The organism is Pseudoduganella sp. R-32 (assembly GCF_049913245.1).
GTDB lineage: Bacteria > Pseudomonadota > Gammaproteobacteria > Burkholderiales > Burkholderiaceae_D > Rugamonas.
In genome coordinates, this window is the sequence record NZ_CP183987.1 from 5,884,171 (window position 1) to 6,332,608 (window position 448,438).

Annotated in this window: 423 protein-coding genes, 4 tRNA genes and 3 pseudogenes (2 of these 430 running past the window's edge); 166 read left to right on the plus strand and 264 right to left on the minus strand. The window is 63.2% G+C overall.

Going from position 1 to position 448,438, the window contains the following annotated elements; all coding sequences use genetic code 11:
* From ACN9MU_RS26895 to ACN9MU_RS26930, 8 genes are all read right to left on the minus strand, one after another.
* Nucleotides 1-122, minus strand: partial view of a sterol desaturase family protein gene (locus ACN9MU_RS26895; RefSeq protein WP_426343700.1) — the beginning only. The gene continues 697 nt to the left of window position 1, outside the view; 122 of the gene's 819 nt are visible here — the first part of the coding sequence; the start codon lies at nt 120-122; its stop codon lies off the left edge, out of view.
* A gap of 14 nt (nt 123-136) precedes the next feature.
* Entirely contained in the window at nt 137-922 is a 786-nt protein-coding gene (locus ACN9MU_RS26900; protein ID WP_426343701.1) for a PEP-CTERM sorting domain-containing protein, read from the minus strand.
* 172 nt (nt 923-1,094) lie between these two features.
* Nucleotides 1,095-1,226: a hypothetical protein gene (locus ACN9MU_RS26905; protein ID WP_426343702.1), complete on the minus strand. Its 132-nt coding sequence runs from the start codon at nt 1,224-1,226 to the stop codon at nt 1,095-1,097.
* A gap of 7 nt (nt 1,227-1,233) precedes the next feature.
* The gene (locus ACN9MU_RS26910) at nt 1,234-2,208 is read right to left on the minus strand and encodes a quinone oxidoreductase family protein (protein WP_426343703.1); all 975 of its coding nucleotides are present in this window, start codon (nt 2,206-2,208) and stop codon (nt 1,234-1,236) included.
* An 11-nt stretch (nt 2,209-2,219) separates the two neighbouring features.
* Nucleotides 2,220-3,803: an alpha/beta hydrolase family protein gene (locus ACN9MU_RS26915; protein WP_426343704.1), complete on the minus strand. Its 1,584-nt coding sequence runs from the start codon at nt 3,801-3,803 to the stop codon at nt 2,220-2,222.
* 65 nt (nt 3,804-3,868) lie between these two features.
* On the minus strand, nt 3,869-4,267 hold the full coding sequence (locus tag ACN9MU_RS26920) for a methylglyoxal synthase (RefSeq protein ID WP_426343705.1): 399 nt from the start codon (nt 4,265-4,267) through the stop codon (nt 3,869-3,871).
* On the minus strand, nt 4,264-5,187 hold the full coding sequence (locus ACN9MU_RS26925; protein WP_426164457.1) for a DMT family transporter: 924 nt from the start codon (nt 5,185-5,187) through the stop codon (nt 4,264-4,266). Before ACN9MU_RS26925 ends, ACN9MU_RS26920 begins: the two co-directional genes overlap by 4 nt.
* 156 nt (nt 5,188-5,343) lie before the next feature.
* A complete protein-coding gene (locus ACN9MU_RS26930; protein WP_426343706.1) occupies nt 5,344-7,839 on the minus strand; it encodes an alkaline phosphatase D family protein in 2,496 nt (831 codons plus the stop codon).
* Between the two features lie 197 nt (nt 7,840-8,036).
* On the opposite strand from ACN9MU_RS26930, the gene ACN9MU_RS26935 reads away from it, so the two are divergent.
* The 8 genes from ACN9MU_RS26935 (at nt 8,037) to rng (ending at nt 15,002) form a co-directional block, all read left to right on the plus strand.
* Nucleotides 8,037-8,762: a YebC/PmpR family DNA-binding transcriptional regulator gene (locus tag ACN9MU_RS26935; protein WP_426319132.1), complete on the plus strand. Its 726-nt coding sequence runs from the start codon at nt 8,037-8,039 to the stop codon at nt 8,760-8,762.
* A 5-nt stretch (nt 8,763-8,767) separates the two neighbouring features.
* Nucleotides 8,768-10,039: a phosphoribosylamine--glycine ligase gene (gene purD, locus ACN9MU_RS26940; RefSeq protein WP_426164464.1), complete on the plus strand. Its 1,272-nt coding sequence runs from the start codon at nt 8,768-8,770 to the stop codon at nt 10,037-10,039.
* A 123-nt stretch (nt 10,040-10,162) separates the two neighbouring features.
* Nucleotides 10,163-11,074, plus strand: coding sequence for an oxygen-dependent coproporphyrinogen oxidase (gene hemF / locus ACN9MU_RS26945; RefSeq protein WP_426319133.1), 912 nt, complete (start codon nt 10,163-10,165; stop codon nt 11,072-11,074).
* Nucleotides 11,071-11,718, plus strand: coding sequence for a nicotinate-nucleotide adenylyltransferase (locus ACN9MU_RS26950; protein WP_426164468.1), 648 nt, complete (start codon nt 11,071-11,073; stop codon nt 11,716-11,718). Before hemF ends, ACN9MU_RS26950 begins: the two co-directional genes overlap by 4 nt.
* 3 nt (nt 11,719-11,721) lie before the next feature.
* Entirely contained in the window at nt 11,722-12,429 is a 708-nt protein-coding gene (gene rsfS, locus ACN9MU_RS26955) for a ribosome silencing factor (protein ID WP_426164470.1), read from the plus strand.
* Nucleotides 12,430-12,900 carry a 23S rRNA (pseudouridine(1915)-N(3))-methyltransferase RlmH gene (gene rlmH, locus ACN9MU_RS26960; protein WP_426164472.1) on the plus strand — a complete coding sequence of 157 codons (471 nt, stop codon included), beginning with the start codon at nt 12,430-12,432 and terminating at the stop codon, nt 12,898-12,900.
* 15 nt (nt 12,901-12,915) lie between these two features.
* Nucleotides 12,916-13,536: a Maf family protein gene (locus tag ACN9MU_RS26965; protein WP_426164474.1), complete on the plus strand. Its 621-nt coding sequence runs from the start codon at nt 12,916-12,918 to the stop codon at nt 13,534-13,536.
* Nucleotides 13,536-15,002, plus strand: a complete 1,467-nt coding sequence (gene rng, locus ACN9MU_RS26970) for a ribonuclease G (protein WP_426164476.1) — start codon at nt 13,536-13,538, stop codon at nt 15,000-15,002. The genes ACN9MU_RS26965 and rng overlap by 1 nt, the downstream gene beginning before the upstream one ends.
* Before the next feature lie 16 nt (nt 15,003-15,018).
* Here rng and ACN9MU_RS26975 read toward each other — a convergent pair whose 3' ends face one another.
* From ACN9MU_RS26975 to ACN9MU_RS26985, 3 genes are read right to left on the minus strand one after another with little or no spacing between them, the layout of a single operon-like run.
* Nucleotides 15,019-15,777, minus strand: a complete 759-nt coding sequence (locus ACN9MU_RS26975) for a hypothetical protein (RefSeq protein WP_426319136.1) — start codon at nt 15,775-15,777, stop codon at nt 15,019-15,021.
* Between the two features lie 54 nt (nt 15,778-15,831).
* A complete protein-coding gene (locus tag ACN9MU_RS26980) occupies nt 15,832-16,515 on the minus strand; it encodes an alpha/beta fold hydrolase (RefSeq protein ID WP_426319137.1) in 684 nt (227 codons plus the stop codon).
* Nucleotides 16,516-16,566: 51 nt separating this feature from the next.
* On the minus strand, nt 16,567-17,778 hold the full coding sequence (locus tag ACN9MU_RS26985) for a YncE family protein (protein ID WP_426339532.1): 1,212 nt from the start codon (nt 17,776-17,778) through the stop codon (nt 16,567-16,569).
* Nucleotides 17,779-17,806: 28 nt separating this feature from the next.
* Between ACN9MU_RS26985 and ACN9MU_RS26990 the strand changes: the two genes are divergently transcribed.
* Together ACN9MU_RS26990 and ACN9MU_RS26995 are read left to right on the plus strand one after the other, a co-directional pair.
* Nucleotides 17,807-18,157 (plus strand): hypothetical protein, encoded by a 351-nt coding sequence (locus tag ACN9MU_RS26990; protein ID WP_426164484.1) that lies wholly within the window; start codon nt 17,807-17,809, stop codon nt 18,155-18,157.
* Nucleotides 18,154-19,491, plus strand: a complete 1,338-nt coding sequence (locus tag ACN9MU_RS26995; RefSeq protein WP_426336369.1) for a hypothetical protein — start codon at nt 18,154-18,156, stop codon at nt 19,489-19,491. The genes ACN9MU_RS26990 and ACN9MU_RS26995 overlap by 4 nt, the downstream gene beginning before the upstream one ends.
* On the opposite strand, the gene waaF is transcribed toward ACN9MU_RS26995, so the two are convergent.
* Complete coding sequence (waaF, locus tag ACN9MU_RS27000) at nt 19,481-20,500, minus strand: lipopolysaccharide heptosyltransferase II (protein WP_426336370.1); 1,020 nt, start codon at nt 20,498-20,500, stop codon at nt 19,481-19,483. The genes ACN9MU_RS26995 and waaF overlap by 11 nt on opposite strands.
* Nucleotides 20,501-20,608: 108 nt before the next feature.
* Here waaF and ACN9MU_RS27005 point away from each other — a divergent pair, with 108 nt between their 5' ends.
* Nucleotides 20,609-21,442: a glycosyltransferase family 2 protein gene (locus ACN9MU_RS27005; RefSeq protein ID WP_426336371.1), complete on the plus strand. Its 834-nt coding sequence runs from the start codon at nt 20,609-20,611 to the stop codon at nt 21,440-21,442.
* Between the two features lie 9 nt (nt 21,443-21,451).
* Here the strand turns inward: ACN9MU_RS27005 and ACN9MU_RS27010 are convergent, their stop codons facing one another.
* Nucleotides 21,452-22,051: a response regulator transcription factor gene (locus ACN9MU_RS27010; RefSeq protein WP_426336372.1), complete on the minus strand. Its 600-nt coding sequence runs from the start codon at nt 22,049-22,051 to the stop codon at nt 21,452-21,454.
* A gap of 2 nt (nt 22,052-22,053) precedes the next feature.
* A complete protein-coding gene (locus tag ACN9MU_RS27015; protein WP_426164494.1) occupies nt 22,054-23,613 on the minus strand; it encodes an ATP-binding protein in 1,560 nt (519 codons plus the stop codon).
* A gap of 160 nt (nt 23,614-23,773) precedes the next feature.
* Here ACN9MU_RS27015 and ACN9MU_RS27020 point away from each other — a divergent pair, with 160 nt between their 5' ends.
* Entirely contained in the window at nt 23,774-24,004 is a 231-nt protein-coding gene (locus ACN9MU_RS27020; protein WP_426172307.1) for a DUF6139 family protein, read from the plus strand.
* A gap of 76 nt (nt 24,005-24,080) precedes the next feature.
* Here ACN9MU_RS27020 and ACN9MU_RS27025 read toward each other — a convergent pair whose 3' ends face one another.
* The 6 genes from ACN9MU_RS27025 to ACN9MU_RS27050 form a co-directional block, all read right to left on the minus strand.
* Complete coding sequence (locus tag ACN9MU_RS27025; protein ID WP_426343707.1) at nt 24,081-24,338, minus strand: KTSC domain-containing protein; 258 nt, start codon at nt 24,336-24,338, stop codon at nt 24,081-24,083.
* An 18-nt stretch (nt 24,339-24,356) separates the two neighbouring features.
* Nucleotides 24,357-25,571, minus strand: coding sequence for a hypothetical protein (locus ACN9MU_RS27030; RefSeq protein WP_426319144.1), 1,215 nt, complete (start codon nt 25,569-25,571; stop codon nt 24,357-24,359).
* A 2-nt stretch (nt 25,572-25,573) separates the two neighbouring features.
* Nucleotides 25,574-27,094 (minus strand): MBOAT family O-acyltransferase, encoded by a 1,521-nt coding sequence (locus ACN9MU_RS27035; RefSeq protein ID WP_426343708.1) that lies wholly within the window; start codon nt 27,092-27,094, stop codon nt 25,574-25,576.
* Nucleotides 27,095-27,202: 108 nt separating this feature from the next.
* On the minus strand, nt 27,203-30,742 hold the full coding sequence (dnaE, locus tag ACN9MU_RS27040; RefSeq protein ID WP_426343709.1) for a DNA polymerase III subunit alpha: 3,540 nt from the start codon (nt 30,740-30,742) through the stop codon (nt 27,203-27,205).
* A 60-nt stretch (nt 30,743-30,802) separates the two neighbouring features.
* Nucleotides 30,803-31,222, minus strand: coding sequence for a type II toxin-antitoxin system VapC family toxin (locus ACN9MU_RS27045; protein ID WP_426343710.1), 420 nt, complete (start codon nt 31,220-31,222; stop codon nt 30,803-30,805).
* Nucleotides 31,219-31,461 (minus strand): type II toxin-antitoxin system Phd/YefM family antitoxin, encoded by a 243-nt coding sequence (locus ACN9MU_RS27050; RefSeq protein ID WP_426164506.1) that lies wholly within the window; start codon nt 31,459-31,461, stop codon nt 31,219-31,221. The genes ACN9MU_RS27045 and ACN9MU_RS27050 overlap by 4 nt, the downstream gene beginning before the upstream one ends.
* Before the next feature lie 128 nt (nt 31,462-31,589).
* On the opposite strand from ACN9MU_RS27050, the gene ACN9MU_RS27055 reads away from it, so the two are divergent.
* Both ACN9MU_RS27055 and ACN9MU_RS27060 read left to right on the plus strand, forming a co-directional pair.
* Nucleotides 31,590-31,892, plus strand: coding sequence for a c-type cytochrome (locus ACN9MU_RS27055; protein ID WP_426164509.1), 303 nt, complete (start codon nt 31,590-31,592; stop codon nt 31,890-31,892).
* Nucleotides 31,893-32,101: 209 nt separating this feature from the next.
* Nucleotides 32,102-32,983 carry a sulfurtransferase gene (locus tag ACN9MU_RS27060; RefSeq protein ID WP_426164512.1) on the plus strand — a complete coding sequence of 294 codons (882 nt, stop codon included), beginning with the start codon at nt 32,102-32,104 and terminating at the stop codon, nt 32,981-32,983.
* 164 nt (nt 32,984-33,147) lie between these two features.
* Here ACN9MU_RS27060 and ACN9MU_RS27065 read toward each other — a convergent pair whose 3' ends face one another.
* Nucleotides 33,148-34,566 carry a DEAD/DEAH box helicase gene (locus tag ACN9MU_RS27065; protein WP_426164515.1) on the minus strand — a complete coding sequence of 473 codons (1,419 nt, stop codon included), beginning with the start codon at nt 34,564-34,566 and terminating at the stop codon, nt 33,148-33,150.
* A gap of 119 nt (nt 34,567-34,685) precedes the next feature.
* On the opposite strand from ACN9MU_RS27065, the gene ACN9MU_RS27070 reads away from it, so the two are divergent.
* The 5 genes from ACN9MU_RS27070 to ACN9MU_RS27090 all read left to right on the plus strand — a co-directional run bounded on the left by ACN9MU_RS27070 (nt 34,686) and on the right by ACN9MU_RS27090 (nt 40,470).
* Complete coding sequence (locus tag ACN9MU_RS27070) at nt 34,686-37,763, plus strand: diguanylate cyclase (RefSeq protein WP_426343711.1); 3,078 nt, start codon at nt 34,686-34,688, stop codon at nt 37,761-37,763.
* The gene (locus ACN9MU_RS27075) at nt 37,760-37,963 is read left to right on the plus strand and encodes an oxidoreductase-like domain-containing protein (RefSeq protein WP_426164521.1); all 204 of its coding nucleotides are present in this window, start codon (nt 37,760-37,762) and stop codon (nt 37,961-37,963) included. The genes ACN9MU_RS27070 and ACN9MU_RS27075 overlap by 4 nt, the downstream gene beginning before the upstream one ends.
* Before the next feature lie 103 nt (nt 37,964-38,066).
* On the plus strand, nt 38,067-39,329 hold the full coding sequence (locus tag ACN9MU_RS27080; protein ID WP_426164524.1) for an NRAMP family divalent metal transporter: 1,263 nt from the start codon (nt 38,067-38,069) through the stop codon (nt 39,327-39,329).
* Between the two features lie 5 nt (nt 39,330-39,334).
* On the plus strand, nt 39,335-39,667 hold the full coding sequence (locus tag ACN9MU_RS27085) for a hypothetical protein (RefSeq protein ID WP_426164526.1): 333 nt from the start codon (nt 39,335-39,337) through the stop codon (nt 39,665-39,667).
* A gap of 29 nt (nt 39,668-39,696) precedes the next feature.
* Nucleotides 39,697-40,470 (plus strand): substrate-binding periplasmic protein, encoded by a 774-nt coding sequence (locus ACN9MU_RS27090; protein ID WP_426343712.1) that lies wholly within the window; start codon nt 39,697-39,699, stop codon nt 40,468-40,470.
* Here ACN9MU_RS27090 and ACN9MU_RS27095 read toward each other — a convergent pair.
* From ACN9MU_RS27095 to lpxO, 3 genes are all read right to left on the minus strand, one after another.
* Complete coding sequence (locus tag ACN9MU_RS27095; RefSeq protein WP_426343713.1) at nt 40,445-40,870, minus strand: hypothetical protein; 426 nt, start codon at nt 40,868-40,870, stop codon at nt 40,445-40,447. The genes ACN9MU_RS27090 and ACN9MU_RS27095 overlap by 26 nt on opposite strands.
* Nucleotides 40,871-40,985: 115 nt before the next feature.
* Nucleotides 40,986-41,870, minus strand: coding sequence for an alpha/beta hydrolase (locus ACN9MU_RS27100; RefSeq protein WP_426336373.1), 885 nt, complete (start codon nt 41,868-41,870; stop codon nt 40,986-40,988).
* Between the two features lie 34 nt (nt 41,871-41,904).
* Nucleotides 41,905-42,804: a lipid A hydroxylase LpxO gene (lpxO, locus tag ACN9MU_RS27105; RefSeq protein WP_426164536.1), complete on the minus strand. Its 900-nt coding sequence runs from the start codon at nt 42,802-42,804 to the stop codon at nt 41,905-41,907.
* Between the two features lie 100 nt (nt 42,805-42,904).
* On the opposite strand from lpxO, the gene ACN9MU_RS27110 reads away from it, so the two are divergent.
* Nucleotides 42,905-43,741, plus strand: a complete 837-nt coding sequence (locus ACN9MU_RS27110) for a methyltransferase domain-containing protein (protein WP_426343714.1) — start codon at nt 42,905-42,907, stop codon at nt 43,739-43,741.
* Between the two features lie 3 nt (nt 43,742-43,744).
* Here ACN9MU_RS27110 and ACN9MU_RS27115 read toward each other — a convergent pair whose 3' ends face one another.
* Nucleotides 43,745-44,740: an alpha/beta fold hydrolase gene (locus ACN9MU_RS27115; RefSeq protein ID WP_426319153.1), complete on the minus strand. Its 996-nt coding sequence runs from the start codon at nt 44,738-44,740 to the stop codon at nt 43,745-43,747.
* 115 nt (nt 44,741-44,855) lie between these two features.
* Between ACN9MU_RS27115 and ACN9MU_RS27120 the strand changes: the two genes are divergently transcribed.
* Nucleotides 44,856-45,674: a helix-turn-helix domain-containing protein gene (locus tag ACN9MU_RS27120; RefSeq protein WP_426343715.1), complete on the plus strand. Its 819-nt coding sequence runs from the start codon at nt 44,856-44,858 to the stop codon at nt 45,672-45,674.
* On the opposite strand, the gene ACN9MU_RS27125 is transcribed toward ACN9MU_RS27120, so the two are convergent.
* From ACN9MU_RS27125 to ACN9MU_RS27150, 6 genes are all read right to left on the minus strand, one after another.
* Complete coding sequence (locus ACN9MU_RS27125; protein WP_426319154.1) at nt 45,671-46,393, minus strand: PEP-CTERM sorting domain-containing protein; 723 nt, start codon at nt 46,391-46,393, stop codon at nt 45,671-45,673. The genes ACN9MU_RS27120 and ACN9MU_RS27125 overlap by 4 nt on opposite strands.
* An 81-nt stretch (nt 46,394-46,474) precedes the next feature.
* Nucleotides 46,475-47,356: an SMP-30/gluconolactonase/LRE family protein gene (locus ACN9MU_RS27130; RefSeq protein ID WP_426343716.1), complete on the minus strand. Its 882-nt coding sequence runs from the start codon at nt 47,354-47,356 to the stop codon at nt 46,475-46,477.
* Nucleotides 47,356-48,765 carry an MFS transporter gene (locus ACN9MU_RS27135; RefSeq protein WP_426164550.1) on the minus strand — a complete coding sequence of 470 codons (1,410 nt, stop codon included), beginning with the start codon at nt 48,763-48,765 and terminating at the stop codon, nt 47,356-47,358. Before ACN9MU_RS27135 ends, ACN9MU_RS27130 begins: the two co-directional genes overlap by 1 nt.
* A gap of 51 nt (nt 48,766-48,816) precedes the next feature.
* Nucleotides 48,817-50,397, minus strand: coding sequence for an aldehyde dehydrogenase (NADP(+)) (locus ACN9MU_RS27140; protein WP_426164552.1), 1,581 nt, complete (start codon nt 50,395-50,397; stop codon nt 48,817-48,819).
* Nucleotides 50,397-51,308 (minus strand): 5-dehydro-4-deoxyglucarate dehydratase, encoded by a 912-nt coding sequence (gene kdgD / locus ACN9MU_RS27145; RefSeq protein ID WP_426164554.1) that lies wholly within the window; start codon nt 51,306-51,308, stop codon nt 50,397-50,399. The genes ACN9MU_RS27140 and kdgD overlap by 1 nt, the downstream gene beginning before the upstream one ends.
* 117 nt (nt 51,309-51,425) lie before the next feature.
* On the minus strand, nt 51,426-52,157 hold the full coding sequence (locus ACN9MU_RS27150; protein WP_426164556.1) for a FadR/GntR family transcriptional regulator: 732 nt from the start codon (nt 52,155-52,157) through the stop codon (nt 51,426-51,428).
* A 131-nt stretch (nt 52,158-52,288) separates the two neighbouring features.
* On the opposite strand from ACN9MU_RS27150, the gene ACN9MU_RS27155 reads away from it, so the two are divergent.
* Together ACN9MU_RS27155 and ACN9MU_RS27160 are read left to right on the plus strand one after the other, a co-directional pair.
* Nucleotides 52,289-52,990, plus strand: coding sequence for a FadR/GntR family transcriptional regulator (locus ACN9MU_RS27155; protein ID WP_426343717.1), 702 nt, complete (start codon nt 52,289-52,291; stop codon nt 52,988-52,990).
* Between the two features lie 72 nt (nt 52,991-53,062).
* The gene (locus ACN9MU_RS27160; RefSeq protein WP_426343718.1) at nt 53,063-54,832 is read left to right on the plus strand and encodes a GDSL-type esterase/lipase family protein; all 1,770 of its coding nucleotides are present in this window, start codon (nt 53,063-53,065) and stop codon (nt 54,830-54,832) included.
* Here the strand turns inward: ACN9MU_RS27160 and ACN9MU_RS27165 are convergent.
* From ACN9MU_RS27165 to garD, 4 genes are read right to left on the minus strand one after another with little or no spacing between them, the layout of a single operon-like run.
* Complete coding sequence (locus ACN9MU_RS27165; RefSeq protein ID WP_426164562.1) at nt 54,829-57,363, minus strand: family 43 glycosylhydrolase; 2,535 nt, start codon at nt 57,361-57,363, stop codon at nt 54,829-54,831. The two genes, ACN9MU_RS27160 and ACN9MU_RS27165, sit on opposite strands and share 4 nt — an antisense overlap.
* On the minus strand, nt 57,360-58,265 hold the full coding sequence (locus ACN9MU_RS27170; RefSeq protein ID WP_426319159.1) for an aldose 1-epimerase: 906 nt from the start codon (nt 58,263-58,265) through the stop codon (nt 57,360-57,362). The genes ACN9MU_RS27165 and ACN9MU_RS27170 overlap by 4 nt, the downstream gene beginning before the upstream one ends.
* Nucleotides 58,262-59,077, minus strand: a complete 816-nt coding sequence (locus tag ACN9MU_RS27175; RefSeq protein WP_426319160.1) for an NAD-dependent epimerase/dehydratase family protein — start codon at nt 59,075-59,077, stop codon at nt 58,262-58,264. The genes ACN9MU_RS27170 and ACN9MU_RS27175 overlap by 4 nt, the downstream gene beginning before the upstream one ends.
* A 16-nt stretch (nt 59,078-59,093) precedes the next feature.
* On the minus strand, nt 59,094-60,650 hold the full coding sequence (gene garD / locus ACN9MU_RS27180; RefSeq protein WP_426343719.1) for a galactarate dehydratase: 1,557 nt from the start codon (nt 60,648-60,650) through the stop codon (nt 59,094-59,096).
* Nucleotides 60,651-60,804: 154 nt separating this feature from the next.
* On the opposite strand from garD, the gene ACN9MU_RS27185 reads away from it, so the two are divergent.
* The 8 genes from ACN9MU_RS27185 to ACN9MU_RS27220 all read left to right on the plus strand — a co-directional run bounded on the left by ACN9MU_RS27185 (nt 60,805) and on the right by ACN9MU_RS27220 (nt 73,946).
* Complete coding sequence (locus ACN9MU_RS27185) at nt 60,805-62,208, plus strand: glycoside hydrolase family 88/105 protein (RefSeq protein ID WP_426343720.1); 1,404 nt, start codon at nt 60,805-60,807, stop codon at nt 62,206-62,208.
* A 9-nt stretch (nt 62,209-62,217) separates the two neighbouring features.
* Nucleotides 62,218-63,429, plus strand: a complete 1,212-nt coding sequence (locus ACN9MU_RS27190) for a DUF4861 family protein (RefSeq protein ID WP_426319163.1) — start codon at nt 62,218-62,220, stop codon at nt 63,427-63,429.
* On the plus strand, nt 63,426-65,330 hold the full coding sequence (locus ACN9MU_RS27195; RefSeq protein WP_426343721.1) for a glycoside hydrolase family 28 protein: 1,905 nt from the start codon (nt 63,426-63,428) through the stop codon (nt 65,328-65,330). Before ACN9MU_RS27190 ends, ACN9MU_RS27195 begins: the two co-directional genes overlap by 4 nt.
* A 126-nt stretch (nt 65,331-65,456) precedes the next feature.
* A complete protein-coding gene (locus ACN9MU_RS27200; RefSeq protein WP_426319165.1) occupies nt 65,457-68,405 on the plus strand; it encodes a TonB-dependent receptor in 2,949 nt (982 codons plus the stop codon).
* Nucleotides 68,406-68,512: 107 nt separating this feature from the next.
* Nucleotides 68,513-69,799, plus strand: a complete 1,287-nt coding sequence (locus ACN9MU_RS27205; RefSeq protein WP_426319166.1) for an HD-GYP domain-containing protein — start codon at nt 68,513-68,515, stop codon at nt 69,797-69,799.
* A gap of 114 nt (nt 69,800-69,913) precedes the next feature.
* A complete protein-coding gene (locus ACN9MU_RS27210; protein WP_426319167.1) occupies nt 69,914-70,228 on the plus strand; it encodes a hypothetical protein in 315 nt (104 codons plus the stop codon).
* Between the two features lie 168 nt (nt 70,229-70,396).
* Nucleotides 70,397-71,704 (plus strand): FAD-dependent oxidoreductase, encoded by a 1,308-nt coding sequence (locus tag ACN9MU_RS27215; protein WP_426319168.1) that lies wholly within the window; start codon nt 70,397-70,399, stop codon nt 71,702-71,704.
* Nucleotides 71,705-71,816: 112 nt separating this feature from the next.
* Nucleotides 71,817-73,946 (plus strand): alpha-amylase family glycosyl hydrolase, encoded by a 2,130-nt coding sequence (locus ACN9MU_RS27220; RefSeq protein ID WP_426319169.1) that lies wholly within the window; start codon nt 71,817-71,819, stop codon nt 73,944-73,946.
* Between the two features lies 1 nt (nt 73,947).
* Here ACN9MU_RS27220 and ACN9MU_RS27225 read toward each other — a convergent pair whose 3' ends face one another.
* From ACN9MU_RS27225 to nosZ, 12 genes are all read right to left on the minus strand, one after another.
* Entirely contained in the window at nt 73,948-75,957 is a 2,010-nt protein-coding gene (locus ACN9MU_RS27225; protein WP_426319170.1) for a hypothetical protein, read from the minus strand.
* A gap of 7 nt (nt 75,958-75,964) precedes the next feature.
* Entirely contained in the window at nt 75,965-76,333 is a 369-nt protein-coding gene (locus ACN9MU_RS27230) for a YbaN family protein (protein WP_426319171.1), read from the minus strand.
* A gap of 7 nt (nt 76,334-76,340) precedes the next feature.
* Nucleotides 76,341-76,919 carry an MEDS domain-containing protein gene (locus tag ACN9MU_RS27235; RefSeq protein WP_426319172.1) on the minus strand — a complete coding sequence of 193 codons (579 nt, stop codon included), beginning with the start codon at nt 76,917-76,919 and terminating at the stop codon, nt 76,341-76,343.
* Between the two features lie 66 nt (nt 76,920-76,985).
* Entirely contained in the window at nt 76,986-77,297 is a 312-nt protein-coding gene (locus ACN9MU_RS27240; RefSeq protein ID WP_426319173.1) for a cupin domain-containing protein, read from the minus strand.
* Nucleotides 77,254-78,315 carry an FAD:protein FMN transferase gene (locus tag ACN9MU_RS27245; RefSeq protein ID WP_426319174.1) on the minus strand — a complete coding sequence of 354 codons (1,062 nt, stop codon included), beginning with the start codon at nt 78,313-78,315 and terminating at the stop codon, nt 77,254-77,256. The genes ACN9MU_RS27240 and ACN9MU_RS27245 overlap by 44 nt, the downstream gene beginning before the upstream one ends.
* Nucleotides 78,315-78,638, minus strand: a complete 324-nt coding sequence (locus ACN9MU_RS27250) for a c-type cytochrome (protein WP_426164596.1) — start codon at nt 78,636-78,638, stop codon at nt 78,315-78,317. Before ACN9MU_RS27250 ends, ACN9MU_RS27245 begins: the two co-directional genes overlap by 1 nt.
* A 34-nt stretch (nt 78,639-78,672) precedes the next feature.
* A complete protein-coding gene (locus tag ACN9MU_RS27255; protein WP_426164598.1) occupies nt 78,673-79,191 on the minus strand; it encodes a nitrous oxide reductase accessory protein NosL in 519 nt (172 codons plus the stop codon).
* On the minus strand, nt 79,188-80,012 hold the full coding sequence (locus ACN9MU_RS27260; protein ID WP_426319175.1) for an ABC transporter permease: 825 nt from the start codon (nt 80,010-80,012) through the stop codon (nt 79,188-79,190). Before ACN9MU_RS27260 ends, ACN9MU_RS27255 begins: the two co-directional genes overlap by 4 nt.
* Nucleotides 79,996-80,916: an ABC transporter ATP-binding protein gene (locus tag ACN9MU_RS27265; protein WP_426319176.1), complete on the minus strand. Its 921-nt coding sequence runs from the start codon at nt 80,914-80,916 to the stop codon at nt 79,996-79,998. Before ACN9MU_RS27265 ends, ACN9MU_RS27260 begins: the two co-directional genes overlap by 17 nt.
* Nucleotides 80,897-82,180, minus strand: a complete 1,284-nt coding sequence (locus tag ACN9MU_RS27270; RefSeq protein WP_426319177.1) for a nitrous oxide reductase family maturation protein NosD — start codon at nt 82,178-82,180, stop codon at nt 80,897-80,899. Before ACN9MU_RS27270 ends, ACN9MU_RS27265 begins: the two co-directional genes overlap by 20 nt.
* 4 nt (nt 82,181-82,184) lie before the next feature.
* Nucleotides 82,185-84,350: a 4Fe-4S binding protein gene (locus ACN9MU_RS27275; protein ID WP_426343722.1), complete on the minus strand. Its 2,166-nt coding sequence runs from the start codon at nt 84,348-84,350 to the stop codon at nt 82,185-82,187.
* A gap of 21 nt (nt 84,351-84,371) precedes the next feature.
* Complete coding sequence (gene nosZ / locus ACN9MU_RS27280; RefSeq protein WP_426164608.1) at nt 84,372-86,300, minus strand: TAT-dependent nitrous-oxide reductase; 1,929 nt, start codon at nt 86,298-86,300, stop codon at nt 84,372-84,374.
* Nucleotides 86,301-86,406: 106 nt separating this feature from the next.
* Here nosZ and ACN9MU_RS27285 point away from each other — a divergent pair, with 106 nt between their 5' ends.
* Nucleotides 86,407-88,557: a hypothetical protein gene (locus ACN9MU_RS27285; RefSeq protein ID WP_426343723.1), complete on the plus strand. Its 2,151-nt coding sequence runs from the start codon at nt 86,407-86,409 to the stop codon at nt 88,555-88,557.
* 8 nt (nt 88,558-88,565) lie between these two features.
* Here the strand turns inward: ACN9MU_RS27285 and ACN9MU_RS27290 are convergent, their stop codons facing one another.
* The gene (locus ACN9MU_RS27290) at nt 88,566-89,213 is read right to left on the minus strand and encodes a glutathione S-transferase family protein (RefSeq protein WP_426164612.1); all 648 of its coding nucleotides are present in this window, start codon (nt 89,211-89,213) and stop codon (nt 88,566-88,568) included.
* Nucleotides 89,214-89,326: 113 nt separating this feature from the next.
* On the opposite strand from ACN9MU_RS27290, the gene ACN9MU_RS27295 reads away from it, so the two are divergent.
* Complete coding sequence (locus tag ACN9MU_RS27295; protein ID WP_426343724.1) at nt 89,327-89,917, plus strand: TetR/AcrR family transcriptional regulator; 591 nt, start codon at nt 89,327-89,329, stop codon at nt 89,915-89,917.
* Here the strand turns inward: ACN9MU_RS27295 and ACN9MU_RS27300 are convergent.
* A complete protein-coding gene (locus ACN9MU_RS27300) occupies nt 89,914-90,495 on the minus strand; it encodes a DJ-1/PfpI family protein (RefSeq protein WP_426343725.1) in 582 nt (193 codons plus the stop codon). The genes ACN9MU_RS27295 and ACN9MU_RS27300 overlap by 4 nt on opposite strands.
* A 142-nt stretch (nt 90,496-90,637) precedes the next feature.
* Between ACN9MU_RS27300 and ACN9MU_RS27305 the strand changes: the two genes are divergently transcribed.
* On the plus strand, nt 90,638-91,573 hold the full coding sequence (locus tag ACN9MU_RS27305; protein WP_426343726.1) for a GlxA family transcriptional regulator: 936 nt from the start codon (nt 90,638-90,640) through the stop codon (nt 91,571-91,573).
* A gap of 83 nt (nt 91,574-91,656) precedes the next feature.
* Nucleotides 91,657-92,589: an alpha/beta fold hydrolase gene (locus ACN9MU_RS27310; protein ID WP_426343727.1), complete on the plus strand. Its 933-nt coding sequence runs from the start codon at nt 91,657-91,659 to the stop codon at nt 92,587-92,589.
* 56 nt (nt 92,590-92,645) lie between these two features.
* Here the strand turns inward: ACN9MU_RS27310 and ACN9MU_RS27315 are convergent, their stop codons facing one another.
* From ACN9MU_RS27315 to ybiB, 9 genes are all read right to left on the minus strand, one after another.
* On the minus strand, nt 92,646-94,133 hold the full coding sequence (locus tag ACN9MU_RS27315; protein WP_426343728.1) for a hypothetical protein: 1,488 nt from the start codon (nt 94,131-94,133) through the stop codon (nt 92,646-92,648).
* An 8-nt stretch (nt 94,134-94,141) separates the two neighbouring features.
* A complete protein-coding gene (locus ACN9MU_RS27320; RefSeq protein WP_426343729.1) occupies nt 94,142-95,395 on the minus strand; it encodes a hypothetical protein in 1,254 nt (417 codons plus the stop codon).
* Nucleotides 95,396-95,613: 218 nt separating this feature from the next.
* Nucleotides 95,614-95,692: transfer RNA gene (locus ACN9MU_RS27325), tRNA-Ile, on the minus strand.
* 44 nt (nt 95,693-95,736) lie between these two features.
* The gene (gene rpoD / locus ACN9MU_RS27330) at nt 95,737-97,983 is read right to left on the minus strand and encodes an RNA polymerase sigma factor RpoD (protein WP_426164628.1); all 2,247 of its coding nucleotides are present in this window, start codon (nt 97,981-97,983) and stop codon (nt 95,737-95,739) included.
* A gap of 169 nt (nt 97,984-98,152) precedes the next feature.
* Nucleotides 98,153-99,949: a DNA primase gene (gene dnaG, locus ACN9MU_RS27335; protein ID WP_426164630.1), complete on the minus strand. Its 1,797-nt coding sequence runs from the start codon at nt 99,947-99,949 to the stop codon at nt 98,153-98,155.
* 212 nt (nt 99,950-100,161) lie between these two features.
* Complete coding sequence (locus ACN9MU_RS27340) at nt 100,162-100,611, minus strand: GatB/YqeY domain-containing protein (RefSeq protein WP_426343730.1); 450 nt, start codon at nt 100,609-100,611, stop codon at nt 100,162-100,164.
* A gap of 125 nt (nt 100,612-100,736) precedes the next feature.
* Nucleotides 100,737-100,949, minus strand: a complete 213-nt coding sequence (gene rpsU / locus ACN9MU_RS27345; RefSeq protein ID WP_005665410.1) for a 30S ribosomal protein S21 — start codon at nt 100,947-100,949, stop codon at nt 100,737-100,739.
* Between the two features lie 197 nt (nt 100,950-101,146).
* Nucleotides 101,147-102,355 carry an NAD(P)/FAD-dependent oxidoreductase gene (locus tag ACN9MU_RS27350; protein WP_426343731.1) on the minus strand — a complete coding sequence of 403 codons (1,209 nt, stop codon included), beginning with the start codon at nt 102,353-102,355 and terminating at the stop codon, nt 101,147-101,149.
* Between the two features lie 36 nt (nt 102,356-102,391).
* Nucleotides 102,392-103,351, minus strand: a complete 960-nt coding sequence (ybiB, locus tag ACN9MU_RS27355) for a DNA-binding protein YbiB (RefSeq protein ID WP_426319191.1) — start codon at nt 103,349-103,351, stop codon at nt 102,392-102,394.
* A gap of 73 nt (nt 103,352-103,424) precedes the next feature.
* Here ybiB and ACN9MU_RS27360 point away from each other — a divergent pair, with 73 nt between their 5' ends.
* On the plus strand, nt 103,425-104,483 hold the full coding sequence (locus ACN9MU_RS27360; RefSeq protein ID WP_426343732.1) for a 3-deoxy-7-phosphoheptulonate synthase: 1,059 nt from the start codon (nt 103,425-103,427) through the stop codon (nt 104,481-104,483).
* 68 nt (nt 104,484-104,551) lie between these two features.
* On the opposite strand, the gene ACN9MU_RS27365 is transcribed toward ACN9MU_RS27360, so the two are convergent.
* Complete coding sequence (locus ACN9MU_RS27365; protein WP_426343733.1) at nt 104,552-105,007, minus strand: OsmC family protein; 456 nt, start codon at nt 105,005-105,007, stop codon at nt 104,552-104,554.
* Nucleotides 105,004-105,654 carry a GntR family transcriptional regulator gene (locus ACN9MU_RS27370; RefSeq protein WP_426343734.1) on the minus strand — a complete coding sequence of 217 codons (651 nt, stop codon included), beginning with the start codon at nt 105,652-105,654 and terminating at the stop codon, nt 105,004-105,006. Before ACN9MU_RS27370 ends, ACN9MU_RS27365 begins: the two co-directional genes overlap by 4 nt.
* Before the next feature lie 88 nt (nt 105,655-105,742).
* Between ACN9MU_RS27370 and tsaD the strand changes: the two genes are divergently transcribed.
* Nucleotides 105,743-106,777, plus strand: a complete 1,035-nt coding sequence (gene tsaD / locus ACN9MU_RS27375; RefSeq protein ID WP_426164646.1) for a tRNA (adenosine(37)-N6)-threonylcarbamoyltransferase complex transferase subunit TsaD — start codon at nt 105,743-105,745, stop codon at nt 106,775-106,777.
* Here tsaD and ACN9MU_RS27380 read toward each other — a convergent pair whose 3' ends face one another.
* The 6 genes from ACN9MU_RS27380 to ACN9MU_RS27405 form a co-directional block, all read right to left on the minus strand.
* A complete protein-coding gene (locus tag ACN9MU_RS27380; protein ID WP_426164648.1) occupies nt 106,778-106,945 on the minus strand; it encodes a hypothetical protein in 168 nt (55 codons plus the stop codon).
* A gap of 71 nt (nt 106,946-107,016) precedes the next feature.
* A complete protein-coding gene (locus ACN9MU_RS27385; RefSeq protein ID WP_426164650.1) occupies nt 107,017-107,811 on the minus strand; it encodes an ABC transporter ATP-binding protein in 795 nt (264 codons plus the stop codon).
* A gap of 1 nt (nt 107,812) precedes the next feature.
* Nucleotides 107,813-108,631 (minus strand): nitrate ABC transporter permease, encoded by an 819-nt coding sequence (gene ntrB / locus ACN9MU_RS27390; RefSeq protein WP_426172309.1) that lies wholly within the window; start codon nt 108,629-108,631, stop codon nt 107,813-107,815.
* A gap of 242 nt (nt 108,632-108,873) precedes the next feature.
* The gene (locus ACN9MU_RS27395; protein ID WP_426164652.1) at nt 108,874-110,094 is read right to left on the minus strand and encodes a CmpA/NrtA family ABC transporter substrate-binding protein; all 1,221 of its coding nucleotides are present in this window, start codon (nt 110,092-110,094) and stop codon (nt 108,874-108,876) included.
* Between the two features lie 116 nt (nt 110,095-110,210).
* Nucleotides 110,211-111,119: a LysR family transcriptional regulator gene (locus tag ACN9MU_RS27400; protein WP_426343735.1), complete on the minus strand. Its 909-nt coding sequence runs from the start codon at nt 111,117-111,119 to the stop codon at nt 110,211-110,213.
* Entirely contained in the window at nt 111,101-112,000 is a 900-nt protein-coding gene (locus tag ACN9MU_RS27405) for a LysR family transcriptional regulator (RefSeq protein ID WP_426164656.1), read from the minus strand. Before ACN9MU_RS27405 ends, ACN9MU_RS27400 begins: the two co-directional genes overlap by 19 nt.
* 111 nt (nt 112,001-112,111) lie before the next feature.
* Here ACN9MU_RS27405 and ACN9MU_RS27410 point away from each other — a divergent pair, with 111 nt between their 5' ends.
* Nucleotides 112,112-112,966 carry an oxidoreductase gene (locus ACN9MU_RS27410; RefSeq protein ID WP_426343736.1) on the plus strand — a complete coding sequence of 285 codons (855 nt, stop codon included), beginning with the start codon at nt 112,112-112,114 and terminating at the stop codon, nt 112,964-112,966.
* Here the strand turns inward: ACN9MU_RS27410 and ACN9MU_RS27415 are convergent.
* The 7 genes from ACN9MU_RS27415 to ybaK all read right to left on the minus strand — a co-directional run bounded on the left by ACN9MU_RS27415 (nt 112,963) and on the right by ybaK (nt 118,395).
* On the minus strand, nt 112,963-113,802 hold the full coding sequence (locus ACN9MU_RS27415; RefSeq protein WP_426343737.1) for an ion transporter: 840 nt from the start codon (nt 113,800-113,802) through the stop codon (nt 112,963-112,965). The genes ACN9MU_RS27410 and ACN9MU_RS27415 overlap by 4 nt on opposite strands.
* Nucleotides 113,799-115,025 (minus strand): metal-dependent hydrolase, encoded by a 1,227-nt coding sequence (locus ACN9MU_RS27420; RefSeq protein ID WP_426336382.1) that lies wholly within the window; start codon nt 115,023-115,025, stop codon nt 113,799-113,801. The genes ACN9MU_RS27415 and ACN9MU_RS27420 overlap by 4 nt, the downstream gene beginning before the upstream one ends.
* Nucleotides 115,026-115,127: 102 nt before the next feature.
* The gene (locus ACN9MU_RS27425) at nt 115,128-115,418 is read right to left on the minus strand and encodes a DUF427 domain-containing protein (RefSeq protein WP_426319202.1); all 291 of its coding nucleotides are present in this window, start codon (nt 115,416-115,418) and stop codon (nt 115,128-115,130) included.
* Between the two features lie 17 nt (nt 115,419-115,435).
* The gene (locus ACN9MU_RS27430) at nt 115,436-116,479 is read right to left on the minus strand and encodes a GGDEF domain-containing protein (RefSeq protein WP_426343738.1); all 1,044 of its coding nucleotides are present in this window, start codon (nt 116,477-116,479) and stop codon (nt 115,436-115,438) included.
* A 56-nt stretch (nt 116,480-116,535) separates the two neighbouring features.
* Nucleotides 116,536-117,186 (minus strand): DsbA family oxidoreductase, encoded by a 651-nt coding sequence (locus ACN9MU_RS27435; RefSeq protein ID WP_426164666.1) that lies wholly within the window; start codon nt 117,184-117,186, stop codon nt 116,536-116,538.
* Nucleotides 117,187-117,192: 6 nt separating this feature from the next.
* Nucleotides 117,193-117,816, minus strand: a complete 624-nt coding sequence (gene plsY / locus ACN9MU_RS27440) for a glycerol-3-phosphate 1-O-acyltransferase PlsY (RefSeq protein WP_426164668.1) — start codon at nt 117,814-117,816, stop codon at nt 117,193-117,195.
* An 87-nt stretch (nt 117,817-117,903) separates the two neighbouring features.
* A complete protein-coding gene (ybaK, locus tag ACN9MU_RS27445; protein ID WP_426164670.1) occupies nt 117,904-118,395 on the minus strand; it encodes a Cys-tRNA(Pro) deacylase in 492 nt (163 codons plus the stop codon).
* Between the two features lie 38 nt (nt 118,396-118,433).
* Between ybaK and ACN9MU_RS27450 the strand changes: the two genes are divergently transcribed.
* A complete protein-coding gene (locus tag ACN9MU_RS27450; protein ID WP_426164672.1) occupies nt 118,434-119,393 on the plus strand; it encodes an endonuclease/exonuclease/phosphatase family protein in 960 nt (319 codons plus the stop codon).
* On the opposite strand, the pseudogene ACN9MU_RS27455 reads toward ACN9MU_RS27450, so the two are convergent.
* Both ACN9MU_RS27455 and ACN9MU_RS27460 read right to left on the minus strand, forming a co-directional pair.
* A pseudogene (locus ACN9MU_RS27455) lies at nt 119,317-119,790 on the minus strand (ORF6N domain-containing protein); the annotation flags it as partial. The gene ACN9MU_RS27450 and the pseudogene ACN9MU_RS27455 sit on opposite strands and share 77 nt — an antisense overlap.
* 36 nt (nt 119,791-119,826) lie before the next feature.
* Nucleotides 119,827-122,259, minus strand: coding sequence for a sensor domain-containing protein (locus ACN9MU_RS27460; RefSeq protein ID WP_426343739.1), 2,433 nt, complete (start codon nt 122,257-122,259; stop codon nt 119,827-119,829).
* Nucleotides 122,260-122,460: 201 nt separating this feature from the next.
* Between ACN9MU_RS27460 and ACN9MU_RS27465 the strand changes: the two genes are divergently transcribed.
* Together ACN9MU_RS27465 and ACN9MU_RS27470 are read left to right on the plus strand one after the other, a co-directional pair.
* Nucleotides 122,461-123,663: an efflux RND transporter periplasmic adaptor subunit gene (locus tag ACN9MU_RS27465; RefSeq protein WP_426336384.1), complete on the plus strand. Its 1,203-nt coding sequence runs from the start codon at nt 122,461-122,463 to the stop codon at nt 123,661-123,663.
* Between the two features lie 11 nt (nt 123,664-123,674).
* The gene (locus ACN9MU_RS27470) at nt 123,675-126,797 is read left to right on the plus strand and encodes an efflux RND transporter permease subunit (RefSeq protein ID WP_426343740.1); all 3,123 of its coding nucleotides are present in this window, start codon (nt 123,675-123,677) and stop codon (nt 126,795-126,797) included.
* 81 nt (nt 126,798-126,878) lie between these two features.
* Here ACN9MU_RS27470 and ACN9MU_RS27475 read toward each other — a convergent pair whose 3' ends face one another.
* The 4 genes from ACN9MU_RS27475 to ACN9MU_RS27490 all read right to left on the minus strand — a co-directional run bounded on the left by ACN9MU_RS27475 (nt 126,879) and on the right by ACN9MU_RS27490 (nt 129,831).
* Entirely contained in the window at nt 126,879-127,052 is a 174-nt protein-coding gene (locus ACN9MU_RS27475) for a hypothetical protein (protein WP_426343741.1), read from the minus strand.
* 56 nt (nt 127,053-127,108) lie between these two features.
* On the minus strand, nt 127,109-128,011 hold the full coding sequence (xerD, locus tag ACN9MU_RS27480) for a site-specific tyrosine recombinase XerD (RefSeq protein WP_426164684.1): 903 nt from the start codon (nt 128,009-128,011) through the stop codon (nt 127,109-127,111).
* Nucleotides 127,987-128,511: a methylated-DNA--[protein]-cysteine S-methyltransferase gene (locus tag ACN9MU_RS27485; protein WP_426164686.1), complete on the minus strand. Its 525-nt coding sequence runs from the start codon at nt 128,509-128,511 to the stop codon at nt 127,987-127,989. Before ACN9MU_RS27485 ends, xerD begins: the two co-directional genes overlap by 25 nt.
* 327 nt (nt 128,512-128,838) lie before the next feature.
* The gene (locus tag ACN9MU_RS27490) at nt 128,839-129,831 is read right to left on the minus strand and encodes a TRAP transporter substrate-binding protein (protein WP_426319211.1); all 993 of its coding nucleotides are present in this window, start codon (nt 129,829-129,831) and stop codon (nt 128,839-128,841) included.
* Between the two features lie 122 nt (nt 129,832-129,953).
* Between ACN9MU_RS27490 and ACN9MU_RS27495 the strand changes: the two genes are divergently transcribed.
* Both ACN9MU_RS27495 and ACN9MU_RS27500 read left to right on the plus strand, forming a co-directional pair.
* Nucleotides 129,954-131,930, plus strand: a complete 1,977-nt coding sequence (locus tag ACN9MU_RS27495) for a PAS domain S-box protein (RefSeq protein ID WP_426319212.1) — start codon at nt 129,954-129,956, stop codon at nt 131,928-131,930.
* Between the two features lie 21 nt (nt 131,931-131,951).
* Entirely contained in the window at nt 131,952-132,539 is a 588-nt protein-coding gene (locus tag ACN9MU_RS27500; RefSeq protein ID WP_426164692.1) for a response regulator transcription factor, read from the plus strand.
* Nucleotides 132,540-132,559: 20 nt separating this feature from the next.
* Here the strand turns inward: ACN9MU_RS27500 and queG are convergent, their stop codons facing one another.
* On the minus strand, nt 132,560-133,675 hold the full coding sequence (gene queG, locus ACN9MU_RS27505) for a tRNA epoxyqueuosine(34) reductase QueG (protein ID WP_426323861.1): 1,116 nt from the start codon (nt 133,673-133,675) through the stop codon (nt 132,560-132,562).
* An 11-nt stretch (nt 133,676-133,686) separates the two neighbouring features.
* Between queG and tsaE the strand changes: the two genes are divergently transcribed.
* Genes tsaE through ACN9MU_RS27520 form a run of 3 tightly spaced genes read left to right on the plus strand, consistent with a single transcriptional unit; the run spans nt 133,687 to nt 136,442 of the window.
* Nucleotides 133,687-134,172, plus strand: a complete 486-nt coding sequence (gene tsaE, locus ACN9MU_RS27510) for a tRNA (adenosine(37)-N6)-threonylcarbamoyltransferase complex ATPase subunit type 1 TsaE (protein ID WP_090434857.1) — start codon at nt 133,687-133,689, stop codon at nt 134,170-134,172.
* A complete protein-coding gene (locus ACN9MU_RS27515) occupies nt 134,136-135,692 on the plus strand; it encodes an N-acetylmuramoyl-L-alanine amidase (RefSeq protein WP_426319213.1) in 1,557 nt (518 codons plus the stop codon). Before tsaE ends, ACN9MU_RS27515 begins: the two co-directional genes overlap by 37 nt.
* Before the next feature lie 9 nt (nt 135,693-135,701).
* Nucleotides 135,702-136,442, plus strand: coding sequence for a D-hexose-6-phosphate mutarotase (locus tag ACN9MU_RS27520; protein ID WP_426319214.1), 741 nt, complete (start codon nt 135,702-135,704; stop codon nt 136,440-136,442).
* On the opposite strand, the gene ACN9MU_RS27525 is transcribed toward ACN9MU_RS27520, so the two are convergent.
* Complete coding sequence (locus tag ACN9MU_RS27525) at nt 136,426-137,508, minus strand: carbonic anhydrase (RefSeq protein ID WP_426319215.1); 1,083 nt, start codon at nt 137,506-137,508, stop codon at nt 136,426-136,428. The genes ACN9MU_RS27520 and ACN9MU_RS27525 overlap by 17 nt on opposite strands.
* Before the next feature lie 64 nt (nt 137,509-137,572).
* Nucleotides 137,573-138,217: a VTT domain-containing protein gene (locus ACN9MU_RS27530; protein ID WP_426164702.1), complete on the minus strand. Its 645-nt coding sequence runs from the start codon at nt 138,215-138,217 to the stop codon at nt 137,573-137,575.
* 111 nt (nt 138,218-138,328) lie between these two features.
* On the opposite strand from ACN9MU_RS27530, the gene ACN9MU_RS27535 reads away from it, so the two are divergent.
* From ACN9MU_RS27535 to ACN9MU_RS27555, 5 genes are all read left to right on the plus strand, one after another.
* Nucleotides 138,329-139,234: a peptidylprolyl isomerase gene (locus tag ACN9MU_RS27535; RefSeq protein WP_426319217.1), complete on the plus strand. Its 906-nt coding sequence runs from the start codon at nt 138,329-138,331 to the stop codon at nt 139,232-139,234.
* An 88-nt stretch (nt 139,235-139,322) separates the two neighbouring features.
* Nucleotides 139,323-141,263: a DNA mismatch repair endonuclease MutL gene (mutL, locus tag ACN9MU_RS27540; protein WP_426343742.1), complete on the plus strand. Its 1,941-nt coding sequence runs from the start codon at nt 139,323-139,325 to the stop codon at nt 141,261-141,263.
* 3 nt (nt 141,264-141,266) lie between these two features.
* Nucleotides 141,267-142,232 carry a tRNA (adenosine(37)-N6)-dimethylallyltransferase MiaA gene (gene miaA / locus ACN9MU_RS27545; RefSeq protein ID WP_426319219.1) on the plus strand — a complete coding sequence of 322 codons (966 nt, stop codon included), beginning with the start codon at nt 141,267-141,269 and terminating at the stop codon, nt 142,230-142,232.
* Nucleotides 142,233-142,268: 36 nt separating this feature from the next.
* Nucleotides 142,269-142,345: transfer RNA gene (locus ACN9MU_RS27550), tRNA-Met, on the plus strand.
* Between the two features lie 26 nt (nt 142,346-142,371).
* Nucleotides 142,372-142,448 (plus strand) — tRNA-Met (locus ACN9MU_RS27555).
* 126 nt (nt 142,449-142,574) lie between these two features.
* On the opposite strand, the gene ACN9MU_RS27560 is transcribed toward ACN9MU_RS27555, so the two are convergent.
* Genes ACN9MU_RS27560 through ACN9MU_RS27575 form a run of 4 tightly spaced genes read right to left on the minus strand, consistent with a single transcriptional unit; the run spans nt 142,575 to nt 146,239 of the window.
* Complete coding sequence (locus ACN9MU_RS27560) at nt 142,575-142,898, minus strand: thioredoxin family protein (protein WP_426323863.1); 324 nt, start codon at nt 142,896-142,898, stop codon at nt 142,575-142,577.
* 32 nt (nt 142,899-142,930) lie between these two features.
* Nucleotides 142,931-144,508 carry an aldehyde dehydrogenase (NADP(+)) gene (locus ACN9MU_RS27565; protein ID WP_426336391.1) on the minus strand — a complete coding sequence of 526 codons (1,578 nt, stop codon included), beginning with the start codon at nt 144,506-144,508 and terminating at the stop codon, nt 142,931-142,933.
* A 41-nt stretch (nt 144,509-144,549) separates the two neighbouring features.
* Nucleotides 144,550-145,368: a ChaN family lipoprotein gene (locus ACN9MU_RS27570; RefSeq protein WP_426319221.1), complete on the minus strand. Its 819-nt coding sequence runs from the start codon at nt 145,366-145,368 to the stop codon at nt 144,550-144,552.
* Between the two features lie 31 nt (nt 145,369-145,399).
* Nucleotides 145,400-146,239, minus strand: coding sequence for an alpha/beta fold hydrolase (locus ACN9MU_RS27575; protein WP_426336392.1), 840 nt, complete (start codon nt 146,237-146,239; stop codon nt 145,400-145,402).
* Nucleotides 146,240-146,343: 104 nt separating this feature from the next.
* On the opposite strand from ACN9MU_RS27575, the gene ACN9MU_RS27580 reads away from it, so the two are divergent.
* Nucleotides 146,344-146,892, plus strand: a complete 549-nt coding sequence (locus ACN9MU_RS27580) for a CGNR zinc finger domain-containing protein (protein WP_426336393.1) — start codon at nt 146,344-146,346, stop codon at nt 146,890-146,892.
* Here the strand turns inward: ACN9MU_RS27580 and ACN9MU_RS27585 are convergent.
* The gene (locus ACN9MU_RS27585; protein ID WP_426343743.1) at nt 146,889-147,788 is read right to left on the minus strand and encodes a LysR family transcriptional regulator; all 900 of its coding nucleotides are present in this window, start codon (nt 147,786-147,788) and stop codon (nt 146,889-146,891) included. The genes ACN9MU_RS27580 and ACN9MU_RS27585 overlap by 4 nt on opposite strands.
* A 101-nt stretch (nt 147,789-147,889) precedes the next feature.
* Here ACN9MU_RS27585 and ACN9MU_RS27590 point away from each other — a divergent pair, with 101 nt between their 5' ends.
* From ACN9MU_RS27590 to ACN9MU_RS27600, 3 genes are read left to right on the plus strand one after another with little or no spacing between them, the layout of a single operon-like run.
* Nucleotides 147,890-148,621, plus strand: a complete 732-nt coding sequence (locus ACN9MU_RS27590) for an SDR family NAD(P)-dependent oxidoreductase (RefSeq protein ID WP_426343744.1) — start codon at nt 147,890-147,892, stop codon at nt 148,619-148,621.
* Nucleotides 148,622-148,635: 14 nt separating this feature from the next.
* On the plus strand, nt 148,636-148,845 hold the full coding sequence (locus tag ACN9MU_RS27595; protein ID WP_426164725.1) for a tautomerase family protein: 210 nt from the start codon (nt 148,636-148,638) through the stop codon (nt 148,843-148,845).
* 12 nt (nt 148,846-148,857) lie between these two features.
* Complete coding sequence (locus tag ACN9MU_RS27600) at nt 148,858-149,049, plus strand: hypothetical protein (protein WP_426343745.1); 192 nt, start codon at nt 148,858-148,860, stop codon at nt 149,047-149,049.
* 23 nt (nt 149,050-149,072) lie between these two features.
* Here ACN9MU_RS27600 and ACN9MU_RS27605 read toward each other — a convergent pair whose 3' ends face one another.
* Entirely contained in the window at nt 149,073-149,618 is a 546-nt protein-coding gene (locus ACN9MU_RS27605; RefSeq protein WP_426164729.1) for a DUF1697 domain-containing protein, read from the minus strand.
* A 53-nt stretch (nt 149,619-149,671) separates the two neighbouring features.
* Entirely contained in the window at nt 149,672-151,267 is a 1,596-nt protein-coding gene (locus ACN9MU_RS27610; RefSeq protein WP_426164731.1) for a sensor histidine kinase, read from the minus strand.
* Between the two features lie 120 nt (nt 151,268-151,387).
* On the opposite strand from ACN9MU_RS27610, the gene ACN9MU_RS27615 reads away from it, so the two are divergent.
* Together ACN9MU_RS27615 and ACN9MU_RS27620 are read left to right on the plus strand one after the other, a co-directional pair.
* Nucleotides 151,388-151,726, plus strand: coding sequence for a hypothetical protein (locus ACN9MU_RS27615; RefSeq protein ID WP_426164733.1), 339 nt, complete (start codon nt 151,388-151,390; stop codon nt 151,724-151,726).
* Nucleotides 151,723-152,568: an HDOD domain-containing protein gene (locus ACN9MU_RS27620; RefSeq protein ID WP_426164735.1), complete on the plus strand. Its 846-nt coding sequence runs from the start codon at nt 151,723-151,725 to the stop codon at nt 152,566-152,568. The genes ACN9MU_RS27615 and ACN9MU_RS27620 overlap by 4 nt, the downstream gene beginning before the upstream one ends.
* A 12-nt stretch (nt 152,569-152,580) precedes the next feature.
* On the opposite strand, the gene ACN9MU_RS27625 is transcribed toward ACN9MU_RS27620, so the two are convergent.
* Nucleotides 152,581-152,925, minus strand: coding sequence for a hypothetical protein (locus ACN9MU_RS27625; protein WP_055929479.1), 345 nt, complete (start codon nt 152,923-152,925; stop codon nt 152,581-152,583).
* 205 nt (nt 152,926-153,130) lie between these two features.
* Nucleotides 153,131-153,436 (minus strand): hypothetical protein, encoded by a 306-nt coding sequence (locus ACN9MU_RS27630; protein ID WP_426164737.1) that lies wholly within the window; start codon nt 153,434-153,436, stop codon nt 153,131-153,133.
* A gap of 94 nt (nt 153,437-153,530) precedes the next feature.
* Here ACN9MU_RS27630 and miaB point away from each other — a divergent pair, with 94 nt between their 5' ends.
* Genes miaB through ybeY form a run of 3 tightly spaced genes read left to right on the plus strand, consistent with a single transcriptional unit; the run spans nt 153,531 to nt 156,371 of the window.
* Nucleotides 153,531-154,865, plus strand: a complete 1,335-nt coding sequence (gene miaB / locus ACN9MU_RS27635; protein ID WP_426343746.1) for a tRNA (N6-isopentenyl adenosine(37)-C2)-methylthiotransferase MiaB — start codon at nt 153,531-153,533, stop codon at nt 154,863-154,865.
* Nucleotides 154,862-155,929, plus strand: coding sequence for a PhoH family protein (locus ACN9MU_RS27640; RefSeq protein ID WP_426164741.1), 1,068 nt, complete (start codon nt 154,862-154,864; stop codon nt 155,927-155,929). The genes miaB and ACN9MU_RS27640 overlap by 4 nt, the downstream gene beginning before the upstream one ends.
* Complete coding sequence (gene ybeY, locus ACN9MU_RS27645; protein ID WP_426336399.1) at nt 155,913-156,371, plus strand: rRNA maturation RNase YbeY; 459 nt, start codon at nt 155,913-155,915, stop codon at nt 156,369-156,371. The genes ACN9MU_RS27640 and ybeY overlap by 17 nt, the downstream gene beginning before the upstream one ends.
* Here ybeY and ACN9MU_RS27650 read toward each other — a convergent pair.
* Entirely contained in the window at nt 156,368-157,003 is a 636-nt protein-coding gene (locus tag ACN9MU_RS27650) for a LysE family translocator (protein WP_426164745.1), read from the minus strand. The genes ybeY and ACN9MU_RS27650 overlap by 4 nt on opposite strands.
* Nucleotides 157,004-157,059: 56 nt before the next feature.
* Between ACN9MU_RS27650 and ACN9MU_RS27655 the strand changes: the two genes are divergently transcribed.
* Entirely contained in the window at nt 157,060-157,983 is a 924-nt protein-coding gene (locus ACN9MU_RS27655; RefSeq protein WP_426164747.1) for a LysR family transcriptional regulator, read from the plus strand.
* On the opposite strand, the gene ACN9MU_RS27660 is transcribed toward ACN9MU_RS27655, so the two are convergent.
* A complete protein-coding gene (locus tag ACN9MU_RS27660; RefSeq protein ID WP_426319229.1) occupies nt 157,980-158,996 on the minus strand; it encodes a transporter in 1,017 nt (338 codons plus the stop codon). The two genes, ACN9MU_RS27655 and ACN9MU_RS27660, sit on opposite strands and share 4 nt — an antisense overlap.
* A gap of 85 nt (nt 158,997-159,081) precedes the next feature.
* Between ACN9MU_RS27660 and ACN9MU_RS27665 the strand changes: the two genes are divergently transcribed.
* Nucleotides 159,082-159,960: an HlyC/CorC family transporter gene (locus ACN9MU_RS27665; RefSeq protein WP_426172317.1), complete on the plus strand. Its 879-nt coding sequence runs from the start codon at nt 159,082-159,084 to the stop codon at nt 159,958-159,960.
* Complete coding sequence (gene lnt, locus ACN9MU_RS27670; RefSeq protein WP_426319230.1) at nt 159,960-161,498, plus strand: apolipoprotein N-acyltransferase; 1,539 nt, start codon at nt 159,960-159,962, stop codon at nt 161,496-161,498. Before ACN9MU_RS27665 ends, lnt begins: the two co-directional genes overlap by 1 nt.
* A gap of 21 nt (nt 161,499-161,519) precedes the next feature.
* Here the strand turns inward: lnt and ACN9MU_RS27675 are convergent, their stop codons facing one another.
* Nucleotides 161,520-162,596 (minus strand): hypothetical protein, encoded by a 1,077-nt coding sequence (locus ACN9MU_RS27675; protein WP_426343747.1) that lies wholly within the window; start codon nt 162,594-162,596, stop codon nt 161,520-161,522.
* A gap of 173 nt (nt 162,597-162,769) precedes the next feature.
* Here ACN9MU_RS27675 and glyQ point away from each other — a divergent pair, with 173 nt between their 5' ends.
* From glyQ to ACN9MU_RS27705, 6 genes are read left to right on the plus strand one after another with little or no spacing between them, the layout of a single operon-like run.
* The gene (gene glyQ, locus ACN9MU_RS27680; protein WP_426164755.1) at nt 162,770-163,666 is read left to right on the plus strand and encodes a glycine--tRNA ligase subunit alpha; all 897 of its coding nucleotides are present in this window, start codon (nt 162,770-162,772) and stop codon (nt 163,664-163,666) included.
* A gap of 13 nt (nt 163,667-163,679) precedes the next feature.
* Nucleotides 163,680-165,782 carry a glycine--tRNA ligase subunit beta gene (glyS, locus tag ACN9MU_RS27685; protein ID WP_426164757.1) on the plus strand — a complete coding sequence of 701 codons (2,103 nt, stop codon included), beginning with the start codon at nt 163,680-163,682 and terminating at the stop codon, nt 165,780-165,782.
* A 1-nt stretch (nt 165,783) separates the two neighbouring features.
* On the plus strand, nt 165,784-166,341 hold the full coding sequence (gene gmhB / locus ACN9MU_RS27690) for a D-glycero-beta-D-manno-heptose 1,7-bisphosphate 7-phosphatase (RefSeq protein WP_426343748.1): 558 nt from the start codon (nt 165,784-165,786) through the stop codon (nt 166,339-166,341).
* A 13-nt stretch (nt 166,342-166,354) separates the two neighbouring features.
* Nucleotides 166,355-167,095 carry a lysophospholipid acyltransferase family protein gene (locus tag ACN9MU_RS27695; protein WP_426343749.1) on the plus strand — a complete coding sequence of 247 codons (741 nt, stop codon included), beginning with the start codon at nt 166,355-166,357 and terminating at the stop codon, nt 167,093-167,095.
* A complete protein-coding gene (locus ACN9MU_RS27700; RefSeq protein WP_426343750.1) occupies nt 167,041-167,979 on the plus strand; it encodes a M48 family metallopeptidase in 939 nt (312 codons plus the stop codon). The genes ACN9MU_RS27695 and ACN9MU_RS27700 overlap by 55 nt, the downstream gene beginning before the upstream one ends.
* Nucleotides 167,979-168,686, plus strand: coding sequence for a phosphodiester glycosidase family protein (locus tag ACN9MU_RS27705; protein ID WP_426343751.1), 708 nt, complete (start codon nt 167,979-167,981; stop codon nt 168,684-168,686). The genes ACN9MU_RS27700 and ACN9MU_RS27705 overlap by 1 nt, the downstream gene beginning before the upstream one ends.
* Here ACN9MU_RS27705 and ACN9MU_RS27710 read toward each other — a convergent pair.
* The 8 genes from ACN9MU_RS27710 to ACN9MU_RS27745 form a co-directional block, all read right to left on the minus strand.
* Nucleotides 168,683-169,288, minus strand: a complete 606-nt coding sequence (locus ACN9MU_RS27710; RefSeq protein ID WP_426164767.1) for a response regulator — start codon at nt 169,286-169,288, stop codon at nt 168,683-168,685. The genes ACN9MU_RS27705 and ACN9MU_RS27710 overlap by 4 nt on opposite strands.
* On the minus strand, nt 169,285-170,400 hold the full coding sequence (locus tag ACN9MU_RS27715; RefSeq protein ID WP_426343752.1) for a sensor histidine kinase: 1,116 nt from the start codon (nt 170,398-170,400) through the stop codon (nt 169,285-169,287). The genes ACN9MU_RS27710 and ACN9MU_RS27715 overlap by 4 nt, the downstream gene beginning before the upstream one ends.
* A gap of 11 nt (nt 170,401-170,411) precedes the next feature.
* Nucleotides 170,412-172,199: a CIA30 family protein gene (locus tag ACN9MU_RS27720; RefSeq protein ID WP_426343753.1), complete on the minus strand. Its 1,788-nt coding sequence runs from the start codon at nt 172,197-172,199 to the stop codon at nt 170,412-170,414.
* A gap of 91 nt (nt 172,200-172,290) precedes the next feature.
* Entirely contained in the window at nt 172,291-173,574 is a 1,284-nt protein-coding gene (gene waaA, locus ACN9MU_RS27725) for a lipid IV(A) 3-deoxy-D-manno-octulosonic acid transferase (protein ID WP_426343754.1), read from the minus strand.
* Between the two features lie 2 nt (nt 173,575-173,576).
* Nucleotides 173,577-174,542 (minus strand): lipopolysaccharide heptosyltransferase I, encoded by a 966-nt coding sequence (waaC, locus tag ACN9MU_RS27730; RefSeq protein WP_426343755.1) that lies wholly within the window; start codon nt 174,540-174,542, stop codon nt 173,577-173,579.
* On the minus strand, nt 174,543-175,922 hold the full coding sequence (locus ACN9MU_RS27735; RefSeq protein WP_426343756.1) for a phosphomannomutase/phosphoglucomutase: 1,380 nt from the start codon (nt 175,920-175,922) through the stop codon (nt 174,543-174,545).
* Nucleotides 175,923-175,959: 37 nt separating this feature from the next.
* Complete coding sequence (locus tag ACN9MU_RS27740) at nt 175,960-176,274, minus strand: H-NS family nucleoid-associated regulatory protein (RefSeq protein WP_426164779.1); 315 nt, start codon at nt 176,272-176,274, stop codon at nt 175,960-175,962.
* A gap of 51 nt (nt 176,275-176,325) precedes the next feature.
* Nucleotides 176,326-177,423 carry an MraY family glycosyltransferase gene (locus ACN9MU_RS27745; RefSeq protein WP_426164781.1) on the minus strand — a complete coding sequence of 366 codons (1,098 nt, stop codon included), beginning with the start codon at nt 177,421-177,423 and terminating at the stop codon, nt 176,326-176,328.
* A gap of 220 nt (nt 177,424-177,643) precedes the next feature.
* Between ACN9MU_RS27745 and ACN9MU_RS27750 the strand changes: the two genes are divergently transcribed.
* The gene (locus ACN9MU_RS27750; RefSeq protein ID WP_426344907.1) at nt 177,644-178,489 is read left to right on the plus strand and encodes a symmetrical bis(5'-nucleosyl)-tetraphosphatase; all 846 of its coding nucleotides are present in this window, start codon (nt 177,644-177,646) and stop codon (nt 178,487-178,489) included.
* Here the strand turns inward: ACN9MU_RS27750 and ACN9MU_RS27755 are convergent.
* The 7 genes from ACN9MU_RS27755 to ACN9MU_RS27785 are packed head-to-tail and all read right to left on the minus strand — an operon-like array spanning nt 178,486 to nt 183,482.
* Nucleotides 178,486-178,968, minus strand: a complete 483-nt coding sequence (locus ACN9MU_RS27755; RefSeq protein WP_426343757.1) for a hypothetical protein — start codon at nt 178,966-178,968, stop codon at nt 178,486-178,488. The genes ACN9MU_RS27750 and ACN9MU_RS27755 overlap by 4 nt on opposite strands.
* Nucleotides 178,965-179,762 (minus strand): lysophospholipid acyltransferase family protein, encoded by a 798-nt coding sequence (locus tag ACN9MU_RS27760; protein ID WP_426343758.1) that lies wholly within the window; start codon nt 179,760-179,762, stop codon nt 178,965-178,967. The genes ACN9MU_RS27755 and ACN9MU_RS27760 overlap by 4 nt, the downstream gene beginning before the upstream one ends.
* On the minus strand, nt 179,743-181,047 hold the full coding sequence (locus ACN9MU_RS27765) for a dihydroorotase (RefSeq protein WP_426164787.1): 1,305 nt from the start codon (nt 181,045-181,047) through the stop codon (nt 179,743-179,745). The genes ACN9MU_RS27760 and ACN9MU_RS27765 overlap by 20 nt, the downstream gene beginning before the upstream one ends.
* A 2-nt stretch (nt 181,048-181,049) precedes the next feature.
* Nucleotides 181,050-182,015: an aspartate carbamoyltransferase catalytic subunit gene (locus ACN9MU_RS27770; RefSeq protein ID WP_426339673.1), complete on the minus strand. Its 966-nt coding sequence runs from the start codon at nt 182,013-182,015 to the stop codon at nt 181,050-181,052.
* Nucleotides 182,008-182,529, minus strand: coding sequence for a bifunctional pyr operon transcriptional regulator/uracil phosphoribosyltransferase PyrR (pyrR, locus tag ACN9MU_RS27775; protein WP_426164791.1), 522 nt, complete (start codon nt 182,527-182,529; stop codon nt 182,008-182,010). Before pyrR ends, ACN9MU_RS27770 begins: the two co-directional genes overlap by 8 nt.
* Nucleotides 182,516-182,854 (minus strand): Holliday junction resolvase RuvX, encoded by a 339-nt coding sequence (ruvX, locus tag ACN9MU_RS27780; RefSeq protein WP_426319244.1) that lies wholly within the window; start codon nt 182,852-182,854, stop codon nt 182,516-182,518. Before ruvX ends, pyrR begins: the two co-directional genes overlap by 14 nt.
* 52 nt (nt 182,855-182,906) lie before the next feature.
* On the minus strand, nt 182,907-183,482 hold the full coding sequence (locus tag ACN9MU_RS27785; RefSeq protein ID WP_426319245.1) for a YqgE/AlgH family protein: 576 nt from the start codon (nt 183,480-183,482) through the stop codon (nt 182,907-182,909).
* Nucleotides 183,483-183,666: 184 nt separating this feature from the next.
* On the opposite strand from ACN9MU_RS27785, the gene ACN9MU_RS27790 reads away from it, so the two are divergent.
* Nucleotides 183,667-185,031, plus strand: a complete 1,365-nt coding sequence (locus tag ACN9MU_RS27790) for a cryptochrome/photolyase family protein (protein ID WP_426343759.1) — start codon at nt 183,667-183,669, stop codon at nt 185,029-185,031.
* A gap of 46 nt (nt 185,032-185,077) precedes the next feature.
* Here ACN9MU_RS27790 and ACN9MU_RS27795 read toward each other — a convergent pair whose 3' ends face one another.
* The 6 genes from ACN9MU_RS27795 to ACN9MU_RS27820 all read right to left on the minus strand — a co-directional run bounded on the left by ACN9MU_RS27795 (nt 185,078) and on the right by ACN9MU_RS27820 (nt 195,286).
* Entirely contained in the window at nt 185,078-191,212 is a 6,135-nt protein-coding gene (locus tag ACN9MU_RS27795) for an Hpt domain-containing protein (protein WP_426343760.1), read from the minus strand.
* 46 nt (nt 191,213-191,258) lie between these two features.
* Nucleotides 191,259-193,586: a methyl-accepting chemotaxis protein gene (locus ACN9MU_RS27800; RefSeq protein WP_426164801.1), complete on the minus strand. Its 2,328-nt coding sequence runs from the start codon at nt 193,584-193,586 to the stop codon at nt 191,259-191,261.
* A gap of 56 nt (nt 193,587-193,642) precedes the next feature.
* Nucleotides 193,643-194,191 (minus strand): chemotaxis protein CheW, encoded by a 549-nt coding sequence (locus ACN9MU_RS27805; protein WP_426164803.1) that lies wholly within the window; start codon nt 194,189-194,191, stop codon nt 193,643-193,645.
* A gap of 3 nt (nt 194,192-194,194) precedes the next feature.
* Nucleotides 194,195-194,560 (minus strand): response regulator transcription factor, encoded by a 366-nt coding sequence (locus ACN9MU_RS27810; RefSeq protein ID WP_055929369.1) that lies wholly within the window; start codon nt 194,558-194,560, stop codon nt 194,195-194,197.
* A 25-nt stretch (nt 194,561-194,585) separates the two neighbouring features.
* Nucleotides 194,586-194,984, minus strand: a complete 399-nt coding sequence (locus ACN9MU_RS27815) for a response regulator (RefSeq protein WP_426164806.1) — start codon at nt 194,982-194,984, stop codon at nt 194,586-194,588.
* 149 nt (nt 194,985-195,133) lie between these two features.
* On the minus strand, nt 195,134-195,286 hold the full coding sequence (locus tag ACN9MU_RS27820) for a rubredoxin (RefSeq protein WP_028104578.1): 153 nt from the start codon (nt 195,284-195,286) through the stop codon (nt 195,134-195,136).
* Nucleotides 195,287-195,382: 96 nt separating this feature from the next.
* Between ACN9MU_RS27820 and thiD the strand changes: the two genes are divergently transcribed.
* Both thiD and hemL read left to right on the plus strand, forming a co-directional pair.
* Nucleotides 195,383-196,192, plus strand: a complete 810-nt coding sequence (gene thiD / locus ACN9MU_RS27825; RefSeq protein ID WP_426164808.1) for a bifunctional hydroxymethylpyrimidine kinase/phosphomethylpyrimidine kinase — start codon at nt 195,383-195,385, stop codon at nt 196,190-196,192.
* The gene (hemL, locus tag ACN9MU_RS27830) at nt 196,189-197,472 is read left to right on the plus strand and encodes a glutamate-1-semialdehyde 2,1-aminomutase (RefSeq protein ID WP_426164810.1); all 1,284 of its coding nucleotides are present in this window, start codon (nt 196,189-196,191) and stop codon (nt 197,470-197,472) included. The genes thiD and hemL overlap by 4 nt, the downstream gene beginning before the upstream one ends.
* Nucleotides 197,473-197,554: 82 nt before the next feature.
* Here the strand turns inward: hemL and ACN9MU_RS27835 are convergent, their stop codons facing one another.
* Complete coding sequence (locus ACN9MU_RS27835) at nt 197,555-198,679, minus strand: ATP-binding protein (RefSeq protein WP_426343761.1); 1,125 nt, start codon at nt 198,677-198,679, stop codon at nt 197,555-197,557.
* Between the two features lie 324 nt (nt 198,680-199,003).
* Between ACN9MU_RS27835 and ACN9MU_RS27840 the strand changes: the two genes are divergently transcribed.
* Nucleotides 199,004-199,801, plus strand: a complete 798-nt coding sequence (locus ACN9MU_RS27840) for a hypothetical protein (RefSeq protein WP_426343762.1) — start codon at nt 199,004-199,006, stop codon at nt 199,799-199,801.
* A 15-nt stretch (nt 199,802-199,816) separates the two neighbouring features.
* Here ACN9MU_RS27840 and ACN9MU_RS27845 read toward each other — a convergent pair whose 3' ends face one another.
* The 11 genes from ACN9MU_RS27845 to mpl form a co-directional block, all read right to left on the minus strand.
* Nucleotides 199,817-200,689: a hypothetical protein gene (locus ACN9MU_RS27845; protein ID WP_426164816.1), complete on the minus strand. Its 873-nt coding sequence runs from the start codon at nt 200,687-200,689 to the stop codon at nt 199,817-199,819.
* A 4-nt stretch (nt 200,690-200,693) separates the two neighbouring features.
* The gene (locus tag ACN9MU_RS27850; RefSeq protein ID WP_426164818.1) at nt 200,694-201,386 is read right to left on the minus strand and encodes a hypothetical protein; all 693 of its coding nucleotides are present in this window, start codon (nt 201,384-201,386) and stop codon (nt 200,694-200,696) included.
* Between the two features lie 98 nt (nt 201,387-201,484).
* Nucleotides 201,485-202,450, minus strand: coding sequence for a magnesium/cobalt transporter CorA (corA, locus tag ACN9MU_RS27855; protein WP_426164820.1), 966 nt, complete (start codon nt 202,448-202,450; stop codon nt 201,485-201,487).
* A 102-nt stretch (nt 202,451-202,552) separates the two neighbouring features.
* Nucleotides 202,553-202,930: a DUF4124 domain-containing protein gene (locus ACN9MU_RS27860; protein WP_426164822.1), complete on the minus strand. Its 378-nt coding sequence runs from the start codon at nt 202,928-202,930 to the stop codon at nt 202,553-202,555.
* A complete protein-coding gene (gene mtgA, locus ACN9MU_RS27865) occupies nt 202,927-203,619 on the minus strand; it encodes a monofunctional biosynthetic peptidoglycan transglycosylase (RefSeq protein WP_426164824.1) in 693 nt (230 codons plus the stop codon). Before mtgA ends, ACN9MU_RS27860 begins: the two co-directional genes overlap by 4 nt.
* Nucleotides 203,616-204,437, minus strand: coding sequence for a shikimate dehydrogenase (gene aroE, locus ACN9MU_RS27870; protein ID WP_426164826.1), 822 nt, complete (start codon nt 204,435-204,437; stop codon nt 203,616-203,618). The genes mtgA and aroE overlap by 4 nt, the downstream gene beginning before the upstream one ends.
* Nucleotides 204,437-205,318: an energy transducer TonB gene (locus tag ACN9MU_RS27875; RefSeq protein ID WP_426343763.1), complete on the minus strand. Its 882-nt coding sequence runs from the start codon at nt 205,316-205,318 to the stop codon at nt 204,437-204,439. The genes aroE and ACN9MU_RS27875 overlap by 1 nt, the downstream gene beginning before the upstream one ends.
* Nucleotides 205,319-205,363: 45 nt before the next feature.
* Nucleotides 205,364-207,397 (minus strand): RNB domain-containing ribonuclease, encoded by a 2,034-nt coding sequence (locus ACN9MU_RS27880; protein WP_426343764.1) that lies wholly within the window; start codon nt 207,395-207,397, stop codon nt 205,364-205,366.
* Nucleotides 207,394-207,978 (minus strand): chorismate--pyruvate lyase family protein, encoded by a 585-nt coding sequence (locus tag ACN9MU_RS27885; protein ID WP_426343765.1) that lies wholly within the window; start codon nt 207,976-207,978, stop codon nt 207,394-207,396. The genes ACN9MU_RS27880 and ACN9MU_RS27885 overlap by 4 nt, the downstream gene beginning before the upstream one ends.
* Nucleotides 207,975-208,556, minus strand: coding sequence for a YqiA/YcfP family alpha/beta fold hydrolase (locus tag ACN9MU_RS27890; RefSeq protein ID WP_426343766.1), 582 nt, complete (start codon nt 208,554-208,556; stop codon nt 207,975-207,977). The genes ACN9MU_RS27885 and ACN9MU_RS27890 overlap by 4 nt, the downstream gene beginning before the upstream one ends.
* Nucleotides 208,556-209,923 carry a UDP-N-acetylmuramate:L-alanyl-gamma-D-glutamyl-meso-diaminopimelate ligase gene (mpl, locus tag ACN9MU_RS27895; RefSeq protein WP_426319254.1) on the minus strand — a complete coding sequence of 456 codons (1,368 nt, stop codon included), beginning with the start codon at nt 209,921-209,923 and terminating at the stop codon, nt 208,556-208,558. The genes ACN9MU_RS27890 and mpl overlap by 1 nt, the downstream gene beginning before the upstream one ends.
* 245 nt (nt 209,924-210,168) lie before the next feature.
* Here mpl and ACN9MU_RS27900 point away from each other — a divergent pair, with 245 nt between their 5' ends.
* The 8 genes from ACN9MU_RS27900 (at nt 210,169) to ACN9MU_RS27935 (ending at nt 218,547) form a co-directional block, all read left to right on the plus strand.
* On the plus strand, nt 210,169-210,777 hold the full coding sequence (locus ACN9MU_RS27900; RefSeq protein WP_426164836.1) for a hypothetical protein: 609 nt from the start codon (nt 210,169-210,171) through the stop codon (nt 210,775-210,777).
* Nucleotides 210,777-211,328: a redoxin family protein gene (locus tag ACN9MU_RS27905; RefSeq protein WP_426336406.1), complete on the plus strand. Its 552-nt coding sequence runs from the start codon at nt 210,777-210,779 to the stop codon at nt 211,326-211,328. Before ACN9MU_RS27900 ends, ACN9MU_RS27905 begins: the two co-directional genes overlap by 1 nt.
* A gap of 115 nt (nt 211,329-211,443) precedes the next feature.
* Nucleotides 211,444-211,881 (plus strand): type II 3-dehydroquinate dehydratase, encoded by a 438-nt coding sequence (gene aroQ, locus ACN9MU_RS27910; protein ID WP_426336407.1) that lies wholly within the window; start codon nt 211,444-211,446, stop codon nt 211,879-211,881.
* A gap of 95 nt (nt 211,882-211,976) precedes the next feature.
* A complete protein-coding gene (accB, locus tag ACN9MU_RS27915) occupies nt 211,977-212,447 on the plus strand; it encodes an acetyl-CoA carboxylase biotin carboxyl carrier protein (protein ID WP_426336408.1) in 471 nt (156 codons plus the stop codon).
* 75 nt (nt 212,448-212,522) lie between these two features.
* On the plus strand, nt 212,523-213,881 hold the full coding sequence (gene accC / locus ACN9MU_RS27920; protein WP_426164844.1) for an acetyl-CoA carboxylase biotin carboxylase subunit: 1,359 nt from the start codon (nt 212,523-212,525) through the stop codon (nt 213,879-213,881).
* 17 nt (nt 213,882-213,898) lie between these two features.
* Nucleotides 213,899-214,810, plus strand: a complete 912-nt coding sequence (gene prmA, locus ACN9MU_RS27925) for a 50S ribosomal protein L11 methyltransferase (RefSeq protein ID WP_426164846.1) — start codon at nt 213,899-213,901, stop codon at nt 214,808-214,810.
* A 16-nt stretch (nt 214,811-214,826) separates the two neighbouring features.
* Nucleotides 214,827-217,595, plus strand: a complete 2,769-nt coding sequence (locus ACN9MU_RS27930) for a DUF3426 domain-containing protein (protein WP_426343767.1) — start codon at nt 214,827-214,829, stop codon at nt 217,593-217,595.
* 7 nt (nt 217,596-217,602) lie between these two features.
* A complete protein-coding gene (locus ACN9MU_RS27935; protein ID WP_426164850.1) occupies nt 217,603-218,547 on the plus strand; it encodes a carbohydrate kinase family protein in 945 nt (314 codons plus the stop codon).
* 160 nt (nt 218,548-218,707) lie between these two features.
* Here the strand turns inward: ACN9MU_RS27935 and ACN9MU_RS27940 are convergent, their stop codons facing one another.
* The 3 genes from ACN9MU_RS27940 to ACN9MU_RS27950 all read right to left on the minus strand — a co-directional run bounded on the left by ACN9MU_RS27940 (nt 218,708) and on the right by ACN9MU_RS27950 (nt 219,737).
* Entirely contained in the window at nt 218,708-219,001 is a 294-nt protein-coding gene (locus tag ACN9MU_RS27940; RefSeq protein ID WP_426164852.1) for a DUF167 domain-containing protein, read from the minus strand.
* Nucleotides 218,998-219,528, minus strand: a complete 531-nt coding sequence (locus ACN9MU_RS27945) for a YggT family protein (RefSeq protein ID WP_426164854.1) — start codon at nt 219,526-219,528, stop codon at nt 218,998-219,000. The genes ACN9MU_RS27940 and ACN9MU_RS27945 overlap by 4 nt, the downstream gene beginning before the upstream one ends.
* Before the next feature lie 83 nt (nt 219,529-219,611).
* The gene (locus tag ACN9MU_RS27950) at nt 219,612-219,737 is read right to left on the minus strand and encodes a hypothetical protein (protein WP_260115156.1); all 126 of its coding nucleotides are present in this window, start codon (nt 219,735-219,737) and stop codon (nt 219,612-219,614) included.
* A gap of 109 nt (nt 219,738-219,846) precedes the next feature.
* On the opposite strand from ACN9MU_RS27950, the gene ACN9MU_RS27955 reads away from it, so the two are divergent.
* Complete coding sequence (locus tag ACN9MU_RS27955) at nt 219,847-220,641, plus strand: hypothetical protein (protein ID WP_426319258.1); 795 nt, start codon at nt 219,847-219,849, stop codon at nt 220,639-220,641.
* Between the two features lie 408 nt (nt 220,642-221,049).
* Here the strand turns inward: ACN9MU_RS27955 and ACN9MU_RS27960 are convergent, their stop codons facing one another.
* The 7 genes from ACN9MU_RS27960 to ACN9MU_RS27990 all read right to left on the minus strand — a co-directional run bounded on the left by ACN9MU_RS27960 (nt 221,050) and on the right by ACN9MU_RS27990 (nt 227,505).
* Nucleotides 221,050-221,193, minus strand: a complete 144-nt coding sequence (locus ACN9MU_RS27960) for a hypothetical protein (RefSeq protein ID WP_426343768.1) — start codon at nt 221,191-221,193, stop codon at nt 221,050-221,052.
* A gap of 125 nt (nt 221,194-221,318) precedes the next feature.
* Nucleotides 221,319-221,513 carry a hypothetical protein gene (locus ACN9MU_RS27965; RefSeq protein WP_426319259.1) on the minus strand — a complete coding sequence of 65 codons (195 nt, stop codon included), beginning with the start codon at nt 221,511-221,513 and terminating at the stop codon, nt 221,319-221,321.
* Nucleotides 221,514-222,824, minus strand: coding sequence for a chemotaxis protein CheW (locus ACN9MU_RS27970; RefSeq protein WP_426319260.1), 1,311 nt, complete (start codon nt 222,822-222,824; stop codon nt 221,514-221,516).
* Nucleotides 222,825-222,827: 3 nt separating this feature from the next.
* Nucleotides 222,828-224,372, minus strand: coding sequence for a methyl-accepting chemotaxis protein (locus tag ACN9MU_RS27975; protein WP_426323868.1), 1,545 nt, complete (start codon nt 224,370-224,372; stop codon nt 222,828-222,830).
* 160 nt (nt 224,373-224,532) lie between these two features.
* Nucleotides 224,533-226,035 (minus strand): tripartite tricarboxylate transporter permease, encoded by a 1,503-nt coding sequence (locus tag ACN9MU_RS27980; protein ID WP_426319261.1) that lies wholly within the window; start codon nt 226,033-226,035, stop codon nt 224,533-224,535.
* A 9-nt stretch (nt 226,036-226,044) separates the two neighbouring features.
* Complete coding sequence (locus tag ACN9MU_RS27985; RefSeq protein ID WP_426164866.1) at nt 226,045-226,506, minus strand: tripartite tricarboxylate transporter TctB family protein; 462 nt, start codon at nt 226,504-226,506, stop codon at nt 226,045-226,047.
* Nucleotides 226,507-226,527: 21 nt separating this feature from the next.
* Entirely contained in the window at nt 226,528-227,505 is a 978-nt protein-coding gene (locus ACN9MU_RS27990; protein WP_426164868.1) for a tripartite tricarboxylate transporter substrate binding protein BugD, read from the minus strand.
* A 134-nt stretch (nt 227,506-227,639) separates the two neighbouring features.
* Here ACN9MU_RS27990 and ACN9MU_RS27995 point away from each other — a divergent pair, with 134 nt between their 5' ends.
* Nucleotides 227,640-228,383: a substrate-binding periplasmic protein gene (locus ACN9MU_RS27995; RefSeq protein WP_426319262.1), complete on the plus strand. Its 744-nt coding sequence runs from the start codon at nt 227,640-227,642 to the stop codon at nt 228,381-228,383.
* Here ACN9MU_RS27995 and ACN9MU_RS28000 read toward each other — a convergent pair.
* From ACN9MU_RS28000 to ACN9MU_RS28010, 3 genes are all read right to left on the minus strand, one after another.
* The gene (locus ACN9MU_RS28000; protein ID WP_426319263.1) at nt 228,369-230,123 is read right to left on the minus strand and encodes a chloride channel protein; all 1,755 of its coding nucleotides are present in this window, start codon (nt 230,121-230,123) and stop codon (nt 228,369-228,371) included. The two genes, ACN9MU_RS27995 and ACN9MU_RS28000, sit on opposite strands and share 15 nt — an antisense overlap.
* On the minus strand, nt 230,120-230,539 hold the full coding sequence (locus tag ACN9MU_RS28005) for a MarR family winged helix-turn-helix transcriptional regulator (RefSeq protein ID WP_426319264.1): 420 nt from the start codon (nt 230,537-230,539) through the stop codon (nt 230,120-230,122). The genes ACN9MU_RS28000 and ACN9MU_RS28005 overlap by 4 nt, the downstream gene beginning before the upstream one ends.
* 90 nt (nt 230,540-230,629) lie before the next feature.
* Nucleotides 230,630-232,222, minus strand: coding sequence for a mechanosensitive ion channel family protein (locus ACN9MU_RS28010; RefSeq protein ID WP_426343769.1), 1,593 nt, complete (start codon nt 232,220-232,222; stop codon nt 230,630-230,632).
* An 86-nt stretch (nt 232,223-232,308) separates the two neighbouring features.
* Here ACN9MU_RS28010 and ACN9MU_RS28015 point away from each other — a divergent pair, with 86 nt between their 5' ends.
* On the plus strand, nt 232,309-233,025 hold the full coding sequence (locus tag ACN9MU_RS28015) for a substrate-binding periplasmic protein (protein WP_426343770.1): 717 nt from the start codon (nt 232,309-232,311) through the stop codon (nt 233,023-233,025).
* A 263-nt stretch (nt 233,026-233,288) separates the two neighbouring features.
* On the opposite strand, the gene ACN9MU_RS28020 is transcribed toward ACN9MU_RS28015, so the two are convergent.
* The 8 genes from ACN9MU_RS28020 to ACN9MU_RS28055 form a co-directional block, all read right to left on the minus strand.
* A complete protein-coding gene (locus ACN9MU_RS28020; RefSeq protein WP_426164880.1) occupies nt 233,289-233,513 on the minus strand; it encodes a hypothetical protein in 225 nt (74 codons plus the stop codon).
* 413 nt (nt 233,514-233,926) lie between these two features.
* Nucleotides 233,927-236,104: a S41 family peptidase gene (locus ACN9MU_RS28025; RefSeq protein ID WP_426164882.1), complete on the minus strand. Its 2,178-nt coding sequence runs from the start codon at nt 236,102-236,104 to the stop codon at nt 233,927-233,929.
* Between the two features lie 56 nt (nt 236,105-236,160).
* Nucleotides 236,161-237,351: a JmjC domain-containing protein gene (locus ACN9MU_RS28030; protein WP_426336419.1), complete on the minus strand. Its 1,191-nt coding sequence runs from the start codon at nt 237,349-237,351 to the stop codon at nt 236,161-236,163.
* 33 nt (nt 237,352-237,384) lie between these two features.
* Nucleotides 237,385-239,517: a peptidase domain-containing ABC transporter gene (locus ACN9MU_RS28035; protein WP_426319270.1), complete on the minus strand. Its 2,133-nt coding sequence runs from the start codon at nt 239,515-239,517 to the stop codon at nt 237,385-237,387.
* A 41-nt stretch (nt 239,518-239,558) separates the two neighbouring features.
* Nucleotides 239,559-240,824: an HlyD family secretion protein gene (locus ACN9MU_RS28040; protein WP_426343771.1), complete on the minus strand. Its 1,266-nt coding sequence runs from the start codon at nt 240,822-240,824 to the stop codon at nt 239,559-239,561.
* On the minus strand, nt 240,821-243,967 hold the full coding sequence (locus ACN9MU_RS28045; RefSeq protein WP_426164890.1) for a lantibiotic dehydratase: 3,147 nt from the start codon (nt 243,965-243,967) through the stop codon (nt 240,821-240,823). The genes ACN9MU_RS28040 and ACN9MU_RS28045 overlap by 4 nt, the downstream gene beginning before the upstream one ends.
* A 42-nt stretch (nt 243,968-244,009) precedes the next feature.
* Entirely contained in the window at nt 244,010-245,161 is a 1,152-nt protein-coding gene (locus tag ACN9MU_RS28050) for a lanthionine synthetase LanC family protein (protein WP_426343772.1), read from the minus strand.
* 661 nt (nt 245,162-245,822) lie between these two features.
* Nucleotides 245,823-246,674 carry a 2OG-Fe(II) oxygenase gene (locus ACN9MU_RS28055; protein ID WP_426343773.1) on the minus strand — a complete coding sequence of 284 codons (852 nt, stop codon included), beginning with the start codon at nt 246,672-246,674 and terminating at the stop codon, nt 245,823-245,825.
* A 290-nt stretch (nt 246,675-246,964) separates the two neighbouring features.
* On the opposite strand from ACN9MU_RS28055, the gene ACN9MU_RS28060 reads away from it, so the two are divergent.
* The 3 genes and pseudogenes from ACN9MU_RS28060 (at nt 246,965) to ACN9MU_RS28070 (ending at nt 249,852) form a co-directional block, all read left to right on the plus strand.
* Nucleotides 246,965-248,347: an MBL fold metallo-hydrolase gene (locus ACN9MU_RS28060; RefSeq protein WP_426343774.1), complete on the plus strand. Its 1,383-nt coding sequence runs from the start codon at nt 246,965-246,967 to the stop codon at nt 248,345-248,347.
* Nucleotides 248,348-248,612: 265 nt separating this feature from the next.
* Nucleotides 248,613-249,064 (plus strand): annotated as a pseudogene (locus ACN9MU_RS28065) (zinc ribbon domain-containing protein); the annotation flags it as partial.
* Between the two features lie 68 nt (nt 249,065-249,132).
* Entirely contained in the window at nt 249,133-249,852 is a 720-nt protein-coding gene (locus tag ACN9MU_RS28070) for a substrate-binding periplasmic protein (protein ID WP_426343775.1), read from the plus strand.
* Nucleotides 249,853-249,865: 13 nt separating this feature from the next.
* Here the strand turns inward: ACN9MU_RS28070 and ACN9MU_RS28075 are convergent, their stop codons facing one another.
* The 17 genes from ACN9MU_RS28075 to ACN9MU_RS28155 form a co-directional block, all read right to left on the minus strand.
* Nucleotides 249,866-250,831 (minus strand): hypothetical protein, encoded by a 966-nt coding sequence (locus ACN9MU_RS28075; RefSeq protein ID WP_426336420.1) that lies wholly within the window; start codon nt 250,829-250,831, stop codon nt 249,866-249,868.
* A gap of 102 nt (nt 250,832-250,933) precedes the next feature.
* Nucleotides 250,934-252,226, minus strand: coding sequence for a hypothetical protein (locus tag ACN9MU_RS28080; RefSeq protein ID WP_426164902.1), 1,293 nt, complete (start codon nt 252,224-252,226; stop codon nt 250,934-250,936).
* Nucleotides 252,227-252,392: 166 nt separating this feature from the next.
* The gene (locus ACN9MU_RS28085; protein WP_426319272.1) at nt 252,393-252,656 is read right to left on the minus strand and encodes a PAAR domain-containing protein; all 264 of its coding nucleotides are present in this window, start codon (nt 252,654-252,656) and stop codon (nt 252,393-252,395) included.
* 13 nt (nt 252,657-252,669) lie between these two features.
* Entirely contained in the window at nt 252,670-254,148 is a 1,479-nt protein-coding gene (locus tag ACN9MU_RS28090) for a virulence factor (protein WP_426319273.1), read from the minus strand.
* Complete coding sequence (locus tag ACN9MU_RS28095; RefSeq protein WP_426164908.1) at nt 254,145-256,319, minus strand: T6SS effector phospholipase Tle3 domain-containing protein; 2,175 nt, start codon at nt 256,317-256,319, stop codon at nt 254,145-254,147. The genes ACN9MU_RS28090 and ACN9MU_RS28095 overlap by 4 nt, the downstream gene beginning before the upstream one ends.
* Before the next feature lie 34 nt (nt 256,320-256,353).
* Entirely contained in the window at nt 256,354-259,092 is a 2,739-nt protein-coding gene (locus ACN9MU_RS28100) for a type VI secretion system Vgr family protein (RefSeq protein ID WP_426343776.1), read from the minus strand.
* Nucleotides 259,093-259,206: 114 nt separating this feature from the next.
* Nucleotides 259,207-259,578 carry a cupin domain-containing protein gene (locus ACN9MU_RS28105; RefSeq protein WP_426164912.1) on the minus strand — a complete coding sequence of 124 codons (372 nt, stop codon included), beginning with the start codon at nt 259,576-259,578 and terminating at the stop codon, nt 259,207-259,209.
* Between the two features lie 87 nt (nt 259,579-259,665).
* Nucleotides 259,666-260,772 (minus strand): ribonucleotide-diphosphate reductase subunit beta, encoded by a 1,107-nt coding sequence (locus ACN9MU_RS28110; RefSeq protein WP_426164914.1) that lies wholly within the window; start codon nt 260,770-260,772, stop codon nt 259,666-259,668.
* A gap of 178 nt (nt 260,773-260,950) precedes the next feature.
* Nucleotides 260,951-263,845 (minus strand): ribonucleoside-diphosphate reductase subunit alpha, encoded by a 2,895-nt coding sequence (locus ACN9MU_RS28115; RefSeq protein WP_426319275.1) that lies wholly within the window; start codon nt 263,843-263,845, stop codon nt 260,951-260,953.
* 337 nt (nt 263,846-264,182) lie between these two features.
* Nucleotides 264,183-265,703: a sigma-54-dependent transcriptional regulator gene (locus ACN9MU_RS28120; protein WP_426164918.1), complete on the minus strand. Its 1,521-nt coding sequence runs from the start codon at nt 265,701-265,703 to the stop codon at nt 264,183-264,185.
* Nucleotides 265,700-267,346 (minus strand): ATP-binding protein, encoded by a 1,647-nt coding sequence (locus tag ACN9MU_RS28125; protein WP_426343777.1) that lies wholly within the window; start codon nt 267,344-267,346, stop codon nt 265,700-265,702. The genes ACN9MU_RS28120 and ACN9MU_RS28125 overlap by 4 nt, the downstream gene beginning before the upstream one ends.
* A gap of 8 nt (nt 267,347-267,354) precedes the next feature.
* Nucleotides 267,355-267,603 (minus strand): PP0621 family protein, encoded by a 249-nt coding sequence (locus ACN9MU_RS28130; protein WP_426164922.1) that lies wholly within the window; start codon nt 267,601-267,603, stop codon nt 267,355-267,357.
* Nucleotides 267,600-268,403: a cytochrome C assembly family protein gene (locus tag ACN9MU_RS28135; RefSeq protein ID WP_426164924.1), complete on the minus strand. Its 804-nt coding sequence runs from the start codon at nt 268,401-268,403 to the stop codon at nt 267,600-267,602. Before ACN9MU_RS28135 ends, ACN9MU_RS28130 begins: the two co-directional genes overlap by 4 nt.
* A gap of 86 nt (nt 268,404-268,489) precedes the next feature.
* The gene (locus ACN9MU_RS28140; RefSeq protein WP_426319278.1) at nt 268,490-269,278 is read right to left on the minus strand and encodes an ABC transporter ATP-binding protein; all 789 of its coding nucleotides are present in this window, start codon (nt 269,276-269,278) and stop codon (nt 268,490-268,492) included.
* Nucleotides 269,279-270,046, minus strand: a complete 768-nt coding sequence (locus tag ACN9MU_RS28145) for an ABC transporter permease (protein WP_426172322.1) — start codon at nt 270,044-270,046, stop codon at nt 269,279-269,281.
* A 44-nt stretch (nt 270,047-270,090) separates the two neighbouring features.
* Nucleotides 270,091-271,074, minus strand: a complete 984-nt coding sequence (locus tag ACN9MU_RS28150; RefSeq protein ID WP_426343778.1) for an ABC transporter substrate-binding protein — start codon at nt 271,072-271,074, stop codon at nt 270,091-270,093.
* Nucleotides 271,075-271,141: 67 nt separating this feature from the next.
* A complete protein-coding gene (locus ACN9MU_RS28155; RefSeq protein WP_426343779.1) occupies nt 271,142-271,951 on the minus strand; it encodes a M48 family metallopeptidase in 810 nt (269 codons plus the stop codon).
* Nucleotides 271,952-272,169: 218 nt separating this feature from the next.
* Here ACN9MU_RS28155 and ffh point away from each other — a divergent pair, with 218 nt between their 5' ends.
* The 4 genes from ffh (at nt 272,170) to ACN9MU_RS28175 (ending at nt 276,462) form a co-directional block, all read left to right on the plus strand.
* Nucleotides 272,170-273,537, plus strand: coding sequence for a signal recognition particle protein (ffh, locus tag ACN9MU_RS28160; protein WP_426343780.1), 1,368 nt, complete (start codon nt 272,170-272,172; stop codon nt 273,535-273,537).
* A 168-nt stretch (nt 273,538-273,705) separates the two neighbouring features.
* Nucleotides 273,706-274,083 (plus strand): SWIB/MDM2 domain-containing protein, encoded by a 378-nt coding sequence (locus ACN9MU_RS28165; protein ID WP_055929217.1) that lies wholly within the window; start codon nt 273,706-273,708, stop codon nt 274,081-274,083.
* Nucleotides 274,084-274,149: 66 nt separating this feature from the next.
* Complete coding sequence (locus ACN9MU_RS28170; RefSeq protein ID WP_426343781.1) at nt 274,150-275,286, plus strand: MFS transporter; 1,137 nt, start codon at nt 274,150-274,152, stop codon at nt 275,284-275,286.
* A gap of 9 nt (nt 275,287-275,295) precedes the next feature.
* On the plus strand, nt 275,296-276,462 hold the full coding sequence (locus ACN9MU_RS28175) for an MFS transporter (RefSeq protein ID WP_426343782.1): 1,167 nt from the start codon (nt 275,296-275,298) through the stop codon (nt 276,460-276,462).
* Here the strand turns inward: ACN9MU_RS28175 and ACN9MU_RS28180 are convergent.
* From ACN9MU_RS28180 to ACN9MU_RS28195, 4 genes are all read right to left on the minus strand, one after another.
* Complete coding sequence (locus ACN9MU_RS28180; protein WP_426336426.1) at nt 276,459-276,992, minus strand: hypothetical protein; 534 nt, start codon at nt 276,990-276,992, stop codon at nt 276,459-276,461. The genes ACN9MU_RS28175 and ACN9MU_RS28180 overlap by 4 nt on opposite strands.
* Before the next feature lie 72 nt (nt 276,993-277,064).
* Entirely contained in the window at nt 277,065-277,643 is a 579-nt protein-coding gene (locus ACN9MU_RS28185; RefSeq protein WP_426164941.1) for a hypothetical protein, read from the minus strand.
* Complete coding sequence (locus tag ACN9MU_RS28190; RefSeq protein WP_426164943.1) at nt 277,631-278,284, minus strand: lytic transglycosylase domain-containing protein; 654 nt, start codon at nt 278,282-278,284, stop codon at nt 277,631-277,633. Before ACN9MU_RS28190 ends, ACN9MU_RS28185 begins: the two co-directional genes overlap by 13 nt.
* Nucleotides 278,285-278,289: 5 nt before the next feature.
* The gene (locus tag ACN9MU_RS28195) at nt 278,290-280,014 is read right to left on the minus strand and encodes a proline--tRNA ligase (RefSeq protein ID WP_426164945.1); all 1,725 of its coding nucleotides are present in this window, start codon (nt 280,012-280,014) and stop codon (nt 278,290-278,292) included.
* Nucleotides 280,015-280,176: 162 nt separating this feature from the next.
* Between ACN9MU_RS28195 and ACN9MU_RS28200 the strand changes: the two genes are divergently transcribed.
* A complete protein-coding gene (locus ACN9MU_RS28200) occupies nt 280,177-280,782 on the plus strand; it encodes an RNA pyrophosphohydrolase (protein ID WP_057260876.1) in 606 nt (201 codons plus the stop codon).
* Nucleotides 280,783-280,809: 27 nt separating this feature from the next.
* Here ACN9MU_RS28200 and ACN9MU_RS28205 read toward each other — a convergent pair whose 3' ends face one another.
* A complete protein-coding gene (locus ACN9MU_RS28205) occupies nt 280,810-281,610 on the minus strand; it encodes a hypothetical protein (RefSeq protein WP_426164947.1) in 801 nt (266 codons plus the stop codon).
* 65 nt (nt 281,611-281,675) lie between these two features.
* Here ACN9MU_RS28205 and ACN9MU_RS28210 point away from each other — a divergent pair, with 65 nt between their 5' ends.
* Nucleotides 281,676-282,101 (plus strand): DUF1841 family protein, encoded by a 426-nt coding sequence (locus tag ACN9MU_RS28210; RefSeq protein WP_426164949.1) that lies wholly within the window; start codon nt 281,676-281,678, stop codon nt 282,099-282,101.
* On the opposite strand, the gene ACN9MU_RS28215 is transcribed toward ACN9MU_RS28210, so the two are convergent.
* From ACN9MU_RS28215 to ACN9MU_RS28250, 8 genes are all read right to left on the minus strand, one after another.
* Complete coding sequence (locus tag ACN9MU_RS28215; protein WP_426164951.1) at nt 282,085-282,321, minus strand: hypothetical protein; 237 nt, start codon at nt 282,319-282,321, stop codon at nt 282,085-282,087. The two genes, ACN9MU_RS28210 and ACN9MU_RS28215, sit on opposite strands and share 17 nt — an antisense overlap.
* Entirely contained in the window at nt 282,318-282,563 is a 246-nt protein-coding gene (locus tag ACN9MU_RS28220; protein WP_426164953.1) for a hypothetical protein, read from the minus strand. The genes ACN9MU_RS28215 and ACN9MU_RS28220 overlap by 4 nt, the downstream gene beginning before the upstream one ends.
* Nucleotides 282,564-282,653: 90 nt before the next feature.
* Nucleotides 282,654-283,100 (minus strand): hypothetical protein, encoded by a 447-nt coding sequence (locus ACN9MU_RS28225; protein WP_426164955.1) that lies wholly within the window; start codon nt 283,098-283,100, stop codon nt 282,654-282,656.
* Nucleotides 283,101-283,168: 68 nt separating this feature from the next.
* On the minus strand, nt 283,169-285,316 hold the full coding sequence (locus ACN9MU_RS28230; RefSeq protein ID WP_426336427.1) for a molybdopterin cofactor-binding domain-containing protein: 2,148 nt from the start codon (nt 285,314-285,316) through the stop codon (nt 283,169-283,171).
* A complete protein-coding gene (locus ACN9MU_RS28235) occupies nt 285,313-285,780 on the minus strand; it encodes a (2Fe-2S)-binding protein (RefSeq protein WP_426172323.1) in 468 nt (155 codons plus the stop codon). Before ACN9MU_RS28235 ends, ACN9MU_RS28230 begins: the two co-directional genes overlap by 4 nt.
* A 135-nt stretch (nt 285,781-285,915) precedes the next feature.
* Complete coding sequence (locus ACN9MU_RS28240; protein ID WP_426343783.1) at nt 285,916-286,257, minus strand: c-type cytochrome; 342 nt, start codon at nt 286,255-286,257, stop codon at nt 285,916-285,918.
* An 11-nt stretch (nt 286,258-286,268) separates the two neighbouring features.
* A complete protein-coding gene (locus tag ACN9MU_RS28245) occupies nt 286,269-286,589 on the minus strand; it encodes a c-type cytochrome (RefSeq protein ID WP_426164961.1) in 321 nt (106 codons plus the stop codon).
* 179 nt (nt 286,590-286,768) lie between these two features.
* Entirely contained in the window at nt 286,769-289,675 is a 2,907-nt protein-coding gene (locus ACN9MU_RS28250) for an ImpA family metalloprotease (RefSeq protein WP_426164963.1), read from the minus strand.
* Between the two features lie 378 nt (nt 289,676-290,053).
* Between ACN9MU_RS28250 and ACN9MU_RS28255 the strand changes: the two genes are divergently transcribed.
* From ACN9MU_RS28255 to ACN9MU_RS28265, 3 genes are read left to right on the plus strand one after another with little or no spacing between them, the layout of a single operon-like run.
* A complete protein-coding gene (locus ACN9MU_RS28255) occupies nt 290,054-290,908 on the plus strand; it encodes an AAA family ATPase (protein WP_426164965.1) in 855 nt (284 codons plus the stop codon).
* Nucleotides 290,908-291,504 carry a GNAT family N-acetyltransferase gene (locus ACN9MU_RS28260; protein ID WP_426336429.1) on the plus strand — a complete coding sequence of 199 codons (597 nt, stop codon included), beginning with the start codon at nt 290,908-290,910 and terminating at the stop codon, nt 291,502-291,504. Before ACN9MU_RS28255 ends, ACN9MU_RS28260 begins: the two co-directional genes overlap by 1 nt.
* Nucleotides 291,498-292,667: a vWA domain-containing protein gene (locus ACN9MU_RS28265; protein ID WP_426336430.1), complete on the plus strand. Its 1,170-nt coding sequence runs from the start codon at nt 291,498-291,500 to the stop codon at nt 292,665-292,667. The genes ACN9MU_RS28260 and ACN9MU_RS28265 overlap by 7 nt, the downstream gene beginning before the upstream one ends.
* Before the next feature lie 64 nt (nt 292,668-292,731).
* On the opposite strand, the gene kdpE is transcribed toward ACN9MU_RS28265, so the two are convergent.
* From kdpE to ACN9MU_RS28305, 8 genes are all read right to left on the minus strand, one after another.
* Nucleotides 292,732-293,439, minus strand: a complete 708-nt coding sequence (gene kdpE / locus ACN9MU_RS28270; protein ID WP_426164970.1) for a two-component system response regulator KdpE — start codon at nt 293,437-293,439, stop codon at nt 292,732-292,734.
* The gene (kdpD, locus tag ACN9MU_RS28275) at nt 293,436-296,147 is read right to left on the minus strand and encodes a two-component system sensor histidine kinase KdpD (protein ID WP_426343784.1); all 2,712 of its coding nucleotides are present in this window, start codon (nt 296,145-296,147) and stop codon (nt 293,436-293,438) included. Before kdpD ends, kdpE begins: the two co-directional genes overlap by 4 nt.
* A 1-nt stretch (nt 296,148) precedes the next feature.
* Entirely contained in the window at nt 296,149-296,733 is a 585-nt protein-coding gene (kdpC, locus tag ACN9MU_RS28280) for a potassium-transporting ATPase subunit KdpC (RefSeq protein WP_426164974.1), read from the minus strand.
* A gap of 13 nt (nt 296,734-296,746) precedes the next feature.
* Nucleotides 296,747-298,843: a potassium-transporting ATPase subunit KdpB gene (gene kdpB / locus ACN9MU_RS28285; protein WP_426336432.1), complete on the minus strand. Its 2,097-nt coding sequence runs from the start codon at nt 298,841-298,843 to the stop codon at nt 296,747-296,749.
* Between the two features lie 12 nt (nt 298,844-298,855).
* Nucleotides 298,856-300,637 carry a potassium-transporting ATPase subunit KdpA gene (gene kdpA, locus ACN9MU_RS28290; protein ID WP_426164978.1) on the minus strand — a complete coding sequence of 594 codons (1,782 nt, stop codon included), beginning with the start codon at nt 300,635-300,637 and terminating at the stop codon, nt 298,856-298,858.
* Nucleotide 300,638: 1 nt separating this feature from the next.
* Nucleotides 300,639-300,728 carry a potassium-transporting ATPase subunit F gene (locus ACN9MU_RS28295; protein WP_426164980.1) on the minus strand — a complete coding sequence of 30 codons (90 nt, stop codon included), beginning with the start codon at nt 300,726-300,728 and terminating at the stop codon, nt 300,639-300,641.
* A gap of 191 nt (nt 300,729-300,919) precedes the next feature.
* Nucleotides 300,920-301,630, minus strand: coding sequence for a TorF family putative porin (locus tag ACN9MU_RS28300; RefSeq protein WP_426336433.1), 711 nt, complete (start codon nt 301,628-301,630; stop codon nt 300,920-300,922).
* Between the two features lie 102 nt (nt 301,631-301,732).
* Entirely contained in the window at nt 301,733-302,548 is an 816-nt protein-coding gene (locus ACN9MU_RS28305; RefSeq protein WP_426336434.1) for a response regulator, read from the minus strand.
* A 128-nt stretch (nt 302,549-302,676) separates the two neighbouring features.
* On the opposite strand from ACN9MU_RS28305, the gene ACN9MU_RS28310 reads away from it, so the two are divergent.
* Together ACN9MU_RS28310 and parC are read left to right on the plus strand one after the other, a co-directional pair.
* A complete protein-coding gene (locus tag ACN9MU_RS28310) occupies nt 302,677-304,677 on the plus strand; it encodes a DNA topoisomerase IV subunit B (protein ID WP_426164986.1) in 2,001 nt (666 codons plus the stop codon).
* Between the two features lie 128 nt (nt 304,678-304,805).
* On the plus strand, nt 304,806-307,148 hold the full coding sequence (gene parC, locus ACN9MU_RS28315; protein WP_426343785.1) for a DNA topoisomerase IV subunit A: 2,343 nt from the start codon (nt 304,806-304,808) through the stop codon (nt 307,146-307,148).
* A gap of 98 nt (nt 307,149-307,246) precedes the next feature.
* On the opposite strand, the gene ACN9MU_RS28320 is transcribed toward parC, so the two are convergent.
* Complete coding sequence (locus ACN9MU_RS28320) at nt 307,247-308,653, minus strand: M64 family metallopeptidase (RefSeq protein WP_426343786.1); 1,407 nt, start codon at nt 308,651-308,653, stop codon at nt 307,247-307,249.
* Nucleotides 308,654-308,745: 92 nt separating this feature from the next.
* Here ACN9MU_RS28320 and ACN9MU_RS28325 point away from each other — a divergent pair, with 92 nt between their 5' ends.
* The gene (locus ACN9MU_RS28325; protein ID WP_426343787.1) at nt 308,746-309,300 is read left to right on the plus strand and encodes a sigma-70 family RNA polymerase sigma factor; all 555 of its coding nucleotides are present in this window, start codon (nt 308,746-308,748) and stop codon (nt 309,298-309,300) included.
* Nucleotides 309,297-309,983 (plus strand): anti-sigma factor, encoded by a 687-nt coding sequence (locus ACN9MU_RS28330; RefSeq protein WP_426164994.1) that lies wholly within the window; start codon nt 309,297-309,299, stop codon nt 309,981-309,983. The genes ACN9MU_RS28325 and ACN9MU_RS28330 overlap by 4 nt, the downstream gene beginning before the upstream one ends.
* On the opposite strand, the gene ACN9MU_RS28335 is transcribed toward ACN9MU_RS28330, so the two are convergent.
* The 6 genes from ACN9MU_RS28335 to ACN9MU_RS28360 form a co-directional block, all read right to left on the minus strand.
* Entirely contained in the window at nt 309,984-311,111 is a 1,128-nt protein-coding gene (locus ACN9MU_RS28335) for a HupE/UreJ family protein (RefSeq protein WP_426343788.1), read from the minus strand.
* Nucleotides 311,108-312,397: a hypothetical protein gene (locus ACN9MU_RS28340; protein WP_426319302.1), complete on the minus strand. Its 1,290-nt coding sequence runs from the start codon at nt 312,395-312,397 to the stop codon at nt 311,108-311,110. Before ACN9MU_RS28340 ends, ACN9MU_RS28335 begins: the two co-directional genes overlap by 4 nt.
* Entirely contained in the window at nt 312,345-312,587 is a 243-nt protein-coding gene (locus ACN9MU_RS28345) for a hypothetical protein (protein ID WP_426165000.1), read from the minus strand. The genes ACN9MU_RS28340 and ACN9MU_RS28345 overlap by 53 nt, the downstream gene beginning before the upstream one ends.
* An 11-nt stretch (nt 312,588-312,598) precedes the next feature.
* Nucleotides 312,599-314,062 (minus strand): DUF4331 domain-containing protein, encoded by a 1,464-nt coding sequence (locus ACN9MU_RS28350; RefSeq protein ID WP_426319303.1) that lies wholly within the window; start codon nt 314,060-314,062, stop codon nt 312,599-312,601.
* 69 nt (nt 314,063-314,131) lie between these two features.
* A complete protein-coding gene (locus ACN9MU_RS28355; RefSeq protein WP_426336436.1) occupies nt 314,132-315,559 on the minus strand; it encodes a cyanophycinase in 1,428 nt (475 codons plus the stop codon).
* A gap of 123 nt (nt 315,560-315,682) precedes the next feature.
* On the minus strand, nt 315,683-316,198 hold the full coding sequence (locus ACN9MU_RS28360; RefSeq protein WP_426336437.1) for a hypothetical protein: 516 nt from the start codon (nt 316,196-316,198) through the stop codon (nt 315,683-315,685).
* 62 nt (nt 316,199-316,260) lie between these two features.
* Here ACN9MU_RS28360 and argH point away from each other — a divergent pair, with 62 nt between their 5' ends.
* A complete protein-coding gene (gene argH, locus ACN9MU_RS28365) occupies nt 316,261-317,658 on the plus strand; it encodes an argininosuccinate lyase (protein WP_426165008.1) in 1,398 nt (465 codons plus the stop codon).
* On the opposite strand, the gene ACN9MU_RS28370 is transcribed toward argH, so the two are convergent.
* The 3 genes from ACN9MU_RS28370 to ACN9MU_RS28380 form a co-directional block, all read right to left on the minus strand.
* A complete protein-coding gene (locus ACN9MU_RS28370) occupies nt 317,640-318,131 on the minus strand; it encodes a hypothetical protein (RefSeq protein WP_426165009.1) in 492 nt (163 codons plus the stop codon). The genes argH and ACN9MU_RS28370 overlap by 19 nt on opposite strands.
* Nucleotides 318,128-318,796, minus strand: a complete 669-nt coding sequence (locus tag ACN9MU_RS28375) for a class I SAM-dependent methyltransferase (RefSeq protein WP_426319307.1) — start codon at nt 318,794-318,796, stop codon at nt 318,128-318,130. Before ACN9MU_RS28375 ends, ACN9MU_RS28370 begins: the two co-directional genes overlap by 4 nt.
* Before the next feature lie 84 nt (nt 318,797-318,880).
* Nucleotides 318,881-319,195: a metalloregulator ArsR/SmtB family transcription factor gene (locus tag ACN9MU_RS28380; protein ID WP_426319308.1), complete on the minus strand. Its 315-nt coding sequence runs from the start codon at nt 319,193-319,195 to the stop codon at nt 318,881-318,883.
* Nucleotides 319,196-319,444: 249 nt separating this feature from the next.
* Between ACN9MU_RS28380 and ACN9MU_RS28385 the strand changes: the two genes are divergently transcribed.
* From ACN9MU_RS28385 to ACN9MU_RS28395, 3 genes are all read left to right on the plus strand, one after another.
* On the plus strand, nt 319,445-319,987 hold the full coding sequence (locus ACN9MU_RS28385) for a TRAP transporter small permease subunit (RefSeq protein ID WP_426319309.1): 543 nt from the start codon (nt 319,445-319,447) through the stop codon (nt 319,985-319,987).
* Nucleotides 319,984-321,684, plus strand: coding sequence for a TRAP transporter large permease (locus ACN9MU_RS28390; RefSeq protein WP_426319310.1), 1,701 nt, complete (start codon nt 319,984-319,986; stop codon nt 321,682-321,684). Before ACN9MU_RS28385 ends, ACN9MU_RS28390 begins: the two co-directional genes overlap by 4 nt.
* 95 nt (nt 321,685-321,779) lie before the next feature.
* Nucleotides 321,780-322,514: a hypothetical protein gene (locus ACN9MU_RS28395; protein WP_426343789.1), complete on the plus strand. Its 735-nt coding sequence runs from the start codon at nt 321,780-321,782 to the stop codon at nt 322,512-322,514.
* A 22-nt stretch (nt 322,515-322,536) separates the two neighbouring features.
* On the opposite strand, the gene ACN9MU_RS28400 is transcribed toward ACN9MU_RS28395, so the two are convergent.
* From ACN9MU_RS28400 to ACN9MU_RS28410, 3 genes are read right to left on the minus strand one after another with little or no spacing between them, the layout of a single operon-like run.
* Entirely contained in the window at nt 322,537-323,007 is a 471-nt protein-coding gene (locus ACN9MU_RS28400; RefSeq protein ID WP_426336440.1) for a hypothetical protein, read from the minus strand.
* A 5-nt stretch (nt 323,008-323,012) separates the two neighbouring features.
* A complete protein-coding gene (locus ACN9MU_RS28405) occupies nt 323,013-323,390 on the minus strand; it encodes a glyoxalase superfamily protein (RefSeq protein WP_426165023.1) in 378 nt (125 codons plus the stop codon).
* Between the two features lie 39 nt (nt 323,391-323,429).
* Nucleotides 323,430-324,092 (minus strand): hypothetical protein, encoded by a 663-nt coding sequence (locus tag ACN9MU_RS28410; protein ID WP_057260906.1) that lies wholly within the window; start codon nt 324,090-324,092, stop codon nt 323,430-323,432.
* A gap of 348 nt (nt 324,093-324,440) precedes the next feature.
* Here ACN9MU_RS28410 and ACN9MU_RS28415 point away from each other — a divergent pair, with 348 nt between their 5' ends.
* The 3 genes from ACN9MU_RS28415 to ACN9MU_RS28425 all read left to right on the plus strand — a co-directional run bounded on the left by ACN9MU_RS28415 (nt 324,441) and on the right by ACN9MU_RS28425 (nt 331,015).
* A complete protein-coding gene (locus tag ACN9MU_RS28415) occupies nt 324,441-326,954 on the plus strand; it encodes a M4 family metallopeptidase (protein ID WP_426343790.1) in 2,514 nt (837 codons plus the stop codon).
* A 197-nt stretch (nt 326,955-327,151) separates the two neighbouring features.
* Entirely contained in the window at nt 327,152-329,665 is a 2,514-nt protein-coding gene (locus ACN9MU_RS28420; protein WP_426343791.1) for a M4 family metallopeptidase, read from the plus strand.
* A 117-nt stretch (nt 329,666-329,782) separates the two neighbouring features.
* The gene (locus tag ACN9MU_RS28425) at nt 329,783-331,015 is read left to right on the plus strand and encodes a M24 family metallopeptidase (RefSeq protein WP_426336442.1); all 1,233 of its coding nucleotides are present in this window, start codon (nt 329,783-329,785) and stop codon (nt 331,013-331,015) included.
* On the opposite strand, the gene ACN9MU_RS28430 is transcribed toward ACN9MU_RS28425, so the two are convergent.
* Entirely contained in the window at nt 331,016-331,462 is a 447-nt protein-coding gene (locus ACN9MU_RS28430) for a DUF2846 domain-containing protein (protein ID WP_426343792.1), read from the minus strand. It abuts the gene before it with no gap.
* Nucleotides 331,463-331,578: 116 nt separating this feature from the next.
* Between ACN9MU_RS28430 and ACN9MU_RS28435 the strand changes: the two genes are divergently transcribed.
* From ACN9MU_RS28435 to ACN9MU_RS28445, 3 genes are read left to right on the plus strand one after another with little or no spacing between them, the layout of a single operon-like run.
* Nucleotides 331,579-332,001, plus strand: a complete 423-nt coding sequence (locus ACN9MU_RS28435) for a hypothetical protein (RefSeq protein ID WP_426336444.1) — start codon at nt 331,579-331,581, stop codon at nt 331,999-332,001.
* The gene (locus ACN9MU_RS28440) at nt 331,976-332,260 is read left to right on the plus strand and encodes a hypothetical protein (protein ID WP_426319314.1); all 285 of its coding nucleotides are present in this window, start codon (nt 331,976-331,978) and stop codon (nt 332,258-332,260) included. The genes ACN9MU_RS28435 and ACN9MU_RS28440 overlap by 26 nt, the downstream gene beginning before the upstream one ends.
* A 56-nt stretch (nt 332,261-332,316) precedes the next feature.
* Nucleotides 332,317-332,748, plus strand: coding sequence for a hypothetical protein (locus ACN9MU_RS28445; RefSeq protein WP_426319315.1), 432 nt, complete (start codon nt 332,317-332,319; stop codon nt 332,746-332,748).
* Here the strand turns inward: ACN9MU_RS28445 and paaZ are convergent.
* From paaZ to paaA, 12 genes are all read right to left on the minus strand, one after another.
* Nucleotides 332,712-334,757, minus strand: coding sequence for a phenylacetic acid degradation bifunctional protein PaaZ (gene paaZ / locus ACN9MU_RS28450; RefSeq protein ID WP_426319316.1), 2,046 nt, complete (start codon nt 334,755-334,757; stop codon nt 332,712-332,714). The genes ACN9MU_RS28445 and paaZ overlap by 37 nt on opposite strands.
* 13 nt (nt 334,758-334,770) lie before the next feature.
* Nucleotides 334,771-335,388 (minus strand): phenylacetic acid degradation protein PaaY, encoded by a 618-nt coding sequence (gene paaY, locus ACN9MU_RS28455; RefSeq protein WP_426165039.1) that lies wholly within the window; start codon nt 335,386-335,388, stop codon nt 334,771-334,773.
* A gap of 2 nt (nt 335,389-335,390) precedes the next feature.
* Nucleotides 335,391-336,596, minus strand: a complete 1,206-nt coding sequence (gene pcaF, locus ACN9MU_RS28460; RefSeq protein ID WP_426343793.1) for a 3-oxoadipyl-CoA thiolase — start codon at nt 336,594-336,596, stop codon at nt 335,391-335,393.
* Nucleotides 336,597-336,598: 2 nt separating this feature from the next.
* Nucleotides 336,599-337,909, minus strand: a complete 1,311-nt coding sequence (paaK, locus tag ACN9MU_RS28465; protein WP_426319318.1) for a phenylacetate--CoA ligase PaaK — start codon at nt 337,907-337,909, stop codon at nt 336,599-336,601.
* A 17-nt stretch (nt 337,910-337,926) separates the two neighbouring features.
* A complete protein-coding gene (gene paaI / locus ACN9MU_RS28470) occupies nt 337,927-338,373 on the minus strand; it encodes a hydroxyphenylacetyl-CoA thioesterase PaaI (protein WP_426343794.1) in 447 nt (148 codons plus the stop codon).
* Complete coding sequence (paaH, locus tag ACN9MU_RS28475; protein ID WP_426336449.1) at nt 338,366-339,919, minus strand: 3-hydroxyacyl-CoA dehydrogenase PaaH; 1,554 nt, start codon at nt 339,917-339,919, stop codon at nt 338,366-338,368. Before paaH ends, paaI begins: the two co-directional genes overlap by 8 nt.
* 2 nt (nt 339,920-339,921) lie before the next feature.
* Nucleotides 339,922-340,713: a 2-(1,2-epoxy-1,2-dihydrophenyl)acetyl-CoA isomerase PaaG gene (gene paaG / locus ACN9MU_RS28480; RefSeq protein ID WP_426165049.1), complete on the minus strand. Its 792-nt coding sequence runs from the start codon at nt 340,711-340,713 to the stop codon at nt 339,922-339,924.
* Between the two features lie 118 nt (nt 340,714-340,831).
* The gene (gene paaE, locus ACN9MU_RS28485) at nt 340,832-341,908 is read right to left on the minus strand and encodes a 1,2-phenylacetyl-CoA epoxidase subunit PaaE (protein ID WP_426165051.1); all 1,077 of its coding nucleotides are present in this window, start codon (nt 341,906-341,908) and stop codon (nt 340,832-340,834) included.
* Between the two features lie 4 nt (nt 341,909-341,912).
* A complete protein-coding gene (paaD, locus tag ACN9MU_RS28490; RefSeq protein WP_426319322.1) occupies nt 341,913-342,458 on the minus strand; it encodes a 1,2-phenylacetyl-CoA epoxidase subunit PaaD in 546 nt (181 codons plus the stop codon).
* A complete protein-coding gene (gene paaC / locus ACN9MU_RS28495) occupies nt 342,458-343,210 on the minus strand; it encodes a 1,2-phenylacetyl-CoA epoxidase subunit PaaC (protein WP_426336450.1) in 753 nt (250 codons plus the stop codon). The genes paaD and paaC overlap by 1 nt, the downstream gene beginning before the upstream one ends.
* Before the next feature lie 11 nt (nt 343,211-343,221).
* The gene (gene paaB / locus ACN9MU_RS28500) at nt 343,222-343,506 is read right to left on the minus strand and encodes a 1,2-phenylacetyl-CoA epoxidase subunit PaaB (RefSeq protein ID WP_057260923.1); all 285 of its coding nucleotides are present in this window, start codon (nt 343,504-343,506) and stop codon (nt 343,222-343,224) included.
* 11 nt (nt 343,507-343,517) lie between these two features.
* Nucleotides 343,518-344,507: a 1,2-phenylacetyl-CoA epoxidase subunit PaaA gene (gene paaA / locus ACN9MU_RS28505; protein ID WP_426165058.1), complete on the minus strand. Its 990-nt coding sequence runs from the start codon at nt 344,505-344,507 to the stop codon at nt 343,518-343,520.
* A 122-nt stretch (nt 344,508-344,629) separates the two neighbouring features.
* Here paaA and paaX point away from each other — a divergent pair, with 122 nt between their 5' ends.
* On the plus strand, nt 344,630-345,565 hold the full coding sequence (paaX, locus tag ACN9MU_RS28510; RefSeq protein WP_426165060.1) for a phenylacetic acid degradation operon negative regulatory protein PaaX: 936 nt from the start codon (nt 344,630-344,632) through the stop codon (nt 345,563-345,565).
* Nucleotides 345,566-345,838: 273 nt separating this feature from the next.
* Nucleotides 345,839-346,966 carry a M14 family metallopeptidase gene (locus tag ACN9MU_RS28515; RefSeq protein ID WP_426343795.1) on the plus strand — a complete coding sequence of 376 codons (1,128 nt, stop codon included), beginning with the start codon at nt 345,839-345,841 and terminating at the stop codon, nt 346,964-346,966.
* Nucleotide 346,967: 1 nt separating this feature from the next.
* Here ACN9MU_RS28515 and ACN9MU_RS28520 read toward each other — a convergent pair whose 3' ends face one another.
* Nucleotides 346,968-347,699 (minus strand): helix-turn-helix domain-containing protein, encoded by a 732-nt coding sequence (locus tag ACN9MU_RS28520; protein ID WP_426336452.1) that lies wholly within the window; start codon nt 347,697-347,699, stop codon nt 346,968-346,970.
* Nucleotides 347,700-347,831: 132 nt separating this feature from the next.
* On the opposite strand from ACN9MU_RS28520, the gene ACN9MU_RS28525 reads away from it, so the two are divergent.
* Nucleotides 347,832-348,227 (plus strand): hypothetical protein, encoded by a 396-nt coding sequence (locus ACN9MU_RS28525; protein WP_426165066.1) that lies wholly within the window; start codon nt 347,832-347,834, stop codon nt 348,225-348,227.
* 3 nt (nt 348,228-348,230) lie between these two features.
* A complete protein-coding gene (locus ACN9MU_RS28530; protein ID WP_426165068.1) occupies nt 348,231-349,004 on the plus strand; it encodes a DUF2145 domain-containing protein in 774 nt (257 codons plus the stop codon).
* Here the strand turns inward: ACN9MU_RS28530 and ACN9MU_RS28535 are convergent, their stop codons facing one another.
* Nucleotides 349,005-349,181 carry a hypothetical protein gene (locus tag ACN9MU_RS28535; protein ID WP_426165070.1) on the minus strand — a complete coding sequence of 59 codons (177 nt, stop codon included), beginning with the start codon at nt 349,179-349,181 and terminating at the stop codon, nt 349,005-349,007.
* 99 nt (nt 349,182-349,280) lie between these two features.
* Between ACN9MU_RS28535 and ACN9MU_RS28540 the strand changes: the two genes are divergently transcribed.
* Complete coding sequence (locus ACN9MU_RS28540) at nt 349,281-350,333, plus strand: hypothetical protein (protein WP_426343796.1); 1,053 nt, start codon at nt 349,281-349,283, stop codon at nt 350,331-350,333.
* On the opposite strand, the gene ACN9MU_RS28545 is transcribed toward ACN9MU_RS28540, so the two are convergent.
* From ACN9MU_RS28545 to ACN9MU_RS28555, 3 genes are all read right to left on the minus strand, one after another.
* Nucleotides 350,272-350,769 (minus strand): PH domain-containing protein, encoded by a 498-nt coding sequence (locus tag ACN9MU_RS28545; RefSeq protein WP_426336454.1) that lies wholly within the window; start codon nt 350,767-350,769, stop codon nt 350,272-350,274. The genes ACN9MU_RS28540 and ACN9MU_RS28545 overlap by 62 nt on opposite strands.
* Before the next feature lie 105 nt (nt 350,770-350,874).
* Nucleotides 350,875-351,456, minus strand: coding sequence for a DUF4241 domain-containing protein (locus tag ACN9MU_RS28550; RefSeq protein ID WP_426165076.1), 582 nt, complete (start codon nt 351,454-351,456; stop codon nt 350,875-350,877).
* Nucleotides 351,457-351,468: 12 nt separating this feature from the next.
* On the minus strand, nt 351,469-352,299 hold the full coding sequence (locus ACN9MU_RS28555; protein WP_426165078.1) for a type 1 glutamine amidotransferase domain-containing protein: 831 nt from the start codon (nt 352,297-352,299) through the stop codon (nt 351,469-351,471).
* Nucleotides 352,300-352,397: 98 nt separating this feature from the next.
* On the opposite strand from ACN9MU_RS28555, the gene ACN9MU_RS28560 reads away from it, so the two are divergent.
* From ACN9MU_RS28560 to ACN9MU_RS28575, 4 genes and pseudogenes are all read left to right on the plus strand, one after another.
* Nucleotides 352,398-353,297: a LysR family transcriptional regulator gene (locus ACN9MU_RS28560; protein WP_426165080.1), complete on the plus strand. Its 900-nt coding sequence runs from the start codon at nt 352,398-352,400 to the stop codon at nt 353,295-353,297.
* Between the two features lie 116 nt (nt 353,298-353,413).
* Nucleotides 353,414-354,091, plus strand: coding sequence for a CsgG/HfaB family protein (locus ACN9MU_RS28565; RefSeq protein ID WP_426319330.1), 678 nt, complete (start codon nt 353,414-353,416; stop codon nt 354,089-354,091).
* A 13-nt stretch (nt 354,092-354,104) separates the two neighbouring features.
* Nucleotides 354,105-354,464, plus strand: a complete 360-nt coding sequence (locus ACN9MU_RS28570) for a DUF4810 domain-containing protein (protein ID WP_426165084.1) — start codon at nt 354,105-354,107, stop codon at nt 354,462-354,464.
* 1 nt (nt 354,465) lies between these two features.
* Nucleotides 354,466-355,122 (plus strand): annotated as a pseudogene (locus tag ACN9MU_RS28575) (DUF799 domain-containing protein); the annotation flags it as partial.
* Nucleotides 355,123-355,634: 512 nt separating this feature from the next.
* Here ACN9MU_RS28575 and ACN9MU_RS28580 read toward each other — a convergent pair.
* On the minus strand, nt 355,635-356,726 hold the full coding sequence (locus ACN9MU_RS28580; RefSeq protein WP_426165086.1) for a TRAP transporter substrate-binding protein: 1,092 nt from the start codon (nt 356,724-356,726) through the stop codon (nt 355,635-355,637).
* A 51-nt stretch (nt 356,727-356,777) separates the two neighbouring features.
* Nucleotides 356,778-358,130: a metalloprotease PmbA gene (gene pmbA / locus ACN9MU_RS28585; protein WP_426165088.1), complete on the minus strand. Its 1,353-nt coding sequence runs from the start codon at nt 358,128-358,130 to the stop codon at nt 356,778-356,780.
* A gap of 95 nt (nt 358,131-358,225) precedes the next feature.
* Between pmbA and yjgA the strand changes: the two genes are divergently transcribed.
* Genes yjgA through ACN9MU_RS28600 form a run of 3 tightly spaced genes read left to right on the plus strand, consistent with a single transcriptional unit; the run spans nt 358,226 to nt 360,103 of the window.
* Nucleotides 358,226-358,837: a ribosome biogenesis factor YjgA gene (gene yjgA / locus ACN9MU_RS28590; RefSeq protein WP_426165090.1), complete on the plus strand. Its 612-nt coding sequence runs from the start codon at nt 358,226-358,228 to the stop codon at nt 358,835-358,837.
* A complete protein-coding gene (gene mog, locus ACN9MU_RS28595; RefSeq protein WP_426165092.1) occupies nt 358,830-359,438 on the plus strand; it encodes a molybdopterin adenylyltransferase in 609 nt (202 codons plus the stop codon). Before yjgA ends, mog begins: the two co-directional genes overlap by 8 nt.
* Entirely contained in the window at nt 359,435-360,103 is a 669-nt protein-coding gene (locus ACN9MU_RS28600; RefSeq protein ID WP_426319331.1) for an alpha/beta hydrolase, read from the plus strand. The genes mog and ACN9MU_RS28600 overlap by 4 nt, the downstream gene beginning before the upstream one ends.
* 436 nt (nt 360,104-360,539) lie before the next feature.
* Here the strand turns inward: ACN9MU_RS28600 and ACN9MU_RS28605 are convergent, their stop codons facing one another.
* From ACN9MU_RS28605 to ACN9MU_RS28650, 10 genes are all read right to left on the minus strand, one after another.
* Nucleotides 360,540-361,784: an alpha/beta fold hydrolase gene (locus tag ACN9MU_RS28605; protein ID WP_426319332.1), complete on the minus strand. Its 1,245-nt coding sequence runs from the start codon at nt 361,782-361,784 to the stop codon at nt 360,540-360,542.
* 350 nt (nt 361,785-362,134) lie between these two features.
* On the minus strand, nt 362,135-362,554 hold the full coding sequence (locus ACN9MU_RS28610) for a MarR family winged helix-turn-helix transcriptional regulator (protein ID WP_426343797.1): 420 nt from the start codon (nt 362,552-362,554) through the stop codon (nt 362,135-362,137).
* Between the two features lie 45 nt (nt 362,555-362,599).
* On the minus strand, nt 362,600-363,355 hold the full coding sequence (locus tag ACN9MU_RS28615; RefSeq protein ID WP_426343798.1) for an alpha/beta fold hydrolase: 756 nt from the start codon (nt 363,353-363,355) through the stop codon (nt 362,600-362,602).
* A gap of 141 nt (nt 363,356-363,496) precedes the next feature.
* A complete protein-coding gene (locus ACN9MU_RS28620) occupies nt 363,497-363,763 on the minus strand; it encodes a DUF5985 family protein (RefSeq protein ID WP_426319335.1) in 267 nt (88 codons plus the stop codon).
* Nucleotides 363,763-364,020 (minus strand): DUF5985 family protein, encoded by a 258-nt coding sequence (locus ACN9MU_RS28625; protein WP_426165118.1) that lies wholly within the window; start codon nt 364,018-364,020, stop codon nt 363,763-363,765. The genes ACN9MU_RS28620 and ACN9MU_RS28625 overlap by 1 nt, the downstream gene beginning before the upstream one ends.
* Nucleotides 364,021-364,464 carry a hypothetical protein gene (locus ACN9MU_RS28630; protein ID WP_426319336.1) on the minus strand — a complete coding sequence of 148 codons (444 nt, stop codon included), beginning with the start codon at nt 364,462-364,464 and terminating at the stop codon, nt 364,021-364,023. It abuts the gene before it with no gap.
* Nucleotides 364,465-364,549: 85 nt separating this feature from the next.
* On the minus strand, nt 364,550-366,760 hold the full coding sequence (locus tag ACN9MU_RS28635; protein ID WP_426343799.1) for a xanthine dehydrogenase family protein molybdopterin-binding subunit: 2,211 nt from the start codon (nt 366,758-366,760) through the stop codon (nt 364,550-364,552).
* Nucleotides 366,757-367,743, minus strand: a complete 987-nt coding sequence (locus tag ACN9MU_RS28640; protein ID WP_426343800.1) for an FAD binding domain-containing protein — start codon at nt 367,741-367,743, stop codon at nt 366,757-366,759. The genes ACN9MU_RS28635 and ACN9MU_RS28640 overlap by 4 nt, the downstream gene beginning before the upstream one ends.
* 11 nt (nt 367,744-367,754) lie before the next feature.
* Nucleotides 367,755-368,345 carry a (2Fe-2S)-binding protein gene (locus tag ACN9MU_RS28645; RefSeq protein WP_426343801.1) on the minus strand — a complete coding sequence of 197 codons (591 nt, stop codon included), beginning with the start codon at nt 368,343-368,345 and terminating at the stop codon, nt 367,755-367,757.
* 80 nt (nt 368,346-368,425) lie between these two features.
* On the minus strand, nt 368,426-368,980 hold the full coding sequence (locus tag ACN9MU_RS28650; RefSeq protein WP_426343802.1) for a carboxymuconolactone decarboxylase family protein: 555 nt from the start codon (nt 368,978-368,980) through the stop codon (nt 368,426-368,428).
* Nucleotides 368,981-369,076: 96 nt separating this feature from the next.
* On the opposite strand from ACN9MU_RS28650, the gene ACN9MU_RS28655 reads away from it, so the two are divergent.
* Nucleotides 369,077-370,414, plus strand: coding sequence for an aspartate aminotransferase family protein (locus tag ACN9MU_RS28655; protein WP_426319340.1), 1,338 nt, complete (start codon nt 369,077-369,079; stop codon nt 370,412-370,414).
* A 66-nt stretch (nt 370,415-370,480) separates the two neighbouring features.
* Here the strand turns inward: ACN9MU_RS28655 and ACN9MU_RS28660 are convergent, their stop codons facing one another.
* The 3 genes from ACN9MU_RS28660 to ACN9MU_RS28670 are packed head-to-tail and all read right to left on the minus strand — an operon-like array spanning nt 370,481 to nt 374,067.
* Nucleotides 370,481-371,326 carry a fumarylacetoacetate hydrolase family protein gene (locus tag ACN9MU_RS28660; RefSeq protein WP_426319341.1) on the minus strand — a complete coding sequence of 282 codons (846 nt, stop codon included), beginning with the start codon at nt 371,324-371,326 and terminating at the stop codon, nt 370,481-370,483.
* Between the two features lie 29 nt (nt 371,327-371,355).
* Nucleotides 371,356-372,681, minus strand: a complete 1,326-nt coding sequence (locus ACN9MU_RS28665) for an MFS transporter (protein WP_426319342.1) — start codon at nt 372,679-372,681, stop codon at nt 371,356-371,358.
* A 9-nt stretch (nt 372,682-372,690) separates the two neighbouring features.
* Nucleotides 372,691-374,067, minus strand: coding sequence for a KamA family radical SAM protein (locus ACN9MU_RS28670; protein ID WP_426343803.1), 1,377 nt, complete (start codon nt 374,065-374,067; stop codon nt 372,691-372,693).
* 171 nt (nt 374,068-374,238) lie between these two features.
* On the opposite strand from ACN9MU_RS28670, the gene ACN9MU_RS28675 reads away from it, so the two are divergent.
* Both ACN9MU_RS28675 and ACN9MU_RS28680 read left to right on the plus strand, forming a co-directional pair.
* Complete coding sequence (locus ACN9MU_RS28675) at nt 374,239-374,688, plus strand: cache domain-containing protein (protein WP_426319344.1); 450 nt, start codon at nt 374,239-374,241, stop codon at nt 374,686-374,688.
* A gap of 9 nt (nt 374,689-374,697) precedes the next feature.
* Nucleotides 374,698-376,479 carry a methyl-accepting chemotaxis protein gene (locus tag ACN9MU_RS28680; protein WP_426343804.1) on the plus strand — a complete coding sequence of 594 codons (1,782 nt, stop codon included), beginning with the start codon at nt 374,698-374,700 and terminating at the stop codon, nt 376,477-376,479.
* On the opposite strand, the gene ACN9MU_RS28685 is transcribed toward ACN9MU_RS28680, so the two are convergent.
* Nucleotides 376,408-376,977: a DNA-3-methyladenine glycosylase gene (locus ACN9MU_RS28685; protein ID WP_426343805.1), complete on the minus strand. Its 570-nt coding sequence runs from the start codon at nt 376,975-376,977 to the stop codon at nt 376,408-376,410. The genes ACN9MU_RS28680 and ACN9MU_RS28685 overlap by 72 nt on opposite strands.
* Before the next feature lie 121 nt (nt 376,978-377,098).
* Here ACN9MU_RS28685 and ACN9MU_RS28690 point away from each other — a divergent pair, with 121 nt between their 5' ends.
* From ACN9MU_RS28690 to ACN9MU_RS28705, 4 genes are all read left to right on the plus strand, one after another.
* Nucleotides 377,099-377,965, plus strand: coding sequence for an HDOD domain-containing protein (locus ACN9MU_RS28690; protein WP_426165144.1), 867 nt, complete (start codon nt 377,099-377,101; stop codon nt 377,963-377,965).
* A 5-nt stretch (nt 377,966-377,970) separates the two neighbouring features.
* Complete coding sequence (locus ACN9MU_RS28695) at nt 377,971-379,086, plus strand: hypothetical protein (RefSeq protein ID WP_426165146.1); 1,116 nt, start codon at nt 377,971-377,973, stop codon at nt 379,084-379,086.
* Between the two features lie 42 nt (nt 379,087-379,128).
* Complete coding sequence (locus tag ACN9MU_RS28700; RefSeq protein ID WP_426343806.1) at nt 379,129-380,307, plus strand: tetratricopeptide repeat protein; 1,179 nt, start codon at nt 379,129-379,131, stop codon at nt 380,305-380,307.
* 126 nt (nt 380,308-380,433) lie between these two features.
* On the plus strand, nt 380,434-382,350 hold the full coding sequence (locus tag ACN9MU_RS28705) for a CocE/NonD family hydrolase (protein ID WP_426319347.1): 1,917 nt from the start codon (nt 380,434-380,436) through the stop codon (nt 382,348-382,350).
* 7 nt (nt 382,351-382,357) lie between these two features.
* Here the strand turns inward: ACN9MU_RS28705 and ACN9MU_RS28710 are convergent, their stop codons facing one another.
* Entirely contained in the window at nt 382,358-382,957 is a 600-nt protein-coding gene (locus ACN9MU_RS28710; protein ID WP_426319348.1) for a YdeI/OmpD-associated family protein, read from the minus strand.
* A gap of 87 nt (nt 382,958-383,044) precedes the next feature.
* On the opposite strand from ACN9MU_RS28710, the gene ACN9MU_RS28715 reads away from it, so the two are divergent.
* A complete protein-coding gene (locus tag ACN9MU_RS28715; protein ID WP_426165154.1) occupies nt 383,045-383,881 on the plus strand; it encodes an alpha/beta hydrolase in 837 nt (278 codons plus the stop codon).
* Here the strand turns inward: ACN9MU_RS28715 and ACN9MU_RS28720 are convergent.
* Both ACN9MU_RS28720 and ACN9MU_RS28725 read right to left on the minus strand, forming a co-directional pair.
* Nucleotides 383,865-384,716, minus strand: a complete 852-nt coding sequence (locus ACN9MU_RS28720; protein WP_426165156.1) for an alpha/beta hydrolase — start codon at nt 384,714-384,716, stop codon at nt 383,865-383,867. The genes ACN9MU_RS28715 and ACN9MU_RS28720 overlap by 17 nt on opposite strands.
* An 11-nt stretch (nt 384,717-384,727) precedes the next feature.
* The gene (locus tag ACN9MU_RS28725) at nt 384,728-385,435 is read right to left on the minus strand and encodes a TetR/AcrR family transcriptional regulator (RefSeq protein WP_426319349.1); all 708 of its coding nucleotides are present in this window, start codon (nt 385,433-385,435) and stop codon (nt 384,728-384,730) included.
* Between the two features lie 23 nt (nt 385,436-385,458).
* Here ACN9MU_RS28725 and ACN9MU_RS28730 point away from each other — a divergent pair, with 23 nt between their 5' ends.
* Together ACN9MU_RS28730 and ACN9MU_RS28735 are read left to right on the plus strand one after the other, a co-directional pair.
* Nucleotides 385,459-387,063 (plus strand): acyl-CoA dehydrogenase family protein, encoded by a 1,605-nt coding sequence (locus ACN9MU_RS28730; protein WP_426343807.1) that lies wholly within the window; start codon nt 385,459-385,461, stop codon nt 387,061-387,063.
* 38 nt (nt 387,064-387,101) lie between these two features.
* Nucleotides 387,102-387,347, plus strand: a complete 246-nt coding sequence (locus ACN9MU_RS28735; RefSeq protein WP_130310317.1) for a DUF3297 family protein — start codon at nt 387,102-387,104, stop codon at nt 387,345-387,347.
* Here ACN9MU_RS28735 and ACN9MU_RS28740 read toward each other — a convergent pair.
* Both ACN9MU_RS28740 and ACN9MU_RS28745 read right to left on the minus strand, forming a co-directional pair.
* On the minus strand, nt 387,338-388,678 hold the full coding sequence (locus ACN9MU_RS28740) for a glycosyltransferase (protein WP_426343808.1): 1,341 nt from the start codon (nt 388,676-388,678) through the stop codon (nt 387,338-387,340). The two genes, ACN9MU_RS28735 and ACN9MU_RS28740, sit on opposite strands and share 10 nt — an antisense overlap.
* Nucleotides 388,675-389,613, minus strand: a complete 939-nt coding sequence (locus ACN9MU_RS28745) for an NUDIX domain-containing protein (RefSeq protein WP_426343809.1) — start codon at nt 389,611-389,613, stop codon at nt 388,675-388,677. The genes ACN9MU_RS28740 and ACN9MU_RS28745 overlap by 4 nt, the downstream gene beginning before the upstream one ends.
* 64 nt (nt 389,614-389,677) lie before the next feature.
* Here ACN9MU_RS28745 and ACN9MU_RS28750 point away from each other — a divergent pair, with 64 nt between their 5' ends.
* From ACN9MU_RS28750 to ACN9MU_RS28760, 3 genes are all read left to right on the plus strand, one after another.
* The gene (locus ACN9MU_RS28750) at nt 389,678-390,433 is read left to right on the plus strand and encodes a DeoR/GlpR family DNA-binding transcription regulator (RefSeq protein ID WP_426165166.1); all 756 of its coding nucleotides are present in this window, start codon (nt 389,678-389,680) and stop codon (nt 390,431-390,433) included.
* A 119-nt stretch (nt 390,434-390,552) separates the two neighbouring features.
* On the plus strand, nt 390,553-390,690 hold the full coding sequence (locus ACN9MU_RS28755; RefSeq protein ID WP_426165168.1) for a hypothetical protein: 138 nt from the start codon (nt 390,553-390,555) through the stop codon (nt 390,688-390,690).
* 36 nt (nt 390,691-390,726) lie between these two features.
* Nucleotides 390,727-390,906, plus strand: a complete 180-nt coding sequence (locus tag ACN9MU_RS28760) for a hypothetical protein (protein ID WP_426344908.1) — start codon at nt 390,727-390,729, stop codon at nt 390,904-390,906.
* A gap of 274 nt (nt 390,907-391,180) precedes the next feature.
* On the opposite strand, the gene ACN9MU_RS28765 is transcribed toward ACN9MU_RS28760, so the two are convergent.
* Nucleotides 391,181-391,369, minus strand: coding sequence for a hypothetical protein (locus ACN9MU_RS28765; RefSeq protein WP_426165170.1), 189 nt, complete (start codon nt 391,367-391,369; stop codon nt 391,181-391,183).
* A gap of 99 nt (nt 391,370-391,468) precedes the next feature.
* Here ACN9MU_RS28765 and ACN9MU_RS28770 point away from each other — a divergent pair, with 99 nt between their 5' ends.
* Nucleotides 391,469-391,810, plus strand: a complete 342-nt coding sequence (locus ACN9MU_RS28770; RefSeq protein WP_426165172.1) for a type II toxin-antitoxin system RelE/ParE family toxin — start codon at nt 391,469-391,471, stop codon at nt 391,808-391,810.
* Complete coding sequence (locus ACN9MU_RS28775; protein WP_426165174.1) at nt 391,785-392,096, plus strand: DNA-binding protein; 312 nt, start codon at nt 391,785-391,787, stop codon at nt 392,094-392,096. The genes ACN9MU_RS28770 and ACN9MU_RS28775 overlap by 26 nt, the downstream gene beginning before the upstream one ends.
* A 49-nt stretch (nt 392,097-392,145) precedes the next feature.
* Here ACN9MU_RS28775 and ACN9MU_RS28780 read toward each other — a convergent pair whose 3' ends face one another.
* The 6 genes from ACN9MU_RS28780 to ACN9MU_RS28805 all read right to left on the minus strand — a co-directional run bounded on the left by ACN9MU_RS28780 (nt 392,146) and on the right by ACN9MU_RS28805 (nt 395,766).
* Nucleotides 392,146-392,694, minus strand: a complete 549-nt coding sequence (locus ACN9MU_RS28780; RefSeq protein ID WP_426343810.1) for a hypothetical protein — start codon at nt 392,692-392,694, stop codon at nt 392,146-392,148.
* Nucleotides 392,695-392,748: 54 nt separating this feature from the next.
* Nucleotides 392,749-393,027 (minus strand): hypothetical protein, encoded by a 279-nt coding sequence (locus tag ACN9MU_RS28785; protein ID WP_426165178.1) that lies wholly within the window; start codon nt 393,025-393,027, stop codon nt 392,749-392,751.
* A gap of 696 nt (nt 393,028-393,723) precedes the next feature.
* The gene (locus tag ACN9MU_RS28790; RefSeq protein WP_426165180.1) at nt 393,724-394,122 is read right to left on the minus strand and encodes a hypothetical protein; all 399 of its coding nucleotides are present in this window, start codon (nt 394,120-394,122) and stop codon (nt 393,724-393,726) included.
* A gap of 53 nt (nt 394,123-394,175) precedes the next feature.
* Entirely contained in the window at nt 394,176-394,586 is a 411-nt protein-coding gene (locus ACN9MU_RS28795; protein ID WP_426165182.1) for a DUF4279 domain-containing protein, read from the minus strand.
* A gap of 50 nt (nt 394,587-394,636) precedes the next feature.
* Entirely contained in the window at nt 394,637-395,170 is a 534-nt protein-coding gene (locus tag ACN9MU_RS28800; protein ID WP_426165184.1) for a DNA-deoxyinosine glycosylase, read from the minus strand.
* Nucleotides 395,171-395,211: 41 nt separating this feature from the next.
* Nucleotides 395,212-395,766, minus strand: coding sequence for a PEP-CTERM sorting domain-containing protein (locus ACN9MU_RS28805; RefSeq protein ID WP_426165186.1), 555 nt, complete (start codon nt 395,764-395,766; stop codon nt 395,212-395,214).
* A gap of 203 nt (nt 395,767-395,969) precedes the next feature.
* On the opposite strand from ACN9MU_RS28805, the gene ACN9MU_RS28810 reads away from it, so the two are divergent.
* From ACN9MU_RS28810 to ACN9MU_RS28825, 4 genes are all read left to right on the plus strand, one after another.
* Nucleotides 395,970-396,407 carry a DUF962 domain-containing protein gene (locus ACN9MU_RS28810; RefSeq protein ID WP_426165188.1) on the plus strand — a complete coding sequence of 146 codons (438 nt, stop codon included), beginning with the start codon at nt 395,970-395,972 and terminating at the stop codon, nt 396,405-396,407.
* A gap of 85 nt (nt 396,408-396,492) precedes the next feature.
* Nucleotides 396,493-397,434 carry a DMT family transporter gene (locus ACN9MU_RS28815; protein WP_426165190.1) on the plus strand — a complete coding sequence of 314 codons (942 nt, stop codon included), beginning with the start codon at nt 396,493-396,495 and terminating at the stop codon, nt 397,432-397,434.
* Entirely contained in the window at nt 397,431-397,913 is a 483-nt protein-coding gene (locus ACN9MU_RS28820) for a GNAT family N-acetyltransferase (protein WP_426165192.1), read from the plus strand. The genes ACN9MU_RS28815 and ACN9MU_RS28820 overlap by 4 nt, the downstream gene beginning before the upstream one ends.
* A gap of 221 nt (nt 397,914-398,134) precedes the next feature.
* A complete protein-coding gene (locus ACN9MU_RS28825; protein ID WP_426165194.1) occupies nt 398,135-398,293 on the plus strand; it encodes a hypothetical protein in 159 nt (52 codons plus the stop codon).
* On the opposite strand, the gene ACN9MU_RS28830 is transcribed toward ACN9MU_RS28825, so the two are convergent.
* The 7 genes from ACN9MU_RS28830 to hutU form a co-directional block, all read right to left on the minus strand.
* Nucleotides 398,247-399,839, minus strand: a complete 1,593-nt coding sequence (locus ACN9MU_RS28830) for a glycine betaine ABC transporter substrate-binding protein (RefSeq protein WP_426343811.1) — start codon at nt 399,837-399,839, stop codon at nt 398,247-398,249. The two genes, ACN9MU_RS28825 and ACN9MU_RS28830, sit on opposite strands and share 47 nt — an antisense overlap.
* A 2-nt stretch (nt 399,840-399,841) precedes the next feature.
* Nucleotides 399,842-401,098: an imidazolonepropionase gene (gene hutI, locus ACN9MU_RS28835; RefSeq protein ID WP_426336475.1), complete on the minus strand. Its 1,257-nt coding sequence runs from the start codon at nt 401,096-401,098 to the stop codon at nt 399,842-399,844.
* Between the two features lie 6 nt (nt 401,099-401,104).
* A complete protein-coding gene (locus tag ACN9MU_RS28840) occupies nt 401,105-401,689 on the minus strand; it encodes a HutD/Ves family protein (protein ID WP_426319358.1) in 585 nt (194 codons plus the stop codon).
* Nucleotides 401,686-403,053, minus strand: coding sequence for a formimidoylglutamate deiminase (locus ACN9MU_RS28845; RefSeq protein WP_426165202.1), 1,368 nt, complete (start codon nt 403,051-403,053; stop codon nt 401,686-401,688). The genes ACN9MU_RS28840 and ACN9MU_RS28845 overlap by 4 nt, the downstream gene beginning before the upstream one ends.
* A complete protein-coding gene (gene hutG / locus ACN9MU_RS28850; protein ID WP_426343812.1) occupies nt 403,050-403,847 on the minus strand; it encodes an N-formylglutamate deformylase in 798 nt (265 codons plus the stop codon). Before hutG ends, ACN9MU_RS28845 begins: the two co-directional genes overlap by 4 nt.
* Before the next feature lie 9 nt (nt 403,848-403,856).
* Nucleotides 403,857-405,398, minus strand: a complete 1,542-nt coding sequence (hutH, locus tag ACN9MU_RS28855; RefSeq protein WP_426343813.1) for a histidine ammonia-lyase — start codon at nt 405,396-405,398, stop codon at nt 403,857-403,859.
* Nucleotides 405,399-405,506: 108 nt separating this feature from the next.
* Nucleotides 405,507-407,210, minus strand: coding sequence for a urocanate hydratase (gene hutU / locus ACN9MU_RS28860; protein ID WP_426165208.1), 1,704 nt, complete (start codon nt 407,208-407,210; stop codon nt 405,507-405,509).
* 137 nt (nt 407,211-407,347) lie between these two features.
* Between hutU and ACN9MU_RS28865 the strand changes: the two genes are divergently transcribed.
* Both ACN9MU_RS28865 and ACN9MU_RS28870 read left to right on the plus strand, forming a co-directional pair.
* On the plus strand, nt 407,348-408,997 hold the full coding sequence (locus tag ACN9MU_RS28865) for a hypothetical protein (RefSeq protein ID WP_426165210.1): 1,650 nt from the start codon (nt 407,348-407,350) through the stop codon (nt 408,995-408,997).
* A 12-nt stretch (nt 408,998-409,009) separates the two neighbouring features.
* The gene (locus ACN9MU_RS28870) at nt 409,010-410,191 is read left to right on the plus strand and encodes a hypothetical protein (RefSeq protein WP_426343814.1); all 1,182 of its coding nucleotides are present in this window, start codon (nt 409,010-409,012) and stop codon (nt 410,189-410,191) included.
* A 15-nt stretch (nt 410,192-410,206) separates the two neighbouring features.
* On the opposite strand, the gene ACN9MU_RS28875 is transcribed toward ACN9MU_RS28870, so the two are convergent.
* The gene (locus ACN9MU_RS28875) at nt 410,207-411,868 is read right to left on the minus strand and encodes an amidohydrolase (RefSeq protein ID WP_426343815.1); all 1,662 of its coding nucleotides are present in this window, start codon (nt 411,866-411,868) and stop codon (nt 410,207-410,209) included.
* A 138-nt stretch (nt 411,869-412,006) separates the two neighbouring features.
* Between ACN9MU_RS28875 and ACN9MU_RS28880 the strand changes: the two genes are divergently transcribed.
* Complete coding sequence (locus ACN9MU_RS28880; RefSeq protein ID WP_426319364.1) at nt 412,007-412,645, plus strand: glutathione S-transferase family protein; 639 nt, start codon at nt 412,007-412,009, stop codon at nt 412,643-412,645.
* A 97-nt stretch (nt 412,646-412,742) separates the two neighbouring features.
* Here ACN9MU_RS28880 and ACN9MU_RS28885 read toward each other — a convergent pair whose 3' ends face one another.
* The 3 genes from ACN9MU_RS28885 to ada form a co-directional block, all read right to left on the minus strand.
* Entirely contained in the window at nt 412,743-413,327 is a 585-nt protein-coding gene (locus tag ACN9MU_RS28885) for a hypothetical protein (RefSeq protein ID WP_426319365.1), read from the minus strand.
* Nucleotides 413,328-413,472: 145 nt separating this feature from the next.
* Complete coding sequence (locus ACN9MU_RS28890) at nt 413,473-414,210, minus strand: 2OG-Fe(II) oxygenase (RefSeq protein WP_426319366.1); 738 nt, start codon at nt 414,208-414,210, stop codon at nt 413,473-413,475.
* Nucleotides 414,207-415,295: a bifunctional DNA-binding transcriptional regulator/O6-methylguanine-DNA methyltransferase Ada gene (gene ada, locus ACN9MU_RS28895; RefSeq protein WP_426319367.1), complete on the minus strand. Its 1,089-nt coding sequence runs from the start codon at nt 415,293-415,295 to the stop codon at nt 414,207-414,209. Before ada ends, ACN9MU_RS28890 begins: the two co-directional genes overlap by 4 nt.
* A gap of 117 nt (nt 415,296-415,412) precedes the next feature.
* Between ada and hutC the strand changes: the two genes are divergently transcribed.
* The 9 genes from hutC to ACN9MU_RS28940 all read left to right on the plus strand — a co-directional run bounded on the left by hutC (nt 415,413) and on the right by ACN9MU_RS28940 (nt 428,471).
* Nucleotides 415,413-416,132, plus strand: coding sequence for a histidine utilization repressor (hutC, locus tag ACN9MU_RS28900; RefSeq protein ID WP_426165224.1), 720 nt, complete (start codon nt 415,413-415,415; stop codon nt 416,130-416,132).
* Nucleotides 416,133-416,188: 56 nt separating this feature from the next.
* Complete coding sequence (locus tag ACN9MU_RS28905) at nt 416,189-420,895, plus strand: PAS domain S-box protein (RefSeq protein WP_426343816.1); 4,707 nt, start codon at nt 416,189-416,191, stop codon at nt 420,893-420,895.
* Entirely contained in the window at nt 420,888-421,295 is a 408-nt protein-coding gene (locus ACN9MU_RS28910; protein WP_426165228.1) for a response regulator, read from the plus strand. The genes ACN9MU_RS28905 and ACN9MU_RS28910 overlap by 8 nt, the downstream gene beginning before the upstream one ends.
* 226 nt (nt 421,296-421,521) lie before the next feature.
* Nucleotides 421,522-421,848 carry a thioredoxin TrxA gene (gene trxA, locus ACN9MU_RS28915; RefSeq protein WP_426165230.1) on the plus strand — a complete coding sequence of 109 codons (327 nt, stop codon included), beginning with the start codon at nt 421,522-421,524 and terminating at the stop codon, nt 421,846-421,848.
* 138 nt (nt 421,849-421,986) lie between these two features.
* On the plus strand, nt 421,987-423,249 hold the full coding sequence (gene rho / locus ACN9MU_RS28920; RefSeq protein WP_130310289.1) for a transcription termination factor Rho: 1,263 nt from the start codon (nt 421,987-421,989) through the stop codon (nt 423,247-423,249).
* Between the two features lie 246 nt (nt 423,250-423,495).
* Complete coding sequence (locus ACN9MU_RS28925) at nt 423,496-423,765, plus strand: type B 50S ribosomal protein L31 (RefSeq protein ID WP_130310288.1); 270 nt, start codon at nt 423,496-423,498, stop codon at nt 423,763-423,765.
* 90 nt (nt 423,766-423,855) lie between these two features.
* Nucleotides 423,856-425,580, plus strand: a complete 1,725-nt coding sequence (locus tag ACN9MU_RS28930) for an ArnT family glycosyltransferase (RefSeq protein ID WP_426336485.1) — start codon at nt 423,856-423,858, stop codon at nt 425,578-425,580.
* An 84-nt stretch (nt 425,581-425,664) separates the two neighbouring features.
* Nucleotides 425,665-426,372 (plus strand): substrate-binding periplasmic protein, encoded by a 708-nt coding sequence (locus tag ACN9MU_RS28935; protein WP_426165235.1) that lies wholly within the window; start codon nt 425,665-425,667, stop codon nt 426,370-426,372.
* 185 nt (nt 426,373-426,557) lie between these two features.
* Nucleotides 426,558-428,471: an AAA family ATPase gene (locus ACN9MU_RS28940; protein ID WP_426165237.1), complete on the plus strand. Its 1,914-nt coding sequence runs from the start codon at nt 426,558-426,560 to the stop codon at nt 428,469-428,471.
* A gap of 6 nt (nt 428,472-428,477) precedes the next feature.
* Here ACN9MU_RS28940 and ACN9MU_RS28945 read toward each other — a convergent pair whose 3' ends face one another.
* Entirely contained in the window at nt 428,478-428,633 is a 156-nt protein-coding gene (locus ACN9MU_RS28945) for a hypothetical protein (protein WP_426165239.1), read from the minus strand.
* A gap of 475 nt (nt 428,634-429,108) precedes the next feature.
* Between ACN9MU_RS28945 and ACN9MU_RS28950 the strand changes: the two genes are divergently transcribed.
* Nucleotides 429,109-429,193 (plus strand) — tRNA-Leu (locus ACN9MU_RS28950).
* A gap of 209 nt (nt 429,194-429,402) precedes the next feature.
* Here the strand turns inward: ACN9MU_RS28950 and ACN9MU_RS28955 are convergent.
* Both ACN9MU_RS28955 and ACN9MU_RS28960 read right to left on the minus strand, forming a co-directional pair.
* Nucleotides 429,403-429,858, minus strand: coding sequence for a DUF2214 family protein (locus tag ACN9MU_RS28955; RefSeq protein WP_426319374.1), 456 nt, complete (start codon nt 429,856-429,858; stop codon nt 429,403-429,405).
* Between the two features lie 11 nt (nt 429,859-429,869).
* Nucleotides 429,870-432,182, minus strand: coding sequence for an NADP-dependent malic enzyme (locus ACN9MU_RS28960; protein ID WP_426319375.1), 2,313 nt, complete (start codon nt 432,180-432,182; stop codon nt 429,870-429,872).
* Nucleotides 432,183-432,507: 325 nt separating this feature from the next.
* On the opposite strand from ACN9MU_RS28960, the gene ACN9MU_RS28965 reads away from it, so the two are divergent.
* Genes ACN9MU_RS28965 through ACN9MU_RS28975 form a run of 3 tightly spaced genes read left to right on the plus strand, consistent with a single transcriptional unit; the run spans nt 432,508 to nt 434,296 of the window.
* A complete protein-coding gene (locus ACN9MU_RS28965) occupies nt 432,508-432,678 on the plus strand; it encodes a hypothetical protein (protein ID WP_426165245.1) in 171 nt (56 codons plus the stop codon).
* Nucleotides 432,679-432,712: 34 nt separating this feature from the next.
* The gene (gene thiL / locus ACN9MU_RS28970; RefSeq protein ID WP_426319376.1) at nt 432,713-433,678 is read left to right on the plus strand and encodes a thiamine-phosphate kinase; all 966 of its coding nucleotides are present in this window, start codon (nt 432,713-432,715) and stop codon (nt 433,676-433,678) included.
* Nucleotides 433,679-433,681: 3 nt separating this feature from the next.
* Nucleotides 433,682-434,296 (plus strand): RDD family protein, encoded by a 615-nt coding sequence (locus ACN9MU_RS28975; RefSeq protein WP_426319377.1) that lies wholly within the window; start codon nt 433,682-433,684, stop codon nt 434,294-434,296.
* Here the strand turns inward: ACN9MU_RS28975 and ACN9MU_RS28980 are convergent.
* Nucleotides 434,220-435,062, minus strand: a complete 843-nt coding sequence (locus tag ACN9MU_RS28980; protein WP_426343817.1) for an AraC family transcriptional regulator — start codon at nt 435,060-435,062, stop codon at nt 434,220-434,222. The two genes, ACN9MU_RS28975 and ACN9MU_RS28980, sit on opposite strands and share 77 nt — an antisense overlap.
* 96 nt (nt 435,063-435,158) lie before the next feature.
* On the opposite strand from ACN9MU_RS28980, the gene ACN9MU_RS28985 reads away from it, so the two are divergent.
* On the plus strand, nt 435,159-435,545 hold the full coding sequence (locus ACN9MU_RS28985) for a DUF3224 domain-containing protein (RefSeq protein ID WP_426165253.1): 387 nt from the start codon (nt 435,159-435,161) through the stop codon (nt 435,543-435,545).
* A gap of 168 nt (nt 435,546-435,713) precedes the next feature.
* Here ACN9MU_RS28985 and ACN9MU_RS28990 read toward each other — a convergent pair whose 3' ends face one another.
* The 3 genes from ACN9MU_RS28990 to ACN9MU_RS29000 are packed head-to-tail and all read right to left on the minus strand — an operon-like array spanning nt 435,714 to nt 440,844.
* The gene (locus tag ACN9MU_RS28990; protein WP_426343818.1) at nt 435,714-438,308 is read right to left on the minus strand and encodes an EAL domain-containing protein; all 2,595 of its coding nucleotides are present in this window, start codon (nt 438,306-438,308) and stop codon (nt 435,714-435,716) included.
* Nucleotides 438,305-440,332, minus strand: coding sequence for an ATP-binding protein (locus ACN9MU_RS28995; protein WP_426165257.1), 2,028 nt, complete (start codon nt 440,330-440,332; stop codon nt 438,305-438,307). Before ACN9MU_RS28995 ends, ACN9MU_RS28990 begins: the two co-directional genes overlap by 4 nt.
* On the minus strand, nt 440,329-440,844 hold the full coding sequence (locus ACN9MU_RS29000; protein ID WP_426165259.1) for a YfiR family protein: 516 nt from the start codon (nt 440,842-440,844) through the stop codon (nt 440,329-440,331). The genes ACN9MU_RS28995 and ACN9MU_RS29000 overlap by 4 nt, the downstream gene beginning before the upstream one ends.
* A 253-nt stretch (nt 440,845-441,097) precedes the next feature.
* On the opposite strand from ACN9MU_RS29000, the gene ACN9MU_RS29005 reads away from it, so the two are divergent.
* Nucleotides 441,098-441,580 carry a CinA family protein gene (locus ACN9MU_RS29005; RefSeq protein ID WP_426165261.1) on the plus strand — a complete coding sequence of 161 codons (483 nt, stop codon included), beginning with the start codon at nt 441,098-441,100 and terminating at the stop codon, nt 441,578-441,580.
* Here ACN9MU_RS29005 and ACN9MU_RS29010 read toward each other — a convergent pair.
* A complete protein-coding gene (locus tag ACN9MU_RS29010) occupies nt 441,577-443,544 on the minus strand; it encodes a 3'-5' exonuclease (RefSeq protein WP_426319380.1) in 1,968 nt (655 codons plus the stop codon). The two genes, ACN9MU_RS29005 and ACN9MU_RS29010, sit on opposite strands and share 4 nt — an antisense overlap.
* Nucleotides 443,545-443,563: 19 nt before the next feature.
* Between ACN9MU_RS29010 and ACN9MU_RS29015 the strand changes: the two genes are divergently transcribed.
* The 6 genes from ACN9MU_RS29015 to ACN9MU_RS29040 all read left to right on the plus strand — a co-directional run.
* Nucleotides 443,564-444,466 carry a metallophosphoesterase family protein gene (locus ACN9MU_RS29015; protein ID WP_426336487.1) on the plus strand — a complete coding sequence of 301 codons (903 nt, stop codon included), beginning with the start codon at nt 443,564-443,566 and terminating at the stop codon, nt 444,464-444,466.
* A 14-nt stretch (nt 444,467-444,480) separates the two neighbouring features.
* The gene (locus ACN9MU_RS29020; protein ID WP_426165267.1) at nt 444,481-445,209 is read left to right on the plus strand and encodes a hypothetical protein; all 729 of its coding nucleotides are present in this window, start codon (nt 444,481-444,483) and stop codon (nt 445,207-445,209) included.
* Nucleotides 445,210-445,629 (plus strand): hypothetical protein, encoded by a 420-nt coding sequence (locus ACN9MU_RS29025; protein ID WP_426165269.1) that lies wholly within the window; start codon nt 445,210-445,212, stop codon nt 445,627-445,629.
* Between the two features lie 118 nt (nt 445,630-445,747).
* Complete coding sequence (locus tag ACN9MU_RS29030) at nt 445,748-446,065, plus strand: ArsR/SmtB family transcription factor (protein WP_057261009.1); 318 nt, start codon at nt 445,748-445,750, stop codon at nt 446,063-446,065.
* A complete protein-coding gene (locus ACN9MU_RS29035) occupies nt 446,062-447,078 on the plus strand; it encodes a cation diffusion facilitator family transporter (RefSeq protein ID WP_426343819.1) in 1,017 nt (338 codons plus the stop codon). The genes ACN9MU_RS29030 and ACN9MU_RS29035 overlap by 4 nt, the downstream gene beginning before the upstream one ends.
* A 189-nt stretch (nt 447,079-447,267) precedes the next feature.
* On the plus strand, nt 447,268-448,438 hold the 5' portion of the coding sequence (locus ACN9MU_RS29040) for a dicarboxylate/amino acid:cation symporter (protein ID WP_426343820.1). It continues 101 nt past the right edge of the window; 1,171 of the gene's 1,272 nt are visible here — the first part of the coding sequence; the start codon lies at nt 447,268-447,270; its stop codon lies beyond the right edge, outside the window.

The window sequence follows — 448,438 nt, forward strand, 5'->3', positions numbered from 1 at the left end:
CGCTGGCGCTCGCCGGGCTGCGCCTGGCGCACGGCGAGATAGCGTTCCAGCGGCAGAAAGATGGCGCACAGCACGCACAGCCACACTGCCAGCCGCAGGACCTGTTCAGCCAAGGCTGTCACGGCAGGGCTTCAGCTCAAGGCTGGCGACGACGGCGCAGCGCCAGTGCCAGCAGTCCGAGTCCGGTCAGCATGACCAGCAGGCTGGCAGGCTCCGGCACTTCGGCAGGCGGGGTACCGTTGTCCGGCGTGTCGATGGCAAACAGGGAAACGCCGTCAAGCAGGGAAAACGGCGGGTGGCCTTCCGGCGTTCCGGCGGCCAGGAAGGACAGCAAGCTGCCGCTGGACTTGGCGGTAAACGTGAACGCCTCCTGCATCCAGCCGCTCGATGCCTGGCTCTGGTTGTTGTAGGTGGCGGTTTCGAAGGTGTTGCCGTCGATGCTCACGCTCCATTTTTCGCTGGTCTCGCCAAAGAAGCCCCACTGCTGGGCAGCCGCCCATTCGAACCGCAGCATATACGTGGTGCCGATTTCCAGGTCGCTGATCGCCTGCTGGATGGCGACCACGCCGTAGGCGCCGTCGGCGGCGATGAAGTTGCCGCCGTTGGCGCTGCTTGCCAGCGCGTTGGCGCCGCCGTTATTGGCGCCCCACAATTTCAGGGGAACGTCGTTCTGGCCAACGAACCAGGACACGGCACCGGTGGTGTCTGCGGTTCCGGAAGCAAAGACAAAATTGTATCCGCCGGGCGCAGACCAGCCAGACACGGAGGTATTGAAGTCCACCTGGCCATTGCCATTGGAAGTCAGTTCAAAGCCGCCGTTTTGTACCAGGTTGACCGGACCGGCGTGGGCGGCCGCCACCAGCAGCAAGGCCGCCACGGCCGTGAAACTTTGCAATACTTTGCCCAACATTGCGTTCTTCATAATTCTTCCTTGAAATTCAAATGTCCCGGCGGAACGCAAGCAAGAATTATGCCAAACTCAATAACTCATCAGTAAACTATTGACCGCAATGGCAATTACTCCATGGTAATGCCAATTATGTGAATGGCAAAGTTCCTTAGTGTAAAGAAATTCGACATCGAGTATTTGAAGTTCAGCGGTAATAGGCTTCGCTGGCAAGCGTGATGAAACCGATCAAGGCTACGGCACTCAGCAGGACGATCAGCAGGCGTCCAAATTTCGGGGTACCGTCGTCATCGTCGGCTGGGCGGTTCTGGTCGGTCATAGCGATATCAAGGCAAGAGGATGGTGGAACCCGTGGTGCGGCGCGCCTCAAGGTCGCGGTGCGCCTGCCCTACGTCAGCCAGATTATACCGCTGCTTGATTTCGATCTTCACGTCGCCACGCGCCACCACGTCGAACAACGATTGCGCGCAAGACTCGAGGTCAGCACGCGTCGCCGTGTAATTGCCCAGCGCTGGCCGTGTCAGGAACAGGGAGCCGCGCGAGGCCAGTTCGCCCAGAGAGAAATTGGCGACCGGCCCGGACGCATTGCCGAAACTGACCATCATGCCGCGCGGGCGCAGGCAATCGAGCGAACCGATAAAGGTGTCCTTGCCGATCGAATCGAACACCGTGGAGACGCCTTTGCCGCCGGTGATCTCGCGCACCCGCTCAGTGAAATTTTCCGTGTTGTAGTTGATTGCGTGGGCGGCGCCATGTTGCAGCGCCAGCGCCACCTTTTCGTCCGAACCGGCGGTGCCGATCAGGTTCACCCCCAAGGCACGCGCCCACTGGCAAGCGATCAGGCCCACGCCTCCGGCCGCCGCATGGAACAGAATCGTGTCGCCCGCCTTAAGCGGCGTCGCGCTGTGGAACAGGTATTGCACCGTCATCCCTTGCAGCATCATGGCCGCCGCGGTATCGCTGCCGATAGAATCGGGCAGCTTCACCAGCAGGCTGGCGGGCATATTGCGCGCCTGCGCGTAGGCGCCATTCGGACGGCCGGCATAGGCCACCCGGTCGCCCACACGCACATGGCTTACGCCCTCGCCCACCGCCTCCACCACGCCGGCGCCTTCCTGTCCGAGCCCGCCCGGCAGCGGCTGCGGATACAGGCCGGTGCGGAAGTACACATCGATAAAGTTAAGGCCGATCGCCTCGTGCCGCACCGTCGCTTCGCCGGGGCCGGGCGCCCCTGTTTCGACATCGACGTATTCCATCACTTCCGGCCCGCCGGTGCGGGACATGCGTATCGCCTTGACCATTCAATACTCCTCTAGTGTGTGATAAAGCCGCGCTCGCGCAGCCATTGCGTCATGCGCGGATAGTGTTCGCGCGCCCAGTGCGTGGAATTGATATATGCGCTGCCCCCATCGAGATCCGTTTCCCACAAGCCGTGCGCGGCGCGCGGCAGCATCCAGACCTGGTGGTCCTTGTGGCCGCTCGCATCCAGCGTCTGCCGGAACAATTCCGCACTCTTATGCACGGGAACGAAGGCGTCCTTCTCGCCGAGGATGTACACCACGGGCGCCTCCAGTTTCTTCAGGTCCGGCAGCGGATCGTAGCTGTAAAAGGCCGTGCTGGTCTCGCTCGGTTTCTCCTTCAAGGTATCCGGCACAATTTCGACCTGGCTGGCCCAGCGCGCATTCTCGCCGGCGCGCGCCGCGGCCAGCAATTCGGCCCTATTCGCGCCGCGGCTGGTCACCCAGCGCATCAGCTTTTCCTGGTAGGCGGCGCCGGCCCTCACTTCGTCTTCGCTGAAGCCTTGCGCACGCAGCGAGTTCTCGATGCGGTACACCTCCTGCTCGGCAGGCGGCACGGCCGACGCGGCTTGGGCAATCACGAAGGCGACCTTTTGCGAACGTACCGCCGCCAGCGGCGCCAGCCAGCCGCCCTGGCTGTGGCCCCAGGTGCCGATCGCGCCGGCCTTGATGTCGCTGCGCTTGCCGAGCAGCTCGATACCTGCGATGGCATCGTCGGCCAACTGCTCCATGGTGGCCTTGTTGAATTCACCGGTGGATTTTCCGACGCCGCGCTTGTCGTACATCAGCGCGGCCATGCCGTGGGCCGCGAAGTAATAGGCTTGCAGCGCATAGGCGCCGCGCGGGGCGGGGCTCGACATCTGCGTCAGCACGATGGCCGGGAACGGCCCCTTCCCTTCCGGCAGCACCAGCGTGCCGGACAGGGTGACGTCGCCATTCCTGAACGTGACTTCTTCCGAACGGAATTGCAGGCGCCGGCCGGCCTCTTTCTTGCCGGCCTGCTGCCAGGTCATCTTGCCGCCATCGAAGCGCATCGTGGTTTCGCGCACCGCGGGATTCAGGTTGCCGGCGCCGGCGTAATACACGTTCTCGCTTTCGGCGAACATGGAAGCGTAGCGGCCCGTGCTCATATCGGTGTAGAACATTTGCGGGAAGTCGCCCCATTCCGACAGCACGACGATGCGCTTGCCAGGGAATTCGTAGGCGCCCAGCAGCGGCTGGTGACGGGCTGGATCATCGGCCAGGGTGCGGCGGAAAGCAAATTGGCCCTCCTTCCCGTTCAGGCTCACTTTGCCGGCCAGCAGGTCGCCTTGCAGCTTCCCGTCAAACTGCAGCACGCCGTCCGGGCCGGGCAGGTTGAAGCGCACCTGCCTATCCTGCTGCGCGACGGCGTCCAGGGGCAGGCCTTTTTTCTCGAAGGCGGGCATGTCGACAGTGGCCTTGCCATCCGCGCCAAAGTGCGGCCGCAGGAAATTGAAATCATTGCCGACGCCGTAGGTGCCGACCCAATGGCCGGCCAGTGAGGACGCTGCGGCATGCGCAGCGAATGTGGCCGATGCGGCAGCAATGGCGGCGATCGCGCCAAGGATGGATTTCATGCAGGCTCTCCTCTATCTTGTAATGAGGGCGCTACATTGCCAGCCCGCGCGGCGCCGGCCAAGAATCATGCGACAGGCTGCGATTTTGCGGCATCAGCCTGCAGTTGCGACAGCACCAGGTGGGCGCTTGCCAAATTGGTAGCGCAAGCAACGTTGTGCACGTCGCAGGCGCGCACCAGTGCATTGATATCCGGCTCGTGCGGCTGTGGCGTCATCGGGTCGCGCAGGAAGATGATGGCATCGATATGGCCATCTACCAGCAGGGAGCCGATCTGCAGGTCGCCGCCCAGCGGGCCGGAGTGCTTGCGCTCCACGGTCAGGCCCACTTCTGCAATCAGGCGGCCGCCCGTGGTACCGGTCGCGCACAGCTTGCAGGTGCGCAGGAAGGCAGCGTACTCGCGGGCCAGCGCGATCATGTCGTCTTTTTTCTTGTCGTGGGCAATCAGGGCAATGCGGGGCGTCATTTCTCTTTACCTTTCACTTTCGACAGCAGATAGATACCGGCCAGCACCAGGACCGTTCCCGCCAGTTGCCAGCTGGTGACAGGTTCGGACAGGATGACGGCGCCAAAGAACAGGGTGGAGACAGGACCGATCATGCCTGCCAGCGAAGCGGGACCGGCGCCAATGCGCTGCACCGCGATCATGGTCATAAATACCGGCATCACCGTGCACAGGATGCCGTTCACCAGCGACAGGCCGTACACCTCCATCGGCTGCACCAGCAGTCCAGCAGGCCGCAGGATAAAGAACTGGCCGATGCAGGCGGCGCTCGACACGCACATGGCGTACGACACCAGACGCAGCGAGCCAAGGCGCTTGACCATTTCGCCGGAGCCCAGCAGGTACAGCGCGTAGGCCAGCGCGGAACCCAGCACCAGCAGCGAACCCAGGGCCACGTTGCTGCCGCCATCGCGCAGGTCGTGGAAGAACACCAGCACAATGCCGGCGTAGGCAGTCAGCAGCGAAAGCCACTGGCTGCGGCCGATATGCTTCTTCAGCCATAGCGCGGAACCCAGCAGCACGAAGGTCGGCGTCAGGAACAGGATCAGCCGCTCAAGGCCGACGGTAATGTATTGCAGGCCGAGGAAATCAAGATAGGACGAAAGATAGTAGCCAACCATGCCAAGGCCGATCAGGCGCCAGGCATCGGCGCGGCTCAAAGGCGGATCGGTGCGCATCTTCCACAGTGCGATGGCGGCGAAGACAGGCAGCGAGAACAGCATGCGGAAGGCGATCACCGTGACCGCGTCGAGGTGGTAGCGGTACAGCAGCTTGGCCACGATGGCCTTGGTGGAAAACAGGACGGCGCCGCCGATAGCAATCGCCAGCCCTCCCAGGTAGGCGGCGCGTTTGCCCTGCGGTTCCGATGTGGCTATTTCCATGCCACCATTGTAGCGGCAAGCCGCCAGGCTTGCTGGCGGCCCGTTAAAGCCGGCAAGTCAGTGCCTGACCCGCAGGGTCAGGCACTGGTCTGCGGCGGCCGCATGCAGGTGCCCGACCCTGCGGGTCGGGCACCGTTGTGCCGGTTTTGACGGCGTTTATGACACGACCACGGCCGCCTGGCCAGCGGTGACGGTGGCGGTCGTGACCTTGGCGATCACGGTCGCGGGCGCATTGCCGCCAACCAGCTTGTTCACCTGCTTGAACTGGGCCACCAGTGAGCCCGGGGTCAGGGTCACCACGGTAAAGCCCTGCGCATCGGTGTTCACGTGACGCAGCCATGGGTTGCTGTTCAGGCTGGACAGCTGCTGCGCCAGGCCGACCAGGGTAGCGAAGTTGGAGTCGGCCTTGATAGCCGACAGCACGGCATCCATGGTGGCGTCCAGGACGGCCTCCGGCACGCCTTTCGCGCCAAGCGCGCCGCGCAACTGGATCATCAGCGAAGTCGCCAGGGAATCGGCGGTCGGCGACACCTTGCCCATCGTGTAGTCCAGCAGGTTGACGTTCAGCGCGATGGTGCCGACGTTCGGCACCGGCACGGACAGCGGCAGGGACACCAGCGTGCCCAGGCTGCCAAGGCTCGCCGAAGCTTCGCGCAGGTAGGTGAAGAAGGAATCGGAGCTGACGCCGGCCGATACCAGGTCCACCATCACCGGCGTGCCGCCGCCCGCCGCGTCGTAATCGTCATTCACTGTGCCGGCGAAGAAGGAATGGATGTCGCCGGTCAGCGCCACCACGTTGCCGATGCCGTTGGTCTTCAGGTGCGCCATCAGGTTCTTGCGTTCGGCGTTATAGCCGTCCCACTGGTCGCAGTTGATCAGGAACTTGCGGAAATAAGGCGCCAGCGCGGCGGCCTGGCCCGATGCAAGCACAAACACCGATGCTGCGCCCTTGGCCTGCACATCCGGCTTGATGTAGCCGATCGCGATGCCTTGCGCGGCTGCGGTAGCCTGGGCAACAGCGTTGCCACCCGACTTGGCCGAGTTTTCCGCCTGGCCGAATGCCAGCACCGCCACGCTGGCCTGGGTCGAGTTCAGCCCGGCGCCGACGGCAGCCGTCAGGCGCGCGCTGGTATCGCCGCCTCCGGCCGCTGAAGTGGCGATCGCAGTCGCCGCCGCAGCAGCCACGGAAACCGAAGCACCAGCGGTCATGGCGCCGACAATCGCGCTGGCAACCGGCACATTGCCGCCGGTCGAGGTAGCAGCCGTGGTGCCGATGTCGGTGGCCAGCTTGGCGACAGCCTGCAGCGCCACCAGGGTGGCGATGGCGTCAGTGCCGCTCAGGCCCATGCGCAGCAGCGACACTTCATTGCCCCACAGTTTCCAGGTCGAGGTGGAAGCCTTCATGGTGTTCTTCCACCAGTCGCGCTGTGTGGCGCCCAGCATGCTGATGGCGACCAATGGATCGGAGCCGCCCACGGCAGCCACTTTCTGCGCTTCGGCGGCGCTGTACAGGTCCTGCGCCACCAGGTAGCGCGCGCCGATGCTGCCCAGCGGCTGGCCTGTGGCCGGATTGGCCATCTGCTCCGGCACCACGTGGTCGGCGCGATACAGGCGTTCGTCGGTCATCACCAGTTGCATCAATTTACCGAACTGGAAATCACGGTAGATCTTGATGTTCTGGAAGCCGGTGGCCGCACTGTCCAGCGTGACGTCGGCCGGCATGAACTCGAACCAGGCCTGATTGGCGCTGCGGCGGCGGTTGGTGTCGTGCTTTTCGCCTTCCGAATAGGTCTGGGTATCGCCCCAGGAATCGTCGCTGAACTCGTGGTCATCCCAGATCGCGATGAAGGCGAAGCGCTCGTGCACGGCCTGCAGACGGGTGTCGGTACGGTATTTCTTGTACAGGTAGCGGTAGTCGGCCAGGGTGGTCGCGTATTTCGCGCCCGAGCTGCCATTCTTGAAAGTGCCGTCCGGCAGGGTCAGTGCGCCATGACGGGATTCGACCGAGCCAACCTGGAAAGCCTCGCCCACGGTCTCGTAAATGTAGTCGCCGAGGTGGACGATGAAGTCCAGTTTTTCATTTTTGGCAATATGATCCAGGGCGCCCCAATGGTTGATGCTCCAGTCCTGGCAAGTCAGGTAGGCGAACTGCAGCTGCGACACGCTGGCATCGGCTGCCGGCGCGGTCTTGAAGCGGGCCACGTTGGAACGCACGTCGCCGGCTGTGAACTGGTAAAAGTAAACGGTATTCGGCTGCAGGCTGGTGACCTTGTGGCGGATCGTATTATCGAAATCGGCGTTCAGCTCGATCTGCGCATCGACCACCATCGTGCCTTCCAGCGCCTTGTTGCCGCCCAGGGATGCCGTATTGTCGGCCGCGGAGACCTGCACGCGCACCGTTACGCCGCTCCTGACGGTGACGGTGGCCACGTCGTCGAGGGAGGTAGGCACCACGCGGGTCCACAGCATGATGCTGTCAGCGCGCGGGTCGCCGGAGGCTACGCTTTGCGGAAACTTCCAGTTGGCGCCGGTCGCGGGCGGCAAGCCGGGTGCCGGCGGGGTGTAATCGCTGCCGCCGCAGCCCACCAGGCCGCTGGTGGCAGCCGATACAGTAATGAAGCCGCCCAATTTGATAAATTGCCGACGATCCATAAGTCTCCTTCAATATAAAAGTTGTTGTTTTACGATGGTAACTTTACAAGCCGATGAAATGCCCTCGAGGAAAGCTACTAAACATGCCTGCAAGGGGTGCCTTGGCACTTTTGGTCGCGCCGGCGCGACAAATTCATAGAGGTACCGGTATGCTAGAATGTCGCCCTCGATTGCATACCGTCTAAGGAAGATTGAACATGGCTGGACACAGCAAATGGGCCAATATTAAGCATAAAAAGGCTGCAACGGACGCGAAACGCGGCAAAATCTGGACGCGTCTGATCAAGGAAATCACGGTGGCTGCACGCATGGGCGGCGGCGACCTGAACTCCAATCCGCGCCTGCGCCTGGCAGTCGACAAGGCCGCTGACGCCAATATGCCGAAGGACAACGTGAACCGCGCCATTACGCGCGGCACCGGCGGCGGCGACGGCGCCAACTATGAAGAAGTGCGCTATGAAGGCTACGGCATCGGCGGCGCGGCCATCATTGTGGACTGCATGACCGACAACCGCGTGCGTACCGTGGCTGAAGTGCGCCATGCCTTCAACAAATACGGCGGCAATATGGGTACCGAAGGTTCCGTGGCGTTCATGTTCCAGCACACCGGCCAGTTCCTGTTCGCCCCGGGCACCGATGAAGCCAAGCTGATGGACGCCGCGCTGGAAGCCGGCGCCGAAGACGTGGTGACCGACGAAGAAGGCGGCATCGAAGTGCTGTGCGGCCCGCACGATTTCGCCGGCGTGAAGGATGCGCTGGAAGCGGCTGGCTTCAAGGCCGAAGTGGCGGAAGTGATCATGAAGCCTGCCACCGAGACCGTATTCACCGGTGAAGACGCAGCCAGGATGCAAAAGCTGCTGGATGCACTGGAAAACCTGGACGACGTCCAGGAAATCTATACCAACGCTGTCATCGAAGAATAATCCTTATGAAGATCCTGGTAGTCGGCTCGGGTGGCCGTGAACACGCTTTGGCTTGGAAACTGGCGCAGTCGGAACGCGTACAGATGGTCTATGTTGCGCCTGGCAACGGCGGCACCGCGCGCGATGTGCGCCTGGAAAACGTGCCGATCACCGACCTGAACGCGCTGGCCGATTTCGTCGAGCAAGAGCACATCGGCCTGACCGTGGTCGGCCCGGAAGTGCCGCTGGCTGCCGGCATCGTCAACCTGTTCCGCGCGCGCGGCCTGAAAATCTTTGGCCCGACCAAAGAGGCTGCGCAGCTCGAGTCGTCCAAGGATTTCGCCAAGGCCTTCATGAAGCGCCACGGCATCCCGACCGCCGAATACGAAACCTTCGCCGACGCCAAGGCAGCCCACGCGTACGTGGATGCCAAGGGCGCGCCGATCGTCATCAAGGCCGACGGCCTGGCCGCCGGCAAGGGCGTGGTGGTTGCCATGACGCTGGAAGAAGCGCATGGCGCGGTCGACCACATGCTGTCCGATAACGCCTTCGGCGACGCTGGCGCGCGCATCGTGATCGAGGAATTCCTGGCCGGCGAAGAAGCATCCTTCATCGTCATGTGCGACGGCAAGAACGTACTGCCGCTGGCCACCTCGCAAGACCACAAACGCCTGATGGACAACGACCAGGGCCCGAACACCGGCGGCATGGGCGCCTACTCCCCTGCCCCGATCGTGACCCCGGCCATGCATGCGCGCGTGATGCGCGAGATCATCATGCCTACCATCCAGGGCATGGCGAAAGACGGCATCCAGTTCACCGGCTTCCTGTACGCGGGCCTGATGATCGACGCCGCCGGCAACCCGAAAACGCTGGAATTCAACTGCCGCATGGGCGACCCGGAAACCCAGCCTATCATGACGCGCCTGAAGACCGACCTGCTGGGCGTGATGGAATACGCCGTCAACGGTAGCCTGGACCAGGTGGAACTGGAATGGGACCGCCGCACCGCCGTAGGCGTGGTGCTGGCAGCCGCCGGCTACCCTGACGCGCCGCGCAAGGGCGACCACATCCACGGCATTCCGGCTGAAACCCCGGATTCGGTCACTTTCCACGCTGGCACCACCGATGACACGGAGGGCAAGCTGATCACCTCCGGTGGCCGCGTGCTGTGCGTGGTGGGCCTGGGCGACAACGTGAAAATGGCGCAGAAGCAGGCTTACGAAGCGGTCGACAAGATCGGCTTCGAAGGCGTGCAGTTCCGCCGCGATATCGGCTGGCGGGGCTTGAAGCACTAAAACCAGTAAACCGGTGTCAGACCCACAGGGTCCGACACCAGCCGGCGACCGCCGCGTAACGGGGTGTCTGACCCTGCGGGTCAGACACTGGTTTACCGGTTTAAGGAAGAAAGCAAGAAGAAAATGACCGCCCCCAACCCACAAGAAGTCAAAGCCTGGCTCTTAGGCCTGCAAGACCGCATCATCTCCGCCCTGGAGGATGTGGACGGCAAGCCATTCCTGCGCGATGCGTGGGAACGCCCGGAAGGCGGCGGCGGTATCTCGCGCCTGGTCGAAGAAGGCAACGTCTTCGAGCGCGGCGGCTGCAACTTCAGCCACGTGACCGGCGCCAAGCTGCCGCCATCGGCCTCGGCGCACCGTCCGGAGCTGGGCGGCCAGCCATGGGAAGCCATGGGCGTCAGCCTGGTGCTGCACCCGCGCAATCCGTACGCGCCGACAGTGCACATGAACGTGCGCTTCTTCAGCACCAGCACCGCCGACGGCAAGCCGGTCTGGTGGTTCGGCGGCGGCATGGACCTGACGCCCTATTACGGCAACAGGGAAGACGCGAAGCACTTCCACGCCACCTGCCGCGATGCGCTGGCGCCATATGGCGAGAACCTGCACCCGAAATTCAAGAAATGGTGCGACGAGTATTTCTACCTGAAGCACCGCAAGGAAGCGCGCGGCGTGGGCGGCATCTTCTTCGATGACTTCAACGCCCTTGGCTTCGAGAAGAGTTTTGAAATGACCCGCAGCGTGGGCGACGCATTCCTGGCCGCCTACCTGCCGATCGTGAAAGCCCGCAAGGACACGCCCTACGGTGAACGCGAACGCGACTTTCAGGCCTACCGCCGCGGACGTTACGTCGAGTTCAACCTGGTGTTCGACCGCGGCACCCTGTTCGGCCTGCAGTCCGGCGGCCGCACGGAGGCGATCCTGATGTCGATGCCGCCGGTCGTCAAATGGCGCTACGACTGGCACCCGGAAGACGGCAGCCCCGAAGCGGCGCTGACCACCGACTTCCTGCCGCACCGCGACTGGCTGGCCGAGTGAAACGCTGCATCGCACTGCTGGGAGGCAGTTTCGATCCGGTGCACAACGGCCACGTCGCGCTTGGCAAGCAATTTGTCCAGCTGCTGAACGCCGATGCACTGCTCGTCATTCCGGCCCTGCCCTGGCAAAAGGGCGCGCTGGTGGCGACGCCGCAGCAGCGGGTGGACATGCTGACTTTGGCCTTCCAAGGCCTGCCCTGCCCCGTCACGATCGACTGGCAGGAACTGGCGCGCGGCAGCGCCACTTATACGATCGAAACGTTGCGGGCAATCCGCGCCGACGTAGGGCCCGATGTATCGCTGGCCTTCCTGATGGGCGCGGACCAGCTGCAGCGACTGAATACCTGGCACGAATGGCGCAACCTGTTCGACCTGGCCCACTTCTGCGTGGCGGCCAGGCCCGGCTTCGAGCTGGACGACGCCCACGTGCCGGCCGAGGTGGCAGCTGAATTCCAGCGCCGCCTGGCCACGCCGGATCAGGTCAGGAACACCCCGGCGGGCATGACCATGCTGGCGGCTGATTTAGCCGTCGACATCTCGGCCACTGCCATTCGTGCTGCATTACAACGTGGGGATGGGGCGAACTCGCTTCTGCCAGCGGTAGTGCTAGACTATATTGAACAACATAATTTGTATAAGAACTAAATAATGGATATCAAAAAACTGCAATCCATCGTCGTGGACGCCCTGGAAGACGTGAAGGGCCAGGAAATCGTCCTGTTCGACACCACCGGGCTGACCAGCCTCTTCGATCGCATCGCCATCGCTTCCGGTACTTCCAACCGCCAGACCAAGGCACTGGCTGCCTCGGTGCGCGACAAGGTGAAGGAAGCCGGCGGCGACGTGATCGGCATCGAGGGTGAAGATACCGGCGAATGGGTGCTGGTGGACCTGGGCGACATGATCGTCCACATCATGCAGGCGCCGATCCGCGCTTACTACCGCCTGGAAGAAATCTGGGGCGAAAAGCCGGTGAAACTGGGCGCCGCCAAGCGCAAGTCCACCGCCGAAGGCAAGGCTGCAGCGGAAAAAGAGGCTGCGCCGAAGAAATCCGGCCACCTGGCTGCCACCAAGGCTGCCAAAGCCGCCGAAGCCGTGGTCGAGAAGAAAGCAGCGGCCAAGAAGCCTGGCACCGTGAAGGCAACCGCCGCTGCCGGCGCCGTGGCCAAGAAAGCCGCCGCCAAAAAGGCCGCGCCGAAGGTCGTCGCGCCGGAAGGCAAGAAAGTGAAGGTTGCTTCCACCAAGACCGCCGAGGCATCCGCCAAGGCCGCCAAGGAAAAGAAAGCCGCCGCTGCAGCCGCAACGCCGGTCAAGACCGTCATCAAGCGCCTGAAGAAGGCTGCTGCGGCTGAGTAAGTGCAGCTGATCATCGCTGCGGTCGGCCACAAGATGCCGGCCTGGATCGAGAATGGCTTCACCGAATACGTGAAGCGCATGCCGCCGGAACTGCGCATCGTGCTGAAGGAAATCAAGCCCGTTGAGCGTTCCGGCAGCAAGACGGCAGCCACCGCCATGGCCCTGGAAAGGGAGCGTATCGAGGCGGCCCTGCCGAAATCGGTGCGCATCATCGCCCTCGATGAGCGTGGCAAGGACCTGACCAGCGTGGGCCTGTCCCAGCAGCTGGAAGCCTGGCAGCAGGATGGCCGCGATACGGCCTTCCTGATCGGCGGCGCCGACGGCCTCGATCCGGGGCTGAAGGCCAGGGCGGAAGGCATGATTCGCCTGTCCAGCCTGACCCTTCCGCATGGCATGGTACGCGTCATGCTGGCCGAACAGTTGTACAGGGCGTGGACAATAACGCAAAACCACCCTTATCATCGTGTCTAAACCCTAAGGCATACGATGAAACTGGCCGAAAAAAAGATCTACCTGGCTTCCAAGAGTCCACGCCGGCGCGAATTGCTGCGCCAGATCGGCGTGGACTTTGAGTTGCTCCTGCTGCGTAATGACGGCCCGCGCGGGCCGGATGTCAGCGAAGACGTCCATGCCGGCGAAGAGCCGCTGGCCTATGTCGGCCGCGTGGCCCAGGAAAAAGCCGACTTCGCCTGGGACATGATCCAGCGCCGCCGCCTGATCCTGCGCCCCATCCTGGCCGCCGACACCACCGTCACCATCGACGGCGAAATCCTCGGCAAGCCGGCCAATGTGCGCGAAGCCACCGACATGCTGCACAAGCTGTCCGGCCGCACCCACCAGGTCTTGACCTCGGTGGCCGTGCATTCGCAGGATTTTTCCGGCCATATCACCCAGGTCTCCGACGTCCGCTTCGGCAAGCTGACGGAGGCCGAGATCAAGACTTACTGCGCCACCACCGAGCCTTACGACAAGGCCGGCGGCTATGGCATCCAGGGCCTGGCCGCCCTGTTCGTTGAACACATCGAAGGCAGCCACTCCGGCATCATGGGCCTGCCGCTGTACGAAACGGCGCAACTGTTGCGCCAGGCAGGATTGAAACTCCCCTGATGAACGAAGATATCCTCATTAATATCACCCCCCAGGAAACCCGCGTCGCCCTCATCGTCCAGGGCGCCGTGCAGGAACTGCATATCGAGCGCACGCTGACGCGCGGCCTGGCGGGCAACGTCTATTCCGGCAAAGTGGTGCGGGTGCTGCCCGGCATGCAGTCGGCCTTCATCGACATCGGCCTGGAACGCGCAGCCTTCCTGCACGTGGCCGATATCTGGGAAGCCCGCCCGCATGACGGCGCCCAGAACGCGACCCCGACCCCGATCGAAAAACTGCTGTTCGACGGCCAGGTGCTGACCGTGCAGGTGATCAAGGATCCGATCGGCACCAAGGGCGCGCGCCTGTCGACGCAGATCTCGATTGCCGGCCGCATGCTGGTCTACCTGCCCCAGGACGGCCATATCGGCATCTCGCAGAAGATCGAAAAAGAGTCCGACCGCGAAGCGCTGCGCGCGCGCATGCAAGGCCTGCTGCCGGAAGACGAAAAAGGCGGCTACATCGTGCGCACCCAGGCGGAAGACGCCTCGGACAGCGACCTGCAGGCCGACGTCGAATACCTGCGCAAGACCTGGGGCGCGATCTGCCACGGTGCGCGCACCCGCCCGCCCACTTCCCTGCTGCACCAGGACTTGAGCCTGGCGCAGCGCGTGCTGCGCGACTTCGTGCATGACGAGACGGCCACCATCCAGGTCGATTCGCGCGAAAACTTCCTGTCGCTGACGGAGTTCGGCCGCGTCTACACGCCGTCGGTCCTGTCGCGTTTGCAGCACTACACCGGCGAGCGCCCGCTGTTCGACCTGTATGGCGTGGAAGAAGAAATCCACCGCGCCCTGGGCCGCCGCGTCGACCTGAAGTCCGGCGGCTACCTGATCGTCGACCAGACCGAGGCCATGACGACCATTGACGTCAACACCGGCGGCTTCGTCGGCGGCCGCAATTTTGCCGACACCATCTTCAAGACCAACCTGGAAGCCGCGCACGCCATCGCGCGCCAACTGCGCCTGCGCAACCTGGGCGGCATCATCATCCTCGACTTCATCGACATGGAGAACAACGAGCACCGCAACGCCGTGCTCGCGGAGCTGAAGAAGGCCCTGGCCCGCGACCGCACCAAGGTGTCGGTGTCCGGCTTCTCCGCGCTGGGACTGGTGGAGATGACGCGCAAGCGCACGCGCGAATCGCTGGCCCACATCCTGTGCGAGCCCTGCCCCGCCTGCGAAGGCAAAGGCCAGGTCAAGACCTCGCGCACCATCTGCTACGAAATCCTGCGCGAACTGCTGCGCGAAGCCAAGCAGTTCAACCCGCGCGAATTCCGCATCCTCGCCTCGCAGGAAGTAGTCGACCTGTTCCTGGAAGAAGAATCGCAGCATCTGGCGATGCTGGGCGACTTCATTGGCAAGAAGATTTCGCTGCAGGTCGAGACCAGCTACCATCAGGAGCAGTACGACGTTATCCTGATGTGACGAAGACTTACGCCAATTACTTCTCGACTGCCGGCGGCGATGCGGTGACTCTGCCAACACTGAAGTAGCCGTTGAAGCGGCGGTCTTTATCCTCGAAGCCGATGCGTTTGGCCGGCGTGGCGCCGTCCGGTTCATTGCCGTCGAGCGGATTGGCATCGCAATACGGCGCGCAAGCCCATGCCTCGCCCCCAGTGTAGCGCGCGTTCAAGCTGAGAACGTTGTTTGACCTGGCCTGAACATATTGGCCGAATGGGACCGAAGTAAAGCTGTCGCCCTTCCCAGCCGCCAGCTGTGCATGGGTTCCTCCTACCAAGACCAGGTTGTATCCGTTTTCCAGCCGATGCCGCAGGAAATTTTCGCCCATTGCGGCGTTGCTGTCTGCAACTCCCCTTCCCGGTACAAAACCGACCACCGGTACACCTTTCAGCGCGCGGTGCAGTTCCAGCATGGCCAGGCTGGTTCGCCCATCATGCACCCGCCAGCGCGGTGATGACAACAAAGCCGCTTCGTCGATTTCGCCACGCAGGTACTTTGCCGTATGTTCGGTGTCTGCGGCATCAAGCTCCAGGAACACCTTGACCGTCTCTCCGCGGTCGAGGAACTCACGGACGCAGGCGGAGAAGAATGCTGGAATCTCGTTCGTGCCATGGATCTCGCCAAAAATGACAGTCCCCGCCTGCGGCAGGCGCTGTTTCAACGCTGCATGGCAGCTTGCCTGCGCCACCGACGCAAACATCATCCCCACCGCCAGCGCTCCGCTCATCAAGGTACGCATACCTAGCCTCCTGTGAAAGTTGGCGGAGTATAGCGTTAATACTAAGGAAATTTTCTATTGAAAAATCACGGTGATGGCGGTTGCCAGCGACTGCGGCTGCTCGAGCGGAATCAGGTGGCCTGCGTGGGGGATTGTCGCCAGCTTTGCGCCAGGGATGCCCTCGGCCAGTTCGCGCGCTTCTTCGGGCCTGCGCAACTGGTCTCCGGCTGCCGCGACAACCAGGGTCGGACATTGGATGTCGGACAGGCAGGCTGTATCGGCGTCGCGCACAATCAGCGACTGGCGCACGAAGACCTCGCGGCCCAGGCGTTCGCCCATCGCGCGCACCCGCGCCACCAGCGCTTCGTTGGCAACATTGTCGCGATGCAGCGATTGCGCGATGGCGGCGCGGCCCAGTCCACGGAAAGGGCCGAGCGGCGTGGCGCGCGCGGCCCTGGTACGCTGTTCGACCTGCAGCGGCAGATCAGCCCGGCTGGAAGTGGCGACCAGCGCCAGCGCCTGCACGCGGCCGGGCGCGAGACGGACGATTTCGCGCGCGACATATCCGCCCATCGAGAAACCGAGCAAGGTGAATCGCGACGGGCACTTCGCCAGCACGGCCTGCGCCATGGAAGCAATGGAATCGCCTTCGGCCAGGCTGGCGAAATGCAGCGGGAGTTCAGGAGGCAGGAACGGCAGCATGCCATCCCATAAGGCGTCGTCCAGCATATAGCCGGGAATCAGGACCAGCGGTGTCATGCCGCGAGTATACCCCCGGTGCCGGCAGCTGGCACGGCCCCGAGGGCAAGTTCAATGTCCCATCATCTCATTCCACTGCGGCAGCAGCACAATGCTGTTCGGGTTCAAGCCGGCGTTCTTCAGCGTGTCCATGCTGGTGACGACGGTGCCGGACTGCAGGTCAACCACGGTGACCGAACCATCGCTCATGCCCGGCAGGTTGAGCAAGGCATTCTGCACGAAGGCGTATTTGCCGTCCTTGGTAAAGGCCACGTGGTGCGCGCCTTCCGCTGCGGGGATGGACTTGAGCAGCTTTGGCTCGCCGGCCTTGGCTGAAATGTCGAAGACGTGCAGTTGGCCCGGCTTCGCGCTGGTTACGTACATGCGCGTGGCGGCCTTGTTGAAGTAGATCTCAAGCGGTACGCCTGCCTTGGCCTCGGCAAAGTCGTACACCTGCGCCACTTCGAAGTCCTTCTTGTCCTTGTTCCAGCTTGCGGTCCACAGCGTGCCGCCATACATATTGGTGATGTAGGCCACGGCGGGTTTTGCATTCGGCACGAACAGGACTTCGACCGGCGCTTCGCCTGCGGGTGAAGCTTTCCTCGATACCTTGTAGGTGCCCAGCACCTTGCCGGTGCTGGCTTCCACCGCGCTGATCACTTCCCCCGGGTCGCCCAGGTCGGAGGCGCGCACGGTCGACGTGAGCAGGATGCGGTCTGCCGCACCGGAAACGGCCAGCCCATGCGGATATGGCGCCGCCACCTTGATGGTGGAAAGCACCTTGTCGCTATGGGCGTCGCCCACCACCATGGCCTGGCTGCCCATGCAGCTCACATACCAGCGCTTGTGGTCGGGTGAGAAGGCGATATCCTCGCCCACGCTGCAGTCGGGAATGCTGACGGTGGTCATGGCATAGTCCTTCGACTTCATGTCCATCACGCGCAGCTCGGTCTTGCCCAGCGCCGTGATGTAGGCCTTGCTCATGTCGTGGTTGTAGAAGATGTGGTGCGCCACCAGGTCGGCCGGCAGCGGGATGTCCTTGACGATCTTGCCGAAGGCCTTGGAGTTGGGATCGACATCGACAATCGCGATGCCCTCCTTGCGTGACGCCGGCGCCACGGGATTCTTGAGCGCCTTGAGCGACTCGGCGGACTTGCTTTCATAATTCATCATCGCCAGGATTTCGGCGCTGGCCAGGGCGGGGATGCCCAGGGCGACCGCGAGGGGAAGCAGGAAACGGATACGCATGGTCCACTCCTTCTTGTGCAGGGTCAGTCGTTGCATATTACGCCTGCTGGACTAGAATCTCCATATGCGCCTGCCCCGCCAATACTGGCTGTTTGCAACGCTAACGCTGTTGGCAGGGACGCCTGTGTGGTCCGCGCAACAAAGTGCCAGCTTCGAAGTCAGGCAGCAGCGCATTGCCAATCCGGCACCCACCGTGCGCGTGCCGCAGGGCGATACGCTGGTGCTCGAATTACGCAGCGATACAGCGCTCGACCTGCACCTGCATGGCTATGACCGGATGTTGTCGCTCAAGCCCGGCATCCCGGGGCGCCTGCAGCTGCAGGCACAAGCCGCGGGCCGCTTTCCCCTTGCGGCGCATGGCAAGGGGCACCACCACGCGCCGGCGCTGCTTTACGTGGAAGTCATTCCCAGATGAAGCGCTGGCTGCTGGCAGCCATTCCCCTGCCTGCGCTGGCGCACGGATTCGGCCAGCGCTTCGACCTGCCGCTGCCCTTGTGGATGTTCATGGCAGGCGCCGCGGCCACTGTCGCTGTCACCTTCCTCTTGCTGGCGCGCCAGCGCAATATGCAGCCACGCCCCGTTGGGCAAGCTTTCATTTTGCTTCGAAAAGTGCCCCTGGCTGGCGCGCTCGCGACCAGCCTGCGGCTGGCGGTGCTGGCACTGTACCTTCTCGTGCTGTGCGCCGGGTTTGTCGGCACGCAGAACCCCTTTAAGAATATCGCGCCCGCCATGGTCTGGGCCATTTGGTGGGTCGGCATGGCCTTCGTATCGGCCTTGCTGGGCGACCTGTGGGCGCTGGTCAATCCGCTCAATACCCTTTGCCGCTGGACGCTGGGCGACCGCCCCGGCAAGCTGGCCTGGCCCCAATGGGCAGGCGTGTGGCCGGCCGCCCTGCTATTCCTCGCCTTCGTGAACATGGAATTGAACTGGGAGGGCAGCGAGCAGCCGGCCAGCCTGGCGGCCGCCATGCTGGCTTATTCCTGCCTTTCCTGGCTGGGCATGTTCGTGTTCGGGCGGCGCACATGGCTGGCGCATGGCGAGGTGTTTGCCGTGGTCTTCGGCTTGCTGGCGCGCTTTGCGCCCAACCAGGTGCAGGACGGCCGCTGGCAATTGCGTCCTTTCGGCGCCGGACTGCTGGTCGGCGCGCCGCTGGGCTGGTCGCACGTCGTGCTGGTGATGCTGATGCTGGCCTCCGTCAGTTTTGATGGCCTGCTGGAGACCCAACTGTGGCTGGATTTGCAAGCCGCCCTGCCATGGCCGCCCGCCCTGCTGCGCGCCGCCGCGCTATGCCTCTTGCCGGCCTTGTTCCTGCTGGGCTATCTTGCCGTATGCCGTGCCATTGCCTGGTGCGGCGGTGGCGCTTCGCTGGCCGCGACCGCCGGCTGGTACGTGCTGACGCTGGTGCCGATCGCAATTGCCTACCATTTCGCCCACTACCTGTCCTTCCTGGCGATGGCGGGGCAATACCTGATCCCCCTCGCTTCCGATCCGCTCAACCTGGGGTGGGACCTGTTCGGCACGCGCTTCTACTTCATCCGGCTAGGCATCGTGGATGCGCGCATGGTCTGGTACGTGTCGCTGTCCGCCATCGTGGCGGGGCACGTGGCGGCGGTCTGGCTAGGGCACCAGACTGCCTTGCGCCAGTTCGGCACACGCGCCAGCCGCAGCCAGTTGCCGATGCTAGCGCTGATGGTGTCTTACACCTTGCTGAGCCTCTGGATCATTGCCCAGCCGGTGGTCAACGGCTGAGCATTGGCTCCAGCGTTTGCCACACTTGACCGGAACTGATGCCGTGCATGCAGTTCTGATGGCCGAGCGGGCATTCGCGCTGGCGGCATGGCGAGCATTCCAGTCGCAGGGAGATCGAGGCGGCCAGGTCGGAGAATGGCGGCGCGTGATCAGGATCGGTCGGGCCGTAGATGGCGATCACCGGCCGGTTCAGCGCGGAGGCCACATGCAGCAGCCCGGAGTCGTTGCTGACCACAGCCGCAGACCGCGCAATCAAAGCCACGGCATCGGACAGGCTGGTCTTGCCGGCCAGGCTGACCAGGCCGGCAGGGGCGCCGGCTGCAGCAATGACGTCGTCGCAAGTCGGGCCATCCTTGGGCGAACCGAGGAGCGCAACCTGGGCTTGCGGGTCGCGCGCCAGGATATGCTGAGCCAGCTGGCCGAAATGCGCGGGCGGCCAGCGCTTGGCGCCCCCGAACTCGGCGCCGGGTGCAAACACCACCAGCGGGCGCGCCGGGTCCAGGCCGACCTTGGCGCAGGCAGCGGCCATTTGCTCGCTGCTGGCGGCCATGCGCGGCTTGGGCAGGCCGCTGCGCAGCGGCGCTCCCGGCGCGTCGGCCAGGGCGGCGTAGAACGGCACCATCGGCCTCGGCGGCGTGTCGTCATGGTGCATCACGTTGATCAAGCCATAACGGCTTTCTCCCTTGTAGCCGACGCGGCGCGGAATGCCAGCCAGCCAGGGGATCAGGGCGTACTTCAGCGTATTGGGCAGGATATAGGCGTCAGCGTAGCCGCGCTGGCGCAGCAGGCGCGCATAGCGCCAGCGCTCCTTCAACTGCAGTGCGCCATGGCGGAACGGCGTTTCCAGCACTTCGGCCACTTCCGGCATCTGGCGCCAGACCGGCGACACGGCCGGCGGCGCCAGCACGTCGATCGGGCGCTCCGGGTGCAGCGCTTTCAGGCGCTGCAGCAGCGGCTGCGCCATCACGGCATCGCCGATCCAGTTGGGAGAAATCACCAGGGTCCTCACCGGCAGGCCTCCTGTCCGGCGCAATTCGAATCGTGCATCCGGCACTGGTATACTGGCGGATTGGCGTCCGCCAGCAGGACGGCATTTCTTCTTAATCTTTTGGCATCCATGCAACTAGCTTCAACCATCTCGTTAATTATCACCACATACAATCGTCCGGACGCCCTGACGGCCGTGGTGGAGGCCTGTTTTGCGCAGGACGATCAAGATTTCGAGATCATTATCGCCGATGACGGATCGACCAACAACACGCGGGATACCGTGGCCGCCTTGCAGGCGCGCTCCCCGGTGCCGCTGAAGCACGTGTGGCAGGAAGATATCGGTTTTCGCGCGGCGCGCGCGCGCAACCTGGGCATTCTTGCAGCGCAAGGCGAATACATCGTCTTCATCGACGGCGACTGCGTGCCGCAGAAGAACTTCATCTCCAGCCACCGCCGCCTGGCCAGGCGCGGCCATGTGGTGACGGGCAGCCGCGTGCTGCTTAGCGAAGCCTATACGCGTCGACTGCTGGAGCAGCACCTCGACATCCAGCGCCTTGGCCCCTTGGAGAAACTCAAGCTGTACCTGACCGGCGGCGCCAATAAATTCCTGCAGACGATACTGACCTTGCCGGACGTGGGGCGTGAAAGCAAACACTTTACCTGGCGCCGTATCAAGAGCTGCAATATGGCGGCATGGCGCAGCGACCTTGACCTGGTGAACGGCTTCGACGAGAGCTTCACCGGCTGGGGCCACGAAGATTCCGACCTGGTGCTGCGCCTGTTCAACGCGGGCGTGATGCGCAAGAGCGGGGCCTTTGCCACCGAGGTCTATCACCTGTGGCACCGCGAAGCGAAACGCGACCAGGAATCAAGCAACCGCTCGGCGGTGCTGCAGCGGGCAATCGACAAGACCACGCAAGCCGTGGCCGGCCTGCGCGAGCTGCGCGCCAGCGCAACTTAAGCACGCAATTTAGTCGCGTAGCGCGACGCGCACCAGGTCGGCCACGTTATCCACGCCCAGCTTGGCCATCAGGCGCGCCTTGTGGACTTCCACGGTGCGCACGCTGATGTTCAGCTGGGGGGCGATCTCCCGGTTATGGCGTCCCATCACCACCAACTCGAACACTTCGCGCTCACGCGGAGTCAGCTCGGCCAGCAACTGGTCGCGCTGCTGGCGGCGGTCGTGGTCCTGGCGCTGGCGCAACTGCATCGAGAACGCTTCCTCGATGGCCGCAATCAGCTTGTCGTCGTCGAACGGCTTTTCCAGGAAATCGACGGCGCGCGCCTTGAAGGCTTCGCGCGCCGAGCTGACGTCGCCATGGCCGGTCACGATAATCACCGGCAGCAGGCAGTTCATCTCGTTGAGCTTGCGCTGCAAGGCCAGGCCGTCCATGCCGCCCATGCGGATGTCGGCCACCAGGCAGCCGGCCCATTCGGGCAGCCAGGCCTGCAGGAAGGCTTCGGCACTGGCAAAAACGGCGGTGCGATAACCGCGCACGCCCAGCAGCAGGCCAAGGGCATCGCGCAGCGACGGATCATCGTCGACAATGAAAACGGTAAGGTTTGACAAGGCTATTCTCCAGAGTCCAGCGCCGGCAGTATAAAACGAAAGATGCCGTGACCGGCAACTTCTGCCCATAAAGTCCCGCCGTGCGCCTCCACGATGGAGCGGCTCAGCACCAGCCCCAGTCCCATGCCGCTGGCCTTGGTCGATACAAAAGGCTCGAACAGGCGCCCGGCCGCCTGCTGCGTCAGGCCGTCGCCGCTGTCTTCCACCGTGAAGCGCAGCTTGCCGCCGACGTTTTCCGCCATGAGCCGGATGCTGCGCTGTCCTGCGGGACGCATGCGCACCGCATCCAGGGCATTGGCCAGCAGGTTGCGCAAGACCAGCTCCACCTGCAGGCGGTCGACCTGCACCGCCAGCGCCGGCGCCTCGGCGACCGTGACTTGCACCCCATGTTCGGCGAATTGCGGGCCAAACTGCTGCACGATGCCCGCCTGCAGGGCCGCCGCACTGACGGTCTCGAGCTGCATGGCGCCGGTGCGGAAGAAGTCGCGCAGGCGGCGCACCACTTCCGCCGCGCGCGCCGATTCATTGATCATCTGGCCGATGGCGTTCTTCAGCAGGTCGCCCGCCTCGCCGCGCGCCAGCAGGTGCTCGCAGGCCTTGCCGTACACCGCCAGCGCCGTCATCGGTTGGTTCAGCTCATGTGCCAGCGCGGCCGCCATTTCGCCGGCCGCAGCCAGGCGCAGGGTTTGCTTGAGTTCTTCCGCCACCTGGCGCCGTTCGTCGACCACGATGCCGATGAAGAAGCCCACCAGCGCCAGCACGGCATCGAGCACCTGCAGCTCGGTCACGGTGATGTTGTTGGCATGGTTGCCCCTGACCAGGGCCACGATAGCCAGCTGCAGCACGAACACCACCAGGGCCGCGCCATGCACGCCCTGGCGCGAAGCGGCCCAGATCAGCGGCAGGAACAGGAAATAGAAATGCTTGAATTCGGCCGTCATGATGTAGCCGAACACCGCCCACAGCACGAAGATCGCCAGCGCCAGGTAGCCCAGGGTTTCCGGCTTCCAGGTGGCTTCGCCCAAGCGCGCCCGGTCCTGCGGGTTGGCCAGTTTCCACAGCAGCGGCATGCTGACCACGACGCCCACCATGTCGCCGAAGCCGAAGCGCCATACCGCGCGCAGCCAGTCGTCCCACGGCACCAGCCCAAGCCAAGCCAGCAGGCTGATATGGCCGACTGCATTCAGCATGGTGCCGGCTGCAACCATCAGCAGCCAGCGATAGAAGCTGGAGCGCGAACTGAAGATGGCGCCGCCGCCCAGCGCCCGGCGCAGGGCTTCTCCCAGCAGGCCGTAGCCGCACAGCAACCACGCAGCCGTGAGCAGGGTGCCTGCCGGGCCGCCGGGCAGGCCGCGCACCAGGACATCGCCCGCCACCAGGGCCATGAACCACGGCAGCGCGGCGCGCCGCCCATACACCAGCCAGAACACCAGGCCCAGTGCCGTGTCAGGGTTCCACGGCGTGATGTTCAGCCCCAGCAGCGGCTCGACATAGGTGATCCAGTCGAACAGCAGGTAGGTCAGGACAAAACCGGCGGCCGGCAGCAAGAACGGAAAACGCATAAGGCAATTCGCGGGCTTCAGGGAAGTATGTTGATCCAGGTTAATTTTACTGCTTTGCGCTGGCCATGCCGGCAATCTTGCATGGCCACAGCCAGGCAAGCGGAGTAGAATCAAAGCGTTACGCCAGCCTGTGCGTAGGACTAGTTGAAGGGAGATGAAGATGCGCCTGGATATCTATCGTCGTGCCGAACATGACGGCATTTTTTCCTATCTCGCCGTGCCCGAGGGCAAACCCATCCCACAGGAAGCCATCAACACCGACTGGCTGCCAGCCGAGCAATCGCTGGAGGTCGATGATGATGTGCAAGTCCTGCCTGACTACCACATCGACCGGCTGACCCAGCAGATGGGCAGCAAAGGCTACGCCATCACTGCACTGAAAGACATGTAATTGAAAGTCGGGGTCAGGTCTGGCAATCGGACATTTCGCAAGCGAAATGTCCGATTGCCAGACCTGACCCCGACTTTCAATCGAACAGCTCGTCAAGGCCGGCGGGACGCGTTCCCGGCTGCGGCTTGGCGCGCCCTTTGCGGCCGGTGAATTCTTCTTCGATGTTGTCACGGTAGAAGCTCCACGCGCTAGCCGAGGTGGACAGGCGTTGCCAGACGTCGCGGCCCACGCCTTCGTAATCGATGGCGCTGCCGTCGTCGAATTCGACGCGCAGCATGCGCGCGCGCTGGTCATAGCCAATGGCGCGCAGCTTGCCTGCGTTAATGCGTTTCATGTCCATCTCATCGCTCCTTCACAACTGCTTCTCCTGCCTGCGTACTGCGCGCGCGACCAGCTCCCTCGCCTCGGCAAACAGGCCCGGCTGCGCCGCCACGCAATGGGCACGCTCGGCGGCAATGCGCTGCCGGTCCTGCTCCAGGTTCCGCAAGGTCAGCGCCATGCCGAAACCATTGTCCGGTGCATCGGCCAGCATGCGCCGCATCATCTCTTCACCCAGCGCCGGCTTCTGGTGCCCGGCCTCCCAGTACCATTGCGTCGTGCCCTTTTCGCTCGGCCCCGGAATCGCCTCGCAATTGAATTCGCCGAACCCGCTGAAGTCATGCACCACGATGTGCGCCTGCGGATAGCGGGCGCGCGCAGCCTCTGCCTCTTCCAGCACGATACGCTTCCATTCCTCGAAACGCGGCCACATGCCGCTTGCTTCGAATAGCGCCAGCATCTGCGCATGGTAAGCGTACACCATGAGGCGCAGGTCGACGCCCGGATTATCGCTGGCTGCGGCATCGACCAGGGCGCGCAATTCCGCCCGCAGCCCTTCGCGATCCAGGCCTCCCGGCGCTTTCCTCACCAGCGAAGCCGCACTCTCTTCCGCGCGCTGACGGAAGATCTTGTAATAGCCGTCGTAGCGCGCAAACTTGACGTACTGGTTCAGCGGATTCAAGCCGCGCTCGGTCATGGTCTCGGCTTCGCGGTCGCCCTGCATCGTAAAGGTAGTCGCAGCGTCGCGCAAGGCGGCAAGCGAGAACAGGCTCTCCACGCGCCAGCCCAGTTTTCCCGCCCCTGCCACAGGCACCCGGCGCGCTCCGCCACGCTGGCCCGGCGCCAGCAAGGCATCATGGAAATCGACGCCTGCAATCACGCGCGAAGGCCTGATGCCGAAACTGCGCAAATACTGCAACTGCCCGGCCGCCACCATGGTGCCGGTTCCCGCCAGCCCGAGGTTGTAGGCGCTTCCTCCCAGCAGCGGGCTGTCCGGGTCAAAGCCGACTTCCACCCGCGAATTGCCGAGCAGGAACTGGGTGGCCCCCAGGCGCTGGGCAATGGACAATTTGATCTCGTTGCGGAAGTGCTGCGGCACCGGCTTTTCGGCATTCAGGCCCGGCTCGCGCACCAGGCCATACAGGCCGTAGGGGTCGGCCAGCACGACCACGCCGGCCACCAGCACGAGGCCCGCCAGCATGGCCAGGCCAAGCTTGCTCAGGTAACGATGGTGCGAGGCATTGGACATGGTCAGAACTGGAAATAAAGGAACTCGCTCGGCCGCGAAAGGGCCAGCAGGCAAAACACCGCCAGCATGCCGGTCACCAGCGCCGGACGCGGCGCCGGCAGCCAGGCCAGGCGCGCTGGCGCCGTGGTGCCGTCGTGGTCCAGGGCCGGCTCGAAGCGATGCATGATTTGCTGCGTATTCGGCGCCAGGAAGGCCACCAGCGCGGCAACCGTCACCCAGCACCAGGTTTCGATGAACTGGGTAGCACCGCCCAGCGTCCACTTGATTCCCAGGGCGGCCAGCGCCTCGTGCAGGTTCCCCAGGCGGGCGCCGATTGCATCGGGCAACGCCACGCCGTACTGGCCGGACATGCCAGCCACGATGCGCATGGCGGAAGGCAGGTCTGCCGCGCGGAAGAACACCCAGGCATAGGCCACGGCGATGAAGGTCAGGGCCCGGGCCGCGACAGCGCCTGCCCTGCCGCCGCCCTGCCAGCCAAGGCGTGCCTTGAGCGCATGCCAGGCGTGTGCCAATACCAGGTAGGCCCCATGCAGCCCGCCCCACAGCACGAAATTCCAGCTTGCCCCATGCCACAGGCCGCCCAGCACCATGGTCAACATCAGGTTTGCCTTGGCACGCACGGCGCCGTGGCGATTGCCGCCGAGCGGGATGTACAGGTAGTCGCGCAGGAAGCGCGACAAGGTGATATGCCAGCGCCGCCAGAAATCCACGATGTTGAGCGCCTTGTAGGGCGAGTTGAAATTCAGCGGCAAATGCACGCCGAACATGCGCGACAGGCCGATCGCCATGTCCGAATAGCCGGAGAAATCGAAATAGAGCTGGAAGGTATATGCCAGCACGCCGCCCCATGCCAACAGCAGCGTGGGCTCGCCGGGCGCCGCAAACAGGGCGTTGGCATAGGGCGCCAGCGTATCGGCCAACAGCGTTTTCTTGGCCAGGCCAAGGATGAAAATGGTGGCGCCGACCGAGAAGTTCTCTGCCCGCGGCAAGGCATTCCGCGGATCGGCAAACTGCGGCATCATTTCCTTATGGTGCAGCACCGGCCCGGCCACCAGGTGCGGGAAGTAGGTAACGAACAGCAGATAGTGGATGAAGCGCCCTTCCTGCACAAAACCGCGCGCCGTGTCGACCAGGAAGGCGACCTGGGTGAAGGTGAAGAACGATATGCCGATCGGCAGCACCACTTGCAGCAGGTCTGCATGCTGGCCGGTCAGGCTGGTGTAGAAAAAGTTGGCGTACTTGTAGTAGCCGAGCAGCAGCAGGTTGGCCGCGACGGCGCCGCCAAGCCACCAGCGGCGTGCCCGGCCCTGCGCCCGGCGAATCAGCTGCGCGCAGCCGTAGTTGGCGACGATGGAGCCAAGCAGCAGCGGTACATAGCGCACGTCCCACCAGCCGTAGAAAAACAGCGAGGCCAGCGCCAGCCACGCCACGCCCCACTCCGGATGGCGGCGCGCGAGCAGGAAGTAGCCGGCCAGGGCGAGCGGCAGGAAACCCAGCAGGAAGCTGAAAGAGTTGAACAACATGATCGGCAGGCCACCATGCGAATGGTTGGGTACTACCGGATTATGTTGAGATATTAATAACGCCGTCGCACGATACCGCTGAGCTGCGCCGGCGTTCCGCGCACCGGGTTAATACTCGATTGCAACTTCCTGTGCCCCCAGGCCCTGCTCCAGCGCAATTTTCAGCGCATCCGACGGCGCCACGCGCCAGTCGTCGCCAAGCTGCAACACGCAGTCGATGCCTTGCGGCCGGACGCGCATCGACACCGGCAAACCGTATTCGTCGCGGTGCGGGCCGAGGATCTCGGCCAGCTTTGCGGTCGGCACGGCCTTCGGCAACGCCAGGCCGATCTGGCGGCCAAACTGGATGCGCGCGGCGGTGATGTTGTAGACCTTTTCCGCCGAAATGCGCAAGCCGCCGGAGAAGCGGTCTTCCGACACCTTGCCCGTGACGCACAGGAATTCGTCTTCCTTGAACATATGCTTGTTCGGCTCGAAGACTTCGTTATAGACGGTGACTTCGACCACGGCGGTCTTGTCGTCCAGCGTGACGATCAGCAGCTTGCCGCGCTGGGTCATCTGGGTGCGGATGCCGGAAATCACGCCGCACATCATGCGCGGTTCGCGCGACGGCTCGAGTTCGGACAGCTTGGTGCGCGCAAAGCGGCGCGCTTCCTGCTGGTAGGAGTCGAACATGTGGCCGGACAGGTAGTAGCCCAGTGCAATCTTTTCTTCCGCCAGCTTCTCGCGGTCGGTCCACGGAGTCGCCTGCACGTAATCCGGCGGCGCCACCAGGTCTGAATCGTCGCCGCCGAACAGGCTGACCTGGTTGGCCGACTTGGCTTCCTGGTCGGCGTATTCCATGGCAAAGCCCACGGAGGCAAACAACACCGCGCGGTCGACGCCGAAGCAGTCGAAGGCGCCGGAGCGGATCAGCGCTTCCACCGTGCGGCGGTTGATCTGCTTCTTGTCCACGCGCTTGCAGAAGTCGAACAGGCTGGTGAACGGGCCGCCCGCCTCGCGCGCGGCGATGATCGCCTCGATCGCGTTCTGGCCTGCGCCCTTCACGCCGCCCATGCCGTAGCGGATCTTGGTGGCCTTCTTGCCCGGCTCGCCGTCCGGGCGGAAGCGGTAGGAGGACTGGTTCACGTCCGGCGGCAGGATGGTCAGGCCGCACACGTCGATCGAGTCCTCGACCAGGATCTTGACCTTCTCCGTGTCGTCCATGGCCAGCGACATGTTGGCTGCCATGAACGCTGCGGTGTGGTGATGCTTGAGGTAGGCCGTGTGGTAGGACAGCAGCGCATAGGCAGCCGCGTGCGACTTGTTGAAGCCGTAGCCCGCGAACTTTTCCATCAGGTCGAAGATTTCGTCGGCTTTTTCGACGGTCAGCCCGCCCTCTTGCGCGCCCTTGCGGAAGATCTCGCGGTGCTCCGCCATCTCCTCGGCCTTTTTCTTACCCATGGCACGGCGCAGCATGTCCGCGCCGCCCAGCGAGTAGCCGCCGATGATCTGCGCCATCTGCATCACCTGCTCCTGGTAAACCATGATGCCGTAGGTTTCGGACAGGATGCCCTCGGTGCGGGGGTCGGGGTAATCGAATTTTTCGCCGTGCTTGCGCTTGCAGAAGTCCGGGATCAGGTCCATCGGGCCAGGACGGTACAGCGCCACCAGCGCGATAATGTCTTCGAAGCGGTCGGGCCGCGCGTCTTTCAGCATGCCCTGCATGCCGCGCGATTCAAGCTGGAACACGGCGACGGTTTTCGCCTTGGTCAAGAGCTCATAGGTCGGGCGGTCGTTCAGCGGCAGCTTGGCCAGGTCGAAGTCCTTGGTGCCTTCCGGATCGAGGTCCTTGATGTAGTTGACCGCGCGGTCGAGGATGGTCAGCGTGGTCAGGCCCAAAAAGTCGAACTTCACCAGGCCGACGGCTTCCACGTCGTCCTTGTCGTACTGCGACACCACGCCGGCATCGCCGCCCTGGGTGTACAGCGGGCAGAAGTCCGTCAACTTGCCCGGCGCGATCAGCACGCCACCGGCGTGCATGCCGATGTTGCGGGTAATGCCTTCCACCTGCTGCGCCAGGTCGAGCAGCTGGCGTACTTCTTCTTCGTTTTCCTGCCGCTCTTTCAGCAGCGGTTCTTCCTCGATCGCCTCGGCAATCGAAACCGGCTTGCCTGGCTTGAACGGAATCAGCTTCGACACGCCGTCGCAGAACATATAGCCGAAGTCCATCACGCGGCCCACGTCGCGGATTGCGCCTTTCGCCGCCATAGTACCGAAGGTAGCGATCTGCGACACCGCTTCGCGGCCGTACAGGTCCTTGACGTGCTGGATCACCAGTTCGCGCTTTTCCTGGCAGAAGTCAATATCGAAGTCGGGCATCGATACCCGTTCCGGATTCAGGAAGCGCTCGAACAGCAGGTTGTACTTCAGCGGATCCAGGTCGGTAATCTTCAATGCATACGCCACCAGCGAGCCTGCGCCGGAGCCGCGGCCCGGGCCGATCGGCACGCCGTTGTTCTTGCCCCACTGGATAAACTCCGCAACGATCAGGAAGTAGCCCGGGAACTTCATCTTGATGATGGTGTCGTTCTCGAACTTCAGGCGCGCCTCGTAGCGCGGGCGCTCCTTCTCGCGCTTCTCGGGATCGGGGAACAGCTGGACCAGGCGCTCCTCCAGGCCCTTCTGCGTTTCCGCCACCAGGAATTCGTCGATCGACATGCCCGGCGTCGGGAAGTTCGGCAGCTGCGGCTTGCCCAGGGTCAGCGTCACATTGCAGCGCTTGGCGATTTCCACCGAGTTTTGCAGCGCGGCCGGCAAGTCGTGGAACAGTTCCGCCATTTCGGCCTGCGTGAGGAAGCGCATCTGCTCGTTGAAACGCTTGACGCGCTTGGCATTGGCCAGCATCTCGCCTTCCGCGATACAGACGCGCGCTTCGTGGGCGATGAATTCGTCCTTCGACAGGAACTGCACCGGGTGCGTCGCCACGACAGGCAAGCCAAGCTTGGCCGCCAGCGCGACGGACTGGCGCACCTGCACCTCCTGGTTGGCCTGGCCGGCACGCTGGATCTCGACGTAGAAATGGCCGTTCGGGAAGATTTCCGCCCATTTGCGGGCATTGGCCTCGGCCAGGTCAAGATTGCTGTTTTCGATGGCCTGGCCGATGTCGCCAAAGTGCGCGCCGGACAGGGCGATCAGCGCATTGGCGCCGCTCTCGCCGGGCAGCAGCGGGTATTCCTTGTTGGCGCGGTCGCGCAGCCACTCGGTACGGATCTCGGCGCGGCCCTTGTACTGGTTGTTCAGCCACGCTTCCGACAGCAGTTCGCACAGCTGCAGGTAGCCCATGCGGTTCTTCGCGAACAGCATGATGCGATGCGGCTTGTCGCGGTTCTCGTCGTTGGTGATCCAGGCGTCGACGCCTACAATGGGCTTGATGCCCTTGCCGCGCGCCGACTTGTAGAAGCGCACCATGGCGAACATGTTCGCCAGGTCGGTGATGGCCAGCGCGCCCTGCTTGTCCTTGACCGCCGCCTTGATCATGTCATCGATGCGCACCAGGCCATCGACAATCGAGTACTCGGTATGCACGCGCAGGTGGACGAATTGCGGTCCCACCGGGGCTGCGGCTGGCGTGGCGTCTACTGGCTGGTCGATTGTTTCAATGCTCATGGGGCGGGCGGATTTCAAGTCGAATATCCCCCTATTTTAACGCCTGAGCTGCCTCTACCGCTATTCGTAGACGGTGCCGCCGGCCGCACGCATGGCCGCAGCCAACTGGCGGTCAAAAGTTGCCAACGCAGCGCCTGAGCGCATGGCTAGTGCCAGATAAGCGGCATCGTAAACGGAAAGGCCTGAGATTCTTGCACGCGCCAGTGCCTGGTGTTTAGTTGATGACAAAGACACATCTTCAGTCTTGATTGGCAAGGCATCGAGCAAATTCAAAAATTCGTCGACATGGGCCATCGTGAGACAGCCGCGCCTTTCTGCCACAAGCAAACCGTTCGCAATTTCGAGATGCCAAATCGCTGGAACCAGGATGTCTGCCGTCCCCAACGCCATTCGAAGCTTTCGCGCGCAATCGCGCTCAGCAGGGTCAAAGCGTTCAAAGCGCCACGCCATTGCCATTGACGCATCCAGGACCAGCTTCATTCTCGACCTTGCCGGATCCAGTTTCGAATTTCATCATCGCTGACGCCTTTGACCAACTCCAGTCTCCCAAGAGCGTCGACTGTCTCCTTGACATCGCGTTGCTCGCCCATACGCGACGGAACGAGGTCGGCAACCGGTTTTCCACGCACAGAAATGGTAAAACTTTCCCCCTCACCCACACTTCTTAGCAGCTCGGAAAACCTTGCCTTGGCATCAAATGCCCCTATCCTCTTGAACATAAGACCCCCAACGAACTAGCCTGTTGACTAGTTCAGTATAGGACGCGCGATAATTGCTTACAAATGAGGCCGCTGCTTCCGCGTGGCACGGCTAGAATCACCCTTACCAATCCCCCTTGGAGAGAAAGATGAAAATTGTTGCTGCTGCCCTGCTGATGACTGCCTCGCTGGCGGCCTATGCGGAAGAACCTGAGCAGTTGGCCAAATCGAAGAGCTGCTTCGCCTGCCACGCCATGGCCAAGAAGCTGGTGGGACCGTCGTTCAAGGATGTCGCGGCCAAGTACAAGAACGACAAGGGTGCTGAAGACAAGCTGATCCTGAAGGTGCTGCAGGGCGGTTCCGGCACCTGGGGCGCGGTGCCGATGCCGCCCAACCAGGTGACCGATGCCGAAGCGCACCAGCTGGTGCGCTGGGTCCTGGCGCAGAAGTAAGCGCTAACCGGAGCGCCCGCCTCACGCAGGCTTGCGAAGGCGGAAGGTGTTCTTGCTGATCAGGTGATCGCCGTTCGCGCGGCGACGCCTTGCTCGGATGCCATGTCGTAGAACGCCATAATGTCGCGCGCCGGCTGCCTATTATTTGGGCATTCCGCCGAGTGCGGCTATAATGTCGGCTGTTCCGGATTCAATCGATTACCAATCCCATGCAAGCAACCATTGAAAACGCGCCTGCAACGCCCGGCGCGGCACCAGCCGTTTACGTCAACATCGCGGCCTACAAATTCATCACGCTCGACAAGCTGGACGAGCTGCGCCCGCAATACCAGGACATCTGCGCCCGCCTGGGCCTGAAGGGCACCATCCTGCTGACCCCGGAAGGCATCAATATGTTCCTGTCCGGCACCCGCGCCAATATCGACGAGTACCTGGCCTGGGTGCGCAGCGACGCCCGCCTGGCGGACCTGGAAGTGAAAGAGAGCCTGTCGGCCGAGCAGTCGCACCGCCGCATGCTGGTGCGCATCAAGAAAGAAATCATCACCATGCGCCATCCGCTGATCCGTCCGGAAGACGGCCGCGCACCGCATGTGAAAGCCAAAGACCTGAAGCGCTGGCTCGACCAGGGCCACGACGACAACGGCAAACCGGTCGTGATGGTCGAAACCCGCAACGACTACGAAGTGGACGTCGGCACCTTCAACAACACGGTCGACTACCGCCTGACCAAGTTCACCGAATTCCCGGAGATCATCGAGAAGCACAAGGCCGACTTCGAAGGCAAGACCGTGGTGACCTTCTGCACCGGCGGCATCCGCTGCGAGAAAGCCGCGATCCACATGCAGAACATCGGCTACGACAATGTCTACCAGCTCGAAGGCGGCATCCTGAAGTATTTCGAGGAAGTGGGCGGCGCCCACTACACCGGCGATTGCTTCGTGTTCGACTACCGCACTGCGCTGAACCCGCAGCTCGAGCCAACCGAAACCAAGCAGTGCTTCGCCTGCCGCGCGGTGGTTACCCCGCGCCAGCAACTGGCGCCGGAATACGTGCCGGGGGTGTCGTGCCCTGCCTGCTTCGGCAAGCATTAAACGAGTGTCAGACCCTGCGGGTCTGACACTGCCTTGCCGGTTTTAGCGCGCGATTGGACAGGATTTGGAAAACCGGTAAACCGGTGTCTGACCCTCAGGGTCAGACACCATCGTCAACGATCAAAAAAAGGGCCCGTTCATCGACGGGCCCTTTTTACATCTCATCAGCCTTTCGGCAGGCCGCCCAGCAAGGCGGCGATCTTCTGCTTCGGCTTGGCCGGTGCGGCCGGCGCGGCGGCGGCAGGCGCGCCGTTGCTGCGGGTCGGCTCATACGGTTTCAGGAACCATGGGTCGACCTTCTCGCGGCGAGGTGGTGGTGCGCCTTCACGGCGTTCCCCACTGCGCGGCGCGCGGTCGCTCTGGGTGCGGTCGCGGCGGCGGTCGCCATGGCGCTCATCGCTGCGGAAGCCGCCCGGTACGAAGCCTTCCAGCGTGCCGCGCGGGACGGTCTGCTTGATCAGCTTTTCGATGTCGGCCAGCAGGCGTTCATCCTTGTCCGAGTAGATCGAGATCGCGTCGCCCGAGGCGCCGGCGCGGCCGGTACGGCCGATGCGGTGCACATAATCTTCCGCGTTATACGGCAGGTCGAAGTTGATGACGCAAGGCAGGTCGGAAATGTCCAGGCCGCGTGCCGCCACGTCGGTAGCCACCAGCACGTCGATCTCGCCTTTCTTGAAGGCTTCCAGCGCCTGCATGCGTTCCTGCTGCGTCTTGTCGCCGTGGATGGCGGCCGCCTTCATGCCCTCGGTCACCAGGCCGCGCGCCAGGCGCGAGGCGCCGATCTTGGTATTGGAGAACACGATGACCTGCTTCAGCTCGCGCTGGCGCAGGATGTGGGCGACCGCGTCGCGCTTGTGGTCTTCGTTGACCTTATAGACTACCTGGGTCACCTTGTCGGCGGTAGCGTTGGAGCGCGCCACCTCGATGGTGATCGGATCGGTCAGGAAGCTCGATGCCAGCTTCTTGATCTCCGGCGAGAAGGTGGCCGAGAACATCAGGTTCTGGCGCTTCTTCGGCAGCAGGTTGATGATGCGCTGCAGGTCGGGCAGGAATCCCATGTCCAGCATGCGGTCGGCTTCGTCCATGACCAGCATCTGCACCTGGCCCAGCGAAATATTCTTTTGCTCCACGTGGTCCAGCAGGCGGCCCGGCGTGGCGATCACGATTTCCACGCCGCTGCGCAGCTTTTCAGTCTGCGGCTTCATGTCCATGCCGCCGAAGACCACGGTGGAACGCAGCGGGGTGTGCTTGCAATATGCAGCCACGTTTTCCGCCACCTGCACCGCCAGCTCGCGGGTCGGCGCCAGCACCAGGGCGCGCACCGGATGGCGCGCCGGGCTCATCGACGTATTCGCATGGGCCAGCAGCAGCTGGATGATCGGCAGGGAAAAACTGGCCGTCTTGCCGGTACCGGTCTGGGCGGCACCCATCACGTCGCGGCCCTGCAGCAGGATCGGGATCGCTTTCGCCTGGATCGGCGTCGGGTGCACATAACCCTGGTCGGTCAGCGCGCGCAGGATTTCCGGCGCCAGGCCGAAATCGGCGAACTTTACTTGCTCAGGGGTGTTCTCAATGTCAGACATACAATTCTTAAGGTTAACAGCGGCCAACCCCGCATGATACCCGAGAACTGTGGTAAAGCGCATGGATTGGGGCAGCGGAGCGGAAATTATTGCTGGGATGGAAGCTATAATGTCACTAAATGAATGCTACTGACGCCCGCGGCTGGCACCTGAGCCGCTTTATTTTGCTGCTTATCCTGGCAAGCTGCCTGCTCACTGCCATCGCCCAGGCTGCCGCGCCTACCCTGCGCTTTCGCAAGCTCGGGCCGTTAGGCAATGACGAACCTTCAATGTTATCGCTGCTGCAAGACCAGCGCGGCTTCATGTGGATCGGCACCCAATCGAACGGCCTGTACCGCTACGATGGCTACCGTGTCACCAAGTACCGCAGCAAGGCCGGCAACCCGCGCGCCCTGCCGCATGACCGCGTTGCGGCGCTGTTTGAAGATGGCCAGGGCCGTTTGTGGGCCGGCACCCAGGACGGCCTGGCGCGCTTCAACCCGGCCAGCAACGATTTCACGACTTTCTTGCCGGTCAACGCGCCCAATAACGGCCGCATCATCCGCGCCATCGTGTCCGATGGAAAAGGCGGCATGTGGCTGGCCACCTGGGGCGGCCTGCAGCACTTTGACCCCGGCAGCGGCACCTTCACCGTTCATGTGCACGATCCGGCGCGCCCGGGCAGCCTGGGCGGCAACGACCTGAATGCACTGGCGGCCGATAGCAAGGGCGGCGTCTGGGCCGCCACCTGGCCAGGCGGCCTGGACTACCTGCCTGCCGGGGCCAGCGAGTTTGAACACCGCCGCGTCGACAAGGGCCAGGATCCGAACGCGCGCGCCAACATCGTGCGCGCCCTGCAGTTCGACCGCAACGGCGTGCTGTGGATCGGCACTGAAGGCGGCGTCTGGCGCTGGGACAGCAGCAAGCCGTGGGAAACACGCGACAGCGTGCCAGTGCCCGACAGCCGCGTCACCAGCTTCTATTTCGACCGCGACAATACCTTGTGGGCCACGACCCTGTCGGCCGGCCTGCTGCGCTGGGATGCAACGGCGCAGCGCTTCGACCAGTACAGCCACAACAGCGACGACCCGTATTCTCTGCCGGGCGACAATCTGCGTGCCATGCTGCAGGACCGCGGCGGCATGCTGTGGATCGCCTCGTTTACCGACGGCATTGCCCTGGTTAACCTGAGCAGCAGCGGCTTCACGCGCTACCTGCCGTACCGCCTGGACGGCCGCCATGGCCGCGCCAACAACGCCTTGCTGAGCCTGGAGAATGGCCCGCACGGCACGGTCTGGATCGGCGGCAACCTCGGCATTGGCTTGTTCGACCCCGCCAAGGGCGAAGTGCTGCGGCGCTACCATGCCGACGATCGGCCCGGCTCGATGAACAGCAATATCGTCTACAGCCTGTACCAGCAGCCCGGCGGCCCGCTGTGGGTGGGCACGGCCAACGGCTTGAACCGGCTGGATGCGCTGGACGGCAAGTTCCAGCTGGTCCGCTTCGGCAATACCGCCAGCGACTTCATCAATTCCATCGCACCCGGCAAGGATGGCGTGCTGTGGCTGGGCACGGGCAACAGCCTGGTACGCTACGACACGCTGCGCGACCGCTCCCTGCTGTTCTACCACGACCCGCAAAACCCGGACAGCCGCAGCGTCGGCGGCACCAGCGTGGTGCTGGAAGACAGCAAGGGCCGCGTGTGGATGGGTTCGGAATTCAACGGCGGCGGGCTCGACCTGCTGGACCCGGCCACCGGCAAGTTTCGCCACCTGCGCGCCGGCGGACCGGAAGGCATGATCGACGATAACGTCACCGCGCTGCACCAGGACGCCGCCGGCCGGCTCTGGATCGGCACCTCGCGCGGCCTGCTGCAGCTGGAAGAGAGCGCTCGCGGCGACTTGCGGCTGCGCTCGCATGCCGCCGCCGTGCAGCACCTGAAGACACTGGCCATCCAGTCCGACGCCAGGGGCAGGATCTGGATCAGCACGCTGGCTGGTCTGTTCCGCCTCAACCCCGGCAATGGCTCGGCCCAGCTCTACACCGTGGCCGACGGCATGACCGACGGTTTCACCACCAATGCCTCGGCGCCGGGCGCGGACGGCAAGCTGTACTTCGGCGGCGTGCACGGCATGACCGGCGTCGAGCCGGAGCAGGTGCGCAGCAACTCGGTGCCGCCGCAGGTGGCCATTACCGATATCAAGCTGTTCAGCCACTCGCTCAGCGAAGGCCGCTTCCGCGACCAGGCCTGGCTGGAAGGCCCGCTGACGGCGCCCACCGGCCTGGTGCTGTCGTCGCAGGCGACCGCCTTCACCATCGAATTCGCGGCCCTGCACTTCACCGAGCCTTCGCAAAACCGCTACGCCTACCAGCTGGAAGGCTTTGACCCCGACTGGCAGGAAACCGATGCCGAACGCCGCGTGGCCACCTATACCAACCTCGACCCGGGCCGCTACGTCTTCCGCGTGCGCGCCGCCAACCACCACGGCAGCTGGAGCAAACAGGCCGCCACCCTGGAGGTGACGATCACGCCGCCGTTCTGGCAGACCACCTGGTTCCGCCTGGCCGCAGCCGCCGTGATCCTGGGCGGGCTTTGGAGCCTGTACCACTGGCGCATCCGGCGCCTGACACGCCTGCAGGCCGTGCTCGAGCAGCAGGTGGCCGCCCGTACCGCCGAGCTGGAAGACTCCAACCGCAAGCTCGAAGCGCTGAGCCAGACCGACGGCCTGACCGGCGTCAGCAACCGGCGCGGCTTCGACCTGGCGCTGGAAGCGGAATGGCGGCGCGCCCAGCGCACCGGCCAGCCGCTGGCGCTATCGATGCTGGATGTGGACTACTTCAAGAAATACAATGACCGCTATGGGCACCTGGCCGGCGATGCCACGCTGCGCGCAGTGGCGCGCGTGATCACCGAGCATGGGCGGCGCAGCTCGGACCTGGTGGCGCGCTACGGCGGTGAAGAATTCGCGCTGCTGTCGGTAGCCACCCCGGGCGCCGATGCGATCGGCGTGGCGCAGACCATCTGCGCCGAACTGGCGCGGCTGCAGCTTCCGCACGACGCCTCGCCGTTCGGCCTGGTGACCATCAGTATCGGCGTGGCGGTGCTTGTGCCGACCGAAAACAGCCGCCCCGAGCAACTGGTACGCCTGGCCGACGAAGCGCTCTACCGCGCCAAGCAGCGCGGCCGCAACCAGGCCTTGCTGGCAATGGAAGAATGATGGACGACACTGAAGCACCTGCCGACGACCCCAAGCCGCAACCGCCGGCCGAACCCGGCCCCGACGACTGCTGCCACAGCGGCTGCACCTGGTGCGTGCTCGACCTCTACTACGACGACCTGGAGCGCTACCGCATCGCCCTTGCCGCCTGGGAAGCTCGCCAAAAGCAAGTCGGGGTCAGGTCTGGCAATCCGCCATAAAGCGCACATTCGTGCGCTTTATGGCGGATTGCCAGACCTGACCCCGACTTTCATGTTCGTGACTTAACGGAAGGCTGCTCCTGCTCCCGCTAGCATCGGGGGCATGGAACAGCAGAGCCAATCATGGCTGGACAAGCTCGGCCCGGGCCTGGTATCGGGGGCTGCCGACGATGATCCCAGCGGCATCGCCACCTATTCCCAGGCCGGAGCGCAATTCGGCCTGGGCATGCTGTGGCTTGGGCTGTTCACCTATCCGCTGATGGTCGGCATCCAGGAAACCAGCGCGCGCATCGGCCGCACCAGCGGGCGCGGGCTGGCTGCCAATATGCGCCGCTGCTTCCCGGCCTGGCTGCTGTACTGCATGGTCAGCCTGCTGCTGCTTGCCAACACCATCAATATTGCTGCCGACCTGGCCGCCATGGGTGACGCGCTGCACCTGGTGGCGGGCGGCAAAGCGCAGTGGCATGCCCTGGCTTTCGGCTTGCTGTCGGTAGCGCTGCAGGTCTTCATCCCCTACCAGCGCTACGCGCGCCTGCTAAAATGGCTGACGCTGGCCCTGCTGGCCTATGCCGCCACGGTGCTGGTGATCGACGTGCCCTGGCGCGAGGTGGCCAAGCGCACCTTCTCGCCGCACATCCAGTGGAACAAGGAATACCTGACCACCATGGTGGCGGTGTTCGGCACCACCATCAGCCCCTACCTGTTCTTCTGGCAGGCCGCGCAGGAAGTGGAAGAACTGCAGGCAGACCCGGAGGCCGAACCGCTCAAGCGCGCGCCGCGCCAGGTGCGCCCGCAACTGCGCCGCATCAAGCTCGATACCGCTATCGGCATGGGCTTTTCCAACCTCGTGGCATGGTCGATCATGCTGACCACCGCGGTCACGCTGCATGCGCACGGCATCTTCCACGTCGGCTCGTCAGCCCAGGCCGCGGCGGCGCTGCGGCCGATTGCGGGCGAGCTGGCGTTTGCGCTGTTCGGGCTGGGCATCATCGGCACCGGCCTGCTGGCGATTCCTGTGCTGGCCGGGTCGGCGGCCTACGCCATGGCCGGTGCGTTCAACTGGCGCAGCAGCCTGGAACTGGAACCGCTGGCCGCGCGCAAGTTCTACGCCATCATTACCGCCGCCACGCTGGCCGGCGTCTGCATTGGCTTCTTGCCGATGGACCCGATGCGCGCGCTGTTCTGGAGCGCGGTGGTCAACGGCGTGGTGGCGGTGCCGGTCATGGTGGTGACCATGCTGCTGTCGACCCGGCGCGGGGTGATGGGCGAGGTGGTCCTGTCGCGCCGCCTGCGCGTCCTGGGGTGGTCCTGTACAACAGTGATGGCCCTGGCCGTTTTGGCCATGTTCGCCAGCATGGTAAGCTAGCGGACATGGACAAACGACACTTCCTGCTGGCCCTTGCGGCCGCAATGACCCTCCCTGCCCTGCCAGCGCTGGCCGCCGAGCCTCGCCCATTCCCGCCCAACGCCAAGCGCGGCAAGATTACCTTCGGCTATGCGCCGGACATCGTTGTCGACGGCAAGCCGCGCCAGCTTTCGCCAGCTGCACGCATCTTCAGCGATGAAAACCTGACCGTGGTGCCGAGCGCGCTGGCCGATGCGACCTTCATCGTCAACTACACGGAAGACATGAACGGCAATCTCAACCTGGTCTGGATCCTGACTTCGGAAGAAGCGCGCCTGCCGGCAGCCAGCGCGCGCTGAGACCGGGTCGCGACGCCCGGAGGCGCGCCATGGCACGACCGCACCTGTTGCTAGTGTTTTGCAGCGCCCTCGCTGCGGCGCCGGCTGGCGCCGATACCATCGTCAAGGCCTACAACAGTTATCGCGGGCCGCCCTACATCGACGGCAAAAGCGGCCTGGCGCCCGACCTGGTGCGCTATGTGAACCGCAAGCTCGAAGGCCGCTATACGCTGCAACTGGTGTCGTTGCAACGCCGCCAGCTCAACCAGCTGATGGAGGCATCCGGCGGCTTCGACGGGGTGGCGCTGTTCCTCTCGCCGGCCTTCATCGGCGACGTGCCGCGCAAGCGCTTTCACTGGAGTCCGCCCTTCCTGGACGACAGCAATGTCATCGTGTCGCGCATCGACAATCCGGTGCTCTACCACGGCCCGGCTTCGCTGGTCGGCCTGCGCTTTGCCGGCATTTACGGCAACCGTTATCCCGGCATCGACGAATACGCCGGCAAGAGCCTGACGCGCAGCAATGCGCCCGATGCCATGAGCAACCTGCGCAAGCTGGCGGCGGGACAGGCCGATTTCACGGTGATGCCGCTGAGTGCTTTCCGTTACCTGCGGCGCCAGATGGACAGGGAAAAGCTGCCCCTGGGGCAGTTGCATGTGGGCGACAAGCCCTTCAGCCAGTTCGGCCGCCATTTCGTGCTGGCGCGCGATGCCGGGGCGCTGGCGGCGGAGCTGGACAAGATCGCTGCCGCCATGCCCTGCGATCGCGCGTGGCGCCGCATCGCGCTGCGCTACCACTTTACCGTCGCCGACGCTTGCCGCTGAAGCGGGCAGCGGCGCGGAAGGCAAGCAGCAACACCAGGCTCATGCCGCACAGGGCTTGCAGCGTCGGCTTGTGCGCGGAATCATCGACCGTTTCGTACTTGCTGCCCGACAGGACGTTATTGACCAGGGCCGGATCGACGTCCAGCATCATGCTGCCAAGGTTGGCCCGGGCCCGGCCCGCGCTGCCCGCCGGACTGAAGGGGAATTCCTGCTGGTCCACCAGCCGTTCCTCGAATGCGGGAGCGCCATCATCGCCGGTGCTGATGTCGAACAGTTCGGGGCCGGCGGCAGGGCCGGCGCTGCCGGCACCTAGTGCCTGGGAGCTGGACAGCAGCGCAGCGCACGCCCCATGGCTCACGGATAGCAGCAAGGCGCAAACGCCCAGCCCCAGCTTCCTCATTTATTTCCTCTAGTTAATTTTACTTAACCAGACATTAAGCAATAATCTCACCAAGCAATATAAGTTGCTGATTTTAAATGCAGCGTTTTTTCATCTGTAAAGAATTCCGACAGGCTCAGGACTTGAGCAGGCTGTCGATGAAGGCTTGCACCGCACTCGTATAGCCGCTGTCGGCGCCAAGCTGCAGGTTGATGTCGCGATGGCTCTTCGCCTGCTCCAGCACTTCGGCGCGGCTGCCGCTGGCGTGCAGCCGTTGCGCAAAATCGTGGGCCTGGCGGCAGGAGCTGTCGCGCTGGCTGGAGCACACCAGCAGCATCGGCTGCGCGCCCGTTTGCAGCGCGTGGGCCGGCGATACCTTGCGCCAGAAGGCCGGATCGCTGCCGAATGCTTCGTCGTACAAGCGCGGGTGGCGCTGTTCCATGATCTGCGGCACATCCAGCGCACCGCTGTCGAGGGCAATGGTGCCGAGCCAGCTGCTGCCGGCCGCCAGCGAAGGCTGGGCCGACAACAGCGCCACCAGGTGCGCCCCGGCTGAATGGCCCATCAGGATGAAGCGGCGCGCATCGCCGCCCCAGGTGGCGGCCTTGTCCTGGGCCGTGGCCAGCGCCAGCGCCACGTCCTGCGCCTGCAGCAGCGGATCGGCATCGGGCAGCATGCGGTAGTTGATCGAAATGACCAGGTAGCCGCGCCCCGTGAAATACGGCACCTTGTTCTCCACCACGGCCGTTTCGGCCTTACCGCCGATGCGCCAGCCGCCGCCGTGCACCATGAAAATGACGGGGGCCCTGGACGCTGCCTGCGCAGGGAGGTAGACGTCGAAACGCTGGCGGGGATCGCTGCCGTAGGGGATGTCGCGCAAGGCTTTGCCGGGGGCGGCGTCATGCGCAGTGCGGGACGCCTGGCGTTCCAGCAGCCGGTCGCGCAAGGGGCCGGCGCCGGCTGCAAGGGTGGTGGCGCCCAGCACGATGGCCAGGACGCCGGCGGGGACTCGGTGCCGCATGCTGCCTCCTTTTGACGAGGCAGCGCGGGCCGCCTCACATGTAATAGATTGCTGCTGCGAGGCCGATGATAAGGCCAAACTTGGTGAACTTGTAGACGGTCTTGTTCCAGGCCTTGAAGGCGCGGCGGTATTTGCCGGCGTAGAAGGAGACGCGGAACAGCTTCGACACCAGGCCGACCTGGTCGCCCTGCTCGTTGGGCGAGGCGGCGGCAGTCATCATGGTGCGGCCGAGGAAGCGGTTGATCGCCTGCGCCCAGCGATAGCGCATCGGACGCTCCACGTCGCAGAACAGGATGATGCGGTCGCTCTCGGAACCGTTGATGGCCCAGTGAATATAGGTTTCATCGAAGATCACGCCCTGGCCGTCGCGCCAGCTATGGCGCTCGCCGTCGACGTCGATGAAGCAGCGGTCGTCGTTCGGCGTGGCCAGGCCCAGGTGGTAGCGCAGCGAGCCGGCGAACGGGTCGCGGTGCGGATTGAGCTTGCCGCCCGGCGGCAGTTCGGCAAACATGGCCGCCTTCACCGACGGGATCGCGGCCAGCAGCGCATAGGTCTGCGGGCACAGTTCCTGGGCCGAAGGGTGGCTGGCGTTGTACCACTTCAGGTAAAAGCGCTTCCAGCCATTCTTGAAAAAGGAATTGAAGCCGGCGTCGTCGTTCTTTTCCGACGCCTTGATCTTCTGCAGGCGCAGCAGGTTTTCCGCTTCGGCGCGGATCACTTGCCAGTTGTCTTCCAGCGGCTTGAGTTCCTTGAAGGTGTCAACCGGCAGGTAGGGCGTGGATGGCACGCGCGAGAACCAGTGCATGAAGATATTGATGGGGGCCATGAACGACGAGTGGTCGAACAGTTGGCGGCCGATCGGGAGACGTACCTTGCCACGGAAGTGGATATGCAGGACGGACAGGATGTAAAAGCCGACAACAGCCCATTTCATTGCGAAACCTCGGAAAGATCCAAACCTGCGATTCTACCGCAGTCTGCAAAGTGAGTATTTGTGAATATCGCAACAATGTAAGCATGCTATCGTGGCGCGCATGACTTGTATTATTTGCTACGCCCCATTGAAGACCGGCCTGTCAGGCTGGCACCGGACCTGCCCCGGCTGCGCCTACGAAGGCGCAGCCCATTCCGCCACACCCGCGACAAGCGACGAAGACCTGCGCGAAGCGTCCCTGAATGCGCTGCGCCAGGAGAACTGCCGCACCATCGTCGCCCTCACCCGCCAGTTCGCGGCGCCGCGCGCCAACACCTTGCTTGACGTGGGCAGCGCCCATGGGTGGCTCCTGGAGTCGGCAGCCTGCGCGTTCGACGTGCTGGGGGTCGAGCCGGACGAAGTGCTGGCCCGGCAGGCGAGCGAGCGCGGGCTGCCGGTGCGCCTCGGCTACTTCCCCCAGGCGCTGACGGACGGGGAGCAGTTCGACATCATCGTGCTGAATGAAGTGATCGAACATATCCCCGATATCCGCGCCGCCCTGCGCGACTGCCACCAGCACCTGGCCCCGGACGGCACGCTGGTGCTCAACCTGCCCAGCAGCCGCGGCCTGTGCTACCGCCTGTCCAAGCTGTTCGCCCGCGTCGGGCTGCATGGCCCGTTCGACCGGCTGTGGCAGAAAGGCATGCCTTCGCCGCATGTCCATTACTTCAACCCGGCCAACCTTACCAGGCTGGTGGAGCGAGAAGGCTTCACGCTGCGCCACAGCAGCGAACTGGCCGTAGTGAAAAAGCAGGGCATGTGGCGCTGGATGACCGTGTTTGGCCAACTCCATCCATTCAAGGCGCCGCTGCGCTACCTGGGCATGCGCTGGCTGCTGCTGCCGCTGATGCGGCTATTCCCCAGCGATATCATGGTGTGCATCTACCGCAAGCGCTAGGCATCAGGCGCTGCGCCACAGCGCCAGCGCTTCCCGCGCCACCAGGCCTGGCTGCTCCTCGGGCCAGAACAGCTTGCCGCCTTCGATGCGGCGCACGCCCTTGCTGTTGCCGAATGCCTGCTCGAGATAGTCGGCGCCGCGCGGCGGGAAGATTTCATCGGCCATGCCCCACAGCACGCGCACCGGCGCCGTGCTGGCCTTCAGGGCGGGCTTGATGCCGTGCAGGGCATTGCGTTCCAGCGCAGCGATGTAGCCGTGCAGGCGCTGCGGGTTGTCGACCAGGGGGCGCAGGTAGGTTTCGAACACCTCGTCCGCCAGCGCGGCCGGCCGGGCGTAGCAGATGCCGCCCAGGCCTTCGGGCGAGCGCGCCTTGTCCTTGTCGGCCAGCCAGGGCGCCAGCCACTCCTGCGCGAACTTGCCCTGCTTTGCCAGTTCGATCACCGGCTGCATGGCCGGCGGCGGGCAATCGAGTTCGGTGTCGCAGTTGGCAAGCAGCAGGCTGCGCACGCGCTCGGGATGCAGCACCAGGAACAGTTGCGCCACGGCGCCGCCGCTGTCGCTCGCAACCACGTCAACCTTCTCGACGCCCAGCTTGTCGAGCAGTTCGGCCAGCATGGCGACCTGGCCTTCCGGATCGAGTTTGGCTTGCGGCGCCGGTTCGCTATGGCCAAGGCCAAGAAAGTCCGGCGCGATGCAGCGGCGATGCGGCGCCAGGCGCGCTATTGCGCCGCGCCACTGGAAGCTGTTTAGCGGCAGGCCGTGCAGGAACAGCGCTGCCTGCGGGCCGCGTCCGCGCTCGACCACCGCAACGCGTCCAGCGCTGGTGGCCACAAAGCGCCGCGAGGCGCGCCACGCACGCGCATCGCGCGCCGCCTCGGCCCGCAGCGCCGCATCGGCGGGCGCCAATTCCTTCGCCGCGCCCGCGGCGCTGGCAGGGCGCGCCACGCCGGCCGCAGCGGCGAATGCAATGGCGGCTTTCAAAAGGCTTCTGCGATTCATGCTCATCTCCTGCAAGACGGGTTTCGATGGGATGCATGATCGGGCCGGGTCTGATGCGAAGCAATGACCTCCCAGGTCATGGAAGCGCAGCGCAAAACCTTGTTACCATGGCCACATGAATGCAAACCCGCTTCCGATCGCCCACGTCGGCGCCCTGCTGCGCGAGTGGCGCTCCGCCCGCCGCCTGAGCCAGATGGACCTGGCGCTGGACGCCGGCCTCTCCACACGCCACTTGAGCTGCATTGAAACCGGCAAGGCCCAGCCCAGCCGCGAGATCCTGGCGCGCCTCGCCGACACGCTGGAAATGACGCTGCGCGACCGCAACTCGCTGCTGGTCGCCGCCGGCTATGCGCCGCGCTACACGGAATCGGCGCTGGCCAATCCCGAGCTGGCGCCGATGCGGCGCGCGATCGAAGCAATGCTGAAGCAGCAGGAACCCTACCCCGCCTTCCTGATGAATCGCCACTGGGATATCGTGATGGCGAACGGCGCCGCCGTCCGCATGAACCGCTGGCTGCTGGGCGGCCGCGACAGCCCGCACCGCAATATGCTGCGCCATGCCTTCGACCCGCAGGACTTGCGTGCCGTACTCGTAAATTGGGAGGAAATCGCGGGCACCCTGCTGGCCCACCTGCACAAGCTGGTCGCCACGGCGCCCAGCGACGCGAAGGCGCGCGAGCTGCTGGAAGAAGTCCTGGCCTATCCGGGTGTGCCTGAAAAATGGCGCCAGCGCGACCTGCGCGCCGTGCCCGCGCCGCTGCTTGAAACCGTATTCGAGCGCGACGGCCGGCGCGTGGCATTCTTCTCCACCATCACCACCTTCGGCACCCCGCGCGACGTCACGCTGGAAGAACTCCACATCGAATCGTGCTTCCCGGCCGACCAAGCCAGCGCGGCATTCTGCAGCGCCCTGCAAGAGGATCCGGCAAATTAGCCGCGCTTCCGCCTGCGCAGCCCTGCGATGGCAACCAGGCCGATGCCAAACAGTGCAGGCGCCGCCGGTTCAGGCACGGCAGCCATTTCCAGCTTGCCATCCCATCCTTCCGCCTCGATCAGCGACTCGTCGCCAGTCACCGGATCGACGCTGCTGCGATCCCACTCTGTCATGAAAGTCTTCCTGGTAAAAGCCTGGCGCTGCCACAAGGAGCCTGCAAGTGCCGCATCCATGGCCGTATCGAGAGCCAGCCCTGCGCCCTGATAGCGAAATATGTAACCGGTGAAAAAGCCCTTGCGAGTGATACCGGTCGCGTCGTCAGAATCCACGTAACTGATGGTAGTGAAATTGAAGTAGCCTGTATAGCTACCATCGCCATTGACCTGGAGCCGGGAAATCAGGCCTGCACGGGGAGGTTCCGTGCTTCCCGTCCGCCGCTGGTATGCATCGTCGTACGGCGAGCGGAAGTCTGCGGTGTCCAGATCGAACCAGCAATGCGAGTTATGCTCGGTCCCGGAATAGCTGCCGAAGCAGCTCGACGGCGTCAGACTGGAGCGCATTGTCCCGCCAAATGGGGTGAAGACTTCCGAGTCTTCCAGAGTGCCCGCTCCCGTGGACGTCCAATGAACTGCGGAAGTGACGTTAAAGCTGCTTGTAATGCCAGCCTGCGCCGGCACGGCAAGCGCCAGCAGCATGGCCGGCAAAACGAAAAGTTTCATACTTTATTTGCAATTGGTAAAAAATAAAGTATGAACGGAAATTAACAAAAAGAAAACTCACTTTTGCAGAATTGCAACAGATTAATGCGCGTTCCATCGAACTTCGGCGAGACCCTGCACGCCGGGACGCAGCAGCAAGACCGAGCCGGGCCAGTCGTCGCCGGCATTGCCCGGGTCGATCGAGGTCACCAGCAGCGTGGACAGGTCGGGACCGCCGAAACTGCACATCGATGGCTTGGCAAACGGCAGTGCGATTGCCCGATCGAGCGCGCCGCCCGGCGTGTAGCGCTGCAGCAGGCCGCCGTCATTGGCGCAGGTCCAGTAGCAGCCGTCGGCATCGACGGCGGCACCGTCGGGACGGCCTTTCTGCGTGCCCAGGTCGAGGAAGATGCGCTTGTTGTGCGGCGTGCCGCTGCCGATGTCGTAATCAAAGGCCCACACCATGCGCCGCTTCGGGTGCGAGTCGGACAGGTACATCACGTCGCCGCGTGGCGAGAACGCCGTGCCGTTCTGGGTCAGCATGCCGGACACGAAAGGCGCAGACAGCCCTTCCGCGGCGGTATAACGATAGAGCTGACCGACCGCGCGTTCCGCCGCCATGTCCATGAACATGGTGCCGGCCCAGAAGCGTCCTTGCCGGTCGCAGCGGCCGTCGTTGAAGCGCATGCCCTGGCCCAGCTCGGAAGATGGCGGCGCAGCCAGGCGCTCCGCCGATACGCTGCCGTCATCCTGCAGCACGAGGTGGAAGATGCCCGTCTCCATGCCTGCGATGAAGCCGCCGCGCGCGGCGGGCGACAGGCAGGCCACCATCTCCGGGGCATCCCAGAAGCGGGTCGCGCCGCTGGCGTAATCGAGGCGCCAGATGCGGCGCGCCGGAATGTCGACCCAATACCAGGCGCCCTCGCCCGCGTGCCAGGTGGGGCTTTCACCCACCGTGCAATGTACACCGCTTACTTTTTCCATCAGAGGTCAGTGATTTCCTTATGCGCCGGCACCAGCGCCTTCATGATGCACCAGGCGAGCAGGTAAGCCAGTGCGCAGAAGGTGAACATGATCATGTAGCCGGTCTGGATCTGGCCCAGCGCGTTGTAATAGTCGAACAGCTTGCCGGCCACCTTGGTGATCAGCACGCCGCCCAGGCCGCCTGCCATGCCGCCGATGCCCACCACGGAGCCGACGCTGTGCTTCGGGAACATGTCCGACACGGTGGTGAACAGGTTGGCGGACCATGCCTGGTGCGCCGAGGCGCCGATGCCGATCAGGATCACCGGCACCCAGATGCCGAGGTAGCCAAGCGGCTGCGCCAGCAGCACCGCCAGCGGGAAGAAAGCGATGGCCAGCATGGCGCGCATGCGGCCGTGATAAACGCTGGCGCCGCGATTGATGAAGAAGGTCGGGAACCAGCCGCCGCCGATGGAGCCGAACATGGTCATCGAATACAGCACCGCAAGCGGCACCACCATTTCGGTGGCCGACACGCCGTACTGGGCCGACATGAACTTCGGCAGCCAGAAAAGGAAGAACCACCAGACGCCGTCGGTCAGGAATTTGCCGACCGTGAAAGCCCAGGTCTGGCGGTAGGCCAGCAGCTTGAACCAGGAAGCCTTGCGCGCAGCGGCGCCGGCCGGCGCTGCCGCCGGAGCATCGGCCGCATCGCTGTTGATGTAATCGAGTTCCGCGCGCGACAGGCGCTTCTGCCTTGACGGCGCATCGTAGAAAACCAGCCAGAAGCCCATCCAGAGGAAGCCGATTGCGCCGATGATGATGAAGGCGGACTGCCAGCCCCAGGCCTCGGCGATCAGAGGCACCGTGATCGGCGCCAGGATCGCGCCGATATTCGCGCCGGAGTTGAAGATGCCGGTGGCGAAGGAGCGCTCCTTCTTCGGGAAGTATTCTGCGGTGGCCTTGATGGCGGCAGGGAAGTTGCCTGCCTCGCCCAGCGCGAGCACGGCGCGGCCCACCATGAAGCCGGCCACCGATACGGGTACGGCGGCAATGCCCACCGCAGCGAGGACGTTGGAGAACGTGGCGCCGATCGGCACCGAGTAGGCGTGCAGGATCGCGCCAAGCGACCATACGACAATGGCCAGCACGAAGGCGCGGCGCGTGCCCATCCTGTCGATCACGCGGCCGGCGAACAGCATCGAGATCGCGTACACGAACTGGAACACGGCGGCGATGTTGGCGTAGTCGGTATTTGACCAGCCGAATTCCTTCGACAGCGCGGGCGCCAGCAGCGACAGCACCTGGCGGTCGAGGTAGTTGATGGTGGTGGCGAAGAACAGCAGGCCACAGATGGTCCAGCGGTATTTGCCGATGGCGGCGGCCGGTTCGGCCGCCAGGCCGACGGCTTGCGGGTTGGGCTGATTCATAGTTTCTTGTATTCGAAAGCGGCCGGCGTCTCCTCCGGCCGTACTACTCAATCAAACTGCCGTGCGCAGCTCCCCATCCACGATGCGTGCCAGGCGCAGTGGATTATCGTCCTGCAGGGCGGCCGGCAGCAAGGCCGCCGGCACATTCTGGTAGCTTACCGGACGCAGGAAGCGCTCGATGGCCGTGGCGCCGACGGACGTGGTGCGGGTGTCCGAAGTGGCCGGGAACGGGCCGCCGTGCACCATCGCGTGGCAGACCTCGACGCCGGTCGGAAAGCCGTTGAACAGCACGCGGCCCGCCTTGCGTTCCAGCGTCGGCAGCAGCCGGCCCGCCAGCGGATGGTCGTCGGCCGTGCAGTGCACGGTGGCGGTCAGCTGCCCTTCCAGGCTGGCGGCAAGGCGCAGCATTTCGGCTTCGTCGCGGCAGGCGATCAGTACCGAGGCCGGGCCGAAGACTTCTTCCTGCAGCGCGTGGCTGGCAACGAAAGTCTCCGCGTCGACGCGGAACAGCGCAGCCTGGGCGGCGCAGCCGGCGCCCTCTTGCTGCCCCAGGGCCAGCAGCTTGACGCCTGCGGCATCGGACAAGCGGCCGACGCCGGATTCATACGCCTTGTGGATGCCGGCGGTCAGCATGGTGCCGGCGCCTTTCGGCTGCAGCGCAGCGGCTGCGGCTGCGGCAAAGCGGTCGAAATCCGGACCGGCCACGCCGATCACCAGGCCTGGATTGGTGCAGAACTGGCCGACGCCCATGGTCAGCGACTCGACGAAAGCGGCGCCCAGTGCTTCGGCGTTTGCAGCCAGGACCGCGGGCAGCATGAAGACCGGATTGATGCTGCTCATTTCCGCATAAACCGGGATCGGCTCATGGCGCGCGGCGGCGGTGCGCATCAGGGCCGTACCGCCCTGGCGCGAGCCGGTAAAGCCGACAGCCTTGATCGACGGGTTGGCAACCAGCGCCTGGCCAACCACGCGGCCATCGCCGTGAATCATGGAGAACACGCCTTCCGGCATGCCGCAATCGGCGACCGCCTTCTGCACGGCGCGCGCCACCAGCTCGGACGTGCCAGGATGGGCGGCATGCGCCTTCACCACGACCGGGCAGCCGGCGGCCAGCGCAGATGCGGTGTCGCCGCCCGCGACAGAAAACGCCAGCGGGAAGTTGGACGCGCCGAACACCGCGACCGGGCCGACGGCGATCTTGCGCAGGCGCAGGTCTGGGCGCGGCGGCGTGCGCTGCGGCAGCGCGGAGTCCAGCGTGGCGTGCTGCCAGTGGCCATCGCGCACGACTTTTGCGAACAGGCGCAGCTGGTTGACGGTGCGGCCACGCTCGCCTTCCAGGCGCGCTTGCGGCAGGCCGGTTTCGGCCATGGCGCGCTCGGTCAGGGTGGCGCCCAGCGCATCGATGTTGCTGGCGACCGCCTCCAGGAAGGCGGCGCGCGCTTCCGGCGTGGTGGCGCGGTAGGCGTCGAAGGCCTGTTCGGCCAGCGCGCAGGCTCGCTCCACATCCGTCAGGTCGGCCTGGCCGAACGGCGGCTGCAGGTTTTCCCTGGTCGCCGGGTTGAAGGCCAACAGCGTGCCGGCAGCGCCGCGCACCAGTTGCCGGCCGATGATCATTTCACCGGTGATCTGCATTATTGGGCACCTTGCTTCTTGATCAGGGCCAGCAGCATGGCGTCTTCTTCCGCGGTCAGGTCCGTCAGCGGAGCGCGTACCGGGCCGCCGGAATGGCCAACCAGGCGGGCGCCAGCCTTGACGATCGACACGGCATAGCCGGCCTTGCGGTTGCGAATGTCCAGGTATGGCAGGAAGAATTCATCCAGCATGCGGTCGGTTTCGGCGGTATTGCCGGCTGCGGTGGCGTGGTAGAAGTCCATCGCCAGCTTCGGCACGAAGTTGAACACGGCCGAGGAGTAGACCGGAGTGCCCAGCGCCTTGTAGGCGCCGGCATACACTTCCGCAGTCGGCAGGCCGCCCAGGTAGGAGAAACGGTCGCCCAGCTTGCGGTAGATCTGCACCATCAGTTCGATTTCGCCCACGCCGTCCTTGAAGCCGATCAGGTTCGGGCAGCGCTCGGCCAGGATCGCCAGCGAATTGGCGTTCAGGCGGCAGTTGGCGCGGTTGTACACGATCACGCCGATCTTCACGGAGGCGCACACCTGGGCCACGTGTTCGATCAGGCCGTCCTGGCTTGCCTCGGTCAGGTAGTGCGGCAGCAGCAGCAGGCCGTCGGCGCCCAGGCGCTCTGCTTCCTGCGCCAGCGCGATGGCCTGGCGGGTCGGGCCGCCGGTGCCAGCCAGCAGCGGCACCTTGCCGCGGCAGCTTTCCACGGCAACCTTGATCACCTGCGAATATTCAGGAGCGGTCAGCGAGAAGAACTCACCGGTGCCGCCGGCGGCGAACAGTGCGCTCGCGCCGTAAGGAGCCAGCCAGTCCAGGCGTTCGGCATAGGTTTTGGCGTTGAAATTGCCTTCAGCGTCAAAGTCGGTGATCGGGAAGGACAGCAGGCCGGACGACATGACTTTCTTGAGTTCTTGCGGGGACATGGACATCGTTGACTCCTAAGTGTGGTTTTTGCACGAATCGAGCGCGAGCTCAGTTGTAAGTCATCGTACAACCTAGTTTAAGCGAACGCAAGCGAAAAAAGGGGACGTACCCCTTTTTTATGCGGCGTTTTCGAAACGTTGCTGGGCCTGCAACAGGCGTTCGCGCGAGTTGGAAAGGTGGGTGCGCATGGCGGCGCGGGCAGCTTCCGGATCCTGGCGCTGGATGGCGCGGAAGATGTCTTCGTGTTCGCGGTGCACGCGTTCGAGGTAGTCGGCCGGGCGGTCCTGCGCCAGGTTGGCGGTGTTGACGCGCGCGCGCGGAATGATCGCCTGTCCGAGCTGGCCGAGGATGTCGACGAAGTAGCGGTTGCCGGTGGCCTTGGCGATCACCAGGTGGAAGCGCCGATCGGCTTCCACCGAGGCGCGGCCCTGCTCCATCGCCTGCCGCATATCTGCCAGCGCCTGCGCCAGTTCAGCCACCTGCTCGTCGCTGCGGCGGGTAGCAGCCAGGCCAGCGGTCTCGGTTTCCATGCTGATGCGCAGTTCGAGAATGGCCAGCACATCGCGCACGGTGACGATGCTCTCGGCATCGATGCCCAGGCCACCGCTGTTGCGCGGCTTCTCCAGCACGAAGGTGCCGATGCCGTGGCGGGTCTGCACCAGCCCGGCCGCCTGCAGGTGCGAGATGGCTTCGCGCACCACGGTGCGACTGACGCCGTGCTGCTCCATGATGGCCGATTCGGTCGGCAGCTTGTCGCCGGGTTTCAGCACGCCGCTGTTGATGCTGCCGCTGATCTGTTCGACCACGCCCTGGGCCAGGGTGTGTCGCTTGCGAGGGAGAATAGTCATGGCCTCCATTATACATGCAAAAAAGATGTCAGACATCCTATCAGAGACATCTCCGGCGTTTGGCAGCTGTTGCTTTCTTGCGAAATTGGCCGGACCAAATTAAAATCGGTCGACTTCTCAAGGGACCTCGCATGAACAAAAAAACCGTTGCTACGGAGCCGAATCCAGCAGCCGAACAACGGCTGTACCGCGTGGTCGCAGCCAAGATCCAGGACCTGATCCGCGAAGAGAACATCAAGCCCAGCACCCGCCTGCCGGCAGAGCGCGACCTGGCAGCGAAACTGAGCGTCAGCCGCGCTTCGCTGCGCGAGGCGCTGATTGCCCTGGAGCTGTCCGGCATCGTCGAAGTGCGTGGCGGTTCGGGCGTGTACGTCAGCGAAAAGGCTTCCGCTCCTTCCGACGTGGCCGAAGGCGGACCGGGTCCGTTCGAAGTGCTGGCGGCGCGCCGCCTGATCGAATCCGAAGTCGCAGCCATTGCAGCCAAGATGGCGACCGATTCCGCGATCGATGCGATCCTGCGTGCGGCGGCCGAGATGGAGCAGCACCACTCTGACCGCGCCACCAATGAACAGGCCGACCGCAACTTCCACCTGGCGATCGCACGCGCTACCGGCAACACCGCGCTGGTGGGGGTGGTCGAAACACTGTGGAACCAGCGCGGCACCATGTGGCACAAGCTGAAAGAGCACTTCCAGACGGAAGAGCTGCGCCAGAACACGCTGGACGACCATCGCAATATCGTGGCGGCCATTGCTGCGCACGATGCGGCCGGCGCCCGCCAGGCCATGCGCGCCCACCTGGAACGCGTTACCAAGACCTTCTCACGCGGCTAAAATAATTTGGCCTGACCACTTGCATGCATGGTCAGGCCAAAATAGAATGAGGTGAACTTCAGGGGGAGCCTCATGCTACGTCACATCCTTTTGTCCCTGGCCTGCGTGGCCAGCCTGCCGGCTTTTGCCGCCGACCGCATCATCCTGGTCGGCGATTCGACCGTCGCCAGCGGCGGCGGATATGGCGATTACCTGTGCCGGCGGCAGCGCCCCGACACCACCTGCCTGAATCTCGCCAAGAACGGCCGCAGCTCAAGTTCCTTCCGTGCCGAAGGCCGTTGGGACGAGGCGCAGGCCTTGCTGCGCAACGGCGCAGGCTTCCGCAACACTTACGTGCTGATGCAGTTCGGCCACAACGACCAGCCGGGCAAACCGGGCCGCTCGACGGACCTGGTCACGGAGTATCCCGCCAACCTGGCACGCTATGTGGCGGACGTGAAGGCTGGCGGCGGCGTGCCGGTGCTGGTGACTTCCCTCACCCGCCGCAGCTTCCGGAATGGCTATGTCTGGAACGACCTGGCGCCGTGGGCGACAGCGGCGCGCGAAGTGGCCCAGCGCGAAGGCGTGGCCGTACTGGACCTGAATGCCCTGTCGCTGGCAGCCGTGCAGGCAATGGGACCGGCGGAAGCGGACACGCTGGCCCAGCCCAAGGGTGCGGGCTTCGACTACACCCACCTTGGCCCGAAAGGCGGCCGCTTCTTCGGCGACATGGCTGCGCGCGAACTGCTGCGGCTATTCCCTGCCCTCCGCCCGCTCGCTGATCCGGACGACACATCGCGGCAGGCAGCGCGCGAACATGCGCCGGCCGACGGCTGGGCCGGCGAGCAAGGCGGCACGCGCGGCGGCGCTGCGGCTTCCGCTGGCCACGTGCATACCGTCTCCACGCCCGCCGAGCTGAAGGCTGCGGTGGCCGGCACTGCCGACGCGCGCATCATTCAGGTGCGCGGCACCCTCGACATGGCCGATGGCGCCAAGGTCGGCGTGGTGCGGCTGCCGTCCAACACCACGTTAATCGGCCTTGGGGAAGATGCCGGTTTCGTCAACGCCAGCCTGATAGTCGGCAATGTGAGCCAGGTCATCATCCGCAACCTTTCGATCAGCAATCCCTGCGATCCCGATCCGAAATGGGACCCGCAGGACGGCGCCAATGGCAATTGGAATTCGCTGTACGACGGTATCACGGTCACCGGATCGCACCACGTCTGGATCGACCATAACAGCTTCACCGATGTGCCGCGCACCGACGGCCAGTCTCCTAAAGAGAACGGCATGCTGAAACAATGCCACGACGGCGCGCTAGATATCACTTCGGCTTCGGACTTCGTCACGGTGTCGTACAACCACTTCGCTTTGCACGAAAAGAACACGCTGGTAGGCGCCAGCGACCGCGCCACGGGTGATGAAGGCCACTTGCGCGTCACCTTCTCAAACAACTTCTTCGAGCAAGTGACGGCGCGCACGCCACGCGTGCGATTCGGTCAAGTCCACCTGTTCAACAACTATCACAAGGGCTCGCGCAAGCACGCCGAATATCCGCATGAATACAGCGTCGGCATCGCCAGGCAGGCGCGCGTGATCATTGATGCCAACGCCTACGATATCGAAGGCGCGCGCGGCTGCGGCGACGTGCTGCACAATCCCGGCAAATCCGAAGCAGGCGCCGTGCTGGACCACGGCTCGCTCTTGAACGGCAAGGCGCTGGCAGATTGCGGCTTTGCGACCGACGTCGGCTGGAGCGTGCCGTACGCCTTCCGCGCCCTGCCCGCCGCCGACGTGCAGCCCAACGTCATGACCAATGCCGGTGCCGGCCACCTCGGCAAACTGCAGCCAGCATCCCGCTAAGGCGTAATGCGCAGATAATCGATATCGGCGTAGGCGCCCTTCGCGCCGGTGGCGAACAGCCCGACCTGGGCGCCAACCCAGCGTCCCATGGCGGCCGTGAACGGCGTGCCGGCGGGTGTGAAGTTCACCCCGTCCTGGCTGTAGGAGAAGGCGGTTTGTCCGCCTGCGCCAACGTCCATGCGAAGGTGGGTGAAAGTCTTCAGCGGCAAGGCGTTCGACGCTTCCTGCCGCTCCTTGCATTTGTCATTGGCCGCCTCGCAGCGCACGTAGACAATGCGCAGTTCACCATGCTCGCGGTGCAAGCCGAGCCAGGCGTAGCTTTGCCCGTACATGGCCAGGCCGACCGTGTCGCCGTCCGCAACGGCTTGCAGCTCAAGCTTTGCCACTGCAGAAAAGACTGGTGCGGGCAGTTTCTGCGTCAGCACGGCCGGCAGGGAACGCAGCGGTGCGATCGGCGCTTCGCCATTGGCCGGCACCGGAGCAGGCTGCGCGTACAGCCGCAGGAAGCCGGCACGCTCTGTCAGCGAGTACCAGCCGGGGGCCGGATTGACCACCCATTGCCATTGCGGCGCGAGGCGCTTCGCCCGGAATTCGTCGCCGATGTCCGGCCAGGCCGGCGCCGGGACCGACGCTGCGGCAGCCATGGTCGCCGGCTTGGCGAATTCAGCAACCGGTTGACCAACGCCAGGCTTGGCCGAAGCTTCGCCAATGATCGGCCAGCCATCGTCCTGCCAGCGCATTGGCTGTAAATGCACCACGCGGCCGAAAGCGCGCTTGTCCTGGAAGTGAAAGAACCAGTCGGTCCCGTCCTCCGCACGCACCCAGGCCCCCTGGTGCGGCCCGTTGACGGCCGAACTGCCTTGCTCCATCACGATGCGCGCCTCGTACGGTCCGTCGACATGCCGCGAGCGGAACACCGACTGCCACCCGGTCTCCACACCGCCAGCCGGCGCGAACACGTAATACCAGCCGTTGTGCTTATAGAGCTTGGGGCCTTCCAGCGTCTTGTAGCCCGGCAGCGTGTTGCCGTCGATGACCACGCGGCTCACGTCATCCAGCATGCGGCTGCCATCCGGCGCCATCGGGCGCAGGCTCAGGACGTTGTTGAAGCCAGCGCGCGACTTTGCCCATCCGTGCAGCAGCCATGCCTTGCCATCGTCGTCCCACAGCGGCGCAGGGTCGATCAGGCCCTTGCCGGCCATGAGCAGCCGGGGCTTGCTCCAGGGTCCTCCGAATCGCGTGGCGGTGACGACGTAAATGCCGAAATCCGGGTCTGGGTAGAAGATCCAGAATTTGCCATCGTGGTAACGCAGGCATGGCGCCCACACGCCTTTGCCGTGCTGCGGTGCACGGAACGCTTCCTCCGGCACCAGCCGCGGCAAGGCGTGGCCGACCAGCCGCCAGTTCACCATATCGTCGGACTCCAGCAATGGCAGGCCGGGGACGTTGGTAAAGCTCGAGGAAGTCATGTAGTAGCGCGTGCCGACGCGGATCACGTCCGGGTCCGAATAGTCGGCGTGCAGGACCGGGTTGCGGTAGCGGCCATCGCCCAGGTCCGGCGACCACGGCGCACGCGCCATTTGCGGCGCGCCAAACGTGCGCTCCAGGAAGGCTTGCATGGCGTCGACGGCCGGCGCCAGCCAGGGATCGAACAGCCAGAACGAATGCGGCGTGCCGGGCAGATTCACGTGCTCGGTCGGGATTTTGTATTGGGCAAGGCGTTGCGCCAAGGCCTCCCGCCCGACGCTGAAGCGCGGTTGTCCGCTGGTGATAAACAGTATCGGGGCACTGCCGGGGCCTGCATGCGTCAGGGGCGAGGCATCTCGCCAGCGCGCCTCCTGTTCCGCATAACGCCCACCCAACCATGCTCCGGCTGCGGTCGGATTCCTGGACGGGTCGTCTTCATGCTTGCGCGCCTCTTCGGAAGTGAAGTCGGACAGGCCATCGATATTGACGGCCGCCTGCACGGCACTGGCCGCATCACGGCCGTTCGTCGTGCCAACCAGCGCGGCGATCTGGCCGCCCGCCGATCCGCCAGCGACAGCAATGCGCTTGTCATCCAGGCCGTATTGCAATGCCGCGGCGCGCAGCCAGCGAATCGCTTCCCTGACGTCGTCGATCGCAGCGGGAAACTGCGCTTCGCCCGACAAACGGTAGTCGACCGTGGCCGCAGCGAAACCCCTGGCCGCAAGGCGCGCCGCCAGCGGCGCCATATTCTGCCGCGTGCCGCTGCGCCATCCGCCACCGTGGACCAGCACCACCAGCGGCCAGGCACGACCGCGGCCGTCGCCATTTGGCCCGGGCAGGTAAAGGTCTAGCTGCAACGCACGCTCACCGCGCTGGACGTAGCCAAGGTCGCGCAGCACGCGCACTGGCGCCGGCGCTTCCGCACTGGCAATCGCTATGTGCGGGTACTGGCCAGCCAGCTTGGCGTATGTCGTTTCGGCGTTATATGGCGCATCGGAAGCCGCCAGGGCGCTCGGCCCGGCGCCGAGCCAGGCGGCAGCAAGCACGGCTTGCAGCGTCCTCACGCAATCTCCTCAACGGTGAAACGCACGGTACGCCGCAGGTCCTGCCCCGGCGCCAGCACGGTCAGCCCATGCGCAGTCGCACCGCCTGGCAGGTTGTGCGCATTGACCGGATGGTCCACGGGCTCGAAGCAGAAGAAGTCTTTGCCCGGCGGTACATACAGGATGTAATAGCCCATGTCCGTGCTGATGTGCAGGCGCAAGCGGCGCGATGGCCAGTCGATTTGCGCTTTGCCGTCCCAGCCGGTGAAGGCATTGTCGACGCCGTCGCTCGGCAAGGGGCGCGGCGCTTCGCCGCAGAAGTTCCACCCTGGCGGCAGCGCGCTTCGCCCGGCTGGCAACTTGTCGGCGCCGGACAGCCACACGCCGTCGGCCACGGCGCGCAGTCGCGCGTCGTCGGGGCAAGGCATCCATGGATGCAGTCCAAGGCCAAACGGCAGCGGATGCCGGCCGTTGTTCGTGACCTTGAGCGTCACACGCAAGACGTTGTCCGACAGCGTGTAAGCCATGTGGGCGGTGAATGCGAATGGCGAACCATCGCGGCGGTAGAGCGAGAGTACGACGCTGCATTCGTCCCGCGCCTCCACATGCCATGGCATGCGCCAGCCTTCGCCGTGGATCGGACAGGGCTCGCCTTCCCGCGTCGGCGCCGGCGTAATGCGGCGGTCCTGGAACTCAAAGCCGCCAGGGGCGATCCGGTTGGACCAGGGGACCAGGGGAAAACAGGCCAGCTGGCCAGGCTGCGGCTGCGCGACGCCATCGGCAAGGGGACGCAGCACGGGTACCGGCTCGGCAGCGAGGGCGCCGGCGCAACCAGGATTGCCGGCCCAGTCAAGCCGTGCCAGCCCGCCGCCGACAGCAGGCAGCACCACCGCCCGCAAGCCGCCGCTGCGCAGCTCAATCATTTGAACATCGGGCCGTCGAGCAGGAATTTGCCGCCCTGGTAGATCGTGGTGACGTCGTCCTTTTCCGGGAACTCGGACGTATCCGGGAACAGATGCGCGAACTTGGCCGATGAATCCTTCGGGCGATAACCAAGGTGCGCGGCGTAGCGGTTATCCCACCATACCGAATCGTTGTCCGACATGCCGAACACGATGGTGTGGCCCACGCGCGGCGCAAACAGCGAGCAGCGCAGCAGCTCCGTCAGGTCGTCGTAGGACAGGTAGGTCGACATCATGCGCTTGTTGGCCGGCTGCGGGAAGCTGGAGCCGATACGGATGCAAACGGTTTCGATACCGAAGCGGTCGTAGTAATAGCGCGACATCTGCTCGCCGAATACCTTGGAGATGCCGTACATGCTGTCCGGACGTGTCGGCATGTTCGCATCCAGCATATCGGTGGTCTTGTAGTAACCGATCGCATGGTTCGAGCTGGCGAACATCAGGCGCTTCACGCCGTGCTTGTAGGCCGCCTCGTACAGGTTCGCCACGCCCAGGATATTGGCCTGCATGATCGCCTCGAACGGCGCCTCGGTCGAGATGCCGCCGAAGTGCAGCACCGCATCCACACCTTCCATCAGCTTCATCACGGCCGCCTTGTCGGACAGGTCGCATGGCACCAGTTCCTCGCCGGGACGCGCCTCGCCCATGTCCGCGATATCGCTCAGGCGCACCACTTCAGCCCAAGGCTTGATGCGGTCGCGCAGCACCTTGCCCAGGCCGCCGGCGGCACCGGTCATCAGGATGCGCTTGAATGGTTTTCCAGTTTGGCTCATGTCTCTTACTCCGTCATCAGGTTACCGGCGCCGGATTGAACAGCGCCAGTGAATTATGGATCTTCCAGTGTTCGGCCCAGGTTTCCTTGCCGCTCGCCACATCCAGCATCAGGCGGAACAGCTCCCAGCCTACCTCCTCGATGGTGGCCTCGCCGCTTGCAATGCGACCCGCGTTCACGTCCATCAGGTCGTGCCAGCGCTGCGCCAGGTCATTGCGGGTGGCGACCTTGATCACGGGTACCGCCGCCAGGCCGTATGGCGTGCCGCGGCCGGTGGTGAAGACGTGGATGTTCATGCCGGCCGCCATCTGCAGCGTACCGCAAATGAAATCGCTGGCCGGCGTCGCCGCGTAGATCAGGCCCTTCTGCGTCAGCTTCTCGCCCGGCGACAGCACGCCGTGGATGGCGCCCGAGCCGGACTTCACGATCGAACCCATGGCTTTCTCCACGATGTTCGACAGGCCGCCCTTCTTGTTGCCCGGCGTCGTGTTGGCGCTGCGGTCAACGCCGCCGCGCTTCAGGTAGTCGTCGTACCATTGCATTTCTCGGATCATTGCCGCCGCCACCTCAGGCGTCTCCGCGCGGGACGTGAGCTGGTCGATACCGTCGCGTACTTCGGTCACTTCCGAGAACATCACGGCCGCGCCGGCGCGCACCAGCAGGTCGGTGGCGAAGCCCACTGCCGGATTGGCAGTCACGCCCGAGAAGGCATCGCTGCCGCCGCACTGCACGCCCACAACCAGTTCCGAAGCAGGCACCGTTTCGCGCTGGCGCGCGTTCAGCACCTTCAGGTGATGTTCCGCCGTGCGCATGATCGAATCGATCATCGAGTTGAAGCCGACGTGCGCGCCATCCTGCAGGCACACCACGTCCGGCTCACCCGCCGCCGAGTTGAGGTTGGCCGACGCGATCGGGATGCTCCCGGCAGGGAACAGGCGGGTCGGCGGCAGCTTTTCGCAGCCAAGGCTGACCACCATCACCTGGTTGCCGAAATTCGGGTTCTTGCTGATATTGCGCAGCGTGCGGATTGGCACGTCGGCGCCAGGCGCATCGATCGCCACGCCGCAACCGTAGATGTGCTCCAGCCCCACCACGTCGTCCACGTTCGGATAGCGCGGCAGCAGTTCTTCCTTGATGCGCTTGACCGCGTGGTCGACCACGCCCGACACGCACTGCACGGTGGTGGTCACGGCCAGGATATTGCGCGTGCCGACCGAGCCATCCGCATTGCGGTAACCCTGGAAGGTGTAGCCCTCCAGCGGCGGCAGCGGCGCCGGCTTGCGGGTGCCGATCGGCAGGCCATCGAGCGAACGGGCGCCCGGCATGCGCAGCACCTTTTCCGAGACCCAGGAGCCGCGTGGAATCGCCTGGTCCGCGTAGCCGATGGTCACGTTGTAGCGCGTCACGGGATCGCCTTCAGCCAGGTCGACCAGGGCGACTTTATGCCCTTGTGGCACGCCTTCCACCAGCGTCAGGCCGTCCGGGAATACCGAGCCGGCCGGCAAGCCGCCGTCATTGACCACGATGGCAACGTTGTCTGCCTCGTGCATCTTGATGTAGCGTGCGAGTTTCATTAGATGTCCTTTTGATGATCCTGAACTTCATTTTCAGTATGCCACACAAAAACGACGATTGGCTAGTCCACCTTGCATATTTGGTCTGACCAAATTAGAATGGCCTGACCAGATGACGCAGTTACACCACACCTAAAACGTCGCACGGAGACCCATGAAGCCGACATCGTCCCTGCTGGCAGCCGCCCTGGCCTGCCTCTTCGCCCTCAGCCCTGCCCACGCGGAAGGTCCTTACCGCAATACCGACAACAAAAATCCGAACGACGCCGGTGAAGGCAGCTACCCGGTCCCGTACAAGATGCCGACCGTCGCCGAGATCACCGGCACGCTGCAGAAAGTACGCGGCTACATGGACAGCGTGACGCCGACCCGCATCGTCAGCAAAAAGACCGGCGAAACAATCACCGACCTGAAAGCACCGGTAGCCGATGCGATATTCGAACCGAGCAAGGGCGACTTCGGCATCCAGGTGTACGAAATGGGCGTGGTGCATTCCGGCCTGCTGCGCGCGGCCGAAGCGACCGGCGACCGCAGCTTTCTCGCCATGACCGAGCGCCACCTCAACTTCTTCAAACAGACCAGGCCCTACTTCGCCGCCCAGGAAAAGCAGTTCAAGCTGGAGCGCGGCAACAGCTTCTCGCGCTTCCTCGACCCGCGCTCGCTCGATGATTCCGGCTCGATGTGCGCAGCCTTGATGCGCGCCCGCGCCGCCAAGGTCGGCCCCGACCTGGCCGGCATGATCGCCACGTGCAGCGACTGGGTCGCCAACAAGCAGTACCGCCTGAAGGACGGCACCCTGGCCCGCAAGCGCCCGCAAGCCGAATCGCTGTGGGGCGACGACCTGTACATGGGCGTGCCGGCGCTGGCCGAAATGGGCCGCATGACCGGCAAGCGCGCCTACTATGACGACGCGGTGAACAATGTGCTCAACATGGCGGGCTACCTGTTCAACCCGCAAACCAAGCTGTACACGCACGGCTGGCACGCCGGCATGAACGACGCGCCGAACTTCTACTGGTCGCGCGCCAACGGCTGGGCGGTGCTGGCCATGTCCGACCTGCTCGACGTGCTGCCGAAAGACCACCCGGGCTATCCGAAAGTGCTGGCGCAACTGCGCCTGTCACTGCAAGGCATTGCGGAACGCCAGTCCGGCAGCGGCCTGTGGCACCAGATGATCGACCGTAACGACTCCTACCTCGAGACCTCGGCGTCGGCCATCTTCACCTACGTGATCGCCCACGCCGTCAACCAGGGCTGGATCTCGCCTGCACCATACGGCTCCATCGCACAAGCCGGCTGGGCCGGGCTGCAGACGAAAATCACCGGCCAGGGCGAAGTGGAAGGCACCTGCGTCGGCACCACCCTGGCCGGCGACATGGTGTACTACTACAACCGGCCAACCAGCAAGCACGCCCTGCATGGCTACGGCCCCGTGCTGCTGGCCGGAGCCGAAATGATCAAGCTGGTCACCAATCCCAAGCTCGACATCCAGTACCGCGTCCGCACCTATCACTACCTGCCGAAAGGCGGCCAGACCGACTACCGCGAACACCACTGAGGAGCAGTCATGAAGACCACCCGCATCCTTGCCGCACTGGCCGCCGCCCTGCCCGCGATTGCCGCCAGCGCAGCGGAACGCCTGACCATCACGCTGCAGCACGACCTCGATATCGCACGCCCCTCGGAAACGGTGACCGTCCCCTGGTCGGAAGTGAACAAGGCCCTGCCGCACGCCCTGGTCCAGAAAATCGCCGTGCGCGATGCCTCCGGCCGCGTGGTGCCGCACCAGGTCACCAATGTCGCGCCGCAGGCGAAAGACCCGCAGAACGTCGGCACCGCTTACGGCGAGCTGATTTTCCAGCATAGCTTCAAGGCCGGCGAAAAGTCCGCCACTTACACGGTTGAAAAAATCGACAGCGTAGCGCCCGTATTCGCGGCGCAAACCTTTGCCCGCTACGTCCCCGAACGCCTCGACGATTTCGGCTGGGAGAACGACAAGATCGGCCACCGCACCTACGGTCCCGCGCTGGCTGCTCCCGCTCCGGCGGGCGTCGTGAAGGAGGTGCTGGTGACCTCCGGCCTGGACCTGTGGTTCAAGCGCGTGCCTTATCCGATTGTCGATCGCTGGTACAACAAGGGCCACGACCACTACCACCATGACGAAGGCGAAGGCATGGACATGTACAACGTCGGCCGCTCGCGCGGCGCCGGCGGTACCGGTGTGTGGGACGGCGGCAAACTGTACGTATCCACCAACTACGCAAGCTGGAAAGTTCTGGCCAACGGCCCGGTACGTTCCATCTTCGAGCTGTCCTACGCCGCATGGGACGCCGCCGGTCTGCCGGTGACGGAAACCAAGCGCTTCACCGTCGACGCCGGCCAGCAGCTGGACATGATCGAGTCCACCTTCAGCTATGCAGGCGACAAGCCGCTGACCGTTGCCGTAGGCCTGAACAAGACCCCAAGCGACAAGGGCCAGACCCCTCAAATCGCCACTAGGCGCGAAGGCAAGGTGCTGCTGCAATGGGTCGAGCAAGCCAGCAACGGCGCCTTCGGCACCGCCGTCGTCGTGCCGGCGGCACAAGGCTTCGCTGAAGACGCCCTGAATGAACTGATCCTCGCCCCGGCAAGCGCCGGCAAGCCACTGCGCTACTACGCCGGCGGCGCCTGGAGCCGCGCCGGCGAAATCACCACCCGCGAGCAATGGGAAGCCTACGTCGCCAACGCCGCCGCCCGCGCCGCCAACCCCGTGCGCACCGCCCTGGCGGCAAGCAAATGAGCGGCCCGCACCGCACCACCCAGCCGAGCCGGTGTCACACCCTGGGGTCAGGCCCCAAGAGTGACACGAGCCCAGCTGTATCCGCTCGCCGCGCCTTGCTCCGTGCAGCGGTCGCCGGCGGGGCATTGATCGCTTCGCAGCCAGCGCTGGCACGTTTCGCGGCGGCCGTGGCGAATGCCGCCGCCAGTGACCCGTCGGGCGGCGACCCATGGCTGCGCGCAAGGGAAATCGCCGCGCGGTTTGCCACGCCAATCGCCTTTCGCAAGCAGGATTTCCTGGTGACGGAATTCGGCGCCAAGCCATGCAAGCTGGTCTCCGTGCAAGGCCAAGTCGCATCGCTCGAACCGGGCACGCTGCAAACGCCGGCAAAAGGCAGCCATGACTGCCACCCTGCCATCACCGCTGCAATCGCCGCCGCGCACCAGGCCGGCGGCGGGCGCGTTGTCATTCCAGAAGGCGCGTGGTACATCAAAGGCCCGCTGGTGCTGCGCTCCAACGTCCAAGTGCACTTGGCAAAAGGCGCGCGCCTGGTGTTCAGCGCCAATCCGGACGATTACGCGAAATACGGCGACATCGACTGCGGCAAGAACGGCAAGCTGGTTCGCAGCCGCTGGCAAGGCAACGATTGCCTGAACTTCTCCCCGCTGGTGTATGCCCACGGCCAGAAGAACATCGCTCTCACCGGCGAAGACTGGACCTCCGTGCTGGACGGCCAGGGCGGCGCCCCTTTCGAGAACAATCCGAGCGAATGCTGGTGGGACTGGAAAGGCCGCGGCAAGCCTGCACGCGAACGCACCGAAACAGCCATCAATCCGAACAACGCCGCGCAGGTGCAACGCGCGCCCGGAGAGCGCATCCTGATTCAAGGTTCAGGCAATCGCTGGCAGAGCGACTCGCGCTACCTGCCCGTGCTCTCCGAGTCCAGTGTCCCCGCCGATCAGCGCGTGTTCGGCCAGGGCCACTTCCTGCGCCCCTGCATGGTCGAACTGATCGAATGCGAGAACGTCCTGCTCCAGGGCTACCAGATCGTCGGCGCCCCGTTCTGGGTGCACCACCCGGTCGCCAGCCGCAACGTCCACTTCAAGGACGTGAACATGGAAAGCCTGGGCCCGAACAGCGATGGCTTCGATCCGGAAGCCTGCGACGGCGTGCTGGTGGAAGGCTGCACCTTCAACAACGGCGACGACTGCATTGCCATCAAGGCCGGCAAGAACAGGGACACCCACTATGGCCCCACCCGCAACATCCTGATCCGCCACTGCGTGATGAACAGCGGCCATGGCGGCGTCACGCTGGGCAGCGAAATGGCCGGCGGCATTGAGCACGTCTACGCCGAGCAGATCGAATTCAGGAACCTGCACTGGGCCAGCGACGCGCTCAACACCGCCATCCGCCTGAAGACCAATATGAACCGTGGCGGCTTCCTGCGCCACCTCTACGTCCGCGACTGCACGCTGCCGAACGGCGTGCAGACCAGCCCGGGCTTCTACAAGCCGCTGTCCGGCACCACCAGGCCGTCCGGTCCGGTCGCATCAAGCGCCGGCGCCGTGATCACCTTCGACTGCGATTACGCCCCTGCCGACGACGTGGTGCGCACGCGCCCTCCCGAAGTGTCGGACATCGAGATCTCCGGCCTCAAGGTGGGCAACGTCGACACGCCCAATGGCAAGGTCTCCTGCTACCAGGCCATCGTGATGCTGGGTCCTGTCGCCAGCAGCTACAACGGCCCCGCCGGCGCGGCATTTCCGCCGATCGCGCGCGTGAGAATCCGCGACTGCGACTTCGGCACCCCACGCAATGCCGGGCAACCGTGGCTTCTGCACAACGTCCGCGCACTGGTTCTCGACAACGTCACCATAGGCGGAAAGCGCTATAGCGGGGAGTTTTCCGCCGACGCCTGATCTGGACAGGCCAATTTTGCAAATAAATACATTTGGACTGACCACATTGCAAAATTCTTAGCATAAAATAGCGCAACCGGCCTGACCACTTACAAGAGCCGGCAGCAATAATAACCAGGAGATGGCATGAAGTTCACGGATCAAACCGAGGCTTTGCGCAAGTTCGCGCTGCGCCTCGTCGGCACTTACTCAGTCACCGCGCTGGCCATGGGCCTCGCCCACGCACAGGCCACCGCACCGGCCGCGCCGGCCGCGGAACCGGAAATGAAAGTCGTGGTCACCGGCCTGCGCGCCGCGCTGGAATCGGCGCTGAACAAGAAGCGCGAGGACAACGGCATCGTCGACGTCATCAAGGCCGAAGACATGGGCAAATTCCCCGATACCAACCTGGCCGAATCGCTGCAGCGCGTGCCAGGCGTGGTGATCGACCGCGACGCGGGCGAGGGCCGCAGCATCACCGTGCGCGGCCTGGGCCAGGACTTCACCCGCGTGCGCATCAACGGCCTGGAAGCGCTGGCCACTACCGGCGGCACCGACAGCTCCGGCGGCACCAACCGCTCGCGCGGCTTCGACTTCAACGTATTCGCCTCCGAACTGTTCTCGTCGCTGACCGTGCGCAAGAGCTCTTCCGCCGACGTGGATGAAGGCTCGCTGGGCGCCACCGTCGACCTGCAAACCATGCGCCCCTTCGACCTGAAAGGCTTCAACGCCACCATCACGGCCAAGGGCAAGTACAACGACCTGTCGAAGAAGACCGACCCGCGTGTGGCCTTCCTGCTGTCCGACACCTTCGCTGACCGCAAGGTAGGCGTTCTGCTGTCCGGCGCCTTCTCCAAGCGGCAGTTGCTGGAGGAAGGCTTCTCCACTGTGCGCTGGGATAACGGACCATCGAGCGGCGGCTGGTGCGCGCCGCGAGGCGTGGCGGCCAATCCAGCCAACTCCACCGCAGCCACCTGCGGCCCTGCTGCCCAAGGAGTACCGCGCCTGCCCGCTTCGCAAGCGGCGACCGACGCCTACAACCTGGCCAGCAGCGCCGACAACTTCCATCCGCGCCTGCCGCGCTACGGCCGCCTGACCCACGACCAGGACCGCGTCGGCCTCACTGGTTCCGTGCAGTGGCGCCCGATGCAAGGCTCGCTGGTCACCTTCGACATGCTGTATGCAAAGCTCGATGCAACGCGCCAGGAAGACTTCCTGGAAGCGATTTCGTTCAGCCGCTCCGCCAGCCAGGGCGGCAAGCCGCAAACCTCGGTCGTGGAAGCGCAGTACGCACCAAACGGCAACCTGTTGTACGGTAAGTTCAACGGCGTGGACATGCGTGCCGAGTCGCGCTACGACGAGCTGTCCACCACCTTTACCCAACCGACGCTGACCCTCGACCAGCGCCTGACCGATACACTGCAACTGCAGGCGCGCGTCGGCCGCGCCACCTCGAAGTTCCGCAATCCGGTGCAAACCACCACCACGCTTGATGCGCTGAACGTGAACGGCTACACGATCGACTTCCGCCAGGACGACCGCCATCCGATCATCTCGCTGCCGTTCGACCCGGCAGCCGGCGGCAGCATGGGAATCGTCGGCGTGCCGCAAGTGGCCAGCGGCACCCAGCCGACCACCATTCCAAATACCACGAGCAGCGAAATCCGCATCCGCCCGCAAGGCGCCAACAACCGTAACGACACGGCGACCGTGGACCTGGCCTGGGAGGCGTCGGACGCGCTGACCATCAAGGGAGGCCTGAATCGCAAGAAATACGACTTCGATTCCTACGAGTCGCGCCGCGTGAACCAGAACGACACGATCTTCGCGCCGCCGGCAGGCTCCGGCAACCTGACGACCACCGTGAGCGGCTTCGGCAAGGGGCAGAACCTTCCGGCCGGGACCTATACCACCTGGCTGATTCCCGACCTGAACGCCATCGCCAAGGCCTACGACATCTACTGCAATTGCATCAAGAGCGGCCCTGCCGGCGGTCCCGGCGACTTCACCCTGTCCTCCATCACCAACGGCAATGCGCGCGGCAACAACCGCTCTGTCAACGAGGAAGACAAAGGCTTCTACCTCATGGGCGAGTTCAAGACGGAGCTGGGCAGCGTTCCGCTGCGCGGCAATTTTGGCGCGCGCTACGTAAAGACCGAGCTTTCTGCAACCGGCTACCAGGCTGCAGGTGGCGGCACTGCGGTTACCGTCAACAATGAATACTCTGACACCCTGCCGTCCCTGAACATCGCTGCCACGCTGACGCCGGATTTGATCGCCCGCTTTGCCGCGGCCAAGGTCATGACCCGTCCGCAGCTGAACAACCTGTCGCCGGGCGGCACCATCGCCACCACCGGCACGCCAAGCATCACCACTGGCAATCCGCTGCTCAAGCCCTTCCGTGCCAAGACCTTCGACACCAGCCTCGAATACTACTTCGGCAAGAACGCCTTTGTCGGCCTGGGTCTGTTCCAGAAGAACATCAGCACCTACATCCAGTCCCTGCGCACCAATATGGCGTACAATGACACCGGACTGCCCATGTCGCTGCTGCCAGCCAACTTCACCGGCGAAGAAGTTTTCCAGGTAACGGCTCCGATCAACACCGATGGCGGCAAGCTGAAAGGCTTCGAGCTGAATTACCAGCAGCCGTTCACCTTCCTGCCGGCATGGGGCAAGGACTTCGGCGCGCTGCTGAACTACACCCACGTGAAGTCGAAGATCGAGTATGTGGTTTCGCCAACCAGCGACACCCGCATCACCGACGACCTGCTCAACCTGTCGCCGCGTTCCTGGAACGCCACCCTGTACTACGACAACGGCAAGCTCAGTGCCCGCATTTCGGCTTCCTCCCGTTCCTCGTTCGTGACCCGCGTGCCGGGCCAGAACAACAACGACGTGGAAGGCAAGAACAAGTCGCTGAACGTGGACATGTCCGTGTCGTACAAAGTCAACGACAAGCTGGAACTCACGCTGGAAGGCGTGAACCTGACCAACGAAGAAAACGACCAGTTCGTGAGCCGCGCGCGCAACAGCGTGGTGGTGAACAACGTGACCGGCCGCGAATTCCTGGCCGGCCTGCGCTACAAGTTCTAAGGTGTTTCAAAGGCGTCTCTCCGCCTCTGCTTCCGGCCCCGCCTAGTGCGGGGCTTTTTTTTTCTGCGAGAATGTCCACAGTTGTTCCTTACCCCAAGGTGGACAATATGGCTAGCGATATGCAATTGACGGATATTCCCGGCGAGAGCCCGCATTTTGTACGCTCGGTCACCGAGATGGGGGATACGCGCGACGTCATTGCCAGCGAAGACATCTACGCCAGCAACGGCACCAAGATTTTGGCCAAGGGCGCCCGCATCGACAGCAAGCAGTTCGAAAAACTCACCCGCTACAAGCTCTTCGCCCCGCTCGACCAGGTGCTCTCTTCCGACAAGGCCGTCGACGCCGCCACGCTGGCGATCGAGTTCGACCGCATCCTCGAACACGACACGATTTACCGCCAACTCCTGGCGCGAGCCGGCGACCCGCGCCAGCTTAAGCACTGCACCGCCAACCTGCGCCTGCACTCGACCATCGAATTGCGCCTGACCGTCATGGCGGACAAGCACAAGGACGTGTTCGAGCACACGCTGCGTACCGCCATCATCGCCTTCGCCTGCGCCCAGCGCATGGGTGTTCCAGTGGGCGACTTGCCTGCCGTGCTGCTAGCAGCCCTGTGCCACGACTTCGGCGAGATGCACACCGACCCGCGCATTCTCGACCAGGCGCACCATGTCACGGCGGAGGAACGCCGCTTCGTGCACGTGCATCCCGTGACCGGCTACGTTCTGCTCAAGGATTTGCCCGGCTTCCCCGCCGCCGCGAGCAAGGCCGTGCTGCAGCACCATGAACGGCTGGACGGTAGCGGCTACCCCAACGCCCTGCGTGGCGCCCAGGTCGACCGGCTGGCGCGCATCGTTGCCGCCGCCGATGTCACCGAAACCGTACTGCGCCGCCTTGACATGCAGCGCCTGGAAATGCTGTACCGGATTAACAAGCCGCGCTTCGATGGCGATGTGCTGGCAATCCTGCGCGACCTGCTTCAACCGCAGTCCAATCACCCGGCTGAAACCGCCCCCTCCGGCGATCCATCGGAGCGACTGAATCATCTGTCGGAATTACTTCATGCCTGGTTCGACTTGCGGGCAATGCTGCAGGAGCGCCCCGCCGCAGACGCTCCCGGCTCGCCAATGGAATTCCTGTTCGAGCGCATGGCATCGGTCCGTTCGCTGGTACTGCAGGCCGGCTTCAACCCGGACGACATGACCAGCATGCTGGCCATGATGCAGGGCGACCCCGAAGTACTGGCGGAATTGCGCGCCATGCTGGACGAAATGGATTGGCTGCTGACCGACCTGGCCAATGAAATCGACCGCCGCTCTCCGGAGCTGGACAGCTTGTCGCAGGGTGCGCTGAAAGACCTGATGCAGCACCTGCGCCCCGATGTTCATTAACAAAACGGTTGCAAATGCTTACACCGATTACATGGCGTGATGTTTTTTGCGGGCCGCACCCACCTATACTGCAGCCACGCGCTTCGCGATAACCAACCAAAGAAAGGGAACGCCATGAAAACCACCAAGTTGTTCGCCGCCGTCCTGGTATCGGCATTTGTCCTGCCTGCCTTCGCCCAGTCCACCCCGAACCTGGACAAGCGCGAAGAGCACCAGCAAGCCCGCATCGCCCAAGGCATCGAGTCCGGCCAGTTGACCGCCAAGGAAGCACAGCACCTGGAGGCGCGCGAAGCCAAGCTGGCAAACGACGAAGCGATGGCCAAGGCCGACGGCAAAGTCACCCGCAAAGAGCGCCACAAACTGCAGCGCGAGGCTGACCGCAATAGCGCCGCAATCCATCACCAGAAGCACGACAAGCAAACCCGCTGATCGTCCAAGTCCCTTCCCTTCGTGCCGCACCTGTTCGCGTGCGGCACGGCTCCCCTCCTCCGTCCTGCCCATCCCTCCGCTAATCCATAACGTTGTCGATATAATTTGACAACACCATTGTCTCCACGACATTGGCCTGCACGTTCGATATGGAACAGGAGATCCATCATGGCAAAGGGACCAACCCTTCAACGCTATGACGCCATCGTTGTCGGCAGTGGCCCGGGCGGCGCCAGCGTCGCGCATACGCTTGCGCGGCATGGCCAGCGCGTATTGGTATTGGAACAGGGCAGCGGTGCGCCGCTAAAGGGCACGCTGGCGCAAATGGCGGGGATCGGCGCCATTCCAGGCAAGGGAGCGTTCTTCCACCGCGATGCATCGCTACTGGTGCGCGGACTGGCTACCGGCGGCAGCTCCACGCTGAATTTCGCCACGGCGGCGGCCCCGCCGCTGGAACGCTTTGCAGCGCTGGGCATTGACCTGGCTCCTTCGCTGGCGGAATGCCGCGCCGAACTGCCGATAGGCCAGTTGCCCGATGAATTGCTGGGCCCCATGGCGCAACGCATCATGCAGGCCGCGCTGGCCTCCGGTCTCCCTTGGCAGAAACTCGACAAAATGATCCGCCCCGCCATCTGCCGCAGCGGCTGCTGGCGATGCGTCTACGGCTGCCCCTATGGCGCCAAGTGGACTGCGCGTGACCTGCTGGACGAGGCGCGCCTGCGCGGCGCGCATATCCTGGACCATGCGCCGGTCCGGCGCGTGCTGCTCGATCGAGGCCGCGCCGTCGGCATCGAATACACGCGCGACGGGGCAGTCCTCACGGCCCATGCCAGCGTAGTCATCCTGGCTGGCGGCGGCATCGGCAGTCCGCGCCTGTTGCATGCCTCAGGACTGGCGCCGCGCAGCCTGCCCTTTATCAGCGATCCCGTCGTGGCGGTGATGGGCTTCGTCGACGACATCGACGGCGGCGCCGAAGTGCCGATGACCGCCGGCATGGCGTTGCCGGAAGAAGGCTTGTCACTTGCCGACCTGACCCTGCCCAAGCCGATGTACCAGGCCTTCGCGCTGCAGGTCGGCCGCATAGACCGATTGTTCGCGCACCGCCGCACGCTCAGCATCATGGTCAAGATCCGCGACCTTGCCGGTGGCGGCATCGGCCCGCACTGGGTCGACAAAACGCTGCAGGCCGCCGACCGCGAACGCTTCAAGCGCGGTACCGCGCTGGCACGGCGCATCCTGGCCCAGGCCGGTGCGCGCCATGTATTCCAGAGCTGGCATTTCGCCGCCCATCCCGGCAGTGCGCTGGCAGTTGGGAGCGGCAGCCCGGCCGCTGTCGACAACGATTTGCGTACCTCCACTGCGGGCCTTTACGTCTGCGACGCCTCCGTCCTGCCCGCCCCCTGGGGCTTGCCGCCCACCCTCACTCTGCTTGCACTCGGCAAGCGGCTGGGGCGCCGACTACAGGATTCTTTGTAGTCAAAATACTTCAATTTAATCGCGGATTTTGCTGCGTTTACGCCACATAGCAAGCGTGTGCGTAGTCAAACTACTCCATACTTTGTCAACCAAAACAAAGAAAGGAAGGACTATGGAGACTCAACGCAACAAAGTGTTCGCGGCAATCCTGGCCGCTTTCGCCCTCAACGGGCAGGCCGCCCCGGATACCGCAGTCGGCAACAAGCAAGGCTTCAACACGGACGTGATCTATCAGATCGTGACCGACCGCCTGGCGGACGGCAACAGCGCGAACAACCCCACCGGCACCGCCTTCAGCTCCGGCTGCACGCAGAAAAAGCTGTTCTGCGGCGGCGACTGGAAAGGCATCCAGAACAAGATCGAGGACGGCTACCTGACCGGCATGGGCATCACCGCCATCTGGATTTCGCAGCCGGTGGAAAACATCACGGCAGTGCTGAACTACTCCGGCACCAACAGCACCGCCTACCACGGCTACTGGGCGCGCGACTTCAAGCGCGCCAACCCGGCCTTCGGCACCATGACCGATTTCAGCAACATGATCAACGCGGCCCATGCCCGCAACATCAAGGTGATCATCGATTTCGCGCCCAACCATACATCGCCTGCCTCGGCCACCGATACAAGCTTCGGCGAGAACGGCAAGCTGTATGACAACGGCGCCCTGCTGGCCGGTTACGGTTCCGACCCGAACGGCTACTTCCACCACAATGGCGGCACCGATTTCTCCACGCTGGAGAGCGGCATCTACCGCAACCTCTTCGACCTGGCCGACCTGAACCATAACAGCGCCACCGTGGACGCCTACATGAAGGCTGCCATCAAGGTGTGGCTGGACCTGGGCATCGACGGCATTCGCATGGACGCGGTCAAGCACATGCCCTTCGGCTGGCAAAAGAGCCTGATGTCCTATATCCAAGGCTACAAGCCGGTGTTCACCTTCGGCGAGTGGTACCTGAGCGAAAACGAGGTCGATCCGGCCAACCACTACTTCGCCAACCGCAGCGGCATGAGCCTGCTGGACTTCCAGTTCGCTCAGAAGGTGCGCCAGGTCTTCAAGGACGGTTCGGCGAACATGACGTCGCTGAACCAGATGGTGAGCGATACCGCCGGCCAGTACTCGCACGTGGGCGACCAGGTCACCTTCATCGACAACCACGACATGCCGCGCTTCCAGGTGGCGGGCGCCAGCGGCCGCAAGCTGGAACAGGCGCTGGCCTTTACCTTGACCTCGCGCGGCGTGCCTGCCATCTACTACGGCACAGAGCAGTACATGCAAGGTACCGGCGATCCGGACAACCGTGCAATGATGACGTCTTTCGCCACCACCACGCCTGCGTACGGCCTGGTGGCCCGCCTGGCCCCTCTGCGCAAATCCAATCCCGCCATCGCCTACGGCACGACGCAGCAGCGCTGGGTCAACAACGACGTGCTGATCTATGAGCGCAATTTCGGCAATAACGTCGCCGTGGTTGCGATCAACCGCAACCTCTCCACAGCGACGTCGATCAGCGGCTTCATCGCCGGACTGCCGGCGGGCAGCTATACCGACGTGCTGAATGGCCTTGGCTTCAATGGCAACAACATCACCGTCGGGGCCAACGGTGCGGTCAGCAATTTCACGCTGGCAGCCGGCGCCATCGCTGTCTGGCAGTACACTGCCACGGTGGCTTCGCCAAAACTGGGCCACGTCGGTCCGAACATGTCGATGCCCGGCAAGACCATCACCGTCGACGGCCGCGGCTTCGGCGCCACCAAAGGCACGGTGAAGTTCGGCAGCACGGTGGTCAGCGGCGCCAACATCCTGTCGTGGGAAGACACGCAGATCAAGGTGCTGGTGCCGAGCGTGGCCGCGGGCATGAGCGGCGTGAGCGTGGTCACGGCTGGCGCGGTCACCAGCGATAGCTGGGATAACTTCGAAATCCTCAGCGGCCCGCAAGTGACGGTGCGCTTCGTGGTGGGCAACGCTACCACTTCGCCGGGGGAAAACGTCTACCTGACCGGGGATAAGTTCGAACTCGCCAACTGGAGCGCCACCGCGCCGCTTGGCCCGCTGTTCAACCAGGTGGTCTACAGCTATCCGAACTGGTACACCGATGTCAGCGTGCCGGCCGGCACAACGGTGAGCTACAAGTTCCTGAAGAAGAGCGCCAACCCCACCGTGTGGGAGGGCGGCAGCAACCATACCTTCACCACGCCGGCCAGCGGCACGGCGACGGTGAACGTCAACTGGCAGCCATGAATCAGGGCTTCAGCTTCATGATCGTGTGCTGAGTCGCCACGTATAGCGCGCCCTTCCTGTCTATGGCAAGGGCGCGCAGTTTGCCTGCGTCTTCCGGCAAGCCTTTCCCTTCGGTGCCAACTTCGCCGTCCGCCGATATCTTGCGCAGCATCCCATCATCGATCAGGTAGATGTTGTTGGCAGCATCAGCCGCCGCGTGCGTAATGTTGCGGAAGCGCGCCAGCAATCCTGTTCCATTTCCGCTGCCTTTCCGTTCGCGGCTGCCCGCCGCCAGCCATTGGTAGCCGTCGGCGCCGACGCGGGTGATGTAATGGCCGTGCAGCATGAAGACGTCGTCGCTGGGGGCCACCAGCACATCGCCGCAACCATCTCCTGCCCGCAGCTCGATCTTGCGCGCGACGCCGCGGGGGCGAATGCGCCACAGCACGTTATCGGCGCAATACCAGGCCTGGCCGCTGGCATCCGCCGCGATGCGGTGCTGGCCCAGGCCGGGCAACATGAAGGGTTCCGCATCCTGGGCGACATAAGCCCAGATGCGTTTCAGCGCAGGCATGAAACCGGTCTGCTCGGGCGTCATGCCAGGCGGCCCGCTAACCAGGGAGATCAGGCCTTCCGCACTCACTCCGGCCAGCCCGCCATTGGCGGTCACAAACACGCCGGTGCTGGGCCGTGCAACCATAGAGCCGTGCAAGTCCACCTGGGCTGCCGCATGGGATTCGCGCAACTTGCGGAAACTGCCCGCCTCCAGCAAGGTACGCACAATGCCCTCCTTGTCGATGCGGCGCAACTGGTCGCCGTCCAGCACATAAAGCCCGCCGTCGCGCCCTACTGCAAGCTGGGTAATATCGCCGAAACGCGCCTGCATTGCCGGGCCATCGCGGTTCAGCGAGGCAGCGTATTGCAGCGCAAATGGCTGCTGCTGGCCGCTGGCGTCCCAGCGCATGGCCGCCAGCCGCTCGGCCAGCAGCACGTTCAGGGCGCCCTCGCGATCGCGCACAACGCCTGACAATTCGCCGGTTACGTCGCCGGTGCCCAGCAAGGGCACAATCAGGCCGTTATGTTCGATGCGGTAGATGGTGCCGGTGGCAGGCGACGTCGCCAGCAGCCGGCCCTGGGAATCCGCAGCCAACTGCCCGGCCGGCACCGCGCGCGCCTTGTCGGCAGTCGGCATGCTCGGGGCTGAATAGCGACGCAGGCATTTGCCGCGCTGGCATTCGTCCAGCGCCCCCGCCACGACACCTGCATCGTGCTCGGCATCGGCCGGCCGCGCCTCTTTTGCTTCGCGTACCGCTTTCTCGGCAGCACCGCGCACCGCCGCGATCACGCTGGCGGAGACGCGCTCAGTGGCGTTCCCCTGCTGCGTCTGCGCCTGTCCCTGGTCGGTCGACGCCCCCGATTGCGTGCCGAGCGGCTGCCATTTTCCTTGCCCATCGATGCGCAAGGCGCCGGCTGCGTCGGACAACACGATCCCCCCGCTTGCGTCAAGCGCAATGCCTTGCGGCTGAAACGGCAACCCCTGGGCCATCGTGCTGACCACGCCGTCGGCGCCGATGCGCCGCAACGCGCTATTGCCGGCATCGGCCACCAGAAGGCCGCCCGCTGCATCGAGCGCCAGCCCGGCCGGATGGTCGAAGCGTGCTGCGATACCCTTGCCGTCATTGCGTCCGGCAGTACCGGCCTGGCCCGCGACCGTGCGCACCTCGCCGGCCGGCGAGATCGCCTTTACCGCATGGTTGCCGGCATCGGCCACATACAGCGTGCCATCGCTCGCCGCCGCCAGTCCTGCCGGGGCAATGAAGCGCCCCGGCAGGGTCGCCAGCCTGCCATCCGGCTTCAATGCCCGAACCGATGCGCCATCGGTGAAATAGATGGTGTCGTCGCTCCCCACCGCGATGCCACGCGGCGTCTCCAGCTTCTCGCTGCGCAAGGCACTGGGCGCTCCCGCAATCACTTCCCAGCGTGCGGCGAAGGCGGCATGGGACAGCAGCAACGCGGCTGCAGCGGCAATCAAACTTTTCTTATTCATCCAGCGGGCGGGAGGTGGGAAGGCGCAACAGGTAAATCGTCACGCCGCAGGCAACCAGGAACAGCATGACTTTCAACGAAAGGAAAGGCACCCTGTACATCGAGTAAAACATCGACGGCCACATCATCGCCATGGCCAGGACCTTGCCGCGCAACGGTATGCCGCGCCCGTCCTCGTAATCCCGCAGGTAGCGGCCAAAGCGGCCGTGGTTGCGCAGCCAGTTGTGCAATTTGTCCGAACTGCGCGCGAAACAGGCCGACGCCAGCAACAGGAAGGGCGTGGTGGGCAGCAGCGGCAGGAACACGCCCAGGACCGCGAGGACCATGAACAGGCAGCCGAAAGTGACCAGGACGATTTTCATCGCCCCATTATAGCGGCGGGCAGGCCCTCGTATGCGCGTTGTGCACTTCGCGGCAGATCGCCGGGTCGCCGGCATCGAAGCTGGCCTTTGGGTAGGCGCAGAACAGCGGGAACGATTCGCGCTGGCACAATTGCGTCCACATATGTTCCAGCCGCATAGTGGCCCGATACAGCCTTTCTTCCCACAGCAAGGCCACCATTTCGCCGAAGGCGCGCACCGTCGGGTGCTTTTCACGTGCCTTGGCGAGCAATTCCTCGACCATTTCAATGAAACGCGATTCGGCAGGCCAGCCGTCAAACATGAATCGCGCCAGGCAGGCGCGGGCATCGCGAACGATGTACTGGCCGCTCGAGGCAGCAGCGCTGACGCTGATGCCGTTGCGTTCCAGGCGCTGGGCCAGCGCTGCCCGGTGCTCCGGGGTGGCAATAATGACGATGGCGTCGTTGCTGCGGAATCCCTCCACGACAAAAGCCTCCAGCGTATCGAGGAACGATTCTTCGGTTTCGTACATTTGCACCACGTGGTCGCAATGCGAAATATGCTGCCAGAACTCCTCTATCGCTTCCTGCTGCTGCGTCGGTTGCATTCTCTTGGCTCCGAAAGTAAAGTGACCAAGAGTAGCAAATAAAAACGGTAAAAGATGCGCGCTTTGTCACGCGCCGCGGTCGTGCAGGTGCACCGCCAGCCATAAGGCGCCATCGGACACCTTCTTCACCGTGTGTGCGGTGCGCGCCGGCAGGAACAGGTAGTCGCCAGCCTTCAACGGCACCTTGCGCCCCGCCACTTCAAGCATGGCCTCTCCGGTCAGCAAGATCACCCATTCGTCCTGCTCCTGTACGCATTCCTGGGATTCGATTTTCGACGTGCTGACGATGCGCTCGATCACCAGCCCCTTGTGCGACAGCAGCGTATCAAAGCGCTCACCCGTTGCGGGCGGCAGTGCATCCTCGTACAGATTTCCCATTTCCGTTTCCCTGGTCAGTGCGTGCCATCATGGCAGGCGTAGCATACACCTCGCCCTGCGCGTCGATCAGCATGGCTTCCTTGAGATCGAGCCGTTGCGCCATGCCGCACCAGCCCTGCGGGCCGACAACGAACAGCGGCTTGGAGTTACCATCCGAACGCAAGCCGGCATCGGCCCCACCGGAGGTGATGATGGTCACCGATGCCACCAGGTCCACCGTCTGTCCGGTGCGTGCGTCGATGATGTGGGCATGGCGCTTGCCATCCTTCATGAAGTAGCGCTCATAGTCGCCGCTGGTACCGATCGCCTCATTGTCATGCAGGGCCACGCGCGCCACCATCTCCGGCCCGCGCGGATTGCGGATGCCGACCATCCATGGCCGCGAGCCAGGCTGGCCGAGTGCAATCGCGTTGCCGCCAACATTGACCAGCGCCGCTTTGACGTTGGCCCGGCGCAGGATTTGCGCCGCACGGTCCAACGCAAAGCCCTTGGCGTAGCCGCCCAGGTCCAGCATGACGGCGCGGTTGCTGCTGGTAATGCGGTTGCCGTCGAAATGCAGGTCCGCCATGCGCGGATTGGCCTTCACCAGCCTGTCGACTTCTTCTGCCGGCGGGCCGCCAGCCGTAATATCGTTCTTCTGGAAACCCCACAACCGGATCAGCCGCCCGATTGCGGGGTTGAACGTATCGCCGGAGCGCGCCGACAGTTCGGCCGCGGAGCGCAACAGCCCCACCATTTCCTCGTCTGCGTCGAAAGGCTCGCCGCGGGCGATAGCATCGTTCAGCGCCGTGAGCTGGCTCGGTTGCCAGGCGTGGTACTTGTGGTGCAGGCGGTCGAACTCGCGCAACACGGCCGCGCCCTGCTCGCGCGCCTCCGCTTCGGAAGGCCCGTAAATGCTGACCTCCACCTGCGTGCCGAACACATGCCCCTGCACATGGTGCACCTCATCCCTGGCCGTGCAGGCCGCCAGCAAGGGCAGCAGCACGGCGCAAGCCAACAGCCGCCGGCGCTGGATCATCAGCTCTTGGCCATGAAGTCGATGGCGGCCTTCACCTCGTCGTCTTTCAGGCCAGGATTGCCGCCTTTTGGAGGCATCATCTTGAAGCCGTTCAGGCCGTGGGTGTACAGCACTTCCTTGCCCTGCTTGACACGCGGGCCCCAGGCGGCCTTGTCGCCGACCTTAGGCGCGCCCAGCACACCGGCGGCGTGGCAGGAGGCGCAGTTGGCCGAATAAATCTTCTCGCCGTTGACGCCGGCGCCCTTGGCAGGTGCGGCGGCCATGACCGCAGGCGCCAGTACGGCGGCAGCGATAGCGACGGTCAGCTTGGTAAATGTTTTCATGCTTGTCTTCCTCTTGGTTGGTGGGTAAAAAACTTCAGCGCATTGAGTCATCACGCGCGTCGTGGGCCGGCTTGGTGCCCAGCTTGAGCACGTCCGGCTTGACCTGGCTGTAATCGAGCACGCGGCCGCCTTCGCGTGCTGCGAACGCTTGCGCATCCTCCTTGCTGGCAAAGGTGCCGATAGTCGGTCCCATGGCGCCCCGCGCGCGGCTGTCGATTACAAAGAATGCGTTGCGGGCTTCGATCCAGTGGCCGCGCGGCTTGTTCCAGTCGGCCTTGCCCATGTCCTGCACGTAGCTGGCGCCTAAGCCGCGCTGGCCATCTTCGCCGAACAGCACCTCAAACAGCTCGGACAGGCTGCAGAAATAGTCGATATGGCCGTCCTTGAACACGATTTGCGCCTTGGGGCCCGGATAGTCCTTGAGGCTCATGCCGTCCAGCGCGCAAGCTGCGTCGTCCGCCGGCTCGCCGGCCGCCAGCGAGCGGGCGGCATCGCCGCAGGCGGCCAGCATCAGGACCACCACCATGGCGGCGGCATTTCGCTTGAACTTCATTTGAACCTCCACGTTGCAATGGCGAAGGGAACTGCGATCCAGGCCAGCATCACGCCAGCCAGCAGGCCCGGACTGGTCATATGCTCCGGCATCACGGTGGCCAGGCCATACAGGCCCTGCACCTGCTCGGAGCTGAAGATGTTCAGCAGGCGGAACACGTCTGCGGGATTGAGCATCAGCAAGGCGCCGAACACGCTGCTGTCCAGGGCTCCCTGCGACAGCACCAGCACCCCCATCAGCACCATGTCGAACACCAGCACGAACAGGAACCACAGGCCGATGGCCACGCCGCTGGCGCGGATGCGGTTGTGCGCCAGCACCGACAGGCACAGCGACATGCTGAGGAATGCCAGTCCCAAAAGAATGGCGCTGCCGGCGAAGCCGAGGAAATGCATGGCGTCGCGCGCATCGAGCTGGTTGGAGAGCGCCAGCAACGCCACGCCGAAGCCCAGGGCTGTCGATGCAGCCAGCGCTGCCGCCAGGCCGGCAAATTTTCCGAGCAGGAGTTCAAAGCGCGTAATCGGCAGCGACAGCAGCAACTCCAGCGAACCGCGTTCACGCTCGCCGACGATCGCGTCGTAGCCAAGGAGCAGCGCAATCAGCGGCACCAGATAGGTGACAAGGCTGGACAGGCTGACAATGGTGACGTCGATGCCGCGGTATCCCACGCTGCCCTGCTGCGCCATGCCAAACCAGACAATGGCCAGCGCAAACACCGCAAACACCAGCGCCACCGCCAGCACCCAGCGGTTACGCAGGCGGTCACGGAACTCACGGGAGGCGATGGTGGCCGCCGCCGACCAGTCAAGCCGCGCGTGCATGACGGCCTCCCATCCCGAAGAACAGGTCTTCCAGCGACGGTTCGTGGATCGCCACGTCATCGATGGAGTCGCTGAGCGTAGAAATCAGCTGCAGCATCTGGATTTTCTGCCGTGGCGCGCAGGGAACGCGAATGCAATCGCGCTCCACGCGCACCTGGTGTCCACGCAGCGCGGCAATCACGCGGCTGGTGCCGCCGGCGCGCGCCACCAGCCGTATTTCTGCCGGCATGGCCGCTCCGGCGCGCAACTGCGCCAGCGTGCCTTGCGCCGCGATGCGGCCCCCGCTCAGGATCACCAGCTCGTCGACCCGCTCCTGGATTTCAGCCAGGATGTGCGAGGTAATGATGATGGTCGCGCCCTCCTCGCGCAGCTGGTGCAGGATACGGTAGAAATCGTGGATGCCGTCCGGATCGAGGCCATTGGTCGGTTCGTCGAGGAATACCAGTTCCGGCGCCCCGAGCAGCAGCTGGGCGAAGCCAAGACGCTGGCGCATGCCCTTGGAATATCCGCCGACGCGGCGGTCCGCCGCAGCAGACAGTCCGACCCTCTCCAGGACGTTGCCGCAGGCACTGCGCGCGACTTTTTTCAGGTCGGCGAACAGGTGCAGCAGTTCCATGCCGGTCAGGTTGTCGTAGGCAACGAAGCTCTCCGGCAGGTAGCCGATACGCCGCCGCACGTCGCGAAACGCGCCGTCACTTGTCCGCACGCCGCAGATGCGCACTTCGCCGCAACTCGGTTCCAGCAAGCCAAGCATCATCTTGAACAGGGTGCTTTTTCCGGCGCCGTTATGCCCGATCAGGCCCAGCATGCGGCCGCGTCCCACGGACAGGTCGACGCCGTCGACCGCCTGCAGCGCTCCATAGCGCTTGCCCACGGCGCGCAAGTCAATCAGCTTGTCGTCCATGCCATTTTCTCCAATCGGTGTTCCAGGGCTGCATGCGGGCGTGCTTGTCGATCACGCTCGGTGCGCGCAGCAAGGGGAATTGCCGCGACACGAAGCGCAGCGTTTGTACGGCGGGGCTGCTCAGCAGGAGCTTGAGCAGCGGGTATTGCCAGTGCAGGCGGTCGACCACGTCGTTGGCCTGGTACAGCACATCGCCGTTGCCGTCGTTATCCTGGTCCCAGCCGCTGTAATTGCTCCAGTAATTGCCCTTGTTGCGGCCCCATTCGACATCCTTGGAAGCGACGAACTTGACCTGCTCCGCATTGTTGATAAAGTCGTTTCCATCCACAGTGTTATTGCTCGAACCGGCCGTCAGGTGCACCCCGGTGCGGTTGCCGATCACCAGGTTGCCGCGCAGGATATTGAATTCGGCATCGTAGATAAAGAAGCCGCGCCCATTGCCGGCGACAACGTTGTTCTCGATGACGGAATCCTGGATCGTGCGCAGCATGATGCCGTGGTCTTCGTTGCCCCGGGCGACGTTGTTGCGCACTGTGAGGTTGCGCACTTCCATCAACGCCAGCCCGGCGCGGCTCTGGTACACGGTGTTGCCTTCCCAGGAGCTGTTGTGGGTGTTCATATAGTGCGTTCCGTAGCGCACGTGGTGCACGGTATTGCCACGAAATGTGGCGCGGCGCGAGTAGTCGACGTAAATGCCGTCGCGCACATAGCTGATCGTGTTGTTGATGACCTGCGTGTCGTCGGTGTTGTAGACCTGGATGCCGTTGCCGCGCATCTGCGACATCAGGTCGCGGCGGCCGGTCACCAGGTTGCCTTGCAGGACGGCGCCGCGAGACTGTTCGAGCCAGATGCCGAAAAGGTTGGTGACCAGGTCGCAGTTGGCGATCACGATGCGGTCCGAGCCTGGCATCACGTAAATGCCGGCATTCTGCGAACCTAGGTCGGTGCCGCTGTCGCGCACGATCAGGCCACGGATTGACACGTCAGCCGATTTGACGCGAATCACGTCGCCCTCGTAGCCAGCGGCGATAGTCGGCTTGCCCACGCCCTCCAGGCGCAACGGCTTGTCGATCAGGATGCGTTCCCTGTAAGTACCGGCCATGACCTGGATCGTGTCGCCGGGGTGTGCCTGGCCGACGGCAGCGGCGACCGATTCGCCGGCGCGGACCTGGAGCACGGCCGCGTGCGCGCCTGCCGAGGCGCAGGCCAGCATCGCGGTGATGGTCGCGGCCAGAGCGGCCGCGCAAACCCTGAGGACACTCATGGTTTTACCCTGCCTTCCTTTTCAGCTCACTGCGAACCGAATCCAGCGAAATAAAGTAGCCGCGTTCATCGATAGGCGTCAGCGGCTGGCCATTCTTCTCGCGTGTCTTGCGCTCCTTGGCCAACGGCGGGCAGGCATGGTCGTCGTAGTACATCACCATGCAGTCCAGGCAAAGCAGGCATTCCTTCTGGTCGATGCGGCCCTGCGCATCGATAGCGTGCGAACCGCAGCCCTTGGCGCAGGCGGTACAGGTCACGCACTCCTGCTTGCGCTTCAAGCCGAACAGGCGGAAGAAGCTTGGCACGGCCAGGCCGGCGCCCAGCGGGCAGATGTACTTGCAGTAAGGCCGTTCGCTCAGGATCGAAATGCCGAGGATGACCGCCACGAAGGCAGCAAACGGCCAGCCGCGATTCAGCACGCCCACCAGGAAGGTGGTTTTGAACGGCTCGATCTCGGCCAGGTGTTCGGCCAGCTCCATCGAGTAGAAGGACACGCCAACCAGCACCGCGAACACGCCGTACTTCACCCATTTCAGCTTGTCGTGCACGCGCTTCGGCAGCAGTCCCTGGAAACGGCCCAGCCCGATCAGCGTGCCAAGCTTGTACGCCAGATGCTGAAGCGAACCGAAAGGGCACAGCCAGCCGCAGAACAGCCCGCGCCCCCACAGCACCACGGTGGCCACCATGAACCACCAGAAGATAAAGATGAACGGGTCGGACAGGAACAGTTCCCACTTCCACTGATAGACCAGGGAATGGAACCAGGTCATCACCTGCGTAATCGACGGCTGCGCCTTCAGGTACAGGCCGAAGAATCCGACCGCGATTACCCACAGGATGGTGCGCGGAATGCTGATCAGCGGCTTGCTCTTGCGGCTGGAGGCGCGCACCAGCCGGTCGCGTTGCGAGTACAGGCCTGCAGTGGCCAGCAGCGCCAGCACGAACAGCGTAATTTCGCCCTTGCGCGCCAGCCAGGCGGCCTTCCAGGCCGGCACCGGACGCTCGACTTTCGGGCGACCGCCTTCCAGGTAGCGCGCCGGCGTCCAGTATTCTTCGTCAAAGTGCACGAACACCTTGGTGTGCGTCTGCATGTCCAGCTTGTTTGCCAGCAGGCTCAGTTGCCATGGCCACGCTGGGTTGAAGTTTGCCGAGCGGACGATGAAGATGGCCGACTCCTTGTACTCTGGCGCATCGGCCGGCTCCAGATGGTACAGGTTCAGGTAATCGGTATCGCGGAAGGTGAAGCGGTCCGCATCCTGGCGCACCTGGATGCGGTCATAGATGCCGCCGCGCACAAAGCCGGAACCCTTGAACGATTCCAGGCCGGTGCCGATGATGAAGATCGCGTGCTCGTCCTCCTTCAGGTCCTGCATCAGGCGCGCATAATTGCGCTCGCCCAGCAGGCTGGCGCCGACGGTCGGCACGTTCAGGTAGCCGAAATGCAGGTCCATGTGGGGCTTGCCGCCGGAGGGCAGGCCCACATCCGCGCTTTCCACCCGCAGGTGCTGGATCGCGCCCTCCTTGACGAGCGCGGCCCAGTCCAGACGTTCGCGCAGCGGCGTGAAATGGGCGCGCGGTTTGACCATCCCCTTGAAGATGCCCACCTGCTTGCCAATCTCATACGCGCTTTGCGCAATGGTCTGGTTCTCGGCTATGGCAGTAACGGTGGCCCCGCTGATCGCATCAAGATCACCACCATCACGTCCAAGGCCGAGTTCCAGCTTGGCGTCGCCGGGCTTGCCAAAGTACTGCTTGACGAACTTGGTCAGCACAGTTTCGGGAATACCCGCCAACAAAATCGGTTCGGAGTGCTTCAGGATACGCACCCCGGTAATCAAACCTTTGGTATCCATGCCGATCAGGGTGACGACCGGCTTGCCAGAGTAAGCCGGAATGTCCACCACATCGGTGGACAGGAACACATAGCCCACCATCTTCTGCTTGCCCTGCTCCAGCGCGTAGCCTTCGACGTAGGCCGGGGCGCCTTTGCGCTTGGAAAACACCGTTGCGGCAGGCAGCACGTCGCTGCATGGCGCTTCGGCACACAAATCGGGACCACCCATCAACCCCGCGGACAGCACGGTGTCGTACATCGAAGTGGCCAAGGCGGGCGCTGCGCACAACGTCGCAAGCAGCGCTGCCCAAAGCAGGGAAATCAGTCGATACAGCATGGATAAACCGCCCTCGCGGGCTTAAGCCTCCACCAGGAAGCGGCTGCGCATTTCAAGATGCAGCGCGTGGCAGAAGTGCGTGCAATACATCCAGAACGCACCGGCATGGTCAGCCTTGAAGGTGACCGACTTGGTCTCCTGCGGGTTGACGATGAAGTTGATGTTGTAGGTCGGCAGCGCGCAACCGTGGGTCAGGTCTTCCACCTTGTCATGGTTGGTCAGCGTGATCGTCACCTCGTCGCCCTTCTTCACCTTGATGACCGGCATGCTGAAGGCTGGCGCCTGGGACATCAGGCGCACATGCACCTTGTTGCCATTGCGCGTAATGCCCGCGTTATCCGCCGTCACCTTGTTCGGGAAGTCGTCCATGTTGTAGATCTGGCGCGTCTTCACGATATCGCGGCGCACGATGATCGCGTCATGCGGTTCCGGATAAGCGGTATGGTCGGAAATGATCACCATCTTGTCGCCGGTGATGTCGATCAACTGCTCCGTTTCGCTGTGCAGCGGGCCGACCGGCAGGAAGCGGTCTTTCGAGAACTTGTTACCGGAGTTGAAGTACTTGCCGTCCGCTTCCTTGGTTTCACCCATCGAAGCGTAGCCGTGGCCCGGCTGGTAGTGCACGTCCACGCGGTCCACCACCGGCTTGACGCTCTTGTCGCCCTTGAACTGCGCGATGGCGGCAGCCACGTTCCACTTGACGATCTGGCTGTCCAGGAACAGGGTGGTGAAGGCGTTGCCCTTGCCGTCGAAGGCGGTATGCAACGGGCCCAGGCCGATTTCCGGCTCCGCCACGACTGCATCGCGTTCGGTTTTCAGTTCACCATCGAACCACTTGGCGACCAGCGCCACCTCGATCACGGTCGCAGTCGGCGACAGCTTGCCGGAGCAGACCATGTACTTGCCGTCCGGCGAAGCGTTGACGCCGTGCGGGTTTTTGCCGACCGGGACATAGCAGGTCACCGCAGTCTTCGGATCGGCATTGGCAGCCTTGCGGCCGTCAACCACAGGCACTTTCGACGAGCCGATGGTGGTGAACTTGCCGGCCTTGACCAGCGCCTCCACACGCGCCACGTCGAAGAACACGCAGGCGTCGCGTTCGGCGGCCATCATGCCCGCCTGGTCAGGTGCGTTCTCGGTGTTGTACTGGTTGGAGCAGGCGAAGCGGCCGTCGTAGGACGTCGCGGTCAGGTCCATATTGCCGTCCACGCGCACCTGCCAGCGCACCTCCATGGATTCCGCATCCACGCAGGTGAAGAGCGAACCCCACTTCGATGGATCATCCAGGTCGCGGCCATCGTTCGGGAACGGAATCGCGAATTCCGCGCCGCAGAACACGCGGGTGGTGTGGTTGATCGACTTGTCGACCGGGTCGCACTTGTCCGGGAAGATACCGTGGAAGCCTTGTACGTTAGGCAGTTCGGTGATCTTGTCGCATTCCATGGTGTCCATGCGGATGCGGGCCAGGCGCGAGTGGATCTTGTCGTTCACCCACAGGAAACGGCCATCGTAGGTGCCGTCCTTGTAGCTGCCGTGCACGTGGTGGGTATCACCGGTGGTGTATTTCAGGCTGCCGTCAGGCTTGGTGCCGATAATGGCCTTGGACTCGTTGGTGATACCCCAGCCAACCATAGGATCGATATTGAAAACAGGGATGCGGCGCAGCGTGCGCCCGGACGGAACGCCCATGATGCGCGCCTCGCCGGAATGCCCGCCGCTGGAGAACAGGTAATAGTCATCCAGCTGGCCAGGTTCCACATGCGCCTTGCTGGCGCCATGCGACTTGCCCGCTGCTGCTGCAGATGCTGTAGCAGAACCGGGCGCCCCCGCACCGTTCTCCTTGCAACCTGCCAGCACGCCAGCGCCGGCCAGGCCTAACGCAGCACTCTTACCCAGGAATCGACGACGGCTGTTCGTTTGCACGTCGTTTACCTCATTGTCGCTACCCATGTTTCAATACTCCTACTCTGTGTTATTCCAGTGCAGGACTGTACGGAGTTTGCGAATTAATTAAATTGATTCAGGTCAAGCGCTTTCAATTTGAGAGGATCTGCCCATGAAATCATTCCTGTCTTTTCTCGCAGCTTCGCTGCTTGCAGGCGCCGCAGCCGCGGCACCGCTACCCTCACTGCAAGTCAGCGACACGTCCGCGCAGGCGCAAGCCGGCGTGCCTGTCACCGTCGGCCACGTCTTCGCAAAGGGAGATGTGAAAGTGGGCGACTATTTCGCTGCAGCGTACAAGGGGGTCTCAATACCCGTGCAGGCCGACGTCAAGGCCAGGCACGCAGATGGCTCGGTACGCCACGCATTGATCAGCACCGTGCTGCCGCAACTCGCTGGCGGAGAAACCGCCAGCGTGCAGCTCTCGACGGTGCCATGGGCGGGCCCTGGCGGTGGTGCGCGCCCCGATGCCCTGCTGGCCAGCGGATTCAGCGCCTTGGTCCGGTTGAATATCGGCGGCGTGACCTACAGTGCGGATGCTGCACAGCTATTGGCCAGCAAGCCCTATACAAGCTGGTTGTCCGGCCCCCTGGTCAATGAATGGCAGGTAGCCGGACCGGTGACGGCAAACGGCGTCGCCCACCCGCATCTGGCGGTGCGCTTTGCGATCCGACACTATCCCCTGGCGGGCGCCGGCCAGTTCGGCGCAACGCGCGTCGACGTTACCGTCGAAAACAACTGGGCCTACGAACCCGATCCGAAGAATGTCACGTACGATGCGGAAATCCTGGTCAACAACCAGGCGGTGTACCAGAAGGCCGCGCTGACGCATTACCACCACGCCCGCTGGCGCAAGCTGTTCTGGGCCGGCGCCGAGCCGAAAGTGCATGTGAAGCACGACATCGCCTACCTGCTAGGCACGCGCGCCCTGCCCAATTACGACCGCACGGTGATGCCGTCGCAAACGGCGCTGGCGAAAATGAAGACCGACTGGGAGGCGGCCGACAGCGGCCCGATGGCAATGCCCTTGGTGAACAAATACATGCCATCGACCGGCGGCCGCCCTGATATCGGCTTGCAGCACGCCTGGGCCGCACTGTATATCCTCAGCATGGATGCGCGGGCCAGGCAGGTGACAAACGGGCTGGGCGACCTGGCCGGCAGTTGGCCGGTGCATTACCGCGACAGGAACACGGACCAGGTGGTGTCCATCGTCGACTATCCCTACGTACGCGACCAGCGGATCGGCTCCGACAGCTACAACCCGGTTACAAAGAAACATGAGGACATGCCGCGCTGCACCTCGACCGAGGCCGGCGCCTGCGCCACTCCCTACACGCCGGACACGGCGCACCAGCCCTCGTTTGCCTACTTGCCCTACCTGCTGACCGGCGACACTTACTATCTCGACGAGCTGCATTTCTGGGCAAACTGGAACCTGGTCACCATGAATCCGTATTACCGCTCACTGTCCAAGGGCCTGGTGAAGGGCAACCAGGTGCGCGGCCAGGCCTGGTCGCTGCGCACCCTCGGCCATGCGGCCTACATCACGCCCGACGCGCACCCGATGAAGCCCTACTTCAACCAGGTACTGCAACACAACCTGGACTTCTACAATACGACCTTCGCCGGCGGTGCGACCAACCAGCTTGGCTTCATCGACAATACCGCCACCAGTTATGCCGTGGCCTACGACGGTCCCACAGGCCCGAACACCGGCGTGGCACCGTGGATGGACGACTTCTTCACATCGGCGGTCGGGCACCTGCACGAAATGGGATTTGCCGGTGCCGAGCCGATCCTGACGTGGAAGGCGCGCTTCCCGATCGGCCGCATGATGGCCGGCGGCTATTGCTGGGTCGACGGCGCCGTCTATGCGCTCATGGTTCGGCCAAGCGCCACCTCGGCATATTTCAGCAGTTTCGCCGAAGCCTACCAGGCCACCATGCGCAACAACGACGGTTCACCAATGGTCAACAGCACGGGTGCACGCTACCTGGACCAGCCCTGCGGCAGCCAGGCGCAGGCCGACTGGCGCACCCAGGCAGACAAGGACGCCAAGGTGTGGCGTACGCCATGGCTGGCTGGCGAGATGACCGGCTACTCGGCTTCGTCCGAAGGCTACCCGTCGAATATGCAGCCGGCGCTGGCGATGGCCGCCGCCACAGGCATTCCCGATGCACGGGAGGCGTGGAACCGCTTCGCCAGCCGCAGCGTCAAACCGAACTACAGCGAGCGGCCGCAGTTCGCCATCGTGCCGCGTTGAGCGGAAGCTCAAGCCGCTTCCTGGGCCCGGGTGTACAGCGCCACTTGGGCCGCCATCGCCTTCGCGTAGGCGGGACGCGCCATGCAACGCGCCTGGTAGGCGGCAACCGCCGGGAATTCGTCCAGCAGGCCACTGGAATCCAGCAGGCGCAATACGGTCGACATCATGATGTCGGCAACGCTGAACGTACCGGCCAGGTATTCGCAACCGGACAGCCATGCCTCCAGGTCGCCGAGGCGGCGCTTCGCCATCGCTTCCAACCCGGGCCGGCGCGCCTCGACCCACGATTCTCCCGCATGGAAGACGTCCAGTTCTGCGTACGCGCCAAAATACGGCTCGACCGAATTGAGCGCGGCATACAGCCACATTTCGGCCAGTTGCCGCTCGCGGGCGCCGGAAGGCATCAATCCCAGCTTGTCGCCCAGGTGGCGCAGGATCGCTCCGGACTCGAAGATCGACTGTTCACCATCCAGCAGCACCGGCACCTGGCCGAAAGGTTGCTGCTGGCGGTAGGTTGAAGACTTTTGCTCGTCGGGCCCGATGGTCTGCACGGAATACGGCTGGCCTGCCTCTTCCATAGCCCAGCGCACGCGCAAGTCGCGCACGTAACCAACAGCAAAATCGGGAACGGAACGCAAAGTAACCAGGGTGTACATGTTGATCTCCTTTGGATTGGGTTGGAACATGTGGCCAGATTACGGAGATACATAATATGTTCAAGAACATAATTTGATTCGGACGCATAATGCGAACCGAGGAGGAGGAACCCATGCCTTACACCGCTGAGCACAAGGAACGCACCCGCAGCAAGATTGTCGAATCGGCCCGCAAGCTGTTCAACCGGCACGGCTTCGAGCAGGTATCGATCGAGACCATCATGTCCGGAGCGGGCCTGACACGGGGAGGTTTCTACAACCACTTTGACAGCAAGGATGAACTGTACGCGGCAGCTGTGGCCAGCTTCGCCACCTGCAATCCCTTCCGCAAGGACGTCGCCAGGTCGCCCGCTGCCGGCCAGCTCGACATGGCGCGGCGCCTGATCAACCTCTACCTGAGCGACGAGGTACTGGAAGATATTGAAAACCACTGTCCCCTGTATGCCCTGCCGGGCGACGTGGCGCGCGCCGGGCTGTTGCCGCAGCGCGCCTACACAGACCTGATCCGCAACCTGACGCGCATTTACGAACACGCGCTGAAGGATGCCAGCGACGGAGCACAGCGCGCGCAGGCGATTGTTGCGCTTTGCGTCGGCGGCATGGTGTTGGCCCGCACCACCGACGATGCCACGCTGCGCGCAACCCTGCGCGCGTCGGCACGCCAGCAAGCCCTGGCACTGCTGTTTCCAACTCGCGCAGATTAAGGCTTGATTTCCGTCCCAAGCAATTTCAGGAACTGCGCCATCCACTGCGGATGCGCAGGCCACGCTGGCGCCGTGACGAAATTGCCGTCGGTGACCGCCTGGTCCATCTCGACCGAAACATATTCACCGCCGGCCGAACGCACTTCCGGCGCACACGCTGGATAAGCCGAGATGCGCTTGCCCTTGACGACGTCTGCCGCAGTCAGGATCTGCGCACCGTGGCAGATCGCGGCAATTGGCTTGCCCGCCCTGGCGAATTCCTGCACTGTTTCCAGCACCCGTGGATTGAGGCGCAAGTATTCCGGCGCGCGCCCGCCAGCAATCACCAGCGCATCGTATGCCGACGCACGGGCCTCATCAAAGCTCGCATTCAGCGCGAACTGGTGGCCAGGTTTTTCTGTGTAGGTCTGGTCGCCTTCGAAATCGTGGATCGCGGTCTTGATCTTCTCTCCCGCCTTCTTGCCGGGGCAGACCGCATGCACGGTATGCCCAACCATCTGCAGCGCCTGGAACGGCACCATGGTTTCATAGTCTTCCGCAAAATCGCCCGTCAAAAACAGGATCTTCTTGATTGCCATTCCGATCTCCCAGTTAAAAACTTGCATGACGAAATACGCTCACGAGGTGTAGCGCGACTGACGAGGATAACATTGCTGGCCAGCACCCGCCGCTCGTGGCGCGTATGATGGGAATACCTCCTTTCATGCCACAGGCGCTATTGTGTTGAAAATCGGCTTCCTGTTGCCGCCTGCTTTCCAGATCATGGGCCTGGCGGCGTCCTCCGCCTTCGAACTTGCCAACACCACAGCGCGCGAGCGCCTGTACGACATTGGTTTCTTCTCGGCGCTCGGCGGCCCTGTCGTCAACTCCTTTGGCGTGAGCGTGGAAACCCTGCCGCTTGCCAGGCGCCGGCTGGACACCCTGATCGTTTGCGGCCTCGTCGCCCCCTCCCCCACCGACACGCAAACGCTTGAGCGCCTGCGCTCCGCCTCCCGGATAGCCCGCCGTACCGCATCCGTCTGCACCGGCACCTTCCTGCTTGGCGAAGCGGGACTGATCGACGGCCGGCACGTGACAACGCATTGGCTGTTCGCCCGTGCACTGCAGCAGCAATTCCCCGCCGCGAAGGTCGACGCGGACCGCATCTTCATCAACGATGGTCCGATCTGGACTTCCGCCGGCATGAGCACCGGCATCGACCTTGCGCTCGGCCTGATCGAAGCCGATTACGGCGCCGAACTCTCGGCATCCGTGGCGAAAAGACTCGTGGTCTACCATCGCCGCGCCGGCGGTCAATCCCAGCATTCGGTACTGTTGGACCTGGGCGCCAAGTCCGACCGCATCCAGCACGTGCTCGAATATGCGCGCAACAACCTCGAATCCGGGCTATCGGTACCTGAGTTGGCCGGCGTCGCCCACCTTAGCCCACGCCAATTCAGCCGCGCCTTCATGACTGAAACCGGCCAGTCCCCAGCCAAGGCGGTCGAGCAGCTACGGCTGGAAGCCGCGCGCCTGATGATCGAGCAAAGCCGCCACACCATCGAGGAAATCGCCGCAAAAACCGGCTTCATTGATACGGAACGCATGCGGCGGGCCTTCCTGCGCGTCTTCGGCCAGCCGCCGCAAACATTGCGCCGCATCGCGCGCATGTCCTAAAAAGAGGGAAATACGACATTTACGTCATAAGCAGCGAAACCTATATTGGAGACATCTCGAACTCTCCACCAAGGATCACCAATATGTCCGCGCTCAAGAAATCAATCGCCGCCGCAGCAGCCGCAACCGCGAGCACCCTGGCATTGACCGGTGCCGCCGCACAGGAAATCGGCTACGTAAAGATCAGCCCCGATATCACCTTACGCCGCATGGTCGTCAAGAATCCCGCCGCCAAGGGCACTGTCCTGTTCCTGCACGGCTTCCCGGAAACGATGTTGACCTGGCGCGAGCTCGCGCAGGATCTTGGCCGCGACTATGAGGTCCACGCCTTCGACTGGCCGGGCTACGGTCATTCTTCCCGCCCCTCCGCCGACAAGTTCGGCTATGCGCCGCGCGACTATGCCCAGGTCGTAAAGTCCTATATCGACAAGGCAGGTATCGACAAATCGAAGCTCGTCATCTACGCCACCGACGTCGGCGCCCTGCCTCCGTTGCTGCTCGCGCTGGAGCAACCGGAAATCGCGAAGAAAATCATCGTCGGCGACTTTGCACCGTTCGACCGGCCGGAATACATGTCCGACCGCTTGCGCAGCCTGAAAGCGCCGCAAACCGCCGAAGCAACCCGCAACGCGATCAACCAGAACCGCGACGACATCGTCGAAAACGCCTTCCGTCGCGGCCTGGAAGCCAATGAGCAATTCAACCTGGCCGAGGACTTCAAGCAAGACATGCTGGCCGGCTGGACGCAAGGCAGCATGAGCACCGGCGACGCCTTCTACCATTACTACTTGCACTTCACCCGCGACCAGCAATATTTCGAAGCCAAGCTGGAACGCCTGAAGACGCCGGTCCAGGTGGTATGGGGCGAGAAAGACATCTACATCGACAAGAAGATGGGCGAGGAATTCGCCGTCAAATCGGGCAAACCCTTCGCCATCCTGCCTAGACTTGGGCACTACCCCCACCTGCAGGCGCCGCAACAAGCCGGCCGCGAAATCCGCGCAGCGTTTGATTGAGCGTCAAACTTGAGCGTGAAACTTGAGCGTGAATCGGCTGCGTCAACACTTTGCGATTACCGGCGAGCTCCCGCTGCGTTGAAGATCAACGACAACTTGCCGCCGTTCTTGCCACAACTGCGCTTGGCCTGCTCGGGCGTCAATGTGCCGTCGACGGAAATATTTCGCGGCGAACCATCGAGCGGCAGCGTAAGGGAAACGCCATCGCTTTCGTACATGACGATCTGCGGCAGCTCCTTGTCATTCTCGTCTTCTGGATTGAAAACATCCACCTGGACCGCGTGCCCGTTCATGTTGAAGCGGCACTCGCCTGCACGCTGCTCATAAACGTAATCGAAAGCGCGCGCCCCTTTCTTGTCGACGTTGATCCGGCCCAGGCTCAAGGAATGCTCTACGCCCGCCACGGTCTGGGTGAAGCGCGTATCACCACCTATCGATCCCGAATACCAGGCCAGCTTACCGGCGGCATCCTTGGAGATAACGAACCATTGGCCCGAATTGGTATCCGCGAGGACCGGCTCACCTGGCGCCAGCTGCAACGGACTTTCTTTGCCGTTGGCAGGCGAAATGAGCGTCAATTCCGCCGCCTTGCGCTTTTCATCGCAAGGTTTGCGCAACGCCAGCACGTCCGCGCCATAGTCGCTAAGCGAACTCGTTTCGCAGAATTTGCTTGGATAGCTGCTCAGGGAAAGCTGCTTGCCCTCTGCGCTGGTCACGGCCAGCGTGGACTCGGTTTCACTGTACGCCAGCGAATAAATCGCCCCTTGCTGCGAAATGCCGGCCTCCACATGGCGTGGAGCCTTTTTGAACGGACGCATGCTCCAGGCATAACCGCCATTCGCCATCACACGCGAATTTGCATAGTCGCTGGCCAAACCGTCCTTCGCCAGTTTCGCAGGAAAGAACGAACCGGCAACCTGCAGGTTGTCGCCTACGAAGCGCGCTTTGGCACCACTCACGAAGGCCCCGGTTTTCCGGACATTCAGCTTCCCCTCGTTCAGGCGCCGGTCCAGCGCGAGCGTAAAGAAAGAGTAGAACTCGGAGGTATCATCCTCGTCCATGATATAGCCAGCAACCTGCACGCCATTTGCGGACACGCCCAAGGCATGACCATAACTATTGCGTCCCTCGATAACGAGCCGCTTCTTGCCAAGCTGCTTGCCTTGCATGTTGAACTGATACAGGTAGACGATGCCCTGGTTCAGCGAGCGCGGGAGCTGCGTATTCACGTTCGCCAGCAGGTAGACAGTGTCGCCAACGATCGCGCATTGCACTGGATACAGCGAGGCGTAATCGTCCGGCACAGGAATATGCGCCTGCGCGACCAAGATATCGCGCTTCAGGTCAAGCAGCAGCAAATCGCCAGTGCTTTGCATCGACTCCGGATCAAAACGGCCGCCTGCCAGGCAAGCGCGCGTATTGTCGGCAGCAAAGCCTACGTGATAGGGCGTGAACTTCTTGGCGCTGAATGGAAGGGATGCGGCCATGGCATTGGTGAATACAAGACCAGCCAGGGCAGCTCCAAGGAATCTGATGATATGCATGATAAGTCTTATTGGTTTGCTGGATAGCGCGCGATAGTGCGAATCAGGGTTCCCTGTTCAAACGCTTCGACGCGCACGGTTACGGTTGGCGTTACAAATCGGTTGGCGTCGACGCTCTCGCGTGAATTCTCCCTGGCGTCAGCAATTTCCAGTCGGCGGGCCTTGAGCCGCTTGCGAAGTTCGCCCGCGACCTGTTCTGGCGGCGCATCGAGAATCAAATGGTAGGCGGAACCATTACCGGTGATTCCGTACCAGAGCCTGTTCACGTTTGCACCAAATGCCCGTACCGGCTGCAAAGGCAGATAGACGTATGCCTTGGCGCATTGGCAGATTTCATGCTCCTCAATACGCCAGGACCTGCGCCATCCGCCAAGGCAGGCAACGCTAGCGCTGCCGAAGCAGTTCAGGTAACCCTTGCTGGCGTCGAGAAACAACTCTTCGAGAGCATCCGTGGCGCTGAGAACATGTTCCGAGGTAGCGATCCTTGTCAGGTCCCATTTGCCGGCAGTTGTCTTATGCCATTTGAACCGGGCATCGAACCACGGAAGGATCTGTACGATTCGGCTGCTCGTCCGTAGGCCTTGGGGAAAAGCAGGGATGGCCGGCACAGGAATCGGTTCGCCAAAATTGCCCTCAGCGTCAACCACCAGCACCACCGAAGGCTCCGCTAACGAGTCCACATAGGCAAAAGCCTTGCGATCTGGAGCAATACCAGCCGGCTCCTTGATCGAAGGCCAGTCAGGCCCTTTGGGCAGAAGCGTCTTCTCAATCGGAAAGGCCTTGAGAAGGGCTCCCCCGTACTGCGAGTCTTCGTTCTCGAAAAAGCGCAAGCCAGGACCGATGGGTTCGCCGATTTCCTTGATGTAAGTACCCATATCGATATGTTCGACGACAGCCTTCTTATTGCGTTCGTAAACGAGGAAAAGTGGGCTTTGGTCATCCGAAATATTGGCATATTGATGCACTATGACTGCCGGCTGCCCAAGGCCTTGCCACAAGCGGGCCGGATCGCCCTTTTCGATGACAACTTTGCGCTTGTACAGCACGCGATCGTAACGCTCCTGATTCGAGAATATTCGCAGCCAATCCGTAGGCTCCCGATTGATATGCAAGATCGTCAAAGGCAGTTCCTGGCTGACGGACTCCACTGTTTCATCGTTTTCAAGCCACTCGGCATAGGGTCCTTCGGGCGTGCGGCCGCAGGCAGAAAGCAGGAGGCAAAACGTTAGCAGGATGAGTTTGGACGGCAGGGATAAGTGCATGAAAGAAAGATTACCATAATAGCAATCATCTTCTGTGCACGATAGGCGACACAACAGTGCGCGATTGCCAAATCAACCAGCTTGGCCGCTGGCCGCCCATGTCTGGCAATGACAACTTCACGCATCTCGCCTTGTTCGTCTGGCTAAGGCGATAATTCCAATAGGAAAAAGCCCCGGCGATTTCTCGTCAGGGCTTGTTTTCCAAGCATAAAGCGAATTGGTAGGCCCTCGCGGAGTCGAACCGCGCACCAAAGGATTATGAGTCCTCTGCTCTAACCAAGCATGAGCTAAGGGCCCTGGGAACCCGGCAGGATAGGGCCGGTGGCCCTATCCGTCAAGTCTTAGTTACCTTCCAGGAAGCTCTTCAGCTTATCGGAGCGCGATGGGTGGCGCAGCTTGCGCAGTGCCTTGGCTTCGATCTGGCGGATACGCTCGCGGGTCACGTCGAACTGTTTGCCGACCTCTTCCAGCGTGTGGTCGGTGGACATTTCGATACCGAAACGCATGCGCAACACCTTGGCTTCGCGCGGGGTCAGCGAATCCAGCACGTCCTTCACGACACCGCGCATCGAGGCATGCAGCGCTGCGTCGGAAGGCGCCAGCGTGTTGTTGTCCTCGATGAAGTCACCCAGATGGGAATCGTCGTCGTCACCGATCGGCGTTTCCATTGAGATCGGCTCTTTCGCGATCTTCATGATCTTGCGGATCTTATCCTCCGGCATTTCCATCTTGATGGCCAGGGTCGCCGGATCGGGCTCGGCGCCGGTTTCCTGCAGGATCTGGCGCGAGATCCGGTTCATCTTGTTGATCGTTTCGATCATGTGCACCGGAATACGGATGGTACGCGCCTGGTCGGCGATGGAACGCGTGATCGCCTGGCGGATCCACCACGTAGCGTACGTGGAGAACTTGTAGCCGCGGCGGTATTCGAACTTGTCGACCGCCTTCATCAGGCCGATATTGCCCTCCTGGATCAGGTCCAGGAATTGCAGTCCGCGGTTGGTGTACTTCTTCGCGATCGAGATCACCAGGCGCAGGTTGGCCTCGGTCATTTCACGCTTGGCCTTGCGCGCCTTCATTTCACCGGCCGCCATCTGGCGGTTGATGTTGCGCAGGTCCGGCAGCGGCAGGACGACGCGCGCTTGCAGGTCGATCAGGCGCTGCTGCAGTTCCTTGATGGTCGGGATGTTGCGGCCCAGGATCGCGCTGTAAGCGTGGCCTGCAGCGACTTCGCCATCCACCCATTCCAGGTTGGTTTCATTGCCCGGGAAGACCTTGATGAAGTGGGCGCGCGGCATGCCGCACTTGTTCACTGCCACGTCGAGGATCTGCTTCTCGATATGGCGCACTTCATCGACCTGGCCGCGCAGGGTGTCGCACAGCTTCTCCACCACTTTGGCAGTGAAGCGGATGCCCAGCAGCTCGGCGGAAATCGATTCCTGCGCCTTCAGGTAGGCTTTCGAATTGTAGCCATCCTTCTCGAAGGCCTTGCGCATGCGCTCGAACTGGTTGGCGATATTGTCGAATTTCTCGAGGGAGGCCTGCTTCATGGCTTCCAGCTGCTCGGCGGTGTAGCCGGCTGCCGCGCCGCCTGGGCTGGCTGCTTCTTCCTCTTCTTCTTCGTCCTCTTCTTCCTCGTCCTCTTCCTCGTCTTCCTCATCGGAAGCTGCAGGAGCAGCGGCGGCGGCTTCGCCTTCCTCATCCACCAGGCCATCGACGATTTCGTCGATCTTGATCTCATCGATGCGGATGCGTTCGGACGTGGCGAGGATTTCGGCGATCGTCACCGGGCAGGCGGAAATCGCCTGGATCATGTCGCGCAGGCCGTCTTCGATACGCTTGGCGATTTCGATCTCGCCTTCGCGGGTCAGCAGCTCGACCGAACCCATTTCGCGCATGTACATGCGGACCGGGTCGGTGGTGCGACCAAAGTCGGAGTCGACGGTGGACAGCGCGGCTTCCGCTGCAGCCTCGGCTTCGTCGTCGCTGGTGACAGTGGCGACATTATCGGACAGCAGCAGGGTCTCGGCATCAGGCGCGTGTTCGTACACGGCGATGCCCATGTCGTTGAAGGTGCCGATAATGCCTTCGATCGCTTCCGGATCGACGATATTTTCCGGCAAGTGGTCGTTGATTTCAGCGTACGTGAGGAAGCCGCGCTCCTTGCCGAACTTGATCAGCGTCTTGAGCTTCTGGCGGCGGCGTTCGAGTTCCTCTTCCGTTGCCTCGGTGTCGGACGAGAACGCGTCCTTCAGCAATGCCTTTTCCTTGGCCTTGCGGTCCTTGGCTTTCGCCTTGTCCGCAGCCTTCATCTCGGCACGCTCAACAGCGTTCAGTGCTGCAACCTCGTCGTTTTCCGGCGTGAATTCCTTCGGCTTGCGGCCACGGCGTCCCGGCACCTTGACGGTTGGCAGCACATATCCGGAAGTATCGATGGCAGCCAGGGCGGCTGCGTCCGTTGTCTGACTAACCACCGGCGGTGCCTTGGTGACGCGAGTAGCCGGCTTATCAGCCGACTTCGTCGCAGGCTTGGCGGTCACTTTGCGAGGCTTTTCAGCCGCTTTGGTTTCAGGTTTCTTTGCTGGCACAGGCGCTTTCGGGAATAGTTAAGTCCACTACAAACCGCAACAACTACTACTGTAACTTACTGAAAACAAACGAAAAAACAGACCCGCTAAATATTGCAATATTTAGCATTTTATTATAGCACGCCACTTTACAATTACCAGACGGGAAGGTTTGCGTGCGTGCAGGCAATTACCTCGGACTTAAATCAGCTTCAGCTTCCTTCCGCAATTGATCTTGCTTGGCGGTAATTTCGCGGTAGCGTACACCAATCTCCTCAGAAGACAAACCTGCCGAAAATAGCTGGTCCAGCTCCTGTTTTAATGCATCCATCTTCAGGTGGCGCACTGTGGCCAGCAGCCACAAGCGCTCGCCTTCGATATCCGGCTCCGGCGCAGCGGCAATCTCGCCGATGAGCGCATCATAATCGCTGCCCGTTTCTTTCACCAACTGGCAGAACGCAGCGAAACTGCCCTGCTCTCCCAGCGATTGGGCCTGCACCATCAGCCAGACCAGTCGCTCGGCGGCTTCCTGGCCGAAGTGGCTGAAAGCCAGCAGCGCCTCGTCGTCCAGTTCCAGCGCCAGCGTCGGGTGCGTCAGCACCACGCGGATCAGCTTCAGTTCCAGCCCAACGGGCTGTTCGCGGCGGCTACGCGGCGGTGCAACCTTGCTGGCAGCCACCGGCTTGGCCAGCTCAAACAGCTGCTCAATCTCGCCCGGCGTGCTCTGCGTCATGGTCGCCAGGCCGCGCACGATCTGCAGGCGCAGCGAGGTCGGCGGCATGGCCTGCAACAGAGGCTTGGCGTCGAACTGGACGCGCGCCCGGCCTTCAGGCGATGTTAAATCATGCTCGCCCGCCGCCTCGCGCAGCAGGAACTGGGACAGCGGCATGGCTTCGTGTACCTGCTGTTCGAACGCTTGGGCGCCATATTCGCGGATATAGCTGTCCGGGTCGTGCTCAGCCGGAAGGAACAGGAACTTGATCGTCTTGTCATCCGACACGTGCGGCAGACAGGCTTCCAGCGCACGCCGTGCAGCGCGGCGGCCGGCCTTGTCGCCATCGAAACTGAAGATCACGTTGTCGGTTTGACGCAACAACTTCTGGACGTGGGTCGTGGTGCAGGCGGTTCCCAGCGTCGCAACCGCCTGGGGAAAGCCCATCTGGGCCAGCGCCACCACATCCATATAGCCTTCCGTCACCAGTACATAACCCGCATCGCGGATCGCCTGGCGCGCTTCGAACAAGCCATACAGCTCCGAGCCCTTTGAAAATAAAGGCGTTTCGGGAGAATTCAAGTACTTGGGTTCGCCCTGGTCCATGATGCGGCCGCCGAAAGCGATCACCTGGCCCTTGGTATTGCGAATAGGGAACATTACCCGCTCGCGGAAACGGTCATAGCGCTTGGTGCGCTTGCCGTCCTCATCCACGTTCTGGATGATCAGGCCGGCTTCCACCAGGACCGGGTTTTCGTAATCCGGGAAAACGGCTTTCAGACTGTCCCATCCGCTAGGCGAATAGCCGAGCGCAAAGCGGGCCGCGATTTCGCCGGTCAGGCCACGGCCTTTCAGATAGCCGATCGCCTGCGGCGCCAGGCGCAGCTGCGCCCGGTAGAATTCGTTAGCCTTGGACATGGCATCGGACAAGGCCATGGATTGCTGTTGCTGGGCAGCACGCTGGGCGGGCGGGATCTTGTCGTCCTGCTCCGGCACTACCATGCCGACGTTCTGGGCCAGATCCTTGACGGCATCGACGAAACCCATGCCCGAGTATTCGATCAGGAAGCCAATGGCCGTGCCATGGGCGCCGCAGCCAAAGCAATGGTAGAACTGCTTGGTCGGGCTGACGGTAAAGCTCGGGGATTTTTCGCTATGGAACGGGCACAAGCCCTGGTAATTGGCGCCGCCCTTTTTCAACTGAACGTAGCGCCCCACCACATCGACGATATCGACGCGGTTCAGCAGGTCGGCAATAAATGACTGTGGAATCACGAGGCTGAACGGTATTTGTTATAAATCAGACTATACCGCCGCGCGCGATGGGCATTTGATCCAAATCAACACACGCGGCCCACGATATGGCTCAGCCCGTGTCACACCATGGGGTCACACCCCGAGAGTGACACGGCCTCAACCGAGTCATGGCCGAGGCCGTGTCACACTTGGGGTGTGACCCCAGGGTGTGACACGAACTCGGCTGTAGATTATGCGGGGGTCAGGGCCTTTTTGACCAGTGCGGACACTACGGTCATGTCGGCGCGGCCGGCCAGCTTTAGCTTGACGATGGCCATGACTTTGCCCATGTCCTGGGGTCCGGCGGCGCCGGACTCGGCTACGGCTGCTTTCACTTCGGCGGCAATTTCTTCATCGGACAGGCCGGCAGGCATGTACGCCACCAGCACGGCCAGCTCGGCCTTTTCGATGTCGGCCAGGTCGGCGCGGCCGCCGGCTTCGAACTGGGTGATGGAATCCTTGCGCTGCTTGATCATCTTTTCAACGATGGCCACAGTCTGGGCGTCGTTGACTTCAATCTGCTCATCCACTTCCTTGCGCTTGATCTCGGCCAGGATCAGGCGGATGGTCGCCAGCTTGCCGGCTTCCTTGGCGCGCATGGCGGATTTCATGTCATCAGTAATCTGGGCTTTCAGGCTCATAGCTACCTCAAAAGTGTGCGTGGAAAAAGGAAAACCCGCTGCGGCTTAGACCGGAGCGGGTTGAAACTCTGGCGTGGGCATCCGTGGCGATCAGTGCGCCTGCAAGAATGCCGACGAGAGCTGAATTAGTACAGCTTCTTAGGCAGTTGCTGGCTGCGGATGCGCTTGTAGTGGCGCTTCACGGCAGCTGCCAGCTTGCGCTTGCGCTCTGCGGTTGGCTTTTCGTAGAACTCGCGTGCGCGCAGTTCGGTCAGCAGACCGGTCTTTTCGATGGTGCGCTTGAAGCGACGCATTGCGACTTCGAACGGCTCGTTTTCTTTAAGGCGGATAGTAGTCATGTAAAAATTCAAACCGTTAGGGTTCAGGAAAGACAGCGATATTAGCAGGTTTTGCTCAAAAATGGAAGAGACAATAGACGCCAAACCGGCCACTCAGGCGGTTCCGAAGGGGATATCGACGTCTTTCGCGGGCAATATTTCAGCCCAGCTAACATCATGAATCCGGCGGAAAATGCGTTGCCGGAAGTGGAATAATATCAGATCGCGAGGCCAGCAGCCACTCCGGATGCCCAGGCCCATTGGAAGTTGTAGCCGCCCAACCAACCGGTCACGTCGACTGTTTCACCAATGAAGTACAGGCCGGGCACGTTCTTGCATTCCATCGATTGCTGCGACAGTTCGCGGGTGTCCACGCCGCCGCGCGTGACCTCGGCCTTGCGGTAGCCTTCCGAGCCATTGGGGGTGATGGTCCACTGGTTGACCGCGCGGCCCAGCTTGCGCAGCGTGTCGTCCTTCATGTCGGCAATGCGCGCTTCGGGGTCCAGGCCTTGCACTTGCAGCAAACCCTCCGCCAGGCGCGCCGGCAGCCATTGAGACAGCAAGTTGCCAAGCTGCTTCTTCAGCGTACCCTTTCCTTCGATCAGGGTCTGGGCCAGGTCCATTTCCGGTAACAGGTTGATCGTGATCGGGGTGCCAGGCTGCCAGAACGAGGAAATCTGCAGGATGGCCGGACCGCTCAGGCCGCGGTGGGTGAACAGCAGGTCTTCGCGGAAGCGGGCGCCGGTCGGGTTGCGGCCTTTCAGCGAGCCGGTTTCCACGTCCACTTCCAGCGAGACGCCGGCCAGCGGCACAAACGGCGCCCATTCCTCGGCGTCGAAAGTCAGCGGCACCAGGGCGGGACGCGGGTCTACCAGCTTGAGCCCAAAATGCTTGGCCACGCGATAGCCGAAGTCGGTCGCACCAATCTTCGGGATCGACAGGCCGCCGGTCGCCACCACGACAGCGCCAGCATGGATCTCGCCTCGGTCAGTCTGCAGCACGAAGCCGGCGCCATTCTGCGCCACGGCCTGCACCTTGCTCGGCATGCGCCAATGCACGCCACTATCGGCGCACTCGCTTCGCAGCATGTCGATGATCTGCTCGGCGGAGTCGTCGCAGAACAGTTGCCCTTTATGCTTTTCGTGGAAGCCGATGCGGTGCTTCTTCACCATCGTCAGGAAATCATGCGGCGTGAAGCGCGACAGCGCGCTCTTGGCGAAGTGCGGATTCTCGGAGAGGAAGTTGGCAGGGCCGGCGTTAATATTGGTGAAGTTGCAACGACCGCCGCCAGAGATGCGGATCTTCTCCGCCAGTTTCTCGGCGTGATCGAGCAGCACAACGCGTTTGCCGCGCTTGCCGGCCGTCGCCGCGCACATCATGCCCGCCGCGCCTGCGCCGATTACCGCTACATCGTACTGATTTGCCATTTCCTGCCGCCCTGCCCTGAGACCAAACCCACCATTTTACAGGAGGGCGGCGCCGGCAGCGAGCGAGCGGGCGACATCTTTGCAGTGACCCACCTGCTGGATAATCGAATCCGGCACGGGGATTTCACCACGCAGCACGGCCTGGATCCAGGCAGCGGTCGACTCTGCGCTTTTATCCTCCGGCAGCTCGGGCAGCTTTTCGACCAGCGTCTGCTTTTCAACCAGCACGGTGCGTTCGCCGCCGTGGAACCAGTCGATCTTCTGCGCCTTGTTGGCGTTGGCGACGGTCTCGCCTTCCGTGCCGCGCATCAGGAAGGCGTGGCCTTTGTTCAGGGTGAAGAATTCGCCCAGCGACTCCAGGTATTCCGGGTGGGTGTAGGACACCAGCCGCAGTGCAGGCCCGGCAAACGGCTGCATGATCTTCACCAGCGTATGGGTCGAGTTGCGCACGCCGAGGATGCGGCGCAGCGACAGCATCCACGCCAAGCGCGGCGCCAATGCGTCGATGGTGATGAAGGCCACGCGCCCATCCTCCAGCGCCGCCTCCGCCGCTGCATGATCGGGCGAAGCATGCACGCCCAGTGCTTCGAATACTTCCGCCGTGGCGACGCGCCCAACGTCGTGCGCCACGCCATGCACCAGCACCGGGACGCCCTCGCGCGCCAGCAGCAGCGCCAGCAACGCGGTCAGGTTCGCCATCTTGCGGGCGCCGTTATAACTCGGGATCACCACAGGCGCGAATTCGCCGGCCGGCGCGCGCAGTTTTTCAAACGAGGCTTCGGACGCTTCCAGGAAGCCTTCCAGCTCCTCCACCGATTCACCCTTGATCCGCATTGACAGCAGGATGCCGCCCAGCTCAAGGTCCGATACGCGGCCATCGAGAATCGCGCCCCACAATTCGCGTGCCTGCTCGCGGTCCATGCTGCGGGCGCCCTTCGCGCCCCGGCCGATCTCCTTGATGTAGGGAGCGGCCTGGAAAGGTTGTTTAGTCGTCATTCAGCCAGTTTACGGCATTTCGGCTACACTGTTAGATCCCCCAAGAAAAAACACGTTGAAAAGCAGACTGATCATGATTGCCCAAAACCTTGAAAACATTAACGTTACCTCGTTCGCATCCATGCCTACCCCAGAGGAGCTGCACGCGAAACTGCCGCTGACCGACAAGGCTTCCGAGACCGTCACCAAGGGCCGCGCCGACCTGCGCGCCATCCTGGAGCGCAAGGACAAGCGCCTGTTCGTCGTGGTGGGCCCTTGCTCCATCCATGACCCGGTCGCGGGCCTGGACTATGCGCGCCGCCTGAAAGCGCTGCAGGAAGAAGTCAAGGACACCATGCTGCTGGTGATGCGCGTGTATTTCGAAAAGCCGCGCACCACCACGGGATGGAAGGGCTATATCAACGATCCGTATATGGACGATTCGTTCCGCGTCGACGTCGGCATGGAAAAGGCGCGCCAGTTCCTGCTGGATGTATGCGAACTCGGCCTGCCGACCGCCACCGAGGCGCTGGACCCGATCTCGCCGCAGTACCTGGGCGACCTGATCGCCTGGACCGCCATCGGCGCCCGCACCACCGAATCGCAGACCCACCGCGAAATGTCGTCGGGCCTGTCGACGCCTGTGGGCTTCAAGAACGGCACGGACGGCGACATCGGCATCGCGATCAACGCGATCCTGTCGGCGGCGAATCCGCACGCCTTCCTGGGCATCAACAGCCAGGGGAATGTGTCTGTCGTGCGCACGCGGGGCAATCCGCATGGCCACGTGGTGCTGCGCGGGGGCGACGGCCGGCCTAACTATGATTCCGTGTCGGTGGCGATTGCGGAACAATCGCTGCAGAAGGCCAAGCTGCCGGCCAATATCGTGATCGACTGCTCGCACGCCAACTCGTACAAGAAGCCGGAACTGCAGCCGCTGGTGATGACCGACGTGGTCAACCAGATCGTGCACGGCAACCAGTCGATTACCGGCGTGATGATCGAGTCGAACATTGTGGCGGGCAACCAGAAGATCCCGGCCGACCTGTCCGAGCTGAAATACGGCTGCTCGGTGACCGATGCCTGCATCGATTGGGATACCACGGTCCGTATGCTGAAGGAAGCGGACCGCGAACTGCGCGCCCGCCCTTGAACCGGTAAACCGGTGTCTGACCCACAGGGTCAGACACCCCACCTGCGGCCGACACTGAATTACCGGTTTTAAAAGCGCCAGCTTCCCTCAACGCGAATCGCGGACTTCACCGAGCGCGCCAGGAAGCACTCTCCATGCGCTTCATGGTGCAGCCGCTCCAGCTCCGCATCCGTCGGCGCCTTCTCGCCCGAGAAGGCGACCATCGGCTTCAGCGTCACCACGCTGATCCAGCCGTCCTCCATCTTCCCTTCCGCCGCATCGACATAGCTGTCGACCACATAGCCGTCACGCGCCGCCAGGCTAAGGAACCACAGCATATGGCAGCTCGATAGCGAAGCTACATACGCCTCCTCCGGATCCACCGCCGAAGGATCGGACAACGGCACCCGGACCACGTGCGGCGACGACGATCCCGGCACCACCATGCCGCCGTCAAAGGTCCACTTATGCAGCCGGCTGTAACGGTTATCGGTGAACTTGGCATCGTGGCGATGCCAGGCAACTTCCGCGGTATGAATGCTCATATCAGGCTCCCAAGGGTAGAAACTGCAAGCTTTTCGGTTTCGCGCAGGTGCTGCGCCAGCATGGCGCAAGCGCCATCCGGGTCACCCGCCCGCACCAGCGCGATCAGTCGCTGGTGCTCATCGTTCCAGCCGGACCGGCGCGCCTCAGGCCCCAGCTGCGCCAGGTAGAAACGCTCGACCGATGCGCGCAGGCTGGCCACCATTTGCTGGCTGCGCAGTCGCCTGCCCGGCGCATAAAGCTCGTCGTGGAACGCGCGGTCAAGCCGCAGCCATTCCAGCGGCGCCGTTTCGCCATCCAGTTCATGCTGGATGGCTTCCAGGCGGCGCAGGCTGCGCTCCGTATGCAAGGGCACTGCACGCCGCAGCACATCCGTCTCCAGCAGCACGCGCAGGTCGAACAGTTCATGCAGCTCGTCTGCGCCAAGCGTGGTGACATAAGCACCGCGGTTCGGCTCGATCTGCACCAGGCCTTCCGCCTGCAGGGAATTGAGCGCTTCGCGCACGGGAATGCGGCTGGTGCCGAATTGTTCGGCCAGTTCGGCCTGGCGCAGCACGGCGCCGGGCGCCAGCTTGCCGCTGCTGATGTCGGCGCGCAGGGCCGCCAGGATGGCCGGGCCGCCTTGAGCACGGGGTGGAGGTGTCTTCATGCGATAAATTGTATACACGTATACCAATCAATGCAAGCGGGCTTTCCATTACAATGGCGGATTGCCCTTTACCCTTTTGTGCATTCCAATGATCGTTCTCGGCGTTGAATCCTCCTGTGACGAAACTGGCCTGGCCCTGTATGACACGCAGCGCGGCCTGCTCTCGCACGCCCTGCACTCGCAGGTGGCGATGCATGAGGAATACGGCGGCGTGGTGCCGGAACTGGCCTCGCGCGACCATATCCGCCGCGCGATTCCGCTGCTGGAACAGGCGCTGGGTAAAGCCGGCCTGCAAGCCGGCGAGATCGATGCCATCGCCTACACCCAGGGTCCCGGCCTGGCAGGCGCCCTGCTGGTCGGTTCGGCGATTGCCTGCTCGCTGGGCATGGCGCTGGATAAGCCTGTGCTGGGCGTGCACCACCTGGAAGGCCACCTGCTGTCGCCGCTGCTGGCCAGCGAGCCGCCGGAGTTCCCTTTCGTGGCGCTGCTGGTATCAGGCGGCCATACGCAGCTGATGCGCGTGGACGGCGTCGGCCAGTACGAACTGCTGGGCGAAACACTGGATGACGCGGCGGGCGAGGCCTTCGATAAATCGGCCAAGTTGCTCGGCCTGGGCTACCCTGGCGGCCCCGCCATTTCGCGCATGGCCGAATTCGGCGACCCGGAAGCCTACAAGCTGCCGCGCCCCATGCTGCACTCGAAGGATTTGATGTTCTCCTTCTCCGGCCTGAAAACAGCCGTGCTGACGGTGGTGAACAACAACGGCGGCGCTGCCAATGTCTGCGAGCAGGACAAGGCGAATATCGCGCGCGGTTTCGTGGATGCGATCGTGGATGTGCTGACAGCCAAATGCCTGTCCGCGCTGAAGCAGACGGGCCTCAAACGCCTGGTGATCGCCGGTGGCGTGGGCGCGAATGCGCAACTGCGCGCGTCGCTGAACGCGGCGGCGAGGAAGAAGCACTTCAAGGTCTACTACCCGGAACTGGAGTTCTGCACCGATAACGGCGCAATGATTGCCTTCGCCGGCGCCATGCGCCTGCAGATCAATCCGCAGGCGGCGCAGCGGGACTATTCCTTCAACGTCCGTCCACGCTGGCCGCTGGACGAACTGCGGGTCATTTGATCAGGCGAGCAGCCAGGCGCTCAGGCCCACCAGGGCCAGCAGGCCTGCTGCAATACCGGTACGCAGGCCGGTGTGATTCATCTGCTGGCGCACCAGTTCGTGGCGGTTCGGCTTGTCTTCCCGCTTTGCTTCTTTGTTAATTTCGTGCTGCTGTACTTCGGTACTCATCAAGTGTCTCCGTTTGTATAGACCACCAATGTAGCAGCAGAGTCGCCCCGCTGCCACACTTTTGCACATTGCTATGCAGCAAAACGTTGTGCCGGGTGTCCTTGTCGTTGGTAGAGGAACTCCAGAACGCTTGTCCGATAGTCAAGATACAGCGGATCTTGCGCCAGGGATAGTCTGTCGCGCGGGCGTTCCAGCCGTACTTTGACGACGCCGCCGATGGTGGCGGCCGGGCCATTTGTCATCATGACAATGCGATCGGACAGCAGCACGGCTTCATCCACATCGTGCGTCACCATCACCACGGTGGCCCCCGTCGCGGCGACGATGCGCATCAATTCGTCTTGCAGGTGGGCGCGTGTCAGCGCATCGAGGGCGCCGAACGGTTCGTCCATCAGCAGCACCTTCGGTTCCATCGACAGTGCGCGGGCGATGCCGACGCGCTGCTTCATTCCACCTGAAATTTCATTGGGCCGCTTGCCGCCAGCGGCCGCCAGTCCCACCAGTTCCAGCGCCTGCCAGCTGCGTTCATCCAGTTGCGCGCGCGTCTCCTTGCCGCCGAACACCCGCTCCACTGCGAGGTAAATGTTCTCGAAACAAGTCAGCCAGGGCAGCAGCGAATGGTTCTGGAACACGACCGCGCGTTCCGGCCCCGGCCCGGCGATCTCGCGCCCGCTGCAAACCAGCACGCCACTGGTGGGACGGTTCAGGCCCGCGACCAGGTTGAGCAGCGTCGACTTGCCGCAGCCCGAGTGGCCGATCAGGGTAATGAACTCACCCTGCTCGACCACCAGGTTGACGTCGCTCAGCGCGTGGAACTGGCCAAAGCGCATGTCGACCTTGCTGATATCGATGAATTTCGAAGCCATCTCATTTCTCCTCATAGCTGAAAGCTTTGGCCAGCGCGACCAGCGCCAGTTCCAACGACAGGCCAACCACGCCGATCACGCCGATGGCGATCAGGATGTGCGGCACGTTCAGGTTATTCCACTCATCCCACACCCAGAAGCCGATGCCCACGCCGCCCGTCAGCATTTCGGCTGCGACGATGACCAGCCATGCCGTGCCGATGGCGAGGCGCACGCCGGTCAGCATGTAAGGCAGCACGGAAGGCAGCAGTATCCTGGTCGCCACCTTCCATTCGGACAGGTTCAGCACACGCGCCACGTTCAGGTAATCCTGCGGCACGCGCTGCACGCCGACGGCGGTGTTAACGATCATGGGCCAGATCGAACAAATGAAGATGGCCCAGATCGCGGCTGGATCGGCCGCCTTGAACACCAGCAGGCCAATCGGCAGCCAGGCCAAGGGCGATACGGGCTTCAGCAAACTGATTAAAGGGCTGAACATGCCGTACAAAAAGCTGAAGCGTCCGATCAGGAAGCCAAGCGGAATACCCACCAGCGCCGCCAGGCCGAAGCCCAGCGCGACGCGGCGCAGCGAGGCCAGGATGTTCCAGCCAATGCCCTGGTCATTCGGACCCTTGCGGTAGAACGGGTCCGAGAACAGCTTCACCGCCTCATGCCAGGTCTCCAGCGGAGTGGGAAAGCCTGCGTTGCGTACCGCCAGGATTTGCCAAGCCAGCACCAGCAGCGACAAGCCAAGCAGCGGCGGCAGTACTTTCATGACAAAGGGCCGCAGCCGCCCACCTTCCGGCGCCAGGTGCACGCCTTTCGCCGCCAGCCGCATGCGGCGCGTTGGCCTTCCCGGCACCGCGGGCGCCGGTTGCACTGATGCTCCCGCCTTCCCAGCCTGTCCTGCCGGCGCAACGTCCACCTTCATATCGATTGCCCGCCCCACGCCAGCCGCGGCCAATGCGGCTGCAGCTGCTTCCCGCGCAGCGTCCTGCGCGGTCAGTGCGCCGTGTGTGCCAGGCGTGCCCGCGCCGGCCCCGTCTATCGTTCCGTACATAGCACTCATAAGGCCTCCCTTCACGCTCTGATCTTGAACGAATCAGCATAGGCCTTGGGATTCTTGCCGTCCCAGGTCGTGCCGTCGATCATCTTTACGCTGCGCAGGGGCGACTTTGGTACGCTCACCTTCGCCATAGCCGCGCCGTCCTTGTACACATCGATCTGGTTGATTTGCGTGGCAACTGCCAGGTAATCCGGCTCCGCCTTCAGCAAGCCCCAGCGCTTCTGTTGCGTGAGGAACCACATGCCGTCGCTGAGGTATGGGAAATTCACCGCGCCGTCATTGAAGAACTTCATGTAGTTCGGATCGTCCCAGGTTTTGCCCAGGCCATTCTGGTAGCGGCCCATGATGCGCTGGCCAATCACATCGACCGTCGTGTTGACGTAGGATTTGTCGGCAATGGCTTCCGCCATCTTCACCTTGTTCGACAGGGACGCATCAATCCAGCGTCCAGCATCCAGCACCGCAGCGATGAGTGCGCGTGCAGTATTGGGATACTTCTTCACCCACTCCGCGCTGGTACCCAGCACCTTCTCCGGATGGTCACGCCAGATGTCCTGCGTTGTCGTGGCCGTGATGCCGACGCCATCCACAATCGCGCGGTGGTTCCATGGCTCGCCCACGCAAAAGCCATCCATGTTCCCGATCCGCATATTGGCGACCATCTGCGGCGGCGGCACCGTAATGACCTTGGCGTCCGTCATCGGGTTGATGCCATACGACGCCAGCCAGTAATACAGCCACATCGCATGGGTGCCGGTCGGGAACGTCTGTGCGAAGGTGTACTCGCGCTGGTCGGTGCGCATCAGCTTCGCCAACGAAGCGCCATCGACTGCGCCTTTGTCGGACAGTTTCTTCGACAGCGTGATCGCCTGGCCGTTGTGATTGAGGTTCATCAGTACGGCCATGTCCTTCTTCGGACCGCCAGCGCCCAGGTGGACGCCATACACCAGCCCATACAGCACATGGGCCGCGTCGAGTTCACCGTTCACCAGCTTGTCCCGCACGGCGGGCCAGGACGCCTCCTTGCTCAAGACGATCTTGATGCCGTACTTCTTGTCGAAGCCCAGCACAGAAGCCATCACGACCGAGGCGCAATCGGTCAATGGAATGAAGCCGACTTTGACTTCTTCTTTCTCAGGCTTGTCGGAGCCTGCAGCCCAGGCGTAATTCGATAAGGCTGTCGCAGCGCCCGCAGCAAGCAGGCGACGACGGGTAAGGCTGAACGTGCGATCCATCTCTATCCCCGGTTTGTAAATAATGGGGATACTGCAAGCGCCGTGCCACCCCGCTTTCAGGGGGAAAGGCGGGGAAATCCAGCACTTTGTTTGTGCGCCGCACCAATTTAGCGCCGTCAACGCACCGGGTGAAGCCTCGGATCGGTGCGCAGGCGTTCGGCCATCAGGTCCACGAAGCTGCGGATGCGGGTCGAGCCCTGACGGCTGTCACGGTGGATGATATGGATAGGCACCGCCGGCGTCGCGTAGTCCTGCAGCACCTCAACCAGCTCGCCTGCATCGAGCAAGACTGCCGCCTGGTAGGACAGCAGGCGCGCGATGCCGAAGCCGCTGCGCACTGCTTCGATGGCAGAGTCGTTATTGTTCACGCCCAGGCGCGGCTTGACGCGCAGCGATTGCGTGCCGGCGCCATTCTGGAAGCGCCAGTCCGGAGGCACGCTGGAGCCGGACGAGGCGACAATGGTGTGCTGCTCCAGCTCCTGCGGCGTGCTCGGCGCGCCATGCTTCTCTATATAGGAAGGCGAAGCGATGATCATGCGCCGCACCTGCCCGACCGGAATGGCGCGCATGCTCGAATCGGGCAGCTCGCCGATGCGGATGCCGACATCGATGCCTTCTTCCAGCAAGTTGGTCACGCGGTCGACGAAGACAGTGGAAATATCCATCGCCGGATAGCGCTGCAGGTAATCGACAATGCCCGGCACCACGTAGATGCGTCCAAACAGCACCGGCGCCGTCACTGTAAGGTGGCCGCGCGGCGCGGCGTTGATGCCGGCAACTGCATCGTCGGCCTCGTCGACTTCCGCGATGATGCGGCGCGCATCATCCAGGTAGCGCTGGCCGGCTTCCGTCACGCGCACATGGCGCGTGGTGCGGTCCAGCAGCCTGGCGCCCAGCCTTTCTTCCAGCGCCGCCACCGCGCGCGTAACGGCGGGCGGCGACATGCCTAGCCGGCGCGCGCCTGCCGCAAAGCCCTGCTCCTCGGCCACGGCCACGTAGACAGTCATCAGGTAAAGGCGGTCCATTTGCGTTTCACCATGAAGTCGATAAAGTGCCGCACGCGCATCGGCATGCGGCTGCGCTGCGGATAGTACATGTAAACGGCCGCATTTGCCGTCACATGGGTCGGCAGCAGGTGCACCAGCCGCCCTTCCGCCAGGTCGCGCTCCACCATGTACAGCGCCAGCTGGCCGATGCCGACCCCGGCGCGCACCGCCTCGACCTCGCCCTCCGCCGTATTGAACGTCGCCACGCAGGGCACGTCCTGGTACACCGTGCCGCCCTGCCCTTTGAGTTCCCACGGAATCACGCGGCCCGTGTTCGGCTGGCGGAAACCGGTGCACCGATGGTGCAGCAATTCTTCCACCGTGCGCGGGGCGCCGTGGCGCTCGATATAGCCGGGCGAAGCGCAGATATGCAAAGGAATCCTGCCCAGCTGGCGCGCAACCAGGTTGCGCTCCGGCGGATTCCCCGCCCTGAAGCCGACGTCGATCTTCGCCTCGGTCAAGTCGGTGAAGTGGTCGTCGAACAGCATGTCGAAATGCGCGCTCGGATACAGCTCCTGGAATTCGCGCAGCAGCGGCGCCAGCACCACCGTGCCCAGCGAGGTAGGCGCGGCGACGCGGATCATGCCGTCAACCGCCTCGCGGCTGTTCTGAACGTGGTCCAGCGCCTCGTCCAGCAAGCGCAGGCCCGGGTTGGCCAGCTCGAACAGGCGCTGGCCTTCGTCCGTAAGACTCAGGCTGCGTGTCGTGCGATGGAACAGGCGCACGCCGAGGTATTCCTCCAGCTGGCGAATCGCCTTGCTGACCGCCTGGGCCGACAGGCCGGCATCGACCGCCGCCTGGCTGAAGCTGCCGGCATGCACGACGCCGATGAACAATGTGATGACGCGGGCCTTATCCATTCATTTACAACCAATAGTTGAAGATCAATCACCTTTACTATGGCTAGTGTAGCAGCTCTCCGAAGCCTAATATGCCCTTCACCAACCACCCACTCTTGAAGGAGCAAGATCATGGCAAACAAAGTCTGGTTCATCACTGGTGCCTCCCGCGGCTTCGGCCTGCTGATTGCCCGCGACGCACTGGCGCGCGGCGACTCCGTGGTAGCAGCCGCCCGCAACCCGCAAGCGATTGTCGACGCCCTTGGCGCGCATCCCCAGCTGCTGCCGCTGCAACTCGATGTGACAAAGGAAGCAGCCGCCGTAGTTGCCACCCAGGCCGCCATCGAGCGTTTTGGCCGCATCGACGTGCTGGTGAATAACGCCGGCTACGGCATCCTCGGCGCCGTCGAGGAGACCTCGGCGGAAGAAGTGCGCCGCAATTACGAAACGAATGTCTTCGGCCTGCTGAACGTGAGCCGCGCGGTGCTGCCGGTCATGCGCCGGCAGCGCAGCGGCCATGTGATCAATATTTCCTCGCTGGGCGGCTATCAGGCGTACTACGGCTGGGGCGTCTACGGTTCCACCAAGTTCGCAGTGGAAGGCCTGAGCGAAGCGATGGCGCAGGAACTGGCTCCGCTGGGCGTGCACGTCACCGTGGTGGAACCCGGCTTCTTCCGCACTGATTTCCTCGACGCCACCTCGCTGGTGGAGACCGCAAGCCGCATCGAGGATTACAAGGACACGGTCGGCGCCATGCGCACCTTCGCCGCCGGCGCCAACCACGCGCAGCCGGGCGATCCGGCCAGGCTGTCGCAAGCCTTGCTGAAACTGGCCGATGCCGCGCAGCCGCCGCTGCGCCTGCAACTGGGCAGCGACGCGGTCGCCCGCGCCTACGCCAAGCATCGGCAGGTCGAGCAGGAGCTGGCGCAATGGAAGGAACTGGCCCTCTCGACGGACTTCGATCAGCCGGCCAGGCAAGCCGCTTAAGTCCCAGGGAGCCTGGTGCCGCAGCTCTTGCAGAAACGCGCCGACTGTTCATGGTCTCCGGCCAGGCAGCCGGCGCAAGTGCGATGCGAGCGGCGCTGCTGGCTGATTTCGGCGCTGATGATGCCGGTCGGGACCGCGAGAATGCCCCATCCGAGCAGCATCATGATGGAGGCAATGGCACGTCCCAGGTCCGTCTTCGGCACCAGGTCGCCAAAGCCCACGGTGGTCACGGCCGAAATCGCCCAGTAGACGGCAGTCGGAATGCTGGTAAAGCCGTGTGCCGGCCCTTCGACCACGTACATCACGGTCCCCAGCAAGAAGACGACCATGAACACCACCGACAGGAAGATCAGGATCTTGCGGCGGCTGGCCAGCAAGGCACGGCCCAGCATCCCATATTCCTCGATGTACAGCGTGAGCTTGAGAATACGGAACATGCGCAGCAGCCGCAGGATCCGCACGTTGAGCAGCACATGTGCGCCCGGCACGAACAGCGCCATATAACTTGGCAATACTGCCAGCAGGTCGATCATGCCGAAGAAACTGCGCGCGTAGCGCAACGGGTGCCGCACGCACAGCAGGCGGCTGGCGTATTCGATGGTGAACAGCACGGTAAAGAACCACTCTGCCGCAAACAGCCAGTCGCCGTAGTCGCGCGCCACTTCGGCGACACTGGCCAGCACCACGGTCGTCACGCTCAGCAGGATAGCGCCGATCAGCGCGAGGTCGAACGCCATGCCGGCAGGCGTATCGGACTCGAAAATTATTGCATAGAGCTTTTCGCGCCAACCGCCTTCCGGCCGGCCGAAGCGCTGGTGCGGATCGTAGGTCTTCATTGCGGGCTCCCCAGCAAATCAGCGCGCGGCATGCCCCATCCCGGCACGCTGAAAGGGCATTCCGGTTTCGCCGCCAGCATCAAAGTAGTGAAATTCCCGCGCGGCGAGGCGGAGAAGCGCAGGTCGCTGGCCTGGGCCGCATCCACCGCCGGCATGCGGGCGAAACGCAGCCAGGCAGCCAATTGGCAATCGGCTGCGGCGCGCGCGCGCAAGCCAGCCACATCGCCCTGCCATGATCCGGACACCAGCACGCCGGGTACCGTGACGGCCATCTCCTGCACCGCATCGGCCGTCAGTGCCGCCGGGCAATCACGCGGCGGCAGCAAGGAAGGCGCAAGGCTCAAATGCCCGCGCCGGAGCTGGTAAATCTTCCCGTCCGACTCGATCGAGGTAAAGCTCCAGCACAGGGGCTGGGACGGGAAAGCGGTCAGTGCAACGTCCAGCACGCGGGACTGAGGATCCTGCAGCACCAATGCCGCCGTCACCGCCTGGCGCGCCTTGAACGAGGCCGACGCCTGGACGCCGATAAATGCCAGCACCATGCCAAGGGCCAGTAGCAGCGCACGCCGGCTTTGCATATGCATGAATCGCAGCACAGCCACCACGCCACCCAGCATGACCAGCGCAGCGAACGACGCCCAGCCCAGGTAGCCATGCAGCGTCACATACAGCAGGACCACCGGCAGCACGGAAAGCAGCACAATACGCATGCGCCGCGAAGGTGCGGCCATCGCCAGCGGCACCCCGAACGCCCCCCAGAACACCGGCTCGATGATGTAAACCATATCGCCGAAGTACCAGGTTCCGCTGAAAGGATAGAACGGATGAACTCCATAGTTGTTCATGAAGTCCATCCCCAGGTGCAGCAGGAAACCCGCGGCCAGCGCTATCAGCAGCCCACGCCGTGCATCGCGGCTCTCACGCAGCAACGCCCGCGCATTCGGCCACAAGACCCATAACAGGGCAAACAGCAGCAAAGCCTGCGGCAGCAGGTACAGCAAGGTATGCGTATGTCCGCGGTGATGCAGCAGGTAGCCCAATGGCGCCGGCGCCAGCCGGGTATAAACCAGGTCGAGGTCAGGAAAATTGCTGGCAAGGGCGCAAGCCGTCAGCAGCAAACGATGCCGCGTCCTGTGACGCCCCGGATCGGCCTCCGGCGGCAGCGAGCGCTGAATCAGCTCGCCAACGCCCAGGCCAACTACGCTATGAGTAATGTTATCCATGCTTAATGAAAGTCGGGGTCAGGTCTGGCAATCGGACACAGGCTCAGCCGCAAGCGGCTGAGCCTGTGTCCGATTGCCAGACCTGACCCCGACTTTCAACAATTAATGCTGGACTTCGACGCCGTGCCAGAAGGCGATCCGGTCCTTGATGTTGTTGGCCGCTTCTTTCGGGCTCGGGTAATACCAGGCGGCGTTGGCGTTCACCTTGCCATCCACCACCACGTTGTAATAACTGGCCACGCCCTTCCATGGACACAGCGTGGTGTGCTGGCTCGGCTGGAGATAGTCCTTCCTGACCCGCGACGGCGGGAAATAGATGTTGTGCTCGACGATCTCGACTTCGCTGCTATCGGCTTCCGCAATCACGGCGCCATTCCAAATTGCCTTCGGCATGCAAACTCCTGTCCTGTTCAACCTTCCACACGGTTGCGGCCCCCGGCTTTGGCGCGGAACAGTGCGGCGTCAGCCTGCTTCAGCAGCATCTCGGCATCATCAATATCCATGTGATTGAAGGAGCCGACGCCAAGGCTGGCCGTCACCGCGACCGTGCGCGCCCCGGCGCCATGCACCTGGGCCTCGATCCGCGACCGCAACGTCTCTGCGAACTTGCGCGCGCCTTCGGGCGGCGTGTTCGGCAACAGGATACACAATTCTTCGCCGCCGTAGCGTCCGGCCACATCGATCACCCGCACGTTTTCGCGCACCAGGCGGCCGATCGCGGCCAGCACTTCGTCGCCCAGCTGGTGGCCGAACTCATCGTTGACGTTCTTGAAGTGGTCGACGTCCACCATCACGGCCGACAGCGGCGTGCGGAAGCGGCGCGTGCGGGCCACTTCAAAACGCAGGCGGCTCATCAGGGAGCGGCGGTTATGCAAGCCGGTCAGCTCATCGGTGGTAGCCAGGGTCTCCAGCTCATCCTTCGAGGCTTTCAGTGCCCGTTCGCTGGCGTGCAGTTCGAACAGGGCCATGACCTGGCGCGCCAGCTTGCGCAGCATGTCGCGTTGGGAGGTCGACAGGCAGCCTGGTTTGGTGTCCATCACACACAGGGTGCCGATCGCGAAACCATCCCTGGTGGTCAGCGGCACGCTGCTGTACATGCGCATGAACGGCGCAGCGACGGTCAGCGGCATGCCGGCCGTGCGGGCATCCCGGCCCAGGTCGCCGATCTCGGTGGCCGCTTCGCCCAGCACCGCCAGCGAGCAATAACACTGGCTGCGCGGCATGGAACCCAGCGCCAGCCCGGTGCAGGACTTGACGACGGCGCGTTCGCCATCGACCAGCGTGATGAAGGCATACGGAACGTCGCAGGCCTTGGCGGCCAGCTCTGTCAGGAAGGTGAAATCTTCGCTCGCTGGCGCATCGAGGGCGCCGTAGCGGTGCAGCGCAGCCAGGCGCTTGTGGTCGTCCGACTGCCCGGGGTACAGCGTTGTTATGATTTTTTCGGCGGCAGACATGCTCTCTCCCTTGTTACGGTACCAAGTGTAACAAGGTTGCTAGCAAGATAATAGTTTTATTTGGCAGCCACTATTTGCCGCAGGGCACGCTCAAAGGCTTCCGGCGGCTGTCCGCCGGAGATGAGATGTTTTTCATTGATGATGACGGCCGGCACCGACTGGATGCCGTTGCGGTGGTAGAAATGCTCCATATCGCGAACTTCCTGCGCGTAGCGGCCAGATGACAGCACTTGCACTGCCTCCGCCTCGTCCAGGCCGACCTTGCCCGCCAGTTGCACCAGCAGGGTGCGCGAGCTTGGATCCTGGCCGCGCGTGAAATACGCATCGAACAGGGCCTTTTTCAGCTCTTTCTGCTTGCCATGCTCGCCGGCCCAATGCAGCAGCCGGTGCGCATCAAACGTGTTGTAAATCCGGCTACGCATGCCCATGGCGAAGTCGAAACCGACATCGGCGCCGCGCTGGCGGATCATTTCACGGGTCTGTTCCTGCTGGGCGGGGCTGGCGCCGTATTTCTGGCGCAGGTGCTCGGTGATGTCCTGCCCTTCCGGCACCATGTGCGGATTCAGCTCGAAGGGCTGGAAGTGGATTTGCGCCTGGACGCTTTCGCCAAGACGGCCCAGCGCCACTTCCAGGCTGTTCAGCCCGATCGCACACCAGGGACAGGAGACGTCGGAAACGAAGTCGATGCGGATCGGGGTGGTAGTCATGGTTTTCTAGGCCTTTTTCTTGGCTTTGCTGCCGATGCGGCTTTCTTTGCCAGCAATAAGGTTAGCAATATTTTTGGAATGGCGCCAAACCAGCAAACCGCTCATGGCCAGGACGGCAGCCAGTTGCGGCTCGGCGCCGAACAGCAAGCCGTAGTAGAACGGTGCGAACACGGAAGCGACCAGCGCAGCCAGCGAGGAATAGCGGAAGGCGTAAGCCACCACCAGCCAGGTCGCCAGCGTTGCCAGGCCCAGCCATACATTCAATGCCAGCAGCACGCCCAGCGCCGTGGCCACGCCCTTGCCACCGACGAACTTGAAGAATACCGGCCACAAGTGGCCAACAAACACGGCCACGGCCACCAGTGCGATGGCCTGGTCCGCCTGGTAGCCCAGGCCCAGTTGCTGCTGGAAATGGTCGACCAGGAACACGGCCAGCCAACCTTTGAAGGCATCGCCGATCAAGGTCCAGATCGCCGCGCCCTTGTTACCGCTGCGCAGCACATTGGTGGCGCCGGGGTTGCCGGAACCATAGGTGCGCGGATCGTCTAGGCCGTAGAACTTGCTCACCACCACGGCGAAGGAAATCGAGCCGATCAGGTAAGCGCCAATAATCAAAAGCAGAGTAATCATAAATCCCCAGGATTCCTTGTTTTTATATGCGGCAGCGACTATACACCATACCGTCCGGCTCGGGCGGCGCGGCCGCAGGCAATCTTATCAATCCGCCAATGCGCATTGCACCGGCCTGGCCGCCAGCACCTCGGTCAGGACCGCTGGCTTGATACCAATCAGGAAGCCACGGCGCCCGCCATTGATATAAATCGTTTCCAGGCCAAGGATGCTTTCCTCGACATAGACCGGCATTGCCTTCTTGGTGCCGAAGGGCGACGTGCCGCCCACCATGTAGCCGGAATGGCGCTGCGCCACCTCGGGCTTGCACGGCTCAACGGACTTGCAGCCGATATTTCGGGCCAGGTTCTTGGTCGATACCTTGCAGTCGCCATGCATCAGCACGATCAGCGGCTTGGCCGCCTCGTCCTGCATCACCAGGGTCTTCACCACATGGTGTTCATCGACGCCCAGCTCGCGCGAAGAGACGGAGGTACCGCCATGCTCTTCGTACTCATAAGGATGTTCGGAAAATGCGACTTTGTGCTTGCGCAGCAAGGCTGTCGCCGGGGTTTCGGAAATGTGCTCTTTTTTTGCCATGCCGTGATACGCTAGTGCCAAGAGAGGAGTTTCTCATTATGCAGCAAGAAATTCGCTTTGCCACCTTCAATGTCTGCAACCTTGCCCCGCCAGGGGCGAAACTGTACGACAACCTGCAGCCTTTGACGGAGCAGGAGTACGAGGCCAAGGCGGAATGGACCGCGCAGCAGCTGGACCAGCTCGATGCCGACGTGATCGGCTTCCAGGAGATCTTCTCCCAGGCAGCGCTGCGCGACGTGCTCGCGCGGACCCGTAAGTATCGCGATGCCGTGCATGCCGGCTTCGATCCCGATCCCCACGCCTCTCGTTTGACGCCTAATGTGGCGCTGGTGTCGCGCCTGCCTTTGGCTGCCGCGCCGGAAGTCTATGCCAATTTCCCTGAAGGCGTGCCGGCCGACTCGGGCCTGCCGGAAGCGGACCGCTTCGCCCGAGCACCGCTGCACGCCCAGATCATGCTGCCCAACGAAGTGGTGGTGGACGTCATCGTGGTCCACCTGAAATCGCGGCGGCCGGATTACCGCAGCGGCGACACCTCGGAAGATCCGCTGCACCTGGCCATGGCCAGCCTGCGCTCGCTGGTGTGGCGCGGTACGGAAGCGGTGGCCCTGCGTGTCCTGTTAAGCAAAATGATGCGTGAAACGCGCCGGCCTTGCATCGTTCTGGGTGATTTCAACGACACAGCCGACGCGGTGACCACCACCATCGTGCTGGGCAACGGCGGCGGCATGATGCCCGGCGACGAGCGGCGCGGCCGCATGTATGACGCCAACCAGATCCAGCTGCGGCAAGACCATCTGCGCCATGTGGCCTATACCAGCATCCACGAAGGACACTACTCCACCATCGACCACGTGCTGGTGTCGGAAGAATTCAACCCTGCCTCGCCGCGCGCCATCGGCGAAGTGCTGGACGTCAGCTACTTCAACGACCACTTGCGCCAGGAGCGGCCCGAGGTTTCCGACCACGGCCAGGTGCTGGTGCGGCTGCGGCTGCGCTAGCCGGCCGTTCGTCAGTGACCACGAAGCCGATCGGCCGCTTGGCTGGCGCCTCGGCAGGCCGGGCCAGTTGCCTGAGTACGTCCACCATGGCCTTCCACTCAGCTCGCGTTGACTCCTGGCCACGCGCCACCAGAGCGGCAAGCTCATCTAACCGCGCAGCAAGGCCATCGTGCGCGGCAACGAGTTCCCGAAGGTGAAGGAAGGCTCGCACGACATAGATACCCATTTCGATTGCCTGTCCGGTATTGAGCACATTGGATGCCTGGATTGACCCATGTTCAGTAAAGGCAAAAGGAAGGGTTCTCGCAAACTTCAGTCGCGCGAGGTGGTCACAGTTTTTGACCACCTCGCGTTTCTCAAGGGTAGTGAGCTGGAACATAAAAACTGGCGGGAAGCGACGGCTGTTGCGTCATACGGGCAATCGATTCACGCGTCATGGCGTCGTCCTTACTGCATTTTCCGCCAGTTGCCCCTGGTACTGGTCGCAGCCAAGCTCTCTCAGCAACTGAAGCTGGTCCTCAGTTTCGACGCCTTCGGCGATGACTGTCATGTCCAGGCTGCGCGCCATCGCAATGATGGTGCGAATGGCGGTGGCATCCGTGCCATTGTCCATGAAGGATTGGGCAATCTTCAGTTTGTAGATAGGGAATTCCTTCAACTGCATCAATTGCGAATAGCCAGTCCCGAAATCATCGATCGACACTCGCACACCAAGCTCCCGCAACGCACCAAGCTTCTCCGGCACGTCCGAGCCGCCACGCATGATGGTGTCTTCGGTCAGTTCCAGTTCCAGCCACTGCGGCGCCAGGCCACTGCCGCGCAACGCCTCAGCCACGCTGTCGACAAAATTCTTGTGCATGAACTGGCCAATCGCAATATTCACCGAAACCACCAGCGCCCCCCCATCTTCCAGCCATTTGCGCGCGCGGCTGCAGGCGCTGCGCAACACCCAGCCACCAATTGCCACCATGAGTCCCGACTCCTGCGCCACGTTCAGAAAATCCTGCGGCAACAGCAAGCCCTGCTCCGGATGGCGCCAGCGCAGCAGCGCCTCCATGCCAACCACTTCGCCACTGGCGATGTCGACTTCCGGCTGGTAAGCTAGTTCGAACTGGCCCTCGTCCAGTGCACGCCGCAGGCCCTTTTCCAGGCTGGCATGCACAACCACGCGTGCGTTCATTTCCTGTCCAAAGAACTGGTAGCGGTCGCGCCCGGCCTGCTTGGCGTGGTACATCGCGATATCCGCATGTTTTACCAGGCTGTCGATGTCCGCCCCGTCCGACGGGAACATGGCAATGCCGATTGAGGTCGAGACATGCAGCAGGTGCTCACCCAGCACATATTCCTGCGTGACCGCCTGCAACACCGTCTCGGCCACATGCGCCGCGCGCTCCGGCCCACCAACCTCCGCCAGCACGACCACGAATTCGTCGCCGCCATGCCGGCTCACCGTGTCGACGCTGCGCACGCATTTCAGCAAGCGGGCGGCGACCTCTTTCAGCAAGCGGTCACCCACCGCGTGGCCGAGCGTGTCGTTGATCATCTTGAAGCGGTCCAGGTCGAGGAACAGTACTGCCAGCGAACTCTTGCTGCGGCGCGCTGCCGCCAGCGCCAGATTGAGGCGGTCGAGCAGCAGCACGCGGTTTGGCAGATCGGTCAAGAAATCATGCTCTGCCAGGTGGCGCGTATATTCCTCGGTCCTTTTGCGCTCCGTGATATCGGACAGGCTGCCCATATAATTCGACACCAGACCGGCCTGGTCCCGGATCGCTGTCACACTGACCCAACACGGGAAAATCTCTCCGTTCTTGCGACGGGCCCAGGTTTCGCCCTGCCAGTGATCGCTGGCTTCGACCTGGCTCCATACCTCACGATAGAACGACTCGTCCTGCACGCCGGAGCGATACAGGCTGATCGGCTGGCCCAGCAGTTCTTCCGCCGCAAAACCGGTGGTCTGCGAATAAGCGCGGTTGCTGGCAATGATGTGGCGGCGCCGGTCCGTCAGCACGATGGCATCGCGGCTATTTTCAAACACCTGGGCCGCCAGCCGTACCGTGCGCTCGGCTTGCTTGCGGTCAGAGATGTCGCGCACAACCACATACAGCAGGTCCGACTGTCCGGGCTGCAGGGCAGTCATCAATACCTCGGCCCAGAATGCTGTGCCATCGCAATCGGTGTAGCACCATTCGAAACGGCTATTGCCATCGCTAAAGGCGACTGCTTCCCGGCTCGCCACCCCCGTCTCCGACAATTCGCCTCCCGGCTGGCGCAGCGGCGAAAAGGTATGCAAGCGGTGGCCTGCCAGGCGTGCCGCTGAGTCGCATTTGAACAGGCGCATGGCAGCGGGGTTAACCTCCACGATCATGCCGTCACGCATGATCAACACCGCATCGCTGGAACGGCCGAACATCTGGGAAAAATTTTCCCCGACTGCACGCAGCGCCGATTCATCATCCTTGCGCTGGGTGACATCGACATCCATGCAGACAACCTGCGCCAACTCGCCGTCCTGCCAGACTGGAACCTTGGTCGAATACAACCAGAGGTCGCGTCCGGAAAATGCGCGCACATGCCAGTCGCCAAGCGGGCCTGGCTTGCCGCTGCGCCATACTTCTTCCACCATGGCGTCATGCTCATCTTGCCGTTCGGCGCGCGACATCAGTTCAGCCAGAGGCCGGCCGATCGCCTCCTGCATCGTCAGGCCAGCCAGGCTCGCAAACTGCGAATTGCAGAATGTCACCTTGCCTTCGCGGTCCAGGCTGCTGATCGCGACCAGCGGCGTCTGTTCAAGCGCCCCCACCATGCGCGCGATCAAGTCGAGCGCTGCATGGACGGGAGTCAAGTCGGCAGGCGAGGGAGTGCTCATGCCACATTTTTCGCCCGCTTCGCGTTTTTTCGTTTGCGCTATGTCAAAGGTGCCTGACAAGCGCCGCTCCATCCGCACTTTTTGCATTTCAAGTCGCCGTTTATGCGCTTTATCGCATTTACATGGCCGCTGGACTTGTTAAAACCTACAGTGTCACCATCGCAATCCGCGCCAGCGGACAACTTTGATGAAGAGACAATAATGAGCCCACAACCCGTGCACCTGAAATCCCCAAAACGCTGGCGCCTTCCCGTGATCGGCCTGGTAGTACTGGGCCTGGCGGGCGGTAGCTGGACCGTTATGAAATCGCAGGCCAAGCCGGCAGAAACGCCAAAGGCAGCGGCCGCCAAGGCCGAGCCTGTGCTCGAGCTGGCCAGTGCCGACGTGGCCGCCATCGATGCGCGGCCGCTCTCGGTTGGACTCCCCTTGTCGGGTTCACTGATCCCGGTCAACCAGGCCACCATCAAATCGAAAGTGTCGGGCCAGGTGCAGGAAGCCACGCTGCGCGAGGGCGTCTCAGTGCAGGAAGGGCAAGTGCTGGCCCGCCTCGACCAGGCCGACCTGAAAGCGCGCCTGGCCCAGCAGCAGGCCATGCTGGAAGAGGCGCATGCCAGGCTGAGCATGGCCCAGAAAAACGAATACAACGCGAAAGCGCTGTTGTCGCAAAAATTCATCTCGCAGACCAGCTTCGATACCACGGCCAATGCCGTCGAGCTGGCGCATGCCAACGTCAAATCGGCTTCCGCCATGGTCGACCTGGCCCGCATCGCGCTGAACGACAGCGTCATCCGCGCACCGATCAGCGGGATCATCTCCAAACGTCATGTGCAGGCGGGCGATAAGGTCGCGCCTGACATGCCCGTCTACACCATCGTCGGCCTGCAAGAGCTGACGCTGGAAGCGCAAGTGCCCACCACCGATATCCCGCGCGTGAAAATCGGCCAGGAAGTCAGCTTCCGCGTCGACGGCTTCGCCAAGCGCGAATTCAGCGGCAAGGTAGCGCGCATCAACCCGACCACGGAAACCGGTTCGCGCGCCATGCTGGTGTATATCTCGGTGCCAAACGCCGACGGCGTGCTGCGCGGCGGCATGTTCGCCAAGGGGAATATCACCACCGAGCGCACCAAGGAAGCGCCGATGGTGCCGCTGGCTGCCTTGCGTGAGGAGGCGGGCAAGCAGGTGGTCTACAAGGTCGCCGACGGCATCGTCGTGGCACAGCCGGTCAGCCTTGGCCTGCGCAGCGAGGACGTGGGCCTGGCCGAAGTGACCGCGGGCCTGGACAAGGGTGCCAACGTGATCATCTCGAAGCTGGAAGGGGTGAAGCCGGGCGCCAAGGTCAAGCTGGCTGCCCCGGCAGGCGTTCCCGCCGCCAGGCCGGCCATGCTGGCAGCGGCTAAAGGTTAAGGGGCGCCGTCATGTGGATCACTAAAATCTCGATCCGCCAGCCGGTCTTTGCCACCATGGTGATGGTGGCGCTGATGGTGCTTGGCATCTTCTCTTACAAGGGGCTCGGCGTGGAATCCATGCCGAACGTTTCCTTTCCCTTCGCCGCAATCGAGGTGGTGTATCCGGGCGCCTCGCCGGAAGCGGTGGAAAACGACATCACGCGCCCGATCGAGGACATCGTCAACACCGTGTCCGGCGTCAAGACCATCCGCGCCAATTCGTGGGAAGGCAAGGCCGGCGTCTACGTCGAATTCGAACTGTCCACCAATATGGACAAGGCGATGCAGGACATGCGCGACAAGATTGCGCTGGTGCGTCCGAAATTCCCGCGCGAAGCGAAGGAGCCCTTCATCGCCCGGGCCGAAGGCGAGAACGACCAGCCCATCGTCAGCCTGTCGTTCAGCTCGGACAAGCGCAGCCTGCGCGACCTGTCCACCATGACCGACCAGATCCTGGCCAAGCGCTTCCAGGGTGTGCCGGGCGTGGGCCAGGTGCGCGTATTCGGCACCACCAAACGCCAGATGCTGGTCAGCCTGCGCCCGGCCGACATGCGGGCACAAGGCGTGGGCGTGGACGAAGTGATGCGCGCCATCCAGAACACCAACGCCAACCTGCCGGCCGGACGCCTGTCGGCCGACGTCACCGAAACCCTGGTGCGGGTGGAAGGCAAGCTGAAAGAAGCGGTGGAATTCAACAAGATCATCGTGGCGCGCCGCGCCAACGGCCCGGTCTACCTGGACCAGGTGGCCGACGTGATCGACGGCGAGGCGGAAGAACAGTCGATCTCGCGCGTCAACGGCAAGCCCGCCGTCTCGCTCGACATCACCAAGGTACAGGACGCCAACGTGGTCGAAGTCGGCAACGGCATCCTGAAGGTGGTGGAAAACCTGCGCAAGACCCTGCCGGAAGACATCAAGATCAAGGTTCTCGATTCGCAATCGGAGCGCGTGCAGGCACAGCTCGACAACGTCAAGCGCACCATCATCGAAGGCGCGATCCTGACCATGGTAATCGTGTTCTTTTTCCTGCACTCCTGGCGCTCGACCATCATCACCGGCCTGACGCTGCCGATCTCGGTGCTGGCCTCCTTCATCGCCATGAAGGCCTTCGGCTTCACGCTGAACTTCCTGACGCTGATGGCGCTGTCGCTGTGCATTGGCTTGCTGATCGACGACGCCATCGTGGTACGCGAGAACATCGTGCGCCACCTCGGCTTCGGCAAGCACCACCGCAAGGCGGCGGAGGACGGCACCAATGAAATCGGCATCGCCGTGATGGCGACCACCTTTGCCATTGTCGCCGTGTTCGTGCCGGTCGCCTTCATGGACGGCATCATCGGCCGCTTCTTCCTGCAGTTCGGCGTGACCGTGACGGTGGCGGTGCTGGTATCGCTCTTTGTCTCCTTCACCCTCGACCCGATGCTGTCGTCGGTATGGCATGACCCGGTCAAGGACCGCTTCAAATACCTGCCGTGGCTGGGCCGCATCATGGAGAAAGTCGAACATGGCGTGGAGAAGGTGCACAAGCTGTATGGCAAGGTGCTGGCCCTGGCGCTGAGATGGCGCAAGCTGACGCTCGCCACCGCCTTCGGCCTGTTCGCCGGCAGCCTGATGCTGGTGCCGATGATCGGCGGCGAGATGTTCCCGGAAACCGACCAGGGCCAGATTGTGCTGCAGCTCAAGGTGCCGGTCGGCTCCAGCCTGGATTACAACGACGCCAAGGTGCAGCAGGTAGAGGCGGCGCTGAAGGAGTTTCCCGAGGTCGACGCCGTCACGGCCAATGTCGGCGATCCTGCCGGCCGCCACATCTCCTTCCTGCGCATCAAGCTGACCGACGTCAAGAAAACCCACCGCCAGTCCCAGCAAAAGCTGGAAGGCGCGATCCGCAAGCGCATCGAGCGCATTCCGGGCATTACCCTGTCGGTGGGCCAGAAGCCGATCTTCATCGCCATCCTCGGCACCGACGAAGCCAAGCTGGAGCAGACCGCGCAGGCGCTGATGGCCAAGATGCGCAAGATCAAGGGCGTGGCCGACCTGGAATACAGCCAGGAAGGCGCCAACCCGTCGACGCTGATCAAGATCAATAACGAACTGGCCAGCGACCTGGGACTGAGCGTGCAGCAGATCGGCAGCGCCATGCGTCCTTTCGTCGCGGGCGACACGGCCAGCTACTGGCTGGCGGCGGACGGCCAGAACTATGAAGTCAATGTGCAGTTGCCCAAGTCCGGCCGCCAGCGCATCGCCGACCTGGCCGACCTGTCGCTCACCTCGAGCAAGACCGGCCCGGACGGCAACCCGCTGATGGTACCGCTGCGCCAGGTGGTGGACTTTGTGCCAGGCTTCAGCCCGCAGGTGCTGAAACGCCAGGCCCTGCAGCGCCGGGTGGCCATCTACGCCGCGACCGAAGGCCGCCCCGCCGGCGACGTAGATGCCGACGTGAAGAAAGCCATGGACTCGATGACGCTGCCGGACGGCGTGCGCTTCGACGTGGCCGGCAATGCGCAGCAGATGGCCGAAACGATGAACGGCGCCATCACGGCGCTGAGCATCGCCGTGGTGTTCATTTACATCGTGCTGGCGTCGCAGTTCGGCAGCTTCCTGCAGCCGATTGCGATCATGGTATCGCTGCCGATGTCGCTGATCGGCGTGCTGGTGGCGCTGCTGGCGACCGGCTCCACGCTGAACGTGTTCTCCGTGATCGGCGTGATCATGCTGATGGGCCTCGTGACCAAGAACGCGATCCTGCTGGTGGACTTCACCAACCACGGCCAGCGCGACGGCATGAGCCAGTTCGACGCCATCATGGCGGCCGGCCAGGTGCGCCTTCGTCCCATCCTGATGACGACACTGGCAATGATCTTCGGCATGCTGCCGATGGCGATCGGCCTCGGCGAAGGCGGGGAAACCCAGGCACCGATGGGCCGGGCAGTGATTGGCGGCGTGATCACCTCCACCCTGCTGACGCTGGTCGTGGTGCCCGTGGCCTACACCTACCTCGACAGTTTCGGCAAGCGCGCCAAGCGCTGGCTGCGCCGCGGCCACCACGACGACGCAGCAGCCGCCGAACAATCCGGCGTAGCCGAAGCCGCGTAAGCAGTTTCACCTGACGGCCCGCCAAATAGCCGAGCCCGTGTCACACCATGGGGTCACGCCCCAAGTGTGACACGGGCTCGGCTATTCTGGACTGGTGGTGTCGGTCTCTTCGGTTTCGTAGGCGGCCTCGTCGGCATCCTGCTCGTCGGCTGGCCGGTTCTTCGATGCAAGTTTTTTCTGCGCTTTTTCCTCAGCCTTGCGCTTCTTTTCCAGCTCTCGCTGGCGTTTTTCGAATGCGAAATTCGTCTTTGCCATGGAAATACCTCCTGAAAGCCTACATTAGGCCGATTGGCGGCGCTGCGCAAACGAAATTATCCGCGCGGATGATGTAGCGCATGAATCTGCTTCAGACGCTCGCGGGCAACATGGGTATAGATCTGTGTGGTGGAAATGTCGGAGTGGCCTAAAAGCAACTGCACCACGCGCAGGTCGGCGCCATGGTTCAGCAGGTGCGTGGCGAAGGCGTGGCGCAGCGTGTGCGGCGACAGCGGTGCGGTAATGCCAGCCTTCAAGGCCTGCTTTTTCACCACGACCCAGAACATTTGCCGCGTCATCGGCCCGCCGCGGCCGGTGATGAAGAGCGCATCGTCCTGCTTGCCGTCGAGGATGACACCGCGCGCTTCGCGCAAGTAGCGCTCGATCCACAAGCGCGCCTGTTCGCCAAACGGCACCAGGCGCGTCTTGGCGCCCTTGCCGGTGATGCGCAGCACGCCGTCGTTCATGCTCAGCTCGAGCGTCTTCAACGCCACCAGCTCCGACACGCGCAGGCCGCTGGCGTACATCAGTTCCAGCATGGTGCGGTCGCGGATGCCCAGCGGCGTGCGCAAGTCCGGCGCAGCCAGCAGCGCTTCCACCTGCGCTTCGCTCAGGGTATGGACGAAGCGCAGCGGCTGCTTGGCCGATGCCATGCGCAGGCAGGGATCTTCCGCGATCTGGCGCTGGCGCAGCGCCAACTGGTAGAAGCGCTTCAGGGCCGACAGGCGGCGGTTGGCCGAGCTGGCCTTGGTGTCTGCGTGGCGGGCTGCGAAATAGGCTTGCAGGTCGGCCGTGCCGGCTGCATGCAGGCTGCCGACCGAGGGCCGCGCCGTTTCCAGCCATTTGGCAAAGGCCGTCAAATCGCGCCGGTAGGCATCCAGGGAGTTTTTGGACAGCCCGTCCTCCAGCCACAGGCTGTCGCAGAACTCGTCAATCAGAGCAAGGTTGCCTGCTGCCATTGATACTCTTTATGTCCTTCGTGAGCCAGCAGCCAGCGCTTCACGCCGAGGGTGAAACCGTTCTGGTCGTCGCTGCCGGCAAAGCCGCCCAGGCTGCTGGCGCCCATCACGCGGTGGCATGGCACCAGCGGCGGGAAGGGATTGCTGCGGCAAGCCTGCCCCACCGCGCGCGCCACCGAATCAAGGTGCCTGGCCAGCTCGCCGTAGGTGCGCACCTGGCCGCGCGGGATTTCGCGCAGCGCTTGCCACACGCGGCGCTGGAACTCGCTGCCGCGCATTGCCAACGGCAGGTCGAAGGCGTAGTCGGCATCGTCGCAATAGGCCAGCAGCTGCTGCACGGCTTGTTCGGCCAGCGCATTGGTGGGCGATTTTTCCGGCGTGTCGCCGGGCAGGTAGAACATTTCCGTCACGACCGCGCCGGCCGTGCCGACGCCCATGGCGCCGAACGGGAGATGGATGATGGCGCTGAAGTCCCTGCCAACATGTTGCTTTTCGGTCACGCTTACTCCAATAAAACTGTGGCAATCATGCTACACCAGCGCGCCAGGATAGGGCAAAAAAAAAACGCACCCGCAGGTGCGTCTTGAATCTTTTTTGTCACCACCCCGGCCATTTAACCCCGCTTGTGGCGGCGGCCAACAGCATACTGTCAGGCAGCGTGTCTCCTCTATGATCCGCGGCCGCGCCGCTTGTTCTTCTTCTTCACTCCCCACTAAATCCTGTGCCCTTAACCATCATGGTGCAAGTCGCACCGTTCGGGGGCGTGGCCATAGTAACCGATCTTTTTCCGAATATCGTTATTTATTTTGAGCAACTTGACAGCGGACTTATTTTGCTGTCTCGCGATTGATGGCCTGGATCAGGTCCTTGCCGATGCGCTCTTCCATCTGCTTTTGCACCGGCAGCAGGGCATTGCGCCACAGGGCCTGTTCCTGCGCGCTCAGGTTGTAGATCTGGGTCTTGCCGGACTTGCGGATCGCTTCCAGCGCCATATCGTTGTCGCGCTGGGCGATGGCCTTTTCGTAAGTGGTGGCTTCCTTCATGGCGCCTTCGAGCTTGCCGCGGATGTCCGACGGCAGGCCGTCCCAGAACTTCTTGTTGACGATGACGGCGTAGCCCAGGTAGCCGTGGTTTGAGATGGTCAGGTGCTTTTGCACCTCATGCATCTTTTGCGTGTACATGTTCGAGGGCGGGTTCTCGGTGCCATCCACGACGCCGGTCTGCAGCGCCATATACGCTTCGGAAAAGGCCAGCGACTGCGGCACCGCACCGAGCGCGCGCATCTGGATGTCCAGCACCTTGGAGGACTGGATCCGCATCTTCAGGCCCTTGAAATCGGCCGGCACGCGCAGCTGGCGGTTGGCCGACATGACCTTGAAGCCATTGTCCCAGTAAGCCAGGCCGGTAATGCCCTTGGTCTCGAGCTTCTTCAGCAGCGACTTGCCGATCGGGCCCTCGGTCACGTTGTACAGCGCGGTCTTGTTGGGGAAGATGTACGGCAGGTCGAACACCTCGAATTCCTTCACGCCGAGCGGACCGAACTTGGCCAGCGACGGGGCCAGCATCTGCACCGCGCCCAGCTGCAGCGCTTCCAGTTCTTCCTTGTCCTTGTACAACTGGCTGTTCGGGTAGACCTGGACCCTGACGCGGCCGCCGGTGGCCTTCTCCGCGAGCTGCTTGAAGCGCTCCGCCGCCTGCCCCTTGGGCGTGTCCGGCGCGACGACGTGGCTGAATTTGATGACGATGGGCGCCTGAGCGAATGCTTGGGACGTGACAAGTGCGGCCGCGCCGAAGGCGGCCAGGAGGGACTTCAAATGCATAAGGTCTCCCGGCGATTTTGGTGCATTATTATTCTCACTTTATATTGTCTTCAGCGGAATGGTGGCACACAACTGTGGAAACCCACAATACAAGCAGCAACTGGATTCGCTACCCTCGGCGCATGTTGAAACGCATATCCCTGCCCTTTTCCATACGCTGGCTGCTGCCGGTAGTCCTGGTGCTGCTATTCGTCGCCATCGTGTTCTGGCTCCCTTGGCAGGCGCGCCAGCTCGAGAGCAACGAGCGGCAGGAGCAATTGATCGCCGATACCCTGTGGGTCGAACAATCGATCCGCTTCCAGCTTGGCCGCCACGAAGAAAGCCTGCGCGGCCTGGCCAATGAAATCGCCGCCGGCCACCTGGCGCCGGCCGACGTGCAGCAGCGCATGGGGCGCATGCTGAAAAACGGCGCCGAGCTGAAAAGCGTGGTCCAGGTCGATTCCAAAGGGCGCATCGTCGTGGCCAGCGAAGGCACCCCGGCCAGTCCGGCCGGCGACGCCATGCTCGGTTCAGCCGCGCTGGCGGCGCAGGACCATGCGCGCCGCACGCACACTCCCGTCTACGCCGAACCGGAGCCGATTGGCGGCGACGCCGCGCCGGACGCGCTGAAAATGGACCTGCTGTTCCCGATCTACCGCGGCGACCAGTGGATCGGCAGCCTGGTAGCGACTTTCCAGCTCAGTAGCCTGCTCGACGAAATGGTGCCGTGGTGGTTCGCCCAGGATAACCAGATCTCGCTGCTCGACCGCGACGACAAGGTGCTGGCGCGCCGCAGTTCGGCCGGCCCGGGCCACGGCGTCTACACCCACAAGCGCGCCCTCGACCTGCCCGGCGCCACCATTACCCTGATGACGGACAGCGTGAAAAGCGAGCCGAAGCTGCTGCCCAACCTGCTGGTCGGCTCCGTCATCGCGCTCTCTCTTGCCCTGTTATGGAGCCTGTTCGCACTATGGGGCCACATTTCGCGACGGCTGGCGGCAGAAGGCGAACTGCGGCAGCAAATGACTTTCCGCACCGCGATGGAAAATTCGCTGGTGACCGGCCTGCGCGCGCGCGACCTGGAAGGCCGCATCACCTATGTCAATCCCGCCTTCTGCCAGATGGTGGGCTACCCGGCGGAAGAACTGATCGGGCGTTCGCCGCCCATGCCGTATTGGGCGCCGGACGTCATGGAGGAATACCAGCACCGCCTGGCCAATGTGCTGGCCGGCTCGGTCACCCCCGAATTCGAAACCCTGTTCCAGCGCCCCGACGGCACCCGCATTCCGGTACTGGTGTTCGAAGCGCCGCTGGTGGACAAGGAAGGCCGCCACACCGGCTACATGGGTTCCATCCTCGACATCTCGGACCGCAAGCGCATGGAGGAATTGAACCGCCAGCACCAGGAAAAGCTGCAGGCCAGCGCGCGCCTGGCCACCATGGGCGAAATCGCTTCCATGCTGGCGCACGAGCTGAACCAGCCGCTGGCTGCCATTTCGAGCTACACCACGGGCGCCCTGAACATCCTTGCGCGCGGCGGCGATGCGGGCATGCTCAAGCCCGCGCTGGAGCAAGCCGGCGCGCAGGCACAGCGCGCAGGCCAGATCATCCGCAGCGTGCACGAATTCGTGAAGAACCGCGAATCGGAGCGGCAGGACGTGGCGCTGCAATCGATGCTCGACTCCATCCTGGTGCTGATCGAACTGCAGGCGCGCCAGCACCACGTTTCGCTGCAGATCGAGATCCCGGAATTGCTGCCGCTGGTGCGCGCCGACCGCCTCCTGATCGAACAGGTGCTGCTGAACCTGACCCGCAACGGCATCGAAGCCATGGCCGACGTGCAGCCGCTGAAACGCGTGCTGCGCGTGCTGGCGGAAAACGATCCGCTGGCCGGCATGGTGGTGGTGCAGGTCATTGACAATGGCCACGGCATTCCGCAGGACGTGGCCGAGCGCCTGTTCTCGCCTTTCTTCTCGACCAAGGCGGAAGGCATGGGCATGGGCCTCAACATCTGCCGCACCGCGATCGAGTTCCACGGCGGCACATTGACCCACCGCGACAACCCGCAAGGCGGTACCATATTCACTTTCACGCTGCCGGTCGCAGGCGGCGCCCAATAGAGCAAATTCGGGAGACCCAGAATGCTACATATCGTTGACGATGAAGCCGTAGTGCGCGATGCGCTGTCGTGGCTCGCGTCCTCGCGCGGCATCGCAGCAACCACATACGAAAGCGCCGCCGCCTTCCTGGCCTTCGCGCAGGGCGGCGCCTTCGACCCGGAAGGCGACTGCGTGCTGCTCGACGTGCGCATGCCCGAGATCAGCGGCGTGGCAGCGTTCGACCAACTGGCGGCGCGCGGGCTGACGGCGCGCCTGCCCGTCATTTTCCTGACCGGCCACGGCGACGTGCCGATGGCGGTCGATACGCTCAAGCGCGGCGCCTTCGACTTCTTCGAAAAGCCTTTCAACGACAACCAGTTGATGGACCGCGTGCAGGAAGGCCTGGCCGCCTCGCGCCTGGCCAGCGGCAAGGCAGCCGTGCAGGCGCGCCTGGCCACGCTCTCCAGCCGCGAACGCGAGGTGCTGGACCTGATCCTGGCCGGCAAGATGAACAAGGTGGTGGCCGACGAGCTGGGCATCTCGATGCGCACCGTCGAAGTGCACCGCGCCCACATCTTCGACAAGATGCAGGTCAAGACCGCGGTCGAACTGGCGGGACTGCTGAAGTGAAACAGGACGGGGCGCTGATCCTAGTGCTGGCGCAGCGCCCACTCCACGTGCTCGCGCACCAGTTCCGACGGGTGGCCGCGGCGCGCCTGCAACGCGGCCAGGATGGCCGGGTCGCTCTTGGCGCCCATGCGCGCCGCGTTGCCTAGCCCGACCGCGAGGTTGCGCAGCCAGCGTTCATGGCCGATGCGGCGGATCGGGCTGCCCTCCATGCGGCGGTTGAATTCTTCCTCGGACCACGCAAACAGCTCGATCATGCCGGCGCTGCCCAGGGCGTGGCGCTCGTCGAAATCCGGCAAGGTAGCCCGCTGGGCGAACTTGTTCCAGGGGCAGACGGTCTGGCAATCGTCGCAGCCGTAGACGCGGTTCCCCAGCAAGGGCCGCAGATCCTCCGGGATCGCGCCTTTGAGTTCGATGGTCAGGTAGGAAATGCAGCGCCGCGCATCCAGCTTGCCAGGACCGAGGATGGCCTGGGTCGGGCAAACATCGATGCAGGCCGTGCACTGGCCGCAGTGCGCGCCGGTCGGCTCATCGACGGGCAAGGGCAGGTCGACCAGGATCTCGCCCATGAAGAACATGGAGCCCGCGCTGCGATTGATCAGCAAGGTGTGCTTGCCGCGCCAGCCCAGGCCCGACTTTTCCGCCAGCGGCAGCTCCATCACCGGCGCCGAGTCGGTGAACACCCGGTAGCCGAATTCGCCGACGGCCGCACTGACCTTGTCGGCCAGCTGCTGCAGCCGCGCGCGCAACACCTTGTGGTAGTCGCGGCCGCGGGCATATACCGAGATGACGGCCTGCGTGGGATCGGACAGGCGCGCCGTTTCCCGTTCGCGCCAGCCCTCGTCGGCCGCGCCGGGCAGGTAATTCATGCGCGCGGTGATCACGCGCACCGTGCCGGGCACCAGCTCCGCCGGACGGGCGCGTTTCATGCCGTGACTTGCCATATAGTCCATATCGCCGTGCATGCCTGCATCCAGCCAGGCTTGCAGCCCCGCCTCGGCGGCGGACAGGTCGATATCGGCGATCCGCACTTCCGCGAAGCCGAGTTCCTGCCCCCATGCCTTGATGCGGCTGGCTAATTCGTCTAAATTGGCTTGGGAGAGTGGCACGGCCTTACAATGCGGGGAAATCCAAACCATCATTTTATTCGATGCAGCACTTTAAATCCCATCTCCACGACGAAGCCGGTACCGCGGCGCTAGGCGCCGCGCTGTCGCGCGCCCTGCTGCCCGGCATGGCGATCTACCTGCACGGCGACCTGGGCGCCGGCAAGACCGCCCTGACGCGCGCACTGCTGCATGCTGCCGGCCACGTGGGACCTGTGAAAAGCCCGACATATACCCTGTCCGAGCCTTACCGCGTGAAGGTCGACGGCAAGCTGGCCAACGTGGTGCATTTCGACCTGTACCGCATGGGCAGCCCGGAAGAATTCCTCGATGCCGGCTTCCGCGAGGAATTCAATCGCGAGAACGTTTGCATCGTCGAATGGCCGGAGAAGGCCGACGGCGTGTTGCCGCCCCCCGACCTTCACGTTTTCCTCTCTGTAGCCGGGTCCGGACGTGATGTAGAATTGCAGCCGTCTTCCGCTCTTGGTACGTCATGCCTGCAACGCCTCCAATTCGCTCCAAACCTGTAAGTCGCCGCACGGTGCTCAAGGCCGGCGGGACGCTGCTCCTGTCCGTGCTCGCCCCCATGTCTGCGCAAGCTGCGCAGATCCTGGCTGTGCGCGTGTGGCCGGCGGAGGATTACACCCGCGTCACGCTGGAAAACGACACCGACCTCAAGGTCAAGCACTTCCTGGTTCCCGATCCGGACCGGCTGGTGGTGGACATTGAAGGCCTGGTACTGAACTCCACGCTGAAAAGCCTGGTCGCCAAGATCGAGTCGAACGACCCGTACATCAAGGAAGTGCGCGTCGGCCAGAACCGCCCGAATGTGGTGCGGCTGGTGTTCGACCTGAAAGAGAAAGTCACGCCGCAGGTGTTCACGCTGGAGCCGGTCGGCACCTACAAGCATCGCCTGATCTTCGACCTCTACCCGGTCAAGGCAGTCGATCCGATCGCGGCGATGATCGAGAAGGGCGAGTGGTCGCAGGATGAGAAGGCCGCCAGCGCCAATCCTCAGCCCCCTGCCGCCGGATCGTCCCAGCGCCCGGCCCCAGGCAGCCAGGCCGGCACAGCGGGCCAGCCCGCACTCGCCGGCCAGCCGGCTGCGTCGGGCCAGGGCAGCGCCAGCAGCAACGCCGAGGGCGCTGGCAGCCCGTCCATCGCATCTGCCCCGCCATCCGGCCAGCCCGGCACCGCCACGCCAGCACCAGGCACCGGCGCCAGCGCGCCCGGCCAATCGCCCGCCCTCGCCGGCCAGTCCGGCAAGCTCGTTCCCGGCGAACCCGAGCCGGCGCCCGCACATCACAAGCCCGGCCAGAAATCCGGCCAGGAGAAAATGGTGCGCATGCTTACCATCGCCCTCGATCCCGGCCACGGCGGCGAGGACCCCGGTGCCATGGGCGCGCGCGGCAGCCGTGAAAAGGACATCGTGCTGGCCATCGCCAAGCGCCTGAAAGACAAGATCGAAGACCACCCCAACATGCGCGTGATGCTCACGCGCGACGGCGACTATTTCGTCCCGCTCGGCAAGCGCGTGGAAAAGGCGCGCAAGGTCGACGCCGACCTGTTTGTCTCGATCCACGCCGATGCTTTCGTGAAAACCAGCGCCCGCGGCTCCTCCGTCTTCGTGCTGTCCGAAAAAGGCGCGACCTCGAGCGCCGCGCGCTGGCTGGCCGACAAGGAAAACCAGGCCGACCTGATTGGCGGCGCCAATGCCAAGGGCCACGACCCGCAACTGGCCAGCGTGCTGTTCGACCTTTCCACCACGGCCCAGATCAACGACAGCATGAAGGTCGGCAAGGCTGTGCTGGGTGAAATCGGCGGCATCAACAAGCTGCATAAAGGCTCGGTCGAGCAAGCCGGCTTCGCCGTGCTGAAGGCGCCGGACATTCCATCGATCCTGATCGAAACCGCCTTCATCTCCAACCCGGAAGAAGAAGCGCGCCTGCTGGACGATGATTACCAGGACAAGATCGCGGACGCCATTGTCAAAGGCATCCGCCGCTATTTCGCCAAGAACCCGCCGCTCTCGAAGAACCGCCTCACATAGGGAAAGCACATGAACGAAGTCCGCATCTCCACACCCGAAGGCGCCGAAGCCACCATTTCCCTGTTCGGTGCGCATTTGATGTCGTGGAAGACTGCGGACGGCAAGGAGCGCCTGTTCCTGAGCCAGCGTTCAGCGCTCGACGGCAGCGCCGCCATCCGCGGCGGGGTGCCGGTCATCTTCCCGCAATTCGCCACGCGGGGCGACGGCCTGCGCCACGGCTTCGCCCGCACTTCCACCTGGCGCATCGTCGAGCAGGCCAACGACTGGGCCGAACTGGCGCTGGCGCAAAGCGACCTGCCGCGCAACCACTTCCAATCCTGGCCGCGTGCCTTCGAACTGAGCCTGCGCTTCGACCTGAAAGCCAACGCGCTGCAGATCCGCTACACCGTGCGCAATACCAGCCAGCAGGAATTCAGCTGGGCCGGCGCCCTGCACACTTATTTCGCAGTAGGGGAATTCGACAAGGCCACGCTGGACGGCATGCCTTTCACCGGCGCCCTGGACGACATTCGGCCCGCAACGCCGCAGCTGCGCCTCGACACCGGCGCTGGCACGCTGCAACTGGAGCAGCAAGGCTTTTCGGAATGGGTGGTGTGGAACCCGGGCGCGCAAGGCGCGGCAGCTGCCGCCGACATGGACGACAGCGACTACCGCCGCTTCGTCTGCATCGAGCCGGCCCGGGTCGACAAGCAAGTGCTGCAGGCCGGCGCCGAATGGACCGGCCTTCACACCATCAGTTTGATTCCTTGATCATGCGGCCGGAGCTGGCCTGGATCGGACGCGCATTGAACGGATACAGGCGGCTGAACAAGGCCAACTGCGCCGGCGATGCCTGCACCGGCTCCTTCATCACCAGCCACAGCACGCCTTCGGTGCATGGCGGCGTGGTCAGCGATCCCATGAAAGTATAGTAGTCGCGGCGCTGCGGCAGCATGTCGTTCGGGTCCAGCACGATGCTCGGCGTAGCCGTGTCGCCCTTTTCCAGCGGCAGGTTGTTCCATACGGTCTGGATGGTCGGCTGCGGCTTGCCGCGTTCCAGCAGCAGCGCCAGCACTGCCAGCCTGCCTTCCGGATCCTTGTGTACCAGGTGCACCACCATCTCGAAACCCTTGCCGTTGACGCGTTCCTCGGCCGGGCGATGGAAGTGGAACTGCTGCAGCTCGTAGGTGCGGCCCGCCACGCTCAGGTAGTTGCCCGGGCTGACCATCACCTGCACGGTATGGCCGTTATCGGTCACGTTGAAACCGGATGGGCGGTAATCGAAGGCGATCTGCTCCAGGTCCACCTTCATGCCGTCGCGGATATCGATCGGCGACTGGCGGCTGCCCGTCGAGCATTTCGCCCAGTCGGAGTTGATCTTGGACCAGTTGGCAGGACCTGATTCGCCTTCATACGTCCAATGGGTGCCATACACGCGCGGCGGCGGCGCCTTGGCCGCCACTTCGGCAGCGGCGGCCTTGACGGCCTTCTGCTTGCGCGCCTTTTCGGCGGCAGCCATGCGCGCGGCCTGGTTGGCACGCATTTCAGCCAAGCGCTGGGCAATCTTCTCCGACAATTCCGCTTCGGCGCGCGCTTCTTCCTCGCGCTGCGCAGCGGCGGATGCAGACGCAGTGCGATTCTTCCTTACCGGCGGAACGTACTTTGGCCCGCTGGCCGAACTGGCATCCTTTTCGACATTCGCCTTGTCAGCCGCAGCAGCTGCGGCCAGGTTCGGGCGAATATTCGGCACGCCTTTGGAAGGCGCGGTGACGGGATCGGCGGCGCCTGCTGTCCCGATGACAAGACAACAGGCCGACAGGGCGATCAAGTTACGCATGTTAAATCCGGAGGAGAGACTGTTACTCCGGTTAACGGTTGCGCTATGGGAAAACTTGAGAGGCTTAACGCTTGAGCATGCGGCGGCCCAGTTTCCAGGCGCCGCCCAGTGCCATCGGCACCACCGCCACGCCAACGCCGAACAGCACGATGGTGCTCAGGTGGTCGCGCACGAAGGGAGTGTTGCCGAAGATGTAACCCGCCACGCACAGGGACACCACCCAGGCCACGGCGCCGACGATGTTGAACAGCTGGAAGCGGGCATGGGTCATGTCCGACACGCCGGCCACGAACGGCGCGAAAGTGCGCACTACCGGCACAAAGCGGGCCAGGATGATGGTCTTGCCGCCATGCTTTTCAAAGAACTCGTGGGTGCGCCGCAAGGCATCCTTGTTGATCCAGCGGTAATCGTGGGTAAATACCCGCTGGCCGATGGCTTCGCCGATCCAGTAATTGGTGGTATTGCCCAGAATTGCGGCAGTCGCCAGCAGGAACATCAGCAATCCGAGGTTCATCTGGCCGCTGGCACAGAAGGCGCCTCCGATGAACAGCAGCGTATCGCCGGGGAAGAAAAACAGCACAACCAGGCCAGTCTCGCAGAAGACGATGGCGAACAGCAGCGCATAAATATACATGCCGTATTGCGCAATCAGTTTATCCATCGCACTGTCTACGTGCACCAGCATGTCCAGCAATTGAACGAAATCCATTTATTAAATCCCAAAAGGTTGCGGCGGGAATGATACCAAACTGTCTATCTTACAGGCTAAAATTGCCCGGCATCTTAGCACCAGCTTAGAACCCCCACAAAGGAGACCTTAGTGAAGTCCATCACGCCCGCCGTCCTTGCCCTGGCCTTACCCCTGGCCGCCGTGGCCGCGCCCTCGAAAGAATTACCGCCCAGGCCAACCGTCAGCGACATCGTCAAGGCATCGCCGCAAGCCGATTGGCGCCAACTGGATCCGGCCAACACCCTGTACATGGACCTGCCAGCCGGCCGCGTCATCATCGAACTGGCGCCGGCCTTCGCGCCCAACCACGCTGCCAATATCCGAACCATGGCCAGGGAAGGCTACTGGGACGGACTGTGGATCTATCGCACGCAGGACAATTTCGTGGTGCAGTGGGGCGATCCGCGCGAAGACAAGCCAAAGGCGATCGGCACCGCCAAGGCCAGGCTGGAGCAGGAATTCACGGTACCGATGAAGAACGACACCCAGTTCACCCGCCTGCCGGACAAGGACGGCTATGCGCCGCAGGTAGGCCACTCCAACGGTTTCCCTTCCGCACGCGACCCGAAAACCGGCCAGGCCTGGCTGGCGCATTGCTACGGCATGGTTGGCGTGGCGCGCGGCAATGAATCCGACAGCGGCAACGGCGGCACCTTGTACACGGTCATTGGCAACTCGCCGCGCCACCTGGACCGCAACATCACCGTGGTGGGACGCATCGTCAGCGGCATGCCGCTGCTGTCCGTACTGCCGCGCGGCCCGGCGCCGATGGGCATGTTCGAGAAGGAGGAGCAGTGGGTGCCGATCAAGTCGGTCAAGCTGGCAGCCGACGTGCCGGAAGCCGAGCGCTCGAAGTTCGAAGTGATGCGCACCGAGTCGGCCAGCTTCAAGTCCGTGATCGAAGCCCAGCGCAACCGCGGTGGGCCATGGACCAAGTATGCGGCCGGCCATGTGGACCTGTGCAACGTGCCGATCCCGGTGCGCGAGGCAAAATAACTTCCTGGGGTAAGCACCCGGCATGCGACACGCGAAGCGTGTTGCGTGCCGGAGCCTGACACCACCGGCTACCGTTATAATCTTGCCCATGAATGCCCCAACTCCGCCCCGCCCGATCCGGGCCCTCCCCGACCAACTGATTTCCCAGATCGCCGCCGGCGAGGTGGTCGAGCGCCCATCGGCAGTTGTCAAGGAACTCCTGGAAAACGCCCTGGACGCCGGTTCGACCCAGATCACCGTGCGGCTGGAAGAAGGCGGCGTCAAGCGTATTTGCATTACTGATAACGGCCGCGGCATCCCACCCGACCAGATGCCGCTGGCCCTGGCGCGCCATGCGACCTCGAAAATCGCCTCGCTGGACGACCTGGAAAACGTCGGCACCCTGGGCTTCCGCGGCGAGGCCCTGGCTTCGATCGCCTCGGTAGCCGCAGTTACCCTGACTTCCCGCACCGCCGACGGCGCCCACGCCTGGGAGCTGGAAGGCTCGCACGAAGGCACCGTGGTGCCCTCCTCCGGCGCCCCCGGCACGACGATTGACGTGCGCGACCTGTATTTCAACACCCCGGCGCGCCGCAAGTTCCTGAAATCCGAACAAACCGAATTTGGCCACTGCGCGGAAGTTGTTCGCCGCATCGCCCTGGCACGTCCCGACGTATCGTTCACGCTTAGCCACAATGGCAGGACGGTCGACCACTGGATGGTCAGCGACATGGCCAGGCGCAGCGCGCAAATCCTGGGCAGCAATTTCGAGGAAGCACGCCTGGCCCTGGACGAAGGCTCGGGCGTACTGCGCATCCACGGCTTTGCCGGCCTGCCGACTGCTTCCAAGGGCCGTGCCGACAGCCAGTACTTCTACGTCAACGGCCGCTTCGTGCGCGACAAGCTGCTGGTACACGCCGTGCGCGCCGCTTACGAGGATGTGCTGCACGGCGACCGCTATCCGTCCTATGTGCTGGCGCTCGACCTCGACCCTGCGCTGGTCGACGTGAACGTACACCCATCCAAGATCGAAGTGCGCTTCCGCGATGGCCGCGCAGTGCACCAATTCGTGTTCCACGCCGTGCAGCGCGCGCTGGCCGCAACTTCGGCCACCTCGCACGGCAGCGTACCTTCGCCGCTGCCGGCCGCCGACAACCTGCAGGCATCGGGTCCGGTCTGGCGCCCGCAGCAGCAGACCAGCTTCGGCTCGATCCTGAATCCCGAATACCGCCCGACGTTCTCGCCATCGCCGTTCGGCGGCCCAGGCACGGGCACGGGCGGCGTGGCCCAGAGCACGGAACGCTACGGCGCCCTGTGGTCGAACGACCCGCGCGACAATTTCGTCCCTGGCGCGACTCCAGCGGACGGCGGCAACGGCTTCCGCGCCACTTCCGAGTACACGCTGCCGCAAGCGGCGCCGATCAGCGCCTCGCCGGCGCAGATGGCAGGCGAAGAGTTCCCTCTCGGCTTTGCGCTGGCGCAGCTGCACGGCATCTACATCCTGGCCCAGAACAGCAAAGGCCTGGTGCTGGTCGACATGCACGCTGCGCACGAGCGCATCCTGTACGAACAGTTGAAGAACGCACTGGACGCCCAGATCGATGGCACCGAAATGTCGGTGCAGAACCTGCTGATCCCGGTCACCTTCTACGCCGACGCAGTGGAGGTGGGGACGGTCCAGGAACACGGCGACACGCTGAAGACGCTCGGCTTCGACATCGCCGTGATGTCGCCCACTACGCTGGCAGTGCGCGCCGTACCTGCCTTGCTGAAGAACGCGGACGCGCAGACCTTGGCGCGCGACGTGATCCGCGACGTGCGCGAGTATGGCGGCTCGCGCGTGCTGATCGAGCGCCGCAACGAGCTGCTCGGCACCCTCGCCTGCCACACCGCCGTGCGCGCCAACCGCATCCTGGCCGTGCCGGAAATGAACGCCCTGCTGCGCCACATGGAAGCCACCGAGCGCGCCGACCAGTGCAACCACGGCCGCCCGACCTGGGTGCAGATCGACATCAACGCGCTGGATAAACTCTTCCTGCGCGGACAGTAAGCAATGAACGAGCAGTTGAACAAGCGCCCGCTGGCGGTCGCCATCATGGGGCCGACCGCGTCCGGCAAGACCGCCGCCGCGCTGGCCATCGCGCAGCAGGTGCCGTGCGAAATCATCTCCGTCGATTCCGCGCTGGTGTATCGAGGCATGGACATCGGCACCGCCAAGCCTTCGAAGGAAGAACTGGCCGCGGTGCCGCACCACCTGATCGACATCATCGATCCGCTGGACTCCTATTCGGTGGCCCAGTTCCGTACCGACACCCTGCGCCTGGTAGCGGAGATCAGCGCACGCGGCAAGGTCCCGCTGCTGGTCGGCGGCACCATGCTGTATTACAAAGGCCTGGCCGACGGCCTGGACGACCTGCCAGGCGCCGACGCCGCCTTTCGCGCGCAGCTGGACGAGGAAGCCGCCCGCATCGGCTGGCCCGCGATGCACGCGCGCCTGGCGCAGGTCGATCCCGAAACCGCCGCCCGCCTCAAGCCTGCCGACGCCCAGCGCATCCAGCGCGCCCTGGAAATCCATGCCCTGTCAGGCAAGCCGATGTCCGAACTGCTGGCGCAGCGCGAGAAAGAGGAGCTGCCCTTCGACCTGGTGTCGTTCGCACTCGAACCGTCCGACCGCGCCTGGCTGCACGAACGCATTGCACGCCGCTTCGACATCATGCTTGGTTCCGGCTTCCTCGATGAAGTGAAAACCCTGCGCGCGCGCGGCGACCTGCATCTGGGCCTGCCGTCGATCCGCTGCGTCGGCTACCGCCAGGCCTGGGAATACCTGGACGGCACGATCGATTACGCGGCGATGCGCGAAACCGGCATCATCGCCACCCGCCAGCTATGCAAGCGCCAGCTGACCTGGCTGCGCGCCATGCCGGACAGGATCGTGGTCGACTGCTGCGCCCCTGACGCCAGCCAGCAATTGCAGCAGCAGGTGCTTGCCAAAATAGCCAAAGCGAAAATCAGTCCTTGACACGCCGGCATCCAGCACCGATAATGCTGGCCTTGCGGTGATATAGCTCAGTTGGTTAGAGCATAGCATTCATAATGCTAGGGTCGGTGGTTCAAGTCCACCTATCACCACCAAATTAAGCTACAATGTACGACCGCGCGGTGATATAGCTCAGTTGGTTAGAGCATAGCATTCATAATGCTAGGGTCGGTGGTTCAAGTCCACCTATCACCACCAGAGATTTATCAAAAAAGCCTGATCCGGAAACGGTTCAGGCTTTTTTGTTGTCCATGCATAAATTCACCTCTTTAGGTGCAGTGTGCAGATGGAGTATCGCTGAATCCTGCAATAGCGCTCGCGAGCTTAGCTGCCGGAGATCTGGCCAAAGCCTTCGCGCAACTCGTCTGCGTCTTCGGGACGCACGACGCGGGCGACTTCCTTGCCATCTTTCAGGAAGATGACCGTCGGCCACAATTTGACGCGGAAGGCACGGCCCAGCACTCGGCCGGGACCGTCTTCCACTTTGAAGTGCGGGATGTTGGCATACTCGCGGTATGCCTCGGCGATGGCCGGCTGGGCGCCGCGGCAATAGCCGCACCAGTTGGTACCGAATTCCAGCACCGCTGGTCCGGTGAGCGCATCAATGTCAGCCCGGCTGGGCTGTTCTGTCTTGTACACAGTTTCCATCATGCGACCCACCTTACCATGATCGCGCGGGCTTATGCGCCCGGCTGGATCTTGCCGTCGACCACGCGCGGCACGTTTTGCGGATTGTCGTTGGCCAGGGTCGATGGCAGCGCCCATTCCGGCGCATCCTGGTAGCACACAGGACGCAGGAAGCGGTCGATGGCGGTGGCGCCGACCGACGTGCTGCGCGGGTCGGAAGTCGACGGGAACGGGCCGCCGTGCACCATGGCGTGCGCCACTTCGACGCCGGTCGGGAAGCCATTGAACAGGATGCGGCCGGCCTTGCGCTCCAGGGTTGGCAGCAGGCCGGCGGCGATCTCGCGGTCGTCGGCGGTAGCGTGCACGGTGGAGGTCAACTGGCCTTCCACGTGCTCGGCGATGCGGCGCATATCGGCGGCATCGCGGCATCGTACCAATACCGAGCTCGGGCCAAAATTCTCATCTTCCAACGCCGGCGTGGACAGGAAGGTGTCGACGTCGGTGCTGTACAGGTGCGGTCGCGCCGCGCAGGCAGTGCTGCCCGCGCCGCCTTGCGCCAGCAGTTCCACCTTGTCCAGCGCGGACAGTTTGCCCACACCGGCTTCGTACGACTGATGAATGCCAGGGGTCAGCATGGTGGTCGATGGCTTGGCTTGCACCGCAGCCGCAGCCGCAGCAGCAAATTCGTTCAGCTCAGGGCCTTCCAGCGCGATCAGCAGGCCAGGATTGGTGCAGAACTGGCCGGAGCCCATGGTCAGCGAATCGGCAAAACCTTGCGCGATGCGCGCGGCGCCGGCTTTCAATGCGCCCGGCAGCAGGAATACCGGGTTGATCGATGCCATTTCTGCGTACACGGGAATCGGCTCCTTGCGGGCCTGGGCGATGCGCACCAGCGCCAGGCCGCCGCCGCGCGAACCGGTGAAGCCGACGGCCTTGATGGCTGGATGCGCCACCAGGTCGCCGCCGATCTGCACGTCGCCAATCACCAGCGAGAAGACGCCTTCATGCAGGCCGCAGTCGGCCACGGCTTTCTGGATCGCCTTGCCCACCAGCTCGGACGTACCCAGGTGCGCAGGGTGCGCCTTCACGACCACCGGGCAACCTGCAGCCAGTGCCGACGCGGTATCGCCGCCAGCGACCGAGAACGCCAGCGGGAAGTTGGAGGCGCCGAACACCGCGACCGGGCCGACGCCGATCTTGCGCATGCGCAGGTCGGAGCGTGGCGGCACGCGTTCAGGCAGCGCGGAGTCCAGCGTCGCGCCCAGGAACAGGCCATCGCGCACCACTTTGGCGAACAGGCGCAGCTGGTTGACGGTTCGGCCGCGCTCACCTTCCAGGCGGGCTTGCGGCAGGCCGGATTCCTGCATTGCGCGCTCGATCAGTTGCGGGCCGATGTCGAGGATGTTCTGCGCCACCTGCTCCAGGAACTGCGCGCGCTTTTCCAGCGTGGTTTCGCGGTAGGAGTCGAAAGCTTGTGCCGCCAGGTCGCAGGCGCGCTGCAGGTCGGCCGGTGTGGCCATGCCAAATGCCGGCTCGATCTCGATATTGCGGGCCGGGTCGGTGGCCTTCATTTGGCCCGCGCTGCCTTTGACGGCGGCTTGTCCGATCAACATTTCACCTGCGATCTGCATTCTTTGCTCCTTGATGTATTGGGGTCGGCAGGGCCGGAAGTTTACTTGAATTTGGCGCAAGGGTCTGTGCGCTTTTGCGCTGCAACCTTGCGGATTTCGTCATAGCTGCCCTGCAGGCCATCGGGTTCGATGAAGCCTATGGTGCGGACGGTCAGCCTGGGTTCAATAGCATTCAGCCAACGCGGCACGCCAATGTCCTTGCGCACATGGCCGTTGCCTGCAATGAGGACGACGTCGCGCGGCTGCTGCTGGCGAATCAGCTTGGCCATCCAGATATCGCGCGCCACTTGCGCATTGACCATGCCGGGCAACATCATGTCCGACGCCATGTTGCAGTGCCCCTCCTGGATCGCCTTCTCCTGGCCGCGGCGCAGGTCCGATGGCAGCGGCTCTTTCAGCTTGTAGGCTGCGACGGTGGCGGCATCAAAGCTGGAGGCAACGCCGTCGCGCACGACTTTCGATGCATCGGTGCGCGACAGGTTGACGGCGATCAGCGGCAGGTGGTTGCTCAGTGCGAGCTGGATGATGGGGTGGTAAAGCTGCCAGTCCCACCCTTTCTTGTTCATGACGTTAATCACGCACGAAGCGTCCAGGCAGCCCTTTTGCGCTTCGTCCAGCAAGCCTTGCGATTCGCGGTCGAACTGCTCCATTGCGATCGCGGGCCGCCAGCCGGCTTCCACACGCTGGCGCAAGTCTTCGAAGCGAAGCTTGTGGCCTTCCTTGTTGTCGTGCACCTCGCCCAGCAAGAGCACTTGCGGGTTGGAGGCAGTCGTGGGTGCCGTGTAGGCGACGGTTTGCTTGCTGCTGCAGCCGGCCAGCGCCAGGCCTGCCAGCAGCAGTGCGATCGTGTATGGCTTCATCGATGCGTGTTCGGGCTATCTTCGAAAGCGTCTAGTCTAACAGGGCATGGATGGCTTTGCCGATCACCTCGACGTGGGTCTCAAGCGCGAAATGCCCGGTATCCAGCAATTGCACGATCGCGTTCGGGTTATCGCGGCGATAAGCCTCGGCGCCCGGCGGCGTGAAGAACGGATCGTTTTTGCCCCAGATCGCCAGTGTCGGCACCTGCGCTTTGCGGAAGAACGCCTGGAATACGGGGTACAGCTCGAGGTTTTTGCGATAGTCGTAGAACAGTTCGAGCTGGATATCGATATTCCCCGGGCGCGCCATCAGGGCCGAGTCCAGGGTATAGGACTCGGGCGCCACGCTGGCGGGATCGGCGACACCGTGCGTGTACTGCCATTTGGTGGCTTCGGGCGTCAGGAAGCCGCGCATGACGTTCGTATTCTCTTCGTTCGGGTCCGCCCAGTGCTTGCGCATCGGAGTCCAGCCATCGCTCAAGCCTTCCAGGTAGGCGTTGCCGTTCTGCGAAACCAGGGCCGTAATGCGTTCCGGTTTGGCTGCAGCCAGGCGCAGGCCGACCGGGGCGCCGTAGTCGAATACATACAGCGCGAATTTTTCGAGCTTGATGGCTTGCAGGAAGGCCTCCATGGTGTTGGCCAGGTTGTCGAACGTGTATGTGTACTTGCGTTCAGGCGGCACCTCGGTAAAACCGAAGCCCGGCAGGTCGGGGGCGATGACGCGATACCTGGTCGCCAGCAGCGGAATCAGGTTGCGGAACATGTGGGAACTGGTGGGAAAACCGTGCATCAGGAGGATCGCCGGCGCGTCCGGAGCACCTGCTTCGCGGTAGAAGATGTTAATGCCGTCGGCCTGGATGGTGCGGTTCATAATTAACCCCTTAAAATTAGTTTAGATGGTTACAAGAATACTCCAGCCACGTAACTTGTCAAGAGTTATTTTGGTGGTTACAATGAAATCGGGAGGACAGGAAAATGATTGAGTTCTACGGCGATCACCCGGCGCTGGACCTGATGAATACCGTTGTGCAAGGAGAAGAAACCTGGCATGACGATGCTGGTGTCATGGCCTGGCTGGCAGCTGCCGGGCAGCTCACGGCGGAAGAGGAGGCGCCCGGCAAGCCAGGCGAGCTGCTGGCTGCAGCGCGCGCGTTGCGCGAATCCGTTCGCGCGGCAGTGGCGGCGCGCAAGGCCGGGCAACGGTTCGATGCCGCAGCGCTGAATGCGGCGCTTGCGCACGCCGAACGGCACCTGGTGCTGGTGGAAGCAAGTGGGGGCGGGCTGTCGCTGCAGCCCCGCTACGCGGCCCGCACGCCGCAGCAGCTACTGGCGCCCCTGGCGGAAGCCGCGGCGCAGTTGCTGGCGACAGCCGACTTCAAGCTGGTGCGCAAATGCGAGGACCATGCCTGTACGCTGTGGTTCCTGGACCGCACCAAGTCACACCGCCGCCGCTGGTGCAGCATGGCGCTCTGCGGCAACCGCAACAAGGTGGCGGCTTTCCGCCAGCGCCAGCAGGAAGGCTAGCGCACCAGGAAGTCGACAAAGCTGCGCACGCGCAGCGACAGGTGGCGCGCGTGCGGATAGATCAGGTAGAACGGCCTTGAGCAGCCGCCATGCTGCGGCAGCAATTCGACCAGCGTCCCGCTGGCCAGTTCGCGCTCCACGGCAAAGCGATAGGTCTGCGTAATGCCGCCGCCATGGACGGCCAGGGTGCCCATGCCAAGAAAGTCTTCCGCGCACACCACGGCATCGCCGCCGATCAATTCGATTTCCGAACCGTCGCGCATGAACTGCCAGGGTACCAGCCGTCCGGTACTGGGCAGCACGAACTGGATGCAATCATGTCCGGTCAGTTCTTCAAGCGACTTCGGCTTGCCGCGCCGTTTCAGGTAGGACGGCGCAGCCACCAGTACCAGCTCCACATCTTCCATCTTGCGGGCGACCAGGGTCGAATCCTGCGGCGCACGGCCGCGCACGGCAAGATCATAGCCCTCGTCTGCGAAATCGATGTTGCGGTTGCTGATGTGGACTTCGACCTGCACTTCCGGGAATTGCAAGCGGAAGGCCGCCACGCGCTCGAGCAAGCGGTAATGCGCATAGGGCGTCGTTGCACTGATACGCAGCTTGCCGGATGGCGTGGCCTGCTGGCCCGTCACTTCACGTTCGGCCTCCACCAGTTGCGACAGCGCCTGCCGGCACTGTTCGAAGTACACCCTGCCGCCGTCGGTCAGGCGGATCTGGCGCGTGGTGCGCACGAACAGGCGCACGCCGAGGCGCTCCTCCAGGCGCGAAATGGAACGGCTCACCGCCGCCGGCGTCACGCCCGCCATCGCCGCCGCCGCGGTGAAGCTGCCCTGCTCCCCCGCCAGCACGAACAGCTCGATGCTGCCCAACTGCATATCATCGAAGTGGCGCTGCATTCATTACCCCATGTATCAAGTCAATTACCGGAAACCATATTTATCTACCAAAACGTCATAAGTATAGTGGACTCACCTCAACCAAACTCATGGAGTTCCAAATGACCAAGACAGCAATCGTGACCGGCGCTTCCAGCGGCCTGGGCTTTGCCATCGCCAAGGCCTACCTGGCGCGCGGCTACAACGTGGTCGGCAACGCCCGCACCATGGACCGCCTGCAAGCGGCTGCAGCCCACCTCGGAAATCCCGCCAACTTCCTGCCGGTCGCCGGCGATATCGCCTCGCCGGCGACGGCCAGGGAACTGTTCGATAAGGCGGCTGCGCGTTTCGGCAAGGTCGACATCCTGGTGAATAACGCCGGCATCTTCATCGCCAAGCCGGCCGTCGATTACACCGAGGCCGACACCGACGCCATTGTGGCGACCAACCTGAAGGGCTTCCTGTTCCCGGCTCAGGAAGCGGTGCGACACATGGAAGCCAACGGCGGCGGCCACATCGTCAACATCACCGCCAGCCTGGGCGTGACGCCGGCCAAGGCGACCGCGCTGCTGCCCGTGCTGATCAAGGGCGGCCTGAACATGGCGACGCGCGCCCTGGCGCTCGAGGTGGCCAACAAGAACATCAAGGTGAACGCGGTAGCGCCCGGCATCATCAGCACCCCGCTGCACAGCACGGATGCCGGTACCCAGGAATTCCTGAAAGGCCTGGTGCCGACCCACAGGATGGGTACGGCCGACGACATCGCCGACGCGGTGCTTTACCTGACCGATTCGAGCTTCATCTCCGGCCATGTGCTGACCGTCGATGACGGCGCGGCAGCCGGCAACTGGTAAGCAAGGAGACTGGCATGCCCTACGTGAACATCAAGGTCACCCGCGAACAAGGCGGCCCGACCGTGGAACAGAAGAAGGAACTGATCGCCCGCACCACCAGGATGCTGCAGGAGGTGCTGGACAAAGACCCGGCCACCACCTTCGTCATCATCGACGAAGTGGAAACCGATAGCTGGGGAGTGGGATTTGAATCGGTGACCGAGCGGCGCGCCCGCCAGTCATAAGCCGCAAACGCTGTGGATATTGCTCAAGGCGACACCACCGACGATGGCGCGGCCAATGCAGCTGACTTTTTGCCAGCCATTGTCGGCCACAGCAAAGCCACCGATGACCAGGGCCACTACGACGGCGCCCAGTATCATGGCACCTCTTATCGAATCGCCAATCTTCATTGTGCATCTGACAAAATCATGGATAAGCGATTTTAGACGCTGGACGCGACAGTCGACAACTAATTATTTGCCATCGCGTGCAGTTTGCTGATGGTGCTCCAATTGCGCGAAGTGACCGCATCGCCCAGCGCCTTGCCCATCGCTGCGGCAGCGCGGCTGGTCAGCACGCCATCGGGGCACCAGATGTAGGCGGCGTGGCGGCCGAGTGCGAACGCTTCCGGCTGCCAGCTCTGCCGTGCCAGAGGTTCCAGCTTGCCGCGGTCTTCATCGGGCCTGTTGAGGACAGCCACCAGCAGCCGCGAATGGTCGCTGGCCACCTCCTGCAGGCTGTTTTCCTTGACGATCTCGGCCAACTGGGCGGCCTCGATCACGGTGACTTTGGCCGGTACGCCGAGCTTGAGCACCAGTGCTTCTTCGATGCGCGCAGCGCTGTCGGCAGCATCGGCGGCATTGCAATCAAACACGACGTTGCCGCTGTTGAGCAGCGTGCGCACGTCGCCGTAGCCCATATCGCTCAGCACCTTGCGCAGGTCGGCCATCGCAACGCGTTTTGCGCGTCCGACGTTAATTCCGCGCAACAAGGCGATCAGGCGCTGCTTATCCATGACATTCCTCCCTGCATGGCTTCAGTATGCGGCAGATGCTCCTGCGGCGGCGCTCAGCTCGCAATCGGCGCGTGCAAGGGGGCGTCCGGGTGCCTGTCCTCATTTTCATCGCCCGGCGTCACGCGCGGGATGCGGAAGACGAAACTGGCGCCCTTGCCCAGCGTGCTCGACACCGAAATGGTGCCGCCGAACTGCTTGACGACCAGGTTGAAGACGATGTTCAGGCCGAGGCCGGTGCCGCCCTGCCCGCGCCGGGTGGTGACGAAGGGGTCGAAGACCTTGTCCAGCATGTCCGGTGCAATGCCCTTGCCGTTGTCGACGACCTGCATTTCGATATGGTCGCCTTCCGGGATGACGTTGATGTCGATATTGCCGGCGCCATCGGGCTCGAAGGCGTGTTCGACGCAGTTCAGCGTGAGGTTGGTGATGACCTGCGCCAAGGCGCCGGGATAGCTGTCCAGAATGACGTCGTCGGGGCAGTTGATGGCGACCACGATGCGGGTTTTCTTCAGCTTCGGCTGCAGGCTGGACACCACTTCGCCAATGTATTCCTTCAGTTCGAAGCGGCGCCGCGCTTCGCTGACCTGGTCGACCGCAATTTGCTTGAAGCTGTGGATCAGGTGCGCTGCGCGGTAAGCATTGTTCATGATCAGGCGCGCGCTTTCACCGGCCGTATCGATGTATTTCTGGATTTCCGACTTCTTCACCTGGCCCGCCTTCATCGACTCGTCGACGGCCGTGGTGGCATCCATCAGCACCGAGGCGCTGGTCAGCGCGATGCCGACCGGCGTGTTGATTTCATGGGCCACGCCGGCCACCAGCGAACCGAGGGACGCCAGGCGCTCGGCCTGCAGCAGGGATTCCTGGGTGCGCTGCAAGTCGTCGAGCGCCTGCGCCGTTTCCTGCGCCGAACGGCGCGCCAGGTCTTCCGCTTCGCGGGTGCGCTTGATGATCGATTTAACCTTGCGCTGGATGGCGTTGAAGCCGCGGATCACGTCACCCAGTTCATCGCTGCGTTTTTCCGGCAGCTCCTCCACTTCATCGGAACCGCGCGTGGCCAGTTCGAACAAGCCGTCGCGCAGCTTCTTCAAGGGATCGAACACGATGCGCAGGGACAGCGCCAGCGCCACCACCAGGATCAGGTCCAGCGTCAGCACTTCCACCACTTTGCGGCGCACTTCGGCGGCCAGCGTGGCATCGATCTGGGCACGGGTGAAATTGACCACGACGCGGCCCACGATCACCGGTTTCAGGGCACTGCCAGCGGCGCCGGCGTCGCGGTAGGCCAGGTCGGCCACGACCGGCGCGCCCTGCACGGCAGTTTCGGATTCGATGGGGACGATGCTGCCGTCTTCCTTGCGGCGCTTGCCGGAAAACAGGCCGACCGAGGTGTCGTAGACGCGGATCGCAACCAGTTCCGGCGGCAGCATCTCGGCTGCCACGATATTGTCGACCTTGGCCTTGTCGAGGTCCCACAGGGCGGATGGCAGGCTGGTCTGCAAGCGGGTCAGCACGCCCTCGCGCAGGCGCTGGTTAGCTACTTCCAGTTCGTGACCCAGGCTGTATTGGGCGTAGGTGCCGGAAATGCCCAGCACGACGGTGACGATCACAACGAACAGTGCAGTCAGCCGGCCTTGGATACCAAACATTCACTCCCTCCCCATATTCCCCCCAATGTAAGGGAAGCGGTGTGACTTGGCAAGATTTTAAGGGTGATGCCTTCCCGGCACTGATGTAAGATCTGGCATTGATCTGTGGGAGATAAAACAATGACGGCGACATACCGCCACCTGCCCCTTGCCAAGGTCGAGCCTGGCATGGTGCTTTCTGACGAACTGCTGGACACGCACGGCCAGGTCCTCCTGCCGGCAGGCGCCGTGCTGACCGAACGCATGCTGGAGCGCCTGCAAGGCCACGGCATCGAGTCGCTGGCCGTGGTTGACGACACACCGCCCGACCCGGCGCAATCGGCTGCCGAACGCACTGCCCACCTGGCGCGCATCGAAGTGCTGTTCCGCCGCCACGATCCGGCCGATGCCGAAGACTCTGCGGCCAAGGCGCTGCGCACCCTGGTCACGGATTTCCGCGTTGGCAAGGAGGCTGCATGAGCGCACCGCTCAGTTATGACGACGTGGTGAAAAATCTGGACGACCTGCCTTCGCTGCCGGCCGTGGTGATGGAACTGCTGAACAGTGTGGACCAGGAAGAAATCGATATTGCCGTGCTGGCAAAGAAGGTCTCGCATGACCAGGCCTTGACCGCCAAGACGCTGCGTCTGGCGAATTCTTCGCTGTTCGGGCTGCAGGTCAAGGTGACCACGATCCAGCAAGCGATTACCTTCCTCGGTTTCCAGAGCACGCGCAACCTGATTACGGCGGCCGCAGTGACCGGCTGCTTCGCCGGCAAGCAGTGCCCCGGCTTTGACCACGGCATGTTCTGGCGCCATTCGATAGCGACGGCAGCTTGCGCCAAGGTGCTGGCGCGCCACGTGCGCTTCAACCAGGATTATGCTTTCACGGCGGGGCTGCTGCACGATATCGGACGCCTGGTGCTGGTGTCGACCTTCCCTGAGCGGTATGCCGAGGTGATCGCCTACCAGAAGGAACACGACTGCTATACGCTGGAGGCGGAACGCGCCGTGCTCGGCATCGACCATGTCGAAGCCGGCCTGGCGTTGGCGGAGCACTGGAATTTTTCAGACACCATGCGGCTGGCGATTGCCGGCCACCACGAACCCGGAAAGCCAGGAGCCGGCTTCCTGGCTGCCATCGTGCACGTGGCCGACGCGGTGGTGCATGCGCTCGACCTCGTGCAGAAACCGGACGACCTGGTGCCGCCCGTTTCCCCGATTGCCTGGAAAGCGCTCAACCTGGGCGAAGACACTTTCCTGCACCTGTTCCGCGAAACGGAACTGCAATATGAAGAAATTGCGCTGGTGTTGATGGCCTGATGCGCAGCGCGCTTAGTGCGCGCTGGCCTGCGGCATGCCGCCCTGGGTCGAGGCGCCGACTGGCTTGTCCTCTGGCTTCGGGCGGCCTTGCGCATCCGACAGGCGATACTTGGTGCGGCGATCGCCCATCAAGTCACGCAGTTCGCGAATGCTCATGCCGGTCACTTCATGCATGCGAATCAGCAGGGATGCGCCGACTGGCAAGCGATGGTGGCGGATTTTACTGATGACGGGCGGTGCGACTTCCAGCATGCGCGACAGCGCAGCATCGTTCTTCAATTGCATTTTGCCGAGCAGGATGTCCAGCAGGTGGTTCGGGTTGTAGCTTTCCTGCGAAGCGAGAGCGTGGTGTGCCATGATTGATCCTCTCTTGACAGTGGAGTGTTGAGGAAAGGGCCTTGCAGTCTTGCTAATCTTCTTACTGCGCTGCGAAGCGAACCTTGTTCAACATCAAGACTTGGCGATGATTTGCCGAAAATCTTGACAACAATGCCATTTCAACACAGTCATTATTCCTGTGTCGCACGAAAGAACCATACGGAAATTGTGTTGCGCGGATATTTCAGGCTGTAACGGAAATGATGCTGCCCGGCGCCGGGGTGCCTGGCGTGCGCTGGCTTGACTGGGCATTCTGGGCCAGCAGGTCCTGCCGGGTCAGGAAATCCTGCAGCTCGGCCGATTGTGCTTGCTCCAGGGCACGAGTCTCTTCACGGCGGGTACTGATTTGCTCGGTGCTTGCGGCCTGCTGCTCGCGGATGCGTTGCTCTTCCTGCCGCAACTGGCGCTGTTCGGCCAGGCGGCGTTCGGCTGCAGCACTGTCCACCTGCTGGACATTCGGGGTGGTCGGTCCTATTCCATTGATAGCCATGACATAGCTCCCGCAGAAAATTGCTCTTTTAACTCTAGAGCTCGCGGGGCCGGTTTTCAAGGGACGATTGGCGATTTACGGTAAACTTGCGGGTATGCAGAAAAAAGTATTCATCAAAACCTTCGGCTGCCAGATGAACGAGTACGACTCGGACAAGATGGCAGACCTGCTCGGCGCGTCCGAGGGACTGGTACGCACCGAATCCCCGGAAGAAGCCGACGTTATCCTCCTCAACACCTGCTCCGTGCGCGAAAAGGCGCAGGAAAAGGTGTTTTCGGACCTGGGCACCTTCAAGAAGCTCAAGCAAGCCAAGCCTGAACTGGTGATTGGCGTGGGCGGCTGCGTCGCCTCGCAGGAGGGCGAAGCCATCGTCAAGCGCGCGCCGCTGGTGGACGTGGTGTTTGGCCCGCAAACCCTGCACCGCCTGCCGAAGATGATCGAACTGCGCCGCCACACCGGCAAGCCGCAGATCGACATCAGCTTCCCCGAAATCGAAAAGTTCGACCACCTGCCGCCGGCGCGCGTGGAAGGCGCTTTCGCCTACGTCTCGATCATGGAAGGCTGCTCCAAATACTGTTCCTACTGCGTGGTGCCCTACACCCGCGGCGAGGAAGTATCGCGCCGCTTCGAAGACGTGCTGACCGAAGTCGCCGGCCTGGCTGCCCAGGGCGTGAAGGAAGTCATGCTGCTCGGCCAGAACGTGAATGCCTTCCGCGGCGAGACCGCGGACGGCAGCGTCGCCGATTTCGCCATGCTGATCGAATACGTGGCCGAGATTCCCGGTATTGAACGCATCCGCTTCGTCACCAGTCATCCGAAGGAGTTCACGCAGCGCCTGATCGACTGCTACGCGGAAATCCCGAAACTGGCGGACCAGCTTTACCTGCCGGCCCAGCATGGCTCGGACAAGATCCTGGGCGCCATGAAGCGCGGCTACACTGCGCTGGAATACAAATCCATCATCCGCAAGGTGCGCGCGGTGCGCCCGAACGTGGTGATCTCTTCGGACTTCATCGTCGGCTTCCCCGGCGAGACCGACGAGGATTTCGAAGCGATGGTCAAGCTGGTGCAGGACGTCGACTTCGACAACAGCTTCAGCTTCATCTTCAGCAAGCGCCCCGGCACGCCGGCCGCCAACCTGGCCGACGACACCCCGGCCGAAGTCAAATCGGCCCGCCTGCAGCGCCTGCAAGCCCTGTTCGACGAGAACACCAAGCGCCACAGCGCCGCCATGGTCGGCATGACCATGCAGGTGCTGGTGGAAGGCCAGTCCAAGCGCGGCGGCAATGAAATGCAGGGCCGCGCCAGCAATACCCGCACCGTGCACTTCGACGGCGGCGCCAATGCGCAGGCACTGATTGGCCAGATGGTCAGCGTGCGCATCACCGAAAGCCTGGATTACTCCCTGCGCGGAGAAGCGATACTTTGAAAACAAAAACCCCGGTGCAACCGCACTACTTCGTCCCAGAACCCCTGGACAACACACGCCTGGCCCATTTGTGCGGCCCGCTCGATGAAAACCTGCGCCAGATTTCAGCGGCGCTGGACGTGACCATTTTCCGCCGCGGCGAAAAATTCATTGTCAGCGGCACCAATGCCGAACGCGCAGTGGCCATCCTCGAGCGCTTCTATGAAGTCGCCGACAAGGTAGTGCCGGTGGAGGAAGTCCAGCTCGCCCTGGTCGAGCAGCGCGCCAGCGAGGCGCCGGACGACTTTGGCCCGGGCGAGGAAGAGCCTCCTTTCCACGAACCGGACATCACCAGCCCGGTGCTGAAAACGCGCCGCAACGACCTGCGCGGCCGCACGCCGCACCAGATCCGCTACCTGCGCAATATCCTCGACCACGACATCAGCTTCGGCATCGGCCCGGCCGGTACCGGCAAGACCTATCTGGCAGTGGCCTGCGCGGTCGACGCCCTGGAGCGCGACGCGGTCAAGCGCATCATCCTGACCCGCCCTGCGGTGGAAGCGGGCGAGCGCCTGGGCTTCCTTCCAGGCGACCTGGCGCAGAAAGTCGACCCGTATTTGCGCCCGCTGTACGACGCGCTGTACGACCTGCTCGGCTTCGACCGCACGCAGAAGATGTTCGAGAAACAGGTGATCGAGATCGCCCCGCTTGCCTATATGCGCGGCCGCACGCTGAACCACGCCTTCGTCATCCTGGACGAGGCGCAGAACACCACTGTCGAACAGATGAAGATGTTCCTGACCCGTATCGGCTTTGGCAGCAAGGCCGTGGTGACGGGCGACGTGACCCAGATCGACCTGCAGAAGCACCAGAAATCCGGCCTGGTCGATGCCATGCACGTGCTGCGCAATGTGCGCGGCATCGCCTTCAGCCAGTTCTCCAGCGCCGACGTGGTACGCCATCCGTTGGTGGCGCGCATTGTCGATGCCTATGAGAATGCCCAGGAAGCCAGCGCCGAGCTGGCGCCCCTGCTGCAAACCGTGAAACCCGCTGTGAAAGCTGTGCGCAATGTCCGAAAAAAATAAGCTGGCCCTGTCCGTCCAATACGCCGACCCGCGCCTGCAGGAAGAAATCACCCGCCCAATGATCCGCAAATGGGTCAAGGCGGCCCTGTTCGCACCGGCTGAACTGACCATCCGTTTCGTCGATGCGGAAGAAGGCCAGGAGCTGAACCGCGACTACCGCGGCAAGGACTACGCCACCAATGTGCTGACCTTCGCTTACAACGAAGGCGAGGAAGTGGCCGAGGACGAGCCGACGCGCGCCGACATCATCCTGTGCACCGACGTGCTGCAGCGCGAAGCGGCCGAGCAGAAGAAAACCGTGGAAGAGCACACCGCCCACCTGATCGTGCACGGCGTATTGCACGCCCAGGGCTACGACCACGAGGATGACGAAGAAGCGGCCGAGATGGAAGACATCGAAACCGAGATCGTCACCGGCCTCGGTTACGCCGACCCGTACTAGACTTCCAGCGTCAGCATCGTCACGCCGAAGGCGCAGAACACGAAAGCGCTCAGGCGCGACAGGGTGCGCGCAGCGCTCGGCCGGCTGAGCCACGCGCGCGCCTTCGCCGCAAGCCCCGCATAGATCCCGTGGATCACAACCAGCACCATGCAATAGGTGGCAATGGCCAGGGCCAGCGGTACCTGCTGTTGCGCGGCTCCCGTGGCGCCGGCCACTTGCGGCAGGACAGACAGGAAGAACAGCAGCGACTTCGGGTTGCTCGTCTGGAGCAAAACACCGCGCAGCAGGCGCTTGCGGCAGCCGTCGGCCTCTTGCGCCTGGCCCGCTGCGGCGCCTTGTCCAATGGGTGCTGGCACGCGGCCCCAGGCCTTGCAGGCGAGGTAGAAGAGGTAGCTGACGCCGCAATACTTCAGCAGCAGGAACGAGGCTGGCGAGGAACGAATCAGCAGCCCAATTCCGGCCGAAGACAAGCCGGCCATGACGGCAGCGCCGATGGCCAGGCCCAGCACTCCATGCATGGCCGCGCGCCAGCCAGTCGCGATGGCATTGTCCAGCGTCATCAACACCCCTGGCCCCGGGCTCGACACGGTGAAGACCACCATGACCGCAAACATCCAATAAGTATTGTTCATGTGCGCAGTGTGCCGCTGGCCCGACAGGCATTCAAACGAGATCTTGGTATGATGTGTTGAGTATTCCTCAACACTATCTTGCCGAGCAATCGATGACCGTCCGTCCGCCCCTCCATGCACTCCATGTTTTCTGCATCGTCGTGCGGGAAGGCGGGTTCCGCCAGGCGGCACAAGCCCTGCACCTGACGCCGAGCGCCGTCAGCCGCCAGGTACAGGCGCTCGAAGGACACCTCAGGCAAATACTGTTCGAGCGTACGGCCGGCAATGCGGCCGCACTAACCGCCGCCGGCCGGCAGTTGCATGAACAGGCCGCCGGCAAGATGGCGGAAATCGTCGGCATGCTCGAACCCGGCGGCAACCCGGGAAACCAGGCCTCGATCCTGGTCGACACCAGCGTGACGCTGGCCATGCACTGGCTGATTCCGCAACTGACGGGCTTCCGCCAGCAATATCCGCACATCCGCATTGATGTGCGCACCGCGGACGGCGACATCAATCCTTCCGCGCCGGTCGATGTTTTCCTGCGCCGGGATGGGGCGGAATTGCGCGGGATACCTTCACAGGTGTTCATGCGCGAGCACTGCGTATTGGTGTCGAGTCCATCCTTCGCAGCAGGCCTGAGCTCGCGCGAGCCGGACAACATGTACTGGCTGGCCACGGCGCCGCGCATCGGCATGCGCTCGCGGCCCGACCTGTGGCCATTATGGAGCCAGGCGCATGGCATGGATGCCAGGACGCTGGCACCGGCCATTGAATTTGACAACACGGTGCTGGCTATCCAGGCTGCCGTGCAAGGGCTCGGCGTGCTGGTAGTGCCGGAGGCCTTTGTCGCGGCAATGCTCGAAAACGGTACGCTTCAGCGCCTCCTGCCGGCCGCTATCGAAAGCGGCACTTATTCGTTTGCAGTGGGCCGCCAGCGCGCGTCGCCTCGCGTGGACCTGTTCACGCAGTGGCTGAAGGAGCGCGGAAACGCCGCCTAATCGTTACGCTGGCGGAACAGCCAGGCCCCCGCCACCACGGTAAACAGCACCACGATGCCGGCGATGATCCAGAAGCCGGCCTTGTCGTCGGCCAGCGGTACGCCGCCGACATTCATACCCAGCAGGCCGGCAATGATATTGATCGGCAGCGCCAGCACCGTCACGATGGTCAACACATAAAGGCTGCGGTTATTGGCCTCGTTGACCAGGGCCGCAATCTCTTCCTGCAGCAGCTTGATGCGCTCCTGCAGCGCCGCCATGTCGTTCAGCACTACCGCAAATTCCTCGGTCGATTCGCGCAGTTCCTGCCGATCCGCCTCGCTGGCCCACGACGGCGGCCGTTGCAGCAGGCGGAACAAGGCCGCCGGCTCTGGCGCCAGCAGCCGTTGCAGCCGCACCAGCACCCGCCGCAGGGCGCCCAGGTCGGCGCGCTTGAATTTCAGCTTGCCCGACAGGAGGTTGTCTTCGATCCGATCCACCTTGCCGGTAGCGTCGCGCACGATGCGGGTCAGCACGTCCGCCTGGTCGCGCAACAGGTGGGTCAGCAGCACTACGCTGGAGACCAGGTTTTCGCCGCCGCGCACGGCCTGCCGCAGCCTTTCGACTGCCTGCAATGGCTTGCGCCGGGCGCTGACCACCAGCCGCCGGTCGACGCTCAGGCAGACGCTGGAAATATCCGACGGCTCGAAACTGAAGTCGCGCAGCACGTCGTTGACCACGGCCACCAGGGTATCGTCGGCCTGCTCGATGCGGGTCGAGCGCGCGCCCTCTTCATGCAGGCTGTCGTAATATTCATTGGCCAGCACGGCATGTTCGCGCATCCATTTTTCGCTGGCGGTGTTGGCAAGGTTGAAATGCAGCCAGATGAACTCCCCTGCCGGGGTGCCCGTATCACGCAGCCATTGTTCGGCCTCGGATGCCTCGATCGGCACCGGCTGCGGGCCGCGCCCGAACAGGTAACCGCATACGAGGCCGCACTGGTCGGATCCATAGGTGACTGCACTGATCTGCATGAGTTTCCAATCTGATAATTTCGGCCGGGACTCGGCCGTTTAGTGTATGCTATAGCACTTCGGAACAACGGCTTTAATGCCAATTATGCAAGAGCACTCTAGTAGCGTCAGGAATGACGCTAAACCACACCGGTCGCTGTTCGAGCGACTCACCGCCCTGATTTCCCCTGAGCCCGAGAGCCGCTCGGAGCTGCTTGAAGTCCTGCACGACGCCCATGAACGCAACCTGATCGACGCCGACGCGCTGTCGATGATCGAAGGCGTGTTCCAGGTGTCGGACCTGTCGGCGCGCGACATCATGATCCCGCGCTCGCAGATGGACGTCATCGACATCACCAAACCGATCGAGGAATGGCTCCCGCTGGTGCTGGAAACGGCCCACTCGCGCTTCCCTGCCATCGAAGGTGAACGCGACAAGGTGGTCGGCATCCTGCTGGCGAAGGATCTGCTGCGCTATTACGCGGAAGAATCGTTCGACGTGCGCGACATGCTGCGCCCTGCGATCTTCATCCCGGAATCGAAACGCCTGAACGTGCTGCTGCGCGACTTCCGCGCCAACCATAACCATATGGCCATCGTGGTCGATGAGTACTCCGGCGTGGCCGGCCTGATCACCATCGAGGACGTGCTGGAGCAGATCGTCGGCGATATCGAAGACGAATACGATTTCGATGAAGAAGAAGACAATATCCTCTCCATCAAGGAAGGCAAGATCGGCCCTCGCTGGCGCATCAAGGCGCTGACCGAGCTGGAACAGTTCAATGAAGAGCTGGATGCCGACTTGGCCGACGAGGATGTCGACACCATCGGCGGCCTGGTGGCCAAGCACCTGGGCCGCATGCCGCACAAGGGCGATACCTTCGACATCGCCAACCTGCGCTTTGAAGTGCTGCGCGCCGATGCGCGCCAGGTCCATGTGCTGACGGTTGAAAAACTGCCGGCATCCGTGGACGAGCAGGACTGATGCGCTGGCGTAAGACCAAGGCAGGCGAACCGCCTGCCGCGCCCCGCTCTACCCGTAGCCGCATGCTGATCGCCGCCATCTCCGGCGCGGCGGGCGTGTTCGCGTTCGCGCCGTTCGGCTGGTGGCCGCTACAGATCCTTTCGCTGGCAATGCTGGCCTACCAGGCCTTGCGCGCGGATGGCGTGCGTGCCTGCGCCCTGGTCGGCTGGGCCTTCGGCTTTGGCTGGTGCCTGGCGGGATTCCATTGGTTGTACATCGCGATCCACAATTTCGGCGGCATGCCGGCGCCGCTGGCCGCCATTTCGATCGCCCTGCTGGCGGCGGCAATGGCCTTGTATGCCTCGGGCGCCCTGGCCGCTACCGCCTGGCTGCGCAAGCGCTGGCCGCTGCCGCTGCCTGCCGCCACGCTTCTTGTGTTGCCGGCTTGCTGGGCTCTGTTCGAATTCCTGCGCGGCTGGCTTTTCACCGGTTTTCCCTGGGTGACGGCGGGCTATGCACACAATACTTCGCCGCTGGCAGGCTATGCCCCGGTGCTGGGCGTGTACGGCATCAGCTGGCTGGCCGCCATCACCGCTGGCGCCCTGCCGCTGCTGATGCATCCGTTCCGCTACAAGGCGATTACGCTGGTAGCGGCGATCTGGATCGGCGGCTTTGCGCTGGGCCGGGTCGAATGGACGACGCCTTCCGGCAATCCCCTGTCGGTGCGCCTGGTTCAGGGCAATGTCCCGCTGGTGAATAAATTCGACATCAAGCATCTCGGCGACATCCTGCGCATGTACCAGCAAGTGGTAACTGCGGCTCCCGCCGACCTGATCGCAATTCCGGAAACGGGAGTGCCGCTGTTCGCCTCTCAACTGCCGCCTGGCTACCTGGATTCCTACGGCCAGTTCGCGCGCCGCACCGGCAGCCATATCGTGCTGGGCATGCCGATGACCAATGGCGTGGAATATTCGAACAGCGTGCTCGGCCTGCCGCCTTCGCTCTCCAGCAGCACTTATCGCTACGACAAGCACCACTTGGTGCCGTTCGGTGAATTCATCCCGACTGGCTTCCGCTGGTTCACCAACCTGATGCAGATCCCGCTCGGTGACCAGACACGCGGCGCTGTGATCCAGGCCCCGTTCCCGGTGAAGGACCAGAAAGTGCTGCCGAATATCTGCTACGAAAACGTGTTCGGAGAAGAGATCGCGGAACAGATTTCGCTGACCGGCGCCACGGTGATGCTGAACGTATCCGAGCTGGCATGGTACGGGGAATCGATTGCGATTCCGCAGCACTTGCAGATGTCGCAGATGCGTGCGCTGGAAACCGGCCGGCCGATGCTGAGCGCCACCAATAGCGGCGCCACGGTCGTGATCTCTCCACGCGGCGAAGTGATGCACGCGTTGCCTTATCGCCAGCCGGGCGTATTGAGCGCAACGGTACAAGGCATGTCGGGCGACACGCCTTACATCAAGCTGCAGAACAAGCTGTTCTTTGTCCTTGCCGCCCTGGCCTTGGCCGGTGCCTGGCTCTGGGCGCGATCCGTTAAACGCTAGCGGAGTGGAGCGCAAAACCGATCAGTGTTTTGCGCTCTCAATGACATCTTCGATACTTTTTGCTTCCAGCACCGCCATGATTTGACGCTCCAGGTCCTCGACGGTGCCTGCGGCGATCACTTGCTGCACATGCTCGTCCAATGGACCAAAACGCAGCCCAAGTTGGGACAGGACGATCTGGCGCAACATGCGCAGCTTCCCCTCCCGTAGTCCTTCCTCGCGTCCTTCTTCGCGTCCTTCCAGCCGTCCTTCCAGCCGTCCTTCCATCCGTCCTTCCATCCGTCCTTCCATCCGACCTTCCATCCGACCTTCCAACCGGCCTTCCAACCGGCCTTCCTGGCGGCCTTTGATCTTGGCACGCTTTTCAACGCGATGTTCATACGCACTCACGTAAGGCATGGCACTCCTCCCAAACAAGTCCTCCAACCTGGCATCCAGCTGTTGCTGCAATCCCCAAGGCAAGCGCATCATGCGATCGATTAACTCATGAACATCGAGAACTTTTTCCTTAGGCCAACCACAAGCATGAATTCCTGTTAGCAGACAGCCTTTGACACGCATGCGGTCCTCTAGTTCCCTGCGAGTGCGAAGGGTCGCCACATGCGCCGAAACCAGCCACGCGAAAACGTTGTCGCTCAACAGTAGTTCCGCGATCCGGTCCTCAAAGTCGATTAACTTGATCGTTTCGAATCCGAAACTCAAATGCGTGCGCCCGGAAATCATCTCCAGGCCCTCCGGACGCCAAGTTGGGCTGAGATCGCCAAGGATAGCGATACTACGCACCGGCAGGCGGAAGCGTTCATACAGGCGGTAGTAGCAGATAAACATGCGCTCCGCAAAATCAGCCTGGCTGGCGGTCTGGACTTCGATATGCCACAAGCAACTGGAACTGTCCGGCTCAGTAACGCGCATCAGCTTGTCCAGTCGACGCAGCCCAAATGCCCCATCGCGCATGCATTGGCCAAGCTCCTGCTCCAGGCTCTCGGGTGCAACTTGCCTTTCCCGCGTTTCAAGCAGGAAAAGTTCCGCAAAATCAGCCAGATAGCGCTCAGGGGCATGCGTCCACGGGGAATCAAAGTCGGCATTTGGACTATCCATGCTGCTTGGAGGCGGCTACGGGCTAGAGGTTCACGCGGCACCGCCAAGGTTTGATATGGATCAAAGGACCAGCCAGCCGGGCAAAACTCTACAGGTTCGCCGCAAAAACCGCTAAAATGAGCCGTTTTAGCGAACCGATAACGCTCGCGCCCAGGGCGCCACCAACGACCACGATGCTGACATTTCAACAAATTATCCTGACCCTGCAAACCTACTGGGACAAGCAGGGCTGCGCATTGCTCCAGCCGTACGACATGGAAGTCGGCGCGGGCACCTTCCACACCGGCACTTTCCTGCGCGCCATCGGCCCTGAGCCTTGGCGTGCCGCCTACGTCCAGCCATCGCGCCGCCCGAAAGACGGCCGCTACGGCGAAAACCCGAACCGCCTGCAGCACTACTACCAGTACCAGGTGGTCCTGAAGCCGGCGCCGGAAAACATCCTGGACCTGTACCTGGGCTCCCTGGAAGCGCTGGGCCTGGACCTGAAACAGAACGACGTACGCTTCGTGGAAGACGACTGGGAAAGCCCCACCCTGGGCGCCTGGGGCCTGGGCTGGGAAGTCTGGCTGAACGGCATGGAAGTGACCCAGTTCACCTACTTCCAGCAAGTGGGCGGCCTCGATTGCAAGCCGGTGCTGGGCGAGATCACCTACGGCGTTGAGCGCCTGGCCATGTACCTGCAGGGCGTGGAAAACGTCTACGACCTGGTGTGGACCGAGTGGGAAGAAGGCGGTGTGAAGAAGCAGCTGAAGTACGGCGACGTGTTCCACCAGAACGAAGTGGAGCAGTCCACCTACAATTTCGAGCACGCCAACACCGAGCTGCTGTTCGCGCAATTCGCCAACCACGAATCGGAAGCGAAGCGCCTGATCGAGCTGCAACTGACCCTGCCGGCCTACGAGCAGATCATGAAAGCCTCGCACAGCTTCAACATGCTGGACGCCCGCGGCGCCATCTCCGTGACCGAGCGCGCCGCCTACATCGGCCGCGTGCGCAACCTGTCGCGCATGGTGGCCCAGGCCTACTACGAGTCCCGCGAACGCCTCGGCTTCCCGATGGTCGCCAAATAAAAGAATACCGAACATGAATCAGACCCTGCTCATCGAACTGCTGACCGAAGAACTGCCGCCGAAGGCCCTGTCCAAGCTGGGCGCCGCTTTCGCCTCCGGCATCGTCAACGGCCTGAAATCGCGCGACTTCCTGGAAGAAGACAGCGTCGCCACCACTTACGCCACGCCGCGCCGCCTGGCGGTGTCGATCACCAAAGTACGCGCCACCTCGCCGGACAAGCAGGTACGCGAAAAGATCCTGCCAGTCGCCATCGCATTGGACGCCGACGGCAACCCGACCGCGCCGCTGACCAAGAAGCTGGCAGCCATGGGCCTGGCCCACATCGCCGTCGCCGACATGGAACGTGCCCAGGACGGCAAGGCCGAAAGCTTCTTCTACACTAAGCTGGCAGCCGGCTCCGCCCTGCAAGCGGGCGCGCAAGCAGCGCTGGAAGAAACCATCGCCAAGCTGCCGATTCCTAAGGTGATGAGCTACCAGCGTCCAGACGGCGAGACCGTGCAGTTCGTGCGCCCGGCCCACGCGCTGGTCGCCCTGCATGGCGCCACCGTGCTGCCACTGACCCTGCTGGGCCTGACCGCAGCCAACAAGACCGAAGGCCACCGTTTCCTGACCGCACCGGGCAAGCGTGAAGTGACCATCGCGGACGCCGAGTCCTACGCAGCCACCCTGGCTGAGGCGGGCAAAGTCGTTGCAGGCTTCGACGCGCGCAAAGAGGCGATCCGTACCGCCCTGCTGCAAAAGGCAGGCGCCGACCAGGTGCTGATGCCGGAAGCGCTACTGGAAGAAGTGTCGTCCCTGGTCGAATGGCCGGTCGTGTATGAATGCCACTTCGAGGAAGAATTCCTGGCCGTGCCGCAGGAATGCCTGATCCTCACCATGCAGACGAATCAGAAATACTTCGCCCTGACCGATGCCAACGGCAAGCTGCGCTCGCGCTTCCTGATCGTGTCGAACATTGCGACCGACACGCCGGCCGCCATCATCGGCGGCAACGAGCGTGTCGTGCGCCCGCGCCTGTCCGACGCCAAGTTCTTCTTCGAGCAGGACAAGAAGAAGTCGCTGGAATCGCGCCTGCCGCTGCTGAAGAACGTGGTGTACCACAACAAGCTGGGCACCCAGGCCGAGCGCTCCGAGCGCGTCACCTCGCTGGCCGCCGCCATCGCCGGCCGCCTGGGCGGCGACAAGGCGCTCGCAGAACGCGCCGCACGCCTGTCCAAGGCCGACCTGCTGACCGACATGGTGGGCGAATTCCCTGAGCTGCAAGGCATCATGGGTACCTACTACGCGCGCCACGACGGCGAACACGAAGAAGTCGCCCTGGCCGCTTCCGAGCACTACCAGCCGCGCTTCGCCGGCGACAACCTGCCGTCTACCGCCACCGGCACCGCCGTGGCACTGGCCGACAAGGTCGAAACCCTGGTCGGCATCTGGGCCATCGGCCTGCAGCCGACCGGCGACAAGGACCCATTTGCGCTGCGCCGCCACGCCTTGGGCGTGCTGCGCATGCTGGTGGAAAAGCGCCTGCCGCTGTCCGTCTCGGCGCTGCTGGGCGACGCGGCCGCGCAGTTCGTGGCCGTGCCGAATTTCAAGGACCCGACCGCCGAAGTCACCGCGTTCATGATGGACCGCCTGCGCGGCATGCTGCGCGAGCGCGGCTTCAGCGTAAACGAGATCGAAGCAGTCGTGGCGCAGAACCCGGACCGCCTGGACGACATCGTGCAGCGCCTGGAGGCCGTGCAAGCCTTCGCCGCCCTGCCGGAGTCGGTCTCGCTGGCCGGCGCCAACAAGCGCATCACCAACATCCTGAAGAAGAACGAGGAAGCGCTGGCGCAAGCCGGCACGGTGCGCGCGGACCTGCTGCAAGATGCCGCCGAAAAGGCTCTGCACGCAGCCATGGGCCGCGTGGCGCCGGAAGTCGACACGGCATGGGCCAAGGGCGACTTCAGCGCCACGCTCAAGACATTGGCGCAACTGAAGGAAGAAGTCGACGCCTTCTTCAACGACGTGATGGTGATGGCAGAGGATATCGCGCTGCGCAACAACCGACTGGCGCTGCTGTCTTCCCTGCACGGCATGATGAACCGCGTGGCCGACATTTCCAAGCTGGCAGCCTGATATGCCTCAGACCCAGCCGACCAAGCTGATCATCCTGGACCGGGATGGCGTGATCAACCACGATTCGCCCGACTTCATCAAGTCGCCGGACGAGTGGATCCCCATCCCCGGCTCGCTGGAAGCCATCGCCCGCCTGAACCAGGCGGGCTACCGCGTGGTGATCGCGTCGAACCAGTCGGGCATCGCCCGCCAGTACTTCGACATCAACACCCTGAACGCGGTCCACCAGAAGATGCACCGCCTGGCGCAGCAGGTGGGCGCCGATATCGACGCCATCTTCTTCTGCCCGCACGCGGCAGCCGACAACTGCGACTGCCGCAAGCCAAAGCCTGGCATGTTCACGGAAATCTCGAAGCGCTTCGAGATCAGCCTGAAAGGCGTGCCGACCGTGGGCGATTCGCTGCGTGACCTGCAGGCAGGCTTCATCAGCGGCTGCGTGCCGTTCCTGGTATTGACGGGCAAGGGCGAGAAGACTCATGCTACTGGTGGACTGCCGCCCGGCACGCAAGTCTTCCCCGACCTCGCTGCCACTGTAGACCACATCCTTAAGTCCGATTAATTGGAGACTGTCGTTGCGTAATTTCGTTCTGTTCCTGCGTTCCGCCCTGTTCATGGTTCTGATGGCAATTGCCACCGTCATCTGGTCCGGAGTCTGCATGCTGGCGGCGCCGCTGCCATACAACAAACGCTATTTCGTGACGTCGCGCTGGAACGTCTTCATCGTCTGGTGCGCCAAATGGATCTGCGGCATCAACTACCAGTTCAAGGGCTACGAAAACTTCCCGGATGCCCCGGCGATCATCCTGTCCAAGCACCAGTCGGCATGGGAGACCATCTTCCTGCTGGCGAACCTGCCGCGCCCGCTGGTGTTTGTATTTAAAAAAGAAATCCTGTACATCCCCTTCTTCGGCTGGGGCATTGCGCTGCTGCGCATGATCCCGATCGACCGCAAGCAAGGCAAGAATGCATTCAAATCCGTTGTTGCGCACGGCAAGCGTCGACTCAAGGACGGCCAATGGATTATCATGTTCCCGGAAGGGACTCGCATTCCGGTCGGCCAGCAAGGCAAGTACAAGAGCGGCGGCACGCGCCTGGCAGTGGAAACCGGTGCGGTGGTGGTGCCGATCGCGCTGAACTCCGGCGAGTGCTGGCCAAAGAATTCCTTTATCAAGAAACCGGGCACCGTTACGGTGTCGGTGGGCAAACCGATTTCGTCGGAAGGTAAAACTCCCGACGAATTGATGGAGCAGGTGGAAAAGTGGATCGAATCAGAAATGCGCGTCATTTCGCCCCACGCCTACAGCGCTGGCTAGCCGAAAAGGCCGAAGCGCAACAGGAGGCGCCGCCGCCAGCGGCCGCGCCTTCTTCCCCGTTTCCCGTTCCCGCTCCCGCGGCAGTGAACCTGCTGCGTCCCCCGGTGCAACTGCGCCGCCCTGAACCGACCAACCCGCCACTGTCCGTCGACCAGGACAAGCGACAACTTCTTGTCGGCGAATACATTCTCGAATACGTGCTGAAGCGCTCCACGCGCCGCTCGATCGGCTTTACGGTCGACGATACCGGCCTGTACGTGACGGCGCCCAAGCGCTGCTCGCTGGCCGACATCGACAACGCCATCCGCGCCAAGCAGCACTGGATACTGTCCAAGCTTGACGAACGCCGCCAGCGCCGCGCGGCGCGCCTGGAAAAGCCGGCCATCGTGTGGGATGACGGCGCGAAGCTGCCCTACCTGGGCGAAGAGATCACGCTGCGCCTGTACCAGGCGCCGCGCAATCGGACCGAATTCGATCCGGTGGCGATGGAGCTGTCGATGGGACTGGTGCAGGGCGCCACCGAGCAGCTGCTCAAGGAACGCGTCAAGAACTGGTACAAGGCGCAGGCGGAAGGCCTGTTCCAGCAACGGCTGGACCTGTATGCGGCGCGGCTGGGCGTGCAGTATGCCGGGTTTTCGCTGTCCTCGGCCGACACGCGCTGGGGCTCCTGCACCGCGCAGCGCACGATCCGCCTGAACTGGAAGCTGATGCACTTCTCGCTGCCGCTGGTGGACTATGTGGTGGCGCACGAGCTGGCGCATATCCTCGAGATGAACCACAGCCCGCGCTTCTGGGCCAATGTCGGCCGCATCTATCCCCAGTACGAGGAAGCCAAGCAGCTGCTGCGCAAGCGCGCTGCGGAATTGCCTCCCCTGTTCACCTAGTGCGCGTTCCCCCTGCCCTCCTGCTGCTTGCATCAGTGGCCGCATGCGGCACGATGCGCGCCGGCGAGCCGCATTTTACGGTCATCACGGTCGATCCGCTGCGCGAACGCCTGCAACTGTTCCTGAACGATGAGCAGGGCCGTCCCTACAAGCGGCTGGAGAGAGTCGCTGCAGCGTTGGACGGGCGCGGCCAGCATCTATCGTTCGGCATGAATGCGGGCATGTACCATGCGGACTACTCGCCGGTTGGCTTGTTCGTTGCGGACGGTGTCGAACTGTCGCCGCTGAACCTGTCGCCAGGCAAAGGCAACTTTTTCTTGCGCCCAAACGGCGTGTTCCTGGTCAGCGACGCCGGCGCCCAAGTGGTCGAATCTTCGGCCTACCCGGCGCTTGCCGGCAAAGCGCGCCTGGCAACGCAGTCAGGCCCGATGCTGCTGACCAATGGCGTGGTCAATCCGCTGTTCGATCCGGATTCGCGTTCGCGCCACGTGCGCAACGGCGTGTGCGCCCTGGACGGCAAAGCCGTCTTTGTCATTAGCGAAGAGCGGGTCAATTTCTACCAGTTCGCCAGGTATTTCCGCGATGTGTTGAAGTGCCGGGACGCCCTCTACCTGGACGGCTCGGTCTCATCGCTTTACTGGCCGGCCCTGGGCCGCAACGACCACCGTGCCGACCTGGGACCAATGATCGGCGTGATTGCGGACTAGAGCCAGCCCGCTTCGCGCGCCAGGCGGAAGGCTTCCACGCGGTTGCCTGCGTTGAGCTTGCTGATCGCTTCCGACAGGTAGTTGCGCACCGTCCCTTCCGACAGGCTTAGCTGCTTTGCGATCTCCGCGCCACTGCGGCCTTCACCGGCGAGCCGCAGCACCTGCCGTTCGCGTTCGCTCAACGGGTCTTCGCTTCCACTCCAGCTCTCCAGCGCCAGCTCCGGCGCGATGGCGCGCCCGCCGGCATGCACGCTGCGGATGGCGGAGGCCAGGGAATCGGATGGAGCATCTTTCAGCAGGTAGCCGCGCACGCCGGCCGCCATGGCGCGTCGCAGGTAGCCTGAGCGGGCAAAGGTGGTGACGATCACCACGCGCGTTGCGACGCCGCGCTCGGCCAGCACGGCAGCGAGCTCGAGGCCTGTCATCAGCGGCATTTCGATATCGGTCAGCACGATGTCGGGGCGCAGTTCTTCACAGAGCAGCAATGCCTCCTGCCCGTTGCGCGCCTGGCCGACCACATCGAGGTCGGGTTCCAGTTTCAGTAGCGCAGCCAGCGCCCCCAGCACCATCGACTGGTCTTCGGCGATCAGTACGCGGATCATGCGACAGCTCCCATCGGTAAATGTAGTTCCAGCGCCAGGCCGCCGGCGGCGTCGCTGGCGTGCAGTGACAGGCGCCCGCCCGCTGCCATGACACGCTCGCGCATGCCGCGCAGGCCATTGCCGCGTGCCAGCGCCCCGCGGTCAAGCGGCGCGCTGCCATCATCGCTGATGTGGCAAACAACCTGCCCGCCGTCCTGCCTTACGCTCACCAGGCAGCGCGTCGCCCTGGCGTGGCGCAGGATGTTGGTGACGGCCTCGCGCAGCGACAGCGCAAGCACGTTCTCCACCGTTGCAGGCATGGGGAAAGGCTGCACATTTGCGTCAAGTTCCACGCCGGCCGCGGCGAGCGCGGCGCGCGCCTGCGCCAGCTCTTGTGCGAAGCCGCTCTGGCGATAGCCGGTCACTGCGCTACGCACTTCGGCCAGGGCATGGCGCGCGGTGGTTTCGATATCCTTGATTTCCTTCGCCGTCGCCGCCGTGTCGCGTTCCAGCAAGCGTCCCGCCAGTTCAGCCTTGATGGCGATCAGCGACAGCGTATGTCCCAGCAAATCATGCAGGTCGCGCGAGATGCGTTCTCGTTCTGCGATGCGGGCAAGATGCTCGACTTCTTCCTGCTTGCGCAGCAGTTGCTGGCTCGAGCGGCGCACCCGCGCATCCATCACGCTGGCGATGCCGACTGGCGCGCCGACCGCCAATGCCGGCAGCAGGAAAGGCAGCGGCAACTCCAGCGTCAGCGCAAGCAGCGTCGCGGCAATCAGGGTGATCCCGATTCCCAGGTAAGCGTGGCGCGGCTGCTCCAACGCAGCGCACATCGAGCAGGCAAAGATGAAATAGGTGCAGGCGCCAAAATTGAACGGCGCCCAGGCAACGCCCAGCGCAATGGTCGCCAGGAGCAGGGGCACCACGCGCAGGTTGCGCAGCCAGTAGCTGGCAAGGTACATCGGCACGAACGCCAGGATCGACAGCACCAGCAAGCCAAGTTCGAGCAGCGAGGGTTTGATGTAGAAGTACTTCCAGAGGAAGAAATTCAGCGACAGCAGCCACAGGTAAGGCGCCTTGCCCAGGTGCGGAGGCAACCAGGGACCTTGCAGCCAACGCCTTGCCTGGATCATGCCTGCTCCCTTTACTGGTTAGTCAAACGCACGTCGGCGATCTGGAACTGATAGTCGCCGATCTTGGGGCCGGCATTGAACATGATGAGCGTGATCGCACCGGTATCGACCCCGGCGAAACTGGCCATCGGCATGGTCACTTCCCGCCACTCCGCGCCAGCCGCAAACGGCTGATAGACCGGGATGCGCGCGCTGCCATGCATGATCCCCACCTGGTAGCCCTGGCCGTCGCCTTTGACGCGGAAGCGCAGGGTCTTGGCGGCGCTCAGGTTCGCCGCCTGGAACGGCTGGCTGCCCGGCACGAAAGCGATGCCGGCCCACGGGAAGGCAAAGCCCTGCTGCACGCTTGCCTTCACTTGGACCGCGTTCTCGCCCGCGTACTCCAGGCTCACCGTCGATTTGCCGCCCAGGAAAGCGTCGTTGGAAGGCACCCATCCGGTGCCGAACGGGCTGGCCAGCTTTTCCTTGCTGAACAGGCTGATCATGCCGTCTGCCGGCAGCACCAGCGGCGCGCCCTTGGGCGTATTCAGTTCCCTGGCCACCAGGTCCTGCTGCGCCTTGCGGCGTGCCGATACGGTCGCGCCATCCTTCCAGACTTCGACAATATTGCGAGTGGCCTTGATGTCCCGGCTTGGATCGCCTTCGACCAGCACCAGGTCGGCCTTGGCGCCTTTGGCAATGACACCCCGGTCGGCCAGGCGGAATGACTTGGCCGGTACCGACGTGGCGGCGCGCAAGGCTTCCAGCGGTGTCAGTCCGGCACCGGTCAGCGAGAGCAGTTCGTGGTGCAGGCTGGCGCCGGCCTGGGTCCCGCCGTTGCCGGCGTCCGTGCCCGCCAGGACCGGCACGCCGGCGGTGCGCAACGCGGCCACCACCGACCTGGCCGCGTTCATGCGCTGTGCCATTTCCTTTTTCCCGTACGGGGAATTCAGCGGCGCAATCTGGTCGCTCGTCAGCAGGGCCATCATCTGCTTGTCTTCCAGCACGTCCGTCTCCTTCAGGCCTGCTACGCTTTCCAGCACGCTGAAGGTCGGAATGACGAAGGCCTTGCGATCATGCGCCAGCTTGACGAAGGACTTGAGGTCCTGCTCTGTCATCGACTCGCCGTTGAACAGGTGCACCAGGCCATCGGCGCCCTCTTCCAGCGCGGTACGCGCATCCTCCGGATTGGAAATATGCACCAAGGCCAGCTTGCCGCGCCGATGGGCGGCCACGATCAGCGCCTTCACGGTGGCGCGGTCCAGGCTCGGCACCGGATGTCCGGGCCAGCCAGGTTCCATCACGATCTTGATGAAGTGCGAACCTTCCGCAATGCGGGCATCGACCCAGGGCTGCGCCTCTTCCGCCTTGGTCAGGGTAGGAATCGGCATGCCGTATTCGGTGCCATGGCCGCCCGGCACGGTGGCCAGCACGCCGGCCGAGATGATATCCGGACGATCCTTGTTCTCGCCGCGCGCCATGCGGCCGTTCATTTCCTGCAGCAGCGGCACGGCGGTGAACATATCCAGTTCGCTGGTCACGCCAAATACCAGCGGCAATTCTAGGTGCTGGAAGCTGTGGGTATGGGAATCGATCAAGCCCGGCATCAGCGTGCGGCCGGCGCCATCGACCACTTTCGCGCCGGCGGGCGTCTTGCCCTTGAAGTCGGCACTGGCGATCTTGCCGCCTTCCAGCAGCACGCTGCGCCTGGCATGCATTTCCTGCCCGTCGAAAACGCGGACGTCCTTGATCAGGGTAGTTTCGGCTGCCATGGCAGGCAGGGCGCCGGCCAGGCTGGCGGCTACTAACAGTTTCAGCATTGCGGTTCTCCTTGTGGTCAGGTGAACCCAGTATCCGGTTTGCGCCCGCTGCGCACCAGAACGGAATGCCACGACTTGGTCATGACATTTGTCACTTCAAATCGGGAAGCAATGCAATCGTGCGTGCCGTGGCGCCGCGGTGGGTATTGGCAAAGGTCTGCGCATGCGCGCCCATGGCGCCGCGCGCTGCGCTATCGGCCAGCAGGCGCGCAGCCTGGTGCATCAGGCCGTCGCTGTTCGGCACGCGCACCGCGCCGCCCTGCTGCAGGCAGTCTTCGGTGGCTTGCGCAAAATTGAAAGTGTGCTCGCCGACGATGATCGGCTTGCCCAGTGCGGCCGGTTCAATCAGGTTCTGGCCGCCCAGCGGTTGCAGGCTGCCGCCGATGAAAGCCAGGTCGCAGGCCGAGTAGTAGGCAAACATCTCGCCCATCGAATCGCCCAGCACCACCTCGGTGGCCGGGTCGACCCTGGCGCCCGGCGCCGCCAGCGCTGAACGGCGCTGCAGCGACAGGCCGCGTTCCGTCACCATTGCCGCGACTTCGTCGAAGCGCTGCGGATGGCGGGGCACAATCAGCAGCAGCACATCCTGCGGCAGCGATGCGCGCGCAGCCTGGAAGGCATCGAGGATCAGGCCTTCTTCGCCTTCGCGCGTGCTGGCGCACAGGAATACCGGGCGCACACCGAACTGCTGGCGCAACTGCGCGCCGGTTGCCAGCGAGGCTTGCGGGATCACGACGTCGAACTTGATGCTGCCGGTCACGCTCACTTTGCTGGCGCCCAGCGCGCGGATGCGCAGGGCATCGGCCTCGGTCTGGGCTGCCACCAGCGTGATGCCTTGTGCCGCATCTCGGATCACCTTGCCGAAGCGTTGCGCCTTGCCCAGCGACCGCTCGCTCAAGCGCGCGTTGGCCAGGACCACCGGCACCTTGTCGCGCTGGCATTGCAGGATCAGGTTCGGCCATACCTCGGTCTCCATCAGGATGCAGACACGCGGTTCGAAATGACGAATGAAGCGCGCCACCAGCAGCGGCATGTCGTAGGGCAGGTAGGATTGCACCACGCGTGCACCATGCTTGCCGAACAGGCTCTTGCCGGTCGCGCGGCCGGTAGGGGTCATGCAGGTCAGCACGATGCGGGCCTGCGGGTATTTCTTCAACAGCGCATCGACCAGCGGTTCGGCAGCGCGCGTCTCGCCCACCGAAACTGCATGCACCCAGATGGTGGCCGGTTCATCGTTGGCGGCGCGCGCGCCATACATGCCAAGCCGCTCGCCCCAATGCTGGCGGTAGCCCGGCTCCTTGCGGCCGCGCCACCACAGGCGGCCCAGCACCAGCGGCAAAGCCAGCCACCACATGAATGTATAAAAGATCCGCATGCTCAGAGCAGGCTCCTGGACGCGGCCAGCACTTCCGCCACGCCGGGCGGCGAACCCTTGTCGCCGAGGTTGATGATGCGCGGCGACCAGTTGCCTTCGGTCTTCCAGCGCGGCGAGTCGGCATAGATTTCCACCACGGGACGCGAGAAAGCCGCCGCGATATGGGTCAGGCCCGTATCCACGCCGACCGCCAGCGCGGCGCGGCGCGCCAGCATGACGGCATCGGCCATCGACAGCTTCGGCAGCACCCGGGCATGCGGGATGCCGGCAGCCAGCGTTTCCGCTTCCGCCTTTTCCTTGTCCGAGCCCCACGGCAACAGCACGGGCATCGGCGCCAGCGCCTTGCCCAGCTCGATCCAGTTGGCAGGCGCCCATTTCTTGGCGTCGCGCGCCGTGCCGTGGAAGAACACGGCATAGGGCGCCTCCCCCATCCACTGCGGGCGCGCTTCGCCGGCCGGTACTTCAGGCAAGCCGAAATCGGCCGGATAATCCACCTTGAAGCCCAGCGCAGCGCCCACTACCAGGCGGCCGCGCGCCACCGCATGCGTGCGCGGGTCGAGCGGAATGCTCTTGCTGTGGAAGATGCGGGATATGCCTTCATAGCCCGAGCCTTCGCTGCCATTGGCCAGGCCGACCTTGTTCTTGCCGCGCGCGGCGCCCATGATGATGCCGGTCTTCAGCAAGCCCTGGGTGTCGAACACATAGTCATACTGCACTTCGCGCAGCTTGCGGAAGAAGGCCCCGATCTCGGCGCGCGTTTCCTTCTTGCCCAGGCTCTTGCGCCAGCGGCGCAGGCCCCACGGCAGGATATTGCGCACCATCGGGTTCAGGCGTACCAGGCTGACATAGCCCTCCTCCACCACCCAGTCGATGTTCGCATCCGGGAAGTGGCGCTTGATGTCGGCTACGATCGGCATATTGTGCAGCACGTCCCCCAGCGACGAGACGCGCACGAGCAGGATATTCATTTAGAACGGCAGTTTCGCATCCGGCTTGGCAGCCAGGATCACATCGCGGAACTGGCCCTGGATGCGTGCCAGCGCCGCTGGCGATTCCGCCTCGAAGCGCATCACGATCACCGGAGTGGTGTTCGAGGAACGCGCCAGGCCAAAGCCGTCGGCATATTCCACGCGCAGGCCGTCGATATCGATGACACGCTCATTGCCGGGGAATTTCGCCTCGGCCGCCAGCTTGGCCATCAGCGCGTAATTTTCGCCTTCGTCCAGCTGCAGCTGCAGTTCCGGCGTGCTGTCCGACTTGGGCAAGGCGTTCAGCAGCGCCGAAGGATCGGCGTGGCGGGTCAGGATCTCCAACATGCGCGCGCCTGCGTACAGGCCATCGTCGAAACCGTACCAGCGGTCCTTGAAGAACACGTGGCCGCTCATTTCGCCGCCCAGCGGGGCGCCGGTTTCCTTCAGCCTGGCCTTCACCAGCGAATGGCCGGTCTTGCACATCAGCGGCTTGCCGCCTGCCTGCTCGATGTACGCGGCCAGGTGGCGCGTGCATTTCACGTCGTACAGGATCTGCTCGCCCGGGTGTCGGGACAGGACATCTTGCGCGAACAGCATCAGCTGGCGGTCAGGATAGATGACCTGGCCATCCTTGGTCACGATGCCGAGGCGGTCGCCGTCGCCGTCGAAGGCCAGGCCGATCTCGGCGTCGGTCTCCCGCAGCGCCTTGACCAGGTCCTGCAGGTTTTCCGGGTGCGCCGGGTCCGGGTGGTGGTTCGGGAAAGTGCCGTCCACTTCGCAGAACAGCTCGACCACTTCGCAGCCCATGCCGCGATACAGGTCGCCCGCGAAGGCCCCGGCCACGCCGTTGCCGCAATCGACGGCAATCTTGATCGGGCGCGCAATCTTCACGTCGCCGATGATGCGCTGCAAATATTGCGCGCGAATGTCGCAGGTGCCGTATTTGCCGGCGGCAGCCGCGGGCTGCAGGCCGGCTTCAATGGCGTGGTACAGGGCGGTGATGGCATCGCCATGGATCGCCTCGCCCTTCAGCACCATCTTGAAGCCGTTATAGTCCGGCGGGTTATGGCTGCCGGTCACCATGATGCCGGAACGGGTGTCGAGCACGTGAGTGCCGAAGTACACCATCGGCGTTGCCACCACGCCCAGGTCGATCACGTCGACACCGGCTGCCTGCAGGCCCTGCGCCAGTGCAGCGATCAGCCCCGGGCCGGACAGGCGGCCGTCGCGGCCGATCACCACGCTGCGCTCTCCCTTCGCGGCGGCAGCCAGGCCGAAGGCATGCCCAACAGAGCGCGCCACGCCTTCGTCCAGCGTCTTGCCAATGATGCCGCGGATATCGTAAGCCTTGAAAATCGATTTAGAGAGAGCAACCATAGAAAAGGAGAAAACAAATAGTAGAAATTGAATCGGCTCAGATGCGCAGCTGGTCGATCGACTTGCCGCCATCGACCCATTCCTTGACCCATTTCGGCTGGCGGCCGCGGCCGGTCCACTGCTCGGCAGCATTGGCAGGATTGCGATAGCGCGCTTCCACCTTGCCGCCCTTGTTGCGGGTGCCCGGGAAGCCAGCCAGCAATTCCTTCAGCGGCACGCCGGCTTGCTGCGCGATGGCGAATATCTGCTCGCGCGCCTTTTGCTTATCCATGCCTTCGCGCTGCTTTAATTCGCGCTTAATCTGCTCTTGCAGGTTGCGCAATTCAGGGGACGACAAATTCGACAGGTCCATCTTCCTATCCTTTATCAGATTTCGATGTCTGGGAATATACACGAAATCGGCTTAACGGATTTTCTTATGTCGGATCATCCAGCGCGGCGCTTTAAATCTGACAATACGTGCATATAGCCAGACATAACTCGCGATAAATAACAGGCAGAACAGCATCAGCACCCAGGTATAGGCCCAGAATACCGTGGCGGGAATCACCGCCATCAGCGAAAACATCCACAAATATGGCGAGGTCATCGAATTGCGGCGCACCAGCGCGCGCGCATCCTTGCGGCCCACCGCCCATTGCACCACGCGCCGGAATATCAGGCTATGCAGGTGAATACCGTCCGGCATGGCCGGCGAAGTCCCGCGGATAAAGAAGCGGCGATAAACGCTGAACAGTGTTTCAAAGGTCGGATAAATTAACAGCAATACAGCATACCAAGTAGAAACTTGTGGATTGCGCATTACCAGCAACAGGGCCAATTCGCCCAGCATGAAGCCAATAAAATAGGCGCCGCCGTCGCCCAGGAATATCAGCCCGACCGGGTAATTCCAGATCAGGAAACCGGCAGTGGCGCCTGCCACCATCAGGGCCGCCACCAGCACGAACATATCGTTGACTTGAAGAGCAACATAGCCAAGCGACAGCAGCATGCAAATCGTCACCACGCTGGCCAGGCCATTGAAACCATCGATGATGTTGACGGCGTTGGCAATGCCGGCAACGGCCAGCACCGTGAGCGGCAGCGTAAACCACAGGTACGGCAGCGGCGTGGTGGAGAACATCCAGTCGATGCGGTCGATCCGGGCATCCATCAGGAAATAAGCCAGCAAGGCAGCAAACATGGTCAGCAGCAGGCGCCGGCGCGCGCTGACCTTGCCGGTATAGTCTTCGACAATGCCGCCGAGGAAGGCAAACAGGGCACACATGATCAGTGACAGCATCCAGCTGGTCATGACCGGCACGCGCCACACGGAAACGCAGGCGCTCAGTGCCACCGCCAGGAAAATCGACAGGCCGCCGATGCGGGCCACATGATGGGCATGCACTTTTTGCACGCCGCCGAAATCAGTGTCCAACGCAGGTCCATGCAAGCGCACTTCCTTGATGACCCACAGGGTCAAGAGCGCGGACGTGAAAAAGCTCACGAGGAAGGAAAACATTTGTTCTTATCAGTATAGTGAGCCAGCCGCCATTTACGCAGCGCGGCAAGAAAGATTGCTTGCGCGCTAAGCGGCGATTGTACCGTATGCACAGGGCGGGACGGGAAATTCTAGCCGATACCGTTGCGCCCAAGGTATTTCCTTACCAATTGATACCATTTGCCAAGCCGCCCGGTGCAGCGCGCCGCCGGATGCGCTGATCATGCGTTATCCTATTGCCATGAAAACTTATGTAGTGGGCGACCTGCAGGGTTGCCACGGCGAGACAGTCACCCTGGTCGAAAAGATCCTGGACACCGAGCATGCCGCCGGAAATGAACCGCCAGCCATCCTCTTTTGCGGCGACTTGATCAACCGCGGCCCCGACTCGCTGTCCACCCTGCGCTATGTGCAGGCCCTGAGCCAGGGCAGCGACGGCCGCATCGACGCCGTGCTGGGCAACCATGACCTGCACCTGCTGGCCGTGGCCAACGGCATTCGCCCGGAGTCGAGTTCCGACACCATCGAGCATATCCTGGCGGCGGCCGACCGCGACCCGCTGCTGCACTGGCTGCGCCTGCGCCCGATGGCCATCATGCGCCGCGGCCACCTGCTGGTGCATGGCGGCGTGCTGCCGCAATGGACGGCGCAGCACGCCATGGCGCTGGCCGGCGAGGTGGAAGCAGCCCTGCGCGGCGACGAATGGGTCGGCTTCCTGCGCGAAATGTACGGCAACCAGCCCGATCGCTGGGACGATGCGCTGACCGGAGCCGCGCGCTTGCGCTGCATCGTCAATGCCCTGACCCGCATGCGCTTTTGCAGCGCCGAAGGCGTGATGGATTTCAAGATGAAGGAATCGGCGCATGCCGATCCATCGACCGGTCTGATGCCGTGGTTCGAGGTGCCGGGCCGCCGCACCAGCGATACCACCGTGGTGTTCGGGCATTGGTCGGCGCTGGGCCTGCGCATCATGCCGCGCCTGATTGCACTTGACAGCGGATGCGTGTGGGGCGGCAAGCTGTCGGCCGTCTGCCTGGACGACCGCAGCCTGCTGCAGGTGGATTGCCCGGAGTACCGGACGGTTTAGTGCTTCGACGTCCCGCCAGGCGGCGCCGAGGCCTGCGCCTGGGACTGGCCGTCGGCCTTGGCCGGTTCGCCGCCGCCTTCCGTTGCGGCGGGCGCCTCGCCTTCAGCCGGCGCTGCGGCGGCAGGCGCGAAAGTGGCCGCCATCAATTCCTTGTAGGCTTCCGATTTGCGCAGCGGTTCCAGGTTGGCGCTGCCCTTGATCGCCTCTTCATCGGTAAACCCGTTGACGATCGCCGTCTCCAGCGACGCCATGGCCGCATTCTTGCGGCCCAGTTGCGCCTGGGCCTGGGACAGAAGGAACCAGGACTCGGCTTCCTTGGGCGCCTTGAGCGTGGCCGCGTAAGCCTTGTCGGCCGCAATGCCATAGTTCTTCTGCGCCAGGCTTTCCGTGGCCTGCGTGCGCAGGGTCTTGGCATTGGTGAAGGTGTCGCCGCAGGCCGCCAACAGCAGGCAGGCTGCCAGCACGCTGATCCTGGTCATGCTGATTGCTCCTGTAAAGTTTCGGCCTCGGGCACGATGCCCAGGGCCGCACCGATGGCAGCGTGGCTCGCGGCCGCCAGCTCGCGGCGATGGGCGCCCTCGCCCGGCATCGCTTCCAGCACCGCCAGGCGCGCGCGCACCGGCTTGCCATCGAGGATATTCACCACGCTCTGCACGAAAGTCATGTCGCCGATGAAGTCCACCGACGGATGCGCCTGGCCCGCTGCATCGACGTAGGACAAGGCGAACGGCTGCACCAGCACCTTGCCGTCCACCGCCGCCTCGAACAGGTTGGCATGGAAAGGCAGCAGCGTGCCTTGCGCGGCGGTCGTCCCTTCCGGGAAAAAGGCCACGCGCTGGCCATCCTGCAGCGCATGCACCAGGCCCTTGAAGATGTTGCGCAGTTCGCGCTTGTTGCCGCGTGCGATAAACACCGTGCCCGCCCGCGCCACCAGCCAGCCGGCCAGCGGCCAGTCGCGGATTTCCGCCTTGGCCACGAAGCGGCATGGATACAGCGCATTGATGACGAAGATGTCCAGCCACGAAATATGGTTGCAGACGATCATGCCCTGCTCCAGCGGCGCCGCGCTGCCTGGCGCCATCTGCACGCTGACGTTGCAGATGGCCAGCAGCTGGCGCGACCAGCGCCGGACATGGCCGTTGCGCTTTGCCGTCCCGATGAAGGGGAAGATGAAAGCGCAAGTGGCCATGCCCGCCAGCAGGTGCACCGCCATGCGCCCGATGCGCAGCACCAGGCGCCAATCGAGATTGCGTTTAGCTGGCTGCGCGCTCATACGCCACTTGGCCCGCAACGATGGTCGCCTGCACCTGTCCCGCCAGCTCATAGCCGAGGAACGGGGTGTGCTTGCCCTGGCTGGCCAGCGCGCTGCCGGTGACGGTCCAGCGCGCGGCCGGGTCGAACACCACCACGTCGGCCACGCTGCCCACGCCCAGCTGGCCGGCCTGCGCCAGGCCGGCTACGCGTGCCGCATCACAGGTGACGCGCGCCACGGCGCGCGACAGCGCATCGTCCTTCCCTTGCAGTCCCGCATAATCGTCGGCCCACTTGATGGCGAGGGACAGCAGCAGTTCCAGGCCGGTAGCTCCCGGCGAAGCTTCGCCGAACGGCAGCAGCTTTTCATCGTCGTCGCACGGCGTGTGGTCCGAGCACATCGCATCGATGGTGCCGTCCAGCAGGCCGGCGCGGATCGCCTCGCGGTCGCGCTGGGTGCGGAATGGCGGATCCATGCGCGCATTGGAATCGAAGAAGTTGATGTCGGTGTCGGTCAGGTGCACGTGGTGTGCGCCGACGTCGCAGGTGATCGGCAAGCCTTCGGCCTTGGCGGCGCGCACCAGCTCCAGGCCGGCTGCCGACGACATGCGGCACAGGTGCACCTTGGCGCCGGTCGAGCGCATCAGCTCGAAGATGGTGTGCAGGGCGATGGTCTCGGCCATCACCGGCACGCCGGACAGGCCCAGGCGCGAAGCCAGCGGGCCGCTGTTTGCCACGCCGCCGCGGCCGATCCAGGCGTCCTGCGGGCGCAGCCAGATGGTGAAGCCGAAAGTGGCTGCATACTGCATGCAGCGCTGCAGCACGGTGGTGTCCTTGATCGGGGTTTCGGCCTGCGAAAAGCCGATGCAGCCGGCGCCGGTCAGCTCCACCAGCTCGGTCAGGGCCTCGCCTTTCAGGCCATGGGTCAGCGCGCCCAGCGGATGCACGTGGGCCTGGTTCAGGCCGCGCGCGCGGTGCTTCAGCATTTCCACCAGACCCGGCTCGTCGAGTACCGGGTCGGTGTCGGGCGGGCACACCAGGGAAGTCACGCCGCCCTGCACTGCCGCCTGCATTTCAGATTTCAGCGTAGCCTTGTATTCGAAGCCCGGCTCGCGCAGGCGCGCAGACAGGTCGACCAGGCCCGGCGCCACGACCTTGCCGGCGGCGTCGATGGTGCGGCCGGCCTGGAAGCCGGCCGGCGCGCTGCCGATGGCGGCAACCTTGCCGTCCACGATGTACAGGTCTTGCTTGGAATCGATCTTGTTGGCCGGATCGATCAGTCGGCCGTTTTGGATAAGTACGTTCATTTTTATGCTTGCGTGCCTGCCAGGATGCTCATTACCGCCATGCGGACTGCGATACCGAAGGTGACCTGCGACAGGATCACCGCTTGCGGGCCGTCGGCCACGGCGGAGTCGATCTCCACGCCGCGGTTCATCGGGCCCGGGTGCATCACGATGGCGTCGGGCCTGGCCAGCGCCAGGCGCTCCGGCGTCAGGCCGTAGGCGCGGAAGTATTCGCCGGCGGACGGCAGCAGCGCCCCGCTCATGCGTTCGTTCTGCAGGCGCAGCATGATGATCACGTCGACGTCCTTCAAGCCTTCATCCATGTTGGTGAAGGTACGCACGCCCAGCTGCTCCAGGCCGCCCGGCAGCAGCGTGTGCGGGCCGATGGCGCGGATTTCCGGCACGCCCAGCGTGGTCAGGGCGTGGATGTCGGAACGGGCCACGCGGCTGTGCAGGATGTCGCCCACGATCGCCACGCGCAGGTTGGTGAAGTCCTTCTTGTAGTGGCGGATGGTGTACATGTCCAGCAGGCCCTGCGTGGGGTGCGCGTGGCGGCCGTCGCCCGCGTTCACCACGTGCACGTGGTTCTGCTTCGTATCCTGCAGGTGCTTGGCGATCAGGTAGGGTGCGCCGGACTGCGAGTGGCGCACCACGAACATGTCGGCGTGCATGGCCGACAGGTTGTCGATGGTGTCCAGCAGAGACTCGCCCTTGCTGGCGGAGGACGCCGCGATGTTCAGGTTGATCACGTCGGCCGACAGGCGCTTGGCCGCGATCTCGAAGGTGGTGCGGGTACGGGTGGAATTCTCGAAGAACAGGTTGAAAACGCTTTTGCCGCGCATCAGCGGGACCTTCTTCACTTCGCGGTCCGACACGGACACGAAAGAGGAGGCGGTATCGAGGATCTGGTTGATGATGGCCTTCGGCAGGCCCTCGGTCGTCAGCAGGTGCTGAAGCTCGCCGTGTTTGTTGAGTTGCGGATTAAGCATGGTTCTGTTCAAGAGTCAGGGAAAACTTTCCGTCGCCGGTTTGCTGCAGGCGCAGCGCCTGGCCCGGCGCGCAGCGCGTGTGCGCCGCCACGAAATCGGCAGCCACCGGCAATTGGCGTTCGCCGCGGTCCACCAGCGAGGCGAGCATGATGCGCGCCGGGCGGCCGTAGTCGAACAATTCGTTGATGGCGGCACGGGTGGTGCGGCCGGTGTAGAGCACGTCGTCCACCAGCACGATGGTGGCGCCGTTGACGTCAAAACCGATGTGGGTCGGTTTCACTTCGGCCGGCAGGCCCTTCTTCGCGTAATCGTCGCGGTAGAAGGACACATCCAGCACGCCCAGGCGCGCCGCCAGGCCCAGGTCCTTGGCCAGGCGCTCGGCGATCCAGGCGCCGCCGGAGTGGATGCCGACGATGGCGGGATCATTGGCGCCGGCGATACCGGCCTTCACCTGCTCGAGCAGGCTGGCGTACAGCGCTTCGGCGTCAAGCTGTTGGGGATCAGTGTGGGACATATTCGTCAAAGTATTGTTGGAGGATGATGGCAGCGGCACGGTCGTCGATGATCTCGCCGCGCTTGGCGGCAATCATCGCGGACGAGTAGCGCTCGTCGACCAGCACCACGGGAAGGTTGAAGCGGCCGTTCAGCTGATTGGCGAACCTGCGGCAGCGCGCCGTCATGTCGTGCTCTGCCCCGTCCGGGTGGAAAGGCAGGCCGACAACCAGCCTGGTCGGCCCCCATTTGTCGATCAGGGCCTTGATCTCGGCGAAGCGAGCATCGTTGACGGTGGATTGAATGACGGCCAGGGGGGTGGCCTGGCCGATCATTGTGTTTCCCATTGCGACACCAACGCGTTTGATGCCGAAGTCGAAGCCTAAAACAGTTTCCGGACTATGCATGACCCGCTTCAGAGTTGAGCATCAGGGGGTCGAAGCCCAGCAGCTTGATGGCGGCCTGGTAGCGGTCCTCGATCGGCACATCGAACACGATGCGCGGGTCGGCGGCCACCGTCAGCCAGCCATTGCGGGCCAGCTCGTCTTCCAGCTGGCCGGGGCTCCAGCCCGCGTAGCCGATCGACACCATCATGCGTTCGGGTCCCTGGCCGCGGGCCACGGCTTCCAGCACGTCGATGGAGGTGGTGAAGGCGACGTCGTTGGTTACCGTCAGCGAAGACGAATAGTGCGCGCCCGGGGTATGCAGCACGAAACCGCGGTCATCCTGCACCGGGCCGCCGAACATGATCGGCTCCGACTCCAGGTGGCGCTCGGCGGCGGACGACACTTCCAGGTCGATCCGGTCGAACAGCACTTCCATGGTCATGTCGGTAGGTTTGTTGATCACGACGCCCAGCACGCCGTTCTCATTGTGTTCGCATACATACACGACCGTGCCGCCAAAGATCGGGTCTTGCATGGATGGCATGGCAATCAGGAAATGATTCGCCAGGTTGAGCGCAGGGGCAGTCATAGGCGCCTTTAGCTCCTTCAGTTCACTAGTTTCCGGTAACAATCCCGGCACAGGCATGCTTCTGGTCAATTTGACTTTTTTCATGATTGCTCTCTATGCAGGACTGTTAAGAGTTCTTTACTGTAATATCCGCGCTGCAACTGCCGGATATACCCACAGTTTACTATGAATTGCTGATCCAGCCATGAAAAACGCCCTTGTCTGGTTGCGCCGGGACCTTCGCCTGTTCGATCATGCCGCCATGCATCACGCTCTGGCCTCTGCAGGGACAGTGTACTTGGCCTTTATTTTCGACCGCGCCATCCTGGATCGGCTCCCCGCTGCCGACCGGCGGGTCGAGTTTATCCACGATACGCTGGCGGCCCTTGCTGCTGAGCTGGAAGCGGCTGGCGGGCACCTGATCGTGCGGCATGACCTTGCCGAAACAGCAATTCCCGCGCTGACTGCCGAGCTCGATGCGGATGCCGTTTTCGCCAACCATGACTATGAGCCGGGCGCCATTGCCCGCGACGCCGCCGTGGCCCGCAGCCTGCGCGCTGCCGGCCGTGAATTGCGCACCTTCAAGGACCAGGTGGTGTTCGAGCGCGACGAAGTGCTGACCCAGGCCGGCCAGCCGTTTTCCGTGTTTACGCCCTACAAGAACGCCTGGCTGCGCAAGCTGGAAGCCGATCCCTCGGTACTGGTGCCGTACACCGTGAAGCCGGGCCGCTTCGCACCGGGCCGCAGCACGCTGCCGGCGCTGGCCGATCTTGGTTTCGAGCGCACCAACCTGCATGAACTGGGCATCGGCGACGGCCCGCAGCTGTTCGACGAGTTCCTGGGCCGGATCGCCGGCTACGGCGTGGCGCGCGATTACCCTGCCATCAAGGGGCCGTCCTACCTGTCAATGCACCTGCGCTTTGGCACCGTGTCGATCCGCCACCTGGTGCGCACCGTGATGACCCTGTCGGCGCGCGGCGCGGCAGGCGAAGGCGGCGCGGTGTGGCTGTCGGAACTGATCTGGCGCGAGTTCTACATGCAGATCCTGTACCACCATCCGCACGTGGTGGATGGCGCCTTCAAGCCGGCCTACGACAGGATCGAATGGGAAACCGGGCCGCAGGCCGACCAACTGTTCGCGGCCTGGCGCAAAGGCCGCACCGGCTATCCACTGGTGGATGCGGCCATGCTGCAGCTAAACCGGACCGGCTATATGCACAACCGCCTGCGCATGGTGACGGCCTCTTTCCTGTGCAAGGATCTGGGGATCGACTGGCGCCGCGGCGAAGCCTACTTCGCGCTGCATCTGAATGATTTCGACCTGGCGGCCAACAACGGCGGCTGGCAATGGGCGTCGTCGTCGGGCTGCGATGCGCAGCCCTACTTCAGGATTTTCAATCCGGTCACGCAGTCGCAGAAGTTCGATCCGGAGGGGAAATTCATCAAGCGCTACCTGCCGCAGCTAGCCGGTTTGCCGGCCAAGGAGATCCACCTGCCGCGCAATCCGGTCGTCGACCACGACCAGGCGCGCCAGCGCACGCTCGAACGCTACGAAGTCGTCAAGAAATAAAAAGGGCAGGCGCTGTGGCCTGCCCTTTGGTCCGCTGCTGCGCGCCTCAAGCCCGTTGAGGCAGCAGGCCGGCGATGGCGCCGAGCAGGATATCTTCCTGGAACGGCTTGCCGAAGTAGGCATTCACGCCCAGTTGCAGCGCGTAGTTGCGGTGCTTGTCCGCCGAACGCGAGGTGATCATGATGATCGGGATCTCCTTGGTGCGTTCGTCGCCGCGCACGTTGCGGGTCAGGTCGAAGCCGTCCATGCGCGGCATTTCGATGTCGACCAGCATCAGTTCCGGCAAGCGGTCCTGCAACTGTTCCAGCGCATCCACGCCGTCTTTTGCCAGCATGACGTGGTAGCCTTCGCGCTCCAGCAGGCGCTGGGTCACCTTGCGCACGGTGAGCGAATCGTCCACCACCATGACGGTGCCATGCGCGCGGGTCGGTTCCACCGGTTCGGCGCTGCCGCCGGCCGGCGCCGGCGCCGGAGTCGCGGCAGTGCGCGGCGCCAGTTCCGGATGCTGCGCCACGTGCAGCTGCAGCGCCACCGGATTCAGGATCAGCACGATCTCGCCCGAACCGAGCACGGTTGCGCCGGCGATGCCGGGCATGCGCGACAGCTGTGGGCCGATGTTCTTGATCACCACCTCGCGGTTGCCGAGGATCTCATCGACGTGCAGCGCGACACGGTCGGTACCGTTACGCAGCATCATCACCGGCGAAGAGCGTTGCAGCAGCGGACGCGCTTCCCCATCGCCCAGCAAGGTTGCCAGGTAGCGCAGCGGCACGTGCTGGCCATGGTGCACCACGGCGCCCTTGGCGGTAGCTTCGGCCAGTGCCCCTTCCTTCAGTTGCAGCACCTGCTCCACCATCAGCGCCGGCACCGCGTGGGTGCGGCCGCCGGCGGAGATCAACACCACCTGGGTCACGGCCAGCGTCAGCGGCAGGCGGATCGTGAAGCGGGTGCCCTTGCCTGGCTCGGTGAAGGTTTCCACGCGGCCGCCCAGGGCTTGCGCCTCGGACAGCACGATGTCCATGCCCACGCCGCGGCCGGCCAGTTCGGTCAGCGTATCGGCAGTGGAGAAGCCCGGCTGGAAGATCAGGTTGGACGCTTCGGCATCGCTGACCACCTGGTCGTCGGCCAGCAGGCCGACGCTGCGCGCCTTGGCGCGGATGCGTTCCAGGTCCAGGCCGGCGCCGTCGTCGCTGAACTCCAGCACCACTTCGTTACCCTGCTGGCTGACCTGCACCAGCAGCTCGCCGGTCTCGCCCTTGCCGTGTTCAACGCGGCGTTCGCGCGGCTCGATGCCGTGCACGATGGCGTTACGCAGCAAGTGTTCGAACGGCGCGGCCATGCGTTCCAGAACGCTGCGGTCCATTTCCACGCCGCCGCCGCGGATGTCCAGGTTGACGCGCTTGTCGGTTTCTTTCGCGCCCTGGCGGGCCACGCGGAACAGACGCTCGGACACGCTGTTGAACGGCACCATGCGCACGCGCATCAGGTCTCGCTGCAGGTCACGCGTCATGCGCGCTTGCTGCGTCAAGTCGCCGGTGGCGCCGTCGATGGAACGGATCAGGCCTTCGTGGAAGGAGGCCACGTCGTTCACCGATTCGGCCATCATGCGGGTCAGTTCCTGCAGGCGGGTGAAGCGGTCGAACTCCAGCGGATCGAATTCGCGCTCGCCGGCAATCGACATGCGCGAAGCGATCTGCGACTCGGCTTGCATTTCGACTTCGCGCAGCTGGCGGCGCAGGCGATTCAAGTTTTCCTGGAAGTCCGATACCGAGGTACGCAGCGAGGTCACTTCGTTTTCCAGGCGCGAACGGGTGATCGACACTTCACCGGCCTGGTTCACCAGGCGGTCGAGGATGTCTGCACGCACACGCACCAGCGGCGAGGCCTTGGCGCCTTCCGCTTCGTCGCCGCCGCGTGCCGCCGTGCCAGGCGCTGCCGCCAGGCGCGCAGCCAGGGCGCTGAGCGAAGGCTGGGCTGCGCCTTGCGCTGCCGGCGCGCGGGCATCGGCGGCCGGTGCTGCGGCTGCCGCTTGCGCGGCGGCCATGGCAGCTGCATAGGCTTCCGGATTTTGCAGTTGTTCGAACAGCAGCAGCGCGTGGTCGTAGTGCGCCATCAGCTCGTCGAACGAGTGCTGGGAGGCGCTACCTGCGTGCACCATGTTTTCAATGTGCGTTTCGATTTCGTGCGCGTGCTGGCCCAGGCGCATCGCGCCGGCCATGCGGGCGCTGCCCTTCACGGTGTGCAGCACGCGCTGCAGGCTGTGGGCGTGGCTGAAATCGGTCGGCTTGGCGTGCCAGGCGCGCAGCGATTCGCCGATCTGCGGCAGCAGGTCGGTGCCTTCTTCCAGGAACACAGGCAGCAGGTCCGGGTCCAGTTCGTCGTGGATGTCGGACGGGCTGGCGCCCAGCAGGTGCGGGGTTTCCGGCAGTTCGACCACCTGCACTTCGCTTGCAGCGGCGTGGTCCAGGTCGACCGCATCTTCTTCGATGGCTTCGCCGGCAGCCAATGCCGTGGCATCGATGGCGTCGACTTCCATCGCGGCTTCGGCAGTGGCAGCATCGGCTTCGGCCAGCAGCGCGGCTTCCTCGATGTCCCCGGTGGCAGGTTCGGGTTCGGCTTCGGCAACGGCCGGCTCGGCAATCTGCTCGATGGCCGGGGCAGCGGCTTCTTCGACGACCGGCGCAGCGGCCTGCTCGACGACTGGTTCGGCAGTTTCCTCGGCGACCGGCACCGGGGTTTCTTCGACCAGCAGCGCATCGATCTGCTCGAGGTCCGGTGCGGCAGCTTCTTCGACCACCGGCGCGGCGATTTCCTCGACCGCCGGTTCAGCGGCTTCGGCGACGATCTCTTTGGCTTCGCCCGGCTCCACCAGGCGCAGCGTTTCTGCGGCAGGCCCGGCCTGCTTCAGTTCAGGCGCATCGAAAGCGTCATCGAAAGCGGCATCGAACAGGTTATCGATGTTGCCGTCCTGCGCGACAACTTCCTGCTTCGACTGCTCTGCGTGTGCCGTTTCTGCCGGCGGTTCGGCGACCAGGCTGTGGTAAGTATCGCTGAACAGGTTGTCGAGGCGCTGTTCCAGCTGCGCGCTGGCTGGCTCGCCGACAATGCTGTCCAGGCGTTCGTCGAGTTCCTGGCCGACTTCCGGCGGATGCGCCAGTTCGTCGCGCAGCTTGTGCAGCGCTTCGATCAATTCCGGCTGTTCCGGCGGCAGCTCGCCGGTGGCAAAGCTTTGCAGCATCTGGCGCACGCGCTCGATCGTGAAATCGAACAGGTCGTGTTGCGCATCGTCCAGGTGCGGCGCTGGCGGTTGCAGTTCCTGCAGCGTGATTTCCAGCGCATAGGACAGCTCACGCAGCGGCTTGAAGCCCACCGTGCCGGAGGTGCCGGTCAGGGTATGCACCGCCTGCAACGCCTCCGGATTCACCGGACGCTGCTCGTGGCGCCATTCGCCGAAATCTTGCGACAGCAGGCGTACCAGTTCGTCGGTTTCCGCCATGTAGATGTTGTACAGCGGCAGCGGGATCGCCAGGCGCCCCACGAACTTCATATTGTCTTCCGCCGGCGGCTCTGGTGGCGTTGGCGCGGTAGCAGTCGGGAATTCGATGACGTTGGTTGGGCGGGCCGTTGCCGCTTCCGTTTCCAGCGCCTCGACGACCAGCGGCTCGTCCAGCGTCAGGGCAGGTTCGGGCTCGGTGACTTCGATCGCGTCCAGGTCAAAGGACAGGTCGGCAGGCAGTGCTTCGATCACTTCCTCGGCCGCTTCCGGCGCGGCTCCCTCAGCCGCCGCCTCGGCGCCGGCAGGCTCCACGACGATTGGCTCGGCCAGTGCCGGGGCCTCGATCGCGTCCACTGCAGCCTCGATCTCGACGCCGGCTGCTTGCGGCGCACTTGGCGCCGCGGCAGGCAGGGTGCCCGCAGCAGGACGCTCGAACACGCCAGTGTCCTGCACGCGCGTGGCAGCGTCGACGATCGGTTTTTCCTGGCGCGCAGAATTGCCCGTGCTGGCCAGTTCATCCACCCATGCCGACATCTCTTCGCTCGCAAATTCGAGCAGGCCGAACAGGTCTTCGGTGGCACGGCGCTCTTCTGCCAGCCACAGGTTCATCACCTTCTCGATCGAATGCGCGCCGTCGCCGAAGCGGTTCAGGCCCACCATGCGGCTGCTGCCCTTCAGCGTGTGGAAGGAACGGCGCAGCATGGTCATCGTGTCCAGGCTGGAAATCTCGCTGTGCGGACGCGCCAGCGTCTCGCGCACGAAGGCCAGCACTTCCTGCGCCTCGCCGATGAAAATTTCCAGCAGCTCCGCTTCCACCGCCTCGTCGCCGGCGGCGCCGGCTTCGGGAACGGGTGCGGTCAGCACCGGCTCAGGGGCCGCTTCCGGCTCCGGCAGCGCCTCCTCCAGCACCGGGATCGACTCCGGGCCGGAGATTTTCTTGAACGGCACGGCACGGAACGTACCGTGTTCCGGATCGAAGGCGAACCGCTCGCGCGCGCCGGATGGATTCTGCGCCAGCATATCGACGAAGAAGCCCAGCGCGCCCACGTTCTGGGCGATCTCGTCGAGCGCCCTGGCTTCGTGCGCCTCATCGAACTGGCCCGATGCCAGGCGGCCGATCTCGATGCGCACGTGCGCCGCGGCGTTCATTGCATCGTCCTGGTCCAGGATGGCGCAGGCGCCGTGCAGCTGGTGCAGCACCTTGTCCAGGTCCGACAGTTCGGCGCGGCGCGCCGGGTCGGTGTAATACTCGTCCAGCATCTTCTCGACCTGGCGCAAGCCGGTCTTCATTTCCAGCGCCAGGGCGACGACGGTATCTTCTTCGTGCAGCTGGCGGGCCAGGCCGCCCTGCCACTGCGCCGGCTCCGGCGCCGCGCCGCCGGCCTGCAAGGCTTGCAGGCGCGCCGCGATGGTGTCGGCGTGGACGTTGAAATCGTCCGGCAGGTGGCGGATCTGGGCGATGCCGTGCTCGGCGAACAGCAGTGCCGTCGCCATTTCCAGCCCCAGCGCCTCGCTGCGGCGCGTGCCCACGGTATTGCGTGCCGACTCCGCCAGCTGGCGCAGCAACGCTGCCAGCGCGCCCAGGCCCAGCATTTCGCTGGCCACGGCCGCCTTGGCCAGGGACTGGCCGAAATCGTTATCGAGTTCCGGATTGTTTTCGTTCTGTTCGATGCGCTGCCAGACCGAACGCGCGTGGGCGATGCCCTCGCGCGCAGCGGCCAGCGAAGCGTCGTCAATGCGGCCGTAGCGGCGCGTCTCGAAATCGTGCGGCACCATGCCGTCCAGCGCATAGCCGGCGCGCAGCTGGCGCGCCAGCGGCGGCAGGGTTTCCGGATCGGCCGAGGCGATGAAGAACAGCGCCTCTTTCAGCACATTGTCCGGCAGTTCGGGCGAACCGGCCGACAGGCGGCGCAGTTGCAGGTTGATCAGGCCGAACAGCTGCTTGACGTAGCGGTTGCTTTCCTGCTGGCCGCTCACCACCAGTTCGGCGAAGGCCTGCATGGCGCGCCAGAACACGCGCGCCTTATGCTCGCCTTGCTGGTCTGCCACGTCGGTAATGGCTGCCTGCAGCGCCGCGGCATGGATCGCCTGGCTGCCGGCGTCGGCCGCCTTCAGGTAGGGCAGCAGCGCGCGCTCGAAGCGCTGGCGCAGGGCCTTGTAATCGGGGGCGCCGCCCGGCGCGCCGGCCGATGGCAGCGCCGCCGGCAGTTCCGGCACATGCGATACGTCGGGGAAGAACAGGTCGGCCGGGTGGACCCGGTCGATGCCCAGCAAATCCTGGATATCGCGGAAGAAGGGGAACAGGCGCACCGGCTGGAACGGGGCGCCGGACAGTAGCTCCTCCAGGAACTCTACCAGCGCCTGGTACATATTGGCCAGCAGCTGCGCATGGTCCGGCGTGCATTTCAGCGTGCCGTCGCGCATGCGGTCCAGCACCACTTCCGCCAATTGCGTCAGCAGCGCGACGCCGTCCACGTCCACCATCTGCAGGGCGCCGTGCGCCTGGTGCAGGTGGGACTTGGCATGCATCAGCGCCGTGGTCTGGTCTTCCGCATCACGGCCGCCGGCTTCGAACAGCGCCGTGCGGGAACGGGCCAGCGCTTCGCGGATTTCACCCATGACCCAGGACAGCGGGCCGGTGTCGTATTGCGGCAAAGCGGTGAACGAAAGATCAGGTTTGCTCATAGATTCTAAAAATTAAGCGGCAACTTGGGCACTAATCAGGCACTCATCAGGCGCCGACGCGGAATCGCGACACGGAGTTCTTCAGCTCCTGCGCCAGCGAGGTCAGTTTGCGAACCGAGCTCGCGGTTTGCTGGGTACCATCCTGGGTTTGCTGCGTTACCTGCAGGATGTGCTGCATATTGTGCGCCACGCCGTTTGCGGACGTCGCCTGCATGCCGGTTGCGTAGGAAATACCCTGAATCAGTTCCGCCAGGCGGTTCGAAACCTGCGAGATGTCCTGCAGTGCGGTACCTGCCGCGTCGGACAGCTTGGCACCTTCGACCACACCCTGCGTGGATTTTTCCATTGCCGCCACCGCGTCGTGGGTGTCGGTCTGAATGGTCTTCACCAGCGCACCGATCTGCTTGGCCGCTTCGGCGGAGCGTTCCGCCAGTCGCTGAACCTCTTCCGCAACCACCGAGAAGCCTCGGCCTGCCTCACCTGCCGATGCCGCCTGGATCGCCGCGTTCAGCGCCAGCACGTTGGTCTGTTCGGTAATGTCGGAAATCAGCTCGGTGATCTCGCCAATCTCCTGCGAGGATTCGCCCAGTCGCTTGATGCGCTTCGAAGTTTCCTGGATCTGCTCGCGGATCTCGTCCATACCCTTGATCGCGTTCTGCACCGCTTCCGCACCCTGGCGCGCCGCATCAACCGACTGGCGCGCAACGTCCGCCGATTCGGCCGCGCTGCGCGACACGTCGGTAATTTCGTTGGCCATCTTCACAACGGTGTTGGATGCGTCCTGGATCTCCTTCGACTGCGCTGCCGATGCTGCCAGCAGGTCGTTGGAAATACCCTGTGCGTGGGTCGATGCCGAGGTAACCTGTTCCGCGGTGATCGTCACACGGCCTACCAGGCCGCGCAGCTCTTCCACGGTGTAGTTAACCGAGTCGGCAATCGCGCCGGTAATGTCTTCCGACACGGTTGCCTGCACGGTCAAGTCACCGTCCGCCACTTCCTGCAGTTCGTTCATCAGGCGCAAAATTGCGGCCTGGTTCTGCTCGTTAATGGCCTTGGTTTCTTCTTCCTGCTGCTGCGCTTTCAGGCGCATCGCTTCCGCTTCCTGGCGGCGGCGCTCGGAAGCGCGGCCACGGTTCTGCGAATCGAGCAGCAGCACGCGGCCGATCGCCGCAGCGGAGACCAGGGTCACCGTCAGGCCAACCACCATCAGCCAGAACGAGATACCCAGCGAGTCCTGCTGCTCACGCAGCTTGGTCTGCAGGTTGGCGAAGTTGGCACGAACGTCTTCGTTCTCGTTGAACAGCAGTCGTTCCGCGCTCTTCGCAGCGGAGAATTTTTCCAGACGGTCCAGAATGAACTTGACCAGCTTGTCGTAGTCTTCGAAGCCTTTCTTCAGCGCCTGCAGGTTTTCGCGGGTCTCGCCATCCTTCACGGCCGGCAGGCCGAGCTGGTCGCTGCCGCCCAGGAAACCGTCCACGGTCTGGCGGAACACGGTCGCGTCGCGGCCCAGCTGGAACGCGGTCTCGGACGAGGAAACGCCGCCCTCGGTCAGGAAGTTCGAAGCGCTACGGCTCATGCGCTGGGTCAGCATGCCCAGCTTGCCCAGTGCCGCCAGTTCCTTGGCGCTGCCGCCCTGCTTCAGGCGCGCCGATGCGACTTCCTCGGTCAGCGACAGCAGGTCAGGCGACATGGCGTTGAGCTTTTGCAGGGTCTCGTCCAGACCGGCCAAGTCCCATTTGTATTTGGCGATGGTGGCGGCAGCCTTGTCGGAAGCGGTCCACTTCTTGCGGGCATCGTTCAGGGTCGGCAATACCGCGCCCGGGGCCGACAACACCGAGTGGCCGGCATAGCGGCCGCCGTCGGCCAGCGCCAGCAGCGCGCGATTCAGTTCGCTGCGGCTGTCCTCCAGCTGCTTGATCGCCTGCTGGTTGCCCTTAATCGCGTTTGGCGCCGCCTTGCCGATACGCTGCGAGTGCATCAGCACGTCGGAAGCGATCTGGGTACGGGTCGACGTCACGCCGCTGTTGTACGCGTTCCACGCCACGAAGACCACCGACAGCAGCAGCGATACGCCCAGCGTGGTGGACAGCAGGCTCAGCTGGCGCGCGCTGGGCAGGTGGCCGATCAGCGGCAGCTTGACGTTGGCCGCAGCCTCGCCCACCGAGCTGGTACGCAGGCGCTGCAGCAAGCCGCGCGCGCCTTCCGCCGCTTCCGGGGTAACGCTTTCGGTCGCTGCCGGTTGTTCAGCAGTGTCAACGGCCGCCTCTGGCGACGCGCCTTCGTACTGAGAATTGTTAAAGTTGGCAAACTCCGAATTGGAACCCAGCTCGGCGCTGGCCTCCGGTGCGGAGCGCGACAAAAATTTAAATGCCATTACTACGTCCCCCGATAGCTTTCAATATGTTGCGCCTGCCCGATGGCAGCGCGAGATTACAGGCCGATTTGCAGGAACCGCGCATCGTGCACCAGTTCGCCCAGGTCCAGCCTGGTCCACTGCTGCCCTTCACGGTCTTGGAATTGCTGGCCACCCCAGGCAGCTTGCCCACTGTCCGCCGGTGCTTGTTCCACCATTTCGTCCAGGTTGCGCAAGCCAAGCACGCGCCCGGCCAGGATTGCTACATTAAAGTTGAGGTGGGTGGCAAACGTCACCAGGCGGCTGTCCGGGCCTGCCTGCGTGCCAGCCTCGCCCATATAGCGCGCCAGGTCGACCACACCGACCAGGTTGCCGCGGATATTGGACAGGCCGCGATACCAGTCCTGCGACAGCGGTACCGCCGTCACAGCCTGGAACGGCACGATTTCGCCGACCTGGGTCAGGTCCAGCAGGCAGCGGCGGCCGCCCAGCAGCACGCCCAGTTCGCGGCCGGCATTGCCCGTGCCGGCCTTGGCGGCCTGCATGCGCTCCAGCAGCGTCACTTGGTACTGCCGCAGGCGGCTGCGGCGTTCAGCGCCGGTCGGCGCCTGCTGTTCGGTCGTCATCGCTTAACCGAGTGCGGCAATCTTGGCCAGCAGCTCGGCCGCGTCGACCGGCTTGACCAGGTAGTCCTTGGCGCCCTGGCGGATGCCCCAGATACGGTCGGTTTCCTGGTTCTTGGACGAGCAGATGATGATCGGCACGTCCTGCAGCTCAGGATCCTTGGCGATGGCGCGCGTGACCTGGAAGCCGTTCTGGCCAGGCATCACCACGTCCATCAGGATCAGTTGCGGCTTGTCGGCCTTGATCTTGGCCATGGCTTCTTCGCCGTTTTCAGCGGTGGACACGGTGAAACCGCTGCGCACCAGGATGTCGGTCAGGTAATAACGCTCGGTAGGCGAGTCGTCTACGATCAGGATTCGTTGAATGGCCATGCTTTACTCTCTGTATTACGGTGTTTTACGCACTGGCGGCGGCGGTGTGCTCTCGCACCGCAGCCAGCAGGCTATCTTTGGTGAAGGGTTTGGTCAGGTAGGCAGCCGAACCGACCATGGCGCCGCGTGCGCGGTCGAACAGGCCATCCTTGGATGAGAGCATCAGCACTGGGGTCGTATGAAACTTGGCGCTCTTTTTGATCAGGGCGCAGGTTTGATAACCATCCAGCCGCGGCATCAGGATGTCGCAGAAAATCAGCGCAGGCTGCTGGTCATTGATCTTGGCCAGCGCATCAAAGCCATCCTCGGCCAGGATTACCTGGTATCCCGCCTGGGTCAGGAAAATTTCTGCGGACCGGCGAATAGTCGAGCTATCGTCGATCACCATGATTTTCAGTCCGGTTCCTTGCGGTTTTGTCGTCATTTCTAAAGTATTTCCCTATAGTCTCGCTACGATAGCACAGGGGACAGCCCTATGGCAGGATCTGCTGCTTAAAAGAAACACTTATTTATTTGAAAACTTGGAAACATTCCTTATTTGATAAGAAACTAAGTTTTCAACTACATAACGGTTTAGATGGCGACCATCTCGAAATCATCCTTGCGCGCGCCGCATTCCGGGCAAGTCCAGTTCATCGGCACATCGGCCCAGCGGGTGCCCGGCGCAATGCCTTCTTCCGGCAAGCCTGCGGCTTCGTCATAAATCCAGCCACAGATCAGGCACATCCAGCTCTGGAATTCCTGGCTTGTATCATTGCTGCTCACGTTGAGTCACCTTCTAATAAAGTAAAATGCTGAATTAGGTATCTTAATCTAACCGCCGTGCAAAACCAAACATCTCCCTTGATCCTGACATTTGGCGTGGCCGATCCGGTCGGAGCGGTGGGCGTGCATGCCGACCTGGCTGTTTTCCATGCCCTCGGCTGCCGCGGCCTGTCCGCCACCACCGCCCTGCTGGTGGGCGACAGCGCGCGCGTCGAAGACCAGCAGCATGTCGATCCCGACTGGGTGGCCGACCAGGCCCGCATGGTGCTGGAAGACGTGCCGGTGCAAGCCTTCAAGGTGGGCGCGCTGGACCACCTGGAACATGTCTCCACCCTGGCCGAAATCGTTTCCGACTATCCCGACGCGCCGCTGGTGCTCGACCCCTTCGGCAGCCAGTTGCCGCCGCCGGGCGACGAAGACGATCCCGAAGAGCTGCTGACCGTGTTGCGCCAGCTGCTGGTGCCGCAGGGCACGCTGCTGATGCTGTCGGAAGTCGAACTGGCGCGCATGGCCGAAACCTGGCGCGACCTGGGCAACGGCGAAACCATGGCCGACGACGCCGAGCACCTGATCGACCTCGGCTGCGAATACGTGCTGGTCACCGGCACCAACGCCGGCGGCGGGCAGCGCGCCAATACCCTGTACAGCGCCGAAGGCGTGCTGCGCCACGACAAATGGCAGCACCTGCCGGGCCCCTTCGTGGGCGCCGGCGGCACCCTGTCGGCCGCCATCGCCGCCTGGCTGGCGCACGGCCTGGCCGTGCCGGAAGCCGTGGAGCGCGCCGAACAATACACCTACCAGACCTTGCTCCATGCCCAGCGCTATGGCATGGGGCGCTTTGTCCCCAATCGATTCTTCAAGCCATGACTACTTCGAAAAACGACATCCTGTTCGAACGCGCCCAGAAATCCACCCCGGGCGGCGTCAATTCGCCGGTGCGCGCCTTCCGTTCCGTGGGCGGCACGCCGCGCTTCATCACCCGCGCCGAAGGCCCCTACTTCTGGGATGCGGACGGCAAGCGCTACATCGACTACATCGGCTCCTGGGGCCCGGCTATCGTCGGCCACGCCCATCCGGAAGTGGTGAAGGCGGTGCAGGATGCCGCCACGCGCGGGCTGTCCTTCGGCGCCCCCACCGAAGCTGAAATCGAGATGGCGGAAGAAATCTGCCGCCTGCTGCCGTCGATCGAACAGGTGCGCCTGGTCTCCTCCGGCACCGAAGCGACCATGAGCGCCCTGCGCCTGGCGCGCGGCGCCACCGGCCGCGACAAGATCGTCAAGTTCGAAGGCTGCTACCACGGCCACGCCGACTCCCTGCTGGTGAAAGCCGGCAGCGGCCTGCTCACCTTCGGCAACCCGACCTCGGCCGGCGTGCCGGAAGACTTCGTCAAGCACACCCTGGTGCTCGACTACAACAACGTGGACGCCATCCGCGCCGCGTTCGACGAGTACGGCAATGAGATCGCCTGCGTCATCGTGGAACCGGTGGCCGGCAACATGAACCTGATCAAGGGCACCCCGGAATTCCTGGGCGCGCTGCGCGAACTGTGCACCGAGCATGGCGCCATCCTGATCTTCGACGAAGTGATGTGCGGCTTCCGCGTCGGCCTCGGCGGCGCGCAGGAACTGTATGGCATCAAGCCCGACCTGACCGCGCTGGGCAAGGTGATTGGCGGCGGCCTGCCGGTGGCAGCCTTTGGCGGCTCGAAAGAACTGATGTCGAAGATGTCGCCGGTGGGCGCGGTGTACCAGGCCGGCACCCTGTCGGGCAACCCGGTTGCCGTGGCGGCCGGCATGACCACTTTGAAACTGATCCAGCAGCCCGGCTTCTACCAGGGCCTGGCCCGCAGCGCGCGCCGCCTGGCCGACGGCCTGAGCGCCGCCGCGAAAGAAGCCGGCGTCACCTTCTGCGCCGATGCCGAAGGCGGCATGTTCGGCCTCTACTTCAGCGCCACGCCGCCCAACAACTACGCCGAAATGATGGCCGGCGACCGCGAGAAGTTCAACGTCTTCTTCCACAAGATGCTGGACGAAGGCGTCTACTTCGCCCCGGCCGCCTTCGAAGCCGGCTTCGTCAGCGCCCAGCACGACGACGCCGTGATCGACGCCACCATCGCCGCCGCGAAAAAAGTCTTCGCTACGCTTTAAAAAGTCGGGGTCAGGTCTGGCAATCCGCCACATTTTTCGCTTTGCGAAAAATGTGGCGGATTGCCAGACCTGAGCCCGACTTTTAATTCACTACTGGGGCGCAGTTGAAAGGCCGCGCGTCCATCGGGATGTCGATCCGGAAGGTGGTGCCCAGCGCCGCCGAACTGGTGACGATGATGCTGCCGCCGTGGCTCTCGGCCACGCGGCGCGCATAGGGCAGCCCTACTCCCCAGCCATCCTTGGAGCACTTGCCCCCGCGCGCGCGGCGATAGACCTGGAAGATCGATTCCAGCTCTTCGGCAGGAATCGGCTCGCCGTCGTTGTGCACGGACAGTTGCACGCGCTCGCCATGGCAGGCGACCCGGACCAGAACCGGCGTACCCGGCGTGCGATACTTGATGGCATTGCCCAGCAGGTTCTCCAGCGCGCGCTGCAGCGAGGCGCGGCACCATTGCCCCACTGCCGACTCGAATTCCACCTGCACCTGCACCTGCACTGCGCTGCGCTCCATGGTTTGCTGCGCAACCTCGTAGGCCAGCAAGGCAAGGTCGAACTCCTCCAGGTGCAGCGGCAAGCGTTGCCCGCCTTCGAACACCATGCAGTCCAGCAGGTCGCGCGTCATTGCTTCGATGCGCTGCGCGTTCACCGCGATGCGCTCGGCCAACCTGCGGATGTCGTCACTCGGCGCCTTGCTTTCGATAACTTGCGCCGCCACGCTGACGGTCGACAGTGGTGTGCGCAGGTCATGCGTCAGCGCGGCAATGAACTGCTCGCGCAGCGCTGACTGGATCAGGGCGAAGGCCGTCACGCTTTCGCGGATGGCGCTGTCGATCGAGGTGGCAATCGCTTCGCGCTGATCATGGGTCAGCGCCACGCTGTGCAGGTGCAGCATCTTGAACAGCACTTGCCGGAACAGCTGGTATTCGCGGATCAGGGTGGTGGTGTCGTAGCCGCTCAGGCGCGCGCGCTCGCCGCCATGCTCCTGCGCGATCACCGCCACGTCGACGCCGCTGGCCTGGTAATACTCGTGCGTCAGCAGGCGTGCCAGGTGCTCGTAAAAAGTCGGCAGGGTATTCAGCAAGATCGGGTCGGGCAGCTCGCCGGCCTTGCACAAGGTCTCCCGCGCTACCTCGCGCCAGGCGTCGATCACCTGGTCGCGCAGCGCCAGCATCGCTTGCGATGCTGGCGACAAATCGACCTCAGCCATTCAGCCTCCGGGGTAAATGTGGATTGTGAAACGAAAGAATGTGACGAAGATACTTTCGTGTCAATATGTGGCCCGAATGCTGTATATGATTGACAAGTACAAGTACTGGAGCATGCAATGGTTCGCAGCTGGAGCAGGAACAACTGGTTTTCACTGTTATTCGCAGGCGCCCTGGGCGGTCATTTCGTCCTTTACCGGACACAGGGCAACCCCTTGGGTCATCCGGAGTGGCCGCTGCTACTGGACCTTTTGGTTACATTCCCTGTTGCATATTTGCTGATTTGCCGGCCCGCCTGGAAGGATTGGCTCAGGAAATGTGCCGCCATGTTGTTGCTGGGGCTGGCGTTCGGCAGTTTCGCCATCCCCGATGCATCCAAGCTGGCATGGCGCGAGATTGACCGCTTGCGCATGGCACTGCCTGGGCTGCTCGCCATGGCGGAAATAGCCCTCGCAGCCTGGCTGCTGCTGGGAATTCGTCGCGCCCTGCAGGCCGACGCCAATCCAGACCGCGTCCTGGCGCGTGCTATCCGGCGCCGCTTTGGCAAAGGCACCACGGGCCGCCTGATGGAGTTCGAAGCACGCATCTGGTATTACGCCCTGTTCATGCGCACGGCGCCCGTATTTGAAGGCGAACAGCATTTTTCGACGGCCCGTGCAGGCGGCAACGCGAGCAACCAGCTTGCGTGGATCTGGCTGATGGCATTCGACATCCCCGTCGCGCATTTGCTGCTGCACTTCCTATGGTCTCCGGCTGCCGCCTGGGTCGCTACGGCGTTGACTGCCTGGGGCCTGCTCTGTTTGCTGGCCGACTATCGCGCCACCCTGGCGCGGCCAGTGTCGCTTGGCGCTGCCGATTTGCACCTGCGCTGCGGCGCGCTGGCCGCCGATGCCGTCGTCCCGTATGCCGCGATCGTCTCAGTCGCGCGCGTGCCGCATCCGGAGCGGCGCCTGCCTGGCAAGCGCTATTTCCGCCACCAGGGTGCGATGAATGTGGAAATCACGCTGCGGCCCGGTACCGCGCTGCCAACACTCTTGGGCGGCGACCGGGCTGCCACCCACATCGTGCTTGGCGTGGACGACCCTGCAAAATTCGTCGAGGCGCTGGGCGCGCGGCTGCACTGAGCCGGGTCCGCTGCGCTACAGCGCTGGCGGCCCGGCCGGCCCAGCGCACTCGGGCGCTGACGCGCGCACGCGCTTGAGCGGAATCGACATCAGCCAGCCACGCAAGTTCCTGACCAGCGCACGGCCGCAATGCTCGCTGACCGGTACAGCGCGTTCGACTGCCTCATTCTTCCCTTCCAGGTAGCGGAAGGTGCGCTCGGCGCCGGCGTTCGGTGCGACAGGCACGAACGCATGCGCCCGCGCAATCTCGACTGATGCGCGGAACAGTCCAGCGCTGACCTCCCGCAGCCGCTGGCCGCCGTCGCGTTGCCAGAATACAGCCTCGTTCTCCACTTCAACGGCTCGCGACACGACCCGCACCGTGTTGGTGTAGACCGGCTGCTCGCTTCCCGCCTGAAACACCGACACGGTATTGTCGACGATCAGCGCGCTCTGGTCCTGCGTCATGTAAAACACCGGTGAGCTGGCAATGAGCAGTCCTGACTGCGGCCGCTCATTGCTGCCGAGCCAGGATACGCCCGTCGCCGCAGGAAAAGCACGCTCAGCCAGCTCGGCATGGCTGAAGGTATTCAGGGTCTTCCTGAAAGGCACCAGGATCCGGTCCGCCTCAGCTTCGATCTCGCTGCGCTGCTCTTTCATCTGGCCCTTGACCACCGCCGCGTGCGTCGCCAGGGCCATGATAAAACCGGCCAGGCCGGGCGTCGGATACAGCATGGTGCCCGGCGCCTGGCCGGCCTTGTCAAAATTGACCTGGCCGTGGAAGGCGACTTTTTCCTCGGCCGGCAAACTGAGCGACCAGAGGGCATCGGCCTGCGCGGATTCGGCCGCCTTCGCCGCCGGCAGGCAAGCCAGCAGTACGGCCAGGGCAATGTAACGATGGCGGGTCATTGTCTTAGTTGGCCAGCGGCTGGAGGATGGCCTGGCGGGCCGCTTCGATCGCCTGGAAATAGGCATTGCTCAAGCCAGGGAAGGCCGGCGCTTCGTCCCAGTTGCCCTGCGCGCTCTTTTGCTGCAGCAGCGGCACATACCACTCGTAGGAACCGTCCCTGAAGTCGACCATGTAGAACATGCCGCGGACGACTCCTTTGGGTTCGCCAGCGGGAATGTACGAGGAGTATGCGCGCGTGATGCCTACTTCCGCCAACTCCACCACCAGCAGCTTGTCCAGCTGGTACTGCGATTGGAGCGAGGAGTAATCCCTGGGCGCCGCGTTGCGCACTGTGCTGCCGGCCTTGGGCAATTGGCCCACCACAATCGGCTCGTCGATCACGACAGGCACCTGGCCCTTCAGTTTCAACACTGCGGCGATGTCATCCTTCAGGCCGGCCAGGTCATCCGTCGGCAAGGTCCGCGCGTGGGCCGTCAGCTTGGCGTTTGCCAGCGCGGCGGCAGCATGGCACAGCGGCCATTCGGCACCTGGGAAACTGGTGTCAGCCTTGGGCAATTTGCTCATCGCGACGCCGATGCGCAGTCCCGGCTCGGCAAATGGCCTGTAAGCCATCGAGACCGGAGCTTGAGGCGGGGTGGCGCAACCTGCCAGCCAGCCTGCGGCAACGGCAAGCAGCAGCCCAAATCCGAATCTCATCTCAGCCCTTTCGTATCGTTGGAATTTCGCGCAACCGGGAGTCGCGGCGAAATTCTACCTTTCAAACAGGGCTTAGCAAATAAATATGTTGCTTTACATCAACGCAGCCAGCCGCGGCGGCGGAAATACATCAATGGCGCGGCAGCACTGACAATCATCAGGCCCCAGGCCCAGGGATAGCCCAGGTGCCATTTCAGTTCGGGCATGAAGTCGAAATTCATGCCGTACACCGAGGCGATCAGGGTCGGCGGCAGGAAGGCGACCGAGGCCACCGAGAAGATCTTGATGATCTTGTTCTGGTTAATGTTGATGAAGCCGACGGTGGCATCCATCAGGAAGTTGATCTTGTCGAACAGGAAAGAAGTGTGGCCATCGAGCGATTCGATGTCGCGCAGGATCTGGCGTGCTTCCTCGAACTGGTCGGAATTGAGCAGGCGGCCGCGCATCAGGAACGAGACCGCGCGGCGCGTGTCCATCATGTTGCGGCGGATGCGGCCATTCAAGTCTTCCTCGTGCGCGATGGCGCTCAGGGCGTCGGCCGCGTCCTTGTCGGTGAATTCTTCCTGCAGCACGCGGCCCGAGACTTCTTCCAGGTTCTGGTAGATGCCTTCCAGCGCATCTGCCGAATACTCGGCGTCGGTGGCGTACAGGTCCAGCAGCACGTCCATGTAGTCGGCGATCGAACCGGGACGCGAACGGGCGCGCATGCGCACCAGGCGGAATACCGGCAGGTCGTCGGTGTGTACCGAGAACAGCATTTTCTTGGCCAGGATGAACGCCACCGTGACCACGCGCGACGGGCCCTCGTCTTCTTCCAGCAGGAAGTCGGTCCGCAGGTGGAGGTCGCCGTTTTCCGCTTCGTAGTAGCGGGCGGAGGCTTCGATGTCCTTGACTTCGTCTTCGCCTGGCAGGATGACGCCGTAGATGGACTTGACCCAGGCGCGTTCGTCTTCTGTCGGATCAGTCAGGTCGACCCAGACCGGCGCCACTTGTTCAAGGTCTTCGCGCGTCTCAATTGGCACCTGGTTGAGCCGGCCATTTTGTAAAACGAAAACATTGATCATAGGCAATCTCAGCCGGACAGGGGATGTAGAGCGCGGGTTCTAAAAAACTTCGCAAGTGTACCCGCAAAGGGGGGCGGGTTGCCACCCCGCCGAGGCATATTTTTAGCGCGTTGCCCGCTCAATGGCGCGGTCTGTGGCATTCGGCATCGCTTCCGGCGGCGGCTTGGGCGGCTCCTTCGGCGGCTCGATGCCGCGCGAGTCGTGGATCTCGATGACTTTGCCTTTTTCACCACATTCGGTATTGGAAATCACGGTCTTGCCGTTGATGACGCACTTGCGCATCGGTGCCGGCGGCGGCGTCACCGATGCCACCGCTGGCGCCGCCACTTCGGCCGCCTTGGCGCCGACCTTGTTCAGTCCTTCTGCAAACAGGTTGCGCTCCTGCCGCATCGAGATCAGTGCAAATGCCGCCACTGCGCCCAGCACGCCCATAATGACCGCCACCGCGACCAGGCTGATGCCCGCTTGATGTTTTTTCATGGAAGATCCGCCGAATTCATTCGTTGCATGATGATGCCGGTACGCCGCGCCAGATAGGCCGATTCGCGGTGCGCATCATAGTATTTAGGACGCGGCAGCATGACTGCCAGCCGCGCCGCCTGTTCCGGCCCCAGCTTCGACGCCGGAATCCGGTAATAGTGGCGCGCCGCCGCTTCCGCACCGTAGATGCCGCGCCCGAACTCCGCCACGTTCAGATAGATCTCGAAGATGCGGCGCTTATCCATCAGCATCTCGAGCATATAAGTGATGATCAGCTCCTGCCCTTTGCGCAGATAGCTGCGCGAGCCGGACAGGAACAGGTTCTTGGCCAGTTGCTGCGTGATCGTCGAGCCGCCGTGGATCTTGGCGCCCTTCTTCTTTTCCTGGTTGTGCTCGTAGGCTTTCTGCATCGCCTCCCAATCCACGCCTTCATGCTCGGCGAAGTTGGCATCCTCCGAAGCGATCACCGCGCGTTTCAGGTTCGCGGAAATGGCCTGGTAGCCGACCCATTGCTGCTGCACGCGCGCTTTCGGGTCCTTCTCCTGCATGGCGGCCTGCTGCTCACGCATGAAGGCCGTCATGGTCGGGTTATGGTCGACCCACCACCAGATCTGCACCAGGAAATACAGCTGCACCGCGAGGAAAATCGCGATCGGGACGATGATGAACCACTTCAGCTTCCTGATCATAGCCTGGCGCGCAACTGCTGTAGCACTTCGGCAGTCCGAGGGCGCACGCCACGCCAGACCTGGAAGGCTTCGGCGGCCTGTTCGACCAGCATGCCCAGGCCGTCGCGCGCGACGGCGCCGTGGCTGGCGGCGAATTGCATGAAGACGGTCGGCCTGGCGCCGTACATCATGTCCAGCGCCAGCGCACCCGGCGCAAAGACCGTGGCCGGCACGGGCGGAAGATCGGCGCTCAGGCTGGCGGAGGTGGCGTTGATGATGATGTCGAATGCGCCCAGGACGTCGGCAAAGCCGCAGGCCGACAACACGCCCGGCCCGGCCAGCGCGCCGAATTGTTCGACCAGGGCCTCGGCCGTGGCAACGGTGCGGTTGGCGATCACCAGCGCAGCGGGACGATGTTCCAGGATGGGCAGCACGACGCCGCGCGCAGCGCCTCCTGCGCCAAGCAGGAGCACGCGCTTGCCGGCAATCGCGACGCCGGCGTTCTGCACGATGTCGGCCACCAGGCCGGCGCCGTCGGTGTTGTCGCCCGTGATGCTGCCATCAGCGCCGAACACCAGGGTATTTACCGCGCCCGCAGCCTGGGCGCGCACGGTCAGCGAAGTGGCCAGCTTGTGCGCTTCCAGCTTGAAGGGCACGGTGACGTTGGCCCCCTTGCCGCCAGCGGCAATAAAGGCCCGGACCGCGCCGCCGAAACCGTCCAGCGGCGCAAGCCATTTCTCGTAACTCAGTTGCTGCCCAGTCTGCGCCGCATAGGCCGCGTGGATTTCAGGCGACTTGCTGTGGGCAATCGGGTTGCCAAAGACGCAGTACTTGTCCATCACTGATTGCTTCCGTAGGAAACCTCGACCTTCTCTTCACGCGTAAAGACGAACTTCTGCACGATCACCCACAGGTCGTCGCGGTCCTTGGAGCGCATATTCGGCGGGAATTTGCCGAATGGCGCGGAGCGGCGCACGATGCTGATCGCTGCCTTGTCCAGATCCGGATTGCCGGAGCTGCGCTCGATCGCGGTGCCGCCTTCCTTTTCATAGACGCTGCCGTCCTGGAAGATAGGAATGCTCAGCACCACCACGCCGTACAGCTTGCGCCCATCCTTCTGCGGGAAATTGAGCGTGCCGATATCCTCCACGCGGCGGCGGAAGGCGTTGTAATACATGGCGTAGCCGACGCCCTGCGTGCTCGGCGACAGGAAAGTCTTTTTCGGCCGCTTGTTCTGGTCGTCGATGGTTTGCGTGATTTCCGCTTCCATGCGGGCGATGGCTTTGCTGCTTTCAATCAGCTCGGCGCCAGTGCGGCTAGGGTCGGTCTGGTTCTTTTCGGCCACCGGCGGGGCGGACAAAGGACTCTTCCTGACTTGGCTCAGCAGGTTTTTCTGGCGCTCCTCCAGCTCCTGCATATAGCGCTGGGAGGCCTTGATGCTGTCGCCGGTTTCCATGCGGCGCATGTCGGGCAGCGGGGATTTGGCACGGCCGGCATCGGCATTGCCGCCGCCATCCAGGTCGGCCTGCGCCAGTGCATCGGCCTTCAGCGGCTTGGATGCATGCTTGGCATTGACCAGGATGACTTCAAGGCCGGGGTCGGTTGGCTCGACCTTGAAATCTTTGGGGGCGACGAAATGCACCATCAGCGCCACGGCGTGGAAACCCACCGATACTGCGGAGGCGATGACAAGGAACTGGTTTTCTTTGAAATACTTCACGCGCTGGAATCAAAAATGATGCTTTAGAGAATCTTGAATTCTACTTCACTGTGGGCCAGGTTCGGTAACAACCGTCTCGCTGGCGAGCGAAGCTTCCTCTGCGTCGGCCTCGGTCGGCTGCGCCGGGTCGGCTGGCGCCTCTTCCTCGTCCAGTTCCGCCTCGGGCTCGGAAGGCAGGATAATCGAGCCTTCCTGCAGGCGCGTCTCGATGGCCAGGTCGACTTCGTCCCAGCGCAGCACGTCCAGCTTCACGTGTGACCCGCGTGCAACAGACGGCATGCCGGGCATGCGCACGATCAGCGGGATGTCGGCCAGGCGCAGTACTTCATCCTTCAGCACCACGGCTTCCACTTCCTTCGCATTTTCCTGGCCTAGCCATCTCAGGCACCAGTAACGCTCCATATTCGACTGGAAGTCGGCATAGGCCGCGTAGGCCGCATCGAAGGCCGACACGATGGCGAACAGGTTGGCGTCCTTGTGCTTGAACGGCGCCACCATCGGCGCGGTCACGCCGTGCGAAGCGCAGGCCAGGATCTGCCATTGGTTGACCAGGTCGGTATACCGGCGCAGCGGCGAAGTCGACCACGCGTACTGGTCCACGCCCAGGCCCTGGTGCGGGGCCGCCTGCGTCATCATGCGCACCTGCATCTTGGCGGCCCAGCCGCCCACGCCCTGTCCCTGGGTACGGTAAATGCCCGGCACGCCATGGTCGTGCATCAGCTTGCCCCAGGTGGAGTTGGCAAAGATCATCAGCTCGGCCACGATCTTGTCCAGCGGCGCGCCGCGCTTGCGGCGCGAAATGGTGACGACGTCGTCTTCCACATAGAAGTTGAAGTCGACGCGGTTGTTCTGTTCCGGCTTCAGGCCGAACGCTTCGCGCTTGACCATGCGGCCTGCTTCCAGGTGCTGTGCCCAGCCCCACAGCAAGGCCAGCTCGGCCTTGCGCGGGTAGTCGCCCGCGCCGCTGGCCAGGGTTTCCTCGTTGACCAGTTCGTCCAGCGTGTTGTGGCGCAGGTTGTTGGCGATCGGAACCAGTTCAGCTATCGTCTCGGTCGAGATCACGGACCAGTCGGCCGGGTCGAGCACGGCATACAGGGACAGGGCCGGGCAAGTCTTGCCCTCGGCCAGGGTGAAAGCGTCGACGATGCTGTCCGGCAGCATGGTGATCTTGTCGCCCGGCATATAGACCGTGGACATGCGGCTGCGCGCGATCTTGTCGATGGCGTCGTCCGGCTTGATGCCCAGGCCCGGGGCGGCGATGTGGATGCCCACGCGCACCTTGCCGTCCGGCTGGTGCACCACGGAGAAAGCGTCGTCGATCTCGGTGGTGGTCACGTCGTCGATGGAGAACGCTTCCACCGCCGCCAGCGGCAGCGTGGCCGGAGCGGAAGGCACCGGCAGTTCGGGGAAGCCATGGCCTTTCGGGAAATTCTCGAACAGGAACTTGGCCATGTGCAGCTCTTTCGGCGACTTGATGCCGCCGGCCGACAGCATCAGGCGCGCCGGCGTGGTGTGGGCCTCGTTGGCGGCCTGCTCCAGCGCCTTGTATTCGATGGTGTTCTTGTCCGGCTTGAACAGCAGCTGGTTGACGATGTTCTGCATCGATGCCGGCAGGGTGCCAGCCTTCAGCTCCTCGGCGTACTGGCCCTGGATGATGGCTTGCTGTTTCTTTTTCTCGATGCCGGCCAGGGCGGCCTTCAGGGTCTGCTCGGGCGCTTTCTTATAGCGGCCGCGGCCCTTCTTGTGGAAATAGATCGGTGCCGAGTGCAGGCTCAGGATCAGGCCGGCCGCTTCGGCCGCTTGCGGAGCGTGGCCGAAGTATTCGGCGCCCAGTTCGGCAAAACCGAACTCCTCTTCGCCCGCCACCTCCCACAGGAAGTCCAGGTCGACGTCGGCGGCAATGGCCTTGGCCTGCTCCATCAGCTCGGCCGGCGACGGCTTGTCAAACTGCAGCATGACATCCTTGGTCTTGACCTTGTTGCGCTTGCCGCTGGCCATTTCAACCTGGTAGGCTTCGCCCGCCTGCGACAGCACGCTGCCTACTTTGAAATCGCCGGATTCTTCAAAAAATACATTCATGTCACATTATTCCGTTCAAGCTTGAGCACCGGCGGCAGGAATACCTCGGTCACAAGCAAAGTTCCTTCATGGCGCTGGTACAGGCAGCGCCGTGCATACAGTAAAGCTTCATCCGGCACCTCGGCGCCGTGCGCCGACAAGGCACTGCGGGCACGCCGGGCCAGCGGATGCGTCGCGCGCAGCCGCGCAAATTCCAGTTCGCCACGCCGCACCTGCGGGTCGCCAAACAGTGTACTGCCGAGCGAACGTTCGCCCAGGGCGCTGAACAGCGGCCAGTCCGAGGCATCGGCCGACATCGGCACCACGGTATGGGCGAAGACGACAGGCGTATTATCACACCGCAGCAAGACCTCCCGCTCCCAGACGCGGCCTGGGCGGTGGTAGCCGATGATGTTGGCTTCATCTGCCAGGCAGATTGCCGTGTCCTGGTGCAGCAACTGCACGCGGAAGGCGCTGCTGTGCGCTTTCAGCTTATTGGTCAGCGAGCCGCCGCCGGTCAGCCAGTGGCGGTAGGGGTGCGGGGCGTTTGTCGCGAGCACGTGACCGTGCCAGTTGGCCTGGCGCAGCGATTGACCTTTCATCGAGCCTCGCCCGTGATGCCGCAAAACTCGAGGACCTCGTCGAGGTAGCCGGCGTACTCGCTGATGGCGTGGTCGCTGCCCTGCACTACCTTCTGCTTCGCGCCGGCATAGTGCGCCACCATGTCGCGGTAGTCCAATACTTCGTCACCGGTGCAGGCAACCAGGAAGTAGCGTTCCGGCTGCGTAATCTTCGGCACGGCCAGCGCGCGCAGCTCCTCTATATATTCACGCTTGAATTCGAACGGCTCGTCCGAATGATAGGCGGTCGTGACGCCAACGTGCTTTTCGAGGTCAAGCGCCGCAACCACTGCGGGATTCAGCAGGACGGCGCGGCAGCCAAGCTTTTCCGCCATCCAGGTGGCGTAGTAGCCGCCCAGCGAGGAACCGACAATCGTGAGTTCTTCGGCCGGCACGCCTGCCACCAGGCCAAAGGCCAGTTCCATTGCCAGCCTGGGGCTGGCCGGCAGTTGCGGGCAGATGAATTCCGCGCTGCGGCCAAGCTGCGCCATCCGCTCCCCGCTCAGCCGCGCCTTCATCGACTGCGGCGAAGAACGGAAGCCATGCAGGTACAAAATCATTACTTCAGCGCCTCCAGCAATTTCTGGTGGACGCCGCCGAAGCCGCCGTTGCTCATCACAATAATATGGTCGCCCGGCCTGGCCTGCGCGACAATAGCTTTCACCATACCGTCCAGGTCCTCGTAGGCCGAGGCGATTTCGCCCATTGGCGAGAGGGCTTCGGCCAGTTTCCAGCCCAGGGCTTGCTCGCTGCCAAAGCCGAATACCAGGTCGGCCTCTTTCAGGCTGCCGGGCAGCGCGTCCTTCATGGTGCCCAGCTTCATGGTGTTGGAGCGCGGCTCCAGCACGGCCAGGATGCGGCCATTGCTGCCGATCTTCTGGCGCAGGCCGCCGACGGTGGTTTCGATGGCGGTTGGATGGTGGGCGAAGTCGTCGTACACGGTCACGCCGTTGACGGTGCCGCGCACTTCCATGCGGCGTTTCACGCTCTGGAAGCTTTCCAGCGCCTGGGCCGCGACCTCGATCGGCACGCCCACGTGGCGGGCTGCGGCAATCGCGGCCAGCGCGTTGGAGCGGTTATGTTTACCGGTCAGCTGCCAGTTCACAGTGGCGGCCTTGGCACCTTTGAAGATGACGTCAAAGCTGCCGTCGGCATGTTCAGCCATGGACCAGTCGGCGCCCTCTGCGCTGCCGAAGGTTTCCTTCTCGCTCCAGCAACCGCGTTTCAGCACGCGCTGCAGGCTCGCTTCGTCGGCATTGGCGATCACGCGGCCGATGCCCGGCACGGTGCGCACCAGGTGGTGGAACTGGGTTTCGATGGCGCCGATGTCCGGGAAGATGTCGGCGTGGTCGTATTCCAGGTTGTTCAGGATGGCCGTCTTCGAGTGGTAGTGCACGAACTTGCTGCGCTTGTCGAAGAAGGCGGTGTCGTATTCGTCTGCTTCGATGACGAAGAATTCGGAGTCGGCGCCGGGGCCGGTCAGGCGGGCCGATATGCCGAAGTTCTGCGGGATGCCGCCGATCAGGAAGCCGGGCGCGTAGCCGGCATGTTCCAGGATCCAGGCCACCATCGCCGAGGTGGTGGTCTTGCCGTGGGTGCCTGCGACCGACAGGACCCATTTGTCCTTCAGGATGTGGTCACCGATCCATTGCGGGCCGGAGATCATCGGCAGGTTGCGGTTCATGATCTCTTCGATCAGCGGATTGCCGCGCGAGACGACATTGCCGATGACATAAAGGTCGGGATTCAGTTCTACCTGCTCGGGGCCGAAACCCTGGATCAGTTCTATGCCCTGCGCTTCCAGCTGCGTGCTCATCGGGGGATAGACATTGGCGTCGCAACCCGTTACGCGGTGGCCGGCTTCCTTTGCCAGGACGGCAAGCCCGCCCATGAAGGTGCCGCAGATGCCTAGGATGTGGATGTGCATGGTGCAGATAGAAAAGAATCAAGAGCCGGATTTTACCTGATTAAAACCGGTAAACCGGTGTCTGACCCGCAGGGTCAGACACCCAACGGTCTCCTGGTCGGCGGTTTTGGTTGTGCGATGTTGATCTTCTCAAAAGTCAAGGGCACAGAACCAACCCACGGCTTCGAGACCGTTCGGGGTCTGGCTCTGCGTCGGATGGCCGCCCCGTCAGACCCCGAATTACCGGTTTTAGGTATGATGCATCCATGAACCCCGAGATCAAAACCGAAATCGCCGCCGCCGCCGCCCGCATGATCGCGCAGGATGGCGCCGACTACGGCAGCGCCAAACGCAAGGCCGCCCGCCAGATATTGGGCGAGTCGCAAGCCCGCGACCTGTCCGACATCCTGCCCGACAACGAACAGATCGAAGAAGAAGTCCGCCTATACCACGCTCTATATAACGCCGACACCCACCCGGCGCATTTATTCAGATTGCGCGGCCTGGCTTTGCAGGTCATGGAAATGCTGGAACAATACCAACCTTTCCTGACCGGCTCCGTCCTGTACGGTACGGCGGGCATGCACGACGACATCCACCTGCAAGTATTCGTCGACAGCGCCAAGGAAGTAGAAATCTATTTATTAAACAAGAACCTGCAAATCGAGATCTCCGAGTCGCCCCATTTTCGAGGGCCCCGTTTCGAAGATGTTGAAACGGCCAGCTTCATGTGGAAGAACGTCGGCGTGCACGTCGAAATCTATGAGCAGGACGATCTGCGCGGCGCGAAAAAGAAAAGCGGCGACAAGCTGCTGCGCGCCGACCTCACCGAATTGCGCACCATCCTTACCAATAGCTCCCACCCAGCCCAATAATGAAAAAATTTGCAATCTACGCCGTGGCCGCCGTCCTGTTTGCCGGCGCCGGCGCCTGGTACTTCCTCCACACCCAGCAAGCTCCCGCCCCAGCCCCGATCACCACCACCGCGCCAGCCGGCGTGACCAGCCCGGTGGCCGCCATGATGGCCGAGTCCTTGCCAAATGATAAAGGCGTCAAGGAAGCGCTGTCGAAATGGAAAGGCAAGAACCTGCTGGTGAATTTCTGGGCGCCGTGGTGCGCACCGTGCGTGGAAGAGATGCCGGAATTGTCCGAACTGCAAAATTCCGAGCTCGGCAAGAAGGTCCAGGTGATCGGTATCGGCATTGACTCGCCATCCAATATTGCAGAATTCACACAGAAAGTGAGAGTCGCCTACCCTGTTTACGTGGCAGGAATGAGCGGGACCGAACTGTCGCGCCAGTTCGGCAACACGCAAGGCGGGCTGCCCTTCACCGTCCTGATCGGCGCTGACGGCACAGTCAAAAAGACCTACCTCGCACGCCTGAAATTCGACGACCTGAAGGCCGACCTGGCGGCACTAAACTAGCAGAAGAACGCCGCCGAACGACCGTTCTATTAAGTTCCGACAAGTTATTTTCTCTTGCCAATGCTCGTAGATGGCGGCAAAATGCGGAACTTTCGCGGAAAATGGTCAGGGAATCATGGCATCGAACCTGCTGCTACTTAATGGCCCCAACCTGAATTTGTTGGGGACGCGCGAGCCTGAAACCTACGGCGCCAGCACGCTGGCAGACGTTGAACAGGCTGCGCAGGCACAGGCCAACACAGCCGGTGCACAGCTCGCCTGTTTCCAGAGCAACCACGAAGGAGCGTTGATTGACCGCATCCACGCAGCCCGAACCGAGGGCGTGGATTTCATCGTCATCAACCCGGGTGGCTATACCCACACCAGCGTCGCATTGCGCGATGCACTGGCCGGCGTAGCGATCCCTTTTATTGAAGTGCACATTTCGAATATTTATCGGCGGGAGGAGTTCCGCCACCATTCCTATCTCAGCGCAATCGCACAGGGGACGATCTGCGGGCTTGGTATCGAGGGATATCGTCTCGCCATCGACTTTGCTTTAAAAAGCAGTTAATCTACCGCGATCTGCGCACATCTAACGCGATGCCGCCCATAAGGTGACATCAATGTAACCGTCAACATAATAGATAGAACAAGGGAGCCAACAACATGGATCTACGCAAGCTGAAGACGCTGATCGACCTGGTAGCAGAGTCGGACATCGCTGAACTGGAAGTGACCGAAGGCGAAAGCAAGGTTCGCATCGTCAAGTCCGGCGGTCTGGCACAAAACCAGGTCGTGATGATGCCGTCGCAAGCGCCAACCCATTACGCACCCGCTGCCGCTCCTGTCGCAGCACCGGTTGCCGCGCCTGCCGCCGCCGCTCCAGCTGCCGCCGAGCCGACCGGCCACGTTGTGAAGTCCCCAATGGTGGGCACTTTCTACCGCGCTTCCGCGCCTGGCAACCCAGCCTTTGTTGAAGTGGGCGCCACCGTGAAGGAGGGCGACACCCTCTGCATCATCGAAGCGATGAAGCTCCTGAACGAGATCGATGCCGACAAATCCGGCACCATTACCCAGATCCTGGTCGAGAACGGCCAACCGGTCGAATTCGGCCAGCCACTGTTTGTGATCGGCTAAAGCCGGGCCATGGCTGCTGTGGATACCGCGGCAGCCAGCACAATCTCTCCTCCTTTCACAAACATAGAAGCTGCCATGTTTGAAAAAATCCTTATTGCCAATCGCGGTGAAATCGCCCTGCGCATCCAGCGCGCGTGCCGCGAACTGGGCATCAAGACTGTGGTCGTGCACTCCGAAGCCGACCGTGACGCCAAGTACGTGAAGCTGGCCGACGAGTCCGTCTGCATCGGCCCTGCTCCTTCGGCCCAGTCCTACCTGAATATGCCGGCCATCATTTCCGCGGCCGAAGTCACCGACGCGGAAGCGATCCACCCGGGCTACGGCTTCCTGTCCGAGAACGCGGACTTCGCCGAGCGCGTGGAAAAATCCGGTTTCGTCTTCATCGGCCCGCGCGCCGAATCGATCCGCATGATGGGCGACAAAGTGTCGGCCAAGCAGGCGATGATCAAGGCCGGCGTGCCTTGCGTGCCAGGTTCCGACGGCGCCCTGCCGGATGATCCGAAAGCCATCGTGCAGATCGCACGCAAGGTTGGCTATCCGGTGATCATCAAGGCCGCTGGCGGCGGCGGTGGCCGCGGCATGCGCGTGGTGCACACCGAAGCTGCCCTGCTGAACGCGGTCACCATGACCAAGTCGGAAGCCGGCGCCGCCTTCGGCAATCCGGAAGTGTATATGGAGAAGTACCTGGAAAACCCACGCCACGTGGAAATCCAGATCCTCGCCGACGAACACAAAAACGCCGTCTGGCTGGGCGAGCGTGACTGCTCCATGCAGCGCCGCCACCAGAAAGTGATCGAAGAAGCGCCGGCGCCGGGCATCCCGCGCAAGCTGATCGAAAAGATCGGCGACCGCTGCGCCGAAGCTTGCCGCAAAATCGGCTACCGCGGCGCGGGTACCTTCGAATTCCTGTACGAGAATGGCGAGTTCTATTTCATCGAAATGAACACCCGCGTGCAGGTCGAGCACCCGGTGACCGAAATGATCACCGGTATCGACATCGTGCAGGAACAGATCCGCATCGCTTCCGGCGAAAAGCTGCGCTTCCGCCAGCGCGACGTGATGCTGTCCGGCCACGCCATCGAGTGCCGTATCAATGCCGAAGACCCGTTCAAGTTCACCCCGTCGCCAGGCCGCATCACCGCGTGGCACGTACCGGGCGGCCCAGGCGTGCGTGTTGACTCGCACTCCTATGCGGGTTACTTTGTACCACCGAACTACGATTCGATGATCGGCAAGGTCATTACCTACGGCGCGACCCGCGAGCAGGCTATCCGCCGCATGCAGATCGCGCTGTCGGAAATGGTCGTTGAAGGCATTTCGACCAACATCCCGCTGCACCGCGAGCTGATGGTTGACGCACGCTTCATCGAAGGTGGCACCAACATCCATTATTTGGAACAACGGTTGGCAGAGATGCCAAAAGCAGGTAAGTAAAATAGGTAAGAAATAAGATGAGCTGGACTGAAATCGTCATCGAAGTAGCCCGTGAACACGCTGAGGCCCTGTCCGAAGCGTTGATGGATGCGGGCGCGCTGTCGGTGTCGGTGGAGGATGCCGATGAAGGCACCGACGCCGAAAAACCCCTGTTCGGCGAGCCGGGCATGGAGCCGACCGAAGCGGCATGGGATCATAGCCGCGTGGTCGCGCTGACCGATGACGAGGAAGACCAGGCCCTGATCGTGGCGGCTGCCGCCGGCGCGATCGGGCTGGCTCACCTGCCAAAGTTCACCACCCGCAAGGTGGAGGATGCCGACTGGGTGCGCCTGACCCAGTCGCAATTCGAGCCGATCCATATCGGCAAGAACATCTGGGTCGTGCCGAGCTGGCACGAAGCCCCCGATCCGTCGGCCCTGGTGCTGGAACTTGATCCCGGCCTGGCTTTCGGCACCGGCTCCCACCCGACCACCAAGCTGTGCATGGAATGGCTGGAAGCCCACCCGGCTCCGGGCAAGACCGTGCTGGATTACGGCTGCGGTTCCGGCATCCTGGCCATGGTGGCGCGCAAACTGGGCGCTGCCACGGTAGCCGGTGTGGATATCGATCCACAGGCGATCGTCTCGGCCAACGACAATGCGGTGCGCAACCGCGTGGAAGATATCCAGTACTTCGTGCCGGATGATTTCGCGGAATCGGCGTTTGCCTCGCAGCGTTTCGATATCGTGGTCGCCAACATCTTGTCTTCGCCGCTGAAACTGATGGCGCCGATGCTGTCCGGCCGCGTTGCACCGGGCGGTTCGCTGGTGCTGTCTGGCGTGCTGGCGCGCCAGGCAGAAGAAGTCGCTGCGGCCTACGCGCCGTTCATCAAGCTGAGCGTCTGGGCTGAGCACGAAGGCTGGGTGTGCCTGTCCGGCACGCTGGCATAAGGTAGCTTCCTGACTGATGGCGCTCGCCACTAAATGCCCCCATTGCAATACGATCTTCAGGGTCGCGGCTGACCAACTGAAACTGCGCGGGGGCATTGTCCGTTGCGGCTCTTGCGCGCTGGTCTTCGACGGCAATGCTGCCCTGGTCGAACCGGCTGCCAAGCCGACTCCTGTCATTCCCGATGTAGTCGCCGAGGCGCCGCCGCCCAAGCCGGCGGTCTCCGATTACGTGCATGGCTCGCCGGTCGATTTCGAGATCGATTTCGGCGAGGAGCCGGCACCTGCTGCGCCACAGCCGCCTGTGGCCGAGCCAGTCTCGCCTGCCGTCTGGCGTACCGCAGGTACTCCGGCCCCTGTTGCCGAGCCAGTGCCCGCTGCCGCCCAGCCCAAAGCGCCCTCGCCTGACGACATCGCCATCGCCGCCGTCACTCGTGCGTTCGCCCACGTGACCACGAATCCTGCGGTGGCATCGCCCGCGCCAACTTCGCCATCGCAAGCCGAACCGCCGCAGCCCGCCGCGCCTGCGCAAGCGGCAGCCTCGACGCCTGTCGCCGAGCCATCACGCCCGGCTGCCGCTCCGCTTGCCGCCAAGCCATCGCAACCGGTCGAAGCTTTGCACGCTACGGCGCCGTCACCGGCAGCTCGCGCCCCCTCGTCGCCGGCTGCGCGTTCGCTGATCGATGTAGTGTCGCCCGACGCCGCTTTCACGGCAGCTGCCGAACCATCACCTCCGCTGGTAGCCGACACTGCTGCCGCGGCATCATCAGCCAAGGCGCGGACGCCGGCTGGTTCGTCTTCGCTGGCCGACCTGGTGGCGCCCGATGCCATCTTCACGGCCACCGCAGAACCGTCGCAGCCCCTGGCACCTCCACCGGCCGCCAAAGCGTCGGCCCCGGTTGGCTCAGCCATGCTTTCGGATGTGCTGTCGCCCGATGCCACTTTCTCGGCCGCTACGCAAACAACACCAGCTGCCACCGCACCGACGACGCCAGCACCGCGCACCGCGTTCACGCCAGCGCCAACGCCAATCCCTGCGGCGGCCGCTCGGCCTCCTGTCGACGCAACCACGTCCACGGCGATGCCCCAGCCGGCAGAAAGCCTCCCATTCGGGGCCCCTCCGCCAGTCGACCGGGCGCAACCTGCTGCCCTTGAAGCCGCTCCGCAGCGGGACGAGCCACCTGCCGAGCCGGCGCAACCTGCCGATGCGAGCGCGCTCGCGCCGGAAGAAGCGCTCGAAGTCGAAGCCCCAGCGCCCGTCGAGCAGGCTGGCGCGCCTGCCGACGATACAACGCCTCAGCAGCGGGACGAAACACCTGCCGAGCCGGCGCAAGCTGCCGACGCGAGCGCGCTCCCGCCGCAAGAAGCGCTCGAAGTCGAAGCCCCAGCGCCAGTCGAGCAGGCTGATTCGCCTGCCGACGATGAAGCGCCCCCGCAGCGGGACGAAGCACCTGTCGAGCCGGCCCAAATTGCCGACCAAATCGTGCTCGCGCCCGATGAAGCGTCCGCATTCGAGGCCCCATCACCCATCGAGCACACCGATTCACTGGCCGACAATGAGGCCCGCCTCGAGCCAGCGCAGGCGGTCGAAGATGGCGATGGCGTTCAGCCATGGGACGATACGCCCGCCGGCGAAGAGCACGCGACGACGGAATCTGGCGAGCAGGCCGGCGCTTCCCTCGTGGAGGCTATCGACCAATGGTCGACCGATAATTTACATCCCGACGGCCGCGTCGAGCCCTCGCTCGACACGCCCCAAGAGCACGTGGTGGTCGCCGCCCTTGATGACGCGCACCATTTTGAAGACCTGCCGTCCGAAGAGCCGTCCGAGCCGGTAGCACCAGCAGCCGAGGCAGAGGCGAACCGCCTGAGCGAACCATCCCTGGATGCCGAACCGTGGCACACAGGCGAAGCAGAGGCGTCCGACGACGCTGCGCCAGCCAGCGAAGCATGGAGCCTGTCCGATCCCGACGAAACTGCCCAGCATGCAGTCGCAGCAGTCAACACGGATGCACCGGACGACGGCGCCTCCATCCCCGACGAAGCGCCAGCCGAACAACCGGCCAAATCCCGCCGCGAACGCGCCCTGAAGCGCGCCAAATCGCGCCGCGATGCCAGCGGTCCGTCCGCCGAACACGAAGTCTTTGCGCTTGAAGAAAACGGCCCCGCACAGGAATCGAGCGCCGAAGAAGTTGCTGCCCGCATGCGCGCGCTGGCCGGCGTCGACGAAGCAAAAGCCGAGGCCGAAGCCGAAGACCTCGACCACTCCGACCTGAGCTTCGTGAAGCGCGTCGACCGCAGCCAGAAGTACGGCAAGGCGGTCACGATCACGATGGCCGTCGGCGTCCCGATCCTGCTGGCGGGACTGGTGCTGCAAGCCGCCACCACCTTCCGCGACAGCCTGGCCGCGAATTACCCGCAACTGAAGCCAGCCCTGGCCGCCGTCTGCCAGCCGCTCGGATGCAAGATCGCCCTGCCCACCCAGCTCGATGCCCTCAGCGTCGAACCGGGAGAGCTGGCCAGCATGACTGAAAACACCTTCAGCTTCAGCACCGTCCTGCGCAACCAGTCCAAGACTCCACAAGCCTGGCCGCACATCGAACTGACCCTGAACGACAACGCCGACAAGCCGGTGCTGCGGCGCGTATTTGCCCCGCGCGAATACCTGCCCTCGCCAATCGAGCCCGAAAAAGGCTTCGGTCCGCGCAGCGAGCAAAGCATTAAACTGTACTTCGAGCTGAATGAGCTCAAAGCTTCCGGCTATCACATCGCCATTTTCTACCCTTAAAAATACTATGACTAAAACCGCGCTTGTCTGTGGCTCGCTGGCCATCGACATCATCATGCAATACGAGGGCCGTTTCGGCGACACCCTGCTGGCAGACCAGCTGCACAAGGTCAACGTGTCCTTCCTGGTGCCGACCATGCGCACCGAGTTTGGCGGCTGCTCCGGCAATATCGCCTACTCGCTGAAGATGCTGGGCGGCGACCCGCGCATCGTTGGCGTGCTGGGTCAGGACTGCGCGGCCTACCTGGAGCGCTTCCAGAAGCTCGGCATCTCGACCGACAACATCCTGATCAAGAAGGATGCCTACAACGCGCAGTGCTTCGTCACCGCCGATGCGGACCACAACCAGATCAATGCCTTCCACCCAGGCGCCATGTCGTTCGCGCACGAGAATCCGATCGAGAAAGCCGGCCCGGCCCGCATTGCGATCATCTCGCCGGACGGCCACCTGGGCATGCTGAAGCACGCGGAAGACCTGGCGCGCCTGGGCATCCCGTTCATCTTCGACCCGGGCCAGCAGATGCCGATGTTCACCGCCGAACAACTGATCGGCTTCATCGAGCAGGCCACTTATGTAACCTGCAATGATTATGAAATCGAACTGCTGATGTCGCGCACCGGGCTGACCATCCCGGATATCGCTGCCAAGCTGGAAGCATTGATCGTGACCCGTGGCGAGAAGGGTTCGGAGATTTATACCCAGGGCAAGCGGATCGATATTCCTGCCGTGGTGGTCGATTCGTCGCTCGACCTGGACCCGACCGGTTGCGGCGATGCGTATCGCGCCGGCTTGCTGTTTGGCCTGGTCAACGACCTGGGGTGGGAGTCGACCGGCCGCCTGGCCAGTTTGCTGGGTGCGATCAAGATTGTTACCAAAGGGGCGCAGAACCATGTGTTCACGCCTGCTGAAATCGCGGACAAGTTTGAGGCGGCGTTCGGTTACCGTTTCTGAAACCGGTAAACCAGGGTCAGACCCAAGGGTCTGACCCTGTACGGTCTCCCAGGCGCGGGTTGGGTTCCAGGCTTTTGACGTATTGAGAAGATCAAAAACGCACAACCGAAACCCGCGGCCGTCGCTCTGACGGGGTCAGACCCTTGGGTCTGACCCAGATTTACCGGTTTACAAGACGCGCCACATCCTCCAGCGTCACGCCGGACACTTCCAGCAGCTTCTTCTTATTGGTCTGCCCATGCGTCAGCGTCACCGCGCTGCGCGACACGCCCAAGGCTCCGGCCAGCCACTTCACCAAGGCCTCGTTCGCCTTGCCCTCGATGGGTTGCGCAGCCAGCTTGATCTTCAGGGCATCATCCAGCACCCCGATCACCTCGGTCTTCTTCGCATTCGCCTGGATCTGAACCGCCAGCCGCACGCCGCCCGGCAAGGGCGAACACCAGCTGCGGCTCATGCCACCCCGAACAGCTTGCCCAGCAGAAGTTGGAAGATCTGCAGCAGGATCACCGCCACCAGCACCGACAAGTCCAGGTTGCCAACCAGGGGCACCACCTTGCGGATAGGCCTGAGCAGCGGATCATTCAGCGCGCGCACGAAAGGCGCCAGCGGGGCATGCGGGTTGACCCAGCTGAAGATCACTTCGATGATCAGCAGTGCCATGAAACCGAACAGTATCCACTGCAGGAAGCGATACAAGGCCGCCAGCAACACGTACTCCACCGACCGTCCAATCAGGAAATCGATCGACGTCGCCAGGATTACGATCAGGAACGCCCCGATCAGGCTGGCCCAGTCATAGCCGCCCATGCCGGGAACGATGCGGCGCAGCGGGCGCACCAGCCAATCCGATAATTGAAAAGTAAACTGTGCCACCGACGAAGGCGGCCGGACGCGGATAGCCTGCATCCAGAAGCGCAGCAGCAGCACGCCGCCGAGGAGGCTCGCTATAACATCGACGATCAACTTCAGAATATCAAACACGAGTTCACTCCAAATAAAAAAACCGCTGTGCGATTGTCTCACACAGCGGTGTCTTCGCCATCCGGCACCAAGCGTTTAACGGCTTAGGAAGGACGGGTGCTGGTCGGGAACGGCCAGGCGGCTGCCGGGGCGATCACGGTTTTTGCTGCCGGAGCGGCGGCTGGAGCTGGGGCTGCAGCAGCAGGTGCTGGTGCGGCGGCTGGCTTCACAGCTTCCTTCTTGGGAGCAGCTGGTTTCTTAGGAGCGGCCTTTTTAGGGGCAGCTGGTTTAGCAGCCGGAGCTGCAGCCGGTGCTACGGCTACTGGCGCAACAGCTGGCTTGGCTGCTGGCTTAGCCGAGGCTTTTTTTGGGGCGGCCTTTTTAGCTGCAGGCTTGGCAGCTGGTTTTGCGGCGGCTTTAGGAGCGGCTTTTTTAGCAGCTGGCTTGGCAGCAGCTTTCTTGGCAGCTGGCTTCTTGGCGGCTGGCTTGGCAGCAGCTTTAGGAGCGGCCTTCTTGGCAGCAGGCTTGGCAGCGGCTTTCTTGGCAGCTGGTTTCGCAGCAGCTTTCTTGGCGGCTGGCTTGGCAGCAGCTTTCTTGGCAGCTGGCTTGGCAGCAGCTTTCTTGGCGGCTGGCTTGGCAGCGGCTTTAGCTACGGTCTTCTTGGCTGCTGGTTTCGCTGCAGCTTTCTTGGCAGCTGGCTTAGCTGCTACTTTCTTGGCAACGGCTTTTTTAGCTGCTGGTTTAGCGGCGGCTTTCTTGGCTGCTGGTTTTGCTGCTGCTTTAGCTACAGTCTTCTTGGCTGCTGGCTTGGCTGCTGCTTTCTTCGCTGCTGGTTTTGCTGCTGGCTTAGCAGCGGCTTTCTTCGCTACTGGCTTAGCTGCTGCTTTCTTGGCTGCTGGTTTTGCAGCTGGCTTGGCGGCGGCTTTCTTGGCTGCTGGTTTAGCGGCTGGCTTGGCAGCGGCTTTCTTGGCAGCTGGTTTAGCAGCTGGCTTAGCTGCGGCTTTAGCGGCCGGCTTGGCGGCAGCTTTCTTTGCTGGAGCAGCTGCTTTAGCGGCTGCTGGTTTCTTCTTAGCGGCGGTTGCCATTTTTAGTTCTCCTTCATCTGGGATGGGAAAAATTCACGCACAAATTTAAAACCCGTCCGGCCCTGCGCTGGACCAGGCGAATTATTCATCGGCACAAACAGGGTTGCGGTTTGCGCTAATGAATTCGGCACCCAGCTGAACTGCTGCACCTCCTCACAAGTGCAGCGCTTCAGCCATCGATTCCTGCGCCGGTGCTTGGCAGCGCAGGACTCAAATTCTTTGTCGCGACGATTGCGCGGGTGGGGCGTCAACTCAGCTCCTCGACCCTTCGCCGGGCCACTTGGTACGACCAGCGTTCAAAGAAAAAACCGCCCGGCCTGATCGAGTGATCAGGAGAGCGGCTTCGCTGTCGTCGTGTGGTCTTTAAGCATACTTATGCGTTTTTGGTTCCCATTATTTTTCGATTTTTGCGGTAACAACACACCCGAAAAAACAGTGCTTGCAAATTCACGCGATTTCAAGTTCGCAAAGTACACGAAAGCTTGTCGATGCGCAACCAGCACGAATGATTTTCTTCTTCTTTTTTTGCGCCGATCTGCGAGTTCGCGCACATTGAAACGCGCATCGCGCGCCGCTCACGCGCTTCGATCGACCATCGCATGGTCGACCACCTTCGCATAACGCCTTTAGGTAAAGGCTGTATAAAAAGTGAAGCGCCCCGGCCTGCGTTTGGGCGCGAGACCGGGACGACTGATGACGGCGTTTGAAAATTTTTTTTCGTCGCGATTACGCGACATGCAAAATTCGCTGCATCACGCGTTCGAGATCAAGCAAACAGGTGCTGTGCGTGCTGCCATCTGTTTGCGGCAACTCCACCACCTCATGCGATTCGGCTGACAGTCCTTGCAGCGCCGCCGAGGCCTTCATCAGCGACGGTGCAGCGAAGCGCTTGCCGTCATCGACCGTGACGATGTCGGCCACCTAGTCGACTACCAGGCCGTAACGCCCTTCTTCGCGCTCGATCACCAGCACCTTGCCTGCATCTTCGCCGGCGTCCATCCCGTACAGGCGGCGCAAGTCGACCAGGCTGATGAGCTGTTGGCGCAGGTTCAGCACCCCGCACAGGCAGTCGGGCATGCCGGGCGGGTGGCTGATGTCGCCGCCGTGGTCGATGATCTCGCGCACTTGCTTCAGCTCCAGCGCGAACAGCTCGCCCACCCGGAAGCTCAAGTAGACCTTGCGTCCGGCGCGCTGGCTGGCTGCCGCCGCCCCGCCCTGGTCGGCTGGATACAGCCGGCGATGGCCCAGGTCCATCTCGCCGATCTCGCTGCGCGAGAAGGTGCCCGCGTGGTCCAGCAGGATCACGTCCTCTTCACCGGGCCGCGCCACGCAACCGGCAAACATCGCACAGCGCTCCTTGCTCAGCAAAGGGATCGGCAGCACTTCATCGCTGGTGAAATGCAGGATGCTTTCCACTTCGTCGACCAGGAATCCGATCGTCGCCTCGCCGATGCGGGCGACCAGGATGCGCTGTTCGGCATCGGCTTGCGCGGGCAGGCCGCCGGCCAGCGCGGCAAAGTCCACCACCGGCACCTGCAGCCCGCGGAACAGCATGCGGCCGCGGCACAGGGGACTGGCCAGGATGGACGCGGCCAGTTCGGGCACGCGAACGATTTCCTGGATCGCCTTCATCTCCATCGCGAACCGGGCGCCGGCGGCACGGAAGCTGATCGCGTGGCGGCGCTCGCCGACCACCCGCATCTGGCGCCGCGATTCGGCGCCGGCGGCGCGCATCGATTGCACCTGCGGCACGTTCTCGATATGCACCAGGCGGTCGATGTCGAGCACCTGGACCAGGCGCAGGCCGTCTTCCAGCAAGATGGTGCCGGCTACTACCCCTTGTGTCGATCCCTCCGCATAACGCAACCGGCTGCGTTGTTCGGGCCGCACGCGCAGGATTTCGCCGGTGGCGTGCACCAGCAGGCCGACCTGCGCTTCTTGGTAGTCGATGATGGCGATCTTGTCCGAAGCTGCGGCCGCAGGCGCCGACGGATCGGACAGGCGGCCCAGGTTGACCACCGGGATCACGCTGCCGCGCAGCGTGAACATGCCTTCCAGATAAGATGGCGCGAGCGGCACGCTGGTCATGCGATCGGGAAAGTTGACCACTTCCCGGATGCACAGTGCGGGCAAGGCGAACTCGCTGCCGCCCAGCATGAAAGACCCAAACAGTTCGACCGCCGCCGCGGCGTCCGCCTGCGGCGCCGCCGACACCACACGCGAGGCTTCCACGGCTTACACCACGAAACCGGCGACCAGCTTGTTCAATTCCCCGGCGCGCGAATTCAGGCTGGCGGTCGACGAGGCAATGCTGTCGCAGCTGCCGGCGGACTGCTCGGCCGCTTCGGCGATATGGTTGATGGCCACGCTGACCTCGCGCGCCGACAACAGTTGCTCACGGGCTTCGTGCGAGATTTCGGCAATGGCTTCGCTGGTCTTGCCGACGCCCTTGACGATGCGGTCGAAGGCTTCGCTGGCCTGGTGCGAGATGGCGGTGCCGGTATTGACCCGCTTGACCGACTCGCTGATCAGCTTGGAAATCTCCTTGGTCGCCTGCGAGGAACGCTCGGCCAGCTTGCGCACCTCGTCCGCCACCACCGAGAAGCCCAGGCCATGTTCACCGGCGCGCGCCGCTTCGATGGCCGCGTTGAAGGCCAGCATATTGGTCTGATTGGCAATATCGCTGATCACCTTGACGATCTCGCCGATGTCTTCCGACGAACGATTGATCAGGTCCATCGCCTCGATCGAGCGCGCCACCGCCTTGGCGCCCGCCTCGGCTTCGTCCTGGGTCGACTTGGCCAGTTCGTTGGCCTGGCCGGTGCTGGTGGCAATCGCATCGATCGAACGGGTCAGGCCGTCGACCGTGGCGTTCATCTCCTCGACTGTCGCACCCAGCTCCTGCGAACCGCCAGCCACTACGCCGGCACGGTTGGCGATCTCCTCGGCATCGTCGGCGAAGGCGGTGGCCGACATCACTACCTGGCCGATCACGCCGCGCAAGTCGCCCATCATCTTGCCGATCCCTGCGCCCAGCTGGTCGAGCGGCTCGTCGCCGGCCAGCGGCACCTCGGCCGTCAGGTCGCCCTTGGCCGCGCGCGCCACCGCATCGAGCAGGCGCTCGATCCTGGCGGCGTCGCTGGCTGCCTTGTCCTTGATGCCCTGCTCCATCAGCACCTGCTCCGTGATGTCGTTGGCGAACTTGACGATTTTGAAAGGCGTGCCGTTCATGTCCAGGATCGGATTGTAGGTAGCCTGGATCCAGATCGTCTTGCCGCCATTGCCGACGCGCTTGTAGCGGCCGCCGTCGAATTCGCCGCGGTTCAATTTTTGCCAGAAGCGCTTGTAGTCGACGCTGGCCGCGTAGTCGCTCTCGCAGAACATGCGGTGGTGTTCGCCCTTGATGTCGTCCAGCGTATAGCCCATCGCATCGAGGAAGTTGCTGTTGGCGGTGAGCACATGGCCGCCCATGTCGAATTCGATCATGGCCTGCGCCTTGTCCATCGCGCTGACCTTGCCCTCATACTCTGCGTTGCGCAGCTTGGTGGCCGTGATGTCGGTGGCGAACTTGATTACTTTATAAGGCTTGCCGTCGGCGTCGAACACCGGGTTGTAGGAAGCGTTGATCCAGATTTCACGCCCGCCCTTGCCAAGGCGCTTGTACTCGCCGTGCTCGAAATGGCCGCCGCGCAGGCGTTCCCAGAATTGCTTGTATGCTTCGCTGGCCACGAACGCGCTGTCGCAAAACATCGCGTGGTGGCGGCCCTGCACCTCGTCCAGCGTATAACCTGACCGGGCTGTTCATTTGGGTGAGCCCCTGTATGGATTGTTGCCACTGAGAATTTTCAGTATAGACAGCGCCCTGCGGGGATACTCACGCTTGTCACCGTTGTCGACCCACAACGAAACAACGCCCGGCGTGCCGGGCGTTGTCAGTTTATTACTCCTCGTGGAAGGCTTCTTCCCGCTTCTTGCGCAAGGAAGGCGACAGCACCACCGCCAGCGCCAGCACTGCCAGCGCCAGCAAGGTGGCACTGATCGGACGGTTGAGGAATACCATCGGGTCGCCATGCGACAGCGTCATGGCGCGCCGCAGGTACTCTTCCAGCATCGGCCCGATGATGAAGCCGAGCAGCATCGGCGCCGGCTCGGCATCGAGCTTGGCGCAGATATAGCCGAACACGCCGAACAGCGCCATCAGCCAGACGTCGAACTGGGCGTTATTCAGGCTGAACACGCCAATCGCACAGAACATCAGGATGGCCGGGAACAGGCGGTGGTAAGGCACGGTGATCATCTTCACCCACAGGCCGATCATCGGCAGGTTCAGCACCACCAGGAACAGGTTGCCGAACCACATCGACACGATCAGGCCCCAGAACAGATCGGGCTTCTCCGTCATCACCGCCGGTCCCGGGGTAATGCCCTGGATGATCATGGCGCCGATCATCAGTGCCATCACCGGGTTGGACGGGATGCCCAGCGTCAGCATCGGGATGAAGGAAGTCTGTGCGCCCGCGTTGTTGGCCGATTCCGGCGCCGCCACGCCTTCGATGGCGCCCTTGCCGAACTCTTTTGCGTTCGGCGACACCTTTTTCTCGAGCGAGTAGGAAGCGAAGGAAGCCAGCATCGCGCCGCCGCCCGGCAGGATGCCCAGCGCCGAACCGAGGAAGGTGCCGCGCAAGACCGGCGCCAGGATGCGCTTGAAGTCTTCCTTGTCCAGCATCAGCCCCGACACTTTCTTCATCAGGATGTGACGCTCTTCATCATGCTCCAGGTTGCGCACGATCTCGCCGATGCCGAACATGCCCATGGCCACGATTACGAAAGAAATGCCTTCAGCCAGTTCCGGCATGTCGTAGGTGTAACGTTGCTGGCCCGAGTTGACGTCTGTGCCGATCATGCCCAGGAGCAGGCCCAGGATCACCATGCCGATCGCGTTCAGCAAGGAACCGCTGGCCAGCACCACAGCCGCCACCAGGCCCAGCACCATCAGCGAGAAGTAGTCGGCCGGGCCGAACTTCAGCGCCAGGTCGGCCAGCGGCGGCGCAAAGCACGCCACCACCACGGTGGCCACCGTGCCCGCGAAGAAGGAGCCCAGGGCCGCCGTTGCCAGCGCCTTGCCGGCATGTCCCTTGCGCGCCATCTGGTAACCGTCGATGGCGGTCACCACGGAGGATGACTCGCCCGGCAGGTTGACCAGGATGGCCGTGGTGGAGCCGCCATACTGGGCGCCATAATAAATACCGGCCAGCATGATCAGCGCCGCCACCGGCGGCAGGCCGAAGGTGGCCGGCAGCAGCATGGCGATGGTGGCGATCGGGCCCAGGCCCGGCAGCACACCGACGGCAGTGCCGATGAAGACGCCCATCAGGCAGTACATCAGGTTGGTCAGGGTGAAGGCGGTTTCAAAGCCCAGACCCAGGTTGCTTAAAATTTCCATGCCCGCTCCCTAGAAACCGAGCCAGGGGCCGAGCGCAGGTATCGGCAATCCCAACAATTTAATGAACAGCACATAGGCGAAGGCCGCCAGGCCGATGGCCAGCAGTGCCACTTCTTTCCAGCGGAACTTGGGGCTGGCATACGCGCTGACCAGCACCAGCACGGCTGCCGCCGGCACCAGGCCGGCGCCGCGCATCAGGACGCCGAACAGCACCACGGCCAGCGTAACCAGGGCCAGCGGCTTGAGGTGCAGCTTTTCCATCGGTTCGCCGTGGCGGAAGAAGGAACGCAGCACCCCCGCCGCGCCGATCACGGCCAGCAGGATGCCCAGCACGACCGGGAAGAAGGCCGGCCCCATGCGGAAGGAAGTGCCCATGTTCAGGTCGCCGCGCGTGAACACGGCGCCCAGCCCAATGGCGATGAAGATCACCCCGATCCAGAAATCCTTCGGGTGACGAATTGCGGAAGACATCAGAGACTCCTTGGCCGGCGCTTAGTCGGCGTAAACACCAGCTTTGCTGATGATCGGGCCCCAACGGTCGATATCAGCCTTCAGGTGCGCACGCAAGGCTTCCGGCGTGGCGCGCTTGGTTTCCACCGGCTCGGTGCCGAGGTCGGCGAAGCGCTGCTTGACGGCCGGATCCTTCAGCGCCACCTGCAGGGCGCCAACCAGGGTGTCGATCACTGGCTTCGGCGTGCCTTTCGGTGCGTACATGCCGTGCCACACCGCCACTTCAAAGCCAGGAACGCCGGCTTCGTTCAGGGTCGGCACGTCCGGCATCGACGGCACGCGGGTCTTGGTGGTGACGCCGTAGACCTTCACCTTGCCGCTCTTGATCTGGCTGGTGGTGTTGGTGGTCTGGTCGCACATGAAGTCCACCTGGCCGCCCAGCAGGTCGTTCATGGCCGGGCCGGTGCCCTTGTATGGCACGGTGGTCAGGTCGGTCTGGATGGCGGACATGAACAGCATGCCGCACAGGTGGGACGCCGAACCGAGGCCGGCGTTTGCGTAAGTCACCTTGGCCTTGTTAGCTTTTACATAAGCCAGGAATTCCTTGAAATCCTTGGCCGGGAAGTCCTTGCGCGCCACCAGGGTCATTGGCACGTCGGTCACCAGGCCGATCGGCTCGAAGCTGTCGATGGCGTTGTAGCTCAGCTTGCGGTACAGGGCCGGCGCGGTGGAATGGCCGATGTGGTGCAGGAAGATGGTGTAGCCGTCCGGAGCCGCCTTGGCGGCGCGCGCCGCGCCAATGGTGCCGCCGGCGCCGCCGACGTTTTCCACAACGATCTGCTGTTTCAGCTTGGTGCCCATGGACTGCGCCAGCAGGCGCGCCACGGTGTCGGTCGGTCCGCCGGCTGCGAACGGCACGATCAGGGTGATCGGCTTGGTTGGGTAGCTCTGTGCCTGCGCGAGGCCGGCGCCGAACAGGGGCAGGCATGCCATTGCGGTGATGAGGGCGCGTCGTTTCATGTGGTTCTCCAGTTGCTGATTAATTGTTGGATTTGCGCTACTAGTAATGTTGTACCAGCAATTATTGGAGGACACAAGTCGGGCCTGTCAGTTTGATTGACTTCGCGCCTCAAGACGCACATGATTGGCTGATCATGGCTCCCAAGCTGCACCTTGCCGCATCGTTCCTGGCGCTGCCTTTGGCGGCGTCGGCCGGCTCGCTCCAGCTGTTTACCGAGTACACGCCGCCCGACATCATGCGCGATGGCGAACGGATCGTCGGCATCTCGCCGGACAAGGTGAAGGAAATCATGGCGCGCGCCGGCATCAGCTACACCATCGAGATCATGGCGTGGCGCCGCGCCTACGAACTGGCGCTGCGCACGCCGGCTTCCTGCGTATTCTCCACCTCCCGCACGCCGGAGCGGGAAGCCCTGTTCAAATGGGTTGGGCCGCTGCGCGAAGTGGACTGGACGCTGTACGGCCTGGCCAACCCGCCGTTCCGGCTCGCCACGCTGGATGACGCCAGGCACCTGCGCATTGGCGGCTACAACGGCGACGTGCGCGCCCAGTTCCTGCTGGACCGCGGCTTCAAGGTGGATATTGCGCCCGACAATTTTTCCAACCCGCGCAAGCTGCTGGGAGGCCGTATTGACCTGTGGGCGACCAGCCACCAGCTGGCCAACGGCGTGCTGGCGCAGGAAGGCCTGCTCGGCAAGATCGTGCCCCTGCTGACCTTCCACACCTCGCGCGCCTACCTGGCCTGCAACAAGGCGGTGCCGGACGCGCAGGTTGCCGCCATGTCGGCGGCCATGGCGGAAATGGTGAAAGACGGTACCTCGACTGCGATCGACCGCAAGTATGCCAACTGGCGGCCAGCGCCCTCACCCACCCGCTGACCTGGGCAAGCGCAAGCGCCGGAAGCGGTGGCGCCGGTGCTCCTCGTTGTCGAGCGAAAGCGAGGACTTGACCAGGTCGCTGCGGCTGATCACGCCCACCAACTGGCGGCTGCCGGCATCGGCCACCACCGGCAAGCGCTCCAGTCCGTGCACCGCCAGGCGCACCGCCACCGTGCGGCAAGTTTCGCCGCGCAGCGCCACAATCGGGGCGTTCACGCCATACAGCTCGCGCACGTGCACGGCGTGGCTGGCCTGCACCAGGGTCGCGCGATCAAGCATGCCCAGCACCGCGCCATTGCTGGTGACCGGATAGGCGCGGTGGCGCTGCGCCGCGCCGAAGTGGGACGCCAGCACGTCGGCAACGCGCGCATCCGCGTCGATCGACACCGGGGCGGCCGTCATCACCTCCTCCACGCTATGCCGCTCCAGCGGATCGATGCCGTATTCGCGGTAGATATGGTGGCCGCGGCGAGCGATCTTCTCGGTCAGGATCGAACGGTGCATGGTGATGACGGTGAAGCCATAGGCCACCACCGAGGCTGCCAGCACCGGCAGCAGCGCATTCGCATCGTGCGTCAGCTCATAGGCAAAGACGGTGGCCATGATCGGTGCGCGCATCATGCCGCCAAGGGTGGCTGCCATGAACACCAGCGGCCAGACCGCTGGCGAGCCACCCGGCAGGTAGGGCGCCAGCAGCGTTCCCACGCCGGCGCCCAGCATCAGCAAGGGCGCCAGCACGCCGCCCGACGTGCCCGAGCCGAGCGCGATCAGCCACATCACGGCCTTGGCCGCCAGCAGCGTCGCCACCACGCCGGCGGCCAGGTGGTTTTGCAGCAGGTCGCCGATCACGTCATAGCCGACGCCCAGCGCGCGCGGCTGGAAATAGCCGCCGATGCCGATCGCCACGGCGCCCAGCGCCGGCCACCACATCCAGTGCAGCGGCAGCTTGTGGAAGCCGTCTTCAATGCGGTACAGCGCGGTCGACAGCAGCCACGCCATGGCGCCGCACAGCACTCCGGCCACGGCGCAGGACAGCAAGGCTACCGGCGGCAGCTGCGGGCTTTGCTGCGGGAACAGCGGCCCCGCTTCCATCAGCAGCGGCCGCAGGAAACCGGCCACGGCGCAGGCAATGGCGACCGGCAGCAGGCTGCGCGGGCGCAGTTCGAACAGCAAGAGTTCAACCGCCAGCAGCAGCGCCGCGATCGGCGTGCCGAAGACGGCCGTCATGCCGGCCACCGCGCCCGCCACCAGCAGGGTCTTGCGCTCGGCATCGCTCAAATGGAAATGCTGCGCGAACAGCGAACCGACCGCGCCGCCGGTCATGATGATCGGCCCCTCGGCGCCGAACGGCCCCCCACTGCCGATGGCAATGGCCGAGGCCAGCGGCTTGAGCACCGCCACCTTGGGCGACATCGCACTGCGCTTGAACAGGATGGCCTCGATCGCCTCGGGAATGCCGTGGCCGCGGATCTGCTCCGAACCATAGCGGGCGATCAGGCCAATCACCAGTGCGCCAATCACCGGCACCACGATCACCCAGGCGCCCAGCGCATGGGCGGACGGCGCTTGCGGCGCGGTCGACAGGGACTGGAAAAAGAACAGGTTGGTGAACAGCGAAATGGCCTTCAGCAGCAGCCAGGCGGTACCGGTGCTCAGCATGCCGATCAAGGCAGCCATGGCGCCAATCTGCAGCAGGCGCGCGTCGCCGCTGAAATCGCGGCGTGGATCGTACGGTTTCATGGTGTGGCGGGCAGGTTGGGAACGGTGAATACGCCGTGCAGCGATTGCAGTTCGGCGCGGTGGATGGCAGCCAGGCGCAGCAACACTTCTTCGCCGGCGGGCAGCAGGTGGACTTCGACCCGGCGCCGGTCTTGCACATGGGGGCGGCGCTGCACCAGCCCGGCCGCCTCGCAGCGGCCCAGCAATGCGACGACGCCATGCTGCTGCGCCTGCAGCCGTTCGGCCAGCTCGCCGACGGTGGCCCAATCGCGGCCGGGAAAGCCCTTGATATGCAACAGCAGCAAATACTGCAGTGGCGTGATGCCTTCGGCCTGGGCCGCGTTCTCGGAAAAGCGCTCGAAGCGCCGCATCTGGTAGCGGAATTCGGACAGGGCCATGAAGTCGGCCTTGGCCAGGGTATCTGGTGGAGACGGCATTTTTATATCACGATATGATGTAATTAGCCGGTCATGATACCACCGTTTTTCTATCTGCAACCAGGCCGGCCAGCGCTGCCTGTCGCGGGATCACGCCGCCGGCTTTGACCTCGCAGGCGCCACGATGTGCGGTTGCTGCGGCTCCTGGGTGAAGTGCGGCGACATGATCTGGACGCCTTCGCGATTGAAGACGTCGACCACCTGCTGGTGTAGTAGGCTGAGCAGCTCGGCACGGCTATTGGGCGAGCTCAGTACCGAGCATGCCACGAGCTTGTATTCGATATAGAAATCGGACAGGGCGCTCTGGATCACATACGGCCGCGGTTCCGCAGCAATGCCCTCGGTGGTCGCAGCCGCTTCCTCCAGCATGGCGTAGACCTGGCGCCAGGGCGTGTCATACCCGATGGTCACGCTCGTATCGACCACATAAGCGCCCGGCACGGCGCGCGAGTAATTCTTGATCGTATTCGACAGTACCCAGGCATTCGGCATTGCCACATCCACGCCCATGCCGGTGCGCACGCGGGTATCGAAGATCCCGGGTTCAACCACCGTGCCCTGCACGTCGCCGATGCTGACGTAGTCGCCCTTGCGCAGCGCCCGCGTATACATCAGGATCAGGCCTGCCGCACCCTGGCCGACAATGCTGGAGGCGCCGATCGACAGCATCAGCCCAGCCAGCACCGTCACCCCCTGGAAGGCCGCCGTGTGCGAACCGGGCAGGTAGGGGTAAGCCATGGCCAGCGCAAACAGCCAGATCACCACCTTGCCCAGGCGGCGCGTCGGCACTGCCGTATCGCGATCGAGCCAGCCGAAATGCAGCTCGCCGCTTTCGATGCGCTTGAAAACAGAGGCCAGCGTGGCGCTGGCAAGGCGCGCCACGACAACAATCACGGCAACGAGCAGCAGGCCGGGAATCGCATCGGCCACGTTGCCGGCGATTTCAGCGGCGGTATCGAGCAGGAATTGCTGCAAGCGTTCGCCCCAGTTGCGCGCGAACGGAATCCGCGCGAGCACAAAGGCCAGCCAGACGTAAGCGGCCAGCAGCCCCAGGAACCAGGCCGCAACATCCATGGTGAGCCGCATGAAATGGATCAGGTGTTCCGCATCGAGCACGCGCACGTTGCGCACCCGGACCTGCGCCAGGCGCCGCCCCAGGATCGCCTCCAGCCGGCGCCGGCCCTGGCGGCGCAGTGCCGCCAGCACCCACAGGAACAAGGCCAGCGCGCAGCTGGCCAGGGCGCACAAGGCCAGCGCTTGCGCGATATAGGCCGGGCTGCGCTGCTCGCGGCGTTCCAGCAGAGCTTTGTTCAATTGCGCGGCGCTTTCATGCGCCAGCAGCTCGGTGGTATCACCCGCCAGGGCGTTGACGTCGCCGGGAGACACCAGGAACAGCAGCGAGCCGTCCAGCAGGACTTGCGTACCCTCGGCGATCGAACGGGTGCTGGCCTGCTGCGGACCGCCTTGCGCAAGCGCGCGTTCGAGGCGTTTCTCTGCAGCTTCGGCGCGGTCATGTGGGGGATAGCCGCTCAGCATCGCGCGGAACACGAAGACTGTCCGGTTGCCGACGGTGAGCCGCGCGAGCGGCGCCTCTGGCTGGGCCGCCGGCGTGGCACTTGGCAGTGCGTGGCTCAACTGGCTGAACGTCAGCAGAAAAAGACAGAAAAGCGTGCGTAGCAGCATGGGTTCCTTCGTGTCAATTTGCGTGCCATCATTGCATACAATGCTGTACAACTCAATCCATGCGCTCGCCACCGCCAAGCATGAAAATGTTACGACTGCTCGTCCTCAGTTGCCTGCTGCTGTCCGCACCGTGCGCAGGGTGCGGCGAACTGGTCGTGCTGGTCGACCGGGCGGCCGACATGCCCATGGCCCGCATCGACAATGGCCGGCTGGCGGACGGCGTGCACAAGATGCTGGGACAGGCGCTGGCCCGCGGCACGGGGCGCGAGCTGCGCTTCCTGCTGCTGCCGCGCAAGCGCATTGCCAGGGCCTTGCAGCAGGGCGAGGCCGACATCCTGTGCGGCTATACGCCGGAATGGATCGAAGGAGACTATCTATGGACGGAGCCGGTGTTCACGGCGGAGGAAGTCCTGGTCACCGATGCCCGCCATCCGCAACCGCATTCCATCGCCGACCTGCGCGGACAGGCCATCGGCACCATCCTCGGCTACCAGCATCCTGAAATCGAAAAGATTCTCGGTGCCGGCTTTGTACGGGACGATTCGCCCAATATGGAAACCAATCTCGAGAAACTGGCGCGCGGCCGGGTGCACCATGTGCTGATCGCGCGCGCTGTCCTCGAATACCGGCAGCGCCTGCGGGCCTTTCCACTGAACCTGCACCCGCCCCTGACTGCGGCGAGCTTCACGACCCGCTGCGCGGTTTCACGCAAAGGCCATCTCAGCCTGGAAGAAGCCAATCGCGCGATCGCTGCCGCCGCCAGAGACGGCACGCTCGCGCGGATCCTGGCGCAGTTTCGTTAGGCGCCTGTCCGGCTTCACGTGTCGATGTTTTCAGCTCGTTTGGCAGCAGATAGGTATAGCTCTTTGGATCGAACATTTCCTTCCAGGTTTTCGTGCCCACCTGGATTCCTTCCTGCATGCCGGCCTTGCGTGTGATATACAGCGGTGTGAACGTCGAGTCGCTTACCGGGTCGGTGCGATAGGACCACTACAGTTGGTTGCAGCGGCGCGGAACGATGGCGTACTCCTCGTCCGCCTCCTCGCTCGACGCTTCCGGCGAACCCTCACCCTCGGCAGGCGCAGTCTTCTTTTCGTCCTTGTTTTTTCCCAGTCGGCATACGCGCTCTCGGTTTCCTTGCAGTTGCCGGCCCCAGGACCTGGAACGCTGCCGTGAACTCGGTCAGCACGACGATCTGTTCATTGCGCTGCGCCAGGACCACGTTGCTGGTGGTGGTGAAGTGTTCGCCCACGGCGGCTTCATTGGCGGTAGTCTTCAGCCCCCCCGGCATCGACGCTCAAGGCTTCGAACGAATCCTGGCCATCCTTCGATTCGATGGCGAGGCCGCTGGTGACCAGGTAGAGCTCATCGCCTCCTTGCCGTCGACTTTCTTTTGCTGTACGACCGTGATGGGGTAAGTTGCGTGGTTCATTTCGTCAACGTAGAGCCAGCCTTTCCGCGACTCCGAGTACTTGCCATAGTTGCGCCTCATGAGCTCGTCGATCGGAACGGCGATACCCTGCTTGCGGTCCGCGCTCAGCGCTTCGTGTCCACCTTCAATGAACCTGCAACGGGTAACAAACTGCTAATGTGACGGCCAGCAAAGCCGTGTACACCAGCGAAGCCATAAGCAATGAGCTGCGCAGTAGGTACCCCGCCCCCAATGAAGTTGCGCCACTTGAAACCAGTCTGTAGGCGAAACCATTATCTGCCGGATTTCAGAAATAGCAATGCACGCTCAAGCACTTCATCCTGTTGCGCCCGCAGTCCCGCAACAGTAGGGTGGACCGTGATATGAGGTTGAATACCTATTTGTTGCAAACGAGTGCCATTGGCGCGGGTGATTCCGATCCCAGAATAGCTTACAGTGACTTTGCCCGGAAGTGTCATGAGGCGAAGGTCGCCGTTCGTGCCAACGCTCGGGCTGCCAATAAAGGTGACAGGCGCCACCGACTCAAACAAGAGCGCGGCATGTTCCGCCTGGCTCATGGTTCGAGCATCGATCAGGACCACGACCGTACCGGAATAGATCGGGCCGTCGGCACGGCGAATTGGCTGCGGATGATACAGGCGGAAAGCTGTCGACGGTAACAGGCCACTGCCGAAAAACTGGTGTATCCCGGGGCCGCTGGCGGCGCCCTTGACGTTCAAGCGGGCGGCAATGGCCAACGCCGTACTGCGCGGATAACCCCGCAAGTCAAAGATTACGCCCGACGTATCCGCAATGAACGAGAACATGGCGGGGACCGCATCCGGTTCCAGGCGGTCGAGGTCCACATAGGCGATACGGCCTTCAAATCTTTGCAAGACGGGTGAGGATGCCCGTTGAATCGTCTCGGCGGTTACAGCTTTCCGGCCCAGCGTGGCTTCATACTCACCGCGCGCACCGAGTAGCTTCAGCCTGGCGACCGAAGCCGGCTGGCCTCGCAGCAAGGTGCCCAAAACGCCAAATTCAATGCCAGCCGCCGTGGCAGCTGAAGTCCGGGACGCAAGCATTGCCATTCGCGTTGAAATTGGCTGGTCATCGATTGCAATGAGCTCATCGCCGGCACGAATGAATTCTGCTTGATCGCCGCCAACGCTGTCTGCGGTGGCGATAACCTTTCCGTCGATCAATGCAAAGCGCAGGTCCAGGTCTCCCTTTCCATAAAAGGCATTCAGTGCCCGGCTCGATACCCAGACATGGTTGTCCCCCATCTGAATTGCCATCGTCTCCAAGGCTTGGGCGTACTCAAGGCTGTTGCTGACCATCGTCATTTGTTGCAGACACGTGGCCAAAGCGTCATTCCAGGCCTCGCCAAGTAACTCCCGATAAGGATATTGGCGATCTATCGTGGCCCACATTTTAATGGCGGCGAGAAGCCGTTGCTCCAGCGCGGGGAATTCGGCCTGATCAGCCTGGTGGTGCTGGCGTGCCATTATGGGCGCTGGATGCTGGGCGGGAGCAGGACGCCAATGGCCGTGATTTTTCAGCATTTGTATTGCCGCTTGCACGAGTGCCTTCTCGGCATTGCCGTCGCCTGCAGCGGAGATGACCTCATTGGGGCGAAAGCCGATGATTCCCTGAGTTGTCACCAATCTGGCGCGGCTAAACTGAACCGTTATATGTTCGCCGATATTCAGGTGCTGCAATGGCACCGCATATGCAGGCAAAATTCGTCCCACTGCAATAATTTGTGCCGCGCCCCTTGTTTGCAGGGCCACGGCAACCTTGGGAACCGGGAACAGATTGTCGACTATAAATACGATGGGTTTGCCGCGCTGCGAGGGCTGCGGCGTAACCGAGCGCATATTCATCGTCAGCAAGCCGCCGACAGCAGCGCCGTCGTCCGCCGTGCCGGATGGCAGCGCGTCAGCATAAAACCGGTATTGCTCAGTTGGCAAGGCCAGCGGCGCCGTGATGACGCGGGCTGCAAGCTGCTCCAGATAGGGAGCTTGGTTGGGAACTTGCCAGGATGTGCTACGCAGATCGATGACCAGACCGCGCACGTTTGGCAAATGCGCCAGAAATTTCGCCCAGTCCGCCGGCGACACCGGGCGGCCGCCATGCAGTCGCAGCAGGCAATAGCTAGCCGGCAACTCTTGCCACAGAGCTTGGCCCGACGGGAGGGCGAGCGGCCGGCTCTCGCTCTTATCCCAGATGCGCAACGCAGAATCATGCAATGGTTGCATCAGCCGCTCGATGGCAAGCATGCGCGCGCCGTCATCCTGCGCAGCGAGCATTGCCGGCAACGCATCGACCAGCGCCTGATCCCAGTCGACTGTCCCGTCACCCAAGGCTGGATGAAGGTATTGCACATCGCGCCAGATGCGCGCCATGTCCGGCAGGTCGGCCTGTGCAGCGACAGCCGCTGTAGGCAGGCAAATTAACAGGCTGGCCAAGCAAAGCAAGCTGGCCCACCTGCGCCGAATACCTTGCCGCAAGCTCATCCATGACATCATGGTTGGGCTTGCGCTACGGCATGCGTCAACGGCGCGCGCGCGTGTTTGCCAATGATGTCGCGCAGCAGCAAGTCGTTAAGTGTCCACAGCAAGGCTTCGTGTTTAATGGCAGGATGTGCAGCCTGCAGCGCCTGGAAGCTGATCGGCTGTGTGGCATTTGCAATGGATTCCGTGACCGCCTGGCCATGCGGCGTGCGTAAGGAAGCGCGGCCATTGATCGTGCGCGCCTTGAAAATGGCGCGACCATCGAAGCGCGAGTGCAGGATGAAGCGACTCTGTTCCAGCTCGTCGTAAGCGTCTGCCCGGAAGGGACGTGCAATGTCGAAAGCACTTGCCGTGCGCTCGTTGCGGACCAGCTGCGTTTGGTAAGCCGAGAAGGTCTCGTCACTAAATAGGACTTCCAACAGCGTCTCCTTTGCCGCAGCGATGATGTGCCGCGATTGCTCATTCGCGTGAATTGAGTGTCGGCACGAAAAATGGTCGGGCAATACGTTCTTGGCCACCCATTCCACGTAGTTCGCGACGACTGGTGGGTGAACGCCGATGGCAACGTGGAATGTCTCTTCCCGCAATGGTATTGCAGTGTGCCACCATCCGCGCGGAATATAAAGGATATCGCCTGCTTCCAGTATCTCATCGAAGAAGGGAGTAGCGGGGCAATCGGCTTTATGGTGCAGGCTGGTTTGACCAGGCAGTGGCAGGGAGAACGTGGGTTCATAAACAAGCCACCGCTTGCGTCCGATCAACTGTACTGCAAACACGTCGTGCGTGTCCCAATGGTTGCCAAACGTCTCCTTGTCACCAAAAGAAATATAGCCGTTTGCCGCTGCGGGCGCGCCGGTGAATCGGGCGACCTGATTGCACAGATCGCGAATGGGTACGGATACCCCTTCCATCCGGTTGTAAATGATCGAGGCACCGTCTTCCAGCAACTTGGCCAGTTCGGCTTTGATGATGCGTTTGCGAACCACGCCGAGGTCGGAACAAAGTTCCGTATATTTCGCTTCATCGATGAACCCCCCCTTGTGCACGCGCAGATTGGCATCGGTGTTCTCACCGACAAACAGGGCGCGATCCACTTCGTCCCAGCCGACAGCAAGCGCGGCGTAACCGCCACGCTGAATAAAGGGACGCTTTTCGTGCAGTTCGTCAAAGAAGGTCTGTTTCGATATTCCAAAGTCCAGCATGAGTACTTCTCCAATTGTCGTATAGGAATGCAGTCAAGCACTGCGTAGATGGCTGGCAGGCTGATCGTTCGCGACCCGGCCGTGCTCAATGGTCAGAATCCGGTCTGCGGAGGCGATGGTCTCAAGCCGGTGCGCGATAATAATGCGCGTTATCCGCAGCGCACTGATGGCAGCGTTCACCTGCTTTTCGCGTGGTACATCAAGGTGGCTGGTAGCTTCGTCCAGGAACAATATTTGAGGACGCTTGTACAAGGCACGCGCCAAAAGGATGCGCTGCTTCTGCCCGCCAGATAACACCGTACCCATATCGCCAACCAAGGTATTGAATCCCATCGGCATAGCCCGGATATCGTCCAGTACGGAGGCGGTCGCGGCACACTGCTCAACCCATAGCGGATCGGCATCGGCGTCAAAGAAACTGATATTGTCCTGAATCGAGCCAGCAAACAGGACGTCATCCTGCAGTACGGTACCGACCATCGAGCGAAATGCATTGACGCCGAGCTGCCGTATATCGGTGCCGCCAATGGTAATGCTTCCTTCGTGGGGCGGACGAATTCCCAACAGGACAGATAGCAGAGTACTCTTGCCGCAGCCCGATGCGCCGACGATGGCCAGCGACTCTCCTGCTGCCAATTCGAAGCTAACGCCGTTCAACACCCATGGTTCCTGTTCGCCATACCGGAATCGTAAGCCGGCCACCCGTAACGATGGCGCCGTGCGGTCGGTGGCGCCAGCCATATGTTCGGGCCCATTTTCTTCGGGTGCCGTCAATACAATATCGCCCAGCCGTTCGCTCTGCAATTGAAGCATTTTGAATTCCATCGTCTTATCGATAAGGGAGGCGGTACGATTGATAAACTGCGTCTTGTACGCCATGAAGGCGAGCAGAATGCCTACGCTGAAACGGCCCTCCATGACGAACAGCGCGCCGAGGCCAGTCAGCAGCAGGTTTTCGAGACCAAAGCCAAGACCATTCACCACACGGAAATACAGATTCAGTTTTTGCAGCCGAAGATTGGCGTTGATCTGGTCGGAGGACAGCGCCAGCCAGGCTGCGCGCCGCTGTTCTTGCTTGGAAAACAGTTTGATCGCCTTGACTCCCCGCACCGTTTCCAGGAAATGTGTGTGTTGCTTGGCACCGCAGTTAATTTCCCTCTCGCTGGCGGCACGGGTAGGGTAATACCATGCCCACCGCAGCAGTGCGTATAAGGCAACCACGGCGATGCTGACCGCAGTCATGGCAGGACTGTAGTAGCACATCAGCATTAGTGTCACCAATGCCATCGTGCCATCAAGCAGCGCTTCCAGGAATGAGGTAGTGATCGTGCGCTGAATCTGGTTGACAGCGTCGAACCTTGAAATGACATCGCCCAGGGTGCGCTTCTCAAAGTACGGCATGGGCAGCCGGACCAGGTGGGAGAAGATATTCGATCGCCACTGCAGGCTGATCGACGTGGACATATAGATCAGCATCCAGCTACGCGCCGTACTGATACCGGTCTCCAGCAACAACAGCAATGCAAAAGCTGGTACGAGGACGTAGAGCAGCGGCTTGTCGTTGGATGGAATAACCGAGTCGACAATCCAACCCGTAAAGAATGGGCTGATCAACGATAAGACTTCCAGGGCCGCGGCCAGGAGCAGGATTTGGCCAGCGGCACGGCCGAATCCACGCGTCGTGCCTATCAGTTCACGGAACCGGACCCGAGGCGTTTCGACTCGTGGCTGGAACTCCGGCTTGGGCCAAAGCTCCAGGGCGACCCCGGTAAATGATCGCGACACCTCGGCAAAGGTCAGCTTTCGCTCGCCAAACGACGGATCCTGGACTGTAATGCCGCGCTGATCGACCTTGGTCAGTACCACGAAGTGATTGAAATTCCAGTGCAGGATGCACGGCAACTGCAACTGGTCCATGTCTTCCAGCTCCAGGCGCAATGGGCGTGACCCCAACCCCATTTTTTCCGCAATATGAATCAGTTGGCCAAGGGATGCTCCTTTTAAGGAGATGGCGAAACGTGCTCGCATTTCCGCCAAATCGACGCGGTGCTGGTAATAGGAGAGCACCATGGTCAAACAGGCCAGTCCACATTCCGCAGCCTCAATTTGAAGAACCAGTGGGACGTTTCGCCCACGGGCGAATAGCATTTTTTCAAAGGACTGCATTATTTGCGATTTTTCGGAAGCGAAGAGGAGGATGAAGCTGCTTAAGGCTTAGTGGCGCCGACCAGTGCATTGAGCTCGCGGAATGGCATGAACATCCATTGGTAGAGACTACGCGTTTCTGACAACACGTCGGCCTGCAAGTTCATCCCGGCCGGAAGCTTGCGCATCTGGCCTGCGACCTGAATATCCTGCTGGTCCAGTTCAACGATGATTTCATACTGAGGCGTGCCAATGCCGCCGTTTGCCGCGCTCACCGCAGTGCCGACGACGGCCGGGGCCTGAGTGACTGAAACAACGTTGCCGCCAGCTTGACCAAAGTGCTGATAGGGATAGGCGTCATAGCGCAGGAGCACGCGCGCATTGGGACGGACGAAACCGATGGCATTGCTAGGGGCGTACAAGCGCGCCTGCATCCGGGAAGCTTGCGGCAGCAAGCTTGCAAGTGTACTGCCTGCCCCCACGGCCTGGCCTGTATCCGCCAGGATCGCCGTGGCGACGCCGTCGCGTGGTGCGACTATGAGTTCGGTGAGCTGCAATTCATTTTCACTGAGTTCCTGCTTGTTCGACGATAGCTGGCGGCGCAACGCTTCCGCGTCACTGGCATGGCGCAGCCGTGCTGTGGCCAAGTCATCTTGTCGTTCGTTGATATTTCGCTCGACTTCCAAACGCTCGCGTTGCAGTGCAGCCAGGCGATTCCTGTGCTCAAGCAGTTCAGACTGCTTTTGCTTGAAAGATTCGTCGGAGAAATAGCCGCGCTCATGCAGGTCCTGGAATCGTTGGTGGCTCCCCTGCTCCAGCGTCAACAGCTTGCTTTGGCTGGCAAGTTGCTCATCCAGCTTTGCCAGTTCCTCTCGCAGGGTACGCAAGTGCAGTACCGTGCGACGCTCCTGATCCTGCAAATACTCGGCCTTGAGACTCAGTTCGTGCTGGAGCGAATCTGACCGCGACTGCAGTTCGTGTGCAGCGGTCTGGCGTGTAGGGGCCAGTGCACCATTTTGACGTTCGCTGGAGATGACATACATGATCTGCCCGGCCCGCAGGGTATCTCCTTCGGCAAAGCGGCGCTCAAGCACAACGCCGGCCTGGTTGGCCGCCACCTGGATAAGACCGCCAACCGGGACAAGTTTGCCGGACACCGTTGTCCGGCGCGTATACGTGCCCAGCGAGAGCAGCAAGACCAGCCCCACCAGCACGCAGGCAACCAAGGCGGACACGAGACGTGCCGAGGGCGGTTGAATTACGATAATTTCGCCAAGCCATTTTGGGCGGCGGGCGGCATAGGCTTCCCGCCTGAAAAGCTCACTCATGCGGCGACTTTCCTTGTGTTGGCGCGTTGCCGGCCCAATGCCGTGCGATAAATGCGTTCCAGTGCATCGTAGGCGATGACTTCATACGAGCGCGGATGCTGGCTGAACAAACGTATACAGCACATATGCAGATGGCTCTGCACGATCTCATCTGCCAACGGCTGCACCGTGCTCAACAACGCGCGACGTCGTTCCAGTCCGCTGGCGGCAGCCAAACGATAATTCGCGTCCCATCCCTTGGCGTCGGCGGTATCGTCGAGGATGCAGTTCAATTGGCTGGCATGCGTGCGGAAATTTTTTCCCAGCAAATCGCGCTGATAGGAGCTCACGCTGAACTCGGCGCGGTATTTGTTTGCCATTGTGGCTACGATGCGGTGACGAGCCTCGATAGAGTAGCCCAGGTCGGCCAACAGGGTGTTGCAGGACCAGACGGCAGCATGACAGCGCTCTTCTTCTCCTTGTCCGGCGATGCCCAGCAAAGCGATGGCAATATCGCTGTCGGCGCAGAACAGTTGCTCGCTCAGTCCCATCAGTTGTGCACCGCCATAACGGATCAACTCGCGCTCATACTGGGCGAAATGGTAATGGCGAATGCGCTGCTTTTCATGCAGCGAATCGAGAACTTTGGTAACTTCGCGCACAAGCGGTCCTAACTCGGGGCTCAGGAATCGAAGCCGCAAGTGATGGTTCGGATCGGCGTAGCGGATAAAGAACCAGTCGCTGGCCAGTCCGGCGCCGCGCAGACGGCGCACCAAGGGTTCGATCACGTCCAGCAGCAGCGCGTCGACCTCGGTGGGAGCAAGATATATTTTGGCATACAGAACTTCGTGCATGGCCACGAGGGGCAGATCGCATTGATCCAGCTTTCGTACCTTACCATGTGACACTGCCGCTGGGACGGCATCCGGTCCAAAGGGCAGCAGCACCTCGTGCCTTGTCAGCAGCGGCGCACCGTTCGCGGGCGCTGCCTGCGAAACGACTTCGCGCAGCACGAGCCGGCGGCTCTTCCGGTATATGCGATAGAGCTGTTCCATATCCAACTCATCGGTGCGGTCCAGCAGCAACGTGTTGTCGAACTCTTTTAGTTCGGTCAGTGCCGGGAGACCGCGTTGTGCAAGGTAAGTTGCAAACGCCCGCCTGTTCTCCTGCTCGGACAGTGCCTTGTCAGGTACGAAATCCCCGGTTTGGATCAACCAACGGGCCGGCGCAAGGATAATATTGGCATATTCCAGACGTGGAAGATAAGGATAGCTCCTGAAGAAATTGCTCCATCCAAAATGCGCGAAATACGCTGGATGCAACTCAAGGCTACGCAGGAGAGAGTAGGCCTTGACATTGCCAAAATGCTCGCTGTTATGAGCGGACGACATATGCGGAATCACCCGTTTGCCGTGCCGACGCGAGTACAGCTGCACCTCGCCGCCGACCACGGTCACAAGCAGGTCGTTCAACGGAATTTCGTTGTCGCTACCGCGCAGATCCCCTTCAACCAGATTGATGCGGTAGGGCCAGATGTCGGCCCGAGACATCACATTGTTGAGTTTGCCATATGGCATGTAACAAATTTCCGCATGCAGGACTTCGGGATCGTTTTGCTCCGTTGTCCTTGCCATATCGCGCAGAGCATTGCCGATTGCCGGATCGCCATAAGCGAAGCGGCCGGTCCAAGCCCCCAGGCTGGAATTGGAAATACCCTGCAGCCAGGTACGCGTACCCTCGGCTGTTGGGGGCAGCACGGTCATGATCGCAAACAGGCTATCCGGGAACTTCCTGCCGCGGCGTTTGAATGTCCGCACTTCTTCCGGCGTAATGCGCAATACAGTATTGCTGCCAACGGGAGCGGCCAGCAACTTCCCGACCAAGAACTTGTCAAATTCACGCAGAGTGTCTTGCGCATTGCCGTTATGGCCACTCCCCTTCGTGAGGCCAAATTTTCGTAGCAAGTCGCAATTGTAGGGATCGCTCCCGGCCCCAAACAATTCTTCATCGTCCAGCAGTTCAGTCAGTGGCACGACGCTCTCGCCGTAGCGGTGCGAAAATGCCTGGGCCAAGTTGTTGAAGGACGCTTCCTCTTCGCAGAAGCGAGAAATCAGCAGACCTAAATCCGCCAGCAGCTCGTCGCAATACTGCCTGGACAGACTGAACGCTGCATCCGGACGGAAACAATCGACTCTTACTTGCGGTGCTTTCGGCGCTGGTTCGCAAAGTGCGGCCAATTCTGCTCCTATGCGCTGGTATTGAGCCATGGGGAAGGCCTGGACGTCGGTCAGAACGTCCAATTCGTCCGCCGCCCGCAACAAGGCTCGGCCAGCGGCGCTTGCGGGAGAAGCCAACAGTGCAGCTGCCAGTGCACGGGCAGGATCCGGGGCCAGCAGGTCGATTGTTAATGCTGGCAGTAATAGCCGGGCTTCGATGAGGTCGCCAATCAGGACCTCAAGGACTGCGTTCGGCACCTGCGGGAATTTGCCGGCGACGCGTTCGCACACCTGTTGCGGCAGCAATGGGGCTGCGTCGCAAAGTGCCAAAATTGCTTCCACTACCGGGTGCCGATCAACCTGGGCCAGTTGGTAATTCCGTCCGCCGGTGGAGGTGCTGGACCAATCCGTATATTTCAGGAACTCGCCGCTGACATATGCCGAGCGATTTGCGAGGTAGGGAAGTTGTTCGCGGTGCCGGATCACCATCTGGTCGCAAAGAATTTGTAGAAAGCCGGCATCGACGCGGGCGCGCCGTACGCCGCTGCCATCGCCTTCCAACTGAGCGGGGCCATGATAGCCATCACTAGTGATGCGACCGATGGCTACGGTGGAAAACATCCCAAAAGGGGTCGACCGCAGGCACATGCGGTTCAGGTAGCGCTCGAACGTCAGGAGAAGCTTGCGGCTGTCCGCTCGCGCGCTATCCCAATCGGATGACTGAAGCCGATGGTGCAGCTCGCCGCTTGCCAAGTAGATCGCTTCACTTACCGGGGCGCGAGCGAACAGTTCACGCGCCGCGCCCATGCGCTTGGTCCAAAGAAGCTCGGCTGGATCGGCAGCGCCAACTGCAGTATTGTGCCGATATTCCAGCCAGACTTTGGCAGGCAGAAATGGCGCGCGCAAAATAAAGAAATCGCGATGGGTGAAGCGGAGATCAGTGGTCATGAGTGTCAAAGTTTGCGGTACAGGGCATATGGCCAGCGTTAATCAGAAACCGAATGTCAGGCAAACATCCCAATGGTGGCGCCCGCGCGAATGTCGATCTTCCATTGCCAGCAATACGCCGCAGCTGCCTTCAAGCAGGCCTGGCTGCAGGGCATAGTGATCCCGGCCATCACCTAGCAAGTCCAGACGCGTGCGAAGGAACTCGGCGTAGCGCGGAGCCGGCGCGGCGGCATTCAGTTTGTGTACCATATGTAGGGCTCCCCCATGTCCGTGGCAGAGTGTGTTGTCACTGAAGCCGAACGATGCCTCAGGTTGCGCAAGGCGCGACAGGACAATTTCGTGGGCTTGCGAGGCCAGGGCCGGTTGCACGAGGGCCGTCGCGGCGCCGTGCAATGCAAATCCTGCACTCAGGTCGCCATAGCACCAGCCCAAACGGCTGGCTTGCGACAACTTCTGGCTCGTGTAATAACTGTAGCGACTGCCTTTCACTGGGTCCGACTGATACTCCAGCAGCGCAGCAACTGCCTCCTGCAGCAAGCCAGGAGTCGCGCTGGTGCCCAGGCCGTGATAGTGAGCACCTGCCAGCAGCAGCACTACGCCGGGCAAGCCGTGAGCGATGCCCAGGTCGGTATGGCCATTCGCGCGCGCGGACGCGGGGGCCAGCGGGCCTAGGTGTATGGGTTGAGTGTGCCAGGTACGGCCTGCGGTAGTCCTTGTAGACATCGCCACCAGGCTCGCCTCGACGATTGCATAAAGGTTACGGGCAGCTTCAAGGTTAGTGCGCATCAGTGCATATGCACCAATACCTGCGACGCCAGAAATGAGATCGAAATGTAAGGTGGTGGCCCGGCTCCTGATGTAATCGCCGAGCTGGGCATCCATTTCGTCAACAAAATCTGCTACTGCGGCTGGTAGTATTTCCGGTGCGCTGGCGCGGACGAATTCGAACGCATACAGGATGCCTACCAGGCCGGACCACAGGTTGACCTCCAATGGGTGTTTTTGAATTGCATTGATTAGCGCTTGCAGTAGCTGCTCCAGCCTCGCGCGCCGCTCGGCTGTCGGGTGGACCGCGTAGCGCTCGGTTTGCATGAGCAGCCCGCCGGCCAGCCCACCGGACAAGTATGGATAATTAGGGTTGCCCATCAATTGCGTCAGGTTCTGGCGTTCAGTTTGATCGTGCGCGGCAAACATGTTGGTCACTTCAACAGGAAAAGAATAGGGTGCGGAGCTGGCTCATCCAGATGGAAAATTGCCGGCCCAAGCGTTCTGGAGCCGGCAATCTTTCAGCGTTTTTTAGTCACCAGTGTTTGGACAGCAACGAACGTTCCTCGAGGTGCCCGGAGGGCATCTGTCGGACGGCACCGGGCACAGTTCAGTCGGGCACGGGCAATTCGTTGGCAAGGTGTCTGGCTTTGGCTTTTGTTTGGAACCATCTGGATCCTCGTCACCGTCTTCGCTTGCGCCTCCAACAAGCTCCAGCTCACTCAGGGTTAACGTACGCAAGGTACGCTTATTCAACTCAATTTTTTCCATTATTTTAAAAATGATAAATTAATACTCCGCGATATAAGAGTGCCATAACGCACGGTCTACACCGTCAATTATCAGGCACTCCGATATAATCGCAACCTACCCCAAATAAATCTGGGATAGGAATAATAATTATCATTTTAAAAAAAGTAAATACAGGGAGAATGATTTTATCGCAGCAAAAGACTAAATAATTCCAGGCGAAAATATATGCGGATGGCGCCACACCCATTGCACGATGCGCAATAGGCGTACATAAGGCGCCGCCATGTCGCTTTCAATATTTTGGGGGCAAACCTATTTTGTCACCCGTGGCTGGCAATTACTCATGAGCGTACTGGCGAAACCATTTTGTCATTATCCATTTTTCACCGCTTTGCACCGGGTCGCCCGCATGCAGGGTGCCGCATTGCACGGTTGGCGTTGGATAAGAAAAGAAGAGCGCGCTGCCCTTTCTTGGCATCACGCGCACGCCCAAGTTAGCCATAAATGTGGCGCCACCGCGCTCCGGCTGTTTTAAGTAAACGATCAGGGTCGCCAGGCGCTGCCCGCCATTCTGGACCGAATTTTCAAAATATTCGTTACCTTCCAAGAAATAATCATAGTGAGGCTTGAAGCTGCCGTGCGCGCCATAGCGTTGGATCTCCAGCGGCTCGCCCCAAGCCTGCGGCCACCCTGTCAGCGCTTCGATACGCCTCTCTATTGCCATTGGCAGTGGCTGTCGCGCCGCATCCAGCCTGCATGTGTCCGACTTGCGGTAATCATCAAATTGGATGCCGTGCTCGTGATTAGCATGCAGCACCATTGCCGCCTCAAGCGAGTCATCGGCGAGCTCGCACAGGGCGTCGCACTCCTCTTCAGACAGGAAATCATCGAGCAATACCAGACGCGGCGCAAATTGTTCCATTGCGATACGTACCCGGCGATCTGGCAGTTCGACAAACAGATCACCCTTGCCGGTGTCTATGGCGGGCAGGGCCTGCCCATGTAATCTTTCATCGCTGACTGCCTGAAAGTCGTTGGCGCCATGATCGAGCACGGTTTCCACAATGCGCTGCGCGAAATGCGCCGCATATCCCCCGGTTACCACCAAATTCATGACGATTTGGGTAAAGGGAGTGCCTTGGGCATGCAGTTTTTCAATGTGAATTTGCAAGTTTGCAGGGAATTGCACAGGTAACCTTTTTGAATCAATGGAAATGCGCCTGGGTTGCCCTGCTTTGCCTTGGCTAAACCGTATCTTTTTTCGGCATACAACATACGAAAGCGATGCGGCTTATTGAGGCTGAGCATGATAGCGCGTTTTTTTAATTTGTCAACACCATCAATATTAACTTGCAAATAGCAATCTAGTGTTGCAGCAAGACATCCGACAGTGTTCAATTTTATAATTTCCTGATAACATTTTGAGTTTGCCGCGACACTCCCGGCTGAAACAGGGAAAATGCTCACACAAGGAATTAAATGAATTACGCAAGAAAAAATCTATCCCCACACACCGCCTTTCGCCTTATTAATGAAGAACAGGGGGACGTGAGTTCAAAGCTGGGCGTTGTCGTACAGGCGATGGCAAACCTTATTAACGAAAAGGGTGGATTATCCGAGGCAATTTTGGCCGCTGCAGAGTTGCCGAACTTCGAGCGTTTTTTTGAATATGACGCCGCTGCCCCCGCAGCATCGTTTGCCCCGCGTGACAGCCTGCTGTTCCCTCCGCGCTATCCATTGGACACCTTTATCGTTTCGGTAGATGAAAGGCGGGAAGACTCGTTTGCCGAACAGTATTTGATGAAAATGCGAACCCCTGAAGGCGTGAAGATGGTGGCTGACACGCTATTATGGATAGCTGGTGACCAGACTGACGCCCCCCCATCGGATGAGTTGATAAAGCGGCTCGACGAGATAGGTTGCTTCAGTGAGGCGGCAGACGAAGCCGACACGATTGCCGCGGCATTCAGTCAGGACGGCATATACAGGCTGCAGCACGCATCACTGCTCTATGTCCATCAAGGGCAATCGGTGCTCATTGATCCAGTGCTGCATACCGTCGGCTATGGCGTTGGCACCGGCGATTTGCGCCTGTTGATCGCCTCGCGCACGTGCTCTGCAATTCTGATCTCGCATTCGCACGGCGATCATTTTGAGCCCTCGTCCCTGGCCTTCTTCCCACGGGATATTCCGATTGTCGTCCCGACAGTCCGACGCACCAACATTCTGACTTCATCGTTTGTTGAACCGCTCAAAGCGATGGGGTTCATTAACATCATTGAGGCCGATTGGTGGAGTAATCCGCTGAACGTCGGGGATATCAAAATCACGGCTTTGCCCTTTTATGGTGAGCAGCCACGCTCGACAGGATATGTGCGCAATCCTGAACTGCGCAACATTGGCAATACGTACTTGATCACAACCCCAACCGACAAGACCTGGGTGGTCGTTGATACGGGCAATGAAGTGGAACACAAGATGGTTCATGTGGCGGAGGCGATAGCGGCCAAGTTCGGAAAAATCCGGCACATTGCCTGCAATCTGGGAAGGTTCACTGCCCATACTCCGCACTATTGTTCGGGCTCAGGCAGTTACTGGGCATGCTTGAGCAACGAGGATATGGCCAATTTTTCGCAACTTCGCTCAGAATGCGTGACCTTGGGGCCCAAAGGTGTCGCGGAAATCATTGCAGCCAGTGGTTGCGAAAGATTCATTCCCTATGCTGACTGGTGGGGCGAAATGGATCAGCCATCCATGCAGCAGGAGAAACTGACAAAGGCATTGCAGGAACAACTCAAGGGCTTGGGGTCCGCTTGCTCAATTGCAGACGTCAACATTGGTGGGGTCGTGAGGTTGCCTTAAGCGCCGGCAACCCATACGCCGATTTGGTCCACCAAATTCGCTAACAAAAGCCCGTGCCAGGCCCAATGCCTGGTGCCGGCGATTCGATGCACGGGTCGATCAGCTCATTGAGCGTCTCGGCCAGGTGCTGGCACCACACAAGCCCCTGGCCAACGCATGTCTTCCGTTTCCGCGTGAAGTCGAAGAATCAGCTGCTGATGCGGCAAGCTTGGCTTCGATTTGAATAAGCTGACCGCCGGCAGCAGCAAAGAGCTGGAGTTACAGCGACCTGCATCGAGAAGGGAACACGTTTCGTTTTGCAATCAGTACGCTCCGTGTGTTCTGCTCGCGTCCGCTTCCCGAAGGGAAAAATCAAGGATGGCAGCTATTTTGCGTAAGATAGCTGGGGCAATTAGTTCCTCAATATTGTGATCGAGTTTGCAGCCCCCCAGGTCTTCCGCTCGACCACGGTGTTGGTATTGACCTCGGCTTGAAGGATGTCGCCATGCCCCGGTACGTGAAAGTGGACGAACGCTTTACCACCCAGACCTGCTCGAATTGCGGAACCCCGATCCACGATCGAGCGCCAAGGTGGGACCGAAAGGTATCGCAGGCCTTGGAATAAGAGAATGGGAATGCAGCGAACGCGGTGTGATACATGAACGAGATCGTGATGCTGCGTTAAACATTCTCCGCCGCGGACGTGCGACGCTGGAAGCAGGAAACCCCAGCCTTTAGTGCGGGGAGGAAGTAAGCATTGCACACAATGCAGTACAACTCAATCAGTGTCCTTGCGACCGCTGCGTATGAAAACGTTTTACCTGCTCGCCCTCGTCTGCTTGCTGTGCGCGCCACATGCATGGGGCGGCGAACTGGTCGTGCTGGTCGACCGTGCGGCCGACATGCCCATGTCGCGCATTGAGAATGGGCGCCTGGCGGGCGGCGTCCACAAGATGCTGGGAGAGGCGCTGGCGCGCGGCACAGGGCGCGAGCTGCGCTTCCTGCTGCTGCCGCGCAAGCGCATTGCCAGGGCCTTGCAGCAGGGCGAGGCCGACATCCTGTGCGGCTATACGCCGGAATGGATCGAAGGGGACTATCTATGGACGGAGCCGGTGTTCACGGCAGAGGAAGTGCTGGTTACTGACGCCCGCCAACCGCAACCGCATTCCATCGCCGACCTGCGCGGACAGGCCATCGGCACCATCCTAGGCTACCAGCATCCTGAAATCGAAAAGGTCCTGGGCGCCGGCTTTGTACGGGACGATTCGCCCAATATGGAGACCAATCTCGAGAAGCTGGCGCGCGGCCGGGTGCACCATGTGCTGATCGCGCGCGCTGTCCTCGAATACCGGCAGCGCCTGCGGGCCTTTCCACTGAACCTGCACCCGCCCCTGACCGCAGCGAGCTTCACGACCCGCTGCGCGGTCTCGCGCAAGGGCCATCTCAGCCTGGGAGAAGCCAACCGTGCGATCGCTGCCGCAGCCAGGGACGGCACGCTCGCGCGCATCCTGGCCCAGTTCCGCTAGGGCCTGTGCAGCATCACATGCCGACGTTCTTCAACTCTTCCGGCAGCAGGTAGGTATAGCTCTTCGGATCGAACATCACCTTCCAGGTTTTCGCCGGGACCTGGGCACCGCCCTGCATGCCCGCCTTGCGTGTGATGTACAGCGGGGTAAAGGTCGAATCGCTGACCGGGTCGGTGCGATAAGACCATTGCAGCTGGGTGCAACGCGGCGGAACGAGTTCGAACTCCTCCGCCGTCTCCTCGTTCGAAGCTTCCTGCGCGCTGTCAGCCTCGGCCGGAGCAGCCTTTTTTTCAGCCTGGGCTTTTTCCCAGTCAGCGTACTGGCTTTCGGTTTCCTTGCAATCGCCTCCGCCCAGAACCTGGAATGCCGCAGTGAACTCGGCCAGCTCCGCGATCTGTTCGTTGCGCGGCGCCAGGACCACGTTCCTGGTAGTGGTGAAATGTTCGCCCACGCCGGACTCATAGGAGCTGGTCTTCACCACCCATCCCCATACATCGGCACTCAAGGCCTCGAAATGCACGCGCTCCGGAGTCACCGGATCGACATCGCTTGGGCGGCGCGGATCGCTGTATTCATACAGCTGGCCGTCGCGGTAGCGCAGTTGGAACACGCCGTAGAATGAATCGTCCTCGTCCTTGTTTGCGATGGCACGGCCGCTGGTGACCAGGTAGAGCTCATCGCCCTCCTTGCCGTCCACTTTCTTTTGCTGCACCACGGTCACGAGGTAAGTGACGTGACTCGTTTCATCGACATACAGCCAGCCTTGCTGGGATTCCGAGTACTTGCCATAGTTGCGCGTCATGACGCCGTCGATGGCTTCGTTCGCGTCGAAGGTGCGCGGCGCCTGCGGCTTGGATTGCAGCGCCATCACGGCGATCAACACCGAGAACAGTAGCCCGACTGCGGCAAAGATGTAGATGGCGATGCGGCCCAGTTTCCTGGTGCGCTTTGGTTGTTCCGGGGTAGTGGCTTCTTCCATGTTGTAACATTGCAATATTAGTAGAAGCGCAATTATACAAAAGCCAAAGAAACATGATTTCAGCCGTGCGCGGCTGACTGTTCCCTACGCATCCTGCCCACCTCAGTCGGAATAGCCTTGCGGCTCCGGTCCTGCATCGTGGCGCAATCCCCACCAAGGCAGGAATGCGTTGCCCCCGCCGCGGGCTCGGAACCACGGCGCGTTCGGATCGATCGGGCGTACCTTGGCGGGTGGGCTCACCACGACTGCCGTTGGCTGTTCGGCGTCGGTGGTGCCTGCCACCAGCACGTGCTTGCCCAGGTGATTGGCGTAGGCGATGCCAAGTGCAACGTTGGTCAGCGCCGTGCCAGCCCCCATCTCGCCCAATAGGGCCGAAGTATTGAAGGCCTGCTTCTTGAAATCGAAGTCCACCAACTCAGTGGTGAGTGTTTGAGCCAAGGCGCTGATGCGTTCAGAAGAAGCAGAGTGAGTCTTGTTGGCATCATGAATGACGTAGCCAATGTCGCCATTTAGCTTGCCAACGTTACGTGCCGCGGCTTCCATAGTCGCCCTCCAAGCCTGGACTTCGCGAGACGGCTGTCCTTCCTGGCCTTCGAAGTCCACCACGTTCGTGGCGGCCGGATGGCCAATCCAAGCCAGCGGTGCACGCTCCGTCTTGTAGTTCGGACCAGCGAGCACCAGCAGCACCATATTCTCGTTAATCTGCGCGTCTTTTGGCGGGAAGCTCGGGGCGTCCCAGTTCATCACCCAGACCGTTTCGTTTGGGTGCGCTTGCAAATAGTCGAGACCAGCGGCCAACGATGTGAATCCAGCATTGGCACCGCCCATCGTTACACGTACGTCTGGCGGGGTACTCCGGCTCCATGCGGCGGGGAAGTTAGGATTGCCAATATCAAACGTATCAACGATGCGCTCTCGTGTGTAGGTTGCCGCCTCGATTGGATCCAGGCGCCCCTCGGGCAATGCATACTCGACGTGAATGCCAGCCAATTCTCGCCACGTTTTCTTGTCCTTTAAGGAGTGGACATTATAAAAATATGTCGAACTTGAAAAGTAATTCTTGTGAAATCTTAGCGTCAGTGAATCAACGTACTTGTGATGAAATCCATTGAAGGTTTCCACCCCATCATTACCGCTCGCGATAATGCCTATCGCCCGGAGCTCCGAGAATGACTTGGGATCTGACTTAACCATGTCATCGTCGTTGTTAGGCTGAACAAGCCCCAAGGTCCAAAGCAATTGCCACTCGGTCGGATAATCCCGCCGTTGCAGCAGGTTAAGCCATTGCAGCCCAACGACTTGTGCCTGAAATGGTTTGGCTTCCTGCAGCGCCCCCATCGCGGCGGCAGGCTCAGACCGGGTCGTACTGCACGCGCCAAGGTTAAGCAATGCCATGACACTCGTGCTAAAGAGGGCAGGCAAAAGTAAGAATCGATTCATAGTCAGCATCTGTTGGGAAAAGGGCGACGACTGGATAGTCACCTTGGCTGCACTGCCACCGATACTCCCCTGCCGCAACTACTTCGCGCACAAAATCTGCCGCGACAATGCACTGCCCACGTTATCCGCGGGTGCTCTTCGGGGCAGTGGTGATAAGGGTCGCGCCACAGCTGGTTTTATGACCGTCAAATGCCACTGGCACACCGTCGATCAGCACTTTGGGGTCACCTTCAACAATCACGCAAACGCCATGACCAGGCACTGGGCAGGTACAGCTGTCACCCTTGCGGGCGACAGCGATTCCATGGACCTTGGAATTAGGTGATGCACTGATGACGATGCCACCATGGCTGGTGGGGTCGTTCAGGCGGATCACGCCGCGCATGTGACGGCCTTACTCATCGCGAATAGCCTTGCGAGCCAGGCTTGGCGTCGTGACGCAGTCCCCACCAAGGCAGGAATGCGCTGCCGCCACCCCGAGCCCGGAACCAAGGAGCGTTTAGATCGATTGGCCGCACTTTGGCAGGCGGGCTTACAACGACTGCTGTCGGCTGTTCCGCGTTGGTTGTACCAGCGACCAGCACGTTCTTGCCAATATGATTGGCGTAAGCAATACCAAGTGCGACATTGGTTAGCGCCGTGCCGGCGCCCATTTCGCCCAGCAGCGCAGGAGTATTGAAGGTCTGCTTCGTGAAATCGAAATCCACCAGTTCAGTCGTCAGGGTTTGAGCCAGTGCGCCGATACGCTCGGATGAGGCGGAATGGGTATTGTTGGCGTCATGAATAACGTAGCCGATATCGCTATCCTGCTTGCCGACGTTCCGAGCGGCGGTTTCGACTACTGCCTTCCAAGCTTGGATCTGGCGCGGCGGCTGGCCTTTTTGCGCTTCAAAGTCCGCCACTTTTTGCGTGGCAGGGTAACCGATCCAGGCCAGTGGCGCGCGCTCAGTGCTGTAGTCTGGGCCAGCAAGAACCAAAAGCACCATGTTTTCGTTTATCTGCTCGTCTTTCGGCGGAAAGCTCGGGGCATCCCAGTTCATCACCCAGACTGTTTCGTTTGGATGTGCTTGTAGGTAGTCGAGACCTGCAGCCAGCGAAGTGAAACCGGCGTTGGGGCCGCCCATCGTTACGCGTACGTCAGGTGGCGTGTCGCGGTTCCATGCTTTGGGAAAGTTCGGGTTTCCAATGTCAAACGTATCAATAATGCGTTCCCGCGTGTATGTTGCGGCCTCGATCGGATTCAAGCGACCTTCTGGCAGCGCATACTCGACGTGGATACCAGCCAACTCACGCCATGTCTTCTTGTCTGTGAGCGAATGGGCGTTGTAAAAATACGTTGGACTGGAAAAATAGATGTCGTGAAAGAGCTCGGTAAGGGCATCAACGTACTTGTGATGATATCCCTTGAATGACTCCCTTCCATTATTGCCCGAGGCGATAATTCCTATCGCTTGAACCTTCGAGAATTTCTCAGGCTTTAATTTAACCATGTCATCGTCCTTGTTAGGCTGCACAAGCCCTAAGGTCCAAAGTAATTGCCACTCGGTCGGATAATCCCGCCTCTGCAGCGGGTTAAGCCATTGAAGGCCAACGACTTGAGCCATAAAGGGCTTTACTAAATTTGGTACCGCCGACTCAGCCGCTGCGGGCACCGGCTGGGCGGCTGCATGTGTGCCGAGGCTTAACAAAGCCAGTACGCCAGCTCCAAACAAGGCGGGAAAAACCAAGAAACGTTTCATAAGGTCACCATCAGATAGCAAATTTGGCGAGGATTCAGCGGCTCCTCTCGTAATTACGAAGGCCGCAATGACTGCAAGAACAAAGGCGAATAAGGCACAGGCGACTCGGCGCGTACGCGTCTCAGACAGAAATTTCATTGTGCCCCCTTGGGTACTTTGGCAAAGAAGCCTCGTTGATTAACGATCTTAATAGGCATGCTGCCTTCAGGATCGTTTTCCGCCCAAGTGTGAACAGCTAATTTCTTGAACTTCCCTAATTCAAAATATTCCTTGAATCGCTTGTTAGAATTATCGTCATCAAGACCACGAAGGAATCGCCAGTCTGCAGCCTTTCGTAACTCGGTAAAATCTACTGCTTTGATATAGCAAGCGCCAACTGCCACGTCGTAGGCAAGCGCCTTTTGTGCATGCATGCCGTTAGTCATAATCGTCGAATGGTCTGTCGCATGTGTGTCGATGTTATCAGCCAGGCTCTCTTTGATTTTCTTGGTGCGCCAAGCATTGTATTCTGCACTGGCAGTACTTGGATCGTCTTCTTCCATCACTTGATCTCCATTTTTATAGAGGCCCTCCCGTTTCGCCTGCATGCGTAGCATGGCATGGTGCTCATAACGCAAGCCGGCCTCGGAAGACTGATCACCTTCTGCCGTATCGGTACCCTTGCGTGTCGAACCCTCTGAGCCACCACGCGGAATGGTCCGGTCGCCAGCATAAGCGTCACCTTCGTTGCGTTCACGATTCTTGTCGCGCGAGTCGCCCGGAGCATCGTAGCTCTGATCGAAGTCGGCGCACGGCTGGCCAAAACGCAGCGCAACTGGCAAGAACGAATCTGGCAGGTTTGGTGCGGTAAGTGGCGTCTTCCAGTTTTCTGGCGGGCTGCCATTGATGCGTGTACGAGCCAGCGATGTTGCTACCACTACCAACGGAGCGCTTACAAGCGTCATCACTTTGCCAAAAATATTCGTGTTGGCCGCAAGGCCTTTTGAAATGGAATATTTTGCTATCGGCGAAGGCGGGTGCCAGAACTCCTTAATGCCGCGGTCTTTCATCGCCTGTGCAAAGTCGTATTGCCCCTGCTCACCAACTTTGAATCCTTGCGCGAACACCCTTTGACTGAACACACCGTGGCCGCTGGTGGCATTGATCTCTTGCTGGCTCAGGCCACGCCAGCCTATGCCTTGAATGGTGGAGGATGAAATTACTTGGTCGTGCGGATTGAAATACAGGGTTACGCGTCCAAACGTTGTCAATTTGTCGCCATAGCCATACTTGTTACGGTCGCTTCGCGCATCGAAACCATGCGCTTCGTTTTTCATGAGTTCATCAACGACAGATGCTGGTTGCTCGTATGCCGCCTGCTTCCGTATGATGTCAAAGAAGGCGGCCAGCGTCTTGTAGCGGGCCTCGCCACTTGTACGCCCCCTACGCCCCTCTTCGTCTTTCATCCCGCGCTCGGCCCAGGTCTGGGTAGCGTTCTCTTGCAATAAGCTGTAAGGCGGATTGCACAGCACGTAGGTATCTGCTACGCAGTTGCCAGTTTTACCGGTCGCGTCACTGACGGGATCGAGCCGATCACCGAGAAATGCAGCCGCAATGCCGATCATATTGCCTTGGCTATGGCAGACGATAGTAATCGGGGTATCGGCCTGCTTCTTACGGATCGATTCGACCAGCTTCGCCAGGCGCAACGCGGCCAGCACGTAGTAAGGCCGGGGTGGGCAGGAATACACCAGTCGATCATTGGTCGGGTTCATGTGTTGGATGTGCAGCCACAGAAACAGAGTGTCGTCGATGCCGCTTCCCCATAGGTCGGGCAGCGATGTGCACCCGTTGGCAAATGGCCCACCTCCCCAATAGTTCTTTTCATTGAGGTAAATGGAATCGCCAAACTTCTGCAGTTCTTCGCTGCTAGCCTTATACCCCCAGCGGAAGTGAATCACCGGAGAGAAACTACCCGCACAATCAACAAAAGAATTTTCGTTCAGCTCGGGATTAATGAACCCATCCGGCGTCAACTCCTCCATATATTTGGCTGGCCGTAGCTGGCCGCCTTCCGGCGTAGCATGAACAATCTGTCCCTCATTGCGTTTGAGGCGGTCGTTCAGGCCTTTGCAGATGCCATCTTCCGTCTGCGTGTACCACTCGCCATCGGAATTCACTCCGTGCACGAAAATGGTAATGCCCGGCAGCGGCATCTGGGCGATCACGTCGAGGTGTTTGGGGTCGACCAGGCAGACGCCACTCTTGGCGCCGACGATCAGGTTACACGGGTCCTCAACCGGACCGTCAAAAGTTAATGGCTTCGTCATTGATGCGATTTCCTGGCTGATACGGGAGTGCACTTCATTTGCGCGGACGATAGAAAATGGCCTTGATCTGCTGCAGGCGGTCGGCGACGATCTTTTCGCCGGTACCGGCACCATCGCTGACGCCCTTCATCGCGCTGTCGCCGACGCGCTCGACGTGCAGCTGCATGCCTTCCACCGGCTTGCCGTCGGTGGCGCGCAGCAGGCGTGGCACGCGGCCAAAATCGCCCGATTCAAACTTGGGCAGCTCGGTCGCGGCGCTTGCGGGACCGTTCCAGTGGTGGCCATCCGTTTTCACGGTGAGTGGTCCCGGACCGCCGATTTCGGCATTGCCGCCTTTCAGCGTCAAATAGGCGCCACCACTCACCATCAAGGTCACTTCTTCTTCGGCCATGATGATCAGGCGCTTGGCAGCGGTGACCTTGATGTCCTTGGCCGAATTGATCTGCATGTCATCCAGTTGGCTTTGGAGCAGGAACTTGCCCTTGTGCGCCACCTGGGTGATGCCGTCCATGTGCGAGAACAGCGAAATGCCCTTCCCCGCATTGAGATTGAAGCGTTGGCCGCTCGTGAACTGCATATGCTGCTGGGCCACCGTGTCGACGTTCACGCCGGCGTAGCTGACCAGCGTTTTCGGTGTACTGAGCGCGATTCCGGCCGGCGCCGTCATGCTCAGCGTCGGCTTGCCGCCGTCGCGCTGGCGATCTGCATTGCTGCCGCCGGCGGCGGCGTCCACATGGTCTTTGAGTTCCGCTTGCGGCTCGGCATCCAGCGCAAGGCCTTGGTGTTCGGCGGCGTACTGGCCAAGGGACTTGAACAGGTCGAGGCAGTCCTGCATCAGGGCCAGGTGTTCGTCGCTGCTTAGCTGGTTGCCGCAGGCGTCCAGCCGCTTCCAGGCGGAGATCAGGAGCGACTTGGCGGTACGAATGGCGCCGCTGTCGTTGGTGGCCAGCTCGAAGCCTTCACCGCGCGGGTCGGCTTCGCCGTCGCAGCGCGGATGGGTGAGGTAACCGAGGTTCAACTGGCTGTGTCCATGTTCACTGGCCAATTGGGCGCTGATCTGGCCGGGCGTATCGTCCATCCGCAGTTGGTTGTAGCGCTGCGCCTTGACCTCTTTGCTCTTGATGCCGGACAGGTATTTGTCGCCAGGCAGGCGGCTACGGTGGCTGAAGGATGGCGGGTTGGTCTTGCCGCCATGTACGCGGCCGATGATCAGTGGCTTGTCCGGGTCGCCGCCGAGGAAGACGCAGATCACTTCGTCGCCGGCGCGCGGGAGGGAGATCGCGCCATACTGGGCGCTGGCCCAGCCGCTGGCCACGCGCACCCAAGCCGAATCGCGCTCGCTGTCGGACGCGCCGGCGCCGTTGGCGTGCTCATGGTCTTCGTTGCGGCAGCCGGCAAAGCGGATCTTGACGCGGCCCAGCGCATCGCAGTGGATTTCTTCGTTGACGGGGCCGACCACCGTCACGCTCTGCGCCTCGGTGCGCGGCAAGTCGATGCGTGGGTCGTAGCGCGGCACGATGGGAATGCCGCGCCTCACGCAAGTAAAGCGATTGGTGTAGCGCACGCCGCGTTCGGCACTGGCCTGCTCCATGCCATTGCTGTCGGTACGCCAGTGATTGAGCGCGAACAGCCGGCGCACGCGGTCGTCGAATGCTTTGGGCAGGTTGTTTTCAGCCTCCACACGCAGTTCGGTGATGACAAACTCACGCTGCTCTTCCGAATGTGACTCCAGCTCCGGATGGCCGCTCACACGATTCCACTGACCGACGCACATATTGCGGTCGCTGCCCTCGCCCTGGAAGAACTTGGACTCGTATTCATGCCGTTGCATGCGCAGGGTGCCCAGGCTACGGTAATCGGCGTCGTTGTCACCCGCATGCGGCACATCGACCAGGTAATCATCAAGGCCACTGGCGAACTGGTTGCCAAGCTTGCCCTGGTCAGCCTCGCTTAGGTTCTGGCTGCCCATGGACCAGGCCTGGGCGTAATCCCAACTGCGGCGGCTCACGCTGCCGGCGCTCAGTTGCCGCACTGCGTGCCATGTCGTGATGGTGTCGCGCTGTTCGGTACCGTCGTCACGGTGGTAGCGAATGGTGCCGGCCGCGTTCTCTTCCAGCGACATGGCATCGTCGAACAGCACCAGCGTGTGGGCCGGCGCTTCGTCGCTGCCGTGTTCACTCGATGCGCCGGGACGGATGAACCACGCAATGCCGCGGCGCTTCCAGAGGCGCTGCAGGAAAGCGGCGTTCGATTCGTTGTACTGCATGGTGAATTCGCGCGCCGGGTAGGTTTTCAGGTGACCCAGGTCGAACTGGAATGCGCGTGCCACGACGGGATTGGAGTCCCGCCATTCGCGCAAGATGGTGTTGGTGATATCGATTTCGCTGGCGTTGCGGAACACCCGCGTATTGCTGGTTTTGTCGAGCAGCGACAGCGCGTCGCGCACAATCAGCTGGTAGGTGGCCAGGCCGCCATCGCCCTGCCCTTCAATGGCCGAGGCGACGATGCCGCATACGGAGCGCAGGCCGCCGCTGTCGGTAACGAACTGCAGTTCAACCGGATTGGCCATAAACTGCTTGAGCGGCAGTCCGGCTTCAGACGAAACGCAGAGCAGGCTGTATTCGATACCGCCGCAGATGCTCTCCACACCGCTAACGTGCTTGACCAGCAGTTTGTCGTCGGCTGTCCCCTCACCGCGGAACAGGCGCAGGCGGATCGGGCGATTGGCTTCGGTGAGCCCGGCCATCTCAAGGCCGGCGAGGCGTGGGGACATGCGAGCACTCCTGAAAATCAAGAAAATTCGGAGTGGAAATTATATTTTATTTAACACTTCATTGATGCACGATTGAATTTTTTACATTGACAAGGTGCGGTCTGTCACGTTCTTTCAGACCGGACGCAACTGGTCGGCAAGGCTCCGCGTTTTTGTCGTAACTTCGGTACCGGTATGAAGCGTCGATTTTCGTTCGATCAGCATGATATGGCACTCCTCAACAGCGACGGGATTGTGCCTGACGCCTTTCGGAACGACGAAAGCCTCCCCTTCACGGAGCACCACCGTTCTGTCTTCCATCTCGATAGTTAAAGAGCCTTTGAGAATATAAAAAAGCTCGTCCTCGTTATCGTGGCTGTGCCAGGTGAGCGAGCCAAGTACCTTGGCAACTTTGACGAACGAGTCGTCCAGTTCTGCCACGACGCGGGGCGACCAGTGTTCAGTAAGGCCTGCCGCGATCTGATTCGGAGAGACAACGTTGGTCATTGCATACCTCTATTTAGGAGAACATCTTATTTCCTGGCTTCAGATACAAAAAAGCCCGGCAGTGCCGGGCTTTCCAGGTAGCAGGGTTTAATCCCAGCTCAACGCGCCGCCGGTCTGGTACTCGGTGACGCGGGTTTCGAAGAAGTTGCGCTCTTTCTTCAGGTCGATCATTTCCGACATCCATGGGAATGGATTCTCGTCCTGGTCGAACAGGGTTTCCAGGCCGATCTGGGTGGCGCGGCGATTGGCGATGAAGCGCAGGTAGCCTTTGAACATGGCTGCGTTCAGGCCCAGCACGCCGCGTGGCATGGTGTCTTCCGCGTAGCGGTATTCCAGGTCCACGGCTTGCAGGAACAGGCCCTTGATCTCTTCCTTGAAGGCCGGGGTCCACAGGTGCGGGTTTTCCAGCTTGATGGTGTTGATCAGGTCAATGCCGAAGTTGCAGTGCATCGATTCGTCGCGCAGGATGTACTGGTATTGCTCGGCGGCGCCGGTCATCTTGTTCTGGCGGCCCAGCGCCAGGATCTGGGTGAAGCCGACGTAGAAGAACAGGCCTTCCATCAGGCAGGCGAACACGATCAGGGACTTCAGCAGCTGCTGGTCGGTCTCGATGGTACCGGTCTTGAAGGCCGGGTCGGTCAGCACGTTGATGAACGGGATCAGGAACTGGTCCTTGTCGCGGATCGACGCTACTTCGTTGTAGGCGTTGAAGATTTCCTGTTCGTCCAGGCCGAGGGATTCGACGATGTACTGGTAGGCGTGGGTGTGGATTGCCTCTTCGAACGCCTGGCGCAGCAGGTACTGGCGGCACTCAGGGGCGGTGATGTGGCGGTAGGTGCCCAGCACGATGTTGTTGGCTGCCAGCGAGTCGGCGGTGACGAAGAAGCCCAGGTTGCGCTTGACCAGGCGGCGCTCGTCTTCGGAGAGGCCGTTCGGGTTCTTCCACAGCTCGATGTCGCGCTGCATGTTCACTTCCTGCGGCATCCAGTGGTTGGCGCAGCCGGCCAGGTATTTGTCCCAGGCCCATTTGTACTTGAACGGGACCAGCTGGTTGACGTCGGTCTGGCCGTTGATGACGCGCTTGTCGTCGGCGTTGACGCGCAGGGCGACTTGCTCGGCGGTGGCTTCGGCGGTGGCGCCCAGTGGTGGGGTTTGGCGCGGTGCTGCCGCGGCTTCATCATCCCAGGATAGCATTTGTTTTTTTCCTCTTAGATTTACTCTTCTTTAACCGGTAAACCGGTGTCTGACCCATAGGGTCAGACACCTTCTGCTCGACCGCCGACGGTATTGTTACAGCCGAGGACTTTGTGCAGACGGGGTCTGACCCAGCGGGTCAGACCCCGGTTTACCGGTTCTAACTATGACTATTGTATTACTGGCAGGCTTCGCATTCCTCGAAACCTGGGTCACCAGGACGCAGGTAGCAGGCGGCGCCTTCGGTTACCTCGGCAGTCACTGCCGCCGGGGCATCCGGCACGTTCGCGGACACGGCGTTCAGGGCGCCGGTGCGGGTGGTGGATTTCTCCATGTGCGACGCTGCAATGGTGCGCAGGTAGTAGGTGGTCTTCAGGCCGCGCAGCCAGGCCAGCTTGTAGGTTTCGTCCAGTTTCTTGCCGGAAGCGCCTGCCATGTAGATGTTCAGCGACTGTGCCTGGTCGATCCACTTCTGGCGGCGCGATGCTGCTTCCACCAGCCAGGTTGGCGACACTTCGAACGCGGTGGCGTAGATGTCGCGCAGGTCTTGCGGAGCGCGGTCGATCTTGCTCAGCGAGCCGTCGAAGTACTTCAGGTCGGCGATCATCACTTCGTCCCACAGGTCGCGTGCCTTCAGGTCGCGCACCAGGTAGGCGTTGATCTCGGTGAATTCGCCGGACAGGTTGGACTTCACGTACAGGTTCTGGAAGGTCGGTTCGATGCAAGCCGACACGCCGATGATGTTCGAAATGGTTGCGGTCGGGGCGATCGCCACGCAGTTCGAGTTGCGCATGCCGAACTTGGCGATGCGTTCACGCACCGGGGTCCAGTCCATCGCGGACGACAGGTCCTGTTCCAGGTAGCCGCCGCGCTGTTCCGCCAGCAGGCGCACCGAGTCTTGCGGCAGGATGCCACGCGACCACAGGGAGCCTTCGTACGACTCGTAACGGCCGCGCTCTTCCGCCAGCTCGGTCGAAGCCAGGTAGGCGTAGTAGCACACGGCTTCCATCGAGGTATCGGCGAAGCTCACCGCTTCCATCGAGGCGTATGGCACGCGCATCATGTGCAGGCAGTCCTGGAAGCCCATCACGCCCAGGCCGACCGGACGGTGGCGCATATTGGCGTTGCGTGCTTTCTCAACTGCGTAGTAGTTGATGTCGATCACGTTGTCCAGCATGCGCATCGCGGTGCGGATGGTCTTCTGCAGCTTGACGTGGTCGATCTTGCCCTCTTTCATGTGGGCCGGCAGGTTGACGGAACCCAGGTTGCAGACGGCAATTTCGTCGTCATTGGTGTTCAGGGTGATCTCTGTGCACAGGTTCGACGAGTGCACCACGCCCACGTGCTGCTGCGGCGAACGGATGTTGCACGGATCCTTGAAAGTGATCCATGGGTGGCCGGTTTCGAACAGCATGGACAGCATCTTGCGCCACAGGTCCAGCGCTTCGATCTTCTTGAACAGGCGCAGTTCGCCGTTGGCTGCCTTGGCTTCGTAGCCCAGGTAGGCTTCTTCGAATTCCTTGCCGAACTTGTCGTGCAGGTCAGGCACGTCGGATGGCGAGAACAGGGTCCAGGTGCCCTTTTCCATCACGCGCTTCATGAACATGTCCGGAATCCAGTTCGCGGTGTTCATGTCGTGGGTGCGGCGGCGGTCGTCGCCGGTGTTCTTGCGCAGGTCGAGGAATTCCTCGATGTCCATGTGCCAGGTTTCCAGGTAGGCGCAGACGGCGCCTTTGCGCTTGCCGCCCTGGTTCACTGCCACGGCGGTGTCGTTCACCACTTTCAGGAACGGCACCACGCCTTGCGACTTGCCGTTGGTGCCCTTGATGTGGGCGCCCAGTGCACGCACCGGGGTCCAGTCGTTGCCCAGGCCGCCGGCGAACTTGGCCAGCAGTGCGTTTTCCTTGATGGCGTCGTAGATGCCTTCCAGGTCGTCGGACACGGTGGTCAGGTAGCAGGAGGACAGCTGCGAACGCTGGGTGCCGGAGTTGAACAGGGTCGGGGTCGACGACATGAAGTCGAAGGTCGACAGCAGGTTGTAGAACTCGATGGCGCGCGCTTCGCGGTCGGTTTCGTTCAGGGCCAGGCCCATGGCGACGCGCATGTAGAAGGCCTGCGGCATTTCGATGCGCACATCGCGCACGTGCAGGAAGTAGCGGTCGTACAGGGTTTGCAGGCCGATGTAGCCGAACTGCAGGTCGCGGTCGGCCACCAGGGCCTTGGCCAGCTTGGCCAGGTCGAACTTGCCCAGTTCTTCGTTCAGCAGTTCAGCGGCGATGCCCTTGGCGATGTACTGCGGGAAGTATTCGATGTAGGCGGCAGCGGCGCCGGCTTGCGGAACTTCCTTGCCGAACACTTCCTTGCGGATGGTGTGCAGCAGGATGCGGGCGGTCACCTGGGAGTAGGCCGGGTCTTTTTCCATCAGCGCGCGGGCGGCCAAGATGGCGGACTTGTGCAGTTCTTCGACCGGCACGCCGTCGTACAGGTTCTTCACGGTTTCGGCCAGGATGGCGTCGGCATCGACGTGCTTTTCCAGGCCCTTGCAGGCGGCGCCGATCAGGTCGCGCACTTCCTGCATCACCAGCGGACGGGATACGCCGTTCTCGGTGACGTTGATCTGCGGCTCAGCGGTCGCGGTGGCGCCGGCTGCCTCTTTCTTCAGGCGGCGTTCTTCCATGTGCTTGGCGCGGTACAGCACGTAGGAGCGTGCCACGTCGTGTTCGCCGGAGCGCATCAGGGCCAGTTCAACCTGGTCTTGCACGTCTTCGATATGGAAGGTGCCGCCGGCTGGCTGGCGGCGCATCAGGGCGCTCACCACGTTCTTGGTCAATTCTTCCACCAGTTCGCGGATGCGGGCGGAAGCCGCACCCTGGCCGCCGTTTACTGCCAGGAAGGCCTTGGTCATTGCCACGGCGATCTTGGATGGCTCGAAAGCGACCACGGCGCCGTTGCGGCGGATGATGCGGTAGTCGGCCATTTGGCTAGCGGAAACAGCGACGCCGCCAGCGGTTTCGCCAGCGGAAACAGGCACTTGAGGCGCCTGAGTGGTGGAAATATCTTGAGTAGATTGCATTTATGCTCCGCGTATTCAGTATTTGTTAATGGCCACTATATCTAGTGGACCATCGAATTCTGTCCACTAATTGTAGTGACGTGATTCGGATCGTACAAGGTGAAATTTTTTCGTTTAGACCACGTTTTCTTATTGACTTTTGATATCCCCCATCGCTACAGGCGATCGGCGGTGAGCGAGCACTAACACAGTTTTTTGCGTGCTGATTTAATAAGCAATGTTGCGGCGCAGCACACGGTTGTGCGTTGGCGAAAACGCTACATCAATCAAGGGGATTTTCGCGGCGGACCGGGATTATAGACCAATCGGGCGGCGGGCGCCCCGCCGCCGCGAACTGCTAGCCTGGGTCCTGGATGTTCAGCTTCTGCATCTGGTAGCGAAGCTGGCGGTAGCTGATGCCCAGCAGCTGGGCGGCCTGGGTGCGGTTGTAGTTGGCCTGGGCCAGGACACGCGTGATGATGTCGCGCTCGACCGCTTCCAGGTAGGCCGGCAGGCTGCTTGCCTGGACATTGAACGCCGGCAGCTGCGGCATGGCCGGCGCGCCGCCTGCTGCGGCCGCCCCTGCAGGGGCTTCGGCCGGCAAGCTTGCCACCGGCGCTGGCGTGGCGGCCGGGCTGGCCGGCTGGGCGGCAGCCTGGCTGGGCTCCGGGCTGGCAGGAGCGGCTGGCGCGGCCACGGGCGCAGGGCTTGGCACTGGCGCCGGCAGCGAACCGCCTTTCAGCGCCAGGTCTTCCGCCGAGATCACGCCATCATTGGAAAATGCCAGCGCGCGTTCCAGGATATTCTCCAGCTCCCGCACATTGCCCGGGAAGGAGTAGCCTTTCAAGACGTCCAGCACGCCGGGCGCCAGCACCACCTTTTGCTCAAAGCTCCCCAGCCGCGCCAGGATGGCTTCGACCAGTTCGTCCAGGTCGTCAAGCCGCTCGCGCAAGGGCGCCAGGCGCAGTTCGATCACGTTCAGGCGATAGAACAAGTCCTGCCGGAACAGGCCGTCCTCCACCAGCTTTTCCAGATTCTTGTGGGTGGCTGAAATGATGCGCACGTCGACCGGCTCCTCGGCCGTGGCGCCGATCTTGCGCACGCGCCGTTCCTGGATCGCGCGCAGCAGCTTGACCTGCATGGCCAGCGGCAGGTCGGCCACCTCGTCCAGCATCAGGGTACCGCCGTTGGCAGCCTGGAAGAAGCCGTCGCGCTCGTCGGAAGCGCCGGTGAACGCGCCCTTGCGGTAGCCGAAGAACTCGGCCTCCATCAGGGCTTCCGGGATGGCGCCGCAGTTGACGGCGATGAACGGCTTGTCCGCGCGCGAGCTCTGGGCGTGGATTTCGCGCGCCGCCAGCTCCTTGCCGCTGCCCGACTCGCCACTGATGGCAATCGGCGCCATCGAGCGCGCCAGCCGGGCAATCTGGGCGCGCAGGGCCTGGATCGCAGCCGAACTGCCGCGCAGCCTGCCTTGCGCCTGTCCGCGCGCCCGGGCGGCAGCCGGGGCGCTGTCGCTCAGCTTCAACGCCGACTGCACCAGCACGCGCAACTGCTCCAGCTGCACCGGCTTGCTCACATAGTCAAAGGCGCCCGCCTTCAGCGCCACCACGGCATTTTCGGCACTGCCGAAGGCCGTCACGACTGCAATCGGGATATTCTTGCCGCTGGCCGCCACCTCGCGCACCAGGTCCAGCCCAAGGCCGTCGGGCAAGCGCATGTCGGTCAGCACCAGTTGGAAGTCTTTTTCGGCAAACAGCTGGCGTGCTTGCTGAAGTGTTTCGGTGCTGTCCACGTCCAGCCCCATCTTCAGCAGGGTAATTTCCAGTAGTTCGCGCAGGTCGGCTTCATCGTCGACGACCAGGACACGTGGAGAAGTCATGTGTTTTTCGCAAATGTAATCACAAAACGGCCGCTCGATTTGCGCGCACCGCCCTCTGTCACGCTGGCTTCGAAGCGGTGTTCGTAGTCCAGCATGGCTTCGTTATTCGAGCACAATTCACGCGCCAGATACAGCCCCAGGCCCGTGCCTTTGCTCGACGTAGTATAAAACGGCTCGAACAGGTGGGCCCGCACCTGCGGCGAAATGCCGGGGCCATCGTCCTGCACGTGCAGTTCCAGCGGCCGGCCGGCCACCTGCACGATGAAGACGCGGATGCTGGCCGGCGTGCCGCTGGCGTAGCGCACCGCGTTGTTGAGCAGGTTGATCAGCACTTCGCGCAGGTGCAGCGGATCGAAGCGCACCACCACCTGGCGCATGCCGCCCAGGCAGACGATCTTGCTGTCCAGCTTATGGGTTTCGTCGAATTCCGCCTTCAAGTCATTGAGGAAGCTTTCCAGCTCCATCGGCTCATGGTGGTTTTGCGCCTTGCGCGACAGTTGCAGGATGTCTTCCACCATGCGGTTCACGCGTGCCACATTGTCGGCGATGATCTTCAGCAGGCGCTTGTGCACGGGCGCGTGCAAATCCTCTTCCAGCAGCGAATTGGCGTGGCCGATGGCCGACAGCGGATTGCGCACCTCGTGCGCGATACTGGCGGTCAGGCGGCCCATCGAGGCCAGCTTGAGCTGCTGCGCCTTTTCCTCGATGCTGGTCACGTCTTCCAGGAAGATCACGTTGCGCTCCACGTCCAGGCCGTTGGTATCGGCGGCGGCGAAACGCAGTTTCAGGTGCAGCGCCACGTCGCGCCGCGAATTCCAGGCAGCCGTCATGTCTTCCTTCCGGGGGTCCTCGAACGGCTTGACGGTGATGAAGGCGCTGGCCTGATGCGGGTCGTTGCGCCAGGTTTCGTAAGCGAGCGCAATCGGCTGCAGGGCTGCGCCATCCAGCATCTGCGCGGCGCCGCCCAGCATCTGCTGCGCTGCCGGATTGCTCATATGGATGGTGCCGTCCGCTCCCACCACCAGGATGCCGTCGGCCGAATGCGCGATCACCAGGCGGTTGACGGCCTGCTGCACGCCGATTTCAATGCCGCGCTGCGCCGCCAGTTCTTCCTGGCCGATCAGGCGCGCCGCCATGCGGTTCACCACCAGCGTCACGGCAAACCAGGCAACGCCGTACAAGCCGGCCTGCAGCACCGATGAATCTTCCCCGGCAATGGCGAAGTAGGCGCTATGGGCCAGCATGAACAGCGTGGCCAGCGAAGCACTGAACAGCGACAGCACCAGCGGCGCCAGGATGGCGCAGCCGGCCAGCGGGAACAGGTACAGGATGGCCAGGCCGGAGCGCAGGCCGCCCGATGCAAGGTACAGCAAGGAGATGCAGGTCAGGTCGCAGGCCACCTGCGACATCAGCTGCAGCATGAAATGGCGGCGCCAGCGGATAGCCAGCACCTGCATCCCCACCGCCAGCAGCAGGTAGGCGATGCACACCTGCACCGACAGTTCCGGGAGCGTCAGCTTGCCGGCGCTGAAGTACAGCAGCAAGACCAGGGCAATGACGATGCGGGTCGCGCCCAGCGCCTTCAGCGAGCGCCAGAAGGTGTCGCGCGAGGCGGCCGACAGGGTATGGAGACGGGCGAACACGCTGCGGCTTAATGCGGGGCGTGCGCCGCGCAGCAGTAGTCACGGCCGTTGGCAGGCACGTTTTCGGAGGCAGGGAAATGCACGCCGCAATGGGCGCATTGCAGCATCTTCTCGGCCTGTTGCGGCTCGGCCGCGCGCGGCTGTTGCGGCGCAGGCGAGCTACCGCCCTGCGGCGGGCCGCTCATCTTGCGCAGCTTGCTGCGGACGGCGGCGATGACCAGGAAGATCAGCGCCAGCCAGAACAGGAGTCGTGTCATGCCAAACCTCGATGTAAAACCACTTCCAGGACAAAACGGCTGCCGACATAGGCCAGCAGCAGGGTCGCAAAACCCGCCAGCGTGAAGCTGAGGGCCGTCTTGCCGCGCCAGCCGCGGAAATGACGCCCGGCCAGCAAGGCTGCGAACAGGACCCAGGACAGCAGGGTGAACACCGATTTATGGTCCCACTTCAGCGCCCGCCCAAACAATTCTTCGCTGAAGACGATACCCGACAGGACGGTCAGGCTCAGCAGCACGAAGCCGAAGGCGATCAGGCGGAACAGCAGCTTTTCCATCGTCAGCAGGGCCGGCAACTGGTCCAGCGCGGCGGCGAAAAAGCCGGGACTGTCGCTGCGCGTATGCAGGCGCGACTCCTGCAGCGCCATCAGCACGGCATGGAAGGCGGCGATGGTCAGCGTGCTGTAGGCCAGCGTGGCGATGGCAATGTGCCAACCCAGCATGGTGGAACGGCCCGCCATCGGCACCAGCGAGCCGGGAAAGCCGGCCTGCAGGGCCACCGCCAGGGCAGCCACCGGCATGACGATGCGGCGCAGGCCATCCAGCGGGTAATTCTGGTTCTCCAGCCAGTAGGCGCCGACCGAAATCCATAGCGCGGACGACAGCATGGTGGCAAAGCCGATGCGCAGCGAGCCTGGCACCATCACGTCGACCCACAGCGCCGCCCCGTGCAGCAGCCAGGCGCCGGCCGTCAGCGCGGCGATAGGCACGGATTTACGCGACGGGAGAAAACCACAAATCAGGTAAAGCAGCGTTGCTGCGAGCAGGAAGTAAGTTTGCATCCGGTAAGTTTAACACCTGAACACCATGGGGTCAGGCACTGACATGCAACACGCTGCGCGTGTCACATGTCAGTGCCAGACCCCTGCTAATCAACCGCCGCCGCGCGCAACTCGTCGTTGTGATGGCGTTGTTGTTCTTCCATCACCAATTGCCCCAGCTCGCGCTTCAGGGCATTGAATTCCGGCGACGACGGATCGCGCAGGCGCGGCATGTCGACCAGGATGTCGCGCTTGACCGTGCCGGGGCGGTAGGTCATGACCACGATGCGGTCGGCCAGGTAGATCGCCTCCTCGATGCTGTGGGTGACGAAGATGATGGTCTTTTTCTGCTGGTCCCAGATGCGCAGCAGCTCGTCCTGCAGGTCGCGCCGGGTCAGCGCATCGAGCGCACCGAACGGCTCGTCCATCAGCATGATCGGCGAATCGAGCGCCAGCACGCGCGCGATCGCCACCCTTTGCCGCATGCCGCCCGACAGGTCTTTCGGGAAGCGGTGGCGGAAGTCCTGCAGCGACAGGGTCTTGAGCAGCCTGTCCACGGTGGACGCGATCTGCTCCTTTGGCATGCCCTTGATCTCCAGCCCGAAGGCCACGTTGTCGGCCACCGTCATCCACGGGAACAGCGCGTACTCCTGGAACACCATGCCGCGCTCCGGGCCCGGGCCGGCCACCGGCTTGCCGTCGGCGACGATGCTGCCGCGGGTGGGCGGGGAAAAGCCGGCGATGGCATTCAGCAGCGTCGACTTGCCGCAGCCGGAAGGCCCCAGCAGGCAGACGAACTGGCCGCGCGGGATCTCCAGGTCGATGCCCTGCAGCGCCACCACCGAGGTGCCGAAGACCTTGGTGACGCCCTTGACTTCAATATGTGCAGCGCTCATTCAGCTCTCCAGGCCGCGGTGCCAGCGCAGCAGGTGGTTGTTCAGGCGGTCCATGGCGACGTCGATGGCCAGGCCGAGCAAACCGATGGTGATCATGCCGGCGATGATCTTGTCCGACCAGAAGTACTCGCGCGCCTCGCTGATGCGGAAGCCAAGGCCGTTGTTCACTGCCACCATTTCCGCCACGATCACCACGATGAATGCCGTGCCGATGCCGATGCGCACGCCGGCCAGGATGGAAGGCACGGCGGCCGGCAGGATCACGCGCAGGAACATGGTGGGTCCGGAGGCGCCGAGGTTGCGCGCGGCGCGCAGGTAGATGCCGTCCACCTGGCGCACGCCGGCGATGGTGTTGATCAGCACCGGGAAGAAGGCGCCCAGCGAAATCAGGAAGATGGCCGGCGGGTTGCCCAGCCCGAACCACAGCATCGACAGCGGGATGTAGGCGATCGGCGGCACCGGGCGGATGATCTGCACCAGCACATTGAACAGGCGGTAGGCGTGGGCGCTGGCGCCCATGGCCAGGCCCAGCGGCAGCGCCAGCCCGCCGCCGATGGCAAAACCAAGCAGCACGCGGTACATGCTGCCGATCGCATCGTGGATCAATTCGCCGGAGAAGGCCCAGGCCAGCCAGTTGCCGCTGCCGTCATAAGGCTGCAGCGGCAGCAGGTACTCCACCCATTTGCGCGCCACCGCCTCCGGCGACGGCAGCGCCTGCGGATTGACCCAGCCGCGGTAGGTCACGAGATGCCAGGCCAGCACCAGCATTGCCGGCACCACCAGGCCGACAGCGACGTCCCGCCATGCGACCTTCATTTGACGCCCAGCGATTTCTTGGCCTGGTCCAGCAGGTCAGTCTTGACCCATTCCTTGGCCACCGGCGGCTTGGCCATCTTGCCCACGCCGGTCTTGACCATGATGTCGGTGGTGACCTGGATGTGCTCAGGCGTCACGTCGTACGAATACGGCGAATTGCCGATCGCGTCCTGGAAATCGTCGCTGGTGATCTGGCCCTTGAACACGGTGTCGCGCACATATTTTTCCGCGGTGGCCGGCTGGTCGATGAAGGTCTTGGTCGCCTCCACGAAGCAGCGCATGAACTTCTCCGCCACCGGGCGGCGCTCCTTGTAGAACTTCTCGGTCATCACCATGGTGCGGATCGGCTCGCCGATCGGGGTGTTGTAAGGCTTGAGGATCTCGGTGCCGTAGCCTTTGTTGATGGCCTGCGACGACTGCGGCTCCGACTGCATCATGGCGTCGATATGCTTGCCGAGCAGGGCCTGGTTCAGGTCCGCATAGGCCAGCAGCACGGTTTGCACGTCCTTGCCCGGCTGCTCGGAAACCGTCAGGCCGGCCTGCTGCAGTTCTGCCAGCAGCAGCACTTCCTGGATGCCGCCGCGCGTCACGCCGACCTTCTTGCCCTTCAGGTCCTTGACCGACTTGAGATTCAGGTCGCTGCGGCCCACCAGGCGCGCCCCGCCCTTGGCGAAACCGGCCACCACGTAGATCGGGGCGCCGCCGGCGCGGCCGGAGATGGCCGCCTCGGAAGCGGTAGCGCCCACGTCAAGCTCGCCGGCCAGCACGGCGGACATCACGTCCAGGCCCTTGGCGAACACGCGCTCTTCGACCTTGATGCCGCATTTCGGCGCGATCTCCTTGATGTACGACACGGCGCCGTAGTGGGCGAACTTCAGGTTCCCCAGCCGCACAACTTCCTGCGCCTGCGCGCTTCCAGCAGCCACCAAACTTGCCAGCGCCACGAGGGCCGCGGCCTTGCCGATACGTTCCAGTTTCATCCAGGTCTCCTTAGTGAATTTTGGCCTGCGCGGCCGCGCGCCCATCATACATTGAAGGCAGTGGCGCTTAAAGGGCGCTGCGTTCGCGCTGTTGCGCCAGGCGTTCCGCGCACGGGGGATGGATCGCGAGGTAGGCGCGCTCGGCGCCGGGCATGCCGGGCGTGCCCGTGGTGCCGGCCGCGCCGCTGAGCGCTTCCTGCACTTCGGTCAGGAGACGCAAGGACAGGCCGTTATGCTCCAGCAGGTCGGCGGCGTAGTTGTCGGCTTCGATTTCAGCTTGTTGCGGCCACTCCAGGTGCGGCGCCCGCGCCGCCATGCTGGAAACCAGCCAGTTGGTGTCGCCCAGCACCACCGCGCTTGCCGCCGGCAGCATGGCTTCCTGCACCAGGCGGCGCAGCATGTGGCGCTGCTGCTGGTGGCCCAGCTCGTGCGCCAGTACCGCCAGCACCGCGCCATCGTCGGGCAGCGCCAGCACCAGGCTGTCGGTCAGGATGATGTCGCCCGATGGCAGGGTGAAGGCTGCGGCGCCCAGTTGGCTGCTGCGAAACAGCAGGCGGTGGCGCGGCGCGCCCTCATGCGGCGCCTGCAGGCTGGCGAAGGCCCCGCTGATGCGGGCCCGGTGCGTTTCCGACAGCTCGCTGGGCTGCAACGCCTGCCTATCGAGTTCGCGCAGCATGTCCTGCCCCAGCCGGGTTTCAAGCGTTGGCGGGAAAGCCTCGGCCAATTGGTCGACGATGGCGGGACGCGCCAGCTGCCAGCCGATGTACAGGGCGACGCAGGCCGCTGCCGCCAGCGCAGCGAGGCGCCAATGGCGCAGTGCGCGCCGCCGGCCGGGCGCGAATAGATTGATCAGGTCTGGAACGGCCAGCGTCTGCACAAGGTTTATCCATAAAATTAATTTATGAACAAGATGCACGTGGGTCGCATGTCTTGTCAAGAAGAAACTTTGTTTATTTCGCAAATTTGTGCAAGATAGTGACATTTCGTGAGAGACCCGGGGTCACCGCCGGACGCTGCCGCCGAAGCCGGCTCCTAAGGTAAAATGGCGGGATTTTCCGCTTATCGCGCCACTCTCTATTAATTAGTAGGCCACCAATGCTAGACAACCTGACTACGCGCCTTGCCAAAGTCGTCAAGACGATGCGCGGCGAGGCCCGCCTGACCGAATCCAACACCGCCGACATGCTGCGCGAAGTGCGCATGGCGCTGCTGGAGGCCGACGTCGCCCTGCCGGCCGTGCGCGAATTCATCGCCAAGGTCAAGGAGAAAGCCCTCGGCGAAGAAGTGATTTCCTCGCTGACCCCGGGCCAGGCCCTGGTCGGCGTGGTGCAGCGCGAACTGGGCGCCCTGATGGGCGCCGACCTGGGCGCCGAAGCCTCCCAGCTCTCGTTCGCCCAGCAGCCGCCGGCCATCATCCTGATGGCGGGCTTGCAGGGCGTAGGCAAGACCACCACTGTCGGCAAGCTGGCCAAGTACCTGAAAGAGCAGAAGAAAAAGAAGGTGCTGACCGTTTCGGCCGACGTCTACCGTCCCGCCGCGATCGCCCAGCTGCAATCGGTGACCGGCCAGGTCGGGGCCGACTTCTTCCCTTCCACCGCGCAGGACAAGCCGGTCGACATCGCCCTGGCTGCCCTCGACTGGGCCAGGAAGCACCACCATGACGTGCTGATCATCGACACCGCCGGCCGCCTCGGTATCGACGAAGAGATGATGAAAGAGATCGCCGCCGTGCACGGCGCGGTCAAGCCGATCGAAACCCTGTTCGTGGTCGACGCCATGCTGGGCCAGGATGCGATCAACACCGCCAAGGCCTTCAACGATGCGCTGCCGCTGACCGGCGTGGTGCTGACCAAGCTCGATGGCGATTCGCGCGGCGGTGCGGCGCTGTCGGTGCGCCACATCACCGGCAAGCCGATCAAGTTCGCCGGCGTGTCGGAAAAACTGGACGGCCTGGAAGCGTTCGACCCGCAGCGCATGGCCAACCGCATCCTGGGCATGGGCGACATCCTGGCCCTGGTCGAGGAAGCGCAGAAGAACGTCGACGCCAAGGCGGCGGCCGAGCTGGCAGCCAAGGTCAAGTCGGGCGGCAAGTTCGACATGAACGACTTCAAGGCGCAACTGGCGCAGATGAAGAAAATGGGCGGCATGTCCGGCCTGCTCGACAAGCTGCCGGCCCAGTTCCAGCAAGCGGCGGCCGGCGCCAACATGGACCAGGCCGAAAAGCAGGTGCGCCGCATGGTCGGCATCATCGACTCGATGACGCCGCAGGAACGCGCCAAGCCGGAGTTGATCAAGGCGGCGCGCAAGCGCCGTATCGCGGCCGGTGCCGGCGTCCAGGTGCAGGAAGTGAACCGCATGCTGACCCAGTTCGAACAGATGCAAACCATGATGAAAAAACTGTCCGGCGGCGGCATGATGAAGATGATGCGCTCGATGAAAGGCATGATGCCGGGCATGCGCTAAGCCCCGCCAAGCCGCAAAAAGCCGCCTTCGGGCGGCTTTTTTTGTGTTTAAGTCTTGTTTCCCCTAAAAAACCCACAAAAACACTTGCACAAGCTGCAAACCCCCGCCAATATTAGCCGTGCGATAGTATTGCGCAATTATCCATTTGTTTGTTAAGGAGGCTCGAATATGGCAACAGCCAAGAAAGCAGCACCAGCAGCAAAGAAAGCCGCCGCCAAGCCAGCAGCAAAAAAAGCTGCTCCGGCCAAGGCAGCCGCCAAGCCAGCAGCAAAGAAAGCAGCCGCACCAGCCGCACGTAAACCTAACGCAGCCTTCATGAAGGCGATGACGCCATCGAGCGCACTGTCCGCCGTAGTCGGTTCCGCACCGCTGCCGCGTACCGAAGTGACCAAGAAAGTCTGGGACTACATCAAGAAACTGAACCTGCAGGACGCCGCAAACCGCCGCATGATCAATGCGGACGACAAGCTGAAAGCTGTCTTCGGCGGCAAAGCCCAGGTTTCCATGTTTGAAATGACCAAGCTGATTTCCGACCACCTGAAATAAGCTGCTTCTGGCTGTTGCAGCCATTCGAGGAGCCCCGACGCCACGCGCTCGGGGCTTTTATTTTTTATGCATCCACGCCTTCACACTGCCCTGTCGCTCGCCAGCCTGGCCGCCCTCGGCCCGCTGGCCTTCGACGCCGTGCTGCCCGCCTTGCCGGCGCTTGGCAAGGAGCTCGGCCTGTCCCTTCCCGCCACCCGGTCCTTGCTGGCCGTGTACATGGCGGCCCTGGCATCGTCCCACCTGCTGTCGGCCTGGGCCGCCAATGCGCTGGGCAAGCGCACAGTACTGCTTGCCGGCGCCTTGCTGTTCGGCGCCGGCGGCGCCATGTGCGCGCTGGCCCAGGCACCGTGGGAATTGCAGGCCGGGCGCATCCTGCAGGGCCTTGGCGTGGGTGCGGCGGCGGCCCTGCTGCCCCTGCTGATGCGGGCCCATTCAAGCCGCGGGCTGCGGCTGCTGGCCGATGGCGCCATTCCGATCCTGGCGCCGGCGGTTGGGGCGCTGTTCGTGCTGTGCGCCAGCTGGCGCCAAGCGTTCTGGCTGGCGGCAGCGGCGGGCCTGCTGTTGCTCGTCCTGCTGGCGTCCACCCCGGCCGGCAGCATCAGTGCCGGCGACAGGTTCCAGTTCGGGGAGTTGATGGGAAACCTTGCCTACCTGCGCTATGCCGCCTGCCATGCCATGTGCTTCGGCGCCCTGGCGGCCGGCGCAGCTGCCCTGCCAGTCATGGCCTCCATGGACCTGGGGCTTGGCGCCGGCCACATTGCACTGCTGCAGGCCGCCGGCGCTTCAATCATGTTGCTGCTGTCTTACAGCAGCCCGGACGGGCCGACGAGGCAACGGGTCACAGGCGGCATCGCAATGATGATCATGATGGCCGCTTTCATCGTGGCCTGGAACGAACTGGAGAAAGGGGTCGATCCCTTCTACTACCTGCTCGGCTGCTGGGCGATGCTTTGCGGCGGCTTCTCGGCCTGCGCCATGCCGCTGGCTGCGGGAGCGCTGAAAGCGGCGGGCCAGCAGGCGCGCGCCGGACTGTCGCTGCTGCAGTTTGCCAGCCATGCCGTCGCCGCCGCCATCCAGTGCACGGCCAGGGGCAATGTGGAAGACACGGCACTCATCACGTTCGGCACTGCCGCCCTGATGGTGATTGCGGGAGCAGCCGTGCTGCCCTTCTTCATCTGGCGTTCCGCCCATGTTGAGCAGTAGCCGGCCGCCATGCAAGCACTCCACCGCCTTGCCCTCCCCCTCGCCAGCCTGACCGCACTGGGCCTGCTGGCCTCGGACCTGTACCTGCCCGCCATTCCGGTGATGGCCGCGGAGCTTGGCGCCTCGATCCCTTCCGCACAGGCGACCATGGCGCTGTTCATGGCAGCGCTGGCCCTGTCGCAGCTCGCCTGGGGCTGGGCCGCCGATCATTTCGGCGACCGCCGCACCATCATGGCGGGCACCGTCCTGCTTGGCGGCGGCAGCCTGGTGTGCGCCATGGCGCCGGGGATCGACTGGATGCTGGCGGGCCGCCTGCTGCAAGGACTGGGCGCAGGCGCGGCCACCGTTGCCGTCCCCGCACTGATACGGCGCCGCTTCAACGAAGCAAACGCCGTCAAGGCGCTGGCCATGGTCGCCATGGCCGAATCGACCATTCCCGCCGTGGGGCCGGTAGCCGGCGCCGCGATCGTGCTGTACGCCGACTGGCGCACCACGTTCTGGCTGATCGCCGCCATGTCGCTCCTGCTGCTGCCGCTGGTCGCGCGCATTGTCGGCCGCGCGCCGGCCCCGGCATCGGCGCATCCCGCCGCGACGCCCGCCCAGCGCGGCTATGCCCCGCTGCTGCGCAACCGCCGCTACCTGCGCTACGCCTTGAGCTACGCCCTCATGTTCGGCGCCCTGCTGATGTATGTCGCCAGCGCGCCGGTGCTGGTCACGCATGCCCTCGGGCTGGGCATCGAAGCCTTCGCCATCTTGCAGATCTGCGGCGTGCTGGCCTTCATGCTTGGCGCCTCGGCCGCGGTAAGGCTGGTGAAGCGGCTTGGCCAGCAATGGCTGGTGCGCAGCGGGACGCTGCTGCAATTCCTGGCAGGCGCGGGCTTGATGGGAATGGCCGTGGCCGGCCTGGCCGGCACGCGCGGCCTGGTGGCGCTGGCCGTGCTCGCGGCCCTGTTCTGCGGCGGCCTTGGCCTGCGCGGCCCCGCCACCATGGGCGGCGCGCTGCATGCGGCCGGGGACGATGCCGGCAAGGGCGCGGGCCTGCTGATGTTCCTGGCCTTTGCCTGCGTTGCGGGCGCCACGCAACTGGTGGCGCCCTTCCTGCATTACGGCTTGCTGCCGCTGGGCGCCCTGCTATTCGCGATGGTCAGCGCCAGCGCGCTCTTGCTGCCGCGTTAATTGCCGCCGATGGCGGCACTCTTGATGAAGACCAGCCTGTCGGCATCGTCTGGCCCGGCGATGCGGCCATTATTGCGTTCGGTGGCGATGCGGGCGCTCACCGGCTTGCCGCGCAAGCTCGGTTTCAAGGTCACCACGTCGTCCTTGTCCGGCTCGGTAAACCAGTCGCCGCAGTGGGTCGTGCAATAGGCCTGGATCTCCTTGCCGTTCTCCGTGCGGATCTTCAAGGAATAGTTATCGAGGCCGCCGCCGCCGACCAGTTTGCCCTTGACGAGTTCGGTCGGGACGGGCGGGCAATACGCGGGCGCATCATCGCCCAGGATCTTGCAGCCTCGCTTGATTTCATCGGTGATCATCTCGCAGCTGTTTGCGGCATTGCATGGCGGACGCGTGGCGGGAGAGACATTCTTGCATTGCTTGACCAGTTCGGCGGCCTTTGCCTTGCCAAGCTGCTCGTCACAGGACAATGCCGCGGCATTGCCGGCAAAGGCCAGCCAGGCCAGGGAAATCAGGATCTTATTCAATTGCATGGTTGCGCACCTGCGTGTGTTGGAGAGGCGCAAAGTGTAATCGCCGCCGCCCGCACACATATGCACGGAATGTCACGCACGCGGAACTTTGACGTGGCGCAGCAGCTTCATGCGGCTTCCGGTCCATTCGAAAAATGAAATGCCGCGCCGTTTCTCGTCTTCCTCAGGCTCGCCGATCAGGATGAACAGGCGGCTGTCGACGCGATAGCGCAGCATGCCGCCGCTATCGAACAAGGGACCGTCGATATTGATGACGATATTGGTTTCGACACCGGCCGGATGAAATACCTTGCCGGTGCGGGCATCGATGATCTTGTTCATCACGCAGCTGCTGCCGCAGCCCCATTGCGCCACGATGAAATGGCCGGCGAAATCCGGGCGCTGCTCCTGCGCCGCCTTCTTCAACATGGTGCGGTACAGGCGCGCCTGCGGGTCGGCCCGCCAGCGCACGGCCGCAACCGGGCCCGTATAAGGCCTGGCGGGATAATCCTCGAAACGCGGCGCATCGGCCGGATAGTCTTCCTGGCAGATGGTGAGGCTGTCCTCCTCGCCGGGCGGATCGCTCTTGCACGCCAGCGCCAGCGACGGCGCCGTGCAGGCTGCCGCCGCCAGCAGCATGCCAAGCCGGCGCAAGACGGCTACAGCTTCCATTTGTTCCACGCCGCCAGCACCGCGTTCGGATACTCAGGCCGGCCGCGGCTGCCGTTGTAGCGGCCAAGGGCCAGGTAGAGGTTGCCCTGCTCCATGTCGATATACATGCGCAGGATCGAGCAGCCGTAGCGCAGGTTGGTCTGCATATTGAACAGCTTGGAGCGGTCGCGGTCGCCGATCACATTGGTCCAGAACGGCATCACCTGCATGTAGCCGCGCGCGCCGACGATCGACACCGCATATTTGCGGTAGGCCGATTCAACCTGGATCAGTCCCAGCACCAGGCCCGGGTCCAGGCCGGCGCGGCGCGCCTCGTACCACGCGGTCTCGAGGAATTCGCGGCGCGTGAATTCGTCCGGCAGCTTGCGCTTCAGGCGATCCGACATGGCCGCATACCAGCTGTCGTACTGTGCGCGGTCGGTGGGGTTGAGGAACACCGGCTTGGGCGGCCGGGCATCCATGATGGCGTTGGACAGCGCCAGCCGCACGCTGTCGGCCAGCGCCTCTTCTTTCTGGTTGCCGGCAAAGCCGAACGGCGCGCACAGCACGCCGGTGGCGAAGGCCAGCGTATGCCACCAGCGCAGGGGACGCGCCCACCAGCGGCGGCGGTCACGTCCCTGCTTTGGCAAATCCCTTGCCATGGCGATCACTTCTGGATCTTGCCCTTGATGAAGGCCAGGGCATCGGCGACCGGCACGGCAGTCGCTTCGGTATCGCGGCGGCCCTGGTATTCCAGGTTGCCTTCCTTCAGGCCACGCTCGCCGATCACCACGCGGTGCGGCACGCCGATCAGTTCCCAGTCGGCGAACATGGCGCCTGGGCGTTGGCCGCGGTCATCCAGAATGACGTCGATGCCCGCTTCCACGGCCGCGTTGTACAGCTTCTCGGTTTCTGCCTTGACCAGCTCCGAGCGGTCCATGCCCATCGGGCACAGCACCAGTTCGAACGGCGCCAGGGAAGTCGGCCAGATGATGCCCTTGTCGTCGAAGTTCTGCTCGATGGCGGCGCCCAGGATACGGGTGATGCCGATGCCGTAGCACCCCATCTGCAGCGGGGCAGGCTTCTGGTTCTCGTCCAGGAAGGTCGCCTGCATCGATTCGGAGTAAGCGGTACCGAGCTGGAACACGTGGCCCACTTCGATGCCGCGCTCGATCGCCAGCACGCCCTTGCCGTCCGGCGAAGCGTCGCCTTCGACCACATTGCGCAGGTCGGCCACGATGGCAGGTTCGGCCACGTCGCGGCCCCAGTTGGCGCCGGTGTAGTGGTAATCCTCTTCATTGGCGCCGGTCACGAAGTCGGACATCAGCGCCACGGTGCGGTCGGCCACCACGGTCACAGGGCCCTTGGCGCCGATCGGCCCCAGGTAGCCAGGCTTGCAGCCGTAGATTTCCAGGATTTCGGCTTCGGTGGAGAAGCGGTTCTGGGCCAGGCCGGGCACCTTGCTGGCCTTGATCTCGTTCAGCTCATGGTCGCCGCGCAGCAGCAGCATGAAGTGCTGCTTGGAGCCGTCTTCCTTGTCGGCGGTCAGGGCGATGGTCTTGACGGTCAGCTTCAGGTCGATGCCCAGCAGCTTTGCCACATCTTCGCATTTGGCAGCTTTCGGGGTCGATGTCTTGGCCAGGGCGGCGCCGGCGGCGGCGCGGGTGCCGGTGGCCACCGCTTCCGCCGCTTCCATATTGGCCGCGTAGTCGGAGGTCGGGCAGTACACCAGGGCGTCTTCGCCGGTGGAGGCGATCACGTGGAATTCATGCGAACCGGTGCCGCCGATGGCGCCGTTGTCGGCCGCCACCGCGCGGAACTTCAGGCCGAAGCGGGTGAAGATGCGGGTGTAGGCGTCGAACATGATCTTGTACGACTTTTGCATGCCTTCCAGGTCGCGGTCGAAGGAATAAGCATCCTTCATGGTGAATTCGCGGCCGCGCATCAGGCCAAAGCGCGGGCGGCGTTCGTCGCGGAACTTGGTCTGGATGTGGTAAAAATTCAACGGAATCTGGCGGTAGGATTTAATCTCGCTACGCACCACGTCGGTGATCACTTCCTCGGAAGTCGGCTGGATCGCGAAGTCGCGGCCGTGGCGGTCCTTGACGCGCAGCAGCTCCGGACCCATCTTGTCCCAGCGCCCGGTTTCCTGCCACAGTTCCGCCGGCTGCACCAGAGGCATCAGCAGCTCAATAGCGCCGGCATTATTCATTTCTTCGCGAACGATGGCTTCGACTTTACGGATCACTTTCAGGCCCATCGGCATGTAGGTATAAATGCCGGAACCGAGGCGTTTGATCATGCCCGCGCGCATCATCAACTGGTGGCTGACGATCTCCGCGTCAGATGGAGCTTCCTTGAGGGTTGAAATAAAAAAACGAGATGCACGCATATCGGTGAATTCTTTTTAAAAAGAGAGAGTTATAATCGACCTAATTTTAAAGGATTAGCTGGCCCGATGCGTCCAAACTTTATACAAAGAGCGCTATTGCAGTTGGATTTGTAGTCAAAAATATAAGAGGACGCCTCGGCCACAGAAAGTTTGAGGTGCAATATGCTCGATCGTGAAGGGTTTCGCCCCAACGTCGGCATCATCCTGCTCAACTCGCATAACGAGGTGTGGTGGGGCAAGCGGGTGCGCGAGCACTCGTGGCAGTTCCCGCAAGGCGGGATCAAGTACGGTGAAACGCCGGAGCAAGCAATGTATCGCGAGCTCGAAGAGGAAATCGGCCTGCGTCCGGAGCACGTCAAGATTATCGGCCGCACGCGCGACTGGTTGCGTTACGAGGTGCCTGATCACTTCATCAAGCGGGAAATCCGCGGCCATTACCGTGGCCAGAAGCAGATCTGGTTCCTGTTGCGCATGTGCGCGCGCGACAACGACGTGAACCTGCGCCTGACCGACCATCCCGAGTTCGACGCCTGGCGTTGGCATGATTACTGGGTTCCGCTGGACGTGGTGATCGAATTCAAGCGCGAAGTCTACCAGCGCGCCTTGCAGGAGCTATCGCGCTTCCTGACCTGGCCGGCGCATGGCGACCGCCGCCATTCCTCGCGCTACCTGCGCCAGCCGCATGGCCAGCGTGGACAGCGCAGCAGCGACAAGCCGCAGCAGCCCGCGGTGACGCCGCCGCCAACGGAACTGGTAACGAAAGAATGAAGAAGCTGCCCGAGAGGGCAGCTTTTTTTATGGCTGGCGCAAGGCCCAGCGCTGCGACACATAGTCGATCACCAGCAGCTTGCCCAGCAAGTGGTGCAAGCCCACCACGCCGGCGAGAGGTTCGCCAGGCTCGAAGCCCAGGCCCTCGCAATAGCCGGCCAGGAAGGCGGGCAGCTTGATGCTGTCGCCGATCTCCAGGGTGCGCGGCGCCGTTCCCATCACGCAAGGCAGCTGCCTGCCCCACGCGTTGGCAGAAAAGCGCCGCTCGTCGCGCAGCGCAGTGCCACCGGTCAGCGCGGCCATCGCCTGCGCCGAATGGCCGTTCAGGCCAAACGCCGCGGAGCCGGTATCGAGAAGGGCAGCCTGCGGCTCGCCGCCGGCCACGCGCACCGTCACCAGGGGCTGGCCGCCCGCCCCGCCCCAACGCGCGTAGCGCATGGCTTGCGCGTCCGCTGCCTGCTGCAGCGCCGCGCCCTGCTGCCAGCGGTAGCGCGATCCGGCCAGGTCGAGCTCCAGCGTGCCCTGTTCGAAGAATTCGTTGCCGATGGTGGCAATCACGCCTTCGGTGCAGCGCCCCTGCTCCAGCAAGGCAAGGCTGGCGGAGCTCGCGGCGACCGCACGACGCAAGCCGGCAAGTTCGAGCGTCACCTCCTTGCGTCCCTCGCCGCCCTCGCTATGCCAGACGACGGCGCCCGCGACACCGGTGTCGAGCTGCGCATAGCAATCGACGCCCTCGACCTTCACCGGCAGCACGATGGCGGCCGGCACCTTGGGCGCGCCTTCATAGAGCGCATGGTCGACAAAGAAAAACGGCAGGAATCCCGGCATTATCAAAAAAGCAGCGAAGAAAGGGGCGCAGGATACACCCTGGCGCAGCAAGGTACAATGGCGGCATGTTTACCCCGTCTTCCCACGACGTTCGCCGCTTCTTCTGCGACGTCTACCGCAAAGCCAACGCCAACGAAATCATGGACCCGATCGAACTGATCGCCCGCGACTGGATCATGGCGCACCCCGAGTACCACGACCAGTTGAAGGATGTGGAAGCGGCCATCGCCCGCGACTACTCGGTCGAAGGCAGCGAAGCCAACCCTTTCCTGCACCTGTCGATGCACCTGTCGATCACCGAACAGCTGTCGATCGACCAGCCGCGCGGCATTCGCGAAGCCTTTGTTGGACTGGCGCGCAAGCTGGGCACCGAACACGCCGCGCACCACGAAATCATGGAGTGCCTGGGAGAGATGATCTGGAATTCCCAGCGCCGCGGCGTGCCGCCGGACGGCGCGGCCTACGTGGAAGCGGTCAAGCGCCGGATTTGAGGAGCAGGCGCGCGGCGCCCGCCAAGCCATAGCCCGCAGCCAGCAACAAGGCGTAGCGCACGTCGGACATGGTTCGCGTCAGCTGCCACACCACCGCGGCCAGCAGCAGCATGATCGCTGCCGTTCCGAACAGGCCCAGCACAGCGCGTTTCCGGCTTACCGCCCGCGACTGCCAGATCCCCAGGGCCGCCAGGCAGAAGGCGGTAAAGTAAGCGATCACGCCTCGTCCACGCGGACGATAGGCATATGCCAGATCAGGGCGAACACCAGCGGGCTGGCGACTGCCGCGAAAATCACCGAGCGCACCAGGTGGTCGGAACCGGCTGCCAGCGCCGGGCCGACATTGATCAGCCACGGCAGCGTCGCAGCCAGCAGGGCTTGCGACTTGCGTCCCAGGCGGGCGATCAGGCACAGCATCAGCACTGCCACCCCGGCCAGCAATGCAGTAAGCAAGTACACCATCTCTCGGCACCTCCGCGATTTCTTGATACGGCCATGATAGACCACAGGTTCCTCGCGGAAACTATCCAATAATCGCAGTGCAGCAAATATTTATGCCGGCTTCCTGAACACGCAATAGCCGCCTGCCAGGCGGGCATCCGGCGCCGCGGCCAGGTGGCCATCGGACAGCAGGTAGATGCAGGAGCCTGCGCAGGCTTCCAGGTGCGCCAGCATCTCAGGCAGCGTGGCCTCGGCCGCAAAATCATCCCACGCCGTGCCGGCGCCCGCCCCGGCGCGCGGCGTCACGATGGCGTGGCTGGAGCCGAAGGCAGATGCCAGGCGCAAGGCAAGGCCCGCCAGCGCGGCGCGGCTGCCCATGCGCTGCAATACGCAAGGCCAGCAGAAAACGTCGTCGCGCAACTCAAGCGCCACCATATGCTGGCTGGCCTGGCGCGCGCTGGCCGGCAGTCCGCCAACCCGGCCCAGCGCCTTGTCGACGCGCCGCAACAGGCCGCGCGCTGGCAGCGCATGGCTGACGTAGATTGTCGAAGTTTCCATGTTGATTTCCTCCAAGCATCATGCTTTCCTTCAGCATAGACCATGAATGCCACATGGAAACTATCCAATCATTGCAGCCGCAGCCCGGCCTTGATCAAAGGCAAATCGGTGTAGCGCCGGCCGGTGGCGGCAAACAGGGCATTTGCCAGGGCCGGCGCCAGCGGGCCGACCGCTTCCTCGCCGACACCGCCGGGCGCCTCGTTGCTGTCGATGACCACGACGTCGATCTGCGGCGTTTCAGCCAGGGACAGCAGCTTGTAATCGCTGAAGTTCGACTGTTCCACCGCGCCATCCCTGACCGTGATTTCGCCGTAAAAGGCCGCGCTCAGGGCGAAGATGATGCCGCCCTCCACTTGGCCGCGGATGTTGCGCGGGTTGACCGCAATGCCGCAGTCGAGCACCGTGGTGACGCGGTGCAGCCTGACCCGTGATTCCGCGTCGACCGACAGTTCGACCACCTGGCCGATATAGGTGCCGTTGGCCCAGGTGAAAGCCATGCCGCAGTGGCGCCCGGGCAGCCTGTCGCCGCGCCAGCCGGAACGCGCTTCCAGCTGGTCGAGCACCGCGCTTTCGCGGCTGCCTGCCTTCATCAGGCTGCGCCGGTAATCAAGCGGGTCCTCCTTGGCGCGCAGGGCAAGGTCGTCCACGAAGGACTCGGTGGCGAAGACGTTCTGCGACGCGGCGACCGAACGCCAGTAGCCAAGCGGCACGCCGGCGTCGATGGTGTTGGTGCGGTGAGCGAAGCCGGGCAAGCCGTAGTGGCGGGTCATCAGCACGCCGACTGCGCTGCGGTCGAAAGGCCTGGCGTACTGCCTGTCCGCGCCGAATCGCGAGTAGTTGAACAGGGTGTCGCTCGCGCTGTCCATGCGCACGGCGGCCAGCGCACCGGCGGCGTCGAAGCCGGCGCGCAGGCGCAGCACGGCGGCCGGCCGGTGGTAGCCGTGGCGCATGTCTTCTTCGCGGCTCCACAGCAGCTTGACCGGCACGCCGGCTTCCTTCGCGATCAGGGCTGCCTGCACGGCGAAATCGGCCTCGATGCGGCGGCCGAAACCTCCGCCGCTTAGCGTCGTGCGGATCGTGACCGCTTCCGGCGCGATGCCAAGCGCCTGCGAGACATAGGTGCGGGCCGTGTCCTGCGCTTGCGTCGGCAGCCACAGTTCCGCCTTGCCGTCCCTGACGCTGGCGGTGCCGTTCATCGGCTCCATGGTGGCATGCGCCAGCAGCGGCACGCTGTAGGTCCGTTCCAGCCAGGCGATGGACCTGGCCACGCCTGCGTCGTGCGCGGCGCCGATGTCTTCGGCCTTGCCATTGCGCGGCACGACCAGGTCGCCCTCTTTCTGCACTGCCTCGCGCAGCAAATCGCGGTACGGGGCGCTGGAGTGCTTGCTGGCAGCGGCGAGGTTCCATTCCGGCTTGAGCGCATTGAGCGCTTGCTGCGCGCGCCAATAGCTGTCGGCCACGACAGCCACGGCATCGGGCAGGCGCACCACTTTCTTCACGCCGCGCTTTGCCAGCGCCGGCTGCGGGTCGAGCGCCGCCAGCTTGCCGCCGAAGTGCGGGCACTGCATGATCGCGGCATGCAGCATGCCGGGCACTTTCACGTCGATGCCGTAGACCGCGCTGCCATCGGTCTTGGCGGGCAGGTCGAGCCGGGCCACGTCCTTGCCCATGTAGCGCCAGCGCTGCTTCGGCATCAAGGGCGGATCGGCCGGTACCTGCTGGGCTGCCGCCAGCTGCACCAGCCTGGCATAGGGCAGCTTGCGGCCGCTAGGCTTGTGCAGTACGGCGCCAAGCTGAGTGTCGCATTCTTCGGACGGGACTTTCCACTCCGCGGCAGCCGCACTCACCAGCATCGCGCGCGCCTGGGCGCCGGCCTTGCGCAGTTGCGTGAACTGGCGCGCCACGCCGCCGCTGCCATAGGTCGCATATTCGCCCCAGCCGGCGTTGATGAACTGCTTTTCGAGCGGCGCCATTTCGATGCGCACGGTTTTCCAGTCCAGGTCCATTTCGTCGGCCAGCAGCTGGGCGATGGCGGTGCCGGTGCCCTGTCCTATTTCACTGGTGTTGGAGAGGATGGTGACGCTGCCGTCCGGCGCAATGCGCACCCAGCCCGGCGGCGGAAGCGGCGTCTCGGCCGCCGCAGCGACGGCCGGGCCGACGGCGAGCAGCAGGCCGCCGGCCGCCAAGGTCTTCAGGAAGTCGCGGCGGTTGCTCATGCCACCTCCTCCACCTTCATCCCCGCCGCACGCCTGATTGCGCGCCGCACGCGTGGATACGTGCCGCAGCGGCACAGGTTCGTCATCGCTTCCGCAATCTGCGCATCGGTCGGCCTGGGATGGGATTTGAGCAGCGCCGCCGCCGCCATCAGCATGCCCGACTGGCAGTAGCCGCACTGCGGCACCTGCTCCGCGATCCAGGCCTGCTGCAAGGCGTGCGAACGATCCGGCGACAAGGCTTCGATCGTCCTTACCCTACTCTTGCCGACCGCGCTGACCGGCATCACGCAGCTTCGCACCACCTGACCGTCGATGTGCACGGTGCAGGCGCCGCAAACGCCCGCTCCGCAGCCGTACTTGGTACCGGTCAGCCCCAGCGTATCGCGCAGCACCCACAGCAGCGGCGTATCGCCCTCGACATCGGCCGTGCGGGCCGCGCCATTGATATCCAGCTTGTAAGCCATCGTCTCCTCCAAATGTTGGAGGAAGCTTAACAGCGGCCAGTGCGCGCGGCTCGGCGCTGTGACGAACGCCGGCAACCGTGGTTTAAAAATGCAAAAAGCCCGCACAGGGCGGGCTTCTCTTCAAGCAGCGCTGAATCAGCGCATCAGGACCAGCGAACCTGGCAGCGAGTGCAGGTAGGCGGCGATGTCCTGGATGTCCTTGTTGGTCAGGGGCTTGACCTGGCCGGTCATGATCGCGTTGGAGCGGCCGTTCGGCGCGTCGCCGCGCTTGTAAGCGGTCAGCGCATGCTGCAGGTAATCCTTGTGCTGGCCGGCCAGCTTTGGATAGCTCGGGTCGATCGGGGAGTTGTAATCCTTGCCGTGGCAGGCAGCGCAGCTGTATTTTTCAGTCAGGGCCTTGCCATTTTCGATGCTGCCGCCAGCCAGGGCGCTGAACGAGACTGCGGAGCAGAACAGAGCGGTAATCAGTTTTTTCATGGTTCAGGGCCTTATTTCTGCTGGGAGTAGAACGCGGCGATGTCGGCGATGTCCTGGTCGGACAGGCTGACAGCGATACCCTTCATGGTCGGGTGCTTGCGCTCACCCTTCTGGTAGCCCTTGAGCGCGTTTTCAATGTACTTGGCAGATTGGCCGCCGATCATCGGCACCTGGAAAACTTCGGGGAAAGTCGCTTTGTAGCCTGGAATTGCATGGCAACCGATGCACATCTCGATCTTGCCTTTTGCGTTCTTGGCGTCGCCGACGATGTCCGCGGCGACGGCTGCCTGCGCAACTGCGGTCAGCGCGAGGAGTGCGAAGATTTTTTTCATAGGTGTGGGCTTTAGTCAGTTGAAATCGGACACTGCATTGCGCAACAAAACCGCTCCTTTGCGCCCTCAACCTGCGATTTTACCTTAGAAGTTGGCCAATCGTCCATAAGATGGAACAAGCAACAGCCTGAAACTGTGGTTTGCCAGGGCTTGCCATAACAGCAAGCCCTGGCTGGGCCTTAATAGCCGGCCGGATAGCTGGCAGTTGCACTCATGGTGACCGGCTGCCCCACGCCGCTGCCCGAGCTGATCAAGTCATTCATCGGGAAGAACAGCTGCGCTGCTGCCGGCAGGTTGTATGCCGCCACCTGGGCTTCCGCTGCTGCGCTGACCGTGATGCCCCACAGCTTGAACATCGGACGCATGTCGCGGCCAATCAGGAAGGAGCTCGAGACCAGCATGAAGTCGTTGCCGTCCATATTGGAAGGGTAGCTGGCGTAGGTGCCGAAGCCATAGCCCGATGCCACGCTGGCCCAGTTGCCCGAACTGGCGCTCATATTACGGTCCAGCAGGTATTGCAGGGTCGGCAGCTCCCAGCCGTCGACAAAGCTGCTGTTGTAATAGCGTGCGTATTCCACCAGCTGGCGATAGAACATGATGCGTACCGAGTTGTTGGCGGCGTAGCTGCTGTCGGACCAGGTGCTGTTGAACATGGCGTTGGCCGGATCGGCGGCAGCCAGCGCCGTCTTCAGGGCGCTGAACGCGGCGAAGCCGGTATCCGGGCGCGCCTTGAGCGGGGCGGCAATGCCTGCAGGCGATTGATTGAACTTGATCATCTTATGCACCGGGAAGATGTTGTTCGACACTTCCGTCGACTGGCCGCCGTAAATCTTCATGCGCCAAACCTGCAGGTTATGCCCGATCTCGTGCGACTCGCCCCAGCCAAGCGGCTCGAACGGCCAGTCCTGGTCATAAGGATTGCCGGAGCAGCCGTTGCCGCAAGCGGCATGCGAATCGGCGATCACGTTTTGCATGGTGTCGCGGCGGTGCTGGGTGCCGGTGCAGTCCCAGCCCAGGCTGTCGCACTTGGCCTTGACGCTTGGCGCCAGGCCCAGGAAGCCGCTGGAGGCGTTGAAGCCGGCCAGCTCGTAAGTATCCTTGATGGTGTACTTGAAGGTGGTGTCCGCCAGCCGCACCATATTGCCCTGGTAGTTGGAAATGGTGCGCTTGAACTTGTCCTTCTGCGACTGCACGGTCAGCGTATCGGTGGCAAAGACCACCCAGCCGGTCGGCGTCGTGTTGACGGCATCCTGGAAGGCCGCCACCTGCACCGGGTCGTAGGCATTGCGCAGGATAGGATGCGTAATCACGCCATCGACCTTCACGCTGACCGACTGTTCGCCGGCCACCGGCGCATCGATGAACAGGATCAGCGGACCGCCGTAAGGGCTGCTGATCACGACCGGCTTGTTCGGCTCCAGCGCGAAACGCGGCGAGCTGATTTGCGACGGACGGTCATAGGTGTTGAAGACCCAGGTGGTATCGCGCAGCATGTTCAGGCCGAAGCGTACGGTGTTGCCGCCGTTGTCGGTGCGGGTCAGGGTCACCTTCGTTCCCGGCATGACGTACAGGCCGGTCATGTATTGCTTGGTGCCGCTGCTCGGCAGGCCCGTGGTAACGGTGCTGGACACGGTCGGCGTGGTCGCCGGGAACAGGTCCGAGAAATTGCCCAGGTTCTTCGCGACGGTCGTGACGCTGCGGTTGTACATCACCGTCATGTCGGAGAACAGGCCGCGGAAAAAGTCCTGGCGGTTGGCGGTCCTGGTCATCGGGTAGGACAGGGCCGCACGGTATTTGTCGCCCAGCAGGACCAGCAGCTTCTCCAGCTGGTAGCCGGTCTGGGCGAACAATGGCGCCTGCGGGTTGTCCAGGTCCCGGATCACGTCCTGCACATCCTTGACCGGATTGCCGAATTCCGCCATGTACGCAACGTCATCCGAGCAGTCGATGCGGCCGCCGCTCGTGCAACCGCTCCAGCTGGTGGTGAAGTTGTTCTGGTTCAGGCGGTTGAGCAGGTTCTGGAACTTGCTCAGTTGCGGCGAATTCGCCGGCAAGGCCGCCGGGTCGAAGGACAACAGGCCTTGCTTGCTCCAGTAATTGGTTTGCTGGCTGAGACCGAAGTAATTCAGCAAGCGGTCGGACAGGTCGTCGCTGTCGCGGTAGTGGTGCAGGTACAGCACCGGAATGCCGCGCTTCTGGGCGTCGGCCACTGCCTGCATCACAGCCGCGCCATCATAGGCGCCCGGCCCCTGCTCGCGGCCAATCACCAGCAGGTCCGCGCTCTGCAGGCAGCCTGCCAGCGCAGCGCCGTCGCACACATTGTCTTTTTGCGTAGCGCCAGCCGCCAGGCCGTTGACGGTTGCCGTCGGCGACTTGGCAAAGAACCAGTCGCGCACCTTCTTCTCGTAAGGGAACCAATAGGTCTCGGTACCAGGCAGGTGCGCGGTAACGACCTTCAGGTTGGCCAGGCTGCTGCGCGCGGTCAACCAGGTCGCCAGGTTGACCATGAACTGGTCCATATTGGCGTTGCCCGGCACGCCCAGCGGATTGCCGCCAAAGGCGGCGTAGCGCGCATTGCTGCCCGGTGCAACGCCGGCGACCGCCAGGGCGGAACCGTTACCGGCGGCGCTGTCGCTATAGCTCCAGTTGGAAGGCAGGATAACGTGGTTGCGCGAGTTGTCGCCTACGCCGAAAACCGACGAATCATGGGTCGGGTTCCAGTCGATGAGCCCGACGCTGGAACTGGTCCGCTTGCCATCCGCGCCGAGCTGGAACAAGGCCTGCTTGAGTTCACCGTACTTGGCGGCCTGCCCTGATATCAGCGCCTGCGCCGCCTGCATGATTTCATCGGTCGTGGCGTACTGGGCATCACCGGCCGTCAACGCTGCGCTGACCCCGGTTTGACCGCTGGTCTGGCCGCCGGAAGGAGGCGTGGATGGCTGGCTGCCACCCGTTGCAGGATTGCCGCTACCGGTCGAGCCACTGCCAGGCGCACCGCTGGCGCCACTGTCGGAGCCGCCGCCGCAGCCAGCAAGGCCCGCCAACAAGGCGACCAGGGGAATTAATTGGAATAGGTTCTTATTCACACCAGCCCTTTATCTGAAGAATATTAGCAGTCGAAAAAATGTTGCCATATGGAAATGGCGGGAAGTATATCTCAAAAGGCAAGAGATATATCCGGCTAATTTTCGAGGGCACCCTCATTAGTGAGTAATTAGCAACAGAAGGCGGACATTTTGGCCAGAATCGGCAGAAATCATCGGGCAAATGCACGCTTGGCGGTGCGCCCGGCAGCAACCGCGAGTTTGCAAAACAATAAATACGCATTAACGCAATAGCATCAAATAAGAATATAAAAGTGCAACGGGATAATATAAAAAAGTTAATTGAAATCCGAGGACCGCGGCACCGCGCCAGGCCGCTCTGGCATATACTTCCATTGATCAACTCACTGGAAATTTTCTATGCACGCACCGCAACGCTTTGAAGGCTCGGACAACTACGTCGCCACCAATGACCTGAAGCTGGCCGTCAACGCCGCCCTCACCCTGCAGCGTCCCTTGCTGATCAAGGGCGAGCCGGGCACCGGCAAGACCATGCTGGCCGAAGAAGTCGCCGCCGCCCTCGACATGCCGCTGATGCAGTGGCATATCAAATCCACCACCAAGGCCCAGCAAGGGCTGTACGAATATGACGCCGTGTCCCGCCTGCGCGATTCCCAACTGGGCGATGAACGCGTGCGCGACATCCACAACTACATCGTCAAGGGCGTGCTGTGGCAAGCCTTCACCGCGCCGGAACCGGTGGTGCTGCTGATCGACGAGATCGACAAGGCCGACATCGAATTCCCGAACGACCTGCTGCGCGAACTGGACCGCATGGAGTTCTACGTCTACGAGACGCGCGAGATGGTCACCGCCAGGCACCGCCCGCTGGTGATCATCACCTCGAATAACGAGAAGGAACTGCCGGACGCCTTCCTGCGCCGCTGCTTCTTCCACTACATCAAATTCCCGGACAAGGACACGATGGAAGCCATCGTCAAGGTCCACTACCCTCACCTGAAGCAGGAATTGCTGGCCACCGCCCTGCAAACTTTCTACGAAGTGCGCGACGTGCCGGGCCTGAAGAAGAAGCCATCGACCAGCGAATTCCTCGACTGGCTGAAGCTCCTGATGGCCGAAGACATCCCGCCGGAAGTCCTGCGCGGCAAGGACCAGAAGGCGGCTGTCCCGCCGCTGCACGGCGCCCTGCTGAAAAACGAACAGGACGTGCACCTGTTCGAACGCCTGGTATTCATGTCGAGGACCAACCGCTGATGGACGCACCAACCCCGGTCACGCTGGAAGCCAACGGCCTGCGCCTGGAGCCGCTCGGACCGCAGCATGCCGACGCCCTGCGTGAAGCCGCGCAGGACGGCGAGCTGTGGAAGCTGCGCATCACCTCCGTGCCGGAACCGCACAAGGTGGCAGCCTACATCGCCACCGCCCTGGAAATGCGCCCTTCCCGGCTGGCCTTCGCCGTGGTGGATGCGGCCAGCGGCCAGGTGCTGGGCACCACCAGCTACCACGACATCGTGCCCGCCATCGACCGCGCCGAAATCGGCTACACCTGGTACCGCCGCAGCGTGCAGCGCACGCATGTGAACACCACCTGCAAGCTGCTCCTGCTGACGCACGCCTTCGAAACGCTGGGCTGCGCCGTGGTCGGCTTCCGCACCGATAACTTCAACCATGCCTCGCAGGCCGCCATCGAACGACTCGGCGCAAAGAAGGACGGTGTGATCCGCCACCACGCCGTGCGCCGCGACGGCACCGTGCGCGACACGGTCATGTACAGCATCGTGCGCGGCGAATGGCCGGAAGTGAAGGCGCAACTGCGCTACCTGCTGGCGCGGAGGGAAACGGCATGCTGATCGACTTCTTCTTCACGCTGAAAGACGCCAGGATCCCGGTCACGATCAAGGAATTCCTCACCCTGCTGGAAGCCATGCAAAAGCAGGTGCTGGAGCCATCGCTGGACGACTTCTACTACATGAGCCGCCTGTGCCTGGTGAAGGACGAGGCCAACTACGACAAGTTCGACCGCGCTTTTGGCCAGTATTTCAAAGGCATCAACGCCGTCTTCGACACCACCAAGGAGATCCCGCTCGACTGGCTGCTGCAGCGCATGAAGCGCGAGCTGACGCCCGAGCAGATCGCCGCGCTGGAGAAATTCGGCTACGACAAGCTGATGGACCGCCTCAACGAACTGCTGAAAGAGCAGAAGGAACGCCACGAAGGCGGCAACAAATGGATCGGCAGCGGCGGCACCTCCCCGTTCGGCAATGGCGGCACCAATCCCGAAGGCATCCGCATCGGCGGCAAGGGTGGCAACCGCACCGCGGTCAAAGTGTGGGAGCAGCGCACCTACAAGGACTACGACGGCGAGCGCGAACTGGGCACGCGCAACATCAAGGTCGCCCTGCGCCGCCTGCGCAAGTTCGCGCGCGAAGGCGCGGCCGAGGAACTGGCGCTGGACCAGACCATCCGCGCCACCGCCAACAATGCCGGCTACCTCGACATCAAGATGCAGCCCGAGCGCAAGAACAACGTCAAGGTGCTGATGCTGATGGACGTCGGCGGCACGATGGACGACCACATCGAACGCGCGGAAGAACTGTTCTCGGCCGCCAAGACCGAGTTCAAGAACATGGAGTTCTACTACTTCCACAACTGCGTATACGACTACCTGTGGCGCAGCAACCGCCGCCGCAACGCCGAACGCTTCGCCACCTGGGACGTGCTGCGCAAATACCCGCCCGACACCAAACTGATCTTCGTCGGCGACGCCACCATGAGTCCCTACGAAGTGCTGCAGCCCGGCGGCTCGGTCGAATACAACAACGAGGAAGCCGGCGCCGAATGGCTCGGACGCTTCACCTCGCACTTCCCGAAGTTCATCTGGCTCAACCCCGAGCCGGAAGGCCTGTGGCAATACCGCCAGTCGATCAGCGTCATCAAGCAGATCATGCAGAACCGCATGTTCCCCATCACCATCGAAGGCCTCGAGCGGGCCATGCGCATGCTCTCGAAATAAAAGTCGGGGTCAGGTCTGGCAATCCGCCACATTTGTGGCGGATTGCCAGACCTGACCCCGACTTTCAAGTTAATTGGAGGCGGTAGCCGACGGCGGTTTCGGTCAGCAGGTATTGCGGCTGGGCGGGGTCGTCTTCCAGCTTGTGGCGCAGGTGGCCCATGTAGATGCGCAGGTAGTGGCTGTTGTCCGATTGCGCGGGGCCCCAGACGGCGCGCAGCAACTGGGGCGCGGTCATCACGCGGCCGGCGTTGGCGACCAGCACGGACAGCAAGCGGTATTCGGTTGGCGTCAGGTGGACGTGCTCGCCGCGCTTGGTGACGCGGCGGTTCGGCAAGTCGACCACTACTTCGCCAAATTGCACCTGGCCGGCGCTGTCGGCCTGCGGTTGCCGCTGGCGGCGCAGGGTGGCGCGCACCCGGGCCAGCAGCTCGCCGGTACCGAATGGCTTGCTGAGGTAATCGTCGGCGCCGGCGTCGAGCGCCTTGATCTTGTCGGCTTCGTTGACGCGCGCCGACAGCACGATGACCGGCACATTCGACCATTTGCGCAGGTCGGCGATGAAGTCGTTGCCGTCGCCATCTGGCAGGCCGAGGTCGAGGATCACCAGGTCGGGCCGGCGCGTTCCGGCGTCGATCAGGCCACGCTGCATGCTGGCCGATTCGTGCACGTGCCAGCCTTCTTCCTCCAGTGCGGCGCGCACGAAGCGGCGGATCTGGGGTTCGTCTTCCACCAGCAAGGCGGTGGGGACAATCTCGGATTGTTGGGTGTTCATTCTTCCTCGATTTCAGGCAGCCCTGGCGGCGTGCCGACCGGCAGCGTGAAGACGAAGGCGGCGCCGCCGAGCGGAGACTTGTCCGCCGCTATCGTGCCGCCATGTGCTTCGACAATGGCGCGGCAAATTGCCAGCCCAAGGCCGACGCCCGGCTTGGCCGATTCTTTTTCGCCGCGGGTGAATTTTTCAAAGATCGCTTCTTCGCGGCCACGCGGCAGGCCCGGGCCGTTATCGTACACCATGACCCGCACGAATTCGCCGCGCTGCACGGCGTAGATCACGATGGATGCGCTGGGCGGCGTGTACTTGGCGGCGTTTTCCAGCAGGTTGCACAGCACGCGTTCGATCAGCACCGCGTCGAAGCGCAACAGGGGCAAGCCGAGCGAGAGCTGGGTGCTGACCTTGTGCCCTGTCAGCTGCAGTCGGCTAGAACGCAAGGCGCTGCCCACTACTTCTTCCAGCGGCTGCCATTGCAGGTTGAATTTCAATTCGCCGCTTTCGATGCGTGCCATGTCGAGCAGGTTGGCGACCAGGGCGCTCATGCGCAGCGCTTCGGCATGCAGGGAGCTGGCGAGGGACAGCTGCTGCGCCGACAGCGCCGGGCGCGAACCGGCCAGCGATTCGGACAGGCCGACCAGTGAAGTCAGCGGCGTGCGCAGGTCGTGCGACAAGGCTGCCAGCAGCGAATTGCGCAGCCGTTCCGATTCCATATTGACCAGCGCCTCCTGCGCCACTTCGACGTAATGCACCCGCTCCAGTGCAATCGCGGCCAGCGCCGCGAAGGTGTCGAGGTGCTGCCGCTGTTCGGGAATCAGTAGCCAGCGGCGCTGCGCCGGCTCAATGGCCAGCACGCCACGGGTGCGCATGGGCGCTACCAACGGCATGTAGAACAAGGGGCTGGCCGGAAGCGTGTCCGTGCACAGGCCAGCGCTTTCGGCATGGTCGAACGCCCATTGCGCCACGCCCTCGTCAAGCGCAGGCACCGGAGCGGTGCCTGGCGGCAGGTGCAGCCTTCCGTCGGCATCAGGCACCAGCAGCGTTGCCTTGGCATTGAAAGTCGATTGTACGAAGCGCGCCGTGGTCTCGAACACTTGCCCGGTCTGCAGCGCCCCGGACAGCTCGCGCGCGAATTCGTACAGGGCGCGGGCGCGTGCTTCACGATAGGAGGCCACACGGGCCTGGAAGCGCAAGCCCGCGGTCAGGTGGCCGGTGATCAAGCCTACCGCCAGCATCACGGCAAAGGTGATGGCGTATTGCAGGTCCGAGATCGCGAAACTGAAGCGTGGCGGCACGAAGAAAAAGTCGAAACACGCCACGCTGACGCAGGTCGCCAGCACGGATGGCCCGCGCCCGTAGCGCACTGCCACCAGCAGCACCACCAAAAGGAACAGCATGGCAATATTGGCCAGGTCGAAGTATGGCAGCAGCGGCGTCGCCAGCATGGCCATGCCGACGCTGGCGAGGCCAGCCACCGCAAAGCCCTTCGCCCGCCGCCTGAAGCGCAGCGCATCTTCGTCGGCGTCGTCCGGCGCGGCGGTGCCGGCTGCGGCTTGCACCGGATGCGCTTCGACCTCGCTGCCGGACACTTCGATCAGGTCGATGTCGGGCGCATGTGCCGCCAGGCTGCGGATATGCGAACGGCGCCATGGCCAGTTGCGGTGCGCCCGCCCCATCGCAATCTTGGACAGGTTGTGGCTGCGCGCGTACGCGGCAGCCGTGGCGGCGATATCGCTGCCGGACAGCACGGCAGTGGTGGCGCCCAGGTCCTGCGCCAGCTTGAGCATTTTCAGGACGCGCTCACGCTCCCCGGCCGGCAGGCGTTGCAAGGCCGGCGTCTCGACGTAGATGGCGTGCCATTGCGTGCCCAGTTGTCCCGCCAGGCGTGCGGCGCTGCGCACCACTTGCTCGCAGCCTGGGCGCGGGCCGATCAGCGCCAGCACCGATGCGCCGGTTTTCCAGATGGTGTCGATCGACTGCTCGACACGATAGGCGCGCACATCGTCTTCGATACGGTCGGCAGTGCGGCGCAGGGCCAGTTCACGCAGCGCGATCAGGTTCCCTTTGCGGAAGAAGTTTTTCGCGGCCCGTTCGGCCTGCTGCGCCTGGTAGACCTTGCCGCCTTTCAGGCGCGTCAACAGTTCGTCGGCCGGGATGTCGACCAGCACCACTTCGTCGGCGGCGTCGAACACGGTATCGGGCACGGTTTCATTGACCTGGATGCCGGTGATGCCGCCCACCACGTCGTTCAGGCTTTCCAGGTGCTGCACGTTGACGGTGCTGAAGACATCAATGCCGGCTTCCAGCAGTTCTTCCACGTCCTGCCAGCGTTTGGGATGGCGCGAGCCCGGCGCGTTGGAGTGCGCCAGTTCGTCGATCAGGACCAGCGGCGGGCGGCGCGCCAGGGCGGCATCGATATCGAACTCGTTCAGGATCTTGCCGCGATAGGCAATTGCCCGAAGCGGCAGTACGTCCAGCCCTTCCAGCAGCGCCGCCGTTTCGCTGCGGCCGTGGGTCTCGATGACGCCGACCAGCACCAGCTGCCCGGCCGCCTGCAACTTGCGGGCGGCCGACAGCATGGCGTAGGTCTTGCCGACGCCGGCCGACGCGCCGAAGTAGATGCGCAGCTTGCCCCGCGCCGCCTTGCGCTCCTGCTGCATTTGCGCCAGCAGCGCGTCGGGATCTGGCCGGTCGTCGTCGAGTGGAATCATATCAGCGAGTATGCGGCGTTTTCTCGTCCAGCGCCAGATTCAACGCCAGGACGTTCACGCGCGGCTCGCCGAAGACGCCCATGACCTTGCCCGACGCATGCTCGGCGATCAGCGCCCGCACCTTGTCCGGTGCGATGCGTCGCTCGTCCGCCACGCGCCGAAGCTGGTATTCAGCAGCGGCCACGCTGATCTCCGGATCGAGCCCGCTTCCCGAGGCCGTGACCAGGTCGACAGGGATTGGCGCCGTGTTGCCCGGATCGGCAGCCTTGAGCGCTTCGATGCGGGAGCGCACAGCATCGGTGAAGGCGGGGTTGAGCGGGCCCTGGTTGGAGCCGCCGGAGCCGTTGGCGTTGTAGGGCATCGGGCCGGTGGCCGACGGGCGGCCCCAGAAATACTTCGCCGAGGTGAATTGCTGGCCAATCAGCTTTGAGCCGACTGGCTTGCCGTCCACTTCCAGGATGGAACCGCCAGCCTGGGCCGGGAAAGCCGCCGAGGCAACGCCTGTGACGGCAAGGGGATAGATCACGCCGCAGGCCAGGGTCAGTGCGCCGAACAACACCAGCGCGGGACGAATAGTCGAAATCATCTTGTTCTCCAGCTTAAACGAAGTTGAACGCTGCCAGCAGCATGTCGATCAATTTGATGCCGATGAACGGCAGGACCAGGCCGCCGGCGCCATACACCAGCAGGTTGCGGCGCAGCAGAGCGGTGGCGCCGATGGCGCGATAGCGCACGCCTTTCAGGGCCAGCGGAATCAGGAACACGATGATCAGCGCGTTGAAGATCACGGCGGACATGATGGCGGAGTTGGGGCTGGCCAGGTGCATGACGTCCAGCGCCTTCAGTTGCGGATAGGTGCCGACGAAGGCTGCGGGGATGATCGCGAAGTATTTGGCAATATCGTTCGAAATCGAGAACGTGGTCAGCGAGCCGCGCGTCATCAGCATCTGCTTGCCGATCTCCACGATCTCCAGCAGTTTGGTCGGATTCGAATCCAGGTCCACCATATTGCCTGCCTCCTTGGCAGCCTGGGTGCCGGAGCTCATGGCCACGGCGACGTCGGCCTGGGCCAGCGCGGGCGCATCGTTGGTGCCGTCGCCGGTCATGGCGACCAGGCGGCCGTCGGACTGGTAGCTGCGGATAAGTTTCAACTTATCCTCAGGCGTCGCCTCGGCCAGGAAGTCGTCGACGCCGGCTTCTGCCGCAATCGCAGCGGCGGTCACCTTGTTGTCGCCGGTGATCATCACGGTCTTGATGCCCATGCGGCGCAGCTCCGCGAAGCGTTCCTTGATGCCGCCCTTGACGATATCCTTGAGTTCCACCACGCCCACCACGCGGCCATTGTCGGCCACCACCAGCGGCGTGCTGCCGCGGCGCGATACATCCTCCACAGTGCGGCCCACTTCGGCAGGCCATTGCTGGCCGGCCGCTTCCACATGCTTGCGCACTGCGTCGGCGGAGCCCTTGCGCACTTCACGTCCCTCCATGTCGACACCGCTCATGCGGGTGTTGGCCGAGAACGGAATGAAGGAGGCATGCAACGGCGACAGTTCGCGTTCGCGGATATTGAACTTCTGCTTGGCCAGCACCACGATGCTGCGGCCTTCCGGCGTTTCATCCGCCAGCGAGGCCAGTTGCGCCACATCGGCCAGTTCGCGCTCGGTGACGCCCGGTGCCGCGAAGAAGGCCGACGCCTGGCGGTTGCCCAGGGTGATGGTGCCGGTCTTGTCCAGCAACAGCACGTCGACATCGCCAGCTGCTTCCACCGCGCGGCCGGAGGTGGCTATCACGTTGGCCTGCATCATTCGGCTCATGCCTGCCACGCCGATGGCCGACAGCAAGCCCCCGATGGTGGTCGGGATCAGGCACACCAGCAGCGCAATCAGCACCGTAATGGTGATCGGCGAACCCGCCTGCGCGGCCGCCACTGAGAACAGCGAGAACGGCAGCAAGGTCGCGGTCACGATCAGGAACACGATGGTCAGCGCCACGAGCAGGATCGTCAGCGCGATCTCGTTCGGCGTCTTCTTGCGCTTGGCGCCTTCCACCATGGCGATCATGCGGTCGAGGAAAGTTTCGCCCGGGTTGGCGGTGACCTGTACCACCAGCCAGTCGGACAGCACGCGGGTGCCGCCGGTAACGGAAGAAAAGTCGCCGCCCGATTCGCGGATGACCGGCGCGGACTCGCCGGTAATGGCGCTTTCGTCCACCGAGGCCACGCCTTCGATCACGGTGCCGTCGATCGGTATGATGTCGCCGGCCTCCACCAGCACGTAGTTACCCTTGCGCAGGTCGGTGGCCGGGCATGGCAACCAGGCGGTGCCATGTTGTGGCGCCGCGAGGCGCTTCGACATCACGCTCTGCTTCAGGCTGCGCAGCGAAGCCGCCTGCGCCTTGCTGCGGCCTTCGGCCAGCGCTTCAGCAAAATTTGCGAACAACACGGTGAACCACAGCCACACGGCTATGGCAAGGATAAAGCCGGAGCTGGCCTCGCCCACGCCGTTCAGCGCCTGGATGTAAAGCAGCGTGGTAATGATGCTGCCGATATAGACGACAAACATCACGGGGCTGCGCAATTGGACCGCGGGACTCAGCTTGCGGAACGCATCGGCGATGGCAAGAACCACCAGTTGCGAATCGAGCAGCTTGAGGCGCTGGCCTGGTTGGGCGAGTGGAATCGCCTGGGATTGCGACATGGTGTGCACTCCTTATTTATACAATTGCAGGTGTTCGATCACCGGGCCAAGCGCCAGCGAAGGAACGTAATTCAACACGCCCACCAGCAGCACCACGGCTACCAGCAGCATTACGAACATCGGGCCATGGGTCGGCATGGTGCCGGCGTTGGCCTGAAGCCGCTGTTTGGAGGCCAGCGAGCCGGCTATCGCCAGCACCGGCACGATCATCGCGAAGCGGCCAAACCACATGGCGACGGCCAGCATGATGTTGTAGAACGGCGTATTGGCGGAAAGCCCGGCGAAGGCGCTGCCGTTATTGTTGGCGGCCGAGCTGAAGGCATATAGGATCTCGGAGAAACCATGCGCGCCCGGATTGGCAACGCCGGCCTTGCCCGCTTCCAGCATGACGGCGATGGCGGTCCCCACCAGCACCAGGGTCGGCGTCACCAGGATGGCGATCGACGTCATTTTCATTTCATACGACTGAATCTTCTTGCCCAGGTATTCCGGGGTGCGGCCGATCATCAGGCCGGCGATGAACACCGCCATGATGGCGAAGACCAGCATGCCGTACAGGCCAGAGCCCACGCCACCGAACACCACTTCCCCCAGCTGCATCAGCAGCATCGGCCCTGCACCGCCCAAGGGCGTGAAGGAATCGTGCATGCCGTTCACGGCGCCGCAGGATGCAGCCGTGGTCACGGTGGCGAACAGGCTTGTGGCGGCGATGCCGAAACGCGTTTCCTTGCCTTCCATATTGCCGCCAGCCTGCAATGACGTGGCTGACTGGTCGACGCCCATTGCTTGCAGTGCCGGTTGCGCGGCCTGCTCCGCAGCGGTGATGCCGGTAGCTGCGACCACGAACATGATGGTCATAGCGCCCAGCACGGCCCAACCCTGGCGGCGATCGCCCACCAGGCGGCCAAAGGTAAAGCACAGCGCGGCGGGGATCAGGAAGATGGCGAGCATCTGTGCGAAGTTGGACAGCGGCGTCGGGTTCTCATACGGGTGCGCCGAGTTGGCGTTGAAGAAGCCGCCGCCATTGGTGCCCAGCATCTTGATCGCTTCCTGCGAAGCGACTGGGCCCATCGCGATGGTTTGCGTGGCCACGCTCTGGGTTTGGGCAGGGGCCTCGGGCGTGGCGCCCGGGACGGTATAAGTCACCGGTTCCACCAGGTTCACTTCCTTATAGGCGGAAAAGTTCTGGATCGATCCCTGGCCGACCAGGAATACTGCAAAGACAAAGGACAAAGGCAGCAATACGTACAGCACGGTGCGGGTCAGGTCGACCCAGAAGTTGCCGATCGACTTTGCCGAGCGCGCGGCGAAACCGCGGATCAGGGCAAAGGCCACGGCAATGCCGGTGGCCGCCGAGAAGAAGTTCTGGCCGGCGAGCGCCAGCATCTGGCTCAAATAGCTCATGGTCTGTTCGCCCGCATAGCCTTGCCAGTTGGTGTTGGCCACAAAGCTGACGGCGGTATTGAAGGAGGAGTCCGGACTGACGCCAGGCAGGCCCTGGGGGTTAAGCGGCAGCCAGGCCTGCAAGCGCTGAACAGCGTAGACAAACAGGGTGCCAACGAGATTGAAGACCAGAAGTGCCTTGGCGTAGGCCTTCCAGCCCATGCCTCGCTGCGCTTCGTCGCCCGGCACGCCAGCGGCACGATACAGCAGCCTTTCGACTGCAGCCAGCCAGCCAAGGCCAGGGATTTTGCTGCCATCGGCCACGCGAGCCAGCAAGGCGCCGAGCGGCCACGCTGCGGCGACCAGGACCAGCAGGAAGACGGCCAGCAGCAGGAAGGATTGGGGGGTCATATTACAGGTCCTCCGCTTTCAGAAGGGCAGCCAGCAGGTAGACCAGCAAGCCGGCCGTGGCGACGGAGCCGATGAGATAAAAGATATTCATTGCTTCCCTCCCAGCTTGTCGCAACCGGCCGCCATGGCGACAACCAGCACGAAAAAGGCGACGATTGCGCCAATAAAAACGATGTCCATCAGGTTCCCCGAAAGGTCTTGTTTGCATGCGAACCAGCTTATCGAGACACGCCTAAATTCGGTGTAAAGACTCGGCAAAGCGGTGTAAACAAGGTGTAAAAATCAGAAGGTCCGGCTGACCGTGAGCTGCAAGGCGCTCTTGCCCAGGAACTTGCCGTTGGCTGGCGAGGCGTAGGCTGCCTTGCCGGCATTGGTGCCGACGGCAGCCAGCTGCACGCTGGCGATGCCCAGGTCTTTGCTCACGCCCAGCTTCCAGTCGCTGTAGTCGGCGACGCCATTGTTTTTCACGCGCTGGTGGCCAGCGTGCAGGTTGATGGTGTAGCCGGCGCCCGCATCGACATTTGCGCCCAGGTCCAGGTAGCCGGAGTTTTTGCTGTCGGCGAAGCCGAACAGGCTGGTCACGGAATGCGAGTATTTCAAGGTCGCCGGGCCGTATCCAAGCTGGCCGTGGATCTCCGTCGTGTCAGGGTTATCGAGGCCTGGGATGCGCCCCTTATAAACATAGGTCAGCACGCCCGCGTCGTAGCTGACATCTGCCGTCAGTTGGCCGCGCTTGCCGCCGTAGATATCCAGCTCCACGCGGCCGGCCCCACCGGCATCGCGCGTCCAGTTGATGGCCGATGCCCAGGCGCCCGCGTACCAGCCTGTCCCCCTGTCGGCAAGATCGGCGCCGGCCTGCAACGCGGGCTGCAGGCGCGATTGCGAGATCCCGCGATAGCGGTAATCGCTGGCCAGCGCAGCGTTGAAGCTCAGATCATTGGCAAAGGCAGGAGCGGACAGCATCGCCGCCGCCAGGAATAACGCGTTCTTCATACATTCGCTTTCGTCAAAAAGAAGGTGACGAAAGCGTATCGATCGGCGCGTAAAAACGGTCTAAATAGAAGGCAGCGACAAATCAACGCCGCATAAAAATACCTACAGCCGCATGAATTTGCGCAGCACCGCCTGCACCTGGTGTTCAGCCAGCGGCTTGTCCAGCATGCCGGCGGCGCCGGCGGCACGTCCGCGCGTCAGGTCGTAGTCGTGGGCCGACTGCACCAGGAAGATCACTTCGGGTTGCGCCTCCAGGCTGCGCAGTTGGGCGCACAGCAGGTAATGGTCAATGATCGGGGCGGCGAAGTCGATCAGTACCACAGCCACCGGCTGCTGGCGGCAATGCGTCAGCGCTGCCACACCGTCCACCGCCCACAGCACCGCAGTGCCGAACTGTTTCAGGGACTGGCCCAGCTGCTCGCTGAAATTGGCGTTGGCATCGACGCACAGCACGGCGCCCTCGCGGCGCGGCTTGCGCATCTTTTCATAGACAGCGGGATCGGTCAGATCGAGGTCGAGCCGCTCGCGGCGCCGACGCTCGGGTACCAGCGAATCGACGGAAGCCGACAGGCCGGCCAGCACGTCGGCGCGGCGCTGGAGCAGGCGGCCCAGTTCCGCATACATGGCGCTCCACTGCACTGGTAGCGGCAGGTTCGGATATGGCAGGAGCACGCCGGTCGCTCCCAGCACCAGCGCCGGCCGGATGTCGCCTGCAGCCAACGATGCGATGGCTGCCAGCGCTTTCAGTTCCGTGCCGTTGGCCAGGTAAATATCAGGGTCCTGCAGGCTGTCTTCGGTCAGGCAGAGATAGGCCGGTCCGTCGGCGGGCGCCTTGGCCAGTCCCAGCGCGAGCGCGCGCTCGGCTTCCTGGGGGAAGCCGACCAGCCTGACTGCGAACGGGCGCCGATCTGTAGTCATAAAACCCATTTTAACGCTGCGATTCCCTTGCGCCACCGGCCGTAGCGGATAGAATGCGCAAGCATGCGATCCGTCAAACCGGAAAATACTGTATATAATCACAGCACTTTGCATTACCAATAACACGTATGGCCACTAAAAAACCAGTTTCCGACTACAGCGAATCATCTATCCGCGTCCTCAAAGGACTGGAACCCGTCAAGCAGCGCCCGGGCATGTACACCCGCACCGAGAACCCGCTGCACATCATCCAGGAGGTGATCGACAATGCCTCGGACGAAGCATTGGGCGGCCATTGCAAAAACATCATCGTGACGCAGAATGCCGACGGTTCCATCACCGTCGAAGACGACGGCCGTGGTATTCCGGTCGGCTTGCATCCTGAAGAAAACGTGCCGACGGTGGAAATCGTCTTTACCCGCCTGCACGCGGGCGGCAAGTTCGACAAGGGCTCGGGCGGCGCTTACGCCTTCTCGGGTGGCTTGCACGGTGTCGGCGTATCCGTCACCAACGCGCTGTCCAAGCGCCTGGAAATTGCAGTGTGGCGTAAAGACGACGCCGGCAACGGTTTCCACCAGATCGCCTTCGAACACGGCGACCTGGTCGAGCCATTGAGCTCCCAGCCGGCGCCGAAGGATGGCAAGAAGTCCGGTACCCGCGTGACCGCCTGGCCGGATGCGAAGTATTTCGATTCGCCGCTGATCTCGCAGGTCGAGCTGCAACGCCTGCTGCGCTCCAAGGCCGTGCTGCTGCCCGGCGTATCGGTCACGCTGAAGAATGCCAAGACCGGCGACGAACAGACCTGGATGTACAAGGACGGCCTGCGCGGCTACCTGAACGAGCAACTGGCGCAAACCACCTCCGGCGGCGAAACCCTGATCCCCCTGTTCGAGGGCGAGCAGTTCGCCACCCCTGATGCGGAAGGCTTTGCCGAAGGCGAAGGCGCGTCCTGGGTGGTGGCATGGACCGAGGAAGGCGCCGTGGTGCGCGAATCCTACGTCAACCTGATTCCGACCCCGAACGGCGGCACCCACGAATCGGGCCTGCGCGAAGGCCTGTTCGGCGCAATGAAGAACTTCGTCGAGCTGCACTCGCTGCTGCCGAAAGGCGTGAAGCTGCTGCCGGAAGACGTGTTTGCCCGCGCTTCCTTCGTGCTGTCGGCCAAGGTGCTGGACCCGCAATTCCAGGGCCAGATCAAGGAGCGCCTGAACTCGCGCGATGCGGTGCGCCTGGTATCGACCTTCTCCAAGCCCGCGCTGGAACTGTGGCTGAACCAGCACATCGACTACGGCAAGAAGCTGGCGGAGCTGGTGATCAAGCAAGCCCAATCGCGCCTGCGCTCCGCGCAGAAGGTCGAGAAGAAGAAGTCGTCAGGCGTGGCTGTATTGCCGGGCAAGCTGACCGATTGCGAATCGGACGAAATGACCCGCACCGAATTGTTCCTGGTCGAGGGCGACTCGGCGGGCGGTTCGGCCAAGATGGGCCGCGACAAGGAGTTCCAGGCCATCCTGCCGCTGCGGGGCAAGGTGCTGAACTCCTGGGAGACTGACCGCGACCGCCTGTACGCCAACAACGAAATCCACGACATCGCGGTGGCGATCGGCGTCGATCCGCACAATCATGGCGATTCGCCTGACCTGTCTGGCCTGCGTTACGGCAAAATCTGCATTCTCTCCGATGCGGACGTCGACGGCTCCCACATCCAGGTGCTGCTGCTTACCCTGTTCTTCCGCCACTTCCCTGCCCTGATCGACAAGGGCCACATCTGCGTGGCGCGTCCGCCGCTGTACCGCGTTGACGCACCGGCGCGCGGCAAGAAGCCGATCCAGAAGCTGTATGCGCTGGACGACGGCGAACTGGTGGCCATTGAAGACAAGCTGCGCAAGGACGGCTTGAAGGAAGGCTCCTGGACCATCTCCCGCTTCAAGGGCCTGGGCGAGATGAACGCCGAGCAGCTGTGGGAAACCACCATGAACCCGGACACCCGCCGCCTGCTGCCGGTGTCGCTGGGCGATTTCGACCACAGCTACTCCTCCTCGCGCTTCAATATGCTGATGGGCAAAGGCGAAGCCGCCGCCCGCCGCGCGTGGATTGAAGAACACGGCAACGAAGTGGAAGCGGATATCTAAAACCGGTAAAGCAGTGTCTGACCCGCGGGGTCAGACACTGGTACGCGACCGGTGCGGGCCTGGTGTCTGACTCCGCGGGTCAGACGGGACGGCCACCCGGCCGAATTACCAGTTAGAAAGTAAAAACTATGACTCAAGCAAATCTCTTTGACGAACCAACCCCGGAACTGCCGCCAAATGGCGGCAGCGGCGGTGATGACGGCGGCGAATCGCTGACCCTTTCGACCTTCGCCGAGCGCGCCTACCTGGATTACGCCATTTCCGTGGTCAAGGGCCGCGCCCTGCCGGACGTGTGCGACGGCCAGAAGCCGGTGCAGCGCCGCATCCTGTACTCGATGAATGAACTGGGCCTGGGCCCGACCGCCAAGCCGCGCAAGTCCGCCACCGTGGTCGGCGACGTGTTGGGTAAATTGCACCCGCACGGCGACCAGTCGGTGTACGACGCGCTGGTGCGCATGGCGCAGGATTTCTCGCTGCGCTATCCGCTGATCGACGGCCAGGGTAACTTCGGCTCGCGCGACGGCGACGGCGCAGCGGCAATGCGATACACCGAAGCCCGCTTGCCCCCGATCTCGCGACTGCTGCTGGACGAAATCGACCAGGGCACCGTGGACTTCATCCCGAACTACGACGGCTCGTACGAAGAACCGGCCCTGCTGCCGGCGCGCCTGCCGATGGTGCTGCTGAACGGCGCCTCCGGTATCGCTGTGGGCCTGGCGACCGAAATCCCTTCGCACAACCTGACCGAGGTGGCGAAAGCTGCCGTGGCGATGATCCGCAATCCGAAGATCAGCCACGCGGAACTGATGGAACTGATCCCGGGCCCGGACTTCCCTGGCGGCGGCCAGTTGATCACTCCGCGCGCGCAACTGGACGACATGTACGCGTCCGGCCGCGGCTCGATGAAGGTACGCGCTCGCTGGAAGATCGAAGAACTGGCGCGCGGCCAGTGGCAGGCAGTTGTATACGAACTTCCCCCAGGTACTTCATCGCAGAAGGTGCTGGAAGAAATCGAAGAGCTGACCAATCCAAAGGTCAAACTGGGCAAGAAAGCCCTATCGCCGGAACAGGTTGCGCTGAAGGGCCTGCTGCTTGGCCAGCTGGACAAGGTGCGCGACGAATCCGGCCGCGAGGCCGCTGTGCGCCTGGTGTTCGAGCCTAAATCGAAGAACCAGAACCAGACCGAGTTCATGCACATGCTGCTGGCGCACACCTCGCTGGAGACTTCAGCGTCGATGAACCTGGTGATGATCGGCGGCGATGGCCGCCCGCGCCAGAAAGGCATCAGCGAAATCCTGGGCGAGTGGATTGAATTCCGCTTCGCCACCGTGACCCGCCGCACCCAGTTCCGCCTGAACAAGGTCGATGAGCGCATCCACATCCTGGAAGGCCGCCAGATCGTCCTGCTGAACATCGATGAGGTCATCGCCATCATCCGCAATTCGGACGAGCCGAAGGCGGCGCTGATCGAACGCTTCAAGCTGTCGGACCGCCAGGCTGAAGACATCCTGGAAATCCGTTTGCGCCAACTGGCACGCCTGGAAGCGATCAAGATCGAACAGGAACTGGCCGAGCTGCGCAAGGAGCGCGAAGGCCTGCAGGACGTGCTGGACAATCCGTCCACTCTGCGCCGCCTGGTCATCAAGGAAATCGACGGCGACGCCAAGACTTACGGCGACGCACGCCGCACCCTGATCGAGGAAGCGCAGAAGGCTGTCGTTGAACAGAAGGTGGCCGACGAACCGGTCACCGTAATCATTTCCGAAAAAGGCTGGGTGCGCGCACGGTCCGGCGTCGGCCACGATCCTGCGCAGTTCACCTTCAAGGCCGGCGATTCGCTGTATGGCGCATTCGAGTGCCGTACGGTCGATACCCTGCTGGGCTTCGGCGACAACGGCAAGGTGTATTCCGTGCCCGTGGCCGCCCTGCCTAATGCGCGCGGCGACGGCGTACCGATTACCACGCTGGTCGACCTGTCGGGCGGCGCCCGCCTGCTGCACTACTTCGCGGGCAATGGCGACAAGCAGCTACTGCTGGCGTCCGATGCGGGCTATGGCTTTATCGCCAAGGCCGGCGATATGGTGTCGCGACTGAAGGGCGGCAAGTCGTTCATTACGCTGGATGAGGGCGCGAAGCCGCTGCCACCGACCGTGGTGGCCGATGGCGCGAGCGCGGTGGCGGTCATTTCCGAGAAATCGAACCTGCTGGTGTTCGGCATGGACGAGATGAAGGTGCTGTCCAACGGCGGCCGCGGCGTGATCCTGATGGATCTGGCCGACAAGGAGAAGCTGGTTGCTGCTTGCGCGATCACCGACAAGGGCGTGACCGTGCAGGGGATTGGCAATGCTGCGAAGGCGAAGGAAGACCGCATGGGGCCGACGGCACTGGCGCCGCACTTCGGCAAGCGCGCGCGCAAGGGCAAGCCGATGCCGGTGCGGATCAAGCCGACTGGGTTGGCGCCGAACACCTGAACCGGCAACCTAGTGTCTGACCCGCAGGGTCAGACACTGTAACGCGGCGGCCGCAGGCCAAGTGTCAGACCCTATGGGTCTGACACTGGTTTACCGGTTTAGCGCGGGGCGTACAAGTCAATTGTCTCCTGCACCGCATCGCTGCACACCGCGCAAAACTCCTCGCTGCGGTCAAACATCAGGCACTGTTGCTGCGAACGATAGTAGCCCGTCGCTTCGTAGTTCGCTCCTTCGAACGCTCCCACGGCCTTGCGGTTCGGCGCTTTCGAGAACAGCGCATTGGTCCAGGCCAGATCCTCCTTGAACCACTTGCTCATCTCCGCTTCCGGACGATTATCCTTGCGCAGTTGCGCTCGAATCTTCTGGTACTCGCGTGAATGCGCCTCGTACTCCGCCTTCGGCCAGGCAGTCGGCAACGCAGTCCCCGGCGTCACAAACTTCTTCCACTTCACATTGGCCGGATCCAGCAAGGCCGTCACGTTCGGCTCCCATGGCTCCATGCGCACTCCGCCCGTGGCATAAGCCACCGGCGAGGTGTAATACTCATCCGCCAAGCCCGCGAAGTGGTGGCCGAATTCGTGCACGAACAGATAGTTCGCCCAATCGTTATCCGCGGCGGCCGTGCTGAATTGCCCGTAGATGCCGCCACCGCCGTAAGTATCGTTGTTGACCAGGATCTCGATGAACTCATACGGCGCGTGCTGCGCAATCTCGCGCAGCGCGCGGTTGTCGATGGTCAGCACATAACGTTCGCTGCCGAAGATGTCGTAGCGCGTGCCCAGCTTCGATGCATGGTGGCTGTTGGTGGAAGGACGCGACACGCCGCTCTCCTGCGTCGGCACCGCCATCGCCCATACGTTGAAGTCCTTGGCCCGCTCCTTGAACGGCGATACCGTGAACAGGTATTCGGACAGCTTGCGTGCCCGGGCTTCGAATTTGGCCATGTCGGCTTTGGTGTAGCCGTCGCCCAGGATCAGCAAGTCGACCTTCTTCTCGCTCGGCCCGTTGACACGGATCGGGATCGGCTTGGCGGGCGCCGCATCCTGCTTGCGCACCACATCCATCGCATCGGTATCGACGTCCACGCTCCACACCACGGAGAATTCATTACGCTCATCACGCTTCAGGATGCGCACCTTGACCGGGCGGTCAGGCTTGGGGAAGCGCACCGACTCATGGAAGCCGCGCGTCAGCTTGGCCGCCTCCTCGGTCGACTTCCACTCAACAAAGATGGTGGAGAAGGTGCGGGTGTACAGCACCTGGCCGGTCTTGGCGTCCGCCACTTCAACCTTGTTCACGCCGCGGTTAGTGGTATCGATTGTCTTGGACATATCGCCGGGCCATGGCAACGGCTCAATCACAACTTGTTCGATCGCATAACTTTCGTTTAGCGCGTTACCGGTGTGCATATAGTCAAGGCGCACGGTCGCAGGTTGCGCCGCCAGCGCAAGGCCGGCCGCGGTGCTCAGCGCCGCTCCCGCCAGCAGTCGGTTCAGGTACGACATGAAGTCTCCAGTGTGGTTTTGGTGGCGGTTATTGTAGCTTTGCTTTGCGGAATACAGTAGACCGCCCCGTAAGCCCGGCATAAGATGGCCCCATGCCCATCGAACCCGAACAGCTAAGAACATGGCTGGCAGCGGCCGGCCGCCAGGATGCCGTGGCGTTTCGCGCGCTGTACGATGCAGCCGCGCCGAAACTGTTTGGCTTTGCCCTGCGTATATTGCAGAAGCGGGAACTGGCCGAGGAAGCGCTGCAGGAAGGCTTCGTGTCGATCTGGCACGCGGCGCCGCACTACCAGGCCGGCCTGGCAGCGCCGCTGACGTGGATGGCTGCCATAGTCCGCAACAAGGCGCTGGATATCCTGCGCCGCACGGACGATACGGTGGAACTGGATCATGAAGCATTTCGCAACGAGTACACAAGCTCACCCGCCGAGGCGAGTGAAATGAGCAGCGACGCCCGTGCGCTCATTGCTTGCATGGCGCGGCTGGAAGGCCTGCACCGGCTGGCGATCGGACTCGCCTTCTTCCATGACCTGTCGCACACCGAAGTGGCGCAGCGCCTGTCGCTGCCGGTCGGCACGATCAAGACATGGATCCGGCGCGGCATGGAAAAGCTCAAGCATTGCCTGTCGCAAGGAGAAGCCCCATGAAGATCCGCGGCAACGATGCCTTGCGCGACAAGCTGGCCGCCGAATACGTGCTTGGCACCTTGCGCGGCGGTGCACGCCGCCGCTTCGAAGGCTGGATGTACACTGATGCCGCCCTGCGCATGCTGGTCAAGGAATGGGAGCGCCGCCTGCTGCCGATGCATGAATTCGTGCACACGGCCGAGCCATCGCCCCAGCTCTGGCGCAATATCGAAATGCGCCTGCACCTGAAGCCGGAACGCAGCAGCTGGCATTTCTGGCGCGGCTTCGGGCTCGGAACGGCATCAGCCGCAGTGGCGGCGGGGCTGGTGGTGGCGATCAGCTTGCAGCAGTTACGCGGGCCTAGCTACGACCTGATCGCGACATTGACCGACCAGCAAGCGCAGCCTGCCCTGCTGGTGAAGGCCGACACCAGCAAGCGCCTGCTGCAGGCCCATATCGTCGGCGGCGCACCGGTGCCGGTCGACCGGTCATTGCAATTGTGGGCGATTCCGAAGAAAGGATCTCCACGTTCGCTGGGCGTACTGGGAAGCGATGGGCGTGCAACGTTCTCGCTCGCGTCGGGCGCTGTCGGCGACGACGTCGTGATGCTGGCGATCTCGCTGGAGCCGCGCGGCGGATCACCCGATCCGAACGGGCCGACCGGGCCTGTGCTGTACAAAGGCCCGTGGGTACGGGCCATGTAATTACACAGTAGCCCGTTCGACGATCCACAACATGGCCAGCACGGCGATGCCGGCCGAGCCGGCCTTCACCATCAACTGTTTGTAGATCCAGCTGCGGCGCATGGCGAATGCGAGCGGCAGGAAGGCCGCCACAATTGCCAGCTGTCCCAGTTCGACGCCCGCGTTGAACGCTGCCAGCGCGAGTACCGCCGAGCCTTTCGGCAGGCCAAGGTCGCCAAGCACTCCCGCAAAACCGAAGCCGTGCAGCAGCCCGAAGGCGAAGGCGGCCAGCCAGCGCCTGCCTTGCACCAGAGGCCAGATGTTGTTCAGCGCCGCGACCGCGACCGAGGCCGCGATGGCGGTTTCGATCAGGCGGCTTGGCAGCGCGACCACTTGCAGCGCCGCGAGCGAAAGCGTGATGGAGTGTGCGAGCGTGAAGGCCGTGACGACGCGCAGCACATCCACGCCAGCCGGCCGCCAGCCTTTTGCCAGCACCGCCGGCAGCAACAGGGAAAGCAGGAACAGGATGTGGTCGTAGCCGGTCCAGATGTGCCAGATGCCGTGGTGCAGGTAGCTGCCGGCCTGTTGCCACGCGTTGCCGCCGCCACCGCCCTCGGCTGCTGCGAGCCCCGTGCGCTCACCGCCCAGCACGGCCGATTGCGTGCGGCCGTCGACCGTAATGCTGGCCATGCCGCGATGCTGCGCATCCAGGTCGGCGAACAGCTGGTAGTTGATGGCGAAGGCGGTGCCGCTTTCGCATTCGCCTTGCAGCAGCAGGACGGAGTAAGCGCCGTCAGTATGGAGGTCGATTTGCTGGCCTGTCACGCGTAGCCGGCAGCCCGGCGCCAGGCCGAGGCGCGGCATGGCATAGGTGGCAATGTCAGCATGGCGGGACCGGACTTCATCCCACGTCAGCTTGCCGTCACCATCGGCATCCAGCCCAAGGGCGAAATCGAGGTCGCGCAAGGCAATGTCCCAACGGCCGTCGACAAGGCGCAGCTGGCGCGCCGCCGCCGGGACGGCAGCCGCCAGGCGCAGCGCCAGGTAGCTATCGCTTGGCTTGTGGGCGTGCGCCGTGCCGGCGGCCAACAGTAAGGTCAGGAAGATCAGTCCGGCCAGCCTGCATGCGCGGAATTGTCGGGCGATCATGGTGCGCCTCCCTCCAGCTGCCGTGCCAGCGAAGCGACCAGGCTGTCCTCAAGGCCATGCCGGCGACGCCATGCCAGCGCCGGGCGGGCAGCCTCTGGATCGCGCGCCGCGAGTGCCGCTTCCAGCAGTATGCGCAGGTCTGCAGGCTCTTTCTGCACTTGCCAGTTGGCCAGCGCCAGCTGCAGCGCAGCGCGCGCGTCATGGCGCAAATGCAGCTCAAAACGGGCCTGTTCACGCTGGTGGATCGCGTCGCCACGGCGGGCAGCCGCATCGAAGCGCGCCTGCAAATCTGCAACGGCGCTTGTCACGGCCGGCGCGGCCGGCGCGGAACGCGACGCGGCGATGGTGTGCCGCAGCAGCAGGCCATCGATGCGAAGGTGCTTGCGCAGCAGCGCCTGCACTTCCTCGCCGCGTCCCTGGTCCAGCAAAAGGTCGGCATAAGCGCCAAGTAAGTAGCTATCGCCCGGCGCCAGGCCGAGCCCCAGGCGAAAACGCTCTTCTGCGCGCACGGCATCGGCGCGCCGATATGCCAGTTCGCCGAAAAGCGTCAATGCCCAGAGCCGCAAGCCGGCGTCCGATGCGGACGATGCGCCCTGGCCCCTGCCCGAGCGTTCGATGGCCAGCGCCAGCAGGTGTTCGCTGGCTGCAAGCTGGCCGCTGGCGGCGCGGGCGTTGGCAAGGCAGGCCATGCCGGCCAGTTGGCTGGCCAGCGACGAGAGCCGTCCGCAGCTGCGAACGGCCGCGTCGTACTCGCCCCGCACCACCTGCACTGTCGCCAGCGTCAGCCAGGCCTGGGGGTTGGCCGGGTCTGCGCGCGTGACGGCGCCCAGGTCGCGGATCGACTCGGCGAAGCGATGGCTGGATTGCAGCAGCGTCGCGCGCAGCAGCAATACCTGGACCGGCGGCGCAGCAGACTTCCACCAGGGAGCCAGCACCGCTTGCGCGTAGCCGAAATAGCGTGGATCGCCCGACGCGCGGCCACGCTCGATGTACTGCCGCGCGGCTTCTGCGGCAAGGACAGGATCGTGCGGCGCAGCGGCTATCTGCGCACGCTGGCGGCGCAATGCCGCATCCGGGGCATCGCCCCAGCGCGGCAGCGTCTCCAGCACCTGGGCGCCGGATTGCGGCACAAACGGCGCGGCCAGGCCGGGCAGCGGGAGCGCCGTGGCTGCAACTGCGGCGAGGGCCGAAGCGGCAGCGCGGATGATGCAGGTATCGGGCTTCATGCCGGCCTCACTCCAGCGCGACCGGCTCACCGCCGTCAGGCTGGCCCAGCGCCGTGCCATCGACATCGGCAGGCTCGGTGGTTTCAGGCGCGCTGCGGACCAGCGCAACGAGGGCGGAGGTGAAGGTGTCGCCGGGCGGCGGCGGGGCCGGCACCGGATCGGATATCGACATCGTCGAAGCGGCATCGCCACCACCGCCGCCGCAGCCGGCGAGCAGCACGGCCGCCATGGCAAGACAAAGGCGTTTCATGATCGCGCCCCCTATTGCTGCGGCGAGCCGGGAATCGGCGTCTTCAGGTAGGGGAAGCCAGCGCTGAAGAAGCTGTCGTCCAGGAAAGCGCCATCGGTGAAGCGAATAGCCCCCGCCGGCGCGTCGCCGGGCGCGCAGCCGATGTTCAGCGTGCACAGCTTGCCCATGACGACACGCAAGGCGATATCGACCACGTCGTCGCCCGGCCGGCGTCCGTTGGGGAAGCCGGCGTTATCGCCATCGATCACGCCCAGCCGTTTCTGCGCGCCCTTTTCAACCGGGGCGATCGAAGTATTCAGGCGCAGCATCTCCGATGCCTTCACGCGCGCAGGCTGGTTAAGCCCGGGCACGCCGGTAAGGAACACCGTTACCAGGTCATTGCGCGGGAAATTGACAGGCGCCTTGGCGCCCGCGCTGCCGAACAGCACTTCAACCAGTGCCGGCAGGGTTGGATTGGTGACGTAGTCCGCAAACTGCCCATCCTGCACTGGCTTGCTGTGGTTGAAGCGGTCCTTGTCCTTCAAGCCGATCACCACCTCATTCACCAGCGGCATGCCGAGCCGCGACACCTGCGTCCATGCCCCGCCCTCCTTCGAGCCGCCGTTCGGATTGATCAAACGTCCCTGGCGCAGGCTGGCCGTGGTCCAGCCGCCAATCACCGCCTCCGTGCCGGAAGTCAGGCAACGGGCCGCCACTTCCATCTCGATGGATGTCACGTTCTTGTCGTCCAGGTCGTCGCGCGCATTCTTCTCCGCATTGGCCAGGAATTCCACCGCAGGCGCCTTGATGTTGATCAGGTCAAAGGTTTCGCCCAGGTTGACCACGAACGAATCCTTGCGCTGCCCGACAAACAAGCGCGCCGGCACCTCGCAGCCGGGAATACTCACGGTGTAGACATGCTTGCCCGCATACCCCGCATAATCGGGAATCGACTTGTTGCCGATATTATCGATTGGCTTGTCGAACACCGTGGCGCCGTTGCCCGCCATGCGCACCGCCTGGCGCACGCCGCGCCGGTCGCCGCGCACCACGCCCACCGTATAGGTCTCGCGCACGTTCAGCCCGGCCGCATTCACCTCGTTAATCGGCCCGCCATTGATCACCAGCGGAATCGGCACTTTCTTGCCGCCCACCGTGAACGCCGCATTCTTGAAAGTATTGGTGAAGCGGAACTGGAAAGTCAGGTCTTCCCGCGCATCGCCATTGTTATCGATGTGGATCTCGTACAGCGCATCCGGATCCATGGTGAAGAAATTCGGTCCGCCATACGCATCCTGCAAGGGCACGTAATTGGCGATCAGGGTCACGAACTGCTCGCGCCCCGGCTCGTAGCTGCGGAACATGTAGAAGTCTGTTCCGTCGACCTTGGGTTCGCGCGTAATGAATGGCGCTTCGCGGTGGCTCGATGCCTGCGCCGCCGGCGCCAGGGCCGACAGCAGGGCTAACTGAACAGCAGCTTGCTTGATGGGTGCCATGGTTTCCTCCTCTGTGGTTGGTTGCCATGGCATATACGCGGCTGCGCCGCCGCCGGATTCAGGAAATCGTCATTTATATTTGTATAGCGGCCGCGTGATTTCGATAGGCCGGATATCGAGGCGGATATTCAGCACCGAATACGCCTCAGCCACGCTGGAGACATAGCCCACCGTCTCTGGCGTCTTGGTGAAACGGAACTCGAAGCCGACCTCGGTCCCGCTGGCACGCGGGTTACCGCTGGCAATGCCGATCGCCTCTTCCTGGTTGCTGTCGATCAGCCGTTCCATCAGGTCGATCACGGCGCTATTGCCCAGCACGTCATTGCTGAACACGGCCCCGCGGCCCAGGGTGCGCGTCGGGTCGATGCGGCCGCCTGCCTTGTCGTTGGACGGCAAAAACATATGGGTGCCGATATTGAATTTGTCGCCCCGGTCGAGATAGCTGATCACGGCGTTGCGCACGCCGAAGTGCGGCGCTTCCTTGTCCCACTCGGCGCGCGACAGGTCGATCAGCAGCGCCCCCTTGTAGCCGATGATTTCCACCTCGCGCTGGGCATTCACCACCATCGCGCTGTCCTCATCGATGCCAAGGCCGATCTGGTACCCCTTGGCCAGCATGGCCGGGATCATGCGCGCAAAGCGGCCGCGCACCAGCAAGTGCTGGTCCACGAACACGTCGTCGCCGATGAAGCCAAGGCCCGGTCCCAGCTCGCGCCCATCGGCAATGCCGGTCTGCAGCATCGACAGGACGGCTTTCGGATTGGCGAACATGGTGCTGCTCATGATGGCCGCACCGGCCGAGGAACCGGCAATCACGCCGCCGCGGCGGTACACGTCCCACACCGCCTCCAGCACCGCGGTCTGGGTGCCGTCCTCCCGCAACAGCGCCTTGGTAATGCGCCCCTGGTCGCCGCCGGCAAAATATACGCCGTCCGATTCGCGGATCCTCTTCGCCAATGCTGCGTCGTCGGCGTTCTTCCGGTAATCGCTGCCAGCCAGGCGCACCGCAACCGGCACCAGGAAGGCATCCGCCCCCCACTTGCGCAGGTAGCCGATGATGGTCTGGGCCGAACGTTCCGGATTGCCCGCGGCAGAAGGGAAGACGGCGATGCGCGAGCCCTTGCCGCCCGCCAGTTTCACCACGCGCTGCCACACGTCGGCATTGTCGCCGCGCAGGCCGCCGCCGATGATGACCAGCGAGCCCTGGTGCGCCGCCACGGGAGAAGGTGCGATGGCAGCCGATCCGCCGCTGACGGTAGCGCTGGCGCCCGCCACGATGCGCACTGGGGCGACCGTATCGGGCAATGGGGCGGGAGTCGAAGGCGGCGCCGCCGGAGGCCTGGACGGCGCGTCGGGCGGCGGCGTGGTGCTGGTGCGCCCGGTCGTTGCCGGCACGGGATTCTTGGGCGGCGCTTCGCGGGCGTGGATAGGAAGGCCGCAGGCGGCTAGCAAGGCCAGGCCCAATCGGGCCAGGCCGGCGGGGGAGTACAGCTTCACGATGGCCTCCTGTTCTGCTTGCTCACTGGCATCGCTGCTAGACATCTGGGTAATACCTTTCCGACAGTGTAGCCGGACGCAACGGTGGAGTAAAACCTTATCGCGCGCCGGCGCACACTTTGTTTATTGCGGCTTCAGGTAGCGCTCCGGCAGCGGGGTCTTTTCGCCCTCCGGCTGCCACAGGAGTTGCGAAATCCACCAACGCTTGCCGTCATTGACGAGCTGGATCGAATTGATGCCGCGCACAAAAGGCTTGTCCGCCGGCGCGTGGCGCGCCTCATAGGTACTGAAGACCTGGGCAATCTGTCCATATTCCTCGCCCTTGCGCGCGAGTTCGGATTCGTAGAAGCCTTCCTTCGCAAACACCGGCGTGACGCGGGTAATGTAGTCTTCCAGCGACAGTACGCGGGTATTCAGCGCCCCATCCTTGCCGGTGCTGTGCACCACCATGCGGCCATCGTTGCGGAACAGGGAACGCAGGCGGTCCCAGTCGCGCGCCTTGCCGGCGGGGCCGGAAATGGTGTCGTACAGGGCGGCCACGATGCCGTCCACGGATGCCACGTCGGACGGACGCGCACCCTGCGCGAAGGCGCTACCGCTGGCCAGCACCAACAGTAGCAAACTTGCTAACTTCTTCATTGACTCTCCTACTAATTTATAATCGTTTGAATTTCTCGTGCAAATCTCACCGCAAAGCCACTATGACAGATCAATTCTCCAAGAAGGCGGAAGCCTGGTCCGCTCGCTTCTCCGAACCTGTTTCCGACCTCGTGAAACGTTACACCGCCTCGGTGTTTTTTGACAAGCGCATGGCCAAGGCCGACATCCAGGGTTCCCTGGCGCACGCCGACATGCTGGCTGCCCAAGGCATCATCCCGGCCGCCGACCTGGCTGCGATCCAGAAAGGCCTGGCCCAGGTCAGCGCCGAGATCGACGGCGGCCAGTTCGAATGGCAGCTCGACCTGGAAGACGTGCACCTGAATATCGAAAAACGCCTGACCGAGCTGGTTGGCGACGCTGGCAAGCGCCTGCACACCGGCCGCTCCCGCAACGACCAGGTGGCCACCGACATCCGCCTGTACGTGCGCTCTGCGATCGACGACATCACCGGCCTGCTGCAGCAGTTGCGCGGCGCCCTGGTCGACCTGGCCGAGAAGAATGCGGACGTGATTCTGCCCGGCTTCACCCATATGCAGGTGGCGCAGCCGATCACCTTCGGCCACCACATGCTGGCCTACGTTGAAATGTTCGGCCGCGACGTCGAGCGCATGCAGGATTGCCGCAAGCGCGTGAACCGCCTGCCGCTGGGCGCCGCCGCACTGGCCGGCACCACCTTCCCGATCGACCGCCTGCGCGTGGCCAGGACCCTTGGCTTCGACGATGTGTGCCACAACTCGCTGGATGCCGTGTCGGACCGCGACTTCGCGATCGAGTTCACCGCCGCCGCCTCGCTGCTCATGATGCACGTGTCGCGCATGTCGGAAGAACTGATTATCTGGATGAGCCCGCGCGTCGGCTTTATCGACATCGCCGACCGCTTCTGCACCGGCTCCTCGATCATGCCGCAGAAGAAAAACCCGGACGTGCCGGAACTGGCGCGCGGCAAGACCGGCCGCGTGTACGGCCACCTGATGGGCCTCCTGACCCTGATGAAAGGCCAGCCGCTGGCTTACAACAAGGACAACCAGGAAGACAAGGAGCCGCTGTTCGACACCGTCGACACCGTGGTCGACACCCTGCGCATCTTCGCCGACATGGCGGGCGGCATCTCCGTCAAGCCGGAGGCGATGCGTTCGGCCGCGCTGCAGGGCTACGCCACTGCGACCGACCTGGCCGACTACCTGGTGAAGAAGGGCTTGCCGTTCCGCGATGCGCACGAAGCAGTGGCGCATGCGGTGCGCGCCTGCGACGACCTGAAGATCGACCTGGCACAGATGTCGCTGGAGCAGCTGCGTGCCTTCTCGCCGCTGGTGGGCGAGGATGTATTTGCGGTGCTGACGCTGGAAGGCTCGGTGGCGGCGCGCGACCACGTTGGCGGCACGGCGCCGAACCAGGTGCGCGCGGCGATTTCCCGCGTGCGTCAGCAGTTGGCAGGTTGAGCCTTGCGGGCGTGGCGGATGCTGTCCGCCATGTCCCGCATGACGAAGCGGTGCATGGAGCGGATCACGAGGTCCACGAGCAGGCGCCGCAAAGCGCTTTCCGATCCTTTGGGCTCGTAGCTGGTGGCCATGCTCACCAGCGTCTGGCTGCCGGACAGGCGGGTCAAATGGATGCTGCCGCCCTTCAGCGCGAGATGGCGCTGGAACTGTTCGCTGGCTTCGGTCACGCTGAATTCAAGCGCAGCGTTATGCGTCGACTTCGTGATGCGCTTCATGATGTACTGCCCGTCCCCATACTCGCACCGGCACAGGGTGCCTACCGTTTTGTGGTCGCCGACTGTCCTCACGGGCAGGGGCAAGGTCCAGCGCAGGAACCAGTTCGGCCTGGCTTTCACTTCCTCGTAAAAGCAGACTTTATCCCATACTTCCGCGATGTCGGCGTCGATGATGCGTTCCGTTTGAGCGATGTTCATCTTGTAGCATCCTTATGGTTTTTGGCAGTGAAGAAAGCGTTACATCCAACCAGCCAGACTTCGACCTGGCTGAATCGTTGCGATAATTCGGCGTGCAGGGCGTCCAGCGAGTCGTCCCGGTTGTCCACCACTTTCAGCCAGTTCATGAAGCCCATCAGGGCCCTGGCGTACCAGGACATCGGCGCATCCTTGCCCAGCAGCGTGTAGCCGAACAGCGTCGTCCCGGGTGCGCACAGCGGCGCAATGGCGTCGAAAATGCGGCCCTTGTCCCGCATCGTCCCCGGCGCGCAGTGAATCAGGCCGCCGATACAGATTGAATCGACCGTGCCGCCGATGGCAATGGGTTCGAACGCGTTGCGCACATGACAATCGGGGACGTAGCGCTGCAGGCGCTGTGCCGTGTGGCGCAGGCAGTTCGGATTCAGGTCGATCAGGGCAATCTGCTGCCTTCCCTCGTCAAGCCCGGCATGGTCCAGGAAGTATCCGGTGCCCACGCCGATGTCGGCATGGCGGCGCCCGGCATGCCGGCGGTAGATGTCGATATAACGCTGCCCCTCGCACTTCCAGAAATACCTGGTAAAGATACCGATCACCAGCAGGTCGTAGCAGTGAAGGAAGAAAGGCGTGTAGGCCTTGACTCCGTTGCGGTATGCCCCAACGTCCATGCGTTGCCCCTTTAAGTCAAAAAAAGCGTGCAAGAAACCCTGGCCCATGAAAGGCCATCATTGCGGTCTGCGTGTACTGGCGATTTACGCTTCGCCGGCCTTTTTCCTGGCCTTGCTTTCGCGCTTGATTGGCCCGGCGACCGGGCACAGCGCAAAGGCAAACTGCGTCAGCGTATTGACGAGGTTGTCGGACATCAGTTTGTAATACACATACTGGCCGCGACGCTCGCTGCTGACCAAGCCTGCACCTTCGAGGACGGACAAATGACGGGAAACCGCAGGCGCACTCATTTCAAAGCGGGCAGCCACCTCCCCGGCCGTCATCTCCTGCTCAGAGAGATAGGCGAGGATCAGTCGACGTGGCGTCGATGCCAATGCTTCAAATACTTTGTCCGACATGCTGGTTTTCTGTTGAGGGGGCACCGCACTGCGCGGCGAGGCCTCTAGTCTATACCCGACGGGCGCTCCAGCCAATGCCGGAGTACTACTTTTATTTAATTAAGCATTTAACGAATATCTTAAATGCTTAATTGTCACCTGTCCAGTTTTTTCGTGGCGAAACGTCAACCGTCCCCGGGGAGCGATTCAATTCGGGGTGATTCTCGGCTAATATCCTTGCAATAAATAATCCAATCACCAGGAGACGCAATGCAGGAGTTTCTTCGCCTGTCGCATTGGCTTGACCGCCTTGGCTACCGCTGCGGGCAGCTGGCCAATGTGATGATCCTCGCCTCATGCTTCATCAGCGCCAGCAACGCCATGATCCGTTATGGCTTCGACTGGAGTTCCAACGCCCTGCTCGAAATGCAGTGGTACCTGTTTGGCGCCGCCGTCATGCTTGGCGCCAGCTACACCTTCCAGCGCAATGAGCACGTGCGCGTCGACCTGGTCTACGGCCACGTCTCCGAGCGCAAGCAACTCTGGATCGACGTCTTCGGCATCATCTTCTTCCTGTTCCCGGCCTGCATCCTGTTTGCCTGGCTGTCGTGGGAATCATTGTTCCTGCCTTCCTGGGCCATCATGGAACAATCGAGCAACGCCGGCGGCCTGGCGCGCTGGCCGATCAAATTCGTGGTGCCCGTCGGCTTTGCCCTGCTCACCCTGCAAGGCATTTCTGAACTGATCAAGCGCATCGCCCACCTCGCCGGCCAAGCCAACCTGGACAGCAAATACGAAAGGCCAGTGCAATGATTCCGTTGGAGATGATGCCGCCGCTGATGTTCGGTGGCCTGGTCGTATTCATGCTGGTCGGCTTCCCGGTAGCGTTCTCGCTGCTGGCGGTGGGCCTGTTCTTCGGCTTTATCGCGATTGCGCAGGGTTTCTTCGGCGTGCCCTTCCTGCAGGCAGTGCCGCAAAGGATTTTCGGCAGCGTGCTGGCCAACGACCTGCTGCTGGCGATCCCCTTCTTTACCTTCATGGGCGCGGTGCTGGAAAAGTGCCGCCTGGCGGAGGACATGCTCGACTCCATGGGCCGCCTGTTTGGCGGCGTGCGCGGAGGCCTGGGCTACTCGGTGATCATCGTCGGCTTCATCCTTGGCGCGATCACCGGCACCGTGGCGGCGCAGGTGATCGCCATGGCCATGATCTCGCTGCCGGTGATGATGCGCTACGGTTACCACATGCGCTACGCCACCGGCGTGCTGGCCGCTTCCGGCACCATTACCCAGCTGGTGCCGCCGTCGCTGGTGCTGGTGGTGCTGGCCGACCAGCTCAAGACCCCGACCGCTGCCGCCGACGTCGGCAGCATGTACCTTGGCGCCTGGGGCCCTTCGCTGGTGCAGATCGGCCTGTTCGCGCTGTACACCTTCATCCTGTCGCGCGTGAAGCCGCAATGGCTGCCGCCGGCGCCGCAGAACGAATTGGGCCCGCGCGGCTGGGCGCTGTGGAAGCAATGCCTGCAAGGCATCGTGCCGGCCGCTGTGCTGATCTTCATGGTGCTGGGCACTATGATGCTGGGCGTTGCGACGCCGACCGAATCGGGCGCCATGGGTGCGCTGGGCGCGGTGATCCTGGCAGCCCTGCGCCATCCGGAATTCAACGGTCGCGACAAGATCTTCTTCCGCATCGGCATGGCGGCCCTGGCGGCCGCGGCATTGCTGGGCGCCTTTGTGGAAGGCGCCAAGCCTGTCGTGCAGGGCGCGCTGGCCGTGCTGTACGTGTGCGTGGCCTGGATCGTGATCCGCGCCAGCCAGATCAAGTCCTTGCGCGACCTGATCGTCCTGAGCTACCAGTCCACCATGCGCCTGACGGCAATGGTGGTGTTCATCCTGATCGGCTCCACCTGCTTCTCCGTGGTGTTCCAGGGCGTGGACGGCGGGCTGTGGGTGGAGCACCTGTTCAACGGCATCCCGGGCGGCTGGATCGGCTTCCTGCTGGTGGTGAACCTGTTCGTGTTCTTCCTCGCCTTCTTCCTCGACTTCTTCGAGATCGCCTTCATCGTGGTGCCGATGCTGGCGCCGGTGGCGCAGAAGGTGCTGGCGCCGCAACTGGAGCCGCTGATGGGCAGTCCGGAGGCGGCGGCATCGGCGGCGCTGGTATGGTTCGGCGTGATGCTGTGCGTGAACATGCAAACCTCCTTCATGCACCCGCCTTTCGGCTTCGCGCTGTTCTACCTGCGCGGCGTGGCGCCGAAAGAAGTGAAGTCTTCGGATATCTACTGGGGCGCCCTGCCATGGGTCGGCCTGCAAATGCTGATGGTGCTGCTGGTGGCTGCGCTGCCGCAAACCGTCACCGCCTTCCTCGACCGGGGCACGGGCGGCAAGGTGGAGTCGGGCGACCTGCATATCGAGCAGCCGGCGGCTCCGGAATCGCTACCTGCGCAAAAGCAGGACGACGAGCAGCAGCCGGAGCTGAACTTCTCGCAGCCTGAGGAAGAAAAGAAAAAGTAATCTGGGCAAACCTGATTATTTTATTGCAAGATTGCCATGAAGTAATTATCCTGTGGTGACCGGTCCGTTTCCGGGGTCAATACCACAGGATAATCATGTACAAGAAACTGCTATTCCCATTGGCCGCCAGCGCAATGCTCGGCGGCTGCGCCAACAACGCCCCGCTGATCGCACCGGACCAGCTGGCAACGCCGGCCAACATCACCTGCATCCAGCTGCCCGAGGCCATGACCGCCGTCGATGAAGCCGGCATCCTCAAGCTGGTGACCGAAACCCGCCTTGAGCGCGGCCCCTACGTTTCGGAAAAAGAGGATGCGGAAGGCACCTATTACCGCGCTCCGCAAGGCGGCATTTCCATATTCCAGCCCGGGAATCCCGGCGCCAAGCGCGGCTACAACGATGGCGGCTTCTACATCCCCAACGATCCGCAGAAGATGCCTTACATTTACATGTACACCTCAATGGACGGCGTGCCGCACGAAGCGCCAGCCGCAGGCGTCGGCTGCGCCGATGTCGGCTATGCCAAGGACCCGGTCACGAAAAAAATCAGCGTCGGCCTGATGGCAGCCGTTGGCGGCGCAGGTGGGGTGGCTGGCCGTGCCGCCGTCAAACATAGCAGCCTCAGCTACGGACAAGCGGCCGCCGGCGGCGCGATCGCTGGGGCACTGGTCGCTTACCTGGTCAATCAGGACATGGGCAAGATCAGCCCTGTCACGCTGGTCAAGGACAAGGCCGTGCTGGGCAAGCTGCGTGAAATGTCGCTGCAGGCCGTTCCGGTCGCGCCGCAGCAGGGAGCCGCTACGTCCCCTGCCGCCGCCGCACCGCAATAAGACAGCGCGGCGCAGCGGCCCCTCAGTCGAGCGGGCCGCAGGAGGCCTTGGTGTATTGGGCCTCCAGCTTGTCGATGTCGTCCTGGGTCTTGGCCATGGCATCGAGCTGGGAATTGCGGCGGTTCTCATTGCGCCGGCCGTACAATTCTTCGCGGCGGGAACGCAGCGAATCGCAGCTGCTCTTTGCCACTGGCGCACTGGCGGCGGCCTCCTTCGACGCTTCCTCTTCCTCCTTGGCCTGTCTGGCACGCGCTTCGCGGTTGCGCACGACAAGTTCGTCCACACGCTCGCGGTCTTCCTGCGCGCGCGCCTGGGCCGCCTTTACCTGGGCGGCCGTCGGCGGCGGCGGGTAATCGAGCGGGGCGCCGCCCTTGGCGCATGGCATGGACTGGTAGGTCACCTTGCCGTCTACCGTACACTTGAACAGCCCTTGCGCGCCGGCCTGCGACGCGGCGGCCATGCCAAGTACTGCGAACAACAGCGCTTTCTTCATTGCGCTTACTCCCAATGGGTCTGGGTCAAAAATTTGAGCCGGTTGTTATCTGGATCGAGAACGGACATCACGCGCAGGTCCGCTCCCAGGTCATTGTTCGGCGCTTGCTCGACGTTCACGCCGTACTCCAGGAAGTCGTCGTACAAGGCGTCGACGTCCGGAACATAAAAGTGTACCAGCCCGCCCGGTTGGCAGTCGCCCGAATGTTCTGATAGGAAAATTTCCATGCCATCGAGCATCATCGAGGCAAAGGTCGGCATGCCGGGCTCGAAGTGGTGGGTCCACTCCTCGCGAAAGCCAAGCGACTCATAGAAAGGCTTGCTGGCGGCGTAGCTCGCCACCCGCAATGCCGGCACTACCCGCTGCGTGTCTTTCAAGCCCATGCGAACTCCCTGTAAGTTCTCCTTACAGGGAAGTGTACATCAGTGCTTGTGCGCGATCATGTTGGAGAGGACGCTGAAGGCGGCGCCCGTGTGTTCCTTCTCCAGCAGCAGGGTGAGCTCGGTGTGGGTCGAGATCAGGTTGATCAGGTTGACCTTGTCCCACGCCAGCTTCTTCAGGATGGCGTGATAGATGCCCGGCGTGCGCCAGGAATCGGCGGTCAGCTGCAGCGTGACGGCGTTCAGGTTCTCCAGCCGCGCCAGCAGGCGCTCGCCGGCGAAGATCTGTTCGACCAGGCCGATGAACGGGCGGCTGCAGATCACCACCACTTCCTCGCTGCCGCGGGTGACGGTCAGGTACAGGCCGTGGCCCGTGCCCGAACGCTCCAGCAGCTGGCGGTGGCATTCATCGATGCGGTCCGAGCGGCGGAAAGTGAATTCGACGAGGTCGGTGCGTGCGGTCAGCTGGCCGGACTGCTGGGCCAGCACCAGTTCCTGTGCATCCTTGTCCGGCAGGCGCCCGGCCACGCGGCGCAAGGCCATGACCACGGCCGCCTGGCCGACGGGCTTCCACAGGTCGTTCTGGAGCTGCGGCTGCAGCTGGCGCGCCAGTTCCGACAGGTTGATCAGGCCACGGCGCAGACCTTCGCTCAGGAAGGGCGACTCCGTGACGATCCTTTCGACTTTGGTAGATATAGACAACATGAGTGATGCGCCCTCACTAAGTGGTACGTCAAACAAATGACGGGCTAGTGTAAAACGCAAAATTCAACTAGTGCAACATGAGTGTGACAATTTGATACATATTTGTGTTGCGTCCAACACGAAACTAGAAAAACACCTCTATTTCGTTGTAACTTCCCTACAAATCGCGCCAATCGTGCGCCATTTCGTCGCGAGGCAAGCTAGTTCAACAACCACGCAAATGTAATCAAATGTCTAAAACTGAACAAAAAGTGTAGAAACGACTTATTTCGCAACTTTTTTGACTTGCATAAAGAACAGGCATAACTTCCCGCTCTCCCTAAACCCCAACGCTCACAAGGAGAGCTGATGAAACTTCGCAAAAGCCTGCTGGCTGCAGCTGTAGCCGCCTCTTTCGCCCCCGCATTTGCAGGCGTCCTGCCAGAAACCATGATGGCCGCGCCGGCCCAGCCGATGAGCCTTGCAGCCAAGGCCAACCTGGCTGCACGCCTGGACGAGCGCCGTTCCGCCGCAGGCCTGGACAGCGAGCATGGCTACAAGATGCGTGAACAGCACCCAGGCGCCAACGGCCAGCGCATCCTGCGCGCCGACCACACCTTCCAGGGGCTGCGCGTGTTCGGTTCCGAGTCCGTTGTCGTCACCGACGAAAACGGCGACATCGTCAGCGAGTCCGCATCCGACCGCCGCAACGGCCTGGACGCGCATCGCTCCGCGCGCGCCACCGGCAAGGGCGCTCCTGACACCACGCCAGCCTTCAGCGCCGACGAAGCGATCCGCGTCGCCGTTTCGCGCACCGCAGGCAAAACGCACCGCGTCAAGCCGGAAGCCGAACTGCTGATCTGGCCCGTGGTCAAGACCCAGCGCACCGCCGCCGCCGCCAACAAGGCCGAAAGCGCGCTGAACGCGATGGACGTGGAAGACGTGGTCGACCATTACGAGCTGGCCTACCTGGTCAAGACCCGCATGAACAAGGACGGCCGTCCTGTGTTCCGCGATACCGTGATCAACGCCGCCACCGGTGCCGTGATCAAGCAGTGGGATGCGCTGCAGACCGTGGTCGGCGTCGGCCATAGCCAGTACAACGGCGACGTGCCGATCAACACGACCCTGTCCGGGTCCACCTACAAGATGCTGGACTCCACCCGCGGCGTAGGCGGCACCTTCGGCGGCATGGCCATCACCAACGCCAACCACTCGCCAGAATCCAACCCGCAGGCCGGCTCGATCTACACCAACAGCACCAACACCTGGGGCGACGGCCAGCAGTACATCAGCGGCGGCAGCACCACCAACGCCAACGGCCAGACCGCCGCAGTGAATGCGCTGTGGGGCCTGATGAACACCTACGACACGCTGAAGAACGTGGTGGGCTGGTCCTCGCTGGACGGCAACAACACCGCGACCTACATCGCCGTCCACGTCGACAACAACTACGACAACGCCTTCTTCGATCCGAACTGCAAGTGCATGTACATCGGCGACGGCTCCAGCTTCTACAGCCTCGGTTCGATCGACGTGATCGGCCACGAAATGGGCCACGGCGTGACCGACGCCACCTCCAACCTGACCTACTCCGGCGAATCCGGCGGCCTGAACGAGTCCAACTCCGACATCACCGGCGAAATGGTGGAAGCGTATGCCCGCAACGGCGGCACCGGCAGCACCATCCCGTCCGGCAACGACTGGATGATGGGCAAGGAAATCGCCAGGAACGGCCAGCCGCTGCGCTGGATGTGGAAGCCTTCCAAGGATGGCTCGTCGAAGGATGCCTGGAGCAGCACCCTGGGCAACCTGAACGTGCACTACTCCTCGGGTCCGAACAACCGCATGTTCTACTTCCTGTCGCAAGGCTCGAACTCCTCGTCCTCGAGCGAGATGTACAGCCCGTACCTGACCAAGCAGCCGCTGGCCATGACCGGTATCGGAAACGACAAGGCGTTCCGCATCTGGTTCAAGGCCAACACCACCAAGTTCACCGCGTCGACCAATTATGCCGACGCGCGCAACAAGGTGATCCAGGCTGCGGAAGAACTGTACGGCGTAGGCAGCAAGGAATCGATCGCTGTCAAGCGCGCATACGCTGCGATCAACGTCGGCACCGACGTCGACGAAGCAGGCGGCACCGGCGTGTCAATCTCCACCCAGCCGAACAACATCACCGTGGCTGCAGGCGGCACCGCCAGCTTCACCGTAGGCGCAACTGGCGGCACTTCGCCTTACGGCTACAAGTGGTACCGCAACGGCACCCAGATCTCGGGCGCCACTTCGGCTACCTACTCGTTCACCGCGCAGGCGGCCGACAACGGCGCCGTGTTCAATGCCGTGGTCACCGACTCGTCGTCGCCGGTGAAGACCGCGACCTCGAACAACGCGACCCTGACCGTGGGCACCACCCAGCAATCCGAGCTGGTCGTGAACGGGGGTTTCGAGTCCGGTACTACGCCGTGGGCCGGCAGCACCGGCGTGATCGGCAACTACAGCGGCCAGTCGGCGTACGAAGGCACCCGCTTCGCATGGCTGGGCGGTAACGGCGCCACCGCGACCGAAACCCTGTACCAGACCGTGTCCATTCCATCGACCGCGACGTCGGCGAACTTCTCGTTCGCGCTGCATATCGACACCGCGGAATCGGGCAGCACCGCGTACGACAAGCTGGTCGTGACCGTGAAGAACTCTTCCGGCACCACCCTGGGCACTCTGGCGACCTACAGCAACGCCAACGCCGCCAGCGGCTACCAGGTCCGCAGCTTCAACCTGCTGCCGTACAAGGGCCAGTCCGTGCGCCTGCACTTCAACATGACCGAAGACTCGTCGCTGCAGACGTCCTTCGTGGTTGACAAGGTCAGCCTGCAAGTCAAGTAACAGGCGGTAACCGGCAGTCAGGCGGGGGCGGCTCACCAGGCCGCCCCCGTTTCTTTTGGTGACTATAAAACCGTAATCTATTGTCTAAAAATATACAAAATAAGTAAAAATGACTCATTTCGCAAGTTTGTTGACTTGCACAAAAAACAGGCATAACGTCATCTCTCCCCACCAACCCAAGTTCCCAAGGAGAGTCGATGAAACTTCGCAAAAGCCTGTTGGCCGCAGCCGTTGCCGCCTCGTTCGCCCCTGCATTCGCAGGCGTCCTGCCAGATACCCTGATGGCCTCTCCTGCTCAACCGCTGAGCGTTGAAGCCAAGGCGAACCTGGTGACGCGCCTGGATTCACTTCGCTCTGCAGCCGGCCTCGATAGCGAGCATGGCTACAAGCTGCGCGAACAGCACCCGGGTGTCAATGGCCAGCGCATCGTGCGCGCCGACCACACCTTCCAGGGCCTGCGCGTGTTCGGTTCCGAGTCCGTCGTTGTCACCGATGAAAACGGCAATATCGTCAGCGAGTCCGCATCCGACCGCCGCAATGGCCTGGACGCTTCGCGCGCCGCCAGGGCCTCTGGCAGGGGCGCGCCGGACACCACTGCTGCCTTTGGCGCCGACGAGGCGATCCGCATCGCCGTATCGCGCACACCGGGCACCCAGCACCGCATCAAGCCGGAAGCAGAATTGCTGATCTGGCCGGTGGTCAAGACCCAGCGCACCGCCGCCGCCGCCAACAAGGCCGAAAGCGCGCTGAACGCGATGGACGTGGAAGAAGTAGTCGACCACTACGAGCTGGCCTACCTGGTCAAGACGCGCATGAACAAGGACAACCGTCCGGTATTCCGCGACACCGTGATCAGCGCCAAGACCGGCGCCGTGATCAAGCAGTGGAACGCGCTGCAGACCGTGGTCGGCGTCGGCCATAGCCAGTACAACGGCGACGTGCCGATCAACACGACCCTGTCCGGGTCCACCTACAAGATGCTGGACTCCTCGCGCGGCACCGGCGGCACCTATGGCGGCATGGCCATCACCAATGCCAACCATTCGTCAGCCAACAACCCAAGCCCAGGCTCCATCTACACCAACAGCACCAACACCTGGGGCGACGGCCAGCAATACAACGGCGGCAGCACCACCAACGCCAACGGCCAGACCGCCGCTGTGAACGCGCTGTGGGGCCTGATGAACACCTACGACACGCTGAAGAACGTGGTCGGCTGGTCTTCACTGGACGGCAACAACACCGCGACCTACATCGCCGTCCACGTCGACAACAACTACGACAACGCCTTCTTCGACCCAAGCTGCAAGTGCATGTACATCGGCGACGGCTCCAGCTTCTACAGCCTCGGTTCAATCGACGTGATCGGCCACGAAATGGGCCACGGCGTGACCGATGCCACTTCCAACCTGAACTACTCAGGCGAGTCCGGCGGCCTGAATGAATCGAACTCCGACATCACCGGCGATATGGTCGAGGCCTATGCCCGCGCTGGCGGCACCGGCAGCACCATCCCGTCCGGCAACGACTGGATGATGGGCAAGGAGATCAGCAAGTCCGGCCAGCCGCTGCGCTGGATGTGGAAGCCTTCCAAAGACGGCGCGTCGCGCGATGCCTGGAGCAGCACCCTGGGCAATATCGACGTGCACTACTCCTCGGGTCCGAACAACCGCATGTTCTATTTCCTGTCCCAGGGCTCGAATTCCTCGTCCTCGAGCGAGATGTATAGCTCCTACCTGAACAAGCAGCCGTTGGCCATGACCGGTATCGGCAACGACAAGGCGTTCCGCATCTGGTTCAAGGCCAACACCACCAAGTTCACCTCGTCGACCAATTATGCCGACGCGCGCAACAAGACGGTGCAGGCCGCGGAAGAACTGTACGGCGTAGGCAGCCCGGAATCGATCGCGGTCAAGCGCGCATACGCTGCAATCAACGTCGGCAGCGACGTGGACGAAGCCAATCCGAATACGGTAACGATCACCACGCAGCCGAACAACGTGACGGTCGCTCCCGGAGGCACCGCAACCTTCACCGTGGGTGCCAGCGGCGGCACAACGCCTTACAGCTACGCCTGGTACCGCAACGGCACGCAGATCTCGGGCGCCACTTCGGCGACCTACTCGTTCACCGCGCAGGCAGCGGACAATGGCGCCGTGTTCAAGGCCATCGTCAGCGACTCCTCGTCGCCAGCAAAAACCGCCACCTCGAACAACGCCACCCTGACCGTGGGCACCACGCCGCCGCAGAGCGAACTGATTGTCAACGGCGGCTTCGAGTCCGGCACTTCGCCATGGGCTGGCAGCACCGGCGTGATCGGCAACTACAGCGGCCAGACGGCCTACGAAGGCAGCCGCTTCGCATGGCTGGGCGGTAACGGCACGACCGCTACCGAAACCCTGTACCAGACCGTGACCATCCCGGCCACCGCAACGTCGGCCACCCTGTCGTTCGCGCTGCATATCGACACCAACGAGTCGGGCAGCACCGTGTACGACAAGATGGTCGTGTCCGTGAAGAACAGCTCCGGCACCACCCTGGGCACCCTGGCAACCTACAACAACACCATGCCGGCCAGCGGTTACCAGATCCGCACTTTCAACCTGCTGCCGTACAAGGGCCAGACCGTGCGTATCCACTTCAACATGACGGAAGACTACTCGCTGCAGACTTCCTTCGTTGTTGACAAGGTAAGCGTGCAAGTCCAGTAAGACTCGTCATCCCGGCCGGTATGCGGCTATCGTCATCCCCCGATACGATAGCTGCATAGCCGGCTTTTTTCCGTCCTTGCGGTGCTATGATGTTTCCCTTGTTTTTAAGGAGGCAGCATGGGCATTGGTATCGGCGGCAAGACTATCGAAGAGGCATTGGCATCCCTGTCGGACATGACGGCGGGCGCCACGCCGATCGGCAAGGATGAACACCTGGCACGCATCGACAAGGCGCAAGCCTACATGCGCCAGCAAGGCATTGCCGCCATCTATATCAATGCAGGCTCCAACCTGCTCTACTTCACCGGCACCAAGTGGTACCCGAGCGAACGCATGGTCGGCGCCATCCTGCCAGCCAGCGGCGCCGTCGAATACATCGCCCCCGCCTTCGAAGAAGATACGCTGAACGACTTCATGCTGGTGGAAGGCGCCGTCAACTGCTGGCATGAGCATGAAAGCCCATATGCGCTGTTCATCGCGGTCCTGAAGAAAATGGGCATTGTGCCGAATGCCGCACAGCCGCCGCGCGTCGGCATCGACGAAAGCGCCGCCTTCTTCATCTTCGACGGCATCCGCCCCCTGGCCGAAGGCTATGCGCTGGAAAACGCGCGCCCCGTCACTGCCCATTGCCGCACCCGCAAGTCGAAGGCGGAAATCGCCCTGATGCAGCGCGCCAAGGACATGACCCTGGCCGTGCATATCGCCGCCGCCAGCATCCTGCGCGAAGGCATCACCACCACCGAGGTGGCGGAATTCATCGACAAGGCGCACCGCAAGGTGGGCGCGCCGGCCGGATCCTACTTCGTGATCGTGCTGTTCGGCGTGGCCAGCTCCTTCCCGCACGGCGTCTCTTACGTGCAGACGCTGAAGCAGGGCGACACGGTGCTGATCGACACCGGCTGCAAGCTGCACAACTACATTTCCGACATCACCCGCACCTATGTGTACGGCGAAGCGAGCGAGCGCCAGCGCGCCGTGTGGAATGCGGAGAAAGCGGCGCAACAGGCCGCGTTTGAAGCAGCCCAGCTGGGCGTGCCGTGCGAGGAAGTGGACATGGCCGCGCGCCGTTCACTGCAGGCGGCCGGCTTCGGCCCGGAATACAAGCTGCCAGGCCTGCCGCACCGCACCGGCCACGGCATCGGCCTGGACATCCACGAATGGCCATACCTGGTCGGCGGCGACAAGACGCCGCTGGACGTCGGCATGACCTTCTCGAACGAGCCGATGATCGTGGTGCCAGGCGAATTTGGCGTGCGCCACGAAGACCACTTCTACATGGCGGAGGACGGCCCGCGCTGGTTCACAAAGCCATCTCACTCCATCGACGATCCATTCGGATTGCAGGCTTGATCAGTTGGACTTTGGCGCGCCGGTGAAGTTCAGGGACGGCAGTTCCCTGCGGGCTTCTTCGGCGCTGACCAGTTCCGGCACCACGCGGCCGACCTTCTCCTCAAACTGCGCCTTGGTGCGCACATACCTGGTCTCCCCAGGTTCAAGAACGAAACTCAGCTTCCTGGTAACCCTGGTAGCGGCGGATACTTCGTGCATGCCCGGTGCTGCATCGACATAGAAGTAGCCGCCTGGAAGAGAGTCGCCTACCACGATCCCATCCAGCTTGACCGGGGCCGTCATCCCGCCGCCTGTGAGCGCGTCAACGCGATAGAAGTACACGCGGCCCTGGCCGGGCGACAGCTTGGGCATGCCAGCCTCCTGCTGCGCAAACCTGGTTCCGGATACCGAAGTGCAGCCCGTCAGCAGGGCCATGGCGGCAATTGCCGCCAGCGATATGAATTTCATGCTTACCTTAAGAAGTTAAGAGCGGCGCAGCCCGCAGTGTAGCGAATCCATGTCCGCTTGTGGCATTTCATAATCGCTTCATTCTGAGCGCATACAGGCCATCTAAAGTACCGCTCATGAACATCTCTACTTCGATGCAGCGCGTCATGTACGCCCACCTCCTTGCGGTTAGCTGCGCCGCGCTCACCTTCGTCTTCGGCAACGAGCTGTGGGACTTCGTCGTGAACGGCGATAAAACCTTCCGCTTTCCCCTCGCTACACTGGTACTGGCATGGATCATGGCTTTCGCCGCCTCGGTCCTGCCTTTTGCAGGTGCGATGACGCTGGCCGTGCGCCGCGGCATCCGCAGCCCATGCTTCTTCATCGGCGGTGCAGTCCTCACCGCCATGGCATTCCTGCCGCTGCTGGCATGCGCCTATTCCGCGCGTCATCTGGTGCGGCTGGCCCCGATGCTTTTCCTCGCCGGACTTGCAGCGGGCAGCGCTTGCTGGCTTATGCTAAAGTCGGCGCACAATGAAGATATTGTTCCTGCTATTTAGTGCGCTGCTGGTGGCGGCGCTAGTGACCGACCGGCTGCGGCAATGGCGCGGCGGAAGGCGTAATGAGCGCGGTACCTGCGCGCTCTGCGCTGCTGAAATCAACTGGAATACCTATGAAGAGCTCCCGCTGGCAAGCGGTGGCGGTGCGAAAATGCGGGTTTGCCAGCGCTGCCATGCACGTCATTACAAGTTGAAGTGGTCGGCCGTGGCGCTGATCATTCTGGCGTTTGCAGGCGTGATCTACATAATGACGATGTAGCTGCGTTTCACAGCAGGTTCATACTGGCCGCACATTCGCCCGCTACAGTGCGGGACATGAAAAACACAATCACCTTTCGCCACGCAAATGTGGCATACCTCGCCGCTGTCACTGCTGCAGCAGCATGCGGCACCTTTACCTTCACCATGCAGGTCGGCGTCCAGATCGTGGGTGCCGTCATGCTTTTCGGGACCTCCTGGCTTTGCGCCTTTGTCAGCGCCCTGTTTCCGTACGTACTGACCATCCAGGTGGCCAACCGGCTGGGAACACGCCGCTGGAGCTATTTCGCCTCAGCGGGTGTCGTGACGGCCCTTGCTGTCTTCGGCACCGTGCTGGGGGTCGACGCTTATGCATGCGACGACGGCCCTGTGATGCAGGCCTGGAACTACGCCCTGCACATGGTGGCAAGCGGCGCCGCCGGCGGCACCGCTTGCTGGCATATGCTGGAACGTCAGGCGCGCTTGGATACGAGAGTCAGGATGTCGTAGCTGGCAACCAGTTCGTCGTTCTGGTTGGTCACCTGCACGTCCCACGCCACCACGCCCTGGCCACGGCCTTTGTCGTCGGTGCGGTTGCGGTCGACCTTGCGCTTGCAGGTCAGGCGGGCGCGGATGGTGTCGCCGATCGCTACCGGAGTGATGAAGCGCAGGTTGTCAAGGCCATAATTGGCCAGCACCGGGCCTGGCGCAGGGGACACGAACAGGCCCGCCGCCGCCGACAGAACGAAGTAGCCGTGGGCGATGCGCTTGCCGAACTGGGTGTCCTTGGCGGCGATCTCGTCGAAGTGCATGTAGAAGTAGTCGCCCGAAATGCCGCCGAAGTTGACGATGTCGGCTTCGCTCACGGTGCGGCGATGGGTTAGCAGCGAATCGCCGATTGCCAGGTCTTCGAAGGTCTTGCGGAACGGATGGATGTCACCTTCCTTGACCGCGCCACCGCGCACGTACTCGCCGGTGATGGCAGTCAGCATCGTCGGCGAGCCTTGCACCGCGGCGCGCTGCAGGAAATGACGCACCGCGCGGATCCCGCCCAGTTCCTCTCCTCCGCCCGCGCGGCCAGGACCGCCGTGCTTCAGTTGCGGCAGCGGCGAGCCGTGACCGGTGGAATCCACCGAAGCTTCCCGATCCAGCACGTGCACGCGGCCATGCGAGGCAGCCGCGATCGGCACGGCGTAGGCAGCGGTTGCCGGGTCCTTGGTCACCAGGGTCGACACCAGCGAACCCTTGCCGCGCGCAGCCAGCTCCAGCGCCTCGTCGATGGAGTCGTAGGTCATCATGGTGCTGACCGGGCCGAAGGCTTCCACGTCGTGCACGGCATCGTTGGTCAGGGCGTTACGGCACAGCAGCAGGGTCGGCGAGAAGAAGGCGCCGTTCTCGACGCCTTCGCCCACCAGCTTCAGCGATCCGGCGCCACCGAACAGGATTTCATTGCCTTGCGCCAGCTGGGCTACTCGCTCGACCACGTCGCGCTGCTGGTCTTTCGAGGCCAGTGCGCCCATGCGAACGCCTTCCACCGAAGGATCGCCCACCACGACTTTGCCCAGGCGTTCGCGCAGTTTTTCCGCCACCGCGTCCGCATGCAGGCGCGGGACGATGATGCGGCGCACGGCGGTACATTTCTGCCCCGCCTTGGTGGTCATCTCACGCTGAACTTCTTTCACGAACAGGTCGAACTCGGGATCGTCAGGTGTGACGTCGGGCGCCAGGATGGCGCAGTTCAGCGAATCCGCTTCGGCCGTGAACGGGACTGAGTTGGCGATCAGGTTGCGGTTGGAGCGCAGCTTGGCCGCGGTGTCGGCGGAACCGGTGAAGGTCACCACGTCTGCACCGCCCAGGCGGTCCAGCAGGTCGCCGGTGCTGCCGATCACCAGCTGCAGCGAGCCTTCCGGCAGCAGGCCGGAATCGTTGATCATGCGGATCAGGGCTTCCGTCAGGTAGGACGTCGCGCTGGCAGGCTTGCCGATGCACGGCATGGCGGCAAGGAAGGAAGGCGCGAACTTTTCCAGCAAGCCCCAGATCGGGAAGTTGAAGGCGTTGATGTGCACCGCGATGCCGCCGCGCGGCACCAGGATGTGAGTACCGGAGAAGCCGCCGCGCTTGCCCAGCGCCATGGCCGGGCCTTCATGCAGCACGTTGGATGAAGGCAGCTCGCGGCTGCCCATGCTGGCGTAGGCGAACAGGGTGCCGATGCCGCCTTCCACGTCGACCCAGCTATCCGGGCGGGTGGCGCCGGTCAGGTGCGAGATCGCATACAGTTCTTCCTTGCGCTCCATCAGGTACATCGCCAGGGCTTTCAGGCGCTGGGCGCGGGTCTGGAAGTCCAGCTTCATCAGGGCCGGGATGCCGGTCTTGCGGCCGTAGTGCACGGCTTCGGCGAAGTCCAGTTTCTCGGCGTGGGTGTGGTAGATGACGCGGTTGTCCAGGGCGCTGTGCAGTGCGGTCGCGGCTTCCTTGCCTTGCCAGCGGCCGCCGATGAAGCTTTGCAGGGTGTGTACCATTTGTAGTCTCCGATTACTGTTTATTGTCGAATGCCTGCTTGTGCAGGTGCATAGGCAGCGAAGTGTCCCATTGCATGCGCTGGCGGCCCGGCGCTGCCTCGGTGTCGGGCTGGCACTCCACCATCGTCTGCATCGAGCGCACGGCCAGCTCATGATATTGGCCGGTGCCCAGCGTCTTCCAGGCGATCTCGCTGTCGCTGACCTGGCGCAGGATCTTGGCCGGCGCGCCGACCACCATGCTGCGCGGCGGGATTTCCATGCCGGCTTTGACGAAGGCTGCTGCACCGACGATGCTCTCTGCGCCCACCACCGCGTTATCCATCACCACCGCGTTCATGCCCACCAAGGCATTGCGGCCGATGCGGCAGCCGTGCAGCACTGCACCGTGGCCGATGTGGCCATCCTGCTCGACCACCGTGTCGCCGCCGGGGAAGCCGTGCATCACGCAGGTGTCCTGCACGTTGGCGCCCTCTTCCAGGATCAGGCGCCCGAAATCGCCGCGCAGCGATGCCAGCGGCGCCACGTAGCAGCGCGGGCCGACAATCACGTCGCCGATCAGCACCGCGGTCGGGTGCACATAGGCCGTAGGATGGACCACAGGCCGCACGCCATTGATCTCGTAGCAAGGCATGGTCAGACTCGCTCGATCACCAGCGCGATGCCCTGGCCTACGCCGATGCACATGGTGCACAGCGCGTAGCGGCCGCCGGTGCGTTCGAGCTGGTTCAGCGCGGTGGTCACCAGGCGCGCACCCGAGGCGCCCAGCGGGTGGCCGATAGCAATCGCACCGCCGTTCGGGTTGACGCGGGCGTCGTCGTCCTTCAGTCCCAGGTCGCGGGTCACTGCCAGGCCCTGCGCGGCAAAGGCTTCGTTCAATTCGATCACGTCCATCTGTTTGATGGTCATGCCCAGTTGCGCCAGCAGCTTCTTGCTGGCCGGCGATGGACCGAAGCCCATGATGCGCGGCGCCAGGCCGGCGGTCGCCATGCCCAGCACCTTGGCGCGCGGCTTCAGACCGAATTTGTCGACTGCAGCGGCGGATGCCAGCAGCAATGCGCAGGCGCCGTCGTTCACGCCGGAGGCATTGCCGGCGGTGACCGTACCATCGGGCTTGACCACGCCTTTCAGCTTGGCCAGCGCTTCAATCGTGGTGTCCGGACGCGGGTGTTCGTCGGTGTCCACTACCTTCGGTTCGCCTTTCTTCTGCGGGATGGTGACCGGCACGATCTCGCCCTTGAAGAAGCCGGCCGCATGGGCGGCTGCCCAGCGCTGCTGGCTGCGGATGGCAAAGGCGTCCTGGTCGGCGCGAGCCACGGCCCATTGCTCGGCCACGTTTTCCGCGGTCTCCGGCATCGAGTCAATGCCGTACTGCGCCTTCATCAGCGGGTTCACGAAGCGCCAGCCGATGGTGGTGTCTTCGATCTTCGCGCTGCGGGAGAACGCGCTGTCGGCCTTGCCCATGACGAAAGGCGCGCGGGTCATGCTTTCCACGCCGCCCGCAATCACCAGTTGCGCCTCGCCCGACTTGATGGCGCGGGCCGCGATGCCGACTGCGTCCAGCGAAGAACCGCACAGGCGGTTGATGGTGTTGCCCGGCACCTCCACCGGCAGGCCGGCCAGCAAGCCGGCCATGCGGCCCACGTTGCGGTTGTCTTCGCCGGCGCCGTTGGCGCAGCCGTAATAGACATCGTCCACCTGTTTCCAGTCGACGGAAGGATTGCGCGCCATCAGCGCTGCGATCGGGATGGCAGCCAGGTCGTCGGCGCGCACGCCTGCCAGTGCGCCGCCGTAGCGGCCGAACGGTGTGCGAACGGCGTCGCAGATGAATGCTTCGGTCATTATTATTCCTTGGGTCGTTTATCGATTACTCTTTTGGCCTTGCCGGTCGCGGTGCGTTCGATGCCGCCCACGCCGACCAGCGTGACGGTGGTGCTCACGCCGACATTGGTCTTGATGCGCTGTTCCAGTTCGCGCGCGACATCGCCTGCGTCGGCGCGCGCCAGTCCGGCGCGCAGCTCCACCAGCACTTCCAGCTTGTCGAGGTGGCCGTCGCGGGTTACCACCAGCTGGTATTGCGGTTCGAGCTTGGGCAGCTTGCAGATCTGCTCCTCGATCTGGGTCGGGAACACGTTCACCCCGCGGATGATCAGCATGTCGTCCGAGCGGCCGGTGATTTTGCCGATGCGGCGCATGGCGCGCGAAGTCGGCGGCAGCAGTCGCGTGAGGTCGCGCGTGCGGTAGCGGATCACCGGCATGGCTTCCTTGCTCAGGGAAGTGAACACCAGTTCGCCCTCTTCGCCATCGGGCAGCACTTCCCCTGTCTCCGGGTCGATGATCTCGGGGTAGAAATGGTCCTCCCAGATCACCGGGCCGTCTTTCGATTCGATGCACTCGCTGGCGACGCCTGGGCCGATCACTTCCGACAGGCCGTAGATGTCTACCGCGTCGATGCCGGCACGCCGTTCGATCTCTCCGCGCATGGCGTTGGTCCAAGGCTCGGCGCCGAAGATGCCCACCTGCAGCGAGGACTTGGCGCAGTCCAGTCCCTGGCGCTGGAATTCCTCGACGATGTTCAACATGTAGGACGGCGTGACCATGATGATCGATGGCTTGAAGTCCTGGATCAGCTGTACCTGCTTTTCGGTCTGTCCGCCGGACATCGGAATCACGGTGCAGCCCAGGCGTTCAGCGCCATAGTGCGCGCCCAGGCCGCCGGTGAACAGGCCGTAGCCGTAGGAGATGTGCACCATGTCGCCGGCGCGGCCGCCCGCTGCGCGGATGGAACGGGCCACCACGTCGGCCCACATGTCGATATCGCGCTGGGTGTAGCCCACCACGGTTGGCTTGCCTGTAGTGCCGCTGGAGGCATGCACGCGCACGACTTTTTCGCGCGGCACGGCAAACAGTCCGAAGGGATAGTTGTCGCGCAGGGTCTTCTTGTCCGTGAACGGGAACCTGGCCAGGTCAGACAGGGACTTCAGGTCGTTCGGATGCACACCCTTCTCGTCAAAGGCCTTGCGGTAGTGCGGCACGTTCTCGTAAGCGTGCATCAGCGACCATTTCAGGCGTTCCAGCTGGAGCGCCTGCAATTCGTCACGGCTGGCGCGCTCGATCGGCTCCAGGTCGGAAGGGGCGGGAATGCGTTGGACCACGGTGCTACCTCCATCAACTAGCTATGGGTTGGAACCACCTCTCCGGCGACGCGGTGCGATTTGCCGCGGAAAGTGGCGATCATCTTGCCCTCCTGGTTGCTGACGGTGACATCGTAGATGCCGGTCTTGCCGACCAGCGTTCGTTCAACCGCCTCCGCCGTCAGCAAGTCATCCATCCGCCCGGGGGCGAGGTAGTCGATCGTGCAGCCCGCGCCAACCGTCGTGTGGTTATGGCTGTTGCACGCGAATGCGAAAGCACTATCCGCCAACGCAAAGATAAAGCCGCCGTGGCAAGTCTGGTGCCCGTTCAGCATATCGCTCCGTACCGGCATGGTCATGCGCGCATAGCCGGGGCGGATTTCTACCAACTTCATGCCGAGGGCCTGGCTGGCGGCATCGCGCGCGAACATCGCCGCGCCTGCCGCTTCGGCCAGGGCCTGCGGGTGCATCTTTGGGTCATGCATGGATCCTGGCTCCGCTCTGTTCGCGGCGGCGCAGCAGCGGCGACACGCGGTAGCGGTCTTCCCCGTAGCTGGTTGCCAGGTTCTCCAGCACTGTCACGATGTGCCTGACGCCCACCATGTCCGCCCAGGCCAGCGGGCCGCGCGGATAGTTGACGCCCTTTTGCATCGCCAGGTCGGCCGCCTGCGCGCTGCATACCCCCTGGTTGACGGCGTCGGCCGCTTCGTTGGCCAGCATGGCGACCGTGCGCATCACGGCCAGGCCTGGCACGTCATCCAGTCGCGTCACGGTGAAGCCGGCAGCCTGGAACATGCCGATGGCCGATGCCATGGCGCGCGGGCTGCACTGGTCGCTGCACGCGATGGCAATGCGCGGCGAAGCATTGAAGTCGAATACCAGGTCGTACACCACCATGTCGTCATGCTTGTCGTCGCGTGCGCGCTGGGTGGCGGTGCGGCCGTCGGTCAGGTAGATGGCGGCGCCGTTGGTATGGAAGGCAGGTGCTTCGGACGAACGGTGACCTTCGGCGGAATTGCGCTTGGTGACGGCAACGCCGCGCGCCTTCAGGCGCTCGATGAGCGTGGTCGCGATCGCGGTGTGGTCGCCCGGCTCGAAGCTGTAGCCGATGTACTCCGGCAGCGGCTGCGGCGCTTCGGAGCGCGGCAGCGGTGCTGCCGCGCCTTCGCTGTAATCGTAGAAGCCGCGGCCGGACTTACGCCCCAGGAAACCCGCGTTCACCATTTCCTGCTGCAGCACGGACGGCGTGAAGCGCGGGTCGTTGTAGTAGGCACGGAATACGGATTCGGTGACGGAGTAGTTCACGTCGTGGCCGATCAGGTCCATCAGCTCGAAGGGGCCCATGCGGAAACCGCCTCCTTCGCGCATCACCGCGTCGATGGTGGCGGCATCTGCGGCCTGTTCGTTCAGCAGGCGCCAGCCTTCGGCGTAGTACGGGCGCGCAACGCGGTTGACGATGAAGCCCGGCGTAGACTTAGCGTGCACCGGGTTCTTGCCCAAGGCGATCGAGGTGTCGTACACGGCTTCGGCCACGGCGGCATCGGTGGCCAGGCCGCTGATCACTTCCACCAGCGCCATCAGCGGCACCGGGTTAAAGAAGTGCATGCCGACCAGGCGCTGCGGTTTGCGAAGCTTGGCGGCAATGGCGGTGACGGAAATCGAGGAAGTATTGGTGGCGAGGATGGCGTCGTCGGCAACGATGCCTTCAAGGTCGGCGAACAGGCTGCGCTTGACGTCCAGGTTTTCGACAATGGCTTCCACTACCAGCTTTGCATCGGCGACGTCCGCCAGGCCGGCTACGCCGTGCAGGCGACTGCGCGCGGCGTCGGCATCGGCGCCGGACATCTTGCCTTTTTCAACCAGCTTGCCGTACACCTTGCCGATATCGGCAATCGCCTTATCCACCGCTTCCGCGCGGGTGTCGAACAGTTTGACCGTGTAGCCGGAAGCCGCTGCGACCTGCGCGATGCCGGAACCCATTGCCCCGCTGCCGATGATGGCAACGACACTGCCTTTCGCCAGAGCCGCCATGCTTATTCCCCCTTGAAGTTTGGAGTGCGCTTGTTGATGAAGGCGTCCACGCCTTCGCGGTAGTCGTGGCTGTAGCCAAGCTCGCGCATCATTTCGCCTTCCAGCTTTAGCTGGTCGGACAGGGTGTTGCCGTAGCTGGCTTGCAGCGCGTGCTTGGTGAAGGCCAGTCCCTTGGTCGGGGCGGTAGCGAAGTGCTTGGCCATGGCCATGGCTTCGCTCATCAGTTCTTCGTCGGGAACCGCTTTCCAGATCAGGCCCCATTGCTCGGCGCGTTCGGCGGACAGCTTTTCGCCCAGCATGGCGAGTCCGGTGGCGCGGGCGTGGCCGATCAGGCGTGGCAGGTGCCAGGTGCCACCGGTGTCCGGGATCAGGCCCAGTTTGCAGAAGGCTTCGATGAAGCTGGCGGATTTGGCGGCCAGCACGATGTCGCAGGCCAGGGCCAGGTTGGCGCCGGCACCGGCAGCAACGCCGTTCACGGCGCAGATGACGGGCATCGGCAGTTCGCGCAGCGCCAGCACCAGTGGGGCGTAGAATTTTTCGACGGATTCGCCGAGGTCCACTGCTGCGCCGCCTGGTGCGACTGCGCGGTCGCCCAGGTCCTGGCCGGCGCAGAAGCCGCGGCCGGCGCCGGTCAGCACCAGCACGCGCACGGATTTGTCGGCGCGCAGCTGGGACAGGGCTTCGCGTACTTCCAGGTGCATGGCCTGGGTGAAGCTGTTCAGCTTATCAGGGCGGTTCAGGGTCAGGGTGGCGACGCCTTCTGCGATTTCAAACTTGATGTTCTCGTAGCTCAATTCATGTCTCCTTTTTAAACCAGGTAAACCAGTGTCAGACCCGCAGGGTCAGACACTGATACGCGGCGGTCGCGGGCCGGGTGTCGGACCCTGCGGGTCTGACACCGGTTCTCCGGTTTTATTCAGCCTGATCGAAATCAATAATCACTTTATCAGTGACCGGAAACGCCTGGCAGCTCAATACAAAGCCACGTGCAATCTCGTAGTCTTCCAGCGCGTAGTTGACGTCCATGTCGACTTTGCCTTCCACCATCTTGCAGCGGCAGGTAGAGCATACGCCGCCTTTGCAGGAGTAACGCATATCGAGACCCGCACGCAAACCGGCATCCAGGATCGACTCCTTGTCCTTCTCCATGGTGAACGAAGCCGCATTCCCGTCCATGATCACGGTGACTTCCGTCAGGTGCGGTGCTGCATCGGCCTGCACGCGCGGCTTGTGCTGGTGCTTTGGAATGCTTGCAGCGAACAGCTCAATCTTGATGTTCGACTTTGGCATGCCAGCCTCCTGCAGGGCAGCGGAGACACCAAGCATCATGTCTTCCGGTCCGCAGATGAAGGCGGTGTCGTAGTCCTTGATGTCGATCCAGTGCTGCAGGAACTGCTCGGTTTTTTCCTTTGTGATGCGGCCGTTGAACAGCTCAATATCCTGCTGCTCGCGCGACATCACATAGACAATGTTCAGTCGTTCAAGATAGGCATCCTTCAGCTCCATCAGTTCCGTCTTGAAGATCACGGACGAGGAAGCGCGATTGCCGTAGAACAGGGTAAATCGGCTGGTCGGCTCGGTCATCAGGGTAGTTTTGATGATCGACAGGATAGGCGTAATGCCGCTGCCTGCCGCAAAAGCCAGGTAACTCCTGCTCTGCCCCGCATCCAGCGGCACGTTGAAGTGGCCCATGGGCGGCATCACTTCGATGGTCGCACCGGGCTTCAGCGCTTCGTTGGCCCAGGTCGAGAACATGCCGCCCGGCGTGCGCTTGATCGCCACGCGCAGCGCGCCGTCCTGCACGGCGGAGCAGATCGAATACGAGCGGCGCACGTCCTCGTTATTGATGTTCGTGCGCAGGGTCAGGTGCTGGCCTTGCTGGTATTTGAAGCTTTCCTGCAGTTCGGCAGGCACGGCGAAGGTGACGGCGATGCAGTCGCGGGTCTCCTGCTGCACCTTGGCGACGGACAGTGGATAGAATTTGCTCATGGTGTCAGTGGCACTTGAAGTAGTCAAAGGGCTCGCGGCAATCGAGGCACTTGTACAGCGCCTTGCAGGGCGTGGAGCCGAACTGGCTGGTGATTTCGGTGTGGCTGGAGCCGCAGTGCGGGCAAACGACTTTCGGCGCCGACACCGCGCCGCGGGCAACTCCGGCCTTCAGCGGATCCAACGGCGCGGCGGAGGGGCGCGGGGCGCGCAGGCCGCTGATGTCGACCACGCGCTGTGCCGGCGGCGCGATGCCGTAGCCTTTCAGCTTGGCCTTGCCCGAATCGCTCATCCAGTCGGTCGTCCAGGCGGGCGACAGGCGGGTGATGATGTCGACCTGCCTGATGCCCGCATCGTGCAACGCGCCTTGCACCGCGTCGGCGATCACTTGCATGGCCGGGCAGCCCGAGTAAGTCGGCGTGATCGTGACCGCGCAGGACGATGCCCCGGTGACCTGCACATCACGCACGATGCCGAGGTCCACTACGGAGATCACAGGGATTTCCGGATCGGAGACCTGCTCCAGCAGCGTCCAGACACGCGCTGCGTCCATCACCACTCCGAACCCGGGTAAGCGCGCTGCAGGAACTGCATCTCCGCCAGCAGGTAGCCCAGGTGTTCGGTATGGCGGCCTTGCTTGCCGCCCTTCTGCATCCAGGCGTCGGCCGCTGGCATGGCCAGCGTCGCTTCTCCGAGGATATCCGACACGTGCGACAGCCACTGCTCGCGCAGCATGGCAGCCGGGGGCGCAACGCGTTCCGCAACCATGGCTTCATCCACCGCGTCGTAGTTGAACACCTCGCCGGTGTACATCCACAGTTCGTCAATCGCCGTCTGCGTGAACTGGTGCGACACGTCGGTGCCGTCGCCCAGGCGCACAATCAGGTCGCCGCTGCGGCGCAGGTGATAGGTCACTTCCTTCAGCGACTTCTCGGCGATCTCCGCGATGCGCGGGTCGCTGCTCTTGGTCAGCGCGCCGATCAGGAAGTAATGCCAGGTATCGAAGAAGAACTGGCGCACCAGGGTGTGTGCATAGTTGCCGTTCGGCTGCTCGACCAGCAGCACGTTCTTGTAGTCATGCGCGTCGCGCAGGTAAGCCAGCTTGTCCTCGTCGCGGCCCGCGCCTTCCAGTTCTGCGGCGTAGGTGTACCACATGCGGGTCTGGCCCAGCAGGTCCAGCGACACGTTCGACAGCGCCATGTCCTCTTCCAGCGCCGGGCCCTTGCCGCACAATTCGCACAGGCGCTGGCTCAGCACCATGGCGTTGTCGCCCAGGCGCAGCAGGTAATTGACCTTGTTATCCATAGCAGGAAGCCTTACAGGTTCTTCACTTCTTCCGGCATCGGGAAGAAGGTCGGGTGGCGGTACACCTTGCTGTTGGAAGGCTCGAACAGCGGGCCCTTGTCGGCCGGTGCGCTGGCAACGATATCGGAAGCGCGCACCACCCAGATGCTCACGCCTTCGTTGCGGCGCGTGTAGACGTCGCGCGCGTTGTTGATTGCCATCTCCGCATCGGGAGCATGCAGGCTGCCCACATGCTTGTGCGCCAGGCCGTGCTGGCTGCGAATGAAGACTTCCCACAGTGGCCATTCTTTGCTCATCTTGTCTCCTCTCAGGCCGCAGCCTGCTCCTTATTGTGTTTGTCGGCGTACGCCACCAGCGCGTCGCGGAACCATGCGCCGTCTTCATAAGCCTTGACGCGGGTGCGCAGGCGCTCGCGGTTGCAAGGGCCGTTGCCCTTCAGGACCTGGTGGAATTCTTCCCAATCGATTTCGCCGAAGTCGTAGGAGCCGCGCTCCTCGTTCCATTTCAGGTCAGGGTCGGGGATGGTCAGGCCCAGGAATTCTGCTTGCGGCACGGTCTGGTCGACCATGCGCTGGCGCAGTTCGTCGTTGGAGAACAGCTTGATGCGCCAGGCGCTCGATTGCGCGCTGTTGACTGAGGCCGCGTCGGACGGGCCGAACATCATCAGCGACGGCCACCACCAGCGGTTCAATGCATCCTGCGCCATCGCCTTCTGCTCCGGCGTGCCTTTGGCCAGCGACATCATGATGTCGTAGCCCTGGCGGGCGTGGAAGGACTCTTCCTTGCAGACGCGGATCATGGCGCGCGAATACGGGCCATAAGAGCAGCGGCACAGCGGGATCTGGTTGATGATGGCCGAGCCGTCCACCAGCCAGCCGATGGCGCCCATGTCGGCCCAGCTCAGCGTCGGGTAATTGAAGATGGACGAGTACTTGGCTTTGCCGCTGTGCAGGGCCGCCAGCAATTCGTCGCGCGACACGCCCAGGGTTTCGGCGGCGCTGTACAGGTAAAGGCCATGACCGGCTTCGTCCTGGATCTTGGCCAGCAGGATGGATTTGCGTTTCAGGGTCGGGGCACGGGTCACCCAGTTACCCTCAGGTAACTGTCCAACAATTTCGGAGTGGGCATGCTGGGAAATCTGGCGGATCAGGGTCTTGCGGTAAGCCTCCGGCATCCAGTCCTTTGGCTCGATCTTGATGCCGGCGTCGATGCGCGCCTGGAATTCGCGCTCCTGCGCGTCCATATCTTCTGCGGTCTGGACCTTTTTCAGGCCAGTTTCCACCATTTGTGCGTACATAAGGAGGGCCTCCTTGTTCGGGATAGCTTCATAATACGATACAAAAACTGCTTTGCAAACGAATTTTGTGTGTCATTTAAAAATTCTGTATCTAGATCAATGACAGTGTATAAAATCGGTCTATGCAAAAAAACCAGAAAATCAATGGCTGGATCGAAGAATTCCTGGCCAGCGACCCGCCGCGCTCCAAATCGCTGGTGATGACCATCTTCGGCGACGCCATCGTCCCGCACGGGGGCATGGTGTGGACGGGCAGCTTGATCGAACTGCTGGCTCCCTTCGGCGTCAACGACCGCCTGCTGCGCACCTCCGTATTCCGCCTGGCGCAGGAAGGCTGGCTGGGCGCCCAGCGCGACGGCCGCCGCAGCAGCTATGCCATCACGCCCGACGCCATGCGCCGCTTCAGCCGCGCCTTTCGTCGCATCTACGCGCCGCTGAATGTGCACTGGAACGGCCAGTGGACCCTGGTGCTGGCCGCCGATGGCCTCGACGCCCCGGCGCGCAGCCAGTTGCGCAAGGAGCTGTTATGGGAAGGCTACAGCGTGATCGCGCCCGGCATCGCCGGCCATCCCGCCGGCGATGTGGAGGCGCTGGAAGCCCTGCTGTCGCGCCTTGGACTGCTGCAGAAGGTATATGTGGTACAGGCCAGCGAAGTGCCCGGCCTGCGCGCACGGCCGCTGGGCGAGATGGTGGCCGAAGGCTGGGACCTGAGCGAAGTGGCCGCCGGCTATGAGAAGTTCGTCGCCAACTTCAGCACCGTGCCCGGCCTGCTGGCCGAGGCAGGCGAAATCGATCCCGAGCAAGCCTTCGTGCTGCGCACTTTGCTGATCCACGCCTACCGGCGCGTACAGCTGCACGACCCGCAACTGCCAATCGAACTGCTGCCCGAGCCCTGGCCCGGCGCCCGCGCCTACGAACTGGCCAGCCAGCTCTATCGCCAGCTTTCCGGCCCTGCCGAAAGGCACATTCTCGCCGCCCTGCAACGCGAAGATCCAAGCGCCCCGCAACCCGAAACCAGCTTCCACCAGCGCTTCGGCGGCCTGCTATCATCAGCTTGATCACCGTGGAGGTAGGATGGTCCGGCCTATCGGGATTGCCAGCCTGCTGTTGTCCTTACCCCTGGTTTGCCGGGCAGGGCCCAATACGAGCAGCGCTGGGGAATGAAGCTGCCGGACGACCTGGCGGCTGGGGCCTGGCTGACAGGATGAAAGTCGGGGTCAGGTCTGGCAATCCGCCAAAATGGCGGATTGCCAGACCTGACCCCGACTTTCATTCGGTGTATCATGTCGGGCTTCGCGCGACGGCGCTTCATTTTTCCGACAGGACACACAATGTCTATCAAGATCAGCAGCCAGTTCGACGCTGGCGCCATCGATGTGGTCAGCGTTACCTCCGCTGGCGATATCGATGTCAATATCCGCAAGGACTCGCATGCGGACATCATCCAGTGGTTCTATTTCCGTGTGCAGGGCGCGCAGGCCGTGCCGCTGACCATCCGTTTCCTGAATGCCGGCAAGGCTGCCTATGCCGAGGGCTGGAAGGGCTATAACGCCGTTGCGTCCTACGACCGCGACAACTGGTTCCGCATCCCGACTTCCTTCGATGGCGAAGTGATGACCATCGAGCACGCGCCGGAACACGATTCCATCTACTACGCTTACTTCGAGCCGTATTCGTGGGAACGCCACCTGTCCCTGCTGGACTCCGCGCAACTGCACCCGCTGGCCGAACTGGTCGACCTGGGCAGCACCGTGGAAGGCCGCGACATGAACATGCTGGTGATCGGCGACCAGGCAGCCGAAAAGAAGGTGTGGGTCATCGCGCGCCAGCACCCTGGCGAGACCATGGCTGAATGGTTCGTGGAAGGCATGGTCGAAGCCCTGCTCGACGCCGCCAATCCATATGCCCGCCAATGCCTGCAGGATGCCTGCTTCTACATCGTGCCGAACATGAACCCGGACGGCTCCGTGCGCGGCAACCTGCGCACCAACGCCGCCGGCGCGAACCTGAACCGCGAGTGGAACGAGCCGACCATGGAGCGCTCGCCGGAAGTCTTCTTGGTCAAGGAGAAAATGAAGGAAATCGGCTGCGACTTGTTCCTGGACGTGCACGGCGACGAAGGCCTGCCTTACGTCTTCGTGGCCGGCAGCGATGCCCTGCCGAACTTCACCAGGGAGCAGAAGGCCGCCCAGGACAAGTTCATCGCCGACTTCAAGCTGGCGTCGCCGGACTTCCAGTCCGAGCATGGCTATCCTGATTCGCCATACACCCCGGAAGTGTTGACCATGGGTTCGCCGCACATCACCCACCTGTTCGGCTGCCTGTCGCTGACCCTGGAACTGCCATTCAAGGACAACGCCAACGATCCGGATGAACTGGTTGGCTGGAACGGCGCCCGTTCCGCCAAGCTGGGTGCGGACGTGCTGCAGCCTGTCCTGCGCACCCTGCGCCGTTTCTAAACTATCGCAGCAGCGCCCGGAATGCCTTCGGTATCCACGGGCGCGCTGCCAGCATGATGGTCACCGCGCGGCGCTGTTCCCACGGCAGCCGCGCATCATCCTGGTGCTGCAGCGAGAATTCGTCCGCCACCTGCTTCAGGCGATCCAGCAAGGCGCGTGTCGATTGCTGCGACAACATCACGCTCACCAGCCGCTGCACCTCATGATGGCCGTCGAAGCGGCTATCGAAATAATCGCTGTACGCTTCGTCGCGGAAAAAGCCCTGGATCGGGCCATTCGGCAGCCAGCTGAAAGTGCGCGCCACCAGCAGCTTCACCTTGTTGTTCGGCTTGAGCATCAGGAAGCCGATCTTGTCGAGCCTTAGCAGGCAGCCCGTCGCTTCGGCGGCGCTGATCTTGTAGTTCTTCACCACTTCTTCGATCGGCACCTGGTTCAGCGCCAGCACAGCCACCACCAGCAGCTTGGTGTCGCTGATGATTTCTTTCTCCTGCGCGTAGGTGAGTTGCGAGATCAAATGCGGCGTATCGGCGCTGGCTTGCGCCAGTTCGGCAAAATCCATCTCCAGCACAGCCAATACCTGCTCCAGCCGGTCGAGCGTGAAATTGCGGGCCGCGAACATGCGCTTGATGCTGGGTTCGGAAAGACCGATCTTCTGCCCCAGGGCGGCGTAAGTAATGCCGCGCGCCTTGAGCTGGCGTTTAAGCGCGTCGACCAGGCGGATGACGTTGGACATGCTTGAATTTCCCGCAATAAAGTATCGCAATATGATACCACCAGCATGGCGCGGCGCTACAGTGCGCGAAGCAATTGCCCTGCCCCTGGCAACGCAGCAAGATGGCCGCTCCTTTAACCTGTGGAGCAAAAAATGAAACGCACCCTGATCGCCGCCTTGCTTGCTGTCGCTTGCGCCAGCAGCCAGGCGGTGAATGGTTCGCAAGCCCTGAGCCTCGGCGGCCTGTCCGCCGTGGTTGTCGTGGCGGGATCCGTGGTGACAATGATGACCGGCAACTCGCCGGTAGTCGATTCCGTCGAGACGGTCGGCGAAAGCGTGTTGGTCGTGGTCAAAGCGGTAGGCGACGGCAGCAAGGCTACCTTGCAGTTCAGCGGCAAGGCGCTGGAAGGCGTCTCGATGGTTGCCGGCACCGCGATCAGCGTTGTGGCCATGTCGGCCGGCCATGCGCTGGTAGTATCGGGCAAGGTGATCGCCTTCATCCCGAACGAGGCGGGCAAGGCACTGCTGCATCACAGCCAGGTGAGCTAAGCCATGCGACGCCTGATCCTTGCAGTGTCGTTGGCCGGTGCAATGGCCGGCGCGGCCCACGCGGGCCAGAGCTGCGAACACAAGCCCATGTCGGTGGAAGAGGTGAAACGCGGCCTGGACCTGGCCCAGCGCAGCATGCAGGCGCTTGACGCCAGCGGCGCACAAGTGGCCGTGATTGCACGCGCCGGGCAGGACCTGTCCAAATATGGCTTGCATTATTCCCACGTCGGCCTGGCATGGCGAGATCATCCGGCAGGCCGCTGGGTGGTGGTGCAGTTGCTGAACGAATGCGGCACGGCCGATTCAGCCCTGTTCAACGATGGCCTGGGGAACTTCTTCCTGTCCGGGGTGCACGAGTACAAGGCGCAGCTGATGCTGCCTGCGCCGGAAGTGCAGCAACGGCTGGCGCAGGTGCTGGCTTCGCGCACGCCGCTACGCCTGCACCAGCCGCACTACAACATGCTGTCCTACGCCTGGTCGACGCGCTACCAGAACTCCAACCAATGGGCGCTGGAGACGCTGGCGGCAGCCAGTGCGGATGCCGGCCGCGTCGAAACACGCGCTGAAGCGCAGCAGTGGCTCGGCCAGGCCGGCTTCCGCCCGCAGCCGGTGGAAATCGGCGCCCTGACGCGGCTTGGCGGCCGCATGTTCCGCGCCAACGTCGCCTTCGACGACCATCCGATGGGCCAGCGCATGCAAGGCCATATTACGACCGTGACGGTGGACGGCATTGAGCAGTTCATGCACAGCCGCGGCGCGCAGGTGATTGAGCTGTGACTATTTTCGGCTGAGTTTCCGCACGCGCGTCACGTGCTTGCGGCGCAGCCGTTCAAGCTCACGCGCCTGCGGATAGCCCGGCTGGCCGGGCGCGCGCAGGTGCGGCGGGATGAGGGACGGCGCCTCCGGCTCAAAATACAGCGCGGGAAGGCGCTCGCTTTGTCGTTTGCTGGTCATGCTTCATGTTAGGCCCAGCCCCCGGAAGTTGCCAGTTTTGCGCCGGCGCAAAGGCCGTGCCGCGATCTGCGCCGATCATGGGCCTTTATGGAGGCGAACATGAAGCTATTTATTCCCTTGCTGGCTTGCGCCTTGCTCGCCGGCTGCACCTCGATGCCCTATCGCCCGGCACAGGCGGATGGCGCCTTTCCCGGCCTGGCCGACTTTGCCGCCACGGCGCCGGGGCATAGCGTCGACGTGCTGCTGGTGCATGGCATGTGCACCCATGACGCGCGCTGGGCCGATGAAACAGTGGCGCAATTGGGCAGCGCACTCAAAGCCAGGGCGCCAGGCCCGTCCAGCGCGGTGCGCGCTATCGCAAGCGCGGATGGCATAGAGATAGTCGAGCGCACCATCACGTTGCGGCAAGGCGAATTGCGCATCAAGGCCCTGGTGTGGTCGTCCCTGACCACGGCCCTCAAGCGCCAGCTTGAATATGACCTCAGCACGCGCCTGCCGGCCACGCGCGCGAAGCTCAATGCACAGGCCAAGGACAAGCTGCTGGACGATTGCATCCCGGACGCCCTGATCTACCAGGGTGTCGCGCGCGACGCCATCCAGCAGCGCATGGCGCAAGCAATCCTGCACGCGACCAGGGATGCCGCGCCGGACGCGCCGTTGCTGGTGCTGTCGTCCAGCCTTGGCAGCAAGATCCTGTTCGATACCCTGCTGCGCATGGAGGCCGCAGCCCAGAGCACCATCGACCGCATGGCCTACCTGGTGATGGCTGCCAACCAGATTCCCCTGCTTGCGCTGGCCGACCAGCAGCTGCCAGGCGCCACGCCAGGCTTGGAGGCAACCGTGGTGCAGCCGCCCGACAGCCTGCGAGCCGTCCTGCTGAAGCGCCGCGCGGGTCCAGCGCCGCGCAGCAGCAGCACGGGCAGACTGAACCTGGTGGCGTTCAGCGATCCCAACGACCTGCTGTCCTATACGCTGGAGCGCGAACGCTATGCCGGGCTGGGAGTGGACGTGGTGAATGTGCTGGTATCAAATGCGCCGACATGGCTTGGCCTGCTGGAGCGCCCCGACCACGCGCACACCAATTACCTGCTCAACCCAGACGTTGCCCGAATGGTCGCGTGTGGTGAGCCGCGGAGTGCGCGCTGCGAATGATTTCGTAGACCTTGCGCGCTTCGGCGATCGTGTCGAAGCGCGGCAGCTCTTCAACCCCAGGCCAGGAAGCCAGCCCGCTGAACATATTTCCCGCAGCTGATATGCCGAAGGCAATGGTGCCCTCGCCATTTCGGTTTTCGGTCAGCGAGAACTCGCCCATTGCGCGCAAGTTCAGGCTTTTCATCCTGCGCTTGAAAATGCCGGAGCGGATGATGATGCGTTCATCGGTAACCGCGTACTCGGTATACGCGCGTTGCCACGCTTCGACCACAAAGCGGCCGGCAATCATGTAAAGCCCGACCAGCACGAAGGGGATGCCCCACAGGCGAAACAACAGGGGCGCAGCTGAATTGAAGACGGAGTATTCCCAGAACAGGGCAAAGCCGCCCCACATCAGGCTGAATGGAATCATCAGCAAATCGGAAGCGCGCAGCATCAACCCCTGTCGCGGGGCGCCGCTCCATAAGACGCGTTCATTGATCGACAAGTTATCCATGCCGCCATCTTACCCGGCAGGAGTGCCTATAAATCTGGCAGATTGTCACTTCCAGAAAATCAGTAGGCGCTTCCACCAGCTTCGACCCGTTGGCGCTGCGTCATGCACGTTGGGAAGCACCGCGAAGTCGGTCACCAGGCTGGCCACGCGGCCATCCGCGCCATAACCGAAGTAGGAGGCGTACGGGCCGGCGCCTGCGCCGGCTGGAAAAGAGACGACGCAATCCGGGCCGGCCTGCGGGTCCATGAAACAGGCGCTGCCCGATTCCACGCTGTAGCCGAAGATCTCACCCGGCTTGAGCGTGCGGGCGTCCTGCGTCGCGACCAGCGCTGGGTACCAGTGGGCGACCGGCGTGTCGGCAAGCTGCACACGGGCATAGGCGATGCGCTCCTCGCCATTGTCGCACCCCGCCATCGCCAGCGTGACGGGATATTCGCCGTTCGGCACGCATTGCGTAAACGGCTGCAGCCCGGCTTCGGCCTGCGGGTCGCCAGCGGCGATCTTGCCGGAGATGACTGCCAGCCGGCCAGCTTCGGCCAGCGTGAACTGAATGGTGGTCTCTTCAAACGTAAAGCGCTCCGCGGCAAAGGCGGAGCGCAGTCCTTCGGGATTGGGCGCATAGCTCATGCGCCCATCATATTACTTTTGAAGGCGTGCCAGCAATTCCTTGCCCACCAGCGGTGCCGACGCAGGATTCTGGCCGGTGATCAGTTCGCGGTCGGTCACCATATTGCCCTGCCAGTTGGCAGCCTTGGAAAACTGCAGGCCAGCCTTCTGCAGCGCGGTTTGCGGGTAGAACTTCATTTCGCCGCCGCCCAGTTGGGACTTGGACGCCTCCTCTTCATCGTTGGTGAAGACAGTGACCTTGTAGCCGGAGTAGATCCATTTCGGCTGGGCGGGCGTGGCGCCTTGCGCCAGCTTCATGGCGAAGCCCTTGGCATCAGGCATGGCCGACAGCAGTGCGATCGGACCGTGGCATACCAGCGCGGTCGGCTTGCCGTCCTGGTGGAAAGCAGCCAGCACCTTGCCCAGCGCGGGACTGGCCAGCAGATCCTGCATCGGTGCGTGGCCGCCAGGAACGTAGACCGCATCGAACTTGCCGTAGCCCTGCTGCTCCACGCGCGCCAGGCTGACCACTGGCGAATTGGCGCTGTCGGTCAGGCGCAGCTGTTCCAGCAGCTTGCGGTGCGCGTCCAGTGCCGCCTGGTCGCCGCCGAAGAACATGGCGTTGACCGAACCCTGGTCCAGCGTCGGCGCCTTGCCGTTCGGGGTGGCGAAGGTCACCGTGTGGCCTGCGTCCAGCAGCATCTTCACCGGCTGCATCAGCTCATTGAGGTAAAAGCCGGTCTGGAAGGTCTTGCCGGCTTTGAGGTCCAGCGTGGCCTCGTCGGACAGGACGACCAGCACGTTGCCGGCATTGGCGTGCATTGCCGCAGCGGCGAGCGCGATCGCAGTCAGTTTCTTCATCATGGTTTGCTCCTTGTGGAAGTTGATGGCGCTACTTTATTCGAACCTCCAACAACGATAAACTACCTTAAAACCAAACCATTTTTCCCTTAAAGGCAATAATGAGCCGAAAATACGACCACCTGGGCGACGTCGAAACCTTCGTCACCGTCGTGGAGCGCGGTTCGCTGACGGCGGCCGCCGTCGCCATGTCCACCACACCCTCGGTCGTCAGCCGCGCACTGGCCCGGCTGGAGGCGCGCCTCGGCACCCAGCTCCTGCGCCGCACCACGCGCAGCCTCGGGCTGACGGACGCCGGCCGCCTGTACCTGGAGCAGACGCGCGCCGCGCTGTCCCTGATCGACGACGCCGAACGCGCGGTGCAGGCCGAAGGGCGCGAAGTCACCGGCCGCATCCGCATCAGCGCCCCGACCACGTTCGGCCATTACCGCCTGCCCGCCCTGCTGCAGCAATTCTCCGAGCGCTATCCATCGGTACGCGTGGAGCTGAACATCACCAACCGCAACGTCGACCTGGCGGCGGAAAATTTCGATTTCGCCATCCGCCAGGGCACGCTGAAGGACAGCAGCATGATCGCCCGCAAGCTGGAGGATGCCCAGCTGGTGCTGGTCTGTTCGCCCGCATATGCGAAGCGGCGAGGCATGCCGCGCGACCTTGATGCGCTGGCAGGGCATGCGTGCCTGACATTCCAGCTGCCAAGCACGGGGCGCTCCTTCCCCTGGCAATTCCTGCGCGATGGCGAAGAGCTGGACTGGCCGCCGGCATCGGCGCTTGAAGTGACGGATGATGCGTTGGGAACGGTATCGCTGGCGGAGGCAGGCCTGGGCATATGCCAGACCTTCCGCTTCATTGCACAGGACCGGCTTGAACGCGGGGTGCTGGTGGAAGTACTGCCGGAACTGAAGGGCCGCAGCCGGCCCTTCTCACTGATCTACACGCCGCAGCGCCGGATGACCGCTGCGGCGCGCGCCTTCAGTACATGCCTCCTGGGACAGGCGTAATGGCTGATAAGCAATTTTGTTTGTTACAAAGAAAGTAACGTATAATTCCCGCCTTTACAAACCTGTCGTTCTGTCAACAATTCCGGATGGCAAGCGACCATCATCATGGAGCTCATATGGCTGCATTCCCTACCCGCACGCTGCTGATCGGCGCATGCCTCACCTCGGCCCTGTTTGGCTGCGCAACCGAAAGTTCGCGCAGCCTCGAAGTCGCAACCGTGGCAAGCGCCAGCCGCCCTTACGCCGGCCCGCGCAGCCTGATCGCAGTGGGTCGCTTCGACAACCGCTCCAGTTTCCAGCGCGGCATCTTTTCCGATGGCGTTGACCGCCTCGGCAGCCAGGCCAAGACTATCCTGATCTCCCACCTGCAGGAGACCAACCGCTTCAACGTGCTGGACCGCGATAACCTGGAGCAGTTGAAGCAGGAAGCAGACTTCAAACGGGAAGGCCAGTCCATCAAGGGCGCCGACTTCGTCGTGACCGGCGATGTGACGGAGTTCGGCCGCAAGGAAGTGGGCGACAAGCAGTTGTTCGGCCTGGCCGGGCGCGGCAAGACCCAGGTAGCGTACGCCAAGGTGACGCTGAATGTTGTCAACATCAAAACCTCCGAAGTCGTTTATACGGCGCGCGGCGCCGGCGAATTCAGCCTGTCGAACCGCGAAGTGCTCGGCTTTGGCGGCACCGCCAGCTATGACGCCACGCTGAACGGCAAGGTGCTCGACCTGGCCATGCGCGAGGCGGTGGAACGCTTGGTGGCCGGCGTCGAAAGCGGCGCACTGACGCTCGCCAAATAAGGACAGGCTGGGCATGAAACATATCTTCGTCAAAGCATCGATCATGATGCTCGCAGCCGGCGTGCTCGCCGGCTGCCGCACCAGTAATCCTGATCTTTACCAGTGGGGCTCGTACCAGCCGCAGGTGTACCAGCATTTGAAGGGTGAGAGCCCGAACGATCAAATCGCGGCGCTGGAGAAGGACTTGCAGCGCATGAATGCCGCCGGCAGGAAGGCGCCGCCGGGCTTCCACGCCCATCTTGGCATGCTGTATTCGATGGTCGGCCGAAGCGATCTGGTTGCGGCTGAATTCCAGGAGGAAAAAAGGCTGTTCCCGGAATCGACAACCTACATGGATCGCCTGCTTGGAACCATGAGCAAGGGTAGCAATTAAGATGTTGAAAAAAGTTTTCAAACTGGCCGCGGTATTTGCGCCGGCCGTCCTGATGGTCGGTTGTGCGACCCACACCGTGAAGCCTTACGACTACAAGGCATTCGAAGCGAGCAATCCGCGTTCGATCCTGGTGCTGCCGCCACTGAATAATTCGCCGGAAGTCGGGGCTACCGAGAGCGTGTATTCGAGCGTGAGCTACCCGTTGGCCGAAGCTGGCTATTACGTCTTGCCCGTTTCCCTGGTCAGCGAGACCTTCAGGCAAAACGGCTTGACCACCCCGGCTGACATCCACAACGTCGACACGGAAAAATTGCGGGAGATTTTCGGCGCCGATGCTGCCTTGTACATGACGGTGGAAAAATACGGCAGCACCTACAATGTTCTCAGCAGCGTTACCACGGTCTCTGCCAGTGCCAAACTGGTGGACTTGAAAACCAGGGCGCTGCTGTGGGACGGCAAGGCGACCGTCGTCGACGATGGCAACCGTGGCGGCAACAACGGGGGCGGCCTTGCCGGCTTATTGATCAAGGCCGTTGTCACGCAAATCATGAACTCCTCGACCAATCGCAGCCATGAGGTTGCCGCCCAGACCAATGCGCTCTTGCTGGCGGGAGGCAATTCGCAGGGCATTCTCTACGGCCCTCGCTCCCCGAAATACACGGGCCGCAATGGCGTCGCTCCGGGCGTCGAGGCAAATGCCGCGCGCGCCCAGCCGACCGCAGCGGCCCCGGCACCGGTTGCGCGGACGTCCCCCGCCCCAAGCGCCGATGCAGTTCAGCCAGTTGCCGCTGTGAAGCCCGTTGCAGCCATCAAGCCGGCAGCTGCCCCAGTCCAGCCAGTAGCGGCCACGGCGCCAGTTGTCGCGCAGCCTCAGCCGGCGGCGACAACGCCTGCGCCGGTGCCCGCGGTGCAGCGTAGTGCCGCGGAGCAGGGCTATGCGGATGCGCTGTCTCGCGCACAGTCCAGGTATCAGTCCCTCGATCCTGGCTCGCCATGGTATCGACAGGAGCTGTACGATTGGGTCATGGCGCGTAAAGATGAATTCGTCCGCGCTGGCAAGGCGCCTGAAGCCGCACTGAAGCTGGCACTGGCCTCCATGGAAGGCCGCTAATCGCGGCGCACGCAAGAAAAAATGCCGTTCAGCCTGCGCTGAACGGCATTTTTTTTGAACTACTTGCCTCCTCGGCCTGCCTTGATCAGGAAGTTCTGCATGGTCGATTCCGCCACCGAGGCCCACTGGTTCTGGTCGTTGCGGAAGCGCTTCCACGGTTCGTAGATCTTGGCGAACTTGGCGTTCTTCGAAGCTTCTTCCGCCATCAGCTCATTGGATGCCTTGTAGGCCGCTTCCATGATGTCGTTGGAGTAGTTGCGCAGCTTGACGCCGCTCTTCATCAGGCGGCCCAGCGCGGTCGGGTTCTTGAAGTCGTACTCGGCCTGCATCACCACGTGGGCCTCATAGGCGGAAGCTTCAATCGCGGCCTGGTACTCCTTCGGCAGCTTTTCCCATTCCTTGATGTTCACGTACAGGGTGAAGGAAGCGCCCGGCTCCCACCAGCCCGGGTAGTAGTAATACGGCGCCACCTTGTGGAAGCCCAGCTTTTCGTCGTCGTATGGACCGACCCATTCCGCCGCATCGATGGTGCCCTTTTCCAGCGCCGGGTAAATGTCGCCGCCGGCCAGCTGCTGCGGCACGGCGCCCAGGCGCTCCATCACCTTGCCGGCCAGGCCGGCGATGCGCATCTTGGTGCCCTTCAGGTCGGCCACGGATTTGACTTCCTTGCGGAACCAGCCGCCCATCTGGGTGCCCGAGTTACCGGCGATGAAGTTCATCACCCCGTAGTCCTTATAGAAGGCGCGCAGCAATTCCTTGCCGCCGCCCTGGTCGTACCAGGCGGTCTGCTGGCGCGAGGTCAGGCCGAACGGCACCGCGCAGTCGAAGGAGAACGTCGCGTCCTTGCCGTAGTAGTAGTACGAGGCGCTATGGCCGCATTCCACCGTGCCTGCCTGGACCGCGTCCAGCACCTGCAGGCCTGGCACCACTTCGCCGGCCGCAAACACGCGGATATTGAATTTGCCGCCGGTGAGCTGCGCCACGCGCTTGGTGAAGGTGTCGGCAGCGCCGTAAATGGTGTCGAGGGATTTGGGGAAGCTGGATGCCAGGCGCCAGGTGATGGCGGGCAGTTCGGCGGCGATAGCCGGTGCGGCGATAATTCCTGCGCCCGCACCTGCTGCGGCCTTCTTGATAAAGGAACGACGTTCCATACGTACTGTCTCCTTATGAGGGTTTTATCTCGGGACAGTGTATGGAAATATTTAGTTCCCGGCAACCACCATCTTTTCGATCAGGATCGAGCCTGTTTGCTTGGTGCCACGCACCAGGACATCGGTGCCGATGCCGACGATGTCCTGGAACATGTCCTTCATATTGCCGGCGATGGTGATCTCTTCCACCGGGTACTGGATCACGCCGTTCTCCACCCAGTAACCGGAAGCGCCGCGGCTGTAGTCGCCGGTCACATAGTTGGTGCCCTGCCCCATGAGCTCGGTGACCAGCAGGCCGGTGCCCATCTTGCGCAGCATGCCTTCGAAGTCGTCGTCCTTTTTCGTCTGCGAGGACGTGATGGACAGGTTGTGCGAGCCGCCGGCATTGCCGGTGGTTTTCATGCCCAGCTTGCGGGCCGAATAGGTCGACAGGAAATAGCCCTGCAGCACGCCGTTCTTTACCACGTCGCGCTTGTGGGTGCGCACGCCTTCCTCATCGAACGGCGCGGAACCGATGGCGCCCACCACGTGCGGGTCTTCCTTGACCTGGATGTGGGACGGGAAGATGTCCTTGCCCAGCGAGTCGACCAGGAAGGAGGACTTGCGATACAGGGCGCCGCCCGAAGTGGCCTGGACGAAGGCGCCCAGCAGGCCGGCGGCCAGCGGCGCCTCGAACAGCACCGGGCAGGTGCGGGTAGCCAGCTTGCGCGCATTCAGGCGCGCCAGCGAACGTTCTGCGGCATAGCGGCCGACGGCTTCGGCGCTGGCCATTTTCTTCGGATCGCGCACCGAGGTGTACCAGTCGTCGCGCTGCATCTTGGCGCCCTTGCCGGCGATCGGGGTCACCGACAGCGTGTGGCGCGAGTAAGGATAGCCGCCGATGAAGCCGCGCGAGTTGGCCGACACGAAGTGCGACTGCTGCACGTGCACGCCGGCGCCTTCGCTATTGGTCACGCGCGGATCGACCGCGAAGGCCGCCGCTTCGGCGCGCTGCGCCAGCTCCACAGCTTCTTCCGTGGAGATGGCCCATGGATAGAACAGCTTCAGGTCCTGCGGATTCTTCTCCAGCAGCTCTTCTTCCGCCAGGCCGGCGCAATCGTCTTCCGCCGTGAAGCGGGCGATGTTGTAGGCCGCTTCCACGGTCGCCTTCAGCGAAGCCGGGGAGAAATCGGAGGTGCTGGCATTGCCGCGTTTCTGGCCGATGAAGACCGTGACGCCGATGCCCTTGTCGCGATTCTGCTCGATGGTTTCGATCTTGCTCTTGCGGACCGAGACCGAAAGACCGCTGCCTTCGCTGATTTCGACGGCAGCATCGGTGCCGCCCTGCTCGCGCGCGTACTTCAACACGTCGCGGGCAAGCTGTTTCAACTGGTCCTGGGAATAGGAGAAGGCGGATTCGCTCATGGGGTCTTTTTGGGGGGCTGGGCGTTAAAACAGTTATCATAGCAGCCGTTTACCGTTTTTACAGGTAGGGTGTGACAGCCCCTGCCCCTCCTATCATGCCTAATCCAAACCGTGGCTCGTGCGGCTTCCAGTCCAGCGAGTTCGAACAAGAATACGAACGCCCATCCAAAACCGAAATGAAACGCCAGTCCGACGCCCTGCAAGACCTGGGCCGGGAACTGGTGGAGGCCCCGCGCGACCGCGTCAAGCGGGTGCCGATGCCGGAAGACGTGCGCGATGTCATTCTGGAATGCCAAAACATCAAGAATCACGAAGGCCGCCGCCGCCAGATGCAATTCATCGGCAAGAAGATGCGCACCCTGTCCGAAGAGGAAGTGGCGATCATCAAGCGCACCATCGAAGGCTGGAAAGGCGCCTCCAAGGCCGATACCGCCGCGCTGCACGCGCTGGAACGCCGCCGCGACAAGCTGCTGGCCGACGACAAGGCCCTGACCGTCCTGCTGGAAGAAGCGCCGCACCTGGACGTGCAGCACCTGCGCACCCTGATCCGCAACGCCCGCAAGGAACAGGCCGAGAACAAGCCTCCCAAGGCCTACCGTGAAATCTTCCAGATCCTGAAGGACCTGGACAAGAAGTCCGCCGCCTCCGAGCCATCGCCTGGTCCGGACGTTGACGTCGATGCGCCCGAAGGCGACGAAGATGAGTGACGAAACCCTGCTCGTTGGCCTGGTGTCGATCTCCGACCGCGCCAGCGGCGGCGTCTACCAGGACCAGGGCATCCCGGCGCTGGAAGATTGGCTGCGCAGCGCCATCGCCACGCCGCTGCGCTTCGAAACCCGCCTGATTCCCGATGAGCGTGCGCAGATCGAAGCCACCCTGGTGGAGCTGGTCGACCAGGTGCGCTGCCACCTGGTGCTGACCACCGGCGGCACCGGCCCCGCGCGCCGCGACGTGACGCCGGAAGCCACGCTGGCGATTGGCACCAAGGAAATGCCGGGCTTCGGTGAACAGATGCGCCAGGTCAGCCTGGCCTTCGTGCCGACCGCCATCCTGTCGCGCCAGGTTGCCGTGATCCGCGAAACCGCCGACCACGCTGCCCTGGTCATCAACCTGCCGGGCCAGCCGAAAGCCATCAAGGAAACGCTGGAAGGCCTGAAGGATGCCGACGGCAAGCAACTGGTAGGCGGCGTGTTCGCAGCCGTCCCTTACTGCATCGACCTGATCGGCGGCCCTTACGCTGAAACCAACGATGCTGTGTGCAAGGCATTCCGTCCCAAATCCGCCATTCGCAAGAAGGACAACGCATGACCCACCTGCTGGACTCCATCGTCATCGACACCAAGCCAAATCCTGAAGTCTCCGTGATCTGGATGCACGGCCTGGGCGACAGCGGCGAAGGCTGGGCGCCTATCGTCAATGAGCTGAACCTGGCCGGCCTGCCGGGCATCCGCTTCATCTTCCCGCATGCGAACACCATGCCGGTGACGATCAACGGCGGCTACGTCATGCGCTCGTGGTACGACATCGTGCATACCGACCTGGGTCGCCAGGAAGATGAAAAGGGCTTGCGCGAGTCGCAGATCCTGGTCGACGCGCTGATCGAACGCGAAATCGCACGCGGCGTTGCGGCCAACCGCATCGTGCTGGGCGGCTTCTCGCAAGGCTGCGCGATGACCTTGCAGGCAGGCCTGCGCTATCCGAAAAAGCTGGCGGGCCTGATGTGCCTCTCCGGCTACGTGCCGCTGGCCGACAAGGTGGCCGCCGAGCGCCACGCCGCCAACCAGGAGACGCCGGTCTTCATGGTGCACGGCCGCATGGACCCGGTGATCCCGATCGAGCGCGCAGTGGCATCGCGCGAGCTGCTGGTAAAGCTGGGCTACCAGGTCGAATGGCATGACTATCCGATGCAGCACTCGGCCTGCGCCGAAGAGCTGGTGCATGTCTCGGCATGGCTGAAGAAGGTGCTCGCCTAAAACTGCGCCGATCTCGCCGTTGCGGAACCCCGACGGCCCGCTGGTCGCCAAACCGCAAGCGTGAACGCACACGGCGTAGACCTGAACCGCAATTCTCCCGCCCTGCTGGCAGTACGAAGCGCCTCGCTACTGGGCCAAAGTCACTCGCAGCGACCCACGCCGCTTCTCCGGCAAGGCACCACTGTCGGAGCCGGAAAGCCGCTGGGTGCACGAGACCATCGAACGGTTTCCAGCCTGACCTGATCGTATCCTGCATGCGCCCTTCGTCGTGTTGGACTTCGACGGCGAGGCCGAACAGCGGCCAACACAAACAAAATGCCCGTGAACACGGTTAAATAGCCAGACGCCCAGGCCATGCCGATGGATGCGGAAATCCAGCGCATCTGGCTCGACATGATGGACTGGATCCGGCAGAACGTGAATTAGAGCCGGGCACTCAGTCCGCCTGCTCTGCCTTTTTCAGGTTGGCCTCGTAGCCGGCCAGCGCACCAGCATCCATCCCTTGCGATCGCCCAAGCGCCAATGCACGCTGGAACTGGGCCTTGGCCAGTTTCGTCTGCTTCATTTCGAGCAATGCTTCGCCATAGCTGTCATACGCGTTGGCCGACTCAGGGAAATTCTCGACGTTGAACTTCATCAGCATGGCCGCAAACTGAACCTTTTGCGGCTGTCCGAGCAGAGAGTAGGCCAGAGTGTTGATATCGGCTTCGCCAAGCTGGCTCGCTTTCAGCTGGGCGCCGACCAAGGACTCCGCTTCCCGCGCCCGTCGTGCCAGCACCAGTGGAGCTGCCTGGTCGACAGCCTTGAGCACACCTTCACGCGCCAACTGGCGGGCCTTGCGTTGTGCATGGGAGGTGGCACTAGCCATCACTTGCTCGACTGCACTGACCACCAGCTCCGGCTCGTCCAGCTGAATATAGTGGCCGCTGTTTGCCGTGACAATATGGCTGCCGTTGGAGAACTGCTTGAAAAACTCGTCGTGCAAGGTGCGCCAGGCTGACATGCCCGCTTGCGTATGCAGCACGAACTCGGGGTGTTCGTAAACCTTGGCGGAAGTCAGCACCACGGTTGGCACATCGGGCAATGGCGCGCCCTGCGGCAAGCTGCCCGCATCAAAAATTTGCTGAACCAGTCTGTATTCAGCCTTGTAAGGTGCGGGTATGAACGACTCGATTGCCTTCTGGTCTTGGGCAAACTTGGCCGGATCAATTTTCTTAAGTGCTGCGTCCAAGCCTTCAGCGCTGGCGTCGACAAATACCATACCCGCAACGTCGGCTGGGTGGTGCGCAGCAAACTGCCTCACCAGTAGCCCGCCATACGAATGGCCAACCAAGATGAAGGGCGGCTTGAGCTGGGCGGCCTTGATCATCTGCTCCAGTTCAGCGCCACTCTGCTCCAGTGTGCGCGGCTCCGGGCGAACATCCGACTTGCCGATGCCTGCGCGCGAATATGTGACGACCTTGGCCGACTTCGATAACGCCGGCGCAACCTTGCGCCAGACACTCAGGTCACCAGCAAATCCCGCTTCAAAAATAATCGTGTACGGCCCGCTGCCCGCGGTTTGTACATCCACGGAGTAAACACCAACACGCAGGCCCTCGGCCTGGCACACCGGGATAGTCATGCCCATCGCGAGCGACAAGAGGGAAACCTTCAGCAACTGCCTGGAGAGAAAATGCATAAACGACGCTGACCTTCTATTCGGGTTGAGGAATTTGCTTGCATATAATAAATTACAAAAAATGCAAACCACAACTCTATCTCACCCGCCGAACCTTGAGGGACCGAATCACCGCAGACTGGCTGGATCACCTGCCTGGCTTTGTTGGCTGTGAATTGAAGTCCGCCAAGAGCTCGTCAATCACTGGTGTGAGCTTCTCTTGCGTACGAGCCCATGTTCCTGAGCCAATTACCCTGGAATTTTAGTTGCGCACCAAGATCTAGACATTCATGTAATTAAAATTCGAGGAGATTGCGTGGATTTTTGTAGGAACAGGTCGGGCTCTCAGGGCGGAGTCACCTCGACCGCATCTAGCTAAGGTTGCGGCTCAACTTGTCGAGGCCCGCCGCCAGACGCTCCACGTCGCTGGCAGTGATCGCGCACGCTTCGGCGATCTGCTCGCTCACCTTCAACCCTGTAGCGCGCAGCTTGCGGCCTTTGTCGGTCAACGTCAGCACGAGGTTGCGTTCATCATTCGCATCGCGGCCGCGGGCAACGTAGCCTTCCGCCTCCAGGCGTTTGACCAGTGGCGTGATCGAGCCAGGGTCCTGCTGCAGGCGCTCGGCCAGCCCCTTGATGCCCAAGCCCTCCTGCTCCCACAGCACGACCATCACCAGGTATTGGGGATAGGTCAGGTTGAGCGGCGCGAGGATGGGCTTGTAAAGCTGGGTCATCTTCAGCGAAGTCGAATACAGCTTGAAGCAGAGGTGCTGGTCCAGCGTAGGAGGCATGCGGTTTTCCATGGCGCGTACTGTAGCACAGCCCCCTTGTCGGGATTAACGCTTGACCGCGGCCAGGATCACCTTGGCCACAGCTTCCGGTTGCGACGCCATCGGCACGTGGCTGCTTGGCAGCGTGGTGGTGGTCGCGTTGATCTTGGCAGCGAAGGACTTCTGCAGGCCCGGATCGATCATGCGGTCCTTGGAAGCGACGATGTAGTAGCTGGGCTTGGTCTTCCATGCAGCCACGTCCACCTTGTCGCCAAAGGCGCTGGCCTTGATCGGGCCCTGGGTCGCGGTCATCAGGCGATGCTCGGCAGGAGTCAGGTCCTGGGCGAAGTTGACTGCCATCGATTCGGCCGACAGGTAGATAAAGCCGTTGTTGTCGGGCTTCAGCGATGCGATGCCAGGTGGCAGCGGGAAATCCTTGCCCAGTTCACCCACCACTTCGCCCTCCGACGGCGCGAAAGCAGCCACGTAGACCAGGGATTTCACTTTGTCGCTGGCGCCGGCCTGGGTGATCACCGCGCCACCCCAGGAATGGCCCACCAGCACCACCTTGCCGCTCTGCACATCGATCACGCGCTGGGCAAAGGCCACGTCGTCCGCCAGCGAGGTCAGAGGGTTCTGCACCGACACCACTTTCACGCCCTGCTTCTGCAGGATCGGGATCACCTTGTTCCAGGCGGAGCCGTCGGCGAAGGCGCCGTGTACCAGCACGACGGTGGTGTCTTCGGCAGCGTGGGCAGGAACCAGGGCAGCGCCGGCAACCAGGGAAGCAGCAAACAGGGCGGATTTGATGGACGATTTCATGGCAAAACTCCTATTAAGTAGTGTATTAATGATTAGCGCGCTCAGCGCATGAGCAGAACTATAGCGCACAAATAATTAGTGCGCAAACTATTTTTACGGCACGGTCGTTCGCCTGCCAGGATTGCAGGCGTGGCCCACCACTCACGGTTCCCCGGAGCGCCGGTTCTTCCTGACGATCGCCACCAGGATCAAGCCGTACTCGACCAGGCGCAACAAATAGGATGGCGGCGCATCAGGGCCGTCGGCCGGCCAGGCTTGCAAAAGCCGATGCACGCCTTCGAGCACAAATGCGATTGCAAAGTAGATGAAGAGGCTGTCGCGCGATTGCCGCCAGTAGCGGACAAAAAACAGGGCGATCACCATCGCCGCCATGAAGATTGCCCCATTCAGCCAGGAGTTGATTTGCATCACTCGCCCTCCCATACCAGGCCATACAGCAGCGGAAGCAAAGCGACCAGGCCGGCCACCAGGCGTACTGTGGATAAATCGGTGTCCGGGAGGATCAGGCGGTCAATGATCAGGAGCACGTTGGAAAGAAACATACCGCCAAAACACAGGCCGCTCCAGAAAAGCAGGCGATGCCGTGTCGTCCGATAGCTCCGCAGCACGAGGATGGCGCATGCCAGGGCGGTCGCCGCACACATCAGGTATATGACACTTGCCATCTACTTACCCTTTCGCCAGACAAACGCATCGGCCAGCATCTGTGCTTTGCCGCCTGGTTTGGTATGAATGAGCGTACTGACTTCGATCAAATGGTGCGCGTACACTACCGCCAGCCTGGTCCACAGTTCGTCCAGGTCCGCGGAGGCCGGGCTATAGCGCAGGCCGCCGGCATCGCCGGCAATGATGCCATCGGCCTGCATCCTGGCCAACAGGCGCTGCGTGTCATCCTCGCTGAGGTAAAGGCGGCGCGCAAGGGCATCCGGCTGCCACGCATGCCTGCCTTCACGCATCAGCAGTACCGCTTCGATATAGGGTACGGACGGCACGCACTGCACCAGGTAACGCCGGATGTCATCCGGAATCGGTGGAGAAACCATGGTCAGGCGACCGCCCTTGATCGGAGAGAACAGGATGTTATGCGCATGGAATTTATATTGCACCATCCATATTTCGCTTGCAAGAATACAGCCCCAACCGTGCGCGACGCGCGGCGCCCGACAGTCAGTCACAACAGGCGGAACCAGAAAATCACACCAGCTTGTCGAGAGTAATCGGCAGGTCGCGCACGCGCTTGCCGGTGGCGTGGTAGACCGCGTTCGCCACTGCAGCGGCCACGCCGACGATCCCGATCTCGCCGATGCCGCGCGCGCCCAGTTCATTGAAGCGGGTGTCATTGCCCGGCAGCGCCACCACGTCGATGTCGCCCACATCGGCGTTCACCGGCACGTGGTAGTCGGCCAGGTTGGCATTGGCAGCACGGCCGTAGCGCCAGTCCATCTCGGTCTTTTCCATCAGGGCCATGCCCAGGCCCCACACGATGCCGCCGATGAACTGGCTGTGCGCGGTCTTCGCATTCAGCACAGTGCCCACGTCGTAGCAGGCCACGATGCGCGGCACGCGCACTGTGCCAAGGTCAGGATCCACCTGTACTTCAACAAACACCGCGCCGAAGGAATGCATGGAATATTGCTTCTTTTCCTCGCCCGGCATGGCTTCCGCGTCGCCGGTAACGGCTTGCCCGCCGTTGCGCGCGATCACTGCCGCCATCGGTTCGCCGCGCTCCGGCGTGGCGCGCAGCCGCAGCCAGCCGTCTGCAGTCTCCACTTCGGCCGCATTGAAGCCATGCAGCGGCGATGCCTTGTCGGCCACCGCCATCGTCACCAGCTTGTCGCGTGCGGCCGTGCAGGCGCGGTGCACGGCCGGACCTATGCTGGCCGCCGTCATCGAGCCGCCCGATACCGGCGCCTCCGGCATCTCGGTGTCGCCCAGCTCGAAGCGCACTTTTTCCAGCGGCAGGCCAAGCGCATCTGCCGCCACCTGGGTCATGATGGTGTAGGTGCCGGTACCGATATCCTGTGAGCCGCAGCGCACCAGCGCCGTACCGTCGGGCGCAATGCTGGCCCAGGCCTTGGCCGGCATGCGGTTGGCCGGATAGGTGGCCGTGGCCATGCCCCAGCCGACCAGCGTGCGGCCGGCTTTCATCGAACGCGGCGAGGAGGTTCGCCTGGCCCAGCCGAAACGTTCCGCTGCCACCTTGTAGCACTCGCGCAGCTGCTTGGCCGAGAAGGGAATGTTCTTCTCCGGATCTTGCTCGGCGTAGTTCTGCAGCCGCAGCGCGACCGGGTCCATGTTGAGCGCATAGGCCATTTCGTCGATGGCGCATTCAAGGGCAAAGCTGCCCGTCGCCTCGCCTGGCGCGCGCATATAGGTCGGCACGCCAACGTTCAGCGTCGCCAGTTGCTGCGTGGTTTGCAGGCTGTCGCTGGCGTACAGGATGCGGGTTGGCGAGCTGCATGGCTCCGTAAAGTCGTCCTGCACGGACGTGTGCGAGATCGTGTCGTGCATGACCGCGAGCAGGCGGCCATCGGGGCCGGCGCCAATGCGCAAGCGCTGTTCCGTCATCGGCCGCGCCCCGACCGGTGCGAACATCTGTATCCGCTCCAGCGCAAGCTTGACAGGGCGTCCCACCATGCGCGCGGCCATCGCGGCCAGCACCACGTGCGACCACATATTGCCTTTGCAGCCAAAGCCGCCGCCAACGTAGGGCGACACCACCCTCACCTTTTCCGGCGGGATGCCGAGCGCACGGGCGCAATTCTTTTTCACGCCCGAAACGTACTGCGTGGCGTCGTACAGCGTGAGGTGGTCTCCCTCCCAGGCAGCGATGGTGGCATGCGGTTCCATCGGGTTGTGGTTCTCGACCGGCGTCGTGTACAGCACGTCGATGCGCTGGGCGGCTTGCGCCAGGCTGGCCTGCACATTGCCCCGCTGCGTCTGCATCGGCCGGTCCGGCTGCTCCTTGGGCTTGCGCAGCTTGCGCTTGGCGGCCTGGAAGTCCAGCAGCGCCGGCTGAGGCGCATAGCGCACCTTGATCGCGCGTGCCGCATCCTGCGCCTGCTCCAGCGTTTCCGCTACCACCACCGCAATCGGCTGGCCGTTGTACCTGATCTCGTCGTCCTGCAGGAGGTTCAGCTTGGGCGGCGGTGGTTTCTGCTCCTCGCCGCCCGGCTTTTCGCGCGGCAGGCGCGGTGCATTCTTGTGCGACATGACGGCCAGCACGCCGCGCATGCCGCTTGCCCGTGCCGTATCGATCGCATTGACGCGGCCCTTGGCGATGGTGCTGAGCACCAGCACGGCGTGCGCCACGCGCGGCAGGGCATGCTCGGCAGAAAAGGGGGCGGCACCCGTGACTTTCAGGCACCCGTCGGTGCGCGGGATGGCTTGTCCGACCTGTTTCATACGCCCTCCCCTGCGATGCGTAGCGCGCGCACGATGGCGCGCTGCGCGAGGTCAACCTTGAAGCGGTTGCCTTCCAGCGGTTGCGCCCCTTCGAGCAGGCGCTGGGCGGCGGCGCGGCACTGCGCCTCGTCGAGCGGGCGGTCCCGCAACAGGGCTTCCGCTTCAGGGCGGCGCCATGGCTTGTGTGCCACGCCGCCCAGTGCAATGCGCGCTTCACGCACCGTGCCGCCCTCCATCGCCAGCGCGACCGCCACCGACACCAGCGCAAAGGCATAACTGGCCCGGTCGCGCAGCTTGAGATAGTGGCTGTGGCGCGCCATGCGCGATGGCGGCAGGTCGATGGCGACGATCAACTCGCCGGGCTGCAATACCGTGTCCCGCTGCGGCGCATCGCCCGGCAAGCGGTGGAAGTCGCCCAGCGCGACTTCGCGATCGCCTTGCGGGCCGCGCAACAATACCACGGCATCCAGCGCCGCCAGCGCGACGCTCATGTCGGAAGGATTGACTGCCACGCAGGATGGGCTGGCGCCCAGGATCGCGTGCATGCGCTGGTAGCCTTCGCGGGCATCGCAGCCCGAGCCGGGCTGGCGTTTATTGCAATGGCTAAAGGCCGTATCGGTAAAGTATGGGCAGCGGGTGCGCTGCATCAGGTTGCCGCCCATGGTTGCCATGTTGCGCAACTGCGCCGAGGCGCCGGACAGCATGGCTTGCGCCAGCAAAGGATAGCGCTCGCGCACCACGGCATGGCGTGCCGCATCGGCATTGCGGACACTGGCGCCGATGCGCAGGCCGCCGCCGGGCAATTCTTCGATCCGGTCCAGGCCCGCGCGGCTGATGTCGACCAGCCGCAGCGGGTGCTCGACGTCGCCCTTCATCAGGTCCAGCAGGTTGGTTCCGCCGGCGATGAAGCGCGCACCGTCCTGCTGCGCCAGGCGCAAGGCGTCCGCCGCATCGCGGGCACGTTCATAGTAGATGGATTGCATGGCGCGCTCGCTCAGCTGCGCCGCAGCGCCACCTCGCGGATGGCGGCGACGATATTGGGATAGGCGCCGCAGCGGCAGATATTGCCGCTCATGCGCTCGCGGATTTCATCATCGGTGAAACCTGCCCCGTCGGCGCGCACCTCCTCCAGCAAGGCCGTGGCGGAGCAAATCTGGCCCGGCGTGCAGTAGCCGCACTGGAAGGCGTCGTGCTCGAGGAACGCTTGCTGCAGCGGCGACAGCGCGTCGCCCTGCGCCAGCCCTTCGATCGTGGTGATGCGCTGACCTTCATGCATGACGGCCAGCGTCAGGCAGGCGTTAATGCGGCGGCCGTCGACCAGGACCGTGCAGGCGCCGCATTGGCCGCGGTCGCAGCCCTTCTTGGTGCCGGCCAGGCCGATATGCTCGCGCAACGCATCGAGCAGCGTCACGCGCGGCTCAAGCGAAAGGCTGTAATCTCGGCCATTGATGTTCAGGTGGACCGGCCGCGGTGGCGCAGCGGGTGCCGCCGCGGCGGTGGGCGGCGCTGCGCTCGTCGCGGCCGGCACTTGTGTGGCGCCGACGACGGCCAGCGCGGATTGCAGGAAACTTCGGCGGTCAGGCATCGTTCGCTCCCCGGAAAAAGCAGCGCTATCGATGGTGCCGCGCCAGGCGCCGGGTTTCCGTTAGCCCGCGCACACAAAGGCTATATTGCGAGGGGAGTTGCGGTCGACGGCGGCGCTGCCGAGCGCGCGCCATTCATCACCATGGCCAGCAAGGTATAGTAGCCGTTGATACCCATCAGGTCCGTCACGCCCTTTTCGCCGAATTGCAGCATGGCCGCCGCCCAGGTGGCGTCGCTGACTTGCCTGGTGCTGTGAAGTTCGTTGCAGAAATCATAGACCGCCTGCTCGTCCGGCTGCAAGCCGGCCGGCGCCTGGCGTGCTGCGATGGCGTTGATCACGGCTTGCGGAATCCCTGCCTGCGCGGCAATCGGCGCGTGGATCGCCCATTCCACCTGCTGGTCCCACTGGCGCGAAGTGACCAGGATGGCCAGCTCGGTCAGGCGGGTGCCGATCGCGCTGCGGTAGCGCAGGTACTCGCCGAGCCGCTGGGTGCAAGCCATCAGTTCGGGACTGTGCAGCAGCGGCACGAAGGGGCCGTACAACGCGCCGCGCGGGCCATCGATGACTGCCTGCGCGGCGGCGCGCTGCTCGGCTGTCATTTCCGATGGGGGAATAGGTCCTAGTCGTTCACTCATAGCCACAAATGGTCGCACAGGACAGGAGAAAAATCAAAACACGGCCGCGGCACGCGCGCTAATGTCCTTGGACGACCAATCCTGCGAGGAGCCGCCATGACCCACCTGATCCACCGCGACCTGCGCCGCACGCCGCCCGTAGCCGTCTGCGCTTTCGGAATGCAAGTGCGCGACAGCGAGGGCAAGACCTATCTCGATGCCAGCGGCGGCGCCGCTGTCTCCTCGCTGGGGCATAGCCATCCGGACGTGCTGGCGGCCATGCAGTCGCAGCTCAAGGTGGCAGCCTATGCGCATACCTCTTTCTTCACTACCGAGGTGGCGGAAGAACTGGGCGAGCGGCTGGCGCAGGATGCGCCCGGCGACTTGAATTATGCCTATCTGGTATCGGGCGGATCGGAAGCCATCGAGACAGCGCTGAAACTGGCGCGCCAGTATTTCGTCGAGCATGGCCAAACGGAGCGGCGCGTGTTCATCGCCCGCCGCCAGAGCTATCACGGCAACACGCTGGGCGCGCTGGCCCTGGGCGGCAACGAGTATCGCCGGCGCCATTTCGAGCCGATGCTGATGGACGTGGCGCGCGTATCGCCCTGCTTTGAATACCGCGAGCGCCGCGCCGGGCAGGATGTGCACGAGTACACGGCCAACCTGCTGCAGGAGCTGGAGGCCAAGATTCTCGACCTGGGGCCGCAACACGTAATCGGCTTCTGCGCGGAGACGGTGGTGGGCGCAACCAGCGGCGCGGTGCCGCCGACGCCGGGCTATTTCAAGGGCGTGCGCGCGCTGTGCGACAAGTATGGCATCCTGATGATCGCCGATGAAGTCATGTGCGGCATGGGACGCACCGGGACCTTGTATGCCATCGAGCAGGAAGGCGTGGTGCCCGATATCGTGGCGCTGGGCAAGGGGCTGGGCGCGGGCTACCAGCCGATCGGTGCGGTGGTTGCGCGTGACCATATCGTGCAGCGCCTTCGCTCAGGCAGCGGCGTGTTCCAGCATGGGCATACTTATGTGGGACATCCGGTGGCGGCAGCGGCGGCGCTGGCGGTGCAGAAGGTGATCCGGCGCGATTCGCTGCTGGGGGCGGTGACTGTGCGCGGAGCGTCGTTCAAGCGCATGCTGCGCGATGCGTTCTCGTTGCATCCGAACGTGGGGGACATCAGGGGGCGCGGCATGCTGCTGGCCCTGGAGCTGGTGCAGGATCGGGAGGGCAAGCGGCCGTTCGATCCGGACTTGCGGCTGCATGCCGCGGTGAAGGATGCCTGCATGGAGTGCGGGTTGATGGTGTATCCGATGGGGGGCACCATCGACGGCCGGCGGGGGGATCATGTGCTGCTGGCGCCGCCGTTCATTGCGACAGAGGCGGATTTGCAGCAGATTGTGGCGCGCTTGAGCGATGGGCTGGAGCGGGCCTTGCTTCGCGTGCGGCCGGCTTAAAACCCGCAAGACGGTGCCTGACCCGCAGGGTCAGACACCGATTCGCGGCCGTCGCAGGCCAAGTCTTTAGAACTCCTGGTAACCGATGACGTCCTGCTGCTGCTCGCCAAGGCCTGCAATTCCAAGGCGCACGAAGTCGCCCTTCTTCAGGAAGCGCTTGCGCGCCAGCCCAACGCCGGGCGGGGTGCCGGTCGCGATGATGTCGCCCGGCTCCAGCGTCATGAAGCGCGAGATATAGGCCACCAGCTGCGGCACCTTGAAAATCATGGTCTCCGTGCAGCCGGTCTGCATGCGCTTGTCGTTCACCTCGAGATAGAGGTCCAGCTTGTCCAGGTCCCACACCTCATCGCGCGTCACCAGCCACGGGCCGACCGGGCCGAAGGTATCGCAGCCTTTGCCCTTGTCCCAGGTGCCGCCGCTCTCGAGCTGGAACTCGCGCTCGGACACGTCATTCACCACGCAATAGCCGGCGATATGCTTCTCGGCGTCTTCCTCGCTGACATTGCGCGCACGGGTGCCGATCACCACGCCCAGTTCCACTTCCCAGTCGGTCTTCTTCGAACCTTTCGGCAGCATGATCGGATCGTCCGGGCCGGACAGGCAGGTAATCGCCTTCATGAAAATAATCGGTTCGCTCGGAATCGGCAGGCCGGCTTCCTTCGCGTGGTCGGCGTAGTTCAAGCCAACGCCGATGAACTTGCCCACTTTGGCAACGGGCACGCCAAAGCGCGGATTGCCGCGCACCACCGGCAGCGTTTCGGGATCGATCCTGGCCAGCTTGCGCAGTACCTTGTCGGACAGGTTGGCGCCGGCGAAATCGCTGATCTCGCCGGACAGGTCTCGCAGTTTGCCGAATTCATCGATCAGGCCAGGTTTTTCTTTGCCTATACGGCCGTAACGAACCAGTTTCATAAATCTTCCTTCGTGTTGAAGGCGACATTCTACCGGAAGCGTCGGAGCAGGTAGCGGCACAGGCCCGGCAACTGGATCAGCACCAGCAAAGCGAAAGCGCATTGATAGGCCAGGGCCGGGTAATTCCCCAGCGGCGATGGCCGCCACAAGCCGATCACCTGGCCGAAGCCGGCCTGCACGATGAAGGCGCCGATGAAGATCAGCAGGTTGAGGCAGGTCGAGGCGCGCCCCGTCAATGCTGGCGGCATCGCTTGCGCCACGATGGAATATTCCATTCCGGTGACGCAGCCGACCAGCATGAACAACACCGGCAGCACCTGCTGCGCCGGGCGCCAGCCTGATGCGAAAGCACATTGCAACAGCACGAAGACCAGTATTCCCGCAGCCGCAATATCGAGCGTGCGCCAGCCTCGCTTTGCCGCCCATTCGGTCAGCATGCCGACCGCGATCGAGCCGAAGATCACCGCCGCCATCCCAAGGTAGAGCAGCCAGGCGATAGCTTGCTCGCCGTAGCGGGGCACATCGGCCAGCCAGCGCGCTATCCACAATCCCTGCACGCCAAAGAAGACCGTGTGCGGCAGCAGCACCAGCATCGCGGTCTCGCGGAATACCGGGTGGGTGAAGGTTTCCACCAGTGCGCTGCGGGTGAACGGGCGCGGTGGCGCGGCCGGCGGGGTCGGAGCGAGAAACAGGATCAACAAAGCGACCGCGATGCAGGCACCGGCCAGCGCGATCATCAGCCATTGCCAGCTCATATGGTGCAAGGCCAAGCGCACGGGCAAAGTGGCCGTTGCCGCGCCCAGGCCGCCGGCAGCGATCAGGTAGCCTTGCACAGAAGGCAGCTTGTGCGCCGGCAGCCAGGTGTTAAGCGCCTTGATGGCCGACATGAAACAGGCCGCCAGTCCAAACCCCATGAGCGCGCGTGCAATCGCAAGGCCGGCGAAATCCCTGCCGCCCGCAAAAGCCAGCGTGCCGATGGCTGCGATCAGCAGCAGCACGAACTGCACGCGGCGCGGCCCGTAGCGGTCCAGCGCAATGCCGATCGGAAGCTGGGCGAACGCGAAGGCGAGGAAGTAGGTACTGGTCAACATGCCAAGCTGCGACGGCGTCAGGTTTGCCTGCGCCACGAGCTGCGGCGCCAGCATGGCGTTCACGCTGCGCAGCAGCCAGGAGATATAGTGTCCCAGCGCGAAGGGAATGAACACCAGGAACAGCGTGGCGGGACCGGACAAGGTGCCCGGCACCCGCTCGCGCCCGCACCACCAGCGCGCAGGCGCTCTCGCCCATCGCCTGCGCCAATCACCGGGAAGCGGCGCTGCCGCTTGCGCATCGCGAGTGGCGGCGGGCGCGCGCATCGCATGCTCCTATGCGACCAGCGGAATCACCCGGCGCGGCAGCACCGGCACCGTTGCCACACCCGGTACATGCCCGGCTCCCTGCTCGCCCTCCTCGAAGAAGAACTTGTCGCGTCCGAACGCCGGCCGGAGCTGGTCGAACCAGGTCGCGGTCGGGTCGTACTTGGCGTAGAAGGGCTTGCGTACCCAGTCCGCATTGCGCGCCTGCAGGAACTGCAGGGCAAACACCTTCTCGCCGCCGACCTGGGCCACGCCGTCGATCACCACCTTGCCGGGAAATGCACTCATGGAGGGGCCGCGCACCGTGCGCGCCAGTCCGGACACCATCTGGTAAGCCTGCTGGAACACCTCGTGCGCACGCGCCAGCGGCAACTGGAAATACTCGCGCGGCCCCGTATCGCGCTCGACGAACATGTAATACGGGATCGCTCCCAGCCTCACGCCGGTGCGCCACAGCTCCGCCCAACTGGCCGGGTCTTCGTTGATATGCCTGATCAAGGGCCCTTGCATGCGCAAGGTGGCGCCGGTGCCGACAATCCTCTTGACCGCCTGCTGCGCTACTTCCTGCCGCAACTCCACCGCGTGGTTGTAGTGCCCCATGATCGCCATGTTCTTGCCCGCTGCGACAACGCGCTCGAACAGGCGCAGCAGGTCGTCGGCATCGCGGTCGCTGACATAGCGCTGCGGCCAGTACGACACGGACTTGGTGCCGACGCGGATGTTCTGGATATGCTCCAGGCCGGGCGCGAGCAGGGGGGCGATGATCTCCTCCATCGAGCGCGTGTTCATGATCATCGGATCGCCGCCCGTGATCAGCACGTCCGTCACGTCCTTGTGCATCTTCAGGTACTCCACCAGCTGCGTGGTTTCGCGCGCGTCGAACTTCATGTCGTCCATGCCGACGAACTGCGGCCAGCGGAAGCAGAAAGTGCAGTAGGCGTGGCAGGTCTGGCCCGCGCTGGGGAAGAACAGCACCGTCTCCTTGTACTTGTGCTGCAGGCCGCGCAAGGGGGCATCGTTCACGCGCGGCACGTTGTGCGTCATCTGCCCTGCCGGGTGCGGGTTCATGCGCAGGCGGATCTGCCGCACCAGCTGTTGCGCGGCTGCGTCATCCTGCCTGACCAGGACCAGGTCGCGCAGCTGCCAGTATTCGTGCGCGGGCAGCATGTCGCGGTGCGGGAACACCAGGCGGTAGATCGGATCGTCCGGGATATTGTCCCAGTCGATCAACTGGTCCAGCACGTACTGGTTGGTGCGAAACGGCAGCACATGCGAGATGACCTGCACCGCTTCCTGCTGCTCGGGCGTCAGCAGTTCCCACTGCGGCGCCTGGCGGATGGTTTGGCGGGTGTATGGCTTGAACTTGGGCAGGGCATCGGCGGTCATGGCGTACTCCTGGGTGGGTGGGCTAGGACTTCATGATGGTCCGATTAAGAAACGGCCTATTGCCGTAGCTCAATGCCCAGCCGGAAAAATCCTACGAGCTTGCGTTTGCGCAATTGCCGACCAGGTGTGCAGACGTACAGTTGGGCTTCCATCCCAGCCAAGGAGACCGGCATGAAACACATCCTGCTAGCACCACTGCTCTTCCTCGCCATGGCGGCGCCCCAAGCCAGCGAGCCGACCGAAAAGGACGCCATCGCCATGGTGGAAAAAGGCGCGGCCTTCATCAAGCAGCATGGCAAGGACAAGTTCATCGAGAAGATCTCCGCCAAGGATCCTGAATTCATCCAGGGCGCGCTGTACGTCGATATCCGCGACCTGCAGTCGGGCATCGTGCTGGCGCACCCGGTCAATCCCACCATCGTCGGCAAGGACCTGACCGACGTGCCCGATGCCAGCGGCAAGAAGTACCGGCGCGAGATCATCGAACTGGCTGCCCGCAAGGGCAAGGGCTGGGTCGACTACATGTACAAAAACCCCACCACCGGCAAGATCGAGCCGAAGACCACCTACATCCAGCGCGTCGGCGATGCGGTGCTGGAAGCAGGCATTTACAAAAAGTAGGAGGCGGCCATGCTGAACCGACTGCGGATTGGACCCAAGCTGTTGTTGGCGCCGGGCGTGGTACTGGCGCTGCTGCTGGCGACAGCGGCATGCGCCTGGTTCGGCATGGTAAGGCAGAACGCATCGATGGAAAACCTGGTGCAGCTGCGCGCGGCGCGGCTGCAGGCGGTGGCCGACGTGGCGGGCGAGGCGCGCATGGCGCATGCCAATATCTACCAGCTCCTGGCCTGGATCAACGGCAGCTTTGCGCAGGCGCGGCTGGACGCACTGACGGCGCAGCTGCGCAACCGGCATGCTGCAGTCGGCACGCGGCTGGAGCAGCTGGGGCGCGAGGCGGCGCCCGACGAGCGCGGCTTGCTGGCAGGCTCGCAGCAGGCACTGGCGAGCTATCGCAAGGCGGTGCAGGAGACCATCGAACTGGCGCAGGTGGACCAGTCGATCGCGACCAATGCCATGGCCAAGGCGGAGCGCCAGTTTGCGGCGCTGGACCTGCATCTGTCGCAACTGGCTGCGCTGGAAAAAGCCCTCAGCGAGGCTGCCTATGCCGGCGCGCGCCAGGAGTTCCGCCTGCTGGGCATGGCGATGGCCGGCTTGCTGCTGCTGTCGGTGGCGCTATCGCTGGCGGTGTCGATGCTGGTGCGGCGCGCGCTGTTGCGGGACATCCATTCCATCGGCGATGGCGTGCGCAGCCTGGCGTCGGGCCGGCTGGTCGCGCGCCCGCCGGCGCGCGGTCGCGATGAAATTGCCGACACGGCGCGGGCGCTGGACGGAAGCGTGGCGCAACTGAACGGCACCATCCGCGCCATCCGCGGCGCGGTGCAGCAGATCGACCTGGCGTCGCGCGAGATCGCGACCGGGAATATGGACCTGTCGGCACGCACCGAGCTGCAGGCCAGCTCACTGGAGGAGACGGCCAGCGCCGTCGACAGCCTGGCGGCGGCGGTGCGCAGCAATGCCGACCATGCGCGCGAGGCTTGCCAGGTGGCCGCCAATGCCAACGAACTGGCGGCGCGCGGCGGCGCGGCAGTGTCGGATGCTGTGCAGACCATGGAGGCGATTCGCTCCTCTTCCCGCAAGATTGTCGAGATCATCGGCGTGATCGACGGCATTGCATTCCAGACCAATATCCTGGCCCTGAACGCTGCGGTGGAGGCGGCGCGGGCTGGCGAGCAGGGACGCGGGTTTGCGGTCGTTGCGGCGGAGGTGCGCACGCTGGCGCAGCGCAGCGCCACGGCCGCGCACGAGATCAAGGCGCTGATCAACGCTTCGGTGGCGACCATCGACCGCGGCGCGGAATCGGTGGGCGTTGCCGGGGGCAGCATGGGGGATATCGTGGCCTCGGTACGGCAGGTCGGCAGCATTATCCAGCGCATCAGCGATGCCAGCGCCGAGCAGGCGCGCGGGATCACCGAGGTCAACCAGGCGGTCGGCCAGATTGATGACGTCACCCAGCAGAACGCGGCCCTGGTCGAACAGGCGGCTGCCGCGGCGGCCAGCCTGCAGGAGCAGGCGGCCGGGCTGGCGCAGGCGGTCGCCGTGTTTGAACTGGGCGACGAGATGGCGCCCGGCTGGCGCGAAGCGCACGGCAGCGAAGGCGCCGCAGCGGGCAGTGGCGGCGGTGCAGGTGGGGCGGAGGCGATCGGCTTGGACGACTGGCGCGACGTAGCGCATGGCGGCGAGCGCCGCGCGGCAGGCAGCCCGATGCGCGCGCGGCAGGGCTTAGCGGAATGGGCGGCTGACAAACGGCGAACCAGCCAAGCCGAAACGCCAGGGAACATCCACCGCCTTTGAAATGCCGATGCGCGGCCCGACCACGACCTGCACCCGCCCCTTGCGCGGCAGCAGTTCGAACGGCGCCGCGCCAAGCGACATGGCATTCAGCTCGCGCGTCACGCCCATCGCCTGCGCCAGCCGGCCCGGCCCGGAGCACAGCAGCCGCACGTCGTCCATGCCGCGCCGTGCCTGCATCTGCTGGATGCCTTGCAGCGGCTCGATGGCCCGGATCAGCACCCCGGCCCCGTGCCCCTCTTCCCGGCACACAAAATTCATGCACCAGTGGATGCCATGCGAGAGGTAGACATAAGCATGGGCAGGCGGACCGAACATGGCGAAATTGCGCGCCGTCTCGCCGACAAAGGCGTGCGAAGCCGGGTCTTCCCGGTCATACGCCTCCACCTCGACAATACGTCCCCCAACGCCATTGACGAGCACCGTCACGCCGATCAGGCGGCGCGCCACTTGCTGTGCGGGAGCGCTGAAATCAATACCAGCCAAAATGTGAGAAGACATGCTATCGATTGTAGCAATCCTGTTATTTATGCATGAAAAAAAACTCATTCGTGCCCCGGGTTGCAGGCAAAAAACAGGCGATAATGACGGGGCCCGCCAGCAGAACAACATTCGAAGCAAAATGACAACAGCAGCAGCCCGGCTCCCGGCCCACAATACGACCGCAGAAGACGCGCTGTTGCGCTCCATCCGCATCCCGCCGCGTCCCAGCCTGCTGGTCGACCTGCAGCGCGAACTGGCGCAGGACGACCCGTCGCCGCGCGCCATCGCCCGCATCATCGGCAACGACGTCGGCATGTCGGGCGCCCTGCTGAAACTGGCCAACTCGCCGTTCTATGGCGCCACGCGCAAGGCCAAGTCGGTCGAGCAAGCCATCAACTTCCTCGGCATCAACCAGTGCGCTGCCATGTTGACCGGCATCCTGGCGCGCGAAGCGGTCGGCGCCAACAACCCGGCCCTGAACCAGTTCTGGGAAGTGTCGTCCTGCCGCGCCCAGGCCCTGGTCTTCATTTCCCGCAAGCTGCGCCTGGCGCCGCCCGATATCGCCCATACCTTCGGCCTGTTCTGCGACATCGGCATCCCGATCCTGATGGCGCGCTTTGAAGACTACGGGCAGACGCTGGACATCTGCAACGGCGCCGCCAGCCGCAAGTTCACCGAGATCGAAGATGCCCGCCACACGACCAACCACGCCGCCATCGGCTGCCTGCTGGCGCGCAACTGGGGCCTGTCGCCGGACGTGTCCTGGGCCATCCTGCACCACCACGACTACGAAGTGCTGTGCGACGACGCCACCGACGACGCGATCCGCTCCCTGGTCGCCGGCGCGGTGCTGGCCGAACGCGCCATCCAGCGCTATCACGGCAACAGCGCGTCGCTGGAATGGGAAAAAGGCGGCGAGGCCGCCTGCCGCCACCTCGGCATGAACGAGGACGAAACAGCCGACCTGCTGGACGAATTGCACGAAACCTTCCACATTGAACACTGAGCCGCATGCAAAAGACAAAGAACAAGCGCCCAGCACCACGCAAGCCCAATACACCTCCAGCCGACAAAGATGAAACCCTGAGCCAGGAACTGTTCAGCCTCGCGCTGGCACAGGAAGATGACCTGCGCCACGCCGTGCGGCGCTACCTGCGCCAGGGCAAGGACGCCATCCTGTATGGTGCCATCGAACTGGCGCGTGGCGAGGATGTCGCTGCCTATCGCACGCTGAAGGAGGCGATCGAAGAAGACGCCGGCACCGTCCTGCTGCGCAAGGGCGATGGTCCGGAAATGGAAATCAACGCCTTTGCCATCCCCGTCTTCGTGCACAGCCAGGGTGGCTTGCGCGAAGCGGAAGGCTTCCTGGACGAAGCGGCGTATGCTGCCCTGCTGGACAGCTTTACCGGCGCCGGCCTGGAAAGCCCGAAAGCCAGGGTGGTGCTGGTGCAGCACGCCTACGACCTGGCCGAAATGGAACGCATCAGCGCCAGCCAGCTGAACGCCATGGTGCACGAAGCGGCAGCGGCCATGATGGACAAGAAAGTCGCCGAAGCCCCGGCCCTGCTGCGCAGCATCGCCGGCTGGCAGCCGGCCGCGTTCGGCGCCGACGACGAAGCTGTCGAGCTGCGCTTCCTGCTCGGCTTCGCCCTGAAGCGTGCCGACGACCCGTTCTACGCCATGCCGGCAGCCGGCAAAAAGCAGGACGCCTGGTTCGAAGCGCGCATGCAGCGCTACCAGGACTGGACCGTTTCCGCCGCGCCGCTGGTGCAGCGCTGCCTGGCCGGCGCCGGACGCGCCGGCGAACTGCGCCTGAACTTCCTCTACCAGGACCTGTTCCATGGCGCCCTGCAGCAAGGCAAATCCGAACACTGGATGCTGGCCATGATGGCCGAATTCGGCGCCGCGCTGGACGGCCAGGGCCCGGCCCGCGCCATCATCACGCTGGTGGAGACCGAGGACGATGCGGCCCTCGGCGTGCAACTGATCGGCGCGGCCGGCGAGCTGGCGCACGCAGACCGCCGCCTGGACGTGGGCGACGAGGTGGAAGCGGAGATCGACGACCTGCGCGACGCCCTGGCGACCCTCGGGATCGACGACATTACCGTCGAATTGACAGCCCCCTGAGACGCGCACATACTTGTTTCATAGAGGTGAGGAGACGCCACCATGAAACTACTGTCAACATTGATTTTCGCTGCATTGCTGGCCGGCTGCGCAAGCGGTCCGCCGGCAGTTTCAACGCCTGAACGCGCGCTCTTCACCGACGCAGCCTTCCGCAAGCCGGCCGACATGATCACGCCGGAGCAAGTCTTTGAACTGTCGCCGGAAATGAAGGCCTATGCGAATAGGCTGCGTTCATCGCTAAGCGGCAAGTCGAAGCACCAGGCTCTGTATGAAGCGCTGTACCAGCGCGACCAGCTTCGCCTCGAATACGACTCCGAAACAACGCGCACGGCCGCCGAGGCCTTTGCAGCGCGCGCCGGCAATTGCATGTCGCTGGTGATCATGACGGCCGCCTTCGCCCAGGAACTGGGGCTGGAGGTGCAATTCCAGCGCATCACCAGTGAAGACACCTGGAGCCGTTCCGGTTCGCTGTACTTCAGCAGCGGCCACGTCAACCTGGTATTGAGCAAGCCAAATCCGGTATCGGAGCGTACCTACGATACCATGCGCTCGATTGTCATCGACTTCCTGCCGCCGCCGGATGCCGAGCTGATGCCGACCGAAATCATTTCGCAGCGCACCGTGGTGGCCATGTACATGAACAACCGCGCCGCCGAGACGCTGGTACAGGGCAAGCTGGACGAGGCTTACTGGTGGGCCCGCGCCGCCATCGAATACGAGCCCAACTTCCTGATGGGGTACAACACCCTGTCCACCGTCTACCAGCGCCACGGCGACATGCAGATGGCCGAAACGACGCTGCGCTTCGCCCACCAGCATGATCCTCTGAATACGGTGATCCTGTTCAACCTGTCCGAAGTCGCCAATGCGCTGGGCAAGAAGGACGAAGCGGCCAAATACAAGGCCGAGCTGGCACGGCTGGAACCCTACCCGCCCTTCTACTTCTTCCACATCGGACAGAAAGCAATGGCCGAAGGGGACTACCAGAAAGCGCGCTCGATGTTCGTGCGCGAAGTACAGCGTGCTCCGTATTACCACGAGTTCCACTTCTGGCTGGCCAAGGCATCTTTCGCACTGGGCAACCTGAAGGAAGCCGACAAGCATATGTCGCTGGCAGTAATGAACAGCACCACGCGCGGCGACACCGCCATCTACGCCGGCAAACTGGCCGCCCTGCGCCTGTACGAATCGCGAGCCCGTCTTCGACCGGGAGAAATCTAAGTAACCCCGGTGCCAGCGCCCGATACGCGTAGCGTGTTGGGCCCTGGCACTGGCATCTCAAGTCCCGGTGCCAGCTCCTGACACGTGCAGCGTGTTGGGCCCTGGCACCGGCATAATAAAGGAATCATGCTTTCCAAACTCAGCCCCCTCGCCCTTTCCCTTGCACTGGCCTTCGCAGGCGCCGCCCACGCGGCGCCTGATGAAAAGCCGGACCTGCGTTCCTCCTACACCAAGTACGAATTCCGCATCCCCATGCGCGACGGGGTGCGCCTGTTCACAGCCGTCTACGTGCCGAAGGATGCCGGCAAGTCCTATCCCTTCCTGATCGAACGCACGCCCTACAGCGCGGGCGTGAATGTCGACGGCCAGCTCCAGTACGGACCTGACTTTTTCCCGCGCCGCCTCGGCCCGTCGGCCGATTTCAGCGACGCCGGCTACATCTTCGTCAAGCAGGACGTGCGCGGCCGCTACATGTCCGAAGGCAAGTGGCAGGAAATGACGCCGCATGCCAAGACCGCGCTGGAGCCGGGCGAAGGCAATGAAAGCCGCGACATGCACGACACGGTCGACTGGCTGCTCAAGCATGTGGCCAACAACAACGGCAAGGTCGGCATCTACGGCATCAGCTATCCCGGCTTCTACACAGCAGCCAGCATCATCGACTCGCACCCGGCGATCCGGGCCGCCTCGCCGCAGGCGCCGGTCACCGACCTGTTCATGGGCGACGATTCCTACCATGGCGGCGCCTTCATGCTGGCGGCTAACTTCGACTTTTACGCTGCCTTCACGGAAGAAAAGAACCCATCACCCCTGCCCAAGAGCTGGAGCGATTTCGATTACGGCACCACCAGCGGCTACGACTACTTCCTGCAGCGCCTGACCATGTCGAACATCCTGGCCGGCATGCAGCCCAAGCAGCTGGCCTACCTGAAGCCGACCATCGACCACGACACCTACGACGAATTCTGGAAGTCGCGCAACCTGGCGCCGCACATGAAGAACGTCAAGGCCGCCGTGATGACCGTCGGCGGCTGGTTCGATGCGGAAGACCCGGCAGGACCGTTCTCGATCTACCGCGCCGTCGGCAAGAACAACCCGGGCATCTACAACGGCCTGGTAATCGGCCCATGGTCGCACGGCGGCTGGGCCAGCGGCGAAGGCAAGCGCCTGGGCCACGTGAAATTCGACAGCAAGACCAGCGAGTATTTCAACAAGAAGCTCTTGTTCCCCTTCTTCGAGGAGCAGTTGAAGGGCGTCAAGCCGGCGCAGCCGATTGCCGCCGTCAACACCTTCGAGACCGGTACCAACGTCTGGCGCCAGTACAGCGCATGGCCGCCGGTGCAGGCCAAGGCGAAGATGCTATACCTGGGCCCGAACGGCACCCTTGGCTGGACCCAGCCTGCTGCCGGCGGCGGCTTCGACGAATACATCAGCGACCCGCGCAGGCCGGTGCCTTATATCGGCTATCCGGCGACCGGCGTGCCACGCGAGTACATGGTTTCCGACCAGCGCTTTGCTTCGACGCGCCCCGACGTGCTGGTGTACCAGAGCGAAGTGCTGGAAGAAGACGTGACCATCGCCGGCCCGGTGACGCCCAAACTGTTCGTCTCCACCACCGGCACCGACAGCGATTTCGTGGTCAAGCTGATCGACGTCTACCCGAACGACTATCCGCAGGACAAGGAAGAAGAAAAGCACACGGACGTGGCGCCGCCGTCAGTGAAGATGGGCGGCTACCAGCAACTGGTGCGTGGCAATCCGCTTCGCGGCAAGTTCCGTAACAGCTTCGAAAAGCCCGAGCCTTTCGTGCCGGGCAAGGTGGAGCCGCTCAGCTACCAGTTGGGCGACGTGCAGCACACTTTCCGCCGCGGCCACCGCATCATGGTGCATGTGCAGAGCAGCTGGTTCCCGCTGGTCGACCTGAACCCGCAGACCTTCGCCAACATCCCGAACGCGAAGCCGGAAGACTTCGTGAAGGCCACCCAGCGCGTCTACCATGCGCCGGGCACGGCGTCGGGCCTGCAGCTGATGGTGATGCCTTGAGCAGTGCCTAGCAGTTCTCGTACTTCCAATGCCGCTTCTTGCCCTCGGCAATCCACTCGACCGCCTGGGCCATGCGCTTGTCGCGCGTGGCCTCGGTCTTTGCTTCGGTCAGCCAGTCGCAGTAATCGCGCTTGGCGCTGGTTGAAAACTCGTTAAAGACCTCATATGCAGCCGGATTGGCTTCCAGCGCGGCGATGAAATAATCCGGCACCACCAGTTCGCGCGGCGCTGCCTTCGGACGCGCGACCTTGGTCCCCTGTTCGTTGAGCTTCATGGCCTTCTTGATGTAGGCCGTGAGCTCTTTCTTCGGCGGCAAGTCCTTGATCGAGGTAATGCGGCCAAACTGGCCCATGGCTTCCTTGCCCTTGTCATTCTCGGCCGCAATCAGCAATTCAGCCTTCCAGAAGTTCAGGGCGCAATGCTGCTTGAAGGCGGCAAAGCTGCAGATGATTCCGTGGTAGTCGAAGTTCGGCATGCTCCACTTGATGGTTTCCTTCACCTCGGGACAAGCCGCGTGGATCACTTCCCGCAGGTGGGTCAGGATGGGCTGGGCGAATTCGGCCGACTTGGCGATGTACTCGTCGACGCGCGGATCAATGGTGGGCATGGTCATCCTATCAAGTGTGTTGCCGCAATCTGACATCGGTGCGTTGCTTAACGCAGTTTGCTCAGCATTAGGAGCATACTAAGACACATGAACAATTCACGCAAAGTGGCCGCCGCCGCTGGCGCCGTGGGTTTTGTCTGGGCCGGATTGACGGCCCTCCTCATGGCCGGCCAGCGCAAGCTGCTGTTCAATCCCACCGTCAAGCGCGAGGTGCAAAGCCCGCGCAGCAGCGGCCACCGCACACGTGCAATCGTGTTGCGCGGCGACGACGGAACGCGCCTGGCGGGCTGGCTGATGACGCCGCGCGAGCCGGGCGTGCGGCCTGCCGTGGTGTATTTCGGCGGGCGCTCGGAAGAAGTGTCCTGGCTGGTGCGCGATGCCGGCAACCTGTTCCCCGGCATGACGGTATTGACCCTGAATTACCGCGGCTATGGCGATTCGCACGGCGAGCCCGGCGAAGAAATGCTGGTTGCCGACGCCTGCATGCAGCTCGACTGGCTGTGCAAGCACCACAAGGTCGACCCGACCCGCATTGCGGTGGTGGGGCGTAGCCTTGGTTCCGGCGTGGCAGTGCAGCTGGCGATGCAGCGGCGGGTGCAGGCCACGGTGCTGATCACGCCGTACGACTCCATCCTGGCGCTGGCGCAGCGTAAATTCCCTGCGCTGCCGGTGTCGATGCTGCTGCAGCATCGCTTCGAATCGGTCAAGCATGCGACGCAACTGGCGGCGCCGACCTACGTGCTGCGCGCGGCAAGCGACGATATCGTGCCGCATTCGCACACCAATGAGCTGGTCAGCAAGCTGGCCTGCCTGCACCACGACGAAATCATTCCCGATTCCGATCACCTGAACATCCCTTACCTGCCGACTACCCAGCAGAAGATCGCCTGCTTCCTGCAGGCGCAGTTCACGCAGCCGGCTTGAATACCGAGCGGAAGGCGCGCATCGCGCCCGGATGGCCGATCGTCATATGCGTTTCTTCCAGCATTGGCGCCATTTGCCAGTGCAGGCCGTCGAGCTGCACGCTGCCCAGCGCCTGCTCCAGCTGTTTCGCCAATTCCGGCTGGCCTTTCTCGCCACTGGTGGCGATGAACAGGGTCTTGTCCAGGCGCTTGCGGGCGCGCAGCGCGCCGGCGGCGGTTTTCAGGATCTGGCGGTTGTTCCACCATAGCGTCGGGTCAATGGCGATAAAGGTGTCGAACATCTCCGGCGCCTGCAGGAAGGTTTCCAGCACGAACATGCCAGCCAGCGATTCGCCTATCAGCGCGGTCTCTCCAGTGGTGTTGTAGCGTGCTGTCACCTGCGGCATCAGTTCTTCGCGGATGAAGCGGCGGAACGCGGCAGAGCCGCCGACCACGGGGGCAATCTTCCTGTCTTCCGGGTTTTCGGTAGGAGCGGTCATGTCGCGGCGCCGCTGCGTATTCTCGATCCCCACCAGCATGAAGGAGCGCATCACCAGGCTGGCCACCGATACTTGCAGCAGGCCTGCCGTGTGCACGAAGTCTTCCGCCACGCCGCCGTCCAGCATGAACAGCACCGGCAGCGGCGCATCCGGCTTCACGTTCCAGGCCCGCGCCGAGTAGACGTTGATGCGGCGCATTTCGCCGAGGATTCTGGACTCCATCGTGAACGTTTCGCCAATCGCCAGCGGTGCAGCAGGCGCGGCGCCAGCCGCCCCAGCTTCCGCCGCCCCCGCCCGCGCCACCGCGGACGCCAGCACGCCCGCTGCCACGCCCAACACCTGCCTCCTGCTTGCCATGCTTTCTCCTCTCAAAACACCAGACAGCCCCGGTACGCGCGCGGCGCGACCACGGACAGATAACCATGCACCGCCTGCCGCACCAGGGCCCGCAGCGCAGCCGCATCGGGCCGCTCGCTGCGCGCCATCAAGGTCTGCGACACCAGGCTGTAAGCGATGGCATGCGCGGCAAAGGCGGCATCCTCCAACGTTGCGCCGGCCGGCCAGTCGGCGCCCGCGCCCAGGCCGCGCTCCCACGTGGCTACGAACTCCCGGTAAAGCTCACGGAACGCCTGCGGCTTTGAAATCTGGCGCTCCAGATGAAACAAGGCCGCCCACTGTTCGGGTTCCGCCAGCGGCGCCTGTAATTGCGCGTCCAGCAGCGCGTCGACCCGTTCCGGCAGCGGCAGGCCGGCCGCCGCCTGCGCCGACTGCTGCAACGCATCGGCAATGGCCCGCACCCGCTGGCGGATGCTGACTGCGGCCAGCGCTTCCTTGCTGGCGAAGTACTCGTAAAAGCTGCCGGCGCCAACGCCAGCCAGCGCCAGCACCTGTCGGATGCTGACCTGCGCATAGCCTTTCTCGACGAGCAGTTGCACGAAAGCCTGCTCGATGGCCTGCGCCGTGGCGCGGGCGCGCGACTGTGTCGGTTTTCGCCGCTTCGGCGCGACGGGAAGTGGTGCATGCATGGTCGGAATCCGAACACCCGGGAAAGCGCCGAGCATTACACTTTCTTGCACATTAATCAAGGAGCTGCGCCGCAATGGACAACCTGACCCACGAATTGCAAGGCTATAACCTGTACACCAGCGACCTCGCGCTGCAGGAAGGCATCTGCCGCGCCGGCGCCGGCGCCCATGAAGCCGAACTGGAAGCCTATGGCGCGCTGCTGGGCAGCGCGGCCACGATCCGTATGGCCGAAGACGCCAACCATTTCAAACCCGAACTGCAAACCTTCGACCGGCAGGGCCGCCGCATCGACCGTATCGAGTTCCATCCGGCCTGGCACGGCATGATGCGCATGGCGCGCGAGCAAGGCATGATCACCCAGCCCTTCTCGGACCCGCGGCCCGGCGCCTGGGCGGCTTACGCGGCCGCTTTCTCGATGCACCACCAGATCGAGTCCGGCAGCCAATGTCCACACTCGATGACGCTGGCCTGCGTGCCCGTATTGCGCCAGGAGCCGGAACTGTTCGAAGCGCTGGCGCCGAAACTGTTCTCGCGCACTTACGACCCGCGCGACATCCCGCTCGAGGGAAAGGATTCGATCCTGGTCGGCATGGGCATGACGGAGAAACAGGGCGGCTCGGACCTGCGCACCAATACCACGCGCGCCGAAGCCGTTGCCGGCGGCTACGAGCTGACCGGACACAAATGGTTCTTCTCCGCGCCAATGTGCGATGCGCACCTGGTGCTGGCCCGCACCGAAGGCGGCCTGTCCTGCTTCTTCGTGCCGCGCTACCGGCCGGATGGCAGCAAGAATGCGGTGCAGGTGCAGCGCCTGAAGGAAAAGGTCGGCAACCGCTCGAATGCCAGCAGCGAAGTGGAATTCCATGGCGCCTGGGGCCGCATGGTGGGCAAGGAAGGACGGGGCATCCCGACCATCATCGAGATGGCCAATATCACGCGGCTGAACTGCGTGATGGGGGCAGCGAGCCTGATGCGCCAATGCGTGGTGCAGGCCATCCACCATTCGCGCCAGCGGCACGCCTTCGGCAAGCGGCTGGTCGAACAGCCGCTGATGCAGAACGTGCTGGCAGACATGGCGCTGGAAAGCGAGGCTGCCACGCAGCTGATGATGCGCATGGCCGAAGCCTTCGACCGCGACGACAGCCCGCTGGAGCGCGCCTACCAGCGCATCGTCACCCCGGCAGGCAAGCTGTGGACCACCAAGCGCTCGATCGAACTGTCGGCGGAAGCGATGGAAGTCTTCGGCGGCAACGGCTATATGGACGAAGGGCCGATGGGGCGCCTGTACCGCGAAACACCGGTACTGTCGATCTGGGAAGGTTCCGGCAACGTGATGGCGCTCGACCTGCTGCGCGCCATCGGCCGCGAGCCGGAAGCCATGGCCGCACTGCTGGCCGACCTGCAGGATGGCTGCCACGCCGACGCCGTGCTGCGCCCCCACTTCGCCATGCTGGCCGGCCTGCTCGACGGCCGTACCTCGCAGGAGGCGTCGGCCCGCCGCAACGCGCAAGCGCTGGTCCTGCTGATCCAGGCCCGGCTGCTGCGCGAACGCGCCCCAGCCGCAATCGCCGACGCCTTCATCGTCAGCCGCTTCGACAGCGCGCACGGCCGCATCTACGGCACCCTGCCGGACGCCCGCGCCCTGCCCGCCATCATCGACCGCGCCTGGCCGGTGTAACGCGAATCGCGGTCCGGCTTCCGGTATAATCCTGCCCCATGAACGATACTACCCGCCCAGAACTCCCGGACCACCTGTCGATCGACCCGCGCAGCCCGCACCACGTAGCTGCCGTGTTCGAGCACGACATTGGCATCAAATTCAACGACAAAGAGCGCTTTGACGTTGAGGAATACTGCATCAGCGAAGGCTGGATCAAAGTCCAGCACGCCACGGCCAAGGACCGCCGCGGCCAGCCGATGCTGATCAAGCTGAAAGGCAAGGTAGACGCCTTCTACCGCTGATATTCCTCCCCGGGCCAGCTTTCGCTGGCCTTTTTTCCGGCCAGCGCAGTCGAATCAAGGCGTCGGCTGCGAAGTTCGATTTGCCGCACCGCTTCCGCGACGCCATTCTCCTGCCGCATTGCTTCGCCAATCCGGCGTGCCCGCTCGCCCATCTCAGGATTTTCGCGCACATGGCGAATCTGCGCGGCGATGCCGGCTGCTGTCGCATTGCGGCGTTTGACGGTCTTGCCTGCGACGCCGATGCGTTTCAGCTCACGGCCCCAATGCTCCTGCTCACTGAGATTGGCGACCACGATCGAAGGCTTGCCCGCCAGCGTAGCCGACTGCGTCGTCCCGGCGCCTCCGTGGTGAACAATCGCCATGCAATGGGGGAAAATCCGGTGGTGCGGCGCCGCCGCGACGTACAAGATACGGTCGTCAGAGCTGAAGCCGCATGCGTTCCAGTCGCTGCACTGGATGATCGCACGGCAGTTTGCCTCGCGCGCAGCATCGGTCAGCAAACGCAGGGCCGCCGTTTGCCCCTTGAGATCCTTGGGCATCCAGCTGCCAAAGGTCATGTACACCGGCGCCTCCCCAGCCGCAAGAAAGCCAGACAAGGAAGGCGGTAGTACTCCTTCCAGTTCACAGTTCGGCCGGTCAAGGAAACCGCAGACCTGGATCGAGTCGGGCCAGTCGGGTTGACGCGGACAGATTTGCGGGCTGACTGCCACCAGCGCCAGGTAGCGCGATACCCAGACGTCCGACACGATGTCGCGCATCGGCGCCATGCCCAATTGCTTGCGCAGCCGGTCCGGGTAGTGGCGCACAGTGCGATTCAGGAGAGTGCGGGTCAGCCACCATAACAGGCGATTTCCGTGCCTGCCGACCATCGACAAGCCAAGAGGATTGACATGATCGCTTGGCACGCCGCCATGCGACAACAGGACGCTAACGTAGGGCAGCCCCGCATGTTCCGCCGCAACCTGCAACGGGTGCATGAAGTAATGCCCAACCAGCAGGTCCGACTCCGCGCACAGGCGCCGGGCCGCCTCGAACATGGCGTCCTCCGCCGGCGCAAACGCCAGGCGCAAGATCTCGGCCATCTGCTTCAGCGGATCACGGATGCGATAGGCAGCCTGGCCGACGGCTTCGGCCTGCTCGGCGTTGAAGGTGAGCGGTGTCAAGACGGTGATTTTCGCCCCGGCAGCGGAACGCACCTTGTCGTACGTTTCGGCTTCGAGGCTGGTAATCACCAGGTGGACTTCATGGCCGGCGGACTGCAAGCCATCGGCAAGCGCAAGAAAGGGACGGATATCACCGTGGCTGCCCCAAGTCAGCATTCCAATTTTCATCGTGCCTCCGGAATCTCCGTCAGGTCGTGGTACACCAGCTTGCCGAGTTTGCGCGCCGCAGCCACCATGGCATCCGCGCCGGCGGAGGCGCCGCCAATGCGCAAGATGGCGTTGCAGTGGGAAAGTAAGCGCTCACAATGTGGATGGAAAATCTCTTTATAGACAGTATCGCCGACGGATGTCGAGCCAGCGGCATGCAGCACAGGCAGCGCCAGCCACTCGCCCAATACCGGCGTGTGGCCCTTGCGACACAGCGGCAGAACATAGGCCTCCATGGCGGCCATGTTCGCTGCCATGCGCTCCGGATCGTCGCCCGTACCCGAACGGTATGGACCTGCGACCAGGATCATCATGCTACGCGGCGGCAGCAAGTGCAGGTGTAGGTACTGCAGCAGCATGACGGTCTTGGCGTCCTTGATCTCGCCGCTGGCCGTCATTGCCAGCGCCTGGTCGGCATCGAGTTCGAGGACCTCAATGTCTTCGCCCTCGTCCTCCAGCCCGCCGCCGCTGCCGATCTTCGACTGTGCGTCATATTCGCCGACGAAGAAGTGCAGGCGCTCGGTGACGGAGCCGGGGCTCATGAAGACATCGAACACCGGCCGCAGCTTGTCCACCTTGTAGCCGGTTTCCTCTTCCAGCTCGGCATGCATGCGCTGTTCCGGATGCGCTTCATCCAGCAGGCCGGCCGGGGCTTCGATCAGGTAGCCGTCATGCTGGTTGACGTAGGCGGGAAAGCGGAACTGGCGCGTCAACAGCACCGTGCGGCGCTCCAGGTTATACAGCAGGGCAACGGCGCCATTGCCGCGGTCGTAAGTTTCCCTGCTCATGGTCTGCCAGCGGCCGTCGCGGCGTTTCAGATCGAAGGTGGTGGTCTTGAGGACGTACCAGTTATCCGACAACAGCTGGACCGACTTGATGCGGACATACTCGTGCATGATTTTCTCCACCCGGTTTTCAATTCATGCATAATCATGCAAGATCAATTAAAAACATGCAAGCATGCTGACCTCCCAACGCAAACTCGTCCTGCTGGAGATGCTGAACCGCGAGGGCAAGATCGTCGCCACCGACGCCGCCCAAGCCCTTGCCGTTTCGGAAGACACCATCCGCCGCGACTTGCGCGAACTGGCGCGCGAAGGCCGCCTGCAGCGCGTGCACGGCGGCGCCTTGCCGGCGTCGCCTGCGATGGGTGACTTCGCCGCCCGCCAACAGATAGCACCCGACGACAAGAGCGCGATCGGCCGCGCCGCCGCCGCCATGGTGCAGCCGGGGCAAGTCGTGTTCATCGACGGCGGAACGACCTCGGCCCAACTGGTGCGCCAGCTTCCGCCTGGGCTGCAAGCTACCGTGGTCACGCACAGCCCATCCATCGCGCTGGAACTGGTGTCGCATCCGACGATCGAGGTGATCATGCTGGGCGGGCGCCTGTTCAGGCATTCGGTGGTGAACGTAGGCGCCACGACTGTCGACGCGATCCGGCAATTCCGGGCCGACCTGTATTTCATGGGCGTCTGCAGCGTGCACCCCGAGGCCGGCTTATCGACCGGGGATTTCGAGGAGGCTGGCGTCAAGCGAGCCCTGAGCGCAGCGGCCGCCGAAACCATCGTCCTCGCTTCGCCAGAGAAGCTGATGACAGCCTCACCATACCAGGTGATTCCGCTAAGCGAGCTATCTGCCCTGGTAACGGTTGCCAGCGTGCCGGAAGAAACGCTGTCGCCCTACCGCCAGCGCGGCATCACGGTCCACCTGGCGTAGCGCATCCCCAGTCACAGAACGCCTGCAACTGATGAATATCATCAGATGATATAGTGGTCTAATGAAGGCGGCGTCCTGCCATGGACACGCTGCTGGACCCGATGGACTGACGGTAAAAAATGATGAAACCAATTTTTATTGGCATCATGCTTCAAGAGCGAATTCGCGAACGCGTGCTGGCGATCGCTCGTGGCGACTACGCCTCCAAGTCAACTGAACCGAATATTTGGTTTGCGTCGATGAAATCGCTCGCATAGGTCCTGAGTGATGACAACCGCGCCCTTCTACATGTCATCATGGACATGAAGCCGGAATCTATTTCAGCGTTGGCAGAGGCTACCGGCCGCAAACCTAGCAAGCTATTCCGGACCTTAAAGACCATGTCCAACTATGGCATCGTGGAATTGAAGCGAGAGCGAAATTATGTGCGTCCGATTGCAAACGCTACAGAGTTCCATATTGTCGCGGGATAGCTTTGCGTCAAGGCGCTGACGCCTAATCCAAGCCAACAGCTTCATTGGCAACAGCCCGAGATTACAATTCTGCCAAGGGGCCATAAGGCCAGCCACTGCCTCACTTTATCTGCATACGACAAAATATAAGCGGGGTCTCGATGGCAGGGTCAAGACCTGGTACAAGTCCCCTCGCATGCCCAGCACTTTGTCGCCCAACTTACCCGTGCCACAGTTGAACACAATCGCCTTGATGTTTGGGAAGCGTTCAAGCAAGCCAAGCAGATCGTTGCCGTTACGGTTGCGGATGACTGTCGAGGCTTCCCTTGCGATGCGCCTCCGAAACGACGTCCCACAAGCCGATGCCAGGCTCGAGCAAGTTAGCCAGGTGGGCGTCGTAAGACATGGAGCGCAAGTCGGCCTCGATCACTGCGCCGAGCAACTCCGAGAATTTGTTGATGTTTTGGTCAATTTGACACCACATGAATCGCTTCAGACTCCGACATAGGTCAATTCCATGTTCAGGTACTCGTGCAATGCTTGTTTGCTCAGTTCCCTTGCGACGTTTCGCTTATAAGCTAAAATGTACACTATCCTTCATTATCTGGATGCTCGTGGCAAGGACTACTTCCAAGAATCGCTGGATGCCCTGGGTGATCGGAATGCAAAGTTAGCAATCATTCGGCGAGTGGCACGATTGGCCGCTGGCTTAGCAGGTGACCACCAGTCGCTCCGCGAGGGAGTTCAAGAGCTTCGAATCGATATCGGTCCCGGATACAGCGTGTACTTTGCATTTGTTGGCAAGGCGGTCGTCCTTTTGACGTGCGGCGGCAGCAAACGAACACAAGACCGAGATATTGCATCCGCAATAGAAATGCTACGAGATTGGAAGAACAGAAATGACAAAATCCCACCGCTCTCATGATGATACCACTGTCGAGATGTTTCGGAAGGATCCAACTCTGGCCGCGGACTATCTTAACGACGTTCTCGCAACCGGTGATGAAGTGGATCTGATGATGGCGCTTAGGTATTTGAGCACGGCCTTCGGCGGCGTGCAGGAAATTGCTCGCCGGGCGGACGCCAATCCAAACACGATGTACCGCACGCTGTCTGAACATGGCAACCCGTCGTTAAGGACTTTGCGAGCCATTCTGAGCTCCATGGGATTGCGCCTAGCAGTTCGGCCTATCTCTGCGGGAGAAGCATAGTCTTTCGCTAGGCTTTGCCTGCCGACTGCTTCCGCCCCGAAGCGGACCATCAGTTAGCAATCTCTACTTCAGCTTCAAGCCAGACAGTCGGCTTGGCATTCAACATCGAAACGGGGTTCGGATTCACATTGAACGTCAATGACTTTGGGATACCACTTACCTTAAATTCTGCAGTGGAGTCCGCTGAGGGTTGTGGCCCACAAATAGAGCAAAGTGGCATGGCATCAGGAGGCACTGCGCTCACGCTCACGATCGCAAAGGTAATGGGGCCTTTGGAAATTGCAAGTGCGCCGCGCACAGAAACGCTTTGATTCTTTCCTTTCCAAGTCATATTGCAGCCGGATATCTCCCGAGTATTTGAGCGGGTGGCACCACCGGTATCAGAATAGACTGGAATTTTGCCGCTAACCTTGCAGAGTTTGGTTATCTTGGTCACTTGTCCATTATGAGCTTCGACCAGCTGGACCGTAGCGGTCATTTTGGCGTTGCGCAGTACGGGAGGTGCAAGCGGTGGCGGCGGAATTGCATATACTGGCTGAGCACTCAATATCAGCAACATAGCGAGCAACTGCCTTCGGGATAATTTCACCAATTTCATAAGACTTTTTTTTGAGGCTGCTCATGGCCGTTTTCGTTCACATGGACGGCGAAGTTAACGAGGCTCATCAGTGGGCAAAATTCCCGCAATGGCGAGCGCCAGCTCATCGTCAAGAATTTCAGTTTCGTCCGTGAAGCTCGACGCAATCCGGCGTTGGGCCTCGGGCACTACTAACCCCAATGCGATTTGCTGACGAATGAAGGTAGCCAACACGTAATTCGAAATTTCACCAACTGGTACCAACCAATTGTCGCGGCAACGCTCTGTGAGACTTGAGTTGAAGTCCGGATCAACCCAAGGGCCAACGATATCTGCGACTGCTCTTTTTTCCATTTAATCTCATGTCATGTCAGCGGCAAGACGCCTCAGATGCCCGCTATTGGCCGGATTCTGCCTGCGGCATCAACGTTGGACGTAACCGGCCGCAGCAGCGCGAAGCGATGCGTAGGTCCGGTTGACGGAATTGTTGGGCCAGTTGCGCATTACCTGGAGTGCCATGAGGTATGACAGTTCAAACATTGCTGAGCGGCCCGAGTTGCGAGCTTCCCACCACAGTGAGGGCAGATACCAAAAACTTCTTCGCATTTCGGAAACATTCGATGATCCATGTACTCACGAACGACTTCAACAGCAACATCTTCAAAAGTAGCGATCTTCTTCTCGAGCGCGTCCCGGTTACCCACAAGATCATTTCCGATAGAAGAGAATGTTTCAACCGACGGACAAAATGTCGTCATTTCGGTTCCACACCGGGGACATTCGCGTTTTCCAAAAGTTCGCATTTAGGCCCAACGTGTTATAGATCGCAAAATACCGAGTTAACATGGGCGTCTACGATATAACATCCCTTGTTTTTGACCAAAGAAGCCCTTCAACGGCGGGGCTTCTTTAATATTTACTGCATTTCCATACAGGTTTAACAAAATCGACAAAAGTCGCAGCGACCTGGTACGCACCGATCTTGACATATTTGCAACCAACTGGGGAGGGAAGCCGAGGGCGCAACGGCAGCTGTTGGCCGATTTCAGCTTAGCCCTGCCAAATTAGGTCTAAGTCGCCATCGATGAACCCGACAGCGACGGCCTTTCCTTCCTTTAGTTTTGCTGCAGCACCCGACGACTTGCGTAGCAGCTTGACCAGCAACTGCTTCGTATCGTGTAGGCACTCTTCCCAGCTCCCGTCGGCGAATTCTCGAGGAATTGAAATAGAACGAGGACTGGCCACCCACGCCTCATCACATGCCCAGTCCCAGTCATCTTCATCGAACTCTTCGGCGCCGATTAGTTCAATTCCGTATTTTGACTCTGCAGATGCTAGTTCGAAGAGGTTAAATGAGTACGCCACTACTGTTTGAGGGACTTCTACAGCGAGCGCGGACGCAAGCCAGTGCTCAACATTTTCAGAAAATTCCATATTCCATTTATTCATTCAATTTGCTGCGGTAGTCCGGTTCTGGCCGAGGACGGCCTTCTCGAGACGGCCTAATTTCGATAAGTGTCGATATCAATTTCCGCGCCGACGGCATGGATAAAGTTGATGACCGGCGATTCGAAACCTATCGCAGGCATCGAAGCCTCTTCATTTTGGTCAATCCAGAGTACAACCTGAAAGACGCATCGCAAATTGAACGTAGTTTTCGCATCAATGATCTTGGCTGAAAAAGGTGCCAGCTGAGCCACAAGCGCGCCCGACATCTCATACACGTCAATCACGTCACTTTCAACTCGGCCTGCGGAAACTTCCCAGGATGAGTTTCTGGGAAGCGGCACTTCAGGTCGACGTTCCCCTTTTCGCCGAATTGACGTCGCCGAGAGACCGACATGGACCGAGATCTCATCTGGATCGAAATCACCACCATACATCGCGAAGTAGACTTCGCCCCTACTTGTCATGTTTCTTCCTAAGCTCGCACTGTCTGGTAATGGCCGATTGCGGCCTGCGTCTAATAATCATCGAACCGTCTCATTATCGGCTGTAATGCTATCCACAGTTTAGCTTTATCTGCGTAAGGCAAAGTGTAGGCCGGGCTACTCGAGGGCAAAGTCAAGATTTGATACGCAACAGCTCGGGAACCAAGCGCTTTGATGCCTAATTTCGCTGCCGTGCCGCCGTTGAACGCGATCGTTTTGATCGTCGGGAAGCGTCCGAGCAATCCGAGAAGGTCATTCTCGTTGCGGTTGCGAATTGCGCTATCCAGGCTTCCTCGGCGATGTGCTTCGGCGACGACGTCCCACAAGCCGATACCGTGTTCGCGCAGCGTTGCGAGTCGTGCGTGGTAGGTCATAGCGCGCAGGTCGACGTTGATCACCTGCCCCACCAGCTCCCAGAACTTGTTCTGAGGATTGCCGTAATACTCCTGCACCGCCAGCGATTTATCGCCCGGCAGGCTGCCCAGCACCAGCAAGCGGGTGCGATGGTCAACCACCGGGTCAAAGCAGCGCTTGCGCGCATCCTGGCATGTGTCGAGGTTCGTCATGCCAGCCATTCTATCAAGCGGGCCGGGCCCGCTTCCAGGCTTCAGGCCTTGCGGCGGCGTACCAGGCCGAAAGCACCCAGGCCCAGGCCGAACAGTGCCAGCGAAGCCGGCTCAGGGACGTCGGCAGCGGCGTTACGGCCTTCCACGGTGAAGGACACGAAGTCGGCGCCGCCGACCGCGTACGAGTCCACCATCGAAGTGTTTTGCCAGCGCACATTCAGCACATTGTCGGCTGCAAACTGCGCCCACTGTGCTGCGGTCAGGGCGATGGTGCCGGTGATGGTGTAGTCGTAGTCAGCCACGTTGGTCACGACATTGGAAGGGCCGCCGTTGGTGCTGCTCCAGTGGGTCAGTTGCACATTATCGAGGAAGAAGTTCAGGTATTCGTCGAAACCGGCATAGTTGGTGCCGTAGTCGCCCTTGGCGGTGATCGACAGGATGACGTCGCTTTGTGCAGGGCCGCTCAGGTTGAATGCACTGGTATAGCTTTGGCCAGTCGTCGTAATTGCAGTGGTGTTGCTAGCGATTACACCGGCGAAAGCGCTGGTGCTGGATGCGGCGGCGATCAGGGCTGCAGCGATCAGTTTCTTCGACATCAGTCTTACTCCATAGTGGTAAATAATAAACAGAACTGCTCATTAAGCAATATTGATGCCAGAGTGCATGTTTTGTTTCCAATCAATAAGTTAGGTTGAAAGCGAAACAAGAGGTGTAAAAAAATCCGACACCAAATGCCGATTCCTCAGGTGTAGAATCGAACGGTAGTGCTAAACAAACAACCACACTGGAGACCGCAACCATGAGCGAGCAGCGCGCCATCGTCACCCTGCTGTTGAAGTACAGCGAGAGTCACCTGAACCCCACGAATGAAGCGATCCACTGCGTGTGCGTGCCGCTGATCGTCTTCAGCCTGCTGGGACTGATCTGGTCCATTCACCCCTTGCTGGCGGTGGCGCTGGCGGCGGCATCGATGGTGTATTACTTCAAGTTGTCGCGCAATTTCGCGCTCGGCATGCTGCTGATGGCGGGCTTCATGCTGGCGGTGCTGAGCGCGCTGCCGCCGGCTGCGGTCCTGCCACTGAGCGGCTTGATCTTCGTCCTGGCATGGATCGGCCAGTTCATCGGCCACAAGATCGAGGGCAAGAAACCGTCGTTCTTCGACGACTTGCGCTTCCTGCTGATCGGGCCCCTGTTCGTCCTGGGCGTGCTGTATCGCCGCCTGAATCTCGCCTACTAAACCAGGGCGGCGCTGCCATGGCCGGGACTTGCGCGTCGCCGGCCGGCGCACTGCGCCGCTTCGAAGAAACACTTATACTGGCGGGATGCCTTCATCGATACTCTTCATTCTCGCCTGCCTTATCTGGGGTTCCACCTTCTTCGCGATTACCCTGCAACTGGGCGACATCGCTCCCGCCGTTTCCATCGTCTACCGCTTTGCACTGGCCTCGAGCGTTCTGTTCGCCTGGTGCCTGCTGCGCGGCGACAAGCTGAAGCTGTCGTGGAAGGCGCAGCGCTGGACCATCCTGCAGGGTTGCTGCAGCTTTGGCTTGAGCTATATCGGCACCTATAACGCGGAACAGTACGTCGTTTCGGCGCTGGTGGCGGTGCTGTTTGCGCTGATGGTGTTCTGGAATCCGATCCTGAACCGCATTGCCTTTGGCACGCCGCTGACCTGGCGCACCTGGGCTGCCGGCAGCGCGGCAGTCGGGGGCGTGGTGCTGCTGTTCTATCATGCGATTTCCGAGTCGCTGCGCGACGTGATGGCGGGCGGCCAGGGGCATTTCATCCTGGGCCTGGCCCTGGCGCTGGGCGCGACCATTGCGAGCTCGGTCGGCAATACGCTGGTGGTCAAGGTGCGCCAGCATGAATCGAATGTGCTGCTGACCATGGCCTGGGGCATGTTGTGGGGCACCCTGCTGGTGGCCCTGTGGGCGCTGGTGCGCGGCGATGCCTTTGTCATGCCGGCCACGGCTTCATACTGGGGCGGCTTGCTGTACCTGTCGCTGCTGGGTTCCGTGATCGCGTTCGCCTGCTACTTCACGCTGATCGACCGCATCGGCACGCAGAAGGCGGTGTATATCGGCGTAGTGACGCCGGTGATTTCCGTCTTGCTGAGCATTCGCCTTGAACATTACCGGCCGGGTTGGATGGAAGTCCTGGGCATGGTGGTGTGTATCGCCAGCGTGGCCTGGGCGCTCAAGGCGCCGTCGATGCCGGCCAGCCGCATTCCTGTTGACCTTAAACCTTTGAAGAAAGCTTCATGAGCAATTTGACTATCCGCCCTGCCCGTCCGGAAGACGTGGCGTCCATCATGGCCATGATCCGCGAACTGGCTGTTTTCGAAAAACTGGAACACCTGGTGGTGGCTGACGAGGCCATGCTGCATGAGGAAATGTTCGGCGCCAAGCCAGGCGTGGAGGGCATCGTCGGCGAGGAGTCGGGTGAAGTGGTGACTTATGCCCTGTTCTTCCACAATTTCTCGACCTTCCTGTGCAAGAAGGGGCTGTACCTGGAAGACCTGTACGTGAAGCAGAACCGCCGCGGCGCGGGCTATGGCAAGCAGATGCTGGCGGCGCTGGCACGGATCGCGGTCGAGCGCCAGTGCGGACGCTTTGAATGGTCGGTACTGGACTGGAATGTCAATGCAATCAAGTTCTACGAACAGATGGGCGCCGACGTGCTGCCAGACTGGCGCGTTTGCCGCGTTACCGGGCCGGCGCTGCAATCGCTGGCCAAGGCCTGAGACAAAAAAAATCCCTCGCGGCTCGTGTGTGGTCGGGCGAGGGATACTAAACCCAGGTGTCAGTTGGGAGGGGAGATGAATCGACGGTTTCAATATAGTCGCCCTGCCCCGACCGTGCCTCGTCACTTACAAATTCTTACCTGGCTTACATTTGATCTAGCTCAATACATTCTTCGGAGAAACTCCCAGAATGGATAGTCCCGCCTCGGTGGAGACTGACGATGTTCAAAGCTGTTTATCGGGTTTATCTGCGCCTTTTGCTGGACCGCTACACGCGGGAATTGCAGGTGCTGGCGGCGCAGCGGGCCAATGATGCATTAGCAGAGCAAGTACTCACGCACGAAGCCGAGCAGGTGCGCGCGCGGCTGCTGATGCTTTGAATCCCCTTTCCATCCATTCGAACAGCCCCTGCGTGAGCAGGGCCAGGAGGGCTGCCGGCAGCGCGCCGGCCAGCATCAGGGTGTTGTCGTTCAGGGCCAGGCCGGTGGTGATGCGTTCGCCGTAGCCGCCCGCGCCGATGAAGGCGGCAATGGTGGCGGTGCCCACGCTCATCACGGCTGCGGTTTTCACGCCGGCCAGGATGACTGGCGCAGCCAGCGGGAGTTCGACTTCTTTCAGGCGCTGCGTGCTGCGCAGGCCTAGCGCTGCGGCGGCTTGCTTCAGGCCTTGCGGTACGCCGCTGATGCCGGTGCAGGTGTTGCGGATGATCGGCAGCAGCGCGTAGACGAACAGCGCACACAGGGCTGGCATGGTGCCGATGGTGCCCAGCAGCGGAATCAGCATGGCCAGCAGGGCCAGCGAAGGGATGGTTTGCAGGGTTCCTGCGACGGCCATCACTGGTTCGCGCAGCCTTGGGCGGTAGGCGGCGAGGATGCCAAGCGGGATGCCGATGGCGCTGGCCATTGCGACCGACAGTGCGACCAGGAGGATGTGCTGGCGGGTCAGGGGCCAGAAATCGTCAGCAAAAAGGCGTCGCCAGAGTGTCGGGACGCTGGCTGGCGCGCCCGGGGCCGGGGCCGCGGCGGCGTGCGATGCGCCGGCCGCGCTAATGGAGGCCGGGTGGCGCCCGAGCCAGTCGCTGGCGATGGCGGCGAACGGCTGGCCGTGCAGTTCGGCGGCGGCGTTCATGGCGATCATGTCGGTGGCGCTGATGCGGCCTTCGAGCGCGCGCAATGCCTTCCAGGCGGCAGGGAAGCGCTGGGCAGCGTCGAGGCGGTACAGCAGGACGGCGTCGTAGCGCGGGAAGTAGCCGCGGTCGTCCTCCAGCACGCGCAGGCCGTATTGGCTGATCTTGGCATCGGTGGAGTAGATGTCGATGACGTCGACTTGCTTCTGCGCCAGCGCTTCATAGGCGATGCCGTGGTCAAGCCCGCGCGGCGCGGCGCCAATGCCGTACTGCCTGGCGAGACCCGGCCAGCCGTCTGCGCGGCCGATGAATTCATGCGACAGGCCGTAACGCAGGCCGCGCCGTGCTGCCAGTTCGCTCAGTTTGCGCGGGCTGCCCGCGTCGCCGCGCACCGCCAGGGCGTATGTGTTGTTGAAGCCAAGCGGGATGGCCACGCCCAGGCCTTGCGCGGCCAGTTCGCGCTGCATCTGCTCCAGCGTGGCGGGCTGAGTGTGTTTCAGGATTTCCAGGCTGATCGTGCCGGTGTACTCGGGATAGACGTCGATGCTGCCGGACTTCAGCGCGGCCAGCACGATCGCTGTGTTGCCAAGGCCTTGCCTGTGCTCGACCCGCGCCTGCGCCGCAGCGGTTTGCGCCAGCAACTCGCCAAGGATGTAGGACTCGGTGAAGCGCTTGGAGCCGATGCGCAGCGTGGCGCCGGTGGCGTCGGCGGCGCCGGTGTTCGCGGCGCCCGCTGCGCTGCAGGCAACGAGGGCGGCGGTCGCCAGGGCCGGCAGGACTGTGGCGGCGCGGCGCAGCAAGGTCAGGCGCCTGCGGCGGCAGCGATGGCTGGAATGCCGACCACGGGGTCGCGCCAGACGCCTCGGTTGACCACGGCGACGCAGGGGTTGAAACCGAAGGCGTAGCACAAGTCGGCCGGGCGGGCGATCTGCCACAGCGCGAAGTCGGCGCGCTTGCCCACTTCCAGTGTGCCGACCTCGCCATCCAGGCCCAGCGCGCGGGCGGCATGGATGGTGCAGCCGGCCAGCGCTTCGAGCGGCGTCAGGCGCCACAGCGTGCACACCATATTCATTGCCAGCAGCAGGGACGTCATCGGCGAGGTGCCGGGATTGTTGTCGGTCGCGACTGCCATCGGTACGCCGGCAGCGCGCAAGGCGGCGACCGGCGGCGGCGTCGTGTCACGCAGGAAGTAGTAGGCGCCCGGCAGCAGCACGGCCACGGTGCCGGCGGCTTCCATGGCGGCGATGCCGGCAGCCGACAGGTGCTCCAGGTGGTCCGCCGACAGGCCGCCAAAGCGCGCCACCAGGGCCGCCCCGCCCTGGTCGGACAACTGTTCGGCATGCAGCTTGACCGGCAAGCCATGCTCGCGCGCGGCGGCGAAAATGCGCTCGGTCTGGGCGGCAGTGAAGCCGATGCGCTCGCAGAAGGCGTCCACCGCATCGGCCAGGCCTTCGTCCGCCAGGGCGGGAAGCATGCCGATCACGGCGTCGACGTAGTCGTCGGGCCTGTCCTTGAATTCGGGCGGCAGCGCGTGCGCGCCGAGGAAGGTGGTGCGCACCGACACCGGCATGACCTGCTCCACGCGGCGCGCCACGCGCAGCATCTTGCTTTCGGAGGCGAGGTCCAGGCCGTAGCCGGACTTGATTTCCAGCGTGGTCACGCCTTCGGCCAGCAGCGCGGCGATGCGCGGCAGGGACTGGCGCAGCAATTCTTCATCGGAAGCGGCGCGGGTGGCGCGCACGGTGGACATGATGCCGCCGCCGGCACGGGCGATATCCTCGTAGCTGGCGCCGTTCAGGCGCGCCTCGAATTCGTCGCTGCGGTTGCCGGCGTGGACGATGTGGGTGTGGCAGTCGATCAGGCCAGGCGTCAGCCAGCAGCCGCCGGCATCGTGCTCCAGCTCCGCGCTGCCCGCCGCGGCCGCATCCTGGCGGCGGCCGATCCAGGCGATGCGGCCGTTATCGACCGCAATGGCGGCATCGCGGATTTCGCCATAGCCCTCGCCCGCCATGGTGGCCAGGTGCACGTTGGTGATCAACAGGTCCCACTCTACTGCCATGTGTTTTTACTCTTCGTTCGGGAAAATATCGACAATGAACACGGTGGCGTGGCCCGCCTCCAGCGTCCACACGTCATCCTTGTCCAGCACCACCGCATCATAGCGCACCAGCGAGATGCGCTCGCTGGTGCTGGCCAGGTTCAGGCTCTCTCCTTCGGCCAGGAACACCACGGTGGTCGGGCTGCGCCGCTCCAGCGTGGAGAAGTCGCGGATGGTGCGCCGTTCCAGCTGGTGGTTGCAGATCGAGCGCCGCGTCATGACGTTGAAATCGGTGGTCGGCGCGCCTTCCACGGTGGCAGTGACGGCGTTCTCGCCCGGGAAGGCGATCACCGGCTCGCGCTCGGACAGCGCCACGCGCCGCTCGTTGCCCACGTCCAGCACCACGCCGCCGCCCTCGACCAGGGTCAGGGTGCGGTCGATGCCGGGAAACACGGAGAACGGTCCGCTCTGCGCGATGGTGGCCAGCGACAGGCGCCATTCGAACTCGTCGAAGCCGGCGCCCGGCGGCATCACGCACAGTTCCGTGGTGCTGCCGCCGCCGTTTTTCCAGGGCGTGGCGTGCAGGCTTGCATACTGGATGATTTGAGTCATGCTCGTAGCTCGCGCAGTTCGGCCAGCGTCTTTTTGAAGCGCGTGGTGATGGCCGGTTGCGCCACGTGCTCCCGGTTGCGCACCACCCAGTGGCCGCCAACCATCACATCCCTGACAAGATTATCATTTCCGCTGAAAACCAAGCATCCCAGAATGTCGGCGGCGTCGATTCCGTCAAGATTCGGGTGGTCGTCGTCCAACACTATCAGGTCGGCACGCTTGCCGGCCGAGAGCGCGCCCACCGGGCGGCCCGCCGCCTGGGCCCCGCCGCGCAAGGCAGCTTGCCACAGGAAGTCGCCGACGCGGCGCTCGCTTCCGGACACCGCGATATTGCGGCGCTGCTGCGCCAGGCGCTGGCCGTATTCGAGCCAGCGCAGTTCTTCCACCGCGCTTTGCGAGACGTGGCTGTCGCTGCCGACGCCGAAACGGCCACCCTGTGCCAGGAAGCTTTCAAGCGGGAACAGGCCGTCGCCCAGGTTGGCTTCCGTGGTCGGGCAGAGGCCCGCCACGGCGCCGCTTTGCGCGATGGCCGTCACTTCGTCGTCGCTCAGGTGGGTGGCGTGCACCAGGCACCAGCGCGCGTCGACCGCCAGGTTGTCGACCAGGTACTGCACCGGGCGCTTGCCCGTGTAGTCCAGCGACTGCTGCACCTCGCCCTGCTGCTCGGCGATGTGGATGTGCACCGGGCGCGCCTTCGGCAGGTGGTCCAGCACTTCGCGGATCTGCGCCACCGAGGCGGCGCGCAGCGAATGCGGCGCCACGCCCACTTCCACCTGCGCGTCGCGCAGCGGCTCCAGCTCGCCGATGATCTTCAGCACGTCGCGCGCATCGGTGCGGAAGCGCGCCTGCTCCGGCTTCAGGGGCTGTTCGCCGAAGCCGGCATACGAATACAGCACCGGCAGCATGGTGATGCCGATGCCGGCCTGGCGCGCGGCGGCAATCACGCGCTGCGCCGTTTCCGACGCCTGCGGGTACAGGCTGCCGTCCGGCGCGCGCTGCACGTAGTGGAATTCGCACATCGAGGTATAGCCGTGGCGCAGGCATTCGGAGTACAGCTGGGCGGCGATGGCCTCCATCTGCTCCGGCGTGATGTTGCGCGCGAAGCGGTACATCAGGTCGCGCCAGGTCCAGAAGCTGTCCTGCGCATCGCCCGCGACTTCGGTCAGGCCGCCCAGCGCTCGCTGGAAGGCGTGCGAGTGCAGGTTGACCATGCCCGGCATGACCAGGCGCGCGCCCGGGATGCCGGGCGCCGCCACGGCGTCGGGCTGCACGGCGGTGAAATTGCCGCGCTCGTCCCACTGCAGCAGGACGTTCTTGCGCCAGCCGTCGGCCAGCAGCGCGTGGTGCGCGAACAGGGCTTTCATGGGCGCACCCCGCGCACCCAGTCCGCGGCGGTTTGCACCAGCCGGCGCAGCAGCGGCTCGATCTCGGCAGCACGGTCGGCGCGGTAGCCGAACGGCGCCTCTTCGTCCATATAGGTGGACTGGCACATCTCGAGCTGGATCGCGTGCACGCCCTGCTCCGGCTTGCCGTAACAGCGGGTGATGTGGCCGCCCTTGAAGCGGCCGTTGACGGCCACGGTAAAGCGCTCGTCGCGGCGCGCCACGCCGGCGATGGCTTCGGTCATGGCGGCATCGCAGCTGGCGCCGTCGGCGCTGCCGAAATTCAGGTCCGGCAGCTTGCCTTCGAAGAAGCGCGGCACCACGGAAGCGATCGAGTGGGCGTCCCACAGCACCACCTTGCCGTGCATCGCCAACAAGCGCTCGAGTTCTTCGCGCAACTGGGTGTGGTAAGGCTGCCAGTAGGCGGCCAGGCGGCGCTCGACCTCGGCCGGCGACGGCTGCTGGCCTTCCAGGTAGAGCGGCTCGCGGTGGAAGGTGTCGACCGGGCACAGGCCGGTGGTGTCCTGGCCGGGATACAGGTTGGTGTTTTCCGGCGGGCGGTTCAGGTCGATCACATAGCGCGACCAGCGCGCCGACAGGGTGGACGCGCCCAGCGCGCCCAGGAAGTCGTACAGCTGCACCAGGTGCCAGTCGGTGTCGGCCTTGCCGCTCGCCGCTGGCGTCATCGCCGCGGCGATATCGTCAGGGATGTCGGTGCCCACGTGGGGCATCGACACCAGCAAGGGAATACTGCCTGCTTGGAAGCGGTAATCCATGGAACCTCCTTACGGATGCAGGGCGCTGAACAGGCTCTTGCAAGTTGCGCTCAGGTCGCCGTTCACCACCATCTGCTTGGCTGCCTCGATGTCCGGCGCGAAGAAGCGGTCGGCGTCGAAGAATGGTACCTTGGAACGCAGCTGGGCGTGTACATGTTCCAGTTGCGCCGAGGTTTTCAGCGGACGGTGGAAGTCGATGCCCTGCGCCGCAGCCAGCAGCTCGATGCCGAGGATGGTCGCGGTATTGTGCGCCATATCGTGCAGGCGGCGCGCGCCGTAGGTGGCCATCGACACGTGGTCTTCCTGGTTGGCGGAAGTCGGGATGGTGTCGACCGAGGCCGGATGCGCGATCGACTTGTTTTCCGAGGCCAGCGCGGCGGCGGTCACGTGGGCGATCATGAAGCCGGAGTTCACGCCCGGGTCGCGCACCAGGAACGGCGGCAGGCCGGACAGGGTGGCGTCGATCAGCAGCGAGACGCGGCGCTCGGAAATCGAGCCGATTTCCGCGATGGCCAGCGCCAGCGTGTCGGCGGCGAAGGCCACCGGTTCGGCGTGGAAGTTGCCGCCCGAGACCACTACCGGGCCGTCGTCGTTCTGGAAAATCAGCGGGTTGTCGGTCACGGCATTGGCTTCGATCAGGAGGGTGCGGCCGGCGTTGGCGATCAGGTCCCAGCAGGCGCCCATCACTTGCGGCTGGCAGCGCAGGCAGTACGGGTCCTGCACGCGCTCGTCGCCCACCAGGTGCGAGGCGCGGATGGCGCTGCCGGAGACCAGCTCGCGGTAGATGCCGGCGGCGGCGATCTGGCCCGGCTGGCCGCGCACTTCGTGGATGCGGGCGTCGAACGGGGAGTCGGAACCCTTGGCGGCGTCCAGCGACATGGAGCCGGTCACCATGCCCGCTTCGAGCAGGCGTTCGGCCATGAACAGGCCGTGCAGCGCCAGCGCGGTGGAGGCCTGGGTGCCGTTGATCAGGGCCAGGCCTTCTTTCGCGGCCAAGACCACGGGGGCGATGCCGGCGGCTTTCAAGGCGTCGGCCGCCTGCACCAGCTCGCCCTTCACGCGCACTTCGCCCACGCCGAGGATGGCCAGGGTCATGTGCGACAGCGGGGCCAGGTCGCCGGAGGCGCCGACCGAGCCCTTGGCCGGGATGGCGGGCATGATGCCCTTGTTGTACAGGGCGATCAGGGTGTCGATCACGATCGGGCGGATGCCGGAGAAGCCGCGCGACAGGCTGCTGATCTTGGTCAGCATCAAGAGGCGCACCACTTCGTCGGACATCAGCTCGCCGGTGCCGACCGAGTGCGACAGGATCAGGTTGCGCTGCAGCTGTTCCAGCTTGTCGTCCGGTATGCGGGTCTTGGCCAAGAGGCCGAAGCCGGTGTTGATGCCGTAGGCGGCGTCGCCTTTCGCGACGATGTCCTGTACGGCTTTGCAGGAGGCGTCGATGGCGCTGTAGGCTTCTTTTGCCAGGGTGATCGGGGTGGGGGCGCTCCAGACGGTGCGCAGGTCGGACAGGGTCAGTTTGCCGGGATTCAGGGTCAGGTGGGTCATGGTTTTGTGTCTCGTGTTCGTTTGCTCTTCAACCGGTAAACCGGTGTCTGACCCGCAGGGTCAGACACCCGATACGCGGCGGTCGCGTGGCAAGGTGCCTTACCGGTCTTACTTGATCATCGGCAGGTTCAGTTTATTACGCTTGGCGCATGCGATGGCGGACTCGTAGCCGGCGTCGGCGTGGCGCATCACGCCCGAGCCGCAGTCGTTGACCAGCACGCGGCCCAGGCGCTTGGCGGCGGCTTCCGTGCCGTCGGCCACGATCACCACGCCGGAGTGCTGCGAGTAGCCCATGCCGACGCCGCCGCCGTGGTGCAGCGAGACCCAGGTGGCGCCGCCGGCAGTGTTGAGCATGGCGTTCAAGAGCGGCCAGTCGGACACGGCATCGGTGCCGTCGCGCATGCCTTCGGTTTCGCGGTTGGGCGAGGCGACCGAGCCGGTGTCGAGGTGGTCGCGGCCGATCACGATCGGCGCCTTCAGTTCGCCGTTCTTCACCATTTCATTGAAAGCCAGGCCGGCGATGTGGCGCTCGCCCAGGCCCAGCCAGCAGATGCGCGCCGGCAGGCCCTGGAAGGCGATGCGCTCGCGCGCCATGTCCAGCCAGCGGTGCACGTTGGCGTGGTGCGGGAACAGTTCCTTGATCTTGGCGTCGGTCTTGTAGATGTCTTCCGGATCTCCGGACAGGGCCACCCAGCGGAACGGGCCGCGCCCTTCGCAGAACTGCGGGCGGATGTAGGCCGGCACGAAGCCGGGGAAGTCGAAGGCGTTCCTGACGCCCTTGTCCAGCGCCACCTGGCGGATGTTGTTGCCGTAGTCGACCACCTTGGCGCCCAGCGCCTGGAAGTCCAGCATGGCCTGCACGTGCACGGCGCAGGAAGCGGCGGCGGCGTCGACCAGGCGCGCATGCTGCGCGGCGTCGGCCTGGGCCGCCTTCCACTGCGCGACGCTCCAGCCTTGCGGCAGGTAGCCGTTGACCAGGTCGTGGGCCGAAGTCTGGTCGGTCACCAGGTCCGGCACCAGGCCGCCGGCCTTGGCGCGGCGCACCAGTTCCGGCAGCACGTCGGCGGCGTTGCCCAAGAGGCCGATGGAAATGGCGTCGCCGTTGGCCTGGTGCTGCTTGATCATCTCGATCGCTGCATCGATGCTGGCGGCCTGCTTGTCCAGGTAGCGGGTGCGCAGGCGGAAATCGATGGAGGACTGCTGGCATTCGATGTTGAGCGAGACGGCGCCGGCAAAGGTGGCGGCCAGCGGCTGCGCGCCGCCCATGCCGCCCAGGCCGGCGGTCAGCACCCAGCGCCCTTTCAGGTCGCCGCCGAAGTGCTGGCGGCCCGCTTCGGCGAAGGTTTCGTAGGTGCCCTGCACGATGCCCTGGGTGCCGATATAGATCCAGGAACCGGCCGTCATCTGGCCGTACATGAACAGGCCCTGGCGGTCGAGCTCGTTGAAATGCTCCCAGTTGGCCCATTTCGGCACCAGGTTGGAATTGGCCAGCAGCACGCGCGGCGCGTCTTCGTGGGTCTGGAACACGCCGACCGGCTTGCCGGACTGGATCAAGAGGGTTTCATTGGCTTCCAGCTTTTTCAGGGAAGCGAGGATCTGGTCGAAGCACGCCCAGTTGCGGGCCGCGCGGCCGATGCCGCCGTACACCACCAGGTGTTGCGGGTTCTCCGCCACTTCCTTGTCCAGGTTGTTCTGCAGCATGCGGTAGGCCGCTTCCGCGCCCCAGGTTTTGCAAGTCATTTCCGGGCCGCGCGGGGCGCGGATGTCGCGGGTGGCGTCGTAGCGGGGATCGTTGGCAAGGCTGGTAGGCATGGCGGCTCCTTGAATGGTTGATGGCGCCACTCTAAGTTGTATATACAAGCCAGTCAACTGATTTTTAGCGGCTTGCAGAGTCAATAGTTAGTAAGTACACTACTTTTCTTTCACGTTTACAATTCTCGCCCGGCGCCATGCTTCTCGACCACCCCGACTTCCCTTTGATCGACCTGGCGGGTGAAGCTGCGGCGCAGGCCTACCAGCTGATCCTGGCCGGCCAGCCCGTGCCCTTCACGCTATACCAGCGCGACCACGTTGGCCAGGCGCGCAGCACGCAGCCGCGCGGGGCGCTGGCCGAAGTGCGCGCCCAGCTGCACGGCGCCGGCGCCACCAGCCAGGTGCTGCTGTTCGAGATGAATGCGCGCTTCGACGATTGCCCGTCCGAGCGCGCCCTGTTCGTGGAATTCGGCGCCGCCAGCGGGCTGCTGCACGGCCTGGTGCTGGCCCTGCCCTATACCACCAACCCCCAGCGGCGCTGCATTCCGGGCATGATCCAGCTGCAGCGCTGCCCGCCAGGCCTGCGTCAACTGGCCGACGACCTGCTGCCGCGCTTTACGCGCGCCCTGCGCAAGAGCCCCCACGGCCGCGCATGGGAGCAGGCGCGCGAATACGACCGTCTGGCAGCGCCGTCGCTGGAAGCGTTCGAAGCGACCCGGCGCGCGGTCGATGCCCTCTGCCCTGCGCTGCGCGCCGACGACCCGGCCGCCGACAGCAATGCGCTGGCCAGCCGCCACCTCGACGCGCTGGTGGAACGCTACCCCTTCGAACACGGCATCGCCTACCGCAAGGCGCTGTACCAGCTCGGGCTGGACCTGTCGGCGGCCAGCCTGCTGCGCATCGACAACCTGCTGGAGCAACTGCAGCCCAGGCTGGAGGTCAGCGAAGCGCAATTCCTGGCGCATCCGGCCAACCGCAATTTCCTGCACGTGCTGGCGTTCTACATCGGCACCGTGGTGGCGCAGGAGTCGGGCGCGCGCATCGACTGGTTCACGGCGCGGCAGTTGCAGCAGGCCCACGCGATCGCGGTCGACGCCGTCGGCCAGCCGCGCCTGGCGCTGGCCGGACTGCTCAACAAGAGCGAGGTCTACTTCCCGCTGCACATGCTGCTGGACCGCCTGTTCGGGCCATGCAGCGGGGCCCAGTTCCGCGCCACGGTCAAAGAGCTGGGGCGCATGGCCGCCGCCTCGCGCGCGCCGCGCCTGCAGGACGATATGGAGCATGTGCAGCGCCGCATCGACCTGGCGCGCAGCAGCGATCCCGACTACCTGGTGCCGGAGCGCCCGTCCTGGGTCGACGGCGACAGCATCGAGCTGTGGTTCCAGAACGTCGGCGCCCTGTTCCTCGGCGGCCGCCTGGTATGGGGCCAGATCACCCAGGCCAACAGCCTGATGTGGCGGGAAGGCGACGCCAACTGCCCGGGCGAGGTGCTGTACGACCTGCGCGGCATCCCGACCGGCGCAGAGCTGGGGCCGATTGCCAGCACTATTTACGACTACAAGGGCACGCGCCCGCTGGACCACCGGCTGGCCTTCCTGTCCGACCACCTGATGCACGAGAGGACGCGCAGCTTCGGCCTGCCGCTGCCCTTGCGCCTGTCAAGCTCGGACTTGCGCCTGACCACCATCTTTTTCGACCGCAAGCACCTGCCTGGCGGCTACCTGCAAAGCGGCCTGGTGCCGCTGCTGATCCACGACGCTTATCCCGGCATCGTGACCGTGCTGCCGGAGCGTTTCTGGACGGTCGAAGTCCAAGCCCATGCCCGCCGCAATGGCTGGCCGGTATAAGGCAAGCTCACCATGACCATCTGGCACACCCTCGGCATTGCGCCGACCAGCGACACGCGCGCCATCAAGCTGGCTTACGCGGCCCGCCTCAAGCAGATCGACCCGGAGCAAGACCTGGCCGGCTTCCAGTCCTTGCGCGAAGCGTACGAGCAGGCGCTGGCCACGCCGCAGGAGCAGGAGCAGGAGCAGGAGCAGGCGGGCGGCGATTTTCCGGCACTGCTGGCATTCGATAGCATCGGCGCGGCCCCAGTGCCACTGGTGCCGCCCCTGCCGCCGCCGCGGCCGCGGCGCCAGCCGCCGGCAGCGGCCCGCACGCCGTTCTCCAGCCTGCCGGCCCTGCCCGAACTGCCGCTGGACGCGCCGCTGGCGCAGCCGCTGGTGCTCGACCTGGAGCCGGAGAGCGAGGCCGCGCTGGCGCAGCAGCACAGCCAGCGCTGGCTGCCCGGCCCGCGTCCCCAATCGTATGCCACGGCGCGCCCGCAACTGCGCCCCGGCCCCCAACCGCCGGCGCCGCAGGCGGCAGCGGCCATGCTGTGCCAGGCGCTGGAGCACTTGCCGGCGGAGCAGCGCGGGGCCGAACTGGCGCGCCGCTACCGGCAGCCGGGCTGGGGCAACGGCGCTTTCCGCGCGGGCCTGGAAACGGCCATCGTGCGCGCGCTGGAAGAAGATTTCGAACAGCGCTGGCAGCTGGTGCCGGCCTTCTCCGGCGCCCTGGCCTGGACTTCGCGCGGGGGCGAGGACTTGCCCGACCAGGCGGCCATCCAGCGCCTGCTCAATCGCTACGCCGCGCGCAAATGGCGGCGCCAGTTCGACCAGTGGTCGCAGGAAGACCCGATGGTGCGGGCCTTGCTGCTGGTGTCCGGTCCGGTCGACGAGGCGCGCTTCACCACGTTTGCCCGCCACCGCAGCCACGTGGAGGGCATGCAGGAAGTATTGCGGCACCTGGCGAAAACCCCGTTCCTGGCGGACTACGAATTCAACGCCGCTGCCGTCCAGTGGTGGACGGACTACTGCCGCAATGCGCCGCCGGCGGCCGCGCCCGCAACAGCCAGGGCCAGGCCGGCCGCCGCGCGCGATGCCTGGCAGCCGCGCCAACGCTGGTACACCGGCCTGTCGTTCACCAAGGTGCTGCTGGTACTGCTTGTGCTGCTGTTCTGGATCGCCAGGCTCGCCGACTACGTCCGCACGAGCTGAGCGCGGCCGGCGCGCTTACTTGCGGAACACCTGCTTGCCGCCGACCCAGGTTTGCAGCACGCCGACCTTGCCGATGTCTTCGGCCGGCACCTGGAACAGGTCGCGGTCGGTGACGATGAAGTCGGCCCACTTGCCCCGCTCCAGCGAACCGACCGACTGCTCCTGGTGCGCCGCCCAGGCCGCGTCCAGCGTGAAGCAGCGCAAGGCTTCGGCCAGCGTCATGGCCTGCTCCTTGTGCCAGCCGCCGTTCGGCATGCCTTGCATGTCCTGGCGCGTGACGGCAGCGTGGATGCCTTGCAGCGGATTGGGCGACTCGATCGGGAAATCGGAACCGCAGGCGATGCGGCTGCCCTGCTTGAGGAAGGTGCGCCAGGCATAGGCGCCCTTGATGCGCTCAGGACCGACGCGCTGCTCCGCCATGTTCTGGTCGGAGGTGGCGTGGGTCGGCTGCATCGACGGCACGATGGCCAGCTGCTTGAAGCGCGGGATGTCGGCCGGCTGCACCACCTGCGCGTGCTCGATGCGGTGCCGTTTGGCCGCCAGCGGGTACTGCTTGCCCAGTTGCTCGAAGCTGTCGAGGATCTGCTTGTTGCCGGCGTCGCCGATGGCGTGCACATTGACCTGGTAGCCTGCCTTCATCGCTTTTTCCATCTTGGCGCGGATGGCGGCGTTGCTGTTGAACAGCAGGCCGCGCGTGTGCGGTGCGTCGCTGTAGGGATGGACCAGGGCTGCGCCGCGGCTGCCCAGCGCACCGTCCGAATACAGCTTGACGGCTGCCAGCGCGTAATGGCCGTCGGCGTATGAAGGCAGCGGGCCTTTCTTCGACAGTTGCTCGAAGTCGGGGCCGACGTCGCCGATCATGGCGTACACGCGGGTGGTCAGCTTGCCCTGGTCGGCGTACTCGCGGAACAGGCGGTCGGCGCCCGCGTCGATGCCGGCATCGTGCACGCTGGTCAGGCCAACGCTGGAGAGGATGCCCAGCGCGCCATCGAGCATGGCGCGCGCTTCGGCCTCGCTTGGTTTCGGCAGCACCTTGTAGACGAATTCCATCGCCGTGTCGACCAGGATGCCGCTGGCATTGCCGTTGGCGTCGCGCTCGATCTTGCCGCCTTCGGGATCTTTCGTGTCTTTCGTAATGCCGGCCGCTTCCAGCGCTTTGCTGTTGACCCACATGGCGTGGCCGTCGATACGTTCCATGGCGGCGGGACGGTCGCTGACCACTGCATCGAGTTCGGCGACATTCGGGAAGCGGCCCAGCTTCCAGGTCTCCTGGTTCCAGCCCTTGCCGATCACCCATTTGCGCTGCGGGTTCGCTTGCGCGAACCTGGCGACGGAAGCTTGCGCAGCCTGCAGCGAAGGGGGGCTGTACAAGTCGGCACTGGTGGCGACTTCACCCAGGCCGAACACGTGGCCATGGGCGTCGATCAGGCCTGGCAGCACGGTCTTGCCTTGCAGGTCGATGCGCTTGAAACCCTTGGCCTTCGCCGCTACTTCGTGCTTACTGCCGACCGCCACCAGCTTGCCGCTGTCGTCGAAGGCCAGCGCCTGGAACCGCACCAGCTTGCCTTTTGCGTTCAGCGTGTAGCCGTTGGCGTTGTCGATCATGGTGCCGGCGCTGGCGGCAGTGGCGGCAAGCAGCGCGGCGGCCAGCAGGGTGCGGCGGAAGTGCATGGGCATGTCCTTTCGAATTTGAAAGCAAGATTTTTTTCCGTAGCAGAGTGTACCCGCAGACTCGCTTGCATTAAAGAGCAAGATTCGGGGTGTGGCGGGAGCCGGCTGCTGGTCCAATGTGGCTTTTCCTGTTGGAGTTCCGCCATGCTGACGCTTTACGATTACCTGCCTTCACAAAACGCTTACAAAGTCCGCTTGCTGCTGTCGCATCTTGGCTTGCCTTATCGTACCGAGATGGTCAGCATCTTCGAAGGCGCCGGGCAGGATCCTTCCTACCTTGCGCTTAATCCGACCGGTGCGGTGCCTGCTTTGCGCCTCGATGATGGACGGGTGCTGGCGGAGTCGAATGCCATCCTCACCTATCTGGCTTCCGGCACGCGTTACCTGCCTGCCGATGCTTTTGCGGCGGCCAAGGTGCAGCAGTGGATGTCGTTTGAACAGGACTACGTGCTGAGTATCGCTTCCCTGCGCCATTGGACCATGACGGGCAAGCTGGCGCGCCGGCCTGCCGCGCTGGTCGAGATGCGGCGAGCGGGTGGCTTGCGCGCACTGCAAATCCTTGAGCGCGAGCTGGCGCTGCGGCCTTTCATCACTGGCGACACCTATACCATTGCGGATATTTCGCTGTTTGCCTATACCCACCGGGCCGAAGAAGCGGGCCTGCCTTTGCGTCAGTTTCCCCATGTTTGCGCCTGGATAGAGCGCGTGCGGGCGCAGCCGGGTTTCCTCGACGAGCATTACCCGTATTCGATCGATCCGCATTCCTCTGGCGAACTGCCTTGAGCGCATTCGGAAAGGGTTTTCGATGCAGGGGTCAAAACAAATTGTCTGAAACCGTGTCTGAAACTGTCTGAAACCGTTCTGAAATTGTCTGAAATGCCTAATCGTCAGGCAGGATGTCAGTCCGCCGTTCCAACTTGCCTTGGCGGCGGCTGGCTGCCTTCTCTATCAAGGCGAGGGCATTGCGCAGGCTTTGCGCCATGACGGCTGGGGCGGCAACCGCATCGTGAGGCCGGAATGCCGCGACCGGTTCCGGGCGCGGGCCCCGCAGTTGCTCACTACGAATAAAGGCCGCATTTTTCCAGTAGCGCTGGCCCGGCAAACGCAACCATAGGTCGCGCCAGGCGTTGCGGGCCGTGCCCGCCACTTCGGCTGCAAATTGGTTCGGACTCATGGACCTGCCATCGCATAACACCGCATCGCCGACAACCTTGGCAAATGCATAGTGACCACGGTATTGCATTTTCAGTTCCGTGCCTTCAGGCAGAAACAGCTGCTTCCATTGGAAACCTGGCGCTGGGCCATCGCCAGCGCTCGTTTCGCCGCGAGCGACCGCAAGCCAGGAAGCCAGAGCGCCCTCGACTACTTCGGCCGGATCGCGCTCGTCACCGAACTCCTGGAGATAGTTCGCCAGTTCGAGGAACAGTTCACTCGAGATTTGAACAGAAACAAGTTTACGGCCCATGATGTCCCCCCGCTTATTCAAGTACGTCTTTGACAAGCGAGAGAAACCTAAGTTCAGACAATTTCAGAACGGTTTCAGACAGTTTCAGACACGGTTTCAGACAATTTGTTTTAGCACCCGAATCGCGAACCCGTTCCGGATGTCCTCACTCGGCATCGTGGAAAATGATGCCCAGCGTATGCCGGTGGCCTGCATGCAGGCGGCTGACGCCATGCCGCATATTGACGCGGTAAGTACCGCGCGCGCCCGCCACCGGCCGATGAAAGACCGGAAAGATCACGCAATCGCCCTGCTGCAAAGGCACGACTTCCACGCGCGACTGCATGCGCGGGCGCTGTTCGGTGAGCACGAATTCACCGCCCTCGAAATCGCGGCCCGGCTGCGACAGCAGGAAGGCCGCCTGCAGCGGAAACACATGCTCGCCATACAGGTCCTGGTGCAGGCAGTTGTAATCGCCCGCCCCGTACTGCAGCAATAAGGGCGTCGGCCGGCGCTGCCCCGCCGCATGGCAGCGCGCGACGAAGTCCGCATGTTCAGCAGGAAAGCGCGGTTCCAGCCCCATCGTCGCATACCAGCGATTGGCGATGGATGCCAGCGGCGGATACATGGACGAGCGCAACTCGGCGACCAGATCAGGTAAGGGATAGCGGAAATACTGGTATTCCCCCTTGCCGAACCCATGCCGCTGCATGACGACCCGGCTGCGATAGAGCTCCGGCCGGCAATAGCCCGCCACCAGCCCCGCGCACTCGCCAGGCGACAAGACACCCCGCACCAGCGCACAGCCGAATTCATCCAGGTCGCCGGCAATGCGCGGCCAATCGAAAGCCGCGCGCGCCCCGGCCGCCGCAGCCAGCGGCGGCGCAAACAGGTCGCCCATCATGCCGCAGCCTCGGTGGCCGCCTCCGCCTCGCGTTCCAGCAAGGCCGCCTTGCGCTCCACGCCCCAGCGATAGCCCGAGATCGAACCATCGTTGCGCACCACCCGGTGGCAGGGAATCGCCACCGCAATCGCGTTGGCCGCGCAAGCGCCCGCCACCGCCCGCGCCCCGTTCGGCGCGCCCACGCGCTCGGCCAGTTCGGCATAGCTGACCGTCGCGCCGGCCGGAATTTCGCGCAAGGCTTGCCAGACGCGCTGCTGGAAGGCCGTGCCACGCACATCAAGCGGCAGGTCGAGCCCGATCCGCGGCGCCTCGACGAAGGCAATCACACGCGCCACCACCTGCTCGTAATCTGCCTCCGCGCCGCGCAACTCGGCCTGCGGGAAGCGGTCCTGCAGGTCGTGCGCCAGCGCCTGCGGATCGTCGCCCAGCAGGATGCAGCAGATGCCCCGTTCGGTGCTGGCCACCAGGATCGCCCCCAGCGAGCACTGGGCGATGGCAAAGCGGATCACCGCCCCGCGCCCGCCCGCGCGCCAGGCCGACGGCGTCATGCCCAGCGCGCCTGGCGTGGCGGCGTAGAAGCGCCCGCTGGAATTGAAGCCGGCGGCGTAGATGGCATCGGTCACGGAAGCCTGGTCGGCCAGCCCCTGCTGCATGCGCCGCGCGCGCGCCGCCGCGGCATAGGCTTTCGGCGTCAGTCCGGTCTGGGCCTTGAACACGCGGTGGAAGTGGAAGCGGCTCATGCCGCCGGCAGCAGCCAGCGCGTCAAGGTCGGGCGCCACTTCCGAAGCATCGATCAGGCGGCACACCTCGGCCACCATGGCCGCGTGGCGCTCGGCCAGCGGCGGCTGGTCCGGCTTGCAACGCTTGCAGGGGCGGAAGCCGGCCGCCTCGGCCGCCGCGATGGAGGCATGGAAGGCCACGTTCTCGCGCAGGGCCGGCCGGGCGCCGCAGGAAGGGCGGCAGAACACGCCGGTGGTGCGCACGGAATAGTAGAACTGGCCGTCGGCCGCGCTGTCGCGCGCCTGCACGGCGGCCCAGCGCTCGTTGTCGGTCAGGAAACGGGAAATCGGCTTCATCGGGTTCATCGCAAGCTCCAGTCGGTAGTATGCCACCATGGTAGGCAGCCGTCCGGCCGGCGGCACTCCGCCGCTTGCTATTGAATTCCCGAATGCTACAATCGGCGCACTCATCCGGAGGACGGCTTGGAAGAACACCAACAACACGACACCCCCATCTTTCAACGCATCAAGGACTTCCTGCTGGCGCAAATTGCCGCCGGCGCCTGGAAGGAAGGCGCCGTCATCCCTTCCGAGCAAGCCCTGGTCAAGCAGTTCGGCGTCTCGCGCATGACCGTCAACCGCGCCGTGCGCGAACTGACCGCGGAAGGCGTGCTGACCCGCCGCCAGGGCGCCGGCACCTATGTCGCGCCGCAAAAAGTCCAGGCCACCCTGCTGGAAATCAAGAGCATTGCCGACGAGGTCAGGGCGCGCGGCCACGCCCACCGCAGCGCCTTGCAGCTGCTCGAGCGCGGCAAGGCCGGCGACTTGCTGGGCAAGGCCTTCGACTTGCCGCCGGGCCAAGAGCTGTATCATTCCGTCATCGTGCACTTTGAAAACGGCGTGCCGATCCAGGTGGAAGACCGCTGGGTCAACCCGCTTTGCGCCCCCGACTACATGACGCAGGACTTCAGCCACACCACGCCCAATGAATACCTGATGCGGGCGGCGCCGCTGCAGGCGGCCACTTACAGCATAGAAGCGCTGGTGCCGCCGCGCGAAATCGCCGAGATGCTGGCGATGGATGGGCGCCAGCCTTGCCTGGTGCTCAAGCGCCAGACCCAGTCGGCCGGCCGCGTGGCCTCGCTGGCCACCATGTGGCATCCTGGCCATCGCTACCAATTTGGCGGCAGCGTCCCCGCCTGAGCAATGCTATAGTTGTCCGCACGCCAGCGCCCCCGCGCTGGCCAGAAAGGGAAGCCTTGTCGCCATCGAGCCAGAAAGCCGCCCCGCCTGTCCTTGCCCGCGTGCGCGCCCGCGCGCGCCGCCGCTGCGCGCGCGCCCTCGCCGCCCCGCTGTGCGCCGGGCTGCTGGCGCTGGCCGCCCTGCCGCTGGCGCCGGCCGCCAGCGCCGCCGAGGCCGTCACCGTCCAGCTCAAATGGCGCCACCAGTTCGCCTTTGCCGGCTATTACGCGGCCCAGGCCAAGGGCTATTACCGCGACGCCGGGCTGGACGTGACCTTGCGCGAAACCCAGCCCGGGCAAGACCCGCTGCAAAGCGTGCTCGACGGCGGCGCCCAGTATGGCGTGGGCAATGCCTCGCTGCTGCTGCGGCGCGCCGCCGGCGCCCCGGTGGTGCTGCTGGCCTCTGTGTTCCAGCATTCGGCCACGGTGCTGGCCGTGCGCCTGGACCAGCAGGGCCGGCGCCGCCCCTGGCCCGGCAGCCGCGTCGCGCTCGGCCCCGACACCGAGGAATTGCGGGTCTACCTGCAGCACGCGCAGGTGCCGCTGGCCCAGCTCACCATCGTGCCCGGCAGCCACGGCACGCAAGACTTGCTGGAGGGCCGGGTCGACGCCATTTCCGCCTACCTGAGCTCGGCGCCCTACGCGCTCGAGCGCGCCGGCCTGCGCTATGAGATCCTGCACCCGCGCAGCGCCGGCATCGACTTCTACGGCGACAACCTGTACACCACCGAGAGCGAGCTGCGCGAACACCCGGCACGCGCGCGCGCCCTGCGCGAAGCGACGCTGAAAGGCTGGCGCTATGCGCTCGAGCACCCGAACGAGATTGTCGACCTGATCCGCGCCCGCTATCCCGAGCGCAAGGCGCGCGAAGAGCTGCTGTGGGAAGCGGCCCAGCTGGCGCCGCTGCTGGAACAGCACCTGATCGAACTGGGCTACAGCAACCCGCTGCGCTGGCAGGGCATTGCCGCCAGCTACGCCGGCGCCGGCCTGCTGCCGGCCGACTTCAAGCTGGACGGCTTCCTCTACCACGAGGCCCCCGCCACCCCGGCCTGGCACTACGCGCTGGGAGTGGCGCTGGCCCTCTTGGCCGGCGCCGCCCTGTGGCGCCTGCTGCGCGTGTCGCGCGCCCTGCGCGGCGCCGAAGTGCGGGTCGGCGACGCCGAGCGCATTGCCAGCTTTGCGCTGGAAGGCGCCGGCGAAGGTTCCTGGGACTGGCAGCCGCAGCGCCCGGCGCTGCACCTGTCGCCGCGCTACTGCGAAATCCTCGGCTATGCGCCGGGCGCGCTGCGCCCGGCCAATGTCGAGCAGTGGCTGCAGCTGGTGCACCCCGACGACCGCGCCCGCATCGCCGGCGAGATTGGCGCGCTGGACCAGCCGGACGTCGGGCGCACCCCGTTCACCATGGAATTTCGCATGGCCTGCCGCGACGGCAGCTACACCTGGGTGCTGGCGCGCGGCATGGTGCTGGCGCGCGACGCCGCCGGCCGGCCCTTGCGCATGTCTGGCACCCTGGGCGACATTTCCGACCGCAGCGCGGCCGAACTGGCGCGCATGGCCGCCATGCTGGACGCCCTGCCCGGCGCCCTGCTGGTGGCCGACCGCGGCGGGCGGGTGCGCCAGGCCAACGAGGCGGCCGACGCGGTGTTTGCCGCCGACGCCGGCACGCTGGCCGGCGCCAGCATGGAACTGCTGATCCCGGACGTGATGCGCGACACCCCGGGCCGCCCGCGCGAACTGTTTGCCCGCCCGCGCATGCCGGGCCGGGTGCTGACCGCGCGCCGCCTGGACGGCAGCCACTTCCCGGCCATGGTGCACCTGGCGCCGATCCAGCTGGCCGGCCAGGGCCTGGTGGTGGTGTCGCTGCGCGACATGACCCAGCGCCAGCGCGCCGAGGAAGCGCTGCAGGCCTCGTCCGAGCGCTACCGCCTGATCGTGCAGACCGCAGCCGAAGGCATCTGGATGTGCGACGCGGCCGACCAGACCAGCTTCGTCAACCCCACCATGGCGCGCATGCTGGGCTACGAAGTCGAGCACATGCTGGGGCGCCCGATGGCCGACTTCATGGACCCCGACTGCCCGGCCCTGCAGGCGCAGCGCCAGCCAGGCGGCGCCGCCGCCACGCCGGCAGAACCGGCCGAAGGGCGCTTCTACCGCCAGGACGGCTCTTCGCTGTGGGCCCTGCTCTCGACCACCACCGTCAACGCCGACAACGGCAGCTACGCCGGCACGCTGACCATGGTCACCGATATTTCCGACCGGCGCCTGGCGGAGCTGGCGCTGCGCCACTCCAACCAGCGCCTGGCCTCGGTGTTCAACGCCGTCACCAACGGCCTGCTGGTGTTCGACGCGGCCGGCAATATCGTCGAATGCAATGCCGCCGCCAGCCGCATGCTGGGGCGCGCGGCCGCGCGCGGCGCCGGCCAGTGGGACGGCGTGCACGAGGACGGCCGCCGCTTTTCCGCCCCCGAGCACCCGGTGGCGCAGGCGCTCTCCAGCGGCCAGCCGGTGCGCGACGTGGTGATGGGGGTGCCGGCCGCCGCCGGCGCCGGCAGCGACACCTGCTGGCTGTCGGTCAACGTCGAGCCGCTGCGCGACGAGCACGGCCCGGGCAGCATGCTGGTGGCCAGCCTGACCGACATCACCTACAGGAAGCGCAGCGAGGACGCGCTGCGCCAGGGCGAGCAGCGGCTGCAGGAAATCATCCAGATGATGCCGATCGGCCTGTTCATCAAGGACAAGGACAGCCGCATGCTGCTGATGAACCGCGCCTGCGAGCAGCAGTTCGGCTACACCTTCGACGAATTGAACAACGGCGACTACAGCGTGTTCCACGCGCCGGAAGAAGCGGCCGCCTTCCGCGCGCGCGACCTGGAAGCGTTTGCCGGGCGCGCCCTGATCGACTTCGAGGAAAACATCTGGAACCCGGCCCTGGGCCAGACGCGCCAGCTGCGCACCTTCAAGAAGCCGGTGTACGACGCCCACGGCGCGCCGGCCTACCTGATCTGCATGTCGATCGACATCTCGGACAGCAAGGCCAACGAGCGCGCCCTGCGCGAACTCAACGAGCACCTGGAAGAGCGGGTGGCGCAGCGCACCGCGCAGCTGGACGAAGCGCGCCAGCAGGCCGAGGAAGCGTCGGCCGCGAAAGGCCAGTTCCTGGCCAAGATGAGCCACGAGATCCGCACCCCGATGAACGGCGTGATCGGCATGGCCTACCTGGCGCTGAAGACCGAACTGGAGCCGCGCCAGCGCGACTACCTGGAAAAGATCCGCTTCGCCGGCGAGCACCTGCTGCGCATCATCGACGACATCCTCGACATCTCCAAGATCGAAGCAGGCAAGCTGGAAATCGAAGACGTCGACTTCTCGCTCGAGCACGTGATCCAGACCCTGACCACGGTGGTGGCGCCGAAGGCGGCCAGCCGCGGCCTGCGCCTGGCGTTTGACATCGACCCGGCGCTGCCGCCGGTGCTGCGCGGCGACCCGCTGCGCCTGGGCCAGGTCCTGATCAACTACGTCAACAACGCCATCAAGTTTTCCGAGCAGGGCAGCATCGAAGTCAGCGTCAAGCAGCTCTTGGCCGACGACATTGCCTGCCTGCTGCGCTTCGAGGTGCGCGACCACGGCATCGGCCTGTCGGACGCCGAGCAGGGCAAGCTGTTCCAGGCCTTCCAGCAAGCCGACAGCGCCATCACGCGCGAATACGGCGGCACCGGCCTGGGCCTGGCCATCTGCAAGCAGCTGGCGCAGCTGATGGGCGGCGAAGTGGGCGTGCACAGCGCGCCCGGCGCCGGCGCCACCTTCTGGTTCACCGCCCGCCTGGGCGTCTCGCCGCGCGGCCTGCCGGACGTGATCAACGAAGTCAACGCCGCCGCCGCCGCCCTGCTTGACAGCGCGCGCAGCACGGCCGCCATGCAGGCGCTGAAGGACGCGCGCATCCTGCTGGTCGAGGACAACACCTTCAACCAGCAGATCGCGCTCGAGATGCTGGAAGAAGCCGGCTCCTCGGTGTGCCTGGCCAACAACGGCGCCGAAGCGCTCGACCTCTTGCACCAGGCCGCCTTCGACTGCGTGCTGATGGACGTGCAGATGCCGCTGATGGACGGGCTGGAAGCGACGCGCCGCATCCGCGCCGACCCGGCCCTGGCCGCCACCCGCGTGCTGGCCATGACCGCCACCGCCACCAAGGACGACCGCGAGCGCTGCCTGCAGGCCGGCATGGACGACTTCATTGCCAAGCCGATCCAGCCGGCCCTGATGTACCAGAAGATCGCCAGCTGGCTGCCCGAGCGCGACGCCGGCGCCGCCGCCAGCGAGGCCGCCCTGCCGCGCGGCGCCGGGCGCGCCGCCTTCCGTCCCACGCTGGCTGGCGACCCGGCCATCATCGACCTGTCGGTGCTGGCCCAGCTCCTGGGCTACCAGCCGCACAAGATCCGCAAGTTCGCCTTCAAGTTCCTGCAGACCACCGAAGCCGGCTTTACCGAAATGGAAAACGCGCTGGCCGCCGGCGAGCTGCAGAAAGTGCGCGAGCTGGGCCACCGCATCAAGAGCAGCGCGCGCGCCGTGGGCGCGCTTGGCATGGCCGAGCTGTGCCTGCAGCTGGAACAGCTGGCGCCCGAAGCCGAAGCGGGCGCCGCGCGCGCCGTGCTGGACCGCCTGTGGCCGCTGCTGCATGCGGTGAGCGAGCACATCATGACCAACACCACCTTTGCCGACGATGACTGAGACCCCCACCACGCCGCTGCGCATCCTGCTGGTCGACGACGACCCCTTCATGCTGAGCATGTTGTCCGACATGCTCGAAGAGCTCGGCCAGCTCAATGTACGTAGTGAAAGCGACGCCCGCCAGGCCCTGCTGGTGCTGCCGCAATACCGCCCCGACCTCCTGGTGTGCGACCTGTCGATGCCCGAGATGGACGGCATAGAATTCCTGCGCAAGGCCGCCGACAGCCACTTCGGCGGCGCGGTCGCCCTCTTGTCCGGCATGGACGCCGGCATCCGCCAGGCCGCCGAAACGCTGGCGCGCGCCCACGGCCTGGCCCTGCTCGGCACGCTGGCCAAGCCCGCCACCCCCGCCGCCCTGGCCGAGCTCCTGGCCCAGGCCGCCACCCGCCGTGCAGGATGAAAGTCGGGGTCAGGTCTGGCAATCCGCCATTTTGGCGGATTGCCAGACCTGACCCCGACTTTCGCCTTTCAAGCAGCGTACACAGGCTGGAAAAATCGGTTATTATTTGGGCCATTCCCGCCCTGATTCCCGCTTGACTTCCCAGTATTGAATTAGCGCAGTTCGTCGCCAGATGGGCGATAACAGCAAGGGATATTCCCGGGCGAACACTCAACTAAGGAAAAACATGAGCGACCTGATCAAACACATTACCGATGCCTCCTTCGACACCGACGTGCTGAAGGCCGACCGCCCTGTGCTGGTGGACTTCTGGGCCGAATGGTGCGGCCCTTGCAAGAGCATCGCGCCGATCCTGGAAGAAGTGGCCAAGGAATACGACGGCAAGCTCACCATCGCCAAGCTGGACGTGGACAGCAACCAGGCCGTGCCGGGCAAGTTCGGCATCCGCGGCATCCCGACCCTGATCCTGTTCAAGAATGGCGTGCCAGCCGCGCAGAAAGTCGGCGCCATGGCAAAAGGTCAACTGACCTCTTTCATCGACAGCAATATTTGATGTAATATAGGCGGTGCTGCGCCCGCAGCCCGCCTGATTGGCAGGGAAAGCGCCCAAAAACCTTTCCCTTTAATTAAAAGAACCCACGTAGTTCCCTCCCCTACCCTTACTTTCCCGTCACGGGACACTCAAACAGCTATGCACCTTTCTGAACTTAAGGCTATGCACGTTTCAGCTTTGCTGGAAATGGCAATCAGCCTCGATATCGACAATGCGGCCCGCCTGCGCAAGCAGGAACTGATGTTCGCGATCCTGAAAAAACGCGCCAAGGCCGGCGAACAGATTTTCGGCGACGGCGCCCTGGAAGTCCTGCCTGACGGCTTTGGCTTCCTGCGCTCGCCGGACGCCTCCTACATGGCGTCGACCGACGATATTTACATTTCCCCGTCCCAGATCCGCCGCTTCAACTTGCACACCGGCGATTCGATCGAGGGCGAGGTGCGTACCCCGAAGGATGGCGAGCGTTACTTCGCCCTGGTGAAGGTGGACAAGGTCAACGGCGAATCGCCGGAAGCGTCCAAGCACCGCATCCTGTTTGAGAACCTGACCCCGCTGCACCCGAACGTGCCGCTGCGCCTCGAGCGCGACATGACCGGCACCGAGAACATCACCGGCCGCATCATCGACCTGGTGGCGCCGATCGGCAAAGGCCAGCGCGGCCTCTTGGTGGCTTCGCCAAAATCCGGTAAATCGGTGATGCTGCAGCATATCGCGCACGCCATCACCACCAACCACCCGGACGTGACCCTGATCGTGCTGCTGATCGACGAACGTCCTGAAGAGGTTACCGAGATGCAGCGCTCGGTGCGCGGCGAAGTGGTGGCTTCCACCTTCGACGAACCGGCCACCCGCCACGTGCAGGTTGCCGAGATGGTGCTGGAAAAAGCCAAGCGCCTGGTGGAAATGAAGAAGGACGTGGTGATCCTGCTGGACTCGATCACCCGCCTGGCGCGCGCCTACAACACCGTGATCCCGGCGTCGGGCAAGGTGCTGACCGGTGGTGTGGATGCCAATGCGCTGCAGCGTCCGAAGCGCTTCTTCGGCGCCGCCCGTAATGTGGAAGAAGGCGGCTCGCTGACCATCGTCGCCACCGCGCTGATCGAAACCGGTTCGCGCATGGACGATGTGATCTACGAAGAATTCAAGGGCACCGGCAATATGGAGGTGCACCTGGAGCGCCGCCTGGCCGAGAAGCGCGTCTACCCGGCCATCAACCTGAACAAGTCGGGCACCCGCCGCGAGGAACTGCTGATCAAGGCCGACCAGCTGCAGAAGATCTGGATCCTGCGCAAGCTGTTGTACTCGATGGACGAGATCGAGGCGATGGAGTTCATTCTCGACAAGATGCGCGCCACCAAGAACAATGGCGAGTTCTTCGAGATGATGCGGCGCGGCGGCTGATCCACCAAAACCGGTAAACCGGGGTCTGACCCGCAGGGTCAGACCCCGTACGGTCTCACGGCCGGGGGCAACCCTAATCCCCGGCTTTTGCACACCTGGGGTCCGACCCTTGGGTCGTACCCCGCCTTACCGGGTTTGATGTATAATCGCGAGTTCCGTTAAACCCTGGCAAGTGATCGGCAATCGGGTCGAGAGGCAGTAAGGACCGACGAAGTGCTGTTTGGCTACCAACATTGAGAGAAAAGCATGAAAGCTGATACCCATCCAGATTACCGCGAAGTCCTGTTCCACGACGTGTCCTGCGACTTCAAGTTCATCACCCGCTCGACCATCCAGACCCGCGACACCGCGACCCACGAAGGTAAAGAGTACCCACTGGTGAAGATCGAGGTTTCCTCCGAATCGCACCCATTCTTCACCGGCCAGCACAAGATCGTCGACACCGCCGGTCGCGTGGAAAAGTTCCGCCAGAAGTTCGGCAAAGTCGGTTCCAAGACCGCAGTTGCAAACGGCTAATCCCCGTCGCAGCGAAAAAAAGGCAGCCGCGGCTGCCTTTTTTCTTTTTACCCGTCATACTCCAGCTTTCCAAAGAATAAGCCCTGACCGATGAAGCCAGTCCGTCTTCCCGCCGCCGCCACCCGCACCCTGCCCCGCTGGGCGTTTTTCGCCCTGGGCTTGCTGTACATCCTGCCGGGCCTGATCGGGCGTGAACCATGGAAGAACGATGACGCGGCCAGCTTCGGCGTGATGTGGACCATGGCGCATGGCGCCTGGCAAGACTGGCTGTGGCCGAACATCGCCGGCCTGTCGGTGACCGATGAAGGGCCGCTGGCGTTCTGGCTCGGGGCGCTGGGCATCAAGCTGTTCGGCTGGGCCATCGGCGACGTGCTGGGCGCGCGCGTGGCCACCCTGGGCGTGTTTTTGCTGGGCGTGATGGCGGTCTGGTATGCCACCTTCAACCTGGGCCGGCGCCCGGAAGCGCAGCCGCTGCGCCTGGCCTTCGGCGGCCAGCCCGAGCCCAACGATTTCGGCCGCACCCTGGCCGATGCGGCCGTGCTGATCTACCTCGGCTGCCTGGGCTTGCTGGTGCACAGCCACGAGACCACGGCCGAACCGCTGCAGGTCTCGCTGCTGGCGCTCACCCTGTACCGCAGCGTGCGCTACATGGAACTGCCTTCGCTGCGCAATGCCGCCCTGGCCGGCCTGGCGCTGGGCCTGCTGACCCTGACGCGCGGCTGGGTGGTGCCGGCCGCCCTGGTGGTCGCCCTGTTTGCCTGCACCCGCTTCCTGGCCATGCCGGCCGCCCGTTCGCTGCGCGACCTGGCCTTTGCCGTGGCGGTGGCTGCCGGCGTGACCGCCGTGTGGGCCGTGCCCGCCCTGCTGACCCGGCCTTACGGCCAGGCGCCGCTGGCTGCCTGGATGGCCTGGAACGAGGCCCAGTTGACGGTGGCCGGCTTCGAAGGCTTGCGCACCTTCTTGCGCGTCGGGGTCTGGTTCTTCTGGCCGGCCTGGCCGTTTGCCGCCTGGGCCGTGTGGGCCTGGCGGCGCCAGAGCAACCTGCTGCACATCGTGGTGCCGACCACCTTCGTCACGGTAGCCACCCTCCTGGTGCTGATCAACCCGGCCCCCGAGCAGGGTCACCTGCTGATGCTGCTGCCGCCCTTGGCCATCATGGCCGCCTTCGGCCTGCTGACCATGAAGCGCGGCGCCATCAACGCCATCGACTGGTTCAGCGTAATGGTGCTGACCCTGTGCGCCGCCGTGCTGTGGATTTTCTATTACGCCCAGCTGACCGGCTGGCCGGCCAAGCCGGCGCATAATGTGCTCAAGCTCTTGCCGGGCTTCACGCCGGAAGTGAGCTGGCTGTCGCTGCTGGTCGGCCTGTGCGCCAGCGCCGGCTGGTTCGTGCTGGTGCACTGGCGCCTGTCGCGCCGCCCGGCCGTGCTGTGGCGCGCCGTGGTGCTGTCGTCCGGCGGCCTGATCCTGATCTGGATCCTGCTGATGACGCTGTTCCTGCCGCATGTGAACTACAGCAAGAGCTACGCCAGCGTGGCGCGCGAGGCGGCGGCAGTGCTGCCGCCCGGCACCGATTGCGTGCAGAGCAACGTCACCCCGGCCCAGCGCGCCTCCTTCGCCTTCTTCGGCAAGATGCCGTTCAACGGCGTCGAACAGCGCCGCTGCGAAGTGATGCTGTTGCAAGATAGCATCAAATCTCGTGCCTACCAGCAACAACCGGGCGCCGAGTGGGAACAGCTCTGGGAAGGGCGCCGCGCCTCGGACCGCAGCGAGCGTTTCCGCCTGTTCAAGCGCCGCACGGTTCAAGCCAACTGATTGTCCGCCGGCCCGCCTCCCTGCTATCCTGTGGTTGAGGATAGCAAAGAGGTAGGCATGGTATCAGGGCTGGCGATTCTGACAATGTTGATGGGAACTGCCGCGGCGCTGGCAGCCCCGCCCCTCGTGATCACCGCCGAGCATTCGCCGCCGGCCAGCATGAAGGTCGGCGACCAAGTGGTCGGGCGCGAGGGCGAAAAAATCCGCGAAATGCTGGCCCGCAGCGGCTATGCCTACACCATCGACGTGCTGCCGTGGAAGCGCGCCTTCACCATGGCGCAGCGCGATCCCTACACCTGCGTGTATTCCACTTCGCGCACCCCGGAACGCGAAAAACAGTTCAAATGGGTCGGCCCCACCGATGAAGCGGAATGGGTGCTGATGGGGCGCGCCGGCCGCAAATACGATGTGCACAGCCTGGACGATGCGCGCAAGCTGCGCATCGGCACCTATCACGGCGACGCGCGCGACGAATTCCTGCGCGCCCGCGGCTTCGAAGTCGATGGCGCGCCGGACAACGCTTCCAACCCGAAGAAGCTCATGCTCGACCGCATCGACCTGTGGGCGGTCGGCGTGCGCAACAACGACCTCAGCGCCCTGGCGCAGTTTGCCGCGCCGGAAGCGCTGGTGCCGGTCCTGACTTTCCATCACGTGAAGGTCTACCTGGCTTGCAACCCGAGCGTGCCGGACGCCATGATTGGCCGCATGAATGCAGCGCTGGATGCCATGCGCAAGGACGGCACGTTTGCAAGATTGGAAAAGAAATACGATCAGTGGCAAGCCGGCAAATAACTTGTCGATTATTACTGTTGCGCAACTAAAGTTTTTTTGAGGCGTGGCGAACGCGTGCTTGGATTACGCGCTATAGTCACCATATGTGGAATGTTGCCGTACGGCATTCCTGACAACACTGGGGCCAGCCGAGGCATACGCCGCCGGCCATAGGCCCACCACAAAACCTTGCGTTTGAATGGCCTATGTTCAATATCTACAAGCTCCAACTCGCCCTCAAGAACCCCCTGGTGCGCATCACCCTGGTGCTGCTGGCTACCGCCGCCCTCGCCTTTGCGCTGCTGCGCGGCGACGTGGCGCAGGATGCCGCGCCGGTGCTGCGCTCGCAGAACATCGGTGAAATCACGGCCCTGGTGGCCCAGCGCGACAAGCTGGACTACCTGCTGATCGCCCGCCCGCTGGCCGATTCGCCGCGCTATGTCTACAAGTTCAAGGGCGACGCCACCCTGCACGTGGTGGTGGTGCCCAGCACCTCGCACCAGAGCCTGGAGCGCGAAGTCCTGCTGCGCAATAACATCCCTTACGCCATTGCGAAAGAAGACTACCTGGCCGCCCACAAGGGTGTGCTGCTGGACGACGGCGGCCAGTGGGCCAGCGTGCAAGCTTTCCTCAAGCGCCATGCTTTCGACATCTTCGTGGTGGGCCTGGTGCTGTTCGTGCTGAAGTGGGGCGTGCCGGGCATGGGCATGAACGCGTCGGTGATCACGCCCGACCAGCTCAAGGGGTCGATGGACGACCTGATCGGCATGGAAGACATCAAGCAGGAAGTGCTGCACCTGGAAGACATGATCCGCAACCGCGAAGTCTACAAGCAGCACAATATCGACAAGCCCTTCAACGTGATGCTGACCGGCCCGGCCGGCACCGGCAAGACCAAGCTGGCCGGCTACCTGGCCAAGCGCCTGGGCTATCCGCTGATCCAGGCTTCCGGTTCGGCGCTGGAATCGGGCTACGTCGGCGGCGGCTCGAAAGCCCTGAATGCGCTGTACAAGAAGGCTTGCGCGCGCGGCAACTGCATCATCTTCCTGGACGAGGCGCAGGCGCTGTTCATGCCGCGCGGCCGCGGCGAGAAGAAATGGGAAGACGATACCGCGAATACCCTGCTGGGCTTGCTGGACGGCGTGAAGAGCGAACAGGGCCAGGGCGTGATCTGGATCGTGGCGTCCAACTTCGACGATGCCTCGACCGCGATGGATGAAGCCATGCTGCGCCGCTTCAGCGTGAAGATCAACTTCCGCCTGCCGAACAAGGGCGAGCGCCGCGCGCTGCTGGAATCGTTCCTGAAGCGCAAGCAAGATGGCCTGGTGGACTGGAACGCCATGGACCTGGACCAGGTGGCGGAAATCACCGCCAACCTCAGCCCGGCCCTGCTGGAAACCGTGGTCGACCGCGCCTCCATGATCTCGATCCAGGAAAAATGCGTGATCAATACCGACCTGATGTTCCGCGCCTTCGAACGCGCCACCATCGGCCTGACCGACCGCGCCACCACGGCCGAGAAGACCCGCCAGCGCGAGCGCATCGCCCTGCACGAGCTGGGCCACTTCTTCATGCAGATCGACCCTTACCTGCGCGCCGGCATGCCGCTGGCCGAGGTGAAGGAAAAATCGCACCTGCTGAAGATTTCCACCGAAGCGGTGTCGAAGATGAACGCGCTGGGCTATGTGCTGTCGGCCGGCGACGACATGTCGCTGCGCACGCTGGAAGAGATGGAGCGCGACGTCATGCAGCTGTACGGCGGCGTGGCGGCGGAAGAATTGTTCTACGGCGCGCGCGGCATTTCCGTGGGCAGCCAGAACGATATCGAGAAGGCCACCAAGATGCTCAACATGATGGTCAACCGCCTGTCGATGTATTCGCGCTCCAAGCTCGATTACAGCCAGTTGCGCGGCGAGACCGGCGACGAGCACACCCTGGTGCAGGTGGAAGCCAAGGCGGACGAGTTGTACAGCACCACACTGGCCGCCATGCGCGACTATCGCGCGGTGATGGAATCCATCAAGGATGACCTGATGGAGCGCTATGTGCTGTCGAAGGATGCCATCTTCGCGCTGCTGGAGGAGCGCCTCGATCCGGCGCCCCTGCAGCAGGCAGCGTAAGCCGCGTCAGCGCGAAGCGATGACTGTGATATTGCGTTCGCCCGGGGCGGCAGCCAGCGACAGTTTCTCGAAGTTGCGGATGGCGACATCCGCGCCGTCGCTGCTGAATTCGACGCGCGTCCCGGCAGCGGTCACCAGCGCACCCGGCGCGACCGCGAACATCTCGGTCTTCGGCTGATCGTCCCCCGCCAGGGCGGAAGCGCTGCACAACAAGGCGAGCGACCGACATCGGCAGGCGCGCGTCCCGTGGAATAGAACGCATGCTGCGCGGACGAACTGCAATCATGGCCTGGAGGACTTGCCGTCAGTGCGACATGGCAGTCCGGGGCGCGCCCTGGCCCGAATCTGGGAGGACGCCCGGGGCCGTGGCGGCTGGGTGCACCCGCATCGGCAGTCCAAACCTGGTGCCCTGCGCTGCGGCCGGTAGGCTGGGCGCCGTGGGAGCAAGCTTGCGGCGGCCCCTGTGGCGACCGCCCTGTCTCTTCGACTTGGTCCATCCTACGCCCCGCTGTTTCCCTTGGAAAGCTGGCCGGGCGCTCATTTTTTTCCATTTGGACACCGCAGCCCATAGCTTAAATATTTGCTGCAGGGTTGCCGCGCGGTGGCAAATCGGTAATAATGCGTGTCGCGTTAAGTGGCCCGAGTGGTGAAATTGGTAGACGCAGCGGACTCAAAATCCGCCGCCGCAAGGCGTGCCGGTTCGATTCCGGCCTCGGGCACCATCTCTTCTTACTAACGCCTGCTTCCCTATACGCTTCGGCGCACGCCGTGGCATCCGCAAGGCTTCCCGGATTCCAGCTGTTCCCTCCTTTTTTGCTGCAGCACCAGGCGCGCCAGCCAGGCCATCGCCGGGCAGCGGCACCATATCGCGCAAGCGGGACGTATTGCGGCCCGGGCCGGACCGGTCCAGGGTACTGCCGCGTATCGGCGTTCAGGCGTAGCCGTAGCCACGCGCCATGGCGGCGGCGGCAATCGGCAGCAGGGCGAAGAGATGGATCTCGGTCATCAGGGTTTTGCGGACCGCACGGATTTCCACCTCCTCCGGTGCAAAGCCGGCGTCGGCCGACTGCGCCTTGCGCCAGCGCAGGAAGGCGCGGGTCGGCTTGATCGACAGCAGGCCGATGACGGCAAACAGCACCACCTTGGTCCAGAACACGTGGTTGTGGAGGTAGAACGCAGCCCCCTTGGCGCCGAAGAACACGCGCGCAAAGCCGATCGCCACCAGCGACAGCGACATGATGCCGAGCGCGATGTCGTACTTGGCCGCCAGCTGCACGGCCGGCGGCTGCATGCCCGGCCGCACCAGCACCAGCTGGGCCGTGATGGCCGCGGCGATGCCGAAGGCCAGCAGGTGGTGCACTACCGCGAGCAGCAGGTCGACCATCATGGCCGGCCTCCTTAAGCGCGTTCCGACACCGCGTCGACCACGCACAGCGCCGTCATGTTGACGATGCGGCGCACGGTGGCGGACGGGGTCAGGATGTGCACCGGCGCGGCGCAGCCGAGCAGGATCGGGCCGATCGCGATGCCGTTGCCGGCGGTCTTGACCAGGTTGTAGGCGATGTTGGCGGCGTCGATGTTCGGCATCACCAGCAGGTTGGCGTCCTGCTTCAGGGTGGTGTTGGGCAAGAGCTTGTGGCGCAGCTTGGAATCGAGCGCTGTGTCGCCGTGCATTTCGCCGTCCACTTCCAGGTCCGGCGCGCGCTGGCGCACCAGGTCCAGCGCGGCGCGCATCTTCTGCGCCGATTCGCTGTTGGAGGAGCCGAAGTTCGAATGCGACAGCAGCGCCGCGCGCGGCACCAGGCCGAAGCGCTTCATCTCTTCCGAGGCCATGATGGTGATGGCGGCCAGTTCGTTGGCGTTCGGGTTTTCGTTGACGTGGGTGTCCACCAGCGCCAGCTGGCGGTCCTGCAGCACCAGGATATTCATCGCCGCGTAGACGCAGGCGCCCGGGCGGCGGCCCAGCACCTGGTCGATGTAGTGCAGGTGCAGCTGGGTGGTGCCGAAGGTGCCGCAGATCATGCCGTCGGCATCGCCCTTCTTGATCATCATGGCGCCGATCAGCGAATGGCGGCGGCGCATTTCCAGCTTGGCGTATTCCTGCGTCACGCCCTTGCGCGCGGTCAGCTCGTAATAAGCCTTCCAGTAGTCGCGGTAACGCTCGTCGAAGTCCGGATTGATCACGTCGTAGTCGACGCCCTGCTTCAGGCGCAGGCCGAATTTCTGCACGCGCGCATCGAGCACGGCGGGACGGCCGACCAGGATCGGGCGCGCCAGTTTCTCGTCGACCACCACCTGCACCGCGCGCAGGATGCGCTCTTCCTCGCCTTCGGCGTAGACGATGCGCTTCATGTCGGCCGGGGTCTGCTTGGCCACCGCGAACACCGGCTTCATGAAGGTGCCGGAACGGTAGACGAACTGCTGCAGGCTGTCGGCGTAGGCTTCCAGGTCCTTGATCGGACGGGTGGCCACGCCGGAATCGGCCGCCGCCTTGGCCACGGCCGGCGCGATCTTGGTCAGCAGGCGCGGGTCGAACGGCATCGGGATCAGGTATTCCGGGCCGAAGGCCAGGTTGGCGATGCCGTAGGTGGTGGCGACGATGTCCGACTGCTCGGCGTGGGCCAGGTCGGCAATCGCGTGCACCACGGCGATTTCCATTTCGCGGGTGATGGTGCTGGCGCCGCTGTCGAGCGCGCCGCGGAAGATGTACGGGAAGCACAGCACGTTGTTGACCTGGTTCGGGTAGTCCGAACGGCCGGTGCAGATGATGGCGTCGCCGCGCACCGCCTTCACGTCCTCCGGCAGGATTTCCGGATTCGGGTTGGCCAGGGCCAGGATCAGCGGATTCGGCGCCATCTGCTTGACCATGTCCTGCTTCAGCACGCCGCCGGCGGACAGGCCGAGGAAGATGTCGGCGCCTTCGATGCAGTCGGCCAGGGTGCGGTGCGGGGTGTCGCGTGCGAAGCGTTCCTTGTCCGGGTCCATCAGTTCGGTGCGGCCCTTGTAGACCACGCCGGCCAGGTCGGTGACCAGGATGTTTTCGATCGGGAAGCCGAGGTCGACGATCAGGTCCAGGCAGGCCAGGGCCGCCGCGCCGGCGCCGGACACCACCAGCTTGACGTTCTTGATGTCCTTGCCGATGTATTTCAGGCCATTCAGGATGGCGGCGCCGACGATGATGGCGGTGCCGTGCTGGTCGTCATGGAAGACCGGGATCTTCATCTTCTCGCGCAGCTTGCGCTCGATGTAGAAGCACTCCGGCGCCTTGATGTCTTCCAGGTTGATGCCGCCGAAGGTCGGTTCCAGCGAGGCGATGATGTCGACCAGCTTGTCCGGGTCGGACTCGTTGATTTCGATGTCGAACACGTCGATGCCGGCGAACTTCTTGAACAGCACGCCCTTGCCTTCCATCACCGGCTTGGACGCCAGCGGGCCGATATTGCCCAGGCCCAGCACGGCGGTGCCGTTGGAAATGACGGCCACCAGGTTGCCGCGCGCGGTGTATTTATAGGAGTTGGCCGGGTCGATGACGATTTCTTCGCATGGCGCAGCCACGCCCGGCGAATAGGCCAGCGCCAGGTCGCGCTGGTTGGTCAGTTGCTTGGTGGGGGAGACGCTGATTTTGCCTGGCTTGGGGCACTCGTGGTATTCGAGTGCGGCGGCGCGCAGTTGTTGGCGAAGTTCTTCTTTTTTGTCAGATCCCGAATCCATGCTGTACTGCCCCTTCTATCCTATGTCCGAAAGCTTCCGATTCTAGCAGATAGAGGGATTGCTCTAACGTAGGTATTTTTACCAATCCCGAATTTTCATCGGTTTCCATTGCCTTCCGATTAAGAATCGTCTTGCGGCCCGGGATTTTTCTCCCAATCAAGCTAATAAACTGTCGCCCCGGCGACAATGCTGACTTGCGGCACGAGACCTTAAAATCTAGTTGCGCCAAATCGCATTTGCTTGCAATTTTCGGCGAAAGCAACTTTACATATAGCATTTTTCTGCATAGACTGGATTTACTGGCACTTTACGGAAGGAAAATACCATGCGTGATGCAATCTGGCATTCCTGGTCCCGTCTGTCCGGCGTCCTGTTCCCTGCGACTGCCGTCGCCCTCTTCTTCACCCCGCAAGATTCCAGTTATGTTGCCTTGCTTGCCATGGCGGCACTGGCTTCGGGCGGCACCTGGATTTACCTGCGCGACAAGCCAAACTAAGGACGAAGCCCGGCTACCCCGCTAGAATGGCGGGATGCTTTCCGAATTCGACCTGATCAAACAATACTTCGCCCGTCCCTTGCCCGGACGCGCAGCCCTTGGCATCGGCGACGATTGCGCCTTGCTGGGGCCGTCGCCGGGGATGCAGACGGCCGTTTCCTGCGACATGCTGGTCGAGGGCCGGCATTTCTTTGCCGGCGAAGATGCACAGCGCCTTGGCCACAAGAGCCTGGCCGTCAACCTGTCCGACCTGGCCGCGATGGGCGCCCGTCCGGTGGCTTTTACCCTGGCCCTGGCCCTGCCGGCCGCCGAACGCGCCTGGCTGGAAGGTTTCTCGCGCGGCCTGTTCGCGCTGGCCGACCTGCACGGCTGCGAACTGATCGGCGGCGACACCACCAAGGGGCCGCTGAATATCTGCATCACCGTGTTTGGCGAAGTGGCGCCGGGACGCGCCCTGCGTCGCAGCGCTGCCCGTCCCGGCGACGACATTTGGGTATCCGGCACCCTGGGCGATGCGCGCCTGGCCCTGGCCGGCTACCTGGGTGAACTGGCGCTTCCCGCCGAGCAGCTGGCAGCCGCCGGAACGCGCATGCATACGCCGACGCCGCGCGTGGCGCTGGGCGCGCTGCTGGCCGAGCGCAGCCTGGCCCATGCCGCCATCGATATCTCGGACGGGCTGGTGGGCGACCTTGGCCACATCCTCGAGAAGTCGCGGGTGGGCGCCACCCTGAATGCCGACGCGCTGCCGGCCGGCCCGGTGCTGGCGACCCAGCCGCAGGCGCTGCGCCGCGCCTTTACCGCAGCCGGTGGCGACGACTACGAGATCTGTTTCACCGCGCCCGCATCGCGGCGCGAGGCGATCCTCGCCGCCGCCGCAGAATGCGGCACCCCGGTCACCCGCATCGGCCGCATCGAGGACGCTGCCGGCCTGCGCTGGACCGATGCATCCGGCGCCCCGTTGGCACTCGAGCTGTCCAGCTTCGACCACTTCTCCACCTGAACAATGACCTTCCGCGAACATTGCCAACGCCTCGATACCGAAGCGCTGCTGGGGCACCTGCGCCTTGACCTGCGCGACGACGCCAAAGCTGTCGTGATGCAGCTTCTGGCCGCGCGCGGCGTCACGCCCGCCACGATCGAACAGGTACTGGCCGACCAGGCGGCCCGTGATGCCGACGCCTTCGCAGAGTCCGAACGCATGGCCAGCTTGGGCGAGCGCATGCTGGCCTTCGGCATCGACTTCGCGGCCTGGCTGCTGGCGGCCGCCTGCCTGCTGGGGACACGCGACGGGGAAACTGCCGCCCTCCCGGCAAGCAGTTTTGAAGTCCTCAGCTGGACCTATTTGCTGCTGCGCGATGCCGGCCCGGGCCTCAGCCCAGGCAAGCGCCTGCTGGGGCTGCGGGTCGTCCGCGCGTCGGACGAAGGCCCGATATCGTTGCTCAGCTCAATACTGCGCAACGCCACGCATCTGATCTTCATTCTCGATGCTCTGTTCATCCTGGGCGAGCGCCGCAGGCGGCTCGGCGATAAGCTGGCCCGGACTATCGTGCTGCGGGCGGCGGCAGTTGGCGCAAGTATTCCCCCGGCGGCTTGCCCACCAGCGCAGCAAAATCCTTGATGAAGTGGGCCTGGTCGTAATAGCCCAGGCTGAGCGCGAGCTGGGCCAGCGCCGGGGCGGTGCCGGCCTGCAGCCGGGCCACGGCTTCGTGCATGCGATAGCGCTTGATCACCCATTTCGGCCCGACGCCAACGTATTGCTGGAACATGCGCTGCAGGGCGCGCTTGTTGATGCCCGCCTGTTCGGCCAACGCGTCCACCGTCAGCAGCGCCGGATTGCCTGCCACGGCAGCCACCAGCGCTGCGGCGCGGCCTGCGTCTTCATCCGCCCGGGGCAGGCGTGCCAGGAGAAAAGCTTCCGCCAGGGCAGCCATCGCAGAGGGCGCCGCATCGGCGGACGTTGCGCAGGCGCGCAGCTGCTGCGTCAGCTGTTCGCCGCCGGCGCCGAACAGCTGCGCCAGCGCGACACGCCGGTCGGACAGTTCCGCGACTGCGCGGCCAAAGAAGGGACGAAAACCGCCCGGCCTGAACTTGATGCCGAACGCGAAGCCCTGTCCCGCAAGCAGCTTGGTGTAGCGCGCCGTATGCACGCCGTACACGCCGTCCGTATCATTCTCGATCACCAGGTGCACATTGGGATGCGGCAGCGTTTCCTGCTGCTGCGGTGGATGGCCCTGCATGTCCCAGCCGACGAACCAGTAATGCTCGACCCATTCCGCCAGCGCGGCGCTGGGCGCCATGCGTTCATGGCAGAATGAGCCCACCTTGATATGCGGCACCAGGATGCCGCGCGGCTCAGTTTCGATTTGTCGCGTTTTTCCAATCATCAGGCGATGGAGACTACCATAATGGCGGCCATGAAAACACTGATCCCCCTACTATTCGCATTCGCCGCCGCTGCGGCCAATGCAGGAGACAAGCCCATGCAAATCGAAGGCACGTTCGACGTCAAACTCACGCCGCAGCCGGCGGTGGAAGGCCAGCCCTGGGGCCGGCAAGCCATTGCCAAGACATTCCACGGTCCGCTCGATGGCACCAGCAAGGGCGAGATGCTGGCCGTCATGACTGCCGTGAAAGGCTCGGCCGGCTATGTCGCGCTGGAACAGGTCAGCGCCACGCTGGAGGGCCGCAAAGGCAGCTTCTTCCTGCAGCACTCCGGCCTGATGAACAAGGGCACGCCGACGCTGAACGTCAGCGTCGTCCCCGACTCCGCCACCGGCGAACTGGCCGGCCTGCAAGGCACGATGACCATCGATGTGACCGGCGGCCAGCACCGCTACACTTTCAGCTACCAGCTGCCACCGCGCTGACCGGCCTGTCGCCTCTCCCTGTGCGCAAAGCTGGCAGGTGTCTCAAGCAATGGCAGCAACATGATGTCATGAAGTGGTCACAAGCAGCGACTATTATCCTGCCTGTCTCCACATTCATACCACTCCCGTGAATGTTTTCCAGCCGCCCCCATCGTGGGCGGCATTTTTTTATCCGGTGAGCGCGGTATGGTCTTCGCCCGGTTCCCCGGCGCGGCGGCCGCTGCCGTGCATCAGCCAGTAGTGGTGGAAGGCCAGGCGGATATTGTCGCGCAGCTGGGTGTCGTCCCACGGCTTGGTGTAGAAGCGGTAGATCGCGCCGCGGTTGATCGAGTCGAGCACCGCTTCCAGCCCGGTGTAGCCGGACAGGATGATGCGGATCGTGTCCGGGTACATTTCCTTGACCTTGGCCAGGAATTCGGTGCCGCTCAGGATCGGCATGCGCTGGTCGCACACGATCACCTGCACCGGATACAGCGCCAGCAGGTCGAAACCTTCGGCCGGCGACTCCGCCGTCAGGATGCGGTAGCCGTCGCGGCGGAACAGGCGGTGCAGCGAGGACAGCACGTTGACGTCGTCGTCCACCAGCAGCAGGGTTTGCGGCGGCTCGGCCGCCACATTGGGGTCGGGCGGCAGGCTCTTGCCCGATTCGGCCAGCGCGCCCATCTCCGGCGCGGCCAACGGACGGCTGAAGAAGTAGCCCTGGATTTCGTCGCAGCGGTTGCGGCGCAGGTATTCCAGCTGCGGCCGCGTCTCCACGCCTTCCGCAATCACGCGCAGCTTGAGGCTGTGCGCCATGCTGATGATGGCCAGCGCAATCGCGGCATCGTTGGGATTGGTCGTGATATCGCGCACGAAGGCGATGTCGATCTTCAGCTTGTCGATCGGGAAGCGCTGCAGGTAGGCCAGCGAGGAATAGCCGGTGCCGAAATCGTCGATCGCCACCTTGATGCCCAGTTGCTTGAGCGCCGTCAGCACCTGGATGGTGCGCTCGGCATTGGACATCAAGGCCGTTTCGGTCAATTCCAGCTCCAGCAGTTCGGGCGGCACATTGTGCCGTTCCAGCGCCTGCCGCACGTCGTTTTCCAGGTCGCCCTCGACGAACTGGCGGCTGGCCACGTTCACGGCCACGTGCACGCCGCCAACCGGCGTGCGCAGCCAGGTCGCGATCTGGCGGCAGGCGGCATCGATGATCCAGCTGCCGACGCGCACGATCAGGCCCGTCTCTTCCAGTACGCCGACGAATTCCGCCGGATAGACCAGGCCATAGCCCGGCCGGTTCCAGCGCAGCAGAGCCTCCGCGCCGCTGATGCGGCCCGCGGTCAGGTTGACCTTGGGCTGGTAGTGCAGCTCCAGTTCGTTGTTGTCCAGTGCGCGCCGCAGCGCCATCTCCAGGTCGAGGCGCGCCAGCACCTGCACGTTCATGCCGGCGGTGAAAAAGCGGTAGCCGTCGCCGCCGGCCTCCTTGGCGCGCTCCATGGCGGTGTTGGCATACTTGACCAGCGTCTCCGGATCGTTGGCGTCGTCCGGGTACATGGCGATGCCGATGGAGGCGGTCAGCGTGGCCTGGTGATCGTCCAGCTCGAAGGGCGAGCGCAGGGCATCGCGCACTTCGTTTGCCACCAGGACCGCGTCCTGCTGGTCGCGCGTCATGGTCAGGATCAGCGCGAACTCGTCGCCGCCCAGGCGGCCCACCGTATCGCGCAAGCGCACGCATTGCACCAGGCGGTTGGAAAATTCGTGCAGCAACTGGTCGCCCATGGCGGCGCCCATCGAGTCGTTGACCTTGCGGAAGCGGTCCAGGCCGATGAACAGCACCACGATGCGCCATTCCTTGTCCTGCGCCAGCTCGATCGATTCGCCGAGGGTCTGGAAGAACAGGGTGCGGTTGGGCAGGCCGGTCAGGCGATCGTAATGCGCCATGTGGCGCAGGCGCTCTTCGGCCAGGCGCCGTTCGGTGATGTCGCGCGCCACGCAGATCAGGGTGCGGTGTGCCGACTCTCCTTCGCTTTGCAGCAGCCAGTAGACTTCCACGGGCACCGTGGCGCCATCGCCGCGCTGCAGTTCGATTTCCATCAACTCCGGCGCGCGGTGCGGCGCCGCCTTCGCCTGGCCGGCGCGCTCGGCCTGCGCCGACAGTGCTTCGCGCCCGCCCAGGCCCAGGCGGGCCGGATCCAGCGACAGCAGTTGCGCGCGCGGATGGCCCAGCATGCGGCAGGCGCCTTCGTTGACGTCCACCAGCGCCAGTGTATTGGTGTCGATCAGGAAGATGGCGTCGGCGGTGGCGTCCATCGCGCTGCGAAAGCGCTGCAGGTCGGCCGTGCGGGCGCGCACGGTCTGCTCCAGCACCTCGTTGTAGTCGCGCGCCTGCTGGTGCAGCAGGCGCACTTCCAGCATATTGTTGATGCGCGTGAGCACCTCGACCGGGTCGAAAGGCTTGCTGACGAAGTCGCGCGCGCCGGCATCGAGCGCCGGCAGCTTCTGGTCCGGCTGCGCCGTCACCACCAGCACCGGCAGGTATTCCGGCTCCAGCGGCTTGAGCGCCTCCATCACGTCGAAGCCGCTCATGCCGGGCATGTGCAGGTCGAGGATGATCAGGTCGTAGCGGTGCTCTTCGTGCCAAGGCGCCACCATGCGCGGGTCGGTGGTGGAGCTGACGTTCACGTAGCCGCTGGTCTGCAGCAGGTATTCCAGCAACTGCACATTGACCGGCTGGTCGTCCACTATCAGGACTTTGGCGTTCAGGATATCGTCGCGGCTGATCACTTGGACGTACTCCCTTCTTCCTCCCTGCGTGCCAGGAAGGCCATGGTGCTGTTGATCGCTTCCGTGAACTCGTCGATGTTGATCGGCTTGATCAGGTAGCGGAAGAAGCCTGCCGCCAGGCCTTTTTCCACGTCGCGCGGCATGGCATTGGCGGTCAGGGCGATGACGGGGATGTGCGCGGTGCGGGGATCGCTGGCCAGCAGCTTGACGGCGTCGATGCCGTTCAGGCCCGGCAGGTTGATGTCCATCAGGATGATGTCCGGCTGGTGGGCGCGCGCCAGCTCGATGCCAAGGTGGCCGTCCGGCGCCGAAATCAGTTTCAGGTCGGGGCGGAAGCTGATGATCTCTTCCACCAGCTTGAGGTTGGCCGGGTTGTCTTCCACATACAGGATCATGGCCGGCTCGCCTTCCGCGTGGCGCTGTTGCTGGGGCGGCCGCTCGGCATTGGGGTCGATGCGCGACGGCGTCGGCTCGGTCGATTCCAGCTCGATCCAGAACATGCTGCCCACGCCCTGGCTGCTGGTCACGCCGATGGTTCCGCCCATCAGCTCCACCAGGCGCTTGGTCACCACCAGGCCGATGCCGGTGCCCTCCTCCGCCCCGCTTTCCTGGCCCAGGCGGTTGAAGGGCTGGAACAGCTGCTTGACCTGCTCCGGCCTGAGCCCCATCCCGGTATCCTGCACCGAGACCCGCAGCAGGCTGGTGCCGCTCGGGCTGCAGTCGACCACCACGGCGCCGCCATCGCGGTTGTACTTGATCGCGTTGGACAACAGGTTGAGCACGATCTGCTTCAGGCGGGTGCGGTCGGCCGTGACATGGGAGGTGCAGCCGTCCGGGAACAGCAGGCGGATGCCGCGCGCGCTTGCCAGCGGCGCCACCATGCCTTCGCACTCGTGCAGGATTTCGTTGAGCGCCACCGGTTCCAGCGACAGCGCCACGGCGCCCGACTCGATCTTGGCCAGGTCGAGGATCTCATTGATCAGGGTCAGCAGGTGGCGTCCGGATTTCAGGATGTGGTTGGCAAATTCGCGTTTCTGCACCAGCGTGGAAGGCAGTTTTTCCGAGGTCAGGATTTGCGCGAAGCCGAGGATGGCGTTCAGCGGCGTGCGCAGTTCATGGCTCATGGAGGAGAGGAAGGCCGACTTGGCCTGGTTGGCGCTCTTTGCCTCCTGCATTGCCATGGCCAGCTCGCTGTTGGCCTGCTCCAGCTGCAGGGTGCGTTCGTGCACGCGCTGCTCCAGTTCCTCGTTCAGGCGCATGACTTCCTGCTGCGCCTTGCTGCGCTGTTCCGCCTCGCGCGCGATTTCGCTGTTCGAGGTTTCCAGCTCGCGCGTGCGGCTTTCGATCTCGCCCAGCATCTTGTTGAAGGCATCGGCCAGCTCGGCCACCTCGTCGTTGCTGGTACCCGGCGCACGGCGCGAATAGTCGCCGGTCGCCATCACCTCGCGCGCGACGTCGGCAATCGCCAGCACCGGCTGCGTGACGACCTTGTTCAGGGGCCGCATCAGCAGGTAGGCAATGCCCATCGCCAGGAAGGTGGCGACGATGGCAATCATCATGTAGTCGCCGAAGCGCCCCAGGAGTTCATAGTCCGACTGCAGGTAGACGGTGCCCAGCAATTCGCCGTTGTCGCGGATGCGGCGGAACAGCATCATCTTGCCGTCCTCGAAAGCCACGCCCTCGGCCTGCGGCGCAGCCGGCACGCTGATATCGATGCCCGGCGCCACATAGGTAGCGAACAGCTGGCCGCGCGCGTTGTAGATGGCGCCGGCATTGACCTTGGGCCGCAGGCGCAGCAGGGCCAGGTTCTCCTTGGCCAGCCGCGGATCGTCGAACGTCAGCGCCGGCGCGCTCATATGCCCAAGCAGCTCGGCCTGGGTCGTCATGTCGGAACTGAGGGACTGGTGGTAGGCGCGCAAGTCGTACGCGATGATGGTGCCGAGCGACACCAGCAGGGCCGCCAGCGTGACCAGCATCACCACGCCAAGCAGCTTTTGCGGCAGGGAGCGGCGGCGCGTCATCATCCCGCCACCTGCTGCACGCGAAGGGCGGCCGACAGCATGCGCGCGCTGATCTTCAGGCGCGCTACGGCCGCGTGTTTCAGGGAGACTTCAAAACGCAGCCTTTCGTCGGCGATGACGAAATTGATCATGCTGCCCATGCCGAAAGTCTCGTCGCCATCGGTGACGGTCAGCACCGGCTGGCCGCGGCTGGCGGCCAGCAGCTCCTGCGCCAGCGCCCTCTCCTGCGCCGGGATGAACAGGATGTGGACGCCGGCCAGGCTGTCGCCGCGCTTGATGCGCCTGACCTGCAGCGGCCGGCCGTTGGCCGTATGGCCGGCAACCGTCTGTTCCAGTTGCTCGGCCAGCGGGTCGGCGCCGGCAACGCCGATCACGATTGGCGCATCCGGGCGCGCAAAGCTGCCCTCGGGCCATTCAACGAAGCCGGCAAACTTGTACAGGTAGGCAGCCTTGACCTGGCGCTCCAGGCTGGAGCCGGATTGGGCATGGGCGCACAGGGGCAGCAGCGCAGCCAATAGCAGCGCAACCCAGAAAACGGGACATCTTCCTTGGAGAGTCCTCACCACCGTGCCTCGCGAACAGGGGATTTGGGGCATTCTATCGCTGAGTACCCGACAGCGGCGCAATTATTGGTTTATCGCACCACAAAAGCCTTCCCCGGCTTGCAAGTTAGTCGTGACGCCACATTATTGCGGTGCAGCGTGGTCAATCTGCACAGCAGCGCGCTAGAATGGGTTCAAACGCTTTTGTTTGCTAAAGGAGCCACAAGTGAGTACAGACATCAACGAACTGGCCGCCCAGGTGGGTAAGGCCTTGCAAGACAAAGGCTTGCTGTTGGCAACCGCGGAATCGTGCACCGGTGGCGGCATCTCCACGGCAATCACGGACATTGCCGGCTCCACCGGCTGGTTCGATTGCGGCTTTGTCTGCTATTCGAACGCATCTAAGACCGAAATGCTGGAAGTACCGGCCGCCATGATGGCGCAATTCGGTTCCGTCAGCGAAGAAGTGGCAGCCGCCATGGCGCAAGGCGCGCTGGGCTCCAGCAATGCGCATGTGGCGGTATCGGTCACCGGCATTGCCGGCCCCACCGGCGCGGTGCCGGGCAAGCCGGTCGGCACGGTCTGTTTTGGCTGGGCCAACGCCGATACCGTGCACACCGAACGGCTGGTGTTCTCCGGCGACCGCCAGGCGGTGCGCGCGCAGACCATCGAGCATTCGCTGAAAGGCCTGCTGCGCTTTATTAACTAGTTGAGCAAGCGGCTGCGGCGCTCCGCTGCAGCCGGTTCGAACAGGGTCAGGCCGGCGATGGCGCGGCTGATCGCCACGTACAGGTAGCGCCGTTCTTCGGCGTATTCATCGCCATTACGGGTGGCGCGCGGGAACTGGCCTTCTTCCATATACGGCAGCAGCACCTGCTGCCACTCCCTTCCCTTTGCCGACTGCACCGTGGCCAGCGCCAGCGTCTTACTCGCTGTACCGCGTGCCGCAGGCTTGCCGCGCGTTGCCACCTGGCGGCGGCGCAGTTCTTCGAGGAAGGCCGGCGCCTTGGCATCGCCCTGGCGCTGGGCAAAATCAAGGAAGGCGCGCAGGGTGCGCAGCACGGAGTCGGCGTGGGCGCGCTTGACGAAAGTGCGGCGGGTAGCGGCCGGCAGGTCGAGGCCCGTGCTGGCCAGTTCCAGCAATTGCGCAGCGCTGGCCGTCGGGGCCTGCGCCTTCAACTGCTCCAGCACGGCGGCCAGGCGCTGCTTCCAGCGCCGCGTGGCGCCGCTGTCGTAAGGCTGTTCGGCGCACAGCAGGCCGCTGAACATGAATTCCAGGGTTTCCGGGTCGCGCACCACGGCGTCCTTCTGCTGCTGGTAGGCGTCGCCAGAGCCGTACATGGCGTGGCTGGCCTCGTAGTCGCGGCGATCGCCCGACACGGCGAAATAGGTTTGCAGGCCGTCGACCATCAGCTCGCAGCTTTCCTTGTCCGCCTTCAGCGTGCTGTAGTCGCCGCTGGCCACGTGCAGCAGGGCGCGCAGGGCCATGATCTCGGGGCGCTTGAGGTAGGAGGCGAAGCCGTCGCAGTTGTAGGGCAGGCCGGCGTCCAGCAAGGCGTTTTCGATTTCCACGCTCTGGTCCACTTCACGCAGGATGATGGCCAGGTCGGGGCCGAGCGCCAGCTCTTTCGCCTTGGCGACGACAGCCCGGGCGCAAGCTTGCGGATCGGCGTGCTCATATTCGACGTGGCGCACTTCCGAGTAGGTGTCCGGGTGCGATTCGAAGCCGCATTTCGGCAAGGCGCGTTCCAGCAGTTTTTTCAGCGACACGCCGCAGCGGCGCGACTGCGACAGCGGCAGGCGTTCCGCGTCCGGGAAGGCCAGCTCGAAGCCGCCGCCCGAAAAGCGCGGGTCGGCGCCGCGTTCGGCGTTGATCACCTGGTGGCGGTCGCCCACCACCACCAGCCGCGCGTTGCGGCGGAACAGTTGCAGCAACTCGAATTCGGCGGCATTCACGTCGTGCCATTCGTCGACCAGCAGCAAGTCGGCCTGCGGCATGTCGTGCACGGCTTCCTGAAAGCGGCGCAGGATGGACACCAGGTCGGTCGCGTAATCGACCGGCGCCTGCCACAGGATATGCCCGGCCTGCGGCTGGCGGCGGCGCTCGAACTCGTGGAATATCTCCACGATCTCGCGGTCTTCCAGCTGGAACTCATTGCACAATTCGTCGAAAGTGAAGTCGTCGAAGACCTCATCCTCGAAGCGCAAGGTGGCCAGGGTCGCCTTCATCTGCGCCAGCAATTGCAGCATCATTTCCACGCGCTGGGTGCTGCGCTCGAAATCGAAATCGAATTCCGTATAGCGGCCCTCGTGGCGCTGCCAGACCGTGTTGGCGGCTGCCACCAGCATGGGGCGCATCTGCTCCAGGCTGGACCAGCGCTCGGGCAGGTCCAGCCAGTTGCCGTGCTCCGCGATGCGCGTGAGCTGCGAGCGCGCCAGCGCTTCCACCGTCAGCACCTGCACCTTGCGCTCCGGGCATTCCAGCGCCAGCTTCTCGTAAAAGCGCTGGCGCGCCCCTTCCGAGAAACACAGGCCCAACACGACGCCCGGTTCCTGTGCCGCCAGCATGGCCAGCGTGGTAGTCTTGCCTGTCCCTGCGCGGGCCTCGATCATCAAGGTCCGGGCGCGGGACTTCAGGATCGCTTCCTGCTCGCTGGATGGTGAAACTCGCATGCCTGTTCAAATGGTGCCAATGAAAACACGCATTCTACCTTGGCTGGCCGTCGCAGCCGCCCTCTCCGCTCCAGCCGCCGGGCATGCCGCACGCCCCCTGACGGTGTACGCCGCCGGCGACATCGCCGACTGCCGCTACAACCGCGCCGCCGACTCCGGCGCCGCCGGAACCGCCGCCATCATCGCCAGGGGCGACCCCGAGGCCCTGATCCTCACCCTGGGCGACCATACTTACCCGAATGGCGCCCCGGCCGAATTCAGCGACTGCTACGCCCCTACCTGGGGCCAGTTCAAGGCGCGCACCCGGCCTACTCCCGGCAACCACGAATACACCAGCGGCAAGGCAGCAGGCTATTTCGACTACTTCGGCGAACTGGCCGGTCCTGCCGGACGCGGTTATTACAGTTTCGACAAGGGCGGCTGGCACTTCATTTCCCTGAACAGCGACCTGAAAACCGCCGAGCACCAGCGCCAGCTCCTGTGGCTCAAAGACGACCTGGCAGCCAGCAAGGCGCGTTGCGCCCTCGCCTACTGGCACGCGCCCATGTATAGTTCTGGCGGGCACACCCCGACCAGGAAGATGCAGGACGTCTGGCGCGCCCTGCATGCGGCAGGCGTCGAACTGGTGCTGTCCGGGCATGACCACGACTACGAGCGACTGGCGCCGATGGATGCAGACGCGCAGCCCGATCCGGCACGCGGCGTGCGCCAGTTCGTGGTCGGCACCGGCGGCGCCATGCTGACGCCCTTCCTCTGGCTCAATGAGCAGAGCGAGGCGCGCTCCAACTGGCGCACCGGCGTGCTGAAACTGGTATTGAAGGAAAACAGCTACGAATGGGAGTTCCTGCCGGTCCAGCCGAAGACGGCGCCGGAACGCCCGCAGCAGGAAGCCCGTGACAGCGGCACGGCCAACTGCCACTGATAACAGGAGCATCAATGCAAAACACGGTTCACTTCGTCCTGCAGGGCAAGGGCGGTATCGGCAAGACGTATGTATCGACCATCCTCGCGCAATGGCTGAAAGCCAAGAGCGAAGGCCCGCTGCGCTGCTACGACACCGACCAGGAAAACACCACCTTCTCGCGCTACAAGGCACTGGACGTGAAGCACGTGCCGGTGATGACCGAATCGCGCACCATCGACCCCAAGCGCTTCGACGCCCTGATGATCGACATCCTGGAAGAAGACGGCAACTGCGTGGTCGACAACGGCGCCAACACGTTCTCGCCGCTGATGGCCTACCTGATTGAGAACGACTGCTTCAACCTGCTGGAAGAATCGGGCCGCAAGGTGTACATCCACACCATCGTTGGCGGCGGCGACACGCTGCACGATACCGCGATGGGCTTCGTCACCACGGCCAAGTCGACCCAGGTGCCGCTGGTGCTGTGGGAGAACGAGCATTTCGGCCTGCTGCAATCGGCGTCCGGCAAATCCTTCCTCGAATCGCAGACCTACGCCGACAACTCGCAGCGCGTGCGCGGCCGCATTGTGCTGAGCGCGCGCAATGCGGACACCTTCGGCGCCGACGTGAAGAAGATGAACACCGGCCGCCTGACGGTGGACGAAGTGAAGGCCAGCGACAAATTCAATGTGATGGAAAAGCAGCGCATCAAGGTCGTGTTCCGCGACCTGTTCGAACAACTCGACCTGGTGAACTGGTAAATGGCCCTCGACCCGCAGAAACTACGCCTGCACGTGTTCGAAAAGACCGGCATCAAGGTAGATGTCGACGACCCGATCTTTGCCCTGGTGGCCTTGAACGAAGCGGTACTGGAAGAAGCGGTCGAGCGCCACCTGGCGCGCCTGGACGGCGCGCATGCCCCAGCGGCAATGCCAGGCGCCGCCTACGTCCCGCCCCCTGGCGCCCGCCCCATCCCCACCTCGCACGAGCCCTTCTCGCGCCGCGAACTGCGCCTGCTGGCAGCCGCCGCAGGGGTAGCAGTCCTGACCGCCGCCCTGGTGTTGATCGGCCAGGCCATGTTCAGCAAACCGGCCGGCATCCCGCCCGCCAAGCTCGAGCGCGCCCTGCAAACCCTCGACGCCAAGACCCGCACCGCCTTCGAAGCAGAACTAGCCAAATAAAAGTCGGGGTCAGGTCTGGCAATCCGCCACCAATTTCGCTATGCGAAATTGGTGGCGGATTGCCAGACCTGACCCCGACTTTCATGCTAACATGTGAATACCTATTCATTTGTTTGCTATGGCTATCTATTCTGACAACGATGCTTCCGTCGCGGAGCTGGCGGACCTGTTCCATTTGCTGGGGGATTCGACCCGGCTGCGCATTGTGCTGGCTTGCCTGGAGCAGCCGATCGCAGTCAGCGATATCGCGGGTTCGCTGCAACTGAGCTCTTCGCTGGTCAGCCACCACCTGCGCCTGCTGCGCGCCGCGCGTATCGTCAAGTCTGAGCGCCAGGGCAAACAAGTCTTCTATTCCACCGCTGATGCCCATATCAGCGGCGTCCTGCGCGATATGCTGGAACATATCGCCGAACCATCCAACGGTAACGAACAATGAGCGCCCATCATCATCACGGACATGGCCACGACCACGGCCATCATCACCACCATCACGGCGAAGTAGGCCACGGCCGCGCTTTTGCCATTGCGATCGCGCTCAACGCGGTGTTCGTTGTCATCGAGTTCTTCTACGGTTTCCTGGCCAATTCGACGGCGCTGATGGCCGACGCGGGCCATAACCTGTCGGACGTATTGAGCCTGATCCTTGCCTGGGGCGCGGCCATCCTGGCCAAGCGCGAGCCGTCCGGCCGCTATACCTATGGCCTGCGCAGCAGCTCCATCCTGGCTGCGCTGTTCAACGGCATGCTGCTGATGGCGGCCACCGGCGCGATCGCCTGGGGGGCTTTCCAGCGCTTGATGGAGCCTACGCCTGTGGCGGGGTTGACCGTGTCCGTGGTGGCCGGCATCGGTATTGCCGTCAACGGCATTTCGGCCTGGCTGTTCATGAAAGGCAGCAAGGACGACCTGAATATCCGCGGCGCCTACCTGCACCTGGCGGCCGATGCCGCCATCTCGCTGGGCGTGCTGATTGCGGGCCTGGTGGTCATGTACACCGGCTGGGCGTGGATCGACCCTGCCGTGTCGCTGGTGATCGTGGTGCTGATCATGAAGAGCACCTGGTCGTTGCTGCGCGAGGCGCTGGACATGACGCTGGGCGCAGTGCCCGGCAACATGGATGCCGGCGAAGTGGAAAAATTGCTGCTGGCCAGCCCTGGCGTGACCGGCGTGCACGACCTGCATATCTGGTCGATGAGCACCACCGATGTGGCGCTGACTTGCCACCTTGTCATGCCGGGCGGCTACCCGGGCGATATGGCCATCGACGACATTGCGCGCCAGTTGAAGGAGCAATTCGGCATCCACCATACGACATTGCAAACCGAGCAAGGTACCACCCAGCATGAGTGCTGCCTGCAAGGCCAGGGGCATGCGCTTGAGGACAAGCATGACCACGACCATGACCACGATCACCAGCACGATCACGATCACCACCATGGTCATGCGCATTAAGCCAAGAAGTCATACACAGCCTCTCCACGCCGTCCAAGTCCTGGGACCGTAAAATTGCCAGCTGGCATCATTAGTATGCCGGCAGGCTTATAAATCAAGCACTTACCGGAATCCGTCCAACGGGCACACAGCTTGCTGTTGTCCCGGGACCCCGCCACACACGCGGGGACCTACACAACGGAGACCGGAATGCAAAAGAAGCGCCCCCTTACCCTCTACATCCTGTTCGCGATGCTGCTTGGCATCGCCGTCGGCTACGCCTGTCACACGGTATTCCCTGACAAGAAACTCACCGCCGACATTTCGGCCCACATCTCGCTGGTGACCGACATCTTCCTGCGCCTGATCAAGATGATCATTGCGCTGCTGGTGTTCTCGACCCTGACCGTCGGCATCGCCAACCTGAGCGACGGCAAGGCCGCCGGCCGCATCGGCGCCAAGGCTTTCGCCTGGTTCATCGTCGCTTCGCTGGTCTCCCTGGCGCTCGGCATGCTGCTGTCGAATGTGATGCAGCTCGGGACCAACCTGGGCCTGCCGCTGCCCGCCATCGACGCGAGCACGGGCCTGAAAACCTCGGCCTTCACGCTGAAGGATTTCATCACCCACGTGGTGCCGAAGTCGCCGATCGAGGCCATGGCCAATAACGAGATCCTGCAAGTGCTGGTGTTCTCGATCTTTTTCGGCTCCGCGCTGGGCGCGCTGGGCGAATCCGGCAAGCGCCTGCTGGACGTGGTCGACGAGTTGGCACAGGTGATGTTGCGCATTACCGGCACCATCATGGGCCTGGCCCCGCTGGCGGTGTTTGCCGCCATGGCTTCGGTGGTCACCACCAATGGCCTCGGCATCCTTGCCACCTTTGCCAAGTTCATGGGCGGCTTCTACTTCGGCCTGTTCTGCCTGTGGGCACTGCTGATCGGCGCCGGCTTCGCCGTGCTGGGCCCGCGCGTCCTGCGTTTGGTCGGCCTGATCCGCGAACCGTTCCTGCTGGCCTTCTCCACCGCCAGCTCGGAAGCGGCCTATCCCAAACTGCTGGTCGCGCTGGACAAGTTCGGCGTGCAGCGCCGCATCTCCAGCTTCGTGCTGCCAATGGGTTATTCCTTCAACCTGGACGGCTCGATGATGTACTGCACCTTCGCCGTGCTGTTCATCGCCCAGGCTTATGGCATCGACCTGTCGCTGGGCACCCAGGTCACCATGCTGCTGCTGTTGATGCTGACCTCGAAAGGCATGGCCGGCGTGCCGCGTGCTTCGCTGGTGGTGATCGCCGCCACCCTGACCCAATTCCACATCCCTGAAGCCGGCCTGCTGCTGTTGATGGGCGTGGACCAGTTCCTCGACATGGGCCGCTCGGCCACCAACG

Coding starts and splice junctions, on each gene's coding strand:
- ACN9MU_RS26900 (WP_426343701.1), bottom strand. CDS start 922: ATGAAGAACGCAATGTTGGGCAAAGTATTGCAAAGTTTCACGGCCGTG.
- ACN9MU_RS26905 (WP_426343702.1), bottom strand. CDS start 1,226: ATGACCGACCAGAACCGCCCAGCCGACGATGACGACGGTACCCCGAAA.
- ACN9MU_RS26910 (WP_426343703.1), bottom strand. CDS start 2,208: ATGGTCAAGGCGATACGCATGTCCCGCACCGGCGGGCCGGAAGTGATG.
- ACN9MU_RS26915 (WP_426343704.1), bottom strand. CDS start 3,803: ATGAAATCCATCCTTGGCGCGATCGCCGCCATTGCTGCCGCATCGGCC.
- ACN9MU_RS26920 (WP_426343705.1), bottom strand. CDS start 4,267: ATGACGCCCCGCATTGCCCTGATTGCCCACGACAAGAAAAAAGACGAC.
- ACN9MU_RS26925 (WP_426164457.1), bottom strand. CDS start 5,187: ATGGAAATAGCCACATCGGAACCGCAGGGCAAACGCGCCGCCTACCTG.
- ACN9MU_RS26930 (WP_426343706.1), bottom strand. CDS start 7,839: ATGGATCGTCGGCAATTTATCAAATTGGGCGGCTTCATTACTGTATCG.
- ACN9MU_RS26935 (WP_426319132.1), top strand. CDS start 8,037: ATGGCTGGACACAGCAAATGGGCCAATATTAAGCATAAAAAGGCTGCA.
- purD (WP_426164464.1), top strand. CDS start 8,768: ATGAAGATCCTGGTAGTCGGCTCGGGTGGCCGTGAACACGCTTTGGCT.
- hemF (WP_426319133.1), top strand. CDS start 10,163: ATGACCGCCCCCAACCCACAAGAAGTCAAAGCCTGGCTCTTAGGCCTG.
- rsfS (WP_426164470.1), top strand. CDS start 11,722: ATGGATATCAAAAAACTGCAATCCATCGTCGTGGACGCCCTGGAAGAC.
- ACN9MU_RS26965 (WP_426164474.1), top strand. CDS start 12,916: ATGAAACTGGCCGAAAAAAAGATCTACCTGGCTTCCAAGAGTCCACGC.
- rng (WP_426164476.1), top strand. CDS start 13,536: ATGAACGAAGATATCCTCATTAATATCACCCCCCAGGAAACCCGCGTC.
- ACN9MU_RS26975 (WP_426319136.1), bottom strand. CDS start 15,777: ATGCGTACCTTGATGAGCGGAGCGCTGGCGGTGGGGATGATGTTTGCG.
- ACN9MU_RS26980 (WP_426319137.1), bottom strand. CDS start 16,515: ATGACACCGCTGGTCCTGATTCCCGGCTATATGCTGGACGACGCCTTA.
- ACN9MU_RS26985 (WP_426339532.1), bottom strand. CDS start 17,778: ATGCAACGACTGACCCTGCACAAGAAGGAGTGGACCATGCGTATCCGT.
- ACN9MU_RS26990 (WP_426164484.1), top strand. CDS start 17,807: ATGCGCCTGCCCCGCCAATACTGGCTGTTTGCAACGCTAACGCTGTTG.
- ACN9MU_RS26995 (WP_426336369.1), top strand. CDS start 18,154: ATGAAGCGCTGGCTGCTGGCAGCCATTCCCCTGCCTGCGCTGGCGCAC.
- ACN9MU_RS27005 (WP_426336371.1), top strand. CDS start 20,609: ATGCAACTAGCTTCAACCATCTCGTTAATTATCACCACATACAATCGT.
- ACN9MU_RS27015 (WP_426164494.1), bottom strand. CDS start 23,613: ATGCGTTTTCCGTTCTTGCTGCCGGCCGCCGGTTTTGTCCTGACCTAC.
- ACN9MU_RS27020 (WP_426172307.1), top strand. CDS start 23,774: ATGCGCCTGGATATCTATCGTCGTGCCGAACATGACGGCATTTTTTCC.
- ACN9MU_RS27025 (WP_426343707.1), bottom strand. CDS start 24,338: ATGAAACGCATTAACGCAGGCAAGCTGCGCGCCATTGGCTATGACCAG.
- ACN9MU_RS27030 (WP_426319144.1), bottom strand. CDS start 25,571: ATGTCCAATGCCTCGCACCATCGTTACCTGAGCAAGCTTGGCCTGGCC.
- ACN9MU_RS27035 (WP_426343708.1), bottom strand. CDS start 27,094: ATGTTGTTCAACTCTTTCAGCTTCCTGCTGGGTTTCCTGCCGCTCGCC.
- dnaE (WP_426343709.1), bottom strand. CDS start 30,742: ATGAGCATTGAAACAATCGACCAGCCAGTAGACGCCACGCCAGCCGCA.
- ACN9MU_RS27045 (WP_426343710.1), bottom strand. CDS start 31,222: ATGAAGCTGGTCCTGGATGCGTCAATGGCAATGGCGTGGCGCTTTGAA.
- ACN9MU_RS27050 (WP_426164506.1), bottom strand. CDS start 31,461: ATGTTCAAGAGGATAGGGGCATTTGATGCCAAGGCAAGGTTTTCCGAG.
- ACN9MU_RS27055 (WP_426164509.1), top strand. CDS start 31,590: ATGAAAATTGTTGCTGCTGCCCTGCTGATGACTGCCTCGCTGGCGGCC.
- ACN9MU_RS27060 (WP_426164512.1), top strand. CDS start 32,102: ATGCAAGCAACCATTGAAAACGCGCCTGCAACGCCCGGCGCGGCACCA.
- ACN9MU_RS27065 (WP_426164515.1), bottom strand. CDS start 34,566: ATGTCTGACATTGAGAACACCCCTGAGCAAGTAAAGTTCGCCGATTTC.
- ACN9MU_RS27070 (WP_426343711.1), top strand. CDS start 34,686: ATGAATGCTACTGACGCCCGCGGCTGGCACCTGAGCCGCTTTATTTTG.
- ACN9MU_RS27075 (WP_426164521.1), top strand. CDS start 37,760: ATGATGGACGACACTGAAGCACCTGCCGACGACCCCAAGCCGCAACCG.
- ACN9MU_RS27080 (WP_426164524.1), top strand. CDS start 38,067: ATGGAACAGCAGAGCCAATCATGGCTGGACAAGCTCGGCCCGGGCCTG.
- ACN9MU_RS27085 (WP_426164526.1), top strand. CDS start 39,335: ATGGACAAACGACACTTCCTGCTGGCCCTTGCGGCCGCAATGACCCTC.
- ACN9MU_RS27090 (WP_426343712.1), top strand. CDS start 39,697: ATGGCACGACCGCACCTGTTGCTAGTGTTTTGCAGCGCCCTCGCTGCG.
- ACN9MU_RS27095 (WP_426343713.1), bottom strand. CDS start 40,870: ATGAGGAAGCTGGGGCTGGGCGTTTGCGCCTTGCTGCTATCCGTGAGC.
- ACN9MU_RS27100 (WP_426336373.1), bottom strand. CDS start 41,870: ATGCGGCACCGAGTCCCCGCCGGCGTCCTGGCCATCGTGCTGGGCGCC.
- lpxO (WP_426164536.1), bottom strand. CDS start 42,804: ATGAAATGGGCTGTTGTCGGCTTTTACATCCTGTCCGTCCTGCATATC.
- ACN9MU_RS27110 (WP_426343714.1), top strand. CDS start 42,905: ATGACTTGTATTATTTGCTACGCCCCATTGAAGACCGGCCTGTCAGGC.
- ACN9MU_RS27115 (WP_426319153.1), bottom strand. CDS start 44,740: ATGAATCGCAGAAGCCTTTTGAAAGCCGCCATTGCATTCGCCGCTGCG.
- ACN9MU_RS27120 (WP_426343715.1), top strand. CDS start 44,856: ATGAATGCAAACCCGCTTCCGATCGCCCACGTCGGCGCCCTGCTGCGC.
- ACN9MU_RS27125 (WP_426319154.1), bottom strand. CDS start 46,393: ATGAAACTTTTCGTTTTGCCGGCCATGCTGCTGGCGCTTGCCGTGCCG.
- ACN9MU_RS27130 (WP_426343716.1), bottom strand. CDS start 47,356: ATGGAAAAAGTAAGCGGTGTACATTGCACGGTGGGTGAAAGCCCCACC.
- ACN9MU_RS27135 (WP_426164550.1), bottom strand. CDS start 48,765: ATGAATCAGCCCAACCCGCAAGCCGTCGGCCTGGCGGCCGAACCGGCC.
- ACN9MU_RS27140 (WP_426164552.1), bottom strand. CDS start 50,397: ATGCAGATCACCGGTGAAATGATCATCGGCCGGCAACTGGTGCGCGGC.
- kdgD (WP_426164554.1), bottom strand. CDS start 51,308: ATGTCCCCGCAAGAACTCAAGAAAGTCATGTCGTCCGGCCTGCTGTCC.
- ACN9MU_RS27150 (WP_426164556.1), bottom strand. CDS start 52,157: ATGACTATTCTCCCTCGCAAGCGACACACCCTGGCCCAGGGCGTGGTC.
- ACN9MU_RS27155 (WP_426343717.1), top strand. CDS start 52,289: ATGAACAAAAAAACCGTTGCTACGGAGCCGAATCCAGCAGCCGAACAA.
- ACN9MU_RS27160 (WP_426343718.1), top strand. CDS start 53,063: ATGCTACGTCACATCCTTTTGTCCCTGGCCTGCGTGGCCAGCCTGCCG.
- ACN9MU_RS27170 (WP_426319159.1), bottom strand. CDS start 58,265: ATGATTGAGCTGCGCAGCGGCGGCTTGCGGGCGGTGGTGCTGCCTGCT.
- ACN9MU_RS27175 (WP_426319160.1), bottom strand. CDS start 59,077: ATGAGCCAAACTGGAAAACCATTCAAGCGCATCCTGATGACCGGTGCC.
- garD (WP_426343719.1), bottom strand. CDS start 60,650: ATGAAACTCGCACGCTACATCAAGATGCACGAGGCAGACAACGTTGCC.
- ACN9MU_RS27185 (WP_426343720.1), top strand. CDS start 60,805: ATGAAGCCGACATCGTCCCTGCTGGCAGCCGCCCTGGCCTGCCTCTTC.
- ACN9MU_RS27190 (WP_426319163.1), top strand. CDS start 62,218: ATGAAGACCACCCGCATCCTTGCCGCACTGGCCGCCGCCCTGCCCGCG.
- ACN9MU_RS27195 (WP_426343721.1), top strand. CDS start 63,426: ATGAGCGGCCCGCACCGCACCACCCAGCCGAGCCGGTGTCACACCCTG.
- ACN9MU_RS27200 (WP_426319165.1), top strand. CDS start 65,457: ATGAAGTTCACGGATCAAACCGAGGCTTTGCGCAAGTTCGCGCTGCGC.
- ACN9MU_RS27205 (WP_426319166.1), top strand. CDS start 68,513: ATGGCTAGCGATATGCAATTGACGGATATTCCCGGCGAGAGCCCGCAT.
- ACN9MU_RS27210 (WP_426319167.1), top strand. CDS start 69,914: ATGAAAACCACCAAGTTGTTCGCCGCCGTCCTGGTATCGGCATTTGTC.
- ACN9MU_RS27215 (WP_426319168.1), top strand. CDS start 70,397: ATGGCAAAGGGACCAACCCTTCAACGCTATGACGCCATCGTTGTCGGC.
- ACN9MU_RS27220 (WP_426319169.1), top strand. CDS start 71,817: ATGGAGACTCAACGCAACAAAGTGTTCGCGGCAATCCTGGCCGCTTTC.
- ACN9MU_RS27230 (WP_426319171.1), bottom strand. CDS start 76,333: ATGAAAATCGTCCTGGTCACTTTCGGCTGCCTGTTCATGGTCCTCGCG.
- ACN9MU_RS27235 (WP_426319172.1), bottom strand. CDS start 76,919: ATGCAACCGACGCAGCAGCAGGAAGCGATAGAGGAGTTCTGGCAGCAT.
- ACN9MU_RS27240 (WP_426319173.1), bottom strand. CDS start 77,297: ATGGGAAATCTGTACGAGGATGCACTGCCGCCCGCAACGGGTGAGCGC.
- ACN9MU_RS27245 (WP_426319174.1), bottom strand. CDS start 78,315: ATGATCCAGCGCCGGCGGCTGTTGGCTTGCGCCGTGCTGCTGCCCTTG.
- ACN9MU_RS27250 (WP_426164596.1), bottom strand. CDS start 78,638: ATGAAAACATTTACCAAGCTGACCGTCGCTATCGCTGCCGCCGTACTG.
- ACN9MU_RS27255 (WP_426164598.1), bottom strand. CDS start 79,191: ATGAAGTTCAAGCGAAATGCCGCCGCCATGGTGGTGGTCCTGATGCTG.
- ACN9MU_RS27260 (WP_426319175.1), bottom strand. CDS start 80,012: ATGCACGCGCGGCTTGACTGGTCGGCGGCGGCCACCATCGCCTCCCGT.
- ACN9MU_RS27265 (WP_426319176.1), bottom strand. CDS start 80,916: ATGGACGACAAGCTGATTGACTTGCGCGCCGTGGGCAAGCGCTATGGA.
- ACN9MU_RS27270 (WP_426319177.1), bottom strand. CDS start 82,180: ATGAGTGTCCTCAGGGTTTGCGCGGCCGCTCTGGCCGCGACCATCACC.
- ACN9MU_RS27275 (WP_426343722.1), bottom strand. CDS start 84,350: ATGCTGTATCGACTGATTTCCCTGCTTTGGGCAGCGCTGCTTGCGACG.
- nosZ (WP_426164608.1), bottom strand. CDS start 86,300: ATGGGTAGCGACAATGAGGTAAACGACGTGCAAACGAACAGCCGTCGT.
- ACN9MU_RS27285 (WP_426343723.1), top strand. CDS start 86,407: ATGAAATCATTCCTGTCTTTTCTCGCAGCTTCGCTGCTTGCAGGCGCC.
- ACN9MU_RS27290 (WP_426164612.1), bottom strand. CDS start 89,213: ATGTACACCCTGGTTACTTTGCGTTCCGTTCCCGATTTTGCTGTTGGT.
- ACN9MU_RS27295 (WP_426343724.1), top strand. CDS start 89,327: ATGCCTTACACCGCTGAGCACAAGGAACGCACCCGCAGCAAGATTGTC.
- ACN9MU_RS27300 (WP_426343725.1), bottom strand. CDS start 90,495: ATGGCAATCAAGAAGATCCTGTTTTTGACGGGCGATTTTGCGGAAGAC.
- ACN9MU_RS27310 (WP_426343727.1), top strand. CDS start 91,657: ATGTCCGCGCTCAAGAAATCAATCGCCGCCGCAGCAGCCGCAACCGCG.
- ACN9MU_RS27315 (WP_426343728.1), bottom strand. CDS start 94,133: ATGCATATCATCAGATTCCTTGGAGCTGCCCTGGCTGGTCTTGTATTC.
- ACN9MU_RS27320 (WP_426343729.1), bottom strand. CDS start 95,395: ATGCACTTATCCCTGCCGTCCAAACTCATCCTGCTAACGTTTTGCCTC.
- ACN9MU_RS27340 (WP_426343730.1), bottom strand. CDS start 100,611: ATGAGCCTGAAAGCCCAGATTACTGATGACATGAAATCCGCCATGCGC.
- rpsU (WP_005665410.1), bottom strand. CDS start 100,949: ATGACTACTATCCGCCTTAAAGAAAACGAGCCGTTCGAAGTCGCAATG.
- ACN9MU_RS27350 (WP_426343731.1), bottom strand. CDS start 102,355: ATGGCAAATCAGTACGATGTAGCGGTAATCGGCGCAGGCGCGGCGGGC.
- ybiB (WP_426319191.1), bottom strand. CDS start 103,351: ATGACGACTAAACAACCTTTCCAGGCCGCTCCCTACATCAAGGAGATC.
- ACN9MU_RS27360 (WP_426343732.1), top strand. CDS start 103,425: ATGATTGCCCAAAACCTTGAAAACATTAACGTTACCTCGTTCGCATCC.
- ACN9MU_RS27365 (WP_426343733.1), bottom strand. CDS start 105,007: ATGAGCATTCATACCGCGGAAGTTGCCTGGCATCGCCACGATGCCAAG.
- ACN9MU_RS27370 (WP_426343734.1), bottom strand. CDS start 105,654: ATGAAGACACCTCCACCCCGTGCTCAAGGCGGCCCGGCCATCCTGGCG.
- tsaD (WP_426164646.1), top strand. CDS start 105,743: ATGATCGTTCTCGGCGTTGAATCCTCCTGTGACGAAACTGGCCTGGCC.
- ACN9MU_RS27380 (WP_426164648.1), bottom strand. CDS start 106,945: ATGAGTACCGAAGTACAGCAGCACGAAATTAACAAAGAAGCAAAGCGG.
- ACN9MU_RS27385 (WP_426164650.1), bottom strand. CDS start 107,811: ATGGCTTCGAAATTCATCGATATCAGCAAGGTCGACATGCGCTTTGGC.
- ntrB (WP_426172309.1), bottom strand. CDS start 108,631: ATGCGGCTGGCGGCGAAAGGCGTGCACCTGGCGCCGGAAGGTGGGCGG.
- ACN9MU_RS27395 (WP_426164652.1), bottom strand. CDS start 110,094: ATGGATCGCACGTTCAGCCTTACCCGTCGTCGCCTGCTTGCTGCGGGC.
- ACN9MU_RS27400 (WP_426343735.1), bottom strand. CDS start 111,119: ATGGACCGCCTTTACCTGATGACTGTCTACGTGGCCGTGGCCGAGGAG.
- ACN9MU_RS27405 (WP_426164656.1), bottom strand. CDS start 112,000: ATGGATAAGGCCCGCGTCATCACATTGTTCATCGGCGTCGTGCATGCC.
- ACN9MU_RS27410 (WP_426343736.1), top strand. CDS start 112,112: ATGGCAAACAAAGTCTGGTTCATCACTGGTGCCTCCCGCGGCTTCGGC.
- ACN9MU_RS27415 (WP_426343737.1), bottom strand. CDS start 113,802: ATGAAGACCTACGATCCGCACCAGCGCTTCGGCCGGCCGGAAGGCGGT.
- ACN9MU_RS27420 (WP_426336382.1), bottom strand. CDS start 115,025: ATGGATAACATTACTCATAGCGTAGTTGGCCTGGGCGTTGGCGAGCTG.
- ACN9MU_RS27425 (WP_426319202.1), bottom strand. CDS start 115,418: ATGCCGAAGGCAATTTGGAATGGCGCCGTGATTGCGGAAGCCGATAGC.
- ACN9MU_RS27430 (WP_426343738.1), bottom strand. CDS start 116,479: ATGTCTGCCGCCGAAAAAATCATAACAACGCTGTACCCCGGGCAGTCG.
- ACN9MU_RS27435 (WP_426164666.1), bottom strand. CDS start 117,186: ATGACTACCACCCCGATCCGCATCGACTTCGTTTCCGACGTCTCCTGT.
- plsY (WP_426164668.1), bottom strand. CDS start 117,816: ATGATTACTCTGCTTTTGATTATTGGCGCTTACCTGATCGGCTCGATT.
- ybaK (WP_426164670.1), bottom strand. CDS start 118,395: ATGGCAAAAAAAGAGCACATTTCCGAAACCCCGGCGACAGCCTTGCTG.
- ACN9MU_RS27450 (WP_426164672.1), top strand. CDS start 118,434: ATGCAGCAAGAAATTCGCTTTGCCACCTTCAATGTCTGCAACCTTGCC.
- ACN9MU_RS27460 (WP_426343739.1), bottom strand. CDS start 122,259: ATGAGCACTCCCTCGCCTGCCGACTTGACTCCCGTCCATGCAGCGCTC.
- ACN9MU_RS27465 (WP_426336384.1), top strand. CDS start 122,461: ATGAGCCCACAACCCGTGCACCTGAAATCCCCAAAACGCTGGCGCCTT.
- ACN9MU_RS27470 (WP_426343740.1), top strand. CDS start 123,675: ATGTGGATCACTAAAATCTCGATCCGCCAGCCGGTCTTTGCCACCATG.
- ACN9MU_RS27475 (WP_426343741.1), bottom strand. CDS start 127,052: ATGGCAAAGACGAATTTCGCATTCGAAAAACGCCAGCGAGAGCTGGAA.
- xerD (WP_426164684.1), bottom strand. CDS start 128,011: ATGGCAGCAGGCAACCTTGCTCTGATTGACGAGTTCTGCGACAGCCTG.
- ACN9MU_RS27490 (WP_426319211.1), bottom strand. CDS start 129,831: ATGCATTTGAAGTCCCTCCTGGCCGCCTTCGGCGCGGCCGCACTTGTC.
- ACN9MU_RS27495 (WP_426319212.1), top strand. CDS start 129,954: ATGTTGAAACGCATATCCCTGCCCTTTTCCATACGCTGGCTGCTGCCG.
- ACN9MU_RS27500 (WP_426164692.1), top strand. CDS start 131,952: ATGCTACATATCGTTGACGATGAAGCCGTAGTGCGCGATGCGCTGTCG.
- queG (WP_426323861.1), bottom strand. CDS start 133,675: ATGGTTTGGATTTCCCCGCATTGTAAGGCCGTGCCACTCTCCCAAGCC.
- tsaE (WP_090434857.1), top strand. CDS start 133,687: ATGCAGCACTTTAAATCCCATCTCCACGACGAAGCCGGTACCGCGGCG.
- ACN9MU_RS27515 (WP_426319213.1), top strand. CDS start 134,136: ATGCCTGCAACGCCTCCAATTCGCTCCAAACCTGTAAGTCGCCGCACG.
- ACN9MU_RS27520 (WP_426319214.1), top strand. CDS start 135,702: ATGAACGAAGTCCGCATCTCCACACCCGAAGGCGCCGAAGCCACCATT.
- ACN9MU_RS27525 (WP_426319215.1), bottom strand. CDS start 137,508: ATGCGTAACTTGATCGCCCTGTCGGCCTGTTGTCTTGTCATCGGGACA.
- ACN9MU_RS27530 (WP_426164702.1), bottom strand. CDS start 138,217: ATGGATTTCGTTCAATTGCTGGACATGCTGGTGCACGTAGACAGTGCG.
- mutL (WP_426343742.1), top strand. CDS start 139,323: ATGAATGCCCCAACTCCGCCCCGCCCGATCCGGGCCCTCCCCGACCAA.
- miaA (WP_426319219.1), top strand. CDS start 141,267: ATGAACGAGCAGTTGAACAAGCGCCCGCTGGCGGTCGCCATCATGGGG.
- ACN9MU_RS27560 (WP_426323863.1), bottom strand. CDS start 142,898: ATGGAAACTGTGTACAAGACAGAACAGCCCAGCCGGGCTGACATTGAT.
- ACN9MU_RS27565 (WP_426336391.1), bottom strand. CDS start 144,508: ATGCAGATCGCAGGTGAAATGTTGATCGGACAAGCCGCCGTCAAAGGC.
- ACN9MU_RS27570 (WP_426319221.1), bottom strand. CDS start 145,368: ATGAAGCCATACACGATCGCACTGCTGCTGGCAGGCCTGGCGCTGGCC.
- ACN9MU_RS27575 (WP_426336392.1), bottom strand. CDS start 146,239: ATGAACCGCACCATCCAGGCCGACGGCATTAACATCTTCTACCGCGAA.
- ACN9MU_RS27580 (WP_426336393.1), top strand. CDS start 146,344: ATGATTGAGTTCTACGGCGATCACCCGGCGCTGGACCTGATGAATACC.
- ACN9MU_RS27585 (WP_426343743.1), bottom strand. CDS start 147,788: ATGCAGCGCCACTTCGATGATATGCAGTTGGGCAGCATCGAGCTGTTC.
- ACN9MU_RS27590 (WP_426343744.1), top strand. CDS start 147,890: ATGACCAAGACAGCAATCGTGACCGGCGCTTCCAGCGGCCTGGGCTTT.
- ACN9MU_RS27595 (WP_426164725.1), top strand. CDS start 148,636: ATGCCCTACGTGAACATCAAGGTCACCCGCGAACAAGGCGGCCCGACC.
- ACN9MU_RS27605 (WP_426164729.1), bottom strand. CDS start 149,618: ATGGATAAGCAGCGCCTGATCGCCTTGTTGCGCGGAATTAACGTCGGA.
- ACN9MU_RS27610 (WP_426164731.1), bottom strand. CDS start 151,267: ATGTTTGGTATCCAAGGCCGGCTGACTGCACTGTTCGTTGTGATCGTC.
- ACN9MU_RS27615 (WP_426164733.1), top strand. CDS start 151,388: ATGACGGCGACATACCGCCACCTGCCCCTTGCCAAGGTCGAGCCTGGC.
- ACN9MU_RS27620 (WP_426164735.1), top strand. CDS start 151,723: ATGAGCGCACCGCTCAGTTATGACGACGTGGTGAAAAATCTGGACGAC.
- ACN9MU_RS27625 (WP_055929479.1), bottom strand. CDS start 152,925: ATGGCACACCACGCTCTCGCTTCGCAGGAAAGCTACAACCCGAACCAC.
- ACN9MU_RS27630 (WP_426164737.1), bottom strand. CDS start 153,436: ATGGCTATCAATGGAATAGGACCGACCACCCCGAATGTCCAGCAGGTG.
- miaB (WP_426343746.1), top strand. CDS start 153,531: ATGCAGAAAAAAGTATTCATCAAAACCTTCGGCTGCCAGATGAACGAG.
- ybeY (WP_426336399.1), top strand. CDS start 155,913: ATGTCCGAAAAAAATAAGCTGGCCCTGTCCGTCCAATACGCCGACCCG.
- ACN9MU_RS27650 (WP_426164745.1), bottom strand. CDS start 157,003: ATGAACAATACTTATTGGATGTTTGCGGTCATGGTGGTCTTCACCGTG.
- ACN9MU_RS27660 (WP_426319229.1), bottom strand. CDS start 158,996: ATGCAGATCAGTGCAGTCACCTATGGATCCGACCAGTGCGGCCTCGTA.
- ACN9MU_RS27665 (WP_426172317.1), top strand. CDS start 159,082: ATGCAAGAGCACTCTAGTAGCGTCAGGAATGACGCTAAACCACACCGG.
- lnt (WP_426319230.1), top strand. CDS start 159,960: ATGCGCTGGCGTAAGACCAAGGCAGGCGAACCGCCTGCCGCGCCCCGC.
- ACN9MU_RS27675 (WP_426343747.1), bottom strand. CDS start 162,596: ATGGATAGTCCAAATGCCGACTTTGATTCCCCGTGGACGCATGCCCCT.
- glyQ (WP_426164755.1), top strand. CDS start 162,770: ATGCTGACATTTCAACAAATTATCCTGACCCTGCAAACCTACTGGGAC.
- glyS (WP_426164757.1), top strand. CDS start 163,680: ATGAATCAGACCCTGCTCATCGAACTGCTGACCGAAGAACTGCCGCCG.
- gmhB (WP_426343748.1), top strand. CDS start 165,784: ATGCCTCAGACCCAGCCGACCAAGCTGATCATCCTGGACCGGGATGGC.
- ACN9MU_RS27710 (WP_426164767.1), bottom strand. CDS start 169,288: ATGATCCGCGTACTGATCGCCGAAGACCAGTCGATGGTGCTGGGGGCG.
- ACN9MU_RS27715 (WP_426343752.1), bottom strand. CDS start 170,400: ATGATCCAGGCAAGGCGTTGGCTGCAAGGTCCCTGGTTGCCTCCGCAC.
- ACN9MU_RS27720 (WP_426343753.1), bottom strand. CDS start 172,199: ATGCTGAAACTGTTAGTAGCCGCCAGCCTGGCCGGCGCCCTGCCTGCC.
- waaA (WP_426343754.1), bottom strand. CDS start 173,574: ATGCGGATCTTTTATACATTCATGTGGTGGCTGGCTTTGCCGCTGGTG.
- waaC (WP_426343755.1), bottom strand. CDS start 174,542: ATGAATATCCTGCTCGTGCGCGTCTCGTCGCTGGGGGACGTGCTGCAC.
- ACN9MU_RS27735 (WP_426343756.1), bottom strand. CDS start 175,922: ATGGTTGCTCTCTCTAAATCGATTTTCAAGGCTTACGATATCCGCGGC.
- ACN9MU_RS27740 (WP_426164779.1), bottom strand. CDS start 176,274: ATGGACCTGTCGAATTTGTCGTCCCCTGAATTGCGCAACCTGCAAGAG.
- ACN9MU_RS27745 (WP_426164781.1), bottom strand. CDS start 177,423: ATGTTTTCCTTCCTCGTGAGCTTTTTCACGTCCGCGCTCTTGACCCTG.
- ACN9MU_RS27750 (WP_426344907.1), top strand. CDS start 177,644: ATGAAAACTTATGTAGTGGGCGACCTGCAGGGTTGCCACGGCGAGACA.
- ACN9MU_RS27755 (WP_426343757.1), bottom strand. CDS start 178,968: ATGACCAGGATCAGCGTGCTGGCAGCCTGCCTGCTGTTGGCGGCCTGC.
- ACN9MU_RS27760 (WP_426343758.1), bottom strand. CDS start 179,762: ATGAGCGCGCAGCCAGCTAAACGCAATCTCGATTGGCGCCTGGTGCTG.
- ACN9MU_RS27765 (WP_426164787.1), bottom strand. CDS start 181,047: ATGAACGTACTTATCCAAAACGGCCGACTGATCGATCCGGCCAACAAG.
- ACN9MU_RS27770 (WP_426339673.1), bottom strand. CDS start 182,015: ATGCTTAATCCGCAACTCAACAAACACGGCGAGCTTCAGCACCTGCTG.
- pyrR (WP_426164791.1), bottom strand. CDS start 182,529: ATGTCCCACACTGATCCCCAACAGCTTGACGCCGAAGCGCTGTACGCC.
- ruvX (WP_426319244.1), bottom strand. CDS start 182,854: ATGGGAAACACAATGATCGGCCAGGCCACCCCCCTGGCCGTCATTCAA.
- ACN9MU_RS27785 (WP_426319245.1), bottom strand. CDS start 183,482: ATGACTGCCCCTGCGCTCAACCTGGCGAATCATTTCCTGATTGCCATG.
- ACN9MU_RS27790 (WP_426343759.1), top strand. CDS start 183,667: ATGAAAAACGCCCTTGTCTGGTTGCGCCGGGACCTTCGCCTGTTCGAT.
- ACN9MU_RS27795 (WP_426343760.1), bottom strand. CDS start 191,212: ATGAGCAAACCTGATCTTTCGTTCACCGCTTTGCCGCAATACGACACC.
- ACN9MU_RS27800 (WP_426164801.1), bottom strand. CDS start 193,586: ATGGCATTTAAATTTTTGTCGCGCTCCGCACCGGAGGCCAGCGCCGAG.
- ACN9MU_RS27805 (WP_426164803.1), bottom strand. CDS start 194,191: ATGACGACCGAACAGCAGGCGCCGACCGGCGCTGAACGCCGCAGCCGC.
- ACN9MU_RS27810 (WP_055929369.1), bottom strand. CDS start 194,560: ATGGCCATTCAACGAATCCTGATCGTAGACGACTCGCCTACCGAGCGT.
- ACN9MU_RS27815 (WP_426164806.1), bottom strand. CDS start 194,984: ATGACGACAAAACCGCAAGGAACCGGACTGAAAATCATGGTGATCGAC.
- ACN9MU_RS27820 (WP_028104578.1), bottom strand. CDS start 195,286: ATGTGCCTGATCTGTGGCTGGATTTATGACGAAGCCGCAGGCTTGCCG.
- hemL (WP_426164810.1), top strand. CDS start 196,189: ATGACTACTTCGAAAAACGACATCCTGTTCGAACGCGCCCAGAAATCC.
- ACN9MU_RS27835 (WP_426343761.1), bottom strand. CDS start 198,679: ATGGCTGAGGTCGATTTGTCGCCAGCATCGCAAGCGATGCTGGCGCTG.
- ACN9MU_RS27840 (WP_426343762.1), top strand. CDS start 199,004: ATGTTGTTGCTGGGGCTGGCGTTCGGCAGTTTCGCCATCCCCGATGCA.
- ACN9MU_RS27845 (WP_426164816.1), bottom strand. CDS start 200,689: ATGACCCGCCATCGTTACATTGCCCTGGCCGTACTGCTGGCTTGCCTG.
- ACN9MU_RS27850 (WP_426164818.1), bottom strand. CDS start 201,386: ATGAGATTCGGATTTGGGCTGCTGCTTGCCGTTGCCGCAGGCTGGCTG.
- corA (WP_426164820.1), bottom strand. CDS start 202,450: ATGATCAATGTTTTCGTTTTACAAAATGGCCGGCTCAACCAGGTGCCA.
- ACN9MU_RS27860 (WP_426164822.1), bottom strand. CDS start 202,930: ATGAAAAAACATCAAGCGGGCATCAGCCTGGTCGCGGTGGCGGTCATT.
- mtgA (WP_426164824.1), bottom strand. CDS start 203,619: ATGATCAGGAAGCTGAAGTGGTTCATCATCGTCCCGATCGCGATTTTC.
- aroE (WP_426164826.1), bottom strand. CDS start 204,437: ATGGACAAGTACTGCGTCTTTGGCAACCCGATTGCCCACAGCAAGTCG.
- ACN9MU_RS27880 (WP_426343764.1), bottom strand. CDS start 207,397: ATGAATGTATTTTTTGAAGAATCCGGCGATTTCAAAGTAGGCAGCGTG.
- ACN9MU_RS27885 (WP_426343765.1), bottom strand. CDS start 207,978: ATGAAAGGTCAATCGCTGCGCCAGGCCAACTGGCACGGTCACGTGCTC.
- ACN9MU_RS27890 (WP_426343766.1), bottom strand. CDS start 208,556: ATGATTTTGTACCTGCATGGCTTCCGTTCTTCGCCGCAGTCGATGAAG.
- mpl (WP_426319254.1), bottom strand. CDS start 209,923: ATGCACATCCACATCCTAGGCATCTGCGGCACCTTCATGGGCGGGCTT.
- ACN9MU_RS27900 (WP_426164836.1), top strand. CDS start 210,169: ATGAACCCCGAGATCAAAACCGAAATCGCCGCCGCCGCCGCCCGCATG.
- ACN9MU_RS27905 (WP_426336406.1), top strand. CDS start 210,777: ATGAAAAAATTTGCAATCTACGCCGTGGCCGCCGTCCTGTTTGCCGGC.
- aroQ (WP_426336407.1), top strand. CDS start 211,444: ATGGCATCGAACCTGCTGCTACTTAATGGCCCCAACCTGAATTTGTTG.
- accB (WP_426336408.1), top strand. CDS start 211,977: ATGGATCTACGCAAGCTGAAGACGCTGATCGACCTGGTAGCAGAGTCG.
- accC (WP_426164844.1), top strand. CDS start 212,523: ATGTTTGAAAAAATCCTTATTGCCAATCGCGGTGAAATCGCCCTGCGC.
- prmA (WP_426164846.1), top strand. CDS start 213,899: ATGAGCTGGACTGAAATCGTCATCGAAGTAGCCCGTGAACACGCTGAG.
- ACN9MU_RS27930 (WP_426343767.1), top strand. CDS start 214,827: ATGGCGCTCGCCACTAAATGCCCCCATTGCAATACGATCTTCAGGGTC.
- ACN9MU_RS27935 (WP_426164850.1), top strand. CDS start 217,603: ATGACTAAAACCGCGCTTGTCTGTGGCTCGCTGGCCATCGACATCATC.
- ACN9MU_RS27940 (WP_426164852.1), bottom strand. CDS start 219,001: ATGAGCCGCAGCTGGTGTTCGCCCTTGCCGGGCGGCGTGCGGCTGGCG.
- ACN9MU_RS27960 (WP_426343768.1), bottom strand. CDS start 221,193: ATGCGATGGTCGATCGAAGCGCGTGAGCGGCGCGCGATGCGCGTTTCA.
- ACN9MU_RS27980 (WP_426319261.1), bottom strand. CDS start 226,035: ATGGAAATTTTAAGCAACCTGGGTCTGGGCTTTGAAACCGCCTTCACC.
- ACN9MU_RS27985 (WP_426164866.1), bottom strand. CDS start 226,506: ATGTCTTCCGCAATTCGTCACCCGAAGGATTTCTGGATCGGGGTGATC.
- ACN9MU_RS27990 (WP_426164868.1), bottom strand. CDS start 227,505: ATGAAACGACGCGCCCTCATCACCGCAATGGCATGCCTGCCCCTGTTC.
- ACN9MU_RS27995 (WP_426319262.1), top strand. CDS start 227,640: ATGGCTCCCAAGCTGCACCTTGCCGCATCGTTCCTGGCGCTGCCTTTG.
- ACN9MU_RS28000 (WP_426319263.1), bottom strand. CDS start 230,123: ATGAAACCGTACGATCCACGCCGCGATTTCAGCGGCGACGCGCGCCTG.
- ACN9MU_RS28005 (WP_426319264.1), bottom strand. CDS start 230,539: ATGCCGTCTCCACCAGATACCCTGGCCAAGGCCGACTTCATGGCCCTG.
- ACN9MU_RS28010 (WP_426343769.1), bottom strand. CDS start 232,222: ATGCTGCTACGCACGCTTTTCTGTCTTTTTCTGCTGACGTTCAGCCAG.
- ACN9MU_RS28015 (WP_426343770.1), top strand. CDS start 232,309: ATGTTACGACTGCTCGTCCTCAGTTGCCTGCTGCTGTCCGCACCGTGC.
- ACN9MU_RS28020 (WP_426164880.1), bottom strand. CDS start 233,513: ATGCCGGGGGGGCTGAAGACTACCGCCAATGAAGCCGCCGTGGGCGAA.
- ACN9MU_RS28030 (WP_426336419.1), bottom strand. CDS start 237,351: ATGCTGGACTTTGGAATATCGAAACAGACCTTCTTTGACGAACTGCAC.
- ACN9MU_RS28035 (WP_426319270.1), bottom strand. CDS start 239,517: ATGCAGTCCTTTGAAAAAATGCTATTCGCCCGTGGGCGAAACGTCCCA.
- ACN9MU_RS28040 (WP_426343771.1), bottom strand. CDS start 240,824: ATGAGTGAGCTTTTCAGGCGGGAAGCCTATGCCGCCCGCCGCCCAAAA.
- ACN9MU_RS28045 (WP_426164890.1), bottom strand. CDS start 243,967: ATGACCACTGATCTCCGCTTCACCCATCGCGATTTCTTTATTTTGCGC.
- ACN9MU_RS28050 (WP_426343772.1), bottom strand. CDS start 245,161: ATGTTTGCCGCGCACGATCAAACTGAACGCCAGAACCTGACGCAATTG.
- ACN9MU_RS28060 (WP_426343774.1), top strand. CDS start 246,965: ATGAATTACGCAAGAAAAAATCTATCCCCACACACCGCCTTTCGCCTT.
- ACN9MU_RS28070 (WP_426343775.1), top strand. CDS start 249,133: ATGAAAACGTTTTACCTGCTCGCCCTCGTCTGCTTGCTGTGCGCGCCA.
- ACN9MU_RS28075 (WP_426336420.1), bottom strand. CDS start 250,831: ATGGAAGAAGCCACTACCCCGGAACAACCAAAGCGCACCAGGAAACTG.
- ACN9MU_RS28080 (WP_426164902.1), bottom strand. CDS start 252,226: ATGGCATTGCTTAACCTTGGCGCGTGCAGTACGACCCGGTCTGAGCCT.
- ACN9MU_RS28085 (WP_426319272.1), bottom strand. CDS start 252,656: ATGCGCGGCGTGATCCGCCTGAACGACCCCACCAGCCATGGTGGCATC.
- ACN9MU_RS28090 (WP_426319273.1), bottom strand. CDS start 254,148: ATGAAATTTCTGTCTGAGACGCGTACGCGCCGAGTCGCCTGTGCCTTA.
- ACN9MU_RS28095 (WP_426164908.1), bottom strand. CDS start 256,319: ATGACGAAGCCATTAACTTTTGACGGTCCGGTTGAGGACCCGTGTAAC.
- ACN9MU_RS28100 (WP_426343776.1), bottom strand. CDS start 259,092: ATGTCCCCACGCCTCGCCGGCCTTGAGATGGCCGGGCTCACCGAAGCC.
- ACN9MU_RS28105 (WP_426164912.1), bottom strand. CDS start 259,578: ATGACCAACGTTGTCTCTCCGAATCAGATCGCGGCAGGCCTTACTGAA.
- ACN9MU_RS28110 (WP_426164914.1), bottom strand. CDS start 260,772: ATGCTATCCTGGGATGATGAAGCCGCGGCAGCACCGCGCCAAACCCCA.
- ACN9MU_RS28115 (WP_426319275.1), bottom strand. CDS start 263,845: ATGCAATCTACTCAAGATATTTCCACCACTCAGGCGCCTCAAGTGCCT.
- ACN9MU_RS28120 (WP_426164918.1), bottom strand. CDS start 265,703: ATGACTTCTCCACGTGTCCTGGTCGTCGACGATGAAGCCGACCTGCGC.
- ACN9MU_RS28130 (WP_426164922.1), bottom strand. CDS start 267,603: ATGACACGACTCCTGTTCTGGCTGGCGCTGATCTTCCTGGTCATCGCC.
- ACN9MU_RS28135 (WP_426164924.1), bottom strand. CDS start 268,403: ATGCAAACTTACTTCCTGCTCGCAGCAACGCTGCTTTACCTGATTTGT.
- ACN9MU_RS28140 (WP_426319278.1), bottom strand. CDS start 269,278: ATGAGCGCTGCACATATTGAAGTCAAGGGCGTCACCAAGGTCTTCGGC.
- ACN9MU_RS28145 (WP_426172322.1), bottom strand. CDS start 270,046: ATGCTGGTGCTGGCCTGGCATCTCGTGACCTACCGCGGCTGGGTCAAT.
- ACN9MU_RS28150 (WP_426343778.1), bottom strand. CDS start 271,074: ATGAAACTGGAACGTATCGGCAAGGCCGCGGCCCTCGTGGCGCTGGCA.
- ffh (WP_426343780.1), top strand. CDS start 272,170: ATGCTAGACAACCTGACTACGCGCCTTGCCAAAGTCGTCAAGACGATG.
- ACN9MU_RS28165 (WP_055929217.1), top strand. CDS start 273,706: ATGGCAACAGCCAAGAAAGCAGCACCAGCAGCAAAGAAAGCCGCCGCC.
- ACN9MU_RS28170 (WP_426343781.1), top strand. CDS start 274,150: ATGCATCCACGCCTTCACACTGCCCTGTCGCTCGCCAGCCTGGCCGCC.
- ACN9MU_RS28175 (WP_426343782.1), top strand. CDS start 275,296: ATGCAAGCACTCCACCGCCTTGCCCTCCCCCTCGCCAGCCTGACCGCA.
- ACN9MU_RS28180 (WP_426336426.1), bottom strand. CDS start 276,992: ATGCAATTGAATAAGATCCTGATTTCCCTGGCCTGGCTGGCCTTTGCC.
- ACN9MU_RS28185 (WP_426164941.1), bottom strand. CDS start 277,643: ATGGAAGCTGTAGCCGTCTTGCGCCGGCTTGGCATGCTGCTGGCGGCG.
- ACN9MU_RS28190 (WP_426164943.1), bottom strand. CDS start 278,284: ATGGCAAGGGATTTGCCAAAGCAGGGACGTGACCGCCGCCGCTGGTGG.
- ACN9MU_RS28195 (WP_426164945.1), bottom strand. CDS start 280,014: ATGCGTGCATCTCGTTTTTTTATTTCAACCCTCAAGGAAGCTCCATCT.
- ACN9MU_RS28200 (WP_057260876.1), top strand. CDS start 280,177: ATGCTCGATCGTGAAGGGTTTCGCCCCAACGTCGGCATCATCCTGCTC.
- ACN9MU_RS28205 (WP_426164947.1), bottom strand. CDS start 281,610: ATGCCGGGATTCCTGCCGTTTTTCTTTGTCGACCATGCGCTCTATGAA.
- ACN9MU_RS28210 (WP_426164949.1), top strand. CDS start 281,676: ATGTTTACCCCGTCTTCCCACGACGTTCGCCGCTTCTTCTGCGACGTC.
- ACN9MU_RS28220 (WP_426164953.1), bottom strand. CDS start 282,563: ATGGTGTACTTGCTTACTGCATTGCTGGCCGGGGTGGCAGTGCTGATG.
- ACN9MU_RS28225 (WP_426164955.1), bottom strand. CDS start 283,100: ATGGAAACTTCGACAATCTACGTCAGCCATGCGCTGCCAGCGCGCGGC.
- ACN9MU_RS28230 (WP_426336427.1), bottom strand. CDS start 285,316: ATGAGCAACCGCCGCGACTTCCTGAAGACCTTGGCGGCCGGCGGCCTG.
- ACN9MU_RS28235 (WP_426172323.1), bottom strand. CDS start 285,780: ATGGCTTACAAGCTGGATATCAATGGCGCGGCCCGCACGGCCGATGTC.
- ACN9MU_RS28240 (WP_426343783.1), bottom strand. CDS start 286,257: ATGAAAAAACTGATTACCGCTCTGTTCTGCTCCGCAGTCTCGTTCAGC.
- ACN9MU_RS28245 (WP_426164961.1), bottom strand. CDS start 286,589: ATGAAAAAAATCTTCGCACTCCTCGCGCTGACCGCAGTTGCGCAGGCA.
- ACN9MU_RS28255 (WP_426164965.1), top strand. CDS start 290,054: ATGCACGCACCGCAACGCTTTGAAGGCTCGGACAACTACGTCGCCACC.
- ACN9MU_RS28260 (WP_426336429.1), top strand. CDS start 290,908: ATGGACGCACCAACCCCGGTCACGCTGGAAGCCAACGGCCTGCGCCTG.
- ACN9MU_RS28265 (WP_426336430.1), top strand. CDS start 291,498: ATGCTGATCGACTTCTTCTTCACGCTGAAAGACGCCAGGATCCCGGTC.
- kdpE (WP_426164970.1), bottom strand. CDS start 293,439: ATGAACACCCAACAATCCGAGATTGTCCCCACCGCCTTGCTGGTGGAA.
- kdpD (WP_426343784.1), bottom strand. CDS start 296,147: ATGATTCCACTCGACGACGACCGGCCAGATCCCGACGCGCTGCTGGCG.
- kdpC (WP_426164974.1), bottom strand. CDS start 296,733: ATGATTTCGACTATTCGTCCCGCGCTGGTGTTGTTCGGCGCACTGACC.
- kdpB (WP_426336432.1), bottom strand. CDS start 298,843: ATGTCGCAATCCCAGGCGATTCCACTCGCCCAACCAGGCCAGCGCCTC.
- kdpA (WP_426164978.1), bottom strand. CDS start 300,637: ATGACCCCCCAATCCTTCCTGCTGCTGGCCGTCTTCCTGCTGGTCCTG.
- ACN9MU_RS28295 (WP_426164980.1), bottom strand. CDS start 300,728: ATGAATATCTTTTATCTCATCGGCTCCGTCGCCACGGCCGGCTTGCTG.
- ACN9MU_RS28300 (WP_426336433.1), bottom strand. CDS start 301,630: ATGAAGAACGCGTTATTCCTGGCGGCGGCGATGCTGTCCGCTCCTGCC.
- ACN9MU_RS28305 (WP_426336434.1), bottom strand. CDS start 302,548: ATGACTACAGATCGGCGCCCGTTCGCAGTCAGGCTGGTCGGCTTCCCC.
- ACN9MU_RS28310 (WP_426164986.1), top strand. CDS start 302,677: ATGGCCACTAAAAAACCAGTTTCCGACTACAGCGAATCATCTATCCGC.
- parC (WP_426343785.1), top strand. CDS start 304,806: ATGACTCAAGCAAATCTCTTTGACGAACCAACCCCGGAACTGCCGCCA.
- ACN9MU_RS28320 (WP_426343786.1), bottom strand. CDS start 308,653: ATGTCGTACCTGAACCGACTGCTGGCGGGAGCGGCGCTGAGCACCGCG.
- ACN9MU_RS28325 (WP_426343787.1), top strand. CDS start 308,746: ATGCCCATCGAACCCGAACAGCTAAGAACATGGCTGGCAGCGGCCGGC.
- ACN9MU_RS28330 (WP_426164994.1), top strand. CDS start 309,297: ATGAAGATCCGCGGCAACGATGCCTTGCGCGACAAGCTGGCCGCCGAA.
- ACN9MU_RS28335 (WP_426343788.1), bottom strand. CDS start 311,111: ATGATCGCCCGACAATTCCGCGCATGCAGGCTGGCCGGACTGATCTTC.
- ACN9MU_RS28340 (WP_426319302.1), bottom strand. CDS start 312,397: ATGGCACGGCGCTGGGCCAGCCTGACGGCGGTGAGCCGGTCGCGCTGG.
- ACN9MU_RS28345 (WP_426165000.1), bottom strand. CDS start 312,587: ATGAAACGCCTTTGTCTTGCCATGGCGGCCGTGCTGCTCGCCGGCTGC.
- ACN9MU_RS28350 (WP_426319303.1), bottom strand. CDS start 314,062: ATGGCACCCATCAAGCAAGCTGCTGTTCAGTTAGCCCTGCTGTCGGCC.
- ACN9MU_RS28360 (WP_426336437.1), bottom strand. CDS start 316,198: ATGAAGAAGTTAGCAAGTTTGCTACTGTTGGTGCTGGCCAGCGGTAGC.
- argH (WP_426165008.1), top strand. CDS start 316,261: ATGACAGATCAATTCTCCAAGAAGGCGGAAGCCTGGTCCGCTCGCTTC.
- ACN9MU_RS28370 (WP_426165009.1), bottom strand. CDS start 318,131: ATGAACATCGCTCAAACGGAACGCATCATCGACGCCGACATCGCGGAA.
- ACN9MU_RS28375 (WP_426319307.1), bottom strand. CDS start 318,796: ATGGACGTTGGGGCATACCGCAACGGAGTCAAGGCCTACACGCCTTTC.
- ACN9MU_RS28380 (WP_426319308.1), bottom strand. CDS start 319,195: ATGTCGGACAAAGTATTTGAAGCATTGGCATCGACGCCACGTCGACTG.
- ACN9MU_RS28385 (WP_426319309.1), top strand. CDS start 319,445: ATGCAGGAGTTTCTTCGCCTGTCGCATTGGCTTGACCGCCTTGGCTAC.
- ACN9MU_RS28390 (WP_426319310.1), top strand. CDS start 319,984: ATGATTCCGTTGGAGATGATGCCGCCGCTGATGTTCGGTGGCCTGGTC.
- ACN9MU_RS28395 (WP_426343789.1), top strand. CDS start 321,780: ATGTACAAGAAACTGCTATTCCCATTGGCCGCCAGCGCAATGCTCGGC.
- ACN9MU_RS28400 (WP_426336440.1), bottom strand. CDS start 323,007: ATGAAGAAAGCGCTGTTGTTCGCAGTACTTGGCATGGCCGCCGCGTCG.
- ACN9MU_RS28405 (WP_426165023.1), bottom strand. CDS start 323,390: ATGGGCTTGAAAGACACGCAGCGGGTAGTGCCGGCATTGCGGGTGGCG.
- ACN9MU_RS28410 (WP_057260906.1), bottom strand. CDS start 324,092: ATGTTGTCTATATCTACCAAAGTCGAAAGGATCGTCACGGAGTCGCCC.
- ACN9MU_RS28415 (WP_426343790.1), top strand. CDS start 324,441: ATGAAACTTCGCAAAAGCCTGCTGGCTGCAGCTGTAGCCGCCTCTTTC.
- ACN9MU_RS28420 (WP_426343791.1), top strand. CDS start 327,152: ATGAAACTTCGCAAAAGCCTGTTGGCCGCAGCCGTTGCCGCCTCGTTC.
- ACN9MU_RS28425 (WP_426336442.1), top strand. CDS start 329,783: ATGGGCATTGGTATCGGCGGCAAGACTATCGAAGAGGCATTGGCATCC.
- ACN9MU_RS28430 (WP_426343792.1), bottom strand. CDS start 331,462: ATGAAATTCATATCGCTGGCGGCAATTGCCGCCATGGCCCTGCTGACG.
- ACN9MU_RS28435 (WP_426336444.1), top strand. CDS start 331,579: ATGAACATCTCTACTTCGATGCAGCGCGTCATGTACGCCCACCTCCTT.
- ACN9MU_RS28440 (WP_426319314.1), top strand. CDS start 331,976: ATGAAGATATTGTTCCTGCTATTTAGTGCGCTGCTGGTGGCGGCGCTA.
- ACN9MU_RS28445 (WP_426319315.1), top strand. CDS start 332,317: ATGAAAAACACAATCACCTTTCGCCACGCAAATGTGGCATACCTCGCC.
- paaZ (WP_426319316.1), bottom strand. CDS start 334,757: ATGGTACACACCCTGCAAAGCTTCATCGGCGGCCGCTGGCAAGGCAAG.
- paaY (WP_426165039.1), bottom strand. CDS start 335,388: ATGCCTTGCTACGAGATCAATGGCGTGCGGCCTGTGGTCCATCCTACG.
- pcaF (WP_426343793.1), bottom strand. CDS start 336,596: ATGACCGAAGCATTCATCTGCGACGCCGTTCGCACACCGTTCGGCCGC.
- paaI (WP_426343794.1), bottom strand. CDS start 338,373: ATGCATGACCCAAAGATGCACCCGCAGGCCCTGGCCGAAGCGGCAGGC.
- paaH (WP_426336449.1), bottom strand. CDS start 339,919: ATGGCGGCTCTGGCGAAAGGCAGTGTCGTTGCCATCATCGGCAGCGGG.
- paaE (WP_426165051.1), bottom strand. CDS start 341,908: ATGAGCAAATTCTATCCACTGTCCGTCGCCAAGGTGCAGCAGGAGACC.
- paaD (WP_426319322.1), bottom strand. CDS start 342,458: ATGGACGCAGCGCGTGTCTGGACGCTGCTGGAGCAGGTCTCCGATCCG.
- paaC (WP_426336450.1), bottom strand. CDS start 343,210: ATGGATAACAAGGTCAATTACCTGCTGCGCCTGGGCGACAACGCCATG.
- paaB (WP_057260923.1), bottom strand. CDS start 343,506: ATGAGCAAAGAATGGCCACTGTGGGAAGTCTTCATTCGCAGCCAGCAC.
- paaA (WP_426165058.1), bottom strand. CDS start 344,507: ATGTACGCACAAATGGTGGAAACTGGCCTGAAAAAGGTCCAGACCGCA.
- paaX (WP_426165060.1), top strand. CDS start 344,630: ATGCAAAAAAACCAGAAAATCAATGGCTGGATCGAAGAATTCCTGGCC.
- ACN9MU_RS28515 (WP_426343795.1), top strand. CDS start 345,839: ATGTCTATCAAGATCAGCAGCCAGTTCGACGCTGGCGCCATCGATGTG.
- ACN9MU_RS28520 (WP_426336452.1), bottom strand. CDS start 347,699: ATGTCCAACGTCATCCGCCTGGTCGACGCGCTTAAACGCCAGCTCAAG.
- ACN9MU_RS28525 (WP_426165066.1), top strand. CDS start 347,832: ATGAAACGCACCCTGATCGCCGCCTTGCTTGCTGTCGCTTGCGCCAGC.
- ACN9MU_RS28530 (WP_426165068.1), top strand. CDS start 348,231: ATGCGACGCCTGATCCTTGCAGTGTCGTTGGCCGGTGCAATGGCCGGC.
- ACN9MU_RS28535 (WP_426165070.1), bottom strand. CDS start 349,181: ATGACCAGCAAACGACAAAGCGAGCGCCTTCCCGCGCTGTATTTTGAG.
- ACN9MU_RS28540 (WP_426343796.1), top strand. CDS start 349,281: ATGAAGCTATTTATTCCCTTGCTGGCTTGCGCCTTGCTCGCCGGCTGC.
- ACN9MU_RS28545 (WP_426336454.1), bottom strand. CDS start 350,769: ATGCTGCGCGCTTCCGATTTGCTGATGATTCCATTCAGCCTGATGTGG.
- ACN9MU_RS28550 (WP_426165076.1), bottom strand. CDS start 351,456: ATGAGCTATGCGCCCAATCCCGAAGGACTGCGCTCCGCCTTTGCCGCG.
- ACN9MU_RS28555 (WP_426165078.1), bottom strand. CDS start 352,299: ATGATGAAGAAACTGACTGCGATCGCGCTCGCCGCTGCGGCAATGCAC.
- ACN9MU_RS28560 (WP_426165080.1), top strand. CDS start 352,398: ATGAGCCGAAAATACGACCACCTGGGCGACGTCGAAACCTTCGTCACC.
- ACN9MU_RS28565 (WP_426319330.1), top strand. CDS start 353,414: ATGGCTGCATTCCCTACCCGCACGCTGCTGATCGGCGCATGCCTCACC.
- ACN9MU_RS28570 (WP_426165084.1), top strand. CDS start 354,105: ATGAAACATATCTTCGTCAAAGCATCGATCATGATGCTCGCAGCCGGC.
- ACN9MU_RS28580 (WP_426165086.1), bottom strand. CDS start 356,726: ATGGAACGTCGTTCCTTTATCAAGAAGGCCGCAGCAGGTGCGGGCGCA.
- pmbA (WP_426165088.1), bottom strand. CDS start 358,130: ATGAGCGAATCCGCCTTCTCCTATTCCCAGGACCAGTTGAAACAGCTT.
- yjgA (WP_426165090.1), top strand. CDS start 358,226: ATGCCTAATCCAAACCGTGGCTCGTGCGGCTTCCAGTCCAGCGAGTTC.
- mog (WP_426165092.1), top strand. CDS start 358,830: ATGAGTGACGAAACCCTGCTCGTTGGCCTGGTGTCGATCTCCGACCGC.
- ACN9MU_RS28600 (WP_426319331.1), top strand. CDS start 359,435: ATGACCCACCTGCTGGACTCCATCGTCATCGACACCAAGCCAAATCCT.
- ACN9MU_RS28605 (WP_426319332.1), bottom strand. CDS start 361,784: ATGCATTTTCTCTCCAGGCAGTTGCTGAAGGTTTCCCTCTTGTCGCTC.
- ACN9MU_RS28610 (WP_426343797.1), bottom strand. CDS start 362,554: ATGCCTCCTACGCTGGACCAGCACCTCTGCTTCAAGCTGTATTCGACT.
- ACN9MU_RS28615 (WP_426343798.1), bottom strand. CDS start 363,355: ATGAAATCGTCCATCAAATCCGCCCTGTTTGCTGCTTCCCTGGTTGCC.
- ACN9MU_RS28620 (WP_426319335.1), bottom strand. CDS start 363,763: ATGCAAATCAACTCCTGGCTGAATGGGGCAATCTTCATGGCGGCGATG.
- ACN9MU_RS28625 (WP_426165118.1), bottom strand. CDS start 364,020: ATGGCAAGTGTCATATACCTGATGTGTGCGGCGACCGCCCTGGCATGC.
- ACN9MU_RS28630 (WP_426319336.1), bottom strand. CDS start 364,464: ATGGTGCAATATAAATTCCATGCGCATAACATCCTGTTCTCTCCGATC.
- ACN9MU_RS28635 (WP_426343799.1), bottom strand. CDS start 366,760: ATGAAACAGGTCGGACAAGCCATCCCGCGCACCGACGGGTGCCTGAAA.
- ACN9MU_RS28640 (WP_426343800.1), bottom strand. CDS start 367,743: ATGCAATCCATCTACTATGAACGTGCCCGCGATGCGGCGGACGCCTTG.
- ACN9MU_RS28645 (WP_426343801.1), bottom strand. CDS start 368,345: ATGCCTGACCGCCGAAGTTTCCTGCAATCCGCGCTGGCCGTCGTCGGC.
- ACN9MU_RS28650 (WP_426343802.1), bottom strand. CDS start 368,980: ATGAGTGAACGACTAGGACCTATTCCCCCATCGGAAATGACAGCCGAG.
- ACN9MU_RS28655 (WP_426319340.1), top strand. CDS start 369,077: ATGACCCACCTGATCCACCGCGACCTGCGCCGCACGCCGCCCGTAGCC.
- ACN9MU_RS28660 (WP_426319341.1), bottom strand. CDS start 371,326: ATGAAACTGGTTCGTTACGGCCGTATAGGCAAAGAAAAACCTGGCCTG.
- ACN9MU_RS28665 (WP_426319342.1), bottom strand. CDS start 372,681: ATGCGCGCGCCCGCCGCCACTCGCGATGCGCAAGCGGCAGCGCCGCTT.
- ACN9MU_RS28670 (WP_426343803.1), bottom strand. CDS start 374,067: ATGACCGCCGATGCCCTGCCCAAGTTCAAGCCATACACCCGCCAAACC.
- ACN9MU_RS28675 (WP_426319344.1), top strand. CDS start 374,239: ATGAAACACATCCTGCTAGCACCACTGCTCTTCCTCGCCATGGCGGCG.
- ACN9MU_RS28680 (WP_426343804.1), top strand. CDS start 374,698: ATGCTGAACCGACTGCGGATTGGACCCAAGCTGTTGTTGGCGCCGGGC.
- ACN9MU_RS28685 (WP_426343805.1), bottom strand. CDS start 376,977: ATGTCTTCTCACATTTTGGCTGGTATTGATTTCAGCGCTCCCGCACAG.
- ACN9MU_RS28690 (WP_426165144.1), top strand. CDS start 377,099: ATGACAACAGCAGCAGCCCGGCTCCCGGCCCACAATACGACCGCAGAA.
- ACN9MU_RS28695 (WP_426165146.1), top strand. CDS start 377,971: ATGCAAAAGACAAAGAACAAGCGCCCAGCACCACGCAAGCCCAATACA.
- ACN9MU_RS28700 (WP_426343806.1), top strand. CDS start 379,129: ATGAAACTACTGTCAACATTGATTTTCGCTGCATTGCTGGCCGGCTGC.
- ACN9MU_RS28705 (WP_426319347.1), top strand. CDS start 380,434: ATGCTTTCCAAACTCAGCCCCCTCGCCCTTTCCCTTGCACTGGCCTTC.
- ACN9MU_RS28710 (WP_426319348.1), bottom strand. CDS start 382,957: ATGCCCACCATTGATCCGCGCGTCGACGAGTACATCGCCAAGTCGGCC.
- ACN9MU_RS28715 (WP_426165154.1), top strand. CDS start 383,045: ATGAACAATTCACGCAAAGTGGCCGCCGCCGCTGGCGCCGTGGGTTTT.
- ACN9MU_RS28720 (WP_426165156.1), bottom strand. CDS start 384,716: ATGGCAAGCAGGAGGCAGGTGTTGGGCGTGGCAGCGGGCGTGCTGGCG.
- ACN9MU_RS28730 (WP_426343807.1), top strand. CDS start 385,459: ATGGACAACCTGACCCACGAATTGCAAGGCTATAACCTGTACACCAGC.
- ACN9MU_RS28735 (WP_130310317.1), top strand. CDS start 387,102: ATGAACGATACTACCCGCCCAGAACTCCCGGACCACCTGTCGATCGAC.
- ACN9MU_RS28740 (WP_426343808.1), bottom strand. CDS start 388,678: ATGAAAATTGGAATGCTGACTTGGGGCAGCCACGGTGATATCCGTCCC.
- ACN9MU_RS28745 (WP_426343809.1), bottom strand. CDS start 389,613: ATGCACGAGTATGTCCGCATCAAGTCGGTCCAGCTGTTGTCGGATAAC.
- ACN9MU_RS28750 (WP_426165166.1), top strand. CDS start 389,678: ATGCTGACCTCCCAACGCAAACTCGTCCTGCTGGAGATGCTGAACCGC.
- ACN9MU_RS28755 (WP_426165168.1), top strand. CDS start 390,553: ATGATGAAACCAATTTTTATTGGCATCATGCTTCAAGAGCGAATTCGC.
- ACN9MU_RS28765 (WP_426165170.1), bottom strand. CDS start 391,369: ATGTGGTGTCAAATTGACCAAAACATCAACAAATTCTCGGAGTTGCTC.
- ACN9MU_RS28770 (WP_426165172.1), top strand. CDS start 391,469: ATGTACACTATCCTTCATTATCTGGATGCTCGTGGCAAGGACTACTTC.
- ACN9MU_RS28775 (WP_426165174.1), top strand. CDS start 391,785: ATGACAAAATCCCACCGCTCTCATGATGATACCACTGTCGAGATGTTT.
- ACN9MU_RS28780 (WP_426343810.1), bottom strand. CDS start 392,694: ATGAAATTGGTGAAATTATCCCGAAGGCAGTTGCTCGCTATGTTGCTG.
- ACN9MU_RS28785 (WP_426165178.1), bottom strand. CDS start 393,027: ATGGAAAAAAGAGCAGTCGCAGATATCGTTGGCCCTTGGGTTGATCCG.
- ACN9MU_RS28790 (WP_426165180.1), bottom strand. CDS start 394,122: ATGAATAAATGGAATATGGAATTTTCTGAAAATGTTGAGCACTGGCTT.
- ACN9MU_RS28795 (WP_426165182.1), bottom strand. CDS start 394,586: ATGACAAGTAGGGGCGAAGTCTACTTCGCGATGTATGGTGGTGATTTC.
- ACN9MU_RS28800 (WP_426165184.1), bottom strand. CDS start 395,170: ATGACGAACCTCGACACATGCCAGGATGCGCGCAAGCGCTGCTTTGAC.
- ACN9MU_RS28805 (WP_426165186.1), bottom strand. CDS start 395,766: ATGTCGAAGAAACTGATCGCTGCAGCCCTGATCGCCGCCGCATCCAGC.
- ACN9MU_RS28810 (WP_426165188.1), top strand. CDS start 395,970: ATGAGCGAGCAGCGCGCCATCGTCACCCTGCTGTTGAAGTACAGCGAG.
- ACN9MU_RS28815 (WP_426165190.1), top strand. CDS start 396,493: ATGCCTTCATCGATACTCTTCATTCTCGCCTGCCTTATCTGGGGTTCC.
- ACN9MU_RS28820 (WP_426165192.1), top strand. CDS start 397,431: ATGAGCAATTTGACTATCCGCCCTGCCCGTCCGGAAGACGTGGCGTCC.
- ACN9MU_RS28825 (WP_426165194.1), top strand. CDS start 398,135: ATGTTCAAAGCTGTTTATCGGGTTTATCTGCGCCTTTTGCTGGACCGC.
- hutI (WP_426336475.1), bottom strand. CDS start 401,098: ATGGCAGTAGAGTGGGACCTGTTGATCACCAACGTGCACCTGGCCACC.
- ACN9MU_RS28840 (WP_426319358.1), bottom strand. CDS start 401,689: ATGACTCAAATCATCCAGTATGCAAGCCTGCACGCCACGCCCTGGAAA.
- ACN9MU_RS28845 (WP_426165202.1), bottom strand. CDS start 403,053: ATGAAAGCCCTGTTCGCGCACCACGCGCTGCTGGCCGACGGCTGGCGC.
- hutG (WP_426343812.1), bottom strand. CDS start 403,847: ATGGATTACCGCTTCCAAGCAGGCAGTATTCCCTTGCTGGTGTCGATG.
- hutH (WP_426343813.1), bottom strand. CDS start 405,398: ATGACCCACCTGACCCTGAATCCCGGCAAACTGACCCTGTCCGACCTG.
- hutU (WP_426165208.1), bottom strand. CDS start 407,210: ATGCCTACCAGCCTTGCCAACGATCCCCGCTACGACGCCACCCGCGAC.
- ACN9MU_RS28865 (WP_426165210.1), top strand. CDS start 407,348: ATGCTTCTCGACCACCCCGACTTCCCTTTGATCGACCTGGCGGGTGAA.
- ACN9MU_RS28870 (WP_426343814.1), top strand. CDS start 409,010: ATGACCATCTGGCACACCCTCGGCATTGCGCCGACCAGCGACACGCGC.
- ACN9MU_RS28875 (WP_426343815.1), bottom strand. CDS start 411,868: ATGCCCATGCACTTCCGCCGCACCCTGCTGGCCGCCGCGCTGCTTGCC.
- ACN9MU_RS28880 (WP_426319364.1), top strand. CDS start 412,007: ATGCTGACGCTTTACGATTACCTGCCTTCACAAAACGCTTACAAAGTC.
- ACN9MU_RS28885 (WP_426319365.1), bottom strand. CDS start 413,327: ATGGGCCGTAAACTTGTTTCTGTTCAAATCTCGAGTGAACTGTTCCTC.
- ACN9MU_RS28890 (WP_426319366.1), bottom strand. CDS start 414,210: ATGATGGGCGACCTGTTTGCGCCGCCGCTGGCTGCGGCGGCCGGGGCG.
- ada (WP_426319367.1), bottom strand. CDS start 415,295: ATGAACCCGATGAAGCCGATTTCCCGTTTCCTGACCGACAACGAGCGC.
- ACN9MU_RS28910 (WP_426165228.1), top strand. CDS start 420,888: ATGACTGAGACCCCCACCACGCCGCTGCGCATCCTGCTGGTCGACGAC.
- trxA (WP_426165230.1), top strand. CDS start 421,522: ATGAGCGACCTGATCAAACACATTACCGATGCCTCCTTCGACACCGAC.
- rho (WP_130310289.1), top strand. CDS start 421,987: ATGCACCTTTCTGAACTTAAGGCTATGCACGTTTCAGCTTTGCTGGAA.
- ACN9MU_RS28925 (WP_130310288.1), top strand. CDS start 423,496: ATGAAAGCTGATACCCATCCAGATTACCGCGAAGTCCTGTTCCACGAC.
- ACN9MU_RS28930 (WP_426336485.1), top strand. CDS start 423,856: ATGAAGCCAGTCCGTCTTCCCGCCGCCGCCACCCGCACCCTGCCCCGC.
- ACN9MU_RS28935 (WP_426165235.1), top strand. CDS start 425,665: ATGTTGATGGGAACTGCCGCGGCGCTGGCAGCCCCGCCCCTCGTGATC.
- ACN9MU_RS28940 (WP_426165237.1), top strand. CDS start 426,558: ATGTTCAATATCTACAAGCTCCAACTCGCCCTCAAGAACCCCCTGGTG.
- ACN9MU_RS28945 (WP_426165239.1), bottom strand. CDS start 428,633: ATGTTCGCGGTCGCGCCGGGTGCGCTGGTGACCGCTGCCGGGACGCGC.
- ACN9MU_RS28955 (WP_426319374.1), bottom strand. CDS start 429,858: ATGATGGTCGACCTGCTGCTCGCGGTAGTGCACCACCTGCTGGCCTTC.
- ACN9MU_RS28960 (WP_426319375.1), bottom strand. CDS start 432,182: ATGGATTCGGGATCTGACAAAAAAGAAGAACTTCGCCAACAACTGCGC.
- ACN9MU_RS28965 (WP_426165245.1), top strand. CDS start 432,508: ATGCGTGATGCAATCTGGCATTCCTGGTCCCGTCTGTCCGGCGTCCTG.
- thiL (WP_426319376.1), top strand. CDS start 432,713: ATGCTTTCCGAATTCGACCTGATCAAACAATACTTCGCCCGTCCCTTG.
- ACN9MU_RS28975 (WP_426319377.1), top strand. CDS start 433,682: ATGACCTTCCGCGAACATTGCCAACGCCTCGATACCGAAGCGCTGCTG.
- ACN9MU_RS28980 (WP_426343817.1), bottom strand. CDS start 435,062: ATGATTGGAAAAACGCGACAAATCGAAACTGAGCCGCGCGGCATCCTG.
- ACN9MU_RS28985 (WP_426165253.1), top strand. CDS start 435,159: ATGCAAATCGAAGGCACGTTCGACGTCAAACTCACGCCGCAGCCGGCG.
- ACN9MU_RS28995 (WP_426165257.1), bottom strand. CDS start 440,332: ATGATGACGCGCCGCCGCTCCCTGCCGCAAAAGCTGCTTGGCGTGGTG.
- ACN9MU_RS29010 (WP_426319380.1), bottom strand. CDS start 443,544: ATGCGAGTTTCACCATCCAGCGAGCAGGAAGCGATCCTGAAGTCCCGC.
- ACN9MU_RS29015 (WP_426336487.1), top strand. CDS start 443,564: ATGAAAACACGCATTCTACCTTGGCTGGCCGTCGCAGCCGCCCTCTCC.
- ACN9MU_RS29020 (WP_426165267.1), top strand. CDS start 444,481: ATGCAAAACACGGTTCACTTCGTCCTGCAGGGCAAGGGCGGTATCGGC.
- ACN9MU_RS29025 (WP_426165269.1), top strand. CDS start 445,210: ATGGCCCTCGACCCGCAGAAACTACGCCTGCACGTGTTCGAAAAGACC.
- ACN9MU_RS29030 (WP_057261009.1), top strand. CDS start 445,748: ATGGCTATCTATTCTGACAACGATGCTTCCGTCGCGGAGCTGGCGGAC.
- ACN9MU_RS29035 (WP_426343819.1), top strand. CDS start 446,062: ATGAGCGCCCATCATCATCACGGACATGGCCACGACCACGGCCATCAT.